We start from the raw sequence: 461373 nt of genomic DNA, 5'->3' as shown, positions 1-461373 counted from the left end.
ACGCCGCCGGTGACGACGCGGGTCGGCATGCCCTCGGTGTGCGAGTCGACGGCACTGAGTGTGCGGACGGACCGCATCAGATGTTCCCCTTCTCCAGCGCGGCGATCGCGCGGGCCATGTCGGCCTCGACCTGCTCGCGCAGCTCGGGCAGCAGCGCCCCGCGCGGCGGCCGGCAGGGCCCGCCGAACCGCCCGACCTGCTCCATCCCCAACTTGATGGCCTGCACGAACTCGGTCCGCGAGTCCCAGCGGAAGGCGGCGACCAGCGGCTCGTACAGCGCCCGCGCCTCCTCCACCTTGCCCGCGAGGGCCAGGTCGTAGAGCCGGGCGGACTCGGCGGGGAACACGTTCGGGAACCCGGCGAACCACCCGGTGGCCCCCATCAGCAGGCTCTCCAGGACGACATCGTCGGCGCCGCTGATGATCTCGAGCCCCGGCGCCTTCTCCTTGATCTCAAGGACCCGCCGCACGTCGCCGGAGAACTCCTTCACGGCGACGATGTTGTCGATCTGCGCGATCTCGGCGAGCAGATCCGGCGTGAGATCGACCTTCGTGTCGAAGGGATTGTTGTAGACCATCACGGGCAGCCCGACCGAAGCCACCGCCTCGAAGTGGTCGATGACATCACGGGAGTTGGCCCGGTACAGGGTGGGCGGCAGGCACAGCACACCGTCGGCCCCGTCCTCGGCGGCGACCTCGGCCCAGTGCTTCGCCTGGTGGGACCCGACACCGTGCACACCCACCACGACGACTCCGTCGTCCCCGACGGCGTCGATGGCGGTCCGAGCCACCTTCCGACGCTCCTCGTCGGTGAGGGACGAGTACTCGCCGAGGGACCCGTTGGGGCCGACGCCGCGGCAGCCGTTGTCGACGAGCCAGCGGCAGTGCTCGGCGTAGCGGTCGTAGTCGACGGCGAGCCCGGCGGGGGCGGCGGCGTCCTCGTAGTAGGGCAGGGCGGTGGCGACGACGACGCCACCGAGGCCGATGGAGCCCTTCTGCTGCTGCTTGGTGTCACTCATGAACTGCTCTCCTCTGTACGGGAGTTGCGGGTGTCCGGGGAAGTGGTTTCGGGGTCGGCGGCCAGATCGCCGAGCCGGATCGGGCGGGCGATGGGCCGCCGGTGTTCGCTGGCCGGTGGCAGGCCCGGGATGTCGCGGTCGCCGTCGCGGCCGTCATCGTCGGGCCCGCGCAGGCGCGCACTGATCTCGGCGACCGTGGGCCCGCACATCCGGGCCTGGCACGGCCCGAGTCCAGCGCGGGTGGCGAGCTTGGCGGCGCGCGGGGCCGCGGTGGACTGCTCGGTGGCGGCGCGGCACACGGTGGCGTAGTCCGTCTCCTCGCACCGGCACACCACGGTCTCGGGCCGCAGCCAGCCGGTCCAGCCCGCCCCGATGGGGTGCGCGCGAGCCAGCCGTTCGGCGAAGGATCGGCCCTGGTCACGGCTGGTCCGCAGCCGGCGCACGGTGGCCGTGTTCCGGTCGCCGCCCGCGGCGAGCCACCCGGCGAGCGCGCCCTCCACGCGGGCCGCGGGCGCGCCCGCGATGCCGGTGATCTCGCCGGCCGCGTACACGTCGGGGCAGGTGGTGCGCTGGTCGCCGTCGACCTCGACGAACTCCCCGGCCGGGGTGGCGCGCAGCGCACACCCGGCGGCGAGCGGCAGTTCCAGCTGCGGACTGAACCCGTGCGAGACACACACGGCGTCGACGGCGACGGTGCGCTCACTGCCCGGCACGACCGACCAATCGGCGCGCAGCCGCGCGGTGACGACCTCCTCCACACACCCGTCGCCGCGCGCCTCAATGACCGTACGTGCGGTGCGGTACGGAACCCGGTGGCGGGCCAACAGCCCACCGTACTCGGCGAGTTCGGCAGCCTTCCCGGCCTGCGCGGCGAGCTGCCAGGGGCGGTGCCCCCAGCCTCGGGCGAGGGTGGCGGGGGTGTTGGCCTCCAGCACTTCACGCACCCGCGCCCCGGCCTCGATCAGGGACGCGGCCACCGGCAGCAGGAACGGCCCGCTCCCGGCGACGACCACCTGGTCGCCGACCACGACCCGCTCACCCTTCGCCAGCGCCTGCGCCGCGCCCGCGGTGAACACACCGGGCAACTCCCAGCCGGGGAAGGGCAGTACACGGTCGTGGGCGCCGACCGCGAGCACGAGCGCGTCGGGGTCGAGCGTGTGCCGGTCCCGGCCACCCCCGTCGGCCGGCCCGCGCAGCACGTGCACGCGCGGCGGTCCCGGCCGGGCCGGATCGGGCCGCTCCAGGGCCCACACGGCGGTCTCGGACCACCAGGCGCAGCGTGGATGGGCGAGGACCCGGCGGCGGCGTGCGTCGAAGGCGCGCCAGCCGTGGTGGAGGCGCTCGGGCCGTTCGGCGGCGTACGCCTCCGGGAGCATCCGGTGGAACTGGCCACCGGGCTGCTCGGCCTCGTCGACCAGGGTGACCCGCGCGCCCGCACCGAGCGCGGCATCGGCGGCGGCGAGCCCTGCGGGCCCCGCGCCCACGATCACTACGTGGCGTGTCATGTGCCCTCCGTGGGGATCGGGTCGAGTGGGGCTGCGAGGGACGGGTCCGTGACGAACGGGGCCGCGAGGGACGGGCACGTGAAGAGCGGATCCGCGAGGGACGGGCCCGCGAAGAGCGGATCCGCGAGGGACGGGCACGTGAAGAGCGGGTCCGCGAGGGGACTGTGACGGCAGACGGCGACGGGGCCGCGATTCGGCGTCACAGTCCCTCGTTCCTCACCTGGGTGCGGGGCTCGTCCCCGGCGCGCACCGCCGTGCGGGCTGCGTCTCCGGCGCGCGATTGCGTGCGGGCTTCGTCCCCGGCACGCGATTGCGTGCGCACCTCGTCCCCGGCGCGCGATTGCGTGCGGGCTTCGCCCCCAGCACGCGCCTCCGTGCCGGCTTCGCCCCCAGCACGCGCCTCCGTGCCGGCTTCGCCCCCAGCACGCACCTCCGTGCCGACTTCGCCCCCGGCGCGGGATTGCGTGCGCACCTCGTCCCCTTCGCGTGCGCGGCGGCGGCACGCCCGCACGTCGCGCTCGGGGCCGACCGTGACCAGGCAGTCGAAGCAGGCGCCGATGCCGCAGAAGACACCGCGGGGCGCGCCCGAGCGGCCGTGGCGCCAGGCGCGGCGGCCGGAGGCGAGCAGGACGCCCGCGATGGACTGCCCCTCGATGCCGGTGACGGGCTCGCCGTCGACGGTGATCGTCAGCGGCGTCTCGCGCCGCCCGACGGCGTCCGTGGCCGCATGTACGCGTCGTGGGCTCATGCCGCCCAACCTCCTTGAGTGCTTCCCAGGACGGCCGGCCGGTCCACCCGGAACGGCGTCGCGTCGATGTCGGTGGGCCGGCCCGCGAGCAGGTCCCGCACGAGGCGTGCGGTGCCGACGGACAGGCCGATGCCCGCGCCTTCGTGGCCGCCCGCGTGCCACAGTCCGGCGAGGCGCGGGTCGGGCCCGATGACGGGCAAGTGGTCGGGTACGTAGGGGCGGAAGCCGCCGTAGGCGCGCATCACCGGCACGTCCGCGAGGGACGGGAAGAGGCGCAGGGCCTTGGCGGCGATCGCGGAGAGGGCGTCGGGGCGGAGCCGGTCGTCGAAGCCGACGCGGCGGCGGGAGGAGCCGATGAGGACGCTGCCCGCGCGCGTGGATTCGACGACGGCGGAGGTCTGGAGGTCCTCGGCGCTGCTGCCGACGGCGCCCACGTAGTCGGCGTCGTACACCTTGTGGAAGACGGTGGGCGGGAGCGGTGTGGTGACCAGGACGTCGCCGCGGCGGGGGCGTACGTCGATGGGGGCGCCGAGGCGGGTGGACAGTTCGCCCGACCAGGGGCCGGCCGCGTTGATGAAGATGTCCGCCTCGATGAGGCCGCCGTCCGACGTGCGGACGGCGGTGAGGCGGTCGGAGCGGGTGACGGCGCCGTGCACCTCGCAGTGGGTGCGCAGCGTCGCGCCCGCCCGCAACGCGTCCGCGAGGAGGGCGGCCGCCGCTCCGGCGGGCTGCACCTGCGCGTCATCCGGGTAGTGGATGGCCGCCGTGTGGTCGCGGGTGACGTACGGCTCCGCGGCGGCGAGGGAGTCGGCGTCCAGCGTCTCCGCCCGTACGCCCGCCGCGCGTTGGGACTCGGCGAACTTGGCGAGTTCGCGGGCGCCGTCGTCGGTCGTGGCGACGACGATGCCGCCCTTGGGGTCCCATTCCGTCAAGTCGGGTGCATTGGCGTCCTGTTCGGCCATCTCCGCGACGATGTCGGGCCACAGGCGCCGGGACAGTTGCGCCAACTCGAGTTCGGGCCCGGGGCCTTTGTCGGACACGAGGATGTTGCCCTCGCCGTGCGCGGTGGTCGCGGCGGCCGGGCGGCCGCGGTCGACGACCGTGGTGACGCAGCCCGCGCGGGCCAACTCCCGCGCACAGGCGGCTCCGACGATTCCGGCCCCCAGAATGACCGCCCGCGTTCCGTACATCGAACCGCCTCCGTTCGCTTCATCGAACAGATCGGAGGCTAGGACGGCCCTTCAGAGGGTGTCAACGGATCCGGTGCGAGTGATCAAAAAATAGTTGCCCCATTCAGTCGTTCTCGGGTCAGTCACGCTCGGGCTCGGTACCACCCGGCTTCGGGTGCGGGATGCCCAAGTGCGCGTGCTCGTGCGGGCGGTACTGGAGCAGCAGCACCGAGTGCACGTCGCCGTCGAGCGCCGTGTAGGAGTGCGGGAGCGTTGCGTCGAAGCCCACGTAGTCCCCGGGGCCCAGCTCCACCTCGTCGCCGTCCACGCGGACCTGGAGCCGGCCGGTCTGCACGATGGTGTGCTCCGTGCCGACGTGACCGAGCGAGTCCTGCCTGCTGTCGGCCCGCACGACCTGGTCGTACACCTCGAAGACCAGGTCGCCGAACTCCATCCGGCGCAGCGGTCGCAGGTCGACACCCTCCCCGCTGAGCACCTCGACCTCCTTGGCCCGCACGACGGTCAGGCCGCCGGGGGCCCGCGTCTCGAGGAGGTCGGAGACGGGCACCTCCAGGGCGCGCGAGAGGCTGAACACCGTCTCGATGGTGGGGTTTCCGGTGCCGGACTCGAGCTGGGAGAGCGTCGCCTTGCCGATTTTGGAGCGCCGCGACAGCTCCGAGATCGACAGTCCGCGCTGCGTCCTCGCGCGGCGCAGATTGGCCGCCACCATGTCGCGCACCGACTCCTGAGGAACGTCCATAGCGTCTCCCTGACTCCCTTGACAGCGTTCGCTTTGACGAACACTATGCCGCACAACGCGTTTACTGACCCGAACGGTTCCTCGATCGTTTCCAGACTTTCGACACCTTCGAAGCCTTCGACGCAACAGCACCCAAGTACACGTCACTTGGAGGACTGATCGTGCGGCATCCCTCTGAACGTCTCCGGCCACTACCCGGCTCACAGGTCGAGATCCTCGGCGGTCTCCTCGCCGACTGGCAGCGCCGCAACCGCGAGGCGACCCTGCCCCACACGGTGGAGCAGCTCCGCGAGGCGGGCAATGTGGACAACCTCCGCAGACTGCTGCCGGCCGCGGACGACACGGTGGGGTTCCGCGGGCGGTATCCCTTTCTCGACACCGACGTGTACAAAACCCTGGAAGGGCTCGTATACGAACTCGGCCACGTGGACGGGGGCTTGGCGGGCGAGTTGCGCGGGTTCTACGACGAAATCGTCGGCCTCCTCGAACGCGTCCAGGCACCCGACGGCTACCTCAACTCCTTCTACCAGGACCCGGATCAGCCCAAGGAACCCTGGTCCGACCTCGCCTGGGGCCACGAGCTCTACACCTTCGGCCACCTCGCCCAGGCCGCGATCGCCGCGCACAGGCGCCTCGGCGACCGGCGGCTGCTCGACGTCGTCGTGCGCTTCGCCGATCTCGTGGTGAAACGTTTCGGACCGGGTGGTGAGGAGGCCGTCTGCGGGCACCCCGAGGTCGAGATGGCCCTCGTGGAGCTGTACCGGGAGACCGGCGACGACGCCTACCTCGTCCAGGCCGGGCTGTTCGTCGACCGGCGCGGGCAGGGGCGTCGCAGCGGGCTGCGGCACAGCGTGTTCCCGCCCTCGTACTTCCAGGACGAGGTCCCGCTGCGCGAACTGCCATCGGTGACCGGGCACGCGGTGCGCATGGCGTATCTCGCGGCGGGCGCCGCGGACGTGGCGATGGAGAACGGTGACGACTCGCTGCTCGACGCGCTGCGCCGACTGTGGGCCGACATGGTCGCCACGAAGCTGTACGTCACCGGGGGCCTCGGCAGCCGGCACTCGGACGAAGCGGTGGGCGACCGGTACGAGTTGCCCTCGGAGCGGTCCTACAGCGAGACCTGCGCGGCGATCGCCACCATGCAGTGGGGCTGGCGGATGTTCCTGGCCACCGGGGACGCCACGTACCTCGACACCTTCGAGACCGTCCTCTACAACGCGTTCGCGGTGGGCCCCTCCGCCGACGGCCGCGCCTTCTTCTACGACAACCCCTTGCAGCGCCGCGCCGACCACGAGCAGCGCAGCGGAGCCGAGGCGGAGGGGGAGCTGCTGCGCCGGCCCTGGTTCGGCTGCCCGTGCTGTCCGCCCAACATCGTGCGGTGGATGTCCCAACTCGGCGAACACCTCGCGGCGGAGCGTGCGGACGAGCTGGTGGTCGCGGGGTACGCGTCGGCCCGGATCGACGGCGAGGAGCTGGCGGTCGACATGGCGACCGGTTATCCGTGGGACGGCGAGGTCCGTCTGACGGTGCGGGAGGCGCCGGAGCGGCCCTACACCCTCACGCTGCGCGTGCCCGGCTGGGCCGATGCCGACGAGGTCCGGCTGACGGTGGGCGGGGAGACCTCCGTCCCGGAAGTGACGGACGGCTGGGTGAGCGCCCGGCGTGTCTGGCAGGTCGGCGACGAGGTCGTGCTGCGGCTGCCGATGCCCGTGCGCGCCCACGGTTCGCACCCCTATCTCGACGCGACCCGCGGCGCCGTCGCCGTCGCCCGCGGGCCCCTCGTCTACTGCGTCGAGCAGCAGGACTGCGGCGCCGACATCGACGACGTGACGCTCGACGTGGAGCGGATCGCCGCCGCCCGCACCCGTGTCGACGCCGACTTCGAGAGTGTGGTCGTCCTCGAAACGGAGGCGGACGTCTCACCTCCGTCGTCCGCCGAGCTGTACCCCGTACTGACCGGCGCCGCCTCCCGCCCGGCGTCCGCCGACGCCGCGTCGACCACCGGACTCACCCTCGTGCCCTACTTCGTGTGGGGAAACCGCGAGGTCGGCCCGATGCGGGTGTGGATCAGGCGCGCCTGACCGCTGCCCCCGCCTCCCCCGCTTCCCCCCTTCCTCCCCCCTCTTTCTTCTTCCTTCCCCCTCTCCAGAAGGCGTCATGAGAAAAGCAATAGCCCTGCCCGCCGCCGCACTGTGCACCGCGCTCGCCCTGACACTCTCCGGCTGCAAGGGAGGCGGCTCGTCGGCGGCCAAAGAGGCCGACCCCGGCGCGGGCGCCGCCACCGGTGGCACCGTGCACGTCCTGGCGAACGCCGACTTCTCCCACCTCGACCCGGCGCGCGGGTTCGACGGCGGCGTCAACAACTTCTATCGCCTCATCTACCGCACGCTCACGACTCCGGTGGCCGCGCCCGGTAAGAAGGGCACCAAGATCACGGGTGACCTGGCCACCGACACCGGCCGGCCCTCCGACGGCAACAAGACGTGGACGTTCAAGCTGAAGCCGGGCACCTCGTTCCAGGACGGCTCCGAAATCACCAGTCAGGACGTCAAGTTCGGGGTCGAGCGCGCCTGGGACCCGGACGCCGGGATCGGCTCTCCGTACGCGAAGCAGTACATCGACGCGCCGGCCGCCTACAAGGGCCCGTACAAGTCGGGAGGCCTCAGGACCATCGAGACGCCCGACGACCACACCATCGTCTTTCACCTCAAGAAGGCGACCGCCCAGTTCGGGTACATCGCTTCACAGCCGACGTTCACGCCGTTCCCGAAGGGCACCGGCACCAAGGCCGCCTTCGACCGCGAGCCCATCGCCTCCGGCCCGTACAAGGTCAAGAGCTATCAGCGCGGCTCGAAGCTCGTCCTCGTACGCAACAAGCAGTGGAAGCGGTCGACGGACACGGTGCGGGACGCGAAGCCGGACAGTTTCGTGTGGACCTTCGGCCTCGACAACGCGACGATCGACGAGCGGCTCATCGCCGGGCAGGGCGCCGACGCGAACGCGATCAGCGGCGCGGCCCAGCTCCAGCCCGCGACCGTCTCCCGTATCCAGACCCCTCAACTCAAGCAGCGCACCTTGACGGGGTCGACGGGCTGCACCTCGTACATGAGCATCAACACGAGCAAGGGGCCGCTCAAGGATGTACGGGTCCGTCAAGCCATCGAGTACGCGGTCAACAAGCAGACAACTGTTGACGCGCATGGTGGCTCGTCCCTCGCGACCGTCGCGACGTCCATCCAGCCGCCCACGATCCCGGGCCGCGACGCGACCGACGTCTACCCGAGCAAGAACGGGACGGGCGATGCGACCAAGGCCCGCAAGCTCCTTGCCGAGGCGGGCCGTTCGAAGGGCTTCACGTTCACGCTCGACACCCGCGCGGCCGGTGTGGAGCAGGCCACGGCCGTCGCCGTGCAGCAGGCGCTGAAGCGGGTCGGCATCAAGGTCAAGGTCAACACCATTGACACGTCAACGTTCTACGAGGTCATCGGTACACCCTCGCAACAGCACGACGGCGCGCTGACCGGCTGGTGTCCCGACTGGCCGAGTGGCAGCACCTTCCTGCCGCCGCTGTTCGACGGCCGCAACATCTCCGGCAGCGGAAACCCGAACATCTCGATGCTCGACGACAAGAAGATCAATGACCGGATGGACGCCATCGAGGCGATGAGCGACCTGGACGCGCAGAACGCCGCGTACGGCAAGCTCGACGAGCAGATCATGCTGAAGGCCCCGATCGTGCCGCTGCACTACACCAAGAGCGTCAGCATCCTCGGTGACAACATCGCGGGGGCGTATCTCACGGCGTCCTTCTCCGGCGGCATCGACCTGGTCTCCGTCGGTCTCGCGGACCCGAAGAAGTAGCGCGCCATGTCCACTTCCGTCCTTCACGAGGCGCAGCCGGGCACGGCCGGCGCGCCGCCGGGCACCGAGGTGCCCGGCTCCACGGGGCGGCGTGTGCTGCACGCCCTGTCCCGCGATGTCGGGGCGGTGCTCAGCACCGCCTTCCTGCTCCTGATCGTCCTGATGGCGCTGTTCGCCCCGCTGATCACCATGGTCACGGGGCACGGCCCTGACGCCTTCGACCGCGCGGCCGTCGACACCGACATCGGCGGGCTGCCGCGCGGTTCGTTCGGCGGGATCAGCGCCGAGCACTGGTTCGGCGTCGAGCCGCAGAACGGCCGCGACGTGCTGGCGCGGATCGCCTACGGGGCCCGTACCTCGCTGCTCATCGCCGTCGCGGCCACCCTGATCACGACCGCGATCGGCACGGTGCTCGGGGTGCTCGCCGGGTTCCTGCGCGGCTGGGTCGACACGGTGATCTCGCGGCTCATGGACTTCCTGATGGCGTTCCCCGCCCTCATCTTCATGATCGCGATCCTGTCGGCGCTGCCGGGCAGCGGCCGGGCGCCGCTCCTCGTCGTCGTGCTCAGCGTGTTCGGCTGGCCGTATCTGGCGCGCGTGGTGCGCGGGCAGACGCTGGCGCTCGCCGAGCGGGAGTTCGTCGAGGCGGCGAAGGCGTCCGGGGCGGCCAAGTGGCCCCTGGTGTTCAAGGAGATCCTGCCGAATCTGCGCAACTCCGTCCTGGTGATGGCGACGCTGTCGGTGCCGGGCTACATCGGCACCGAGGCCGGCCTGTCCTTCCTCGGCGTCGGCGTCACCCCGCCGACGGCGTCGTGGGGGCAGATGATCGCGAGTTCGGTCTCCTGGTACCAGGTCGACCCCCTGTACTTCGCGATCCCCGGCGTCTTCCTCTTCGGCACGGTGCTGTCCCTGACCGTGCTGGGCGACCGGATCCGACACGCCCTCGACGCAGGGGAGGCCGTCTGATGGCCCGTTATCTCGCCGGACGCCTCGCCTGGGTGGCGCTCATCCTCGTGGCCGTCTGCGTCTTCACGTACCTGATCTTCTTCCAGCTCTCCCCCGACCCGGCCGTGATGATCTGCGGCAAGACCTGCACCGCGGACCGGATCGAGACCATCAGGTCCTCCCTCGGCCTGAACCTGCCGTTCACCACGCAGCTGTGGGACTTCCTCAGCGGCATCGTCGGCGGCCGCGACTACGGCAGCGGCGCGAACCTCGTGCACTGCCACGCCCCCTGCCTCGGCTACAGCTTCCAGAGCGGCCAGTCCGTCTGGGACATGGTGCTCCAGCGCCTGCCGGTGAGCGCGACGGTCGCGGTCGGCGCGGCCGTGCTGTGGCTGCTCGCCGGGGTGGCCTGTGGTCTGCTCAGCGGCGTCAAGGAGGGCACGTGGTGGGACCGCGGCGCGATGAGCCTCGCGCTCGGCGGCTCCAGCATCCCCAACTACGTGCTGGCGCTGGCCCTCCAGTACGTGCTCGTGGTCAAGCTGCGGATCCTGCCCTTCCCGGCGGCGGTCTCCTTCGGCGACGACCCGCAGATGTGGTTCGAGTCGTATCTGATGCCGTGGATCGTGCTCGCCACCGGATACGCCTGTCTCTACGCGCGGTTGACCCGCTCCAACGTCATCGACACGCTCTCCGAGAACTTCGTGCGCACGGCCCGCGCGAAGGGCCTGCGGCCGACGCTGCTGATGCGCCGGCACGCCCTGCGCCCGGCGCTCACCCCCATCACCACGCTGTTCGGCATGGACTTCGCGGGGCTGCTCGGCGGGGCGATCATCACCGAGACCGTCTTCGGGCTCAACGGCGTCGGCAAGATGGCCTCCGACGCGATCGCCAAGAACGACCAGCCGGTCATCATGGCGGTCACGCTCCTCGCGGCCTTCTTCGTGGTGCTCGGCAACCTCGTCGTCGACGTCCTGTACACCTTCCTGGACCCGCGCGTGAGGATCACGTCGTCATGACCCACGTACCGAACCAGCGAGCCTCTGAGACACCGGCCCAACAGGCAGCCACGGACCCCCTGTTGAGCGTCGAAGGGCTGACCGTCACCTTCCCCACCGGGCGCGGCCCCGTCGACGTCGTCCGCGATCTGTCGTTCACCGTCGAGCAGGGCGAGACCCTCGGCATCGTCGGCGAGTCCGGCAGCGGGAAGTCCATGACCTCCCTCGCGGTCATGGGCCTCCTCCCGCGCGGCGCGCGCACCAGCGGCAGCGTCCGCTTCCAGGGCCGCGAGCTGCTCGGCCGCCCCGACCGGGAGCTGCGGCGGCTGCGCGGCGACGCCATGTCGATGGTGTTCCAGGACCCGCTGTCCTCGCTCAACCCGTACTACACGGTGGGCCTGCAGATCGCCGAGGCGTACCGCAGCCACCGCGGCGGCTCGCGGCGTGCGGCGCGCAGGCGGGCCGTCGAGGCGCTCGGGCAGGTCGGCATCCCGCGGCCTGCCGAGCGGGTGGACCACTATCCGCACCAGTTCTCCGGCGGCCAGCGGCAACGCGTCATGATCGCCATGGCGCTCGTCTGCGAGCCGGCCCTGCTGATCGCCGACGAGCCGACCACCGCGCTCGACGTCACCGTGCAGGACCAGATCCTCACGCTCCTGACCGAACTCCAGCAACAGACCAGCACCGGCATGCTGTTCATCACCCACGACCTGGCGGTGATCGCGAACCTGGCGGGCCGCGTCCTGGTGATGCGGGGCGGCGAGCAACTGGAGTACGCGACGACGGAGGACGTCTTCTGCACGCCCCAACACGCCTACACGAGAAAGCTGTTGGAGGCGATCCCCCGCATCGACGACGAACTGGCCGAGCCCGGCGGCGCGCTCGCCGACCTCACCCCTCTCGGCGCGGCACAGGAGGACCCCCGATGACACCCTCGTCCGGTTCCGCGCCGCTGCTGCGTGCCCGCGGGCTGACCAAGACGTTCACCACGCGCGGCTCGCTCGGCCGGACGTCCGAGACCACCGCGGTCGACGACGTGAGCCTCGACATCCACCCCGGCGAGACACTCGCGGTGGTCGGCGAGTCCGGCAGCGGCAAGTCGACCACCGCGCGCCTGGTGGCCAAGCTGATGGAGCCCACCGCCGGAACCCTGGAGTTCGCGGGCGAGGACGTGACACGCGCGAGCGGCACCGCGCTCGCGCGCTTCCGCAGCAACGTACAAGTGGTGTTCCAGGACCCCTACTCCTCGCTCAACCCCCGGCACACCGTCGAACGCATCCTGACCGCACCGCTCGACTACCAGCACCTGCCGGTCCCCGGCGGCCGCCGCGCCTTCACCCGCGAGCTGATGGAGCGCGTCGGCCTGAACCCGGACCACGCGCTGCGCTACCCGGCACAGTTCTCCGGCGGGCAGGCGCAGCGGATCGGCATCGCCCGCGCGCTCGCCGTCGGCCCGCAGCTGGTGATCTGCGACGAGGCGGTGTCCGCGCTCGACGTCTCGGTGCAGGCCCAGGTGATGAACCTGCTGCTGCGGCTGCCACGGGAGAACGGCTTCTCCTACCTGTTCATCGCCCACGACCTCGCCGTGGTGCGCCGGATCGCCCACCGCGTGGCGGTGATGCACCGGGGACGTATCGTCGAGTCCGGCCGCGCCGCGGACGTCTTCGACGAGCCGCGGGACGCGTACACCCGCACCTTGCTCGGGGCGATCCCGCGCATCAACCCGGAGTGGGACCGCCGCCGGCGTGCCGCTCCCCGGACCTCTCACGAAGTGGAGTCGGCATGACCGAGACACCAACCGCCACCTCCGTGCCCAGGTCGAGCACCCCGGATCCCCGGATGCCGCGCCTGGCCGAACTGCCGGACTTCACCGCGTACATGGGTCAGGGCTGGGACGAGGCCGACCGTACGCCGCCGACCGTGCCGGGGGCCGCCGAGGCGGCCGCCGCGCACCGGGCGCGGCTGAGCGCCGAGTTCCCGGGCCGGCCGCTCGTGGTCGCGGCCGGGCGCGCGCCGACGCGCAGCAATGACACGGCGTACGACTTCCGGCCCGACAGCGACTTCTACTGGCTGACCGGCTGCGCGGTCGAGGACGCCGTGCTGGTGCTGCGCCCGGCGCCCGGCGGCCACGACGCGGTGCTGTATCTGCCGCCGCCGGCCCGGCCCGGCGAGACCGGGTTCTTCGCGGACGCGGCGCACGGCGAACTGTGGGTGGGCCCTGCCCCCGGTCTGGAGGACTGGCGCGAGGCGCTGGGCGTGGAGACGGCGCCGCTCGGCGCCCTGGACGAGGCGCTGGCCGCATGCGCGTCGCAGGGCCCGCAGCTCACCGGAGCGCTCGACCCGGACACGGCCCGCCGCCACGGCATCACGGTCTCCCCCGACCTCGGCCGCACGCTCTCCGAGCTGCGCATGGTCAAGGACGCGTGGGAGATCGGCCAGCTGCGCGAGGCCGTGGACCGTACGGTCGAGGGCTTCGCCGCGGTGGTCCGCGAGTTCCCGGCGGCCGTGCGCGGCGGCGGCGAGCGCTGGCTGCAGGGCACCTTCGACCGTTATGCCCGCACGTACGGCAACGGTCCCGGTTACGCCACCATCGTGGGCAGCGGCCGCAACGCCGCGACCCTGCACTGGGTGCGCTGCGACGGGCCCGTGGCCGAGGACGCGGCGGTGCTCCTGGACATGGGTGTCGAGACGCGCAGCTACTACACGGCCGACGTCACCCGCACGTTCCCCTCCTCCGGCCGTTTCAGCTCCGCCCAGCGTTCCGTGCACGACCTGGTGGAGCGGGCGCACCGGGCGGGGCTCGACGCGGTGGGACCGGGGCGGGACTGGGCCGACTTCCACACGGCGTCGATGGAGGTCGTCGCACGCGGCCTGGACGACTGGGGCCTGCTGCCGGTCTCCGTCGACGAGGCCCTCTCCCCCAAGGGCCAGCACCACCGCCGCTATCTGGTGTGCGGCATCGGCCACCACCTCGGCCTGGACGTGCACGACTGCGCGCGGGCCGACTACGCGGCGTACCAGGGCGCCCGCATGGCCCCCGGCATGGTGCTCACGGTCGAGCCGGGCCTGTACTTCCACGCCCATGACACGACCGTGCCGCCGGAGCTGCGCGGCATCGGGGCGCGCATCGAGGACGACATCCTGGTGACCGAGGCCGGTTCGGAGGTGCTGTCGGCCGAACTGCCTCTGGACGCGGCCGGGTTGGAGCGGTGGATGGCGGCGTAGCCGAACCGCCCACTCCTTACGTGTCTCATATATCGAACACCGATTACCGGTGAATGAGACACATGAAAGGGTTGCGATCCTCGTACCGTCCGACCGGTACGAGGGTCGCCGGCGTCGAGCGCCGGTGGACGCTCACCGCAACACCCCTGGGATTGACCCGAGATGTCCGCTTCTGCCACCGGCCCGGCACCTGCCAAGTCCGCCGCGCCGTCACCCGCCTCCGGCCCGTCACCGGCCGCGCCGGTCAACCCGCGCTCGCGGGTCCTGATCGCCAGCCTCATCGGGACGACGATCGAGTTCTACGACTTCTACGTCTACGCGACGGCCGCCGTACTCGTCTTCCCCGCGCTGTTCTTCCCCAGCAGCGACCCGACCACCGCGCTCCTGTCGTCGTTCGCCGTGTTCGGCGCGGCGATGGTGGCCCGGCCCATCGGCGCGGCCTTCTTCGGCCACCTCGGTGACCGGCTCGGCCGCAAGAAGACGCTGGTCGTCTCGCTGCTCACGATGGGTGTCGCCACCTTCCTCATCGGTGTGCTGCCCACGTACGGGTCGATCGGCTGGGTCGCCACCGCGCTCCTCGTACTGATGCGGCTCGCGCAGGGCTTCGCGCTCGGCGGCGAGTGGAGCGGCGCGGCGCTGGTCGCCACGGAGAACGCACCGCCGGGCAAGCGGGCACTGTGGGGCACGTTCCCGCAGCTGGGCGCGCCGCTCGGGTTCATCGTCGGCAACGGCCTGTTCCTGGTCATCGCCGCCCTCCTGCCGTCCGCGGCGGGCGCCGACCCCTCGCAGCCGTCGCAGGCGTTCCTGTCGTGGGGCTGGCGGATCCCGTTCCTGTTCTCGGCCGTGATGGTCGCGATCGGCCTGTGGGTGCGGATGCGCCTGGTCGAGGCGGAGGTCTTCACCAAGACGCGGGAGACCAAGAAGGTCCGCAAGCTGCCGCTGGCCACCGTCTTCCGCCACCACTGGAAGCAGCTGATCCTCGGCACGTTCGCGATGCTGGCGACGTACGTCCTCTTCTACCTGATGACGACGTTCTCGCTGAGCTACGGCCGCACCGCGAAGAACGCCGCCGTCCCCGGGCTCGGCTACAGCTACACCACCTTCGTCCTGATGCTGATCTTCGGCGTGCTCTTCTTCGCCGCGTTCACGCTCATCTCGGGTCCGCTGGCCGACAGGTTCGGCCGCCGCAAGACCCTCGCCTGGATCACCGCGGGCATCTTCGTGTTCGGCCTGGTGTGGGTGCCGCTGATCGGGCTCGGCACGCTCGGTGTGGTGCTGTGGCTGGTCCTCGGCTTCACGCTGATGGGCCTGACCTTCGGCCCGATGGGCGCGCTGCTCCCGGAGATGTTCCCGACGTCCGTGCGCTACACCGGCTCCGGCATCTCGTACAACGTCAGCTCGGTGCTCGGCGCGGCCGTCGCCCCGTTCATCGCGGTGGCCCTGTGGGACGCCGGCGACGGCTCCCCGTGGCTGGTCGGCGTCTACCTGTCGGCGATGGCCGTCCTCACCTTCGTCGCGCTGCTGTGCAGCAAGGAGACGAAGAACGTAGACCTGGGGGCGCTGGAGGCGGGCGAGAGCCCGGCGTAACCACCGTCCCCAAGAGCCCGGGTCGCCCGTTCGCGGGCGGCCCGGGCTCTTGTGCACACGCGAGTTCGCCGACATTGCTTCGCGTCGACGTCTTGCGCACCGTTCACGGCTCTGGCTACCTTCGCGTCACTCCATCGATACGTATCGGCAACGGGCAAGCGCACCGTGTCGATACGTATCGACAGCGCCGGGAAGGTGGTGGGCAGGCATGGTGACCAGCCGGGACGTGGCTCGCCTCGCCGGGGTTTCGCAAAGCACCGTCTCCTACGCGCTGAGCGGGCGGCGATCGGTGTCGGTCGAGACCCGCAAGCGGATCGACGAGGCGATCGCGCAGCTCAGCTACCAGCCCAACGCCGGGGCCCGGGCCTTGGCGAGCCGGCGCACCCAGGTGATCGGCCTGGTCGTCTCGTTCGGCTCCGGTGCCAACACCGCGGGCCTGTTGCCGTTCGTCGAGCAGCTCACCCTGTGCGCCCGCGAGCAGGACTACGACGTCCTCCTGGTCACGGCGGACGAGGGGGACCAGGGCCTCACCCGGCTCGCCGCCCGCTCGCTGTGCGACGCGATCGTCCTGCTCGACGTCGAGTCCCGCGACGCCCGGATTCCCGTGGCCGAGGCGCTCAGTGTGCCGGTGATCCTGATCGGCGTACCGGAGCGTGACACCCCATTGCACTGTGTCGACCTGGACTTCGAGCTCGCAGGGCGGATGGCGGTGGACGAGCTGGCCGCCACGGGGCACGAACGCGTCGTCCTCATCGGGCACCCCAGCGAGGTCGTGGAGCGGGACATCAACTTCGTGCGCCGCTTCCAGCGCGGAGCGGCCGCGTGCGCGGCGGGCCACGGCATTGCGTACGACGTCGTGGAGCCGACGGGACACGGACGCGGCGGGGCACGGGACGCGGTGGAGCAGGGGTTGACCGGCGGTCGCGGGCAGGGCGGGGACGGGGGGCGGACCGGTTTCGTCGTCGCCAACTCCTCGCTCGTCGACCCGGTGTTGCAGGTGCTGCTCGACCGCGGCCTCGCGCCCGGCCGGGATCTGTCGGTCGTCGCGCTGTGCACGGACGCCGCGGCCGAGGCGTCGCACCCGGCTGTCACCAACGTCTCCCTGGAGCCGCAAGACGTGTCCCGGCGCGCGATGCAGACGCTCTTCCGGCTCCTCGACCAGGATCGCCGGGACAGCGACCTCACCTACGAACTCGCCGACCGGCGCACCGAGTTGGTGACCCCACGACTGACCCGGCGCCGAACGGTCGTACACCGCCCGGCACCGCCCTCCTGACCAACTCCTGGCCCCGGATGGGCTGCGCCCACCTGAGCCTCCGGACCGTCGATACGTATCGATAACCCAAACCTGAACAGACCGCACGTCACGCACACCGCACACCGGAACAGCCCTGTGAGCAGCACCGCGCCGACGAAAGGACTGAGATGGTTCGACGCACAAGAGCCGGGAGCAGGGCCACGGCGGCGACGGCCCTGGCCCTGGGCGCGTCCCTCGCGTTGAGCGCCTGCAGTGGCTCGGAACCCGACACGTCCTTGTCGGGAAAGGTCACCAGCCTGCGCGTCCTCGACTACTACAGCAACGAACCCGACAAGACGGTCTACCGGAAGCTGCTGAACGCCTGCGGCCGCGAGAACGGGGTGGCGATCCAGCGGGAGGTCGTGCCCGGGACCGCGCTCATCCCCAAGGTGCTCCAGCAGGGCTCGTCGCACACGATGCCCGACGTCCTGATGCTCGACAATCCAGACCTCCAGCAGATCGCCGCGACCGGCGCCCTCACCCCGCTGAGCGACTACGGCCTGTCCGCCGACGGATACGCCAAGGGCGTGGTGGACGCCTCGAGTTACCGGGGCCGGCTGTACGGACTCCAGCCCGTCGCCAACACCCTCGGACTGTTCTACGACAAGGACGCGCTCGCCAAGGCCGGGGTGACACCGCCGACCACCTGGAGCGAGCTGCGGGGCGCGGCGAAGAAGCTGCGGACGAAGGACCAGTACGGCATGGCCTTCGCGGCGCCCGCCTCCTACGAGGGGACCTTCCAGTTCCTTCCCTTCCTGTGGTCCGCGAGGGGCGACGAACGGAACATCGCCACGCCGTCCGCCGCCCGCGCCCTGGGCCTGTGGGCCGGCATGGTCAAGGACGGATCGGCGTCCAAGTCGGTGGTCAACTGGACGCAGGCGGACGTCAACGACCAGTTCGCCGCGGGCAACGCCGCCATGATGATCAATGGTCCCTGGCAGATCCCCGTCCTGAACGGCACGCCGGGCCGCCACTACGGCATCGTGCCCGTCCCCGTGCCACGGTCCGGCGAGCGGGCGGTCGCGCCACTGGGCGGCGAGACCTGGACGCTGCCGAAGACGGGCGACGTCCGACGCCAGGCGAAGGCGGCCCGCGTCGTCAAGTGCCTCAACTCCGACAAGAACCAGCTCATCCTGGCCAAGCGGCGGCAGACGGTGCCGACGAGAACCGCGCTGGCGCAGCGCTTCGCCGCGCAGGAGCCCGCGATGAAGCCGTTCGTGCGCCAGGTGCGCGGTTCGCGGGCCCGTACCGGGGAGCTCGGCAGCGCGTGGCCGAAGACCGCCCTGCGCATCTATACGGCGATCCAGTCCGCGCTCGCCGCCGGTGAACCGCCCGCGCAGGCGTTGAAGGAGGCCCAGGATGGCTGAGAGCCTGGTGACAAAACCCTCTCCGACCCCGAGCCCCGAGACCGGCAGGCGCGCGTCCGGCAGCCGGTCGGGGTCCGCTTCCGGGCGTCTCGCCCGGTGGCGCGGTCCGCGCGGCCGGGAACGCCTGATGCAACTGCTGTTCCTGGTCCCGGCCGTGACGTACCTGCTGGTGTTCTTCGGCTATCCGGTCGTCAAGAACGTCCTGATGGGTTTCCAGCACTACACGATCGCCACGTACTTCACCGGCGAGGCGCCCTGGGACGGCCTCGCGAACTACGCGTCGGTGCTCGGCTCTTCGCTGTTCGGCGAGGCGATGCTCAACACCGTGCTGTTCACGGTGGGTTCGATCGCGGGGCAGTTCGTGATCGGCCTGGCGATCGCGGTGTTCTTCCGGCGCCGCTTCCCGCTCAGCGGGGTGCTGCGCTCGCTGCTGCTCGTGCCGTGGCTGATCCCGCTGATCGTCGCGGGCGCGGTGTGGCGCTGGATCCTCGACCAGGACAACGGTGTACTCAACCGCTTCCTCGAAGCCCTGCACGTGGTGTCGGGGCCGCCGGGGTGGCTCACGGACACCTCGCTCGCACTGATCTCCGTGATCATCGTGAACATCTGGATCGGCATCCCCTTCAACGCCGTCATTCTGTACGGCGGCCTTCAGGACATCCCCGAGGAGCTGTACGAGGCCGCGTCGCTCGACGGGGCGACGGGGTGGCGGGCCTTCCGGCACATCACCTGGCCGCTGCTGCGACCGGTGGTGACCGTGGTCCTGGTGCTCGGCGTCGTCTACACCATCAAGGTCCTCGACATCATTCTCGGTCTCACCAAGGGCGGCCCCGCGAACACCACGCAGACCATCGCGACGCAGTCCTACCAACTCTCCTTCCAGCAGTTCGACTTCGGGCAGGGCGCGGCCCTCAGCAACGTCCTCATCGTCGTCTCCCTCGTCTTCGCCGTCCTCTACCTGCGCGCGAACCGGCGTGCCGTCACCGAGTGAGGCCCCCATGGCAGTGACCGAGAACATCCGCAAGCCCGCCCCGCGCGCGCTGGGGCACACCGCGGCCGGGGTGCTGATCCTCGCGGTGCTGCTGTTCCCGCTGTACTGGATGGTCAACGTCTCGCTCCAGCCCAGCGGTTCGGCCGTGGCCACCCCGTGGCTGCCGACCCACATCAGCCTCCAGGGCTACGCCACGGCCCTGAGCGAGCAGGGCCCGAACCTGCTGACCAGCCTGACCGTGGCCCTCGGCAGCGTGGTCTTCAGCCTCGCCGTTGCCACCCCGGCCGCGTACGCACTCGCCCACTTCAAGGTGCGCGGCGTCGGCGTGGTGCTGTTCGCCATCCTGATCAGCCAGATGATCCCCGGCATCGTCGTCGCGAACGCCCTCTACAGCGCGTACATCAAACTGGGGCTGCTCAACTCGATCCCGGGCCTGATCCTCGCCGACTCCACGCACGGCATCCCCTTCGCGATCCTGATCATCCGCGCGTCGATGGGTGTCATCCCGCGTTCCGTGGTCGAGGCGGCGCACGTGGACGGGGCGGGCCCGCTGCGCGCCTTCGCCTCGATCGTGCTGCCGATGAGCCGCAACTCCCTGATCACAGCAGGGCTGTTCACGTTTCTGTTCACCTGGAGCGACTTCCTCTTCGCCCTGACCCTGACCACGACCGAGGACGTACGGCCCGTGACGCTGGGGCTGTACCAGTACGTCGGCGCGTTCGTGAACGACTGGAGTTCCGTGATGGCCACGGCGGTGCTCGCCTCCGTGCCGGCCCTCGTGCTGCTCCTGATCGCGCAGAAGTACGTCACCGCGGGCGCCGTGGGCGGCGCCGTCAAATAGCCACCCCCTCCCCACGCCACACGCACCCATCAACAGAGAGCGAGACACCATCATGGCCGGGACACCCGCCACTCCCCTGCGCGTCACCGTGTGGGGCGAGAACCGTCACGAGCAGATCGAGGAGCACGTCGCGAAGCGCTACCCGGACGGGATGCACGGGGCTATCGCCGCGGGCATCACCGAGAACCTCGGCGCCGCCTGCACCGTGCGCACCGCCACGCTGGACGAGCCCGAACACGGCCTGACCGAGGCGGTGTTGGCGGACACCGACGTCCTCACCTGGTGGGGGCACGCGGCGCACGGCGAGGTGGCCGACGATGTCGTCGAGCGCGTCCACCGGCACGTCCTGTCCGGCATGGGCCTGGTCGTGCTGCACTCCGGCCACTGGTCGAAGATCTTCACGAAACTCATGGGCACCACGTGCACGCTGCGCTGGCGCAACGAGCGCGACCGCGAACTGGTCTGGACGGTCGACCCCACCCACCCCATCGCCGAGGGCGTGCCGCACCCGATCGTCATCGACGAACAGGAGATGTACGGCGAGTACTTCGACATCCCGGCCCCCGACGAGCTGGTCTTCGTCAGCTCGTTCTCCGGCGGCGAGGTGTTCCGCAGCGGCTGCACCTTCCGGCGCGGCCACGGCAGGATCTTCTACTTCAGCCCGGGCGATCAGGACTACCCGGTGTACCACCACAAGGACGTACGCCGCGTCATCGCCAACGGCGTGCGCTGGGCCCGCTCGGACCGCCCCGCGCGGGCCCTGCCCGAGCTGCTGCGCTACGACACCGGTGACTTCTCACAGGGCCGTGGCTACGAGGGGCCGCTGGGATGACCCACCGCATCATCGACTGCGGACCCGACCGCCCGCTGCGCGTCGTCGTGGCCGGTGCGGGGAACATGGGCCGCGCCTGGCTGTCCGCGATCACCGCCGCCCCCGAGGCCGAAGTGGTCGGCATCGTCGACCTCGACCCGGATGCCGCTCGCGGCGCCGCCGCGGACCTGGGCCGGCCCGAACTCCCCATCGGCAGCGACGTGGTGGCTCTGGCCGCCGACACCGGGGCTCAGGCCGTGGTCGACGTGACGGTGCCCGCCGCACACCACCCCGTCACCATCGCGGCGCTGTTCGCCGGGCTTCCCGTGCTCGGCGAGAAGCCCGCGGCCGACACGCTGGCCCACGCCCTGTCCCTCGCGGCGGCGGCGGAGGCGAGCGGGGAACTGTTCGTGGTGAGCCAGTCCCGGCGCTGGAACCCACACCTGTTCGCGCTGCGGGAGATGGCCGGTGAGCTGGGGGCGCTCGCCACGCTGACGACCGAGTTCTTCAAGGCCCCGCACTTCGGCGGCTTCCGCGAACAGATGGCCCACCCGCTCCTGGTGGACATGGCGATCCACGCCTTCGACTCGGCCCGCTTCCTGCTCGACGCCGACCCCGTCGCGGTGTACTGCCAGGCGTACAACCCGCCGTGGAGCTGGTTCAAGGGCGATGCCGCCGCGCACGCCGTTTTCGAGATGGACGGCGGCATCCGCTATGCGTACGACGGCAGTTGGTGCAGTTCGGGCGCCGAGACCTCCTGGAACGGCACGTGGCGGCTCAGCGGGGCGAGGGGCTCGGCGCTGTGGAACGGCGAGGACGATCCCGTCCTGGACGCCGGGCCGCGGCCGAAGGCCCCGCGCCCCCGGTCCCCCTACTCGGACATCACCGGCGCCCTCCAGGTGTTCGTCGAGGCCCTGCGGACCGGGCGGACGCCCATGGGCGAGGTGCACGAGAACGTCATGAGCCTCGCCATGGTCGACAGCGCGGTCCGCTCGGCCGACGACGGGCGCCGGGTCCTCGTCGACGACGTCCTGAACCGGGCCCACGCCGACGCGCTGCGCACGGAGCGGCACACCGAGGTCCGTGCGGCGCTCGCCGCCTGGCCGTCGGTCCGCGCGGCCCTCACCGTGAATCCGCCGGTGTTCCCGGTCACTTGGTGAACCCCGCCGTGAGGCCGCTGAGCAGTTGCCGACGGCCGAACGCATACAGGATCAGGATCGGCAGCGTGGTCAGGACGACCGCCGCGAGGATGGCGGGGACGTTGACCTGGTACTGGCCCTGCAAGGACCACACGGCGAGCGGCAGGGTCCGCTGGGACGGGCTCTGGGTGAGGATCAGCGGCAGCAGGAATCCGTTCCAGATGGTCAGCCCGTTGTAGATGGACACGGTGACGATGGCCGGCCGGGTCAGCGGTGCCGCCAGGCGCCACAGGGTCGTCCACTCGGTGGCGCCGTCGACCCGCATCGAGTCGAACAGCTCCTTGGGCACGTCGCGGATGAAGTTGGACAGGACCAGTACGGACAGCGGGATGGCGAAGGCGATCGAGGGGAGGATGAGCGCCAGCAGGCTGTCGTACAGGTGCAGCTTGATGATGATGAGGTAGATCGGGATGACCGTCGCCTGGAGCGGGATGGCGAGGCCCATGAGGAAGAGGCCGTTCACCGCGCGCAGGAACCGCATGCGCCAGCCGCGCACGATGGCGTAGGCGGCCATGAAGGAGAACGCGACGGCAGGTACCACCGCTCCGAGGGTGACCACGACGCTGTTCACGAAGTAGTGGCCGAAGTCGGACTCGAGGACCAGCCGGTAGTTGGCGAACGTGGAGTCGGCCGACGGCAGGAGCGCGTTGCCCGCGTAGTACTTGCTCTGGTCCTTGAGGCTGGTGATCAGGGTCCAGTACAGGGGGATGGCGACGACGGCGAGCCAGAGCCATCCGGCAAGCCCTCCGGCCCAGTTGCGCCGCTGGGCGACCGACCGGGGGCGGCGGCGCCGCTCGCGGTGGGTGGTGTTCTGCGGTTGCGGTTTGGTGAGCATGGTGGTCACGTCAGGCTCCCTCGAGCTGGCTCTCGCTGGCGTCCCGTCCGCCGAGCCGGCGCAGCAGCAGGGCGAGGGCGAGGCCCACCAGGACGAGGATGACCGCGATGGCGCTGGCCGGGCCCATCAGGTTGGCCTGGAAGCCACGCTTGTACATGTCGAGTGCGAGGACCCGGGTGGCGTCCCCGGGTCCGCCCTCGGTCAGGACGTAGATCAGGTCGAAGAAGGTCAGTGAGCCGACCACCATCAGCGTCGACGAGGTGATGATGGTGTATTTCAGCTGCGGCAGCGTGATGCTGAAGAACTGCCGGACCCGTCCGGCGCCGTCCAACTGTGCAGCCTCGTAGAGGGACTTGGGGATCTGCTGCACACCGCCCTGGTAGATCAGCGAGTGGAACGGGACGAACTGCCAGGAGACGATGAAGATGACGACGCCGAACGCGAGTCCGGGCTGTCCCAGCCAGTCCTGGCTGAGCCAGTCGACCCCGAGTCCCGCGCCGAGCCCGAAGGTGGGGTTGAGCAGCGCCTTGTACGCGACGGCGATCGCGGCGGAGCTGAGCAGCAGCGGGATGAAGTACACCACGCCGAGGAGCGCCCGGTAGCGCTGGCGTCCCGCCATGAACGCGCCGAGGAGAATGCTGATCGGGGTCTGGAACGCCCAGGAGGCAACCATCACCCCGAGTGTCACCAACACCGCGTGCGGAAGCCCGGGGTTGGTGAGCACCGACCGCCAACTGGTGAGCCCCGACGGGTGGATGGCGCCGATGCCGTCCCAGGTGGTGAAGCTGAGCGCGAAGACACCGACGAGCGGGACGACGGCGAAGCCGACGAAGAGCACGAGCGCCGGCACGGTCAGCCACGGCAGGAGGCTGCGCTGACCGCGACGGTGCGGGTGGGCGGTGAGCGAGGTCATTTCCCGATGACCTCGTTGAGGTTGGCGGCGAACTGCTTGGGAGAGATGGACAGTTGGAACAGCTTGACGATGTTGTCGAGCAGCGTCTCCGCCGCCGTCGGGCTGAGCGCCTGGTCCCAGGACTGGCTGAACGACTTGGCCTTGGTCGCGACGTCATAGGTGAACTGCAGGAACTCGTGGTCCTTGGAGGCGGCGAGCAGCTTCTCCGTGCCCAGCTTGACCGGGACGCCGCCGCCGTCGATCCACGCCTTCACCTCGGCGTCCTGCAGCATGCCCTTGGCGAAGAACTCCTTGGCGATCTTCTTCTCCGCGGCGCTCGCCTTCGAGGAGATGGACAGGTACTCGCCGGGGTTGCCGACGGTGTTGCTCGGATCGCCCTTGCCGCCCTTGACGGGCGGGAAATTCATGAAGCCCAGGCCGCCGCTGGAGACGAAGTCACCGCCGGCCTGCTTCTGGATGCCGTACGACCAGGAGCCGTGCAGCATCATCGCGGCCTTGCCGGTGTACAGGAGCGCCTGGTCGGCGTTGGAGTCCGCGGTGATCGAGGAGAAGCCCTTGATGAAGCCCTTGGCCTTGACCAGGTCCTGCACCATGCCGAGCGCCTTGAGGGCGGCCGGGTTGGACCAGGCGTTCTTCTGGCCGTCGAAGATGGCCTGGAAGACCTCGGGGCCGCCGATGCGGTCGAAGAGGAACTCCAGCCACATCATGTTCGTCCACCGGGACTGGCCGCCGAGGGAGAACGGCGCGATGCCCTTGGCGTTGAACTTGGGCACGAGCGCCATGATGTCGTCCCACGACTTCGGCGGCTGCACGCCGACCTTGTCGAAGACCTTTTTGTTGTAGTAGAGGAAGATGGGCTGCACCCGCTCGACGGGCATCGCGTAGATCTTGCCCTTCACGGTCGCCGCGGGGAAGGCGGTGGGGAAGATCTTGTCCTTGACTTCGGGGTGCTGCTCGAACCACGGGCTCAGATCCTCGACCTGGCCGGCCTCCACGTAGCTGCGCAGCGTCCCGCCGCCCCAGCTCTTGATGATGGTGGGCGCCTTCCCGGCGCCGATGGCGGTCTTGATCTTCGTCTTGAACGCGTCGTTCTGGAAGGCCGTGCCCGCGATCTGCCCCTTGGGATGCGCCTTGTTGAAGGCCTTCACCGCGGCGGCCCTGACACTTTCGTCCGGCTGACCGCTCAGGTACCAGTACGTGGCCCCCTTGCCGCCCGCACCGTTCTTCGAGGGCCCGGACGAGCCGCACGCCGCGAGCGCCGCGGAGAGCGGGATGCCGGCGGTGATACCGAGGACGGCCCGTCGTGAGACGGGACGTCGTGAGAGAGGGATTTCCATGTCTGTTCTCCGCACTCGAGAGCCGCCGGCTACTCATGAGCCGCCGTGAAAACTTTTCGAAATCCAGCCAAGGTTCAGCCCTGTGAATGCAAATTAGGTAGCCGGTAACTGGCTGTCAAGGCATGCGCAATAACGTTGTGGGGCAAGGAACTTCTGCGTAGCGTCGAGCGGGCAGGACGCACATGGAATCCGCGGCAGAGATCGAAAATGTTTCGAGATGCCGTGGTCGAACACAGTGGAGGATGCGGATGTCCACGGCTGATTCACTTGCCGAGACGGGGCAGGTCGTGCGGCGCTGGCAGGACCCGGCGCTGCCCGTGTCCGACCGGGTCGACGCGCTGCTCGCCGAGATGACGGTGGCGGAGAAGGTGGCGCAGCTCGGCAGCCGCTGGCTCGGCAACTTCATGGGGCCCGAAGCGGGCGACGGCGGGGAGGGCGAAGCCGCGGGCGGGGAGGCCGAGCGGCCTCAAGTGGCGCCGCTGGAGGCCCTGTTCACGGAGGCGGGGCGCGTTCCGCTGGAGGAGGCGGCGCGGGACGGGCTCGGCCACCTCACGCGGGTGTACGGCAGCCGTCCGGTGAGCGCGGAGGAGGGCGCGGCCCTGCTGGTCGCCCAGCAGCACACGGTCGTCAAGGGCTCCCGGCTCGGCATCCCGGCCCTGGCCCACGAGGAGTGCCTCACCGGGTTCAACACCTACGGCGCCACCGTCCACCCGGCCCCGCTCGCGTGGGCGGCGGCCTTCGACCCGGACCTGGTGCGCCGCCTCGGCGGGGCGATCGGGCGTGACATGCGGGCACTCGGCGTGCACCAGGGACTCGCTCCGGTCCTGGACGTGGTGCGGGACTACCGGTGGGGCCGGGTCGAGGAGACCATGGGCGAGGACCCCTACCTGGTGTCGGTGCTCGGTGCCGCGTACGTCGGCGGGGTGGAGGGCGCGGGCGTCGTCGCCACCCTGAAGCACTTCGCCGGGTACTCGGCGGCCCGCGGCGCCCGCAACCACGGGCCCGTACCGATGGGCCGCCGCGAACTCATGGATGTCATCCTGCCGCCGTTCGAGACGGCGATCGCGGTGGGCGGCGCCCGCTCCGTGATGAACTCCTACTCCGACATCGACGGCGTCCCCGCAGGCGCCGACCCCTGGCTGCTGACCCAACTGCTGCGCGAGGAATGGGGGTTCACCGGAACGGTCGTCTCCGACTACGGTTCGCTCGCGTTCCTCGCCGGGATGCACGGTGTCGCGGCCGACTTCGACGAGGCGGGCGCCCTGGCGCTCGGCGCGGGCATCGACGTGGAGCTGCCGGACACCCTCACCTTCGGCCGGAACCTGGAGGACCGGGTGCGTCGCGGCGCGCTTCCGGAGTCGCTGCTCGACCGCGCGGTGCGCCGACTGCTGACCCAGAAGGTGGAGTTGGGCCTGCTCGACCCCGACTGGACGCCCGAGGGTTCGGTCGCCGCGGCCTCGGCGAGGGACCTGGACTCGCTCGAAAACCGGGCGCTGGCGAGCGAGTTGGCCGAACGCTCCGTCGTACTGCTCGACGCGGGCAGCGCGCTGCCGCTCGTCGACGCGGACGCGGGACGCCCGGCGCCGGGCCGGGTCGCCGTGGTGGGGCCGTGCGCGGACGACTCCCGCACCCTCATGGGCTGTTACGCCTTCCCGAACCACGTCCTGCCCCGCCACCCCGAGCTGCCGCTCGGCATCTCGGCGCCGACCGTCGTCGACGCGCTGCGCGACGAACTCCCGGACAGCGAGATCGTCTTCGAGCCGGGCTGCGACGTGCGCGAGGAAGACCGGTCCGGGTTCGCCGCTGCGGTGGCCGCGGCCCGCGACGCGGAGCTGTGTGTCGCGGTGGTGGGCGACCGCGCGGGCCTGTTCGGCAACGGCACGTCCGGCGAGGGCTGCGACGTGGAGGACCTTAAACTGCCCGGTGTTCAAGCTGAGTTGCTCGTCGAGCTGTTCGCCACCGGGACACCGGTCGTCGTGGTCGTGCTCTCCGGGCGCCCGTACGCGCTCGGCGACGTGCATCCCCGGGCGGCCGGCCTCGTCCAGGCGTTCATGCCGGGGCAGGAGGGTGCGGCGGCGATCGCCGGGGTGCTGTCCGGGCGCGTGCAGCCGGCGGGCAGACTGCCGGTGCAGATCCCGCGGCGCCCCGGCGGCCAGCCCGGCACGTATCTGCAACCGCCGCTCGGCGCACACACGCAGGGCATCAGCAGCGTCGACCCGACGCCGCTGTTCCCCTTCGGATACGGCCGGTCCTACACCACGTTCGAGATCGGCGACCTGCGGGTGAGCGCGAGCGACATTCCCACCGACGGCGAGTTCACGGTGTCGGTGCGGGTGCGCAACACCGGCGCCAGGCCGGGGCGCGAGGTGGTTCAGCTGTATCTGCGCGACCCCGTTGCCCAAGTGACCCGGCCCGTACGGCAGTTGGCCGGGTTCCGGCAGGTCGACCTCGCCCCCGGGGCGAGCGCACGGGTGACCTTCCGGGTGCACGCCGACCGGACCGCGTTCACCGGCCGCGATCTCACCCGGATCGTCGAGCCCGGCGACATCGAGGTGCAGGTCGGCGCCTCGTCGCAGGAGCTGCCCTGCCGGGCTGCCGTACGATTGACGGGCCCCACCCGGGAGGTCGGCCACGACCGGCGACTCACCACGCCGGTGGACGCAACTCTGGAAGAAACCGATGCCACCGCAGGCTAGACGCACCACCCTGGCGACCATCGCCCGCGAGGCGGGGGTTTCCGTCGCGACCGTGTCCAAAGTGGTCAACGACCGCAGTGACGTGGCACCCCGGACCCGCGCCCGGGTGCAGGAGCTGCTGCGCGAGCACGACTACCTGGCCCCCGTGTTCCGGCACACCGAGGCCGCGAAGAACCCGACGATCGAGGTGCAGTTCAACGGCGACCTGAAGACGTACTCTGCCGAGGCACTCGAAGGCATCATCGACGCCGCCGCCGACCTTGGCGCCTCCGTCGTCATCAGCAAGTCGTCGCCCGCGCCGCACTGGGCGCGGGACCTGGTGTCCGGGGGACGGCGCGCCCTCATCGCGGTCACCAGCATGTACACGGCCGCGCACGTGAAGGAGCTGACCAGGGCCGGACTTCCGCTGGTCGTCCTCGACCCGCTGCACCTGCCGCACAGCCGGGTCCACAGCGTCGGGGCGACGAACTTCGCCGGCGGCCTGGCCGCGACCGACCATCTGCTCCGTCTCGGCCACCGCCGCGTCGGCTATCTCGGCGGACCGACCCTCGCCGTGTGCAACCAGGCCCGCATGCACGGCCACCGCGCCGCGCTGGAGGCGGCGGGCGCGCCGACGCCCGCCGCCTACGTCCGGCACGGGGCGTTCACGCACCGGGCCGGCCGGCTCGGCGCCGACGCACTGCTCGACCTGGACGAACCCCCGACGGCGATCTTCGCGGGCAACGACGAGATCGCCCTCGGTGTCATCGAGGCCGCCCGGGCCCGCGGCCTGCGCATCCCCGAGGACCTGAGCGTGGTCGGCTTCGACGACACACTCCTGGCCCGGATGGCGGCCCCGCCCCTGACCACGGTGCGCCAGCCGCTGCGCGAGATGGGTGGCGTCGCACTGCGCACCGCGCTGCGCCTCGCGAACGGCGAGCGGGTCGAGTCCCACCACATCGAACTCGCCACGGAACTCGTCGTCCGAGCGTCCACGGCACCGCCGCAGGACGCGACGCCGACGCGGACGTAGGCGCGCGTCCTCAATGGGCGCGCGTCCTCAATGGGCGCGTGTCCTCAATAGGCGGCCTCCGCGAGCCGCGGCGGCCACACCCCCGCCACCAGCACACCCTCCGCGTACGCCCGCGCGACCAACTCCGTGCGGTTCGACGCGCCCCAGCGGCGCGACAGTTGGCGCAGGTGGTAGGTGACACCGTCGGTCGTCAGGCCGGTCTCGCGGGCCGCGCGGGCCGTGGTCGCGCCCGCGGCCAGCAGGGCCAAGATCCGTGCCTCCTGCGGGTGCGTCGGCGCGGCGGCGGACGGCGTCCGCTCGGGCGCGACCGCCGCGTCCTGCACCCGTACCGTCACCAGCAGGTCGGGCACGCGGTGTGCGGTCTCGCTCACCGTGTCCACGATCAACTCGCCGCGGCGGCGCGTCCCGTCGCCGCCGCGCCAGGCCACCGCCACCGTGTAGCGCGAGCGGCGGCGCGCCTTCTGCGCCCGGGCGATCCGGTCGACCTGTGCCGCGTCGACCGGCACGAACAGGTCGAGGATCGCGCGGCCCTTCAGGCGGCCGGCGGTGGTGCCCCACTCCAGGGCGAACGCGGCGTTCACCAGCCGTACGCCGCCGTACGGGTCGCACACCGCGACCGGCATCGGGATCCGGTCGAAGAGCACCATTGCGCGATTGCGCCACACCACCGCGTCCCCGGAGTCCACCCGTGCCCCGCCTCCCACCGTCCGTACGTGCCGCCTCTGCCACGGACGGCGCCCGGGCACAAGTCCGATGCACCGTCAGCCACTACACAATCATGTAGTGGCCCGGGCCCGACCGGCAGGGGGAGCGGATCAAGCTGGAAGCCGCGGCTCCCCCGCTCCGCGACAGCGGCATCCCCTCCGTGAAAGGCCCCCACCATGACGGACTCCCCCACCCCCGACGACAGCGCCTACGCCGCGGCCGGACTGCCCGTCGTCGACGTCACGGGCGCCGGCCTCGGCCCCGGCCCGTTGCAGCAGATCATGGGCCTGATGCGGGAGCACGGCCCGCGCCTGGTGCGGCGGGTGCACGGAAGGGACGCCCTGTTCGTCTCCGACCTCGATCTCGTCACCGAGCTCGCCGACGAGACCCGGTTCACCAAGAGCGTCGGGCCCGCGCTGCGCAACGTCCGCGAGTTCGCCGCCGACGGCCTGTTCACCGCCTACAACGACGAGCCGAACTGGGCGCGCGCCCACGACATCCTGATGCCGGCCTTCGCGCTCGGCTCCATGCGTACGTACCACCCGGTGATGTACCAGGTCGCGCGCCGCCTGGTCGACTCCTGGGACGTGGCTGCCGGTGACGGCAGCCCGGTCGACGTGCCCGGTGACATGACCCGGATGACGCTCGACACCATCGGACTCGCCGGGTTCGGCTACGACTTCGCCTCCTTCGCCAGCAGCGAGCCGCACCCCTTCGTCGAGGCGATGGTGCGCTGCCTGGAGTGGAGCATGAAGCGCCTGGCGCGGGTGCCCGGCGGCGACTACGAGGCCGTCGACGCGGCGTTCCGGGCCGACGCCGACTATCTCGCCCAGGTCGTCGACGACGTGATCAGCGCGCGCGTCGAGAGCGGAGAGCGGCACACCGACGACCTGCTCGGCCTGATGCTGACGGCGCGGCACCCGCAGGACGGCTCCACGCTGGACACCGCCAACATCCGCAACCAGGTCATCACGTTCCTGATCGCCGGGCACGAGACGACGTCGGGCGCCATGTCCTTCGCCCTGTACTACCTCGCGAAGAACCCGGCGGTCCTCGATCTCGTACGCCGCGAGGTGGACGCCCTGTGGGGTGACACCACGGACCCGGAGCCGGACTTCGACGAGGTCGGCCGGCTCACGTACACCCGGCAGGTCCTCAACGAGGCGCTGCGCCTGTGGCCGACGGCCGCCGCGTTCAGCCGGGAGGCCCGCGAGGACACCCTGCTCGGCGGCCGCATCCCGCTGCGCGCGGGGCAGGGTGTGACGGTGCTTGCGCCGATGCTGCACCGGGAGCCGGTGTGGGGCGACAACCCGGAGCGCTTCGACCCGAACCGGTTCACGCCGGAGGCGGAGGCGGCGCGCTCCCCGCACGCCTTCAAGCCGTTCGGCACCGGTGAACGGGCCTGCATCGGGCGGCAGTTCGCGCTGCACGAGGCGACGATGCTGCTCGCGATGCTCGTGCACCGCTACCGCCTGGTCGACCACGCCGACTACCACCTGTCGGTGAAGGAAACCCTCACGCTGAAGCCGGACGGCTTCACCCTCACCCTCGCGCCGCGCACCCCGGCCGACCGCCGGCACACTCCCCTGCCGGGCGCCACCGCCCGGCCCGAGAGGGACCTGGCGGCCGACGCACTCCCGGCCCGGGTGCTCCCCGGCACCCGAGCCCTGTTCCTGCACGGCAGCAACTACGGCACCTGCCAAGGCCTTGCCGCCCAGCTCGCCGACGAGGCCGCCGCACTCGGCTGCGAAACGGAGGTCGCCCCGCTGGACGCGTACGCGGAGGGCCTCCCGACCGACCGGCCCGTGGTGATCGTCGCCGCGTCCTACAACGGCCGGCCCACCGATGACGCCGGACTGTTCGCCGCCCGCCTCGACACCGACACACCATCGCAGGGCGTGACGTACGCCGTGCTCGGTGTCGGCGACCGCAACTGGGCCGCCACCTACCAGCACTTCCCCACCCGCATCGACGACCGCCTGGCCGCGCTCGGCGCCGAGCGGCTGTGCGAGCGGGCCGCCGCCGACGCCTCCGGCGACCTGGGCGGCACCGTCCGCACGTTCTCCGACGACCTGCGCACCGCCCTCCTGGAGCGGTACGGGGACCCGGAGGCCACCGCCGCGAACGCCCCCGCCGGGCCCACCGCCCCGTACGAGATCCGCGAGATCACCGGCGGGCCGCTGGACGCCGCCGCGGCCCGGCATGTGCTCGCCCCGCTGACGGTCACCGAGTCGCGCGATCTGACGGCGCCCGGCCACCCCCGCGTCAAGCGGTTCGTGCGGCTCGCGCTGCCCGATGGTGTGTCGTACCGGACCGGCGACCACCTCGCCGTGCTGCCCGCGCACGAGGACGGGCTCGTCGAGCGCGCGCTGAAGGTTCTCGGACTCGACCCCGACGCGCTGCTCGACATCCGGGACTCCCGCCCGCGGCGCGACGCCCTGCCCCTCGACCGGCCCGTGACCGTACGCGAACTGCTCACGTTCCACGTCGAGTTGCAGCACCGGCCGGGCCCGGACGAGGTGGCCGCGCTCGCCGCCGCGAACCCCTGCCCGCCGGAGGCCGCCGCGCTGCGGGAGCTGTCCGCCGACGACCCGCGGACCTTCCTGGAGCTGGTCGAGGACCACCCGGCGCTGCGCGACGCGCTCGACCTGCACCAACTCCTGGGCCTGCTCCCGCCGTTGCGCCCGCGCCACTACTCGATCTCGTCCAGCCCGGCCGAACTCCCCGGCCACGTCGACCTGATGGTGTCCGTGCTCGACGCGCCCGCCGCCTCCGGCACCGGCCGCCACCGGGGCACGGGCTCGCACCACCTGGCCTCCCTGCGCCCCGGCGACACGGTCCTCGGCCGTGTCCAGCCGTGCCGCGACGCCTTCCGCATCGCGCCTGACGCCCCCGAACCGGTCATCATGATCGCGGCGGGCACCGGGCTCGCCCCGTTCCGCGGCGCGGTCGCCGAACGAGCCGCGCACGACGGCCAACTGGCGCCCGCACTCCTCTACTTCGGCTGCGACCACCCCGAACGGGACTTCATGCACGCCGACGAACTGCGCGCCGCCGACGCCGGGGGAGCGGTCTCGCTGCGTCCCGTGTTCAGCGACGCCCCGGTGGACGGCCACGCCTTCGTACAGCACCGCGTCGCCGCCGAGAGCGCCGAGATCGGCCGCCTCCTCGACGCCGGGGCGCGGGTGTACGTGTGCGGGGACGGCGCCCGGATGGCGCCGGGCGTGCGCGCCGCGTTCCGCGCGCTGCACCGCGGGCGCACACCGGGCGCCGACGAGGCCGCGGCGGAGCAGTGGCTCACCACGCTGATGGCCGAGGGGCGTTACGTGGAGGACGTGTACGGCGGCTGACCGCACACGCCCCCTGCGAGGCAGCTCAGTTGGCCTTGTCGGTGAACTCGGTCGTGTACGTCTTCTTCAGGTCGATGGTGGCGTCCTTCAGGTTCGGGTTGAAGGACTTCAGCACCCGCTGCACGGTGGCGGGTCCATCGGCCGGCATCCGGCCGTCCTTGGTGAACATGGGCAGCGTGCTGTCGATGGCCTGGGCATACAGGCCCGCACCGCCCTGCGCGTAGTCGCTGGGCATCTTGGCCGCGATCTCCTTGGCGTCGTGCGTGGACATCCACTTCAGGGTGCGGACGAACACCTTGGCGAGCTTCTGGACGGTGTCCTTGTGCCCGTTCACCCAGTCCGTGTTCATGTACAGGCTGGAGGACGGGTACAGGCCGCCGAGCGCCTTCTTGGAGCCCGCCGGGGTCCGCATGTCGACCACGGCCTTGCCGAGCTTCTTGTCCACGATCTGGGCGACGGTCGGGTCGGTGGTCATGCCGCCGTCGATCGAGCCCTTCTTCAGGGCGGAGATGAACGTCTGCCCGGCGCCGACGGCGACGTTGGTGAACTTGTCGGTGGAGACACCGTCGTGGACACCGAGGTACTTCGTCAGGAAGTCCGTGGACGAGCCGAGGCCGGTGACACCGAGCTTCTTGCCGGCGAAGTCTTTGGGCGACTTGAGGCCGCCCGCCGCCTTGTTGGAGACGACCTCGACCTCGCCGGGGGTGCGGGCGAGCTGGACGACGGACTCGACCTGCTTGCCCTTCGTCTGCAGATCCAGGGTGTGGTCGTAGAAGCCGACGACGCCCTGCACGTTCCCGGCGACGAGCGAGGTGGTGGCGTCGATGCCGGCGGGCTCGCTCAGCAGCTCGATGTTGAGGCCCTCGTCCTTGAAGTAGCCGAGGCGCTGGGCGAGCATCGCGGGCAGATAGATGACCTTGTCGATGCCACCCACCATGATCTTGACCTTGCCGCTCTTGCCGCCTCCCCCGCCGCCGTCCGCGGACTTGGAGGAGACCTCGTCGGCGCAGCCGCTGAGCGCGGCCAGGGCGGCGAGGACCGCGGTGGCGGCGGTGACCTTGGTGGTGAGTCTGCGGCGGGACATGTGCGGCTCCTGACGTGGCGGGGGTGAGGGTGCGGATCAGCGGGCGTCGTTGGCGGCGGGCTTCCAGCGGAAGAGCCGGTTCTCCAGGAAGGTGAGCAGGCCCTCGGCGAGCAGGGCGACGACGGCGAGGATGACCATGGCCGCGTAGACGCCCGCGGAGTTGAAGGTGCCCTGGGAGGCGGAGACGAGCAGGCCGATGCCCTTGGTGGCGCCGATGTACTCGCCGACGATGGCGCCGATGAGGGCGAAGCCGAAGCTGACGTGGAGGCTGGTGAAGATCCACGAGGTGGCGGCGGGGATGACGACCTGGAAGGTGACCTGCCGGTCGCGGGCGCCGAGGATCCGGGCGTGGTCGATGATGTGCCGGTCGACCTCGCGGGCGCCCTGGAAGGCGTTGAAGAAGACGGGGAAGAAGACCAGGACGACGGCGGAGGCGACCTTGGAGGCCGGTCCGAGGCCGAACCAGATGAGGAAGATCGGGGCGAGGACGATGCGCGGCAGCGCGTTGAGGACCTTGATGTAGGGGCCCATGACGTCGGCGAGGAAGCGGACGCGGCCGAGCGCGATGCCCAGGACGACGCCGCCGATGACACCGATGACCCAGCCGAGGAGGGCTTCGTAGAGCGTGTACCAGATCTGTTCGAGCAGCGAGCCCTGCGGTGTTCCGTGCAGGGTCCACTGCTGGATCTGGTCCCAGATCTTCGAGGGCATGGAGAAGTTGAACGGGTCGATGATCCCGGCCCGCGAGAACCACTCCCAGATGCCGAGTACGAAGACGAGCAGTGCGGCCCGCGACAGGAGGACGATGCCGCGGCGCCGGCGCGCGGCGCGGGCGCGGGCTTCGGTGCGTGCGGACGTGACGGCCGGGGCGGCGGGGTCGGCGGGCGCGGTGGTCGTGTCAGGCGGCATGCTGGGCGCCCCTTTCGCGGGTGATGCGGACCTCTTCGCCCAGGGAGGACCAGATCTCGCGGTAGATCTCGACGAAGCGCGGCTCCAGGCGGATCGACTCGACGCGGCGCGGCCGCGGCAGGTCGATCGTGAAGATCTCCTTGACGGTGGCCGGGCCCGCGGTCATGACGACGACCTGGTCGGCGAGCGCGATGGACTCCTCCAGGTCGTGCGTGACGAAGACGACCGAGGAGCCGGTGCCGGCCCACAGCTCCATCAGCTCGTCCGACATCAGCGCGCGGGTCTGCACGTCGAGGGCGGAGAACGGCTCGTCCATGAGCAGGATGGACGGGTCGTTGACGAAGGTGGAGGCGAGGGCGACGCGCTTGCGCTGGCCGCCCGACAGCTGGTGCGGGTAGCGGTCCTCGAAGGCGGTCAGTCCGACGCGGGCCAGCCACTCGCGGGCCCGCTCCTTGGCCTCCGGCTTCGGCACTCCGCGGAACCGCGGTCCTGCCATGACGTTCGACAGGACGGTGCGCCAGGGGAAGGTGGCGTCCTGCTGGAAGACGAAGCCGACCCGCTCGTCGATGCCGCGCACCGGCGAGCCCGACAGCATGACCTCGCCCTCGGTGGGTTCCTCCAGGCCGCTGACCAGGGTGAGGGTGGTGGACTTCCCGCAGCCGGTGGGGCCGACGACGGCGACGAACCGGCCCTGCTCGACGGTCAGGTCGAGGTCGTGGACCGCGGTGTGCAGGGCACCGGACGGAGTGCTGAACGCCTTGCGGACACCGCGCAGTTCAATGGCCGGACTCGATGTACTGCTCGCTGGGCCGCTCGGTCGGCCGCTCGATGGGCTTGGCACGCTTGTCATGCCGCGGAACGTTAGGAACGGGGCCGCGGCCTGGGAAGTATTGGCCCGCAACCGCCGGTTGTGCCTGTTGAACGGGATTCTGCCGATTGTGCCGACGGCCGGCGCACGAGCTGCCGTCCGAGCCCTTCCCCGGCCGAAACACCTGCGGCTACGGTGCGTTCACCCCGGCGAAACGTCCGCTCGCGCGGGAGAGTTCCCGAAAGCAGGTGTCATCGTGGCCCGCATGCGCATCGGCTGGCCCCGGCAGGTGTTCGCCCAGGTGCTGATCGCGCAACTGCTCATCACCATGGGTGTCCTGCTGTTGCTGACGGGTCTCTTCCTTCAGCCGCTCCGCACGCAACTCGACGACCAGGCCGAACATCAGGCCCTGGCCATCGCGCAGACCACGACGGCCGATCCGGCCATCGCCTCCGGCCTGTTGACGAGCGCCCCCGACCCGCGGGGCCCGGTGCAGCGGCAGGCCGAGCGCACCCGTGAGGCCACGGGCGCGCTGTACGTCGTGGTGATGGACCTGCGCGGGATCCGCTGGTCGCACACCAACGTGCGCAAGGTCGGGCACCGTGTGTCGACCGATCCGTCCCTCGCGCTGCACGGGCATGTGGTGTTGCAGATCGACCGCGGCACCCTGGGCACGTCGGCGCGCGCGAAGGTGCCGCTGCGCGACCGTTCCGGCGATGTGATCGGCGCGGTGTCGGTGGGGATCGCGTACTCCGGTGTGCGGGACCGCCTCATGGGCGCGCTGCCGGGGCTGCTGCGGTACGCGGGCACGGCGCTCGCGGCCGGTGCCTGCGCCGCGCTCCTGGTGGCCCGCATCCTGCGCAAGCGCACCCATGGTGTGTCCGTCGGTGACATCTCCGCCCTGCTCTCCGAGCGGGAGGCGATGCTGCACGGCGTACGGGAAGGTGTCATCGCGCTGGACGAACACGAGCGCGTACGGCTCGTCAACGACGAGGCCGCCCGGCTGCTGGCGCTGGAGGACGACGCGGAGGGCCGCGACCTCAAGGACGTGCTGCCGCCCGGCCGTTCACGCGATGTCATCACCGGGCAGGTCACCGGCCGCGACCTGCTGACCGTCCGGGAGAACCGGGTCCTCATCGCCAACCGGATGCCGACACCCGACGGCGGCTCGGTGGTCACCCTCCGGGACCGTACCGAGGTGGAGCTCCTCGGCCGGGAACTCGACTCCACCAAGGGCCTTCTCGACGCACTGCGCGCCCAGGACCACGAGCACGCCAACCGCCTGCACACCGTCCTCGGCTACCTCGACCTCGACATGACGGAGCGGGCCCGCAGCTACGTCGCCGGCCTCACCCGCGCCCGGCGGGCATCGGCCGGAGAGGTCGCGGAACGCATCCGGATGCCGATGGTCTCGGCCCTCCTCGCGGGAAAGTCGGCGATCGCCTCGGAACGCGGCGTGACACTGCGCCTGTCCGACCGCACCCAGCTGCCCTCGGGGCTGATCGAGGCCCGGGACATCGTGACCGTCCTCGGCAACCTGATCGACAACGCCCTCGACGTCGTCGGTGGCGGTCGCTCCGCCCGGCCCGCCGTCGAGGTCGAGGCCTTCGTGGAGGCCGACACGGTGGTGCTCCGCGTCAGCGACAACGGGCCCGGTGTGCCGGTGGAGTTGCGCGACACCGTCTTCCAGGAGGGCTGGAGCACGAAGGAGTCCCCCGCCCACCGCGGCCGCGGCCTGGGACTCGCCATGGTCCGCAGCCTCGCCGAGCGCTACGGCGGCACCGCCCGCGTCACCGCGCGGGCCGGCGGCGGCGCCGTGTTCACCGTCGTCTTCCCCGACATCGTCTCCGGGACGGCCCCACCGCGGCCCGTCCCGGTCGCCGCCCTGCCCGCACTCCAACGTCCAGGAGAAACCCCGTGATTGACGTTCTGGTGGTCGACGACGACTTCCACGTCGCGGAGATCAACGCCGCCTACGTCGAGAAGGTGGCGGGCTTCCATGTCGTGGGCACGGCCCACACGGCCCTACAGGCCCAGCAGTTGCTGGAGAGCCGGCACGTCGACCTGTTGCTGCTCGACCACTACCTGCCCGACCGCACCGGACTCGACCTCGTGCGCGGTCTGCGGCAGCGCGGTGTGCGCAGCGACGTCATCATGGTCACGGCCGCCCAGGACGTCGACGTCGTCGAGGCGGCACTGCGTTACGGCGTACTGCACTACCTCGTCAAGCCGTTCACGTTCGACGGGCTGCGCTCCCGCCTCGCCGCCTACGCGGAGCTGCGCCGCACCCTGCGGGACGCCGGCGGGGCGACGACACCGGGACAGAAGCAGATCGACCGCATCTTCGGGGCGGGGCGGGCACCGGCGGCCGGCGCCTCACCCACGCCGGCCAAGGGCTGGTCGGGACCCACCGTGGAGCTGATCTGCGCGGTCATCACGGAGGCCGAGGCACCCCTGTCCGCCCACGACGTGGCATCCCGCACGGGCATCAGCCGCTCGACGGCGCAGCGCTACCTCCGCTACCTCCAGGAGCACGGGGTACTCCAACTGTCGCTGCGCTACGGCGACGCCGGTCGGCCCGAGCACCGGTACGCGTGCTCCCCCGCCGAGCCGACGAACTCCCTTTAACCGCACCGGAAAAGGGTCTGGCATATGCAAGAGGGGGCATCCGGTGAAGAGTTGATGCGCATTTGGCTCACCTTCGGGATTTACCGCTGTACGGCAATGCGCGCATTTCGTCGACGAAGACCTTTCTCACAACGGACCGTGCCGCAGAAATGAGGCAATGAAACCGTTCATTAACTGACGCGTATCGACCGGGACTCCTGGCGTAGATGCACTCCTTGGCATTGCAGGTGCCGTCGTCAGGAGAAAATTCATGTCCTTCTTCGCCAGGGCTTCCTGGCCGGGAGACCACCGCGACGAGATCGTCGCGGGCGCGCTCGCCGCGACGGTGATCGTCGTCCTCGGCTACGCGTCCGGCATCGGCGCGACCGCCGACCGGGCCGAAACCGCCCCGCCGGCCGTGCAGACCCCCGCATCCCCCGCGCCCTCCTCCAGTCCCGCCGACCCTGCTCCCTCGCCGCCCGACGCCCCCACTTCGGATGCCGGAGAGGCGGGGGCCGGGAACCCCGGGGTACTGCCTGTGGGCGGGATTCCCGCGGGTGGCGGAGAAGGAACCGGGGGGAATGCGGGCGCCCATGGCGGGCACGGGAATTCAGGCGGCCTTCCCGGTGACTCCGGCCATTCCGGCCACGCATCCCCGACCCCGTCCCCACCTGCTTCTTCCACGCCCTCGCCTACTCCCTCGTCGCCGTCGGCTCCGCCGTCGTGCGCGGAGGGCGAAGTCCGCCTCGTTCAGCCGCTCCTGAAAGGGGTGCTCGCGCCGGTGACCGGGCTGCTGGGCGGCCCGACCGAAAAGGCCGCCAAGACGGACGAGGCCGGCACACAGGAAGACACGACCCCCTGTGTCGGTCTGGCCTCCGACCCGTCCCTGCTCACGGAGTTGACGCCGTGAGAACCCGCTCGCTGTACGCCCTCATTCTCGCCCTGGTGGCACTCCTGTTCGCGGCCCCCGCCGCCTCCGCGCACACCGAACTGGAGTCGTCCTCCCCCAAGAGCGGAGCCCACCTCTCCCGGCCGCCCAAGGAAGTCACGCTCACCTTCAGCGAGCCCGTGAGCCTCGCCGACCTCCATGTCACCTTGGGCAGCAAGGAGTTGGCGCTCACCCAGGACGAGGGCCGCGACACCGTGGCCGCCGCCGTCCCCGCGCGCAAGGCGAAGGCAGCCGGGCGCCGCCTCACTCTGGATTGGCATGTACGCAGCAAGGAGGACGGTCACCCGACCTCCGGCTCACTGTCCTTCGCCCTCCCTGCCCACACCGGATCCGCCGCCGGCGGCCACACAGCGACGGACGAAGACACCACACCTGCCGCCGCACCGTCCGGCACGGTGCGCACGGCCTGGGCCGTCGCCCGCTGGGTCGGGTATCTCGCACTCGCGCTGTACGTCGGCGGGCTCGCGTTCCTGGCGATGCTGTGGCCCGAGGGCACCCGGGAGCGCAGGACCCGGCGCATCCTCGCCTCGTCCTGGGCGGCCGGACTCGTCGCCACCGTGGCGGCGGCCGGGCTGCAAGGGGCGTACGGCGCGATGGGCTCGATCCGCGACGCGTTCAGGGCCTCCACGTACGTCGACCTGCTGGGCACCGAGGTCGGCGTCGCCCTGGCCGCCCGGGCCCTGATGTGGGTGCTCGCGGCGGTGGTGCTCGCCGCGCTGCTGCAGAACGGCGAGCGCGCCGCGCGGTCGCCCGGCTGGCGGGTCGGTGCGGCCGTCGTCTGCCTGGGGCTGCTGCGCACCACGGGCATGGCGGGTCACAACTCCGAGGGCAGCCACCCCGGTTGGGGCGCCGTCGCCGATCTGGTCCATCTGCTCGGCATCTCGCTGTGGCTGGGCGGGCTCACCCTGCTGCTGGCCGGTGTGCTGCCGCGCCGCCGCCCTGAGGAGATGTCGAGCGCCGTCTCCGGCTACTCGGTGCTCGCCGGGGTGTCCGTCGCCGCGATCGCGGCAGCCGGGGCCGTACTCACCTGGCAGGTCGTCGGCTCGTTCGACGCCCTTTTCACCACCGGCTACGGGCAGTTGCTGCTCGTCAAACTCGCCCTGCTGGCAGCGGTGTTGCTCATCGCCCAGCGCAGTCGTGGCTGGGTGCGTACCCGGCTCGACATCGCCGTTCTGCTGCGCGGAGACCGCGCGACCGTACGGCCCTTCGTCTACTCGGTCGCGGCCGAGACGGGGCTCGTCCTCGTCGTCATCGCCGCGACGAGTTTGCTGGTCACCGCCGCACCCGGCCGCTGATCGGCGCACCACGATCACCCCCTTCCAAAGCCTGATCCGCATGGATCTGTGAGGAGAAGTTCGTTCATGACTACTGACGTTTCCGATCGCGACACCCTGACGCGGCAGCGCCCGCCGTCCCGGCGCGGCAATCGCGCGCTGCTCGCGGCCGGGCTCGGCGCCGCCCTGGCGTCCGTGGGCTGCCTCGGCCTCCTCCAGGCGGCCGATGGCGCCTCGGCCCCTGCCACCGCCAACGCCCAACCGGCCGCCGAGGCCCACTCGATGGCCCAGACGCAGCAGCCCGCCGCGGCGCCTGCCGCTGCCGCCGCGCCCGACCACACCATGAAGATCGCGGACATGAAGTTCGCGCAGTCCAAGATGACCGTCAAGGTCGGCGAGACCGTCGAGTGGGTCAATGAGGACACCGCTCCGCACACGGTCACCTCGACCAAGGGCCCCGCGAAGTTCGACTCCGGCACGATGGAGAAGGGCGACAGCTGGTCGTACACCTTCACGAAGCCGGGGACGTACGAGTACTACTGTGCCGTGCACCCCGACATGGTCGGGTCGATCACGGTGGTGGCGGACGACTCCGGGGGCGGGACGGGCGGTTCCGACACGGGCGGTTCGGGCAGCACGGGCGGCTCGGGCGGCTCGGGCTCCGGTGGCTCGACCGGCGGCACCGGCGGCACCAGTGGGGGCTCGACCGGCGGTTCGACCGGCGGCTCGTCGGGCGGCTCGTCCGGTGGCCACGGGTCGGGCGGCTCCACGGGCGGCACCAGCGGAGGCGCGTCCGGCGGTTCGAGCGGTGGTGGCGACGGTGACGCCGAGCAGTGCCAGAGCGTTCAGCAGGTTCTCCTGCCCATCCTCCAGCACCTCAACAAGGCGCACCTGGAGGCTTCCCCCGGCCAGCAGGTCCAGGACGCGCTGAAGCTCGACAGCTACATCAAGATGCACACCGTCTGGGTCGAGTCGATCCTCACGCCCGCGGTCGAAGGCGGCGGCGCCACCCTCGACGACACGCTCGGCGTCCTGCTCCAGCACGTCAACTCCGCCCACCTCGAGGAGTCCCTCGGCCAACAGGTCGCGGACATCCTCAACCCCGACGCGTACGTCAAGATGCACACGGTCTGGGCCGAGCACCTTCTCGCACCGTCGATGAACTACGTCACGACCTCCTGCTGAACCGAGGTCGCCGGCGAGGCGTGTGATGGCGGGCCGGCCGAGTCGCAGTCGGCCGGCCCGCCACCGCCGCCATTGTCCCTTCCTCACCTGCCCAATGCCATGCCCCTCCCTCGTGGACCGAGGTACCCGCCATGAGCACAGACACGAGTACACCCACCGCCACGCCCACGCGGACGCTGCCCGCCCCGCCCGGGACGGACCCCGGCCTCCCCTGGCTGCCGCGCCCCGGCGCGTACGCCGCGACCGGCGACCGCTGCATCGTCGAACTCACCACGCTTCTGGGCCCGTTGGCCACCCTGCGCCGCCGCGTCACCGCCGACGAGGCGACTCTCACCGTCGCACCGTCGCCCGAAGACTGCGTGCTGGCCCTCAAGCTCACCGGTGACGCACTGGGCGGCGACGCACTCTCCTTCGTCAGTACGGCCCTCGAACCGCCGGCGAACGGCTCCCGGCTGCTCGTCCACGGTGAACTGGCCACGGCCGACCCGACCGTCCCCGGCGTCCCCGCGACGCTGCACCTGCGTGTCGTCTCCCGCACCGACGACAGCCTCCTCGTCCTCGGCACCGCCCGCGTCCCCTACCGGCACCTGCGCCGCACCACGGGCTTCGCCCTGTCCCGCATCCGCCCCGCAGACCAGCTGCGTCTGCTCGTCGCCGCGGAGTTCACATGCCCCGCCTGACCCACCGCGCCACACACCTGGCGCTCGCCACCCTGCTCAGCTCCGGCGCCGTGGTGTTCCTCCCCGTGCCCGCCGCACACGCCGCGGGCCACCAAGTCCTCATGTCGAACTACAAGTTCGGGCCCGGTACGCTCACGATCCCCGTCGGCGACAGCGTCACCTGGGTCAACCAGGACACGGCGCCGCACGACGTGAAGACCACGTCGGGCCCGGCCGCGATCCACTCACCGATGCTCGACAAGGGCGGCACCTGGACCTACACCTTCACCAAGGCGGGCTCGTACGGCTACGTGTGCACGGTGCACCCCGGGATGACCGGCGGAATCGTCGTCAAGGCCGCCGCGACGACCCGCGCACCGGCCCCCAGCACCCCGCCCCCGGCCGCCGCCCACACCCACGAGCAGCACAGCCCTGCACCCACCAGGACGGCGACCGCGAGCCCCACGCCCAGCTCGACGCCCACACCGTCCGACCACCACAGCAGCGCGGCCGTCGCGCCATCGGGCCCCGCGTCCCCCACCGCGCCGGCGGAGGCGGAGCAGACCCCCGCGACCCAGGCCGTCGGCGCCGCCCGCCCGCTCGATCCGCTGCTCGTCCTCGCCGGGATCGTCGCCGGGTGCGCCGTGCTGTGTCTGCTCCTGGTCGGCTCCCGCTCGGCGGCGGCCTCCTCCGCGCACACCCCCGAAGGGAAGTGATCACACCGCGCGGAACCGCCACCCGTGATCGACAGGGCCGATCCCGGCCCCCAGCGCGAACCCCGCCGCGATGGCCCCGGTGACGTACTCCTTCGCCCGTCGCACCGCCTCCGGCACACCATGGCCCTGGGCGAGGCCGACCGCGACGGCCGAGGCGAGGGTGCAGCCGGTGCCGTGGGTATGGGCGTTGTCGTGGCGCGGCGAGCGCAGCCAGTGCTCGTCCGTGCCGTCGGTGAGCAGGTCGACGGCTTCGCCGGGCAGGTGACCGCCCTTGATGAGCACCCAGCGGGGCCCGTACGCGAGGAGGCGCTCGGCGGCGCGCCGCATGTCGGCTTCCGCGGTGGCCGCCTCGACGGCGACGCCGGTGAGTTCGGCGACCTCGTCGAGGTTGGGGGTGACCACCGTCGCCACCGGCAGCAGCCGGTCCCGTACGGCGTCGATGGCGTCGTCGGCGAGCAGCCGGTCGCCGTGCTTGGAGACACTGACGGGGTCCACGACGACGGGGGCCGGTGCCTCGGCCAGCAGCTCGGCGACCGTGACGACCATGTCGGGGTCGGCGAGCATGCCCGTCTTGAGCGCCTGCACACCGATGTCGTCGACGACGCTGCGGTACTGGGCGCGCACGGCCTCCAGCGGGAGACTCCAAGCGCCTTGCACACCAAGGGAGTTCTGTGCCGTCACGGCGGTGAGCACGCTCATGCCGTGCGCCCCGAGGGCGAGCATGGTCTTGAGGTCGGCCTGGATCCCGGCGCCTCCGCCGGAGTCGGATCCGGCGATGGTCAGCACGCGGGGCGGCGCGGGCGCGGGCGGTGTCTCGGTCATGCGGAGACGTCCTTTCGGACAAGGGGACGGGTACGTGGGTGGGGGCCGCTCGACCAGGCGTCGGCGTAGGAGCGGGCGGCGGCGCGGGGGTCGTCCGCGGCGCAGATGCCGGACACGACGGCGGCTCCTGCCGCGCCCGCGGCCCGCAGGTGCGGCAGGTCCGCGGGGGTGACGCCGCCGATGGCCACGGCGGGCAGCGCGCTCAGCCGGGCCAGTGCGGCGAAGCCGTCGCGGCCGAGTGGCTCGGGGGCGTCGGCCTTGGTGCGGGTGGCGTGCAGGGCGCCGATGCCGACGTGGTCGACGCGGGCCGTGGACGTCGCGGCGGCGTGCAGCTCGTGGGCGGTGGCGGCGCTCAGGCCCAACACGGCGTCGTCGCCGATGAGTTGACGTACGGCGGTCGCGGGCAGGTCGGACTGGCCCACGTGGACGCCCGTGACGCGTGCGCCGCTCGCCCGCGCGGCGAGGAACACGTCGACCCGATCGTTGACCATCAGCGCGACGTGCTCGGGCAGGACCTCGGCGACGTCAAGGACGGTTCGCAGGAACTCCCCTCCGCTCGCGTGCTTCTCCCGGACCTGTACGGCGGTGACGCCTCCGGCCACGGCCTGCGCGACGGTCTCGGCCACGGTGCGGCCGCGGGCCGCGCACTGGGCGGGGTCGGTGACCAGATACACCGACAAGTCGGCTATAGCGTCCGTCGGTTGAGGACGCGCCGTCGAGCGTGCCGTCCCATCTGCTGTCCTACGTGCCGTCATGACACGTCCGCCCGCTTCGCGAGGTCCTCCGGGGTGAGCGCCGCGAGCGCGTCCAGGAAGCCGACGGCGAAGCTGCCGGGGCCGGACGCGGTGCGCGCCGCGGACTCGGCGGCGACCGTGTACGCGGTGGTGGCGGCGACGGTCGTCGCGAACCGGTCCTCGTCCACCGCGGCGAACGCGGCCATCACCGCGCCCAGCGCGCACCCACCGCCGGTCACGCGGGTCAGCAGCGCGTCCCCGTTGGCGATCCGGGCGCCGCGCGTGCCGTCGGTGACGAAGTCCACGGGCCCGGACACGGCGACCACGCCACCCGCCGTGCGCGCGAGTTCCGCCGCCGCGTCCTCGGCGTCGTCGACGCCGTGGGAGGCGTCCACGCCCCGGCCGCCGCCGCCCGCGCCCGCGAGCGCGATGATCTCGGAGGCGTTGCCGCGGATCACCGTCGGCCGCAGCGCGAGCAGGTCGGCGGCGAGCGCCGTGCGCACGGGCAGCGCGCCGACGGCCACCGGGTCGAGCACCCAGGGCGTGCCCGCCTCTGCGGCGGCCCGCGCCGCCTCGGGCATCGCGGAGCGCTGCTCGGCGCGCGGGGTGCCGAGGTTGACCAGTACGCCCGAGGCCACGCGGGCGAAGGGTCCCGCCTCGTCCGGGATGTCGACCATGGCGGGCGCGGCGCCCACCGCGAGCAGGACATTGGCGGTGAACCCGGTGACGACCGCGTTCGTCAGGCACTGCACCAGCGGTGCTTCGCGCTGTACGCGCCCGAGCGCCTGCGCCGCGAAGGCGACGAGGTCGGGGTGGCCGGTGGAGGTGTGGGGCATGGGGTCGCTCCAAGTACGGGGGTGCCGTGGTTCGTTGCGTGCTTGTTCGCAGCGGTCTGGGTCACTGGGTTCTTGTGGGGATGTCAGCCGCGTCGTCGCAGCCGCAGTGGCGCGTACACGGCGGCGGCCACGAGGAACGCCACGTAGTACGACACGTCCGCGCCGTGCAGGGCGTCGGCCACCGGACCCACGTACAGGCTGGTGTCCATGAACGGGACCGCTGCCGCGAAGGCCGCGGTGAAGGCCAGCAGGGCGGGCCAGGCGGGCTGTCGCCGCTCGCGCTCGGCGGCGAGGTCGAGCGGTGCGCCCTCCCGCCGCCTGGCCCGCGCGCGCCAGTCGACGAGGACGATGGCCACGAAGCCGGGGATCCAGTAGCCGACGAACAGCAGCACGTTCTGGAAGCGTGCCGTGGTGTCCGCCGCGTGCATCCACAGCACGAGCGGGAAGCCGAGCGCTGCGGCGAGGGCGGCGGCCAGCGGGCGCGGGATGCGCACTCCGACGGTCTGCAGGGCGAGCGAGCCGCTGTAGTCGTTCATGGCGTTGCTGCACAGCGCGGCCAGCGCCACGGCGAGCAGCCCGAACGCGCCGACCGCTCCCCCGCCGAGGATCTTGTCGACCCCCGCCGCCGTCTGGTCGGTGAGCACGGAGGCGCCCCACAGCCCGAGCGCCTGCACGGCCACGAAGGACACCAGCAGGCCGAGCAGCGTGTACCAGAACATGCGGGTACGGGAGGTAGCGGCGGGCAGGTAGCGGCTGAAGTCGCTGGCGTACGGCGCCCAGGACAGGCTGAGGCTCAGCGCGACTGTGCTGGTCAGGATGAACGCGCCGGCGCGGTCGGCCCCGTGCACGGAGCCGTGGGCGGCCGGGTGCACGCCGTCGAGCAGCCGCCAGGCGATCAGTGTGAACGCGGCGCCGAGCACGAAGGTCATGACGATCTGGAGCCGGTGGATGGCCTCGTAGCCGAAGACGCCGAGCAGGCCCTGGGCGAGCAGCATGACGAGGACGCCGGCCCAGAACGGCCAGCCGAACAGCCGGGCCAGCGCGTCACCGCCGAACAGGCCGATCAGCGCGTCCCACGCGATGGACGACAGCCATTGCAGCACTCCCGGCAGCACGACGCCCCGCCCGAACGCGAGCCCGGCCAGCGGCAGTTGCCCCGCCCCGGTCCTGCTCCCCCACGTCCCCAGGTACGCGGTCGGCACCGCGCCGACCAGGGTGCCGAGCACGACGGCGGCGAGCGCCGTGGCGAAGTCGAGTCCGAGCGCGATGCCGACGGTGCCGGTGAAGACGCCGGTCATGGTCAGGTTCGGGGCGAACCACACGGTGAACAGGCGTCCGGCGCCGCCGTAGCGGTTGCCCTCGGGGACCGGTTCGATGCCGTGCCCCTCGATGCCGAGGTCGCCGGGTGCCGCGGGCATCCGCCCGTCGAAGGCGCCGCCTTCGCGGTCGGCAGGCAGGCCGCTGGAAACATGCGCCACAGGCATGAGACATCCCTCCGCCAGTACGAACTGGTTCAGGTTCGACGGGTGTGATCTCAGCCCTCGGGTGGGGCACCCCGTGTCCGGTACGGCGGCCAGCGTAACGCGGCGGCGGGCGAGATCGCGCGGGCGGGTTCCGGATCCGTCGCGTCCGCCCGTACCTCATCCGTCGTGTCCGCCCCTACCTCGCGCGCTACAGGGACGGCAACGCGGAGCTCTGTGTCCGCTGGCCGACATCCGTCGGTTTCGCGGCGCCACGACGCGTACCCACCGCGTGACCTCGGGGCCGGCACCCGCTCGGGCACACCGGGAAAACCGGCCGAGATCCATCGGTCCCCGGCAAACACCGCGCGGCCTTGATCATCGCATCGAGCGAATGTCGCCGACTTCGCTTGGCCCGGCGGCCGAGGCGGACCTTACGGTGATGCTGGACCTGGACGCATTCCTTCCAAATTCTCCGCATTTCCTTCTTTCGACCCGTTGTTACCGGCATGCGGGCTTTCGCCCGACCAAGGAGAGCTCACCCGATGACAGTCGACTCGACCACCCCGGACACCGCGGCGGCCCCGCCCAAGCAGACCAGCCTCGGCACGGCGGCCGCCCGCAACCTCGCCACCACCACCAAGTCCGCCCCGCAGATGCAGGAGATCACCTCGCGGTGGCTGCTGCGCATGCTGCCCTGGGTGGAGACCAAGGGCGGCGTCTACCGGGTCAACCGCCGCCTGACCTACACCGTCGGCGACGGAACCATCGAGTTCATCCAGGACGGCTCCGACGTCCGCGTGATCCCCCGCGAACTCGGTGAACTGGCCCTGCTGCGCGGCTTCGACGACGTCGACGTACTGACCGCCCTCGCCGACCGGTGCGAGCAGCGCGACTTCCGGGCCGGCGAGACGCTGGTCGAGCGCGGGGCGCCCGCGGACCGCCTCCACCTCATCGCCCACGGACGTATCAGCCAGTTCTCCGAGGGCGGCTACGGCGACGAGGTCGCGCTCGACGTGCTCGCCGACGGCGACCGCTTCGGGGACAACGCGCTGCTCGACGAGGACGCCCGTTGGGAGCAGACCGCGGTCGCCGAGACGGCGGGCACCCTGCTCACCCTGTCGCGCGCCGACTTCGCGGCCGTGCTGTCCGCGGCGCCGCCCCTCCAGGCGCACGTCGAGGAGTTCAAGTCGCTCGCGGGCCGGGGCCAGAACCACCGCGGCGAGGCGGAGATCCCGATGTCCGCGGGGCACGTGGGCGAGCACGAGCTGCCCGGCGCGTTCGTCGACTACGAGGCGAAACCGCGCGAGTACGAGCTCTCGGCCGCCCAGACGATCCTGCGGGTCCACACCAGGGTCGCCGACCTCTACAACGAGCCGATGAACCAGACCAAGGAGCAACTACGGCTCACCATCGAGGCGTTGCGCGAGCGTCAGGAGCACGAGCTGGTCAACAACCGGGAGTTCGGCCTGCTCCACAACGCCGACTTCAAGCAGCGCCTCCAGCCGCACGCGGGCCCGCCCACTCCGGACGACCTGGACGAGCTGCTCTGCCGCCGCCGCGGCTCGAAGTTCTTTCTGGCGCACCCCCGCACGATCGCGGCGATGGGGCGCGAGTTCAACGCGCGTGGCCTGTATCCCGACCACGTCGACCTCGGCGGCCAGCAGGTGCCGGCCTGGCGCGGGGTGCCGATCCTGCCCTGCAACAAGATCCCGGTCACCAAGGAGCGGACCAGCTCGATCCTCTGCATGCGTACCGGCCAGGACAACCAGGGCGTCATCGGCCTGCACCAGACCGGTCTGCCGGACGAGTACGAACCGGGGCTCTCGGTCCGGTTCATGGGCGTCGACGAGCAGGCCATCACCAAGTACCTCGTCAGCACCTACTACTCCGCCGCGATCCTCGTGCCGGACGCGGTCGGTGTGCTGGAGAACGTGCAGATCGGCCGCTGGCCCAGCAGGTAGCGGGACAGGACCGAAGTCACCCACCCCACCGAGGAGCCCTCAAGGAGACATGCATGCCCCCGCCTGAGCCGACACCTCCTCAGTCGAGCCTGCCCGAGGCGGCCTCCCGCTTCGGGGCGCAGGTCCTGGCCGACGCCGCGGCGCGCGCCCGTGACATCGGCGCCGTGACAGGCGGCCCGCCCCGCGTGCCGTCGCCGGCCGCCGAGGCGCCCGCGGCCGAGGCTCCCGCGGTCGAGGTGCCGGCGCCCGAAGTCCCGGCCGCGGGCGCCGACTTGGAGCGGCTGCTGCGCGGGCCCAGCGGCCTTGGCACGGCGGGCCTGCGCCTCACCCTGCGGGAGGAGCCGCCCGCGCCGGCGGGCCCGGCACCGGCGGCGGGCGCGGCCGCGAAGGGCCGGCCCGTTCCCGGCCTGTACCACCACCCGGCGCCCGACCCCGATCCCGTACGGGTCGAGGAGGTCAGCCGCAGGATCAAGGACTGGGCGCTGGACGAGGTCGACCTGTACCCCGACGACTGGGAGGAGGAGTTCGACGGATTCTCCGTGGGCAGCTACATGGTCGGCTGCCACCCCGACGCACCCACCGTCGACCACGTCATGATCGCCACCCGGCTGATGGTGGCGGAGAACGCGCTGGACGACTGCTACTGCGAGGACCACGGGGGCTCGCCGGTGGGCCTCGGCTCACGGCTCCTGCTCGCGCACACCACACTCGACCCGCTGTACACGACGCGGGAGTACGAGCCGCAGTGGGCGGACTCGCTGCACGCGGACGCACCCCGGCGCGCCTACCGCTCGGCCATGGAGTACTTCGTCCAGGCGAGCAGCGCCTCGCAGGCCGACCGCTACCGGCACGACATGGCCCGCCTTCACATGGGCTACCTCGCCGAGGCCGCCTGGTCCGAGCACGACCACGTACCCGAGGTGTGGGAGTACCTGGCGATGCGCCAGTTCAACAACTTCCGCCCCTGCCCGACCATCACCGACACCGTCGGCGGCTACGAACTGCCGGCGGACCTGCACGCCCGACCGGACATGCAGAAGGTCATCGCGCTCGCGGGGAACGCGACGACCATCGTCAACGACCTGTACTCGTACACGAAGGAACTCGACGCTCCCGGGCGGCACTTGAACCTGCCGGTCGTGATCGCGGAACGCGAGGACCTGTCCGACAAGGAGGCCTACCTCAAGTCGGTCGAGGTCCACAACGAACTCATGCACGCCTTCGAGACAGAGGCCGCGGCCCTGGCCGCCGCCTGCCCGCTCCCGAACGTCCAGCGCTTCCTGCGGGGCGTCGCGGCGTGGGTCGACGGCAACCACCAATGGCACCAGAACAACACCTACCGCTACAGCCTGCCCGACTTCTGGTAAGAGATAGGACTCATCAGTGACCAGCACCGAACTCACCGCCACGGCCCCCGGCACCTCCCCGTACATCCCTGAACCGGCCACGCCGTACCAGGGGGACATCGCCCGCTACTGGGACGGCGAGGCCCGGCCGGTCAATCTGCGGCTCGGCGATGTCGACGGTCTGTACCACCACCACTACGGCATCGGCGCGGTCGACCACACCGCGCTCGGTGACGGAGCGGGGGACGCGAGCGAGCAGAAGCTGATCGCGGAACTGCACCGCCTGGAGTCGGCCCAGGCCGCGTACCTGCTCGGACACCTCGGTGACATCGGGCGTGACGACACCCTGGTCGACGCCGGCTGCGGCCGCGGCGGCTCGATGGTGATGGCGCACCAGCGCTTCGGAAGCAGGGTCGAGGGGGTCACGCTCTCGGCCAAGCAGGCCGACTTCGCGAACGGTCGGGCCGAGGAACTCGGCATCCAGGACCATGTCAGGGCGCGCGTGTGCAACATGCTGGACATGCCGTTCGAGACCGGGCAGATCTCGGCGTCGTGGAACAACGAGTCGACCATGTACGTCGACCTGCACGACCTGTTCGCCGAGCACTCCCGCGTCCTGGAGGTCGGTGGCCGCTATGTGACCATCACCGGCTGCTGGAACCCGCGGTACGGGCAGCCCTCGAAGTGGGTGTCCCAGATCAACGCGCACTTCGAGTGCAACATCCACTCGCGCCGTGAGTACCTCCGCGCGATGGCCGACAACCGCCTGGTGCCGCAGACCGTCATCGACCTGACCCCCGACACCCTCCCCTACTGGGAGCTGCGGGCCACGTCGTCGCTTGTCACGGGCATCGAGGACGCGTTCATCAACTCGTACAGGGACGGCTCGTTCCAGTACGTGCTGATCGCGGCGGACCGCGTCTGACCGTAAGCCGACGACCGGGGAGGGGCCGTTCCGGAACGGCCCCTCCCCTTCGGCGTCGCCCGGCGTGCGCACTTGTGCCATGATCCACCGACGGCGGCCGGCCCTGGGGAGGGACCGGCCGCCCCAGAATCGGCACGGCACAAGGGGAGTTCAGCAGTGAATTCGGGTGGGGATCACAGCGGTTCGTCGCTGTCCGACGAGGATTGGGAGCGCTTCCTCCAGGAGTCCGAGGACGGCGTACGGGGCGCGCCCAAGGAGCCGTCGGCGCGCGCCCGCATGGTGACGCGCCGCTTGCGGGAGGAGGGCGCCGGGCCCGAGCCGTGGCGCTCGCACCAGCCGCCCCGGCCGCGCCGCCGCACGGGCCGGTACGTGCTCGGCCTGCTGGCGGCGCTGGCCCTGCTTGTGGTGGCGTTCGACCCCGGGCTGGTGACGGACCGGTTCGGCGGTGGCTCCGACGAGGCGACCCCGCTCGCCGCGGAGACCGCCCGCCCCACGGCGCCGCCGCCTGGCGGGTCGGCCGCGCGCCCCACGGTGGACGAGCCGTTCAGGGGCTCGCCCGCCGCACGCTGGGCCTCCGGGACGGCCGGGATCACCCTGCCCGCGGCCCGGGCCACCGGCTGGATGAGCGAGGCGCAGGTCGCCCGGTCCCTCGAACGCTCCCGGGACTTCCTCACCGCGTCCAGCCTCGACCCCGGGGTGCTGCGCGGCGAACACCCCGCCGAGGCCATCGCCCTCATCAACCCCCGCCAGCCGAAGGAACGCTCCTTCCTGGACAGGTCGCTGACCGCGCCGAGCGAGAAGTACAACCCGCTGGTGCTGTTCAGCCGCTTCGACACGGCGAAGGTGCGACTGGTCGGCGACGTCGTCAAGACGCGTGGCCGCATCACCTACGGCGAGGGCGAGAAGGGGGCGTTGGAGGTCACCACCGACGTCACGTACGTGTACCCGGTGATGAGCGCGGAGTCGGGCAGCGACCGGGTCACGCGCGTCGTCGTCCGCCGCGAGGTGGTCATGAACTGGCCCGACCCGACGAAGGTGCTCACGGAGCCGGGCACCTTCTCGGTCATCTCGAACCGCGTGAACACCACCAACGCCGGCTGCGAGACGTACACCGGCTACCTCACCCCGTCCTTCACCGACGACCGCGACTCCGGCGACGGCCCGGTGGTGGACCCGTACGACCGGAGCACGGCGATGGACGAGCGGATGAGCGGCGCGGGGGACGACAAGTGCGGGACCGCGACGCGGTCGTGAGGCGGGGTCGGCGTGCCTGACGCTGTGTCGGGCGGGGCGCGGTCGGCGCACTCCTCGTGTCGCGGCCGCACCCGTCACTCCACCGTTCAGCGGGCCCAGCGCAGGACGAACGGGTCGCGGGCGCGGGCCAGTTCGAGGAGGCCCGCACGGGTCTCCGGGGACACCGGGCCGAACGGGGCACGGGTGCGCTCGGAGCCGATGATCCCGCCCTCGGCCATCAGGATCTTCTGCGCGCGCAGCCCGCACTGCCGGTTCTCGAAGTGGATCAGTGGCATCAGGGCCTCCCACGCGGCGTTGGCACCCGCCCGGTCCCCGGCCCGGTACTGCCGTACGATCCGGCCGAGTTCACCGGGAACCATCGCGCTGCACATGGTGCCGACCGCTCCCGCGTCGAGGTCCGGGATGAGGGTGATGGACTCCTCTCCGTCGAACGGGCCGGGAAGGGCGTCGCCGAGCTTGGATATCAGCGTCCGCAGCTTGTCCGCCGCGCCCGGCACCTCGATCTTGGCGTGGGTCACCTGCGGGACCCGGGTCACCAGGTCGTAGAAGAGGTCCACCGGCAGCGGGGTGGTGGAGAGCGGCGCGTCCTGCACCATGATCGGGATGTCGACGGCGTCGGCCACCGCGGCGAAGAAGTCGACCACCGCCGGCCTCGGCACCGCCATGGTGGCTCCGAAGAACGGCGGCATGACCATCACCATCGCGGCGCCCAACTGCTGTGCGCGGCGGCTGCGTTCGGCCGTGACGCGCGTGCTGTAGTGGCTGGTCGTCACGATGACCGGAACCCGCCCGGCGACACGCTCCAGGACCGTACGGGCGACGAGGTCGCGTTCGTCGTCGGTCAGTGAGAACTGCTCGGAGTAGTTCGCCAGCACGCACATCCCGTCGACGCCGCTGTCGACCAGGTAGTCGGCCACCCGGGCGGTGCCGTCCAGGTCGAGGGTCTCGTCGGCGTGAAAGACGGTGGGAACGACGGGAACCACACCGGTCAGTGAAGTGGTCGGGGACGGTGTGCTCATGACGGTCAACTCCTTGTGTTGATCGGTTGGTTCGGGACCCGCATCGCGGGCGGAGGCTCAGGGCAGGATGCGGCGCAGCCCCAGCGTCGCCAGCAGGGCCACGAAGCAGACTCCGATCAGCAGGATCAGTCCGCTCACCGCGGAGCCCGTACGGTCCACGATGACGCCGATGCCCATGGGGCCGAGGCCGCCGCCGAGGTTGCCCACGGCGTTGACGGTGGCGATGGCGGCCGCGGCTGCCGCGCCCGCGAGGAAGCGCGGGATCGTCGTCCACACCATCGGCTGTGACGCGGTACTGCCCACCGCTCCCGCGGTGACGCCGATCATCTGGAGGAGGGGTGAGTCGACGCTGGCGGTCAGCGTGAATCCAGCGACGGCGAGTCCGAGCAGGGCCGCGATCCAGCCGAGCGGGGTGCCGCGGCGCCGGGCCATCATCGGGACGATCACCAGGCTCGCGGCGACCACCACGAACGGGGCCGCGGAGATCACCCCGACCGCGCCGCCGGACAGGTGCCCGAACCCGCTGACGATCGTCGGCAGCCAGAAGCCGAGCCCGTACGTGGCCAGGGTGAAGCAGAGGTAGAAGCCGGCCAGCGCGAGAACCCGGCGGTCGCGCAGGGCGGCCAGCGGGTGCGCCGACTGCGGCCCGGCGGCCTCGGCCTCCAGCGCCAACTGCCCTGAGAGCCAGTCCTTTTCGTCGGGCCGGAGCCAGGAGACCCGCTCCGGCGAGTCGGGCAGGCAGCGCAGCACGAGCGGCACCGCGAGGAGGGCCGGTATCCCGGTGACCACGAAGATCCACTGCCAGCCCTGGAGTCCGCCCGCGCCGTCCAGGCCGTCCAGCACTCCGAGCGCGGGGTTGCCGATGATGTTCGCCAGCGGCTGGGCCAGCATGAACACCCCGATCGCCGCCGTGCGCCGGGACGAGGGGAACCACTTGGACAGGTAGTAGAGAACCCCCGGATAGAAGCCGGCCTCGGCCGCGCCCAACAGGAAGCGGCCGAGGTAGAACTGCCATCGACTGTCCACCAGTGCCGTGAGCATCGTGACGGCGCCCCAGCTGAACATGATCCGGGCGATCCAGCGACGCGCGCCGAACCGGTGCAGGGCGAGGTTGCTGGGCACTTCGAGCAGCGCGTAGGCCACGAAGAAGACGACCTGGCCGAGCGTGAACGCCGTCGCCGACATCCGGAACTCGGACTGCATGGTCAGCGCCGCGAAGCTGATGTTCTGCCGGTCCAGGAACGCGATGACGTACAGCCCGCACAGCAGCGGCAGCAGCCGCCAGGAGATCTTGCGCAGACTGCTGTGCGCGACGTCGTCCGTGGTGGTGGGCACGGTCAGGGATGGTTGGGCCACGTTGCCCTCCGATGCGTATGCATTCGAGATTTCGAACAGCGTTCGACAGGTTGGCGAGCGGACACTATGGGCGGGCCGCGGGGTTGTCAATGATCTTGTAGCGGATCCACCTCAACCCGCCCTGAGCTGACGCGACATGAACGACCGCCGGCCCGCCCCGACCCTTGACGCTGATCTTCGCGAGTGCTCACAATGACGGCCGCCCCGGGGCTGATCATCCGCACGCAGTGTTTCCTGCCCGCGACGCCCATGAACCGCGCCTGCTCGAGGCCACGTCATCCGCACGGCCTGACCAGGGACCGACTTCCCCGCCGGCTCCGCATGGCGCCGCGGCTCACTCACGCGTCCACGTACGCCACCGCCCGTATCTCGACGCGCATGTCCTCGGTCGCGAGGCGGGGGTAGATCAGCAGTGAAGCGTACGAGCGCTCGTCGAGGAGTCTGGGGGCGTGCTTGGCGAGCCAGGCGTCGCGGGTGGTCATGTACGTGAGCCGTTCCGCCGGGTCGGCCACGTACTGGTCGAGCTGGACGATGTCGTCCATCGTGGCACCCGCGTCGGCGAGGAGTTCCTGTACGCGGTCGAGCAGCACGGTGGTCTGGGCGGCGATGCCGTGGACCTGGCGGCCCGTCCGGTCGGTGACACCGTCGATTCCGCTGAGGAAGACGAAGTCCGCCGCCGCGGCTCCGCGCCCCCAGGGCTGGACGGTGTCGCCGTAGGTCAGGGGGCCGAGGTTGCGTTTGGGCATGTCACTTGCCTTTCTCGGTGCCCCTGTTGGTGTCAGGGACGTTCTGGACCATCAGGATGCGGACCTGCTCGGGGGCCGAGACGGCGCGCCAGCGGTGCGGGGTGCCGCCGGGGTAGGTGAGGCTGTCCCCCTGGGTCAGGAGGTGCAGGCGGGGACCGTCGGGGTAACCCAGGTCGACTTCGATCTCACCGCCGACGACGTAGAGGAATTCGTCGCCCGCGTGGTCGTAGTACTCCTTGAAGTCAGGTGTGCAGCCGGTGAATTCGACCGGGTGCACGGCGAGGCCGCCGGCGCCGAGCATCCTGGCGGTGCCCGCGGGTGTGGCGACCGGGGGGCCTTCTCCGCTGCGTACGAGGTGGGACCCGCCCTCGGGGGGTGGTCCCGGTGGGGCGAGGAGGGCCTGTTGGGTGGTGCCGAGGGCGTGGGCGATGCGCTGGAGCGACTGCATGCTGGGGCGGGCCAGACCGCGTTCCAGTTGACTCAAGAACGGGTGGGACAGCGAGGCCCGTTCGGCGAGCTGGACCAGCGTCAGGGACTGCCCCTTTCGCAACCTCCTTACGGTGGAGCCCAGTTCGATGCGCAGGGCGGTGTCGGGACTCGGATCTCGCCCAGCGCCCCTCTCGTCACGTGCTCCTTGCGGCGGCATGGTGGCTCTCCTGCTTCTCCGTGGGCGCCTTAACTCCGTGGAAATGTACGGCCCTTACGGTCGATGTTCATGACGTCAACATTCTAAGCATGAGCCTGTCGTTGCCACTTCTTCCGCGAGGAGTTCGCCATGCGCCCAACGCCGAGACCGGACCCAAGGCCGGGACCGAGTCCAAGACCGTCGGGGGTCGGTACGATCCGCAACGCCCTGCTCGCCGACGGCTCCGTGGTCGATCTGCGAATCGCGGGCGGACTTGTGGCGGCCGTGGCCGCGTCCGGCCAATTGCCTTCAACCGATGGCGAGTTGGACCTGTCCGGCCATCTCCTGCTCACCGCACCCGCCGAACCGCACGCCCATCTGGACAAGTCCGGGACCTGGGATCTTGCCGCGGCACCCCCATGTGACCTGCCGGGGGCGGTCGACGCCTGGCGCCGCTACGCCGAGGCCGTCACCGAACAGGACGTCCTGACCCGGGCCCGGCGCACGGCCGAGGAACTGACGGCCAACGGCGCGACCGTCATACGCACCCACGCCGACATCCTCCCGGGAGCCGACCCCCTGCGCGGCATCCGCGCCCTGGTCCACCTGCGCGCGGAGCTGCGGGGCCGGGCCGAGCTCCAGATAGCCGTCCTGCACAGTGGCGCACCCGAGCAACTGCTCGCCGATGCGGTGCACATGGGGGCCGACCTGCTGGGCGGCTGCCCGCACCTGTCCGCGGACCCGGCATCACTCGTCGAACAGATGCTGATCCTCGCCGAGCGGCTCGGCGTGAGCATCGATCTGCACGCCGACGAGCATCTTCGGCCCGGGGCAAGCGACTTGGCACTCATGACGGACGCCGTCCGCCGGCTGCGCTTCCCCCGCCGGGTCACGGCTTCGCACTGCAGCAGCCTGGGTGTCACCGAACCGATGGAGGCGGCGCGGATCGCCAAGGAGGCGGCGCAGAGTGGCATCGGCGTGGTGACGCTGCCACTGACCAACCTGTATCTGCAGGGGCGCGAGCACCCGTCGTCCACGCCACGCGGCCTGACCGCCGTGCGCGCGCTGCTCGACGCGGGGGTCTCGCTCGCCGCCGGGGGCGACAACGTACGCGACCCGTTCAACCCCGTGGGACGCGCCGACCCGCTGGAGACAGCGGCGCTCCTGGTGACGGCGGGGCATGTCACCGTCGAGGAGGCGGTGCGCGCCGTGACGGCCGGGGCCCGGGACGTCCTCGGGCTGCCACCGGCCGGCCCGTACGAGGGGGCGGTCGCCGACCTGCTCGCCGTACGCGCCGATTCACTGTCGCAGGCGCTCGGGGCCGCGTACGCGGATCGCATCGTGTTCAAGGCCGGCCGTGTCGTCAGTCGCACAACAGTGGTGCGGGAGAGCGCAGTTGGAGCCGATGGTGACCTCCGCGTCACGGCGCCGAAACAATGAATGTTCACGCTATCAACATCTGGCCCACCGGCGATTCCCGGCTGTTCGGGATGGAGGAAGCATGACGGCGACTCTGGAGACGACGGCTCTGCGCCTCGACGGCGTGGAGAAGCGCTTCGAGAACGGCACCACGGCACTCACCGACGTACAACTCACGGTGAATCAGGGGGACTTCGTCGCCGTTGTCGGCCCTTCCGGCTGCGGCAAGTCCACCCTGCTGCGACTCGCCTCCGGCTTGGAGACACCGACGGCCGGCGCGGTGCGCACGGCGGGTGATCCGGTGGGGTACGTCTTCCAGGACGCCACCCTGCTGCCCTGGCGCAGCGTCCTCGCCAATGTCGAACTCCCCGGGGAACTGGGCGGGTTGAGCAAGCCGGAACGCCGCGAGCGGGCCATGGAGGCCATCCGGCTCGTGGGCCTCGGCGGGGCCGAGAAGCAGCTGCCGGGGCAGCTGTCCGGCGGCATGCGGATGCGGGTCTCGCTGGCGCGGGCGCTGATGATGCGCCCCTCGCTCCATCTGTTCGACGAGCCTTTCGGCGCCCTCGACGAGATCACCAGGCTGCGCATGCAGGAGGAGTTGCAGCGGATCTTCGCCGAGACGGGATTCGCGGGGCTCTTCATCACCCACTCGGTCCCGGAGGCCGTCTTCCTCGCCACCCGGGTCCTGGTCATGTCGCAGCGGCCCGGCCGGATCGTCGCCGAGTTCGATGTGCCGTTCGCCCACCCACGCCCGCCCGAGCTGCGCTACGACTCCCGGTTCTCCCGGATCGCGGGCGAGGTCTCGGCGGCCCTGCGAGGAGGAATCCAGTGAGTACGCAGACCGCGCCGGCAGAGCCCCTCGACGCCCAGGAAGCACCCGCCCCGCCCTCCGTCACCGCGGCGAAGTCGGGCCGCCGGCAGGTGCTCGTGCTGGCGCCGCTCGCGTCCCTCGCCGTCTTCCTCGGCATCTGGTACGCCGTCAGCTACCTGATGCTCACCCCCGCACGACGCTTCCTCGTGCCGCCGCCGCACCAGGTCCTGAGCGTGGCCTTCCTCGACTGGACCCGCCTCCAGCCGATGCTCACCGCTCTCTGGCTCACCGCGCAGGTGGCCCTGGTCGGCCTCCTCATCGCGAGCGTCCTGGGCGTGGGCGCGGCCGTCCTGATGAGCCGGGCCACCTGGCTGGAGCGCTCCCTGTACCCGTACGCGGTCGTCCTGCAGACCGTGCCGATCCTCGCGATCGTGCCGCTGATCGGGCTCTGGTTCGGGTTCGGCTTCACCAGCCGAGTGGTGGTCTGTGTCCTCATCGCGCTCTTCCCGATGATCGCCAACACGCTGTTCGGGCTTCAGTCCGTGGACCGCGCCCACCACGACCTGTTCACGCTGCAACGGGCCGGGCGCTGGGACCGGCTGCGCAAGCTGGAGATCCCCTCCGCGCTGCCCGCGATCTTCACCGGGCTGCGTACCTCGTCCGGGCTCGCGGTGATCGGCGCGATCGTCGGCGACATGTTCTTCAAGCAGGGCAGCCCCGGCATCGGCACCCTGCTCGACGTCTTCCGCTCCCGGCTTCAGTCCGAGGAGCTGTTCGCGTCGATCATCCTGGCCTCGCTCTTCGGCGTCGTCGTCTTCGCCGTGTTCACGCTTGCCGGGCGGCTCGCCGTCGGCTCCTGGCACGCGTCCGCGGGCGACCGCTGAGCGGCGCGGCCCTCCCCCTCCCGTCTCGGAGCCTCTCTTGCCACTCACCGCCAAACGCCGCGCCCTCACGGGCATTTCCTCCGCAATCATCCTGCTTTCCGCCACCGCCTGCGGTGCCGGAACCGACACGGGCTCCGCCGCGAACCTCAAGGACGCCCCCTCCCCACAGCGCCTCGCCGGCGTCTGTCCGAAGAAGGTCGTCGTGCAGACGGACTGGGAGCCGGAGGCCGAACACGGGCCGCTCTACAACCTCGTGGGCCCCGGCTACACCATCGACACCGACAAGAAGCGCGTCACCGGACCGCTCGTCTCCGGCGGCAAGGACACGGGCGTGGACATCGAGATCCGCGCGGGCGGCTCCGCGATCGGCTACCAGAGCGTGACGTCCCAGCTCTACCTCGACAAGGACATCATGCTGGCGACCGTCACCAGCGACGACGCCATCGAGGCGGCCGCCAAGCGCCCGGTCACCGCGGTCGCGGCCCTCATGAAGAAGAGCCCGCAGATCCTGATGTGGGACCCGGCGAGCCATCCCACGTGGCATTCGGTCGCCGACATCCACAAGAGCGACGCGAAGGTCGTCTACGCCGACGGCAATCTCTTCATGCCGCTGCTCCTCGACAAGAAGATGGTCAAGAAGAGTCAGGTGGACGGGAGTTACGACGGCGCGCCCGCCCGCTTCGTGTCCGACCCCAGCATCGTGCAGCAGGGCTTCGCGACCGCCGAACCGTACATCTACGAACACGAGATCTCGGCCTGGAAGAAGCCGGTGAAGTACCAGCTCCTCGCCGACGTTGGCTACAACGTCTACCCCCAGGCCATCTCCGTGCGCAGTGCCGATCTCGGCAAGCGCGCCGCCTGCCTGAAGAAGCTCGTCCCCGTCATCCAGCGCTCGGCGGCCGACTTCGCCGCGCACCCGGACCGGGCCGTCGACCTCGTCGCCGACCTGGCCACGCAGTACAACACCGGCTGGGTGTACAGCAAGCAGACCGGCCAGTACGCCGCCCGACAGTTGATCAAACTCAAGCTTCTCGACGAGGAGTCGGACGGCAGCATCGGCAGTTTCGACATGAAACGGGTCGACAGGATTCGCGGCACGTTCGCGCCGCTGCTCACCAAGAACGGGGTGAAGGTCCCCGCCGGGCTCACGTCCGAGGATCTGGCCACCAATCGGTTCATCGACTCATCGATCGGGATGCACCATGACTGACGTCCTCACGACCACGCCCAGCCCCCAACGGACCGCCGCCATCGGGGAGTTCACCGCGGCGGTCACTCACCTCCTCGGCGACCGTGGAGTCGTACGCGACGAGCCGACCCTGACGAAGGCCTCACGGGACTGGGCACACCTGTCCCCGATCCTCGCGGCGAAGCTGCCCGGCGGGCGCGCCGAAGTGGTGGTGCGACCGGAGCGGCACGAGCAGATTTCCGGGATCGTCGCCTTGGCACACCGCCACCGCGTGCCCCTGACCGCACGCGGCAAGGGAACGGGGAACTACGGGCAGGCGATCCCGCTCAATGGCGGCGCGGTACTGGACCTGACCGGCTGCAACCGCGTCCTCGAAGTCGGCGACGGCTGGATCAGGGTGGAGGCCGGCGCCCGGATGTCGGCCCTCGAGGCGCAGGCCAGACGGCACGGGCAGGAGCTGTGGATGTTCCCCTCCACGGTGGGCTCGACCATCGGCGGCTTCCTGGCCGGCGGCAACGGCGGCACCGGCTCGCTCGTGCACCGCACCACGACAGGAGGGTTCGTGAAGGACCTGACGGTGGTGCCCTGCACCGACACCGCGCGGCCCTTCACACTTCACGGCGAGGACGCGCTGCCCTACCTCCACGCCTACGGGACCTCGGGCGTCCTGGCCGCGGCGACCGTGCGGCTGCAACCCGCCCGCGAGTGGACCGGATTCTTCTCGGCGTTCGACGACTGGTCCGCCGCGACAGCCGCCCTCGCGGACCTCGTGGCGCTCGAACCCCCGCCCCGTCTGGTGTCGTTGGACGAGGCGGGCCTGGTCGCCACCTTCCCTCCTGCCGACGGTCTCGACCCGGCCGCCCTGAGCCTGCGCGCCATCATCGAGGCGGACGCCGAGCCCGCCGCGCGCGCGATCATCGACCGGCACGGTGGGCGCGTCCTGGACGTCCGCCCCGCCCCGCACGGGCCCGGCAGGCTGACCTCGCTCTCCTTCAACCACCCGACGTACCACCTGATGAAGGCCCACGACGGCTACTTCCACCTGGAGGTCTCCGGCGAGGCCCTGCTCGGCGACCCCACCGCCATCCGGCGGGTCTTCCCCGGCACACTCCTGCACCTGGAGGGCATGCGCACCGGCACCGTCGGGATACTCATGGCGCGCTACGAGGACGCGCACACCGTGTACGAGGGCATCAACTCGCTTGCCGTGTTGGGTGTTTCGGTCCACGACCCGCACAACTGGTTCGTCGACCGCCGCGTCGACCTCGTCCGCGACACGGCCCGCACCACCGACCCGCTCGGCCTCCTCAACCCCGGCCACCTGCCGCCCGCCACGAAGTCCTGACCCGGCAACTCCCCCCGCACGGAAGGAGAACGCCCATGGCGTTCACCCGCTTCGCCGAACTCGCGGCCCCGGCCGTCGAACAACTCCCGGACGACACCGTCGCCGTACTCCCCGTCGGCGCGATCGAGCAGCACGGCGCCCATCTCCCGGTCGCCACAGACCACTTGATCGCCGAGGCCGTCGCGGAGGGCGCGGCACAGGCGGCGGGCGAGGAGTGCGACATCACGCTCCTGCCCTCGCTCGCGTACACCAAGTCCAATGAACACGCCTGGTCCGCAGGGACGTTGTGGATCGGCCCGACGACGCTGCTCGCCGTGCTCGACGACATCGGCCGCTCACTCGCGGCGGGCCCGGTGCGCCGCCTGGCCTTCCTGAACGCGCACGGCGGCAACAGCGCCCTGCTCGGCGTGGCTCTGCGCGAACTCCGTGTGCGGCACGGCCTGCACACCTTCCTGCTGCACGCCTCGCTCCCGGTCGACCAGGGCGGCACCTCACCCGAGTCCGAACTCGGGCTCGGGGTGCACGGCGGCCTGAACGAGACATCCGCGATGCTCCACCTCCGCCCGGACCTGGTCGACCTGACCCGCGCGAAGCGCAGCGTCCCCGAACACCTCACGGCCTACGAGCACATCGGCTTCGGCAAGGCCGTCTCCTTCGGCTGGACCAGCGACGACTTCGGCACGGGCGACGGCGTGGTCGGCGACCCGACGGGAGCGGACGCCGCACTGGGCCGCAAACTCATCGAGGCAGCCGTCGCACGAGGAGCCGCGGCGCTGCGCGAGTGCGCACGCTTCCATCCCGGCCCGGCGCGCGAAGACACATGACACCAGCCGGAGGGACCGGACCGCCCGTCCTCAGGTGTCGAGCAGCGCGGGCACGATGATGTCCTCGCTGGTCAACAGGCGCCTGGAGAGGCCCTGTTCGTAGTGGTACCGCAGGAACGTGTCGACGACCTTGCGATTCGCGCCGAGACCGTACGGCCACCAGTCCTCGCCCAGCAGCGCCCGGTTCTCCTCGAAGTGGCTGCTGAACCAGGGTGTGATGACGCTCATGTGCTGCTTCAGCGCGCCCTGGCGGTACTTCTGCTGGGCGATGTCCTTGGCCTCGCAGAAGGCACGGTAGATCGAGGTCATCAGCTCGTCCTGCGTGGCCAGTTCCCGGGGGACCACGACGACGTGCATGGCGGGGAAGATTCCGGTGCGCCGGTAGTAGTCGCGCTCCACGGCCTCGTAGTCGGGGAAGAGGCGGGCGATCCTCGTCGAGCCGGCGATCAGCGACCGGGGAACGTCGACGGAGATGAGCGCGTCGATCTCGCCTGACTCGAGCATCGCGCCGAGGCTCTCCCCCTCGGCGGCGTGCCGCACATCCACGCCCTCCGGCACGGGCTGCGGAACCCAGTCGAAGGCGGGAAGGGGATGATCGGTACCCCCGATGACCCAACGGGACCGGTCGGGAGTCAAGCCGTACTCGTCGGAGAAGATCCCCTTCATCCATACGCCAGGGTCGTGCCCGTACATCGCGAACTCGCCGATCGTCCGGCCCGCGAGGTCCTGCGGCTTCTCGATCCCGGCCGCGGTGTTCACGAAGACGGACGAGTGCCGGAAGTTGCGGTTCGGGAAGATCGGCAGCGCGAGGAACGGGGATTCCTCCAGGTCGAAGGTGCGCAGGAAGTAGGTCAGGCCGTACTCGGCGACGTCGTAACGTCCCTCGACGGCGCGCCGGAAGATGTCCGAGACCAGCGGGGCCGTCTCGAAGGTGGCGTCCACGCCGTCGATCGGGACGCGGCCGTCGAGCAGCGCCTCGGTGTGCTCGTAGGCATAGGTCGCGACGCGTAGTTCCGTCTTCATGCCCGCACCCAACAGGGCCCCTCCACTCTCAAGAACCCGAGGACCCTCCACTCATCAGGGATCCCCGCTTCCGTGAATGAGCTTTCACTATTAAAGTAGGCCGCGACCGGACGCCGGTCAAGGTAAATGCTCGTTCACGTTGAAGGGGTCAGCCATGCCGCGCCTCACACCGGAGCGCCGCGAGGCCAAGCGTGCGGAGATCGTGGCGGCGGCACGCCGTTGCTTCTCACGCGACGGTTTCCACCAGACGTCGATGCCCGACATCGCCGCGGAGGCCGGTGTCTCGCAGGGCGCCCCGTACCGGTACTTCGAGAGCAAGGACGAGATCATCCTCGCCATCGCCGGGGACGCCTTCCGCCTGATCTTCGCCCCGGTCGAGCGGCTGGCCGCCGAGGCCGACTCCGCTTCCGTCGCCGAGCTGACCGCCGCCGCGCTCGACGCACTCTCCGCGGACACGGTCCGCGACGCCGCGGGCCACGACGTACCCGTCGACGAACTGCTGCGCTGCGCCGTGCAGACCTGGTCGGAAATGCTGCGCAACGACGCGGTACGGTCCCCGGCCGTCGCCGGCTTCACCTCGGTGCACCGCGGCATCGCCGAAGCCATCGAGCGCGGCCAGGCGGCCGGCGCCGTCCCGCCGACCGTCCGGCCCGATCACGGCGCACGCGTGGTGATGGGCCTGCTGCACGGATTCCTGCTCCAGCGGGTGGCCTTCGGCCTGACCGACACCGCGCAATACAACGCCGACATCGGGGCGTTGCTGCAGCAGCCTCACCAGGCTCCTGCGGAAGCGCCGCGGCCGGGCACGCCTGCTGTGACCAACTGACCGTTTCTACTGGGCGATTGCCTCGTCCGCCAGAACCGCCAGCTGTCACCTGTTCTCGCAGGCCCTGAGTTTGAACTCCGCTGTGGAGACGGTGACTGCGGTTTCCTCGCCGGCGTGCACGACCTTGTCGTACCGGACGTGTCCCGGGGTGACCCGGTGCCGGTCGGCCAGGGTGAAGGAGACGTCCGTCGCTGACCACGAGTTGTCCTTGGTCCAACCGTAAAGGTCGTAGGTGGTCCTGGCGTTGAACGGAGCGGGAGATCCGGTCGCGGTCCAGCCGGCAGCAGGAGAGTCGAGGGGCCATGTGGTGAGGCCCGGTGCGAGGGGGCGGTCGGCGGTCCACGAACGAATCGTCACCGTCTTGTTGGTGCCCGGCCTGTCCACGTAGACGGTCGCGCCGTCGATGTGATGTCCGCAGACCATCATGACGCCGAGCAGCTGGCCATCGGCGGTCACGGAGATGCCGGCGAGCCCATCGACGGGAACGGTGCATCCTGAGGTCGCGGCCAGGGCCAGGCCGACCGCGAGAACACCGAAGCCCCGGATCACCGGCCGTGAAGTGGTCAACCGCATGGTGAGCCCCCCTACCCTCAGCCCGCTTGGGCCCCTGTCCCGGATGGCCGGGGAGCGAGCGACGCGGATGCGGCCGCCTTCGATCACCGGTGTGGGGGGACAGAACATCAGGCGGTGGCCGCAGGACAGAGTGTAGAGGCCCACACGCTGGCAGCACACGGTCAAGGCTCTGTTGGGTTGCTCCGCAGGACGGTTCACCCGAGCCGAACCACGTTGGCGGGCACGGGAGTTCATGCTCAGCCTCTCGTCGGCCCTTGGGTGACGCTGCGCAGGTTCAACTGCCAGGAGACGCCGAAGCGGTCGTTCACCCAGCCGAACTTGGCGCTGAAGCCGTACGACCCCAGCGGCATGAGTTCCGTCCCCTGCGCGGCGAGTGCCTCGTAGAGGCGGTCGAGCTCGGCTTCGGTGTCGCACTCGACGAACAGCGACATCGCCGGGGTGAACCCGAAGGCGTGCTTGACATGGCTGTCGATGCACATGAACTGCTGCCCGGCGAGCGAGAAGGTGGCGCGCACCACCGTGCCCTCCTCCCCTGGGCCGTCGGCTCCGTAACGGGAGATGTCGATGACCCTCGCGTCCTCGAACAGAGACGTGTAAAAGGTCAGAGCCTCCTCCGCGTCGCCCTCGAACATGAGAAACGTGGTGATCTTCTGCGGCACCGAAGCCATACGGCTGCCCTCCCGGTACTGACGTCAGTTCATTGAGGGCAACACGCTAGAGCCTGCCTCTGACACGAGGACGCAGGTCGGTGACGCCACACTCCGTCAACGAGCTGAGGGATCGCCGTCGGCACGGTCCGGCAGGAGTTGCGCCGCGAGTGACCGTGCCGTGGCGGTGAGGGTGGTCGTGTCCATCCCGGTGCGGCCCATGAACACGATGCCTTGTTGCGCGGCCAGGAGGGCCCGCGCCAGTTCAATCGGCTCCGCGTCGGCCGACACGTCGCCCTCGCGTTGGGCGCGGGCGACACAGTCGGCGATCAGCGCGGTGGACGTCTCGTAGGTGCGGTGGGCGTGGGCGAGGACCTCCGGATCGGCGTTGCCGAGTTCGCAGGTGCTGTTGGCCATCAGGCAGCCACGCCGCGTACCGGTCGGGTCGCCGATCGGGGCTTCGAGGAGCATGCGGAGGGCGTCCACCGCGCGTGGTGCCTCGTCGAGGGCATCCCGAAGGTGGCCATGACTGTCGTCGGTGTAGCCCTGCAACGCCCGAAGGAAGAGCTGGCGCTTGTCGCCGAACGCCGCATAGAGGCTGCCTTTGCCGAGCCCGCTGACCCGCATCAGGTCTTCCAGCGAGGTCGCGGCGTACCCGGCGTCCCAGAACTGCTCCCGGACGGCATTCAGTACTTGCTTCTCGTCGAACGCTCGTGGTCGTGCCATGTCCACCACGATACGCATTCTTGACCGCATGGTCCACTATCCTTATGGTGGACCGTGCGGTCAAGAACTCCGCCGTGCGTCACGCCCGGAGTACGTCGCACGTCGCACTTCGCGCCGAGGGAAGCAGGAAGACATGGGAAAGCTGGACAACAAGGTCGCGATCGTGACCGGCGGATCGCGGGGAATCGGGGCGGCGACGGCGCTGGCGCTGGCCGACGAAGGAGCCGATGTCGCGATCAGCTACTCGTCCTCGGCGGATCGCGCCAAGGCCGTGGTCGCCGATCTGGAGGCGAAGGGAGTGCGCGCGGCGGCTTTCCAGGCCGACCAGGCGGACGCGTCGCAGGCTGCGGGCCTGATCCACAGCGTGGCCCAGCACTTCGGAAGACTCGACATCCTGGTCAACAACGCGGGGTTCACCGCCGCCGCCCCCATTGACAGCGAACTCGCCGACGAGGCCGTTTTCGACCGCCAACTCGCCATCAACTACACCAGCGTGGTGGCCGCGATCCGGGCGGCGTTCCCGCTCCTGCCCGAAGGCGGGCGGATCGTGAGTATCAGCTCGGGCGTGGGAACGCGGGTGGGTTTCACCGGGATGACCGACTACGCGGGCTCCAAGTCCGCCCTCGAGGGCTACAGCCGGGGCGCCGCCCGCGATCTGGCCCACCGGGGCATCACGGTCAACGTCATCCAGCCCGGGTTCATCGACACCGACATGAACCCCGCCGACGGCCCCGCCGCCCCCATGTTCCTCCCGACGACGGCGATGGGCCGGCACGGCAGGCCGGAGGAGATCGCCGCGGGCGTCGTCTTCCTCGCCAGCCCGCAGGCCTCCTACATCACCGGCGCGGTGCTCGCGATCGACGGCGGGTACGGGGCGTAGGGCGAGTAGCCGATGGTGGGCGGCGGGCATCGGGAGCCAAGGCCGGGGCAGGCTCAGTCCTGCACCTACTGCTCTGCTACCGCGCTCCTACTGCTCCTCGACGATGCTCTTCAGGACGCCCGTCGCCCCCATGCCGTTGGGCCAGCCCGCGTAGAACGCCAAGTGCAGCAGTGCCTCCTGGAGCTCCTCGTCGGTGACGCCGTTTTGGCGCGCGAAGCCGAGGTGGAACTTCAGCTGGTCCAGCTTCCCGAGCGCGGTCAGCGCGGCGATGGTGACAAGGCTGCGGTCGCGCTTGGACAGTCCCTCGCGCTCCCAGACCTCGTCGAAGAGGACCCGGTCGGTGTAATGGACCATCCCCGGCGCGAAGTCACCGAAGGCGTTCTTCCCGCCGCTCCAGCCGGTGCCCGTGTTCTCAGCCATGTTCTCTCCCTGTCCGCGCCGACATCCGCCGAGCGCTTTCTCTGCGTGCAGTGCCAATGACACCGCCGCACGTGCCGGTCGAGGGAGTCCCCGACGAGGGGCGTACTGGCAGGGCATCCCTCAGGCATCCCTCACAGCGGCTTCGCGCTTTAGCGTGGAAGCCATGGACGCCAGGAACGAAGCACGGGAGTTCCTCATGTCCCGTCGAGCGAACCTCACGCCGGAACAGGCCGGCCTGCCGGCCTCCGGGCACCGCAGGGTGTCGGGCCTGCGCCGCGGCGAGGTCGCGATGCTCGCGGACGTGAGCCCCGAGTACTACGCCAAGATCGAGCGCGGCCACCTTGCCGGTGTCTCCGACGCCGTGCTGGAGTCACTCGCCCGGGCGCTGCGACTGGACGACGCCGAGCGTGAACACCTCTTCGACCTCGCCAGGGCAGCCAACGGCGCGGCCCGGCCCGTACGCAGGCGCAGTCCGAAGAAGTGGGTGCCCCGGGACAGCCTGACCCGTGCGCTGGACGCCATCGCCCTCGGACCCGCGTTCGTACGCAACGGCCGGATGGACGTCCTCGCCACCAACGCCCTCGGGCGCGCCTTCTACGACGAGGTGTTCGACGGCCCCGGGCAGGGAAACCTGGCCCGTTACTGCTTCCTCGACGAACGGGCCCAGGCGTTCTACCCGCACTGGGAGGCGGCCGCCGACATCACCGTGTCGATCCTGCGCACGGAGGCGGGCCGCGACCCCCGGGACAAGCAGCTGCACGACCTGATCGGCGAGCTGTCCACGTGCAGCGACGAATTCCGGACCCGCTGGGCAGCCCACAACGTGCGCCGCCACGGATCGGGCACCAAGGAGTTCCACCACCACGAGGTCGGCGACCTCACGCTGACGTACGAGGGTCTTGAGCTGACCGCCGAGCCCGGCCTCTCGTTCCTCATCTACACCGCTGAGCCCGGCTCGCCCAGCCAGGAACGCCTGCAACTGCTCGCGAGCCTCGCCGCGACACCCACCACGCGGCCGTCCCGCGACGGACACCCGACCACGACCCAGGAGGGCTGACCATGCACACCAGAACACTCGGACACGGTGGACACGGCCTGGACGTGTCCGCGATCGGGCTCGGCGCGATGGGCATGTCCCAGAGCTACGGCCCCAACCCCGGCAGCCGCGACGACATGATCGCCGTGCTGCGCTCCGCCGTCGACGAGGGCGTGACCTTCTTCGACACCGCCGAGGTCTACGGGCCGTACGTGAACGAGGAGTTGGTCGGCGAGGCGTTCGAGCCGATCCGCGACCAGGTCGTGATCGCCACCAAGTTCGGATGGGACATCCAGGACGGCCGCAGCGTCGGCCTGGACAGCCGCCCCGAGCAGATCCGCCGCGTCGCGGAGGCGTCCCTGAAGCGGCTGCGTACCGACGCGATCGACCTGTTCTACCAGCACCGCGTCGACCCCGACGTGCCGATCGAGGATGTCGCGGGCACGGTCGGCGAGCTGACCGCCGAGGGGAAGGTCAGGCACTTCGGGCTCTCCGAGGCCTCGGCCGCCACCATCCGCGCCGCGCACGCCGTGCAACCCGTGACCGCGGTCCAGAGCGAGTACTCGCTGTGGACACGGGACCCCGAGGCCGAGGTACTGCCCACGCTCGCCGAGCTCGGCATCGGCTTCGTACCGTTCAGCCCCCTGGGGAAGGGCTTCCTCACCGGCACCGTCGACACCTCCACCACCTTCACCGACGGCGACATCCGCCAACGCGTCCCGCGCTTCGAGGCGCAGAACCTGGCCGCGAACCAGGCCCTCGTCGACCACGTCCGCCGGCTCGCCGAAGGGAAGGGCGCGACGCCGGGCCAGGTCGCCCTTGCCTGGCTGCTCGCGCAGCAGCCGTGGATCGTGCCGATCCCGGGCACCCGCCGCACGGCACGCATCCAGGAGAACAACGCCGCGACGGCCCTCGCGCTGTCCGCGGACGAGGTGGCCGACCTCGACGGCCTCGCCCAACAGGTCGGCGTCCGCGGCGACCGCTACAACGCCCAGCACATGGGCTACGTGAACCGCTAGAGCGGCCCGCACCGAAGACCGCACCGAACCAGAAGGAAAGCACGCAGAACATGACCGCCACCGGATTCGACCAGATCTTCCCGCTCGGCGAGAAGAACGACGCCTACGCCCAATACTTCACCGGCCAGAGCTACCTCGCCCCGCTCGCCTCGGGCAACGTCCCCGTCAGCAACGTCTCCTTCGAGCCGGGCTGCCGCAACAACTGGCACATCCACCACGGCACGGACGGCGGCGGTGACCAGATCCTGCTGTGCACGGCGGGCAGCGGCTGGTACCAGGCCGAGGGCGAGGACCCCATCAGCATGGAGCCCGGAACCGTGGTGCGCGTCCCGGCGGGCACGAAGCACTGGCACGGCGCGAAGGCCGACGCGTGGTTCTCCCACGTCGCCTTCATCACCCCGGGCGAGAACGTCAGCAACGAATGGCTCGAGCCCGTCACCGACGAGGCGTACGGCAAGCTGCCGAGGAACGGAGCGACCGCATGACCATCCTGAACGAGACCTACACGCTCTCCAACGGAGTCGAGATCCCCCAACTGGGGCTCGGCACCTGGTTCATCGACGACGACAAGGCGGCCGAGGCGGTCCGCGCGGCCGTGGAGATCGGCTACCGCAACATCGACACCGCCCAGGCCTATGGCAACGAGCGCGGTGTCGGCGAGGGCGTGCGCACCGCCGCGGTCCCCCGCGACGAGCTGTTCGTCTCGACGAAACTCGCAGCCGAGATCAAGGACTACGACCGGGCGGTCGCCTCGATCGACGAGTCACTTCACAAACTCGGTCTCGACCACATCGACCTGATGCTCATCCACAGCCCGCAGCCGTGGGACGACTTCCGCGGCGGCGACTACGCCGAGGGCAATCGCGCAGCTTGGCGCGCGCTCGAAGAGGCCCACCAGGCCGGCAAGATCCGCTCCATCGGGGTCTCCAACTTCCAGCAACAGGACCTGGAGAACCTCCTCCAGGGCGCGACCGTCGTGCCACACGTGAACCAACTGCTCGTCCACGCCGGCAACACCCCCTCGGAGCTCCTGGACTACTGCGCCGCGAAGCAGATCCTCGTCGAGGCGTACTCGCCGATCGCCCACGGCGCGATCCTGGAGAACGCCGAAGTCCAGGCAATGGCCAAGAAGTACGGCGTGACCGTCCCGCAGCTGTGCATCCGCTACACCCTGCAACTCGGCACGGTCTCCCTGCCCAAGACGTCGAACCCCGACCACATGCGCTCCAACGCCGAGGTCGACTTCGAACTCTCCGCCACCGACATGGACGCCCTGCGGGGCCTGCGCGACGTGGACTACGGCGAACACAGCGCGTTCCCCGTCTACAGCGGCAAGTGACACCAGACGACGGGCCGAGACCGGTCAGCACGGTCTCGGCCCGAGGCCGTTGCGGCTGTTGCCGTCTGCTCGGAGCACCGCCCGGGCCGCTCTGACGACCTCTTCGTCCATGTCCATTCCATCAGCCAGGACCTGGAGCAGTCGGGTCTGCCATACGTCTGGGTCCGTCGCGTACGCGTCGAGGACCCGTACGCCGTATTCCCCGCCAGCCAGCCGTTCGCGGACTGCGCGCTGCAGGACGGTATGGAGTTCCGCAACGACTCCGCCGATCCCGGTAAGCCTCTGGGCCGCGCCTGTGGCCAGCGCGATGGCCACAATCTCCGCTTCGGTCACTTGACCCTCCTGTGGTTGTGCAGGTTGTGCGATCTCGTGGTCCCCACCGTGTTCGGGCGTGCTGCAATACCTCTGAACTTTTGATGAGGGCGACATTGAAGCGGAGGCTGTGCGGTGGACAGCAGATCTCCCCGACCACTCCGGATCGAAGTGCTCGGGCCCTTACGGGCCTGGCGGGGCGAGACGCCGCTGAGGTTGGGGCCGGCCAAGCAGCAAGCTGTGCTGTCCGCACTGCTCCTGGGCCAGGACGCCGTATGCAGTCATGAGCGACTGCTCGACGCGGTGTGGGGTGCACAGCCGCCCGCAGACGGCAGCAAAGTGCTGCCCACGCACGTCAACTCACTGCGAAGGGCGCTCGATCCAGAAGGTGCGCGACCCTCGGAGTCGGTGATCCGCAGCGGTACGGGGTGGTACCGCTTCGCCGTTGAGGAAGTCGGGCTCGACACGACGGATCTGGAGGGGCAAAGCAGCGAAGCGATGCGTGCGTTCGCATCCGGAGATCTGACCACCGCCGCGGACCAACTATCGCGTGCAATAGGCATATTCAGGGGAGAACCGCTGTCCGGTCTGCCGGGGCCGTTCGCACGCGAGGAACGTCAGCGATGGATGGAGCGGCGACGAACACTACAGGTGGAGTGGCTCAGGTGTCTGGTGCTGCTGGGCCGCTACGAGGAGGCTCTGGACGGCCTCGGTGTGGCATCGCCCGCGTCTGACGGATACGACGAGCGACTGACAGTCCTGCACATGCGGGCCTTGTACGGCTGTGGCCGGCAGGGAGAAGCACTGCGCGCCTTCGAGGACATGCGCGTGCGGTTGCGGGACGAACTCGGCACTCACCCGGGTGAAGAACTGCGCCGCGTCCATGAAGCGGTGCTGCGACAGGACGACACCGTCCTCATAGGCTTACCGGCTCCCGTTCCTCCACGGCACAGTGGCGTGCCTGCTGAACTCCCCCTCGACACTGCCGGATTCGTCGGTCGAACCGAAGAACTCGCCCAGCTCCACGCTCTGCTCCCGCCCGAGCCCGGGCAGGGCGACACCGTGCCAAGATCCGTCGTGATCTCCGCCATCGGCGGCGCCGCGGGCATCGGCAAGACAGCGCTGGCCGTGCACTGGGCACACCAGGTGCGTGACCGGTTCCCGGACGGCCAGCTCTACGTCAACCTGCACGGCTTCGATCATGACCGGCGGCCACTCGAGCCTCGTGAGGCGCTGGAACTGCTGCTGCGCAGCCTCGGCCTCACGGCCACGGAGATCCCTTCCCTGCCCGAGGCACAGGGCCGGATCCTGCGCACACTGCTTGCCGACCGGCACGTGCTCGTCCTGCTGGACAACGCGGCCTCGCCCGAACAGGTACGTCCGCTGTTGCCGGGCAGTCCGACCTGCTGCGTCATCGTCACCAGCCGCAACCGTCTCGGCGACCTCGTCGCCCACGACGGGGCCCACGCCCTCGCTCTGGGCCTTCTCCGGGGCACCGAGGCCCGGACGCTGCTGGGCCGAGCCGTCGACTCGGAGCGGGACTCCACCGATGGGGCCGCGGTGAGCGAGTTGATCCACCTGTGCGGCAGGCTGCCTCTGGCGCTACGGGTGGCCTCTGCCCAACTGGCGGGAGATCCTGGCCTGCGTCCGGCCGACCTGGTCGCCGAGATGGCCGAGGGCCATCGTCTGGCAGCGCTGGAGCCGGACTCGGACGCCAACACCCCCCTGCGTACGGCCTTTTCCGTGTCCTACCGGGTTCTGGCACCAGCCGCGCGCCGGCTCTTTCGCCTGCTCGGCCTGTTCCCTGGGGCGGAGTTCACCGCGGAGTCCGCGGCAGCGCTCGGGGACATGCCGCTGACACAGGCCCGCCGTCTGCTCAGCACCTTGACAGAAGCTCACTTGATCGAACCCACGACGGTGGGCCGGTACCAGTTCCACGATCTCCTACGCGAATACGCGCAAGAATGTGCACGGGCGGAGGAGCCGGCAGCGGATCGCGACGCGGCGCTGGAACGGCTCTTGCTCTGGTACCTGCATGCGGTACGCGCCGTCGCGGGAACCTGGCTCTTCCCGGAACTGCCCCCGGGACTCGGCCGCCACGGGCACCCATGCCTGCCCTCCCCCGCCGTCGCCACGCCATGGCTGGAGGCGGAACGCGGAAATCTGCTCGCCTGCATCGACCATGCCGCCCACCACGGTCCCCGTCCCGTCGCATGGCACATGGTCAACGCACTGTTCGGCTACTTCTTTGCCCAACTACCGCGAGCAGCGTGGCAGGCCGCCGCGCAGACCGCGCTCGATGCGGCGGTTTCTGAGGCTGACCCGTTCGGCCAGGCAGCCATGCACATCAGCCTCGGGCTGATCCAGGCCGACTGGGGGAATCCTGCGCTGGCCCTCGACCATCATTCCCGTGCGCTGCACATCAGCAGGGAACTCGGGTGGGCGACGGGCGAAGCAGCAGCCATAGGCGGCCAGGGCCAGGCAGAGTGGAACATGGCGCAGCTCGAGAAGGCACAGCTGCACGTCACCACCGGCACGAGGATCGCCCGCGAGGCCGGAAATCCCTACCTCGAAGTCTTGGGGTCCGTCGTCATCGGACTGGCCTGCCGGGACATGGGCCGACTGCACGAAGCTGCCGAACAGCTCGAACTCGCTATCCGCCTGGGAACCCAGATCAAGGGGTGGGACAACAGCCTGGCCTTGCAGAATCTTGGCTGGGTGTACTGGGAACTGGGCCGTCCGACCGACGGCCTCGCGCTCCTCGTGCCCGAGGTGACCGCCAGCGAGAGTGAGGGCAACCATCACGCCCATGCCGCAGTGCTCGACGCTGTCGCCAAGAACAACATCGCGCTCGGTCGACACAGTGAAGCACTGACACAGGCAGAGCACGCCTACGCCCTGGCCAAGGACAAAGGACGGCGCTGGACCCAGGCGAGCATTCTCAACACGATGGCCACCGCCCACCGAGAACTGAAACAACTCGACCAGGCGGCCCAGGCCGGCACGCAGGCACTCTCTGTGGCCCGTCAAGGGAAGTACACGCGCCCCGAGGCGGACAGCCTCCTTGGCCTGTCTCTCACCTTTAGAGACATGAGCCTCGGCAACGAGGCCCGTGTCCACGCCGAACAGGCGCTGGCGCTGGCACGTGCCTGTTCCTTCCGCGTGGTCGAAGGCCAAGTGCTGACCAGCCTGTGCGGCATAGCGGCATCCGAGGAATCCGCCGCCACAGCAATCGAGTTGGGGCGTCAGGCCCTCACCATTCATCGCGAGACCGGCCACCGCCCCGGCGAGGCCCTCACCCTCCAGGCACTCGCCCAGGCCGCCCACTTGAAGACCGAGATCGGCTGAGGACACGTACGAGCGCTCCCGGAGCCCGTCAGATGTCGACCTCTGTCGCGGTCCCAGTGCCCAGCCAGCAGAAGCGGTCGGCGATGTCGGCAGGCGACGCCCTCGGTGGGTGCGGAGCTGAGGGCGACGCCCGCCGCTCCGTATCCGCGGTCCAGCAGGAGTTGGACGAAGACGCCGCCCGCGGAGTGGCCGATCAGGATCGGCGGTCGGTCCAGGCCGCCGACCAGGGGCTCGAGGCTCTCGACGATCTGCTCGACGGTGGCCTTCTCGATCGGGGGCGGATCCGCGTGGGTGACCCAGTGCTGCGAGCTCCTTGGTGTCACCCAGAAGCCGTGGATCAGGACGATGGTGTCAGGGGGTGCTCATGCCCCCTCCTCGCGGGATGTCAGCGTGTGACAGCGCGGTACGCGGCCTCGATGTGCCGGACGACGATGTCCGGACGAGACATCATCGCGACGTGCGAGGCCCCCTTGGCCTCGACGAATTGCTCTTGGCGCGTTCGGCCATGAAACGCTGCGCGGCCGGCGGGATGACACGGTCGCCGGACGCGACGACGTACCAGGACGGCACGGTCTTCCACGCCGGTACGCCGCTGGGTGTGCCCAACCCGCCGATGCTGCCCGGGCGTTGGGCCGTCGCCATGATCGCGGTCTGCGCCTGCGGCAGGTCCTGGGCGAAGACGTCGTGGAACTTCACGGGGTCGATGTAGCCATCCACACCGGGCTCGGCCCCGGGAATCGGGTACGGGCGGCCGACGAGGGCGCTCTCCAGTTGGCTGCCGGGGAACTTCGCGGTGAGGGTGAGCGCGCTCTCGCCCTCGTCGGGCGCGAAGGCGGCGACGTAGACCAGCGCCTTGACGTTCGCGTTGCCGCACCCGGCGTTCGCTGCGGCAGGCACGGCGGGATGCGCTGGACACCGTAGCGATCAACGTCCTGCTGGAAGGAAGCGGTGGATTCGCCTGGGACAGCCACCAGCAGTTCATCGCAGAGTGCGCTCCGACCCTGGCACCCATGTCCCAGGGGTACGCGTACTCGTGGACGGGCACCTGGAGCGCGCTGGCCCTCATGTTCGACATGGATCGCCTCGCCATCCCCGGGGACACCGTGCGAGCGTCCGTCCCGCTCCTTCAGTACAGCCCCATCGGAGCGCTGCTCACTGATCACATCCGTGGACTGCGCCGTATTGCCGACCAGTTGGAGGGCGGCGCCGAGACCGAAGCGCTCGCCAACGCCACCATGGAACTCACGCGCGCGTGGATCCTTTCCGTCGCGGGCGACGACCGCATCCGCCGGCAGGTCGCACGGGAAACCCTCCTCACGCGTGTCCTGACCTACGTGCGGGCCCATCTGCGCGAGCCCGACCTCACGCCCCAACGCATCGCCTGGGCCCACAACACGTCCGTACGCACCCTGTACCGGCACTGCGAGGAGGGCGGCCTCAGCCTCCAAAAATGGATCATCCGACGCCGCCTGGAAGGCACACGCGACGATCTGGCCGCGGCCACCCACCGGCACCGCGCCATCGAGTCCATCGCCCGTTCCTGGCGCTTCACGAGCCCCGCGTACTTCTCCCGCCGCTTCGGCCAGACCTACGGGCTCACGCCCAGTGAATGGCGGCGGTCCAACCACGGCGGCACATCGCGCGGGAAAGCGTCATGACGTGACGCCCGGCCGACGGGGCAGGCCCGGCCGTCCCGCCGTCAGACGCTCGTATCACTCTCACGCTCGCGCTCGAAGCGGCTGGGGAACGGGAAGTAGTTCTCCAGGAAGGCATGGATCTTCCGGTGGATCTCTTCCTGCTGCTCGGACGGGGTGTTGACGTCGTTGAGGCAGAAGAAGTCGAACCGGCGGTTCGTCAGGAGCTCGGCGAGCCGCTCGTCCGCGTCGGCCCGGGCCACGTCGACGTAGCGCGCCTTGTACGTCGCGGGCACCGCACGGCCGGTGAGGAATGCCTGGTGGTGGTGGAACGAGGCGCCCATGGCGATGTCGGTCGGGGCACGGAACCGGGAGCGGCTGGTGCGGTCCACGTCGGCCGCGAAGCGCTCCTCTATCTCGCGCATCACCGAGCGGATCTGGGGGTGCGGGGCGTGCGCGAACTTGTTCACGGTCATCCGCCCGTGCTCCTCGAACAGCAGACACCGGACGTTCTTGCCCGCCGAGTTGGGGGCCGGTTCGTCGGGATGCGGTGCGCCGAGGCCGAGTTGGGAGGGTGAGAAAGGGCACCTTGGCGATGCCGTTGCCGTGGAAGAAGTGGCCCGCCGTGACGGGGCGGCCGAGGAAGACGTCGTCGTTGAAGTACAGGTACTGCTCGGACAGGCCCTCGATGTGGTGCAACTGGGTGCCGATGGCATGGGAGTTGAAGACGGGGAGCATGTCCGGGTCGCGGAACACCTCCTTGTGGTCGACGACCCGGATGCCGGGCGCCGAGGTGTCCAGCCACGCGGGGGTCTGGCCGTCGGTGACGATGTACACGTTCCTCAGGAACGGGGCGTACATGTCCAAGGACCGCAGGGAGTACTTGAGTTCGTCGTGGCTCGTGTAGCGGGAGGCGCCCGCCTCGCGGGACTCCGCGTCGGGGACCCGGCCGGTCCGGTGGGCCTCGCGCTTGGCGGCCAGCGCGGGGTCGTCGCCGTCCACCCACGTGTAGACGACGTCCAGGGGGAACGTGACCGTGTCGATGCCGGGTTCGGCGAAGTCGGCGAACGTGGGGTGGGCAGTGCCCCGGATCGTGCGGGTGGCGGGCTTCTGGGCCTCGGCCGGTACGACGTCGGAGACCGCGTTGGGTCGGGGCCCCACCAGCGCGCCGTCGAGGAGGGCGGGCGGCGCCTGGAAGCGGAGGCCGCCGAGGAGTTCGGCGGCGCGCTCGTCGCCCTGTTCCCGCTGCTCACGGAGCTGCCCGCCATCGCGCCAGAACTCCACGTCGCACCCTCGCACCAGGCCCGCGAGCACCTGTCCGGAGGGGCCGAGGAGTATTTCGCCGAAGCGGATGGCCGAGCGCCGCTTGAGGTCTGTGGGCAGCGCGCCTTCGGCGTACAGCGCGGCGCTGCCGGGCCAGATGTCCGATACGGGTTCCGCCGCGTAGAGGGCCGTGCCGGCGTACAGCTCGCGCAGGGACCTCAGCAGGGCCTTGCGGTCGCTCAGCCGAATGCCGACGACGTACCGCTGTACGGAGCGGCCGGGCACCAGGAAGTAGTCGACGCCGCCGTGTTCGAGGGCCGCCGTGACGAGGTGGAGATTGCGCTCGGCCGCCCGCCCCTCCTCCAGACTGCCGACCCGGCGACCTATCCAGGTACGCCCGTCGGCCGTCACCTCGGCCAACGACGCGTCACCCGCGAGCAGCTCGCCACGCCGGTCCACCGTGGTGACCTCAGGCGCGGGCTCCTCCCGTACGTCTCGACGGAAGCGGGCGAGAAGGGGTCTGGGGGTCGCCATTTCGTACATCCGATCTGTCAAACGGGCAGCCGTGCCGCGCCCACCGAGGGGCTGCTGAGGTGTCGGACGGCTCGTGTGCCGTGAGAGACCGCCTCAGGCTATGTCGGCCGGACGACTGTTCGGCCGGGCCGGGTGCCGGAACGGCAAGCGTGAGAAAGACGTGACGGATTCTCTGCCAAAGTGCCGCCTGACCACGTACAACCATTTCGGGATGACGGCGGCTGCCTACGCCGTCCGTCCACAGCCCGGCCTGCTACGACACCGGCACCCGCGCCGGATCAGGGACGGCCAGCTCCGTCAGCAAATGCGCGTACTTGGCGGGCCGCTCATCGAAGCCGGCCCGGGCGGCGATCCAGTTCGGCCGCGCTCTCCGCCGTCGCACGCCCCTCGGGACCGGCCTGCACGAGCAGGGCCCAGCCTGGCAGGAGGATTGCCGTGACGGATTCCGTGGACGTGGTGGAGACTGGCTAGATGCCTCGCGACGCCGGCGGATCCGTGTTCGTAGTGCTGGGTTTCGTTCTGGTCGCCGCTGGTGTCCTGTTTCGGGGACTCGTCCTGCGTCCATTCTCGGCGAAGCGTGCCGAGGCTGCCGGAATCCGGGAGCGCTCCAGAACGCTGCTGTGTGCTGCGGACATGGCGATTGCCGCCGCGCGCCGCCGCGCCGCGAGCGGCGAACCGGCAATCGTCACGGTCGACGACGTGACTACGACTGCACGTCAGAACTACGGGTACGTGGTGGAGCGCGAACAGGCGGCTGCCGCCCTCCGCCACGCATTCAAAGCCGCCGGTGACCAGTCGGACTGCATGACCGACGCTTTCGACTGAGAACCCAATTGGGAGCCCATAGCGATGCGGGTCCCGACGGATGATCAGGCAGGTTAGCCTGCGGGTCACGAGCGTGATGGCTACGAGGTGGACATTCGCTCGGAGTGCTGAGGCGAGGTCTCGTAATCGCGGACGTTTCGTCGCGCGTGCAACAGCCATGCCATGGCCTCGCCACCACCCGCCGACGCGGAAGGATCACGAACCCCTTTGCCCGGTAAACGGCGATGAGGGTGATGCCCTGAATCTCGGGGTCGTGTCCAGGCCCAGGGCATCGACGGCCTCTCCCGTGACCTTCGTGATGCTCTGCGCCCAGCGTGCGGCGTGGTGGGCAAGGGCCAGGGATTCGACCCCGCCGTCGATGCGAGGGGCGAGCCGTGCATGCGTGGTCACGCAGGGACGGTAGGGACCGAAGAGTCCCGGCGACAGGCGGACTTCACCTTCCACGTACCGGACGGTGCCCCGCGCATTCTTGAACGAAGGAGCAGTACCGGGCCATGGTCTCTTGGCATTCGGCGGGACTCAGCTCACGCCGGTGGGGTTGTACGCGCGTCCAGTGCTGCCAGGGCCCTTCCAGTGTGAGGAAGCGCGCGGCATGGTCGGTGCCGTAGGTCGCATCGAGGTGGAGCAGAGCACCCAGGGCGGACGACTGGTCGTAGTCCAGATCGGGCCGGGCCAGATAGCGGTCGAGGTACGCAGCCAGCAACTCGGCGTCGGCTGGAGTGCCAAAAGTGGCCAGGGTGATGCAGTACGCATGCCCGGCACAGCAGACCTCGCTGGCCAGGAGAAGTTCGCCCAGGTGCGGGCGGAAGCCGGTGTGGCCGGCTATCGCGATCAGCCATGCGGCGGTCTTGCGTTCCCGCCAGCCGCAGTCGAGCAGCAGATGGAGTTCGCGGTGTGTGACGGCGTCCACACCCTTGGCCAACTGCCGTGCAAATCGGCGGCGTTCACGCTCGGTAAGGTGGAAGATCCCGTGGTTCAGGCGGAGGTAACGCCGGTCGACAGCGACATGACGGCGGCGCAGTGCGTCGAGTTCCGGATCGCGGTCGGTGCGCATTCCTGCATACTGCCCGACGCCCGACTCCAGGGCATCGGAGTTTGCCACGCCTGACCCGGTCCAGGGCATCAGTCGGCCGTCAGGATCCGTCCTCGACCCCCTTGGCCGCGTCCCGCGCGTCGGCGACTGTGCGGCATCCCGCCACGATGCGGCCTATAGGCTGAGGACGTGAGGATCAAGAGAACAGGCAGACAGTGGCGCGCCGCCGCGATGACCGCTTCTGCCGTACTCACCGCCGGGTGCGCCCACGCCGTCAACACCGATGAACTGCTCGGCCGGTACCGCAACGAGAAAACTGGCGGGCAGATCCGTCTCGCGCGCGACGGAGCGTTCACCGCAACGCACGTGTCGACCACACAGGTACCCCATGGTGAGCAGGCCCCGCGATGCGCGAGCGGAGCGACCTGCGCGCAGCATGCGGCCCGAGATCAGCCCCGGCGTGGTCACCACGACGACTGCGAGAGCGTAGGGGACGGTGACGAGCCAGCCGACCGTTCCCTGCGAGTAGCCCATGCCCTCATGCAGGAACGACGGCAGCCAGGCCACCTTCAGCGAGGTGATGAGGTAGCCGGCGAACGACAGGGAGGCCAGGCCCCAGAAGCTGCCGAGCCTGAGCATCGAGGAGAACGGGACGTCGATGTCCCCGTTGGGGTCGGCCGCCGCCTCCCCGTCCGTCGCCGCGGCACGTTGGGGCCCCATGCCGGAGGCGCGACGAGTCACCAGGAGCCACACCACGACCCAGGCCAGACCCACGACGACCAGCGCGACGAACGCGGCGTGCCAGTCCCAGGTCAGCATGGCCCAGGTGAGCAGGGGTGCGCCGAGCAGCGGTCCCACCGAGGCGCCGGAGTTGATGATCGAGCCGGCGAAGGCGCGGGTGTGCGGCGGGAACTTGTCGGCGACGATCGACTGGCACAGCGCGTGCGCCGGGCCCTCGAAGAAGCCGAGCACCATGCGCGAGACGAGCAGGACGGCCAGCGTGGTGGGGAACATGAGCGGCGCCATGCTGATCACCCAGGCGAGCATCAGCAGGGTGGCCGCCCAGCGCCATCCGATCCGGCGGAAGGTCAGCGTCACCACGACGGCGCCGACCGCGAACAGCCAGAAGAACCCGCTGGATATGAGGCCGTACTGCGTCTCGCTCAGCCCGAGGTCGCGCTTGATGTCGTGGGCGGCGAGCCCGATCGCCGCCTTGTCGGCGAAGTTCAGCGTGAAGAAGGCCAGGAGCAGGCCGATGATCCACCAGTCCCGGGCCGAGACATGCGGCCAACCCCCCTTCCCGACGCCTTGGGCAGGTGCCCGTACACCTGTGTCCTGCGCAGCCACATGAACCTCCCGATCACGTAGGCGCCACCCGTGAGTGATGCACACCACACACAACCGGGAAGTCATCGGACGGAACAAGCACGAACTGGGAGAGGAAGCCTTCGGCGATCCTGAACGGCCGGGTACTGGGCAAGCCGGTCTGGACGGTGGAGAGTTGTCCCGCCCAGCCATAGGGGCGGGGCGGCGGGGTCTACTCTGCGTGGGTGATCAGGTTGCCGTCGGAGCAGTGGTTGGCGTGATCGCCCGCGTAGTCGCCGAGTACCGGAACGACGGCGACCTCCTGGAGGCAGTTGGCTGCGGAGCTGACGTTCCAGTCGTCCGAGACACCGAGTCCTGAGCCGAAGTTGCTGCCGTTGTCGGCGTGGGCGGGGGCGGCGATACCGATGGTGGCGAGCGCGAGGCCCGCGACACTGATGATCTTCTTCATGTGCGGTGAACGACGCTCCCCACTCGCAGGTTGCGGGACAGCCACCGGTGCGCCCGGCACGCGGAAGTCGACGGTCAGCGCGTCTGCCTGGGACGCGCTACGTCGCCGCACTCTGCCCTGAGCCCGCGCCACGGCCGAAGAACAGTGACGCCACGAACGTCACGAGGCCGATGACACCCGCGAGGACGAACGCCGCGCTCAGGCCACTCGCGTCGGGCGCACCGGACGCACCGTCGGACGCACTGGACGCCACGGTGACGAAGACCGCCGTACCGAAGGCGCCCGCGACCTGCTGCATCGTCGCGAGGATCGCGCTGCCGTGGGAGTGCAGGTGGTCCGGCAGCACGTTCAGGGACGCCGTCATCAACGGCGTCATCATCAGGCCGAGCCCGCCCATGAGCAGCAGGTGCATGCCGATGACCGCGACCAGCGAGGAGTCCGGGCCGAGCAGCGAGAACAGCCACAGCGAGGCCGCCAGCGCGGCCGCCCCCGGGATCACCAGCGGACGCGCGCCGACGCGGTCGTAGAGCCGGCCCACCGGGCGGCCGAGGACGCCGAGGAGCAAGCCGCCGGGCAGGACGGCGAGGCCACTGACGAAGGTGGTCGTCCCCATGACCGTCTGGAGGTAGAGCGGCAGCAGGATCGCGGCCGCGCCCAGCATGCACATGAACAGCAGCGCGGACAGCAACAGGGCTACGGAGAAGGTGGGGTTCGCCAGCGGGCGCAGGTCCAACAGGGCGCGATCCCGGCGCTGCAACCGCAGTTGGCGCAGGACGAACACGGTGAGGGAGAGCAGGCCGGCGACGATCGGCATCCACGGCGCGACGGTGTGCTCCCCGCCGCCGGACTCGCCGATGGAGGCGAGGCCGTAGAGGATGCCGCCGAAGCCGATGGCGGAGAGCACCACCGACAGCACGTCCAGCGGCACCTTCCGCGTCTCGCTGTCCAGGCGCAGCCATATCGCGCCGATCGCCAACGCCGCCAGTGCCAGCGGCAGGACGATCCAGAACATCCAGCGCCAGCCCAGCGAGGACAGCACCGCGCCGCCCACCGTCGGGCCGATGGCCGGGGCCACCGCGATGACGATCGTGATGGTGCCCATCATCGCCCCGCGACGCTCCGCGGGGACCAGGCGCATCACTGTCGTCATCAGCAACGGGATCATCACGGCGGTGCCGAATGCCTGCACCACGCGTCCGGTGAGCAGCACGCCGAAGCCCGGTGCGAGGGCGCTGATCAGGGTGCCGGTGCTGAACGCCGTCAGTGAGGCCAGGAAGATCCGGCGCGCGGAGAAGCGTTCGAGGAGGAAACCGGTGATCGGGATGACCACGGCCATCGTCAGCAGGAAGCCGCTGGTCAGCCACTGCACGGTCGTCGTGGAGACCCCCAGGTCGACGGTGAGGTCGCGTAGGGCGATGCTCAGGATCGTCTCGTTGAGGATCATCACGAACGCGGACGCGACAAGGACGGCGATGAGGACGCCTGCGCGCGCCGGTGTACCTGCGCTCGGAGCGGCCGAACTGCCGCTCTCCCCGGGTGCGTCCACGTTCTCGACGTTGATTGGCTGGCTCATGTGGGGCTGTACCTCGCAAGAGTCGGTCGAAGTCACGCGCCCGACGGGCCGGGCCGCTCACCCCCCAACGGCCCCTGGGGGCAGGACATTCCCGGTATGACGGCGATCAGAATGACGTAGACCAGAATGACGTAGATCAGAATGACGGCGATCCGAGTGACGGCGATGCGAGCAGATCACGCCGACGCGGCGGATCACCGTCGTCGGCCTACCCCCGCGGGAAGTCGACACCGGCCGCGAGCAACCGCGCCTCGACCAGAGCGTTCAGCCGGGCGATGGAGGGGGCGTCGTCCTCGCGGTGGCGGTTGACGAGTGCGTACCGGGCCGCGTTGTCGGACCCGCCGCGTAGTCCGGTTCCCGCCGCCAGCAGTTCGCGGTCGGCCAGCACCTTCTCGGCGAGCGCCGCGGCCAGTTCGTCGAGGCGCGGGTCGTCGGGCGGCCAGGACCCCGCGTCCCAGGCGCGCTTGGTCAGTTCGACGTGCTCGGGGTCGTCGAGGAGATGCTCGAGTCTGGTCAGGAAGGCGTCGAACATCTCCGGGACGAGGGCGCGGGTGAGCACCAGTGCCTCCCGCTGCGTCGCCAAGTACTCGGCAGGGAAGGCGAGTTCGGCCATGCGGTCGAGGACCGCGCAGGCCCGGTCGGGCAGCAGGGCACGGTCACCATGAGTGATCCGGTGCAGCGTGTCGCGGCGCGCGACCAGGTCTTCGATCTGGTCGGTGAGCCGGCGGTGGACGTCGTCCAGGGCAGCGGTGAACCGCTCGGGCCCCGCGTCGAGCAGTTCGCCGACCTCGGCGAGCGGCACTCCGGCCCCGGCCAGGGTCCGCGCCTGCACCAGGCGGAGCAGTTCGGCCGAGCCGTAACGCCGGTAGCCCGACGTGTCCCGCTCCGGCTCGGCGACCAGACCGAGCCGGTGATAGTGCCGCACGGTCTTGATCGTGACGCCGGCGTAGGCCGCCGCCTGACCGATGGTGAGCCCGCCCTTGGCACGCATCCGTTCCAACTCCCCCGCCGAGACGTGACCTTGACCTTGACCTTAGGGCAGGGACCACGCTCGCCGTACTGCCACTTCGGAGCGCTGCCACTTCGGAGTACTGGCATTTCTGAGTACCGGCATGTCTGACACAGGAACAGAGGAGACGACCATGAGCCAGTCCCCGCACCCCGCGACCGACGTCACCGCCGGCGGCCCGGACCGTCCGCAACTGCGCGGCATCCTCCAGGAGATCGTCGATTCCGGCATCACCGGAGTCCAGCTGCGGGTGCACGACGAACAGGGCGCGTGGGTCGCCACCGCCGGCGCGGCCGAGCTGGGCGGCAGCTCCGAGCCTCCGGCCGAAGGGCACGTCCGTATCGGCAGCAACACCAAGACCTTCACCGCGACCTTGGTGCTGCAACTGGTGGCCGAGGGCAAGGTCGACCTCGACGCGCCGGCCGTCGACCACCTCCCCGGGTTCGACCTCGACCGCCGGATCACGGTGCGCATGCTGCTTCAGCACACCAGCGGGGTGTTCAACCACACCGGTGAGCTCTACGAGGACGGGACCGTGGTCCCCGGGATCCCTTCGACCCTCGCGGGCAAGGAGTGGGTGGACAAACGCTTCCACACCTACCGCCCACAGGAATTGGCCCGGCTGTCCCTGTCGAAGCCGCCGCGGTTCGAGCCGGGCGCGGGCTGGAGCTACTCCAACACCAACTACGTGCTGGCCAGACTGCTCGTCGAGAACGTCACCGGCCGCCCGTGCGCCGAGGTGACCCAGGAGCGGATCGTGCGACCGCTCGGCCTGACGGGCACGGTGGTGCCGGGCACCGCGCAGGCCATCCCCGAGCCGTACGCCCACGCCTACTACCGGTACGAGGACGCCGGCCACCGGCACACCGTCGACGTCAGCCGCCAGAACCCGACCTGGATCGACGCAGGCGGCGACATGATCTCCACCACCCGGGACCTGCACACCTTCATCTCCGCGCTGGCCCGTGGTGAGTTGCTGCCCGCCGCGCTCCTCGCCGAGATGAGCGAGCCGCACCCCGAGAGCGGCTTCGGGCTCGGCCTGCGCATCCAGCAGACCGGTCCCGACGGGGACACCCTGCTGTTCCACAACGGCGGCCACAGCGGCCACGCGGCCCTGATGTACAGCACGGCCGACGGCAGCAGGACCCTGACCGCCACGCTCAACTACGTGGACGATGCCGAACTGACCATGGCTGGACCGTTCATGAAGGCTCAGGACAGGCTCGTCCAGGCGGTGTTCGGCGGCTGAGCCGGCACAGGAGGGCAGGTGGCGGGCGGCGGTGGGGAACGGTGCGTCTCAGCGACCGTGTGCCCGACTCCACACCCGCTCGCCTCGCCGGCTCCTCGGCGCCGCGGGAGACGTGCCGACACACGGCCGACGACGGTTCGTACGCCACGACGCGCCCCGACCAGCGCCTGTACGCCGATGAGGACCCAGACAAAGTTCGACGTCACCGAGGGCCATGCCCCACTGGCGGCGGCGGACACGGCCAGGAGGGCGCCACCGAGCATGTTGACCACCTGAAACGTCGGAGCGTCCGGCTCGATGACACGACGCGAGACCAACAGATAGGCGGCAGCCGTGCTCAGGGCACCTACCCACCCTGCTGCCGTCGCCGCGGAGGTCGTGATTGCCTGCATGTCCCCCATAGTGGACACCCACTACATACAGATCAATCGAAGTTCTCTACGCCGGGGGTTAAGCTGGATTGAATGGACGTGGACCCGCGGAAACTGGCCGTTCTGCTCGCCGTGCACCGGGCAGGCGGGATCCTCGCGGCCGCCGACGTGCTGCACCTGACGCCCTCTGCCGTGTCGCAGCAGATCAGCCGCCTCGAAACCGAGGTCGGCACCCCGGTCCTCGACCGCCAGCCGCACGGCGCCGTGGTCACGGCCGCGGGCCGGGTGCTCACCGAAGCGGCCGAACGCATCGAGTCGGAACTGACGAACGTCACACGGTCGTTGGCGGCCTTGCGGGAGGAGGTCTCCGGCACCGTGGTCATCGCCGCGTTCCAGACGGTGATCCGGGCGCTGCTCGTCCCGCTGGTGCACCAATTGCGTGCCGAATTCCCGGGCCTTGAGCTGCAGATCCACGAGATGGACGGCGAGAAGGCGCAGCAAGAACTCCGCGCCGGGACGGTGGACCTCCTGATCGTGGAGGCCGAGACACCCATCGGCCGCAGGTCCGCGCGGGGAACCCGGGACGTGCCGATCCTCGAGGAGCCATGGGTGGTCGTCACACCCGCCGGAACCCCGACACCCACCACCCTGGCGGACCTCGAACACCTCATCTGGCTCGGTGTCGACACGGACGCCGCCGCCCACGGCGCCACCGAACACGTACGCCGCGGCATGACCCTCGCCCGCACCGCCCACAGCTATTACGACTACAACGCCGCCCTGGCGCTGGTCGCAGGAGGACTGGGCGTCGCGGTGGTGCCGTCACTGGCCGTGCACGGCATGCCCGTTGAGGGCGTCAAGGCGGTGTCCGTGCCGGGGCTCGGCTTCCGCCGCTTGATCGCCCGGCACCGCACCAGCCGCGCCGAGCCGCGCAAGGAGGTGGCCACGGTCCTGGACGGCGTCATCAAGGCCGCCGCCGAGCTGCCGTCCCCGACGGCATGACGCCCAAGCCAGGAGCGCCGCTGGAGGTGGTGACCGGACCGCCACCTCCACCGGCGGCGGAAATATTCACTCGCCTACGCCGCACCGGCCTGCCTACCCTTTCCCCGCTGCTTCCTTCCGTAGGGCATCCGTGCCCGTGCGGCCGAACCACCGGGCCCCGTGCCCACCGAAAGGGTGTCTTGATGACCCGGCCCGCGCCGAGCGCGCCTCACCGCGACGAACCACGTACACGTAACGCCTGTACGGCACGTACCCGCCGCGAATAGTCGACCGATCCGGATCCCGATCCGGCCGTCGAGGCCGCTCGGCCTGCTCTTGCTGTCGATGACCACCTCCCCAGCAAGGAGCACCGGTGTCCGAGCACACCCCCAACCCCAATCCGAACCCCAGCGCCACCCTCAAGATCAGTACGTTCGTCTGCGCCTGGTGCGGTCTCACCGTGACCCTCGCCGATCCGGACGGCCGCAGCCGTAACCACTGCCCTTCGTGTCTGCACTCGCGCCACGTCCTGGACCACGTTCAGGGCGGCCGCACCGAGTGCCACGGCCGGATGTCCCCGATCGCCATCGCCGTCCTGCGGACCGGCGACTGGATGATCGTCCACCGCTGCGTGCGGTGCGACGAGCTCACCTCGAACCCGGTGAGCGCGGACGACAACCAGCTCGTACTGATGCGGATGGCGGTACGGCCACTGGCCCAACCACCCTTCCCCCTCGAAACGTTCGGAACACTGTGAGCGGGGAGGTGCGACATGCCACGCCGTAACCGAACGTCGTCCGACGGCCCCGCCTCCCGGCGGCGCCGTCAGCCCGAAGGCCACCGCACCCGCGATTTCCGTTGCGCGGGCTGCCGGTTGTACGTGTCTCTGGACGCCCCGGGCAGCGGCCACCGCAACCACTGCCCGAACTGCCTGACCAGCTTGCACGTGGACGCCCGGATCCCGGGCGACCGCGCGTCGGACTGCCGGGGCCGCATGGACGCGTTGACGGTGTCCTGCCGCCCGGACGGCGAGTGGCTGATCGTCCACGAGTGCCTCTCGTGCGGCGAACTCTCCACCAACCGCATCGCGGGCGACGACAACGCCCTGGCCCTGATCCGCCTCGCGGTCCTCCCCCTCCGGACGACGGCCCGAGCGGCGCACCACACGCTGCTGATGCTGTGACGGGCAGCCGGTACGGGCAGCGCCCGTACCGGCCACGGCCCGGAAACTCCACGTACGGCGGACGCCGCCTGCCCCTGCCAGGTCGGCGAGGTGCCCGAGCCGAGACGCCTCGGCGGCCATCCGCTGGCTGGTCGGCGTGACGATGGGCCGGGATCTGAGAGCAGTAAATCCAGCAGTAGATCCCCCATCAGGATGAGGAGGCCGAGACCTCGGTCAGTCGATGCCTTCGACGATGCGGAAGTCGCGCTCGACTCCGTCGGAGAGGGCGACCAGCGCCTCCTGGTAGGCCGCACTCTCGCGCGCCGCGACGGCCTGCTCGAAGCTGTCGAACTCGATCAAGATGGTGCGCTCGGCGATTCCGGCGTCGTGCGCCACGACCCGACCGCCACGGACAACGGTCCGACCGCCCCCGGCCTTGACCGCCGGACCAGCCAGTCTGTTGTAAGCAGCCAGCTTCTCGGGATCTGAAATGGTCCGGTAGACGCTGACCCAGTAGCCCTTGGGCATGAACCCTCCAGTGTTGGGATGAGTGCATCTGACTTAGAGGTGCTAACAAAGGCGTTGAACGTGCCGATGAGTGATCAGGCAGGCGGCCAGCCCGAGAAAGGCTTCATGGATGTCGTCACGCCGCTCCCAGCGGATGCGGAGACGGCGGAAGCCGTGCAGCCACGCGATGGTGCGCTCGACCACGTACCGGAAGGTGCCCAGTCCGGTGCCGTGCAGCTGACCGCGCTCAGCGATCACCGGACGGATCCCGCGTTGCCGCACGAGGCGTCGGTACTTGTCGTGGTCGTAGCCGCGGTCGGCGAACAGCAGGTCCGGCCGCTTGCGCGGCCGTCCGACCGTGCCGGCCACCGGTGGAACCTTGTCGAGCAAGGGCAGGAGTTGAGTGACGTCGTTGCGGTTGCCGCCGGTCAGCGACACGGCGAGCGGGATGCCCTGGCCGTCGGTGAGCACGTGGTGCTTGCTGCCCGGTCGCGCGCGATCGACCGGGCTCGGCCCGCTTTTGGGCCCCGTCGGGCGGCCCGGACGTGCGAGGAATCGATCACCGCCCGCGACCAGTCCAGCTTGCCCGCTGACCGCAGCTTCTTCAGCAGCACGAGGTGCAGTTCGTCCCACACGCCCGCCTCGTTCCAGGCGGCCAGCCGGCGCCAGCAGGTCATGCCCGAGCCGAAGCCCAACTCCTGGGGCAGGTACTCCCATTGGATGCCGGTGTGCAGGACGAAGAGGATCCCGCACAGTGCCTGCCGGTCCGGAACCCGCGGTCTGCCCTCGACCTTCTTCGGGCCCGGCTTCGGCAGCAACGGCTCGATCAATGACCACAGTTCGTCCGACACGATCCATGGTCGCGACTGACGCTCTCCCATGACCAGACCTACGGACAGACAGACCGAAACACTCATGATCAGCAGCTTTTGTTAGAACCAGTTAGACGTCGTTTCTTTTGGTGTTTATGCCTTCCGGATCAGCGGTCGTTCGTGGGCTCTGCACACTCAGCCAAGAGGGCTGCGAAGGCCGCACTAGCGGAGTCAGCGGGGAACACCCGCAGGACCGCGTCGCCCTCCGGTGACGTGATCACGTAGCTTCGCGCCAGGTAGGAGAGATCTCCCCAGGGTTCTCGGGTGTGGGTCCGCATCAGGACCTGGCCGCATCGCGTGCAGGTGATCCACGGCACGAGAACGTTGGCTGCGTCCGGGTCGGCCGCTCCCGACGACTCGATAATGTCGCCGACGTGCTCGATCAGCTTCAGCTGGGTCGGCGCGCTGTCCCCACGGCACTGAAGGATCTTACGCGTGAGCAACTCCCTCTCGCCCCAGCCCTCCGCGAGGACGGATATCTGCGCCCTGACCGTCTCACTGATCGGCACCTGGTGGGTGAGGAGCCCGGAGACAAGCAGGCCAAGCCCCGCTTCCTGCTCGCCGATATCCCAGCAGTCCTTCATCTCATGGGCCTCAACTTCGGGAAGCAAGGCAGCGAGCCGGTTCCAGACAACAACGTCATCGGTCACCGGACAGACGCTACCGGCCAGCGCTGACACCCAAACGTCGCAGGCAGATGAGGGTTGCTGCTATGCCGACGAAGGCGAGGAAGTGCTCGGGTTTGCGTTCGTAGCGGCGGTGCAGCCGTCGACAGCCGGCCAGCCAGGAGACGGTTCGTTCAACGACCCAGCGGTGACGGCCGAGCCGGGTGGAGGACTCGACTCCCTTGCGGGCGATGCGGTGACGTATGCCGCGTGAACGAAGCCATCGCCGCAGGTGGTTGTAGTCGTAGCCCTTGTCCACATGCAGCTTCGCCGGCCGCCTGCGGCGTGGGCCGCGACGGGAACGGATGGGCGGGATTCCACGGACGAGCGGTTCCAGTCCCTGGCTGTCGTGCATGTTGGCGCCGGATATGCCCAGTGAGAGCGGCAGTCCGTTCCGGTCGGTGACCAGATGGATTCTCGATCCCAATTTGCCTCGGTCGGTCGGATTCGGTCCCGTCAGAAGCCCCCTTTTGCCGCCCGGACGCTGACGGAGTCGATCGCGCACCGCGACCAGTCCAGCTCACCCCGCGCCCCGAGTTCGTCCAGGACCACGCGGTGGAGACGGGCCCAGACCCGGTCCGTGCTCCACTGGGCGAACCGCCGGTAGACCGTCTGCCAGGCCGGGCCGAACACCGGCGGAAGCTGCCTCCACGTACAGCCCGAGGTGGCCACGAAGACGACCGCCGCCAGAACCTCACGGTCACCGGCCCGACGACGGCCCCCGCCCTGCGGACGCCTCACCTCCGTGGGCGGCACCACCCGCCGGAACAACACCCACAACTCATCCGGCACCAACCGCTCAACCAGATCCGTCATGCACAGACCAACGAGCGACCACGCCATAAGAAACGATGTCTTACGGGTTGGTCTCGGACGAGCGTCGGCGGGCGAGAGCGAGGGAGTGCCCCAGACGCCGCGTGAAGCACAGCGCCCTGCTCGCGTACCCGCGGACATCGCCAACACCAACTGCCGGCGGCCCGGTCCCGGGATGCCACGTCCACGATCGCCGTCGGACCACCACCACGTCCCTCACGCAGGGGCATGCGTGGACGATCACGACTGGCAGGTCGCCGTAGCCGCCAAGCCGCCGGGTGGAACGCGTCATTGAGCGCGGAGCGCGAAGTCGGAGAAGTGCGGCGCGCCGGGCTCGTGCGGCACGCGCGCCGCGCGCGCGGCGAAGCTGACAGCGTGGTACCACCCGCACAACAGGAGCAGGTCTAGCAGCTGGAGTTCATCGAAGACCGAGGCGAGCCGTGTCCACAACGCGTCGTCGATGTCGGAACGCTCGTGCAACATGTCGACGGCGAGGATGAGCAGCCGTTCCGGCTCGGATGTCCAGCACCGGTCGGCCGGACATCCGTGCACCAGAGAGGCCGCCTGTTCGTGAGTAAGTCCGACCCGCCCGGCGAACGTCATCATGTGCACGCCCCACTCGTACTCGCAGCCGCACAGCACGCACGTCCGGTCGATGACGATCTCTCGTTCACGCATGGTCAGGCTCAGTTGTCTGCCCAACTCGTATCGACCCCACGTGTGCATGGCGTCGGCCATCGAGAGGTTTCTGGCGAACATCCGGAACAGTCCGATCGGCGGGGCTTCCCCGGGCATCATGCGCGCGAGCAGTGCGCCGGCCTGGTCGGTGTACGGCGGGTCCAGCGGGGCTATCCGAGGCATCGGTTCTCCCGTCCGAGTCGTTTCGAAATCAGAAACGCGCTGACTGGATGCTAGTGTTTCGAATAACGAAACGCAAGGAGGGTTATGCCGACGCCGCGCCCCGGTACACCAGTTCGTGGATCGACGACCGGCCGTCCCCTCATGGCCGCGATGGACCTGTTCGGCCGTCGGTGGGCGCTGAGAATCCTCTGGGAGTTGCGCGCCGGGCCGATCGGCGCCCGCGCGCTGCTGGCACGGTGCGACGGCCTGTCGTCCAGCGTCCTCTATCAGCGGCTCCGTGAACTCGCGTCGAGCGGAATCGTCGCGCCCTCGGCCGATGGATACGAGCTCACTCCGCTGGGGGCCGCACTCGGTGACGCCCTCCGTCCGCTCGACGAGTGGGCGACCACCTGGGCACAGGAGCGAGAAGGCAACGATCAGGAGCCCACGGGGGCGTGAAGGTTTCGTCGGCAGAACGACGCTGCCGTTCGATGCGACAGCTGACGGCCGCCCACCCGAAGGCCGAAGTGATCACCTGAATCCAGGACCTGACGCCAGCTCCCCCTCCCGCCGCGGCGGTTCAGCCCTTGACCGCTCCCGCCGCGAGCCCGGAAGCGAGCCGGTGCTGGACTGCCACGAAGAAGATCAGGACCGGCACCGTGACCAGCGTGGAGCTGGCCATGACCGGGCCCCAACTCGTGGTGTTCTCACCGAAGAACTGGAAGATGCCGACCGCGGCCGTGTACTTGTCGCTGCTCTTCATGAAGGTGTACGCGAAGACGAACTCGTTCCACGCGGTGATGAACGCGAAGATCGACGTCGCAACCAGACCGGGCGCGACCAGCGGAAGCAGTACCGAGCGGAACATCCGCCACCAGGAGCAGCCGTCGATGTACGCCGCCTCTTCGATCTCCTTGGGGACGGTCTGCACGAAGCCGCGAAGCGTCCAGATGGCGAAGGGCAGCGACAGCGCGGTGTAGACGATGGTCAGGCCGAGGAGGCTGTTGAGCATGTCGTAGTCGCGCATCTGGATGAACAGCGGGATGACGAGCGCTTCGAGCGGCACCATCTGCACGATCAGGACCATGACCAGCACGGAAGTGCGGAACTTGAACTTGAAGCGGGCGACCGCGACAGCCGCGAACAGGGCGAGGGCCGCCGAGACCACGACCGTCCCCAGGCCTACGACGGCCGAATTCAGCAGGTACGTACCGAAGTTGCCGCGCTGGAAGACCGTACTGAAGTGGTCGAAGGTGATGCCGCCGGGCAGGAGGTCCGCTCCGCGGCTCTGGGCGCTCGGGTCCAGGGCCGTCGAGACCATCCAGTAGATCGGGAAGAGGGTGAAGATCAGGAGTGCGGCGACGGCCGCCGGCAGACCGACCTTGGAACCGAGGAAGGACCGCGTCGTGGCAGGCATGTCGGTGGTGCTCATTAGAGGACCATCCCTTCTGCAGCCCTCACGAGTAGGGTTGTGACCTCTCGGTCCCGGTGGGTGCATGGCTTGTGTCGCGAGCTGCTCGACGGCCACTGTGAGTTATGCCAGCCCCGCCGGGCCGAGGCCGTCTGATCGGCTTCAGGGACACGCCCCGCAGAGGGCCGATTAATGAGCTCCCGGCAGACGTCCTCACCACCGGGCAGGTCCTTGGCGCACGACACAGAGGTGCTTCTTTCGTGTACATCGGCTGGGACTGGGCGACCGAGACCCACGACGTGACGGTCATGGACAACTCTGGTGCGAGGGTTGACCGTTGGGAGTTCTCGCACACCGAGGACGGCATCGCCAGGACGCTGGCCAAGCTGGCGAAGTGCGGTGCCCCGGCGGACCTTCCGGTGGCCATCGAGACTACCCGCGGCCTGGCCGTGGACAGGCTGCTGGCCGCCGGGCACCCCGTGGTGCCGGTGCATCCCAACGCCTTCCACGCGATGCGCCCGCGATGGGGCGCATCCAAGGCCAAGACGGACGCCGGCGACAGCCTCAAGCTCGCCGACTACCTGCGCACCGACGGCCACTTCCTGCCCCGCCTGGAGCCCACCGAGCAGGCCACCATGGACCTGCAGGCCCTCACTCGGCAGCGGGCCGATCACGTCGAGGCCCGCATCGCGGCTGTCAACCAGCTCGCGGCCCTCCTGGACGCACACTGGCCCGGCGGCAAGGCCGTCTTCTCCAGCCTCGACAGCGATATCGCGCTGACCTTCCTGGAGCGATACCCCACCCCGTCCGCGGCCGCCGAGCTCACCGCCGGACGACTGGAAGCCTGGTGCAAACGGCAGGGATACTCGGGAAAGCGCCCCGGCAGCGTCCTGATCGGGCGCCTGCGCTCCGCTCCCACCGCGGCCTCCCGCCTCAGCAAGAACGTCGTCGGACAGCTGGTACGCACCCAGGTCCAGCTCGTGCGGGGCATCCGCGCGACCATCCAGGCCCTGGACAAGTCCATCGCGGACGCGGTAGCCACCCACCCCTACGCGCCACTCCTCGCGACCATGCCCCGCATCGGCACGGTCAATCTCGGCCAGATCATCGGTGAGCTCGGCCCGATCCTCGAACGCTCCCGCACCAGCGAGCAGTTCATCGCCGAGACCGGCGTCGTCCCGGTGACCCGGGCATCCGGAAAGTCCCGCGTGGTGACCTTCCGCTACGCGACCAACAGACGTGCCCGGCAGGCCATCGTCACCTACGCCGACAACAGCCGACACGGCAGTGACTGGGCCGCAAAGATCTACAACGACGCCCGGACCGCCAAGAAACGCCACCCGCACTCGGCCCGCATCCTCGCCCGCTCGTGGCTCCGTGTGATCTGGGCCTGCTGGCGCACCGGCACCTGCTACGACCCCGAGATCCATCAAGCCAACAACAAGATCAAACCGGCGCTCGACATGCCCAAAACCGCCTAGAGGTTGACTCAGGGAACTCACAGGTCCTCCTCCCCCTGCTTGAACAGGGTGCGGATGTAGATGATGGTGATGACAAGAAGGAGGAGGGTGAGCAGGACCGCCGCGGCGGCGCCCGTCCCGTAGTCCTCCTTGGCGAAGGCTTCGAGGTACGAGTAGACGCCGAGGTTCTCGACCTGCTCGTTCTGGCCCTGGCCGCCGGGCATCAGGAAGATCTGCGTGAAGACCTTGAAGTCCCAGATGGTCGACAGGATCGTCACCACCAGGAACACCGGCTTGATGGCGGGCACGGTGACTTTCCAGAACCGCTGCCAGGCGTTCGCGCCGTCCAACATTGCCGCTTCGTACAGCTCCTTGGGGATGGTCAGGAGTCCGGCGAAGACGGTGATCGCGACGAACGGGAAGCCGTGGTGGACCACGTTGAGGGTCCCGATTGCGTAGAAGGAGAGGCGGTCGGTGAACCAGTTGCTGGAGTCGGAGCCGCCCACCAGAGCGCTGAACAGGCCGTCGCCCGGCTGGAAGAGCCAGATCCACACGTACGTGCCGGTCACCGCGGGCATCGCCCAGGCCGCCATGATCGCGGTGGAGCAGATGGTCCGCCAGACCGGGCCGAGACGGGCCAGGAGCAGGGCGATCGCGGTGCCGAGCACCACCGTCAGGCCGACGCAGGCCACCGCGAAGAACGCGGTGTTGGGCAGCACCGTCTTCCACAGCAGATCGCCGCTGAGGAGTTCGACGTAGTGGTCGAAGCCGGTGAAGGTGGCGACGCCGCCGCCGAACTTCACCTCGTAGTCCTGCAGCGACAGGATCCCGACCTGGATCATCGGCCAGAGCAGCAGTCCCGCCAGGACGAGGAGCGAGGGGGCGAGCAGCAGCCAGGGCCGGGTGAGGGTGGTGCGGCGCTTGCGCCGCAGCAGGCGTTCGGACTCGGGCGAGGGCACGGACGGCCCGCTGCCCTTGCGCTCCGGGGCATCCACGGTCCCGGTGGCGAGCGTGCGGTTCATGGAGCGCTCTCAATGGTCGGATGTGCGGAGGGACTTGAGGGGTGCGGCGCGGGACTGGCTCACCGCCCGGCCGCGGGAGTCAAGTGAGTCACCGTTCGACCCTGGGAGCCAGGTGACTCACCGTCCGGCCCAGGGAGCCAGCTGACTCACCGTCCGGCCCTGGGAGTCACTCGCCGGTCGCGGGAGCCACGTCGCGCCGTTCGACGATGGGTGGGTGTCACTCGCTCTGCGCGAAGATGGCGTTCATTTCCTTGGCCGCCTTGTCGGCCGCCTGCTGCGGCGTCGCCTTGCCGGCCAGGATCGACTGGATCATCTTCGGGATGACCTGGGTGGCCTGGATCTCGGTGTACGACTTGGCCTTGGGGACGCTCGCGCCGCCGTCCTTGAACTGCTTGACGAACGGCTTGACCAGGTCGTCGTCCTTGTCGGGCATCTTGTCGAGGTCGGTGTTGGTGGGCGGCAGGTAACTCGACTGCTCCGCCCACTTCTTGGCGAACTTGCCGGTGGTGAGGAGCTTGATGAACTCCCACGACAGCGCCTGCTTGTCCGTCTTGAACGCCGAGAGGTAGGAGCCGCCGAGGAACGACGGGGACATGCCGCCGTCCTTACCGGGGATCGGGATGGCGCCGAGCTTGCCCTTGAGGTCGGGGTTGGCGGCGGTGAAGGCCTTCGGGGTCCAGTTGCCGGAGAGGGACATGGCGACCTCGCCCTTGTTCCAGGCGTCTCCGACCTCCTTCTCGGTCCAGGTGTTCACCTTGGCCGGGGACACCTTGTCCTTGAGCGCGAGGTCGGTGTAGGCCGTGATGCCCTCGACGGCCTTCTTCGAGTTGATGCCCGACGTCCACTTGCCGCCCTTCTTCACGGCGAGTTCGCCGCCCGCGCCCCAGATGAAGGGCGCGGCGAACATCTCCGCGCCGCCCGCGACCGGGAAGGCGAGCATCTTCGGCTCGTCCTTCTTCAGGGTCTTGGCGGCCGAGCGCAGCTCCGCCCAGTTCGTCGGAGGCTTGATGTCGTGCTTCGCGAAGATGTCCTTGCGGTAGACGATCGAGCGGACTCCCGCGTACCACGGCATGCCGTACTGCTTGCCGCCCAGGGTTCCCGCGTCCTTGAGGGCGGGGACGAGGTCGTCGGTCAGGCCGGCCTTGTCGACCTCCTTGGAGACGTCGACGAGCGCGCCCTTGTCGGCGAAGCCGGGAACCCAGGTGGTGCCGACCTCGGCGACGTCGGGCACCTGGTCGGCGCCGCCCTCGATGGCGGTGGTGAACTTCCGCTGGGCGCTGGCCCATTGCTGGTACTCGACCTTGATCTTGGCGCCGGTCTTCTTCTCGAAGGCGGCGGCCGCCTCCTTGAAGAAGGGCTTGGCGTCGGGGTTGGTCCCCTCCATGATCCAGACGGTGAGCGTCTTGCCCTTGCCGTCGGTCCCGCCGTCGGCCTCCGAGCCACCCCCTCCGCAGGCGGTGGCGGCGAGCCCGAGTGCCAGGGCGGTGCTGGTGGCTGCGATGACGCGTCGGTTCATGGGTGGTGGCTCCTCTGACAGCAGTACAGCAGGGAAGTGGTGTTGCCCGTGATGTGACCGTGAGTACGCAGATTCTCATCACGTTCTCACCAGAAGGTCTAGACCCTTTTTGAAGTGGCGGCCGAACTGTGATCCGCGTTGCGGACCGTACAGCAGACGCCGGTGGCGCGGTCGGTTCCGGACCGCGGCCAAGGGACCGCGAGGGCATGCCAGTTGCCCGGGATGGCATGCCGGTTGCCCGGGACGCGCCGGTCCCGGGCAACCGAACGGGCCAGGTCAGCGCTCGATCTTCACCTCGGCGCCGCTCTTCGCGGACGCGTAGACGGCGCTCAGCATGCGGGCCATCTCCAGGCCCTGTTCCGCGGTGGCATCGGCCGGTATCTCGCCCCGGCAGATCCGCAGGAAGTGGTCTATCTGGTTCGCGAACCCGGCCTTGAAGTCGAAGCCGAGCGAGTCGATCTGCGGTCGCACGTGCAGGAGGGTGTCGTGCCGCTCGGTGAGCATCAGCAGTTCGGGCTCGATCTCCGCGCCGCCCTTGTCACCGTGGATGCGCACACTGATCTCGTTGCGCGCGTGCAGCGAGTACGACGTGTCCACATCCAGCACCTGACCATCCTCGAAGCGGATCTGCGCGGTGACGTAGTCCTCCACGGTGTTGGCCCGGGCCGCCGACGCCGCACGGTACCTCCGCAGGTTCTGGATGTTGTCCCACGCACCCAGCGGCGCGAACGTGACACCTGACGCGGACACCGCCTTCGGCCTGCCCATCAGGTATCAGCACGGGTCGATGATGTGGACGCCGAGGTCGATCAGCGGCCCGCCGCCCGACAGCTCCACATCGCCGAACCACCCACCCGGGTTCCCGGCGGCCCGCAGCAGCGTGGCGCGCGCGGCGTACATGTCACCGAACTCGCCCGCGTCCAGGAACCTCTTCGTCACCAGCGCGTTCGGCGCGAACCGCCGTACGTAGCCGATCTGGAGCGCCTGCCCGGTCTCCTCGACGACCCGGACCAGCGACTCGGCCTCGGCGACGGTGACCGTCATCGGCTTCTCGATCAGTACGTTCTTCCCGGCCCGCAGCGCCCTTTCGGCGATGGTGGCATGCAGGGTGTTCGGCACGCAGCCGGAACGGCCGGGCATCCTCTACGCCTTGGTCGCCATGGACACCTTGTCGGCCCACCGGACCGAGGCGCTATCCACGTGCCGTGGTGCCGGTGCCGGTGCCGGAACTGACCGTCATCCTTGTCGCACTACTCCCCCACGACATGGCTGCTCGGCGCCGCGAGTAGAGAAGCGGCAGCGCAAGCGCCCCGGCGACCAAGCCCCGACGCACCGGTCAGTCCCCAATCGCGGGAAACAGGCGCTCGACGGCCGCGACGATGGCAGCCCGGCGCGCCGCCAGGAACGGGGCGCGGCCCTCACCGGGCGGAGGCAGCAGGTCGGGCTGTGCGACCCAGCCGGTGGAGATCTGGTGGACGAGAACCAGGATGTCGACCGGGTCCCAGCCGGCGTCCAACCGGCCTGCCACCTGGGCTTCGCGGAGTTGCCCGACCTTACGGGAGACCGTTTCCCGGAAGGCGTCGCGAGGGAGGGAGTCGCCGGCGTCGAGTTCGAGTTGCCCCCAGCTCATGAGCCGGAAGCGGTCCGGGTGTTCGGTGAAGTAGTCATGGAGGCGGCCGGCGTAACCGGGCAGGTCGGTGGGGTCCAAGCGGGTCGCTTCGGCCACCGCCGCCAGCTCCTGTGCGGAGACGAAGCGGTAGAGGGCGACCTTGCTGGAGAAGTAGGCGTAGACACGTTCCTTGCTGGTCCTGGCGGCCTTGGCGATGCGGTCTATCCGCGCCCCGGCGATCCCGTGCTGGGAGAACTCGGCCTTGGCGGCACTCACGATGCGGTCGCGGGTCGAGTCTGCGCGGGTCGAGGCACTCATGCTTCCACGCTACCCGACCAAACCGTTTGGTTTGCCGCAGAGCGACGGTTGACGTAGGCTTAATACCGAACCGTTTGGTTCGACCCTCTTTCTGGAGGGCCGGCAGAAGAGCACGAAGGAGTTCGCTCATGCAGCACCGCACTTTGGGCCCGTCGAATCTGCGCGTCTCGGCGCTCGGCCTCGGCACGATGGGCATGTCGATGGCCTACGGCGCCTCGAACGACGCCGAGAGCATCGCCACCATCCACCGCGCCCACGACCTCGGCATCGACTTCTTCGACACCGCCGAGCTGTACGGCGGCGGTACCGGCGCCAACGAGATCCTGCTCGGCGAGGCCGTCAAGGGCTTCCGTGACGACGTGGTCCTGGCCACCAAGTTCGGCTTCGACATGAACGCCCCGGAGCTCGAACCCGGCTTCAACAGCCGCCCGGACAACATCCGCAAGGTCGCCGAGAACAGCCTGCGCTACCTGCAGACCGACCGCATCGACCTCTTCTACCAGCACATCTCCGACCCCGACGTGCCCGCCGAGGAGGTTGCGGGAGTCGTCGGCGAGCTCATCGCCGAGGGCAAGGTGAAGCACTTCGGACTGAGCAACGTCGGCCCGCAGTACATCCGCCGCGCCCACGCCGTCACCCCCGTCACGGCCCTGCAGTACGAGTACTCGATCTTCGAGCGAGAGGTGGAGGAGCAGATCCTGCCGGTCCTGCGGGAACTCGGCATCGGCCTGGTCCCCTACTCCCCGCTCGGCCGCGGATTCCTGACCGGCCAGGTCAAGCCCGCGAGCGAGTACCCCGCCGACGACATGCGCAGCTGGGACGAACGCTGGCAGGGCGACAACTACACGTACAACCTGGGCGCCACCGAACAGCTCACGGACCTGGCCGCTGGGAAGGGCATCACCACCGCCCAGCTCGCACTCGCCTGGCTCCTCGCGCAGGATGAGCACATCGTCCCGATCCCCGGCACCCGCAGCGCCACCCGCGTGGCGGAGAACGCCGGCGCCGCCGAGGTCCAGCTGACCGCCGGTGACCTGGAACGGATCAAGGAGATCCTCCCCCAGGGTTCAGCGGGCAGCCGCTACCCGGCCGCGTTGCTCGACTCCTTCACCACCGGCTGAGCTGGGCACTCGCTCGGTGGCCAACGGCATCATCGGCAGGGCGTGCAGGCCGTGTGACGCGACAGGCTCACCGTCGGCATCGCCAGCAAACGCAGCCCGGATCGTCCCTCCAACTCCGCGACCATGGAACTGACTTGCTCGGTCAGGCGGGTCGTACGCCATGGGTGTCGGCCCAGCACTCCGGGCACCTGTTCGCGGAAGGGTGCAGGCCGCCGCGGGTAGGAAACACCGGACGCCGAACCCGCGCCGCCACCCGTCGTTCATCGACCGGCAGGCACGTCGGCGACGATCCGCCACGGTGTCCGTACCTGGGCTGTCGACTACCGGAGGCCACCGTTCCCATCCGTACCGCCGGTGGCGGGCGGGTGGATGTTCGCGCGTAGGACGGCGCTGTCGCGGGTGCACCGAACGGGGGCGCACTGGGTCGCCTGCGGGTGCTTCGTGCATCGCGACACGGGGACCTCCACCCGCCGAGGGTGGGTCCGGCGGTCTGAGGTTCAGCGTGGGCGGGGGAACAGACGCTCCACAGCGGCGACCAGGGCCGCGCGGCGTGCGCCGACGGAGGTGTCCGCGGCCAGCTCGGCCGCGGCGGCGCCAAACTCCGGCTGACCCGCCCACGTGGTGGCGATCTGGTTGATCAGGGCGAGCACGTCGACCGGATCCCAGGAGGAGTCGATCAGGCCGGCGCGCTGCGCGTCGCGGAGCCGTTCGACCTTGCCGGCGATGGTGGTCCGCAGGGGGGCGACCGTGTCGCTGTCGGCTTCGACGTCGCCGTCGCCGAGTTCGAGGCGGCCCCAGTTGATGAGCCGGTAGTGGTCCGGGTGGGCCGTGAAGTGGTCGAAGAGGATGCCTGCGTAGCCGGGCAGGTCCGCCGGGTCCATGTGGGTGGCCTCGATGAGCGCGGCCGTTTCGAGCCCGGTGATGTGGCGGTAGAGGTCCTCTTTGCTGCTGAAGTAGGCGTAGACCCGTTCCTTGCTGGTCCGCGCCTGCTTGGCGAGGCGGTCCACTCGGGCGCCCGCGATGCCGTACCGGGCGAACTCATCCTTCGCCGCGGCGAGGATCCGCTGCCGGGTGTCGGTGGTAGCGGAGTTCGAGGTCTTGCGGGTGACGGCAGAGCGAGGCATAAGGACACGATAGACGACCAAACCGTCCAGTTTGCCAGGCCTGCCGTCGTCGGACCTCCCCTCCAGGGGTGAACGATCCGGCACGCAGAACAGCCACAAGCACGGCACGGACTGCCTGTTCGGCCCGGTTCTACGGCCGATTCGTGGCGATGGGCGGCGGCCAGGACCTCAGCGACTGGTGCTGCGGAAGACCTTGAAGTCGACACCCCCGCCGGGAGGACGCTTTCCCTCCTCAAGGTAATTGACAGGGTACGAACGTACCTCCTAACGTACCCACATTCGCAGCAACGCCGGCTCAACGAGGAGCACCGATGCAGCACCTGTACGAGATAGATGTCCGAGTCCCGATGCGCGACGGCGTGGCCCTGGCGGCCAACGTGTGGCATCCGGCCGAGGGGCAGGCTCCGACGCTGCTCGTGCGCCTGCCGTACGGCAAGGACGGGATGGCCATGAGCCTGGGAGGGGTCATGCCTGACCTCGTGGCCTTGCTGGAGGCCGGTTACGCGGTGGTGGTGCAGGACTGCCGGGGCACCTACCGCTCGGAGGGTGAGTTCGTTCCGCATATGGCCGACCGGGCCGACGGGGAGGACACCGTCGCCTGGATCGCCGAGCAGCCGTGGTCGGACGGCACGGTGGGCATGTACGGGGGGTCCTATCTCGGGATGGTCCAATGGGAGACCGCCGTGACCGGCGCCCCCGCTCTCAAGGCGATCGCGCCGTCCCTCACCTCGATCGACAACTACGAGGCGCCCTGGTACGGCGCGGGCGGTGCGCTGTCACTGAGCCTGGTCACGTGGTGGAACGCCATGATGTACGCGGCCGACGCGCAGCGGTCCCTGGCGGCCGGTGAGGGCTCCGTGTCCCAGCTGCAGCAGCTCGGTCAGGCGGCGCTGTTCCCGGAGCCTCTCAACGATGTGCTGCCCACGGCCGAGGTTCCGGTCCTGGCGGCGTACGGGAAGTGGTGGGACGACTGGATGGCCCACCCCTCCCACGACAGCTACTGGGATGCCATGGAGCTGACGCCCGAGCTCAAGAACGTCACCGCCCCGGCGCTCAACATCGGCGGCTGGTACGACCTCTACATCGGGCAGACCCTGCGTACCTACACCACCGCCCGCAAGCAGGCGGGCAGTGCGACGGCGCGCGAGGGGCAGCGGCTGATCATCGGTCCGTGGGATCACATGGGCACGACCGGCGTGTATCCCGACCGCTCCTTCGGTCCGCTGGCCAGCGCCCAGGTGATGGGCCTGACCGGCCTGCAGGTGAAGTTCTTCGACCGCTGGCTGCGCGGCGACACCACCGCGCTGGACAACACGGCACCGGTGAAGATCTTCGTGATGGGCATCGACCAGTGGCGCGACGAGCAGGAGTGGCCGCTGCCAGACACACAGTGGACCGACTTCCACCTCACCAGCGCCGGCCACGCCAACACGGCAGGTGGCGATGGTGTGTTGACGACCGAGGCACCCACCGGAACCGAGCGTGACACCTACCTCTACGATCCGCGCCGCCCGGTTCCCACGGCCGGCGGGGCGTGCCTGCCGATGACGCCGGGGTTCGGCGGCCCGGTCGACCAGCGGACCGTCGCCGCCCGCGAGGACGTCCTGTGCTTCGCCTCCGCCGTGCTGGACGAGCCCGTCGAGGTCACCGGTCCGGTCAGCCTGACCCTGTACGTCTCCTCGTCGGCGGTGGACACCGACTTCACCGCCAAGCTCGTCGACGTCTTCCCCGACGGCAAGGCGATCAACCTGTGCGACGGGATCCTGCGGACCCGCTACCGGGGCGGCCTCGCTACGGAAGAGCTGATGGAGCCCGGCACGGTCTACGAGATCACCGTCGACATGACCGCCACCTCGAATGTGTTCCTTCCCGGTCACCGCATCCGCGTGGACGTCTCCAGCAGCAACTTCCCCCGCTACGACCGCAACACCAACACCGGCGGCGTCATCGCCCGCGAGACCGAGGAGCAGATGATTCCCGCGGTCAACCACATCCACCACGGGCCGAACCACCCCAGCCGCATGATCCTGCCGGTCATCGACCGCAAGGACCAGGCAAAGGACCAGGCATGAGCGCCGCCGACCGCGTCGCCGAACTGACCGCTACGTTCACGGCGCCTTCCCTCGATGTGGCCCGGCTGCTGTGCGACCAACACCCGGCTGATCGCACGGCGTTCACCGTGATCGACGGATCGGGCGAGGCTTCCGGCCTGACCTTCGGCGAGCTCGCCGCGGACTCGCACCGCTGTGCGCGGGCGCTGCAAGGACTCGGGGTCGGTCCCGGTGACAGGGTGGCGACCCTGATGGGCAAAAGCACCGACCTGGTCACCGTCCTCCTCGCGATCTGGCGGCTCGGCGCGGTCTACGTCCCACTGTTCACGGCCTTCGCTCCGCAGGCCATCGCCCTGCGCCTGGAGGGCTCGGGTGCGCACGTCGTGGTGGTCGACCCGGACCAGCGCCACAAACTCGACCCGAGCCCCGACATGCCGGACGACCCCCAGCGCCGCGTCGTCGTCACGGGATCCGAAGTACCGCCAGGCGACGCTTCGTTGGCCGATCTCCTCGCCGCCGCGTCACCGGAGCCGCTGCCCGCCGTCACCACCAGCGGGGACGGGCCGCTGGTGCACATGTTCACCTCCGGCACCACCGGCAAGCCCAAGGGCGTCATCCACCCCGTCTCCTACGTCGCCGGATGGCAGATCTACCTGGAGTACGCCCTGGGTGTCACCAGGGACAGCAGCTATTGGTGTGCCGCCGACCCCGGCTGGGCCTACGGGCTGTACTCCGCCATCGTCGCCCCGCTGGCCGCCGGCATCCCCAGCCTCCTGCTCTCCGGCGGCTTCTCCCCCGAGACGACCTGGCGCACCCTCGTCGACCACCGGGTCACCGACTTCACCGCCGCCCCGACCGTGTACCGGGGCCTGCGCTCCTCGTCGGTACCGGCTCCCCAGGGCCTGCGTCTCCAACGGGCCTCCAGCGCGGGCGAGCCACTCACCCCCGAGGTCAACGAGTGGGCCGGCTCCGCCCTCAACCTGGCCGTGCACGACCACTTCGGGCAGACCGAGCTCGGCATGCCCCTGGCCAACCACCACCATCCCGAACTCGCCCGCCCCCTCAAGGAAGGATCGATGGGCCGGCCGGTGCCCGGCTGGAGCCTGACCGTCCTGGCCGAAGACAAGGACGAACCCGCCGGACCGGGCGTCCTCGGCCGGGTCGCGATCGACATCGCGGCGAGCCCGCTGATGACCTTCCGCGACTACCAACTCCCGGGCCAGAGCGACGCCAAGTTCACCCCCGACGGCCGCTATTACCTCACCGGCGACGCCGGGCGCATCGACGCCGAGGGCGACTTCTTCTTCTCCTCCCGCGACGACGACGTCATCATCATGGCCGGCTACCGGATCGGGCCGTTCGAGATCGAGAGCGTCCTCGCCCAACATCCCGCGGTCGCCGAGTGCAGCGTCATCGGCGCACCCGACTCCGTCCGCGGCGAGGTCATCGAGGCGTACGTCGTCCTGCGCGACGGTATCGAGGAGTCGGCCGAACTGGCCGCCGAACTACAGCAGTTGGTCAAGACCCGCTACGCCGCCCACGCCTACCCCCGCACCATCCACTTCATCGACGCCCTGCCCAAGACGCCCAGCGGCAAGACCCAGCGCTACCTGCTGCGCAAACGCCGACGCACCGAACTCGCCACCCGAGAGACACAGTGACCGACACCTCACCCGCTCCCCTCATCGTCGAACAACGCGGCCCCGTCAGGTGGCTTCGGCTCAACCGCCCCGAGCGGCGCAACGCCCTCGACATCACCCTCGTCGAGGCCCTGGACAAGCAGATCACCAGCGCCGAGGCCGACCCCGACACCGCGGTCATCGCCGTGGCAGGCAACGGGCCGAGCTTCTGCGCCGGCGGCGACTTCCACCAGTTCCTTCAACTGCACGAGAGCGGCCACAACCCGGTCGACTTCCTGGCCGACGTATCCGCCTGCTTCAGCCGCATCGCGGCCAGCCCGAAACCCTGGGTCGCCGTCCTGCACGGCCACGCCGTCGCCGGCGGCCTCGAACTCGCGCTGGCCTGCGACGTCGTCATCGCCGCCGACACCACGCTCATCGGCGACGGACACCTGCAGCGGCGCCTGACACCGGCCGGCGGGTCAAGCGTCCGGCTGCCCGGTGCGGTCGGGCGTGGCCTGTCGCGCTGGCTTCTGCTCACCGGCGAACTGCTGCCCGCCACCGAGTTCGCGAACACCGGCTGGATCCGCGCGATCGTGCCCGAAGCCGACCTCGACGCCACCGCCACCCGCATCTGCCACCAACTCGCCGACCGCAACAGCCCCGCCCAGCAAAACCTCAAGACACTCCTGCACCGCATCGACGGCATCCCGCCCGAGCACGCCCTGCGCGAAGAACTGGCCGCCTTCGCCGACAACTGGCAGGCCAGCTCGGTCGCCGACGCTCTACGGGACTTCCTCGCCCCCCACACCACGAAGGCAGACACCAAGTGAATCGCTACCAGGGACGCGTCGTCGCCATCACCGGCGCCGCACAGGGGCTCGGCCTCGCGATGGCGACCCGGTTCGCCGCCGAGGGCGCCACCGTCGCGCTGGCCGACGTCAACGAACAGGCCCTCACCGACGCGGTGAAGACGATCGCCGACGACACCGAACTCCGCACCGACGTGGTCGACGTGACCGACTCCGCCCAGGTCGACGCCTGGATCACCGGCGTCACCACCGATCTCGGCCGCCTCGACGTGCTGGTCAACAACGCCGGCATCATCCGCGACAACCGCGTCGAGGACATCACCGACGACGACTGGCACGCGGTCATCGACGTCAGCCTCACCGGAGGCTTCCACTGCGCCCGCGCCGCGTTCGGCCCCATGAAACGCCAGGGCTACGGACGCATCGTCAGCTTCTCCTCCATGTCCTGGCGCGGGAACTTCGGCCAGACCAACTACGTCGCCGCCAAGGCCGGCATCGTCGGCATGACCCGCACCCTCGCACTCGAAGGCGCCCGCCACGGCATCACCGCCAACGCGATCGCCCCCGGCCTCATCGAGACACCCATGCTCGCGTCCATGAACGGCCCCGCACGCGACAAGCTGACGAACAAGATCCCGATGCGCCACACCGGCAAGCCCGAGGACATCGCCGAAGCCGCCACCTTCCTCGCGTCCGAAGCCGCCGGCTACATCACCGGCGTCGTCCTCGACGTGGACGGCGGCATCTCCATCGGCTCCTCGATCCGATGACCAGGAGCGACGACCTCGTGAGGGATCTCGCGAGTGATCTCGTGCGGGCCCTTCTGGTCGGGAGGCACTGATGCTGGCAGCACTCGTCACCGCGTTCGAGGGTCCCGATGCCCTGGTCGTGCAAGAGCTGCCGGAGCCGGCGGCCGAAGAGGGCCAGGTCCTCATCGACGTCGAATGGGCGGGCGTGGTCTTCCCGGACCTTCTGCAGACTCGCGGGGAGTACCAGACGCGTCCCGACCTGCCGTTCGTCCCCGGCCGGGAGCTGTCCGGAACGGTCCGCGCCGACGGTGCCGGATTCCGCGCCGGTGACCGCGTGGCAGCCCTGCCGGTCACCGGTGGCTTCGCCCAGAGGGTCGCGGTCGACGCATCGATGGTGTTCCCGCTCCCGGACAACGTCGACACCCGCCGCGGGGCGGCCCTGCCCCTGAACTACCTGACCGCGCAGTTCGCGCTCATCCACCGTGGTGCTCTCCGCCCGGGCGAGGTCGTCCTCGTCCACGGAGCCGCGGGCGGCGTGGGGAGCGCGGCCTGCCAACTGGCCGCGGCACACGGCGCGCGCGTCATCGCGGTCGTATCCACTGACGAGAAGGCCGAACTGGCCAGGTCCGTAGGCGCACACGAGGTCGTACGTGTCGGCGGATTCCTCGACGAGGTCAGGACCCTCACCGACGGCCAGGGGGTCGACCTCGTGGTCGACCCGGTCGGCGGGGACCGCTTCCCGGACTCGCTTCGCGCGCTGCGACACGGCGGAGGGCGCCTCCTCGTCCTGGGATTCGCGGGCCGGGGCATCCCCACCGTCAAAGTGAACCGTCTGCTGCTGACCAACACCTCCGTGCTCGGCGTGGGGATGGACGAGTACTGGCGCCAGGATCCGGACGCCGCCCGCACCTTGTGGCACGAACTCTGGCCCTGCTGAAGTCCGGCCGACTGGACCCACCCATCTCGTCCGTCTTCCCCCTGGAACAGGCGTCGACCGCGCTCAAGCACCTGGACCAGCGGAGGGGCCTCGGCCGCACACTGCTGCGGATCGGTGCCTGACGACAAGCACGGAAACCCGGCCGCCCCGCGCTGACGGTGGCGGCACTCCCCGTGGGTACGTTAGGAGGTACGCTGGTACCCATTCGCAAGGGGTCGGCCTTCCGGCCCGGACAACCATCCGCCGCTTCGGGCGGAGATCCCCGTGGGAGACTGCTGCGGTGACGGCCCAAACTGACTCGCGCGACCGACGCCCCCGCCGAACAGCGCGCAAGCGGGTCGTCGACACCCGTCGGCGGGACGAACTGCTGCGCCAGGCCGAGGAGATCATCCTGGCCGAAGGCTTCACCGCAGTGACCATGGACGAGCTCACCCAGCGACTGGGATGCTCCAAGGCGACGCTCTACAGCCTCGCCTCCACGAAGGAACAGCTGGTACTGGCGGTCACCCGCGCATTCTTCCGCGATGCGACCGCCGCGATCGAACAGGTTGTCCAGGCCGAGCCCGACCCCCGCCAGCGCATCCGCGTCTACCTCAACGGCGTCGGCACGGCCATGCGCCGGCACTCCCACGCCTTCTACGACGACATGGTCGGCTACGAACCGACGGCCCAGATCTACCGCAAGAACTCCGCCGCCGCGGCACGCCGGGTCCACGAACTGATCGAGGAGGGCGTCCAGAGCGGCGTCTTCCGCGCGCTCAACGGGCATTTCGCCGCCCAGGTCGTGTCAGTCACCATCGACGCCGTCCAGTCGGGAGCCCTCCTGGAGAGCACCGGTCTGACCGCCGGCGACGCCTTCTCCGAACTCGGCGACCTCCTCCTTGACGGACTCAGCTCGGGACAGGCCGCACCCGAATCTGCGTCCGCCGCTGTCCGCTCACCCCGGGACCAGATTTCGCCGCCCAGGTAGAACCCGGCGTCAACTGGCCATGAGCGAGGGCACGATCAAAGCCCACGTCAGCCGCGCCCTGGCGAGCTGGACCTGGCCGACCGCGTACAGCTCGGCATCAAGTAGACCGGGAGCGTCGAGGCGACCAGCGCCAGTGGTACGGGCTGTGTCGCCGCGCCGCGGCGCAGGGGTCAGGCACTCGGCGACACGGTCGCGGTCACCGGTGTGCCGGCCTCCACGGTGCGGCTCACCGTGCACAGGCGGTCGTGCGAGCTCTTCACGGCCCGCGGCAGGATCGCGCGGGCCCGGTCCCCCTCCGGCCCGTCGGGGAACGTGACGTGGAAGGTGACCGCGAGGTCCGTCATCCGGTTGCCACCCTCGTCCTCGACCTTGTCGCCGGAAGCCGTGACGGTGAACCCGCCTGGCTCGGCGTGCCGGGTCGTGGCGACCTCCACGTCGACCGCGGTACAGCCCCCGAGCGCAGCGAGGAAGAGCTCGACCGGAGTGAAGTCCGCGTCCGAGCCGGTACCGAAGGTCAGCGTGCCCCCACGGGCGTTGGTCGCGGTGAACCGGCCCGAGCCGGCACGTTCGATGGACACGGAGCGCAGCGCATCGTCAGTCATGGTGCCGACCCTAGTGTCCGGCCGCGCACACCACCGACCGCCGCGGCCCGGTCGACCGGCCTTCGTCGACCGCCTCACCTTCGGCGGCAACCTGATCCAGCCCGGCACCGACTCCTCCCCCTCGCCCTCACCTAGGCCCGGGCCGCCGCACAAGGCAACGCCGGCCGAGGACGTCCGGCCGCTATCGTCGCCAGATGCCTGAAGCTCCTGAGAAGTTCAACACCGCGATGACCACCTGGCAGGACTGGCAGGACGCCCCCTGGGGCCGACTGCGCTACTCGATCGCCGAGGCAAACCTGCTCCGTCACCTTGGCGACCTGGGCGGCGAATCGTTGCGGATACTCGACCTCGCCGGCGGCGACGGCTCAGACGCCATCCGCCTCGCGGCCCGCGGGCACCATGTCACCATCGTTGACTACGCACCCGCCATGCTCGCAGCGGCCACCGAGCGAGCCGTGGCAGGCGGCGTGACGGATCTGATCCACTGCGTCGAGGCCGATGCGACCAACCTGCCCCGCGACCTCGCCGGCGGGGAATTCGATGTCGTGCTCTGCCACAACCTCCTGCAATACATGGACGACGTCTCAGGCACTCTCGCCTCGGCACTCTCCCCGCTGAAGGCCGGGGGCCTGGTCTCCGTCATGGCGATCAACCAGCATGCGGCGCCCTTGAACATCGCCGTCCGGGAGATGGATCCCGCGGCCGCACTCGCCGCACTCGACACCGATCAGGCGCGGACGCAGATGTTCAACTCGGCGTTGACGCTCCACACAGCAGAAGAGATCATCCACACCCTGCGGGAACTCGGATGCCAGGACATCGCCCACTACGGCATCCGCAGCTTCTGCGACTACATCACCGACGACGCACGCAAGCACGAACCGGCCTTCTACGCAGACCTCGAACGCCTCGAACTCGCCACCACCGCCCGGCCTCCCTACATGCACACTGCCCGGCTCTTCCAGCTCACCGCGTGGAAACCGAGCTAGAGATCGCCCCTTCGCGGTGTCAGTTCTCACCGACATTTCGAGGCTCTCTGCGTTCCTGCCGGCCGACGACACGCTTCCGCAACTGGTCGGCCACTGCACGCCGACCGCCCGCATCACCGCCTACAAGCACTGGCCCGGCCGGCCAGCCGGACGAGAGCCTGTGTCACCGTCCTCGTACACAGGCCGCCCACCGATCAGAACAAGCCGCACCAAATCGGCATCCAGGTGCGCCAATGCCTCCGCCAGCGGAGTGTGCAGGAGTACGAGGTCGGCCCGTCGCCCTCCCTCAATACGGTGGGGCGCGCTGCCCGGCCACCGTGCCGGGGAGAGGTATCCCTCCAACGCCTGCGCGGGCCCCAGCCGTTCACTCGGTGCGACGACGGCTCCGGACGGGGTGTCCCGCTGCACGGCCGCCCGCATCACCGCCCACGGGTCCAGTGGCCCGTACGGCGCGTCACTGGACAGGCCGAGGGGTACGCCCGCCGCGCGCAGTGAGGCGCAGCGGTACAGGTCGCCGTGCTCGTCCGCCGGGGTGCCGGACAAGTAGGCGTCTCCGCGATCGGCGAGGAACCCCGGTTGTGTCACCACACTCAGGCCCAACTCCCTGATGGTGGGCAGGACTTCGGCCGGGATCAGGGACGCGTGCTCAAGCCGATCACCCGGCAACGTACCGACCTGCTCCAAGGCCGCGAGGAGCAGCAACAGTGACACCCGGGTCACGCAGTGCACGGCTACCGGACGGCCGGCGCGGTGGGCAACGTCGATGGCCAGGGTCAGCTGTTCGAGGTCGGGCAGACCGGAGTCGGCGAGCACGATCTTCCAGGGGCCGGGCTCCGGTCCGTTCCGGTCGCGGTCCGGCCGGAGACTTCCGTCGAGTGGTGCGCCGAGCACTTGGACCCTCTGCGGCACTTCACCGACGGCCACCGCCTCGGTGAGCGCGTCGATCGTGCCCTGATCAAGACGGGGCGTGGCGTCGGTGACCGCGGTGATTCCGTATCGGGCGAGCCGTCGCCCCAGCTCGGCGAGCGAGGGCGGCGCGGTGGCAGGCAGCCGAGTTCGCAGCCAGTCGTCCGCCCGCCACAACCTCCCGGTGGGGCGGCCCTCGCCGTCCCGCTCCACACCAGGGTGCTCGGCCGTGTGCAGCCCAACGGCGTTCATGGCACGGGAGTTGAGCACCCACAGGGCACCGCTACGGTGCTGGACACGGACCGGCAGGTCATCGCGCAGCCGGTCAAGGCGCTCCGCGTCCAACTCGCCTGCCACCGACTCGTGGTAGCGCACACCCCGGATCCAGCCGTGTGTGTCCGGCGCGGCCCGGCGCAATGCCTCCGCGAGTCCCTGGGCGTCCTGCACGGCGGCGGGGCCGCAGGGCAGCGATGCGAGGTCGGCGGCGGTGGCGTAGAGGTGCAGGTGATGGTCTGTCAGCCCGGGCAGCAGCGCTCCCCCGCGTGCCTGGACCACCCGCTCCCCGCCACTCGCGCGTGGCAGCTTCCGGCCCAACTCCCGTACGCGCCCGGCCCCGACCCGGACATCGAGCACCACGCCGTCGAGTTCCGCGTCGCGGATCAGCAGTCCGGTCACGGTGCGGGAATCCCGAGCCGGCGCAGCACCGTGGTGGTGTCCGCGCCCATCTCGGCGGCGGCACCGAGCGGCGTACGGGCCACGGGACGCGCCACCGGAACCGTCTGCCCGCCGGTGTCCACCACCCAACCGTCCGCATCAGCCGAAACGTGCGCCACAGGCAGCGACTCCCCTGGCAACGTCGCTGCCACCACGTCCGCCATGGACACCTCCCACAACACACCACGCCCGCCCGGCGGTTCGGACAGCGCGAGCGCGGCTGCGGTCAGCCCCGTGAGCGGATCGGCGATCGCGTCACCGCAGAACACCGGTGCGCCCTCGCGGTCAAGGGCCAGCAGCCCGCCGGCGGCGGCCACGTCGTCACCGAAACCCACCCGGTCCGAGTCCCGCCCATAGGCCGTGATCGACACCCAGGTGCAGCCACGCTCCACCTCCTGCCCCGCATCCAGGCCGAAGCCGGCCAGAGCCCGGGGCCGTGACGCCTCGATGACGATGTCCGCGCGACGCACCAGCGCGTGCATCGCCGCCCTGCCGGCCGGATCGGCGGGGTCCAGGGCCACTGAGCGGTGCCCGGCGTGGAGCAGATCGTAGAAGGACTCTTCGCCTTTACGCATCCCGTCCGGCCGGGTCGGCACCTCGACCTTGACCACCTCCGCTCCGGCCAGGCCGAGCAGGTGTGCACACAGTGGCCCGGCCCACAGGGCGCTGAAATCCACGACCAGCATGCCGCGCACCGAGCGCGGCCGCCCCGGGCCCGGTACCGCACGGGCCGCTGGTCCGCTTCCCGTACCCGGCATCGCGCGAACCGACCCGGCCGCGAGCCCCAACAGCTCGGCGCGCTCGTCCAGTTCGGCGCCGTTGTGCCGGTCCAGCCAGTCGCTGATCCGCTGCGGCAGCAGCTCGTCGAGCTCGTGCCCAATGAGCGCGCTCCACAGCAGCGGGTCGTCGGGACGCGCGCACGACGCCGCTGCCCAGCCGTCCCGGGTGGGCAGCAGGCGACAGCTGCCGCCCACGGACAGCCGTCCCTGACGGCCACGGCCCGTCAACGCCGCACGCTCCGCCAGGAGTTGCCGGCCATCTACCCGTACGGATCGCCCTGCCTCGACAGCGGCCCGCTCGACATGGCGAGCCATCCGCCCGGCCCAGGAGGCGGCGCGGCCCACCGGCACCATGGGCAGCCCGGCGCCATGGCCGGTCAGCCACATCGCTCCGCTCGCCGCCCAGTCACGCGCCGCTTCGGCAGGAGATTCGGACACCTGTGTCACCATGCCAGGATGCCATGGTCGGTGTGGTGTCCTCAGGCGTGGTTTCACGGACTCCACGGCAACCGAAGAACGGGACCGGTCGGCGGCGCCCGGCCCCAGGACGTCCGACGGACCACACGACGTCCCGGCGCGTCCGGGCCCGGAGGGAGAACCGTGACACCACCCCCTGGACTGATCACTGTCGAGGAACTGGCGGCAGGTGCGGCCCACACCACACTGCTCGACGAACACGGAACGATCCGTGACCCGCTCGTCGTCGTCGACCTGGACCGGCAATCCGCCTCCGAAGCCGTACGCCGGCGCGCTCTGGAGCAGGCTGCAAGCTGTGACCGGCTGCTGGTCGGGCTGACCCGCACGACACACCCTCCCGCGGACCTGCTCGAAGTACTGGACCTGACCCTGGCGCCCGCCGGCGAAACGGAATCGGACCTGCGCACCGTCACCGTGGACGCCCCAGAAGCAGCGGCTCAGTCCGTGCAACGCGCAGCAACCGACCATCCTGCGGCGGCAGTTGTACTCGGCGGCCTCCTGCGCGCCGCAGCCCGTAGCACCGTCGACCAGGCGCTCGACGCCGAATCGCTCTCCTATTCCACCCTCCTCGCCGGAGCGGACTTCGCGCACTGGCTGCACACCCACGGGCCTCGCCCGGCTCCACCGCCCGCGACGGCCGACACCGTGCTCATCACCCGCGACGACAAGGTCCTGAACCTCACCCTCAACCGGCCCGAGCGGCGCAACGCCTACGGCCGGGAACTGCGCGACGCACTCGTCTCCGCCCTCGACATCGCCCTGCTCGACCCCACCATCACCCAGGTGATCCTGGACGGCAACGGCCCGTCCTTCTGCTCCGGCGGCGACCTCGGAGAGTTCGGCATCGCCACGGACTTGGCGGCCGCGCACATGATCCGCACCCGCGGCGGCGCCGCACGTCCCCTGCACCGGCTACGCGACCGGGTCACCGTGCACGTACACGGCAGCTGCGTCGGCGCCGGCATCGAGCTCCCGGCCTTCGCCTCCCGGATCGTCGCCGCCCCCGGAACCCAATTCCGCCTGCCGGAACTCAGCATGGGCCTGATCCCCGGAGCCGGCGGAACCGTCAGCATTCCGCGGCGCATCGGCCGCTGGCGGACGCTCTACCTCGTCCTCACCGGCTGCGCGCTGCCGGCGGACCGGGCGTTGAGCTGGGGGTTGGTCGATGACCTGCAAATGACTGGCAGTTGAGGCCCGTAGGCCGGGCCCTACGGGGCGGGCGAGCGTGGGCACCGGCGGCCTGCGCCTCATCTTGCCTGTCTTCAGGAGGCCAGTGCGGCGAAGAGGTCGGGGATCAATACCGCGTTGGGATTGGTCAGCGGGACGTTGAGCAGTGGTTTGTCGGAACCGGTCTGGTAGATGCGGATGATGCCGTCGTGTGTGACGCGGACGGACTCCCAGGGCAGGTCGAGCCGTGGCCTGGTGCACGTGATGCCGGCCTCGCTGACGTTCACGCTGCCGCCGACCGTGATGGTCTCGCCGCGGCGCACCCGGGCGAGCAACTGTGTGAGCAGGCGGGGTTCCACGTACTGCCTGACCAGGTTCACCAGGAAGGCCCACTCGGGTGGCTGTTCGGCCCGGCGGCCCGACTCGTAGAAGTCCACGCGGACCAGGGGCGCGCCGTAGTACGGGTATCGGCCCACCAGGAAGTCCCACGTGCTGTGGTGGGTCGTCGGGTACAGGAAGCGCTTGGTGGCGGTGTGGGTCGCCGCGTAGGCGACCCATTCCACCTGATCGAGCGCGATCGACTTCTTGCCGTAGGTGATCGCCGCTGGACTGGCGTGGAGAGGTTTGCGGCCGATTCGTGTATCGAGCACCGGCCCCGCGTCGGCCGGCCCGGCCGGTGCGTGCCGCTCGGTGGGCTTTGCCGACTCGTTGTTCCGGGGTCCCGTGGGCCCCGGCGTCGTACGGGAGGTGACCCCTGGCGCGTTGCTGGGGTGGCCGGGGCCGTCGGTGCCTGAGACGTATGCGGACAGCCAGGCGGGGGTGTGGTCGCGGGGGTAGGCAGCCAGGTCGTTGCGGTAGTGCTCGCGAGCCAGGAGGTCTTCGTCGGGGAAGGGCTCGTCGCCGTAGTCGTAGTCCGTCGTGACGTTGGCGCCCGTCTGTGGGGTGTGGCTGACGGAGAGTTGCAGGCGCCACCACGGTCCGGCCGGCATGCGCGCGGCGAGGTGTCTTTGCCGGCGGACCAGCACGGCCACCTGTTCGGGAACGGGGACCTCGGTGCTCCGCTTCCCTGAGCGGAAGCGCAGGTGGGCGACCTCGGCGGAGACGGTGAAGGAGAAGACGGCGGTGAATCGGTCCCATCCCGGCGGGCCGAGCAGGGCCAGTTGCTGCGCGATCGGGCCGACCAGTTGGGATGCCCTGGCCGCGATCACTTCCGTAGAGGGGACTTCGACAGTGAACGAGCTGATGCCGGCGACGTTGCCCGACTCGGCCTCGAGACGCATCACCTCGTCCTTGAGACCGGTCATGAACCGATCCCCGGCAGGGGGACGGCGAACGTAGGTCTCCTCGGCGGTGAACATCTGCTCCGCCTGGTGCGGGGGGATCGAGCTGGAGATTTCCTTGACCCGCCCGATGTCGCTGATCAGGAACACGGAGCGGCCCACCGGCATGTCCAGGAAGGCCATCGGGTCGCTGTCGTCGACGTCCACGGGCGCGAACACACTCCAGCCCGCCGCGAAACGATCCGCCGTCAGACCCTGCGTCGGGTAGTCCAGACCACGTACCTGGATATATTCCACGACCCGCGCGATCGCCTGTTCCGCCGTCAGCCGCCCGTACTCGGGCGCCGGGACATCGTCGAGCGGGTGGCGTGCGGCAGACGACGGTCCCTGGTAGTGGTGCGTGAGATCGAACCAGAGACAGATCTCCTGGGCGGCCTCGACCGCGACGTCGGCCGCGAGCACTGACCACGAGCTGTCGGTGTCGCGCCCGTAGAGCGTGACCACATCGCTGTCGTTGCGGCCCGACAGCACGTAGTCCGACTCGTGGAGCTCTCCGAACGCGACGGCCTCCGCGTGCGTGGGAGTCGTGGAGCTGACGCGCTCCCCGAACCGCTCGCCGTCCACGCCGATGGCGGTCAGCGAAAAGGCGTTGTCCGCGGCAGGGGCGTTCGCGTGGCCGGACGCGGGCTCGTCGTCCCAGGCCGGCCTCGGCCCGCACGCGGCGTCATGCTGCCGGCGCAGTTCCACGACGACAGGGGCGGGGGCGTCGGCGGCGATGAGGGTCCAGGCGCCGGTGGCGTCTCTTCCGTAAAGGGTGATCTCGTGACCGTGGCGGACCGACACATAGTTGGACCGATGACTGTCACCCAGAGCGGCGGCTTCACCAGGTTCCGGCGCCGTGGCGAGGGTGCGCTCGCCGAGCCGCTTTCCGTCCGCGTCGGTGGCAGCCATCACGTAGTCGGCCATCAGTCCTGCTCCCATCCATGCCGAAGGGAGGAGTGCAGACCACCTGCACACCGGGTGGCAGGCAACGCCGGCCCACCGGTGGCCGACGCCCACATGGTGCTTGCTCCACCGACGCAGCACCCTGCCACACGCGGCGAGTTGGGCGTAGTGGGGCGACTGGACGGGATCTGTGAAGGCCCATCAGGAAGGCGAGAGTGAGGCCGAAGGACTCGCCCTCACCCCTGGCGGGGCCGCCTACGAGGCAGGCGTGATGCGGACGGTCGCCGAGCGGGGGCCGCGTCCGAGCATCGGCTCCAGGTACGGGCTGGGCGCGTACTTGGTCGGTAGGCGGCATCGACGGCGTCGAGGACGGAGCCGGCGGCGGGGTCGGCGGGGTCGAAGCGCACCGGGTACTCGGTGCCGGCGATGTGGATCCGTCCGCCCCGCTGCGTCATCGCGGCCCGGTACCAGCGGGATTCGGGGCCGTTGTAGGGGCGGACGTAGAGATCACCGACCGCGACGACGGACCAGATCCAGGTTGGCGTGCCGCAGGTGACGCCGTCCTCGCGAAACGGTGAGATGTGCAGGTCGTCGACTGCTGCGAACGAGCGCAGCCGTGCCGGGTCCCAGGTGCTCATGATGGTCTCCTTGGCAAGTCAGGGACGGCCCGGCGCCGGGGTGTGGTGGTAAGCGTGCCGCACCCCGGCCGGGTGCCCTGGTTCGGGGCGGTGTTCAGTGGGTGGTGTATCCGCCGTCGACGGGCAGGGCGACGCCGACCACGAAACTGGCGCCGGGGCTGCACAGCCACAGGGCCGCCGCAGCGACTTCCTCGGCCTGGCCGAGGCGCCCGATGGGCTGCTCGCTCATGATCGCGGCCATGGCCTCGGCCTGTCCCTCGAGCATGTCGGCGACCATCGGGGTCTCGATCACGCCGGGGCACACCGCGTTGATGCGGATGCCCTTGGGCGCGTACTCGACCGCGGCGCTCTTGGTCAGGCCGATCACACCGTGCTTGGAGGCGTGGTACGCGGCGCGCTCGGGCAGGCCGACGAGCCCGCCGAGGGAAGAGCAGTTGACGATGGCGCCGGAGCCCTGGGTGCGCATCTGGCGCAGTTCGTGCTTTTGGGCGGCCCACACTCCACGCAGGTTGACGCTGTTGACGCGGTCGAAGTTCTCGGCCGTCTCGTCGGCGGCGTCCGAGGGCGGGACCTGGATGCCGGCGTTGTTGAAGGCCATGTCGAGGCGGCCGTAGGTGTCCACCGCGCTCTGGACCATGGCGGCGGCCTGCTCCTCGTCCGTGACGTCGCACCCCACGCCGATGGCCTGGTGCCCGGCGTCGGTGAGCTCCTTCGCGGCCGCCTGCACGGCGGCCTCGTTCATGTCGGCCAGCACGACGGCCGCACCGGCCTCGGCGAAGGCGCGGGCGGCGGCCAGGCCCATTCCGGAGGCGGCGCCGGTGACCAGGGCGACCTGGCCTTCGAAGTTGTACTGCGGGTTCATACTCAGGGTTCCGATCTCTGGGGCGGGCGGGCCCGAGGTGCGGGGCGCCGCCGCGTGGAGGGGTGTGCTGGAGGGGTGTGTTCGAGGGGTGTTTCAGGGGTGCAGCAGGGTCTTGATGGCGCGGCGCTCGTCCATGGCCCGATAGCCGTTGATGCCTCGGTAGTCCCACAGGTCCGAGCCGCACACGCACGTGGCGACGGTGCGGATCACCGCATCGGTGGGTAGCTGGAGGGTGGCCTTGGGCCGGTCCTCGATCCGTACGTCGTGCGGGGCGTGAAGGACGGTTGCGCGCATGATCATTTCCGTAATCGCGAGGGGTGCAGTACTGGCGGTGCGGGGAGGGCCGGAGGATTCGATGTCCGTGAGATGGCGTGGGATGGAGAGAGATGGAGAGAGGCGGGACGGTCCCCAGGACGCGGCAGGCGACCGTGATCACGGAGAGGGCCTTGCCTTGCCTACACGGAGGGCGAGCTTCCCGGGCTGCGGACGCAGCCCTTCGGGCTGCTTGTCTTCCGCCATCACCCACTCCTTTCCGTGCGGAGCCCCAGCGTGTTCCCGCAACCGCGGGCAGTGACATCGCCTTCCGTTCCGCCTTGCCCGGGCGGCGCGTGCCACTTGCTGCAGCGGCGGCCGTCTGCTGGCCTGACATCGATGAAACGGCAGGTCACGCACGTGCGGAAGGACCCGCTGTTACGTGTACTGGCAGGGCACCCCTCGCACGCCGCGATCGTCGTAGCCTCGAAGACATGGACAACCGAAGCGAGGTCCGCGAGTTCCTCACCAGCCGCCGCGCCAAGATCACCCCGCAGCAGGCGGGCCTGCCCGTCGCGGGCCACCGCCGGGTCAAGGGGCTGCGCCGCGAGGAGGTCGCGATGCTCGCCGGGGTCAGCGCCGAGTACTACGCCCGCATGGAGCGCGGAAACCTCTCCGGCACCTCCGAAGCCGTCCTGGACTCCCTGGCCCGCGCACTCCAGCTCGACGAGTCCGAGCGTGCCCACCTCATGGACCTGGCCCGGGCGGCCAGCGCGCCCCGCCGGCCCGCCCGCCGCCGCACGGCGCAGCCCATCCGCCCCGCCCTGCAACAGCTCCTCGACGCGATGACCGACGCGCCCGCGTTCATCCGCAACGGCCGCCTCGACATCCTCGCCACCAACCGGCTCGGCAAGGCCCTGTACTGGCCGCTGTTCCAGGACCCCGCGCGGCCGGTCAACATGGCCCGCTACCAGTTCCTGAACCCCGGTGCCGAGCAGTACATGACCGAACTCGACCACCAGAGGGCCGCGGCCGCCGCCCTCCTGCGCACCGAGGCGGGACAGGACCCGTACAACCGCGACCTCACGGACCTGGTCGGCGAACTCTCCACCCGCAGCGCGGAGTTCCGCTCGCTGTGGGCCGCGCACGACGTGCGCCTGCACCACTCCGGCCTCAAGCGCTTCCACCACCCCGCGGTCGGCGACCTCACCCTCGCCTTCGAAGCGTTTCCCGTGCCGACCGATCCCGGTCTGACCCTCACCGCGATGAGCGCCGAGTCCGGCACCCCATCGGCAGATGGCCTCAAGCTGCTCGCCAGCTGGGCCGCCACACTCGACGGCGACCACCACCAGCCGGACGAGAAGGCCAGCAACGACCACAGCGCCACACGCCGCCCCTGAGCGGCTTCAGACTTCGTGGTGCGTTACGCACAGGCGTTACGGCAGTCCGGCACGGACTCCGTGCGGGCCCACCCGACCAGGTCGAGGGGACGTTGGCAGCAGGACACCGAGCCCAAAGGCTGCTGTCATGACGCCGTTGTCGAGGGTGAGGGTGGGCTGGTCGGTGACCACGGCCGTCTTGGCCTCCGTACGGTCCAATGAACCAACCGGGTAGAGCCGACCGGTTTCCTTGCAGCCCCTCTTCCGGTCGCCTCCAGGGTAGTTGGCCCCGAGCGTCCTGATCCCGAGCTCCACCTCGCCGGTTGTCCGCGTCGAGCACCTCGTTGAACGCCTGCTTCGCCGCGGCCGTCCTGGAGCCGCCGTCGATGTCGCGAGCGCGCATGGATCCGCTTGCATCCAGGACGAGTTCGGCCTGAGGCACCGGACTTTCGTCGGCTCCACCGACATACGCCTGGGTGGGCAGCGGGCCGCCGACGGCGGGTGCGGCCGCGAAGTCGCCTACCTGCCGGGCCCGCCCATGCGCCGGCTGACCGACCCGCACCCCGGCCGCGGCAAGACCGACGCCCGCACCCTCACCGACCGGGCGAGCTCGGGCCAGCTCTCTACCTGCCCGAGTACGGCACTCAGCCCGACACCGGCAACCGGCCAGCCCACCAGCAGCCCACTGAACGCCCCCGGCGACTGGCTCGCCCGCTGGCTCAACTTTCGCAACTTCGCGGCCACTTCCCGACTTTCTCGTACAACCCTCGGACGCCTTTACGAGTCTCCTGTTTGCCGAACGGTGGGTCACGCCTGGAACAAATTAGGGCAAACACCAACGGACCAACACCTCGTCGAAGCGGGATGTCCGCCGGACGCCTCTGTCCCCTGCAGGAGCTCAACGCATGCCCAAGCACATACGCCGCCCTACCACCCGGCCTCCGGCGCGCATCCGCGTCGCCACAGCGAACGCCTCGGCGACGCCCCTGACCGGCGGCCTCCTCGCCGCGTCGGCGCGCACGGCCGGCGCGGCGAACTCCGTCACGCACCACAAGGCGGATTTCAACGGGGAGAGTTACGGCGACGTCGCGTTCTCCATCGGCAGCGCCACTGCGTCCGGGCAAAAGAACGCCGGGGACTTCGTCGCCCTGTACGCATCGGCGAACGGCATCACGTCGGCCAAGCGCACCACCAGCCAGAACACCACCCCCTCACCCGGCTCCTCCGAGGCGGGTGACGGCTTCGGCCGGGTCAGCGCAGACGGCGACTTCACCCCCGACGGCTTCGACGACCTGGCGATCGGCGCCGAGTACGAGAAGGCCGGTACCGACCTCGACGACGCCACCGTCGCGATCCTCCAGGACTCGGCCCGCGGCCTGCCCGCCGGCACCGCCATCGCCGGCTCCGCGGCCTCCCCTCACGACCCCTGTGGCGCCACCCTCGCCGCGAACGACATCAACGGCGACGAATACCCGACGTCCGGGGCGAACACCGCCAACTGATCCGAAGCCATGAGTAGTTCATCCGGCCGGATGAGGGGCGATCCCGTCACACCGCACTGCAGGACAGGCCTGCCCGTGCTACGACGCCGGCCACCAAGGCCACCTCCTCGACCACTCATGGGTCGATCAGCACAGCAACACCACGGCTCGTCATCGTCATCGTCAACAACCCAACGAAAGGCCCGTCCATGAAGCGTACGCTCACGTTGATCACCGCTCTGGCCGTCACCGCGCTGACACCTACAGTGGCGCACGCGGCGGTCAAGAAGGCCAAGCCTCCGCTCAGTTGCGATTCCCGGACGTTCACCTCGAGACCGGGCCCGGTCTTCAGCGACCCCGAGGACGCCGACGCCCAGATGAACATCATGGGCCCGATCATCGAATCGATCAACAGCGCCAGTTGCGGGCAGACCATACGCGTCGCCATGTACTCGATCGGCAGCACGAACCCGGGCCCCGACTTCGCCAACGCCCTGATCGCCGCGCACCAACGCGGCGTCATAGTGAAGGCGCTGATGGACTCTCACAGCGACAATGCGATCTGGCAGTCGATAGTCACCGAGTTGGGCAACGACCCGCAAGCCTCCAGCTTCGCCGCGCTGTGCCCGGGCGGCTGCCTGTCCCACTTCTCCGGCTCCGCCCTGCACGCGAAGTACTACATGCTCAGCGGCGGGAGCGACGCGAACAGGACCGTGACCGTCAGCAGCGCCAACCCCACCTCCGCCCAGGCCAGAACCGCGTGGAACAGTGGCGCCACGGTCAAGGGCAACGTCGACCTGTACAACTCCTACGTCCGCTACTTCACGGCCATGTCCAAGGGGGCGCTCAACGGCCCGGGCCCGTTGGCGCCCGACTACTACGACTCCACCAGCGGCCAGGACGCCAGGACGCTGTCCCCGCCCTCCTATCAGTGGCCCAAGGATCGCTCCAGAAGCGACACCTGGGTCGACTTCCTGAACAACATCAAGGCGCCGGCCACGATCAACATCGCCATGTTCGAGTGGACCTCTCACGGGCAGCCCGGCGACCGGAATTATCTTGAGCTGCCGAAGAAGCTGGTGAGCCTGGCAAAAACCGGCGTGAAGATACAGATACTCTTCACCGCCGGCCAGGTTGACGGCAGCGTGCAGAACTACCTGAAGGACCGGCCGAATATCGACGTGCACGACACCACCCGCGGCGTCGACGCGAACGGCAACGCTCTGCACTACACGCACGACAAGTACATGATGGTCAGCGGCGGTTACGCGGGGGCGTCCAACTCCAGAGTCGTGTTCGTCGGCTCCTCGAACTGGACGAGCAACGGCGTCTGGCACAACGACGAGTCGGACCTGAAGCTGGTCGGCCAGTCCAGCTACGACATGTTCAAGACGGACTGGCAGAACCAGTTCAACCGCTGCTGTGGGACCGTGGCGCGGCAGTTGAAGGCCGAGGAGCGCGCCGAGAATACGGCACCCGAGATTCCGGTCGACCCGAATCAGGTCGAGGAATAGGCCTTCCCGGTCCCCGCCATCCGGCTACTTGCCGAACCCTGCCGTGAGGCCGTCGAGCAACTGCCGGCGGCCGAACGGTACTGCATCAAGGTCGGCAGCGTGGTGGGGACGACGACGGCGAAGACGGCCGGGACGTTGACACCGTCCTGGCCCCGTTGCACTTCACGCAGAAGCTGGCCCTTGAACCGGCAGACCGTGCGCCGCCAGCCGTACCTCAACACCCGCTTCGCCGAGGCCGGAGGCCGGGTCAGCGGCAGCCGTCTGTTCCTGGAACTCCAGGCCCGCGGCTACCGCGGCAGCCGTGCGGTGGTCCGCAAGTACCTCGCCGCGCTGCCGGCCGGGAACGCCGAGCCGGTCCGCGCGGACATCCCGAGCCCACGCAAGATCACCGGCTGGATCATGCGGCCCCGCGATGCACTCACGGACCACCAGGAGGAAGAGCTCCTCCAAGTCCGCCTCGCCTGCCCGGACATCGCCCGGGCCTGCGACCTCGCCCGCGTCTTCCACGAACTCGTCCGCCACCGGCACGGCGACCTGCTGCTGGAGTGGATCCGCCAGGCCGAGCAGGACGTACCGGCGCCGATCCGCAACTTCGCCGGGTTCCTGCGCCAGGACCTCGACGCCGCCACCGCAGGGCTCACGCTCACCTACAGCTCCGGCGTCGTCGAGGGACACGTCCACCGTTTAAGACGATCAAGCGGCAGATGTACGGCAGCGGAACGTTCCAACTCCTGCGTACCCGCGTCGTGTTGCGATCGTGACCGTCACGAGATGTCGCCCAGACCCATTCTCAAGGAGCGCCATCATCACGTGTGGCCGCCGGATGTGACGTGCTCCGTGGATCGCAATCCTCGGTAGCGTGGCCATCTGCTGGATGGGTGTCCACGTGTCCGGCTGGTCCGTGCAAGGGTCCCGACGGAGAGTGCTGAGGCGGCAATGAGTGAACTGAGGAAGCCCGAGGTCGATGTTCCGGAAGGTGACGCTCCTGCCGAACTGACCATCCGGGACCTGATCGTCGGGGACGGAGCTGAGGTGAAACCCGGCATGGTGGTCAAGGCCCACTATGTCGGGGTGACCTTCGAGTCCGGGAAGGAATTCGATGCCTCCTGGGACCGGGGCGAGCCGTTCAAGTTCGCCGTAGGCGGTGGCAGGGTCATCAAAGGCTGGGACCGGGGAGTGCGGGGCATGAAGGTCGGCGGTCGGCGCGAGATCATCGTTCCCCCGCGTCTCGGCTACGGCAACCAGTCGCCCTCGCCGTTGATTCCGGCGGGCTCAACCCTCGTCTTCGTGGTGGACCTGCTTGACGTGTATTCCAGGCAGGCCGGGTGGAGCAACGCCTAGCGTGCGCCACAGAGCGCGCGAACCCATCACCGCCGCAGGCCCAACACCCAGAATGGCCGCCCTGACGGCGCAGGTCGGCAAGGCGCCCGACGCCTTCGCCTGCCCGGAGGGCCTCCCGGCGAAGGTGGATGCCGTCATCCGTTGCCAGTTGGCGTCGGAAGGCAAGCGGTACGGGGTGACGGTCTCCGCAAAGTCGATCGTCAACGGCCAGGTCAACATGGACTTCAAGGTCGACGACGGCGCGGCAGACGTCGCGGTTGCCATCGCTCGCGACAAAGACGACTCAGTGGTCGTGTTTCCTGCGGTGCCCGCGTCGGCGAGGTACTCCAGCCGTAGATCGTGATCTCGACGGTGAGGGGCGTCGGGGCGGCAGGTGTCCAGCGTGGATCGTCTCGCCCGAGATCGCCCATGCCGTCGCGGGCGTCGGCTCCTTCTCCGTCTACCCGAGCTCACCGCGACGGAGGGCATTCCTTATCTCGCTGAGGTTCGCGATCATTGCCGGGGCCTGCTCCTGTGCTTGTTCACCGAGTCGGAGGGCGTCGTCGATCTCGCTGAGTTTCTTGGAGGACAGGACGGCCGCCCGCTCGATCAGGTCGTCCCGGGACACGGTGGTCAGCCACGTGCACGGGGTGAAGCCTGGGCGGGGGAACGCGAGCCGCAGCACGCCTTCGAGTGGCAGCCCTTCACCGGCGCCGACCGTCACTTCGATGCCCAGACCGCTGATGTCGAGGCCCGCCGGAGCGACGACCTGCATCACCTGGAACCCGGACGCGTCGTCTCCGGACAGCAGTACGACCAACCTCCGCTCGTCGAACTGGACCCACCAGACTTCGCCACGTTGCACAAGCCCTCCGATACACAGGCCGGCAGGCAGACGCTGCGCGACCTGACGCGGTGTGGAGACGGGTGCGACCACCGTTGATCTTCGGTTGGTGAAGACAAACGATCATGCGGTGGCCTCAGGTCACAGCGTAGACCCCGCCTGCCGGCAGGAGGCGTTCGAGGGCCTGTTGGGCCGGAAAGCGGGACGCTTCACACGGGTCGAATCCCGACGCCGAGCCCGGGAATTGGTACTCGGCCTGTTGTCGGACCTGCCGCGCAAGAACTGCTGGGCCATCGCCGAGTGGGCCGGGGACAGGGCCCCGGACGGCATGCAGCATCTGCACGCCGACGAGGCGGTGCTGGTGGTCGACGAGACCGGCGACGTGAAGAAGGGCACCGACACCGTTGGAGTCCAGCGACAGTGCACCGGCACCGCGGGCAGGATCGAGGACGCCCAGGTCGCCGTCTACCTGGTCTATGCCGACCGCCGCGGGCACGGCGCCAACACCGATCCGGCGGACTTCATCGCGTGGATCGCCGAGGTGATGGGCCCCAGTCACGTACGGACGCGTCAGCCGGCGAGCGCCGGGGCGCCCGGACCTGGATGGTGAGCGCGGCCAGCGCCATCATCACCGCGCCGAACACGGCCGCCACGGCGAACATCGAGAAGCCCAGGTCGGCGTGGCCGGCGGCGAGCAGTTGACCTCCCATCCACGGGCCGAAGACGGCGCCGAAGCGGCCCATCCCGGCGACCCAGCTGAGCGCGGTCGGCCGATCCTCCTCGACGTGGTGGGAGCCGACCGTCGCGTACACCATCGTCTGGCCGCTGAACAGGAGCAGCCCGGCGAGGAAGACGACGCCGTACAGCACGCCCACCGACATGTGCACACCCATCAGGTAGACGAAGACCGCGGTCAGAGCGAACCAGATGATGACGATGCGGCGCGGGCCGACGAGGTCGGCGAGGCGACCGGCGACCAGCATGCCGACGATGCCGCCGACGTTGAGGAAAGTGGAGAACAGGAGCGAGTCGCCGGTCTCGTAGCCGAGGTCGCCCATGATCTTCGGCAGCCACTGGCCGACACCGTAGACGAGCAGCAGGCCCGCGAAGGAGGTGAGCCAGAAGCACAGCGTCGTCAGCCACTGGCGGTCGCGGAAGAGGGCCTTGATGCTCTCCAGCATGTCCGCCGCGTGCCCCTTGGGCTCGGGCAGGACGAGGCCGTACTCCCCGGCCAGGCTCTGCGCGTCCGCGGTGCGGCCGCGGGTGAGCAGGTTGGTGGGCGACTCGGGCAGCATCTTGAGGGCGAGCGGCAGGAAGATCAGCGCGGGTATCGCGCCGACGAGGAACGCGGAGCGCCAGCCGAAGTCGTCGATGAGCCACAGCGCGAGCAGCGGGGCGACGGCGCCACCGGTCTGGTGGGCGGTCATGATGACACCGGTCGCCAGCGCCTTGCGGGCACCGGTGGTGAACTCCATCCCGTACGAGATGGCGATCGGCAGCAGCGCCCCGAGACCGAAGCCGCACACCAGGCGGAAGAGGCCGAACACCCCGGCGCTCTGTGCGAGTCCGCAGCCGACGGTGGCGATGGTGAAGATCACGACCGACGTGAAGACGGTCTTGCGGCGGCCCACCCAGTTGCTGACGGTGCCGGACAGGATCGTGCCGACCAGCATGCCGAGGGTGGTGTAGCTGCCGATGTCACCGGCGGTGGCGTCGTCCAGGCCGAGCGCCTTCGAGCCGAGCATGTGCGGCAGCGCGGAACCGTAGATGAACGTGTCGATGCCGTCGATGAACACCAGCGCCCAACACAGGGCGATGACGACAGTGCGGCTGCGACGGGACGGGGCGGATGCCCCGACCGAGGTCGCTGCGGAAGAGGAGGACACCTTTGTTTCCTCGTTTCCTTCTGTCCGTGAGGTGTGACGCGCACGCCAAGGGAACGGAGCGGCTCCGGAAGCGGTCAGCCGCCCCGGAGCCGAAACGCACAGGTCAGTCCCGATCAGGGCTGCAGCGGCGGAGTGCCGTGGGTGTGGAAGGACTCGATGGTCTTCAGGCCCCAGGCCTGGCCCTTCTTGCGCTCTTCCTCGGTCCAGGTGATCAGCGGCCAGTCCGGGGCGAGGACGAGGCGGGTGAGCGGGTTGCACAGCTCGATGCGGTTGCCGCCGGGCTCGTAGACGTAGAGGAAGAACGTCTGCTGGATGGCGTGCTTGTGCGGGCCCGTCTCGATGAACACGCCGGTGTCGATGGCGAGATCGGCGGCGCGCAGGATGTCCTCGCGGGTGTCGGTCGCGAAGGCGATGTGGTGCAGGCGGCCGTTGGCGCCCGTCCAGTCCTCGGTGTAGACGACGTCGTACGACTTGTTGGTGAAGGTCAGCCACTTGCCCGCGATGCGGCCGGTGTCGAGCCGGATCTGCTCGGTGGGGCGTGCGCCGAGGACATCGCGCTGGAAGTCCGCGTTGAGGGCGACGTCCGAGGCGAGGAAGTTGACGTGGTCGAGGCGGCGGACTCCGACGCCCCGGTTGGGCTTGGCCTGCGGCTGGTTCTTCAGGGCCGGCTTGAGCTCGTCGGGGGCCCGGTAGTGCTCGCTGTCCCAGTACAGGGCGTGCTCATGGCCGTCCGGGTCGGTGGTGACGAACAGCTTGCCGATGCCCGGTTCGTCCTCCGCCCAGTGGCCGGTGCCGCCGGACTCCTCGACCGCCTTGACGCGGCGCTGAAGTGCCTCCTCGCTGGAGGTGCGCAGCGCGATCCGGCCGAGGCCCGGCTGCTCGCGGGCGGTGAGGACGAGGCTGTGGTGCTCGTAGTCGTCGAAGGTGCGCAGGTGGACCGTGTCGCCGTCCTGGCCGCAGACGGTCAGGCCCAGGAAATCCGTGAAGAAGCCGACGCTGGCGTCCAGGTCCGGGGTGAACAGCTGGGCGTGGCCGATGTGCGCGATGTCGCCGAGGGGCGGAGTCATCGTTGACCTCCCGGTCGGGTGGATGCGGCGCGCGGGAAGACCGTGCCGTCGAAGAGTTTGCGGGCCGTGCGTACGACGGCGGTGCGCCGGGCCGCCGGCAGGCCGTCCGCGCCTTCGGTGAGGCCGGCTTCGATGTCGGTGAAGCCGGTGGGGTGCTCGATGCGCAACCGGTCGCCGTCGGCGGGCAGTTGAGCGATGCCGTCCGCCACGCTGCCGTCGATCCGTAGGCCCGCCGCCACGCTCGCCGCGCCGAGCACGCCGATGGAGGTGTGGCAGCGCACGGGGATGAACGTACGGGTGGTGACGGCGCCGCCGTGCCGGGGCGGGGCGAGCAGGGTCAGCTTGGGCACGGTGGCGTCCGAGACGTCGCCGAGGCCCATCAACTCCCCTGCCACGAGCCGGATTTCACTCAGTCGATCCGCCAGCTCAGCGTCCGCCTCCAGGTCGTTGGGGTCCTCGTATCCGGTGAACTTCAAGGACTCGGCGGGGATCAGCACGGTCGGCATGCCGTTGTCGACGCAGGTCACCTCGACGCCCGCGACGGTGTCCCGCACCCTCCCCGTCGGCAGCAACACACCTTCCCCCGGCGGGAATTCGATGACCACCGCGGCCGCCGTTCCGGGTACGCCGGAGATCTCCGCGTCACCCGTGTAATCGACGTGGCCGCCCGGGGTGGGGAACGTGGCCGTGGCCCGGTCGCCCGAGTTGACCATGCGGATACGGACCGAGGTCTCGCCGTCCCGTGCCGGCACCAGGCCGCGCTCGACCGCGAACGGGCCGACGCCGGCGAGGATGTTGCCGCAGTTCTGACGGTCCGACACCACCGGTTCGTCGACGTTCACTTGGAGAAACAGGAAGTCGACATCGGCGTCCGGATCGCCCGAGGGTGACACCACGGCCACCTTGCTGGTGAGCGGGTGGGCACCGCCGATGCCGTCGATCTGGCGCGGGTCGGGGCTGCCCATCACCCGCAGCAGCAACTCGTCACGGGCGGCCGGTTCGGCGGGCAGGTCACCTGCGAGGAAGTAGGCGCCCTTGGAGGTGCCGCCGCGCATCAGCAGACAACGCACACCGTCCGTTCCGGATCCCTTCGCACCGGTCACGACGTGTGTTCCTCGTACGTGCGGTACTCGACCCCGAGCCGCTGAAGCGTCTCGCGCAACCCGTAGCGGTCCAGGCCCAGTTGACCGTCCAGGAAGGCGGCGCGGGTCGCCGCCTCCTTCTCCTCCCGGGCCCGCGACTTCTCCGCGGTGTCACGGGCGCGCTCGCGCGGCACGACCACCACCCCGTCGTCGTCCGCGACGATGACATCACCGGGACGGACCATCTCGCCCCCGATGACGACCGGTACGTTGACGCTGCCGCCCGTCGCCTTCACGGTGCCCTGCGCGGACACGGCCGCCGACCAGGCGTGGAAGCCCATCCCGCGCAGCTCCGCCGTGTCCCGGATACCGGCATTGGTGACGACTCCGCGCACACCGCGCCGCCGCAGCGCCGTCGCGAACAGTTCGCCGAACATGCCGTCCGTGGACGGCGACGTGGTCGTGACGACGAGGATGTCGCCCTCGCCGCACTGCTCCACGGCCGCGTGGATCATGAGGTTGTCGCCGGGCCAGGACAGCACGGTCACCGCGGTTCCTGCGATGCGCGTGTCCTGCTGGTTGGGGCGCAGATGGTGGCCGAGGAGGCCGGTGCGGCCCATGGCCTCGTGGACGGTGGCGACCCCGTACCCGGCGAGCGCCTCGACGTCCTTGGCCTCGGCCTTCGGCGGGTCGGTGACGATGACGCCGGGCATCAGGCGAGCTCCTTCGCGATCTGCGGGTACGGGCGCATGTACGCCTCGGCCATGGTCTTGTGGGCGAGCCCCGGGTTGGGCCCCGCGTTCCGCTGGGCAGATCGAGGTGGGATGGCCTGCGTATGGCCGTTGGTCATGTGCTGCATCTCTCTAGGTGACAGGTGTCGAGCCCGCCCCAAGACAGCGTCAGTCGGCGCGCAGCGCGTCGATCACACTCCTGAGGTGGGCGCGGACGGCCGTCTCGGCCGCCTGCGGGTCCCTGGCGCGGATCGCCTCGATCATCGCCAGATGCTCACCCAGGGACTGCTGCGGACGCCCCGGCCGAAGCGCCAACTGGAAGCGGTGGCGCACCAGTTGTGCGTTGAGTCGTTCCAGGAGGCCGACTGCCGTGTGCTGGCCGCTGATGTCCCGGACCCGGGCATGCAGCTCCTGGTTCAGCTCGGAGTACGCCATCGGATCGCTGTTCGCGACCGCCTTGGACATGGCGTCACCGAGCCCGGCGAGCTCGTCGAGCTGCGCGTCGGTGGCCTCCTCCGCCGCCTTGGCCGCGCACAGCCCTTCGAGCGCCATCCGGCACTCGGTGATCTCCACGGCCTCCTCGACCGTGACGACCCGAACCCGCGAGCCGCGGTTGCGGATCCGCTCGACCAGGCCTTCCGCGGCCAACTCCAGCAGCGCCGCGCGGATGCTCGCCCGCGTCACGTCGTACTGCTCGGCGAGTTCGCTCTCCACCAGCCGCTGGGCCGGTGACATCTCGCCGCGCGCGATCGCGTTGCGCAGCTGGCCCAGCGCGTACTGCTTGGCCTGCTCCCCGGAGCCCGGACGGACTTCCTCCGGCATCTGCCCTCCCTGAGTGAGTGCGTTGTCGACGCTAAATCTAGACGAACAGAATTGTCAACAATTTCGTTCTCATTGTTCAGGCGTCCGGGGTGCCCTGGCCACCGGGCGACGCGGCACTGGTCGGCGTGATGCAGACCGACACCGCGCCCGGCCACCGGAAACCTCGCTCACATACCGACCCCCGCGCCGGTACGCCCGCGCCGGCCCAGCAACCACAGGAGGTACGGCCCTCCGACCAGTGCCGTGAGCGCGCCCACCGGGATCTCCAGAGGCCCAAGTACCGTCCGGGCAGCGGTATCGGCGATGACGATGACGAGCGCGCCGGTCAACGCCGAGCAGATGAGCGGGAGTTGGGGTGTGCGGGCCAGACGGCGCGCGAGCTGGGGTGCCGTGAGCGCGACGAAGCCGATGGGGCCCGCGGCCCCCGTGGCCGCCGCGGCGAGGATCACCCCCAGCAGGGTCAGGCCGAGCCGCATGCGGCCCACCGGCGCACCGAGAGCGGCCGCGGTGTCGTCGCCCAGGGCGAGGACCCGCCCCGAGCGGGCCGCCCAGGGCAAGGTCAGGGCGGCGGGCAGCAGGACGCAGACGAGCGGGACGGCCTGCTGCCGGCCCCGCCCGTTGAGACTGCCCGCGAGCCAGAGCTTGAGTTGTTCGGCGGCGTCGAGTTCGCTGTCGGCGAGGTAGAGCTGGACGACGGCGGACAGGCCGAGGCCGAGGCCGACTCCGGTGAGCACGAAGCATGTCGGCTGCATGCCGCCGCGCCTCCACGCCGTGACGTACACGAGCGCGGCAGCGCCGAGGCCCCCGGCCACGGCGGCCATCGGGAGCGCGGCGGGCGCGGTGACCGTGCCCGTGACCAGCAGGGCGACGGTGGCGGCGGCCGCGCCGTGCCCGACGCCGAGGACGTCCGGGCTGGCGAGCGGGTTGCGGGTGACGGTCTGCACGAGAGCGCCGGACGCGCCGAGCGCGGTACCGACCAGGGCGCCGAGCACGATCCGCGGCACGCGCAGTTCGGAGACGACCAGGGCGTGCGGCCCGGGTCCCGAGATCAGCTCGTGCAGGACGGCGCCGGGGGCGATCCACACCTGTCCGGCGCAGGCGGCCAACAGCATGACGGCGCCGAGCAGCACCGCGAGGACGCCTGCGACTGCGGCCGAACGGCGGTGCAGCAGCAGCGAGTTGCGGCCCTTGCGCACCACGGACACACCGGGGGCGGGAGCCGACGCGGTCGCACACTGCTCCGGGCGGTCCGCCCGTATCGCCTGCGCGGTCATGCGGGTGCCCCCCTGCGTCGTACGAGGACCACAAGGACGGGCACACCGATCAGCGTGGTCAGCACGCCGGCCGGCACCTCTCCCGGCGGACGCAGGATCCGGCCGACCACGTCCGCGACCAGCAGGAGCGCGGCGCCGAGGAGCGCCGAAAGCGGCAACAGCACGCGATGCCCGCCGCGGATCAGCCGTCGGGCCAAGTGCGGGACGATCAGGCCGATAAACGCCAGGGGGCCCGAGGCGGCGACGGCGGCCGCGGTCAGCAGCGTGGCGCCGAGCGCGGCGCACACCCGCACGGCGTGGACGCGGTGGCCGAGGGCGAGCGCGGTGTCGCCGCCGAGGGCGAGCGCGTCCAGGCCGCGCGCGCAGCCCAGGACGAGGAGGGCACCGACGACCAGGAACGGCAGCATCTGGAGCACCGTCGCCCCGTCGCGGCCCGCGAGGGATCCCGCCTGCCAGAACCGGTACTGGTCGAGGGTGTCCGAACTCGCCGTCAGGACAACCGTGTTGAGCCCACTGATCATGGCCGCGCACGCGGTGCCGGCGAGCGCCAGCTTGACCGGCGAGGCGCCGCCCCGACCACGCGCCGAGACGGCGTAGACCGCGCAGGCGGCCACGACGGCGCCGCAGAACGCGAACCACACGGCCCCGGAGAACCCACCGACGACGCCGGTCGCCGTGGCGAGCACGACCCCGGCGGCGGCACCGTGGCTCAGGCCGAGCACGCCGGGGTCCGCGAGCGGATTCCGGGTGACGGCCTGGAGGGCGGCCCCGGCGATGCCGAGCGCGGCGCCGCCGGCGAGTCCGACGGCGGTGCGCGGAACCCGCAGGGTCCGTACGACGAGGGCGTCCGGGCCGTCGGCGTGGCCGACCATCGCGTCGAGCGCGGCCGACAACGGCACCGGACGGGTTCCCACGGCGAGGCTGAGGGCGACGGCGAACAGGGTGAGCGCCAGCGCCGCACCGAGCCAACTCACCTGTACTGTGCGGTAGTTCACTTGGCGAGGGCATCCGTGAGCTGGTCGACGACGAGGCGGGCAGCGGTGGGTCCCGCGTTGAGGTACCAGGGGTCGTCGTCGACCTTCACGGCATGGCCGGCCTTGACCCCGTTGAGGGACTTCCACAGCGAGCCGGCGAGCACACTGCCGGCGTCGGTCTTGGCGGCGTCGCCCTGGACGGAGTAGAAGATCCAGTCGCCGTCCGCGAGGTCGATGCGCTCGGCGCTGAGGTTCTGTGAGATGGCCGTGAACCGTTGGGCCCTGGGCCGCCCGACACCCATGTCGACCGCGAGGGAACCGGTGAAGGAGGAGACGCCGAACATCCTGGTGCGCCCCGGGGTGAAGCGCAGCATGGACACGTCGATGCCGGACGCTCCGACCCTGTCCCCCTCCTCCTTCGCGTCGGCCGCGAGGGCGTCGAGCTCCCGCCGCGCCTGCTGCTGCTTGCCGACGGCGGCGCCGACCATGAGGAAGTCGCGCTTCCAGTTGATCCCCTGCCCCTTGGTGACGACGGTCGGGGCGATCCTGGACAGCTTGGGGTAGAGGTCGGCGAGCGTGTCGTTGACGAGGATCAGGTCGGGCTTCGCCGCTTCGATGCTCTCCAGGTTGGGGGCGGAGCGGGTGCCGATGTCGTCCATTCCCGCCAGCGCGTCGCGCTCTTCGGGATAGGCGTCGCCCAGATAGTCGGGGAGGAGCCCGGCGTTGTCGGCGCGGGTGGTGGCGACGGGGACGGTGCCGAGCGTGAGCAGGTCGTCGAGCTGGCCGGTGCTGATGGTGGCGATCCGCTCGGGCCGCGAGGCGATCTTCGTCGCGCCCTCATAGTGCTTGACCGTGCGCGGGAACTCGCCGTCCTCGGCCGTGCTGCCCAGGCCGTCGCCGAGCCTCGCGGGGGCGGCGGTCGCCCCCTGCGCGGAACCGGCGACCTCGCTGCGCGCTTGTCGGCTCGCGGCACTCCCCCCGCCTCCACCCCCGGAACAGCCCGCCAACAGGCCGCCTATGACAGTGAGGCCGATGACGACCCGGATGTTCTGCATGCGTACAGCTACCCCTCCACCTGGAAACTTAGGTGAGGCTCACCTTACCCATACACGCCGAACTCGATTTTCCCCTCACGCAATCTATTGTCAACAATTTCGTTGGCAGATAGCGTGGGCCGCCGAGCCGCCCACTGGAGTGCCGCTTCGCCAGGCACCTGGTGTGACGTCTCGGGCGTACCGCACTGCACGTCAGAGCACTGCGGCCGCCCCACTTTCCTGCCCCGCACAGCACAGGAACACCGATGATCATCGATTGCCACGGTCACTACACGACCGCCCCTCCGGCCCTGGCCGCCTGGCGCGACCAGCAGATCGCCGGGCTCACGGACCCGGCCGCCGCCCCGGCCCGCGCGGACCTGCGCATCAGCGACGACGAGCTGCGCGAGACCGTCGAGCCGAACCAGCTGCGGCTCATGGACGAGCGAGGCATCGACCTCACGGTGTTCTCGCCGCGCGCCTCCTTCATGGCCCACCACATCGGCGGCTTCGAGACGTCGGCCGAGTGGGCGGCCATCTGCAACGAGCTGTGCCACCGCGTCAGCACCCTGTACCCGGAGCGATTCGCGCCGGCCGCCATGCTGCCCCAGTCGCCCGGCGTCGACCCCGCCACGTGCCTGCCCGAACTCACGCGGTGCGTCCAGGAGTTCGGCGCCGTAGCGGTGAATCTGAACCCCGACCCCTCCGGCGGGCACTGGACCGCTCCCCCGCTCACCGACCGTTCCTGGTATCCGGTCTACGAGAAGCTGGTGGAGTACGACATCCCGGCGATGGTGCACGTCAGCACCAGCGTCAACCCAGCCTTCCACACCACCGGAGCGCACTACCTCAACGCCGACACGACGGCGTTCATGCAGCTCGTCCAGGGTGACCTGTTCGCCGACTTCCCCACGCTGCGCCTGATCATCCCGCACGGCGGCGGAGCTGTGCCCTACCACTGGGGCCGCTTCCGCGGCCTCGCCATGGCGCTGGGCAAGCCGCCGCTGGAGGAACACGTCCTGAACAACGTCTTCTTCGACACGTGCGTGTACCACCAGCCCGGAATCGACCTGCTCACGAACGTCATACCGGCCAAGAACATCCTCTTCGCGTCGGAAATGATCGGCGCGGTGCGCGACATCGACCCGTGCACGGGCCACTACTTCGACGACACGCGGCGCTATACGGAGGCGGCCCAGCTGCCCGTCGGTCAACTCCCGGCGATCCAGGAGCACAACGCCCGCACTGTCTACCCCCGCCTTGACGCCCTCCTCAAGCGGCAAGGCCGCTGAGCAGAAGCAGCGGGAGCGACAGGCGGGCCAGGCGGAACCGGCGCCCGTACGTCGCCGAACGCCCGGTCACGAGAGTCCCCCGCGGCCGCCCCGAGACATCACGCGCACGACCGCGCATCACCCGGAAGGCACCCCCATGCCCGACCTCGCCCCCAAGACCCCCGGCTGGCTCGACTGGTACGCCGGTCCGTCCACACCGACCTTCCGCCTGCCGGCCGGTGCCGTGGACACGCACTGCCATGTCTTCGGCCCGCAGGCCGAGTTCCCCTTCGCCGAGCAGCGCAAGTACACGCCCTGCGACGGTGGCAAGGACGACCTGTTCGCGCTGCGCGACCGGCTGGGCGTCAGCCGCAACGTGATCGTGCAGGCGACCTGTCACGGCGCCGACAACAGCGCCATGGTGGACGCGGTGCGGGCATCGGACGGCCGGGCTCGCGGCATCGCCACCGTACGGCCTGACATCACCGAAGCCGAGCTGCACGACCTCCACGCGGCCGGTGTGCGCGGCGTCCGCTTCAACTTCGTGCGCCGGCTCGTCGACGCCCCGCCGCACGACGACCTCAGCACCATCGCCAAGAAGATCGCGCCGCTCGGCTGGCACATCGTCCTCTACTTCGAGAGCGCGGACCTGCCGGACCTGGAGGACTTCTTCGGCTCGCTCGACGCACCGCTGGTCATCGACCACATGGGACGCCCGGACGTGACCCGGCCCGTGGACGGGCCGGAGTTCTCCCGCTTCCTTCGGTTCGTCGACCGCAACGACGTCTGGGTCAAGGTGACCTGCCCGGAACGCCTCAGCGTCACCGGTCCCACGGCCCTCGCAGGCGAACAGCACGCCTATACCGATGTCGTGCCCTTCAGTCGCCGCGTCGTCGCCGAGTTCCCCGACCGCGTGCTGTGGGGCACGGACTGGCCGCACCCCAACCTCACCGACCACATGCCCGACGACGGACTGCTCGTCGACCACATCCCCGGGATCGCCCCGACGGCAGCGCTCCAGCACAAGCTGCTCGTCGAGAACCCCATGCGCCTGTACTGGCCCGGCGAAGACGTCTGAGCCGACGACAACACACTCGACAGGGGCCCTCCCATGCAAGCCAGCAACGCAGTCAGCAACGCGAAACACCGGCTCGACCGCCTGCCGGTCGGCCGCTTCCACAAGGTCACGCTGCTCGCCGTCTCCTTCGCGTACTTCTTCGAGTTCGCGGACATCAACAGCTTCGCCACCACCGCACCCAAGCTCATCGACCTCTGGGGGGTGAGTGTCGACCAGGTCGCGTACGTCACCTCGCTGTCATTCGTCGGCATGTTCATCGGTTCGATCGTCGCCAGCAACATCGCCGACCGCTGGGGACGCAAGCGGGCCCTGATGTACACCACCCTGAGCTTCGGGATCTTCTCCTTCGCCTCGGTGTTCTCCTGGGACCTGGTGTCGCTCGGCGTCCTGCGCGTCCTGACCTCCGCGGGCCTGTCCGCGATGACCGTCGTGGCGGTCATCTACGTCAACGAGCTGTACCCCTCGGCCGTGCGCGGCAAGTACCAGGCGTATGCGCTGGTCATCGGCATCTGCGGCACCCCGGTCACCAACCTCATCGCGAGCGGCGTCGTACCGCTCAGCGACTGGACGTGGCGGCTCGTGTACCTGTGGGGATCCCTCGGCATCCTCCTCGTCCTCTTCGCCCGGCGGCTCAAGGAGTCCCCGCGCTGGCACGAGAGCCGGGGCGAGTACGACAAGGCGGACGCGATCCTCCGCGAGATCGAGAAGAGCGTCACCGCGGAGAAGGGCCCCCTTCCCGACCCCGAGCCGCCGGTCCCGGAAACCCCCGTCGTCAAGGCCCCGCTGCGCCTGCTGCTGCAGAAGAAGTACCTGCTGCCCACCCTGCTCCTGACGGTCATGTGGGTCACGCAGACGATCGGCTTCTTCGGCTATTCCAGCTGGGCGCCGACGCTCCTGTCCAAGGAGGGCTTCAGCGTCGAGAAGTCCGTCTTCTACGTCGCCCTCACCACGGTGGGCGCCCCCTTGGGCTCCTATCTGGCCGCCGTGGTCACCGACCGCTTCGAGCGCAAGTGGTGCCTGGTCGCCTTCGGCACCGTCATCGCGCTGTGCGGCCTGCTGTACGGCCTCACGTTCAACCCGGTCCTCATCGTGGTCTTCGGGTTCCTCGTCAACTTCTTCGAACGCGGCTACACGGCCCTGGCCTACGCCTACTCCCCCGAACTCTTCGACACACGCGGCCGCTCCCTCGGCACAGGCGTCTCCTACGGCCTCGGCCGCCTGTCCAACGCGGCCGGCCCGCTCCTCGTCGCCGGGCTCTACACCAACCACGGCTACCAGAGCGTGTTCTTCTTCATCGCAGGCTCCTGGCTGGTCGGTGCGGCGGTACTGGCCGTGTTCGGTGCTCGTACGCGGGTGGCAGGCACGGCGCCGACGCTCCCGCCCTCCGAATCCCGAGAACGCGCACCGTCCACTTCGGGATGACCGTGCCCGTGAAGAAGACCATCGGACGGGGGGCTCCACACCCCTGAGATCCCCGAACGGATCCCAACCGTCCACCCACGCCGCCCTGTTGAGCGGAAACGGCGCTCCCCCTCCCAGTGACCCGGCACCATCGGGGACGGCCTGGACAACGCGATGATGGAGTCGTTCAGGCTCGATCCTGCGCGTCAACCTCAGCTTCGCGATCTCCACACTGCCCGACTCCGCGAACGTCGTCCGCGACCTGGGCCTGGTCAACATGGCGGCAACGCTGCCCTACTCCTTCGTGCCGTTCGCGGCCCCGCTGCTGCTGAACCTCGGAGGCAGCAACAACTACACGGCGCTCTTCTCCGCGGGAGCGGCCCTGTGTCTGCTGGGCTGCCTCCCGCTGGCCTAGATCCGCAAGGCCCTCTGACCGCCCCTTTGCTCCCTGCCCCGCGGGCTCCGCGGGGCAGGTTCACAGGTTCAATTGGTGCGTCCGCGCCGTGGCGAGATGACGGCCGGTGATGCTGTCGGCGTGGTCGGCCGGCGTCGGCCGCCCGCGCCGCCGTCACCTGACGTCCACCAGACCACCGGCTTGAGATGTCATGGGCGAGCCCGCCCCCTTCACTTGCCGGACTTGGCCTCGCGAGCCGCGAACGCGGCCGGAGCAAGACCGGTGTGGCCACGGAAGAAGCGGCCGAAGTTCGCGGGATCGGTGAAGCCGAGATGGTGGGCGACAGCCCGGGCATCCCAACCGGCACCTGCCAGCAGGCGCCGTGCCTCCAGCAGCCGCCGCTCGTCGATCAGCTCACGCACCCCCTTGCCGGTGGCGTCCCGAGCGGCGCGGCTGAGGGTACGTACCGAACAGCCGAGCAGAGCGGCATAGTCCGCGGCTCGGTGCAGTTCCCGAAAGTGCAGTTCCAGGGCATCCACGAACCGTGCGTACGTGTCCTTGCGGCCCGTGGCCTTCGCCGCCCGGCCGGCGGAGGCGACGTCCGGGGAGTTCGCGAGGCGGAGCAGCAGCGATTCGAGCAGGCTGCGGCGCAGGGCGTGATGAACGTCGAGGGGGCGGCGCCCGAGCGCGCGGTGTTCGTCCAAGAGTTGGAGAGCTGTCTGCTGGAGCCAGTCGGCGTCCTCGGGGCGCGGGCTCAGTACGGCAGGAGCCTCATGCGCGGTGAGCGGGGCCAGGAGGCGGGCGATGTCGGGCCGCAGCACATCCGGTTCGAACAGGATGAACGGGCCGCGGGCGGCGCCGGGTGGATGCCAGCACTGGGTGTGTCCGGGACGTACCCACAGCCACTGGCCGGGGGCAACGGTCCTCGTGACATGGTCGACGTCGTGCCGCAACTCGCCCTCGGTGACGGCGATGAGGTAGTGGAAGGCGGCGCGGCCCGGACGGGGCGGGTTCCACGGCCAGTCGTCGTGCTCGGCGAAGAAGTCCTCGACCGTGCTCACCTCAAGGCCGTACGGGGTGCCGACCGGGGGCTGGAAACCGTACAGCGGGACTGAGCCGGGGTGTCGCTTGTCGACCATCACGTGTCCGCAGCCTACCGCCCCTTTTGTCACCTTCGGAGGAAGGATGGGGTGTGCCGCCGCGATCACCCCTCCGACAGCGCTCCCTGAGGAAGGCAACGCCCCGATGAACGGAACGTCCCTGCACAAGACCGCCGCCGACTGCGCCGAGGAACTTCCCGGAGCCCGGCTGGAGCACCCCTTCGGCGACGACTGGGAGGTCTTCAAGGTGCGCGGAAAGGTGTTCATGCTCATGACCGAGGTCCCGGGACGTCCCGTCGTGATCCTCAAGGCGGACCCCGGTGAGGCCGAGGCACTGCGGGAGCAGTACAGCCACATCACCCCCGGCTACCACATGAACAAAAAGCACTGGATCACGTTGGAGGGCGGGGAAGGCATCGACAAGAGGCTCGTGAAGGAGCTCGTCACCGACTCGTACCGGCTCGTCGTCGCCCACCTGCCCAAGGCCGAGCGGCCCGTCGACCCACACACCTACGGCAGCGGCACGGGGGCGGCCCGATGAGCACGGCCGGCGACCGGCTCCAGGACACCGCCCGCCAGGTGGCCCTCGCTCTGCCCGGCGTCAGCCACGGATACCCCTTCACCCCTTCCCTCGATGTGTACAAGGTTGTGGGCAAGGTGTTCCTGATCGTCACCGAGGACCCCGACGAGCAGATCATCACGGTCAAGTGCGAACCCGAACACGCCCGCGCCCAGGAACGCGGCTACGCCTCGATCACACCGGGCCGCTACCTCGACAAACGGCACTGGATCTCCCTCGGCGCCGGGCCCGGCGTCACCAAGCGCCTGGTCACCGACGCAGTCGAGCACTCCTACGATCTGGTCGCCGCGACGGTGCCGGCCAGCGCCCGCCCCGAAACGAGCGGGGACACCTGATGAGCGCGGCACGGTTCCCCGCCCGCTCCCGTTAGTGATCACACCTCCCGGCCCAGCCGGCACGGAGCCTGGTCGTCACAGCGCTGTCGACCATCACCCATCAACAGCAGACCCGAAAGACCCATGCGACCCACGGAACCCGCTGCCCTGCCGCTCTTCGACGCCGAACCCGCGCGCCCGCTCGCCGACCGACTACGGCCGCAGCGACTGGAGGACGTCGTCGGGCAGGACCATCTCCTGGCCCCGGACGCGCCGCTGGGCCGGCATGCCGGCCCAGCGGCGCCTCGGCTCCACCATCCTCTGGTGCCCGCCACGCGTCGGGAAGACCCCCATCGCCCAGCTCCTCGGGTACGGCAGCAACCTCGCCTTCGGACCGGTGTCTGCCACCTTCATCTCCGCGCTGCACAAGCCCATGCGCGGCACCGACCCGGAACGTGGCCCTGTACTGGCTCGCCCGCATGCTCGACGGCGGCGAGGCCCCCCTGTTCGTGGCCCGCCGCCTGGTCCGCTTCGCAAGCGAGGACATCGGCATCGCCGACCCGCACGCGCTCCAGCAGGCCCTCACCGCCTGGGACGTCTACGAGCGACTGGGCTCTCCCGAGGGCGAGTTGGCGATCCCCCCGTACCGTTCGTCCACCTCGCCACGACGGCGCCGACTACTTCCCCGACGACATGGACCGCGAGACGTACCACCACCCCCACCACCGGCGACGCCTCTTCGCCCTCAGACGACACCTGACCCCCGAAAGACATCTCACGGCCCTAAGCCGTCAAGCCGCCACAGCTAGAGAGGTGGGGAATGCCTGATGTTCGTCGAACAGTTCGCCGGTCTTGAGGCAGTGGAAGAGCTGGCCGAGCATGCGGTTGAACAGGTGTCGCTGGGCCTGGGCATGCCAGTCTCCGACCTCGCGTCGGTGGCGGTAGTGGGCGTCGACGCCGGGCGATGCCCTGAGGGCGGAGAAGGCCCACAGGTAGCCGGTGTTGTGCAGCCGGTTGTTCTTGATCATGCGTCGCCCGACGTGGTGCTTCTTGCCGGAGGCGCGGGTGATGGGAGCGGAGCCGGCGTAGGCCTTGAGCGCACGGGCGTCGTCGAATCGGTTGGGGTCGTCTCCGATTTCAGCGAGCAGCCGGGCACCGGTCTGAGGCCCCAGGCCAGGGAAGCTGAGCAGGATTTCAGCGTCCGGGTGCTGTCGAAAAGACGCCTCCACCGCCTCGGCGAGGTCGTTGGTGGCAGTGCAGGCGGCGTCCAGTTGCCGCAGCAAGGAGAGCATCTGCTTGCCGAGTGCTCCTTCGACCAGCGGTGCCTGATGGGCGTACTCGGCCCGGAAGACCTCGCGCAGGCGCTGGGCTTCGGCGTCGATGCCTCGCACGCGTCCGGCTCGTTTGAGGGCGGAGCGGAGCTGGGCGAGCGACAGGCCGGCGGCCTTGGCTGGTGTCGGGGCCACGGCCAGCAGAGCGCGGGCTTCGGGACGGCACAGGCCGTTCTGCCAGTCGGCGAAGGCTTCCAGGGCAGCGGGGTAGTACTCGCGCAGCAGGGAGCGAAGCTGGTTGGAGATCTGCTGTCGGTTCCAGGTGGCGTCCTGCTGTGCCCGGGCCAGGACCGCGATCGCCTTGGCGAGGTCGCTGTCGTCGGGCAGCGGCCGGTGCATGGTCATGTCGGTGCGCAGGATGTTGGCCAGGACCAGGGCATCACCGGGGTCGGACTTCTTGCGCGAGACGCCGTGCCGGTCGCGGTAGCGGGCGGCGGCCATTGGGTTGACGGCGAACACCTTGCGCTTGCCCTGTCGCAGGATCGCGACAAGAAGGCCACGGCTGGTCTCGATGGCCACCGGGATCGGGGCATCCTCGGTGTCGCCGTACTCGGTGAGCAGGTCGAGCAGCAGTTGATAGCCGGCCGCGTCGTCCAGGATGCGGCGCTTGGCCAGGAGCTGGCCGGTGTCGTCGACCAAGGCGATGTCGTGGTGGGTCTCGGCCCAGTCGATCCCGCAGTAGATCAAGTTGTCCCTCCCCTTGCTTGTGCTGTTCGCGCTGGTTACGAGCGCATGCGTGCCACGCGGCGACCTAATTCAAGGACTCGAACCATCGGGTCGGTCCGCCATCTCACAAGCCGTTCGCGGCACCAGCTCACCCCACGGGCCTCGGTCTGCTCCAGAGCTCCGCGGCTCGGGACTTGTAAGAGGTCACCGTGCGGCGGGCTCGCACCACGAACCCCAACGAGTGAACGCCGTGTGGGGTGGTGGCGGCCACGACAGCGCCGGGCGCCACCGGTCTTTCGGGAGGCCTTGCCAGCCGGGACTCACATGAGGCATCCGCCCGGCGCCGACGAGGCCGCCGCCACCCCATCAGCTGGATCCGTTCGCCGGTCTTTGTGAAGGCCTCAACGGCCGAGACACATGTGAGGCGTCACGAATCCAACCCTCGAACAGTCCGGGGAGCTCTGCGCTCCGTCCGGAACCGCTACTCACAGAATTAGGACTCTCTCGCATGACCAGCACCACCACCGCCGAACAGGGCGCAGTGCGCTCGTGGCTCGGCATCCCGTACGCCACCGCCGACCGCTTCCGCAGCCCGAAGGTCGTGCCCTTCGACCCCGACCTTCCCTACGACCAGAAGGGGCCGGCGCCGCTCCAGGCCGGTGACACCAGCTGGCTCGAGGCCGACAACGGGTTCAGCGAGGACTGCCTGAACCTCAATGTCTGGGCACCCGCCGACGCCGGGGACAAGCCTCTCCCGGTCATCGTGTACGTCTTCGGCGGCGGGTGGATGCTCGGCGCGAACACGCAGACCACCTCCAACGCGTCCGGTCTCGCCGCGACCGGCCGCGCCATCGGCGTGTCCCTCAACTACCGGCTCGGCCCCTTCGGTTGGCTCTCCCTGTCCCAATACGGCGGTGCTCTCGCCGAAGCGTCGAATCTCGGCCTGCAGGACATCATCGCCGCGCTGCAGTGGGTTCGGGAGAACATCGCCCGATTCGGTGGCGACCCGAACAATGTCACGGTCACGGGCCACAGCGCCGGCGCGTTTTCCGCCCTCAGCCTCCTCGCCGCGCCGTCCGCCGAGGGGCTCTATCACCACCTGGCCGCGTTCTCGGGCATGCCATCGCGCCAGGTGCCGGCCTGGGGTGCAGAAGAGCGCGCCCACGCCGTTCTCACCGCGCTCGGGCTGCAGGACGACCCCGAGCAACTCCTCACCGTGGACGCGGACCTGCTCGCCAAGACGATGGCCGATACGCAGTCGCCGGATCCCGGTGCCGCGCACGGCGTGGACAACGAGGTCATCGCCATCACCGATGACCGGGACCAGCCGAACGGCGTTCTCACGGACCACCCCATGCGCGTCCTCGAGTCCGGCCAACACCGCGACGTCGACATCCTCTTCAGCAGCACCACCCACGAGACCGACTGGTGGGTCCTGCACCGGACCGAGGACTTCGACCCGGGCAGCATCGACGCCCTCGTTACGGAGTTCGCCAACCGGAATCGTATGCCGCGCAGCCGCGCCCGCAAGATCATCTCCGCCTACGACATCGACGGACGCACTCCTGTCGAGGTCCGCGGTGCGCTGCTCACTGACTTCTCCTTCACGTTGCCGCAGACCCGTGGCGCGCTCGCGCACGCCGCGGCCGGCGGAAACGCGCACCTGCTCGTCGTCGGCCCGGTCGAGGGAGCGCACGCCGTGCACGGCACCGAAATGTACGGCATCGTCGGCCAGACCCGCCCCGGCGCCAGCGACGCGCAGATCACCCGCGACACGTTCGTCCGGGACGCGCTGCTCGCCCTCGCTTCCGGGGACACCGGGGCTCTGTGGGAGCCCGTCACCACGGTGCCGACCGCCAAGGGAATCGGCGACATGCCCTACGACGCCACCGCCCACGCCAAGGAGGTCCTCGAGACTTTCTCGGGCGTCAACCGCCCGTAGCTGCTTCGCCGGGCGTGCTCACGTGACTCGTGCGCGCACCGATCAAGACGGCCGTCATCGATCCGGCTGAGGGGGCCGGCGCTCCGACACACCCGCCACACCGCGACGATCACCACACCGCAGCACAAAAGGCCATCCCCTCGATCACGAGGAGATGGCCTCTGGCTTGCGCTGACAAGCCGACATCTCTGTCGGGACGACAGGATTTGAACCTGCGATCCCTTGACCCTCAGTCAAGTGCGGCCGCTCCCAGGCGAGTTCTTGAATGGGAACTACTCAGGTTGAACTCGTAGAGCCTGCCGGCTCGTGACGTTCCTTGAACCCGCGGTACGACGGGATCATGCGGTACGCGCAGAGAGGCGGGTACACGCCCGCCGAACAGGAGAATCGGGAACGGTTGCGGCTGGAGGCGGCCGAGTGGTTCGAGCGCGGTGACGATGCCCAGGTAATCGCTGACGATCTGAGGGGCACCATGCGCACGGTGCGCCGTTGGCGCAAGCGGTGGCGGGACGGCGGCAACCAGGCGCTTCGGTCGAGGGGGCCGGTCTCGCGTGAGCGGCTCTCCGTGCGGGAGTGGAGCATGCTGGAAGGCGAGCGGAAGCGGGGGCCGTTGGCCCACGGGTTCGCCGATGACCAGCGGTGGACGCTGGGCCGGATCAAGACGTTGATCGGCCGCTTGTTCCACAAGGGCTACACTGTCAAGCGCCGATTTTTGTGGAGAGTGCGTTAGCTGGTTTTCTGGAGTGACGCAGGGGGTTCGGCCGTGTAGTGGGTGGCTCCGTGCTCGGCGGGGGTGACGTGTCCGAGCTCGCCGTGCAGGCGCCGCTGATTGAACCAGTCGACGTACTCGGCGACCGCGATCTCGATGTCGTTGATGGACGTCCAGGGGCCCTTGTTGCGGATCAGTTCGGCCTTGAACAGGCTGTTGAACGCCTCGGCTAGGGCGTTGTCATACGAGTCGCCCTTGGAGCCGACCGAGGCCACGGCCGCCTCGTCTGCGAGGCGTTCGGTGTAGCGGATGGCACGGTACTGGACGCCCCTGTCCGAGTGGTGCGTGAGGCCGGCCAGGCCGGCGCCGGTGTGCCGACGGCGCCAGATTGCCATCTCCAGTGCGTCCAGGGCCAGATCGGTGTAGAGGCTGGTGGCGACCTGCCAGCCGACGACCATCCGGGAGAACACATCGATGCCGAAGGCCGCGTAGACCCAGCCGGAGAACGTCCTGATGTAGGTGATGTCCGCAACCCACAGCTGGTTGGGGGCAGTTGCGGTGAACTGCCGCTCGACCAGGTCGGCCGGACGGTTGGTCTCCGGGTCGGGCCGGGTGGTGCGCGGGCCCTTGGCCCGGATCACCCCGCGAAGTCCTGCGCTTCGCATCAGGCGCTCGACCGTGCAGCGGGCCACTTCGACGCCCTCGCGGACCAGGGCGGCGTGAATTTTGCGGGCGCCGTAGACGCTGTAGTTGTCGGCGTGGATCTGGCGTATCTGTTCGGTGAGTTGCTGGTCGCGCAGGCTGCGGGCCGACGGCGGGCGGGTGTGGGCGGCGTAGTAGGTGCTCGGCGCGATCGGCGCGTCCGTCCCGGCGAGGACATCGCAGATCGGCTGGACGCCGAACGTCTCCTTGTACTGGTCGATGTAGGCGACCTTCATCGCAGTGGACGGTCCAGCTCCGCGATGCTTCTATGTCAAGCAGCCTGCGGAAGTTCCTGGATGATCTGCTGGTCGTCACGGGCCGCGTCGTCGGCCAGCAGGGCCCGGAAGACCCGGTCGGAGATGCGGCGTAGCAGCAGCCGCAGGGCCTCCTTCACGGTCTTTCCCGCGGCGATCTGCCTGGCGTAGTACGCGGCACCAGGCCCCTCCCTGCGGACTTGGGTGACCGCAGCCATGTGCAGGGCGCTATTGATGGTGCGGTTGCCTCCCCGGTTGAGGCGGACGCGGACCGTGTCGGAGGACCAGACGGGGATAGGGGCGGTGCCGTTGAACCGGGCGAAGGCGTCCTTGGACTTGAAGCGGGCGGCCCCGGCGGTCTCCCCGAGAATCATCGCCGCCGACAGGACCCCGCATCCGGGCACCGCCAGCAGGTTCGGGGCCAGTTTGCGCACCAACTGCCGTAGCTGGGACTCCATCGCGTTGATGCGCACGGTCAGGCGCCGGCATCCCTGGACCAGGTCCAACGCGATCTCCGCCACCACGCCGCGCCAGTCGGCGAGGTCCGCTTCCAAGCTGTCCAAGACACACAGGCGCTTCAGGCCGCGCGAAGGGACGGCGAGCTCGGGGTCGATCTCGTGCAGGAACCAGCGCAGTTTGTTGGCGATGGCGGTGCGCTGTCGGACCAGGGTGCGGCGGTGATCGGAACGGAGCTTGACCTCCCGGGTGGGGCCGTCCAGTTCGGCCCTGGGCAGATCAGGCTCTCGGAGAGCGACCCGCGCCACTGCTTCGGCATCGATCGGATCGGACTTCCCGCGCTCGCGGGCTGAGCGCCGGGCGCCGGCCATCAGCCGCGTGTGCACGCGTACCACCGCGTACCCCGCCAGCAGCAGGTCCGCCTCGAAGCGCCGGGTCAGATGACGGCAGTCCTCGATAGCGAGGAGGACCTGCTCGCCAGTCCTCGATGGCGAGGAGGACCTGCTCGAACTGGCCCAGCCAGGAGCAGGCCTGTCGGTGCCCCCTGGCGGTGGCGTCCACGGTCAGTTGCGTCAGACGCTTTCCGACCTGGTCGACCGCGACCAGAGTGTGGGTCTTCTTGTGGGAGTCGATGCCGGCCACGGTCACGGAATGCCTCCAACGGGAGTCGGACGAGGTGTCGTCGTTCTCCGCGGGGGCACGCCTCAATCGGGCGAGCAGCACGCTTCTATCAGGCCACATCGCGAAGAACGTGGACGCCGATGGGGCGGCACATCGCCGAGAAGCCCTCAACTGACGGGGCAGCAAAGAAAAGAGCCAGCCCCATCGACATCTGTCACTGTCGCACCGTCACCGGGTCGACGTCTCCAACGATGGCATTGAGGCGAAGAAAGCCGACGCGGACTTCAATATCGCGTTCGCCCGCCGCAGTTCCTTCACCTCCCGCTCCAGCTCCGCGATCCGGGCGGCCTCGACGCTGGTGGTTCCGGATACGGTGCCGTCGTCGACCTCGGCCCGCTTGACCCACCCGCGCAGGGCCTCGGGGTGTACGTCGAGCTGGTCGGCGATGCGCTTGATCGCACCGGCCCGGCCGGCCGGGTCCTTGCGGGCCTCGACCGCGAGACGCGTCGCGCGTTCACGCAGTTCATTGGGGTACTTACGAGGAGCAGCCATGATCGGCATCCTTCCGGGTCTTGATGATCTCCATCAAACCCGGGGCGATTCACCTTCGCCTGACCGCGAGCCCCTGGGGCTTGCTTGAGTCGTGTGCGGTGAACAGCTGCTTGCACGGTTCTGAGGGGGCGGGGACGCAGCAATGCGTCCCCGTCTACTTCTGCGAACCCGCGAGCCCCTGGCAACGCGGCTCGAACGAGAACACCAACGGGCTGCTTCGCCAGTACTTCCCCAAGAGCACCGACCTGTCCATCTTCAGCGCCGAGGACCTCGCCTTCGTCGCCGCCGAACTCAACAGCCGCCCCCGCAGGACACTCGGCTGGCAGACGCCCGCCGACCTCTTCGCTAAGCTCGTCGCAACACTGGAATGATCACCGTGTTGCGACGACCACTGGAAACTGCCCTCCTTGAGGACAAGATCCTCGTACACACAAACCAGCAGCAGAAAGGGCACGAACCTCATGCCTAGAACGCGTCCCTGAAGTACGCAGCCTGTGTTGGGCATTGCCAAAGCGGCAGACAACAGACTCCGGGGCAGCGATACGGGTGGCTTGTGCTGGGCCATTGGCGATCACGCCCCCGACGCCTCGCCGCGAGTGGCAACGGCACGGACGATCGCCGCGACACCCTCCCGATCCGTGGGCCGGTCGTCCATGGAGTTATGGATGGAGAAACCCTCCACCAGCGCATCCAGGGCACGAGCGGTCAGCGGGTCGAAGTGGCGGGACAGGGACTGGCGACTGGCCCCCATCCAGGAACGCATCACCGTGCGCAGTTCCCGGTGGCGGGTGGCGAACGCGTACAGCTCGTAGCTGAGCAGCAGGTTGCGATCGGTTCCCCAGACCTTGCCGCAAATGATCTCCACAACGGCCGCCTCCGCCTCCTCGGGGGTGTGCGCTGCCTCGAGGAGGGCTCCGTGACACGAGGAGACGGATTCGGCAAAGCGGGTGAACGCCGCTACGAGCAGATGCCGCATGTCGTCGAAGTAGTACGTCAGTGAGCCGAGTGGAACTCTCGCGGCCTCTGCGATCTTGCGAAAGGTCACTTTGATGGCGCCGTGCTCGGCAATCACGTCGAGCGCCGCGTCGAGAATTCGCTCGCGCCTGTGGGGGTCATTGGGGCCGCGTGTGGTGCCGGTCATCCTGTGGTTCGCCTCTTCTCTCGCCCACACCGAGTATGTACATTTGTACACGCCCGGTGCCGGTCCCGGTGCTCGCCGGGCATTGTCCCGTACCACCGATGGAGCTCCTGTTGATGGACCGCGCCGTACGTCGACGCCGTCAGGCCCTGTTCCTCTTCTTCTTCCTGCCAGGCATAGCAATGTCTTCCTGGGTCACGCGGACCCCGGACGTCCGAGACCAACTGGGGGTGTCCACGGGCCAGATGGGCCTGATCCTGTTCGGACTGTCCGTCGGTTCCATGGGCGGCATCCTGTCTTCCGGCCGCCTCGTGTCGCGGTTCGGCACCCGTCCCGTGATCGCAGTCGGCACGAGCCTCATCGTCGCGGCGGTACTCACCATCGGCGTCGGCAGTGCCATCACGTCAGCCCCACTGGTCACCATGGGCCTGTGCCTGTTCGGCGCGGGCATGGGTGGCGGCGAGGTGGCCGTCAATGTCGACGGGGCTGATGTGGAACGCCTCACCGACAGTCCTGTACTGCCCACGCTGCACGGCTGCTTCAGCCTTGGAACCGTCATCGGCGGACTGCTCGGCATGACCGCCACGGCCACCGGCTTGCCCGTGGTCTGGCATCTGATCGCGGTATCGGTCGCCGCTGCCGGCATCCTGTTCTATGCCCTGCGCGCGGTCCCCACCGGCACCGGCCTCAGGAAGACCTCCCCAGCCGGGGGGACGGAACAACTCCGCGAGCGCCACGTATGGCGAGATCGCAGGCTCCTCCTCATCGGCGGCATCGTCCTCGCCATGGCCCTGGCCGAGGGCTCCGCCACCGACTGGCTCCCGCTGCTCATGGTGGACGGCCACGGCCTCGACGCCGCACTCGGCTCGCTCGTGTTCGTCGGGTTCGCCGCCGCGATGACCGTCGGGCGCTTCACCGGTACCTTCTTCCTCAGCCGCTTCGGCAGGAGCGCCGTCGTGTGCGCCAGCGCGTGTTCGGGCGCCCTCGGGCTCCTGCTCGTGATCTTCTCCGACAGTGCCGTCGTCGCCGCCGCGGCGGTCGTCTTCTGGGGATTGGGGGCATCGCTCGGCTTCCCCGTAGCCCTGTCCGCGGCGGGCGACTCAGGCCCCGACCAGACGGCCCGTGTGAGCCTCGTGGCCACCATCGGCTATGTCGCCTTCCTGGTCGGCCCGCCGTCGCTCGGCTTCCTGGGCGACCACTACGGGCTGCGTTCCGCGATGCTGGTGGTCCTGGTGTTCGTCGCAGCAGCCATCGCCCTGGCGCCCTCCGTAGGCACCCACGCCTCCGTCCGCACTCACAGCGGTTCGACGCGCGACCCGCGAGCTGGCTCACCAGAGGCCAACAGCTCCGCTGCGGTTGACGAGACGGGCGCCTGAGGACAGGGCCTTGCAGCGCCCCGGAGTCCGGCCGCGAGTGAGCGCTGACGCAGGCCGGTCACGGTGAGGATCGCAGTCAGCAAGCCAGGGGGATCATGGACCGACCGGGACAACGAGACAGTCCCGCTCCAGCCTGTTGTCGATGATCCCGTACCCCTGCTCGCGGATCTGGTCGAGCTTGGGCAGCAGCATAGTGCGGCCGATGACGGGCTGCGGTGTACGACTCCAGCGTCGCAGAGAGCATGCCTCAGCGCGCGTGCCTGGCAGCTGATGCGTCAGGGATGCGCCGCATCCCCTCCCCGCCAGTGCCGTGCCGGCTTTCCTCCCCGCGTACCCGGACGCGCCACCGTCCGGGCCGTGGACGGCGCGAATCATCGGGCATCGCACACCGGCCACATACGCCGGGCTGCACCTCCGTGCGGAGACGGAGGCCCTCCCGGGCCAACAACGTGGCGACTGAACCACACGGCCTGAGCAGGGAGCATGCCCCCTGACAGCCGCAACAGCGCACCTCCCGGTCGCGCCCGGCAGTGCCCCGGGAACACAGAAGAGCGGCCGTCCGCATAACGTCCCCTACCTGCGACGTTCGATCGTCCGGACCGCCAGGAGGGCCTGACGCCCCACCATTCACCAGTGTCGACGCCCAGACGACGTTCCGATCGGAGTCGTCTGGGTAACGCGCGACGAGGACGTCCACATACGCCACGATGCGCGGCACTGGAAGCACGACGGCGTCAACCGACTCCAGATGGCGCTCGTAGATCTCGTCGAACGTCGAGCCTGCCCGGTGGCAGGCGGTCGTTCCTCGAACGCCCCGGCAGGGCCCGCATCGAAGCTCCGACGCTACGAGCTATCACGTCGGACCTGCCCGAGCGACTCCCCTCCCCCGCCCCGCACACCACACCTTGAACTGCAAGTTCACGACAGCCCTTCTCGCTGGCAGCACCGAGAACAACCGAGCCCCATTTCGTCCGTTCCATTGACAGCCAACGATGCGATCTCCACCATGACGTTTCAAGGCGCGACACGTCGTTCCACTGTGCGGCACACCTTCGATCGCACGACCCTCAACCTAATTCCGATCTGGACCCACCGGAAGGTGCACCTAGTGAATGATCGGTTCTTTTCGCGTGCGGCCAAGCCGGACGCCAAGTCGTCCAACAAGCGCGTCGGCGCAGCAATCGTAGTAGGCACGACTCTTGAGTATTTCGACTTCTACCTTTATGCGTCCATGGCCGCACTGGTGATCGGCCCGACGTTCTTCCCTTCGGACAACTCCGTCGCAAGCGCGATGGCCGGCCTCGCAAGTTTCGGCGTAGGATTTCTGGCTCGCCCCTTCGCGGGCTTGGTTTTCGGCATCATGGGCGACAAGTTCGGCCGCAAGACCGTCCTGTCATGGAGTCTTATCCTGATGGGCACATCCTCTGGGCTGATGGGACTGCTCCCCTCTCATGCCTCCATCGGTGTGGCAGCCCCGATCCTGCTAGTCGTGCTCCGCATCATCCAAGGAGTCGGTGCGGGTGCGGAGTTCAGTTCCGCGATATCCATGTCCTATGAGCATGCCAATAAGGGAAGGCTCGGACGGTTCGGTTCACTGCCAACGCTCGGCGTCAATCTGGGAGTATTCACTTCATCGCTTGCGGTTGCGGGACTGTCCTTGATCGGCAATGACTTTTTCTACTCCTGGGGATGGCGCATCCCGTTCGTGGCCAGCTTCGGTCTGACCATCGCCGGGTACATCATTCGGAGGAAGCTCCCGGAAAGTCCCGAGTTCACGTCCATGCCTACCCAAGAGACACGACGGAGCTGGTTCCGGGTCCTGGCAGACTTGTTCAAGTCTGACCGGAAGGGCCTGGTCATTGTGCTTGTTACATACGCCGGTTACTCGCTCGTAGCGACACTGTGGAAGACGTTCTCGATTTCGTACCTCGCCGAGTTCCACGACGTCACAGGAGCAGTTAGTAGCTTCGGCGTGACCCTGGCCAGCCTGATCGCTATTCTTTGGACGCCTCTCTGCGGTCGGCTCTGCGACGCAGTGCCAGTTCAGCGGATCCTCGCCATCGGTGGCGTTCTGGTCATCGTTTACTCATTCCCGTTCTTCTGGCTCCTCGATACAGCGACCTCTATTTGGATCTGGGTCGCACTGATAATCGGGACCGGCATCCTTGCGCCAATGCTCTCGGTTGCATCGAACCCCTTCATGGCTCGTCAGTTCGCGACCAATACGCGCGCCACGGGACTGGGGGTTGGTAAAGAAGCAAGCGGCGCAGCGGCTGCCGGGTTTGCCCCTGTGATGGCACTGGCTCTCGTCAGTTCTTCCGGATCATCCAGCCCGACCGGCGTATCAGTGATGTTTGCCGTGGGCGGCATGATGTTCCTGATTGCAGCATGGAGAGGGAGGGCGGCAGCACCTTCAATCGGAAATCCTGTAGTACGTCACGCCTCTGCCGGCGCCCGGGAAACTTCGGATTGACACCCCGGTCCGGCCGCCGAATGGCCGCCGCGAACACCTCCTGGGGCACTTATAGAGATCGATCGCCGTGGATTCACGGTGACGCCGCTGTCCGGTGTTCGGCACATGGAACCCCCATAAGTGCGCCTCAGACGCTGGCCGCCAACAGTACCGAGCAAGAGCGGCCGCGGCGCTCCGGGTAAGCCACCTGCATACTCGGTCAGCAGCAAGGCGTGCATTGACAGGCGATGACGCGACCCTCAAGATGGCCGTACCGCGCAACGGTACAGCGTGCCGACTAGTGGAACATGATCGATACTGCGTACCCATCTCGCGAGTAGGGGTGGCCTGCCGAAGCGGGGTGGCGCTGAGCGCATCGCCAACGCACTCAGCGCCGCCGCGAGAGTCGCCTCGGGAGTGAGTCTTCGCCGACCAGGACCAAGCAAGCCCTGAACGACTTCGCCTGGTCGGCCGACAGTTCACCTCGCACAAGAAAGCAGCAGCTCACGGGGATGCGTTCAGGGGCGCGACTGCAAGACGACGACCACTGACGATGAAGGAGTGGAGAACGTGGAACGGAACGACAACGGACCACTGTCAGGAATCCGGGTGATCGACCTCGGCACGATGGTGGCGGGGCCCGTCGCCGCAACTCTGCTCGCGGACTTCGGCGCCGAGGTGATCAAGGTCGAACAACCGGGTCGAGGAGATACGCTCCGCCACATCGGCCCGTTGGGCGAAGGCGGCAACGGTCTGTGGTGGAACGTCGAGGCTCGCAATAAGAAGTCCATCACCCTCAACCTGCGACAGCTCGAGGGCCAGCGGATCCTCAAGGAGCTGGTGAAGCACGCCGATGTACTCGTAGAAAACTTCCGCCCCGGCACCTTGGAGCGCTGGAACCTTTCCTGGCAGGAGCTGGAGAAGGTGAACCCGCAGCTGGTGATGCTCAGTGTTTCGGGATACGGCCAGACCGGCCCCTACGCATCGCGCGCGGGCTATGACCGCATGGCCCTCGCGCTGGGAGGGACGCTGAACATCTCTGGTTTCCCTGACCGGCCCCCGGTACGGCCGGGCAATGCGGTCGCCGACTACCAGACAGCGCTCTTTGGCGCCTTCGGAATCATGGTGGCGCTATACGATAGGGACAACCGCGGGGGAAGTGGGCAACAGATTGATCTCTCGCTCTATGAGTCAGTCTTCCGGTTCACCGACATACTGGTGACCGCCTACGACAAGCTGGGCCTGAAGCGGGAGCGCACAGGTAACATACATTTCTCCGCTGCCCCGAGCGATCATTTCGAAACGATTGACGGCCGCTACATAGCGTTTGCCGTTTCCTCGGAACGCATGTACCGCCGCTTGTGCGAGGTCATACCCGAGCTGATTGAGGACGAACGCTTCACGACGCTCGCGAAGGCTGTTGAGAACGTGGAGGCCATCAATAAGACCGTCGGGGAATGGATCAAGTCACTTCCCGTTCCAGAGGTTTGCCGCATATTTAACGAAAAGGGCTTGGCCTATTCACTTATATACTCGATCGAGGATATTGTCGCGGACCCGCAATACCAATCGCGAGGCACCATCATCACGGTCGATGACCCGAGGCTAGGTCCGTTGAAAATGCCGGCGCCGCAGCCCAGGTTCAGCGGGACGCCGGCACCACGAGTGCAGCCGGCGCCTGAGCTGGGTGTACACACGGACGATGTCCTGCGTGAGCTTGCAGGCCTTTCGGCTGACCAGATCGCCGCGGCACGCACGGCAGGAATCATTTAGTCGCCCCTTGCATGGCGGGCTGAGCCACGATGGCACCTCGGGGAGAGCCCTGAATCCGCCGGAGTTGCGATGAGTATGGAGATGCGTTTTCGCCTCCGCCCCTCAACCGCCAAAATCGGCCCGCGCGCGAGACACCACGAAGTCCGCACATCCTGACCCCCCGCCAACTCCCGTAGTTCTAGCATCTCTTCAGAGGTGAGATCCGTACCTGACTCGATAACAGAAACCACAGGTTCCACAATCAGACCACGAGACATCGGGAGGGTCACGGTGACCACACCTCGCGTCACGGCCATGGTGCAGGATCCAGCAAGCGTCGAGAGTGCGATCCTGAGCCGCTTCTCTTGCCGAGCCTTCTTGCGCGACAAGACCGTCGACCGCAGCGACATCGAAGAGATACTTCGCGGCGCGCGCCATGCCGCGTCAGGCACGAATACGCAGCCCTGGAAGGTGTACGTACTCCAGGACACCCGGCGAGACGAGCTCGCCGCGCAGGTGTGTGCCGTGGACGACGCCATCTATGCCGATCCTGCGCTGTCGGCAGAATACCGCGATGAATCCGACTACTACCCGAAAAAATGGATCTCTCCGTATATCGACCGTCGACGTCAGAACGGTTGGAGCTTGTACGGCCTTCTCGGTATCAACAAGGGTGAGAAGGAGAAAATGCACGCACAGTCCCAGCGCAATTACCGCTTCTTCGACGCCCCCGTCGGGCTGATATTCACCGTTGATCAAGTCATGGGCCGCGGCTCGCTGCTTGACTACGGAATGTTTTTGCAGAACATCATGCTCTTGGCGCGGGCGCGCGGTCTACATACGTGCCCGCAAGCGGCATGGAACTATTACCCAAAGGTCATCCTGCCATTTATCGGGGCCGGATCTGATGAAGTGCTGGTTTGCGGCATGTCCCTCGGTTACGCTGACGAATCGGCGCTGGTGAACACTCTGGAAACCCCTCGGGAGGAAGTTGAGAGTTTCACTCACTGGGCGTGACTTCCCCTACTGTCAACTCACTCACCCTGACAGGAACTTCTCGCCGTGACTCCGGGTCTGGAAAAAGGCCGCTGAACGCGGTGAGTGCTTCTCGGCCGGCTCCAGGTCGCTGAGGGGGTCGACGTTCACCGCAATAGCCGGGAAGACGTGTTGCAGATGGGCGTTCGGCCGGCTTCGGGAGTGGCAGTGGCGCATGCCGTGCCCGCGGTCGAATTGACTGACTGTGCTCTCCACTCCGGAGCGAACCACGCAGCTTGGCACTGGCTCTTGGTGAACCGGTGTCCACGAGTGGCTTTTTCCAGGCGAGACAGAGAGGTGTAGCCGACGTCCTCTACCGGCACGGCACAGACCGCGCGGCCGGTTCCCGGAGCCGGAAGGCATCATTTCCGGTGGCAGGTCCTGCTCTTGAGCTTGGTTGGTTTCTTGCCCAGACGGACCGACCGGCCGCAACGGGCCAGATCCAGCACCGCGGCCAGGACGCGGCTGACGTCGGTGCGCCAGCTCGAGACGAGCCAGCGCGAGGTCGAGGAGACGGTCAGCACGATCGCCTCCAACGCGACCATCGCGGAAGTCGGCCGGCACGCTGTGATGCAAGCCAGGATCGTCCAGCTCCATGACCATCACGTACTTGAAGTCGACGCGGGCAGCGGACCGCCTCAGCGGCCTGCCGGAAAGGCCCGGTCGTTCCTCGCGCGAGTACCAGCCGGCGAAGCCCTCGTCGCATCACAGCCCGTCCGGGCGATCTCTCACCCGGCATTGCCTTCGCGTCCGTCAGATTGCTCGACCGCGCGATCTACACGGTCAGAGAAGGGACTTGCTCCAGCAGGCCGGCCCACGCGGTGCGCCAGTCCGATCCAGCCGATGAGGCTCACGCTGTCCGGCTGCCCCCGTTATGGTCTTCGCGGTCCTGCAAGAGGGCCGCTGGCCTCCGGGCCCGGCATGACTGTTCCCCCCCCTGTCGAACCGATGACCTGGGGGGTGGTGCCACCGGGCCCGAGAGGCGCCGTTGGAGACGCTGATGAGAGACCCGGCCACCGTCCCGCCGAGCGCAACGCCCGGCACCTCGAAGGCGGTAGGCCTGCATAACGTGGATGCGCGCACGACGCCAACGCCCAGGCCAGCACCGCACAATCCCGTTCGGGAGGACGGCTTGATGGACTACGACGAGATAGGCGTCTTCCTGGGCCTGGATGTCGGCAAGAGCACTCACCACGGCCACGGCCTCACCCCGGCCGGCAAGAAGGTCTTCGACAAGCAACTCCCCAACACCGAACCGAAGCTGCGGCAGGTCTTCGAGAAACTGAAGGCCAAGTTCGGCACCGTCCTCGTCGTGGTGGACCAGCCCGCCTCGATCGGCGCCCTCCCGTTGACCGTCGCCCGGGACACGGACTGCAAGGTCGCTTACCTGCCCGGCCTGGCCATGCGGCGGATCGCTGATCTGTATCCGGGTGAGGCGAAGACCGACGCCCGTGACGCCGCGGTCATCGCGGACGCCGCCCGCACCATGCCGCATACCCTGCGCTCGCTTCAGCTGACCGACGAGATCACCGCCGAACTGACCGTCCTGGTCGGCTTCGACCAAGACCTCGCCGCCGAGGCCACCCGCACCAGCAACCGCATCCGCGGCCTGCTCACCCAGTTCCACCCCAGCCTGGAACGCGTCCTCGGACCGCGTCTGGACCACCAGGCCATCACCTGGCTGCTGGAACGCTACGGATCGCCCGCCGCCCTGCGCAAAGCCGGACGCCGCAAACTCGTCGAGGCAATCCGCCCGAAGGCCCCCCGCATGGCGACGCGGCTGATCGACGACGTCTTCGACGCACTCGACGAACAGACCGTCGTCGTTCCAGGCACCGGCACCCTCGACATCGTCATCCCCTCCCTGGCCCGCTCGCTCGGCACCGTCCACGAACAACGCCGGGCCACAGAAGCGCAGATCAGCACCCTGCTGGAGGCACACCCTCTAATGCGGTGTGAAGGTCCGCACCCGCCTAGAGAAGCGAGTGCAGTCTGACAGTTGGGACTGGGTGCCCTTGTCTCCGTGACCTGTGGGGTCTCAAAGAAGAGCGACTCTGTTCCGGTGGTGAGCTTCGTGGCGGTGCGGTGGGCACCGGGGTGACTCCGAACCCTCTGCGGCACTGTGATGCCTATGGAAAGACCGGGAGCTCCCGGTGCTCTCCGGCCGCCGCGAAACTTCCCGGCCGGCGGTACGCGTTGAACATCGTGGTGCGAGCCCGCCGCACGGTGACCTCTTGCCTTTCCCCGCGAGCCGGTGAGCTCTGGGCAAGAACGGGGCCCGTGCGGTGCGCTGGTGTCACGAACGGCTAGTGAGATGGCGGACCGAGGAGTCCTGGCATTAGGGAGCCGCGTGACCCGCTTGCGCTCGCCACCAGCGCGAACGACCGGACGAAAGGCATGAACATGAACGTGTTCTGCGGGATCGACTGGGCCGAAACCCACCACGACGTCGCCCTGATCGACGACTTGGGCTCGGTGCTCGCCAAGACCCGCATCACCGACGACACGGCCGGCTACCAACAACTGCTGGATCTGCTCACCGAGCACGGAGACAGCCCTGACACACCGATACCCGTGGCGATCGAGACCTCCCGCGGCCTGCTGGTTGCGGTGCTGCGCACTGTCAAGCGGCAGGTCTTCGCGATCAACCCGCTCGCCGCCGCCCGCTACCGCGACCGGCACAGCGTCTCGCGCAAGAAGTCTGACCCCGGCGACGCCCTGGTGCTGGCCAACATCTTGCGCACCGACCTGCACATGCATCGGCCACTGCCCGCCGACAGCGAACTCGCGCGTTCCATCGCCGTGTTGGCCCGCGCCCAGCAGGATGCCGTCTGGAGCCGCCAGCAGCACGCCAACCAGCTGCGCTCGCTGCTGCGCGAGTATTACCCGGCGGCCCTCGCCGCGTTCGCCACCGGCCGCAAACGTGGCCTGGCCCACCCGGAGGCCCGCGCCGTCCTGGCTCTGGCTCCCACCCCGACTGCCGCCGCTAGGCTGACCAAGACACAGATTCAGGCCGCCCTCAAGCGGGCCGGCCGTCGGCGATATACCACCGCCGAGACCCAGCGCCTCCAGACAATTTTCCGGGCCGAGTACGCCCATCAGTCACCCCTGGTGGAAGAGGCCCTCGGACGGCAGATGCTGGCCCTGCTCGGGCAGCTCGACGCAGCGGCACAGGCCGCAGACGACCTCGCCGAGGCGGTCGAGGCGTCTTTCCACCAGCACCCGGACGCTGAGGTGATCACCAGTTTCCCTGGGCTGGGCTCACTCCTCGGCGCCCGGGTCCTGGCCGAAGTCGGCGACGACCGCAGCCGGTTCGCCGACGCACGGGCCTTGAAGTCATACGCCGGATCGGCCCCGGTCACCCGGGCCTCTGGCAAGAAGCGCCACGTCGGCCGCCGGTTCGTCAAGAATGACCGACTCATCCACGCGGGCTACCTGTGGGCGTTCGCCGCGATCACCGCCTCGCCCGGCGCTCAGGCGCACTACCGGCGCCGACGTGAGCACGGCGACTGGCACGCATCGGCGCAGCGCAACCTTTTCAACCGCATGCTCGGCCAGCTCTATCACTGCCTCCAGCAGAACATTCCGTTCGACGAACAACATGCCTTCACCCCCTTACCCCAAGCCGTTTCCGCTTGACGGCTTCAAGCCGTGAGATGTCTTTCCCAGGTCCTGACCTCGATCCCGGGAGTCGCGGTCAGGACCGCCGCCACCTTGCTGGTCACCGTCGGCGACGGCACCAGCTTCCCCACCGCAGGACACCTCGCCTCCTACGCCGGCCTCGCCCCGACCACGAAGACGTCGGGCACCTCGATCCACGGCGAACACGCCCCCAGAGGCGGCAACCGCGTCCTCAAACGCGCCATGTTCCTCTCCGCGTTCGCCGCCCTGCACGACCCCGCCTCCCGCACCTACTACGACAAATGCCGGGCCAGAGGAAAGACCCACACCCAAGCCCTCCTCCGCCTCGCCCGACAACGCATCAACGTGCTCTTCGCGATGCTCCGCGACGGCACCTACTACGAACCCCGAACCCCACGCACAGCTTGACCAAGGACATAGAGACACCCCCCCGCTCCGCTGACACGACGACTCGGCGCGGCCGTAGAGGATCGCCATCAGGTGCCCGCCGACCACATTGCGACATCGGGGCTGCCGGGCCAATGAGGCAGGGCCCCCGGCCCGATACGAACCCCATGTCGTCCTTCGGCACCGTCCACCAGCACGCAGGGCTCCTCTTCCCTCTCGGGGCGGGACCTCAGATCGCAGTGTGCCTGGAGAAGCAGACACAGCACCTCGCGTCCTTCAGCCCCGACAAACGCCTCGCCCTCGTCGTGCGTCATCCGGCTTGCTTCGGGATCTGCCAACTCTCCGTGCAGGCGGCTGACAGCACTGACTACGGTGGAGAACGCATCACCGAAGCGTCGCGATTCCAGTATCACTTGTGCCTCACCGCTGGCCGGGCGGAGCGCTCGTTCCACGCAGCGGGTCACGAAGCACCCGTTCCGCACAGTGGTACGCTCAGGCGGATGCAGGTACTCACAGGTCTGAGAGGGGTCGGATGACTGTCGCCGGCGTGAGAAGTGTGTTGACGGCAATGCGCGTGCTGGAGCAGCTCTCCGATCCTGACCTACTGGGCGTTTCAGAGTTGGCCAGGAGGCTCGGACTCCCTAAGAGCTCTGTACAGCGGATGCTGGTCACACTGAAGGAGGGTGGCTGGGTAGTGGACGTTCGCGGCGACACGACGCAGTGGACACTCACGCCGAAGATGTTTCGCCTGGGCCAACGCCACCAGGTGGGCAATGACCTGCGTGCTACTGCATTGCCAGTGATGGAGAAGCTTCGCCAGGAAACGCAAGAGACCGTCCATCTCGTAACTCCGAAGGGAGATGTGGTCATTGTCCTTGAGTGCCTCGACAGCCCCCAGCCGGTGCGCGCCCACGTATCTCCGGGTGATGTGTTTCCGCTTCACGCGTCCACCAATGGGCTCGCGTTGCTCTCAACGCAGTCGGACGAGGCAATCCATGGTCTGATCGCACGCGGATTGACCGCGTACACTCCGCACACGATCACGAAGCCGGCAGAGCTGGAAGCTGCGATTGGTCAAGTCAGAGTGCGGGGCTACGCCGCGAGTGAAGGGCAGTTGCGCGAGGGCGTCCACGCCGTTGCGGCACCGATCCTCGTGGGCGGGGTGGGCATTGCCGGCATTGGCGTCTCCACGCCAGCTCACCGGATGTCGCCTGCCCTGGAGGCTCGATACGGGGGCTTGGTTGTCGAAGCCGCGCTCACCATTGCCCAGCACTTCGGCGAAGAGCGGTAAGCAGCGCCCTCCAAGACCAGGCGTGCATCAGACGTCACCTCGTTCATCGACCCTCCGGCAACAGATGAGCATCCAGTCGATGCTGGTCGCTCCTCGCCGGCCCTGGACACCATCGCTCTGCGCTGAGGCACTTGATGCCCGGCGTGACGTGCGCGTGAGCCTGGGAGCGACGAGTATTCCCACCAACCAGCGGTGTGGTGTCGGTCAAGGGGCTTCGGGCTCCGCACCACGAACTGGGGCACAGCCGCGGAACGCAGGCTGGTACCGAACTTCGACCCGGGACCGGGCGGCATGCGGGCGGTAGGACCAGGCAGTGGACGCGCCCCGTCTTGGGTAAGAAACGGGATGGGTCGCCCATCGCTGCCGGATTACGGACCCGAGGCAGCGCTAGGCGGCCATGGCCACGCGAGCGGTCACCGCTGCGCCCTGTCCTGCCAACGCGGAGCTCCACTCTGACGATCCGGCAGGCCACCCTGTTGCTGCAGCCCTGCTCAGGAGCTCGAAGTATGCAGCCCGTTCCCGGCGCAGCTCCTTCATGCCCCACAGTCTCGTTCAGCCCGGGCGCATCACGAGCGCTCCAGCAGACACCCCTTCAGACGATGGGGTGTTGCAGCCCTCACCGGAATACACCCTGCGCCTGCGTATTCGCTGTGATGATCGCGCACCGCGGCCAGTCCACCCTGAGCGCCGAGTTCCTCCAGGACTAAAGGTGGAGACCGGCCCATGCCCGGGCATGGCCCCGTAGAGGGAAGCATCAGCGGGCGCCAACCATCGTGGTGGCGACCAAGCCGCCGACGGCTCCCCAGCGGCCAGATGGAAGCGGGGTGACCACCCGATCGAACAGGTCCCACGACTCATCCGGCACCAGACGTTGAACGATCCTGTGCCCGCAGAATGCCCACCCACGAAGAGGGTTACACCCCAAGCGACATCTCACCGCTCCCCCGCCAAGCACTGCGATATCCGGTGACAGGCACGGAGGGGCTGAAGCTTGCGCGACGCGCACCGACATGTCGAAGCAGGCGGCGAACAGGGGGTGCCTCCTGCGCCGACAGCCCCTCGACGAGCGCGTAAGGCAAGTCGGATGCGGAAGGTAGGCCAGCGACGCCCGTGCGCCGAAGGCTCGACGCGATGAACCATCACTCCGCAGGCGTTGATCGCGTTCCCGCCCGCGAAATTGCATCGACGACCCACTTCACCAGGCCCCACGAGCGCGCCGCTTCGAGACGTCCTCATCGTGAGCCATCGCTCCTCTACCTATGCCGACATCTTCGCGAGGCTCAGATCCCTTGACAGGCGACCAAACGAGCCCATACGTTCTGCGTACCGAACAGCGGCACATCGTTCCACACAGTGGCACATCGGGATGCGACCTCCAGCACCCGCCCAGAGACCTTCCGCACAACGTGACGAACAGGACCGCTCGACTTCGCCCCCTGAGGGCACCGCGGAGACCTGCGTGGCCCGCTCGGCATTTCACGGGGCAGCAGAATCTCGATGCACGTCGATCGAACGAACCGTTGGGGAACTACTACCGAGGAGCCGGAATGGTTGCACGAGACACTAATTCCTGGGAAACCGGAATCGCGAAGGTCGAGCCGGACGATGTGATCATCAGGGGACATCGTCTTTCTGGCCTGATCGGCAACGCTTCTTTTGCCGAGATGACGTACCTGATCCTGGCCGGCAAGCGTGCGACCAGTGGCCAGGCGAAGGTCCTCGAAGCCCTCCTTGTCTCCGTGATGGATCACGGTGTCGCGCCTTCCAGCACCATTGCCAGGCTGCTCTCGTCATACGGGGTTCCGATTCAGGCGGCCATCGCAGGGGGCGCGCTGACTTTCGGGGACATCCAGGGGGAGCCGGCGAGCAATTGGCGGCAAACCTTCACTCGGTTGTAAAGCGAGTCAGCACAGAGGGCGAAGTCACCGACGAGGCGCTGCGGCGTGTGGCGAAGGAAATGGTCGCTGAAAGCAAGGAACAGCGGTCACCGCTCGACGGGTTCGGCCACCCTCAGCACAATCCAGATTTTCGGACTCCCATTCTGCTGAAGCTCGCCAAGGAAGAGGGCGTTTATTCGCATCACTGCGCCCTGCTTACCCACCTCGAAAACGAGCTGGCGGAGGCCGTCGGTCGCAGGATCGGCGCCAATATTGACGGTGCTTCAGCCGCCCTTCTGCTCGATCTCGGGCTCAAGCCCGAGGTAGCGCGTGCCCTGATTGTCACGCCACGAACAGTCGGCCTTGCAGCTCACTACCTGGAAGAAATCGAACAGGGAAACACGTGGCGACACGTTCCCGTCGACCAGATCACATACACGGGCCCCATGCCGGAAGATGCGTAAGGACGTAAATCGCGCATGCCGCCCGCCACACAGAATTGCGGCCGCGGACAATCACGGAATTCGCCGATTCTCTTTGGGGCGCAACTTGACTCGCACATGACGGCGCCTGTTGCCCCTCCATCCACAAACCACGGGCCAGAGAACGTCAGTGAGAAATGGAGTCTGCAGTTGAGCAGTGTCATGCCGCTTTCAGGGGTAACAGTCGTCGATTTCACGCAATTGATTGCGGGTCCATCAGCAACCATGCTGCTTGCGGATATGGGCGCCGACGTAATCAAGATCGAACAGGTCGAAGGTGAACTGTCCAGGCGTCTCGGCACTTCACTGAAAACCACGTTCCTGGCTTACAACCGAAATAAGCGTTCGATCGCGATGAACCTGAAGCGCTCCGAGTCCAGGGAAATCGTCCGAAAGCTTGTCTCGCGAAGCGACATCGTGGTGCAAGGTTTTAGCCCCGGAGCCATGGAACGAATGGGGCTGGGGTACGAGGACCTCCTGGAGGTACAACCACGCCTCATCTATGCCTCCCTGTCCGGATTTGGTGCGGGAGAGTCAGGGAGCAAGCGAAGGGGGGTCGACGCGATCGTTCAAGCCGAAACCGGAATGATGGCGGCGACTGGGGACCCGGCCGGCCCTCCGGTAAAAGTCGGCTTTCAGGTAGTGGACGCGGCAGCCGGTTTGGCACTCGCACAGGGAATTCTGGCGTCCCTCCGCATGCGGGACATGACAGGTGAACCGCAGCACCTCAGCACCTCCCTATATGAAGTCAGTACATTTCTACAAAGTCCCGCCTTCGTACATGCGTCCGCAACAGGCAGCGATGTCCCCAGAACAGGAAATACTGGTGGAACATTGGGCTATCCCACAGACCTGTTCGAGACATCCGACGGGCGGTACGTCGAGGTGGCCGCCTACCTCCCTGAGCAGTGGCGCCTCTTCTGCGAAACGATCGAGAGGCCGGACCTGCCCTGCGATGCACGATTCGCCGATGGTCCTGCACGAGTAGAGAACATGGCGTCGCTGAGGATCGAACTCCAGAAAGCGATCAGTGCCCGATCCAGGGATGAGTGGACATCACGATTTCGCGACAGCGGCATAATGGCCGGCCCTGTGCTCGCTCATAGCGAAGTCATGGACAGCGAACACGCCCATCAGAATGACTGTTTCGTGGAAAGTGAGTGCGACGGCCAGCAGTACAGGTCAGTGCGCATGCCCGTTACATCTCATTCCTTCGTGAATCAGAAAACAGTGACTGCGCCACGCCTGGGGGCCGATACCGAGGAAATCCTCACAGAACTGGGCTATCAGGCAGACGAGATGGATGCACTCCGCGGCGCAGGGGCGTTCTCGGCTCATTGACGCATTCGGAGTGGAACCCCACGATGCTCTCCTGGAGCGGCATCGTGGGGCAGGGACAATCGACACATTGGGGATTCGAAATGGATTTCAATGAGACTGATGATCAGCGCGCACTGCGATCGGCAGTGCGGGAGCTGATCGACAAAGAGGCCCCGCAGGAGCGCGTAAAGGAATGGGACGAGCGCGCCCACTATCCTAAAGAACTCTATGACCTGTTGGCGTCGCTCGGGTACTACGGCCTTCCGCTTCCCGAAGAGTACGGCGGTGGCGACCAGGGCGTCACGGGAATGATTATCGTCGCTGAGGAGTTGGCCCGCCGAGGGCTGGAACTCGCCGCCGGCTACGGGAATACAATTTTCCTGGCGATGAACATTCTCCGTAATGGTACTCAGGCGCAGAAGCGTCACCATCTTCCGCGGGCAATCCGCGGAGAAGAACGTTACAGCATCTGCATGACCGAACCCGAGGCCGGTAGTGACGCGGCCGCGATTCGGACGTCGGCCCGCGAGCAAGACGGCGGCTTCGTGATCAACGGCCAGAAGCTGTACACCACAGGCGCCGGTCTGCCCAACTCCGTCCTTCATGTCACTGCGCGAACAGATCCCGAGGCCGAACGCCATTCAGGAATGACGATGTTCCTGGTCCCGGCCGACTCACCTGGTATCGAAATCCGACGGTTGCGCACTGTAGGGCGACACCTGCTGGGGACCAACGAGGTATTTTTCGACAACGTCCATGTCGAGCGCGACCAGATGCTCGGGCCACTGAACCAAGGGTGGGACGTTCTTCACTCCAACCTGGAACTCGAGCGGGCTCTCACCTGTGCTGGTTTCATCGGTGCACTCAGCACGGTGTTCGAGATGACTAAGGCCTACGTGAATGGCCGTAAGCAGTTCAATCGACCGATTGGCGCATTCCAGGCAGTCGCTCATCCAATTGCCGACATGTACTGCGATCTGGAATCGGCCAGGTTGCTGACCTATAAGGCTGCGAGTCTTCTTGATGCCGGATCTCCCGCATTCACTGAGGTGACGGCGGCGAAGCTGTTCGGGTCTGAAGCACTGCAACGAGCCACCAACACCGGAATGCAGTTGATGGGCGGCGCCGGCTTCATGATGGAGTACGACATGCAGCGATACTGGCGTGAGGCGCGAGTAGCAACCGTCACCGCAGGAAGCTCACAGATCCAGCGCACCGTACTTGCGCGGGCAATAGGCATCGCCAAGTAACACAAACCCGTTAGTGCCTGCAGACATACAGCTTGCGGCTCGCAGCGAAGCCGAGGAAAGAAGTGGAATTATGGGTGCCCTTGACGGTCGAATAGCGATTATCACCGGAGCTGGGCAGGGGCTCGGCCGGGAGCACGCCCTGTTGTTCGCCGCTGAAGGCGCGCGAGTCGTGGTCAACGACGTCGGCGGATCGGCCTCCGGTAACGGGGCCGGCTCCGGCCTTGCCCACGACGTGGTGAAGGAGATCACGGCCGCGGGTGGACAAGCCGTTGCGAACACTGACAGCGTCAGTGACTTCGCCGGAGCGCGGCGGCTGGTTGATACCGCGGTACAGGCCTTCGGTGACCTTCATGTAGTCGTAAACAACGCGGGCATCCTGCGAGACCGGATGCTGATCAACATGACTGAGGAAGAGTTCGACTCTGTCATCGACGTCAACCTCAGGGGCACCTTCGCAGTCAGCCACCACGCCGCGCGCTACTGGCGTGAACAGTCCAAGCAGTCGAACGTCGCGGACCGGGCAATCATCAACACCTCGTCAGGGGCAGGGATGCAACCTGGCGTCGGACAGACGAACTATGCCGCCGCAAAGGCCGGAATCGCAGCGATGACACAGGTCTGGTCGAAGGAGCTGAAGCGGATCGGCGCGCGGGTCAACGGCATCGCCCCATTCGCGCGGACTCAGACGACCCTTGCAACACCCGGGCTGAGCGAGCGGCTCGCAGAGCCCGAGTCGGGCCGTGATTTCGACCCTTACCACCCCGGGAATGTCTCCCCCCTCGTGACTCATCTCGCGAGTGCGGACTGTCCGATGACCGGTCACATGTTCCGAGTGGTGGGTGACTTCATCGGCGTGTACGAGGGGTGGCACCTCGTCGACAACTTTGAGAACGGTGGGCGGTGGGACGTCTCTGGCATCTCGCAAGCTCTGGCCGAGGTTCCTTCCGAGCCTCTCGCCGAGGCGCCGAAGATGGTATGAGAGCGCTTTCGCAAGAACCTGTCGGAAATACGAACCGCATCTGCGCTTGCGGATTCGAAACTCAGCCGGACCAGGGAATGACATGCCTGAATCGGAATCACCATCCACGCCAACACGTGACGCTCCCAAGAGTTCCACTGCCTCAGCGCCCGCAACCCATGCACGCTCTCCGATCTGGGAGAAGGGTGACGACGGTGTCCTGCTGATCGGGTGGGGTTGCCGGCTATGCGGGCAACGCGGCATCCCGCGACAGGACTTCGGTTGTGAAAGGTGTGGCGCTCCGCGAGGGGGAATCGTCAATTCCAAATTCCCGGCACGCGGGGTCCTGCGAAGCTCTGCAACTGTTGAGCGCCATGCTACGTGGCCCGTGCCCTTCGTTCTGGGCGAAATTGAACTCGACAGCGGGCAAGTAATTCACTCCTTCCTCTCCACTGAGACTGGCTGGAAGCCTGGAACGAGAGTGGAGGGTGACGCGGGTAATACCTCCCGGGAGCCATACGTGATCTTCAAGTTGGAGGAGCAGCATGGCGCTCATTAGCGACCTCCGGCCAGTATTTGTTGTTGGCATCGGCTTGCATCCCTATCAGTACCCGACGGACACTTCGTACATTGAACTTGGGCTGCATGCAGTCCGCGAAGCTCTCGCCGACGGCGGCATCACGTGGCCATCCGTAGAGGCCGCCTTCGTCGGGACCGCGCGACTGGGTATGGCCGCGGGGGTTCCAATGCTGAGGTACCTGGGGATGACCGGTCTTCGGGTCTCCCAGGTGGAGAACGCGTCAGCCACGGGATCCACTGCGTTTCGCCAGGCCGTCGTGGAAGTAGGCAGCGGTCTCGCGGACGTCGCCATAGCAATCGGAGTGGACAAGGTCCGGGGAAAGATCGCTGCGGCGGACACCGGCATCACTCCGGTCTCTCCGGTGTCCGACATCCCGTTCGCCCGATACGCACTGTTGACGGAGCGTTACCTCGCTGAGGCAGGTTACTCCAGGGAGCAGATCGGACGTGTCGCGGAGAAGAACCACGGCAACGGCGCGCTGAACCCTTACGCCCAACGCCGTAAGAAGCGAAGTCTCGAAGAGGTGCTGGCTCCTCCCTTCGTCGCGGGGCCACTGAACAGCTACCAGATCACTCCGCTCGGCGAGGGCGCCGCGGCAGTGATCGTCATGTCAGAAGAAGCGATCCGCCGGCACCACGTGCCCGGCAATCGCGCGGTGCGTGTCGCCGCCTCGGCAACGGTAAGCGACCAGGCATTCGACGGAGCAAACGCCGACGTGGCTCTCACAGTTGCCGCCACGCGGGCTGCGTACGAAGAGTGGGGTGGAGAGCCCGCGGACCTGGACGTGGTGGAGGTGCACGATGCCTTCGCCATTGAAGAGTTGCTGTTCGTCGAGGCTATGGGGCTCTGTCCTCCCGGGGCAGGGGCGGCTGAGCTCGAGAAGGGCGCGTTCAATATCGGCGGTCGGCACGCCGTCAGCACCTCCGGCGGACTGCTGTCCATGGGGCATCCGCTGGGTCCCACCGGCCTCGGACAAATCGCCGAGGTCACACGCCAGTTGCGGGGCGAGGCCGGTGCCAGGCAGCACCCGGGGGCCAGAACTGGACTGGCTCACATGGTGGGCATCGGCCCTGTGTGCGTCGTGCACATTCTGGAACGCTAAGCCATTTTCCTCTAGACCGTTAGCGCAGGTCGCCGAACGACCCGCGCGCCATGTGTGCAGGATTGGAGCATTGCCGCGTGTCCCGTGACGAAGAGAACCCACTGAGGATCGACCGATCCGGCCATAGCCTTGTTCTGACATTGAACCGCCCTGCGGCGCTCAACGCCCTGACTACGCCTATGGGCGTAGCCATCGCCGACGCGCTCGAGGATGCATCCGCTGATGATGACGTCCGCACCGTCATCATTACAGGCTCGGGCCGCGCCTTCTGTGCCGGCGCCGACCTGAAGGAATCCCTGGCCGGTAAGCCCGAAGTGCCTGAAAAGTACAAGGCGTGGGGCTGGGGCGGATATGTCAGGCACTTCATCAACAAGCCAACGATCGCAGCGGTCAATGGCCTGGCGCTCGGCGGTGGCATGGAAATCTTGCTTGCCAGCGACCTCGCCGTGGCGCATGAGAGTGCAGTATTCGGTCTGCCGGAGGTGAAGATTGGCACCCTGGCAGCGGGAGGCGGCTGTTTCCGCATCGCAAATGAGCTCCCTCGAAAATCAGCAATGAAACTCTTGCTTTCCGGAGATACGATCGACGCCGAAGAGGCGCTGCGCCTCGGGCTCGTCAACGAGGTGGTTCACGGAGAACGGGACGTACTGGACGCCGCCCTCGAAGTAGCCGAGACCATTAATCGAAACGCACCCCTGGCGGTTCAGGCCATCAAGCGAATCGCCTACGGCGTGGGGGGAGATTCCCAGCCTGACGAGAACTTCTGGCGTATCACCTACGAGGAGCAAGCTGCGATCCTTCGCACCGAAGATGCGACGGAAGGCCGCCGTGCGTTCGTGGAGAAGCGGAAGCCTGTCTGGCAGGGTCGTTAGCCTCGATCGTTCATGAGTCCTCGTCGGTTCGCTGACGAGGACTCTGTGCTTGCGGGGTCGGTGACGACGAGGAACACCTTGCCCACGACCTCGTACACGTCCGGTGCGGGGTGAAGGGGTATCCGTGGCTGACGCCTGACGGGGACGAGGCCGCCTGGCGGGCGGCGTCCTGAAGTCTGTCACCCGGTCGCGCTCACGAGGCTCCCCGCGAGCTGCTGCCATTGGTGTGCGGGGCGACGGGCCGCTGGCTTCCTCGTTCTCGTAGAGCTCGCGCAGGAAGCAGCGGCGGAAGACCAGGACGGTTCCGAGCTCAGCCGGTGGTGAAAGGGTCGAGCTGAGCGACCGGGTAGCGGCCGCCCGCTGAGCCCTTGGGGGCGGATTCCCCTTGATCCGCTCCACACACCCCGCGCCCCTCGACCGGCGCGAGCTCCAGGTCCGACGGGAGCTGGATGGTCAGGGGCACCGGGTAGGGCTGCTGCCATCCGTTCCTTCATCCGTCCTCTCCTTCGGACGCCACGGGGAGCGGCGGCGCTCACGGACGCGGGAGGGATTCACTGCGCACCATGCGGGACGGTTGTCGCTTCTCAGTCGTCCAGGAGCACGACGTGCTTGCCCGGCGTGGTGCCGGACTCGACGTCAGCTTGGGCGTCACCGACCTGTTCCAGACCGTGGTAGACCTTCGCGACCGGGACCTTGAGGCGCCCTTCGGCGACGGCCTGGAGCTGGTGGGCGAAGACGTCGGCCGGGAGGTCGGCGGCCTGACCGCCGTAGGAGGTCAGCCGCACTCCGCCCGGGATTGTGAACGGGGTGAAGTCGGGGATCGTCCACTGGCCCGCCAGGGCTCCGGTGAAGCAGGCCGTGCCGTGCCGGCGGACGGTGCGCAGGGTGTCCGCGAGGACCGAGCAGCCCACCAGTTCCAGTGCGGCGTCGACACCGTCCGGCATCAGCTCGCGCACCTGGTCGGCGAGGGCACCGCCGTCGACCAGGGGATGGTCGACGCCCGCGGCCCGCAGTTCCCCGGCCCGGCCGGGGTTGCGGGTGGTGGACAGCACTGTGGCTCCGATGTCCTTCGCGATCGTGGCCGCGCTCAGCCCGACCGTGGAGGTGCCGCCGCGGATCAGCAGCGTCTGCCCGGCCTTGAGGTCCAGGCCTGTGGTCAGCGATCCGTAGGCGGTCTGGAACATCTCCGGAAGCGCACCGACGACATCCCACGGCAGGCCGGTCTCGAACGGGATGACCTGCGCCGCGGGGACGGTCACGTACTGGGCGTACGCGCCGTCGTACGAGCGGCCCATGCCGCCCATCATGGTCGCCACCTGCTGTCCCGGCCGCAGCCCGCTGTCCTCGTCGACCTCTTCGACCACACCGACACCCTCGATGCCGGGAATACGGGGGTAGGTGACCACGGCATCCGACCCACCCTTGCGAGTGGTGACCTCTGACTCGTTGACGCCGAACGCCTTCACCTTGATCCGCACCCAGCCGGGCTTGCGGGCGTGCACCGGGACGTCCTTGATCTCCAGTGCGTCGAGGCCGCCGGGTCGGGTGACGACGACGGCTCGCATCGTGGCCGGTGCGGCGCCGCCTGCTGTCGGTTGACTCATGCCGATCCTTACTCTGCTCGCCCCCTGGTGCGCTGTTCTCTACCGCCCGCCGACCGTCAGGGACGGTCAATTCCCTCCCACAGGTCGAGGGCCTGCTGGTAGTGGTCGGTGGCCTCGAAGGGAGGGTTGCCGACGCTTTCCGCGGTGGGCCGGTCCCTGACGGCCGGCCACAGACTGCTCTGCTCGCCGGTGGCGAAGTCGAGCACGATGTCGCGGACACGCGTGTCGCGCTCGGCCTGTTCTGCGCTGCGGCCCGGCTTCTCCTGGCCGACCAGGGCGTACATCTCGGTGCCGTGCACGGCGGGCACGCCCTCGGCGGGCCCGACCACCAGGAGGTGGGCATTGCCGCCGGCGGCGGCGTGGGCCAGGGCGCCGCGGGCTGCGGGGAGCCCGAACACGTAGTCCGTCAGGAGTGCGGCGCGGACCTGGGCAGGGGTGCGGCCGCCCTGGTCGTAAGCGTCGACGATCTTCTTGGCGCGGGAGCGAGGGATGCGCCACCCCGCGACCTCGTCGACGATGCGGTCAGTCGTGCCCGGGTCGAAGCGGGCGAGGTCGTTCGCCACCCACCAGCCCATGTCGTCACTGGCCATGCTCAGCAGCACGTCGACATCACGGATTGCGCCCGAGGCGAGGACGTCCAGGGGGTGGGCGTGCAGCACCGCGCCGGGCTGCCCGGTGTCCAGGACGACGCCGAGGCTCTTGCTGTCCATCCCACCGCGGGCTCCAAGGTCGGTCGGCGTGACCTTGTGCAAAGCGGCCACCAGGGAAGCCGTGTCGAGGTCGAGCAGCTCTTCAGGGTTGTCCGCGATGCCGAGTTCGGTGACGAACCGGTGGGCGAGCTCCTCGGCCCACCAGGCCGGCTGGAGACGCGAGGGCCCGGCGGAGAACCCGGCCAGACGCCGGTACAGGCCGTCCGCCGAAGAGGCGCCGAGCAGCCCGAAGGTGGAGTAGGCGCCGCCGCTGTGGCCGTAGACGGTGACGTTGTCGGGGGCGCCGCCGAAGTGGGCGATGTTCTGCTTGATCCAGGTCAGCGCGGCGATGACGTCCTTCAGGCAGAGGTTGCTGGCCTCGGCGAGGTGCCCGCCGTACTGCGACAGCGACACCGCGCTCAGCGCACCGAGCCGGTAATTGACCGAGACACCCACCGCACGCCCCGACGCGGCGAGACCGGCGGCGTTCGAGGTGATCTGCGTGTTCGCGCCGAACTCGAATCCGCCGCCGTGGATGTAGACGGCTACCGGCAGCGCCTTTCCGGCCGGCTCTGGCGCCCACACGTTCAGGTTCAGGCAGTCCTCGCCCGACCCGCTGTCCGCTTCGAGCCAGGCGCCGGTGTCGGGCTGGACGGTGGCGACGCCCTTGCGGTCGTAGGGGAGGTCCGGATCGAAGTCCGCGACCACGGGGCGGCGGTACCGCTCAGCTGTGGCATACGGGATCCCCCACCAGGACCGCACTCCAGGTGCAGTCGGAGCCGTAGGTGCGGCGGCGGTCATGGCATGTCCTTCGGGTACAGGGAGCGTGTTACGTCGGGGCTGCGGCGCCACCTCACGGACGGAGGGTGTCGCGGCACACCTCCATGCTGTGCCGATTTCCGCCAGGTCGGCCATTCGGCGGCGGACAGTTCATGGTCAACAGGCGACACGATGCGCTGACCGGACGCGGCGGGAACGCGCCCGAGCAGCGCGGGGCGCCTGCACGCGGATGGTCACGTCGATGTGCGGGGGCATCGGGCGCACTCGGGACTCCATGCGGGTAGCTCATCGTCGGCCGAGCAGGCACTGCCTCGCCCGGGTCCCTCCTGCCACGTGCCACGTGAGGGCTCGGGCCGGGTTCGAGCTGAAGCAGCTCGAACCCGGCCCGGCCCACTGTCGACGCAGTCCTCAGTCTCCGGTGTCGGAGGAAGCCCGCAAGAGCACGGGCGGCCGAGTGGTCACAGACACCTCGGGGACCACACCCAGCCACTTCTCCACCTCTACCAGGGCGTGTTGTGCGGTCGTGGCTTGCGATAGACGGGAGGCCGGCCGGTCCGCCGTCAGCACGTTGGGATTGCCGTGCCGGCAGAAGGACGGATCATCGGGATCCGGGTCGTACCAGGCCCCCGCCGAGAGTTGCACGACGCCCTGCCGGACCGCGTCCGACACCACGAGGCCTGCCAGGCAACTCCCCCGCTGGTTGTGGACCCGCACGACGTCGCCGTCCGCCAGACCACGAGCGGCCGCGTCCCCGGGATGGATGCGCAGAGGTTCCCGGCCCGCGGTCTTCGCGCTCTGGCTCGTCGCGCCGACATCGAGTTGGCTGTGCAGCCGGGTCTTGGGCTGGTTGGCGATCAGGTGGAGGCCGTGGGTCCCGGGCCGCGCCTTCCCTTCGTCGTGTTCGATCCAGACGGGGTGGCCGGGGCAGTCGTCGTAGCCGAACCCGGCGATCGTCGAACAGTGGATCTCGATCTTTCCGCTGGCTGTGGTCAGCGGGTACTGCTCCGGGTCCTGACGGAACTCGGAGAAGAGCACCTGTTCCTTGTCGATGACGGGGATCGATATGTGGTCGCTGTTCCAGAAGGTGTCGAAGTCGACGACGTCGACGGCGTGTTCTGCGAGCCGGTCGCGCCACGTCGCGTACAAGTGACGCAGCCACCCCATGGTGTCTCGGCCTTCGGTGAAGGTGTCCTCGGGGTCGAGCCGCCTCGCAAGCGCCGCGAAGATGTCGTAGTCGTCGCGGGACTCGCCTGCGGGCTCCGTGAGGGCGGGCATCGGGAAGAAGGCAGGGTCGTTGCGTCCCGCCCCGTAGTCGTCGCGCTCGATGGACATCGTGGCGGGGAGCACGATGTCGGCGTGGCGGGCCGTGCTGGTCCAGAACTGTTCGTGGACGACGACCGTGGCGGGCTTCGTGAACGCCCTGCGCAGACGGGCGAGGTCCTGGTGGTGGTGGAAAGGGTTGCCTCCCGCCCAGTAGACGAGCTCGATCTTGGGGAGGGTGATGCGACGGCCGTCGAAGTCGGTCTCGCGCCCCGGTGTCAGCAGCGTGTCCGCGATCCTCGCCACCGGGATCCCGGTCGTCTCCGCATTGCGTCCCTGAGGCAGCGAAGGCGCACTGGCCACCCGTTTCGGCAGACCCACGTCGGCGGTCGCGCCGTAGCCGTGCTGGAATCCGCCGCCCGGCAGCCCGATCTGGCCGAGCATGGCCGCCAGGGTGACGCCCAACCACACTGGCTGCTCGCCGTGCTGCTGGCGCTGGAGGGACCAGCTCAGGTTGATCATCGTGCGGGACGCCGCCATCTCCCGCGCCAGCCGCACGATGCGATCGGCGGGGACAGTGGTGAGACGCTCCGCCCAAGCCGGGTTCTTCGGGACGCCGTCCACAGTGCCGCGCAGGTACGGCAGGAAGCGCTCGTACCCGACGCAGTGCGTGGCAAGGAAGGACCGGTCGGCGAGCCCCTCGGCGTCCAGCACGAACGCGAGTGCCAGCATCAGGGCGGCGTCGGTGCCGGGCAACGGTGCGATCCACTCGGCCTTCGCGTCCGCGTAGGTGTCGTCCGCGAGCGGTGAGACGTCGACGAAGCGGCACCCGTTGGCCACCGCGCGCCGGATCGCGGCCCGGGCGGGGTGACGGCCGATACCGCCGGGGCCGACCGCACTGTTCTTCTCTGACAGTCCGCCGAAGGCGAGGAAAAGCTCGGTGGTCCGGCTGACCACCTCCCAGGAGGTGGCACCCGCCATGATGGCGTCGGCACTGCCCACCACGTGCGGCAGCAGAATCCCCGACGCGCCGTAGCTGTAGTCACTCCATCCGGCAACGTATCCCCCGAGGGTGTTGAGGAACCGGTGGATCTGGCTCTGCGCGTGATGGAACCGCCCCGCGCTGGCCCAGCCGTACGAGCCGCCATACACGGCGGACGGTCCGAACTCCCCGTACACGCGGTCGAGTTCACCACTCACCAGGTCGAGGGCGCGGTCCCATGACACCTCGACGAAGGGTTCGGTGCCGCGGCCCGCTCCGTTGCCGGGCCCGTGCTCGAGCCACCCCTGCCGGACGGCCGGCCGGAGCACCCTTGTCGGGTGGTGCTGGGCCGTGGACACGTTGTGGATGAGGTCACGCGGATCCGGATCGCCGGTCCACGCCCGGACGGATGTCAGTGACCTCCCGTCGCTCTCCGCTTCAAAAGCTCCCCAATGTGTCAGATGCGTCGGCATGATCACGCTCTGTTGTCACGGCCTCGGGCCGTTCAGCCCTGGTCGGCGGTGGGACGGCACGCATTCGTCGGCTTCCGAGCGGTCGGCCCATGGTTCGTGCGCCTTCCGAGCTTTGTGGAGGATGGTGCTCGGTAGCGTCCAGGCGAACGACTCCCATGCAGCTGGTCGTGCGACGACCAGCAAGACCAGTGGCCCGCACGAGGAAGGACGGTCTCCGCGTGTTTGACCCGATGGACGTCTTGTCGAGGATCGAGGCGGCCGGCGTACCAGTGGAGACCACGGGGCCCCGCCTCGCCGCGTACGCCGACGACGCGTCCAACTACGGGGAACGCGATCGGCCTCGGCTGCGTACTCGCTTCTCCCGGCGAGGCACGTGGCGTCCTATTCCGGAACGACGGGCAGCTCGATGTACGACGGGCGGCGAGCATCGTGAAAGAGCCGCTGGTGCGCGGTGACGAACTCAGTTGCGTGCTGGTTGCCTGCGTTCAGGTTGCGGTCCCATCGAGGGAAGCAACTGTTCGTGACCTGCACCCTGAGCCTGTGTCCGGCCAGGAACACGTTGCTCGTCGACCACAGATCGATCGCAATCTCCTGAGTCTCGTCGGCACCGCTGTCCATGCGGACGATGCCGTCGCTCAGGTTCAGCGATCGCCCGGCGGGGTCCACGTCACAGAGTCGCGCGACCCAGTCGGTCGACGGCGCCGAACTCTGAACGTGCAGACGTACACGGATACGCCCTGTGACCTCGAGGTCCTCCTCGAGCACATCGGAGGTGAAGACCAGTACGTCGGATCGCGACTCTACGAGCGCCTGGTCGAGGGGGCCTCGTCCGGGGCCGAGGCCGAGTGGCCCACCGCACGTAGGGACTGGGTCGGCGGGGTCGTAGTCGATCTCACTCGGCTTTGCGTCGACGGTCGGCGCTGTCGTGCTGAGGCCGCCATCGGCATGCAGGTGCCAGCACTCGACACGGGAGCGCTGAAGTGGCCAGGTTGCCTCGTTGCGCCATTCATTGCGTCCCATCACGAATATGCGTACCGGGGCCGAGGTGCGCGCAGGCGCGTCATCCGTTGTGTGGCGCCGGAGGAATGCGAGCACCTCATCGCTCCAACTCCCGTTCGGGTGTGCCCCTGCGTCCCGCATCGACATGATCCCGAAATCCTGCGCGCCGATCCGGTTGCCGAAGTCCTCGTGCGTCCACGGGCCGATGATCAGCTGAGACTCCCGGCCGAGGTCACGCATGGTGGTGAAGCTGTCGATGGTTCCCTGCAAGCAGCTGTCGAACCAGCCTCCCGTGTGCAGGCTGGGAACCTCGACGTCCGCGTGGCCACCGGCCACACGCATGTGTTGCGTAGCCTCCGCATCGTTGGCCGCGCCCGGTTCCACGAACATCGGCGTGCCGTGACGACGCAGGACGGGCAGCTCGGCCACCGGCAGTCCCCAGTAACCGTCCTTCTCAAGGCTGTCGAAGTCTTCAATCAGGGCGGCGGTGCGCGCGGCCCTCTCGTCATCAGCCAGTTCCTGACGCGCCAACCAGTCGAAACCGGCCGACAGCGACCACGACGTGATGACCGTCATCTGGATGGCACCACCGCGCGCCACCAGGGCTTCACGCGGCTCCGTCCATGTCATCAAGGGTGTGATCGCCTTCAACGCAGGCGGCTGCTCAAGCGCGGCCCGCCATTGCGTATGACCGCAGTAACTGCCACCGAGCATGCCGACCCGGCCGTTGGAGCCGGCAAGCTCGGCAGCCCAGGCAATGGTGTCCGCGCCGTCACGACCCTCGTGGCGCAACGGCTCCCACACACCGTCCGATGCATACCGGCCGCGGACATCCTGGATGACCACCATGAACCCGCTGCGGGCCACCTCTGTGGGCGAGAACCCGTTCCACACGTTGTCCGCCGCGCCGCCCTTGTTGTACGGCGTGCGGATTACCAGAGCCGGCCAAGGTCCGTCTCCCGCAGGCCGATACACATCAGCTCGCAGCACGACGCCGTCGCGCATGCGCGCGGGGACATCGAACTCGACCTGCACCGCCTGGGTCGTCTCCTGCTGTTCCGGTGCTGCTGTCATGCCGGTTCTCCTCTACCTCGACGCTCGTTGGCACACCGCGTTCAACCTCATGGCTGATGTGGACTGTTCTGCCGCCGAACGCCTACGGCACCGAGGGCGACGGCGCGCCCGGGCTGTGTACGTCGTGGACCTGGTCACGGAAGATCCACCGCAGTGTCTCCGGGAGCACCGCACCAGCGTGTCTGAGGCTGTGCCCTCCGGTGCCGAACACGAACATCGAGTCATAACGGCGGTACTTCAACGCCGCGTCGAGATCCTGGTTGGCGATGGGGATGTTGCCATAGACGATGTCGACGTCACGCTTCCCCGACTGGTGCCACACCCGGATCGGCTTGCGCGGCTCGCGCCGGACCATGCTGGGCAGGTTGTTCGCTCCCAGGATGTTGATGAAGCTTCCACAGTGCGAGATCACGTTCCCGAACTCGTCGGGGCGATGGAACGCGGCGGTGAAGGCACCGGCGCCACCGGAGCTGAATCCGCAGATGACGCGGCCCTTCGGATCATTCGTCAGCCGGACCTTCGTCCGGATGACAGGAAAGAGTTCCTCCACCAGGAATCCTGCGAAGACCTCGTCGACCGTGTCGTACTCCACGGCACGGTTCGTGCTCCCGCCGTAGATCGGATATCCGGGTCCGATCTCCCCCGGGTTGTGGAAGAGGCCGACGGTCATGGGGATCTCGCCCTTGTGTACGAGGTTGTCCAGCACCGTGGTGGCGCGACACTGCTCTCCGACGTAGTCGAGGCCGTCCAAGCAAACCATCAGGTTGACCGACTCCGCCTCCTCGGCGCCGTGCGGGAGGTACAGGTAGACGCTGCTGGGGACGTCCGGGTAGACCGTGTGACTGGTCCAGCGGAAGTGGAAGTACTTTCCGGCCGGCACACCCTCCTGCGGAAGGGAGTCGGACGTCAGGTGGTACTCCGACACGATGTCGTTCGCGTAGTCGAAGGCGGCAAGGTCCTTGCTGGGAGTGTGACTCTCGTCCGACAGGACCGCCTCGGGTGACATCCCCCAGTGGTCGAGATCCACCAGCTCGAGCTCGATCATGCTTGCCGGCGCTTGGGTCATGGTGTTGTTCCCCTGTTCTTCTCAGGCTGTCGAGATCGTGTATTCGGCTCATCGTTCGAGATCGTGCGCGCAACCCGATGCGTTCCACTTGGATCGGCTGCGGGCTCGAGCGGTCCATCGAGCGAGCTCACGAGTGTTCTCACCCGGCTCCGGTCGCCTGCTTCGATCGCGGCGACCAGCTCGCGGTATCGCCCGACGAAGGCCGTGGCCTGTCCGCTGGCACTGAGAGCACTGCACCTTCTCGCTCGTGCCTCTTCTGCGTGCGTCACCATGGAGACGGGCATCATGTCGAGGCAGGTGCGTGGTGCGAGTTCGAGGATCGCGGCCCGCAACTCGATGAGCTTGCCGACGTCGACGGCGCTCCCCGCATCGTGCAACAGAGCGCGGGCCATGACCGTTGCCCGGGGCGCCGGCCGAGCCAGGGCCTCGGCCACCGCCTGCTGTTCGAGCGCCCGGAGAACCTGGTCACCGACTCCGGCGTGCCCCTGCGCCCCCTCTGCGGTCACGCGAGCCATCGCCTTGCGGGTGGCTCGACGAACCTGCTGGAGGTCGGCATCGGCACCCAACGAAGCCGCGATGAGTCGGCGGGTGTAGGGATGGGTGGGTTGTTCCGTCACCACGCCGGCGTCGCCCTCTTCCACCAGGTGCCCCTGCTGCAGGACGGCGATCCGCGTACTCATGTGCCGCACGACGGCCAGGTCGTGGGTGATGAACACGTACGCCATTCCACGCTCTCGTTGGAGCTCGAGGAGCAGATTGAGGATCTGCGCCTGAACGGAGAGGTCGAGGGCGGACACCGATTCATCACAGACGACGAGCCGCGGCTCGGGGAGCAAGGCGCGGGCGATCGCGATCCGTTGACGCTGCCCACCCGAGAATTGAGCGGGGAACTTCGCCAGTGCCGACCGGTCAAGACCCACGCGCTCCAACATGGCGACCACGCGCGCACGCTGATCCGAGTGCGGCATCCTGGGCAGGGTCGCCATGGTTTCGCTGACGCTCTGCTCGATGGTGCGGTGAGGATTGAACGAGCTGTAGGGATCTTGGAAGACCGCTTGGATCTGTGTGCTCAATGCCCGGCGCTCGCGCCGAGAAGCGCGTGTGACGTCACGTCCGTCAAAGGCGATCGTCCCCCGCGTGGGCTGCACGAGCCCGAGCACACAGTTACCGAGTGTCGACTTGCCCGATCCGGACTCGCCAACAAGTCCGAGAGTCTCCCCGGCGCTGATACTGATGCTGACATCTTCCAGCGCAACTTTGTCATTGCGCCGTCCCCGGCCGCGGTACAGCACACTCAAGTCGCGGATCTCAATCAATGCACTCATGTCGCCACCACACCTGATACGTGGACGCAGCGCGCACTGGCGCCTGCTCCAAGCTCAACCATCGGGATGGGTCCTGTTGTGCACGCCTCCTCAGCGGAGTCGCACCGGCCTGCGAATCGACACCCCTGCGGCCAGGACCCCGGCGTCGGCACCGTGCCCGCGATGACTGGCAGCACTTGGCGGGGCGAGGTACCGACGGACGACGACTGCAGCAAGGCTCGGGTGTAGGGATGCTCTGGTTTGGAGATGAGCGACCGGACATCTGCTGTCTCGACGACTTGCCCGGCATACATGACAAGGGCGCGGTCGCAGCTCTCCGCGACGACCCCCCAGTCGTGCGTCACGAGAATGAGTGCCATCCCGCTCTGCTCCCGAAGGTCGCGGAGCAGGTCGAGGATTTCCGACTGCACCGAGACGTCGAGGGCCGTCGTGGGCTCGTCGGCAATCAGGAGTTCCGGTTCACCCGCAAGGGCCCGGGCGATGGCGATGCGTTGCGCCATGCCCCCGGAAAGCTCATGGGGGTATTTCTTGGCGATCACGCCAGGCTCGGACAGCTGGACGCGCGTCATGAGTTCCTCGGCGATTCGCCGGGCTTGGCTCCGCCCGACCTTCCGACGCAGCCGGACGGCCTCCCTCAATTGATGCCCCACCGTGAATGCCGGGTTCAGGCTGGAGATCGGCTCCTGGGAGATGAACCCGATCCCGAGGCCGCGGTATGCGTTCATCTCACGCTCGTTCAACGAGGTCAGCTCGACGCCCTTGAACGTGATCGAGGCGGCCTGCACGTTGGCTCCCAGGGGCAGCACACGAAGCACTCCCGAGATCGTCATCGACTTCCCGCAACCGGACTCCCCGACGATGCCGACAGCCTCTCCGGGGAGGACGTCGAAGCTCATTGTCTCGACGATCGAAACGTCTTCCTTACCTCGCGGGAGACCGACCGTCATGCGATTCACACTCAGCACGGCGTCTCGCTTCTGAGGTGTCTCCTCGCCACCTGCTGGTGCCGGGAGATGGGAGACCCGAGCGGCCAGGGAGCGCCAGCTGTAGGCCGCGGTCGAGCCGCTCGAGCGGCCCATGTATGCGTCCCGGATGCCGTTTCCGATCAGTGTCAGGCTCAGACTGACGACAGCGATGATCCCCCCGGTGGGCACCAGCATCCAAGCGTCGAGGGGCATCGCATGTTGGGCGTCGGTCACCATGTTTCCCCAGCTGGGCGCCGGGGGCGCCACGCCCAGACCGAGGTATCCGATCCCGGCCTCCACAAGACAGGCGACAGCCGCCACGATGCTGATCTGCGTCAGCGCGGGTCCGGCAACACCGGACAGGATGTGCCGGCGCATGATTTGGGCGCTGGTGAGTCCAGCCACCCGCGCACCGGCGACGTAGGGCTCCTCCCGTACGGCGATGGTCGCGGCATACACCACGCGCGCCAGAGTGGGCGCCATGATGACACCGAGCGTCATCATGGCTGCCGTCTCGTTGTTGCCGAAGATACCGAGGACAACCAGGAGCATCACCAGGCCGGGTACGGCGAGGAGCAGGTCGCACAGGCGCATCGCGACCAGTTCCACCCAACCGCCGAGCGTGCCCCCTGCGATGCCCAACGAGAGACCGATCGCGGTGCACACCGCAACTGCCTGGGCGATGCCCACCAGCGTCACCCGGCCCCCGGCCAGCATCCGGGCCAGGATGTCGCGGCCCATCTGATCGGTGCCCAGCAAGTGGTCTGCGGATGGCTTCGCGTAGGCCTCCAACAGGTTCTGCTCGAGCGGTCCATGCGGTGAGATCCAGGGTGCGAGAACGCAGGCGACGACAACGACCAGCAGGAATAGGCCGCAGACGACCACCAACGGCTGCCGCAGCAGGCGCGAGAGGAAACCTGCGCTGCCCTCCGCGACTGAGCGAGCATCTGCTTTCGATGCAGCGCCTTCGACGACCACGCTCATCGCGACTTCACCTTCGGGTTCAAGAATCCGGTGACGATGTCGGTGAGGAGAAACACCGCGACCACCATCGCGGTGTAGAAGACGGCCATCCCCTGGATGACTGGTAGGTCATGCTTCACCGTTGAGGCGACCATCTGCGTCCCGAGACCAGGCATCCCGAAAATCTGCTCCATGAGAACAGTGCCGCCCAGCAGGCTCACAAAGACCAGGCTCACCATCGTCAGGACGGGCCCTCCGGCGTTCTTCGCGATGTGCTTGAACACGATCCGCTTCCACGGATATCCGTTCGAGCGAAGGCTGCGCACATAGTCGCTGCGCATGGCAGCGAGCATCTCAGCCCGCGTCACGATGGCGACCAGAGCAGCCTCCGCGACGCCCAGGACACTGACGGGAATCACCAGGGACTGCACCCAGCCCGAAGTCGAATCTCCGAAAGGGACGTATCCCGAGACGGGGACCCAAGCCAGGGTCACGCCGAAGACAAGTGAGGCAATCAATGCCAACCAGAAGCTCGGCAAGCCTCGACCTACAACCGCGAGAACCTCGGCCACGCGACCGATGACTCCACCCCGGACAGCAGCGATGATCCCAACGCTGACACCCAGGGCGATGACCAGGAGAAAAGCACCCAGAGTCAGCGACAATGTCACCGGGATTCGCGATGTGATGGTGTCCGTTACCTGTTGGCCGGAAATGACGGAGGTACCAAGGTCCCCCGTCAACGCATTTCGGAGCCAGTCCTCGTACTGCGTCAATACAGGTCGGTTTGCGCCTAGTTGCGCATTCAGTTCCTTTACCGCTTCGGAGGAAGCGGTCGGACCGAGGATCGCCTGCCCTACGGTACCGGGCGCTAGCGAGCTCAGAACGAAGACGACGAGCGAGATGATTCCTACCAGAGGAATCCCCAGAGCCACCCGCCGAACAACAACTGCCAGCATGACCTTCCCTTCACGTTCAGTCGTCTCGAGGCTGCCCTAGGAACGAATCAGCCTTGCGGCTTCCACGAAGAAACCGCGAAGGATCCCATCGGATCAGGCGACCCCAGATCGACCCCCTTCGAATACACGAACTGGGGCGTGTTCACGATGGGTATGTACCAAGCCTTGGCGGTCATTACCTTGTTGAACTGCGTCGCGCGCTTCTTAAAAGTGGACTCGGAGGAGGTAGTGAGCGCCCCGTACGCCTTGTCAATGTCGGAGTCCACCGAAGCGAAGGGGTTCCACACTGCCGAGATCGGCAACTTGTAGAGCCGGTACGCCTCGCCCGGCAGTACGCCGTACAACCCGTACGAGACCGCTCCGGCCGGGTACTTCTTCGTGGCCATCTCAGCCCAATACTCCATGCCAGAGATCGACTTCAGGTGGATCCGTATCCCGATCCGGGCGAGCTGGTCGACCGCCGCGCCCGCCGCGGTATTGACCTCCGCGTCATCAGTGTTCGTGATCATCGTCATCGAGAAGCCATCGGCGTAGCCGGCTTCGGACAGCAAGTGCTTGGCCTCCCGCACGTTGTAGGCGTACTTCGACGGCAGGTCGGGGTCGTAACCGGTGAAGTCGGTGAGCGTGAACTGGTCTTGAGGCAAGGCATTCTGATCCGACCGCCTTCGCGATGGCATCTCGATTCAGCGCTAGCGCCATCGCCCGGCGAACACGAATGTCACCAAGCGGCTTTACGAGCTCTCCTTCTCGGTCCCATAGCATGATCGTGGAGGCAGAGTGCCTCGCCACGGTGGCATCGAGGCCCTTCGCCTTCGCCTGCTCCACCAAGGAAGTGCCGCCGGTCATGTCGACCTGCACCTGCCCCGACGCCAATGCATTCAACGCCGTGTTCTGGTCCGCGATCACGCGGAGCACGACCTTGTCCCAGTTCTGGCGGGACTTGTCGTAGTAGTTCGGGTTCGGCTCGTAAGTGTAGTGATCGCCAGGCACGCTTTCCCCGGCCACATACTTATAAGGCCCAGCACCGAGCATCTCGGTTTTCAGCTTGTCCGGGTTCTTCAGACCGGCCTCGCTGATGATCATGCCGTTGTTGCAGTTCCCGCTGTCGGACAGGGTCGACTCGATCCCGATGAACGGCTTGTCGTAGCTGATCTGCACCGAGTCCTTGCCCTGCGCCCTGATCGTCCAGGGCTTGATGTAGCCGTCGTTGACCCCGGGCACAGACTTGTAGTAATTGAGCGTGTCAACGACCGACTTGGCCGTCACATCCGTGCCATCTGCGAACTTGATGCCATCGCTGATCTTCATGGTGAAGACCGTGTTGTTCTTCGAGTACTTCCAGGACTCGGCGATACCCGACTCGTAGTCACCCTTCGGGGAGACCCGGATCAGCGGTTCATAGGCCAGCTGGAACATCGGGCTCGAGCACTGAGCGTTCAGTTCAAAGCTCGTCGGGGAATCGCCGGGGATGGCGACCGTGAGCACGCGAGACGACGAAGACGATTTGCCGCCCGCGCCAGCGCCACCGCCGCACGCCACCAGCATCCCCGCACTCACCACTACGGCCAGCACCGCCGCGCCCCGACGCCGGGCGCGACGAAGGCACCCCGCTGACCAACAGTGATTGCGTACCTTCATGCTGCTCTCCTCGAGCCGGTATGAGTGCAAGCGCATCGTCGACCTACACGCCCGAGGTGGGGTGGGGTCCTACCACTCGATCATGTGCCACTGTTCGGCACGGCGTTTCCTTCCGTGGTACAGGCATGGTGGGTGCCAGGTACACGCCTGTCAATGAATCGGACCGCCAAACACCCGCCGGTGCCGAATCCCGGTTGCCCATGAGTTGACTCGGGAGCGGTTGACGAGATCTCACCGAGCTTCATGATCGTGCACTGAAGGCCTCGTAGCCGACAGCGTCACCACGTCCACCCCGGCCTTCCACGACGCTCCGCGACGAGCAGTCACCATCCTGGGTATCACCAATGCCCGGAAACCCTAAGGAACTTGACCAACACCCTGAGGTGGGCCGGACCGGAAGCCGGCCACTCGAGCACGCCATGCCGCACGCATGCAGCCCGACTTCCACGGGGTGGATTGGTCGATGTTCCAGTGAGCCGAACTCGGGGCGCCCCCTGCAACTCGTGCAGCGCCACCCCGGCGACGGGAAGACCCCAGAGCCCCTGCCTCCGCCGACCGTCGGCACCCCTGTACACCCTCCCTATTGACAGGCACCTAGACACACACCAGACTCTGCGTACCAATAGCCGAAACGACGTGCCGGTGACTGGAACAAGCTCAACCAGCTTCGCCGTCGAGCGAACCTCGATCCCCGGACCACAAAGGGCTCGCGTGCACACTGATCTACCCGATCGAAGACATCATGACGGGCCCTCAGCACGAGTCCCACGGCACGATCGTGGCGGTGGCCAATCCGCGGATCGGTTCGCTCAAGACACCTGCGCCGCAGCCCGGATTCAGCGATGCACCGTCCCGTCGACCTCCGCGAACGGGCTCAACTCTCCTATGCATGCCGTCCGTCGGTGGATCGACGTGCAGCGCGGTGCTCGATGCCGTTTTGTCGGCGGCCAGTGCCACAGTCACTCAGCTCGATGGCGAGCCTGCCGACCGGGCACACACCGACAACGACAGCCGCTATTCGGTGACCCTTGCCGGTCCGGGGCGCCACCTCGTCGTACGGAGGAGCTGACGCTGACAGGTGTGGCGGTCGTTGGTGTGCCCATGGATCGGTCTCTCGTAGTGCCAGTTCCGCGAGGTGGTTGTGACCACGCTCGGCGCGCAGATCGTGATCGAGGCAGGGCCGTGAGCGCGCACGCATCGGCCCGGTCGGGGGCAGCGGCGAGAAGCCGCGACAGACGACCGACGGAGCCACCCGTCAGATCACGAAGGAAGTCATCGGTCGCGAAGTCACCGACCGCTACGGCAAGGGGAATTGCAGATGGTTGCGTCCATGAAGCTCGGCATGATCCTCGACCATGCGGGCAGGTTCAACGAGACAGTGGAGCTGCTGCGCGCCTACGAGCAAGCCGGCCTCCAGCTGGTCGCCGTCCCGGAGTCCTACTCTTTCGACTCGATCAGCAAGTTGGGGTACCTCGCGGCGAAGACCGACAGGCTCGAGCTGATGTCGGCGATTCTTCAAGTGTACTCGCGCACACCCGCCCTGACGGCGATGACGGCCGCCGGCCTCGACTACGTCTCGGGCGGCCGGTTCACTCTGGGGCTGGGGGCCAGCGGCCCGCAGGTCGTCGAGGGATTCCACGGCCTCAAGTACGACGCTCCCCTGGGGCGCACGCGCGAAGTCGTCGACATCTGCCGCAAGGTCTGGCGCCGCGAACCGCTCACGCATGACGGCAAGTACTACCGCGTGCCGTTGGCACAGAACCACGGAGGCTCCGGGCTGGGCAAGCCGCTGAAGATCATCAACCACCCTGTGCGTGCGGACATCCCGATCTCGGTCGCGGCTCTCGGTGTCAAGAACGTCGCCCTTGTGGCGGAGATCGCGCAGGGCTGGCAGCCGCTGTTCTTCCACCCCCTCAAGGCCCAGCACGTATGGGGAGAGGCCTTCGAGATGGGGTTCAGCAAGCGCGACCCGATGCTTGGTGAGCTCGACATTCAGCTCCAGGTCCAGTTCCACGTGGGTGAGCCGTCGCCGGATGCGGTGCAGAGGGTGCGCAACCAGCTCGCGCTCTACATCGGCGGCATGGGTCCGCGCGGCAAGAATTTCTACAACCAGTTGGCATGCCACTACGGCTATGAGGCCGAGGCCACACATATCCAGGACCTCTATCTGTCCGGGAAGAAGGCGGAGGCCGCGGCGGCCGTACCCCAGGAGCTGCTGGACGCGGTCACTCTGATGGGCGACGAGGACTCGATCCGCCGCCAGGTGAAGGAGTTCCAAGCCGCGGGAGTCCGTACCTTCCTCCTCAACCCGCTGGCCGAGAACCCCGGGGACCGCGTGGAGCAGGTGCGGAGCCTGGCCAGGATCGTCGCCGGGGAGACCGTAGGGGGAGCAGCATGAGGACAGTCGTCGCGCTGCGTCGCACCGGTCGCGCGGCCGAGGTCTCGCCCGGTGGTTCGCTGCCGGGGTGCCAAGTTGGTCCTCGGCCGTCGGGCCGCGGAATGTGCCGTTGAGGCAGCCCGCGACCTGACCGCTGCGGATCAGACGGTGTCCGCTGCCGTCGTGCGCCGGTCGAGCTCGCCGGCCGCTTTCAGCTTCGACAGCAGGACCTGGTGAACTGCTCGAAGACCCCGGCCTGTTGCCACCGGCCCGGCGCCGGCAACACGTGCGGTTCGGCCAGGGCGACGACCGGGGTTCTATCACCGCTGACAGGCCGTCATCCACGATCCGCGGCCGAGTCCTCACACCCACCCGAACAATCACGTCGCCGCCCGGAGCGCGGGGACGGGGGACAGCCGCATGCGCAGTGGAGAGGCTGGTCACAGCCTCTCCCTGTTAGATGTGGACTGGTGCAGAGGGAGCGGTGCCAGCGGGTTTCGTGGGCGGTGAGCAGGCGCGGGTGTTGATGCTGTCGGCGACGTGGGCGTAGACGTCATCGATGCCGTTGAGGGTGTGGCCGAGGCGGCGCGCTTGGGCGACGTCGGGGATGCCGTCTTCGATGAGCCAGGTTCTGTGGGCGTGGCGGAGGTGGCGGAAGGTCATGCCGGGTTTGAGGGGTGGCCAGGCGGGGTTTCCCGGTGGTTGCGTGCCGCGGGTGGCGGCGGTCCAGTAGCGGCGGCTCAAGGTGGAGCGGCGCAACAGTTTCCCGTTGGTGGTGGTGAACAGGTGGGGGCGTTGATGGGTGGCGGGGTCTTGTTGGAGGAGGGTGTTGAGTAAGGGCGGGAGGGGTGACGGTGCGGACGGAGGAGGCGGTTTTGGGGCGGGCGTAGCTGTGGCGGCCGTTGACTTCGAGGAGGTTGCCGCAGTCGGACTGGACGGTGAGGGTGGCTTGTTGGGGGTTGAAGGCGGGGCGGGTGAGGGCGGCCAGTTCGCCCCAGCGCAGGCCGGTGTAGGCGGCGGTGATGGTCAGGAGGCCTTGGTTGGGGCCAGCGAGGTGGATGATGCGGCGGGCCAGTGTGAGGACTTCGTCCTCGGTGGCCCACATGGTGGTCTCGTTGCGGCGTTCGCGGCCGCGTTGGCGGGGGACGCGGACGGGGATGAGGCGTTCCTGGCGGGGAGAGGACCTTGCCGAGTGCGGTGACGGCATAGCGCTCGCGTAATTGTTTGTGCCAGAGGTGGGGATAACGCGGTCCAAGGGCCTCGGTCGGGCCGCGCGGCCATGCAAGAGCCGTGACCTCCTCCCGGTTGACCGCTCCACGATGGGCTGCCGCCTCGTCAAGATTCCCGCGACGCCCGGCACGCACGCCCCGACGCACCGACGTTGCAAAACCCCGAGGACTACGGTGCCCGTCCCAAGACACCTGCTCACGCATGGAGTCCCCTGGACGGATGCCCTGCGACCTACCCGCCGACGACACGAAGGCTCTGCGTCATTGGGAACCAGAGAGGCGGTGCCGTTGACCCCGGCGGGCAACGTTCAGCACGTACTGGCGATCAACGGTCGCGCCAAAACACCGCTTAAGCAGCACCTAAGGAGCAGAACAGGTGGTGGGCAGCAGCGGCACCCTTGGCGCGGGCCACTTTCCTTTATCGCCAAGGGCTCCTGGCAGCAGCACAGCTTTTCGCTCCTTGTCCTTTCCTTGTCGCTCGTCTGGCTGACTCACGGCTTCGTCTCGTCCTTACGCGAAGGAGGCACCGGCCATGACCGTCGGACTACGAGGCGCTACCTCCCACCCGGTCAGCGAGGAGTGCGACACGCTCTCCCTGACCGCTGCAAGGGCAGGCTTCAGGATGTTGAGGGCCGGGCCCGCCGCACGCTGCCCGGACGGTCGACCGACCGCACGTGCCGGTGCGGTTGCAGTGAGCCACGTTCCGCGCCGGGTTGGCCGCGCTGCGCGAGCGTTGGAGGTGCCCACGCCAGTGCCTCCCGGTTCCTGGCCGTGCCCGCCGGCTTCGCCGCCGGGGGATCACGGACCTCGTACTCGCCGCCACGGTCCGAACCCGGATCGAGGCGACGCTGGTCGGATCGGACCGACTCCACTCGGACCACCTGACGGACTGTGTGGTCCGGTCCGAAGTGACCGCCACAGTCCCGTACAAGGCGCGGCAGCGCACCGAACACCCCCTGATCGCCCTTCTGCGCAACCTGAACCGCACCGCCGGACCAAGTGGTGCGGACCGCCCTCTGCCCCATGGCCGCGCGCGGTTCCGCCGCGACCGCACATCACCGAGGCCGTGATTGCGGCGCCACTCCATCGACGACCTGCCTGTGGGGATGTGACCAACCAAATGCGAGGGCGCAAGCAGGCTCCAGCGTCCAGTGCGGGCCTCGAATCACGGACTTTTCACCTGAGGAGGGCTCCCGCTTTCTGATCCCTTTCGCGCGCACGCCCCGCTCTCGGAGGCCCGCCATGACGAAAGTTCTACTTCAACTTCTCGCCCGTTTCCGCCCCTTCGCCGAGACCTCGGACCCAATCCAGCCCGGTCCCATCCCGTCTGCCGCTGAGTTCGGTGCAGTCCTATTCAGTGAGGAACGGCCCACTGCGGTCCGGTCCACCGCAGAGTCCGGTGCAGTCCAATCCGATGTCGACGAGTCCGATTCAGTCCGATGTAAGTCGGGCCGCCGTCGGCATCAGTCCGGACTGCGCTGCGGGGTCCGCCTATTCGTCGTTCCGGTCGTGCTGCTGGTCGTCTGCTCGGCGTACGGCGCCTCGGCACACGCCGCCGCCGACCCCGAGCCGTACTTGGCTCTGGCGAAGTCGGTGAACGAGATCCTCGACAACATCCGCAACTGGATCATGGGCATCCTGGCTGGCCTCGCCACGGTGTTCCTGACCGTCGGCGGTGTCCGTTACGTCATGGCCGGGGGCGACCCCGGCGAGGTCGAGAAGGCCAAGTCCGCCTTCAAGAGCGCAGGGTGGGGCTACGGCCTGGCCGCGCTCGCTCCGCTCGTCGTGGAGATCCTCAAAGGAATCGTGGGCAACTGATGGCCGTCTCAGCGTTCTCCACCACAGGCGGCATGGAGCGGCACCGGTCGCGTTGGGCCCATCCGGGGCGCGGTTGCGTCGCCCGACGCCGACGCAGGCGTAAGGCAATTGCCCTCGCCACGCTCGCCCTTGTGCTCACCACGTTCCTGGTATCCGCCCGCGCCGACTCGGGCCCCGCACCAATTTCCCACCCAGCTACGACGGCCGTCGCCGCCTCCTCCTCTCCCCCGAAGCCGCGGCCCCCAGGGCCACCCGCCACCCCAACCCCATGCGCCGCATCGGACTGCATCTCCCACCCCAGTCCCTACGGCAAGCCGCAATCTTCCGCCGAGCCGGCCACGAGCACTCTTGGCCTCGGCGGGGGCGGCGCGCCAGGCGGCATCACCGGTTGGATCGCCAAAGGGATCACCAGCGCGCTCAACTCCTTCTTCCGCGGCATCGTCGACGCAGCGCTCAATCCACTGCTCGACCTGCTCGGCCGGACCCTGCTGACCACGCCGACCCCGTCGTCACTGCCGCGCCTGGGTGAGCTCTGGGAGAGCTCCTGGCAGATCGCCATCGCCTGCTACGCCCTGCTGGTGTCCGCCGCCGGGGTGGTCGTCATGGCGCACGGAACCGTCCAGACCCGTTACTCCATCAAGGAGTTGGCCCCGCGCATCCCCCTGGGGTTTCTGATCGCGGGCCTGTCGCTGTTCCTCGCAGGCAAGGCCATCGACCTGGCCAACGCTCTCTCGGTGGCGGTGATGGGTGACGGCCTGGACACCGGCACGGCCGCCACCGCCCTGAGTACCTTCGTCTTCGCCGCCCTCAACGCCAACACCGGCAGCGTGTTCTTCGTCCTGATCGGCTTCGCCATCGCCGGCACTCTGGCGGCACTGTTGGTCGGCTACGTCGTCCGGCTCGCCCTCACCGTGATCCTCATCGCCGGAGCCCCGCTGGCCCTCATCTGCCACGTACTGCCGCAGACCGAGGGCGTCGCCCGCTGGTGGTGGAAGGCGTTCGGCGGGGTCCTGGCCATCCAGGTCGTCCAGTCCCTCGCGTTGATCACCGCGCTGCGGCTGTTCCTCACCCCGAGCGGCTTCACCGCCTTCGGCCGCGGCCACAGCGGCCTGGTGGACCTGCTCGTCGCCCTGGCCCTGTTCTACATCCTGCTCAAAATTCCCTTCTGGATTCTCGGGTCCCTGCGAGGCAACCGTGGGCGCTCGTTCATCGGTGGCCTCGTACGCGCCTTCGTCCTCTACCGGACCTTCGGCGCCCTCCGCGGCGTCACGGGTCGGACGGGTGGCGGGAATTCCGGTGGAGGCTCGGGGCCTGCGCCGTTCACCGGCGGCCCGAACGGTCCATCCAACTCGCCGACACCATCCGGTGTTTCACCTGCTGCGGCAATGCGACGCACTCGCGAGGCATCACGTTTGCCCCGCCCCAACTCAAGCGGGGCGTCCGGTCGAGGTTCGCGGCTTGCTCCCAGGCCTCCTTCGTTCCTCGCGCCAACACCGGCTTCACCCACAGGCGGTGGCAATCCCTCGCACCCTGACAGCGGCCCGCCGCGCCTGCCCTCGTTCCGCAGCCCCGGCGAACCAGCCGTGCCCGACAGCCGTGCCAACGCGTCGGCCCAGTCATGGCCCCGGCCGGGTGGCCCACCGGGCCCGCCTCTCTTCCGAGCCCCGGTCTTCCCGGAGCCGGTACTCCCCGGTCAGCGACCCTCGGGCGTCACCGGCCCCCACGCGGGAGCCGGGATGCGACCTCCCGGCGTGTGGCCGAACTCTCCAACTGCCGGGCGGCCGACACGATCTCACACACCTCCCGCGCCGACCACGTTCCGTTCACCGGTCCCCGAGAACACAGGCGGCGTCAGGCCGCTCCCGCAGCGCACCGCCCCTCCGCATCCCACTACCTTCCGCGCTTCCCCACCCCCATCCACACCCCGACCGACACCGCCCAGCAGCCGACGTCTCCCTCCGCCACCCACCAACACACCCCACCGTCCACGAGGTGAGACATCATGAGCGCCCCCGACACCGGCCCACCCCGGCGCTACGCCGTGCGCATCCCCGCCGACGTAGACCGCGAGGACACCGTGCTCGCGAACCTCACCGCCCGACAGCTGCTGCTCCTGTCGGTCACCGGGGTCGTGCTCTACGGGGTGTGGACCATGTCCCGGCCGTTCGTTCCGGTCACCGCGTTCCTGGTCGTCGCTATCCCCGTGGCCGGTGCCGTAGCCGTACTGGCGCTGGGGCAGCGTGACGGCGTATCGCTGGACCGTCTCCTCCTCGCCGCGGTACGGCAGCGCACGACACCACGCCGCCAGGTCGCCGCGCCAGAAGGCATCCACGCGCCTCCCCCGTGGCTCGCTCGGTACGCCACCGCCCCCGACGGACGGAAGCCGACGGATTCGGCCGCAGTGCCGCTCAGGCTGCCGGCCCATGACGTCACGGACACCGGTGTCATCGACCTCGGCCCGGACGGGCTTGCCGTGATCGGTGTGTGCGGCACGGTGAACTTCGCCCTGCAGACCGCCACCGAACAGGAGTCGCTGGTCGGCGCCTTCGGCCGCTACCTCCACTCGCTGACCGCACCCGTGCAGATCCTCGTGCGCGCCGAACGCCTCGATCTGAGCGCGCAGGTCACCGAACTGCGCGAGTGTGCGCCTGCGCTGCCCCACCCGGCGCTGGAGGCCGCGGCCCGGGAACACGCCGACTATCTCGTCGCGCTCGCCGACCGTGTCGATCTCCTGCGGCGCCAGGTGCTGCTCGTGCTGCGTGAGCCCTTGTTCTCCTACACCGGTGTTCCGGACGAAGGTGACGTCGCGGGGGCCCGTCCATTCACTGCCCTTGCGCGGCGCAGGCATGCTCGGCGGCCGTCTGTCACCGAGGCAACGCGACGGGCGGCCGAGGCCCGTCTGGCACGCCGACTCACCGAGGCAGTCGAGCTGTTGGGCCCCATCGGCATCACCGTGACACCGCTGGACTCCGGCCAGGCCACAGCGGTCCTGTCAGCCGCCTGCAACCCGGACAGCCTCTTGCCGCCGTCCCCAGCGCTCGCAAGCGCCGACGAGGTCATCACCGCAACCGCCACCACCCCGTACGAGGATCATGAGGGGCGGGAGCCACCATGATGCGCAGCCGACGATGTAACCGGCGGGGCACAACGGGCCGTTCGGGACCGGGCCCGGCACGGGCGGCGGCCGGCGACACCGCCTCCTTCATCCCCGACGCCCTCACCATCGCGCCCCGGCATCTGGAGGTCGGCGCTGACTGGACGGCATCGTTCGCCGTCACCGGATTTCCGCGTGAGGTCCAACCCGGCTGGCTGCAACCGCTGTTGACGTACCCGGGCCGGGTGGACGTGGCCCTGCACATCGAGCCGATCGACCCGGTCACCGCCGCGCAGCGCCTGCGCCGCCAGCTGGCCAAGCTCGAGTCCGGCCGCCGTTACACCCAGGACAAGGGCCGTCTCCTCGACCCGCAGGTGGAGGCGGCCACCGAAGACGCCTACGACCTGAGCGCCCGCGTGGCCCGCGGCGAGGGCAAGCTCTACCGGCTCGGCCTGTATCTGACCGTCCGCGCGAGCGGTCACGACCAGCTCCTCAATGAAGTTGCCGCGGTGCGGTCGCTGGCGGCGAGTCTGCTCCTGGACGCGAAACCCACGACGTATCGCAGTCTGCAGGGCTGGCTCACCTGCCTGCCCATGGCCTTGGACCTCATCAAGATGCGGCGCACGTTCGACACCGCGGCTCTGTCGGCGGCCTTTCCGTTCACCAGCCCCGACCTGCCGCCGCCCGATCCGACCTCCGTGGCCGCGCCGAGCGGGGTGCTGTACGGGTACAACGTCGGCAGCCAGGGCCTCGTGCACTGGGACCGGTTCGCCCTCGACAATCACAACGCGGTCGTGCTGGGCCGCTCCGGTGCCGGAAAGTCCTACCTGGTCAAGCTGGAGGCGCTGCGCTCGCTGTACCGCGGGATCGAGGTCCATGTGATCGATCCGGAGGACGAGTACGCGCGGCTGACACGCGCGGTCGGCGGCGCCTACGTGCACCTTGGAGCGGGCGACGTCCGCGTCAACCCGTTCGACCTGCCTGTGCGAACGCGTGCCGACGGGCGGCTCAGCGCTCCCCGGGACGCCCTGGTACGCCGGTCACTGTTCATGCACACCGTTCTCGCCGTGCTTCTGGGGGGAGCGCCGAGCCCGCAGGACCGTGCGGTGCTCGACCGCGCCATCGCGGCGACGTACCAGCAGGCCGGCATCACCGCCGACCCGCGCACCTGGATCCGGCCCGCTCCCCTGCTCGCCGACCTCGCCGCCGCGCTGCAGCGGACGAAGGACCGGGCCGCCACCGCCCTGGCGGACCGGCTGCATCCCTTCATCCGGGGCGCGTTCTCGGAACTCTTCGCGGGCCCGACCACCACCCGTCCGGAGGGCCATCTCGTGGCGTTCTCGCTGCGGGACTTGGCCGACGAACTCAAGCCCATAGGAACCCTGTTGACCCTGGACACGGTGTGGCGGCAGGTGTCCGACCCGTCGCTGCGACGGCCGCGGCTCGTCGTGGTGGACGAGGCGTGGACTCTCTATGAAGGAGCCCGCCGGGGCCGAGTTCCTCTTCCGTATGGCCAAGGCGAGCCGCAAGCACTGGGCGGGACTGACCGTCGCCACCCAGGACACGGCCGACGTCCTCTCCACCGATCTGGGCAAGGCCGTCGTCGCCAATGCGGCCACCCAAATCCTGCTGCGTCAGGCACCGCAGGCCATCGACGAGATCACCCGCGCCTTCAATCTCTCCGACGGCGAGCGGCAGTTCCTCTTGACCGCGGACCGCGGCCAGGGCCTATTGTCCGCCAACCAGCGGGTGGCCTTCCAAGCCGTGGCCTCGGCCACCGAGCACTTCCTGGTCACCACCGATCCGGCCGAACTCGCCGCGTACGACGAACAGGACACCCAGCAATCACCGAGTCGTGACGACCTGATGGTCGAACTGACCGCCGAGGACGGTGACTTGGGTGGCTCGCCCATCGATGCCGAGGACCCACTCGATCTCGGTCCTGTCTGAGCACGACTCGCTCGCCGCGAGTCGGACCACGACACCTGCGCCCCCTCCACGCCCTCCGCCGCCGCCCCTCAGGAGTTCGCGTCATGCCGCTACCCGCAGTGCTCCACCAGCCGTCCACGCCCGGAGCATCCCCGCTCGAGGACTACCTCCGCGATCCGCAGGGCGCCGTCCACGCCGTACTCGGCCTCATCGAACAGTGGGGCGCGCAGTGGGGACCGGCTGCCGCTGCCGCCGCAGCCCTCGGTGTCGCCGGAGCGGTCGCGGCCCGCTCCGGATGGCGGCTGCGCCATCGCCGCGTGCTGGCCAGGCGCGCCCGCGTGATCGGCATCCTCCCGCCACCCACCGCCGATCCGGACGGCGCACTGGCGCTCTGGGCGAACCTGACGGGTCTGCTCGTGACCTCCCGACGTCGACGTCTCGCCGGCCGGGCGCCCCATGTGGCCTGGGAGTACGTCTTCGACCGGGAGACGGTGCGGCTCCAGCTGTGGGTGCCTGGCACGGTTCCGCCCGGCCTGCTCGAGCGTGCCATCGAGGCGGCCTGGCCCGGCGCCCGTACCGACACCCACCGGGCACGGCCCCCACTCCCACAGACCGCACCGAAGGACCGCCAACTCCTCACTGCCGGAGGCGAATTGCGGCTCGCTCGCAGCGACGCACTGCCCCATCGCGCCGACTTCCCCGCCGACCCCCTCCGCGCCCTCATCGGTGCCGCGGTCGATCTGGCCTCGCACGAGCAGGCGGTCGTTCAGATCCTGGCCCGCCCGGCGACCCGGCGCCGGGCGCGGCAGGCCCACCGTGCGGCCCGGCACGTAGGAGCCGGACACTCTCCACATCGCATCGGCCGTCTGCTCGATCTCCTGACGCCGGGCCCGCGTGCTCGCCCCCACACCAGCCCCCAGGGCCGCGACCGGCAAGCGGCTCTGGAGACGTCCGCGCAGGACCGTGCGATCGTCACCAAGCAACGTGGCGCCCTGTACGAAACCATGATCCGCTACGGCATCGCCGCCACCGTCCCCGCCAATGCTTCCGCCCCCGACCAAGCACGCCGACGCGGCCGCCTGCGGGGCCGGGGCCACGCCATAGCCGGCGCATTCGCCACGTTCACCGAGCACAACCACTTCCGCCGCGTGCAACTGCGGCGCCCACTCCCCCGCATTGCCGAACGGCGCCTGGACCGTGGCGACTTGCTCGCCGTCCCCGAGCTGTCTGCGCTCGCGCACCTGCCGTGGGACGAGACGGTGTCCGGCCTGCAACGGGCGGGCGCCCGCGCCGTACCCCCGCCGCCCGGCGTCCCCGCAGCCGGTGTGGACATCCGCCCGCTGGGGCGCACCAACAGCGGCCCACCACGTCCGGTCGGCCTGTCGGTGCCGGACGCCCGCCACCACCTCCACGTACTCGGAGCCACCGGTGCAGGCAAGTCCGAACTGCTCGCCCGCATGGCGCTCGCGGACGCCGAGGCCGGGCGCGGCGTCGTAGTCATCGACCCCAAGGGCGACCTGGTCACCGACATCCTGGCGCGCCTGCCGGAGGAGCTCGGCCACAAGGTGGCTCTGTTCGACGCCGACAGCACGGACCGTCCGCCCGTCCTCAACCCGCTCGAGGGCGGGGACGTCGCGCACACCGTCGACGACGTCGTCTCCGTCTTCTCCCGTGTCTACGCCGCCTATTGGGGCCCGCGTACCGACGACATCCTGCGCGCCGGCCTGCTCACCCTGCGCATGCTGCCCGGTACACCGACGTTGACCGACCTGCCCCGGCTGTTGTCCGTCACGCCGTTTCGGCGGCGCGCCGTCGCCCACGTCTCCGACGACATCCTGCGCGGCTTCTGGTCCTGGTACGACGCCCTCTCCGAGGCCGGGCGTGCCCATGTGGCGGCTCCGCTCATGAACAAGCTCCGGGCCTTCCTGCTGCGGCCGTTCGTCCGCGCGGCCATGGCCTCCGGGCCGTCCACCGTCGACATGGGCCAGGTCCTGGACGGCGGCATCTGCCTGGTCCGTATCGCCCGCGACTCCCTGGGCGCGGAGACGTCCCGGCTCATCGGCTCGCTGGTCGTCGCCAGGACCTGGCAGGCGGCCACCCACCGCGCACACCTCCCTCCACCGCGACGCAGGGACGCCTCCCTCTACATCGACGAGGCTCACACCTTCCTCAACCTGCCGTACGCCATGGAGGACCTGCTCGCCGAGGCACGCGGATACCGGCTCGCGCTCACGCTGGCCCACCAGTACCTGGGTCAACTCCCCAAGGATCTGGCGGAGGGAGTCAGTGCCAATGCACGTACGAAAGTCTTCTTCAACGCCTCCCCCGAGGACGCCCGCCGCCTGGCCCGTCACACCGAACCCCGGCTGTCGGAACACGATCTGTCCCACCTCGACGCGTTCCACATCGCCGTCCGGCCTGTCGTGAACGGCGCCGAGCTGCCGGCCTTCACCGCGGTCACCCAGAAACTCCCGCCACCGATCCGCGGTCGCGCGGACGCGATCCGCCGCGCCGCCCGCCACAACGCCTCACCGGCCGACGCACCACGCCCCCTCGCCCGACCGCCCGGTTCCACGCCCCCGGATCCCCGACGTGCGCACTGACCCGCCCCATCACCACGGAGGAGTACGCCGTGAACACCCAGCCCACCCCGCAACGCTCCCTGCGCGGGCACCGCCCGCACCGCCCCACCCCGCGTGCCGCCACCGGCGCCGAGTACGTCGCCCGACTCGCCGGACGCCTCACCGAACGCGACCGGTGGCTGGCCCGCATGCTCTACGAGCACAAAGTCCTGACCACCGGCCAGATCACACAACTCGCCTGGCCCTCCGCCCGCAGCGCGAACCTGCGTCTGCTCCGCCTGTACCAGTGGCGCGTGGTGGACCGCTTCCAGCCCTTCGTCACCTACGGCTCCGCTCCCATGCACTACGTCCTCGACGTCGCCGGCGCCGCCGTGCTTGCTCGCCAAGACGGCCTGGAACCAGGTGAGTTGGACTACCGTCACGACCGGGCGATCGGACTCGCCCACTCCCTGCGCTTGGCCCACACGGTCGCGACGAACACCTTCTTCACCACGCTCGTCGAGCGCTCCCGCCGCGCCGAGAGCGACGGCCGCCTGACCGCCTGGTGGTCGGAGGCACGCTGCCGCGGCTTCTTCGGCGACATCGTCCGCCCCGACGCATACGGCCGGTGGCGCGAGAGGAGGTCCGAGTTCGAGTGGTTCCTCGAGTACGACTGGGGCACGGAACGCCCCGCCGACCTCGTGGGCAACAAACTGCCGGGGTACGCACACCTCGCGGCAACAAGCGGCATCACCACGCCGATCCTGTTCTGGACCCCGACCCCACGCCGCGAGGAACGTGTGCGCCGTGCCCTCGACCTCGCCGCCGCACTCCTGGAGGAACCGTCGCTGGTGCCCATGGCGACCACCTGCACGGACCTCGTACCGGGCGAGGAATGCGCCGACCCCGCGGTACGCAGGTGGCTGCCGCTGGACGCCACGGCATCGGACTCCGGCCGGCGCTTGTGCCTGCCGGAACTCCCCACCGCCTGGTCCGAGCTGCCCTCGCCGAACCCCTCGACGGCCGTCCCCCGGCCCGACCCCGATGACCCCGAGGAACTTGAGGCCATGTCCGGGCCCCCGCGCCCGCCGTCACCACAACCGCCCTCCACGCCCACGGGACGCCGCCCGAGGAAGGTGCCGTGATGCGCACCGCTGGCGGCATCTTGGGCGCGGCCGTCGCCGGCGTGGTGCTCATCGCCGCGGTCACCGGAGCAGGCGCGGGAAGCCTGCTGGCCCCGTTCGGCGCCAGTCGCCCGGGCGCCCACGCCCTGGCCGACATCCCGGCCCACTACCTCGCCCTCTACGCGAACGCGGCGACCACGTGCCCCGGCCTGGACTGGCCGGTCCTGGCCGCCGTCGGCAAGGTCGAATCCGACCATGGCCGCTCCCCGCTTCCCGGCGTCCGCAGCGGGGCCAACTCAGCGGGCGCACGCGGCCCGATGCAGTTCCTGCTCCCCACCTTCACCGGCGTCGTCTCCCGCCACCCCGCGCTGCGGCAGGGACCACGGGCCCCGTCCCCGTACGACCCCGACGACGCGATCCCCGCCGCGGCCGCCTACCTGTGCGACTCCGGTGCCCGCCACGGCGCGAACATCACCCGCGCCCTGTGGACGTACAACCACGACAACGCATACGTCGCCCAAGTCCTCGCCCAGGCAGAGCAATACCGCCACCGCGCGACGAACCCCTCGGCGACACGCGTCATCGACTACGCCCAGGCCCAACTCGGTCTCCCCTACGTCTGGGGAGGCGACGGCCCGGAGCACGGCGACGCCGGCTTCGACTGCTCGGGCCTGACACGCGCCGCGTACGAGGCGGCGGGCGTCCACCTGCCGCGGACGGCCCAGCAACAGTTCGCGGCCGCCCATCGCCTGCCCGCTCACGCACCCCTACGGCCGGGCGACCTGGTCTTCTACGGCACCGGCCCGGCGCACATCTCCCACGTCGGCCTCTACATCGGAGCCGACCGGATGATCCACGCGCCGGGCCGCAACAAGCCGATCAGGATCGCCCGGTACCGGTATCGCGGGGACGGTTACGTGGGAGCGGCACGGCCAGCACCTCCCGCTCCCACGTCACGTCCGGGCAGACGACGGGTCACCAGACGCGGAATCCGCCCCGCTGCTGGGCCCGTTGCAGATAGCTGATCCACTGCAGCCAGTAGTCGAGTTCCTCGGTGTCACCGCCGACGATCACCTTGACCTCCTCGGCGCTGTGGACGCGGTAGCTCTCCAACGCGGCGGCGATCTCCTCAGGGGTGACCAGCCATCCGTCGTTGGAGCAGAACTTGTGCAGCGCGATACCGAACGCCGGGTCGAGGTGCCAGGACAGGTGTGCCTCCAGTTGCTTCCAGTAGGCCACCACCTCCGGCCGGGCGGGCGCGTCCGGCCCGTGGCCCCGGTCACCAAAGGCGTCGATCTCCTCGCGCGTAACGCCGTCGGGCTCGTGCGGGAAGGGCGGCAACTCGTAGTCGGAGACGACCATGCCGAGCTGTTCCATGACCTCGCAGTAGTGGGACATGCCCCAGATGTTGAGCCGGAAGTACGAGGAATCGGCTTCCCTCAACGCCTCGTAGGCACGCTCCACCTTTTCCTGGGCTGCCACGCAGTCGGCGTGGTCGGGCGGCAGGTGGAGGGCGTCTCGCGCCCTCGCCGCCGCGTGAAAGGCGTCCTCGGCCGCGCGGACTGTCGCGGCCTCGTGGTCGGACACGGTCTCGATGAACATGTCGTAGCCCATGGTGGGCTCCTTGAATGGTCGGGTACGGCAGGTGCCCGGCGCGGCGGGCGGCCGACGCCGGGCGGGGGGCAGCTACCAGACGCGGATGCCGCCGTGGTCGCGGGCCTTGGCCAGCAGGGCGGTCCACTCGGCCCACCAGGGCAGGCCCTCGCGGGCGAATGTCTGCGTCTGCGGTGCGGCGGCCGTCCACCAGGCAAGCGCCGAAGCGATCTCGTCAGGGGTGACGAGCCAGCCTCCGTGGCTGAGCTTGTAGCAGGGGATCCCGGCCGGATCGTCCGCCTGCCCGTCGAAGAGGGCACCGACCGCGTCGGCGAACTGCTCAAGTTCGGGCGGGGCCTCGACGGAGTCGGTGGCCAGGAACGCCGTCACGCGCGCGGCCGTGGTGCCGTGCTCCTCCGGGATCGGTTCGCGGGGTGGGCTGAGGTGCTCGATCATGCCGAGCGCGTCCATGACCTGCAACATCATGGCCAGCCGGGTGCACGCCACCCGCAGGGGCCTGCCTTGCGGGGCGTCCTCAAGCTCCAGTTCGAAGCACATAGTTGACCTCCTCAGTGTCCGGGGTGTCAGTGATCGGGGAGGCCGCGCCCCGGTCATCGGGACTCTTGGGCGGGGCGCGGCCGGTCGGTGGGCTCACACCGTCCGTAGGCGCATCAGGCGCTCGTGGGCCCTGGACTTGATGTCGTCGTCGGTGCCTTCGAGCAGCGCCGTGGCACGGGCGATCTCTTGCGTCATGGTCTTGCCGGGGCGACGCGGGGCGACGTGATCGAGGTAGTCGGTCAGCGTGCGCTCGGCCGCGTAGGCGGTGCGTCCGATCTGCTGGGCCTCGATGGTGAACATGTCGGCGAGCAGGTCACGGCGCCGTTCGTCGGTGCGCACGGTGCGGGCGCTGGCCTCGTCCTTCGGCGGCCACAGCTCACCGACGAGCCGGTCGAATGCGTCGACCGCGAGATTCGTGCGCGCAAGCGCCGTTTCCTCCGCTGCCCACTGCTCGTAGTAGGCGATGGACAGCTTGAGGGTGCGCCGGGCTTCCTTGATCCGGCCGGTGGCGGATTTGGTGTGCCGCACCGTCCAACGTGTGTACGCGTCGCGGACGGCGAACCGTTCGGTGTTCCCGCACACCGGCCGCCACGGTGTGACGACGGCGGTGAACGGGGAGCGCCCGTCGTGGGAGTTGATCACGGCGACGAACGGGGTGATCTCGTCGTTGATCCCGTCGGCGTCGATCCTGATGGTGCGCGGGAGCCGGATCGAGACGAACACCTTTCGCCCCTCGCGCAGCGCCCCTGCGGACTCCCAGATCACACCGAAGTCGTTGACGAGTTCTTGCAGGAACTCGAAGCCGGACCGGTTCTGGATCGGTGCGTACTGCGCGCCGACCACCCCGAGTGCGGCGCCCGTGTCGTCGCGCACGGTGTGGAACTTTCCATCGTGTTGGCGCAGTTCATCACGCCACTGGTAGAACGCGGGGACCCGCTCGACCCGGAAGTCGATCCCGGCGAGGTCGAGCACGGCGTCGATGTCACTGATCCCACCGGGGATCACGTTGCCGAGGCCGTGCCACGCGGGTGTGGTGGCGTACAGGGCAGCGGTGCCGAGCGAGGTGTCCAGACCGTCCTTGCCGATCACCTCGTCCCGGTCGTACCCGACGGTCGCCGCGTAGGTGCCGTCGTCACGGCGGACTGCTGCGGACTCAGCCATGCGAGCAGAACGCTCCGCGTGGAACCTCTCGTTGACGTCAGTGGACATTGCTCCTCCTTCATGGTCACGAGATGAGAGGAGTGGACCCGACCGGGATCGAACCGGCGCTGACGTTCGGTTATAAGCCGACCGCTCTGCCACTGAGCTACGGGCCCTGTTTGTGTGAGGCGCTCCGTCCGCCCCCTGACTCAGCCGCAGGCGGCCGAGCGGGTGATCGACTCGCGGCGCGCGTGATGAGGTCCGGAACGCTCACCCCAGGGGTCCACGAGCGCGAACCGGGCGGTGGGGAGCCCCAGTTGATCGGCCAGCGCGCACTCGCGGCACTGACACGGGAGCGCGAGCCACAGACCGTGATGGCTCTTGATCGAGCCGTGGTAGATCACGAGGTCACCGGGCTCGATCATGTCGAGCGACCGGAACAGCGATTCGGACATGACGCCCCCTCAGGCGGCAAGGACCGGGAGAGTTGAGGTGCGCGGGTAGGCCCCCCACGCGGTGGCGAGTACGTGCGCCTCGTTCGGCCGGTACGCGGCGACGCGACGGAAGCGGCCGTGGATCAGGAGGAAGGCGCAGGTCGGCTCGCGACGGTAGGCCGTCCGGTAGATCTCGGCGGCTACGCGACCGAACGGGGAGGCGTAGCGCCAATCGGCCGGGAGGCCCCGCACAGCGAGGTACTCGGCGGCGGTTATCCGATAGTCCAACACCCCTATGCCCATGACTCCCCTCCCAGGTGAGCCTTATTTTCTGTACCCCCATAATCTCGCCACGCCCAACGTCGGTCAAGAGGGCTGGTCAAGATTTTTGGGGGTACATAAAAGGCGATGATCCACACACGGAGAAGGCGCCTGCTAGATTTTTGGCACCCCCAGAAAGGAGCGCGACATGGCACGCTTGGGCCGCCCCGCCACCGGTGTCACACCGAAACGCAACGTGCGCGTGCCCGACGCGCTCTGGACCGCCGCAATCAAGGAGGCCGCCGCCGCGGGTACATCAGTCACGCAGTGGATCAACGAAGATCTCCAGAAGCGAGTGAATGCGGCGCAGCGGAAGCGCGCCCATGAGGGGCAAGACCACGAAGCCGGCTGAGATGATCAGCGGCGAGAGCTTTGACCTGCACGCCCGGAACACCGACTAGCACTGCGCGGGAGCATTGAGTCGCGGGCGCTAAAGGAAGGGGCATTTACGCCTCTGAGCTCCGAGTACTGAGCGGCGCAGGGTTACCGCTCTAAAGGGCAGCTGGCCCGGAAGCCCGATTGGCAGGCGGACCGGCAGTAGCAGTTACCTTTCCCCGTCCCACCGGCGCACAGCAACGAACGCTTCAACCAACCGAGTTACCTTGATCCCGTTGGCTGCGCACCTCATTGACGGCAGCAAGCGCGGTTGCCCAGGGGTATGCCTTCGGCGCCCCGGATCCGGCCGGGTTCGGCTGGAAGCCGCTTTCGCCGTACAGCACAGTGATGCCTTGGTCGCGAAGGTCCGCGATGCTGCGATCGAGTTGGCGATGTTGGGCGTATGCCGCGTTCACGCACGGCATCGCCACGGTCGGAATCCGTTTGCCGATCGCCTCCGCCGCCACACCAACCACGAACGAGGAAGTAAGGCCGAGCGCCCACGAGTTGATACTGTTGAACGTCGCTGGAGCGAAGAGAATGACATCAGCCTTCGGCCACGCGTCGGCTTCCTGGGGCAGCTTGTACTCGCTGCGTACCGGATGCCGCGTCAGCGCCGCCAACCCGTCAAGCTTTTCACCGAGCCAAAGGGCAGCCGTGGGCGTCAACCCGAGACATACGTCCCATCCGTCAGCCTGCGCCGCCTCGACGACTTCGGCGATATCGAGTACAGGCGGAGCCGCTGACGCGAAGAGATACAAGGCTGGGGTCATGCTCTCATCCCACCCCGCGCGATTGGTCCCTTGCAACCATCCGCGCTTGTAGACGACGAACCGAGAATCGGCGGTCCACCAACGCCGCCAGCGGGTACCGTTCCAAATGGTGAACCAGGAACGGAGTTGCCGTATGCCCACAGACGACCACGCCGGTTCTCGGATCGCGCAGCAGCGGAAGCTCGCCGGTCTCACGCAGCGCGGCCTCACCATGAGGATTCCGTACTCGTACAGTCTGCTGCACCAGGTGGAAGCCGGTCACAAGCCGGCGAGCCCGGACTTGATCTCGGCTGTCGCACGGGCATTGCACATCGGCGTTACCGCGTTGACGGGACAGCCGTACATGACTGAGCTGCAACAGGACCGTCTCGCTGAGCTGATCCGCCCCATCCGTGAGGCTCTCGACCTCTACGACCTGGGGACCGATGCACAACTGTCTCTCCGGCCGCCCGCCAATCTCATCAATGACGCCGATCTTTTGTGCCGGCACGTGCGCGCCACTCAGCTCAACTCCGCCGCTGAGCGACTGCCTGGGCTTATCGCCGAGCTCACGGCTACGGTCCACCAGGGCGCCACGACCGATCTCTGGCGCGCCCTGGCCTCGTCGTACCGGACTGCTCACGACATTGCCGTGAAGCTCGGCTTCTACGACCTGTCGACGATTGCTTTGGACCGTATGGGCTGGGCCGCCCAGCGCGCCTCCGACCCAGTGCTGGCCGCGGTGCGCCAATACATGCGCGGATTGGTCTACTTCCGCGAGGGGGAGCATACGATTGGTCTTCGCCTGATCGATGCGGGGCACAATGTTCTCGGTCAGGCGACTGAAAGCGTCGAGTCACTCGCGGTGACCGGGCAGCTCCACCTGGGCGCCACCGTGATCGCGGCGCGGGCCCGTGCTGCTGGCACGGTGGATGAGCATCTCGGTCACGCTCGCTCGATCGCGGACCGGATCGGGGACGCTTCCGAGATGCACTGGCTGTCTTTCGGCCCGGCAAATGTCGACGTACACGAAGTCTCGGCTCTCGGTGAACTACGTGAGCACGGCCTTGCTCTCGAGCGAGCGAGGAAGGTCAGGTTGCCGGCGACTTGGGCAACGTCGCGCAAGGCGCACTTTCTCATTGACAAGGCGCGCGCCGAAATGGAGACGGGCCGCTCTGACGCTGCACTCCAGTCCCTGGTGAAGGCTCGCGAAGTGGCACCCCAGCAGACCCGCTATCACCCCACCGCGCGCGAGACCATCCAAGGACTCGTACGCCAGCAGCGCAGAACCCCGGACACCCTCGGGCACATGGCTGCGTGGGTGGGCCTATGAGTGTCACCCAAGGGTGACAGTTCGCACCGCCGTCGTCCGCGAGTCTGGTTCCACGACCTGATCAACGACGGCAGGGGCTTCTTGTGGGCACGCAACAATCTACCGGTCGAGGGCCCTCCAGCACTGAGCCGGACAGCGCCTCGTTCGAGTTCGCCCCGGTCGTACGGGAGTGGTCGATGGACTACTCGATGGTCCACGGCTGCGTCCCCCTGGCACGTCACCACGTCCAAAGAGAGTTGACAGCGTGGCAGTGGGCGGGTGACCAGAACAACGCCGCGGTCATCGTGTCCGAACTCGTCACCAACGCCATCAACCACGCCCGAGTCGCCGGCCATACCCTCTGCGTCCGGCTGGCTCTACTCGAGGACAGCTCAATCCTCATCGAAGTAGCCGACCCTGTCGGAGCATTCCGGAACTTCGACGAATACATCACGGGGGATAGCGATAAGGAGTGCGGCCGCGGGCTGCTCATCATTCGTGCATTGGGCGGCAACTTGTCATGGTCTCCGCGCACCACCAGAGGAAAGACCGTCCGCGTCCGCCTCGGTCCCTGAGATGTCCCTCTCGGCTTGCGCGCCCGGCTGCAGGTATGGGGATCACGTGATCTCTCCCGCGGCCGGGCGTGGAGGCCTGTGAAAGCGGCAACGACCTCTGCCTGCCCGTCACCATGCACAGTCGTCGTCAAGAACTGTGGATCAATGGCCATGTGCGCGGTGTGTAAGACATCAGGCCGTTCGAGGTGCAGGTCGTGGCTGGTGCCGGTAACGCTCGTAGCCATGGTTTCGGGGCGTTGCCGGAGCATCTCGTGGACTTCCTACTCAGGAGTGAAACTGGCTTGCGTCAGGACAACCAGGGTGGGACAGACACACGCCCTGCCTCCACTCCCGCCGGAAGGAACCCTCAACGTTCTCTGCCAGCGACCGGACCATGACGTCCCGGTCGGACCGAGGCCACCATCGACCATCGCGTTCTTCCAGCCCGGCCGCCCAGTCGGCGCCAACCGGTCCACCGCCGAGGAAAGCGGCTGCCGCTTCACGCGAGAGAAACGGTGTCGGCCATGAGTCGAGCCATTCGCCGTCTTTCCCGGGGCCGCTCGGATTCGGACCACCGAATCTGGCCTCGACGGTGGGCAGGGGCCTCTGCGGGTGGCCGCGGCGCCGCTCCCCGGTCGGTGCCCGCCCCAGCTGGATCGGACCGAACTGGACACGCACGTTGGCATTCCCCTTGCAGCTTGGAGCGGAGGGGTTCGGCCATCTTGTGACGGAGCCGCTCCGGCCGGCCGCAGGTCCAACAACCTGCGATTCCCCGGCGTTGTCCCCCGCTGCGGGCTGTTGGGTCCGTGATTCGAGGGAGTTCGCAGCAAGGGCGGCTGCCCGTCCACTGCCTTGTGGCTGCCTCGCCTTGGGGTGCTACAACGCAGTCACCTCCGCGAGGATCTTTGCCTCCTTGGCCGGGTCCATACCGTGCTCGCCCCAACGGGCATGTGCCACAGGCGAACCCCCTCCTCTGAGCCAAACCCAAGTGTCGGCCACGGTGTCCGAGAGCGGTCGACATGTGAGTCCGGCCTCTTGAGCACGCCCGGACCCCACGGCCCACGTGCCGCGCGCGGTGCGCCACAGCGGCAGCTCCGTCCATTCGCGCACATGGTGGCTTCTAAGGACCTCGTCGTCGACCCACACCAGTCGTCCGCGGTCCCCGGTGACGCGCAGGCACGCTGCGAGGAGATCGCCCATCGTGTTGCGGCCCAACGGTGCGGCGACATTAAACGAGCCGGGCGGCGAGTCGAGCGAGAAGGTCGCCACGTCCCGCACGTCGACGGGTTGGACTGGTTTGCCGGGACGTCCCGGCGCCAGGATTTGTCCCCCGCGTTGGGCTCGCCGCAGCCACCACGGCAGGCGCCCCACGTACTCACCAGGGCCGAGGATCACACCGGGTCGCAGGATGGTTGCCCGTCCCTGGAAGACATTGAGCACCGCGTTCTCGGATCCGGCCTTCTGCATGCCGTAGTGGGTCGTGATGCCCTGCTCGGCCCCATATTCCCTTCCCACGTCAGCTGGCGCCGCGTAGGTCGGGCTGGATTCCGTGAGGAGCTCGTGGGGCCAGCCCGTGTAGGCATTGACCGTGGAGACGTACGTGTAGTGCTGCACGGCATTACCGAGTGCGCGTGCACCGCCGAGTACCTGCCTCGGCGACATCTCCGAAGCCGACGTATCTACGGCAAGGTTCCATGACCCGCGCCCAGCCAGCCTGTTCAGGTCGTCGATGCAGGTCCGATCACCGTGTACCGACTCCACTCCCGGTACATCCTGCGCGCTTCGGCCACGGTTGAACGTCGTCACCTCCCAACCTCGTTCACAGGCAGCCTCCACCACTGCCCTGCCGAGGAACCACGTGCCACCGAGAAGAAGGATGCGCATGCGGATAATCCTTTCGATCCACAATGCGGTCCGCCAGGCATCACGTCGTCGGGTTTGCTCGGGCGGTTGAGTTCAGTCAGCGCTCTGATCTCGCCCGCGAACCGCTCCCGTCGGCGAGCCACGGCGCTGCAGCGCCTCGCAGAGAGCGATCGTCTCCCGGCACGGCTCCTCATCGACTTCGGCGAGCGTCGCGCTGAGGAGGCTCAGAGTGCGAGGGATCTCGGCCTGCAGGCCGAGACGAGCCTGTACGCGCGCGATGTCGCGGTAGATGGCCTCGTTGTAACGGTCGAACGACCTGGAACGCTCCAGGAGGACGAGAGCTTGGTGGGGATCAGAGGCGCTCACGTCGCGGGTGAGTGCGGCGAGGCCGTCGAGTACGTCACGACGCAGGGCCTCGCGCGGGGCTTCGCACCACTCCGAGACGATGTCGGTAGCGAAGTCGCCGGCATAGAGACCGGTGCCCCGTTCCAGAGCGTCCCGGCGCAACTCATCGTTCTTCCCCGCTGTGCCCGCTTCGTGCAGGGAGTCCTGCAGCTCCCAAAGGTCGACGGAGACTTGGCCGTGGTCGAGAACGTACCGGCCGTCGAGGTGGTGGACGATGTTGCTGATCTCGTCTCCGGTCGCTGTTCGTAGGGTGCGGCGGAACTGGCTCAGTGTGGCGTGGAAGCTGTTGTAGGGGTGCTCGCTGGGGGCATCGGGCCAGATGGCGGCGATGAGCGCTTCCCGGCGGGCACCGTGTCGGTGCAGTGCGAGGTACGCGAGGATCTCGCGCTGTTTCGGGGCGAGGGACCGGGTGAGGTCGTTGTCATCCGCACCACGGCGCGGGTGGTGTGTCAGGCGTACGGGACCCATTACGGCGAGCGTGAGGGCGCGGCTGCTCGACTCGGCTGACGGCGCCGCCGGCTCCAATTCCTGCAGCAAGTCGAGGAGCGCTCGCGCATCGGGCGCCGGCATCGTGAACAGGCCTGCCCCGGCGAACTCGTCGGCGTCGGCCTCGGGCGAGGATTCGACCGAGACGGTTCCGTCTTGCCCCACGCAGAGAGTTCGTCCCGGACGCCACTGTCCCAGGAGCACTCCCGCCAGGCCGAGCGAGGAGCCGTTCTCCAGCAGCGACTGCAGACGTCCATCGGAGTCGGGAACGGGACTGGCGATCAGTAGAAGGGCAACACCCGCGATGCCGTTGGATGTTGGAGAGGTGCCGTCGTCCCGTGCGTGACGCGCCCGAGTGAGGATCTCGGCCTCCAGCACGTTCAGAGCTGCGTCCAGATCTTCGACGATGCGCAGACCCGCCGGGCAGGGGATGTCTGCTGCGTCCTCGCCGAGGAGCCGTGCGGCATCCTGCGCAGGGACCAGGATCTCGAGGTGTCCGGCGGCCGTCCCATGCCGCTCCGCCACACCCGCGACCGCGAGGGCGCGGGCGGCGTCCATCGCTCCGGCCCCGACCAGGCCGAGGCCCCGGCTGTGGGCCAGGTCCCAGGCGAGGGACTGGCCTTCTCGTACCCCGATCACCCGCCGTGTCGCTGGCGACAGGGGCTCCGCATGATGCCGGGCTCCGGCGCGGAGTGGTTCGTCGGGTGGGCGAGGTGGCGGGTCCACTTCGGTGTCGATGTCCATCGTGGTGTCGTCGTCGGTCTCCTGGATCGCTTGGTCGTGGGCCATGCGGAGGGCGCGGACCACGGGCGCGATGGTCAGGTCGCCACGTTCGCCGCTGCCGGGCTGGTAGCGAACCCGCCGTCGTCGGCGCATGGTTGCGGCAGCGGCGGTGATCAATGCCGCCAGGCCGAGGCCGACATAAGCCCCTGTGGGCAGGTCGAGCCCAGGGGCCCGGTGCGTATCAGGGCCAGGCGGTCGGGGAACCTCAGTAGCCGTACCCGTGGGCGAGTCCGGGTTCGGCTCGCTGGAAGGAGCGGGGGTCGTCCCCGGTGGAACTTCGGGTGCCGGATTGTCCGGACGCTTGGGCGGGACCTCGGCAGGCAATTGGAGAACCCAACCAGGTCGGATCAGGCCCGGGTTGGTCAAGACTTCTCCGTCAGGCTGGGGCCGGTCTCGGTTGAGCGCATAGATCTCTGGCCATCGCCCTCCGTCGCCCAGCGTGCGGGCGGCAATCCTCCACAGGCTGTCGTGGATACCGTGATCGGGCGGACGCACGGTGACAGTGTGCGGCGGTCGCTGTGAGGTGTCGGCCACGCGGTAGGAGGCCGTTTCCGGGAGGGTGTTCGCCATGTTGTGTACGGGTCCCGAGGGCGCCTCGAAGATATCGGGGTGCAGCGGTAGGTCCGTCGTGGCACGGAGCGGCGCGGGCCTGCTGACAGTGTCGGGCCTGTTCAGCAGCAGCGCTGTGACGGCGGTTCCGACCAGCAGGGTCGCCAGCATGTGCACCGGCCTGTGCGGATCACGAAGTTCCGGCCGCGAGGATCCCCTGACCACATCCGTCGCGGCGCGTGCGACATCAATCGCGAAAGCGCACCAGAGCGTCCAGACCGCGCACGCCAGGGTGTTGAGCAGGAAGGCAGTGCTCATCGGGGCGCGTAGGGCCGTTCCGGCCTCCGTCCACGTGGGGATGCGACGCGGCAGCGGCCATCCGACGTAGTGCCATAGCCCCCACGGAATTCCGGCAGCCAACACAAGCAGCACCACTGCGGCAAGCAGCCCCCGCAGAAACCTGTTCACGCGGTTCCCGCCCTCGGAAGAGGCTGGTGGTGTCATGGCACTGCGGTGCCGGTGTTCCGCACCGGATGCGCCGAGCCCGAAGCCGACACCGTGAAGAACCGGATGCCCACTACGTCGAGGAGTTGCGTGGAGGATCGTGCCGTGACCGTCACAGTGACGGTGTCCTCGGTGGCCGTGACCCTACCCGAGTCGCCTGTGGCGGAAAGGTGGCTCAGGGCCAGGGCGCGGGCCTGGTCAGGGATCAGCCGAAGCGTGCCGTGCGCTCGGTAGGCTGCCAGGTCAAGGGCCTGGGCACCGCGTCGGGCCGACTCCTGGGCTTCGCCCATGACGCGCACCTTGGCCGCCAGGGCGAGGCCTCCGTCCAGGACGAGTCCAGCGAACATCAGCACGGCGACCGTGATCAGGACGACGAACACGGTCGCCTGGCCGTCGTCGCGCCGGAGCGCCTTGCGCCCGCGAGCAGCGGACAGATTCGGGGACGTCACGAGTGCTCCACTCCCCGGCGGACCGAGGTGCTCGCGACACGCGGCAAGGTGAGACCTTCGGCAGTGTCCGACAGAGCATGTGCCGACGGGACTCCGCGGTACACATCGACCGGTGACGTGAACTCTGAGGTGAGCGCAGCGTCACCAGGTACTCGCAGCAGGGCAAGATCGCTCAGGTCGATGTGGCAGGTCACAGAAGCCCGTGCAGTACCACCCGACCGCATGCTGCCCTGCGTGTGGACGGACAGATCGCGGCAAGTGACTCCCGCGCCCTTCAGCGCCTCCGCGGCGGTCGTCCGCGCGTGCGCTTCGGCGGCCGCTGCCGTGCGCTCGGAACTCGCGGCCCTCGCCGCTTGATGGGCCGCGTCATCGATACGCAGGCGGGTGTCCGCCATCCGCCCGCAGAAGACCAGGAACCACAGAGCCAGAAGCAACACCGGGATGGTCAGGACCAGTTCAATGGTTGCGGAACCCGTGTCGTCTCTGCTGCGGTGCTGCTGGGATCCGCCCGACGGGACGGATCGTGCCCGGCACCGCGCCGACAACCACGGTACGACCGGCCTCAACGTGTGCCTCCCCGGTCGTTTGTGACCGTCTCGACCGGACCAACGGACCGTGCTCGCACCGGCAATTGCAGGAAAGGGAGAACGGCACCGGCCGTGCCGGTGACCCCGGCCTCGGCGAGGTGGGGCCCGCGCCTCAGGTCGACGTGCGCATCGCGGAGGGGGCCTCGCCCCAACTGGTTCAGGACGCGGTCGCCTTCCGATCGGCCGGCCTCCACGGTTCCGTGTTGCACACGGGTGGCCGCCAACGCGTGGGCGGCGGTGGCCTGGGCGATGTGGGTGGCGTGCAGGTAGACGGCCGCCTGCGCCAGCAGCAGGACGACAGTGAACACCAACGGCAGGACGAGGACCATCTCGATAGTGCCGCCACCCGCGTCCAATCGCCCGACCGGCGCGGACAGGCGGCAGGGCCTGACTATTTGAACGTGACGCTTCGGGCCGCGGCCAGGATCTGCGGTCCGAACAGTCCGGTCACGGTCAGAGCGAGCGCGGCAAGAAAGGCGATCCATATGACCTGTTCGGTCGTCATGCCGCCGGTGTCGCGCCTCATCGCGCGCCTGACAACGCTGAGACGGCTTCGCACGAAGCGATAGCAGGTGAGGGATGACATGTCCGTGGTTCTCCAGGCGTGATCGATGGGTGTTCACAGCGAGGCCCCGATCTGGACGAGGGCCGGATAGAAGACGAAGAGCACGAACCCGAAGGCCATCAACATGCCGGGCAGCGCCATGCGCTCGGTGGCCGCGTTGGCCCGGCCTTCAGCTTCGGCGGCATCGCGACTGCGGAGCGCCGCCGCCTTGGCGGCGAGGGAGGCACGGATCTTGGCTCCCTCGGTTCCGGCGAGGGAGAGTGCGGCCGCCAGTTCACAGAGCTCACTCACGCCGACCTCTTCGCCGAGTTGGCCCAGCGTCGTCCAGGGGGAAGTGCGGGTGAGGCGAGCGGTGTTCAGCGCGGTGCGTATGCGCTGGAACAGCGGCCCGTGGCCGATCTCGGCGGCGTCGGTCAGCGCGCCCTCCACACCCGCACCACCGGCGAGCAGGATGTGGATGAGGTTCAAGTAGGCACTCAGGACGTGCCGGAAGGCTGCTCGTCGACGCTCGGCCGCTGCGCGGACGCCGATGTCCGGCAGGAGGAAGCCCCCGGCCGACAGGGCCAGCGCACCACCCAGTGGGATCGGCCAGGGCAGGGATCGGCCGCCGACGGTGAGGATGGCCTCTACGGCCGCCGGCAGGCACAGTCCGGCGAGGCTGAGTGCCGCCTTCTCTCCTATGTACGTCTCCACCGGACGCCCCACGACCGACAGGTCCTTGCGCACACCCGCAGTGGGCAGCCCCACGCCGCCCAGCACGCGAGCGAACGGAGCACCCATCCGCTCAGCCCATCCCAGCTGGCGGTCGGCAGCGCCATCTGGCGACGCGGGCACGGCATGGAGGCGTGAGACCAGCTCGGTCAGAGGCGGCGGAGGTGGGGCGATCCAGAGCGTCAGAGCCCACAGCCCCAGGCCGGCCCCCATCGAGATCACCACGATCGCGATCATGCGAGAGCCTCCCGCCCTGGGCTGTCTCCCACCTGCTCTGCACCAAAGCTGTCCCCCGGGGCCGCGAGGATCCGCGCGGGCTCCTCGATTCGTGCCATCCGGCGCAGCCAGGCGAAGGCCCCTGCGAACACCGCCCCGATCAGCAGCAGGACCAACTGCCCTTTCCACGTGTCGTATGGGCTCAGGAACGCGGGATTGAGAAGGACCAGTCCGCCCGCGAAGGAGATCGTGGTGATCACGACGACGCGCAGGGTGGTGCGTACACGGGCCCGGCCGGCGTCGATCCGCTGCCGCATCTCGACCTGGGCGCGAGCAGTCGCGGCCAATGCGTCGAGAACCGGGCCGAGTTGGCGTCCCTGTCGTTCGGAGGCGAGCATCAAGGCGGCGATCACCAGATCGGCGGTGGTGTCGGCCAGGTCGGCCGCGAGGCACCGCAGCGCGTCGGGGAGCCGTTGCCCTGCGGTGATCCGCACGGCGAGGGCCCGCACCTGCGGGCGGACCGCCTCCGGTGCGGTGTGTGCCGTGGCCACGATGGCCTGTTCGAGGCCGGCAGCTGCGGCCAGGGTGTCGCGGAGCATCTCCGTCCAGCCGGCGATTCCTTCGACCCGAGAGATCTCTTGACGGTGGGCGGCTCCCTGTTCCAGCAGCCTCGGCACACTCCACATAGCTGCCGCCCCCAGTAGGCCACCGACCACCCAGCCCGTCACAGCGCCACAGGCCAACCCGGCGATCGCTGCCGCGGCCAGCCACCGCCCTCGATGCTCCATGTGCCGGCACGCTCGCTGTGACCGGCGAGACGTTCGCGCTGGGTGCGCACCGACCGGGCGACGTGCCGTCCGTACGAGGGCGAGCACCCCCGCGCCGAAGCCGAGTCCGAGCAACCCCAGCAACGCTGAGTAAACAGGCACCTCCCTCACCCCCACTCGGTCCGGTCGATCCGGTCGAGGCATTCGGGGTCGAACCCGGCGGCCACCAGGTCATCAAGCGTGTCAGTGCGCAAAGGCGCGCCAGGAACTGCTCGCAGGTCCGCACCCGGCCGAAAGACTTCGTTGGAGACGATCTGTTGGTTGTCTGCATCGACGACCTCGCGGACCGAGGACACCACGCGCTTGGTCGGGTCATCGCGCGGCTTGTCGAGGTGTACGACGAAGTCCAGAGCGGAGGCCACCAGCAGGTTGGTGGCCTCCAGTGGCAGGCGCTCCGGGCCCTGGACCGCGTAGGCGGCCAGCTTGGTGAACGAGCCACGGCTCGTCGAGGAGTGCAGCGTGGCCATGGAGCCGTCGTTGCCCTGGCTCATGGCGTTGCACATGGGGATGACCTCCGGTCCGCGCACCTCGCCGACGATCACACGGTCCGGAGACATGCGCAGCGCCCACCGCACCAGCTCGGCCTGGCTGATGGCGCCCTGGCCCTCAATGTTCGGCTCGCGAGCCTGCAAGGCCACAACATCCGGGTGGGCTCGTACGTCAGCGTCCAGGCCGAGTTCGAGCACGTCCTCAATGGTGATCAGACGTTCCTGTGGTGGGATCTCGGCGGCCAGGGCCCTCAGCATCGTCGTCTTGCCTATGGCCGTGCCTCCGGTGATCAGGACGTTCTTACCGGCGCGGACCATCGCGCCGAGGAAGGACTCCAGGTTGCGGTCGAGCGCGCCCGCGTCGCGGAGCTGTGCGAGGGTGACGCGCTGGAAGCGATGTCGCCTGATCGACACCGACGGACGCGCCGTGACTGCCATGACGGCGAACACCCGTTCACCACTGGGGAGTTGGAAACTGACACCCGGACTTCCACGATCGAAGCGGCGCTCCTCGACACCGGCACGTGCCGCCAGGTCCCGGATGAGAGCGACCAGTTCCCCGTCGGAGCGAACCACCGGCCGGAAGCGCTCGCGTCGGCCATCGGCAAACCGTAGGAAGACGCGGTCGCCGTTGATGTTGATGTTCTCGATGTCCGGGTCGCGCAGCAGTGGCTCAAGCCCAGCGAGACCGAGGGAGTCTGCCAGCACGGACACGATCACCTGTTGTTCGACGTCGGGCGACACCACGTCCGCACCGCAGCCGAGTTGGGCGCGTGTATGTTCCTCTGCGACATCGACCAGGATCGCCCTGGCCCGTTCGCGACGCTCGGGCTCCGACATCATGGGGCGCCCGGCTTCCTCGTCGGCGCGGATGCGCTCGGACAGCCGAGCAGGGAGTTCCCGGCACAGTCGGCGGCGCAACAACTCGGCGGACGGTCCGGCTTCCTCGCCCCCTCCGCCGGCCGCCCCGCCCGCCGCCGCACTGCTCCATGGCAGGCCCGGATCAATCACCGCGGACCCAGGCGGCAGTGGGTGTGCATGTCCGTGCATCGGCTCGTTCGTCTCACTCATTGCAGTACTCCGCTCGGATGGACCTGGGCAGCGCGGCCCGCTAGAGCAACCCCGTCCGCGTCAACATCAGGTCCAACAGGCCTGGTTGGCGGCTTCCGGACCGCCCTCCCGCCGAACGAGGGGGCGGCGACGGTCGCCGCGATCCGTGCCATCGCTCCGGCGAGCGGCGATCGCCCCGACGCGCGACGCGGTCCCGCCCGTCCTCCCAGGAGCGCCGCCCCGCGCCGGTCTTCCGGGATGCGTCCGAGCACATCGACCCTCAAGGCCTCCTCGATCGCCCGGGTCGCGTGTCCGTCACCGACCAAGAGAAGACCGACACACGGTGCCCAGTGCGCCACCTCGTTCCATCGCGCCGATACGTGCGACAGGGCGTCGTCGTGGGCGCGGGCAACCACCATCAGTACGTCAGCCGCATTCATGACCGGAAGGGCGGGTGATTCCGGATCGGCTCGCCCACAGTCCGCGACCACCACGGTCCCCGCATGGTTTGCGACCCTACTCAGCGTATTCGTACGGGAGTTGGCGACCTGCCGGAGTACGGCGCGCGCCTGCGCCGCCCCCGCGGGACCGACCACCACGGGGAGTCCACCCGGGAGCTGCTGGGTGTGCTTGCGGAGTTCGGTGGGTCCGGACATTCTCCGTGCGGCGGACGTCAGAGTGACCAGGCCCGGGGAAAGATCAAGACGGAACCGGGCAAGCAGGTCTCCCCCGGCAGGGTCGCACTCCACGAGCACCGTCTGCCGTCCTGTCGGCCAGCCCGCGGCGAGTGCCAGTGCGGCCGTCGTGACTCCGGGAGACCCTTTGAGGCTGCACAGCGCTACGAGCGTCATTCCCGGCCCCCGTTCACGATGAAGACAGCGACTTCGCCTTCGCCTGCTGTGGCGAGTTGCCGTGCGGCGCCACCATCCATCTGCAGGGAGGCCACGGTGGTCTGCTCGTTCGGTGGTGTCTCCACCGCCATGACGGTGGCGCGCCAGGAAGTGGCGGACGCTGCCGTGGAAGCGGTGTCCCCTGATGCGCGCGACGTCATGACGACCGTGACACGGTTCCCCGGTTGCAGTCCGGGCGGGAACTGACCTGCCTTCAGGCCGACTGCCGCGATTGCCTTGCCGGGTGGCGGCACCCGTGCTGCCTCCCCGACGACCGCCTCTGTCAGCAGTGCACCTGCTGGGAGGCTGTAGGCAACGGGCCGTCCCTCCACCCTCGAGCGAGAGCCGGCGGAGAGGGACGGGAGGTCACTGTCCGCCGTGATGCTGATCTCGCGGAGGTCCCGTGCACGCAGTTCGTGGCCGACCGCCACCGGGCGGGCCAGGGCCAACACCGCTTTACTGTCGCCGAGTCGGGTACCGACGATCACGCCCGCGGTCGCACAACCCACCACGAGGAGCAGCCCGAGCAGAAGGTGTCGCGGGCGCCTGATCCGGGGCAACGCCGTCAGCCTTGTCGGGGCACGCCTCATCGGGCGCGCCTGCGGCTTCTGGGCGTTGCCCGGATTCCTCGGATTCCTGGGGTCTCCGCCTCGCGGCGCGGACGGTGCACCGTGCCTCGCTGTCGAGTGCGGGGACACTCGGGGTTCCACCATCTGCTGCCTCCCGGCACATGTCTTCTCAGCACCGCACGGTCTGCACGGTGCTCGTGATCGATTTCGGTTGGTGCCCCGGCCGTCGAGCCATATGGGGCGGGCGCCTTCTCCTTACGGAGCCTCGCGCTCATTCTCTGGTGTTCAGCGCATGGCTCTCGGCGACGCGAACACTCGCGTTGGACGTGGTCGTGAGGTCGGGGAACGTGCCGGTCTGGCCGGCTCCCGCCCAGGTGACCTTCCAGTGCACGGTCGCCGAGACGATGTAGGCGCAGCTTGGTCGACCTGCCGATGAGGTGCGGTAGGTGTGCCCGCAGTCAGGGGACGACTGATTCGCGTCGACCGCCCCTGCGTACGGGGTGCCGGGCCCTTGGCAAGTCACCGAACTGCCGTCGCCGAAGGTCCAGACGGTCTTCGCCGGCCGGGCCGCCGCCGTCACAGAGACACCCGGTACGGAGGCTGCCGCGGACACCCTCCGCCAGTCGCTGCGTGCCAACCACAGCCAAGTCGGCAGATTTACCAGTTGCTCACCTCTCGGACTCATCCCCATCTCTGGTTCAGGAAGGCGGAGTTGAGCACGCGCGCGTCGCGCGAGGTCCGCGGGTGCCGGGGCGGGAGCCGGGTCGGCAGCACCGCCTGCCGCGTTCGGGATCCACACGGGCGGCCGGTAGAAGGCGTCCCGCGTCCCGCCGCGGGTGCACCGGTACACGTACCAGCCACCGTTGCCCTGGCGCGCGGAATCCTCCCCAGCGGCCCCGAGTCCGTGCGTGAGCGTCACCTGCACGGCTCGGGACCGCTGCCTTCCCGCCGAGCGGGGATAGGCGGCCGGAGCCACCTCCGGCGGGGGCTTGTAGCCGCTGCGCTCGTAAGCACAATCGGCGAGATTCGGATCGCGCGGTGCCGCCGTGCCGCCGCCTCCGCCGTTACCGACAGACGGAGGCGTCCTGGGGTATGTACGTCGCGGGACATCGCTTCCACCGCCGCCCTTGCCGACACCGAGCTCGCAGCCGGGACGGGGGTTCTGCGAGCAGTCGACCACACCCCAGCCGTCGTCGGCGAAGGCCTCCGCGGCACCAGCCAACACAACCGCTGTGGCGACCCCGATCGCTGCAAGCGGCCGTTTCAGCACGAGCCGACCTCCTGCACGGCGAAGCGTGTGACCTTCCAGGCTCCGTCGTCCTGCTTCTTCACCTCAGCAGTAATCTGCCGAGGCCCGCCCGGCCGGCCATCCGCCAAATCCTCAGTCCCCCTGCGGTATTTCAACCAGTGGGTGGAATTGCCGCAGTCGGAGATCAACACCACGACAGGAACGTCACGCGGCCTGAGCCGCGCGACTTTCGGCTCGTTGCGCGGTGCTCCCTTGGTGACGAGGCCGTTACGCCGATCCGCATACATCCCACGCGTGATCGCACCGAGCGCGTCCCCTGTGGCATGGCGGCTGAGCAGTGGCGACCTCCAGTCGGATGTCCGCGCGGCAACCGCCATGTCCCGCCACATGCCGAGGTACGCGGCGGTCGCTCGCCGCCGGGCGATGGCCGCGGCCGACGGGGCGGTAGAGGCGGAGGAGCTCATCGGACCCACACTCGGGTAGCTGCCGCTGCCCCCGTCGCCCTTCGTTCTGTCGTGGTTGCCGGAGTCGGTACAGCCGGCAACCACAAGCAGCAGCAGTGCAGAAGTGACACCGGAGCAGAGAACACGCCGTTTGGCGCTCCGCCCGTTCGCGGCTTGCACAATGGACACCTCCCCCATCGGATGAAGAAATCGGATGACGTTGCCCGCCGGCCACACGCGACACGGTCGGCACATCCATTCCTCTACTCCGCCTCTACGCTCCGACTGCAAGGTGCGTACGCGTACGGACTTCAGAGTCGGTACGCGTTCATTGCCGATCCTTTACCTCGGGTGAAATCTTTTCCTCCCAGTCGATGTGATGACGGGTCAACCACGGAGCCGCGTTGCGCGGCCCGTCTTTCAGTAGCCGCGACAACATGAAGTCGCGCAGGATCCGCTGAAGCGGGCCGGGGATCGCACGCCTCTTCATGCTTGCGCTGGTGGCCACGAGCTCCTCAACACGAGGACGACGCAGTTGCTCGTAGCGCTCAAAGGCCGCATCCTCTCCGGGCACGTCGCGCAGACACTTGGCCAGCACCACGCTGTCCTCAAGGGCCATGGACGCTCCGTGACCGGCGTTGGGCGCCGCCGCGTGGGCCGCATCCCCGATGATCACCATCGGGCCTGTGTGCCACACGGGGGTAGACGCGATGTCGTAGACACCGATGCCCACCACGTCGTCTCTGGTGGCACGGATCAGGTCCGTGGCGGCGGCCCCCTCCCCGGCCACCCTCTCCAGCGCCCTACGTTTCCACTGCTCAGGCGTGGCCGTTGCGGGGGCGGGCGACGCAGACGCCGGGCCGGGAATGTTAACGAACCACCACGTGTCCCCAAAGGGCGTTGTGAGGTAAGAGAAGAGTGCACGCTTGCCATACGCCATGCGCATCGTCTCTTCCGGAGCGGTCACGGGAGCCTTTCTCACGTAGCCACACACCACGTCCTCGCCCGTGTAACGAGGGTGGGGGGCAAGAGGGTCGATCATGCGCCGGACCACCGAGTGGATGCCGTCACAGCCGACCAAGAGATCACCTTCGGCCTCGGTGCCGTCATTGAACGTGGCGATGACGCGGCCAGCCGTGGTGCGCACCGCCGAGACGAGGGCTTTGCCAGCCTTGATGCGGATGCCACGTCGGTGCGCCTCCTCGGCGAGCACGTGGCAGAGTTCGGCACGCTTCAACATGCGCGGGCCCGATAGCAGCCCAAAGCGGTCCCGGTCGAGCCGTCCATCCTTGAGTCGTTTCCCCCTGCCAGTCACGAACTCAATCCGAGTGGTGGGGAAGGACCGCTCCAGAACCAGTTGGTGCGCGTCGATCGCCCGCAGGGCATCCATCCCGTTGGCGAAGAGCCCGAGGAACGCGCCCCGTTCGCTCACGCCGCAGGGGTGGGTTTCGTACACGGTCGAGGTGATTCCGGTCTTCTTCAGCGCCATCGCAGTGGTCGGACCCGCGACTCCGCCCCCGATGATCAATGCGTGCATTACGGTCCTCCATTCGGATCCGTGGCGCGTAGAGCGTCCGACAGCACGATGAGTTCATGGACATCCGCTTCCAGGGATGCCTCCTGCGGCACGGCCACAGGAACGGCGAGCTCGGCCCCCATCTCGCCGGGTCGATGGGACCGAAGGGCCCGTCGCAGCTTTGCAGAAATGACCTCGCCGCCTGCGACTTCCGAAGTGCGTTCGCCCTGCGGTGTCAGGTAAGGGCTGATACGCACCAGGCCGTCACGACATTCGATGGCTCTGCGGTAGTAACGGCGGTGCACAGCACCGGGATTGAGCAGACTTCGCCAGGCTGCCGTGGGCACACGCGGCAGCACGTTCCCAGGGAAGACGTCATGGAGGGCAGTCCAGAGCGGCCCCATGCGACGGAAGTGCATCAGATGTCGCCACCACACCCTCAAGGCCACAGCCCGCATGGCGGCCGCTGGGTATGTGACCCCGACCAGGAACAGGGCGAGGCCGGGCAGCATGAAAAACGCAGCCGCGAACCACCCCAAGGCGGTTGATGCCGCACCCGCGGTCTCCAGTGACGCAGGGGCTGCGCCCCGCCCGGCCCAGTGCCGGATGACCGCCACGATAAAGAGCACGTTGGCGGCGACGATCGCGAGCATGCCGGTAGCAGCGGTGCGCAATCCTCTGCGCAGACGAGGGCCGGCTCCTCGCGCATAGCAGCGATTCCAGGCCCACGCCTTGGAAAACCCGAAGACAAGATAGGCGTCTGCGACCACATAAAAGACAGCCACACTGGTTACGTGGTGATCACGGGTGCCCACTCCATTTGGCGTTGACAGCGCGGCCCACACCAGGGTTGCGACCGTCAAAACCAGCGGAATCGCATACAGCAAAGCACGACGCCTCGCCTGACGATTGTCCAGCGCCGAGTAGAGGTAGAAGCAAATCAGCCCGTGCCAACTCACGGCACCCAGGGCATGCTCAATGAGGCGTGACACCATCGGGGTCGTACCGAGTAGTCCAAAGCCGTGGTCTGCCGCTCGGCCGAAAGGGAAGGCCGTCATCCATGCGGCCATCAAGCCGCACAGAGACCACAGCGCTCGGTCTGCGGGCGCTCGCCTCAGGCGAAGGAGCGCCCAAGTGAGGACTACGAACACAGTGATGCCGTACGCCCCGAGAAGCCCACTCATAGCCACCCCAGTCGGTCACTGAGCGCCACATCTATGCGACGCGCAGTGGCCTCATCCGCCGCCCTGGGAACAACCCGGTCTAGCACGGACGCCCACTCCAGAATGATCGTCGCTACGGTCTCGGCCTCACGTTCATCCTCGTGGTCGTAGGCCGAGCGCCCCAGTGCGCGCAGGATGCGGCTTTCGTCGAGGAGTGGCGTGCGACCGTACGGACCTTCGGAGCCGCCCCGTCCGAGTCCCGAGGGAACTTCTAGTGGTGTGCGGTTCTCGTGTCCTGCAAGGATATGGCCGATCTCGTGCAGAATGATGTGCCGCTGGTGGGCCGGGCTGGTCTGCTTCTGGTACACGATGAAGTCCGTCATCTCATCACCGATCCAGAGACCGTACGGTCCGGACACAGGAATATCGAAGGGGACCAAGTGAAGATCTCTGCCCCGTTGTTGCGCGAACCGCTGGCACAGGTCTTCCACGTCCAGGGGCGGCCTGATCTCCAGCTCATTGAGTAACCTTCGGCAGCGTCTACGTAAGTCGCGTTCACTCATCGATCTTGAATTCCCCCATATCTACAGGAAGCTTTGAACCCACGACTTCACGTGGCTTCTGATGCACCTGGCACAGCCCATACTCTCGTCAGCTACCGGACTGTGAATCTCCCCGATTCGCGATCTCCCGGTCTCCCCTTGGCGACTCCTGGCGAACGTCACCCAGAACGCTTTCCACGATCTGCGTCACGACGGCCAAGGAATCAGGACTGAGCTCCAGTGCGCGCAGGGCTAGGTTTCTAACCTGGGGGTGATGCCCCACCCTGGCGAGGGTGATCACCTCCTCCGCCTGGTCCTGCGGCGCCGGATCCAGGAAATACGATGCCGATACGCCGAAGAACCGCGCCAGCGCGGTCAGGAGGTCGAGCGACGGATTGCGCTTGGATCCGTTGCGCAGAGCCGACAAATACGCGCCACTGACGCGCAGGCCGGGCTGGATCCGCCGCAACTCTGCGGCGACCTCGTCGTGGGTATATCTACGCCCCGTCGGCTCTTGCGGACGGATCTCGTCGAAGAGCATCTCAAGCCTCTCGGCCAATGTCGGCCGCCCCGCAGCACCCGGCACGGATCATCCCTTCCGAAGCGAAGCCCTACCAGCACCCCTTCAACTCGCTTTACTCACGAACCAGTTGACAGAACCGCGCTACCGCACTCTAGACTCGCACCCCATTGAATTCAACCAGGAGTTGCGCAACAACTTCTGTCGATCACCCAAGAGTTGTCAATTCGTGAATTAATGAAGCACGAACAATCACTTGGGACTTGGGCGCCTGAAGATCCGCCCCAATACCGGTCCTGTTCCGGCCGGCGCTGAATATCGGCAAGCCGAGACGCCCGCCCCACAGTGTGAACTCGTGCCGACGCCACGAGGGGACGATGACCATGGCTCAGCACGCAACGCCGTTCCACGACGCACGGACCGATGCCTACGCCGCACAGCCTCCGCCCGGCGGCGAGTCCCCCGCACCACCCCCGAGGCCGGAAACGAACAGGCAGGCATACCGCTGCACCGTATGCGGGGAGTCACTGGTCGACGCCGTCACCGGAGCTCTCTACCGACACACCTGGGACCGCCGAGCGGCCGCCACCGTGGCCGACGCACGCCGCGAACGCCGCTCACTCGCCCTGATCCTCGCCGACGTCGACCGCTTCAAGGCGATCAACGACACCTACGGCCACCCCGCCGGCGACAAGATGCTGCACGCCATAGCGGAGGTGCTTCGCAGTGGCAGCGGGGACACCGGCATCGTCGGCCGCTACGGGGGCTGCGCCGGGGACGAGTTCCTCATCCTGCTGCCCGGCCTGGACCTGAACCACACCCTGGCGCTCGCCCGGCGGATGCGGGACCAGGTCCGCAGGCTCGTCCTCCGTGTGCTCACCGAGCGCGGCGTCTTCGCGACCCTGGCCGGCCAGACCGTCTCCATGGGCGTCGCGGTCGCCACCGACCTGCCTCCTGGCGCATTGGCGGACCTCCTGCTGGACTGCGACACCGCTCTACGCCAGGCCAAGCAGAACGGTGGCGACCAGGTCCGCGTCGCACTCCCCCACCCCGGCATCCCTGCCAAAGACGCCAGCAGACAACCGTGGATGTCCCGCGACGCAGGGATCAGCCATGACATGGGAATCCGTCTCATGCTGGCGCCCCACCACTGCCTCCCGCGCGCAGCTGAACGGGAGTTGGCGCTGTCGCCCCTCGGCGTGGAGCACGTCTACACGGTCCTCTCCACGCTCCTCAACCGCTGCACCGCACCCCTGGACACACTATGAAGGCCTATCGGCAAGCCGAGCTGCTCAACCTCGATGCCTGGGTACCTGAACAAGGCGCACAGGCCGTCCCCGCGGGAACCTGGTGGGACACCGTACGTGTCCCGGAGGTACTGGGTGTGAACGTCGTCCGCGCGTTCCGCACACTGGCCCCGACCCGGCTCGGCCCCGTCATCGCCGACCTCGACATGAAGGTCCCCAGCCTCTACTTCCTCACGCCCCTCGACACCGTCGCGACCTGGGACGAGCCGCCGACGCGGGGCCTCGGCCACCACAGCTACATCGTGGTCCCCGACGCCGACACCACGAGCCCTCCCGGCCCGTACTGGCTGATCAGGCCGCAAGACATCACCGTCCTCACCGACCCACGCGCCTTACGCCGCTTCCTCCACTGCGCCGAACCGGACACCCACCCTCCGGCGTGACAGGAACACACGACCATGCGACGCCCACCGGACACCAACCACCCACACCGCTCACGACTCACGAACTGGCGCCCCTGGCTGCCCCGCCGCACCAAGCCGGACCACCACACAGACACGCCACCCCCAGCGCAGCCCACACCCTCATCGGTGTCACGACAGTCCCGCTACGCGCTGCGCCTGCTGCGACGCGAGTGGCTCCCCGACATCCTGGAAGCCCTCGCCCCCGGCCCTCTCCAGTACCGCACACTCCTCGACAACGTACGCGCCAACAACAGCAACTCCGGGGAAGCAGACCAGAATTCGAGCCGCCGCGACATCCAGGAGTCCGTCCTGAACCGCACACTCGCGAAGATGCGCGAACTCGGGTTGATCGACAAAGACCGGGACACAGGCTTCCCCTACCACACGACGTATCGCATCACCGCCGCCGGACAAGAACTCCTCGACGCCCTCGTGCCCTTGATGCACTGGGCACAACGCCACAGCCCGCCCCCACCGGACAGCGGCCCCGAGTGAACGACGCCCCCCACCCGCAACCCCGACCCAGCGCACGCAATGAAGCCCCCACGCAAGAGCCCCGCCCCGAGCCAGGAACCCAGCCGAACGAGTAGAACCCACCTCCCCGAACTCGACGCCTGGCTCCGGGGCGGCTGCGCCCTCACGGTCGCCGGCGTGGCGGCCTACGCCTCCTACGTCCACCAACGCACCTTCGCCCTACAGGGCGGCGCGGACCCCATCAGCGCGTCACTATGGCCCCTGTCGGTGGACGGCCTCCTCCTGCTGGCAACGGCAGCCCTCCTCCGCCAGACACGCACCGGCACACATCACGCACACCGCCTCGTATGGCTGTCCTTCCTCCTCGGCATCGCGGTCTCCCTGGCAGCCAACATCGCGGCCGCACCAACGCCGGCGTGGAAGCCGGTACTGGTCGCCGGCTGGCCCCCGGTCGCACTGCTGCTCTCGGTGGAACTCCTGGCACACCTGCCCACGAACACACCGGGGCCGATACGCACCCGGGAGACGACAGCCAAGACGAAACGGGCCAGCGCGCAGGACGACCCGCTACTGACACAGGCACGCCAAATCGATGCCAGACACCGCGAGCTGCACCAGCGTCCCGTGCCTACCGAGACTCTCCGCAAGGAGCTGCGGATCGGGGCATCGCGAGCACGGCAGCTGAATTCCCGACTACGGGAGGGCGGGGGCGACACAGACTCTGCTCACGGGACTCGTACGCGTGCCGATCAACACGGCCGCGATCGATCCGGCTGAGGGACGCAGGCGCTCTGGCACACCCTCTCCCGTGACAAACGCCGAGCACCTATCGCGCCCAGCCCTCACCACCCCGCGGCGACCACCACGCCTGCAACACAAGAGGCCATCCCCTCGATCACGAGGAGATGGCCTCCGGCTTGCGCTCACAAGCCGACATTTCTGTCGGGACGACAGGATTTGAACCTGCGACCCCTTGACCCCCAGCAATGCGGACAAGGACGTCGCGAGCCCTTGAACGCTGTATAGCCACCTGTACGGCGACATCACGCCCTCGGGCGCCACTGACCACGCATGCGGGCACCATGCCCGGTCCCCGGAGCCGTCCCACGCTCTCACACGACGTGGACGGACATAGCCGCATGTGCGCATCCACCACGCACAGGGCCCTGACCAATTCTCGTCCCGAGCCTGCCGCTGCACCGGATCCAGACACACGGCTCCGCCGCGAGTGAGGGCTAGGCGGCAGCAGGACCACCTCGACGAACCTCTGCTACCCGCAGAACAGTTTCAGCCTCTCCCACGATCCGGCCGCGTCCGCTACGTCCTGCTCGCCGGCGAGAAGGTACTTCCATGTGACGCCTCGGACCTGAGGGGATGAGTTCGCGGTGTTGGCCCATTTCCTCGCTGCGCGCCGCTTCGCCTGCACTTCCGCAGTGGGCATGTCCTTGTCGCTCTTCGTCTCCACGAGCCAGCCGAAGCGTTCCGCTCCGAACTCTTCGATGACCACGAAGTCCGGGTTGTAGTTCCGGCCGTCCGTGGTCCATTGGATCGGCACGTCGTTGACATGCAGTCGTGCCCAGGTCAGAACGGAACCGCTGCTGTCTATCATGCCTGCTACCTGAAACTCGGGGGAACTGTCGAACCAGGCGTGACTGTAGAGATTCCTCTGCCACCCGTTGAATGCAACGGTCTTGTCGAACGCCCCGTCCGCGTGACCCGCTTCCTGCTTCCGCTGCGCCTTGCGGACCTTGTCGATCGTGAGCCATTCCACGTCATCGATGTACGAGATCTGGGTGGGGTTGAATTCCCGCAGCGTCTTACCGATCTGCGTGACGAGCCGCTGCCCGCACACTTCCCCGAATGCCGACAGACACTCCTGGGCCTCGTCGCCCATGGCCTTGATCACGCAGTCGACGATCCTCTCCGCGGCTCCGCACTCGTTCGCACGGCTCGGCACGTCCCTGGCTGACATGGCACGCTGGACCAACGCCTTACGGGACTCGGCAAGCGGCGTGTCCAACGGCAGGGCGGCCCTGATCGGCCCCTGGGCGGTCTCCGTGTGGACCTGGGCCCTCTTCCAGTTGTGGCTGGCGGACAACTTGGTACGGCGCAGCTCATCGGAATGGTCGCTGGCCAGGGCCCGCCCCAGGCGCTGGAACGGCCCGTAGTTCTCGGGATCGATGTCGTTCAGGCTGACCGTTGCCGGCTGGACCACGGAGATGAGCCGAGGGACCACGATCGGCTCCCGCTGCGGCAGCGGAGAATATTCGACGATCCCGGTGGACTTCCCATGCTTCTCCGCCTGGCCGGCGCGCGTCTTCTGATCCACGATCCCAACGCTGGAGCGAACAACCGTCGCTGCACGTACTGACTCGGCAGCCACCGACACCGGCGTCCCCCGAGAGAACGGGATACTTCCACGTACCTCAGGCTCCCCAGCGACAGCCGCTTCGGTCGGGAAGACCAGGCCAGGCGGAGTGATGGACTCCTGACGCACCTCCACACTGCCATCAGCCAATTTCCGTAACTGTGCATAGGTACCGTAGTCGATGAACGCCTCGTTGAGCACATTGCGCTTCTTCAGCAGGTCGCCGTACTTCTCGTGGGCCAGGACTTCGAGGGTGTCGAGGAACTCGACGTTGGTGTAGCGCCCGAAGGGGAGCCGCATGCCGCGGCCCAGGGTCTGTTCGGTGAGCACTGCGGATACCGAGGCGCGCATGGATGCGATGACGTAGACGTTCTTGACGTCCCAGCCTTCCTTGAGCATCCCTATGCTGATGATGATCCGCACTGACGAGTCTGGGTCCTCCACCGCCTGCAGGTCAGCGAGTGACTCCTCCTTCGCCTCACCCGTCAGCTTCGAGTGCACGAGCAAGGTCTTGCCGGCCCAGGAGCCCGCGTCGAAGCTCGTGGAGTCGAGAACGTCCTGGTACTCCCGGGCTTCTTCGATGGACCCTGCGATGACCAGCATGACTGGGTTCACTCGCGGGAGGTCCTGTTCAACGCAGTACGCGTCGACTGCTGCGGTCTTGTACCGGAGCAGACTGACGCCGTCGAGAAGCTTCGTCTCCGTGTCAGTGCGATCGTCACGACGCGCGACCATGACTGGGGTCTTGACCAGCTGGTCCGCGATCGCGGCAGCCAGCGGATACCGGAAGGCGACCAGGTTCTCGTCCGCGTTGGCGGGTGTGGCTGTCAAGCCGACCACGAGCTCCGGCTTGAGCTCCCTGATGGTCCGAGAGAAGGCGGGCCCGCGGTAGCAGTGGTGTTCGTCAGCGAGGATCACCAGGTCGTCGAGTTGGGCGAGACGCTCGTAGAGCGAGGCCCCCAGGTTCTCGAGAGACACGTGGGTGGCCCGTCCCTCTCCCGTGGCCGAGGTCAGCGCCTGGACGGTGAAGACGAATAGCTTCGTGACACTCACGTCGTCCATCGCCGCCCTTGCGGCCTGCGAGTCGAAATTCTCCGCGCTGATGACGTACGGATTCGAACGCATCAGAGGCCGCAAGGACTTCGGGTTGCCCGGCGTGAAGTTCAGAGCCGACTTGTCGCGGATAGTGCGGCCGGGTGCAAGGAGCAGGAAGTTCCGGGCCGGATGCTCCGCATCGGCCAGGTACTCCATGAGCCCGGCCATCACGTAGGTCTTTCCGACACCGGTCGCCGAGTCGACGATGCACTCGAAGGGCTGCGTCCGCTCCTGCACGTCGTAGTGGTCGGAGGTGCGAAGGATCACCGACTCGATGGCCTTGCGGTTGGGCTCACGCAGGTCGAGACGGTGCGCGACCTCGTTGAGGAGATCGGCTTGGAACTGGAGCTCCCCCATCAGACACTCTCCCTTTCGACCCCCACAGCGGAGCCAGGTGGGCTCGCTTCCCCGGCGGTGCGAGGTGTCGGCACGGCACGGCCGGCACCGAACGGACGTTTCCGGGTGGGCTTGCGGCGGTATCGGTCGAGGACGTTGTCCGGAATCAATTCGAGTTTCGATCCCGGACGTTGGGCCTTCAACGCATCTCCGGCACCGTCCCCGATCTGGGTTGCCCAGATCTCCACCACCTCGCCTGCGGGCAGTTGGTCGAGGAGGAACGCGATGGTGTCCTGCCCGACCATCCCGTCGAGCACCACATAGCGGGTGCGTCCATGCCGACCGACGAAGGCGCCGTCCGGCTGGTAGCGGACGGACAGTTGAGCGCACATGACCTCCACCAGCGCCCCCTGGGTCGCCCAGTCGGCGAGCAGAATCCTGTCGTGCCACTTCACGAACATGGACTCGCCGACACGGAGATGGGCGAAGCCACCACCGCCATGCCAATTCACGGTCGTGACGTTCCTGGTCTTCGTAGCCGCCTTCAACGCCTTGATCGTGCCCTCGTCGAGTCCGGCTCCGCCCGCCTTGGTCACCTTGTTGAGCAGCCGGTTGAACTCCTGTGCGTCTTCAGGGGACATTCCCTCAGGCAGCGCCTCGTCTTCGTCGTCGCCCACGACGGCCGTGGTGCGCTCGGTAACGCTGGTGACCCCGCCCGGATCCTCACCGTTGACCACCTTCGTCAGGCGAGGAAGGAGGAACCGGCTCACGGTGGAGGGCAGCAGTTCGCAAGTCACCCACCGGCGGCCCAGCTTGTGGGCTACCGCCGCCGTGGTACCGGACCCGCCGAAGCAGTCCAGCACGATGTCGCCCGGCAGCGACCCGATGTGAACAATCCGGGCGATCAGGTGCTCCGGCTTGGGGGTCGCGAAGGGATGCTCATCGGGGAAGAGCGCCCTGTTCTCGACCTTGCCTCGCAAGTTTCCGCCTACCTCGCTTCCCGGCCACCAGGTTTCCGGGACGCGGCCGTCGTCCTCCAGGTGCTTCTTTCGGCGGAGCCGCTCCCGCAGGCCGAGCATGACGAGGTCCGGCCAGTGACCAGCGTCGTATCGCGCCCGGGCCTTCGCGGCGGCCTCCTCAGCTGGCACAGACAGCATGATCGCGGGGACTTTGGGCCGCACCTCGCCCCGTGTGACTCCGCAAATCCGGGCCCGCTCCGCCTCGTCCTCGATGTCGCGAAGCTCGTACGGCGCGTACTCGGAAATCTGCTCCAGCATCCATGACTGCGCCTTCCCCCAGCACCGTCCCGGCGGCGGGTACATCAACTTCCCCGTGACCGGATGCTCGATCGCATAGACCATCGACTGATGCGACGCCGCGCCGCCCGCCGTCGCGTCGCTGTCACCCCAGGGGATCGGGTCTTCGTCCCGCGACCTGAAACGAGAGGTGTTCGAAGCCGCGAGCCTCGGCATTCGATTGGGCAACCATAAGTCGCTCTTGCGGTACACGAGGATCGTGTCCTGCGATGTGGAGAGCAGCTTGGTGTCGTTGCGCGGAGAGTCCGCCTTCTGCCAGGCGACCTCCGCGACGAAGTTGTCCTCCCCCAGTTCCTCGTCGAGGACCACACGGCACCGGTGCGACTCCGTGTGGTCGAGGTGAACCCACACGGAACCGTCCTCAGCCAGCAACGGCCGGATCTGGCGAATGCGGTCCCTAAGGAGAGTGAGCCAGATCGAGTGCGCGATGTTGTCCTCGTACTGCGAGAACGCCTGGCCGGTGTTGAACGGCGGATCGATATAGACCAATTTCACCTTGCCGAGATACCGGTCGGAGTAGGCCGGGATCTTCGCCAGAGCATCAAGAACGTGCATCGCGTCGCCGGTGACGAGGAGATTGTCCTCGGTCGGCCTCGGCAGCCCCACCGGCCGTTCCTCGGGTGTGGGAGCCGCCACCCTGCCGACCTCGTGGAGCAGCCGGACCTCGGACACACGGTAGTCCCACGAATCGACGAAGCTGTAGTCGTACCTGCCGTCCCCTGTGGACAGTAGAGCCTTATCCTTGTCCGCCCACGTCAGTTCGAGGCGACCTTGATGACGTGGCGTCAGCTTAGTTGCCATGGCACGTCCTTCGGGGATCGATGACGTGACCCGATCCATGTGCGCAATTCGCGCCAGGCAAACAGGAATCATCACGAATCCTTGGCACCCTTCACCACACTGACCGGAACAAGTCCCCCCTTGTCCGAAACTCAACTGCCCGTACAGGCAAGGAGGTTGAGACATCGAGGCCGTTACCGTCTACATCCTGGTGTTCGTCGACCATGAAACTCGGCGTCTGCAACTGGCTGGAGCAACGGCTCATCCGACCGGAGGCCCGGGGCGCGCAGCAGGCGAGGAACCTGGCCGTCCAGCTGGACACGCGGCTGGAGGAGCTGAGGTTTCTCATCCGGAACCGGGACTCGAAGTTCACCAACTCCTTCGACGCGCTCTTCGAAGCCGAGGACGTGGAAAACCTCAAGTCCCCGCCACAGGCGCCACGGGCGAATAGTCAGCGAGCGCCTCGTCGGCACCCTCCGCTGAGAACTGCTCGACCATGTTCTGATCTGCATCGAGGCCCACGCCGTGATCCTGCTGCTCGAGAACGCAGAACACTACAACGAACATCGACCGCACCAGTCTCGGCGACATCGGGAGACGACGGGTTCTCGGTGGCCTCATAAACGAATACCAGCAAGCCGTCTGCACCTCGTACGCTGCGCGGCGCGACCCGCTTGACCAGCAGCGATCAGTTCTCGAGCGGCACACGCGCGCCAGGGCTTCGACACGCTCCGCGTGCGTCGTCCGCACCGCCCACGGCGCGGACTTCGCCACCGAGGCGTTGGACCACGACACTTCATCGCCCACCGCGCCGCTCCGGCGGCGCAACCATCACCCGTCAGGTCCTGATCACTCGGCGTCAAGCCGATTCGGCTGTGCCGCTTTCCCGCAGGATGCGCGTGCCCTTCACGTCGACGCTCACGCCCTCCGGGTCGTTCACCGGGTCACCGGTCACGACGACCCCGTAGTCATGGGCCGCTCCCTCGATGGTGACGTAGCCATTGCGGACATCCCGTGCGACCCGCTCGGGGTCACGCTGCAGTTGTCGACCCCAGCCGCCTCCACCGTTGGTGTGGTAGCGGAAGGTGGCGCCCTGCCCCGTGGGCCAGGTGGCCACCCGTCCGAAGTAGTGGTAAATCCCCTGGTCCGAGGGCAAGTTGGTCTCCGGGTCGAGGACTCCGGCGACCGGCGTCGCCTTTGCATATGCCGCACTGTCCGTGCCCGGGAGGCGCGCGTTCGACTCGCCCTCCTGATCGAAAATCCACACACCACCGACGCGCCCCTCGGATCCCCCGTACACCCCGGTGCCCGATGGGGCCTTCAAGCGCAACGGCATCGTGTAGTGCTCGGCCTCCTGGAGGTAGCGAATGTCCTTCACCATTCCGGCGCCGCCACGGTTGAATCCCGGGCCGGCGGTGTCGGGAAGGTACTCCTTGCGCAACACCATCGCGGGCACGTTGCTCTCGATGCCCTCTGTCGAGGGCGAGAGCATATTGACGAAGTAGAGCGTGTTGTAGCCATCGCCGTCGCCTGCTCGGCTGGCACCCCACGCCCCGTACTCGCCTCCGCACTCCGCCATCGTTCCCCACGGCTCCCCGCTGGGATGAACACCCTGCGCGTTGTGCGTACCAGTTGATCCGAAGTCGCCACCGAAGGACCGGTCCCCGAGGGCGTGGCGCAAGGCCAGGTTGAGGGCCGACAGAATCGCGGACGAGACCTCCCAGAAGAAGAACACGACGCCGTCCGGCGGCAACGCGCTCGCGACCGTCCCCGGTGGCAGCACCACGTCGATGCCACGGAAGTTCCCCGAGGTAAAGGGGGCTTCGACCGCGAGGAGCATGCTCAGCCCCGCGCCGATGGCCGTCTTGGCATCGAGGGCTGCGCCGTTGATGCAGGTTCGGGCCTGTCGTGACGAACCGCTGAGGTCCCAGCGGACGCGGAAGTCCTCGCTGCGGGTGGACAGTTCCCCGACCAGGTGGGTCAGGCCCTTGTCGTACGGGGTGCGGCCGGCCTCGGTGCGCAGCGCCGCCACCGTGTTGTCGGCCACCGCGTCCCAGTTGGGGTAGTTGTCAGCGGCGCGCGGGTCGAGGAAGGTGAGCCGCGCGATGGGTGTGGATTGAGCCGTTGCTTCCGGATCGGACGCCGAAGCTTGGAGGCCGGTGGCGTGATCACGGCAGGTGGTCAACGGAATCAACCACCGGCTGAGCACTGGCTGTCAGCGGCGTCAAGGCCCGTTCGTTTCGGCTTGTGGCAGGTCGTCCGCAAGCGCTGCATGCCGTGGTCCGCGGACGGCGCTGAGGCGGGCTGTCGCCCGGGCGGTCGGTCAGGTGCCGACGGCGTAGTCGTTGTAGAAGCCCCGGCCGGATTTCACGCCGAGGTGGCCGGCGTCGACGTACTCGTGCAGCAGTCGGCGGGGCCCCTCGGGCAGGTGCGGGTTCTCCACTGCGTAGTGATTCTCGATGTCGAGGACGACGTCGAGGCCGATCTGATCCATCATCCGAAAGACCCCGGCTGACGCGCCGGTGTTCACCTGGAACATCGCGTCGAACTCCGCTGGTGTCGTCACGCCTTCGTCCACGACCGCCAGCGCCTCGCGCTTCACTGCGGCCCATACCCGGTTGAAGATGAAGCCGGTGCTCTCTTGGCGGGCTTCGAAGGGGTGCACACCGTAGCGTGGCAGCTCGGCCTTGAGCAGCTCGATGATCGCGGGATCGGTGGCACCGTCGCTCATCAGGTCGACCGCATTCTGCGTCGGCGGCATGTAGAAGTGCATGTTCAGTACCCGTTCCCTGCGCTGCACCCGGTCGATGAACAGCCGGGAGGCGTAGGAGGAGGAGTTGCTGGCCAGGATGGTGTCGGGCGGGGCGATCCGGTCCAGGTCGGCGAACAGGGTGCGCTTGAGTTCCAGGCGCTCGGGCACCGCCTCGATGACCAGCCACGTATCGGCCAGCGCGGCCTCCAGTGTGGCGACCCCGGTGACCCGGCCCTCGCGGGCGCCGGGACGCGCGGCGACTACCTGCGGCAGCGCTTCGCCAATGTAGTCCAGGGCCGCGGTGCGGACGTCGGTGGACGGATCGAAGACACGGACCAGCCCGCCGCCGGAGGCGAACATCAGTGCGATACGTCGGCCGAGGGTGCCTCCGCCGATTACCGCGACGGGGCGGTTGGTGGTCTCACGGGAAGCGGTGACCATCAGGGTCTCCTTTGGTGTTGTCCGGCTCGGCTGGTTGCCTGGCACACAGTCTCAGTACATAATGTACTCAATACGTTTTGTATCACAAGGAGTGATGCGCAGTGCGCGAGTCAGAAGTGGTGCGCCAGGCAGTCACGCCGCTGGCGGCGCCGGTCTACCCGATGCGGGCGACCCGGTTCACCGACCGGGAGTACTTCAACGTCGTCTACCGCACCGATCCCCAGGCGCTGCGCGCCGTGGTGCCCGAGCCGCTGCGTTTGCCCGAACCGCTGGTGCGGTTCGAGGTGATGAAGATGGGCGACGTCGAGGGCTACGGCCCCTACCTGGAGTGCGGCCAGGCCATCGCCGTGGAGTTCGACGGGGAGTGTGGGGAGTACCTGCACGCCATGTACCTGGACAACTTCGCCGCCACGGTCGCCGGCCGGGAGCTGAGCGCCTATCCGAAGGTGACCGGCAACCCGGCGCTGGTCACCGACACCGGCGCGCTCGTCGGCACGCTCGACCACGGCGGTCAGCGGGTGGCCACCGCGACCATGCCCTACAAATGGCAGGCCCTCGACCTCGACGAGGCCCGGAAGCAGATCACTGTGCCCACCTTCGCGCTCAAGCAGGTACCCAACGTGTTCACCGGGCAGCTGCGCGCCTCGGACCTGGTCCGAACCGAGATCACCGACATCGTGATCAAGGGGGCGTGGACCGGGCCGGCCCGGCTGCAGCTGTTCGAGCACGCCATGGCTCCACTGGCCGATTTGCCCGTGTTTGAGATCATCGCTGCAAGTCACATCGTCACCGACCTCACCCTCAGCCCGGTGACCTCCGTCTACGACTACCTGCGAGACAGTGCGCAGTCCGACCACGACGCGGGCTTGCGCCAGCTGACCGAGAAGGCGGGCCGATGACCCATCCGACCCCTCAGACGCCCGCGCGACCGCCCCGCCGGCGGTCGGAGACCCGTGCCCATCTGATCGCCGCGGCCGCCGACCTGTTCGCAGAACGGGGCACCACCAATGTCAGCGTCGAGGCGATCTGCGAGCGTGCCGGGTTCACCCGCGGCGCCTTCTACTCCAACTTCAAGACCGTCGACGACGTCTTCTTCGCCCTCTATGAGCAGCGCAATGCAGAGGTCCAGCAGCAACTGGAGACCCTGGTCTTCGACGCGTCTCCTTCCGAGCGCGCCCACTACTGCGTGGAGTCCATCGTGAACGCGATGCTGCAGGCGCTGCCTGCGGACCCGCAGTGGTTCGCCGTCCGCGCCGGTTTCGCCGGGCAGGCCCAGCACCGGCCGGAGATGGCCGGTGTGCTGCGCGAGCACGCCGAGCAGTTCCGTGAGCGTTTCCAGCCCCTGCTGCTGCGCGTACTCGAACTCGCCGGCCGCCGGCCGCTGGACTGCCCGGAGACCTTCACCCGGGCCGTCATCGCCGCCAACGTCGGCGCGATCACCCAGTCCCCGTTCTACGACGAGCCCGCAGTCGTCCGCGAAGCTGCCGTCCGGGGCGTGATCCTCGGCCTGACCACCGACCAGTGAGCCCCTGCCCAGGCGGCTGATCTCGCCTGACAGAGCAGCGCGGCTTCCTGCCATCGACGAACCCGCGTGAGAACTTCAGCGAAGAGGAGAAAAGCATGACCGACTACGCAGCCCAGATCCGACGACTGAATGAGCTCGGACCGCGCTACTCCGGCAACGATGCCCACCGCACCCTGATCGAGGATGTGGCGGCCGGGCTTTCCACGCTCGGCTACACCGTCGAGCGCGACACCCACTCCTTCGAGCGATGGGACAGTGCGGGCGGCAGCAGCGCCCTCACGATCGGCCAGGAGGACATTCCCCTCTCCTCGGTCTGGCCCTACTCCGGCGAGACCGGACCCCAGGGAGCCACAGCACCACTGACACTCGTCACCGGCCTGCACAAGAACTGGAAAGCGGCCGCCGGGAAGATCGCCGTCCTCGACGTGCACAACCTCGACGTGCCCTCGAAACTCGTCTTCGACACCTGGTCCGGCGAGCTCCCCTTCGAGACCCTCACCAATCCCGTCGTCGGCTCCGAACTCGCCGGAACCGACCTGACCAAAGCCCGCGAGGCCGGCGTCGTGGGAGTCATCGGCGTCTGGAGGGGGCTCTCGGACGGCGCGGCACGAGGGCAGTACCTGCCCTTCACCCGCGACTACCAGGGCATCCCAGCCCTCTGGATCCCCGAATCCCAGCGCGACACCGTTCTCGCCGCCGCCAAACGAGGCGACACGGCGACCTTGACCCTGGACGCGACCAAGACCCCGGGCACCACGATGGACACCCTGTGGGCCGTCTCCCCCGGAACCGGACCCCAAGCCGACGAAGCCGTCCTCGTCGTCACGCACAGCGACGGCGGAAACGCCGTCGAAGAGAACGGGCACCTCGGACTCCTCGCGCTCGCCCGCGACGCGGCCGCCACCCCCCACAACAGGACCGTCGTCTTCGTCTACACCGCCGGGCACCTGCGTATCCCCGCAGTCACCGAGCACGGGCAGGCGACGACCGCGTGGCTCGACGCCCACCCCGAACTCTGGTCCCCCGACACCGAGGGCCTCACGGCCGTCGCAGGTCTGGCCATCGAGCACCTCGGCGCCAAGCACTTCCGGATCAACCCGGCCTCCGGACGCTACGAATCCGACGGCACACTCGAGCCGGAAATCCTGTACGCGACGACAAGCGAACTGGCGGAACTGACTCGCTCGACATGGAGCGGCGTCACCATCGACTCCGCAACTCCCCTGAAGCCAGGGGAGCTCATCCACTTCGGTGAAGGCGAGCCCCTCCACGACCAGCGCATTCCCGCCATCGCACTGGTCACCGGCCCCCTCTACCTCCTCGCGGAACTCGAGGGAGACCTCGTCGACATCGACACCCTCACCCGCCAGATCGATAGCTTCCGCCGCCTCCTGGCCCATCTGGTAGGACCCGCCGAAAGCTCCTCGTTCGGCACGGTCACACTGCCGACGAAAGCAAGGAAAGCCCTCGCCGGCCTCCAGACCCTCCGCTTCGTCGCAACCCAGCACTGACCCCGGAGCGCCCTCAGCTCCCCGCCAGCACGCGGGTGTCAATTCAGACACTCCCTCACGGCGGCTCGGAACGGCGGGAGTTGACCGCCAGGTGTGCGCTCAGGCCGGATGGGCTGCTGAGATGCCCGCGACAGCTATGTTGGCGATCAGGTCCAGGAAATGACTGCCCAGGGGTTCGCCAGTCATGAGCAGCCTGAAGTGGATCGGCGCGATGAACATCTCCAGCAGCGTACGGCTGTTGCGGAGGCGGGGAGTTCGCCTCGGGCCGTGGCGCGCTCCACCAGAATCCGGCACTCGTCGCAGCCGGCTGCCCGGAACTGTCATCGGATCCGTGCGGTATCACTGTCGTCGTTGTTGGCGGCCAGGGTTCGTATGCGTGCCTCGCCCAGCGGAGAGGTCCCGTAGTCGACGAGTTCCTGCCCCAGAGCGACCAGGTCCCCGCGTGCTGCTCCTGTGCCGGGAGCCTTGAGCAGCTCGGCGCGGTGTTCGATCATCGTGTCCAGGATGAGCCGTTCCCGGGTCTTCCAGCGCCGGTAGATGGACGTTTCGTGCGCTCCTGCCCGCGCTGCCACCTCGGCGATGCTCAGTCTCTCGGGGGCGGCCTCTGCAAGAAGCTCCAGGGTCGCCGTACGGACAGCCGAGCGCACTTCGATGCTGCGTCGTCCGCCTGGTACCCAGCCCGCAAGGCGGTGCTGTTCGCTCAGGCCGACGCGCCCGGGGCCGCGGTCGCTGTGCTGACGCTGTACCACTCCGTTCGGAATCAGCCGAGGCCGTGCAGGCAGTAGTCGGCCTGTTCGCCGTTCGGTGTTTCCACGATCAAGCTGTGGCCGGAGTGCTCCAACCGCCATCAATCGCCGTCTACGTTGCTGCCCTCGGTTGGTGGGCGGAGGTCGGGACTCCCCGGAGGATCTCCGTCGGCCCACCCGCACTGATCCGCCTTAGCTATTCCTACTTGCCTACTAAGTGCTCAGTAGGTATGTTCGCCAACTAGAACAGCCTGCTGAGAGCAGGGTGAGCAGGCGAGCCGCCAGACTGGAGTAAGCGATGGTGTACGCAGGCAACGGTGATACCCGCGTGTGGTGGGAAGAGCAGGGTTCGGGCGAGCCGGTGCTGCTGGCGATGGGACATGGCTTCGACTCCCGCATGTGGCATCGGGCCGTCGCGGCTCTGGCTCCGCACTACCGGACCATCGTGTTCGACAACCGGGGTGTCGGTCGAACCGAATGGCCCGGTGGCGCGCTCGGCATACCGGATCTCGCGGCGGACGCACTGGCCGTCCTGGACGCGGCCGGCGTCGAACGAGCCCATGTCTACGGGATATCCATGGGAGGAATGACGGCCCAGGAGATCGCCCTCGCCGCTCCCGAACGGGTCCACACCCTCATTCTCGGCTGTACGGGAAGCCAGACGGACGTACAGCGACCCCAGTTCTCCCGGCTGGCGGCGTTCACTATGCGCCATACGCCTCATTGGGCGAGACATCTGATGCTGCGCCGTTCCTTGTACGCACCCCGCACCGACCGCGAAGCGATTGCCGAGGACATGCGGATCATGAGGAGTACCTCGTTGGTCGGCGATGGCTTGGTGGCGCAAGACGAAGCCATTGCGATGTATCGCAACAGATCGCGCCTCGGCGACCTCGACGTCCCGACGCTGGTCCTGCATGGTGACGACGACCGCACCGTTCCTCACTCGTGGGGAGAAGAACTGGCACAACTCATCACGGGAGCCGAGTTCGTCAATCTCCCAGGTGCTCGTCACAACTACCTGGAAAGCGTCGACTGCCTTGGGAACAAGGTAGTCCTCGACTTCCTGGCCGCCCATCGAATGCAGTGCGCACAATGAACGGATCAAACCTTTCCACCCACGCACGGTAGGTATGCGGAGTCGCATAACCATCGCACTTCGGGAGAACAACGTGAGCGACTTTCCGGCTGGTTCCCTCTGGGGAATCAGCGCCCGCACCGGCTCCCTTGCAGAGTTGCAGGAAGGCAACACGGGATGAGCAATACGGCCCAAGAGCACGATGAAACGAACGCGATCGTTGAGCCAAAGCGCAAGAAGCACACCTCGCAAGAGACGCTCGAGCGAGGGCGGAAGCGTCGTGAACAGATCCTTGAGGTAGCCACAGAGCTCTTCTCCAAGAGCGGATATCGCGGTACCGGTCTGGCTGGGATCGCCGCCGAGGTGGGCGTCACCCAGGCTGGTCTGCTGCACCACTTCGGCAGTAAGGAGGCACTGCTGGAGGCTGTGATCAGGTATCGCAGCGAGCAGGACTCCCCGCTCATCGCGGAGATTATCGGTGATGGAGGCCTGGGGATGCTCGACCGGTTGTATCTCCTTGCCGAGCACAACACGCGAAGGGCCGGGTTGTCACAGCTGTTTACCGTCCTGGTGGCCGAGAACCTCGCGGCAGAGCAGCCGGCGCATGACTTCTTCATGCAGCGATACCGCGATCTGAGGGATGCGCTCCAGCGCGCCCTGCAGACCGGCCAACTCCGCGGAGAGATCCATGAGGACGCCGATTTGCCGGCGGTCAGCCGCCGCCTCATCGCATCGCTCGACGGGCTGCAGACGCAGTGGCTGCTCGATCCAGGCGCCATAGATCTGGTCCAGAGCTATCGCGAACTGGGGGAATCCCTGCGACGTGAACTGCAGACCCCAGCGGATCGGTAAGTCTCCCAAACATCATTTGACACGGTGAGCGGCGGCAGGCCGCTCGCCGAACCCGGAGGACGGCCATCATGAGCAAGCTCCTTGACGACCCGCGCATCGACCCGCGCATCAAGGCGAGCCCGGTCGGGGCGATTCCCGAGCCGCCGCGGCTCCTCGACGTCGCTTCCCGCGAGGAACTACTCGACGAGGCCAACTCCGACGCTCAGAAAGAGATGCGGGACAAGCGGCTAACCGCCTACACCGAACTGTTCGGCGAGCAGGCCGTTCCCACCGCGGGCCTGCGCGGCGAGACGCTGTCGTTCACCTCGGTGCCCGACGGGAACACGGTGCGGATCAACTACCTCCGCCCCGACACCGACGAGACGCTGCCCTGTGTGTTGCACATCCACGGCGGCGGCATGCAGAGCGGGTCGGCCTTCGACCCAGTGACCCAGGCTTGGTGCCGCACGATCGCTCATCAGGGTGTGGCGGTCGCCAGCGTCGATTTCCGCAACTGCCTTGTAGCGTCGACGTCGGAGGCGGAGGTGGCGCCGTTCCCCGCCGGGCTGAACGATTGCGTCTCCGGCCTGCGCTGGGTGATCGACAACGCCTCGGCTCTCGGCATCGACCCCGCGCGGGTGATCGTGGCCGGCGAGAGCGGCGGAGGGAACCTCACCCTCGCCACCGGCCTGCAGTTGGTCCGGGACGGCGACACCGGCCTCGTCCGCGGTCTGTACGCGATGTGCCCGTTTCTCGTCGGCGTGATCCCGGACGAACGGTTCCCCTCCACGGTCGAGAACGAAGGGATCATCATCGCCGGGCAGGGGAACCGGCCGCTCATGGCCTACGGCATCAAGGAGTGGGAGAACCGCAACCCGCTCGCCTGGCCGATCTTCGCCACCGAGGACGACGTGGCCGGCTTCCCGCCGACCGTCATCACGGTCAACGAGTGCGACCCCCTGCGTGACGAGGGCATCGCCTTCTACCGGCTTCTCCTGCGCGCCGGCCGCACGGCCCGCTGCTACCAAGCGATGGGCACCGTCCACGACACCGAGATCTTCACCATCGCCTGCCCCGACATCAGCCGCGACGCGGCGGCGAACATCGCACGCTTCGCCAAGGAGGACTGAAACGTGAGTGGGCTGCTCGGGACCAGGCAAGACGACATCGCTGCCGTGGGCATCGACGAGACGATCTTCGCCAGCGAAACACGGCTGGCATCCTGGTGCGAGCGGATCGGCGCGGCGGGCCTGCGTGGTACGGCGAGCCCGGCACACGAGCGCCTCATCTCCTGGGTCGAGGAGGAGTTGCAGGCGGTGCCAGGAATGGTCGTCAGAACCGACGAGTACTCCATCCTGGGCTGGGCGCCCTCCCCGTCTGGGGATCTGGCGAGCGCGGGCGTGCTTCGCGTTGCAGACGACCGGATCGAGATCGCCGGCGCCGTGCCCTACAGCAGGCCGGGGAGCAGCAGCGGTGAACTCGTTCACCTGGAGCGAGCACAGGACATCGGGCCGGCCTGTGCCGGGAAGATCGTCCTGCGCGACTTTCCCGACCTGAGCATGCCCTACGACCAGCTGCTCCGACCCGCCCTGCACGTCAGCCCGGACATGGAGTCGCTGCGACACCAGGCGTGGGATCGCCCCGGCTTCGCCGACACGATCCTGCACAACGACCTGCTGGCCGCCGGGCAGGCGGGCGCCGCCGGCGTCATCTTCGCGTTCGACCTGCCTCGAGAGCAGGTCTCCGGCTACTTCGAGCCGCACAAGGGAACGCACTACCGGGTACCCGCGGCGTTCGTCGGGGTGAGAGAGCGCGACCGGCTGCTTGCCATGACCGGGGCGACGGCCCACCTCGCAGTGTCGGCGGACGTCGGACCGGCACGGACGCGGAACGTGTTCGGCACGCTGCCGGGCCGCAGCAAGGAACGAATCGTCCTGGTCACGCACACGGACGGCAACACCTGGGTGCAGGACAACGGCATCGCGGCTCTCCTCGCTCTGGCCCGATACTTCGCCGAGCGCCCGCTGGAGCGCACGCTCGAATTCTCGTTCACCTCGGCTCACCTGCACATCTCGCGAGAAGGGGCGCTCCGGTACGCCAAGCGCCTGGACGCTGAGTACGACGAGGGCACCGTAGCCTTCGCCTTCCCCATCGAGCACTTGGGTGCACGAGAGCTGGTCCCGGTGCTGGCTCCGGACGGTATGCCTGGACGGGAACTCGCTTTCACCGGTCATGCCGAACCAGTCCTGTGGGCGGCCGGGCCGAGCGAACCGATCCGCGCCGCGGTCTCGAAAGCAGTGGCACACCGTCGGCTGGAGCGCGTCATCATGACACCCGGCTTGGGAACGCCGGTGCCGGGCCGAGTGCCGGCGATGTTGTCGTTCGGCGGGCTGGGCACGTACTTCAACCAGCAGCTGATTCCCACGACTTCCATCCTCAGTGCACCCTGGTCACTGTGGGCACCACACTTCGGCAGCAGCGCTGTTGACATCGCGCTCCTGCGAAGGCAGAGCCTCGCTTGCGGCGACGTCGTGGCGGCATTGGACAAGGTGCCCAGGACAGAACTCTCCGGCGATTATCTCGCCGACCGTTCAGCCAGGGCAGCCGGCGCGCCCATCGGTGTCGACATGGAGCCTCCGGAAGTCGCCTGAAACCCCCGGTACTCGGCCTGTTCGCCGAGTGCGTCAAGAAACCTCATCTCCTTCCACGGCCTCGATCACTAGGCCGTGACTTCCGATACCGCCAGACCCGGACCACACAGGCGCGCCTGCGTGCGGATTGCGGGCTCGCGCCGGAGCGCGCGCACCATGCGGCGCACGGCCTCATTCCCCGCTCGGTGGCTTCGCGTCTGATGGTGCCGACGAACCGTTCGAACCCGGAGGCTTTTATGTCCAATCTGGCGGAATACCTGGTACGGACCGCACGTCGGCAGCCCGAGCGACCCGCCCTGCGGCTGGGCCCCAAGACCGTCGACTACGCCGAGTTGGACGAGCTGTCCGCACGCGCCGCCGCGATGCTGCGCGCCGAAGGCGTCCGCATCGGCGACCGGATCGCCCTGACGCTGCCGAACGTGCCCGAGTTTGTCGTGCTGTACTACGGCATCCTGCGCGCCGGCGCCGTCGTCGTACCCATGAACCCGCTGCTCAAGGCTCGGGAGACGGAGTACCACCTGCGTGATTCCGGTGCCGTGCTCCTCTTCGAATGGCACCTCGCCCCCGGTGAGGGTGCCCAGGGCGCGGTGGCCGCGGGGGTGCGGCTCCTGTCCGTCGAGCCGGATGCCTTCGGCTCGCTCCTGGCCGGCCACGTGCCGCAACCCGAAGTCGCCACCGTGTCGGAGGACGACGTGGCGGTGCTGCAGTACACCTCGGGGACTTCCGGCCGCCCCAAGGGCGCCGCACTCACCCACGCCGGCCTGCGCCACAACACCGAGACCACCGTCGCCCACGTGGAACAGCTGACCCCCGACGACGTCGTAGTCGGCTGCCTGCCGCTCTTCCACATCTTCGGCCAGACCTGCGCCATGAACGCCGCCGTGCACGGCGGGGCCACGCTGGTGCTGGTCCCGCGGTTCGACCCGCAGACCGTCCTCGACACGATCGCCCGCGACCGGGCCACCGTCTTCGAAGGCGTCCCCACCATGTACGCGGCGCTGCTCGGGCATCCTGGCGCGGAGCGGGCCGACACCTCCAGCCTGCGCATGTGCTTGTCCGGCGGTGCCGCCCTGCCGGTCGAACTCCTGCATTCATTCGAGCACACCTTCGGCTGCGTGATCCTCGAGGGCTATGGCCTGTCCGAGACCAGTCCGGTGGTCTCCTTCAACCACCCCGACCGCCCGCGCAAGCCCGGCTCCATCGGCACCCCCGTCCGCGACGTCGAGGTACGGCTGCTCGACGAGAGCGGCAACGACGTCGCCCCGGGCGAGGTCGGTGAACTCGTCGTCCGCGGACCCATCCTCATGAAGGGCTACTGGAACCGCCCCGAGGACACCGCCGAGGCCATCCCCAGCGGCTGGCTGCGCACGGGCGACCTCGCCCGTCAGGACGACGACGGCTACCTCTACGTCGTCGACCGCAAGAAGGACCTCATCATCCGGGGCGGCTACAACGTCTATCCGCGCGAGATCGAGGAGGTCCTCCACGAGCACCCCGCCGTCGCCCTCGCCGCCGTCCTCGGCGTGCCCGACGAACGACTCGGCGAGGAAGTCGCCGCGGCAGTCGTCCTTCGTCCGGGGGCACTGGCGACCGCCGAGGAGCTCCGTGAGTTCACCAAGCAGCATGTGGCCGCCTACAAGTACCCCCGCCACGTCTGGCTGATGGACGCCCTGCCGATGGGCCCCAGCGGCAAGATCCTCAAGCGCCGGATCACCGCGCCGGCCCCCTGACCGTTGTGACTGGTGAGCGGTGAACCCGCCTCGCCGCCGTTTCCGAGCGACGACGTTGTGGATGGCCACCGCTTCGGTGTCGATCAGGCCCGCGCCAAGCCGACCACGAGCGAGTCGACCCGCACCGGTCGACACGCCTCCGGCTTCATCACCGCCGACCGTGCCACTTTCCGCCACACCCCCGAGCGCGGGATCGAGCCTGTCCAGCAGCGGGTTCTCCGCAACACCCGGCTGGCTCTGAACGAGTTTTCTGACCCCAGTGAACGATCAACCGGCGCTGCGGTCGCCCACCCGCGCGACCACCTTCAGCGCCCGTTCGCCTGCCACCCCACCACACGTGCCGCACATCTCCGCCACCGCATCCGCGCACCCTGGCGCGCCGTAAAGATCCGGAGCCGACCATGACCGAACCGACGCTTGACGACCCGACGAGATCCGCATCCGCCGAAGAAGCGGCCGCCCCGTCCCGCCAACGCGGACTGATGGCCCTGCTGGCGCTCGCCAACGTCTCGATGTTCGCCCTCTACCTGGGTGTGGGAGGCGTGCTGATCCCGACCCAGATCGCCCAGCTCGACCCGGCGCACAAGGTCGCCACGCTGGGACTGGTCGGCGGAATCGGTGCCGTGTTCGCCACCGTCTTCAACCCGATCGCAGGTGCCCTGTCCGACCGGTCCGGCCGCCGCGGTCCCTGGATTGTGGGCGGGGCCCTCGCCTCGCTGGGCGTGATGGCCCTCCTCGGAAGTGTCGACACCGTGCTGCTGGTGGCCATCGGGTGGTGCCTGGGCCAGGCGACCATGAACGTATACCAGGCCGCGACCACCGCCATCGTGCCCGACCGGATCGCCCCGGCCCGGCGTGGCGCGGCCTCCGCGATGGTCGGCCTCGGCCTCCCGGTCGGCGGCACGCTTGGCGTGATGATCGCCTCGGCGACGGTCGGCACGCCTCGCACCGGCTACCTGGCGCTCGGCGCGATCGTCGCCGTGGCCGCTGCCCTGCTGACCGTGCTCGGCCGCGAGCCGCGCCGCACCGCGCTGCCGGCGGTGCCGCTGCGCGAGCAGATCGCGACGTTCTTGTCCGCGCTCGCCAACCACGACTTCCGATGGGCCTTCATCGGACGCGCCCTGCTGGTGCTCGGCTGGTTCTCCGTCTTCAGCTACCAGCTCTACATCCTGGCCGACCACACCGAGCTGCCAGCCGGTCTGACGCCACCCGCCGCGATGGCGATCCTCACGCCGGTGTCCATGGCGGCCATGGCCGTGTCCACCGTCATCGGCGGGGTGCTCTCGGACCGCTGGAACCGGCGGAAGCTCTTCGTCGGCGCCGCGGCCGCGCTCTCCGGCGTCGTGATGATCGTCCCGGTGGTCAGCCCCACCTGGGACGGGATGCTCGTGTTCAGCGCGCTGAACGGCCTGGCGTTCGGATGCTTCATGGCCGTCGACACCGCACTCGTCACCCTCGTCCTGCCCAAGTCCGCGGACGCGGCCCGCGACATGGGCGTCATCAACATCGCCAGCGCCGGCCCCCAGATCGTCGCACCCTTCGTCGCCTCCGCGGTCATCGCCAACCTCGGCGGCTACCCCGGCCTGTTCCTGGTCGGCGGCGCGCTGTCGGTGCTCGGCGCTCTCGCCATCGTTCCGATCCGCAGCGTTCGCTGACCACCACGGGCGCGCTCACGCGCCCCACGCCCGCCGGGAATTGAGACCCGGCAGACGGGGCTTGAGCGGCTCTCCAAGTCGCCGCGGCAGTCGTCGTTCGTCCGGGGCACTGGCGACCGCCGAGGAGCTCCGCGAGTTCACCAAGCGGCATGCGGTCGCTCACCTTTACCTGCTGGTACGTCGACTGGCTGCACAGGGCGGAGCTCACCGCGCACCAACCATCCACGACCGCCTGACGCCTGACGGCGGGCACTTCGGGTGTACGGCGCTGCGCCGTCGACAGGCTGAGCTTTGTAGTTGGCCGCACGTGCCAACTACAAAGCTCAGTCACACCTACCCTAGGAGCCGGGACATGCCGTGGAGACATGTCCCGACTTCGTGCCGTCACCCCCTGACGTTACGCGCCTCAACGCCCGACCCTTCATGGCTACGGACGCCCCCGCTGCCCGCCAAGTCCCACGCCCGCCCGACCCACCGTCCCCGCACGGCCCCCGAGAGCGCCCAAGGGGCTCCGATGTCCTCCACCCCGCAGACAAAGGCTCACCGCCCCGCACCGACGAGCGCCCAACGTCCCCCGATGTCCACCCACAGTTCCCCACCGCGTTCAACATCTCGCGACATCCTGCACCGAGATCCGCCACCCGCCAGTCAAGGGGACACGCTCCCCGAGTTATGGGGTCGTCAATTCGCCGACCCCATAACCGAATTCCAGCTATGGGGACACCCTCCGCCCCCATAACCCAGGTAAAGCGATGTGACCTGCACAACATCGTCAACCTATGGCTGCGACAGGGACACGAACGGGCCCCACGAAAGGAGCCGAAACGGGCGCCGCATTGACGCGACGCCCCCTTGACCACCCACATGGGAGGAAGAGCGCTCCCAACCTCCCCTGGACGCAAGAAAGGGGCCGTTCGAAAACGGCCCCTCACTTGCGACGTTCGATTCTTCGAACTGTCGGGACGACAGGATTTGAACCTGCGACCCCTTGACCCCCAGTCAAGTGCGCTACCAAGCTGCGCCACGTCCCGATGTCCACTGCCCCGGCCCGGTGTTTTCCGGCCCTCCGGCGGCGACAAGAAGAACAATACCCCAAGCTCAGGGGTGGTTTGAAACCGGATCTGCGGGCTCGCGGGCGGCTGCGCGAGAATCGGGAGATGAGCACTTCGCGCAATGGTGAACGGGACCGTGACCAGGAGGGACGGGCACGTAATGCCAGGCCCCGGGACGGGCTCGGGCGGCCGCTCCCCTACGGCACGCCCGGTGTCGAGCGGCAGCCGGAAGGGGTCGTGCGGACCGCCGCGCAGAGCGTCGCGGAGGCGCAGGCGTTGCTGAATGCCGGGCGGCCGTTCCATGCGCACGAGGTGTTCGAGGACGCGTGGAAATCGGGGCCGGATAGTGAGCGCGGGCTGTGGCGGGCCCTCGCGCAGACCGCGGTGGGCCTGACGCACGCCGCGCGCGGCAACGCAACAGGCGGCGCCCGGCTGCTGCGCCGGGGCGCGGAGGGCATCGCGGCGTGGCAGGGCGTTGCCCCGGCCGGGCTCGACACGGCGGGGCTGGTGCGGTGGGCGCAAGGTCTGGCCGATGAGGTGGAGCACGGCGACGGACCCGTGGATGCCGCCTCCGCCGCGCCGCGCCTGAACTGACGCGGGGGCGCCCGGCGCGCGGGACCAAGTCCGAGGCGACGCCCGGCGCACAAGGCCCGTCCGAGGCGGTGGCCGCGCGCGGGCCCCGTCCGAGGCGACACCCGGCACATGCGGCCCGTCCAGGGCAACGCAACCCCGCCCAAGGCCACGCCCCGCGCACACAATCCCGCCCGAAGCGACACCCACCGCCCGCGACACCGACCGAAGCGACACCCGCCGCCCGCGCCCCCGTCCAAGGCGACGCCCGGCACATGCGACCCCGCCCAAGGCGACGCCCGGCACATGCTGCCCCGTCCAGGGCGACGCGACCCCGTCCGAGACCACACCCCGCGCACGCGCCCCGCCCGAGGCGACGCCCACCGCACGCACCCCCTCCCGCAGCGAATCGCGCATGTCACCAGTCCGGCCCCCACCCACATGCGCCGCCGCAGGCCCGATGTGACGCTGCGAGGGTGACGACCATCGAAGAAGCAGCCCCGCCGCCGGCCGCCGAGACGGCTCCACCGGTACTCGACAGACGCCGCCGCAATATCGTCTTCGGGACGATCATGCTCGGCATGCTGCTGGCCGCCCTGGACCAGACGATCGTCGGCACGGCGCTTCCGACGATCGTCTCGGAACTGGGCGGCGCGGCGCACATGTCGTGGGTGGTGACGGCGTATCTGCTCGCGGAGACCGTCGCCACGGTCCTCGTCGGCAAGTTCGGCGACATGTTCGGGCGCAAGATCGTCTTCCAGGTCTCGGCGATCATCTTCATCACCGGCTCGTTCCTGTGCGGCCTGGCCACGAACATGTCGCTGCTCATCATCTGGCGGGCGCTGCAGGGCGTCGGCGCCGGCGGGCTGATGGTGACGGCGATGGCGCTGATCGCCGACGTGATCCCGCTGCGCGAGCGTGGCAAGTACCAGGGCGCGATCGGCGCCGTGTTCGGTGTCTCGACGGTCATCGGGCCGCTGCTCGGCGGCCTGTTCACGGACCACCTGAGCTGGCGCTGGGCGTTCTACGTCAACGTTCCCATCGCGATCCTCGTCGTGATCGCCGCCGCCCGGAACATCCCCGTGGTGAAGTCGGCGGCGAAACCGATCATCGACTATCTCGGCATCGCGCTCGTCGCCGTCGGCGCGAGCGCCCTGATCCTGGCGACCAGTTGGGGCGGCAACGAGTACGCGTGGGGCTCGGGCGTCATCATCGGTCTCTTCGTCGGCGGCGTCGTCGCGCTCGGCCTCTTCTGCTGGGCGGAGACGCGGGCGAAGGAACCGACGCTGCCGATGCATCTGTTCCGCAACCCGGTGTTCACGGTCTGCTCGATCCTCAGTTTCATCGTGGGCTTCGCGATGCTCGGCGCGATGACGTTCCTGCCGACGTATCTGCAGTACGTGGACGGGGACTCGGCGACCATCTCGGGTGTACGCACGTTGCCGATGGTGATCGGTCTGTTGATCGCGTCCATCTTCTCCGGCAATGTGGTCAGCAAGACCGGGAAGTACCGGATCTTCCCGATCGTGGGCGCCCTGGTGATGGCGCTGGGCCTGTATCTGCTGTCCCTGATGGACAGTTCGACCAGTGCGTGGCTCGAGTCCTTGTACATGTTCGTCCTGGGGCTCGGTATCGGTCTGTGCATGCAGGTGTTGACGATCGCCGTGCAGAACACTGTCGAGTACGCGGAGTTGGGCACCGCGACCTCCGGTGTCACGTTCTTCCGCACGCTGGGCAGCTCGTTCGGCACCGCTGTGTTCGGCACGATCTACGCCAACAGCCTGGAGCCGAACCTGAAGCAGGGCGTGACGGAGGCTGCGCAGGCCGGGACCGGGATCGCGCCGCAGGTCCTGGCCAAGGCCGCACAGAGCCCGCAGGGGCTGCACGGCCTGCCGGACGCGGCGCGCGAGCCGATCGTCAACGGGTACGCGGATTCGCTGCACACGGTGTTCCTGTGCACGGTGCCGGTGGCGCTCATCGGGTTCCTGGTGGCGCTGTTCCTCAAGCAGGTGCAGTTGCGCGACACCGCGCGCGCGGGTTCCGCCGACATGGGCGAGGGCTTCGCGCAGCCGTCGTCCGGCGACTCCTCGCATGTGCTGGAGCGGGCCGTGGCGAACCTGGTGAAGGAGACCAACCTGAACACCGCGCGGCAGATCCTGGAGTCGTCCGAGACGCGGCTCGACATCGCGGGCGCGTGGGCCGTGATGCAGGTGGACTTCTTCACGCGGATGGTCGGGCACGCGACCCTCGGCATGATCGCGGCGCGCCGCAGGGTGCCGCCGGAGGTGCTGGTGCCGGTGTTCCAGCGGATGGTCGACGAGGGCTATCTGACGCGTACGGGCTCGTTCTTCTCGCACACCGAGGCGGGGCACCGGGAGTCCATGGTCATCAACCGCGCGTGGGGCGACTGGCTGAGCGAGAAGGTCGAGGCCGACGTCGGCCGTCCCGCGGACGGGGAGCTGCGGGTGGCGGTCGACTCGATCGCGAAGCGGCTGCTCGCCGAGGACATGGCGCAGGGGCTGACGAGCCAGTCGGGTTCGGAGCGGGCGCTCGTGCCCATGTAGGGCCCCAGTAGGACGCCCCAGCAGGACGTGGCGGCCTTCAGTTCAGCAGGAGTTGGAGGCCGCCGAGGACCGTCGCCGCGATGACGAGTTGCTCGAAGAGCCGTTGGTTGATCCGGTTCACACAGGCCCGGCCGATCACCGCGCCCGGGATGACGAAGGCGGCGAGCGCGGCGTCCAGGAGCAGCGAGCGGCCGTCGATGAGGCCGAGGCCCACGCTGAACGGAACCTTCGCGGAGTTCACGATGAGGAAGAACCACGCGGAGGTGCCCAGGAAGCCGAGCTTCTTGAAGCCCGCCGACAGCAGGTACATGGACATCACGGGGCCGCCCGCGTTCGCGACCATGGTGGTGAAGCCGCCGAGCACCCCGTACGAGCCCGCCTTGACGCGGGCCGCGCGGTTCGGCGTCGACTCGGCCTCGGGGGCAGCGGCCTGCTTGCGGCGCCAGAGGGTCACGCCGGCCATGACGAGCAGGATCACGCCGATCGACATCCGTACGGCCCCGTCCCCCGCGAAGCCGAGGAAGACGGTGCCGAGGACCACGCCCGCGCCGACGGCGGGGAACAGGCGCCACAGGGTGGGCCAGTGGGCGTGCCGCCTATAGGTGAGCACGGCGAGGATGTCGCCGCAGATCAGGATGGGGAGCAGCACCCCGGTGGAGGCGCGCGCGGGCAGGATCGCGGCGAACACCGCGAGGCTGACCGTATTGGCGCCGCTGACGGCCGTCTTGGAGAACCCCACCACCATGGCCGCGGCGGCCAGGGCGGAGAACTCCCAGGGGGTTATCCCGAATATGTCGTGCATGGCGAGAACAGATGCTAATCCCAACCATCTGTTCGACGTCAGGGGCGTCACATGGTGATACGGGTTACGTTTCGCCGGACCCGGACGCCCCCAACTCCCGTACGCCTCAACCCGCGTAGGTGTCGCGCAGTTCGCGCTTGAGAACCTTCATGCTCGGGCCGAGCGGCAGCCGGTCGGTGAACTCCACGCGGCGCGGGTACTTGTGCTTGCCGAGGTTCTCCTTGGACCACGCGGTGAGTTCGGCGGCGTCCAGGGAGGCGTCCGGCTTGAGGACGACGACCGCGCAGACCTCCTCGCCGTGCACCTCGTCGGGCAGGCCGATGACGGCGACGTGGTCGATGCCGGGGTGGCGCATCAGCACTTCTTCGACCTCGCGCGGGTAGACGTTGTAGCCGCCGCGGATGATGACGTCCTTCTTGCGGTCGACGATGCGGAGGTAGCCCTCCTCGTCCTTGGTGCCGAGGTCGCCGGTGCGGAACCAGCCGTCGACGAGGGCCTGTGCGGTCTGTTCGGGGCGGCCGAGGTAGCCGGAGAAGACGCAGTGGCCGCGGACGACGATCTCGCCGAGTTCGCCGGTGGGCAGCAGCTCGATGCGGTCATCGAGTTCGGCGCGGGCGACCTCGACGTCGACGCCCCAGATGGAGTGGCCGATGGTGCCCGCCTTCGCGCCGTACCAGGGCTGGTTGACGGCGGCGACGGGCGAGGTCTCGCTCAGCCCGTAGCCCTCGTGGACGGGCGCGCCGAAGAGTTCCTCGAAGCGTTCGAGGACGGCGACGGGCAGCGAGGCGCCGCCGGACACCGCGACGCGCAGGCGCGGCAGTTCGGCGCCCTGCTCGACCGCCTGCGCGGCCGCCGCGAGGAGGTGGACGTACATGGTGGGCACGCCCTGGAAGACGGTGACGTGCTCGCGGACCATCAGCTCGACGGCCTTGGCGGCGTCGAAGCGGGGCATCAGGACGAGTGTCTTGCCGGCCCGCCACACGGCGTTCATGGAGGCGGTCTGGCCGAAGGCGTGGAAGAGCGGCAGGGCACCCAGGACGATGTCGTCGGGGCTGTACTCGTTGCAGTCGAAGGCGTCGACGGTCGCGTTCATGACGAGGTTGAGGTGGCTGAGCACGGCCCCCTTGGGGACGCCGGTGGTGCCGCTCGTGTAGAAGACGACGGCCGCGTCGTCGGCGTCGCGGGTGGCGTACGTGGCGATGGGCTCGGCGTCCTGCGTGAGCTTCTCCAGCTCGCCGTCGGCGCCGAGGGCGACGGTGCGGATGCCGACGGCATCGGCGGCCGCCTCGCCGGTCTCGGCCTGCGCCGGGTGGCACAGCAGGAGCGTCGCGCCGCTGTCCTTGAGGACGTGCTCGACCTCGGGCGCCGACAGGAGCAGATGGACCGGGACGACGGCGGCACCGGCCGCGATGGCCGCGTAGTAGGCGCGCGGGAACTCGGCGGTGTTGGGCGCCATGAGGGCGATCTTGTCGCCAGGGCGGACGCCGAGTTCGGCGAGGGCGGCGGCCTGCTTGCGGACCTCGAGCCACAGCTCGGCGAAGGTGCTGCGCAGTTCGCCCGCGACGAGGGCTGTCTTGTCCGGGTGCCGGCGGGCGTTGTCGGCGAGGATCGCGGCGAGCGAGAGAGTGGCCATCGAGAAGCGCTCCGTTCCGTACTGACTGCTGGTTCGGCGGTGGACCAGGTCGGGATGACTCCACAGCGCTTAATTAGCGACGCTAGTTTTGTCTTCCTGGAGGGACTCTACGCCTCCACCCCGACCGCACGGTATGTGCCCTGGCTCACTTCCGGATCTCAGGGCTGGCCCTGATGTCCGCGCCGGTCGGGCCGCCTACGGTTGAGGTCCGGCACCGCTCCGCGGACGACGTTCGGGGGAGCACGGGGGCTACGGGGGTGGCGCGTCGCCCGACGGAGCGGGTAGCCGGAACTTTTTCCCCACGGGGGTGGGGAGCGCGGCTCAGCCGCGCAGGAAGCGCAGCACCGCCATCACGCGGCGGTGCTCGGTGGGGTCCGTTTCGAGGCCCAGCTTGGCGAAGACGTTGCGGACGTGGGTCTCGACCGTCTTGCCGCCGATGACCAGCTTGTTCGCGATGGCCTCGTTGGATCTTCCCTCGGCCATCAGCGCGAGCACGTCGCGCTCGCGGCCGGTGAGTTCGTCGAGGGGGCCCGGCGGGCGCGGCGCGTCCATGAGGCGGGCGACCACCAGCGGGTCGACGACGGTCTCCCCCGCGGCCACCCGCTTGAGCGCCCCGCTCAGCTCCTCGGCGTCGGCTACGCGCTCCTTGAGGAGGTAGCCGAAGCCCTCGGGCCGCCCGGCGAGCGCGCGGACGCTCGCGGTCGTCTCCACGTACTGGGACAGCAGCAGCACACCGGTGTCGGGATGCGCCGCGCGCACGGCCGCCGCCGCGACCAGGCCCTCGTCGGTATGGGTGGGCGGCATACGGATGTCGAGCAGCACGGCGTCCGGGGTGTGCTCGGCGACCAGGGCGAGCAGCGGCGCGGTGTCGGCGCACTCGGCGACGACCTCGATGCCCTCGTCGGTCAGCAGCCGTACGATCCCCAGCCGAAGGAGTGCCGAGTCCTCGGCGACGATCACCCGCACGGCAGCTCCGCCCTGATTCTGGTTCCGCCCCCGGCGGGGCTGTGGATGTGCAGTACGCCGTCGACGGCGGCGAGCCGGTCGGCGAGGCCGCGCAGGCCGGTGCCGCGCGCCAGGTCGACGCCGCCGACGCCGTCGTCGATGGTCTCCACCACGAGGCGTCCTTCGTGGTGCCGGGCGGAGACGCTGACGGCCCGGGCCTCCGCGTGCTTGGCCGCGTTGGTGAGGGCCTCGCAGACGGTGAAGTAGGCGGTGGACTCGACGAGCGGGTCGTAGCGGCGGGACTCGGCCGCGACGACGACCGGCACGGAGGCCTCCTCGGCCAGCTCGCTCAGCGCGGCGGCGAGCCCGTCGCGGGTGAGGACGGCGGGGTGGATGCCGTGGGCGATGCCGCGCAGTTCCGCGATGGCGTGCCGCACGCCGGCCTCGGCCTCGTCGGCGGCCTCGCGCAGCGACGCGTCCGGGTGGTCCGCGAGGCCCTTCTGCACGCGGCGCACGGACATCAGGGCGAAGACGAGGCGGGTCTGCGCGCCGTCGTGCAGATCGCGCTCCAGGCGGCCGCGTTCGGCGTCGGCGGCCGCCACGATGCGGGTGGCGACGTCCTTCGCGCGCGTGCGCAGCCAGACGTTCTCCAGGGCCAGGCGCAGGGCGGCGGCCACGGACTGCAGGAGTTCGGGGTCCTCGTCGAGCGCGGGGTCGTGGTGCAGGAGGGCGAGCGGGCGGCCGTCGGCGGCGGCGACCGGGGTCCGCCCGGCGCCCTCCGCGCCGACCTCGCGGCCGGATCCGTCGACGTATCCGCCGCGCTCCTCGTCCCACAGGCCGAGCCGGAGCGTCGCGTCGCCGAGGACGCGGACGAGGGCCTCGCGCAGGCGTGCCGGGTCGGAGTCGGTGCCGATGTCGATGACGAGCCCGCTGACCTCGGCGCGCTGCAGGCGCATCCGCAGCAGTCCCGCGAGGAAGGCGAAGGGGACGGCGATCTGGGCGAGGTCGGACAACAGGTAGACGGCCTGCTCGGCGAGCGAGCCGACTCCGCCGAACCACGGCACCACGTAGAACAGCATGTCCCACATGAGGAACACGGTGGCGACGGCGATGCCGATCCAGGCGGGCAGCAGGGCGCGCCTGCGGGCGGCGGACGCGTGCCGCCAGCGCTGCACGATCGCGACGGCGGCGACGGCGGAGATCACCCAGCCCGACGCGTGGTAGGCGGCGTCGAACGGGCCGAAGAGCCCGTCCCAGGCGGGCACATGCAGCAGGTTCGGCCCGCACGCGCGGCAGTCCAGGTACGTCGCCCCGGTCTGCGCCGCCGGGTCGAACAGGAGCGTGCGCACGAATCCGCCGACGGCTACGAGCCCGTACGTGATCTGGACCAGGCGGCGGGTGAGAACGGTGGTGAGGCGGCCTTCGGGGAACGACAGGATGAGGTGCAGGAGGACCGCCATGTTCAGCGCCTCCCACCAGGCGCCGAAGGCGAACAGGGCGGGGACCGCGGTGCCCTGGAGGTTGCCGAAGAACCAGGTGACGCCTTCGAGCACCATCAGGCGCCCGGTGTGGTTGGCGGGCCTGCGCCGCCAGGCGACGATGCCGGCGACCACGTACGCCCAGCCCACCGCGAGGTCCCGTACGAGATCCCCCGCGGACGCGCCGCTGCGCGCGTACGCCCACGCGCCTGCCCCGCCCGATACTGCGGCGAGGGCCGCGGCCCCGGTCAGGCGCAGCCGAACCGCCCGCTCACCCTGACTGTCCACGGCCACACGGTAAGGCATCCGGGGGCGGGCCGGGGAAATCGTCCGGGGCGCACGGTGGCACTCCGGGTCACCGGGGGCTGGTGGGGTTGCTGGGCTCGCCGGTGTTTCGGGCGCTCTTGGCCGCCTGGTCCCGCGGCCCGCGGCCGCCCGCTCCGCCGCCCTCGCGGATCAGCTCCAGGACCCGGCTCCTGAGGGCCGTGAACCGCGCGTCCGCCCGGGTCGTCAACTGGTCGCGCAGGGCGGGCAGTTCGACGGGTACGTCGTCCAGGACGACGGTCGGCGACGCGCTCAGGGCCAGCACCCGCTCCCCCAGTTACACGGCCTCGTCTATGTCGTGCGTGACGGACAGGACCGCCATCCCGCGCTCCCGCCACAGTCCGCGCACCAGGTCCTCCAGGTCGGGGACGCGTGCGCGGCGGGCCGCCTTCGGTGTCGATCGGCGCTGCCTGAGCGGGAGTTCGTCGTTCTCGGCGACCCGCATCCATGGGAAGAGGCTGCGCCCGTACTCCTGGAAGACGACGGCGAGGCCCGGGCGCGGGCCCGTGACGTGCGCGCCGTCCAGCGTCACCGAGCCGCCGGTCGGCCAGCAGCCCGGCGACGCACTTCAGGAGCGTCGTCAATCCCCCTGGGGCCCTGTTGCTCAGCGGGAATGCAGAGCCCGCACCCCATGGGGTCAACTCCCCGTGCCAGCAAGGGTGGTTGACACGATTCATAGCGGACTCTTCACACGTGCGCCGCGCCGCCCACCGGGCCGATCGACGCCGAACCCGGCGTTGCGATGGTGACTGATGAGAAAGTCAGAGGCTCAATGGCCGGTGTTTCCCGGGATTTCTTGGCGGCTTGGAGCCCCCGTGTTGTGTTCTTCTCAACGCATGGTTAGGGTCGTATCCCGTGGAATCCAGCAACGAGGCAACCCCTGCCGACACCGCCGCCCGCGTCCGTGAGGTCATCACGGCGGCCGGTGTCAGCCAGCGCGAGTTCGCGCGCCGCATCGTCATGGATCCGTCGAAGCTCTCCCGCTCCCTGAGCGGCACCCGCCGGTTCACGGTGGCCGAGCTGGCGCGGATCGCCGACGAGGGGCGCGTCGACGCGGGCTGGCTGCTCGGCGCGCGACCGCTGGAGGCCGAGGTCGAGGCGCCCGCGCCCGTGGCGGGCGGCCGACCGCTGCAGATCGTCCAGGAGACGGTCCGGCTCGTCGCCGAGCACGGCTTCCACGCGGTGCGGGTCTCCGACATCGCCCGCGCCTGCGCCACCAGCACCGCCGCGATCCACTACCACTTCCCCGGCCGCGCGGACCTCCTGGAGGCCGCGGTGCGCTGGTGCATGGACGAGGACACCGCGCGCCGCGCCGCCCACCTCGCGGAGGCGGACGACGCGGCGGCGGAACTGCGCCAGCTCATCGAGTTGCAGACCCCGCGCACCGAGCAGCAGCGGCGCCAGTGGAAGGTGTGGCTCGACCTGTGGGCCGAGGCGGCGCGCTCCACGACGGTGGGGCGCCTGCACACCGACTACTACCGGCAGTGGCGGGAGACCGTGGCGGATGTCCTGCGCCGCGGTGTCGATCAGGGTGTGTTCCGCTCGTCCGTCGACCCTGCCGCGGCGGCGTATGCGCTCACCGCGCTCATCGACGGGCTCGCCACGCAGGTCCTTTCGGTGAGCCGGGAGTCGTTCGGCTCGGCCGCGGATGCGATGCATGCGGCGCTGCTTTCCTACGTCGACGGCACCATCACGGCCCCGTAGCCGACGACTCGGGGCTCTGGCCCCGGACCCCGCCGGCTCTCGTCCCACAGCGGGGCTTCAAATACCCAGCCGCTCAAGCGGCCCACTCGCTTGAAATGCCCAACCGCCGCAAGCGGCCAGATATATGGGAGGTCCCCCTATGCCCAACGAAAACGTCATCATCACCGCCGCTCTCACCGGCGCAGGCGACACCGTGCGGCGCAGCCCGCACGTGCCCGTCACGCCGGAGCAGATCGCCAAGAACGCCGTCGAGGCGGCCGACGCGGGCGCCGCCGTCGTGCACATCCACGTACGGGACCCCGAGACCGGTGACCCCTCGCGCGACACGAAGCTGTACCGCGAGGTCGTCGAGCGGATCAAGGAGACCGGCACCGACGTCGTCATCAACCTGACCGCCGGCATGGGCGGCGACCTGGTCATCGACCCGGACGAGCCGCTCAACCACCTGCCCGGAACCGACCTCGTCAGCGGCCTCGACCGGCTGCCGCACGTCGAGGAGCTGCTGCCCGACATCTGCACGCTCGACTGCGGCTCGCTGAACTTCGGCGACGGCTCGAACCTGTACGTGTCGACGCCCGACATGCTGCGCCAGGGCGCCAAGCGCATCCAGGAGCTGGGCGTGCGCCCGGAGCTGGAGATCTTCGACACCGGCCAGCTGTGGTTCGCCAAGCAGCTGCTCGCGGAGGGCCTGCTCGACGACCCGACCGTGTTCCAGCTCTGCATGGGCATCCCGTGGGGCGCCCCGGCCGACCCGGGCGTGCTGCAGTCGATGGTCAACATGCTGCCCGAGGGCGCCCAGTTCGCCAGCTTCGCGCTCGGCCGCATGCAGATGCCGTGGGTGGCGCAGTCCATCCTGCTCGGCGGGCACGCCCGCGTCGGCCTGGAGGACAACCTCTACCTCGGCAAGGGCAACAAGGCGACCAACGCCCAGCTCGTGGAGCGCGCCGTGACCATCACGGAGTCCCTCGGCTCGCGCGTCGCGACGCCGGACGAGGCGCGCGCGACGCTCGGCCTCAAGCCGCGTTCCTGAACCCTCCCTCCCCGGAACCCCCGCACCACCGGAAGGCAACACCACCCTCATGACCTCCCCCCTCACCGCTCCCGAGGACGTCCGCCGGGTCGCATGCGTCGGAGCCGGCGTCATCGGCGGCGGCTGGGTCGCCCACTTCCTGGCCCGCGGCTACGACGTGACCGCCTGGGACCCGGCCCCCGACGCCGAGCAGAAGCTGCGCCGCCTGGTCGACGCCGCCTGGCCCGCCCTCACCGAGATGGGCCTCGCCGACGGCGCCTCGCGCGACCGTCTGACGGTCGCCCCGACCCTCGAAGAGGCCGTCGCCGACGCCGAGTTCGTGCAGGAGAGCGCCCCCGAGGACCTCGACCTCAAGCGTGACCTGCTGTCCCGCCTGGACGCGGCGGCGCCGGAAGGCGTCGTCATCGCCTCCTCCACGTCCGGCTACCCGATGACGGACATGCAGACGACGGCCGCGAACCCCGCGCGCCTCGTCGTCGGGCACCCGTTCAACCCGCCGTACCTGATCCCGCTCGTCGAGGTCGTCGGCGGCGAGAAGACCGACGCGGACGCCTCCGCCTGGGCCTCGCGCTTCTACGAGGTCGCGGGCAAGTCGGTCATCTCCATGGACCGCGAGGTTCCCGGCTTCATCGCCAACCGCCTCCAGGAGGCCCTGTGGCGCGAGGCGCTGCACATGGTCGCCAACGGCGAGGCGACGGTGAAGGAGATCGACGACTCGATCACCGAGGGCCCCGGCCTGCGCTGGGCGTTCATGGGCCCGATGCTGACGTTCGCGCTCGCCGGCGGCGAGGGCGGCATGGCGCACATGCTGGACCACTTCGGCCCGTCCCTGAAGTCGCCGTGGACGCGCCTGGAGGCCCCGGAGCTCGACAAGCAGCTGTACGACTCCGTGGTCGCGGGCTGCGACGTCGCCGCCGACGGCCGTTCCATCGCGGACCTCGTCGCCGAGCGTGACCAGGGCGTCATCGACGTGCTGCGCGCGACGGGCCGGCTCGGCCGGAAGGCGGACCAGTGATGACCGCCCTCCCCCTGCTGCACCGCACGGTCCGCCCCGAATGGATCGACTACAACGGTCACATGAGCGAGGCGTTCTACGTACTCGCCTTCGGCCACGCCACCGACGCCATGATGATCGAGACGGGCCTGGACTCGACGTACCGGGAGTCCACCCACTGCTCGCTCTACACGGTCGAGTCGCACATCCGCTATCTGCGTGACGTCCCCGAGGGCGCCCATCTCTCCATCCGTACGCGGGTGTTGGGCGCGGCGTCGAAGAAGGCGCGCTTCACGCACGAGATGTTCGTGGTGGACGACGAGGCGGGCGAGCCCGCCCCGGACGCGGCGCCGGTGGCGACCACCGAGCTGCTCGCGATCCACGTCGACCAGCAGGCGGGGAAGGCTGCCGAGTTCCCGGCCGCGGTCCGCGACCGCTTCACCGAGCTGACGGAGCCCGCCCCCGAGTGGGCGGGTCGGTCGATCGCCGTCGTCTGACGGCGCGCGCACGACCGTTTGACGTACGAGGGCCCCGGACCGCGTGTCCGGGGCCCTCGTACGCGATGCATCAGGACTGACGTGGCGTCACCAGCCCTTCTACCGGGGCCTGTTCCTCCTCCCGTACGCCGAACCGCTCGTGCACCCTGCGCAGCGCGTGCGGCGCCCACCACGCGCGCTTGCCCATGAGCGTCATCGTCGCCGGTACGAGCAGCATCCTGACGATCGTCGCGTCGATCACGACCGCCAGGGTGAGGCCGAGGCCGATCTCCAGGATGGGCGCGAAGCCGCCCGTCATGAAGGCGCCGAAGACGACCGCGAGGAGCAGTGCCGCGCAGCTCACCACGCGGCCCGAGCGTCGCAGCCCGGTCACCACCGCGCCCTGCGCGTCCCCCGTGACGCGCCACGACTCGCACATCCGGGCGAGGATGAACAGTTCGTAGTCCATGGCGAGCCCGAAGGCGATGGCGACGATCAGCGGTGGCGCGGTCAGACTGAGCGCGCCGAGGCCCTCTCCGCCGAGCCAGGACGCGGCGTGCCCGTCCTGGAAGACGAGGACCACCACGCCGAGCGCGGCGCCCAGGCTGAGCAGTGTGGTGAGGACCGTGCGCAGCGGGATCAGGAGCGAGCCGGTGAACGCGAAGAGCAGGGCCATGATGCCTGCGAGGACGGTGAGCGCCGCCCAGGGGGCGCGGTCGGCGAGCATCTGCCGGAAGTCGACGAGCCGCGCGGCGACCCCTGCCACGGCCACCGGATTGTCCCCGCGTAACTCCCTTACCTGTTCTACGAGTTGGGTGGCGGTGGCGCCGTCGACCGAGCCGGCCGGGGTGACGCGCAGGACACGGGTGCCGTCGTCGAGGGTCTGCGTCTCGGACGACGCGACGCCGTCCAGCGCCTTCACGCGGGCTTCGAAGGCGGGGTCCGTGCCGGGGCGTGCCACGACGACGACCGGGTCGACGCCGACGCCCGCCGGGTAGTGCGCCCGCACGGTGTCGTACAGCTGTCGCGCCTCGGTGGAGGCGGGGAGTTGGCGGGCGTCGCCGATGTCGATGCGCAGGTTGGAGACCGGCAGCGCGAGCGTGAGCAGGGCGAGGACGCTCACCGTCGTCACCGCGATGGGGCGGCGCGCCGCGAACCGGGCGAGGCGGGCGAAGACGCGCCCCTCCGCGCCGGGCGCACGGGACTTGGCAGGCGCGATGCGCGCGCCGAACCGGGTGAGCAGCGCGGGCAGCAGGGTCAGCGCGGCGAGCATGTCGACGACCACGACGGCGGCCACGGCCAGGCCCATGCTGCGCAGGAACGGGCTCGGGAAGACGAGCAGTCCGCTGAGGCTGACGGCGACGGTGAGGCCGGAGAAGAGGATGGTGCGGCCCGCGCGTTCGACGGTGCGGTGCACGGCCTCGGTCACATCGCCGCCGGCCCGCCGCTCCTCGCGGAAGCGCATCACCATCAGCAGCGCGTAGTCCACGGCGAGGCCGAGCCCGAGCATGGTCGTCACCTGGATCACGTAGACGGAGATCTCGGTGACCTGACTGAAGCCGAACAGGGCGAGGAACGCGCCCGCCACGCCGCTCACCGCCACGAGCAGCGGCAGCCCGGCCGCGCGCAGCCCGCCGAAGATCAGCAGGAGCAGCCCGAGCACCACCGGCAACGAGATCAACTCGGCGCGCTGGACGTCCTCTTGGGCCCGGTCGCCGAGCTGGCGGCCGAGCAGCGGGCCGCCGCTGACGTGCACGTCGGCGCCGTCGATCTCCTTGACGCGGTCGGCGACGGCGTCGACCGTCTCGTCCTCCGCGTCGTCGTCGAGGCCACCCTTCAGGGTGACCGGGACGACGAGCGCGCGGCCGTCGCCGGAGGCCAGGCCCTCGGTGGCGTACGGGTCGGGGACGGCGGCGACGCCGGGGACGCGACGCAGGTCCGTGACGGTCCGCTCGATCCGGTCGCGCAGTGCGGGGTCGGTGACGCGGGGTGCCTCGACGACGGCGCTGAGGGATTCGCCGCGCGGGTCGATGTCGTCGAGGAGCGCGGCGGTGCGGTCGGACTCGGTGCCCGGCACGTCGGGGACCGAGTCGGAGAGCCGGCCGAAGACGCCGGTGCCGAGCCCGAAACCGAGCACGATCAGGGCGAGCCAGGTGAGGATCACGGTACGGGGGCGGCGGGTCGCCGCCCGGGCGAGTGCGCTGAGCACGGCTCCTCCTCGGAGGGTTCCGATGGGACACCGTCAGCGTGGTCGCGCGCGGGTGTGCGGCGGATCGCCGGGGCGGGCGGTTCCCGGCTCACGCGCAGGAGTGAGGCGGGGCGCGGGTATGGGTCGCGCGGGTGAGGGGCGGGCCGCGGGCGCCGCCCGCACAGGAGACCGCCACGGCCGAGCCCTGCGTCGGGTCCGGCCCGGCGTCTGCGCTAGCCGGGTGCCACCAGGCCGGACTCGTACGCGCAGATGACCGCCTGGACCCGGTCGCGCAGGTGCAGCTTGCTCAGGACGTTGCTGACGTGGGTCTTGACGGTGTGTTCGCTGACGTGGAGGGTCGCGGCGATCTCCGCGTTGGTGAGGCCGCGGGCCAGGTGGCGCAGCGTCTCGGTCTCGCGGGCGGTGAGCGCCGAGAGGGTGGGCGGCTCGGGGGACCTGGGCCTGCGGCGGGTGATGTCGGCGACGAGGCGGCGGGTCACGGACGGGGCGAGGAGAGAGTCGCCGGCCGCGACGACGCGGACCGCGTGCACGAGGTCGTCGCGGCGCACGTCCTTCAGCAGGAACCCGGACGCGCCCGCGTACAGCGCCTCGTAGACGTACTCGTCGAGGTCGAACGTGGTCAGCATGACGACGCGGCAGCTGGACTGTTCGCAGACGCGGCGCGCCGCTTCGATGCCGTCCATGTGCGGCATGCGGATGTCGAGCAGGAGGACGTCGGGGGCGTGGCGGCGCACTTCGGTGACGGCCTCGGCGCCGTCGGCCGCCTCGGCGACGACCTCGATGTCGGGCTGCGCGTCGAGGATCATGGTGAAGCCGCTGCGTACCAGTTCCTGATCGTCGGCGACGACGACGCGGATGCTCATGGCGCCCTTTCGGCGGCCTGCCGGGCCGCCGCGGGCAGCCGGGCGGTGACCCGGAATCCGCCGTGCGGGCCGGGGCCGCTGTGCGCGCTGCCGCCGCAGGCCGCGGCGCGCTCCTCGATGCCGACGAGTCCGCGTCCAGCACCGGCCGCCGACGGTCCGCCGCCGGTTCCGTCGTCCGTCACGGTGATCGCCAACTCCGCGTCCCCCCAGTCGAGTTGTACGTCCGCTCGGGCAGCGTACGCGTGCTTGACGGTGTTGGTCAGGGCTTCCTGGACGATGCGGTACGCGGCGGTCTCCGTTTCGGGGGCGATGGGGCGGGGGCGGCCCGTGGTGTGCAGGCGCACGGTGACCTCGGTGGTCCCGGAGACCTGGCGGATCAGATCGGGGAGGCGGGCCAGGCCGGGGGCCGGGGCCTCGAGGCCGGCACGGCCATCGCCGGATCCGGTCAACACGCCGAGGATCAGCCGGAGTTGCTGCATGGCCTCGCGTCCGGCGCCCGCGATCGCGTCGAACGCCGCCTCGGCGCGCGCGGGATCGCTGCGCACCACGACGGGGCCCGCCTCGGCCTGGACGACCATCAGGCTGACGGCGTGGCCGACGACGTCGTGCATGTCCCGGGCGATCCGGGCGCGTTCGCCGGCCACCACCCGGGCCCGGTCGATCTCGCGCTCCCGCTCCAGGGCGCGGGCGCGCTCCTCCAGGGCGGCGGTGTACGCGCGCTGGGTGCGGGCCAGCAGGCCGAACCCGTAGGCGCTCAGGAGGCTGAGCAGGTGGAAGGCGTACTCGAAGGGTTCGGCGTGCTCCTTCATGGACATCGTCGCCGACGCCCCGATCACCCAGCCGACGAGCATGACGCGGCGCGGCACGGGCTCCGCGTACGCGGCGAGCGTGTACAGCACGACGAGTCCGCCGTACACGACGTCGGGCGGCGGCGCGTGGTAGAGCGCCATGGCCGGGGTGGCGCAGGAGATCACGCTCGCGCACAGGAGCGGCGCGCGCCGCCGCCAGACCAGCGGCACCGCCGTGCCCGCGCCCAGCAGGAAGCCCTGCCAGGACAGCGGGTCGCCGCCCTCGTCGGGGAACAGGAACTGCAGGGACACGGCGAACAGGACAAGGGCGGCCAGCGCCCCGTCGACGAGGTACGGGCTGGTGCGGCGCGGCAGACGCATGGTGCGGCTCCTCGTGACCTGGTCCCTGCACAGAGTCCTCTGCGGGGCCAGTATCGAGGGACGGCCCGGTCAACACCTCGCCGGTGAGAGGGATTTCGGGCCGCCCGCACCTGCTTCCCAGGTCCGGTCTTCAAACTCCCGTCGCCGCCCGAGCGGAGCTACGCGGGCCTTTCGGCAACGCCGCGAGCGCGCGCCAGGCCTCGCGCGGCAGTCGGGAGTTCGACGACAGGGCTCAGAAGGGGCGGTCGCCCGCGATGGCGACGCGTTCGGCGACCCGGCGGGCGTCGCCGTAGTCGGCGACCGCGTAGTGCTGGGTGGCGCGGTTGTCCCAGAAGGCGATGTCGCCCGGCTGCCAGCGGAAGCGGACCTGGAACTCGGGCACGTGCGCCTGCTGGTAGAGCAGGCGCAGCAGGCGGTCGCTCTCGGCGCGCTCCATGCCGAGGATGCGGGTGGTGAAGGAGGTGTTCACGAAGAGCATGCGCCGCCCGGTCTCGGGGTGGCGGCGCACCACCGGGTGGATGACCGGCGGGAACGACTCCTGCCACTGGGCGAGCCGTTCGGGCCCGTAGAAGCGGCGGAAGCCGGGCAGGAAGTCGTGCTCGGCCTCGGCGCCCTCGATGCGCGCCTTCACCTCGTCGGACAGGTTGTCGTACGCGGCCGCCATGTCGGCCCACATGGTGTCGCCGCCGAACGGCGGGACCTCGCGCAGTTGCAACACGGCACCCAGGGCGGGGCGTTCGCGGAACGTGACGTCGGTGTGCCAGACGTTCTCGTAGCTGGGGACGCCGCCGGCGCCCTTGTCGAAGCGGACGACGTCCTCGCTGTCGCCGCGCTCAAGCAGCGGGTTGGTCTCCAACTCGCCCCAATTGCGCGCGAATTCACGCTGACTCTCGCTGCTGAGGTGCTGGCCGCGGAAGAACAGGACCTTCCATTCGAGCAGCGCCCGGTTCAGCTCCTCGCGCAGCTCCGCGGAGAGCGGGCGGCTCAGGTCGACGCCGCTGATCTCGGCGCCGATGGTGGCGCCCTGCGGGACCAGGTCGAACAGCTCGTAGGGGCGGTCCTGCCAGCCGGCGGGCGTGCGGCGCAGGGTGCGGCGCCCCTCGTAGAGGCCGTCGGCGGGGATGTGGGCGGGGCGCAGCGAGAGGGAAGGGGGCATTTCGGTCACGGACAAGGGGAGCCTCCACAGGCACGCGGGTGACGGGGGAACGCGCTGAACGCGAGAGTGATCCGTACGTGCGCCGCCGACGCCTAGAGGGCGACGGCTTCTACGGGACGTACGGGAAAGTTCGGCGAGGGGTCTGGAAGCCCACTACAAGCCGCTGCGCGCGCAACCACATCGATCCGGAACGGGGGCCGTTCCGGATGCGTGGGCGCGATGCATGAACATGTGCCTCATCCTGCGCCCCAGTTGATCATTCCGTCAAGTGCCGCGAGGCCGGACCCGCAGGAAGCGGGACCGGCCTCGGGACATGTGCCGTACGTCGGGCGGTGCGTCAGGCGGTGGGCGCCGGGAAGGTCGGGTACTCGACGCCGGAGACGTGCTGGACGACGCGGATCACCTGGCACGAGTAGCCGAACTCGTTGTCGTACCAGAGGTAGAGGATCGCGTTGTCGCCGTCGACCTTGGTCGCGCCCGCGTCGACGATCGAGGCGTGCCGGGACCCGAGGAAGTCGCTGGAGACCGCGTCGGGCGAGTCCGTGAAGTCGATCTGGCGGCGCAGCGGCGAGTTCAGCGAGACGTCGCGCAGGTGGTCGAGGACCTCGTCGCGGGTGGTCTCGCGGCCGAGCCGCAGGCTGAGGATCGCGATCGAGACGTCCGGGACGGGGACACGGATCGAGGAGCCGGTGATCGGCGCCTTGAGGTCCGGCAGGGCCTTCGCGACGGCGGAGGCGGCGCCGGTCTCCGTGATGACCATGTTGAGCGGCGCGGACCGGCCGCGACGGTCGGCCTTGTGGTAATTGTCCAGCAGGTTCTGGTCGTTCGTGAACGAGTGGACGGTCTCCACGTGGCCGCGCTCCACCCCGTACTCGTCGGCCATCGCCTTGAGCGGCGGCACGATGGCGTTCGTGGTGCAGGAGGCGCAGGACAGGATCCGCTCGTCCGGCTTGATCATGTCGTGGTTGACGCCGTGCACGATGTTCGGCACGTCACCCTTGCCGGGCGCGGTGAGGACGACCTTGTCGATGCCGGGCCGCAGGTGCGTGGAGAGGCCCTCGCGGTCGCGCCACTTGCCGGTGTTGTCGATCAGGATGGCGTCCTTGATGCCGTACGCCGTGTAGTCGACCTCGGAGGGGTCGTTGGCGTAGATCACCTTGATCGCGTTGCCGTTGGCGTTGATCGTGCTGTTCGCCTCGTCAACGGTGATCGTGCCCTGGAACTGGCCGTGGATCGAGTCGCGGCGCAGCAGGGAGGCCCGCTTCACGAGATCCTGCTCGCCGCCGCCGCGGACGACGATGGCGCGCAGCCGCAGCCCGTTCCCGGAGCCCGCCTTCTCGATGAGCAGGCGGGCGACGAGGCGGCCGATGCGGCCGAAGCCGTACAGGACGACGTCGCGGCCCTCGCCGCGCTCCAGCTTCAGGGCGCCGGTCGCGCCGGCGACGGCCTCGGCGGTGAACTCCTCGACGCTCAGGCCCCGGTCGTCGGTCTTGTACGTCATCGCGAGGATGCCGAGGTCGATCTGGGAGGGCCCGAGGTCAAGGTCGGCGAGGGCCTTCAGGAAGGGCATCGTCTCGGTGACCGAGAGCTCCTCGCCGGCGATCTGGCGGGCGAATCGGTGGGCCTTCAGCAGGCTGACCACCGACTTGTTCACCAAGGAGCGGCTGTGCAGCAGGACGTTCACGTCCCGCTCGCGGTGCAGCTTCCCGATGATCGGGATCATTGCCTCCGCGGTCTCCTCACGGTGCTTCCAATTGGTGAACGAGTCGTCATTGACAGTCACGTGCGTCTCTTTCGAGCTAGGCGGCGCTCATATGCTAACTCCCCCGTTCAGGCGACCGATGCCCAGGTCGGCGAAGCGCTCGCCGATGCGCCGGTGGGCGGTGGCGTCGGGGTGCAGCGCGTCCGGCAGCGGGAGTTCCTCGTGGTCCGCCTCGCCGTACAGTTCGCGGCCGTCGAGGTAGTGCAGGTGCGGATCGTCGGCCGCGCGCTGGGCGACGATGCGGGCCAGTTCCTCGCGGATGGATTCGAGGGTGAGCTTGCCCTGGGCCGCCTCCGCGGGGTCCCCGGTGGCCATGAAGCGCATCTGCCCGCCCTCGGAGAGCGTGCTGAAGTCGGGAGCGAGGGGCCCGGGCGTCTTCTCGTGGATCGGGCACAGGATCGGCGAGACGACCAGCAGCGGCGTGTCCGGGTGCCCCTCGCGGATGGTGTCGAGGAAGCCGTGCACGGCGGGGGTGAAGGCCCGCATGCGCATCAGGTCGGCATTGACGACGTTGATCCCCATCTTGACGCTGATCATGTCGGCCGGGGTGTCCCGCATGGTGCGCGCGGTGAACGGGTCGAGCAGGGCGCCGCCGCCGAAGCCCAGGTTGACCAGGTCGACGCCGCCGAGGGACGCGGCGAGCACGGGCCAGGTCGTGGTCGGGCTCGCGGCGTCGGAGCCGTGACTGATGGAACTGCCGTGGTGCAGCCACACCTTGCGGCCTGACGCGCCGAGCGGCGCGGCGGGCTCCACGGGCGCGTCCGTGCGCAGCGCCACGAGTTCGGTGGTCTCGTTGTGCGGCAGCCAGATCTCGACGGTCTTGAGGGCGTCGGACAGGCCGTCGAACCGGAGCGTTCCCGGCTGACCGGCCTCCTCGTGCTCGTAGGTGCCCGCGCTCATGTCGATGGTGAGGATGTCGCCGCCTGCCACGCTGCCCTGTCCGGCGGGCCGGCCGTCCACGAGCAGGTCGTAGAGGCCGTCGGGGCGTGGCGGCACGCCCACGTAGACGCGCTTGGTCGGCACCGTGTCGAGTTCGACGACGGTGGCGCGGGTGCGGAAGGCGAGGCGGACGCCGGAGGGCTGCGACTCGGCCATGGCGAGCTGGCCGTCCGTGTTCTGGGCGCGGGCCCAGGCGGGGAGGCGGTGCGGGAGGAGACCGCGGCGGGTGCGCTCGATGTCGATCGCACCGTGGACGAGCTCGTCCGTCAGCGGTGTCGTGGTCAATGTGTGGACGGAGTCCGGGGTGTTCGTGCTGTTCACTGTGGTGTCAATCTGTTGATCAAGCGGGTTGAGCGCGTGGAGTGTTGAGCGGCTGTGCCTGCGCGGGCCAGTTCCTCAACAGCGCGTCGAGCGCGTCCAGGCTCCGCGCCCAGCTCTCGCCCGAGTCGGGCGCGCTGTGGCTGAATCCGCCGGCCATTTCGAGGCTGACGTAGCCGTGGAAGACGCTGCCGAGGAGCCGGACGGCGTGGGTCTGGTCGGGTTCGGTGAGGTCGTAGCCGCGCAGCACGGCCCGCGTCATCTGCGCGTGCCGCACGCCCGCGCTGGCCGCCGCCGTCTCCGGGTCGAGCCGGTACTGGGCGGCGGCGTAGCGGCCCGGATGTTCGCGGGCGTAGTCGCGGTAGACGTTGGCGAGGGCGGTCAGCGCGTCCTTGCCGGAGCGTCCCGCGAGGGCGTCGGCGGCCCGGTCGGCCAGTTCTTGCAGGCCGATCAGGGCGATCCGCGTCTTCAGGTCGTGCGAGTTCTTGACGTGCGAGTACAGGCTCGCGACCTTGACGTCGAAGCGCCGGGCGAGGGCCGAGACGGTCACCTGCTCGAAGCCGGCCTCGTCCGCGAGCTCGGCACCTGCCCGGGCCAGCCGCTCCGCGGTCAATCCGGCACGCGCCACGACCGTACGCCCTCTCCCTCGACCCCCGTCACTGTTACCGAAAGACATTCTGCATCTGCCTAATACCTTTAGGCAAATGCGGCTGGCGTTTAGCTCAACGGGTCGCGCCCGCGGCTCCGCCCGTGAGCATCCGCAAGGAGATCGAGTCGGCGATCGCCTGCTGCCCGGCGATGTTCGCGTGGATGCCGTCCCCGTTGTCGTACGCGGGCTTGATGCTGTTGGGGTGCAGCGGGTCCTTCAGGACCTCGTCGAAGTCCATGACGCCGTCGCAGGTTCCGTCACACGAACTGGCCTTCTTCGTAAAGAGGTTGACCGTGTGGCGGTCCAGGTTGTTCTGGTCGGTGTAGCCGGGGCGCGGCGTGATGGGCGTGACGTAGATCTTGATGCCGGCGTCGCGCAGTTCCTTGAAGACCTTGTGGTAGCTGGCCAGGATCTGCTCGCCGTCGCAGCCGAAGGCGAGGTCGTTGGTGCCGTAGTAGTACAGGACCGAGGTGACGCCGTGCAGGGCGAGGACGTCGCGCTTGAGGCGGGTGACGGCGTCGAGGTTCCGGACGTACGACGGCGTGCCGGGGCAGTCGGCGGCGCTCGTCGTGCCGCTGAGGCCCGCGTTGGCGATCGCGACCTGGCCGGAGGCCGGGAGGTCGGCGTGCACGCGGCGCGCCAGGTCGTCGGTCCAGCGGCGGTTGGTGCCGGTCTCGGTGCAACCGGGGCCGCAATTGGTGCTGCCGACGCCGTCGACGACCGAGCTGCCGTAGGCGACCGCCGTGCCCTTGAGGCGCGGGTTGTGCACGTCGACCGCGCTGACCAGGTACGTGGCGTCGACGGTCTTGGTGTAGGCGGCGCCGCTGGTGTCCGCCGTGTGGTCACCGCTGCCCTCCGGCGTGAGGTAGTTGGTGCGCAGCGCGGTGCGGTGCTGGCCCGGGGTGGCCGCGCCCTTGAGCGCGACGGAGACGGCGACGTCGTCCTGGGCGGCCGTCTTCAGGTCGGTGGGGTCGCTCCACACCTCGCCGCCCGCGGGGACGGTGACGTGGGTCTTCCCGTCGAAGCGGACGGGGTGCGCCGCGCCCTTGAGGGCCGCGCCGTCGCCGCTCGCGCCGACGGAGGCCCCGCCGATCTCCAGGGGCGCCGTGCCGAAGGTGTTCTGGATGCGGACGCGGACGCCGTCCCCACCCTGGCTGAGATGGGTGACCGTCCGCACGGACTGGTCGCGCAGCGGGTCCGTCGCCGCGTCCTGCTGGGACTGCGCCCAGGAGGTGAACCAGGCGCTGCCGCCGCCCTGTCCGGCTCTCGCCTCTGCCGGGTGCGGGGCTCCCGCGAGGCCGCCGCCCGCGAGCGCGAGGACGGCCGCCGCGGCGGTGATGAGCGTACGAAGTCGAGGCATGTGCACAACCTTTGCTTCCGATGAACGGGAGGGAGGATGGTGCTGCGCTGTGCTGCGAACGCGGTCAGCGGAAAGGGGCCCGGCGCGGGGGCCCCTTCCCTGTGTCCGGTCAGCCGCCGACGAGCGCCCTCAGCGACACGTAGAAGAGCGAGGGGCCGAGGAGGCAGCCGACGCCCGTGTAGAAGGTCGCGGTCATCGCGCCGTACGGGACGAGCCGCTTGTCGGTGGCCGCGAGACCGCCGGCCACGCCGGACGTGGTGCCGAGCAGGCCGCCGAAGGCCATCGCCGACTTGGCGTTGTTCAGGCCGATCAGGCGCGCGACCAGCGGCGTACCCACCATCACCACCACGGACTTGACCAGTCCCGCGGCGACCGACAGCGCGATCACGTCCGAACTCGCGCCCACCGCGGTGCCCGTGACGGGGCCGACGATGTACGTGGCCGCGCCCGCGCCGATGGTCGCGAGCGAAGCGGCGTCCCGGTAGCCGAAGAGCGCGGCGATGAGCGCCCCGGCGATGAAGGAGACGACCACACCCAGCAGGATCGACAGGACGCCGGCGGGGCCCGCCCCCTTGATCTCCTTGAGGTCGACGCCGTACGCCGTGGAGACGATCGCGAAGTCGCGGAGCATGGCCCCGCCCATCAGGCTCATCCCGGAGAGCGCGGTGATGTCCGCGATCCCCGCCTCTCCCCCGGTCGCCGAGCCGCCCCAGTAGGCGAGCGCGAGGCCGAGCACGATGGCGATGGCGGAGCCCTGAAGCCGCCCTCGGGTCAGCTTCTTGGACAGCCATGCCGAGGCCAGCATCAGCGTGCCGACGAGGGCGAAGGCGACTATGAGCCCGTTGTCCTTGCAGACGGATACGAACGTGTCCATGTCACGCCTCCAGCTTCTCGGTGGCGGACTCCGCCTCGGCGTCGGCCTCGTTCAGGGGCGGGAGCGGCTCCCCTTTTCCGCCGATCCGCGCGATCACCGGCACCAGGGCGAATCCCGCGACGAGCGCGAGGAGCCCGGCCAGGAGGGCCATCGGGCCGCCGGTGACGGCCTTGTACACGTTCTGCGTCGACGCCATCGCGATGACGATGGGGATGTACATCGCGCTCCAGAAGAGCACGCCCTGTTCGCTCGCCTCGGGGAACTTCCCCCTCTGGCGCAGCCAGTGGGTCGCGAACACAAGCATGATCATGGCGAAGCCGACGCCGCCGACATTGGCGTCGACGCCGAGCGCCTCGCCCAGGTATTCACCGACGAGCGTGCCCGTGAGCATGCACACCGCCAGCGCTGCCACTCCATAGAGGACCATCGTTTTCTCCACATTGAGAGACCGGGAATTAGGGAAGCAAGAAGCAAGAACGTGCAGGGGGTTGGGGAAAAGGGGCGTGCCGAGAGGAGAGAGCAGGGCCGTCAGGCGGTCGCGAACAAGTCCACGTAGGTCTTGCGCAGTTCGGCCTTCTGGACCTTGCCCATGACGTTGCGGGGCAGCGACTCCACGACGCGCACGGCGCGCGGGTGCTTGAAGCGGGCGAGGTCACCGGCGATGGAGTCGATGAGGTCCCGCTCCTGCGGATCCTGGCCCGGCGCGGCGACGACCACGGCGACGACCGTCTCGCCGAAGTCCGGGTGCGGGACGCCGATCACGGCGGATTCGAGGACCGTGGGGTGGGCGTCGAGGAGCGTCTCGATCTCCTTGGGGTAGACGTTGTAGCCGCCGGAGATGATCAGGTCCTTGCCGCGCCCGGAGATGCAGAGGTAGCCGTCCGCGTCGATGAGGCCGAGGTCGCCGGTGATGAAGAAGCCGTCCTCGCGGAACTCGGCGGCGGTCTTCTCGGGCATCTGCCAGTAGCCGGCGAAGACGTTCGGGCCGCGGACCTCGACGCTGCCGACCTCCCCGTCGGGCAGCGGCTTTCCGGTCTCGGCGTCGACCACGCGGATCTCGGTGCCGGGCAGCGCCTTGCCGACGGTGCCGGGCTTGCGGGGCCCGCCCTCGTACGGGTTGGTGGTGTTCATGCCGGTCTCGGTCATGCCGTAGCGCTCCAGGATGGCGTGTCCCGTGCGGGCCTCGAACGCCTCGTGGTCGCTGGCGAGCAGCGGCGCGGAGCCGGAGACGAACAGGCGCATGGAGGCGCAGGTCTCCGGCGTGACCTTCTCGTGCTTGAGCAGGCGCGTGTAGAAGGTGGGCACGCCCATGAGCACGGTGGCGCGCGGCAGCAGCTCCGCGACCGCGTCGGCGTCGAACTTCGGCAGGTAGAACATGGAGGCGCCCGAGGCGAGCACCATGTTGGCGGCGACGAACAGGCCGTGGACGTGGAAGATCGGCAGGGCGTGGATCAGCCGGTCCTCCGCCGTGAACTGCCAGGAGCCCAGCAGCGCCTCGCAGTTGGAGGCCAGGTTCTCGTGCGTGAGGATCGCGCCCTTGGAGCGGCCCGTGGTGCCGGAGGTGTAGAGGATGGCCGCCGGGTCGCCGGCCGCGGCCTCGTACACGTCGTCGTGGTGGGCGTCGCCTTCGAGGAGGCTGCCGTCGCCCTCGGCGCCGAGGGTCTCGACGACGAGGCCCGGGCCCTCGCGGTGCGCGTGGTCGGCGCGGCGCTTCGGCGGGCAGACGAGGACGCGCGGCTCGGCGTCGCCGATGAAGTAGTCGATCTCGGCGCCGGTGTAGGCGGTGTTGAGCGGCAGGAACACGCCGCCGATCCGCAGCGTCGCCAGGTAGAGGGCGATGGCCTCCACCGACTTGTCGACCTGCATCGCGACGCGGTCGCCGGGGGTCACGCCGTCGGCGACGAGGCGCGCGGCGATGCGCCGCACGAGGTCCGCGGTCTCGCGGTAGGTCACGGACCGCCCGCCGGGCAGCTCGAAGAGCGCCTTGTCCGGCCGCAGTTCCGTCTGCTCGACGAAGGACCGGTGGATGGTGCGGAAGGGGGCCGTCGAGGACGTCGACTGCGTGCCCTGCGTGCTCTGCGAACTCATCGGGGTGGTTCCTTTCTCATTTCCTTCCGAGGCCGGGTCGTACGTGGCCTCGCACTGCGGGAAGTCTTCCTTGAGGGGGCCGCCGACCGCGACGGAGCCGCGGCGCACGAAGCCCTCGTGGCGGCGCTCCAACTGGTCCGGTTCGTAGCGGTAGTTGATCATCGCTCCGTAGGACTGGCGCCAGGCATCGGGCGAGGCATTGGCCGGCCAGTCGAGCTGCCAGGCGGCGGCGCCGTTGCCGAGGTGGAAGCGGGCCACCGGGTCGATGGGGCGGCCGTCGGGGCGCCGTTCGGCGGTGATGTAGCGGGCGAGGACCGGCAGCAGCCGGGGGCGGATGCGCTCGGCGTCGTCGGCCGCGCCCGGGTCGCTCAACTCCGCTACCAAGGACGCGAGTTCGGGCTCGTGCTCGGCCCGGCCCTCCAGCCACGCGCGGAAGCCGGGGATCGGTGACAGCGTCGCGAACTGCGTCAGGTGCGGGAGCTGTTCGCCGACCTGCTCGATGACCTGCTTGATGAGGAAGCTGCCGAAGGAGACCCCGGCGAGGCCGTCGAGCGCGTTGTTGATGGAGTAGAGCGCCGCCGTGTCCGCGTGCGCGGGGCTGAGCGCGGGCCCCGGGTCGAGCAGCGGGGCGATGCTGTCGGGCAGCCCGTCGACGAGGGCGACCTCGACGAAGATCAGGGGTACGTCGCCGGTCGCCGGGTGGAAGAAGGCGTAGACGCGGCGGTCCTCGGGCTCGATGCGGCGCCGCAGTTCGGCCTCGGACGCCATCGGGTGCACCTGCTCGCCGCGCAGCAGATGGCGGTGCAGCTCGGGCGGCGAGTCCACGGTGACCTCCTGCATGCGCAGGAAACCGCGGTTGAACCAGGACGTGAGCAGGTGGTGGAAGTCGTGGTCGAGGGGCCGCAGTTCGGGGTGGGCGGGCAGCAGGCGGCGCAGGTCGGCGCGCATGTGGACCAGGGCGAGCGTGGCGTCGGGCGCGTGGTTCATGCGGCGCAGCAGTTGCTGGCGGGCCGGCTCGACGACGTCGAAGAGCCGGACGAGTTCCGCCTCTCCCTGGGAGCCGGTGGCGCGGGCCTCTTCCCAGCGGCGGTAGGCGGCGCGGACCTGATCGGCGTCGGCGTCGTAGGTCCTGGTGATGTGGGCGAAGAAGGCGAGCCGGCCGGCGTCGTCGAGCACGCCGTACGCGGCGAGGGCGCGGGCCGCGACGGCGCGCGTCGAGGCCTCGCCGACGTCGCTCATCAGCACTTCGCACGCCGCGAGCAGCTGGTCGAGCGGGGCGTCGGCCGCCGGGTCCCCGGCGTCGCCCTCTCCTCGTCCGCCGAGCCTGCCGAGGGCCTGGTACAGATCGGTGAGCAGCCAGCCGTCGTGGCGTTCGTCGTGCCGCTCGTCACGCTGCCCCATCTGCGCCCCTCCTCATGTCCCGATGTTCCGCCCCGACACTTGATATGCATCGCAGGCCGTGATGTATATAACAACCGCACGGTAGATCACAGGAGTGACCGGCGCCACCCCCTGGAGCGGGCGGATAATCTGGGCAATCGGAGGTGGAGATGGCTCGAGTCCCTGAGGCGAGGCGCGTGCGCGACGCCCTGGAGAACGCGGTGGTGGACGGCCGGTACCGGCCGGGCGAACGCCTCGACCCGGCGGAGCTGGAGCGCGAGTTCGGCTGCTCGCGCACGCCGGTGCGCGAGGCGCTGCAGGCCCTCGAGCGGTCCGGCCTCGTGCAGATCCGCCCCAAGCAGGGCACGTACGTCACCGAGTTGAGCGTGTCCGAACTGGCCGAGCGCTTCGAGGTGATGGCCGAGCTGGAGGGGATGGCGGCACGGCTCTCGGCGCGCCGCATCGAGCGCGAGGCGCTCGCCGAGCTGGAGGACGCGCTGCGGGAGTGCGAGCAGCACGCGCACGCGGGCGACGCCGACCCTTATTACTACGCCAACGCCCGCTTCCACGCCATCGTCTACGACTCCTGCGGCAACGAGTACTTGCGCCAGCAGGCCCACGCGCTCAAGCGGGCCCTCCAGCCGTACCGGCGGCTTCAGTTGAGGGTGCCGGACCGGATGCGGCGCTCGCTCGCGGAGCATCGGGCGATCGCCGACGCGATCGCCGCGGGGGTGGCGGACCGGGCGGAGGAGGCGGCGCGCGAGCATGTCCTCGTCCAGGTCAAGGAGTTCAGCCAGCTGGTGCGGACGTGGCGGCATCTGACGGAGTCGGCGGCGGGCTGACCGGGCCCCCTCCCCGCCGGGATACCCGGTGGGGCTCCCGGCCCTCGCGGCAGAGGATGGAGCGCGTGACGGAGACGACGGACACCGCGGGCATGAAGGCGTTCCACGACGCGGTCACCGAGTGGGCCGCGGGCGGCCCCGGTGAGCCGGCGCGCGCGTTGGCCGCGCGTCTTCGCGTCCGCGGCGCCGTCCTCCTCGAAGGGCTCAGTGACGCCGCGGCGGTCGATACGCTCGCCGAGCGGCGCGGGCGGGACCTCGCTTCCGAGGGCGTGTGCGTCCTGCCCATGGGCGGCGCGATGAACGTCGGGCGGTACGCGCGGCTGCTCGGCCCTGAGGGGCTGGGGCTGCGGCTCACCGGACTGTGCGACGAGCGCGAACGGCGCTTCTACGACCGGGCGCTGGGGCGGGGCGAGGACACCGTCTTCGTGTGTGTCGCGGACCTGGAGGACGAGTTCATCCGCGCGCTCGGCGTCGAACGGGTCGAGGACCTCGTCCGGGAGGCCGGCGAGTGGCATCCCTGGCAGACCTTCGCCCGCCAGCCCGCCCAGCAGGACAGGAGCACCCACCGTCGCCTGCGGCGGTTCCTCGGCACCAAGGCGGGCCGCAAGATCCGTTACGGGCGGCTGTTGACCGAGGCGGCCTGCGACGCGGGGTGCATGCCCGCTCCCCTCGAGGGGCTGTTCGCGCAGGTGTAGGCGGCGCACCGCGACGTTCCCGGCAGGTGCGCCGGGCGATCGCCGCGCGGTGGCCGGAAGGTAGCTTGGCCGCATGCAGTCCTACACAATCGGCCAGGCCGCACGGCTGCTCGGCGTCAGCCCCGACACCGCGCGGCGGTGGGCGGACGCCGGGCGGATCGTCACGCACCGCGACGCGAGCGGGCGCCGGGTCGTCCAGGGCGGAGATCTCGCCGCCTTCTCCGTGGAGTTGGCCGCGGGCGACGACGCCGACGACCACCCCTCGTACACCTCGGTGCGCAACGCGTTCCCCGGGATCGTCACCGCCGTGAAGCTCGGCGATGTCGCCGCCCAGGTGGAGATCCAGGCCGGACCGCACCGGCTGGTCTCGCTGCTCACGCGGGAGGCGGTGGAGGAGCTGGGCCTGGAGGTCGGCATGGAGGCCACGGCCCGCGTGAAGTCGACGAATGTCCATATCGACCGCGCGTAGCCGCACCCCCGCGGTCACGTAGGAACGCACATGCACACCTGTACCCTCCACCTGCCGGGATCATGCGAACCCACAGGCGACTTGTGCCTGGTAGATGCGGCAGTATGGAAGCCGTAAACGTTCCAGGACACGTAGGGGAGCCGAACCGTGACAACCCGTTCCGCGCGCAGGACGACGACCCGCCGGATACTGCAGGTGACCGGCGTCGGGGCGGTGGCCGTGCTGACGCTCAGCGCCTGCGGTTCGTCCGACGCGGACTCCTCCGGCTCCGCGCCCTCCAGCGGCAAGAAGCTGTCCGGGACGGTGAACGTGTTCGCCGCCGCTTCCCTCAAGGAGAGCTTCACCAAGCTGGGCAAGCAGTTCGAGAAGGAGCACCCCGGCACCAAGGTCACCTTCAACTTCGGCGGCAGTGACAGCCTCGCCGCGGGCATCACCGGCGGCGCCCCCGCCGACGTGTTCGCGGCGGCCAGCCCCAAGACGATGAAGACGGTGACCGACGCCGGTGACGCGAAGGGCGAGCCGAGCACCTTCGTCCGCAACCAGCTGGAGATCGCCACCCTCCCCGGCAACCCGCACAAGGTGTCGTCCCTGAAGGACCTCACCAAGCCCGGCCAGAAGGTCGTGCTCTGCGCGAAGGAGGTGCCGTGCGGCGCCGCCGCGCAGACGGCGCTCGCCGCGAGCAAGCTGAAGCTCACCCCTGTCTCGTACGAGCAGGACGTCAAGAGCGCCCTGACGAAGGTGGAGCTCAAGGAGGCCGACGCGGCGGTCGTCTACAAGACGGATGTGCACGCGGCGGGTGACAAGGTGCAGGGCGTGGAGTTCCCCGAGTCCAAGGACGCCATCAACGACTACCCGATCGCCCCGCTGAAGAAGGCGCCCAACGCCGCGGGGGCGAAGGCGTTCATCGAGCTGGTCAAGTCCGCCGACGGGCAGAAGGCGCTGACCGAGGCCGGATTCCTCAAGCCGTGACCGTGCTCGACGACTCCCTGGAGGGCGGTCCGCGGCGCCGCCGTGGCCGCATTCCTCCGCTGCCACTCCTCGTACCCGCGCTCGTGGGCCTGGCGTTCCTGGTGGTGCCGCTGATCGCGCTGCTCGTACGGGCCCCGTGGGCGCAGCTGCCCGAGCAGCTGACCAGCCCCGAGGTGTGGCAGGCGCTCCAACTGTCGCTGGTGTGCGCCACGTTGGCGACGCTGGTGAGCCTGGTGCTCGGGGTGCCGCTGGCGTGGCTGCTGGCGCGCACGGAGTTTCCGGGGCGCGGTCTCGTACGCGCCCTGGTGACGCTGCCGCTGGTGCTGCCGCCCGTGGTGGGCGGCGTCGCGCTGCTGACGGCGCTCGGCAGGAACGGTGTCGTCGGCCAGTACCTGGATCAGTGGTTCGGGATCACTCTGCCGTTCACGACCACGGGTGTCGTGATCGCCGAGGCGTTCGTGGCGATGCCGTTCCTCGTGATCAGCGTCGAGGGCACGCTGCGGGCGGCCGACCCGCGCTACGAGGAGGCGGCCACGACGCTGGGCGCCTCCCGGTTCACCGCGTTCCGGCGGGTGACGCTGCCGCTGATCGCGCCCGGAATCGCGGCCGGCGCGGTGCTCGCGTGGGCGCGGGCGCTCGGCGAGTTCGGCGCGACGATCACCTTCGCGGGCAACTTCCCGGGCCGCACCCAGACCATGCCGCTCGCCGTGTACCTCGCCATGCAGAGCGATCCGGCGGCGGCGATCTCCCTCAGCCTGGTGCTGCTGGCCGTGTCGATCACGGTCCTCGCGGGGCTGCGTGACCGCTGGATGACCGCCTCATGACCGATCTTGAGAAGGCCACGGTGCCGTACGAGGACGTGGGCGGCGCCGGGCTCGACGCGCGGCTCGTCGTGGACCGGGGCGACTTCCGGCTGGATGTCGCGCTGACCGCGCGGCCCGGCGACGTCGTCGCGCTGCTCGGCCCGAACGGGGCCGGGAAGACCACCGCGCTGCGCGCCCTCGCGGGCCTGACGCCGCTGGACGCCGGACACCTCAGGCTCGACGGCACGGGCCTCGACGGCACACCGCCCGAGTCACGCCCGGTGGGTGTGGTGTTCCAGGACTACCTGCTCTTTCCGCACCTGACCGCCCTGGACAACGTGGCGTTCGGGCCGCGCTGCCAGGGCGCCACGAAGGCGGAGGCGCGTACGCAGGCGCAGTCCTGGCTCGACCGGATGGGGCTCGCGGAGCACGCGGGCGCGAAACCTCGCCGGCTCTCCGGCGGGCAGGCGCAGCGCGTCGCGCTCGCCCGCGCGCTCGCCACACGGCCGCGACTGCTGCTCCTGGACGAGCCGCTGGCCGCGCTCGACGCCCGCACCCGCCTGGACGTACGGGCCCAACTCCGGCGCCACTTGGCCGAGTTCGAGGCCGTGGCGGTGCTGGTCACGCACGATCCGCTGGACGCGATGGTGCTGGCCGACCGGCTCGTCGTCATCGAGCACGGCCACGTCGTCCAGGAGGGCGCCCCGTCGGACGTCGCGCGCCGCCCGCGCACGGACTACATCGCGCAGCTCGTCGGCCTCAACCTGTACCGGGGCCGCGCCGAGGGCCACACCGTCCACGTGGCGGACGACGGGCCCGCGATCACGACGACGGAGGAGCTGGAAGGACCGGTCTTCGTCGCGTTCCCGCCGAGCGCGGTGACGCTGCACCGCGAACGCCCCACCGGTTCCAGCGCCCGCAACCTGTGGCGCTGCGAGGTCACCGGCATGGAGACCCACGGCGACCAGATCCGCGCCGCCCTCTCCGGCGAGCTCCCGCTCGCCGCGGACCTCACGACGGTGGCGGCGGCCGAACTCGGCCTGCAGCCCGGCGCGACGGTGTGGGCCACGGTCAAGGCGACACAGACGCACGCGTATCCGGCCTGATCGGGCGCATCGGGCGGCTCGGGTCCTAGGGTGAAGGACACGCAGAACACCCCCATCGTCCCGACTTTGCGAGGCGCACCGCCATGGCCCTCTCCATCCGCAACCAGCTTCCCGGCACCGTCACGTCCGTCACCGAGGGCGAGGTGATGGCGACGGTCAAGGTGCGCCTCGACGGCGGCCAGGACCTGACCGCCGCGATCACCCTCGAATCCGTCAAGGACCTGGGCCTCTCCTCGGGTTCCGAGGTGCGCGCCCTGGTCAAGTCCACCGAGGTGGCGCTCGCGACGGGGCCCGTCGAGGGCCTGTCCATCCGCAACCAGCTGCCCGGCACGGTCAGGGACGTCGCCACCGGGGGCGCCATGGCCTCGGTCAGGGTCGACATCAACGGGGCGGAACTGACCGCCGCCATCACGAAGGACGCGGCCGCCGACCTGGGCCTGGCGGCCGGCTCCGCGGTGGTCGCGCTGCTGAAGTCGACCGAGGTGTCGCTGGCCACGGCCTGAGGGCTCCGCCGCGGCCCCGTATCTCATGCCGCGCGTGTCTCACCTCGCGTGTCGCGCGTGTCTCATGTCGTGACCGCGATATGAGACACGGGTCCACGGATTCCGGCAGAAACCTTAAAGTGGCGCACATGTTCGGACCCGCTCGTCATCTGGCTCTCGCGCTCTTCGCGGCCACGACGTGGAGTGTCGACGACGCGCTCTGTCGTCGCTGACGTCCCTCCGCGCCCGAACGTTCCCACTCCACCTGCCGGAGATCTGCCGTGACCACCGCTCCACCCGCCGGGGCGCCGCCGCGCGCCGCCCTGCTCAGCCCGTCCCCCACTTCCTCGCCCGCCCCGGTCGCCGAGGCCGCGCCGCCCACCCGCTGGGGGCCGCTCGCCGGCGCCGGGGTCATCGGCGCCGCGCTCGCCGTCTACGTGTTTGTCGAGCACGGCGCCAAGCCGGGCGTCCTGCTGCTGCTCGGCCTCGGACTCGGGTTCGCCCTGTTCCACTCGCGGTTCGGATTCACCTCCGCCTGGCGCCAGCTCGTGGCCGTCGGCAACGGCACCGGACTGCGGGCGCACGCCCTGCTGCTCGGCACGACGGCGACGCTCTTCGCGCTGATCATCGGCACCGGCAGCGGGCTGTTCGGTTCGGTGCCCGCGCCCAGTGCGGGGCCGATCGGCATCGGACTCATCGTCGGCTCGTTCCTGTTCGCGATCGGCATGCAGCTCGGCGGGGCCTGCGCGTCGGGCACCCTGTTCGCGGTCGGCTCGGGGCAGAGCTCGATCGTGCTGACCCTCTTCGGGTTCATCGTCGGTTCCACCCTCGCCGCCTGGCAGTTCGGGCTCTGGAGCGATCTGCCCGCGCTCGATCCGTACCTGCTGTCCGACCACGTCGGCTGGTTCGGGTCCTGGGCGATTACGATCGTCGCGCTCGCCGTCATCTGGTTCGTCGCGCGCGCCGTCCAGGCCCGCCGCAATCCCCCGCCGGTCGGCACCCCGCCGTCGGCGAAGGGCACGCTGCTGCGTACGGTCCGCGGTTCCTGGCCGCTGGCGGCGGGCGCCGTGGTGCTCGCGGTGCTCGGCGCGGGCGTACTGCTGGTGTCCGGCGGCGCGTGGGGCGTGACGAGCGCGTTCGCGCTGTGGGGCTCGAAGGTGGTGGGCGCGCTCGGCGGCTCGCCCGAGACGTGGACGTACTGGCAACAGCCCGGCAGCGCGGCCCAGTTGACGGGCCCGGTGCTCGCCGACAAGACGAGCCTCACCGACATCGGCATCATGGTCGGCGCGGCGGTCGCCGCCGCGGCGGGCGGCGTGTGGAAGCTGCACCGCGGCATCCCCGCGCGTACGGCGGTCGCGGCCGTCATCGGCGGCATCCTGATGGGCATCGGCGCGCGCCTCGCGGGCGGCTGCAACATCGGCGCGTACCTCGCGGGCATCGTCTCCGGTTCGCTGCACGGCTGGATCTGGGGCGCCGTCGCCATCCTCGGCACGTGGGCGGGCCTGCGGCTGCGCCCGCTGTTCGGCCTCGGCAACCCGAAGCCGTCGGACAGCGTCTGCTGAACCCGTGGCACCGGTGGACAGGGGCGAGGGCCCGGGCGGCGTGGGCGGTTTCCAGGGGTCGTTGCAACACTCGGTCGTGTTGATCAGGTTGTGAGTAGGTTATGCAGGCGCTCGGCTGGGGTTTCCCAGTCGAGCGTTTTGCGTGGTCGGCTGTTGAGTTCGGCGGCCACGGCGGCGAGGTCGTCCCGGCTGTGCCGGGACAGGTCGGTTCCTTTGGGGAAGTACTGCCGCAGCAGGCCGTTGGTGTTTTCGTTCGATCCGCGTTGCCAGGGGCTGCCCGGATCACAGAAGTAGACCGGGATGTCGGTGGCGAGGCTGAAGGCGTGGTGGGCGGCCATCTCGGTGCCTTGGTCCCAGGTCAGGGATCGCTTCAGGTGGGGCGGCAGAGTTTGGACGGTATCGGCCAGCGCCTGGCGGACGGCCGATGCCGCGTAGCCGTTCGGCAGGTGGACGAGCATGAGGTAGCGGGTGCTGCGTTCGACGAGCGTGGCGATGGCGGAGCGGGAGTTGCTGCCGACGATGAGATCACCCTCCCAGTGGCCAGGGACGGCTCGGTCGGTCACTTCGGCGGGCCGTTCGCTGATCATCACCATGGGGTGCGGGAATCGCTGTCTGCGGCGGGCGGAGTGGCGATGGGGCTTACGGACGGCGCGTCCGGTCCGCAGTGCGCGGGTCAGCTCGCGGCGGAGTTCGCCGCGGCCTTGGACGTAGAGGGCTTGGTAGACCGTTTCGTGGACCACGTGCATCTCCGGCCGGTCGGGGAACCGTCTGCGCAGAGCGTGGCAGATCTGCTCCGGGCTCCAGCGCAGGGCCAGGTGTTCCTGGATGAAGTCCCGCAGCTCGGGGTTCATCGCGATCCTGGTGGCCTTGGGCCTTGACCGGCGCTTATCCGCCCGGCGCTGGGCAGCGTGCGGCCGGTAGTACCAGCGGCCGTCGGCCAGGACGGTCCGGTTTCGGCGGATCTCCCGGCTGATGGTTGACGGGCTGCGGCCCAGCTCGGCCGCGATCGTCCGGACGGCCGCCTTCTCGCGCAGCCGGTCGGCTATGTGGATGCGGTCTGCCTCGCGCAGGTAGCGCGAGGGACCGGCCGGCCCCTCGGCTAGGGGAACGAGGTGAGGCGGCACCACCCCACTGATGGGTGGTGCCGCTTTGTGGTGGCGGTCGGCGCTGCGGCCGTTACGCCATCGCCTGCCGGTCTTCGAGTTGATGCCGACGATCCGGCAGGCGTCCTCGTAGGGAATTCCTTGATCCACAAGCAGAAGGTATTGCTCCCGCTCCCGAGCCAACTTCCTCGGGCCTTGCGGTTTCCGGTCCTTCCGGATCTTGAAGTCCATCGCACCCCTGAAGTGGGATGTTGCGACGACCACTAGAACTCAAGCGTGCCGCCCGGGCCCTCGTCGTTCGGTCCAGCCGAACCGGTCAGGTCAACGCGACCGGGTCCGGCGGCTCCACCGATCTACGCGCCCGCCCCGTCGCCCAGCAGTCCCTCCAGCGCGGCCACCGCGTGCTCCCGGTGTCCGTCGAGCAGCCGCACCGCGTCCTCCGTGCGTCCCTCGCGCAGTGCGTCGAGCACGGCACGGTGTTCGACGAGGACGTGCTCGCGGCTGATCGAGTCCGCGTAGTAGAGGGAGCGGTAGGCGTCGGTGGCGTCCCACAGGGTCGCGATGAGGCGCACCAGGCGGTGCATGCCGGACGCCTCGAAGAGGACGAAGTGGAATCTGCGGTTGGCGGCCGCCATCGCCGCGACGTCCGCCGCGGCTGCCTGCGCCTCCACCTCTTCCTGGGCCTCCTCCAGGGTGTCGAGGACGGCGCCGCCGCCGCGCATCGCCTCGCGTACGGCCTCGGCCTCCAGGATCTCCCGGATGCGGTACACCTCGCGCAGCTCTGCCAGGGACAGCTCGGCCACGAAGTAGCCGCGGTGCGCGTGGTGCACGACGAGGGACTGGCCCTCCAGTGTCTTGAGCGCCTCACGCAACGGCACCCGGCTCACCCCGAGCCGTTCGGCGAGGGCGTCCTGCCGGATCGGCATGCCCGGCCTGATCTCCCCGCTGGTGATGGCCCGGCGCAGTTCCTCAAGGACGAACTGCTGCGCCGTTGGGGGCCGCCGCCTCGGTGCGGGCGTCGTCATGGCGGCTCCTCTTCCTCTCTGCCGGGCGTCGGCAGCACGTGGTGAACGGGCCCATCCTACGGAGCCCCACCGACATCGGCCGCCGCGTCGACGGCGGAAAGTCCCAGCTCGGCGAGGATCTGCTCGGTGTGCTCCCCGAGGCGCGGCGGCGCCGTGACGTACGCGGCGGGGGCGGCGCTCAGCCGGATCGGGTTGGCGACCTGCGCCGCGGGGGTCTCACGGTCCGGGTCGTCGATCTGTACGCGGGGGTCGAGGCCGAGGCGTTCCGCGAAGGCGAAGGCCTCCCCGAGGTCGTTGATCGGGCCGCAGGGGACGCCGACGGCGGTCAGCGTCTCGAACCACTCGTCGGCCCCGCGCTCGCGCAGCCGCTCGGTGAGTTCGGCCAGGAGTTCCTCGCGGTGGGCCACGCGCGCGGTGTTGCTCGCGAAGCGCGGGTCGGCGGCAAGAGCGGACACCCCCAACTCCGCGCACAGCGCGCCGAATTGCCGGTCGTTTCCGACGGCGAGCGCCAGCGGACGGTCCTTGGCGTCGAGCACCTCGTAGGGCGCGATGCTCGGGTGCTTGTTGCCCATCGCGCGGGGCACCACGCCCGCGGCCACATGCGCGGAGGCCTGGTTGGTGAGTGCCGAGAGCAGCGAGGTGAGCAGGGAGACCTCGACCTTCTGCCCCTCGCCGGTGCGCTCGCGGTGCCGCAGCGCCGCCATCACGCCGAGCCCCGCGTGCATCCCCGTGATGACGTCGACGAGCGCGACGCCCGCCTTGGTGCCCTGGCCGCCCGGCTCCCCCGTGACGCTCATCAGCCCGCCCATGGCCTGCACCAGCAGGTCGTAGCCGGGCAGCGCGGCCCCCTCCGCGGTGCCGAATCCGGTGACCGAGCAGTAGACGAGGCCGGGGTTGAGGGCGCTCAACTCCTCGTAGCCGAGGCCGAGCCGGTCCATGGTGCCGGGCCGGAAGTTCTCGACGAGGACGTCGGCGCGCGCGGCGATGGCGCGGGCTGCCTCGCGGCCGGGCGCCTCGGTCAGGTCGAGGGCGACGGAGCGCTTGTTGCGGTTGACCCCGAGGAAGTAGGTGGCCTCGCCGTCCGCGAACGGCGGGCCCCAGGAGCGGGTCTCGTCGCCGACTCCGGGGCGCTCGACCTTGATGACCTCCGCGCCGAGGTCGGCGAGGAGCATCGTCAGGTACGGGGCGGCGAGGACCCGGCCGAAGTCGGCGACGACGAGCCCGGACAGGGCGCCGGGGGCGGCCGGGTTGGTGGTGGCCCGCATACGACTCTCCTTGGCAAGCGGTGGGCGTGCGGCTACGATCCGAGACGAGAAGAAAGTTGGATCCAAAATCCGATATCCGTAACCCTAGCGCCGACCATCCACCGCAGCCAAGGAGCCCGCGATGCCCTCGCCCTCGTCCTCAACTCCCCTCCACCCCTTCGACCTTGTCGACATCGACGGCATGTTGAGCGACGAGGAGCGCGCCATCCGCGACACCGTGCGCACCATGGGCGAGCGCGAGCTGCGCCCGAAGGTGGCCGAGTGGTTCGAGGCCGGCGCCATCCCGGCCCGCGAGCTCGCCCGTGAACTGGGCGGCCTCGGCGTCCTCGGCATGCACCTGGAGGGCTACGGCTGCGCGGGCACCAGCGCCGTCTCGTACGGCCTCGCGTGCATGGAGCTGGAGGCGGTGGACTCGGGTCTGCGCAGCCTCGTCTCCGTGCAGGGTTCGCTCGCGATGTACGCGATCTGGAAGTACGGCTCCGAGGAGCAGAAGCAGCAGTGGCTGCCGGGGATGGCGGCGGGCGAGAAGATCGGCTGCTTCGGCCTCACCGAGCCCGACGCGGGCTCCGACCCCGGTTCGATGCGCACCAACGCCAAGCGCGACGGCAAGGACTGGGTCCTCAACGGCGCCAAGATGTGGATCACGAACGGTTCGGTGGCGGACATCGCCGTCGTCTGGGCCCGCACCGAGGAGGGCGTGCGCGGCTTCCTCGTCCCGGCGGGTACGCCCGGCTTCTCGGCGCCGGAGATCAAGCGCAAGCTGTCCCTGCGCGCCAGCGTCACCAGCGAGCTGGTCCTGGAGGACGTGCGCCTGCCCGCCGACGCCATGCTGCCGAACGCGCGCGGCCTCTCCGGTCCGCTCGGCTGCCTCAACGAGGCCCGCTTCGGCATCGTGTTCGGCGCGATCGGCGCCGCCCGCGACTGCCTGGAGGCGGCCATCTCCTACGCCGCCGACCGCACGGTCTTCGAGCGCCCCCTGGCCTCGTACCAGCTGACGCAGCAGAAGCTCGCCGACATGGCGCTCGAACTCGACAAGGGCATGCTGCTCGCGCTGCGTCTCGGCCGGCTCAAGGACGAGGGCCGCGGCACGCCGGAGCAGATCAGCGTCGGCAAGCTCAACAACGTGCGCGAGGCCATCCAGATCGCCCGCGAGTGCCGCACCATCCTCGGCGCCAACGGCATCACCCTCGAATACCCGGTGATGCGGCACGCCAACAACCTCGAGTCGGTGCTGACCTACGAGGGCACGAGTGAGGTCCACGCGCTGGTCATCGGCAAGACCCTCACGGGCCTGCCCGCCTTCCGCTGAGCGGCGCTCGGCACCGTCAGCCGGTGAGCCGCCACGTCACTTCGCCGTCCTGCCACTCGTCCGTGGGCGCGAGCCCGCAGGCGGTGGCGACGGCGGCGGACGCGTGGTGCTCGGGGTGGATGTGCGCGACGAGGGTCCGGGCGCCCCGCTCCCCGAGCCACGCGGCGAGCGCCCGCGCGGCCTCGGTGGCGATGCCGCGGCCCTGCCACCGGGTGCCGACGACCCACGCGATCTCGGCGACCCCGTCCCGGACGGTCGCCTGCACCGTGCCCACGAGGCGTTCCTCGTCCCGGAGTTGGACGACCCAGTTCAGCCAGGCGACGTCCGGATCGGGCGAACCCGCGAGCATCCGCCGGTAGCGCGCCCTTAGTTCCGGGGCCGTGTCCGGTGTGCCGCCGATGAAGGTGTGCAGGGCCGGGTCGGCGAGCACGTCGGCCATCTCGTCGGCGTGCTCGGCCCGCAGCGGCAGCATGGTCAGCCGGTCGGTGGTGAAGGTGCTGGGCGTAGGAGCGGGAGGCGTCGTCACGAGCGAGACCGTAACCCAACGCGCGCCGGCCGCCCCGGAATTTCGTCTACGCCAGCTGCTCCGCCAGCAGCACGACACCGATCGCGATCATCATGACGCCGGAGACCCGTGTCACGGCCCGCGCCGCCGAGGGCCGTGTCCTCAGAACGGTGCGCGCCAGCACACCGACACCGAGGTAGACGACGGCGCAGGCGGTCATGTGGAGGGTGCCGAGCACGCCGGTCTGCACGGCCACCGGCCAGCCCGTCGCCGGGTGGATGAACTGCGGGAAGAGGGAGAGGTACAGCAGCAGCGCCTTGGGGTTGAGGCCGCTGATGCCGATGCCCTTGAGCATGACCTGGCGGCGGGAGGCGCCGATGGGCTCTTCGCCCGCGGTCAGCACGGCGGGCTGCCGCAGCACGTTGCAGCCGAGCCACACCAGGTAGCCGGCGCCTGCGACGGTCAGCACCGTGAGCAGGGTCGCCGAGCTCGCCACAAGCACCGCGAGACCGGCGACGGCGAGCACGGTGTATCCCACGTAACCGGTGATCAGCCCGGCGACCGCCGGGACGACCGAGCGGTCCCGCAGTCCGGCCGCGATCGCGTAGGCCCAGTCCGCGCCCGGTGTGAACACCAGCAGAAGGTCCACGGCCAGAAATGCGGCCAGCGTGGTCGTGTCCATGTGTGTCGATCCCTCTCACGTGCAGTTGTACGCGAGGAAGGCTAGGTCGGATTCGCCCGTAAGTGTTCCCTTCTTTACCCCACCATCGGCACACGTGAGGGAGAATCTTCTCCATGGACGCCATGGACCGGAAAATTCTTACCGAGCTTCAGATGGACGGCCGCCTCACCATCACCGAGCTGGCCGCTCGCGTGAAGCTGAGCGTCTCTCCCTGCCACCGCCGGCTGCGCGATCTGGAGCGCTCGGGGGCGATCCGCGGGTACCGCGCGGTCGTCGACCCGTCCGCCCTCGGCCTGGACTTCGAGGCGCTGGTCTTCGTCACGCTGGGCTGGGAGGACCGGGACACCGTCACCTCGTTCGAGGAGGCGGTGGCGGCGGTGCCCCATGTGCTCCAGGCGCAGCGCCTGTTCGGCGATCCGGACTATCTGCTGCGGGTGGCCGCCGCCGACCTGACCGCCTTTCAGCAGCTCTACGACCAGCAGCTCGCGCGCCTTCCGGGGGTGCAGCGCCTCAACTCCACGCTGGTGATGAAGAACGTCGTCGCGAACCGACCGCTGCCGGACTAGGCCGTTTCGTTCAGATCATCTGATCGTTGGTCCGGGTGTGCCGTTGACTGATGCGCAGTGGGCGCGGATTGAGCCGTTACTCCCCGACCGGGCACCGAAGCGGGGTGGCCGGTGGCGAGACCATCGTGAGGGGATCGACGCGATCGCTTTCAAGTTCCAGACCGGCACCCCGTGGATGTGCCTGCCGGAGCGTTACGGCAACTGGCGCGGCGTCTACAACCGGCTGCGGATGTGGGCCGTCGACGGCACCTGGGAGAGGGTCTTCACCGCGCTGATGGCCCGGGCCGATGCCGACGAGGACCTCAACTGGGCGGTCTCGGTGGACTCCACGATCGTGCGCGCCCACCAGCACGCCGCCGGGGCCCGCAAAAAGGGGCCCCGGCCGGGGAACCGGCCGACCACGCCATCGGCCGCTCCCGCGGCGGACTGACCACAAAGATCCACCTGGCCTCCGACGGCCGCTGCCGGCCTCTCGCCTTCGTCCTCACCGCCGGACAGGCCGGCGACGCACCCGCGTTCACCGAGGTCATGGCCCGCCTACGGGTGCCCCGCCGCCATGGACGCCCGCGCACCAGACCGGACGTGGTCCTGGCCGACAAGGCCTATTCCTCCCGCGCGATCCGCAACTACCTGCGCAGGCGCGGTATTCAGGCGGTGATTGCGAGCCCCGCGGATCAGCTCCGCCATCGCATGCGCCGCGGCAGCGACGGCGGACGGCCACCCGCGTTCGACCGCGAGGTCTACAAGCAGCGCAACACCGTCGAGCGGTGCATCAACCGCCTCAAGCAGTGGCGAGGAATCGCGACCCGTTACGAGAAGACAGCGACCATCTACCTAGCCGGACTCCACATCGCAGGCATCTTCCTGTGGTCCGCACGATGATCCAAACGAGAAGCCCTAGGTGTGTCGTTCTGACTGATCTCGCTGGAGACGTTGACGGTGCGATGGCAGGATCGCCCCGAGGAGGCGCCGGTGTTCGGACGGGGCAGGCAGTGGTGCGCGGTGGCCGTGGCCGCGGTGTGTCTGGTGTTCGTCGGCCCGAGCACGCCCAGCGGCGCCCTCGTCTCCGAGCCGCTCCCGCTGCCGGTCGGCGCCGCGAAGGACATCGTGCCGGGCCGCGTCATGACGTGGAACATCTGCAACCCCTGCGGCAGCGCCCAGAACCTCGGCAGGGCCGCCGACATCGCGACGTACGCGCCGCAGGTCATCGGCCTCCAGGAGGCGTGCGTGCGGGACGTGGAGGAGATCCGCGCCTACCTGAGGACGTTCTACGGGCTGAGGTACCACGTCGAGTACGGCTCGGTGCTGCGCAACTGGGGCCGCTGCGGGGGACTTCCGTGGCGGCCGGGCGGCTACGGCCAGGCGATCCTCTCGGCGGCGCCGATGGCCGACCCCGTGCTCAAGGAGTATCCGGACGGCGGTTCCGAGGACCGCGGCTACCTGGCCGTCACCACCTCGGTGGCCGGCCGCCCCGTCCGCCTCTTCAACACCCACCTCGCGCAGCGGCAGCAGGAGTCGTTCCGCGCGAAGCAGATCACCGCCCTCACCAAGGCGGTCGCCCGGCACGAACGCACCGTCGTGCTGGGCGACTTCAACGCCGTGCCGGACGCCCCCGAACTCGGCCCGATGTGGTCCCTGGCCAAGGACGCGGACCCCGGCTGCCACCCCGCGGCCGCCCCCGACTGCGGGACGACCACGGACTGGCACAGCAAGTTCGACTACATCTTCCTGCGCGGCTTCGCCGCACGGAGCCATGCGGTACATCCGAGCGAGTACTCGGACCACCACCAGTTCCGAGCTGACCTGGGGCCGATACAGGGGCCGTGATGGCCCCGGCTGCGGGGATTGCACTGCGAGTGATCGCCCGTGGCTGACCGCTCGGGAACTTCGACCCGAATTCGACCTGGTGGGCGAGTGAGGTGTGTCTCTCCGCTTGCCGACTGGCTCGTTGGATCGTCCCGCTGTGCGACCCGTGCGATACGTTCGCAGCCTTGATCGAACAGGCTTGAGGGGAGCGAGTGGCGTGAGCGAGCGCATGCGGGTGGACACGGACGAACTCAGAGACGCTGCACCAGTCTTCCACCATCAGAGCGACCAATTGCGCGACGCCCTGCACACCCTCGAAACCCGCCTCTCCGCCCTCGGTGCTCCGTGGGGCGGGGACGAGCAGGGCAGTCAGTTCCACGCGAAGTACCGCCCGGCCAAGGACGGCATCGACAAGGCCGGCGCGACACTCGTGACCGGCCTGGAGTCGATCGGCGACGCGCTGAAGGCGATGTCCGACAACCACGACGAGAACGAACTGGCGACCAAGGACGTCTTCGACTCCGTCGCCAAGGAGCACTGACCGGCCGATGGACGTCGAGGAGATACTCAAAGACGCCCTGATGAAGCTGGGCATGTGGTGGCCGGACGCCGACTCGGGCCAGCTACGCGAGGCCGCTTCTGCCTGGCGTGCCTTCGCCGAATCCGTCGACGACGTCACTGCGGCCACGCACAAGTCGGCCCGCAGCATCATCGACGGCAACGAGGGCCCGTCCATCGAGGCGTTCGGTGAGTTCTGGGCGCGCTATCACAAGGGCGCGAAGTCCGGTTGGCTCGATGACCTCGCTGAGGCGGCTCGTTCGATCGCCAAGGCGCTCGACCAGTACGCGGACACAGTCGACGAGGCGATCAGCCACCTGCGCACGGAGATCGGCATCGCCGCTGCCGCACTGGGCGCGGGCATCCTGCTTGCAATCGTCACCGGCGGCGCGGGAGCCGTGGCGGGCTCAGCTGCGGCCGAAGGAGTGATCGCGGCCTCGGCGAGCGTCGGCGTCACCGTGTCGGCGGAGATCGCTGGTGTCATCGGCACGACCATGACCGGCGTCGCCTTCGGCGCCATCGAGTCCATCGCTGTAGACCTTGCTGTCGCTCAGCCCCTGCACATTGCAGCGGGCGACCAGGAGGGCCTCAGCCTCGACCATGCCCGTGAGGCCGGCGTAGGTGGAGCTGTCTTGGGCGGAGCCCTGGTGGGCGCTGGTAGCTCGGCTGCGGCCATCAAGAACGCGGGTGGCATAAGAACCGTCCTCAACTCGATCGACATCCCGGCCCTCAACATGGCGGGCCCCCGGCTGGCAACTCCATCAGGGGCCGACAGCTCGGGCGTACTGCTCAGTGAGGGTGGGGGCGCACTTCGAGATGCCACCGCCCGCTACCCCGTAGGACGACGCGGCACGAATGAGGACACGAGCTTCAAGTCTCCGGACGCGAGTGACAAGACGCGGAACAAGGGAAATCGCGAGGTCAAAGTCGCCCAGTCCGAGGGACGGACAGCACGCAACGAGCCGACGACGATCCAAGGCCGTGTCTATGCCGGCCATGCCCTCGATCAGATGCAGACGAGGGGAATCCCGCCCACCGTGGTGGAGGACACCGTGCGCAACGGAGAATCCGTGACCGGCAAGGTCGCCGGGACTACGGCCCACTACAACTTTGACGAACGAATCACGATCATCACGGACACTGAAACTGGCCGCGTGGTGACCGTCGCAGGAGGGATCATCAAGCAGTGAACGGTGACGTGGAGTGGTGGGCATACCAGCGGCGCCTGGTTGAGAAGGCGCTGAACGACTTCGACCGGGGAGAGATCCAGCTCCAGACTCTGGCGGCAGATCTGATGTCGATCTCAGACGCCATGGACGAACGAGGCAGCGAAGCGATGTCCCCGATCGCGGCAGGGCTGTCTGACGCCCCTGAGGAGTGGTTGGAAAACTTCCGGTCCGCCGCCTTCGGGATCGAAGTCATCTTCGCTGTCGCTGCGGACAAGGGCGTCGATGTGCTACCCCCTGACGAGGTAGACGCAGTCGACCGCGAAATCGATCAGGTGGAGTTCCTTGTGGGGCAACTGCCGGTGTGAGTATCGCGTGGCAGGCACTGTCGTTCGTTCGTGGCACCTGTGGGCGTGGGGGCCGAACCTGGTAGGGCAGCACGGCAGGGCTGTCGGGGCGCGACCGAACTGAACCAGGGGTGCGCAATTATGAGCTGCCCGGGTGACCAGGCGAGGACACACATCTCCGGAGGGCGGTTGGGTCCTGGACGTGCGCGAAGGTCACGGAGTTCTTGCTGAACTGGTGTCGGACACTCGTCCACGAATAGTCCGAGGCTCGCCACCCGCGCGTCAGGGTCGATGCGCGTTGTTCGGGACTTGCTCCAGTTACGTGTCGGCCGTGCTGAGTGCAGCTCTACGTCGCCCCACACACACCGTGGAGCGGGCGTGGTCCGTGGACCACGCCCGCTCGGCTCTGCCTGGGGCGACGGAGGTCGGGATGGGATCCCAACACGCTCGCCGCGATGTGCCCGCGGCCGGGAATGGCGCCCCCCTCCCACCCGGTGCCGGCCGATCCCAGCCGTAGCCGCCCGCCCCGGCGCCGTCAGTCCTTCTCCCGAAGCACCTCCGACACGTTCTCCTGACGCCACCGGCGCAGCAGTTCGTGGAAGGCGACCGCGCCGTGTGGGTAAGAGTTCGGGCCGTTGGGGCGGCCGCGGCCCTCGCGGTTGTAGTAGCCGGGGGTGCACTCGGCGTGGAACCACTCGTGGTCCGGGGCGCCCTCGGCGCAGGTCGCGCGCCAGCCGTCGACCACCTCGGGGGTCGGCTCCAGGACCGCGTCGGCCTTCTCGGCGGCCACCACCAGCGCCGCGGCGTGCACGGCCTGCTCGTCCAGGATGTGGCTGAAGTTGACGCTGGAGGCGTTCTGCATCGGGCCCAGCTGGATCAAGTTGGGGAAGCCGGTGCTGGTGAAGCCGTGCAGCGTGCGCGGGCCGAACCGGGCGAGGGAGTCCTGCAGTTGAAGCCCGTCGCGGCCCGTCACCGGCAGCTTGCCCGAGGTGACGCCGGAGACGCCGACGGAGAACCCGGTGGCGAAGATCAAGCAGTCGACCTCGTACTCGACCCCGCCGACGACGACGCCGCGCTCCGTCATGCGCTCGATGCCATGGGTGTCGGCGGTGTCGACGAGCGTGACGTTGTCGCGGTTGAAGGCGGGCAGGTACAGGTCGGAGAACGTGGGCCGCTTGCAGGCGTAGCGGTACCAGGGCTTGAGGGCCTCGGCGGTGGCGGGGTCGGTGACCTCGGCGGCGACGCGGTCGCGGATCTGGTTCATCGTGGCGTGGTCGGCGGCCTCGTACGCGGCCTCGAAGTCCGCCTCGCCGTCCCGGCGGAAGCTCGGCAGCAGCTTTTCGAGGAGGCTCGCCGACTCCGTCCAGCGGTCCGCGACCAGGTCCCGCGCCGCGTCCTCGCCGGAGACGATCCGCAGGAAGTTCTCACGCCGCTCGGCGGCCCAGCCGGGGCGGTCCGCGCCGACGTCCTGCGGAGTCATGCGCCGCTGCCCGCGCGTGTCGACCGCGGACGGCGTGCGCTGGAAGACGTACAACTGCCGGGCGTCCTCGGCCAGCTTCGGGATGGCCTGCACGCCGGTGGCTCCCGTGCCGACGACGCCGACCCGCTTGTCGGCGAGGCCGGTCATGCCGCCGTCGGGGCCGCCGCCGGTGTAGCCGTAGTCCCAGCGCGAGGTGTGGAAGGTGTGCCCCTTGAAGTCCTCGATGCCGGGGATGCCGGGCAGCTTGGGCTCGGAGAGCGTGCCGGTGGCGGTGACGACGTACGTGGCGTGGAACACGTCGCCCCTGTCCGTCGTGACCACCCACCGGTGGGCGCCGCCGTCCCAGGTGAGGGAGGTGACGGCGGTGGAGAAGACGGCGTCCTCGTACAGGTCGAAGCGCTCGGCGATGCGTACCGCGTGGCGCCGGATCTCGTCGCCCGGCGCGTACTTCCACTCGGGTACGTAGCCGGTCTCGTCCAGCATCGGCAGGTAGACGTGCGACTCGATGTCGCAGTGGATGCCGGGGTAGCGGTTCCAGTACCAGGTGCCGCCGAAGTCGCCGCCCTGCTCGATCACCCGCACCTTCGCCAGGCCCTGTTGCCGCATCCGCGCGCCGGCCAGGATTCCGCCGAAGCCGCCGCCGACGATCGCGACGTCGACCTCGTCGCGCAGCGGCTCGCGCTCGGGTACCTCGCCCGCGTACGGGTCGGCGGCGAAGTAGCCGAACTCGGCTGTGGTGGACCGGTATTGGGCCGTGCCTTCGGGGCGGACGCGGCGTTCGCGTTCGGCGCGGTAGCGCTCACGCAGCTCCGCGGTCTCCTGCGGGGTGGGGGGCGTGTCGCACTGCGGCAGGGTCATGCGGCGGCTTCCTCTCGTGGGGGGACATACGGCGCGGAGGGGTGCCCTCGGTGGGACTTCCGCACCGTCACGGGTACCGTAACCCAACAACCGGACAACACTGTCCGGTAGGGGTCCGGTGCGGCCCGACCCCGACGTGACCCGACGCGAAAGGCCCGCGATGTCGAACCTCACCCCCGCCTCCCCGCTGCGCGACTGGCTCGCCGACCCGGCCGCCGGACAGATCCTGCGCGGCATGCTGGCCTCGCAGGGGCAGAGCGAGGAGGCCCTGGCCCCCGCACTCGGGCTGCCGCTGGAGCAGCTCGTGAAGATGTCCGGCGGCAAGTTCCCCGCCGAGCTGGTGGGGGTGCTGGTCACCGCCGCCGAGACCGGTGAGGTGCCCGAGGGCCTCCCCACCGCTCCCCCGGCCTCGCCCGCCGCCACCGCTCCGGAGCCGGGCATCGAGATCGGCACCCCCCAGCCGTGGACCGAGCAGTTCACCTCCGGCCGCTTCGCCGGCCAGATCGTCGTGGTCACCGGCGCGGCCTCCGGCATCGGCAAGGCGGTCGCCTCGCGTGTCGTGCGCGAGGGCGGGCGCGTGGTCGCCGTCGACGTGTCGGGCGACAAACTGGCCGACCTGGCCGCCGAGTTGGGCGAGCCCCTCGTGCCCGTCACCGCGGACATCACCGAGCCCACGGCCGCCGACACCGTGCTCGCCGCCGCGGGCGGACGCGTGGACGCGCTGGCGAACGTCGCGGGCGTGATGGACAACGACGCCGCCGTGCACGAGGTCGACGACAAGATCTGGGAGCGCGTCATGCGCATCAACGTCGACGGCCCCATGCTCCTGATGCGCGCGGTCGTGCCGGGCATGCTCGCGGCGGGCGGCGGCCGGATCGTGAACATCGTGTCCGAGGCGGCGCTGCGCGGCTCGGCGGCCGGCGCCGCGTACACGACGTCGAAGCACGCCCTCGTCGGCCTGACGAAGTCCTCGGCGTACCAGTACGCGGGCACGGGCGTGCAGGTCAACGCGGTGGCGCCGGGCGCCGTCGCCACGGGCATCCAGGTCCCGGACGGCGCGCCCTACGGTTCGGCGCGCACCGCGCGGATGCGGGTGGCGATCCCCGGTCTCGCGATGGCCGAGGAGCTGGCCGCGTCCATCACGTTCCTGCTCAGCAAGGACGCGGTGAACCTCAACGGGGTCATCCTGCCGTCGGACGGTGGCTGGTCGGTGGCCTGAATCGAGCCGCTGCGGCGATTGAGCAGCGGGGTCCGGGCAGCGCCCCGCGACGTCGACCACGACTCAGAGCACCGTAAGAGACAACAGGAAGGCACACCCCCCATGCCCACCAGAAAGCACACCCTCGCCGCCCTCACCGCCCTCGGCCTCCTCTCCCTCACCGCCTGCGGCACCGAGAAGGCCGGCACCTCGGACGCGCGGCCCGCCGCCGCCCCGGTCTCCGGCGAGGGACACACCATCCGCGCCACCCAGGTCTCCCACGTCACCGCCCCGCACAAGGCCACCGGCATGACACTGCTGGAGGGCCCGGTGCTCACCAAGGGCGGCGACCTGTACGTCGTCGACGTCACGGCCCCGGCAGGCGAGCCCAAGGTGCTCTCCGTCGACGTGAAGACCGGCGACCACAAGGGCGTCTACACCGACAAGACCGGCGCCTACACCTCCGCGCAGATCAGCCCGCACGACGGCCGCGTGTATCTGACGGAGTACCAGTCGGGCGACGTGATCAGCATCGCGCAGGACGGCTCGGACCGGCGCACGTTCTTCTCCGGCGACGTCGACGGCTCCCCGATGAACCCCGACGACATCGCGTTCGACGACGACGGCAATCTCTACGTCAGCGATCTGCACGGCATGAAGACGGGCGAGGCCGAGGGCCGCATCGTGCGCATCGACCGCGACGGCAAGAAGACCACCGTCCTCGCCGACAAGCTCGCACACCCCAACGGCGTGATGCTCGACCCCGAGCAAAAGGGCCTGTGGATCAGCGAACTGGCCAAGGACACCATCTCGTACCTGCTCCTGGACGCCAAGAAGACGTCGGTGACCACGAGGCACGAGGCCATCCACGTCAACGCTGGTGTCGCGCAGACGGACTCCATCGCCGTGGACGGCGAGGGCAATCTCTACCAGGCGCTGCACGGCCGCCCCGCCATGGCGGTCTTCAGCAAGTACGGCGAACGCCTCGGCACGGTGGAGGTCCCCGCGAAGGAGGCCGAGGGCCTCCAGTCGGCGACAAATGTCGCGATCACGCCGGGCGGCCGGTCCGCGTACATGACGGTCAGCGGGCCGAAGGGCGGCTACGTCTACAAGTTCGACGCCCTGGCCAAGGGCATCCGCCAGTCGAACGGCGGCTGACGCTCAGTCCTCCGCGAGCTCGACGGACCGCAGCGGCCCCACCTCGACGCCGAGCAACTCCCAGGCCGCGAGCGCCAGGCGCTCGCGCTCGGCGAGGGTGGGGCCCGCGACGGCCCCCGACACCATCGCGATGGCGAGCATCAGCTGTTCGGCGGACAGTCCGCGCCCCGCGGACGTGCACCCGCCGAGCACGCCGCGCACCCGCGCCGCCAGTTCCCGGCCCTGCTCGTCGTCGCCGCGTACGCGCAGCAGGTCGACGAAGGCGGTGGAGCGGGTGATGTGCCAGGTGACGACGCCGAGCACGGACTTGAGGGTGGCGTCCTGCTCGGCGGCGGCGCTCTCGATCTGCCGTACGTTCTCGTCGAGCACCGCCGCGGCCAGGGCCATCCGGTCGGCGAAGTGCCGGTACAGGCTTCCCTGTCCGACGCCGGCCCGGCGCGCGACCGTGGACAGCGGCGCGTTCAACCCCTGCTCGGCGAAGACCTCGCGGGCCGCGGTGATGAGGGCGGCGCGATTGCGGGCGGCGACCCGCCGGCCTTGGTTCGCCGGGCGGGCCCGGTCGGGCTCGGAGGGGTTCGTCACGTTGGCAGCGTAATGCAGTGCAATACCCGATCAACGAGGAGGAAGTTCATGTCCAGGTCTGTGGTCGTCGTCATCGGTGTGGGCGGCATGGGGAAGGAGATCGCCCGACGTCAGGGCCCCGGGGTCCGGCTCGTCGCGGCCGATTTCGACGGGGAACTGCTCGCCGGGGCGGCCGACGAGCTGACGGCCGACGGTTACGAGGTCACACCGGTGCGGGTCGATGTCTCGGACCGGGCGTCGGTCGCCGCGCTCGCCCGGCAGTCCGCGGCGCTCGGCCCCGTCACTCAGGTCGCGCACACCGCGGGCCTGTCACCGGTGCAGGCGCCGACGGCGGCGGTGCTCGCCGTGGACCTGCTCGGGGTGGCGCTCGTCCTGGAGGAGTTCGGCGAGGTGGTCGCGGAGGGCGGCGCGGGTGTGGTGATCGCGTCCATGGCCGGGCACATGACCCCGCTGCCGCCCGAGGTCGAGGCCGCGCTGCGCTCCACACCCACCGACGACCTCCTCGACCTCCCGTTCCTGCGGCCGGACACCCTGTCCGACCCCGGCGCCGCCTACGCCCTCGCCAAACGCGCCAACCAACTGCGCGTCCAGGCCGCTTCGCTCACGTGGGGTGCGCGCGGGGCCCGCATCAACTCGGTCAGCCCCGGGGTCATCTCCACCCGGATGGGCCGCGCCGAGCTGGCCGGCGAGTCCGGCGCCCACATGCGCGCGCTGATCGAGGGCTCGGGCACGGGCCGCGCCGGCACCCCGAACGACATCGTGGAGGCGGCGGCATTCCTGCTCTCCCCCTCCGCGTCCTTCATCACGGGCACGGACCTCCTGGTGGACGGCGGAGCGGTAGCCGCCATCTCCAGCCCTCCCACCCCCTGACCCACCCCCGCTCGAGCAACACCCATTTCAAGCCCCTCCGCCAATCAAGTCGCACGCATTCCGGGCCCCGAGGCGACGGAGCGGCGAACCCTTCAAGCCCCCCGAGGCGACGGAACCACGGACCTTTCAAACCCCCGAGACGACGGGCCCGCGGACCCTTCAAACCCCCAAGGCGACAGAGCCACGGACCTTCCAAGCCCGCAAGGGCGACGGAACCACGGACCTCTCAAACCCCCGAGACGACGGGCCCGCGGACCATTCAAGCCCCCAACGCGACGGAACCGCGGATCCTTCAAGCCGCCGAGGCGACGGCGCGGCGGATCCTTCAAGCCCCCCGAGGCAACGGAGCCGCGGACCATTCAAGCCCGCAAGGCGACAGAGCCACGGACCTTCCGAGCCCCCAAGGCGACAGAGCCGCCGATCTTCCAACCCCCCGAGGCGACGGCGCGGCGGACGATTCAAGCCCCTGCGGCACCGGAACCGCCGATCTTCCAAGCCCCCCAAGACAACGGCGCCACAGACCTTTCAAGCCCCCCGAGGCAACGGAACCGCCGACCTTCCAAGCCCCTCCAAGACAACGGCGCCGCGGATCATTCAAGCCCCTGCGGCGATTGAGCAGCGGGGTCCGGGGCGGAGCCCCGAGGCGTAGGAACGGCTCCCCGCACCGGACCCCGGCCCCGGCCCTGGCCGAGAACCCACCCTGGACGCGCCGCCGGCCCGGCGGGAGGCTCAACGCGAGACCCGCCCCACGAAGGAGCCCCCCATGGCCGACCGCCAGGTCCTCGTCCTCGACCCCACCGCATCGAACCACCACGCCGAACACCTCGCCCTGCGCACCCGCGGCCCCGCCACCCGCGTCGACATCCTCGGCGTGACCGCCTGGTCGGTCTCCGATCCCGCGCTCCTCAAGCAACTCCTCACCAGCCCGCACATATCCAAGAACGCGCGGGCGCACTGGCCAGGGTTCGCCGACGCGATCGCCACCTGGCCACTGGCCCTGTGGGTGGCGGTCGACAACATGTTCACGGCCTACGGCAGCGACCACCGCCGCCTGCGCCGCATGATCGCCCCCGCGTTCTCCGCCCGCCGCATCACGGCGTTGCAGGCCGACATCGAATCGCTCGTCACCGGAATCCTCGACCCGCTCGACGCCCTCCCGGCCGGCGCCGTGGTCGACCTGCGCGAGCGCCTGGCGTACCCGCTGCCGATCGCCGTGGTCAGCCGACTGATGGGGGTGCCCGAGGGCCAGCGGGAGCAGTTCCGCACGATGGTGGACCAGATCTTCGCCACCACGCTGTCCGCCGAAGAGGCCGCCAAGAACACGGCCGCCGTCTACGAACTCCTGGGCGAACTGATCGAGTCCAAGCGCGCCCTGCCCGGGGACGACATGACGTCCCTGCTCATCGCCACCCGCGACGAGGAGGGCGACGGCGGCACCCTGTCCGACAACGAACTGCGCGACACACTCCTCCTCATGATCAGCGCCGGTTACGAGACGACCGTCAACGTCATCGACCAGGCCGTCACCTCGCTGCTCGCCGACCCGACCCAGCTCGCCCATGTCCGGGCCGGCCGCTGCACGTGGCAGGACATCGTCGAGGAGACCCTGCGCCACGAACCCGCGGTCAAGCATCTCCCGTTGCGCTACGCGCTCCAGGACGTCCCGCTCCCGGACGGCCAGGTGATCAGGACCGGTGAGGCGATCCTCGCGTCGTACGCCGCCGCGAACCGCCACCCCGATCTGCACGGCGACACCGCCGACGAGTTCGACGCCACCCGCCCGTCCAAGGAGCACCTCGCGTTCGGGTACGGCGTGCACTTCTGCCTCGGCGCCCCGCTCGCCCGCCTGGAGGTCGAGACCGCGCTACGTATGCTGTTCGACCGCTTCCCTGACCTCGAACTCGCCGTGCCCGCGCAGGAGTTGGAGCCGTACCCGACCCTCATCAGCAACGGTCACACCTCCCTCCCCGTGCGCCTGAAGCCGAACGGGCCCGCTCCGCGCCGATGATGTGACCGCACCGCGGTCGTCACGGACCGGGCGGGGCCCCCTCGGCGCGCCCCACCCGGAGCACCCCTTTTCACCCGATATGTATCGTGTATGACCGCACTGGTCCTCGCACACTTCGTCGTCGCGCTCTGCGCCGCCCCACTGATCCGCCGGGTGGGGCCGCGCGGGTTCCTCCTGCTCGCCCTGCCGCCCGCCGCCGCCCTCGCCTGGGCCCTGTCCCGCTGGAGCGAGGTGAGCGGCGGCGGGGCGAGCGAAGAGGCCTGGTGGTGGATCAGGGACTACGACGTCGAGATCGCGTTCCGGCTCGACGCCCTATCCCTCGTCATGGTGCTGCTCGCCGCCGGCATCGGGGCACTCGTCCTGCTGTACTGCGTGCGCTACTTCGACGGCGGCGCCCGGCAGTTGGGCTCCTTCGGCGGCAACCTCCTCGCGTTCGCGGGGGCGATGCTCGGACTCGTCCTCGCCGACGACCTCATGACCCTCTACCTGTTCTGGGAACTCACCACCGTCCTGTCCTTCCTGCTCATCGGCTACGACAGCGAGAAACGCGCCAGCCGCCGCTGCGCGCTCCAGGCACTGACGGTGACCTCGGTCGGCGGACTCGCCATGTTCGTCGGGTTCCTGATGCTCGGTCACCTGGCGGGCACGTACCGGATCTCGCACATCCTGGAGTCCCCGCCCGCCGCGAGCGGCACCCTGTCGGCCGCGCTCGTCCTGATCCTGTGCGGGGCGCTCGCCAAGTCGGCGATCTGGCCGCTGAGCATGTGGCTGCCGAACGCGATGGCGGCGCCCACCCCGGTCAGCGCCTATCTGCACGCCGCCGCGATGGTGAAGGCGGGCGTGTACCTGGTTGCGCGGTTCGCTCCCGCCTTCGCCGATGTCGCGCCGTGGCGCCCGGTGCTGCTGGTCCTGGGGTCGGTGACGATGCTGCTCGGCGGCTGGCGCGCGCTGCGGCTCAACGACCTCAAGCTGGTGCTCGCCTACGGAACCGTCAGCCAGTTGGGCTTCCTGGTGGTGCTCGCGGGCGCCGGCTCGTACAACGCCGCCCTATCGGCTATCGCGATGCTCCTCGGGCACGCGCTGTTCAAGGCGCCGCTGTTCCTGGTGACGGGGATCGTCGACCACGCGAGCGGGACCCGCGACCTGCGGGACCTGTCGGGCGTGGGGCGAAGACTTCCATGGGTGGCCGGAGTCGCCGTCCTCGCGGGCGCGTCGATGGCCGCGCTTCCGCCGCTGCTCGGGTTCGCCGCGAAGGAGGCGGCGTTCGACGCGCTGCTGCACGGGAGCGTCGCCGAGCGATGGGTGCTCGCGTGCGTCGTCGTCGGCTCCGCGCTCACCACCGCGTACACGCTGCGCTTCCTGTGGGGCGCGTTCGCCCGCAAGCCGGGGGTCGAGGACACGCCCGTGCACGGCGTCGGCGCCGCCTTCCTCGCGCCGCCCGCACTGCTTGCCCTCGCGTCGCTGGTGCTCGGCCCCGGCATCGGCTGGACGGCGCACCTCTTCGAGCAGTACGCGCGGCAGTACCCGGTCCCCGCGCACCCCTACCACCTGGCGCTGTGGCACGGGTTCGGGACGGCGCTCGGCCTGTCCGTGCTCGCGTGGGCGGGCGGCGCGGCCCTGTTCCTGGCGCGGGAGCCGGTGGTACGGCTCGGGCGGCGCGTCGCCTGGCCCAAGGCGGACGAGGTGTTCGGCCGGACCGTCCTCGGCCTCGAACGCTCCGCGCTCCAGATCACGGGCGCGGTGCAGAAGGGCTCGCTGCCCTCGTACGTGGCGACGGTCCTGGGCGTCATGTTCGTCGGGCTGCTCGCGGTCCTCGCCACGGACCGGCCCTGGGGCGCCACCCCCGCGCCCCGCCTGTGGGACCACCCGATGCAGGCAGGCGTCGGCGCGCTGACGTGTGCGTGCGCGCTGATGTGCCTGGTGGTGCAGCGGCGCATGAAGGCGGCGGTGCTCGCCGGCCTGACCGGGTACGGCACGGCGCTGCTGTACGTCGTTCAGGGCGCGCCCGACCTGGCGCTCACCCAGTTCGGCGTGGAGACGGTGTCGACCGTGGTGCTCGTCCTCGTCCTGCGGCGCCTCCCGGTGTTCTTCGGTGACACGCAGCGGACCTGGCGGTGGGGTGTGAGCATGCTGCTCGCGCTGGGCAGCAGTGTGGCGGTGGCGTGTGCGGTGTGGCTGGCGACGGGCGCGCGCACGGCGGAGCCGGCGGGCGCCGCGCAGGTCGAGGAGACCGCGCACCACGGCCTCAAGGACGTCGTCGCGACGATCCTCGTGGACTTCCGGGCCTGGGACACCATGGGCGAGTCGGCCGTCCTCGCCGTCGCCGTGCTCGGTGTGACGAGTCTGCTGTACGTGCACCGCCGCCAGGGCCGGGCGACGGCGCCGCCGCCGCGGCTTCCGGGCGGGGTGACCGCGTGGTCGCTGGCGACATCACGGCTCAAGGTGCCCGCCAAGTACCAGCAGGGCGCGCCCGAGCGCAGCTGGCTGGTGGCCGGTGACACGCTCGCGCCCGAGCACCGCTCGGTCGTCTTCGAGGTCGTCGCCCGGCTCGTGTTCCACCCGATCCTGATGCTGTCGGTGTACCTGCTGCTGTGCGCGGAGAACCTGCCGGGCGGCGGCTTCGTCGGCGGTCTCGTCGCCGGCGTCGCACTGACGATCCGTTATCTGGCGGGCGGGCGGCACGAGTTGGCGGTGGCGGCGCCGGTCCACCCGGGCTTCTTCACCGGGCTCGGCCTGACCCTGTCGACGTCGGTCGCGCTCGTCGGGCTCGCCGACGGCACGGTGCTGCACGGCTGGACCTGGCACGGGCACCTGCCGCTGATCGGCGACTGGCACGCGAGCACCGCCGTCATCTTCGACCTCGGGGTGTATCTGCTGGTCCTCGGCGTGGTCCTGGACGTCGTACGGGCGCTCGGCTCGAAGATCGACCAGCAGACCGAGTACAGGGCGAGTCTCGCGCTCGCCGGGGAGGCGCAGAACTCGTGACCGTCAGTCTCACCCTGCTGGTCTGCGCGGTCGTGCTGACCAGCGCAGGCGGGATCCTCATCCACACCCGCAGCCTCACCCGGGTGCTCGTCGGCATCATCGTGTGCGGCAACGGCGTCAACCTGTTCGTCCTCGCCTCGACGGGGACGGCCGGTCTCCCGCCGCTGCTCTACCCGGGCGTCGACGCGACCCGCGTGACCGATCCGCTGCCGCAGGCCATCATCCTCACCGCCGTGGTCATCACCCTCGCCACCACGGCGTTCGTGCTCGCGATGGCGTACCGCAGCAGCCAGTTGACCGGTTCGGACTTCGTGCCGGACGACGTCGCGGACCGGCGGGTGGTGCTGCGCGCGGAGATCGCCGCCGAGCGCGCCGAGCTGCGCGAGATCCACCGCGGCGAGGGCCCGAGCGCCTGGCGCGAGGAGCGGCGCGAGCAGCGCCGCAGGCTGCGCGCGAACCGCGCCTACCAGGCCCGCGCCCGGGACGCGGACGGCGACCTGTGGGACGACGTCCTCGGCGCGGACCCACCCGAGCCCTCGACAGCCGACCCGGCCGAGCCCACCGAGACCCGCCCGGAGGAGACCCGGTGAACTCCCTCGTCCCGCTGCCCGTCGTGCTGCCGCTCGTGGTGTGCGGACTGACCCTGTTCATCGGGCCGCGGCTGCGCTGGCTGCACCGCCTCATCACGGTCGGCGTGCTCGCGGGCGTCGTCGCGGTCGATGTCATCCTGCTCGTCGAGGCCGACCGCACGGGCCCGCTCGTGGTCCACCTCGGCGACTTCGGTCCGCCGCTCGGCGTGACACTGGTCGCCGACCGGCTCGCCGCACTGATGCTCCTGGTGTCCGGCGCCGTCACCTTCATCGTCCTCGTCTACGCGATGAGCCAGGGCATGGCCGACCGCGAGGAGCGGGCACCGATCGCCGTGTTCCACCCGGCGTACCTGGTCCTGGTCGCGGGGGTGTCACTGACGTTCCTCGCGGGTGACCTCGTGAACCTCTACGTCGGCTTCGAGATCATGCTGATGGCCAGCTTCGTGCTGCTCACGGTGGGCGCCACGGAACCACGGGTGCGGGCCGGATCGACATACGTCGTCGTCTCCCTCGTCTCGTCCCTGGTGTTCCTGTGCGGGATCGCCGTGACCTACGCGGCGGTGGGCACGGTGAACTTCGCGCAGCTCGCGCAGCGCATGCCCGAACTCCCGCAGGGAGTGAGCACGTTGGCGGAAGTGCTGCTGCTGACGGTGTTCGGGGTGAAGGCGGCGGCGTTCCCCGTCGCGGCCTGGCTGCCCGACTCGTACCCGACGGCCCCCGCGCCCGTGACGGCCGTGTTCGCCGGACTGCTCACCAAGGTCGGTGTGTACTCGATGATCCGCGCGGACACGCTCTTCTTCCCCGGCAACCGGCTCTCCGGCGCGCTGATGGCCGTGGCGTTCGCCTCGATGATCATCGGGATCCTCGGCGCGGTGGCCCAGACCGACCTCAAACGCCTGCTGTCCTTCACCCTCGTCAGCCACATCGGCTTCATGCTGTACGGGCTCGCGCTCGGCACCCGGGGCGGCATCGGCGGCGCCATCGTCTACACCGCACACCACATCACCGTACAGACGACGCTGTTCCTGGCCGCGGGGCTGCTCGAAAAGCGGTACGGGACAACGGAGTTGACGCGCCTGGGCGGCACGATGCGCTCGGCGCCACTGCTCGCCGCACTCTGGTTCGTGCCCGCGATGAACCTCGCGGGCATCCCACCGCTGTCCGGGTTCCTCGGCAAGCTGGGCCTGATGCGGGCCGGTGCGGCGGCCGGTGGTGTGTGGTCGTACACGCTGCTCGCCGCGGCCGCCGTGACGAGCCTGCTCACCCTGTACGTGATGGCGAAGGTGTGGAACCTGGTGTTCTGGAGGGCCGCCCCCGCCCGGCCCCCGTCCGAGGACGATGTGCTGGAGGAGAGCGACGACCCGGACTCGGCACCCGAGGAGAACGGCGGCGACACCGCGGTGGCGACCGCCGTGTGCGTACGCACCACCATGCGCGTGCCCCGCGTCATGACCGCGGCGACGGCCGCCGCGGTCGCCCTCGGCCTCTCCTACACCCTGCTCGCCACCCCGCTCACCGGCCTCGCCGACCGCTCGGCCGCCGAACTCCTCTCCCGCACGCCCTACGTGGAGGCGGTGCTCGACCAGTGAACACCTCACGCCCCAGGGGCCGTTGGCGCCGCATCGACCTGCCGCTGATCGCCTGGCTCACGGTGATCTGGACGCTACTGTGGACCGGCCTCAGCTGGGGCAACGTCATCAGCGGCGTGGTGGTCGCGGTCCTGCTGTGCCTGGTCTTCCCGCTGCCCGCCGTCGAACTCGACCTGCGCCTGCGGCCGGTCGGCATCGTCCGCCTCGCGGGCTACCTCCTGTACGACATGACCTCGTCGACGGCCACCGTGACCTGGCAGACGCTGCGCGGCAGGCCGGGCCCCGCGGCCGTGATCGCGATCCCGCTGCGCTGCCGCACCGACCTGATGATCGCGGCGACCGCCGTCGCCGTGTCCAGCGTCCCGGGCGGCGCGCTCGTCGAGGTCAACGGCACCACCGCCACCCTGTTCCTGCACGTCGTGCACGCCGACGACCCGCGGGCGGTGGACCGCGCCCGCGCCGACGTGCGGCGCCTGGAGACCCTCGTCGTACGGGCCTTCGGCACCCGCGAGGAGATCGCCCGGCTCACGGAGCCCGCCTCGCACGACGCACCCCAAGGAAGGACGCCCGACGCATGAAGCTGGCCAACGACCTCCTGCTCAACGGCGCGCTGGTGCTGATCCTCCTGGCCGGCGCGCTCCTCCTGGTGCGGATCTGGCAGGGGCCCTCGATGCTGGACCGGGCCGTGTCCGTCGACATCGCGGCCGTGCTCATCATCGCCGGGATCGGGGTCAACGCCGCGATCACGCGCACCAGTTACTACCTGTCGATCATGCTGGTGATCGCCTTCCTCGGCTTCACGAGTTCCGTGGCCATCGCCCGCTTCATCGCGGCGCGCGACCGGCCGGCGGCACGGCCGCGGGCCGGCATCATCTCCCTCAAGAAGGACCAGCCCCCCACGAAGGACCAAGGCTCCAAGGAGCGCCCGTGAACTGGCACGACGTCACCGATCTCGCCGGATCCATCCTGCTGTTCGCCGGGGCCGCGGTCTGCCTGACCGGCGTCATCGGCATGCTCCGGCTGCCCGATGTGCTGACCCGCAGCCACGCGGCGACCAATCCGCAGACCCTCGGCATGCTGCTGCTCGTGGCGGGCGTCGCGCTGCGGCTGCGCTCGGGCGTCGACCTGGGCACGCTCGCCCTCGTCGCCTTCTTCCAGCTCCTGACCAGCGCGGTCGCGGCGCATCTGGTGGCGCGGGCCGCGTATCGAACGGGTCAGGTCGGCGAAGTCGCGCTGCTGCGGGACGAGTTGGCGTCGGCGCGCCGACAGTGAGGCCGACCCATCACTGAGGCGGCCTTCCGTCAGTGCGAACCCGGCGTGTGACCGAACGCGCGCCGGAACACGTCGATGAACGCGCTCGTCGACGACCAGCCGCACAGGTGCGCCACGTTCGTCACCGGCGTCCGCTCGGCGAGCAGGATCAGCGCGTGGTGCAGGCGCAGTTGGGTGCGCCACTGCGGGAACGTCATGCCGAGGTCGCTCCGGAACAGCCGGGACAGCGTACGGTCGCTCGCCCCGACCTCCCGGCCCAGTTCCGCCAGGGTGCGACGGTCGGCCGGATCCGCGTGCAGAAGATCGCAGACGGCGCGCAGCAACGGCGCGGCCGGCGTCGGCAGGTGCAGCGGCTGCTGCGGTGACAGCTTCAGCTGGTCGAGCAACACCCCACGCAGGCGCGCCCGTTCGGGGCTGCCGACGTCCGTGGTGTCCGGGGACCCGGTGCGCGCGTACTCGATGATCAGCTCGCGCAGCAGCGGGCCGACGGCGAGCACGGCCGGGGTGTCGAGGCCGAGCGGGTTCTCGGTCGCCGGCAGCCCCACGAAGTGCAGTTCGACGTCGCCGTGGGCCTGGTGGGCGTGCACGGTGTCGGCGGGCACCCACAGGGCACGGGTGCCCGGCGCGACCCAGGACCCGGCGTCGGTGGTGACGGCGACGACGCCCCGGCCCGCGTAGGCGATCTGGTGGTCGTCGTGCCGGTGCGCGTCGATCTCGGCTCCGTGCGCCAGGTGCCGGGTGCGGGTGGGGGCCACGGGGGTGTGCCGAACCGGGTGAGGTACCAGGTGGGATACGGGGTGGCCTACGGCGTGGCGGTTCTTCGGCATTGTCTGGCAGGTTATCGGAAGCGGGACAGCGGGTCCGGTCGCGACGATGACCGGGTGCGAAAGAACACCTCCATCCCCCTTCTCTCCGTCGGGCACGCGTGCGTGGACGTCTACCAGGGCGCCGTCGCCTCGCTCGTGCCGTACTTCGTCGCCGAACGCGCCTACAGCTACGCCGCCGTGTCCGGCATCGTGCTCGCGGCCTCCCTGCTTTCGTCGGTAGCACAGCCGGTCTTCGGTCTGCTCACCGACCGCAGGGCGATGCCGTGGCTGCTGCCGCTCAGCACCCTGCTCGCCGGCGTGGGCATCGCGCTGAGCGGGGTGAGCGATTCGTACGCGGTGACGCTCGCCGTCGTCGCGGTGTCCGGGATCGGTGTGGCCGCCTACCACCCGGAGTCGGCGCGGGTGGCCCGGCTCGCGAGCCGCGGCAGTCACAGTGCGATGGCGTGGTTCTCGCTCGGCGGCAATGTCGGTTTCGCGCTGGCCCCGCTCCTGGTCGCCACCGCGGTGGCCACGGGCGGGCTACGGTTCACTCCCTTTCTGGTGCTGCCCGCGGCGGCCGGCGCCGCGATCTGCCTGCCGGTGCTGCGCGCGCTGGGGCGCCGGGAGAACGCGTCGTCGGCCACCACGGCGCCCCCGGCCGGGGACGACGTACCGGCGTTCGTCCGCCTGTCGCTCGCGGTGGTGTGCCGCTCCATCGTGTTCACCGGCCTGAGCACCTTCGTCTCCCTGTACGCGGCGCAGCGCATGGGCGGCAGCGAAGTGGCGGGCACGGTGGCCCTGTTCGTGCTCTACGTGGGCGGCGCGGCCGGCAGCGTCCTGGGCGGCGCGCTGGCGGGACGCTGGGACCGGGTCACCGTCTCGCGCTGGTCGTACCTGCTGACGGCCGCGTCGGTGGCGGGCGTGGTGTGGGTGCCGGGTCCGGCGCTCTACGCCTTCCTCGCGCTCACGTCGGCCGGCCTGTACGTGCCGTTCTCGCTGCAAGTCACGCTCGGGCAGGACTACTTGCCCTCGCGCGTCGGCACGGCGAGCGGCATCACGCTCGGCCTCACGGTCAGCATCGGCGGCCTGGCGAGCCCCCTCATCGGCACCGTCGCCGACCAGACGTCGCTGCGCACCGCCCTGACTCCGCTCATCCTCATGCCGCTGCTGAGCTGGCTGCTGTTCCGGACGCTGCCGGAGCCGAAGGGGACGGTGCCCGACGACTCCGGCAAGGACGCGCCACGCCCGCGCACCGGCGTGACCCGCTGACGACGGCGCCTGTCAGCCGGTGGCGACGGCGCCGTCAGCCGCCCACGGTCGCGCTGTTCCGCGAGCCCTGCGCGTTCACCGCGGGGCGGGGCCGGTCGGCCGTCGCGGGAACCACTTCGCGCACGGTCACGGCCAGGCTGTTGTTCGCGGTGAAGTAGGGGCCGATCCGCACCTGCCGTCCCGTGTCCCCTTCATGGAAGGCAGGGGGGACCGCGTCGGTGCCCTTGCGCTGGGCCACGTCTCCGCCGATGCGGCCGACCGGGATCCGGGCGCCGCCATCGACGAGGTGCAGGTCCCAGAACTCACGGTCCTCGCCGGATGCTCCGCACCGCTCGGCGAAGTCGGCGTGCGGCACGGAGAACCACACGTGGTCGCCGGACACCACGACCTCCGCCGACGCGAAGGCGGTGTCCTCGCCGCGCCGCGACGCCACCACCACGGTGTCACCGCCCAACGGCCGTCCGGCGTACCGGCCCTCCACGATGAGGGCGGTCCCGCCCGTGTCCACGGTGCCGATCTCGAGGTGTGCGGGGCGGGCCCAGGCCCGTACGGCGAGATGTCCCGTGTCCGTGGTGCGGGGGATGCGGGAGGTTACCTGACCCCCCGTCACCTCGGGTGTGCGGCCCACCAGTTCGGCGGTCTCCACCGTCAGGGACTCGGCCCGGCGACGTACGCCGTCGTCCGTGCGCTCCACGTACGCGGTCCACTCCCCCTCGGCCAGCACATGGTCCCGGCCGATGCGGGCGCGCAGGGAGTCCTGCTCCCGGTGGAGCGGGAGGCGCAGTGTGTCGTCGCCCCGCTTCAGGAGCAGCGCGGCTCGTGGTGTGTGCACGCCGGTGATGTCCACCACGAGGTCACCGTCGGACGTGACTCGCGTGCGCGCCACCGGTTCGAGACCGGGAAGGCGGGTGAGGCGCTTGGCGCGCCGGGGCATCACGGTGCGGACGGCGGGGGCGAGGACGGGGGTGCGCAGGGACGCGCGCAGGACGGGGCGTGCGACGGTGCCGACGCGCTCGCGCACCGGGCGCCGTACGCGACCCGTGGTCGGCGGCGCCGGGGCGATCGGTCCGGGTCCGCCCAGCTCCGACACCAGGTCGAGGAACCTTTCGGCCGCGGTCTTCGGGGTGAAGGTCAGCGCCTTCGCCCGCGCCACCCGCGCCATCGCGTGGCGCCGCTCGTCGTCCTCGATCAGGTCGAGCAGCGCGGCGGCGAACGCCTTCGGGTCGCCGGGCTGCACCAGGTATCCGTCGCGTCCGTCGTCGATGATCTCGCCGGGCCCGTACGGGCAGTCGGTGGCGACCACCGGGACACCCGCGTGCATGGCCTCGACGAGGGTCATGCCGAAGGACTCGGCGTTCGACGAGACCGCCGCGATGGCCCCTTTCGCCCACTCCGGCTCGATGGGCGCGACGGCTCCCATGAGCCGCACGTGATTGCTCAGGCCCGCCGCCAGGACCTGCTGGCGCAGCCGCCCCGCGAGGCGGCCCCGGCCGTAGAGGCGCAGCGACCAGTCGGGGCGCTCGGCCACGACGTGCCCGAAGGACTCGATGAGCAGGGCGTAGTTCTTCACCGGGATGAGGCGGCCCGCCGCCACGACCACTTTGTTGCGCCCGGTCGACGGGGCGACATCCGGTACGGGGACCCCGTTGGGGATGCAGCGGATCTCGGTGTCGACCGCGGGCAGGGCGTCGCGATAGCACTCGGCATCGGCGTAGGAGACGGTGGTGAAGGCGTCGAGGCCGGCGATCGCCCTGTCCTGGGCCGACTGGATGGCCGGCTTGTGCATGCTGTGCGTCAGGTGTTCCTGCCCGATGCGCAGGGCGCCCTGGGGGCCGTACTCGGCGAGGAGCACATTGATGCCGGGCCGTGTTCCCACGATCACGTCGGCGTCGGTGCTGCCGAGCCACTCGACGACGCGTCTGTCCGTGAGGGTGCTGGAGTGGACGTAGGGGCCGTCGGCGCGGAGGTAGAGACGTGAGGGGTACGTCGCCGGATCGTGTTCCGGGTCGAAGTCCGGGGAGCCGCGCCGCGCCTCGACCAGCGAAAGGATTCTCACTCCGGGTGCCGGCTTCAGTGCGGGGTGTTCCCTGGATCGCACGACCGACGCGATCTCCACTTCGTGGCCCGCCTCGGCGAGCGCGCCCGCGAGGTTCATCGTGGAGCGGATGGTGCCGCCGATACCGAAGGCATTGAAGAGCAGAAAGCTGATTTTCATCCGTGGGACGCCCGTTCTGTGATGCCGAGGCTGACGCGCGGGTTGACGTCTCCCGTCAAATTAAATGCCCAGATCGGGGCATATGCGACTTAAGGTGATGTGTCGCGCGCCAAGTTTTGGCTGGTGACGGGCAGTTGGGTGTCCGCCATATGGACGCCGGGTCCGACTGGCCGGCTGACCGACCGTCCGCTCGCCCCGAATTCGCCGCCGCGGCTTCGTCAGTTACGCGCCGCGTCCACCCCACTACGGACGGGCGATGTCAGGCGGCCGTCCCTCGCGGCGACCGCCATCACGGCGAGCCCGAGGGCCGCGATCGCCGCGCCCACGTACAGCGGCGCGGTGTAGCCGAGGCCCGCGCCGATCGCGAGGCCGCCGAGCCACGCGCCCAGCGCGTTCCCGACGTTGGAGGCCGACACGTTGGCGCTCGCGGCGAGCGGCGCGCCCCCGGCGGCGTCCGTGACGCGGGTGATCATGCCGGGGACGGCGGCGAACCCGAAGACGCCCATCAGGAAGACGAGGACCACCGACGCGATCCGTGAGTGCGCGAGGAGGCCGAACAGCGTGAGCGTCGCGGCGAGCCCCGCGAGGGCCACGAGCAGCGTCCGGTCGCGGGCCAGGTCGGACGCCCGGCCGCCGCCGATGTTGCCGAGCACGAGTCCGCAGCCGTACACGATGAGCAGCCAGGCGATCGTGGTGTCGGCGAAGCCGGTGACCTCGGTGAAGGTGTACGCGATGTAGCTGAAGGCCCCGAACATGCCGCCGTACCCGAGGGCGGTCGCGGCGAGCGTCAGCCAGACCTGCCGGGAACGGAAGGCGCGCACCTGCGGCCGCAGGCCGCCCTCCGCACGACGGGCCTCCTCCACCGTGCCCGCCGCGGCCGGGACCCACACGGCGAGGGCGGCCACCGCCGCGACGCCGATCCCGGTGATCGCCCAGAACGTGGCACGCCACCCGAACCGCTCCCCCACCAGCGCGCCGAACGGCACGCCCAGCACATTGGCGACGGTCAGGCCCGCGAACATCACGGCGACCGCACGCGAGGCCCGTTCCGGAGCCACCATGCGGCGGGCGACGAGCGAACCGATGCCGAAGAACGAGCCGTGGCACAGTGCCGCGACGATCCGCCCGAGCAGCGCGACCGCGTAGGTGGGCGCGACGGCGGAGAGCAGATTGCCGAGAACGAAGAGGACCGTCAGCCCGACGAGGACGGTCTTGCGGTGGATGCGGGTGGTGGCGGCGGTCAGCAGGATCGCCCCGATCGCGACACTCAGCGCGTACCCGGAGATGAGCCACCCCGCGGCAACCTCGGAGACGTCCAGACCCCGGCTGACCTGCGGAAGCAGCCCCGCGATCACGAACTCCGTGAGCCCGATCCCGAAGCCGCCGAGGGCGAGAGCGACAAGCCCGGCGGGCATGCGCCGCGTCTCCCCGTCCCCGCCCCCTGCGATGGCCACGCGCACATCATGGGGAGCGGCGGCCGGGCCCGGCAAGACCGCGTGGGGACGCGACGTGACCGGGATGCGACGTGACCGGGATGCGGCTCGGCCGGACGCGGCGTGGCCCGGTGCGGACGCCTTCAGTCACCGCCGGAGGCGCCGCCCCTTCCGGTTGATACGCAAGTAAAGACTTGCCTATGCTGAGGCCGTGGCCGATGACCTTTTCAAAGCCTTGGCCGACCCCACCCGCCGCACGATCCTCGACGAGCTGACGCGGAAGTCGGGGCAGACACTGTTCGAGATCTGCTCCCGGCTGACCATGAAGCATCGGCTGAACCTGTCCAGGCAGGCCATCTCCCAGCACCTCGCCGTGCTGGAGGCCGCCGGACTCGTCGAGACAAGGCGGGAGGGCCGCTACAAGTTCCACGAGCTCAACACCGCCCCGCTGCGCGAGATATCGCGGCGGTGGCTCGAGTCGGCAGACCCCGCACAGGACCCGGAAGAGAGCACCTCATGAAGATCCACATGACCAGCGTCTTCGTCGACGACCAGGCCAAGGCGGAGCATTTCTACACCGAGATCCTCGGCTTCAAGAAGAAGCACGACGTGGATCTGGGCGGGGGCGTCCGCTGGCTGACCGTGGTGTCGTCCGAGGAGCCCGACGCCGCCGAGCTGCTCCTGGAGCCCTCGGGTCACCCGGCCGTCAAGCCCTACCGGGACGCGCTGATCGCGGACGGCATCCCGCTCGCCCAGTTCGCCGTGGACGACGTGCAGGCCGAGTACGAGCGGCTGACCGCGCTCGGCGTGCACTTCACCCAGGAGCCGCTGGAGATGGGCCCGGTCACGAGCGCCGTACTCGACGACACCTGCGGCAACCTCATCCAGATCGCGACGGAACCCAAGTAGTTCCGAGTCCGGGTCCGGGTCACGCGTGGGCCCGGGTTCGGCAGTCAGCCGCTGCCGGTGAGTTCGCCGCTCAGCTTTCCGTGCAGGGCCGCGCTGTCCGGGTTGAAGCCGACGATCTCGACGGTCTTGCCGCGCTCCGCGTACTTGGTCTCGATCGCGTCGAGCGCGGCGACCGACGAGGCGTCCCATACGTGTGTCGCGGAGAGGTCGATGACGACCTTGTCGGGGTCGCCGGCGTAGTCGAACTGCGTGACCAGGTCGTTGGAGGACGCGAAGAAGAGCTCACCGGTGACCGAGTAGACGACCTGGCCGCCGTCGGGGTCGGTGACCGAGGTGACGTTCGCGACGCGGGCGACGCGGCGGGCGAAGATGACCATCGCGGTGATCGAGCCGACGACGACGCCGATCGCGAGGTTGCTGGTGGCGACCACCACGACGACGGTCAGCACCATCACGACGATCTCGCCGGCCGGCATCCGCTTCAGCGTCTTCGGGGCGATGGAATGCCAGTCGAACGTCGCGAAGCACACCATCACCATGACGGCGACGAGCGCGCCCATCGGGATCTCGGAGACGACGGGCCCGAAGACCACGCACAGCACCATCAGGAACACACCCGCGAGGAACGTCGACAGGCGGGTCCTCGCGCCGGACACCTTTACGTTGATCATCGTCTGCCCGATCATGGCGCAGCCGCCCATGCCACCGAAGAAACCCGTAACGATGTTGGCGATGCCCTGGCCGATCGACTCGCGGGTCTTGGACGAGCGGCTGTCGGTGATCTCGTCGACCAGCTTCGCCGTCATCAGGGACTCCATCAGCCCGACGAGCGCCATGGCGAGCGCGTACGGAGCGATGATCTTCAGCGTGTCCAGGGTGAACGGCACGTCCGGCAGCCCCGGCACCGGCAGCGAGGACGGCAGCGCGCCCTTGTCCCCCACGGTCGGCACCGCGATCCCGGCGGCGACCGTGATGACCGTCAGGATGACGATGGAGACGAGCGGGGCGGGGACGACCTTGGTGACCTTCGGGAAGAACACCATCAGCGCGAGCCCGGCGACGATCAGCGGATAGACGGCCCACGGCACGTCCGTCATCTCGGGCACCTGGGCCATGAAGATCATGATGGCGAGCGCGTTGACGAAGCCGACCATCACGCTGCGCGGCACGAACCGCATCAGCTTCGCGACGCCGAGCGAGCCGAGGACGATCTGGAAGACACCGGCGAGGATCACCGCGGCGACCAGGTAACCGAACCCGTGCTCCCTGTTGAGCGGCGCGATCACCAGCGCGACGGCGCCGGTGGCGGCCGAGATCATGGCGCGCCGCCCGCCGACGATGGAGATCGTCACCGCCATCGTGAACGCGGCGAACAGACCGATCTGCGGGTCGACGCCCGCGATGACCGAGAACGAGATCGCCTCGGGGATCAGCGCGAGCCCCACCACGAGCCCGGCCAGGATCTCGGTGCGCCACACCTTCGGGTCGGACCACCAGTCGGGGCGCAGGCGCCGCAGCCGGGCGGCCGGGGACGGGACGGAAGGCGCGGAGGAGGGGGACAAGAGAAAGTAACCTGTCGTGGTCGGGCACACCGGCGTCACGCGGCCTGTGCGTACGGAAGGACGGGCGGCGCACGGCCGACCCTGACGACCAGCAACTCTACCCTAACGTTAGGGTAGAGATCGGTGTCGCCGACTGTGGCCTCGGTGACACCACGCAGACACGGAGAAAGGCGCCGCGTGAGCAGCGAGCACATGCAGATCGGCGAGGTCGCCACGCGGACCGAGCTGTCGTTGCGCACCATCCGGCACTACGAGGAGACGGGCCTGGTCATCCCGTCCGCCCGCTCGCAGGGCGGCTTCCGCCTCTACACCGAGAACGACGTGGCCCGGCTGATGGTGATCCGCCGCATGAAACCGCTCGGCTTCACCCTCGACCAGATGCGGGACCTCCTGGACGCCACGGACCGCCTCGACGCGACCCCGCCGCCCGAGGGCGACGAGCGCGAGCAACTCCTGGACCGTGTACGCCACTTCGAGCAGGCCGCGGCCGACCGCGTCGCGGACCTGCGCAAACAGCTCGGCCGCGCGGAGGAGTTCGCGGGGACGCTGCGGGAGCGGCTGGACGGGGCCGGGGCGGTGTAGCGGGGGCGTGTGGCGGGGACGGTACAGCGGGCGCGGTGTAGCGGGCGCGGTGTAGCGGGGGCGGTGTAGCGGGGGCGGTGTAGCGGGCGCGGTGTAGCGGGGGCGGTGTAGCGGGGGCGGTGTAGCGGGCGCGGTGTAGCGGGGACGGCGAAATCCGCTACCCGGGCCTGGCGCCGCGTGCCAGGATCGCGCCATGACACGCACCGACATGCCGCCGTCCTGGGACGAGCGCACGATGCTCACGACCTTCCTCGACTACGCGCGCGCCACGGCCGTCGCCAAGTGCGCCGACCTCGCGCCCGAGCACGGCGGCGCGGCGCCGCTGCCCGGTTCGCCGCTGATGACGCTGGGCGGCCTGATCAACCACCTTCGGTGGGTCGAGTACCACTGGATCCAGGTGATCTTCCTCGGCGAGGAGGACGCGGGCCCGTGGACGGACGAGGACCCGGACCGCGAGATGCGGCTCGGCGCCCAGACCCCGATCCCCCAACTCGTCGCCGAGTACGAGGAACAGAGCGCCCGCTACCGCGGCTTGGTGGCGGACACGGACCTGTCGGCGACGGCGAAGCGCCCGGTCAGGGACGGCACACATGTCACCCTCGGCTGGATCCTGATGCACCTGATCGAGGAGACCTCGCGCCACAACGGGCACATCGACATCCTGCGGGAGATGGCCGACGGCGCGGTGGGTGACTAGAGGCGCCGCTATGCCTCCCGGCAGCGGTCCCTGACCTCGGGGAGCGGGTGGAAGCCGGCCGCCTTGTAGGTGGCGACGGCCGCGGTGTTGGCGCTCGGTGTGCCCACGAGGGCGCTCGACGCGCCGAGTTCGCGGAGCGCGGCCGCCGCGGCGAGGGAGATCGCCGCACCGTGACCGCGACCGCGGTGGTCCCGGTGCACACCCATCGGTTCCAGCAGCCCGGGCCGTCCCGGCCCCGCCGACCACACCGTCACCGCCGCCACGGCCGCGCCCCCGTCGTCGTACGCGAGCAGACACCGCGCCTCCCCGTACGGCGCTCCGGAAGCCATGGCGTGCCAGCGCTCCGTGTCGAACGTCGACCCGTCGAACGCCGCCCGGTGCACGGCGGCGTACGCCTCCGCCCGCTCGGGCCCCGCCACCTCGATCCGGACGGCCGGGAGCCGGACCGGCTCGGTGAGATCGCGGCGCAGCGGCGTCCACGCCTCGCCGGTGCGCCAGTCGGCCCCGGCCAGGAGGTCGTGCACCAGGGCGCCCCGGGGGGCCTCGATGTCGGCCGGCCCGTCGGGCAGGACACCACGCCCCGGCTCCCCCACGTCGCCACGCAATTGCCGCGCCAGCTCCACGTCTTGGTGGGCGTGTGGCGCGAGGGTCAGCCGCAGCAGGGTGGGGCCGTCCAGCAGTCCGACGGCGACGATCCGCCCACCACGCCGCCACGTCCGCACCGCCGCGGCGGTCCGCTCCGCGCCGTATCGCCAGTACCAGCCCAGGTCGCCGGGATGCAGCTGCATCGGCGCCGTATCGTGCTGCCACGCCCGCAGAACGTCGACGACCTCACCCAGCGCGTCGACGCGCGGCGCTCCCAACTCGATGGTCATGCGGTCGATGACACACGACGGGCCCCGGTGTCCGCCACCTGATTTCACCCGCAGTCCAGCACCATCACCGCCACATGCAGTCCCGTCCGCTGCTCCCCCGACTCCAGGTCGCAGCCGAGCAACCGCTCGATGGAGCGCAGACGTTGGTAGAGGGCCTGGCGTGACACCCCGGCCTCCTTCGCCGCGAGGGACTTGTTGCCGGCCGCCGCGAGGTAGGCACGCAGGGTGGGGAGCAGGTCGCCGCCGTTGCGGTCGTCGTGGTCGACGATGCGGGAGAGGTGACGTTCGGCGAAACGCTGGAGGCGGGCGTCCTCGCGGAGCAGGCGCAGGAGTTCGGGGAGGCCGATGTCGGCGGGGACGTGGAACCAGCGGTCCGTGGTGGCCGGGTCGACGGCCTCCGCCGTCTGTTCGGCCTCGCGGAAGGAGTGGGCGAGGGATCCGAGGTCGGTGACACCGGGACCGATCGCGACGACGGAGCCGGGCCCTATCTCGTCGCGGGCGAGGCGTCCGATCCGTTCGGCGACGGGCTGCCAGGCGCTGGCCCGGGCGAGCGCGAGGACGGCGGCGATGAGGCCGGGGCCGATGCGTCCGACCAGGGCGCGGACCCCGGAGTGGGCGAGTTCGGTGGCGATCCGCTCGTCCAGCTTGTCGTCCGCGGCGGTGGGGTCCGGGTGCCGGATGGCCACCGCGAACAGCCGGTGGCTGTGGGCGGGAAGACCGAGGGCCTCGGCGCGGGCGCGGGCGTCGGCCGGTGAGCGGAAGCGCCCGGCGCGCAGGTCGCGCAGGACCGAGCGGTGGGCGCGGCGCTCCCAGGCAGCGGGTCCGGTGAGCCGGGCCACGGTCAGTGCGACGGCGGCCTGTTCGAGGACGATCCGGTGTTCCGGGTCGGCGTCGGAGTCCGCCGACTGCGGGAGGAGGAGCAGGCGGCCCCACGGGCCTCCGTGGTCCGAGACGGAGGCGACGAGCCAGCCCTCGGGGCCGCTGGGCGCGACCCGGTCGGGGGTCGGCGTGGCGCGTGAGCGACGGGACCAGGCGGAGACCACGGGTTCGTAGGGGCGGCCGAGGAGTTCGCACATCAGGACACGGTGGGTGAGGTCCTCGAGGACGACCGGGGCGCCCGTGAGTTCCGCCGTCGTGCGGATGACCTCCTCCGCGTCGGCGCGGCGCAGCGTCAGGGCGGTGAACACCTCCTGGATCTGCCGTCCGCGGCGCAGGAGTTCGCCCTGCGCGTCGAGGATGAGGGCGTGCACGCTTTGGGTGACATCGATGAAACGGACGCCGCGGGCCAGCTCGATCAGCGGCAGCTCGCGGGCCTGGCAGGCGGCGACGAGTTCGGCGGGCACGCGCCGGTAGCGGTAGCCGAGTTCGACGACGAGCCCGGCGGCACCGACGTCCGCGAGCTGATCCACGTATCCGCTCAGCCGTGACGCGTCCTCCGGGTAGGGCATGCCCGTCGTGAGGAGCAGTTCCCCGCCCTCCAGGAAGTCGGCGGGGTTGAGGAGCTCGGTGACATGGACCCAGCGCACCGCGCGGTCGAGTCGGTTCCCGCCCGCCAGGACGCGGGGCAGTCCCTCACTGAGCACGGGCAGTTCCAGTACCTCGCGGAGGCTGAGCGACCGGGTGCGGGTGCGGGACGGCGCCTTCTCGGGGTGCATTTCGATCACGTTGACAGGGCTTCGGGGTCCCGACAAGACAGCTGTTGTTACGTTTCGAAGTCCGGACACCGGTCGCGACGGCGCGCGAACAGAACGTCAACACACGGCCGCTGGACGGAACAGAGTGTGCGTTGACCTGCGCCTGCGTCCGCGCCGAGAGTGTGGGGCACCGGAGGACGGCGCTCGCCGAAGGCCGCCGACAGGTCCGGTTCCGGTGCGAGAGGAGATCCGTATGACCGCTCGTCCGCGTATCGCAGTGGTCGGTGTCGGCACCATGGGAAGCCAGACCATGTGGCGCCTCGCCGCTCGCGGCGCCGATGTCATCGGCTACGACCGCTACGCCCCCGGGCACGACCGGGGCGCGGCCGGCGGCGAGAGCCGGATCTACCGGGCGGCACACCTCGGCGAGCCCGCGTACCGGCCGGTCCTCGCCCTCGCGGACCGGCTGTGGGAGGAGTTGCAGCGGGACACCGGCCGTCAACTGCGGCGCCGCAGCGGTGCCTTGATCATGGGTGAGGCCGATTCCGGGCCGATCCGTACGCTGCTGGAAACCAGCGAGACGCACGGCCTCGACCATGAGGTGCTCGACCCCCGTGCCATGGCCGACCGTTACCCGATGCACCGGATGCCCGAGGGGCACATCGCGGTCCTCGACCGGGAGGGCGGCATCATCCGCCCCGAGGCCTCCGTGCTGAGCGCGGCCCGCCGCGCCGAACAGCTCGGGGCGACGCTGCGCCGCTACTGCACGGTCCGCGAGCTTCGGCCCGTGGCCGGCGGAGGTGTGGACGTGATCGGGGACCACGGCGTGGACCGCGTCGACCGGGTCGTGGTGACGGCGGGGCCCTGGGTGAATCTGCTGCTGCCCGATCTGCCGCGCCCGGTGGAGGTCCGCCGCCTGATCAGCTCCTGGCACGTGCCGACGACGCACGACTGGTTCGCGCACGGCGCTCCCCCGTTCGTCCGCAGCGCCCCGCGCGACTGCTACGGCCTCCCCTCCCCCGACAGGCTGACCGTGAAGATCGGGCTCTCCCGGCCCGAGCACCGGCTCGTGCGGGACCCCGAGCGGCTGGATCGCGAAGTGCAGCACCCGGAGGAGCTGGAGACGTTCCGCACGCTCATCGCGGACCTCATGCCCGACCTCCACCCCGACCCGGTGCGCCTGAACGTCTACATGGAGGGCTACACCGAGTCCTCGAATCCGCTCGTCGGGCCGCTGCCCGGAGCCGAGGACATCCTCGTCCTCGCCGGCTTCTCGGGCAGCGGATTCAAGATGTCTCCCGGCTTCGGTGAGATCGCCGCCGACCTCGCGCTCGACGGGAAGACCGAGCATCCCATCGGTTTCCTCGCGCCGCGGCCCACGCACGCCAACTGAGACACCTCCCCCACACACGCACTGACCCACCCCCGATCCCCAGGAGGCGTCTGCCTTGGGAGCCACCCGGATACCCCGCAGGTCCCTGCTGCGTACCGCAGGCGGTGTCACCGCCGCCGCCGCTGTCGCCGGATGCGGCAGCGGCACCAGCCGCGGCGCGTCGGGCGGGAAGTCGAGCAAGTCCCTCGTCGTCAGCAACAGCGGGGGCACGTACGGCGACGCGCTGCGGAAGGCCGTCTACGACCCGTTCTCCAAAGAGACCGGGATCTCCATCACGACGGTGAACTACCAGTCGGCGCAGATCCTCGCGCAGATCAAGCAGGGCGATCCACAGTTCGACGTCATCGACAACTCGCTGCTCGTGTATCCGAAGATGGCGCGGGCGGGGGCGCTTCACCCCCTCGACCACGACCGCCTGAAGCACGCGGGGCCCGTCCCGGACCATCTGCGCACCGAGTACGCCATCGGCAAGAACACCTGGGCGAGCCTGATGGCGTACCGCAAGGATTCGCTTGCCCGTACGCCCAGGAACTGGGCCGACTTCTGGAACACCTCGAAGTTCTCCGGTCCCCGCTCCCTGCAGAGCCTCGACGCCGACGTCCCGGAGCTGGAGTTCGCCCTGCTCGCCGACGGGGTGGCGCTCGACGAGCTGTATCCGCTCGATGTCGACCGCGCGTTCAAGGCGATGACCCGCATCCGCGGTGACGTGAAGAAGTTCTGGGACACCGGCGCCATGCCGGCCCTCCTGATCGGACGCAAGGAAGTCGCGCTGACGAGCCTGTGGAACGGCCGCGCCGACGATCTGATCAAGCAGGGTCAGCCGGTCGCCTATCAGTGGGCGGGCGCCCGGCGACACACCAACGGCTGGGCGATCCCCAAGGGCAGCGAGAAGCTCGACACCACGTACCGGCTCATCGACTACTCGTTGCGGCCCGAGGTGCAGGCCGCGCTGGCGAAGATCTTCCCGCAGGGACCCGTCGTACCCGCCGCACTCAAGCGGCTCTCCACCGGTGACCTCGAACGACTTCCCACGTCCGCGGCGCACCTCAAGACGGGCTTCGACCTCGATGTCGACTGGTGGGACAAGAATCAGGACGCCGTCGCCAAACGCTGGCAGGAGTGGGCGAATGTCTGAGTCCCTCCTCGCGCCGGGGCCCGCCACCACCGCACCCGCGACGCCGTTCCTCACCGCGTCCGCGCTGCGCAAGTCGTACGCCGGCGCCACCGTCGTCGACGATGTCGAACTGGACATCGCGGAGGGCGAGTTCGTGACCTTCCTCGGTCCCTCCGGGTCGGGCAAGACAACCACATTGATGATGATCGCCGGGTTCACGGAGCCGGACTCCGGGAGCGTCCTGGTCGGCGGCCGCGACGTGACCCGGCTCGCCCCCGGCAAGCGGGACTTCGGCTTCGTGTTCCAGCAGTACCTGCTGTTCCCACACATGACCGTCGGTCAGAACATCGCATTTCCACTGGAACTGCGGGGTGTGCCGAAGGAGGAGATACGCCGCCGGGTCGGCGAGGTCCTCGAATCCGCGGGCCTGTCCGGGCTCGCGGGACGCCGGCCCGCCGAACTGTCCGGCGGGCAGCAGCAGCGGGTCGCCCTGTGCCGGGTCCTCGTCTACCGGCCGCCCGTGGTGCTGATGGACGAGCCGCTCGGCGCGCTGGACAAGAAGCTCCGCGACCAGATGCAGACCGAGATCAAGTCACTGCAAAGGGAGTTGGGCCTCACCGTCGTCTACGTGACGCACGACCAGGAGGAGGCGCTCGTCCTCTCCGACCGGATCGCGGTCATGCGGGACGGCCGCATCGAGCAGTTCGATACCCCGCGCGAGCTCTTCGAGCACCCCCGAACCCCGTTCGTCGCGGACTTCCTCGGCGCCGCCAACTTCCTGCCCGGCACGGTCGATTCACGGGACGGCGACAGCACACGGGTGCGCCTCGACACGGGCGGCCACCTGACCACGCGCCCCCATCCGTACGCGGCCGGCCACCAGGTCCGTGCCGCCGTCCGGCCCGGCAGGCTGCTGCCGTGTCCGGCCGACGAGGGTGCGCTGACCGGAACCGTGGAGCTGGTGACGTACGTGGGCACGCTGACCCGCGTCTCCCTGCGCCCGGACGGAGCCGACCCGCACGCCCTGCCCGTGCGGATCGAGCTGTCCTCCGCGCGCCCTCCACACACCGGCGAGCGCATCGGCCTGCGCGCGGACCCCGACGACGTCACCCTCTTCGACGCGGCGGAGGCGGGATGACCATGGCCACGGTGACGTCCTTCGTGCCCCGCACGTTCCGGGCGCTCGGCGGTCGCCGCACCCGCCTCGGCCTGGCCAACGCCGCGCCGACCGTCGTCTTCCTCGCCCTCCTCTTCGTCTACCCGATCGTGGGTGTGCTCGCGCTCAGCCTGCAGGGCACGACCGGCGACTTCACCCTGCACTGGTACGCCGACGCGCTCGCGGGCGCCAATCTGTCCGTACTGCTCACCACCTTGCGGATCTCGCTGGAGAGCTCGGTGGCGAGCCTCGTCATCGGCTTCGTCCTGGCCCACGCCATCTCCCGGATGCGTCCGGTGTTCGCGGCGCTCGCGATGCTGATCGTGGTGGTCCCGCACTTCATCAGCGCGCTGGTCCGCACCTACGGCTGGATCATCCTGCTCGGCGAACACGGCCTGCTCAACGAGGTGTTGACCTCCCTGCACGTGCCGGGCGCACCGTACTCGCTGCTCTACAACGAGACCGGCGTCGTCATCGGCACCACCTCCGTGATGCTCCCGTACACGGTGCTGCTGCTCCAGGGCACGATGCGCTCGGTGGACCGGCGGCTGCTCGCCGCGGCGGCCGGGTTCGGGGCGAGCCGGTTCACCGTGTTCCGCCGGATCTATCTGCCGCTGGTCTCGCACGGCCTGGTGGCCGCGGGCCTGCTGAGCTTCATCCTCTGCCTCGGCTACTACATCACCCCGGCGTTGATGGGCGGCGAGCACCAGACCGTCGTCTCGGCCCTCATCGACCAGCAGGTCATGAAGCAGAACCAGTGGAACCAGGCCGCCGCGTTCGGCGTGATCCTTCTGCTCCTTACGTTCCTGGGGCTCGGCGTGCTGGAACTGGTGCGCAGACGCCGGGAGAGGACACTCCGTCAGTCCGTGGGGGTGACACCGTGATCGAGCTGCCTGCCACTCGCTCGGGCTCCGCCGCCCGCACCGCCGCCGCGACCGTCGTCCTCCTTTTCCTCGCGCTGCCGCTCGCCGTCATCGTCGTGACCTCGTTCGGCGCCGACGGCGTCGGGACCTTCCCGCCGAAGACACTGAGCACCCGCTGGTACGGCGAGGTGTTCGCGGCCGGCAGCGACTGGCCCACCGCGATCACGCTGAGCTGCGGGGTCGCCGCCCTGACGACCGTCTTCTCGCTCATCCTCGGAGTGACGGCGGCCACCGCCCTGACCCGCGGCACCCTGCCCCTCAGATCCGCCGTGTACGGATTGGTGCTCGCGCCGCTCCTCGTCCCCCAAGTCGTCGTGGCACTCGGCCTGTTCCTCTTCTTCAACGACCTCTCGATGGTCGGCAGCCCGATCGCCATGGCCCTCGGCCACACCGTCCTGTCCGCCCCCATCGCCGTCATGATCATGGTGTCGACGCTGCGCGGCATCGACTCCCGTCTCGAGGACGCGGCGGCGAGCCTGGGTGCGAACCGTGCCACTATCGCGCGACGCGTCACGCTCCCGCTGGCGACACCCGGACTGATCGCGGCGGCCGTGTTCTCGTTCATCACCAGCTTCGACGAGTTCTTCATCGCCCAGTTCCTGTCCACGGCCGGGACCAGGACGCTGCCCGTCGAGGTGTTCAACGCCCTGCAGTACGACATGGACCCCACCGTCACCGCGATCAGCACCGTACTCATCGCCCTCACCGCGACGGCGCTCGCGCTCGTGGCGGTGGTCCGCAAGCTGAGCGGCGGACGCCAGAAGGGCATCCTGCCGAACCCCTGACCAGCCCGTACACACCCGCCTCCGCACACCCTCACCACTCTCTGATCGGAGATCCCCCATGCGCGAGATCGTGACCTTCGACGCCTACGGCACCCTCGTCGACTTCAAGATGAGCGGCCCCACCCAGGAGCTGCTCCAGGACCGCATCGACGAAGTCGGCGTGGACGCACGGGAGTTCCTCGACAACTTCCGCGTCATGCGCTACCAGGCGGTGCTCGAGGCGTACCGCCCGTACGACGAGGTGCTGCGCTCCAGCCTGGAGAAGGCGATGCGCCTGCACGGGTTGCGCTACACCAAGGCGGACGGTGACGCCATCGTCGACATCGTGCCCACCTTCGGCCCGTTCCCGGAGGTTCCCGAGGCACTGCGCCGCCTCAAGGAGCGCTACGAGATCTGCATCATCTCCAACACCATGGACGACTACATCAAGAAGAACATCGAGCTGATCGGCGTCGACTTCGACCACGTCATCACGGCCGAGCAGGCCGGCGCCTACAAGCCCGACCGGCAGACCTTCGAGTTCGCGTACAAGAAGATGGACATCGCTCCCGCGCAGGTCATCCACTGCGCGCAGGGCTGGGAGTACGACATCATCCCGACCTACGACCTGGGCATCAAGCGCCGCGTGTGGATCAACCGGCAGTCCAACCGAGGCTCGGAGGCGTACCAGCCGTACGACGAGATGAGCGAGATGAGCGGGCTTCCCGAGCTGCTCGGCTGCTGAACCGCCCGCCGCCCCCGGACCTCCCGCGGGGCGGCGGCGCCCAACTCTTCCTCCTGGAGCCCGCGTTGACGCTGAAGCACATTCCCTTCTGGATCGACACCGCCCCCGCGTTCCCCGACCGCTCCGGCAAGCCGCTGCCCGAGGAGACCGACCTGGTCGTCGTCGGAGCGGGCCTCACCGGCCTGTCCACCGCGCTGCACGCCGCGCGCGACGGCCTGCGTGTCACCCTCGTGGAACGGGACAAAGTCGGCTCCGGCGCCTCCGGCCGCAACGGTTCCATGTGCAATCAGGGCTTCACCATCGGCGTCCGGCAGGCGATCCGCCGCTACGGTCTGGATCGCGCCAAGGAGCTGTACGACGCGTACCGGCGCGCGGTCGACACCGTCGAGGAGCTGGTGTCCGAGGAGTCGATCGACTGCGACTTCCGGCGGGTCGGGCGTCTCGGGGTCGCGGCGCGGCCCGAGCACTTCGCGCACCAGAAGGCCCAACAGCGGGACCTGGCACGGCACTTCGGGCATGAGACGCAGCTCATCGGGCCCGGCGAGCTGCGCTCGGAGATCGGCTCCGACGTCTACCACGGCGCGCTGCTGGACCCGCTGAGCGCGGTCCTGCACGTGGGCAAGTTCGTGCACGGCCTGGCGGAGGCGGCCGAGCGGGCCGGGGTGCAGATCCACGAGCGGTGCGCTGCGAGCGGCGTGCGGCGTGGCGGCGACGGGAAGTTCACGGTCCAGACGGAGCGCGGAGTGGTCCGGGCCGAGCAGGTCATGATGGCCACGGACGCGTACACCGGGAAGGCATTTCCGTGGCTGCGGCGCAAGCAGGTGTGCGTGGGCAGCTTCATCGTCGTCACCGAGCCTCTCGGTGAGAGCCTCGCCCAGAAGTTGATCCCGCGCGGCCGGCTCATCGTCGACACCAAGAACATCGGCCACTACTACCGGCTGACCCCCGACAACCGCCTCCTGTTCGGCGGCCGGGCCCGCTTCGCGCCCTCCGATCCCACCAACGACAAGAAGAGCGGCGCCATCCTGCTGCGCGACATGCGCACGGTCTTCCCGCAACTGGGCGCCACGAAGGTCGAGTACCTGTGGGGCGGCAGCGTCGGCTTCGCGATGGACCGCATCCCGCACGCGGGACGCACCGAGGACGGCATCCATTACTCCATGGGGTACGCGGGGCACGGCGTCCAGATGGCCACGTACATGGGGAAGGTGATGGCTCAGGTCATGGCGGGCCGCCCGGAGGCGAGCCCGGTGCGTGGCCTCCCGGCGCCGCGCATCCCGCTCTACAACGGCACGGCCTGGTTCCTGCCGTTCGCCGGCGCCTTCTACCGCACGCTCGACCGTGTGCGCTGACACCACCTCCTCCCGAACGGACCACGAGGCAACCACCATGACCGCGATCCATCCCCGGGGCCGCCTGGTCGTCCTCCACGGCAGCACGCTCCCGCCCGCCACGGAACGCATCGAGCAACTCGCGGAGACCGTCTACTCCACCGAGGACGAGCTGCCCTACCTCCTGCCCGGCGCGGACGCCCTGTTCGCGTGGATCACGCTCACGCCCGCCCTGCGCAAGGCGTGGCCGGACGACCCGGATCTGGCGCCGCGCTGGGTGCACGCGGCGTCGGCGGGCGTCGACCCCTTCCTCTTCCCGGCCCTGACCACGAACCCTGACCTCACCCTCACCAACTCCCGCGGCGTGTACGAGCGCCCGATCGCCGAGTACGTCCTGAGCCTCGTCCTCGCCCTCGCGAAGGACCTGCCGGGCACCCTGGAACACCAGCGCCGCCGCGAGTGGCGCCCGCGCGACAGCGACACCGTCACCGGCCGCACCGCCCTGGTGTGGGGCACGGGCCCCATCGGCCGGGCCGTCGCCCGACTCCTCTCGGCGGTCGGCATGCGTGTCACGGGGGCCGGCCGCACCGCCCGCCCTACCGACCCGGACTTCGGCTCCGTGCACGGACCGGCCACCCTGCGCGGCGCGCTCGCGGAAGCGGACTACGTGGTGCTGGCCGCGCCGCTGACCGACCAGACGCGGGGCATGGTCGACACGGCGGCGCTGCGCGCGATGAAGCCGGGCGCGCGCCTGGTGAACGTGGGCCGCGGCGCCCTGGTCGACGAGCAGGCCCTGACGTCCCACCTGGCAGAGGGCCGCCTGGCGGGCGCGGCTCTGGATGTCTTCGCCGAGGAACCGCTCCCCCGTACGTCGCCCCTGTGGGACATGCCGGGCGTCATCGTCTCGCCGCACACCGCGGGCGAGTCCACCGGCCACCGCGAGGCCCTGGCCGACCTCTTCCTCGACAACCTGAGGCGACGCGTCGAGGGGAGGCCGCTGCGGAACGTGGTCCCGCTCACTCCTTGAACGTGGGCCCCGGGGAACGTCCGGAGGCCGGGAGTCACACCGGATTCGCCGGACGTGTAGTGTCGGCGTCTCATTCTGAGCTCGCCCCGCTCGTCTACAGCGGTGGCGGCTTCTTCGACATCTCGCAGACGGCGCCCCTTCCGTGGTGACTCGCGTCCGCCCCCGCACCCCACGTTCTTGGAGCACGCCATGACTCATGACGCACAGGGCCCACCTGTCTACGGCAGCGCCGTCACCAAGGTCGAGCCGTTCGGTGTCGACCACATCCCCGACAGTGAGCGGCACGGCAAGCCGAGTTCGCAGTTCTTCGTGTGGTTCGCGGCCGGGCTGAACTTCCCGGTCATCCTGCTCGGCTTCAGCGCCGCGTGGTTCGGGCTCAGCTTCACCACCGCCGCCGCCGCGATCGTCGTCGGCGCAGGCGTCGGCGCCGTCCTGATGGCCATCATGTCGCGCATGGGCGTCCGCCTCGGTGTGCCGCAGCAGATCCAGGCGAGGGGGCCGCTGGGCTTCTTCGGCAACTTCGTGCCCGTCGCCTACATCAACGTGTTCTCCGGTGTGGGCTGGGCGGCCGTCACGGTCATCCTCGGCGGCAAGGCCTTCGCCGAGCTGAGCCACCTGCCGTACTGGCTGTGCGCCCTGCTGCTCACCGCGATCGAGCTCGTCGTGGCCATCTTCGGCTACAACATGATCAATTTCCTGCAGCGGGCGCTGACGTACGTCCTCACTCCGCTGTTCGTACTGATCACGGTCGTGGCGGTGGTCCGCGGCGGCAGCCTCTTCGAGGCGAATCCGCACGCGGACGGCTACGTCGGCGCGGCCGGTGGCTCGATCACCCTCGGTGGCTGGTTCCTCGCGTTCCTGGTGGCGTGGATGCCCTTCGCCTCCGACTACTCGCGCTACCTGCCCGACACCGCGAAGGTCGTGCGGCAGACCACCTGGTACACCGCCTTCGGCAACTTCCTCACCATCGCCTGGCTCGGCATCCTCGGTGTCGTGGTCGGCGCCTCCGCCTCCAGCTCGGACACCATCACCGCCCTGCACGAGCTGATGGGCCCGTTCGCCGTCCCCGCGCTCGTCGCCGTGGGCCTGTCCGCGCTGGCCCAGAACTTCCTCAACGTCTACGGCGGCGCGATCTCCGTCCAGACCCTCAAGGTCCCCGTCACCCGCACCCAGGCGGTCGCCGGGATCTGCGTCCTCGCCTATGGCATCAGCCTGTGGGGCGCCTCCGGCACGGAGGACAAGTTCAAGGTCTTCCTCAACCTGACCGCGTACTTCATCGCGCCGTTCGCCGCCGTGCTGCTGATCGACTTCTACCTGGGCGGGCGCAGTGACCCCCGCAGGATCGCCGAGCTCTACGACCGCTCCCGGGTCGTCGACTGGGGCCTGGTGGCCTGGGCGGCCGGCGTGGTGGCGTCCGTGCCCTTCTGGGTGTCCGACATCTACACCGGGGCCTTCGCCTCGGCCCACCCGGGAGCCGGCGACCTGAGCATGCTCGTCGCCGCGGGTGTCGCGGTCATCGTGTACCTGTTCACTTACCGGCTGAAGCCGCTGTGGCGACGCCCGAGCGCCGCCGTCGCCGCGGCCTCTCCGGACGCCGGGGTCGAGCAACTGGCGGAGCCCGTGCCGGACTTGATCGGTCGCGGCTGACGGCGGGACGCCGCGGCGGGTGTGTCCGCCGCGGTGGCGGGTACGACACTTCCCGTGCAGGATGTCGCAGAAGCGGCGGAAGAGCGAGGAGTGCCGGAAGTGATTCGAAAACTGCAGGCGGTCGCACTGGACTGTGCCGACCCCGTACAGCTCGCCGAGTTCTACGCGGAGCTGCTCGGCGGCCGGGTGGTCCTGGACCCCGAGGACCCCGACTGGGTCGACGTGGTGGGGTTCGAGGGGACACGCCTGGCGTTCCAGCGGGTGGACGGGTACCGGCCGCCGCAGTGGCCGGGCCAGGAGCGCCCGCAGCAGATCCACCTCGACTTCGACGTGGACGACCTCGAGGCGGACGAGAAGCGGGTGCTCGCCCTCGGCGCGACCGTCCTGGAGCGGACGGACCAGCTCCACCCGGACACCAACTGGCGGGTCTACGCGGACCCGGCGGGCCACCCGTTCTGCCTCTGCCTGCACTGAGCCCGGGACGGGAACGGGGACGGGAACGGCGGGCGGCCCACGGGCAGCCTGGAGACGAAACCGGCGGGCCGTGCCGCCCCGGCTCAGCCGGTCGGCGCGGCCCGCTCCAGGTCGTCGACGCTCCCCGACATGATGTCCCGTACGTGCTCGGTGATGTGCTCCAACGGCCAGTCCCACCACGCCACTTGGAGCAGCCGCTCGATGTCGGCGTCGCTGTACCGGCGGCGGATGACGCGGGCCGGGTTGCCGCCGACGATGCCGTAGTCGGGGACGTCGTCGACGACCACGGCCCCGGAGGCGATCACCGCCCCGTGCCCGATGCGGACGCCGGGCATCACCATCGCGCCGTAGCCGAACCACACGTCGTTGCCGACCACGGTGTCGCCCCGCCCCGGCAGCCCGGTGATGAGGTCGAAGTGCTCGGCCCAGGACCCGCCCATGATGGGGAACGGGAACGTGGAGGGGCCGTCCATGCGGTGGTTGGCGCCGTTCATGATGAACCGCACGCCCTCCCCCAGCGCGCAGAACTTCCCGATGATCAGCTTCTCCGGACCGTAGTGGTACAGCACATTGCGGGTCTCGAAGGCGGTCGGGTCGTCCGGGTCGTCGTAGTACGAGAACGCGCCGACCTCGATGAGCGGCGACTTGACCAGGGGTTTCAGGAGGACGACCCGAGGCTGTTCCGGCATCGGGTGCAACGCGGTCGGGTCGGCGGGAACGCTCGGTGTCACCGGTCGGCCTCTCTCGTACACGTGGGGCCGGCCCGAGCGGCCGACCACCCATTGACAGGACATTTGAACAAGGACGATCGTACTCGGGCCAGAGCGCGTCAGTAGCGGAGCGAAGGGACGCCAGCCGAGATGCCGTTCGATGTGTTGACCATGGGCCGCGTGGGGGTGGACGTGTATCCGCTCCAGACCGGCGTAGGGCTTGCGGAGGTCTCGACGTTCGGGAAGTACCTCGGCGGCAGCCCGACGAACGTCGCGGTCGCCGCGGCCCGTTACGGACGGCGCACGTCGGTGATCACCAAGACCGGCGATGACCCCTTCGGCGAGTTCGTGCGAACTGCCTTGGCGGGCTACGGCGTTGACGCCTCGTTCGTCGGCACCTCCGGCATCGCGCCGACACCGGTGACGTTCTGCGAGATCTTCCCGCCGGACGATTTCCCGCTGTACTTCTACCGCTTGCCCAAGGCGCCGGACCTGGACATCCGACCCGACGACCTCGACCTCGACGCGGTGGCGTCGGCGCGGATCTTCTGGATGACGGGGACCGGGCTGTGCGAGGAGCCCTCGCGGTCGGCGACGCTGGCGGCGCTCCAGCACCGGGACAAGCGGGGGACGACGGTCTTCGACCTGGACTGGCGGCCCATGTTCTGGAAGGACACGGCCCGGAAAGACACGGCCTCGAAGGACACCGCTCAGGCGCGCGCGTACTACCGCGAGGCGCTCGCCCACACCACGGTCGCCGTCGGCAATCTCGACGAGTGCGAGATCGCGACCGGCGAGCGGGAGCCGTACGCGGCGGCAACGGCCCTGCTGGAGGCGGGCGTTGAGCTGGCCGTCGTGAAGCAGGGCCCCAAGGGCGTGCTCGCCATGGACCGCGGCGGCGCGGTCGCCGAGCTGCCGCCGGTGCCGGTCGACGTCGTCAACGGGCTCGGCGCGGGCGACGCGTTCGGCGGGGCGCTGTGCCACGGGCTGCTCTCGGGCTGGGACGTGGCGCGGACGGTGTCGTTCGCCAACGCCGCGGGCGCGCTGGTGGCCGGCCGACTCGCCTGCTCGGACGCCATGCCCACCGCTGCCGAGGTCGAGGAGAAGCTCCGCGAGGTGAGCGGCGATGTCTGAGGAGAAGAACGTGCGCATAGGTGTCATCGGGGCCGGCTGGATCGGCCAGGAACACATCCGACGGCTCACCGACGTGATCGTCGGGGCCCGGGTCACCGCGGTCACCGACATCGACGCGGAGCGCGCCGCCGAGGCCGCGCGGTACCCCGGCGCGAAGGTGTACGCCGACGGTGCCTCACTGATCGCCTCCGAGGACGTCGACGCGGTGCTCGTCACGTCGTGGGGGCCGACCCATGCCGAGCACGTCCTGAACGCCATCGCCGTGGGCAAGCCCGTGTTCTGCGAGAAGCCGCTCGCGACCACGCCCGAGGACTGCCTGAAGATCGTCGAGGCGGAGCGGGCGCACGGCGCGCGGCTCGTCCAGGTCGGCTTCATGCGCCGCTTCGACCAGGGCTACCGGCAGCTCAAGGAGGTCATCGACGCGGGCCGGATCGGCACCCCGCTGATGGTGCACTGCGCGCACCGCAACGCCTCGTCCCCGGCCTCGTACACCTCCGACATGGCCGCGCTCGACACGGCCGTGCACGAGATCGACGTGCTGCGCTGGCTCCTGGACGACGAGATCGTCTCCACCCAGGTGATCATCCCGCGCTCGACGACACACAAGCACCCGCACCTCACCGACCCCCAGTTCATGCTCTTCGAGACGGCGGGCGGCGTCCGTATCGACCTGGAGGTCTTCGTCAACTGCCGTTACGGCTACGACATCCAGTGCGAGGCGGTCGGCGAGGACGGGCTCGTGCGGCTGCCCGACCCGGCGGCGGTCGGCGTGCGCACGGCGGGCGCGCACAGCACGGCGATCCTGCCGGACTGGACGGGCCGGTTCGCCGACGCCTTCGACACCGAGTTCCGCGAGTGGGTCGCGAACCTCACGGCGGGCAGGGCGCCGACGGGGCCCTCCGCCTGGAACGGCTACGCGGCCACCGTCATCACCGGCGCCACCGTCGAGTCCCGCACCTCGGGCCGGGTCGTCACCACGGGCATCCCGAAGCGCCCCGACTTCTACGCGGGCGACGACCGGCGGTGACGGTCACATCCCGACGGCCAGCGTCGCCACGACCGGCACCAGATACAGCACCGGGAACGCGACCGTCTTGTAGGACCGCGCCCGCAGCACGGTGATCACCGCCCCGACGAAGTACAGGACCAGGCCGATCGCCGCGGCGACGCCGACGGCCGGCACGGGGAGACCGACCAACAGGCCTGCCGCGCCGAGGAGTTTGGCCGCGGCGAGCCGGGGCCACCAGGTGTCGGGGATCCCGTAGGAGACGAGCGGTTCCACGACGAACGCGGCCCGGCGCAGCAGCGAGACGCCGGAGAAGCCGACCCACAGGGCCGTCAGGACGGTGACGATGACGACGGTGACGGACATACGGGCGTCCTCCTTCAGGAGGTGAGGAATGATGAAACGCGGAGGTGACAGGGGCGGCCGTCCCGGGCCAAGGGTCCTCGCCGCCGGCCGAAGCATCAACGGCCGCCTCGGCAACGAGCGATAATCCCCGCGTTAACGATGGGGAGGGGACGCAGGGGTGGAACTGCGGGACATCGAGATCATCCTGACGCTCGCCGACGAGCTGCACTTCGGCCGGACCGCCGAGCGGCTGCACATCTCGGCGGCCAGGGTCAGCCAGGCGGTCAAGGCGCAGGAGCGGCGCATCGGCGCGCCGCTTTTCGAGCGGACCAGCCGGACGGTGCGGCTCACACCGATCGGACGGCGCCTCGCCGATGGCCTGCGGCGGGGACAGGACGCCATCAACGCCGCGATCGCGGAGGCCACCGCCGCCGCCCGCGGTGTCTCCGGCACGCTCGGGCTCGGGGTGATGGGCGCGCTCGGCCACGAACTGCGCGCCTGCATCGGGCACTTCCGCAAGCTGTACCCGGACTGCGAGGTGCGGCTGCGGGAGGTCCACTTCAGCGATCCGTACGGGCCGCTGCGCCGCGGCGAGGTCGACATGCTGGTGCTGTGGCTGCCGGTCGAGGAGCCCGATCTGACCGTGGGCCCCGTGGTATTCACGGAGGGCCGGGTGCTCGCGGTGTGGGCGGGGCACGAGCTGTCCGGGCACGCCGACGTCTCCATGGAGGACCTGGCCGGCCGCACCGTCCTCGACGTCGGCCCGGAGGTGCCGCGGGACTGGGGCGAGGCCATGGTGCCCACCCGTACGCCCAGCGGGCGCGCGGTCCCGCGCGGCCCCCGCGTCCGCACCTTCCACGAGGTCCTCACCCAGGTCGCCGCCCGCGCCGCGATCAGCCCGCTCAACGAGCACGTCCTGCGCTACTACCGCCACCCCGGCGTGGAGTTCCTGCCCGTCCGGGACGCGCCCACGACCGAGTGGGCGCTGGTGTGGCGCACCACCGACGAGACCTCGCGGCACCGGGCGTTCGCGGAGGCGGCGCGGGCGTTTGCCCCGCCGGAGACGGGGCAGGCACCACGGCCAACGGATGTTGCTTGAACTCACACCTTTGGGCAGGCCGAAGAGAACAGAGGTTCACGTGTCAGTCAGGCTCGAGGCCGCGCACCTGTACAAGGTGTTCGGCAGGCGACAGGAAGAGGCGGTCGAGCGGCTCCGCACCGGGACCGACCGCGAGGAGCTGCGCTCCGAAGGCACCACGGCGGGCGTGATCGACGCCTCCTTCTCGGTGGAATCCGGCAAGATCTTTGTCGTCATGGGGCTGTCGGGGTCGGGCAAGTCGACGCTGCTGCGCATGCTCAACGGCCTGTCGGAGCCGACGTCCGGACACGTGGAGTTCGACGGCGAGGACCTGACCGCGCTGCCCGCCAAGGAGCTGCGGGAGGTCCGCTCCCGCAAGATCAGCATGGTCTTCCAGCACTTCGCGCTGTTCCCGCACCGCAGCGTGCTCGAGAACGCGGCCTACGGCCTCGCGGTGCAGGGTGTCCCGCGTGCGGAGCGCGAGCGGCGGGCCGCCGAGGCCCTCGAACTGACCGGGCTCAAGGGCTGGGAGAAGTCCTTCCCCGACGAGCTGTCTGGCGGCATGCAGCAGCGCGTGGGCCTCGCGCGTGCGCTGGCCACGGACGCGGACCTGCTGCTGATGGACGAGTCGTTCAGCGCGCTGGACCCGCTGATCCGGCGGGACATGCAGGACCAGCTGCTCGTCCTCCAGAGGAAGCTCAAGAAGACCATCGTCTTCATCACGCACGACCTCAACGAGGCCATGCGGCTGGGCGACCGCATCGCCGTCATGCGCGACGGCCGCATCGTGCAGAACGGCACGCCCGAAGACATCCTGGTCCGCCCGGCGGACGACTACGTCGCCAACTTCATCCAGGACGTGGACCGTTCGCGGGTCCTGACCGCGGGCGCCATCATGGAGTCCCCCGACACCGTGCGCGCGAGCCCGGGCCGCGCGGACCTCACCGACACCGAGCTGCTCGCGCGGGCCTGCGCCCGTGTCGGCCCCGACACTCCGCTCGCCGACCTGTTCGCGCCGTGCGCACAGCGGTCCGCGGAGCCCGTCGCCGTCGTCGAGGACGAGGTGCTGACCGGGGTGGTGAGCCAGGAGCGGCTGCTGGCGGTGCTCGGTGAGGGGGCGGACGTCAGGGTCAGCGGACCTTCTTGATGGGGATCACCACCAGCGCGCCCACCACGCAGATCGCCGCCGCCACGTGCAGCATCGTCGCGTAGCTGTCACCGCCGACCGTGGTGACGAGGAAGCCCGCGAGGCCCGGGGCGAGGGCCTGGGGGCCCGCGTTGGCGACGTTGAAGACGCCGAGGTCCTTCGCCGCGTTGTCCGGGTCCGGCAGCACGTCCATGACCAGTGCGATGTCGACGCCGATGTACATGCCGTAACCGAGGCCGAGCACCAACTCAGCCCAGTAGAAGGCACCTACGGATTCCACGTGCACCAGCATGTACGTGCCGATACCGAAGAGCAGGGTGGCGCCCCCGACGAACGCCTTGCGGCGGCCCGTCTTGTCCGACAGCCAGCCGGCGGACTGCGAGGCGACCATCAGGGCGACGGTGTAGACGAGTACGCCGGTGGCCATCGCGCCGGTGGCCTCGCTCACGGACAGGTCGAGCTGATGCTCCAGATACATCAGCCGGAACGTGGTGAACATGAACGACGCCAGGATCATCATGAACCGTGACGCGAACGCCCAGGCGAAGTCCGGGTGTTGACGGGGACTCACCCAGAACGTCTTCACCGCGGTACGCAGGCCGCCGTCGGTCCGCGGGCGTTCCCGCAGCGGGACGTCCGGGAGCATCACGGCGTACAGGACCATCGCGGCGAGGCCGACGAGGCCCGGCACCATGAACAGCAACAGCATGTCGCTGCCGAGGAGTTGACCCGCGTACGCGGCGCCAAGCACGCCCGCGTTCTGCATCAGGCCGACCAGTCCGGAGACCTTGCCGCGCTGGCGGGTGGGCACTTGGTCGGCGATCGAGGCCAGGTACGCGGCGAGCGCGGCGTTGGCGAAGATCTGGGCGAACAGCCAGGCCACCGCGACAGTGGCCACGTTGGGGGCCACGGCGATCACCAGTAGGCAGCAGGTGAGCCCGGCCGCGCCGGTCACCAGCCAGGGCCGGCGGCGCCCGAACCGGCCCGTGGTCATGTCGCTGATCCGGCCGAAGACCGGGTTGGCGAGGAAGGCGCCGGCCGCGCCGATGGACGACACGGTGGCCAGGGCGGTGACCGCGTCGCCGTCCGCGGTGAGGGTCTGCAACTTCAGGGTGAGGCTGACGTAGACCGGCGTGAGGAGCGCGAAGTACAGGCCGGCCTGGGCGATCGCGAGGAAGACGACGAGCCGGGGCGAGGCCTTGCGAGTGGGGGGAGGGATGGCCGCGGTGACGGATGGGGTGTCACCTGCGGGGTCGGTTCTTGTCGGGTCGTATTCTGCCGAGTCGGGGCGGTGCGGGGTGGATCCCATGGTTCGCCTCCTTGCGAGCCTGGGGGGTGGGGGGAGTTGTTGCGCCGCGGCGGGGTTGCGGTCACGGGGCGCTGCCCCGGACCCCGCTGCTCAATCGCCGCAGGGGCTTGATGTGGCTACAGGGACTTGGGGCCAGCCGCTCCTCACCCGCGCGAGCCGCGTGATGTGGCCACACAGGCTCGAAGTCGGCCGCTTCTCAAGCGCGCGAGGTGCTTGATGTGGCCACCGGGGCTTGAGGTGACCGTTTCTCAAGCGCTCGAGCCGCTTGATGTGGTCACACAAGCTCGAAGTCGGCCGCTCCTCAAACGCTCGAGCCGCGTGATGTGGCCACCGGGGCTTGAGGTGACCGTCTCTCAAGCGCTCGAGGTGATCGGCCTGTTGTCAGTTGCTGGACGTGCCCAGGTTCAGTAGTGCGTCCCTGTTGCGGGCCAGGAGGTCGAAGCGGTCGAGGTCTGTTGTGTCGATTTCGGCGATGTGCCAGGCCAAGGTGGGGCCGCCCGCCTTGATAGCCGCGGGGACGTCGACGTCGCCGGTGCCGATCGGGGTCTGCGGCTCCTGGCGTACCGCCTTGCCGTCCTTCAGGTGCGCGGCCACCACGCGGCCGTCGAGGGCGCGGAGGACGGCCGTCGGGTCCTGGCCCGCGACGGTCGCCCAGTAGACGTCGAGTTCGGCGAGGACCTGCGGGTCGGCCAGTTCCCAGAAGACGTCGTAGCCGGCGCGGCCGTCGGGCAGCGTCGTCCACTCCAGCTCGTGGTTGTGGTAGCCGAGGCGGATGCCGTGACCGGCCAGTTCGGTGGCGGCCTCCCCGACGCGGGCGGCGAACCGGGTCAGGGTGTCCAGGTCGCCGAACACCTGGTGGTCGAAGCCCTCGACGAGGCCCGGGATCGGGATGAACACGGTGTCGGTGCCGAGGATGCGGCACTCCTCGGCGAGGGTGGCGAGGCCCTCGGCGGCGATCGAGGCGTGCAGGGAGCAGACGCTCAGGCCCGCCGCGTCCAGGTCCGCACGGAGCGCACGCGCCTTGGCCAGGCGCTCCTCGGCGGGGGTGCGCCAGTCGCCGAAGCCGAAGGGCTCGACGTACCGGTAGCCGAGGTCGGCGAGGCGGGCGAGGGTGCCGGGGCGGTCCTGGTCCAGGTCCTCGCGGAGGCTGAAGAGTTGGACGGCCAGGGTGCCGGTCGGCTCAGGGGTGGAAGTCATGGTGGGTCGGTCCTCCGGGTGTCAGTCGACGATCAGCGGGCGGAGTGTGCTGTGGGCGATGTCGAGGCCCTGGATCACCTTCTGCGGGGTGCCGCCCCACACGGGGTCCTCGTGCTCGACGGAGAGGGTGCCGGTGAAGCCGTGCTCGTAGAGGCGGTCGAGCACCGTGCCCCAGTCGACCTGGCCGCGCCCGGGGACGCGGTAGCGCCACCAGCCCATGTCCCAGGGGTTCTTCGTACGGTCACGGGCAGGACCGAAGTGCCCGTAGCGCTGCCGGTCGTGCGGACGCAGCTCGACGTCCTTGGCCTGGGCGTGCACGATCCGGTCCGCGTACGGCGCGATGGTCTCCACCGGGTCGATGCCGATCCAGGTGAGGTGGGAGGGGTCCCAGTTGAGGTAGAGGCCCAGGTCGAACATCCACTCCCACAGCTCCGGGGAGTAGGCGAGGTTGCCGGGGTAGCCGTCGGGGTGCCAGCCCTCCATCACGCAGTTCTCGATGATGAGCTTCACGCCGCGCTCCCCCGCGTACTCCACGAACCCGGGGAAGATCCGCTCGGCCTCGGCGAGGTTCTCGGCGACCGGCTTCGTCCAGTCCCGGCCGATGAACGTGCCGACGTACGGGATGCCGAGGCGCTGCGCGGTGTCGATGGCGTGCTTGAGGTGGGTGCCGTAGGCGGCGCGCTGCTCGGGGTCGGGGTGGAGGTGGTTCTCGTAGTAGGCGAGCGCGGAGATCTCCAGGCCATGGCGGTCGAGGAGGGCGCGGGTGCGCTCCTCGTCCTCGCCCGTGAAGGTGGCCACGGGCAGGTGCGCGGCCTCGAAGTCGCGGCCTCCCGTTCCGGGCCAGACGGCGACTTCGAGGGCCTGGTAGCCACGGCCGGCGGCGTATTCGGCGATCTTGTCGAGGTCCCAGGAGGGCAGGCAGGCGGTGAGCATGCCGAGCTTGATCCGGCTCGAATTCAATCCACGTTCACTCATGGTCAGTTCACCTTTGTCCAGGCGCCGTTGGCGGATGAGGTCAGGAAGGCGTCGACGAGACGGGCCGAGCGCAGGCCGTCGGCGAAGATCGGGAGCCCTTCGGGGGTCTCGCCGGTGGTGACGGCCGCGTACACGTCGGCGACGAACGCGGCGAAGCAGTCGACGTAGCCCTGCGGGTGGCCGGGCGGTACGACGTTGAGGCGCTGCTGCTCGGGCGAGGTGTGTCCGGCGCCGCGGTGCAGGATCCGGGAGGAGTCCTCGCCGCCGAGCCAGAGGGTGTCCGGGTTCTCCTGGTCGAAGACGGCGCTGCCGGCCGATCCGTCGAGCTCGAACCAGAGGCGGTTCTTGCGGCCCGCGGAGACCTGGGACACCACGGTCGAGGCGAGCGCCCCGCTCTCGGTGCGCAGCAGCAGCGCGGCGGCGTCCTCGGTGGCGACGGTGGAGCGCTCCCCCGAACTCGTCGCCCCGGAGAAGGACTTGGCGCCGGCCACCGGCCGCTCGGGCACGGTGACCGTACGGTGCGCGGTCAGTTCCGTGAAGCGTTCGCCGGTGACCCACTCGACGAGGTCGCACCAGTGCGAGCCGATGTCGGCGAAGGCCCGGGAGTCCCCTCCGGCTCCCGGGTCCACGCGCCAGCCGGAGGCGTCCGGGTCGAGCATCCAGTCCTGGAGGTAACTGCCGTGCAGCAGATGCCAGTTGCCGAACTCTCCGGTGCGGGCGCGGGCGCGCAGTTCCCGTACGAGGGGGTGGTAGCGGTACACGAACGGCACGGCGGCGACGGTCCCGGCACGGTCGGCCGCGCGCGCCAGGCGTTCGGCGTCGGCCACGGAGGTCGCGAGGGGCTTCTCGCACACCACGTGCTTCCCCGCCGCGAGGGCACGCTCGGCGTACGCGGCGTGGGTGCGGTTGGGGGTGCAGATGTGCACGACGTCGACGTCCGCGTCCGCGAGGAGGTCGTCGAAGTCCCCGTAGGCGGCGACGGGTTGGCCGGGCGCCGACCACTCGGCGGCGACCTCCACCGACCGCTCAGGGGTGGAGGCGAGCACGCCGGTCAGCCGGCCTCCCGCGGTGCGCACCGAGCGGCGGTGCACCTCGGCGATCATGCCCGCGCCGACGATCGCGGAGCGGACCGTCCCGGAGCGGAGCTGCACGGCCTTCGGGTCAGGGGTTGGTGGTGCGGGCGGGGCCATCGCGGCCGCCCTCCTTTCGACGTCGACACATGACGCACATGACACGCATGGCGCCGTGCACACCGTCGGCAGAGGTAACTCGTCCCGGTCATGAACGTAGGACATGCAATTTGGCCCTGACAAGCGAAAGTTACTGCATCTTGAGAGTCATAAATGGTGAGCGGGGCGTACGGTGTGCAGCCATGTCCACCTCTGCCTCCGTCCGAGCCCGTCTGTCCGTCCCCACGCTGCGGTTCCGGGACGGCGGCGGGCTGCTGTACTCCACGCTGGCCCGGCTGATCGCGTCCGGCATCGCCGTGCACCGCGGTGACCTGGTGGAACGTGCCGGGCTCGCCCGCTCGACCGTCACCCGCCACCTGGACGCCCTGATCGAGGCCGGGGTCGTGGTCGAGGACGGCGGCGTCGCGCGCGCCGGACGCGGCCGGCCGCCGCAGCTCCTCTCGCTCAACCCGCGGGCGGGCCTCGTCGCCGCGGCGGACATCGGGGCGCGCGACGCCCGCCTCGCCGTCGCCGACCTGTCGCAGAACCCGCTGGCCACCGGCCATATAGCCGTCGATCTGGCGCAGGGTCCCGAGGCGGTGCTCGGCGAGGTGGAGGCGGCCCTGCGCGAGCTGCTCGCCTCGGCGGCCGAGGGGAGTGTCCCGCTGTGCGCGGTGGCGGTCGGCCTGCCGGGCCCCGTCGATCATGCCGCCGGGGCGCCGGTCCGGCCGCCGATCATGCCGGGCTGGGACGGGTACCCCGTCGGCGACGCGCTCGCGGAGCGCTTCGGCTGCGCGGTGCTCGTCGACAACGACGTGAACCTGATGGCGCTGGGCGAGGCCCGCAGCCTGCCCGAGGACCAGCTCCCGCTGCTGTTCGTGAAGGTGTCGACCGGCATCGGCGGCGGCCTGGTGTCGGCGGACGGCGAACTGCACCGCGGCGCGGACGGCGCGGCGGGCGACATCGGGCACCTTCCCGTCACCTCCGGTGGCGCGTCCGAGGTGGTCTGCCGGTGCGGGAAGAGCGGCTGCGTGGAGGCGGTGGCCTCGGCGGCGGTGATGATCCGCCACCTCAACGCGGGCCGGGAGGCGTCCAGTTCGCGGCTCGGCGGCACCGGCGACCTGGCGCGCCTCGTGGCCCACGGCGACCCGGAGGCGCTGCGTGTCGTGCGCGCAGGAGCCGAGCGGATCGGCGAGGTGGTGGCCCTCCTGCTGCACGTCTTCAACCCGGCCCGCGTGGTCCTCGGAGGCGCTCTGGCGGGCGCGGGCGACGAACTGCTCGCCGGGGTGCGCTCGGTGGTCTACCGCCAGGCACTCCCCCTGGCCACCCGCAGGCTCGTCCTCGAACCGAGCACCCTCGCCGACCGGGCCGGACGCGTCGGCGCCACGGTCCTCGCGGTGGAACATGTGCTGTCACCGGACGGGGTGGTGGACTTGATGGAACGCAGACTGGGACGGGAGGCGCACGGCACGGCCGGCGTCATGAGTTGACGCGCACACCCTTGACATCCCCCGACCCCGGTGTTTGATTGACGCAAGATCGTGCACTTCCCGGCGGAGGTCTCGTCCCCCGAACCCAACCCGCCCGAAGGGAAGCCATCCCGCATGAGCCGCAGCGTCAACGTCGGCATACTCGGCACCGGTTCGATCTTCCGTGCCTACGCCGCCGGCATCGCCACCCTCCCCGAGCTGACCGTCACACGCGTCGCCGACGTGGACCTGGACCGGGCCCGCACGGCCGCGGCCGAGTTCGGCATCCCGGCCGCCGGCACCACCGAGGAGCTGCTGGCCGACGACGACGTGGAGATCGTCGTCAACATCACCCCGCCCGCCGTGCACGCGCCCCTCAACGAGGCGGCCCTGCGCGCCGGGAAGCACGTCTACACGGAGAAGCCGCTGGCCGCGACCACCGAGCTGGCGCGCGCCAACCTGGTGACCGCGACCGAGACGGGCCGCACGCTGGGCGGCGCCCCCGACACGTTCCTCGGCACCGCCGGGCAGACCGCGCGTGCCGCGATCGACGACGGCCTGATCGGCACGCCGTTCGCCGCGACCAGCTTCGTACGCTCCAGCCGGGTGCAGGCGTGGCACCCGAGCCCCGGCTTCTTCTTCCAGGCCGGCGGCGGGCCCGTCCTCGACTGGGGTCCATACCATGTGGCCGCCCTGGTCCACCTGTTGGGCCCGGTGCGGGACGTCATGGGCGCGAACGCGATGGCCGAGAAGGAGCTGGCGGTGACGGCGCCCGAGCGCACCGTCGCGTCGGTGCCGGTGGAGGTACCCACGCACGCCACGTCCATCCTCCGCTTCGACTCGGGGGTGCTCGCGACGGTGATGTACTCCTTCGACGTGTGGGACACCGAGCTGCCGCACCTGGAGATCTACGGCACCGGCGGCACGCTCTCCCTGCCCGACCCCAACACGTTCGACCGCCCGGTGCGCATCAAGCGCCGCGGGGACACCGAGTGGAGCGAACTCCCCGCGGTGACCGAGGCGAAGGCGCCCGCCACGGGGCCCTTCCGCGGGCTGGGCGTCCTCGATCTGGCCCGGCACCTCGACGGCGGTCCGCACCGCGCGTCCGGCGAGTTCGCCTTCCACGTACTGGATGTGCTGGAGCGGATCGCTCTCGCGTCGCCGGAGTCGGGCGCGCTCACGGTGCGTTCGTCCGTGAAGCGGCCGGCCCCGCTGGACCGGCCCTGAGGAACTGTCGCTCTACGGGTAGAAGTGTGTGAGCGACTCCGCCACACACGCGGGCTTCTCGGAGCCCTCAAGGTCGAAGGTGAACGCCCGCGTCATCTGCACGCCGCCCCGCGCGACCTCCGTCACGTCACCGACGGAGGCATGCAGGCGTACGCGGCTGCCGACGGGCACGGGGGCCGGGTAACGGACGCGGTTGACGCCGTAGTTGAGCGCCCGGCCCACGCCCTTCACCTGGAGCAGTTCGGCGAACATCGGGATGCCCCAGCTGAGGACCATGTAGCCGTGAGCGATGGTGCGTCCGTACGGCCCGGCGGCGGCGCGTTCGACGTCGGTGTGGATCCACTGGTGGTCCCCGGAGACGTACGCGTACGCGTCGATGAGCTCCTGGGTGATCTCCTTCCAGTCGGAGTGCCCGAGGTCGCGTCCGGCGAGGGCGAGGATCTCCGGGATGCCGTTGACGGTCAGCGGCATGGTCAGACTCCGTTCGTGGTTGCGGTCACCGTGCGCCGCACCGGGCCCGGATCGGTGGCCAGTTCGTCGTGGTTGGGGCGCTTGAGCAGGAGCAGCATGCAGCCCAGGGTGAGGGCGACCTGGAACAGGGCGTAGGCGATGACCGCGGTGATGGACCCCGTCCGGTTCAGCAGGAACTGGCCGATGATCGGGGTCGTGCCGCCCAGCAGCGTGCCGCACAGTTGGTAGCACAGGGAGATGCCGGTGTAGCGCAGGTGGGCGGGGAAGCGGCTGGCGAGCATGCCGGCGAGGGCCGCGTAGTACAGGCAGTGCGGGATGGTGGCGACGGCGACGCCGAGCATCGCGAGGCCGTAGTTGTTGGTGCTGATGAGCAGGAACATCACCGGCAGCAGGACCAGTTCGGGCACCAGCATGACGGTGACCGCGCGGGCCCAGCTCTTCATCCTGGTGGCGAGGACGGCGCCGAAGGGCTGGACGACGACCTGCGTGATGTTGGCGACGAGGATGATCGTCAGGAAGGTGCTGCGGTCGAAGTCGAGCGACGTGGTGGCCCAGGACAGGGCGAACGTCGACTTGAAGTACGTCGCGGACAGGCCGATGGTGCAGGCGCCGATGCCGAGGGCGATCAGGCCGGGGTGGCTGCGCAGCACCTCGGTGAGCGGAAGCTTGACGACTTCCTTCTTCTCGATGAGCTTGGCCATGGCCGGGGACTCGGCGACCTTGAGCCGGACCAGCAGACCGACGAGGACGAGGACGGCGGAGGCGAGGAACGGCACCCGCCAGCCCCAGGACACGAAGGCGTCGTCGGGCAGCTGACTGATCGCCAGGAAGCTGAGCGTGGCGAGGGTGTTGCCGACGGGCGAGCCCTGCTGGGCGAACGCCCCGTACAGCACCGACTTGCCCTTGGGCGCGCTCTCGGAGGCGATGAGGACGGAGCCGCCCCATTCGCCGCCGAGGCCGATGCCCTGGATCATGCGGATGCACACCAGCAGGATCGGCGCGGCGACGCCGATCGAGGCGTAGCTCGGCAGCAGGCCGATCGCGGTGGTGGAAAGGCCCATCATCAGCAGCGTGATGACGAGGGTCTTCTTGCGGCCCAGGCGGTCGCCGAAGTGACCGAAGACGATGCCGCCGATGGGGCGGGCGAGGAAGCCGACCCAGAAGGTGGCGAAGGCGACCAACGTGCCAATGGCGCCTTCGAGTTCGGGGAAGAAAGCCTTGTCGAAGGCGAGCGCAGCCGCGGTGCCGTAGATGTAGAAGTCGAACCACTCGATGGTGGAGCCGACGAAGGCACCGAATCCTGCTCTGTTGGCGGCTCTGGTCTCCGCACGCGAGGTGGCGGTGGACGCACTCATGGTTCGCTCCGTGAACGTCATTGATCAAGCGGATGGGGACGGGGTGCTGCGGGTCCTGCGGGGACGTGCGCGGGGTCAGGCGGCGACGCGCTCGAAGACCGCGGCGAGGCCCTGGCCGCCGCCGATGCACATGGTCTCCAGGCCGTAGCGCGCCCCGCTGCGCCGCATCTCGCGGGCGAGCGTGGCGAGGATGCGGGCGCCGGTGGCGCCGACGGGGTGGCCGAGGGAGACGCCGGAGCCGTTGACGTTGATGCGCTGCTCGTGGTCCTTCTCGCCGAGGCCCAACTCGCGCGTGCAGGCGAGGACTTGGGCGGCGAACGCCTCGTTGAGCTCGATCAGGTCGAGGTCGGCGAGGGTGAGTCCGGCGCGCCCCAGGGCGGCGCGGGTGGCCGGGACGGGGCCGATGCCCATCGTCTTGGCGGGGACACCCGCGCGGGCGAAGGAGACGAGGCGGACCAGCGGGGTGAGGCCGAGGCGTTCGGCGGTGGCGGCGCTGGTGACGAGGCAGGCGGCGGCCGCGTCGTTCTGGCCGCTGGCGTTGCCCGCGGTGACGGTGGCCTCCGCGTCGGTCTTGCCCATGATGGGCCGCAGCGCGGCGAGTTGCTCGGCGGTGGTGTCGGGGCGCGGGTGCTCGTCGGCGCTGACGACGGTGTCACCCTTGCGGCCCCGCACGGTGACGGGCACGGTCTCCGCGTCGAAGCGGCCCTCCCGCATGGCGCGGGCGGCGCGCTCCTGCGAGCGCAGGGCGAGGGCGTCCTGGTCGGCGCGGCTGATGGCGTACTCGCGGCGCAGGTTCTCGGCGGTCTCGATCATGCCGCCGGGCACGGGGTGGTGGATGCCGCCCGCGGTGACCCGGCCGCGCGCGAGCGAGTCGTGGAGCTGGAGGCCCGGGCCCTTGATGCCCCAGCGGCCCTCGTGCGTGTAGTACGGGGCGGCGCTCATCACGTCGACGCCGCCGGCGATGACGACCTCGCTGAACCCGGCGCGGATCTGCATGGCGGCGTCGAGGACGGCCTGTAGTCCGGAGCCGCAGCGCCGGTCGATCTGGGCGCCGGTGACGGAGTCGGGAAGACCGGCGTCCAGGGCGGCGACGCGGCCGATGGCCGGGGCGTCGGAGGAGGGGTAGGCCTGCCCGAGGATCACCTCGTCGACGCGATCCGGGTCGATTCCGGTGCGGGCGACGAGCTCGGAGACTACGCGCGCGGCGAGCGCCGCCGGCGTCTGCCGGGCGAAGGCCCCGCCGAAGCGCCCGATGGGGGTGCGCAGTGGTTCGCAGATGACGACATCGTCCTGTTCGGGCACGGCGGAACACCTTTCGGGCGGCTCAGGGCGGTGAGCCGACCATCGCACCCGACCGCTGAGTCGGTCCAATACCAAGTTTTCGATCCATCAAGACGACGGGCGTCTCAATCAGCGCTTCCGGGAGTCGGCAGCGCCTCCTCGCAGACCGCGAGCACGGCGCGCAGGGCGGCGGAGGGGTTGTCGGCCCGCCAGGCGAGCGCCGCCTGGCGCCGGATGGGCGGTCCGGCGAGGGGCCGGTAGACGAGCCCGGTCTGCTGGATGTGCCGGACCGATGACACCGTGAGCGTGACACCGACACCGGCCGCGACGAGCGCCAGGATCGTGTACGAGTCGGGGGCCTCCTGCACAACTCGGGGGTTGAACCCGGCGGCCTCGCAGGTCTCCACCATCGCGTCGCGGACCGTGGACCCGGCGTTCGCGGGGAAGGAGACGAAGGGCTCGCCGGCGAGGATGCCGATGGGGATCTCGTCGAGCGCGGCGAGGTGGTGGTCGGAGGGCAGCGCGCACAGCAGCTCCTCCTCGTCGATGACCCGGTGGGCCACGCCCGGCTGGGTCACCGGGAGCCGCACGAAGCCGAGGTCGAGGGAGCCGTCCGCGACCCGGTCGAGCGCGACGTTGGCGTACGTCTGGCCCTTCATGACCAGTTCGAGCGCCGGGTGCGCGGCCCGCACGGCGCGGGTGAGCCGGGGCAGCGTCTCGTGGCTGGAGGCGCCCGCGAAGCCGATCGTGACCCGGCCGAACTCCCCGCGCCCCGCGGCCTTCGCCGCCCGCACCGCCGTGTCGAGGTCGTCGAGCACGGTCCGTACGGGTTCGAGGAAGGACTCCCCCGCGCTGGTGAGGCGCACGGAGCGGGTGTTGCGCTCGAAGAGCTGGACGCCGAGCTCCTTCTCCAGCTGCCGGATCTGCTGGCTCAGGGGCGGCTGCGCCATTTGCAGCCGCTTGGCGGCCCGGCCGAAGTGGAGCTCCTCGGCGACGGCCGTGAACGCGGTGAGATGACGCAGCTCCACGAGCCCACCCCCATTCATTAATCAGCTGTCTTGATCCGACCTTAATTTGGTATTGGACGGCAATCAATAGGCGCTGACACGGTAGGGCGACCAGTACGCACTCGCCGAGGAGCACCGTGGAAGCCGAGTCACCGAAGGTCATGTCGATGAAGGAGGCCATCGCCGCCTTCGTGCACGACGGCGCCACCGTCAGCATCGAGGGCTTCACCCACCTCGTCCCCACCGCCGCCGGACACGAGATCATCCGTCAGGGCCGCAGGGACCTCACGGTCGTCCGCATGACCGCGGACATCGTCGTGGACCAGATGCTCGCCGCGGGCTGCGTCTCGCGGCTCGTCTCCTCCTTCGTCGGCAACTCCTCCGCCGGTTCGCTCGGTGAGCTGCGCCGCAGGGTCGAGCGCGCGGATCCGGCGCCGCTCGCGTTCGAGGAGTACAGCCACTACGGGATGATCTGCCGCTACCTGGCCGGCTCCCAGCGCCTGCCGTTCTTCCCGCTGCGCAGCTACGGCGGCAGCGACCTGCCCGGCGTCAACGACGCGCTGCGCAAGGTGACTTCGCCCTATTCCGGCCCGGACGGCGAGCCCGAACAGATCTATGTCGTGCCGCCCGTGAACCCGGACGTCACGATCATCCACGCGCAGCGCGCCGACCGCCGCGGCAACACCCAGATCTGGGGCCTCACCGGCATCCAGGCGGAGGCGGTGTACGCGGCCGACAAGGCGATCGTCGTGGTCGAGGAGCTCGTCGAGGACGAGGTGGTCCGCTCGGACCCCAACCGCACGCTCGTCCCGGCCCACGCCGTGGACGCCGTCGTGGTGTGCCCGCGCGGCGCTCACCCGTCGTTCGCCCAGGGCTATTACGACCGGGACAACGCCTTCTACCGCGCCTGGTCGCACATCAGCAAGGACCCGCAGCGCCTCCAGGACTGGCTGGCGGAGTGGGTGTACGGGACGGCCGACCACGCCGAGTACGTCGCCAAGCAGGGCGAGGAGTTCTGGGAGGGCCTCGCGGTCGGCGAGGCCCTCAGCGAACCGGTGAACTACGGACGGCGACTGTGAGCGCGACACACGAGAAGGAATCGACCACCATGACTGCTGCCACGCCCGACACGGTGACCTCTTCAGAGCTGCTGTCCGTCGTCGCCTCACGCGAACTGGCCGCCCGTCGCACGGTGTTCGCCGGCATCGGCCTGCCCACCCTCGCCACCGAACTGGCACACCTGACGGTCGCTCCGCAGATCGAGGTCGTGTACGAGTCCGGGGTGTGCGGCGCGCACCCCTCGCACCTGCCGGAGACCATCGCGGACGCCGTGCTCATCTCGGGCGCGGAGGCGGTGCTCTCGATGCCGGCCCTGTTCGGCTGCGTGCTGCAGGGCGGACACATCGACGTCGGCTTCCTCGGCGCCGCGCAGATCGACCGCTGGGGCAACCTCAACACCTCGGTCATCGGGGACTGGGAGAGCCCGTCGGTGCGGCTGCCGGGGTCCGGCGGCGGCATCGAGGTGATGGCCAACTCCCGTGAGGTCTTCGTCGTGATGCGCCGGCACAACCCGCGTTCCTTCACCGAGACCCTGGACTTCTGTACGACACCGGGCCCGGACCGGGCGCTCGCGGAAGGCATCCGGCCGCTCGGCGTCGGTGTCACGCGTGTCATCACCGAGCTGGGCATCCTGGCCCGCGAGGGCGTCGGCGAGGAGCTGCGGCTGACCGCCGTCCACCCGGGTGTCACGGTCGAGCAGGTCAAGGAGGCGACGGGCTGGGACCTGAAGGTCGCCGACCACGTCGACACGGTGGAGCCGCCGAGCGCGGCGGAGCTGCGGCTGTTGCGCGAGGACGTCGACCCCGGCCGGGTCTACCTCCGCTGACACACCCCCGGCCGGGCACATACCCGGCCGGACACATCCCGGGGCTGGCACACTCCCGTAGGACACCTCCCGAATCTGCGAAAGGGCCCAACTGCCATGCGTATCAGGATCGTCGGCGCCGGAGCCATGGGGCGCGGCATCGCCCAGTGGGCGGCGAGCGCCGGGCACACCGTCGAGCTGGCCGACGTCCGGGCGGAGGCGGTGCGGGAGGCCGTCGAGTTCGTACGGTCCATGCTGGATCGCGCGGTGGCCAAGGGCCGCATGACCGCCGAGGACCGCGCGGCGACCGTGGCACGGCTGGTCCCGCTGGACGATCCGTGGGCGGCGGGTCCCGACGTGGAGCTGGTCGTCGAGGCCGTACGGGAGGACCTGGACACGAAGGCGGAGGTCTTCGGGAAGCTGGAGCGGGCGCTCCCGGCGACCGCCGTCTTCGCGACCAACACGTCGTCCCTGTCGGTGACACGGATCGCGGCGACGCTCGACGACCCCACGCGCCTCGCGGGCCTGCACTTCTTCAATCCCGTGCCGCTGATGCGGATCGTGGAGGTGGTGCCTGGCGCCGCCACACGGCCGGACATCCCGGCGCTGCTCACGGAGTTGGTCGAGGGCTGCGGACACCGCGCGGTCACGGTGGCCGACACCCCCGGCTTCCTCGTCAACCACGCGGGGCGCGGCCTGGTGACCGAGGCGCTGGCGCTCCTGGAGGAGTCGGTGGCGCGGCCGGTGGACATCGACCGCGTCGCGCGCGACGTACTGGGGCTGCGGATGGGCCCGTTCGAGCTGATGGACCTCACGGGGCTCGATGTCACGGCGGCGGTCATCGACTCGATCTGGCAGGGCTTTCGCCACGAGCCCCGGCTGCGCCCCTCCTACCTCACACCGAACCGGGTGGCGGCGGGTCTGCTCGGCCGCAAGACCGGGCAGGGCTGGTACGTGTACGGCCCCGACGCCCCGGACTCCGCCGAGGAGGCGCCGGTGACGGGGGACGCGGACCGGCCGGTGTTCGTGGCGGGCGACGGCGCGGCGCTGCGGGACGCCCTCACCGCGTCCGGCGTCACCGTGGAGACCGGCGAGCGGCCGTCGGCCGGCGCGCTCGTCCTGGTGCCGGTCTGGGGCACCACGGTGGCGGACGCGGTCGCCGCCCACGGGCTGCCCGCCGCGCGCACGTTCGGCGTGGACCCGCTGTCCGTGGCGAGCGGCCGCCGTGTGCTGTCGGTGACCCCGGCCGCCGACCCGGCCGCCGCACGCGACGCCCGCGCGGTACTGGCCCGCGCGGAGCACACCGTGACGGTCGTCCGTGACACCGCCGGTTCGGTGGCCCAGCGCCTCCTCGCGTCCGTGGTGTCGGTCGCCGCGTCCATCGCCGAGCGCTCGCTGGCCGCCCCGGCGGACATCGACCTCGCGGTGACGCTCGGCCTCGGCTACCCCGTCGGCCCGCTGGCCTGGGGCGACAGCGTCGGCGCCGCCCGCCTGCTGGAACTGCAACGCGCCCTGCACACCACCACGGGCGATCCCCGCCACCGCCCGACCCGCTGGCTCACCGAACGCGCCCTGCTGGGCCTGCCGTTGACCCACGCGGGCACGACGCCCGAGGACTGCGCCGACCGACCCTGATCCGGCGGCCGCCGCGCGCCCTCGTCACCAGTCGTGCACGGCCCCGTCCCGCAGCCGGTTCACGGGAAGGTACTTGCGCTCGTACGGGAACCTCTCGGCGGCCTTCTCGTCGAACTCGACGCCGATGCCGGGGCGGTCGCCGGGGTGCATCAGGCCGTCCTCGAAGGTCCACGACGTGTGGAACACGTCCTCGTAGCCGGGGAGGTGGGCCATGTACTCCTGCATGCCGAAGTTCGGTATCGACAGGTCGAGATGGAGCGCCGCGGCGAACGACGCCGGGGACAGGTCGCCCGCGCCGTGCGAGCCGGAGCGCACCCCGTACAGCTCCGCGAGCGAGAAGATCCTGCGCAGGTGTGTGATGCCGCCCGCGTGGGAGACGGAGGCGCGGATGTAGTCGATCAGCCGGTTCGTGATGAGGTGCTGGCAGTCCCAGATCGAGTTGAAGATCTCGCCGACCGCGAGCGGCGTCGTGGTGTGCTGCCGGATGAGCCGGAAGGCCTCCTGGTCCTCGGCCGGTGTCGGGTCCTCGATCCAGAACATCCGGTACGGCTCGAGGGACTTGCCGAGCCGGCCGGCCTCGATGGGGCTGAGCCGGTGGTGCACGTCGTGCAGCAGGTGGAAGCCGTAGCCGAACTCCTCGCGGACGGCGGCCATGTACTGCGGCACGAAGTCCAGGTAGGCGCCGGTGTCCCAGACCTCCTCGGTGGGGAGGTCGCCGTCGGCGGGCTCGTAGGTGTCGCCGTCGCCCTTGCGCATGCCGTAGACGCGCTCCAGGCCGGGCACCGCCGCCTGGGCGCGGACCGCACGGAAGCCCTTGTCGCGGAACCGCCGTACGTCGTCCAGGAGTTCGGGGATCGTGTTGCCGCTGGCGTGGCCGTAGACGGTGACGCCGTCGCGGGCGGCGCCGCCGAGGAGCTGGTAGACGGGCAGGTTCGCGACCTTGCCCTTGATGTCCCACAGGGCGACGTCGACGGCGGCGACAGCGGTCATGGTGACCGGGCCGCGCCGCCAGTAGGCACCCTTGTAGAGGTACTGCCACAGCTGCTCGATGCGGGCCGGGTCCTTGCCGATGAGCGTGGGGCAGACGTGGTCGCGCAGGTAGGAGGCGACGGCCAGCTCGCGCCCGTTGAGGGTGGCGTCGCCGATGCCGGTGACACCGTCGGAGGTGGTGATCTTCAGGGTGACGTAGTTGCGGCCGGGGCAGGTGACGAAGACCTCGGCGCAGGTGATGGTGGAGGACATGCGGTGCCGTTCTCTCGGGAAGCGTCGTCGGGTGGTGTCTCAGGTGCGGGCGGCGCGCAGTGCGGCCTCTACTCCGTGGGCGTCGAGGATCCGGGCGGACTCGGCGACGGCATCCGCGAATTCCTTGTGCTGGGACGCCTGTTGGGACAGCAGGCCGCCTTCGGCGAGCAGCAGGCGGGCCTTCCCGTCTGGCCCGTTCGCGCGGGACGCCAGTTCGGCGAGGCGGGCGCGGGCGCCGTCATGGACGGCGCCCAGGCTCCGCTCGTCGTACGCGTCGTCGGCCGTGAGCACCCTTACGTAGGCGGCGAAACCGAGCGCGAGCACGCGCGGCACACGTCCGGCGGCCAGTGACTCGGTGACGGTTCCGGCCCAACGCACGGGGATCTTGAGGGAGCCGTCGGAGCCGACCTGCGCGGTGCGGTGACCGAGCGCCGGGTTGGCGAAGCGGTCGAGCAGCTCACCGACGTAGGCGGCGCCCGGCATGCCGGGCGGTTCCGGGACGGTCGGCAGGATCTCCTCACGCATCGCGAACTCGACGGCTCCGCCCAGGAGTTCGTCGTTCACGGCCGCGTCGATGGAGCGGTGGCCGCGCAGCAGTCCGAGGTAGGCGAGCAGGGAATGGGCACCGTTGAGGAGACGCAGCTTCATCAGCTCGTACGGCGCCACGTCCTCGGCGAACACCGCGCCCGCCTGCTCCCACGCGGGCCGCCCGGCGCGGAAGTCGTCCTGCATGACCCACAGTTTGTAGGGCTCCGCGGGCACCGGCACCGCGTCGCGGACGCCGAACGCGCGGGCGGCCAGAGCACGGTGCTCGTCGGTGGTGGCGGGCGCGATCCGGTCGACCATGCTGTTCGGCGTCGACACGGAAGCGTCGGCGTACGCGTGGAGTTCGTCGCGCTCGGCGGCGGGCAGCGCGGCGGTGAACTCACCGAGCAGGGACCGGAGTCGGTGCCCGTTCTCCATGAGGTTGTCGCAGCTGAGGAGCGTCACCGGCGGGGCGCCCGCCCGCAGGCGCTGTTGCAGGCCGCGCGCGATCAGGCCGAGCGCGGAGCGCGGGGTGCCGCCCGCGAGGTCGGCGCGGATGAACGGGTCGTCGAGGTCGAGGCGGCCGTCGGCGCCGAACGTGTACCCCTTCTCGGTGACCGTGAGGGAGACGATGCGGGTGGTGGCGGCGCCGATGGCTGCCACCACGTCCGCGCCCTGGCCGTCGGCGACCAGGCCCTTGTGGTGCACGCCGGGCACACTCGCGGCGACGGCGCCGCCGCGGTGCAGGGTGAGCACGGTGTAGAGGCCGTCCTGCGCGGCCATGCCCTCGATCACCGGCCGGGGCCGGTCACCGGGCGTGGTGGACACGCCGGTGATGCCCCACGGCCCGTCGGTGCACCGCAGCGCGTCGGCGGTGTACACGGCCTGGTGGGCGCGGTGGAAGTTGCCGAGGCCGAGGTGGACGATGCCGGACTCCGGTGTCGGCGGCGGCAGTTTGAGCCCCGCGACCGGAAGCGCGGCTCGCGTCATGCGCGGCAGCGCGCGGTGCTTCGCGCTCACACGACCACCTCACCAGGCGTGATCAACACCTTCATCTGGGCGCGGTCCGTGAGCGCGGTGTGCAGCGCCTCGTCGGCCCGCTCCAGCGGAAACTCCGCGGTGACCAGCCCGTCGAGACGTACGCGACCGGACCCGGCGAGCCGCACCGCGGCCGCGAAGTCCCCGGCGGCGTACCGGAAGGAGGTGACCAGCGACATCTCCTGACGCTGCATCCACGCCAACGGCAACTCGGTCTCCGAGCGGCTCGGATTGCCGACGACGACCGCGGTGCCGCCGGGACGCAGCGCGCGGATCCCGGACACCAGGGCGGGGCCGACGCCGGAGCAGTCGAGGACGGTGTCGTAGCCGTCGGGGTCGGCGAGCGCGTGCGCCCGCGCCGGATCCGGCGTGAGCGAGGCCGCATCGACGGTCTCCGCGCCGAGCCGGGCCGCGAACTCCCGCCGCTCCGGCGCCACATCGGACACGGTGACCGAGGCTCCGCAGGCCGCGGCGGCCTGGGCGACGAGCACGCCGATCGGCCCCGCGCCGGTCACCAGCACCCGTTCGCCGGGCGCGACGTCTGCGCGGCGAACGGCGTGCACGGCGACCGCGAGAGGTTCGACGAGCGCGCCCAGCTTCACGTCCATGCCCGCGGGCAGCGGGTGCACGAAGTCCCTTGGTACTGCGACGAGTTCGGTGAGCGCGCCGTTGGTGGGCGGCGAGCCGAAGCAGGTGCCTTTCGGGCACAAGTTGTAGCGCCCGGCCCGGCACAGCGTGCAGCGCCCGCAGGGGTGTGCCGGTTCGATCGCGACGGGCGTGCCGTCGGGCACATCGTCCACGCCCGCGCCGTGACCGACGACGAACCCGGCCGGTTCATGGCCGAGGACGGTCGGCTGCCGCAGCACGTTGGGCCCGTTCTCGCCGTGCTCGTAGTAATGCAGATCGGAGCCGCACAGGCCGACGGCGCGGACGGCGACGAGCACCTCACCGTCGCCCGGCACGGGCACCGGACGGTCCTCGACGCGCAGGTCCTTGGGCCCGTGCAGCACGGCGGCGCGGTGCGTGGTGGTGGCCACGGGGTGTGCCTTTCTCTCGTACGGAAGCTGTTGCCAAAGATGTCAGGCGCGCACCGGCAGCGGTTCGACGCGCTTGATGACGAACGCGTAGGTCAGCGCGCCGACGACCGACAGGGCGCCGGAGACGAGCAGCGGCACCAGGTACGAGCCGCCGGAGGCCGCGAGCAGGAAGCCGGTGACGATCGGGCCGAGGGCGCCGGCGACGTTCGACGCGAAGTTCTGGATGCCGGCGAGCGAGGCGACATGTCCCGCGGTGGGCGCGACGTCGGCGGGCAGCGAGGCCACGGACGCGGTGGCGAAGGTCAGCGAGGCGTAGCTCAGGGAGAGCAGCGCGAGCGCGCCGGACGCGGTCGGCACGACGACGGCGAGCGCGATGACGGACGAGCACAGGGTGCCGGTGACGAGACACGTCTTGCGGACCTTGGTGGTGGACCAGCCCTTGCGCAGCAGCCGGTCCGCCGTGTAGCCGCCGAGCAGCGAGCCCACGATGGCGACGAGGCCGGGGACGGTGCCGAAGAACCCGAGCGAGAGGAGGTCGAAACCGCGCTCGTCGACGAGGTAGCTGGGGAACCAGGTGATGAAGAAGTAGATGACGTAGTTGAGGCAGAAGAAGCCGAGCATCATGCCCCAGACCGTCCGGTACCGGAACAGGTCGCGCCAGCGCACCTTGGGCGCGTCCCCGCTCCCGGCCTTCGCGGTCTTCTCAGGGGGCGGCTCCTCGACGCGGGCGCCGCCGGCCTCGATGTACTCGCGCTCCTCCGCGCTGAGCTTCGGGTGGTCGGCGGGCTCGTGGTACAGCCGCCACCAGCCGATGATCCACAGGAAGCCGAGGAGTCCGCAGGTGACGAAGGCGACCCGCCAGTGGAAGGCGGAGACCAGCATCGTGACGAGCGGCAGGGCGATGGCGGTGCCGACGCGGGCGCCGTTGTCCCACACGCTGTTGGCGAGCGTGCGTTCGTGCCGCGGGAACCAGCGCGAGACGGCCTTCGCGGGCGCCGGATATCCGGCGGCCTCCCCCGCGCCGAGCAGCATCCGCGCCCCGACGAGCGAGCCGACCCCGCGCACCAGGCCCATGCCGACGGTGGCCACCGACCACCAGATCGCGCCGAACGCGAAGACCCGCTTCACGCCGTACTTGTCGAGAAGCGCGCCGGCGGGCAGCTGGCACACCGCGTACGTCAGGAAGAACGCGCTGAGGACGAAGCCCTGGGTCTCGGGCCCGATGTGCAGGTCCTTGGACATGGCGGGCAGCGCGACGCTGAGCGTGGAGCGGTCGAGGTAGTTGACCGCGAGGCCGCCGAAGCAGAGCACGGCGATGCCCCAGCGGACGTTCTTGCCGCGACCGCGGGGACGGGGCGGCGGGGTCGCGCCGGACGGCGTCGTCACCTCGGTGTCGGTGACGGGATGGCTGGTCATCATTGACCTCCGGTCGGAAGCGGGCCTGTCACTTTCTACCTGCGCGACCACTTACATACAAGCCTTGTATGTAAGAATTTCCGCAGCTGAGGTGAGAGGGTGACGGCATGCGGGACGAGCAGCGACGAAGCAGGAAGACGACCCGGCGCACGCCGGACGAGGTGACACCCAGGGAGTCCAACCGGTCCCGGGTGCACGCGCTGCTGCGCTCGCGCATCACGTCCCTCGAACTGCTGCCGGGCGCCCCGCTGTCGGAGAACGAGCTCGCCGCGGAGCTCGACGTCAGCCGCACGCCGGTGCGCGAGGCGCTGATCCTGCTGGGCGAGGAGTCGCTGGTCGACATCTTCCCGAAGCTCGGCACGTTCGTGTCCCGGATCAGCGTCGACGCCGTCCTGGAGGCCCAGTTCATGCGCGAGGCGCTCGAACTGGCCGCGCTGCGCGAGGCGGTGAAGCGGGCAGACGACGAGGACATCGCGGCGCTGCGCGCGATCCTCGACGCGCAGCGCGATGCGTTCACGGCGGCGGACGACGACCTCTTCTTCGAGCAGGACGAGGCGTTCCACCGCCGCCTGATGGAGGCCAGCGGCCACCGCACACTGTGGCGCACGGTCACCACGGCCAAGGCCCACCTCGACCGCGCACGCCGCCTGAGCCTGCCGCTGCCCCGCCGCGTCGAGCACCTCATCGACGAGCACCGGGCGGTGGTGGACGCCCTGGAACTGCGCGACGCGGCGCGGGCCGAACAGGCGCTGCGCACACACCTTCAGGGCGTGTTCGACGACATCGGCACCATCCAGGCCGACCGCCCCGAACTCTTCGTGGACACCGGGGAGTTGCCCCCGCCGAGCCGACCCCGCTCCCACCCGGGCCTGCGCGCCTGAACGCTCAGTCCGTGAGCCTCAGCCCGTCCAGGGTGAGGTCGAGGAGGCGCTCGGCCTGTGCGCGCTGCCCGGGACCGGCCGAGGTGAGGGCGATCCCCGCGAGGGCGGCGAAGATGTCACTCGTCGGGATGTCGGAGCGGATCACCCCGGCGCGCTTGCAGGCGTCCATCAGCTCGGCGATGGACGCCTCGATCATGTCGCGACTGTGCCCGTACGGGTTCCCGCCCTCGGCGGCCATGGCGCGCAGCGCGTCGGCCATGCCGTACTTGGCGCTCGCGTAGTCCATGAAGCGGCGGGTCCACGTCCGCAGCGCCTCGTACGGCGGGCGCGCCGCGAGCAGGTCGGTGGCGGCCTCGCACAACTGGGCCACCTCGTTGCGGTAGGCCGCTTCGATGAGGGCTTCGCGGGTCGGGAAGTTTCGGTACAGCGTCGCGCTGCCGACGCCGGCGGCCTTGGCGATGTGCTCCAGGCGCACGTCGAGGCCGTCCTCGGTGAACACCCTCACCGCGGTGGCCAGGATCTTCTCCCTGTTGCGTCGCGCGTCCGCCCGCAGCGGCCGCTGAGCGCCTCGGTCCATCACCGGCCCCTTTCGTGCCCGCTTGCTAAGTGGAGGCTACCCCACTTACGGTCGCACCAGCACCCTAAGTGGGGAGTCCCCCACTTTCACCCTGGGGGCACGGCCCCGGCCTGCCCACACCCACCCCTGGGAAGGACCACCCATGTCGGGAATCGAAGGCAAGGTCGTGGCGATCACCGGCGCCGGCAGCGGCATCGGCGAGGCCACCGCCCTCCTGCTCGCGGAACGCGGCGCCAAGGTCGTCCTCGGCGCGCGCCGCACCGAGCGCCTGGAGGACCTGGCGAGCCGCATCGAGAAGTCGGGCGGCCAAGTCGCCTGGATCCGCACGGATGTGACGGTCCGCCAGGATCTCGCGTCACTCGTCGAGTTGGCGAACAACCGCTTCGGCAGGCTCGACGCGCTCGTCAGCAACGCCGGGATCGGACCGATCTCCCCGCTGGACGACCTGCGCGTCGACGACTGGGAGAACATGATCGACGTCAACTTCAAGGGCGTGCTGTACGGGATCGCGGCCGCGCTGCCGGTCTTCCGGGAGCAGGGCTCGGGCCACTTCGTCAACGTCGTCTCCACCGCCGGGCTACGGATCGTCCCGACGCAGTCGGTGTACGCGGCCACCAAGAACGCCGTGCGCACCCTCTCCGAGGGCCTGCGCCAGGAGGCCGGTGACAGCCTGCGGGTCACGGTCGTCTCGCCGGGCGTCACCCGCACCGAATTCGCGGACCACATCGCACCCGAGGTGAGGGACCGGCTCACCTCCTCGATGGGCGACATCGGCATCCCGCCGGAGGCCATCGCGCGCGCCGTCGCCTTCGCCATCGAGCAGCCGGCCAATGTCGACGTGGGGGACATCGTCGTACGCCCCACGGCACAGGGGTAGTCGGGCCGACCTCCTGTTAGCGTGCGTCGATGGACGAACTGGAGCTCGGCGCCTGGCCGCCCGAGCCGATCAGGACCGAGCGCCTCGTACTCCGCGGATCCGAGGCCCGGGACCGTGCGGCGTTCATCGAGGTGCTGACCTCACCGCAGGTGCACACCTACCTCGGCGGTCCCCGACGGCGTGCCGAGGTCGAGCGCGAGTTGCCCGCGGTGCCCGAGCACCGGCCCGGGAGCCTCGTCGTCGAGCTCGACGGGGCGATGATCGGCCAGATCCTGCTCAGGAGAAACCCGGCACACCAACGCCCGGCCGCCGCAGGTAAGGCCGATCTCGGCTACCTGTTCCTCCCACGGGCCTGGGGATCCGGATACGCGTCCGAAGCGTGCGCGGCGGCGCTCGACCGGCTCGCCGACGCCCTTCCCGGCGAGCCGGTCGTACTCACCACTCAGACCGCCAACACCCCCTCGATGCGTCTCGCGGAGAAGCTGGGGTTCGCCGAGGTGGAGCGGTTCGAGGCCTGGGGCGCCGAGCAGTGGCTCGGCGAGCGGCCCCCGGTCACCGCGTCCGACTGAGACCCCTCCCCGGCCACCCCGCGCAACTCGTCATCCGTGTCAAGGGGTTGACCCCCTTCCGCTTCCTGCTTACGGTGCTCGCACCCCGAGGGTATATCGATATACCAACGCGACAGGAGGCCTCCCGCCTTGCGCTCCCCGATGAATCGACGCGGCTTCATGGCTCTGGGTGCGGGTCTTGCGGCAGTGCCTGCGCTCAGCGCGTGCGGCGCCTTCTCCGCCTACGGCTCGGACCCCGACACGCTCGTGATCCACAGCCAGATGGGCGGGAACGCGCCCGGCTCCCCCACCTTCCGCGCGGTCGTGAACCAGTTCCGCAAGGAAAACCCGGACATCACCGTGAAGAACCTGATCAACGGCGATGACCTGGGGCAGGTCTACGAGACCTCGCGGCTCGCGCGCGCCGAGGCCGATGTCGTGATGGTCAACCTCTACGACAAGACGCTGTCGTGGACCGAGGTCGGCGCCACCGTTCCGGTCGGCGGCTACCTCGACGACTGGGGGCTGCGCGAGCGCGTCATCCCGAAGGCCGTCACCGAGTGGACCGACACCGAGGGCCGGCTGCGCGCCTTCCCGTACATCGGGACGAACTGGCCGATCGCCTTCAACCACGCCCTCCTGGATCGCGCCGGGGTCGACTCCCCGCCGGCCACTGCCGACGAACTCGTCGCCGCCGCGAAGAAGTTGCGCGGCAAGGGCATCACCCCGTTCACGGTGGGCGGCAACGACTGGACGGGGCAGAAGCTGCTCGCCCAGATCATCCAGACGTTCCTGACTCCGGCCGAGGCCCGGCACCTGTACCGCACGGGTGACTTCAGCGGCTCGCGCGGCGCGCAGGAGGGCATCGCGTACTTCGTGGATCTGCGCGACGCCGGGGTGTTCGCCGACAAGGCGCAGGGCCTCATCTCGGACACGATGACGACGCAGTTCAACACGGGGCACGCGGCCATGCAGTCGGCGATGTCGTCCGCCCTCGCCAGCGTGCCGGACAACGTTGTCAAGACGACTTCGGTCGGCGGTTTCCCGCTCCCCGACGGGGCCACGCAGAAGAAGCCGACGATCCTGCGCACGTACACCGTCTCCGGTTTCTGGGTCAGCCCGAACGGGGTGAAGAAGATCAAGACGGTGGAGCGGTTCATCCGCTTCATGTACCGGCCCGAGGTCGTGGACCGGTTCGTGACGGAGGGCGGCCGTGACATGTCGGTGGTCACCGACGCGCTCAGTACGGACTTCCCGCTGGTGGCGAAGGCGCAGCAACTCGGTGACTCCGTCGGCCAGGTGGTGCTGCCGGACCAGTACATTCCGGCCGCCGCCGCGCAGCCGCTGATCCAGGCGACGTCGACCGCCTTCACCCCAGGTACCTCCGCGCGCGGCATCCGTACGGCGCTGGAATCCGCGTACCGCTCCGCGTGAGCCCTTCCCGTCGAAGAACGCCGAGTACGCCGTGAACCCCGAGTACGCCGAGACCGTCGAGCCTCGAGACCGTCGAGAACGGAAGTCGCCCCGATGACGATCACCACGCCTCGGCCCGCCGACACCGCGGGCCGGGCCCCCTCCGCCGTAGAGCCCGGCGGCAGCCGCAAGGGCCGCCAGGGCAGCACGATCCTGGCGCTGCCCGCGCTCGTCTGGTACCTGCTGTTCATGGTCGGCCCGATGGTCGCGATCTTCGTGATCGCGGTCCTGCACTGGCCGGGCATGCTCCAGCCGGTGTCCTTCGCGGGCCTCGACAACTTCCGTACCGTCTTCGCCGATCCGGCCTTCTGGGCCGCCGTGCGCAACACGGCGGTCCAACTGGCCATCGCGCTGCCGGTGATGATCGTGTGCGCGTACATGATCGGCTACTACGTGGCGCAGAAGCCGCCGGGGCATCGCGTCATCCGGTATCTGCTGTTCGTGCCCGGCCTGATCTCGACGCCCGCGAAGGCGATGGTCTTCTACGCCGCCCTGTCCCCCGACGGCCTGCTCAACGGCGCCCTGTCGGGACTCGGTCTCGGCTCGCTCACGGACGCGTGGCTGGCCAGCCCTTCGACGGCTCTGTACTGCCTGATCGCGATGGACATCTGGGCGGGCATCGGCTTCACCGCGGTGCTGTTCGCGGCGCGCCTGTCCAGCGTTCCCGAGGACCTCGGTGAGGCCGCACAGCTGGACGGGGCGGGGCACTGGCGGACGATGTGGCGCATCCACTTCCCGGTCGTGCGGGACTACGTGGGTGTGGTGACGATGCTTCAGCTGCTGTGGACGCTGTTCGGTTCGGCGCAGTACGTGCTGCTGCTCACCCAGGGCGGTCCCGGCACCTCGTCGACGACGCTGTCCTTCCTCGTCTACCAGAAGGCGTTCATCGAGGCGGACCTCGGCTACAGCCAGGCCGTGGGCGTGATCCTGTTCCTGGTCGGGCTCGTGGGCCTGCTGACCGTCCGCCGTGTCTTCCGCGCCAGCCACTGAGCACTGAGCCTTGAGCCTTGAGCCGATCGGAGCTGTTTCCCATGAGTAAGAGTCGTGCGCGGTTCGGCCGGTCGTGGTGGCCCGCACATGTGTTGGTGTGGGGGTACGCGGTGCTGCTCGCGGTGCCGCTGTACTACTTCGTCGTCTCCGCGTTCAAGTCCAACGACGCGATCTTCGGCAGTCCGCTGGCGCCACCGACGTCGCTGGGTCTCGGCAACTTCACAACGGCCTTCCGTACCGCGGGACTTGGCACGGCGGTGTTCAACTCCGCCCTGGTGACCGTGGTGGCGCTGATCCTGACGCTGGGTCTCGCCGTCCCGGCGGCGTTCGCGCTCGCCCGGTCCGAGGGCCGGGCCGCGTCGGTGATCGAGAAGGTGTTCTCGCTCGGGTTCCTGATCCCGACGTTCGCCGCCCTGTTCCCCACGTTCCTGCTCGCGGCGGCCGCCGGCCTGTTCCACACCCGTACGTTCATGGTGCTGCTGCTCCCGGCGACCGCGCTGCCGCTGTCGGTGGTGATCCTCGTGCAGTTCATGCGGACCATCCCGAAGGAGATGGAGGAGGCGGCCCGGATGGACGGCGCCTCGACCTTCGCGGTGCTGCGCCACATCTATACGCCGATGTGTCTGCCCGGCATCGCCACGGTGCTCCTCCTCAACTTCCTGAGTTTCTGGAACGAGTACCTGTACTCCCTCGTCCTCATCGGCCCCGATCCGGACCTGCGCACGATCCAGGTCGCCCTGCCCACCCTGAAGTCGGTGACCGGCACGGACTACGGTGTGCTGACGGCGGGCACGGTGCTCACCCTCGTCCCGGTGTGGATCGTGTACACGGTGTTGCAGAAGCGGATGCAGACGGCCCTGGTCAGTGGCGCGGTGAAGATGTGAGTGCACAGGGCAGGAGGGCGCAGGGCAGGCGCCCCACCATCAAGGACGTGGCGGCGGAGGCGGGTGTCTCGCCGGGTGCCGTGTCGAAGGTGTTCAACGGTACGGGCCGGATCTCGGAGCCGACCCGGGTGCGGGTGCAGGACGCCGCGGCCCGGCTGGGCTGGTCGCCGAACGCGGCGGCGAGCGCCCTGCGCCGCTCCCGCAGTCACACCGTCGCCCTCGTGGTGCGCCGCCCCAGCGATGTCCTGGGCACGGACCCGCACTTCAGCGAGTTGATCAACGGTCTGGAGAGCGAGCTGGCGCCGCGCGGCTACGGTCTGCTCCTGCACCTCGTCGCGGACGTCGACGAGGAGGGCCGGCTGTACGAGCGGCTCGCCGCCGAGGGCCGGGTGGACGGCGCGGTGCTCACGGAGAGCCGCATCGACGATCCGCGCCCGGCTCAACTCCGGCGCCTGGGGATGCCGTTCGTGCTGCTGGGCGGTCCTGACGGGGTGATGCTCAGCCACCAGGAGACCGGTGTCACGGAGGCCGTGGAGCATCTGCTCGCCCTCGGCCATCGGCGGATCGGCTATGTGTCCGGGCCGCCGGAGCTGGTCCACTCCGGGTTCCGGCAGGGCGTGCTGACCGAGGTGCTCGCACGGTCGGGGCTCGCCCCGGCCGCCGTGATCCCCACGGACTTCGGCGCCGAGGCCGCGATCGCCGCCACGGAACGCCTCCTCGCGCTCTCCCCGCGCCCCACGGCGATCGTCTACGCCAACGACTCGATGGCGGTGTGCGGCATCGGCGCCGCCCAGCGCGCGGGCCTGTCGGTCCCCGGAGATCTGTCCGTCATCGGCTACGACGACCTGCCGCTCGGCCGCTGGCTGCACCCGCGGCTCACCACCGTCGACCAGCGGGTGACCGTGGTGGGCGCGGCGGCCGCGCGAGCGCTGCTCGCGGAGGTCGGCGAGGTGGGTGTGCCCGCGCCCGAACTCGCGGAGAGTCCACGTCTCGTGGTTCGCGAGTCGACGGGGTCGGTCCCCGTGTAGGCCGTGTGTGCCATGCCGCCAGCGGCTGAGATCACCGGCACCGGCGTTGCGGACTCGGGGCTCTGCCCCGGACCCCGCTGCTCAATCGCCGCAGGGGCTTGAATTGGCTCGATCGCCGTCGAGGCTCGAATTCTCAAACCAACCCGCCATGTCCAGCACCACCTATGGAGCACCATGCGTCGCCACAGCGCACAGCTGTCCCACCATCCCTCCGTCCTGCCGTGGATCGGCGCCAACTACTGGTCGCGCACGGGCGGCCCGCTCATGTGGCGGAACTACGATCCCGTCGTCGTGCGCGAGGAGCTGCGGGTCCTGAACGACCACGGCCTGAACATGACGCGCTCGTTCTTCTACTGGCCCGACTTCCACCCGGAGCCGCATCGCATCGACGAGGAACTGTGCGAGAAGTTCGACGACTTCCTCGACGCACACCGCGAGTTGGGCATGGGCACCGTCCCCACGTTCATCGTCGGCCACATGTCCGGCGAGAACTGGGACCCGGCCTGGCGCGGCGATCGCGACCTGTACGAGGACGTGTGGATGGTGGGCCGGCAGGCGTGGTTCGCGAGTGAGATGACGCGCCGGTTCAAGGACCACCCGGCGGTCACCGGGTGGCTGATCACCAACGAGATGCCGGGGTACGGCCGGATCTACCAGGTCGACCCGCCGTCCTCGGACGTGGTGACGGCGTGGGCGCAGTTCATGTGTCAGGCCGTGGTGGCGGCGGGGGCGACACAGCCGGTGTCACTGGGCGACGGCGCGTGGGGCATCGAGGTCACCGGCAAGGACAACGGGTTCTCGCTGCGCGACACCGATCCGTACGTGGACTTCGTCGGCCCGCACGTCTACCGCTCGGACACGGACCGGCCGCGCCAGCACTACCGGGCCGCGTTCGAGTGCGAGTTGGCGGCGGTCACCGGGAAGCCGGTGATCCTGGAGGAGTTCGGCCTGTCCACGGACACCGTGTCGGCGCGCAACGCGGGCGTCTACTACCGGCAGACGCTGCACAACTCGCTGCTCGGCGGTGCGACCGGCTGGATGGCCTGGAACAACACGGACTACGACGACCTGTGGGAGCAGTCGCCGTACGACCACCACCCGTTCGAGATGCACTTCGGGATCACGGACGGAGCTGGCCGTCCGAAGGAGCCGCTGCGTGAACTCGCGGCGTTCGCCGACGTGTTGAAGACGGTGGACTTCCCGCGCTGCCGTCGCACGGACGCGGGCGCGGCGCTCGTGGTGCCGGCGTTCCTGGAGAAGGGCTACCCGTACAGCCGCCCCGCCGACCGGCCGCTGATCTTCACCTCGCTCCAGCAGGGCTACGTCGCCGCGCGCGGCGCCGACCTCCCGGTGGGCTTCGTCCGCGAGGTCGACGGGCTGCCGGAGGCCGGCGACGTACAGCTGTATCTGCTGCCGTCCACACGGCAGTTGACGACGCGGACGCGGCGCGGTCTCGAGGAGCGGGCGCGCGAGGGGGCGACGGTGTATCTGTCGTTCTGCTCGGGTGAGCACCCGGGCACGCGCGGTCCGTGGTTCCACGACCTGGACGGCCTGTTCGGGGTCGAGATGCAGCTGTCGTACGGGGTGGCGGAGCCGATCGAGGACGATGTCCTGGAGATGACGTTCACGGAGGACTTCGGTTCGGTGCGGGCCGGTGAGACGCTGCGTTTCGCCGTCGCGGGGAACGAGGACAGCCGGGCGTGGCTGCCGGTCGTCCCGGACGGTGCGCGGGTCGTCGCGACGGACGCGCACGGCCGCCCGGCGCTGCTCGTCCACGAGATCGGCGCGGGCCGGGCGGTCCTCGCCACGTATCCGCTGGAGCACATGGCGGCGCGCACGGCGCGCGTGAACCCTGAGCAGACGCACCGGCTGTACGCGGCGCTCGCGGAGGTGGCGGGGGCGGCCCGGCCGGTGACCGTGGACACGCCGCTGGTCAGCGCGGACACCCTCGTCCACGAGGACGGGCGGCGGTTCCTGTGGCTGGTCAGCCAGGCGGAGGAGGAGCTGACGGTGCGCCCGTCCGGCCGTCTCGGCAAGCCGCTCGACGAGGTGACACTCGCCCCGTACGGGGTGCGGGTCATCGAACTGGACCCGGAGGCCTGACCCATGGAGCTGTACCAGGACGCGGACGCGCCGGTCACCGACCGGGTGCGTGACCTCCTCGACCGTATGACGCTCACCGAGAAGGTCGGCCAGGTCAACCAGCGGATGTACGGCTGGGACGCGTACGAGCGCACGGCCGACGGGCATCGGCTCACGGACGCCTTCCGCGAGGAGGTGGCCCGCTTCGACGGGATGGGCGCGCTGTACGGATTGCAGCGGGCCGACCCGTGGTCCGGTGTCACCTTCGCCGACGGCATCACGGCGGCGGACGGCGCGCGGGTCTGCGACGCGGTGCAGCGACATGTCATCGAGAACACACGTCTCGGCATCCCCGTCCTGATGGTGGAGGAGGTGCCGCACGGCCACCAGGCCCTCGACGGCACCGTGCTGCCGGTGAACCTGGCGGTCGGCGCCACCTGGGATCCGGACCTGTACCGGGAGGCGGCGGCCGCCGCGGCGGCCGAACTGCGGGCCCGCGGCGGGCACATCGCGCTCGTGTCGGCGCTCGACCTGGTGCGGGACCCGCGGTGGGGCCGCGCGGAGGAGTGCTTCGGCGAGGACCCGTACCTGGCGGCGCGGCTCACCGCGGCACTGGTGGAGGGGATGCAGGGCACGGGCGATCTCTACGGCGCGCGGAACGCGGCCGTCGTGCTCAAGCACTTTGCGGGACAAGGGAGTTCGGTGGGCGGGCGGAACAGTGCCGCCACCGAGATCGGCGCCCGCGAGCTGCACGAGATCCACCTCCCGGCGGCCCTCGCGGGGGTACGGGCGGGGGCCGCGGGCGTGATGGCCGCGTACAACGAGTTCGACGGCCTGCCGTGCGCGGCCTCGCACGACCTCCTCACCGGGCTGCTCCGCGAGCGCTGGGGCTTCGAGGGCCTGGTGATGGCGGACGGCTGCGCGCTCGACCGTCTGGTGCGACTGGCGGGCGACCGGCCGTCGGCGGCGGCGCTCACGCTGTCGGCGGGCACGGATCTGAGCCTGTGGGACGGGGTGTTCCCGGAGCTGGGGACGGCGGTGGAGCGCGGCCTCGTCCCGGTCGAGGTCCTGGACAGGGCGGTGGCCCGCGTCCTGACCCTGAAGTTCCGCCTCGGCCTCTTCGAGCACCCCTACGTCACCGAGCCGCCCGAACAGGCCGCCGACACGAGGGAGTTGAGCGAACGCATCGCCCGCGCGTCGATCACGCTCCTGCACAACGACGGGTCACTCCTCCCCCTCGGCCCCGGCCCGCAGCGGATCGCCGTCATCGGCCCGAACGCCGACTCCATCCCGCAGCAGCTCGGCGACTACACGGCGCCGCAGCGGCCGGGCAGCGGTGTCTCGGTGCTCGCCGGGCTGCGGGAGGCCGGCGCGGACGTGACGTATGCGCGGGGCTGTGACCTGGTGGGTGACGACCGTTCGGGGATCGCGGAGGCGGTGGAGCTGGCCGCCGCGTCCGATGTGACGGTGCTCGTGCTCGGCGGTTCGAGCGCGCGCGAGCACGACACACTCTTCGACGACAACGGCGCCGCGGTCATCGCCACCGGCAACCCGACGGAGATGACCTGCGGCGAGGGCGTCGACCTCGCCGACGTGCGGCTCGGCGCCGGGCAGCGGGCGCTCGCGGAGGCGGTGGCGGCGACCGGCACTCCGTGCGTGGCGGTGCTGATCCAGGGCCGCCCGCACGCGGTGCCCGAACTCGCCGACGGGGCAGGGGCGTTGGTCAGCGCCTGGTATCCGGGCCCGTGGGGCGGCAGGGCCGTCGCAGACGTACTCCTGGGGGCCTGCGAGCCGAGCGGACGGCTGCCCGTCTCGGTTCCGCGCTCCTCCGGGCAGCTCCCCGTCTTCTACAACTCCAAGGACCACGGCTTCCGCGGCTACGTCGACGAACCGGCGACACCTCTCTACCCCTTCGGCCACGGACTGTCGTACACCACCGCCGAGTTCGGGGCGCCGCGTGTGTCCGGCGGGGTGTGCGAGGTCGAGGTCACGAATACCGGGGGCCGGCCGGTCCGCGAGACCGTGCAGCTGTACGTGCGCCGGGTCAGCGGCGGGACGTCCTGGCCGCGCGTCCGGGAGCTGCGCGGTTTCCGGCGTGTGGACCTGGCGCCGGGCGAGAAGGCCACGGTCGCCTTCGCCCTCGACGACACGGTCCTGGCCTCGGTGACCCGCTCCCTGGACCTGGCGGTGGAACCGGGCACGTACGAGATCGGGACGGGTCCTTCCTCGGATGCCACGCAGTCCGCGACGCTGACCGTCTGACCCACTCCGCGCGCGGGGGCCCGCCCGCAGGCTCCCGCGCCTCAGCCGCGGCGCACCGCTCCGAGCTGCGCCCGGTCGAGGCCCGGCGCCGCGAACCGCCGCGCCACCGTGCGCAGGACGCGCGCCATCGCCTGCGCGGGCGGTGTCGCGGGCCGGGACGTGGAGCGGGCGAGGAGGATGCGGCGGGTCGGCGCGCCGACGTCGGAGGCGAAGGGCAGGAGCCGGACGTCGCTGCGCCGGCTGGTGAGGGCGAGCCGGGGCGCCAGCGCGATGCCGAGCCCGGCGGCGACCATGGCCTGCGCCTCCTGGTAGTCGTGCGAGGCGTAGGCGATCCGCGGTTCGAAGCCCGCCTGGCGGCAGCTGCGGCGCAGCACGTCGGCGACGGGGTGGTTGTCCGCCCGGATGATCCACTCCTGGTCGGCGAGGCCGCCGAGATGTACGGGCGAGTGGGCGCGCAGCGGGGAGTCGGCGGGGACGACGAGGACCGTGGGGTCGTCGAGGAGGTGGCTGAGGGCGAGCGCCGGGTCGTCGATCCGGTTCCACTCGTAGTCCCACAGCAGCGCCTGCTCCACCTCGCCCGTGTGCAGCATCTCGCGGAGTTCGGCGAGCACGCCCGCCCGTACCTCGATGCGGATGCCGGTGTGGCTGCGGCGGAACTTGGTGAGCGCCAGCGGCAGCAGCGACGCGCTCGCGGTGGGGAACGAGCCGAGTTGCAGCGTGCCCTGGTCGAGGGCGGCGAACGAGTGCAGGTCGGCCTCGGCGGCGCGCAACTCACGGCGTACCGCGCGGCCGCGCTCGGCCAGCGCGGCGCCCGCCGGGGTGGGCCGGATGCCGCGGGGCAGCCGCTCCACGAGGGGCTGCCCCGCCTCCTGCTCGAGCAGTGACATCTGCTGGGAGGCAGCGGAGGTGGTCATGCCCAGGGATTCGGCGGCCGCGGTGAGCGAGCCGCGCTCGGCGGCCTCGGTGAGAAGGAGCAGGCGACGCACGTTCAGCATGCCTGCGACCTTAGCCGACTTTAGCGCAGCTTAACCCGAGTGAAGTGAACTGCCATTGTTCGCAAGTCGCACCTCTGCGAAGGTCTTGGCAATCGCCGGAGCGGCCCGTTCCCCCGGCGTGTCCCCACTGATCAAGGAAGAGCCTCAGACGTGCACATCCCTGCGACGTTGGTGCGTGGCGGCACCAGCAAGTGCTGGTTGTTCCAGCAGGTCCATGTCCCCGCCGATCGCGGGGAGCTGGAGCGCATGCTGGTCGCCGCGTACGGCGGCGCCGACCCCGTGGAACTGGACGGGGTCGGCGGAGCCACGCCCACCACTTCGAAGGCGGCGATCGTCAGCGCGTCGCCCGAGCCGGGCGTCGACATCGACTATCTCTTCGCCCAGGTCGGCATCGGCGACGCCACCGTGGAGTGGACGAGCAACTGCGGCAACTGCGCCACGGGCGTCGCCCTGTACGCGGTGTCGAAGGGGCTGGTGCCGATCGCGGGCGACCGGACCCGTGTGGTCATGCGCAACAGCAACACCGGCGCGGTCCTCGAGGGCGTCGTGGACACCACGGGAGGCGTGGTGCAGCACTTCGGACGGCAGACCGTCCCGGGGACGCGGGCCGGTGGTGTCGCCGTCGACCTCACCTTCCGCGACCCGGCGGGCGGCACCACGGGCGCCCTGCTCCCGACGGGGCAGGCCGCGCAGAAACTGCCGGTCTCCGACACCGAGCGGGTCCTCGTGAGCATGGTGGACGCCGGCGCCCCGGTGGTCATCGTCGACGCCGACGGGGCGGGGCGGAGCGGCTCCGCACCCCTGGACCGGGTGCGGGCCGATGTGCCGTGGCTGCGCGCGGTCCGCCATGCCGCCGCACCGCTGATGGGCCTGGTCGAGCCGGGGCGCGTACCCGGTGACGCGGTGCCGAAGGTGGGCCTGGTCGGGGCCCCGGTGGCGTACACCACGACGCTCGGCGAACACGTCGCGGCCGAGGACTACGACGTCTCGGTCCGCATGCTCAGCATGAACGCGCCGCACCCGGCGATCGGCCTCACCTCCGCCGTCGCGCTCGCCGCGGCGGGGCTCGTGCGGGACTCCGTGGTCGACGGTGTCGCGGCCCCCCGGGACGACGGCTGGCTGCGACTCGGCACTCCGGCGGGCGTGGTGGCGGTCCGCTGCTCCGACGTGCGGGACGGCCTTCCGGGCCGGGTGGCCGTACGCCGGGCGGCGCGGCTGCTCGCCGACGCCCGGATCTACGTATCCGACGCCGGCGAGCCGCGAGCCGCCTGAACCGGGACGCACGAACACACCCCCCGCACTGCCCCGTCCCCACCGCACAAGGACAATGATGTCTGCTGAACTGATATCCATAGGCGCCCTGTTGGTGATGTTCGTGGTCGGCACCGTGCTGCCGATCAACCTGGGCATCCTCGCCTTCGTCGCGACCTTCGTGGTCGGAACCGCCTCGCTCGGCCTCACACAGGAGCAGATCTTCGAGGGGTTCCCGGTGGATCTCTTCGTGACGATCGTCGGGGTCACCTACCTGTTCTCCGTCGCCCGCCGCAACGGCACCATCGACTGGCTCGTCACCGCGGGCGTGCGGCTGGTGCGCGGGAAGGTTGCGCTCATTCCGTGGGTGCTGTTCCTGGTCACGGCGCTGCTGACGGCCTTCGGCACGTTCACCCCGGCCGCGGTCGCGCTCCTCGTTCCGATCGGCATGAACTTCGCCCACCGCTACAGGCTGAACCCGCTGGTCGTCGGCATGATGGTGGTCAGTGGCGGACATGCGGGGGCGTTCTCGCCGCTCGCCGTGTCCGGGGCGCTGGTCCTGGGAGTCGTCGACAAGACCGCGCTGCACGTGTCGCCCGTGGCCCTGTTCACGGCCAGTTTCGTGATCAACCTGGTGCTGTCGGCGGTGACCTACGCCCTCCTCTCCAAGCGCCCCGCCCCGCTGACCGGGGACGCCGAAGCACCCGAGGACGAGGGCCCGGCCGTCTCCGGCGTGCCGGACTGGCGCCAGTGGCTCACCCTCGGGGCACTGGTCGCCCTCGTCGTCGGCGCGCTCGGCTTCCATCTGGAGATCGGGCTCCTCGCCCTCGCGGCGGGAGCGCTGCTCGCCCTGGTGGACATGAAGCGGCAGGAGAAGGCCGTGGACGGGATCAGCTGGCACACGACGCTGCTGGTCGCGGGCATGATGACGTACATCGCCATGCTACAGAAGGCCGGCGTCATCGAGGAGATCTCCGAACACGCGGCGAAACTGGGCGCTCCGCTGCTCGTCGCACTGCTGCTCTGCTTCACCGTGGCCATCACCTCGGCCTTCGCGTCCTCCACGGCGATCATCACCGCGATCATCCCGATCGCCGTCCCCCTGCTGCTGTCCAGCCACCTCAACGCGGCCGGCCTGATCGCCGCGCTCTCCGTCTCGGCGACGATCGTGGACGTGTCCCCCTTCTCCACGAACGGCGCCCTGGTCCTGAGCAACGCCCGCGGAGTCGACGCCCGCCGCTTCTACCGCCAGGTCATCAGCTACACGGGCGGCATCGTGGCCCTCGGCCCCGTGGTCGCGTGGGGCGCGCTGGTGCTGCCCTGGTCGTAGCTCGCAGCCGGCTTGAACGAGCTGCGTCGGGTACGGGTTCCGGCCGATACGGCGGGTGTTGGTACGGCGTCGCCGGGACTGCCGCACGTCTGTTGAGCGCCGGACCGCATTGCCCGCTCTGTCGGTGAACGCATTGCGGGGCTGCCGCGTCACAGGGGCACAGGAGCCGGACAGGGGCCCGGGTGTCGTCCAGGAGGTCACATGAGTCTCGGCGCAGTTCACTCCGGAAGGCTGACGGCGGGTGTCTTACTGTCCGTCATGGGGCTTGTCACCGCGGTCGGTTGCGGTGGCGAGATGGTGGTCGGGGAGAACAGGGCCGCGCTCCCCGAGCGGCCCCGGCAGGTGGCCGGCGTCTGGGACGGTTCGTCGGCGGCCGCCGCGTGGCGGGCGGGTTACCACCCCACCGGGGAGGCGGTCGAGCTGCCGCGCGGCGGCCTGCACGGCGGCGCCGACCAACGGGCGTACAAGGAAGGGAACTTCAGGGTGCGGGGCGCGTTGCCCGGCACCGGGCCGAAACACGGCGAGGTGACCTGGGCGGCGGGCGAGTCCGTCACGCGTCCGCTGGTGGGGGCGAAGGAAGCGTACGGAGGTCTGGCGGTTCCGCGCGGCGACCGCGACGGGGAGTCGCAACTTACCGTTACGGGTGTGGAGTTGGGCCGGATGCGGCTGGCGACCAGTCGGGGGCCGGCATCGGTTCCCGCGTGGGTCTTCACGCTCGACGGGTACGCCTCCCCGCTCAAGCGGGCCGCCGCCGTCCCGTCGAAGACTCCCCGGTCTCCCGTCGGACCGGCCCACGATCTCCCAGGCTTCCCGCTCGACCGTCTGCTCAAGGTTTCCGCCGACGGGCGCTCGGTGACCGTCGTCGCGATGCACGGTGTCTGCGACGACGGTCCGACCGTGGACGTACTGGAGACCCGCGACAGCGTCGTGTTGACCGCCTCCGTCACCGGCCGGGACCGCGACCGCGTCTGCACGGCGCAGGGAAAACTGGAACGGGTCGAGGTGCCACTGCGCAAGCCCCTGGGCGACCGTGTACTGCTCGACGCACACTCGGGGAGGCCGGTTCCCTACCGGGGGACGAACGGGCTCGCCCCCTGATCAGGCGGCCGCCCGACCCCCCAGGGCCGCGACCTCGCGGACGGCCTCCGCGATGGCACGGTGGTCCTTCTTCAGGATCGCCCCATGGTTGCTGGCGACCTTGGCGTGGATCTCGATGTGGGCGTTGCGGGCGGTCACTTCGGCGAGACCGGCACGGATGCGCTCCTGTTCGTCGCCGCGACTGCCGAGGGACGAGCCCGAGGCCAGCACGTAGCGCGTCGGGACGGTGATGGCGTCGAGCACGGCACCCAGTTCGCTCTTGCCGCCGAGCCGGCCCAGTTCGATGTTGCTCTCGGCCATCTGCGCGGCCGACATCCGCGGCAACAGGCCCGTCGGGCGGACCAGCGGCGCGAACAGGGCGACGCGCCGGAACATCGTCCGGATCCGCGCCTCCATGGCCTCGTCCAGCCAGTCGTAGGGCTGCGCGCCGTCGACCAGGACCGCGCCGATGGTGCGTCGCGGGTTGCGGCTCGCCCAGTGCGCGCCGACGTACGCGCCGTAGGACCAGCCCACGATCAGCGCCCGGTCGACGCCCCTGGCGGCGAGGACAGCGTCGACGTCGCGGACGGCGGCCTCGAAGGAGTAGTCGGCCGAGCGCCCCGACTTCCTGCCGCGGGCCCGCTCGTCGTAGGTGATGTGCCGCCACTGCGGGCCGAGGTCCGCGAGGACACGGCGCCAGTAACCCTGCGTGGCGAACTGGCCGTTGAGGTACACGACCGGGGTTCCGGGGCCGCCGGAGTCGGTGACGGCCAGGGCGGTGTCGTCGACCGGGACCATGCCGGTCCACGGGGCGGCGGCCGAGGGTGCGGTGCGGTTCGTCATGACATCCCCTGGTTCGGGTCGGATCGGGCCGGTGGGTCGGGCGGGTGGTACGCGCGGGGCCCGCGGTCAGTGGGCGGGCCCCGCGTCGAGGTGGGCGGTCACGCGGTGGCGCCGGGTCACAGGCTGCGCGCGGTGATGTCCCCGTGGCCGGTCGTCGCGTGGATGGTGAGCTGGGCCTTCGCGCCTTCGGCGTTCATCAGCGAGTTGTGGACCCGGCCGTGACCGGTGCCCGCGTCGAGGGTGGCGGAGACACCATGGGCGGCGTCGACCGTCACATCGCCCATCTGCGTGTTCAGTTCGAGCGCGCCCGACGTGGCCTCGTCGATACGGATGTCCCCCTTCTGCACCTTGATCTCCGCGGGGCCGGTCAGCCGGCTGACCGTGACATCACCGGCGTAGGAGGAAAGCCGCACGCCCGCGGCCTCGTCGATCTTCACGGGGCCGTGCGCGCCCTCGCAGGCGAGCTCGCCGAGCCGTCCGACGCCGCGGAACTCGACGGCGGCCGACACGGTCTCGACGCCGGATCCGGACGGCAGTTGGACCGTCACCTCGATGACGCCGGACGCTCCGAGGAGCTGGTTCTTCTCGGCCGGCGCGGCGACCCGAAGGACACCGTCGGCGAACTCGACGGTGGTCTGCTCGGCGGCCTTCACGTCGCGCTTCTTCGACGGGTCGGCGGGGCGGACCTCGACGGTGGTGTCGGCGCGGTCGGCGGCGATGACCTGCACGCGCCCGGCGGGGAGGCGCAGGACGGCGGAGATGGCGGCGGGGGTGTCGAACTTCTGCATCGTGCTCTCCTTGGACTGTGGTTGATTCGCTGTTTCGCTGTCTCGTTGCTTCGGTGTCTCGCTGTTTCCGATGAGTGAAAAGCTACGTTGCGTTTCTTGATCAATCAACGCCCTTGTTGCACAACTAAGGCTTTACAGCAGGCCAGCGCGGCAATTTCGTTGCAACGGATATGGATCTAACGCAACAGAACGCACGGTTCCGTTGCATTGGGGTGACGGTGAACGCTACGCTGGCACGGTCGGGTCCATGAAGAAGACGGAGAGGTGCTCGCGATGCCGGGAGGCCGACTCACCCAGCAGGAACGGCAGCAGATCTCGCTCGGGCTGGCCGACGGGCTCGCCTACGCCGAGATCGCCCGCCGCCTGGAGCGCCCCACCTCGACCATCACCCGCGAGGTGATGCGCAACGGCGGCCCCACCTCCTACCGCGCCGACCTCGCCCACCGCGCCACCGAACGCCGCGCCCACCGCCGCAAGCAGGCCACCCCGCGACAACCGGCGCGCGCTTCCGGGCGGGACGACGAGGCGGTGCGCGAGTACGAGGAGACGTTCACGACGCTGCTCATGCAACAGGGCCTGCCCAAGATGTCGGCGCGCGTACTGACATGCCTGTTCACCAGCGACGCGGGAAGCGTCACCGCGCCCGAACTGGTGCAGCGCCTGGACGTCAGCCCGGCGTCCGTCTCCAAGTCGATGGCGTTCCTCGAGGAGCAGGGGCTCATCCGGCGCGAGCGGGACGCCGGGCGCCGCGAGCGCTATCTCGTCGACGACGACGTCTGGTACCAGTCGACGATCGCGAGCGCCCGCGGCACCGCGCAGGTCGCCGAGGTGGCACGGCAGGGCGTCGGGATCCTCGGCCGTGACTCCGCGGCCGCGGCGCGGCTCGAGAACATCGCCCGCTTCAGCGAGTTCATGAGCGAGAGCATGCTCCGCGCCGCCGACCAGGTGCGCGAGATCCTGCACACGAAGCCGGAGACGGGCCAGGACGATACGCCGCCGGAGAGGTGACCTGCGGGGTTACCGTGATCAGCCGTCCTCGCCCACGCGAACAGGAGCACAGGTGCAGAAGACGCAGCCCACCAAAATCGAGTACATCGGCGCCGACGAGCTGACAAAGCTGCTGCCGCCCCGCGAGGCGGTCGCCGCGATCCGTGAAGCACTCATCGGGGGCCTCGACCCGGGCACCGCGGGCCCGCCCCGCTCGATCCTCGAACTCCCCGGTGGCCAGGGTCAGTTGCTCGCCATGCCGTCCGCGTCGGAGTTCGGTGTCGGGGTGAAGGCGATCTCGGCCGTCCCCGCCAACGCCGACCGCGGCCTGCCCCGCATCCAGGGCGTCCACCTCGTCTTCCGCCCGCCGTCGTACGCACCCGCCGCGGTCGTCGACGGCGCGGCGCTCACCACGCTGCGCACGCCCGCGGTGTCGGTCGCCGCGGTGCTGCCGCTGCTGACCCGGCCGGGGCGGCGGTGGCGGGTCGTGGTGTTCGGAGCGGGACCTCAAGGTGCAGGCCACGTACGGACGTTGCGCGATGTCGGTGCCGAACTGACCGACGTCACCTACGTCGTACGGGACCCTTCACGGGTGGACCCCGCTCTGGTCGGTGACGACCGAGTGGTCGCGGCGACCGACGCCGAGACCTGGATGCGACGCGCCGACCTCGTGGTGTGCGCCACGCCCGCCACCACTCCCCTCTTCGACTCGGCCCAACTCCCCGACACCGCCGTCGTGTTGGCCGTCGGTTCGCACGACCCCGACTCCCGCGAGGTCGACTCGGCGCTGGTGTCCCGCGCCCAGGTCATCGTGGAGGACCCGGACACGGCGTTGCGGGAGTGCGGCGACATCGTGATCCCTGTGGCGGAGGGCGTGTTGCCGGCCGCGCGGCTGATCCCCATGGCGGATGTCGTGCGCGGCACGCGCGAACTCGCCGCGGATCGACCGGTGTTGTTCAAGGGCTCGGGCATGGCATGGCAGGACGCGGTCGTCGCGGACGCGGCGGTGCGTGCCTCGGCCGACGGCGTCAGCCCCGCCCGTCGAACTTGAGGTCTCCTCTCGTCACCGTACGGATGTGGTCACTGGCGAGCATGTCGTGCGGATAGCCGAGCGCGATGGCGCTCGTGTCGTCGAGGCGGGCGAGGTGGGCGGCGGTGAGGTCGACGTCCAGGGCGCCGAGGTTGTCCTCCAGTTGATCGGGGGTGCGGGCGCCGATGATCGGTGCCGTCACCGCGGGGTTCCGCAGTGTCCAGGCGAGGGCGATCTGGGCGGGTGTGCGGCCCAGGTCGCCCGCCACCTCCCGCACCGCGTCGGCGATGGCGAGATTGCGTTCGGTGAGCGTGCCGAGCGCGAGGTTGAAGCTCCTGCGGGTGCCGTCGGCCCGCGCCGGGCGGAGGTCGGCGCGGCCGTACTTGCCGGTGAGGACCCCGCCGCCGAGGGGCGAGTAGGGGATCACGCCGAGGCCCAGTTCGCGTGCCATGGGGATCAGGTCGCGCTCGCCGCCGCGCTCGATCAGGTTGTACTCGATCTGGAGCGCGACCAGCGGCGACCATCCCCGCAGATCGGCCATGGTCTGCATGCGCGCCACCTGCCAGGCAGGGGTGCTGCAGATGGCCACGTAAAGGATCTTGCCCTGTCGGACGAGATCGTCCAGTGCGCGCAGCGTCTCCTCGACGGGTGTCGTGGCGTCCCATACGTGGAGGTAGAGCACGTCGATGCGGTCCGTGTCGAGGCGGCGCAGGCTCTCCTCCACCGAGGCGAACAGGTTCTTGCGGTGGCTGCCGCCCGAGTTCGGGTCGCCGGGCCTGCGCAGCGTCGTGTACTTCGTCGCCAGCACCAGGCTGTCGCGCCGGTCGCGGGCGAAGGCGCCCAGCAGGCGCTCGGAGCTGCCGTCGGTGTACGTGTCGGCGGTGTCGACGAAGTTCCCGCCGCGCTCGACGTACAGGTCGAACAGCTTGCGCGCCTCGTCCCGCTCGGCGCCCCAGCCCCATTCGGTGCCGAAGGTCGCGGTGCCGAGCGCCAGCGGGGAGACGCGCAGCCCGGAGCGGCCGAGCAGCCGGTAGGTGTCGAGGGTGAGAGTCATGGTGTGTGTGGTTCTCCTGTACTCGTGTGTGTGCGGGGGTACACGGGGGTATTCGGGTGTGTCCGTGTGTGTTCGTGTTCTGCTGACACGAGCCAGGTTCCGCCCGGCGCCCGTCGCGCATAAGGGAAGGCCGATCCTGGGAACGCCGGTCCCACCCTCGTTGTTGCAGCAACCATGACGACGCACACCGTGGACACCGCGCAGGAGCTGGCCGCCTTCCTGCGCACCCGGCGCGAGCGGCTGGACCCGCTCGCGCTTGGCCTGCCGCCCCGGCGGCAGACCCGCCGGACGCCGGGGCTGCGCCGCGAAGAGGTCGCCGAGCTGGCCGGGCTCAGCGTCGACTACGTGGTGCGCCTCGAACAGGCCCGCGGGCTTCGGCCCTCCGCGGACGTCGTGGAGGCGCTCGCCCGCGCGCTGCGTCTGGCCCCCGTCGAGCGCGCCTACCTCTTCGACCTGGCCCAGCAGCGCCCGCGCGGCGCCGCCGAGCCGTCCGCCACCGCGGCGCCTTCCCTGGCCCGCCTCGTGAGTGACCTGTCGCCGCTGCCGGCGATGCTCCTGAACCACCGGTACGACATCCTGGCCTGGAACCGCGAAATGGCGGACGTGCTCCTGGACTTCGACACCCTGCCGCCTGCTCGCCGCAACGCGATGTGGCTGTGCCTGATGCATCCGCGGATCCGCGAGTTCTACGTCGACCGGGACCGGGTCCTGCGGGAAGGGGTCGCGCACCTGCGTTCCGCGTGGGCCGCGCACCCCGAGGACCGGGCCCTGAGCGACCTCATCGCCGAGTTCCTCGCCGGGGACGAGACGTTCGCGCGCCTGTGGGCCGAGCGGGACATCCAGGTGAGTGGTCGCGGGCGCAAGGCGATACGGCATCCTGACGTGGGCGTGATCACCGTGCAGTACGAGGTGCTCATGCCCGTGCAGGACCCTGACCAGCGCTTGCTGATCTTCCGTCCGGCTGACGAGGACAGCCGGACGGCACTGGACCGGTTGCGCGGCAATTCGTAGTTCGTAGGAAGGCACGTTTTGATCACTCTGGAAGACGTCGAGTCGGCGGCCCTGCGCATCGGCGGGCGCGTGCGGCGCACCCCGCTCGTGGAGGTGGCTCCGCAGGAACTCGCGCCTGCGGCCGGGCGGGCCTGGCTCAAGCTCGAACTGTTGCAGCACACCGGCTCGTTCAAGGCCCGCGGTGCCTTCAACCACCTGATCACGGCGGCGGACCGGGGCCGGCTGACCGGCGCCGGGGTGGTCGCCGCTTCCGGTGGCAACGCGGGGCTCGCCTTCGCGTACGCCGCCGCCGAACTGGGCGCCCGCGCCCAGGTGTTCGTGCCCGAGACGGCGCCCGCCGTGAAGGTGGCGAGGCTGCGCGAGCTCGGGGCCGACGTCGTGCAGGTGGGCGTGAAGTACAACGACGCCTATGAGGCGGCGACCAAGCGGGCCGCCGATTCCGGCGCCCTGTTCTGTCACGCCTACGACCAGGCCGCGGTGTGCGCGGGGCAGGGCACGATCGGCCTCGAACTTTGGGAGCAGACCGCGGGCGAGCTGGACACCGTGCTGGTCGCCGTCGGCGGCGGCGGGCTCATGGCCGGGGTGGCGACCGCCCTCGCGGGCCGGGCGAAGGTCGTCGCCGTCGAGCCGGAGAACGCGCCGACGCTGCACGCGGCGCTCGCCTCGGACGGCCCGGTGACCGTGCCCGTCTCGGGCGTCGCCGCGGATTCGCTCGGCGCGAGCCGGGTCGGCGACATCGCCTTCGAGGCCGCCCGCAGCGCCGGGGTCGAGTCGGTCCTCGTGACCGACGACGCCATCGTGCGGGCGCGCCGCGCGGTCTGGGAGCAGTACCGGGTGGTCGTCGAGCACGGGACGGCCGCCGCCGCGGCGGCCCTGCTCTCGGGCGTCTACCGGCCCGCGCCGGGCGAGCGGGTCGCCGTGCTTCTGTGCGGGGCGAACACCGACCCCTCGGACCTTTGATCGAGACGCCGGGTGATCCAGACACCGAGTGATCGAGGAGGCACCGGTTGGTCGAGGTCGAGACACCGGGTGACCGAAGAGGCGCCCCGGTTGGTCGAGACACCAGGTGATCGAAGAGGCGCCGGTGAATCGAGAAGACACCAGAAGACACCAGGAGGCACCGGTTAATCGAGGAGACACCGGGGCCGCCCGCGCCTACCGTCGACCCCATGGCTGACGCATGCTTCGCGCACCCCCGGCTCGCCGCGATCTACGATCCCCTCGACCCCGACCGCGGCGATCTCGACGCCTATCTCGGGATCGCGAAGGAGTTCGGGGCGCGCCGCGTGCTCGACATCGGGTGCGGCACAGGGGTCTTCGCGCTCCTCCTGGCGGACCTGGGGTGCGAGGTCGTCGGGATCGACCCCGCCCCCGCGTCCCTCGACGTCGCCCGCGGCAAGCCGGGCGGCGAGCGGGTGCGGTGGATCGACGGTGACGCCACGACCCTCCCGCCGCTCCGGGTCGACCTCGCGACCATGACGGCGAACGTCGCCCAGGCCATCGCCGACCCGCAGGCGTGGGAGGGCACCCTGCGGGGCGCCTACGACGCGCTGCGCCCCGGCGGGCACCTCGTCTTCGAGACCCGCGATCCGGCCCGCCGCGCCTGGGAGCGGTGGACCCGTGACCACACCCACCAGGTGACGGACGTCCCCGGTGTCGGACCGGTCGAGAAGTGGGTGCAACTGACCGACGTGGACGGCCCGTTGGTGACGTTCCGGCAGACCTATGTGTTCGTCGCGGACGGGCGCACGCTGACCTCGGACTCGACGCTGCGTTTCCGTGACCGGGAGGAGGTCGAGCGCGACCTGCTCGCGCACGGCTACGTGGTGCAGGACGTCCGCGAGGCGCCCGACCGCCCGGGAAGGGAGTTCGTCCTCGTGGCCCGGCGCCCGCTCCCGTGACCGGATCAGCTCGGCGGTGTGTACCGGCCGTCGACGGCCGTCCAGCCGCCGTCCACGAACAGTTGACTGCCCGTCACGAACGATGAGGCGTCGGAGGCCAAGTAGACGACCGCGCCCGCCAGTTCGTCGGGGCGGGACCAGCGGCCCAGGGCGCTCTTGGAGGCGTACGCGTCGGACCACTCCGGTACCGCGCGGATCTGCTCGGTCAGCGGGGTCGACACGACGCCCGGGGCGATGGTGTTCACGCGCACGCCGGACGGGCCCAGTTCGGCCGCCGCCGTGCGCGCGAGCTGGACGAGGCCCGCCTTGGTCGCCGCGTACACGCCCTGGCCCGGCTCCACGGTCACGGCGCGGATCGAGCTGAAGCCGATGATGCTGCCCCGGCCACGCTCCGCCATGCCGCGGCCGAACGCCCGCACCAGGTCGAAGGAGGCGCGCAGGTTGAGCGATACGACCCGGTCGAACTCCGCCGACGTGTAGTCGAGGAGCCGCTTGCGGACGTTGGTCGCGGCGGTGAAGACGAGGACGTCGACCGGGCCGAGGGCCTCGGCCGCGCGCGTCACCGCGTCGGTGTCCAGGACGTCCAGGGCGTACGCCGACATGCCGGGGGCCAGGGAGGCCGACTCCTCGGCCGCCTTCAGGTCGCGGTCCGCGCACACCACGTCCGCGCCGTGCGCGGCCAGCGCCAGGGCGCTCTCCCGGCCGATGCCGCCGCCTCCGCCCACCACGACCGCCTTGCGACCGTCGAGGCGGAACAGGCCCGCGTAGTCCGTGGGTTGGGTCGGTTCCTGCGTCGTCACGGTGTCACCGGTCCTTCGTCGTCGTCGGGCTTCGTCGTCGGGCGGATCACTGCCATACGGGTCACCGTCAGTTCGTCGATCGCGAACCTCGGCCCCTCGCGGCCCGCCCCCGAGTCCTTCACGCCGCCGTACGGCATGGTGTCGGAGCGGAAGCCGGGGACGTCGTTGACGACCACGCCGCCCACCTCCAGTCGTTCCACCGCAGCGAACCCCGTGTCGAGGGACGTGGTGTAGACGCTCGCGTGGAGCCCGTAGCGCGAGTCGTTGGCCAGGGCGAAGGCCGCGTCCATGTCCGGGACCGAGCGCAGGCACACCACCGGGCCGAAGACCTCCTCGCTCCAGACGGGCAGCGCGGGGTCCGGGTCGAGGAGGAGCACCGGCCGGATGACGCCGTTCTCGATGTCACCGCCCGCGGCCGCCACCGCGCCCGACTTCACCGCTTCCTCGACCCACGTGTGGACGCGGTGTGTCGAGCCCTCGTCGATGAGGGCCGAGACACGTGTCGCCGGGTCCCTCGGGTCACCCGTCACGATCTCCGGGACGCGTTCTGCCAGGCGGGCCACGAACTCCTCGCGCACCGCCTCCTCCACGATGACGCGCTGCACGCTGATGCAGGCCTGCCCGGACGCGTAGTAGCCGCCGCGTACGACGGCGTCCGCCGCGGCGTCGAGGTCGGCGTCGGCGGCCACCAACAGGGCGGCGTTGGAGCCGAGTTCGAGGAGCACCTTGGTGGGGGCGGCGTCGCGCGCGATGCGGTGGCCGACGGCCGCGGAGCCGGTGAAGGAGACCGCGCCGATCCGGCGGTCCGTGGTGAGCGCCTCCCCCACCTCGGGGCCACCGGTGACCAGTTGCACCGCCGCCCGCGGCGCCCCGGCCTCGTACAGCGCCTCGCGCAGCAGGTGGACCAGCCACAGCGTGGCCAGCGGTGTCTGCGGGGCCGGCTTGGCGATGACGGGGCAGCCGGCCGCGATCGACGGGGCGAGCTTGTGCGCGGCGAGCAGCAGCGGGTAGTTGAACCCGGCGATGCCGACGACGACGCCGATCGGCTTGCGCGTCCAGAAGCCGAGCAGTCCCTCGCCCGAGGGCAGCAGGTCGAGCGGCACGGTCTCGCCGTGCAGCCGGGCCACTTCCTCGGCGGACGTGCGCAGGGTCAGGAGCGTGCGGTCCACTTCGACCCGGCAGTCGACGAGGGGCTTTCCCGTCTCCAGGACGAGGAGGTGTTCGAGGTCGGCGCGGCGGGCGGCGAGCGCGTCGTGTGTCGCGAGGAGGGCCGAACCGCGAGTGTGCGAGGGGAGTCGGCCGACCTGTGCGCGGACCGCGACCGCCTCGTCCAGCGCGCGGCGGGCCAGGGTCGTGTCGCCGACGGGCGCGCGGCCGATGACCGACCCGTCGTACGGGAAGCGCACGTCGTCGCTCGCGGGCGCCGCGAGCCAGGTGTCGCCGACGGGCAGGCCCTCGGGGATCTCCGTCGTCAACGGGCTTGTGGTCGCCGCCTGTTCGGGGTGTGCGTTCACGCGCGCTGCTCCTGGTTGAGGTCGGCCGCCGTCAACCCTGCCAGTGCCTTCTCCAGCGTGGGCACGGCGGCGATCAGCCTGCGGGTGTACGGGTGCTGGGGGTTCTCGTAGAGCTCCTCGGTGGGTCCGCTCTCGACGATCTCGCCCGCCTGCATGACGGCGACGCGGTCGCACACATGCCGCACGACGGACAGGTCGTGGGAGACGAAGACGAGGGTGAGGTTCAGCTCGTCGACGAGGTCGGCGATGAGGTTGAGGACCTGGGCGCGCACCGACACGTCGAGGGCGCTGACCGGCTCGTCCGCGACGATGATGTTCGGGCGCGGGGCGAGGGCGCGGGCGATGGAGACGCGCTGGCGCTGGCCGCCGGAGAACTGGTGCGGGTAGCGCCGGGCGGCGTCGGCGCCCAGGCCCACGGATTCGAGGAGTTCGGCCACCCGCTCCTTGCGGTTGCCGATGCCCTGCGCGACGAGCGGTTCCGCGACGATGTCGCCGACCTTCATCCGCGGGTCGAGCGAGCTCATCGGGTCCTGGAAGACGAGTTGGAGGCGCTCGCGGACGAAGCGGAGCTTCCGTTCCCGCAGCCGGGTGATGTCGCGGCCCTCGACCTCGACGGTGCCGCTCGTCGGCTTGTCGAGCCCCGCCAGGATGCGCAGCAGCGTCGACTTTCCGCAGCCCGACTCCCCCACGATGCCGAAGCGTTGGCCAGGCGGGACGGAGAAGCTGACGCCGCGCAGCGCGTGCACGGGCTCGACGGGCGTACGCAGTGAGGCGCGCGGCCGGTGGTAGTCGCGGGTGACGTCGGTGACGCGGAGGGCGTCCGGGCCCGTCTGCCGTTCAGCCACGGCCGGCCTCCTGGTGGTCGGGGGTGTCGGTGTCGCGTACGCCGCCGTGGCCCCTCGGCACCGGGTGGAAGCACGCGTACCCGGCGTCGGGGCCCGTCGGCGTCCACGTGGGGAGGGTCGCGCACAGGTCTGTGGCCTTGGCGCACCGGTTGCGGAAGACGCATCCGGCGGGGAAGGCGCCGGCGGGCGGCACCGAACCGCCGATGGTGGCGAGGCGGCCGCGTTCGTCGACGGCCGTCAGGTCGGACGCGGCAATGAGGCCCTGCGTGTAGCGGTGCCTCGGGCGTGTGAACACCTCGCGGACGGGGCCGGATTCGACGATCCGGCCGCCGTACATCACCATGACGCGTTCGCAGGCGGTGGCGACCACGGCGAGGTCGTGCGTGATGAACAGGAGCGCCGATCCACGGTCCTTGACACCGCGCACGATGAGGTCGAGGACGCGGGCCTGCACGGTGACGTCGAGCGCGGTGGTGGGTTCGTCGCAGACCAGCAGGGCGGGGTCGTTGGCGAGGGCGATGGCCAGGACGACGCGCTGGCGCTGGCCGCCGGAGAACTGGTGCGGGTAGGCGCGCGCGGCGGCCGCCGGGTCGGGAAGGCCCACCTGGTCGAGGAGTTCGACGGCGGCGGCCCGCGCGGAGGCGCGGTCGGGCCGGGTGCGGTGGACGAGGAGGACCTCGGCGATCTGCCGGCCGATCCGCATCGTGGGGTTCAGGGCGGTCATGGGCTCCTGGAACACCATCGCCATGTCCTTGCCCCGTACGCGGGACATCCGTGCCTCGTCCGCTCCGAGCAGGTCGTGGTCGACCCCGGCGAGCCGCACGGAGCCCGTGGCGCGCAGCCCTTCGGGGAGCAGCCCCATGAGGCTCAGCGAGGTGAGCGACTTGCCGGAGCCGGATTCGCCGATGAGGCCGACGCGTTCACCGGAGCGGATGGTGAAGCCGACGTCCTGGACGAGCGGCCCGCCGTCGCCGGTGGTCACGTCGAGGCCGCGGACTGTCAGCACGTCGTCCGGCGGCGTCTTCGCTGCGGCGGTCATCGGCGGCTCTCCATCTTGGGGTCGAAGCGGTCGCGCAGCCCGTCGCCGAGCAGGTTGAATCCGAGGACGGCCACCGCGATCGCGAGGCCGGGGAAGACGGCGAGCCGGGGCGCCGTGCCGAGCAGTTCCTGGCTCTCCTGGAGCATCCGGCCCCAGGACGGGGTGGGCGGCGGGGTGCCGAAGCCGAGGAAGGACAGCGCGGCCTCGGCGAGCACGGCGATGGCGAAGCCGACCGAGGCCTGCACGATGACGAGGCTGCTGACGTTGGGCAGTACGTGCCGCAGCGCGATGGCGAGCGGCCTGCGCCCGGCGGCGCGCGCCGCCATCACGTACTCCGTGCCCATCACCTGGAGGGTGCCGCCGCGGATCAGGCGGGCGAAGCCGGGGATGGAGGCGATGCCGATGGCGACCATCGCGACGCCCGTCCCCGCGCCGTAGACGGCGGCGAACATGATGGCGAGGAGGAGGGCGGGGAACGCGAGGATCAGGTCATTGCCGCGCATGAGGAGTTCGCCGGTCCAGCGCGAGCCCATCCCGGCGAGGATGCCGAGCGGGACCCCGATGACCGCGGCGACGCCGACCGCGACCAGGCCGACGTAGAGCGTCGTCCGCGAGCCGATCATGATCTGGCTGAAGACGTCGCGCCCGAACTTGTCGGTGCCGAACCAGTACTCGGCGGACGGCCGCTGCATCCGCACGGCGGGGTCCACGAGCGTCGGGTCGTGGGGTGTCCAGATGAAGGACAGCAGTGCCACGGCGACCACGAGCGCGACGACGGTCCCGCCGACGAGGAGGGAGCCGGGCAGCGGCCTGCGGCGGCGCCGGACGGCCGCACGTTCCGTCTCCGTGCCCGCGAGATCTGGAGCAGTCATCAGCCACGCACCCTGAGTCGGGGATCGATCAGCAGATAGGCCAGGTCGACGAGGAAGTTCACGAGCAGCACCGCCGCCGCGATGATCATGACGACGTCCTGCACCACGATGAGGTCCCGGCCGGCGACGCCGTCGAGCAGCATGCTGCCGAGGCCGGGGATCACGAAGACCCGCTCGATGACGACGGCGCCCACGAGGAGCGTCGCCAGTTGCAGCGCCAGGACGGTGACGACGGGCACCGACGCGTTGCGCAGTCCGTGTCGCACCAGTGCCTTCATCGGGCGCAGTCCCTTGGCGCGGGCGGTGCGCAGGTAGTCCTCGCGCAGCACGTCGAGCACGGAGCTGCGGACGTAGCGGGTGAGGACGGCGGCCTGTACGAGGCCGAGGGAGAGCGCGGGCATGAGGAGTTGTTTGAGGAAGAGCACGGGGTCGTCGTCGGGTGGTGTCCAGCCGTTCGCCGGGAGCCAGCCGAGGCCCACCGCGAACACGGTGATCATGAGGATGCCCGCGAGGAACGCCGGTACGGCGACGCCGACTTGGGACAGCGCGGAGAGCACGAGCCCGGACGGCTTGCGGTGCCGCACCGCCATCAGCGTGCCCAGCGGTACCGCCACGATGCAGGCGATCACCATGCCGGTGCCGACGAGCCACAGGGTGACGAGGAGCCGGTCGGCGAGCTGCGGTCCGATGGGCGTGTGGGAGATGTACGAGTCGCCGAGGTGGAAGGTGACCAGGTCGTGCAGCCAGCTCGCGTACTGGTCGACGAGGGGGCGGTCGAGGCCGAACTGCTCGCGCAGTTGGGAGACCGCGGAGTCGGACGCGCCGGTACCGAGGGCGACGCGCGCGGGGTCTCCCGGCAGCACCGCCATGAACGCGAACACCACGACGGAGCTCACGAACAGGCTCGCCACCAGGATCGCGATCCGCTGCGCCAGACGGACGATCATCGGTTCAGGCCGCCTTTCATGAGCCGTCGGGCCGGTCGGCCTGGTCGGACTTGTCGGAGGAACCGGATGCGCCGGACCGGCTCAGGCCGGTGAGGTCGAGGGATTCGGTGACGCTGTTGACCGGCAGGCCCGTGATGTCGGCGTCCGCCACCATGAGGTTCGGCAGCAGGAACAGCCAGTCGGCGGCGGCGTCCTTCGACAGCAGCCGTGCGGCAGCGCGCATGTTCGCGATCTGCTCCTTCTGGCTGCCGGTGTCCGCCTTCGCGAGGAGGTCGCGGAACGCGGGGTTGTCGTAGCGGGTGTAGTAGTTCTTGTCGCCGAACACGGCGGGCATGTCGCGTGGTTCGACGTGGGACATGATCGTCATGTCGTAGTCCGCGTTCTTGAAGACCGTGGACAGCCAGGCGGCGGGGAACTCCAGCTGACTCAACTCGACCTTGAATCCGGCCTGTTCGAGCTGGCTCTTGACGACGGTGCCGCAGGCGGCGGCGTACGGAAGGGTCGGGATCCGCAGCCGAAGTGTGTGCCCGGCCTCGCCCGACTCCTTGAGGAGCCTGCGCGCCTTGTCCCGGTCGTACGGGTACAGGCCGGTGAGGTCCTGGTACCAGGGGTCGGTCGGCGGCACCATGCTGCCGATGAGCTTGCCGCGCCCGCCCCAGCAGGTGTCGACGAGGGCCTGGTGGTCGATGGCGTACCGGACGGCCTGCCGGGCCTTCTTGTTCTTCATGGGGCCCGACCCGTTGTTCAGCGAGAGCATCACCTCGCCGTTGGTCGAGCCCTCGATGACGCGGTACTTGGGGTTGTTCTCGAAGCGGTAGAGGGAGTCCGGTGACTGCATCGCGCCGATGACATCGATGGTGCCCGTGAGCAGCGCGTTGTTCATCGCCGTCGGGTCCTTGAAGTACTTGAGCGTGACCGTGTCGAAGTGCGGGGCCGGTCCCCAGTAGTCGGGGCGGCGGGCGAGGGTGAGGGAGTCGCCGCGGTTCCACTTCTTCAGTTCGTACGGGCCGGTGCCGACGGGGTCGGTGGCCAGCTTGTCGACGCCGGTGCGGCTGAACATCGCGCCCGTACGCGTGGTCATCCGGTACAGCCAGTCGTTGCTGGGCCGCTTGAGTGTCACCTTCAACTCGTCGCGGGAGACGGCCTTCACGTGGTCCACGACGCTCATCTGGGCCTTGAGCGCGACGGTCCACTTGGGGACGACGCGCTCGATGGAGAACTTGGCGTCCTCGGCGGTGAACGGTGCGCCGTTGCTGAACCTGGCGTCCTTGGTGAGGTGGAAGGTGTACGTCCTGCGGTCCTTCGACAGCTCCCACGACCTGGCGAGCGAGGGCCGGATCTTCCCGTGCTGGTCGAGCTTCACCAGGTTCTCGTAGACGTTGTAGAGCAGCGCCTGGGGGATGGCGGCGCCGTCGGTCTTCGTGAAGTCGAGGTTGGCGGGTTCGGCGGTGACACCGATGGTGAGGGAGTCGCCGGGGCCTTCGGGGCGGGAGCCGGCGGCGGTGGATCCGGCGGAGCAGCCCGCCGCCAGGAGGCAGCAGGCCAGCAGGGCGGCGACCGCGCGGACGGGTCGACCGCGTCGTCGGTCCTTGCTCATGCACGACACCTTCCGCCGTAACTGGCCTGACCAGTAAGCTCACTTGACAGGTACGGTGTCGACTGAAGCGGTACCTGTCAAGAGGAGAGGGTGCGGATGCTCACCGAACAGAACCTGGCCACCATGTCCGCCGTCGAGATGACCGCCCGCTTCGCGGATCGCACGGTGTCTCCGGTCGAGGTGCACGACGCCGTGCAGTCGGTGATCGAGGCGCGCGAGGGTGTGCTCAACGCGTTCTGGGTGCGGGACCCCGCCGAGTCCCGCAAGGCGGCAGCGGCGAGCGAGGCCCGTTGGGCGGCCGGGGAGCCGCTGGGGCCGATCGACGGCGTGCCGGTGACCCTCAAGGAGAACATCGCCCGCAGAGGCGTCCCGATGCCTTCGGGGAACGCGGGGGTGGAGCCGGTCGTCCCCGACCGGGACGCGCCGATCACCGAACGGGTCCTGGAATCGGGCGGGCCGGTCCTCGGCTCGACCGTCATGCCCGACTGGGGCATGCTCTCCTCCGGTGTCTCCAGCCTGCACGGCATCACCCGCAGCCCGTGGAACCCGGCCTTGACGACGGGCGGTTCGAGTTCCGGGGCGGGCGCGGCGGCCGCGGGCGGGTACGGGCCGCTGCACGTCGGCTCGGACATCGGCGGCTCGATCCGGCTTCCGGGCACGTGGCTGGGGCTCGCCACCCTCAAGCCGAGCGACGGCCGGGTCCCCCTGGACACCCCGTACTTGGGGCGCGCGGCGGGGCCGATGGCGCGCACGGTCGCGGACCTCGCCCTGTTCATGCGGGTCCTGAGCAGGCCCGACCCGCGGGACTGGACGAGCCTGCCGCCGCAGGACATCGACTGGTCGCAACTCGGCGGTGAGGTACGCCGGTTGCGGGTCGGCCTGCACCTGGACGCGGGCTGCGGAGGCCCGCGCGATCCGGAGGTCGTGGAGGCGGTCCGCCGGGCGGCGGGCGTCTTCGAGGCGGCGGGGGCGACGGTCGAGCCGGTGGAGCCGTTCATGTCGCAGGAACTCCTGGACGACCTGGACCTGTTCTGGCGGGTGCGCTCCTGGAACGACCTGCGCAAGCTGTCGCCGGAGGCCGCGCTCCGCGTCCACCCGTACATCATGGGCTGGTGCCGCGAGGGGGCCGACGTGCCCGGCACCCGGGTGCTCCAGTGCTACCAGCAGGTCATGCGGATCCAGTCGCGGACCGTGGCGGCGACGCTCCCCTACGACATCGTGCTCTCGCCGGTGGCCCCGGTGTCGGCGTTCGCGGCGGAGCAGCCGATGCCGTTCATGGAACCGGGCCGGACCATGTCGCACATCGGCTTCACCGCCCCGTACAACATGTCGGGGCAGCCCGCCGCGACGGTCAACTGCGCCTTCACGGCGGACGGCCGGCCCATCGGCGTACAGATCTCGGGCCGCCGCTTCGACGACCCGGGGGTCCTGCGGGCGGCGGCCTGGTACGAGCGGAACCGGCCGGCGCAGGCAGTCCCGCGGTGGCCGGACGGCATCGCCCTCGGGAGCGAGCAGGGAGAGGCACCGTGACGGCGGACGGGGCCCGGTTCCAACAGGTCGCGCCGGTACGGCTGTACCAGCGGATCGTCGAGCAGATCGAGCAGGCCATCGCCTCCGGCGACCTGAAGCCGGGCGGACGGCTGCCCAGCGAGCGGGAGTTGGTGAACCAGTTCGGCGCGAGCCGTCCCACGGTTCGTGAGGCGCTGCGCGTCCTGGAGAGCAGTGGCCTGATCCGCTCCCGTCCCGGCGATCCGCACGGTCCTGAGATCCTGCCGTTCAGCACGGCGGGACTCGCCAAGGAAATGAGCCGCCTGGCCCGCTTCGACACCATCTCGATGGCCGAGCTGATCTCGTTCCGCATGATCCTCGACGGCTCGGCCAGTCAGCTCGCGGCGCGCCTGCGCACGGACGACGAACTGTCCGCGATGGAGGAGACGGTGAGGGCGATGACGCAGGCCATCGAGGCGGGCTACGAGGAGTTCAGCAGGGCGGACGTGGCGTTCCACGAGGTGGTGGCCCGGGCCAGCCGCAACGCGCTGATAGAGGTCTCCAACCAGGTCGTCCGCGGAGCGGTCCTCACCCTCATCGCCGACAAGGTCGCCCACGCGGACAACCGCGAGGCCCTCATGCGCACATCGCTCCGCCACCACCAGGAGGTACTGGCCGCCATCCGCACCCGCGACGGCCTGGCGGCGTCCCGCATCTCACGCCGCACGTTGTACGACTACTACGCGGGGTATGTGGCGGAGGAGGAACGGGGGCCGTTGCTGGCGCTCGTGGAGGGGGAGGAAAACTGATCGCGGTCGTCGGTGTCGGGGTGGTCGGGGCCTGCGTCGGGTGGAATCTCGCGCGGCTCGGGGCCCGTGTGGTCCTCGTCGATGCCGGGGAGCCCGGCGGCGGGGTCAGCAACTGGTCGTTCTCCTGGGCCAATGCCAGCAACAAGACGGTGACCAGGGCCTACTTCGACCTCAACGTCGCGGGCATGGCGGCCCACCGCGAACTGGCCGAGGTCATCGGGCCGGACCCGTGGTGGCATCCCACCGGGCATCTGCGCTGGGCGGACGAGGCCGCGGCGGAGGCGAAGCTGCTGAAGACCGGTGAGCTACTGGACAGTTGGGGCTACGCCGTCGAGGTGTGCACGGGTGCCGAGGTGCGACGGCGTTTCGAGCCCGCGGTCATGGTTCCCGACGACGCGCGGGTGCTGTTCTACTCCGACGAAGGCTGGGTGCACGCGCGGCGGCTCGTCGGACGGCTGGTCGAGGAGGCCGTCGCGGCCGGCGCCGAGGTACGGGCCGGCACCGCCGTCCGTGACGTACGCACCGGAGCGGACGGAGGCGTGCGGGCGCTCGCCCTCTCCGACGGCAGCACGCTCGAGGTCGACGCCGTCGTGAACGCGGCAGGACCCGACGCCTCCCACGTCGCCGGTCGCGTCGGGCGGCGCCTGCCGATGCGACGGGAGCCCGGCGCCGTCACCCGGCTCGACTGCGCCGAGGTACCGGTGCGACGCGCCATGCACACACCGCACATCGAGATCCGCCCCGACGGCGACGCGTCCGTGGTGCTCCACAGCCGCGAGATCGACGCACTCACCGACGCCGACGAAGGCCCCAGGGATCCGAACGAACTCGGGCGGCTGCTGCACGCCTCGGCGCGGCACGTCGTGCCCGCACTCGGCGCCGCCCGCATCGCCCGGACCCGTGTCGTCAACAGGCCCGTCCCCGCCGACGGTTTCCCCTCCGTAGGAGCCGTCCCGGCCGTGCCGGGCTACTACGAGGCCGTCACCCACAGCGGCATCACGCTCGGCCCCGTCATCGGCCGCCTGCTCGCCCCGGAGATCCTGGGCGGGAGCGGCGACGAGCTGCTCGCGGATTTCCGGCCCACACGGTTCCCCGTGTGAACAAGACGGCGGGGCGGGGACAGCGCGCCACGCCGTCGGCGGCGGAACGACCCGCGAACGACCCTGGTGCTCTGGTGTTTTCCCGGCCGCGGATGGTCAGTGTAGGGAACGGAAAGATGATCACTGGCCGCACGGAGGAGAGGCTGCACCATGGACGCCTATGTCATGACTGGCCGTCATGAGGAACTGCGGGCGGAGGTGCGGTCGTTCGCCGAGGAGAAGATCGCGCCACGCATCGCCGACATGGAGGCCTCCCGGGCCGTCGAGTTCGAGCTGGCACGGCTCATCGCACGATAGGGGTGGATCGGCGTCACCATCGACCCCGAGTTCGGCGGGATGGGCCTCGGGCATCTCGCGAAGACCATCGTCATCGAGGAACTCTCGCGGGTCAGCGGGGCCATGGGCGCGATGGCTCAGGCCTCCCAGCTGGGCGTCGCGAAGATCATCCACTTCGGGAACGAGGCTCAGCAGCGGGCATGGCTGCCGCGGATAGCCGCCGGCGACTGTCTCCCGACGATCGCGGTGACCGAGCCCGAGGCCGGCGGCCACGTCCTCGGCATGGAGTCGACCGCACACCGCGACGGCGACGACTACATCCTCAACGGCCGCAAGGTGTACGTCGGCAACAGTCACGTAGGTGACCTGCACGGCGTCGTGGTGCGCACCGGCGAGGGCTCGCGCGGCCTCTCCGCGTTCCTGGTCGAGTCCGACCGCCCCGGCTTCAGCCTCGCCCCGCACACTCCGGCGATGGGCCTGCACGGCTTCAGCTTCGGCGAGCTGCGGTTCGACAACTGCCGTGTCCCCGCGGCCAACCTGCTCAGCGGCGAGGGCCGCGGCCTGGACGTCGCGTACTCCTCCAGCATTCTCTACGGGCGCCCGAACCTGACCGCCGTGTCGCTCGGCATCCACCAGGCGATCGTCGAGGAGACGGTCCGCTTCCTGAATGAACGCGAGCGTTACGGCAAACCGCTCAGTGCCCAGCCGAACGTGCGCCAGAAGCTGGGCATGATGCAGTCGGGCCTGATGACCGCCCGGCTCCTCGCCTACAACGCCGCGCACCTGCTGGACAGCGGCGCGCCGTGCGACGCGGAGCTGATGAACGCCAAGTACGTGGGCGTGGAGTCGGCGATCACCGCGGGGCGCACCGCGATGGAGATCCACGCGGCGGCGGGCCTGTTCCCCGACCGGCCGATCGAACGCTTCGTCCGGGACGCCATGCACATCTACTCCCCGGCGGGCACCTCCGACATCCAGGTGCTGCGCCTCGCCGAGGTCGCCCTGGGCACCTCCCGCAGCCGCTGGTCCGAGCAGCTCGCCCGGCCCGACCGGCCCGTCGGCGCCGGGGCGTAGCCGCTACGGCAGCTGCTCCCCCGCCCGCTCGTAGATCAGCCGCATGGCCTCGTCCCGTACGTTCTTGATGAGCTGAAGGCTGTTGTGGCCGCTGTCGAGGGAGCGGGGCTCCGTGCCGACCGCGCACACCGTGCCGAGGACGAGGTCGGTGTGCGGGTCGATCAGCGGTGCGCCGAGGTAGACGCGGATGCCCAGTTCGTCGACGACGGGGTTGCCGGCGAAGCGGGGCGCCGCGTACACGTCGGGCAGCACGAGGGGCTTGCGGCGGGAGAGGACCTCGGGGCAGTAGCCGTGGTCGCGGGACATGACACGGCCGACCTCGGTGGCGCTGTGGTCCTGCGGCACCATGGTGTGCCGGGTCCCCTCGGGGGTGTGCAGGCCGACGAAGAACTGCTGGTCGGTGATCAGGTTGACCATCGCGTACGGGGTGTCGGCGGCGTCGGCGAGTTCGGTGGCGAGCCGGTCGAACCGGTCGTCGGGCTCGCCGAGGCCGAGCTGCTTCAACCGCTCGGCCCTGGCCGCGAGTTCGGGGTCGGCGGCCGGGTTGTGGAAGCCGGTGAGGGCGTCGTAGGGCATGGTCGCTCCAGCTGGTTCAGCGGATCGCGGACGGCGTACGGTGGCGCCGGCTCAGGGTCAGGGCGTATTCGACGAGGGCGATGAGGACATGGCGGCCGGTGTCGGCGCGCCGGGCGTCGAAGAGGACGACGGGCACCTCCGGGTCGAGCTCCAGGGCGGTGCGGACCTCGGTGGACGTGTAGCTGTGGTGCGCGGTGTCGAACTCGTTGACGGCCACGATGAACGGCAGTCTGCGGTCCTCGAAGTACTCGATGGCCGCGAAGCTGTCGGCGATGCGCCGGGTGTCGACCATGACGACGGCCCCGATCGCGCCGAGCGCCAGGTCGTCCCACATGAACCAGAAGCGGTCCTGGCCCGGCGTGCCGAACAGCAGGATCTGCAACTGCTGTTGCCACAGGGTGATGCGGCCGAAGTCCATGCTGACCGTCGTGGTGGTCTTGTGCTCCACGCCGTCGAGCCGGTCGAGTCCGGCGCTCGCGGAGGTGAGGATCGCCTCCGTGGTGAGCGGTTCGATCTCGCTGACGGCGCAGACCAGCGTGGTCTTGCCGACGCCGAAGCCGCCCGCCACGAGGATCTTCAGCGCGGTCAGGGGTATGTCAGAGGCTGCGTAGGCCGACAAGGACTGCCTCCAAGAGGTTGGGGTCGCCGCCGTCGGCGTCGCGGGGCGGGACGGTCGGGGCCAGGACGTGGGTGTCGATGAGGTCGGACAGGATGACCTTGGTGACCTGAACGGGCAGGCGCAGCCGGGCCGCGAGCTCGGCGACGGAGCGCGGTTCGAGCCGGCACAGGGCGAGCACCTGGGCGCCCTCCGGCTGGAGGAGCAGACCGGGGCGCTCCGTGTCGACCCGCAGGTGCGAACCGAGACCGAGCGGGTGGTCGGGGCGGGTGCGCCCGCCGGTCAGCGCGTAGGGGCGGGTGGTGGCGGTGTCCTCGGCGAGCCACGCGGTCCCCTCGGAGATCGGGTCGCGGTCCACCGGTCACTGCGCCCAGTCGGCCGAGGGTGCGGGACTGAGGCGGGTGGGCGTGCCGAGGTGTCCGCGGACGCTCCTGACGAGCATGGTGATCTCGTAGCCGACGACGCCGACCTCCGCCTCGCGGGCGGCGAGGACGCCGAGCACTCCGTTGAGTCCGGCCTTCGAGACGAACAGATAGCCTCCGGCGCACTCCACGATGACCTGTTCTACCCCGGCCATCGGCTGGTGGATGGTGCTGAGGCCGGTGCCGAGTGAGCACATTCCCGTGGCGATCGCGCTGAGCCGGTCCGCCGACGCGTCGTCGAAGCCGTGGCGGTAGCGGGTGACTCCGTCGCTGGAGGCCAGCACGGCACCCAGGACGTGGGGCACCCGGGCCGAGAAGTCGGCGAGGAGCCAGTCGAGGTCCTCTGAAGGCGCCTGCGTGGTCATGTGTCAGTTCTCCTGGTGTTCGTCGGACCGGGGCGGCTGCGGGGCGTCGGACCGGGATGTCTCCCGGCGGGCCGCCTGCACTCCGCCGCTGTAGCGGGCGAGGAGCCCGCCGTCGAGTTCGGTGTGCTGCTGCGGGAGTTCGTCCTCCGTGGCGCCGCCGTGCCGCAGTTCGGGCGCGAGGTGGCTGGCGCTTCGGCGCGTCCGCTGCGTCAGGGGCGGGCGCTGGGCGGGATCTCCGCCACCGCTCCGCGGGGCGTCCGGCGCGGGGGTGGGCCGGGACGTCTCGCCGGTCGTGTGGGACGTGGGGCCGGCACCGGGTTGCGGCATCGGACCCGGCGGGGTGGCGGGGGCCGCGTGGGAGGGGGCGCCGGGGGCCGGCGGCGGGGTCCGGCCCTGCGAGGGGCTGGAGGCCGCGTAGGACCCGGTGCCGGGGGTCGGCGGCGTCCCGCCCTGCGAGGAGGTGGGGGCCGTGTAGGACGTGTCGCCGGGGGCCGGCGGCGTCCGGTCCTGCGAGGAGGTGGGGGCCGCGTAGGACGTGGCGTCTGGGCCCGGCGGCGTCCCGCCCTGCGAGGAGGTGGGGGCTGCGTGGGACGTGGTGCCGGGGGCCGGCGGTGTCCCGCCCTGTGAGGGGGTGGTCGGCGGGGGCGGCATGCGGGTACCCGGGGAGCGGGCCGGGACCCGGCGTGGGAGGGCCGCCGCGCGGGGCGCCGCGCCGGTCTCCGACGCGTGCCCGCCCCCGGTCTCCCGGGGCGGCTCGCGCCGCCACTCGCCGGTGCGCGCGCCCGCCTGGACGACCGGGCCCACCGCGCCGACCGGCACGGCGTCCGGCAGGGGCTGCTGCTCGGGCGCGGTACGCGGCGGAGTGGGTGAAGTCGACGCGGGCGCGGGGGCGTTCGCCCCCGGGTGGGGCGCGTACGAGGGGGCGGTGGGGGGTGCCGCGGGTGCGTGTTCGGGCGCGTAGGCGGGAGTTGCCCCGGCCGCGGGCGGCCCGGCGGGGGCCTCGTCGTCGGACGGTGTGTGCAGCACCGCGTGCGGCAGGATCACGATCGCCTGCGTACCCGCGTACATGTTGGCCTCGAGGCGGACCGTGAGGCCGCGCCTGGAAGCGATCTTCGCGGCGACGAACAGGCCGGTGCGACCGTCCTTGAGCTGCTGCTCGACGTCGTACTGCTCGGGGTGGGCGAGGAGTTCGTTCATCCGGCGCCGGTCCTCGTCCGCCATGCCGAGCCCCCGGTCCTCGACCTCGATCACCATGCCGGATCCTGCCATCGCGGAGCGGATGAGGACCTGGCTGGTGGGCGGCGAGAACCGCGTGGCGTTCTCCGCGAGTTCGGCGATCAGGTGGATCGTCTCGACGGCGGCGTGCCCGCGCACCTGCACGCCGCCGGCCACCGGCATCACCCGGACCCGCGGGTACTGCTCGATCTCGGCGATGGACTGGCGCAGCACGGTCGCCAGCGGCACCGGGTGGCGGATCTCGCGCGGGACGGCGCCGCCGAGGACGGCGATGCTCTCGACGGACCGCTGGATCCGGGTGATCAAGTGGTCGATGCCGAACAGGGTGTTGAGCAGCTCGGGGTCCTCCACGATCCGCTCGGCGTCGTCGAGGCTCTTGAGCGCGCGGACGACCAGCGTCTGGAGCCGGCGGGCGATGGTGGTGAACGCGTCGAGCTGACGGCGCGTCGCGGCCTGGAGGACCGCGGTGTGCGTGGCGTACAGCCCGTGGTGCAGCTCGTGTTCGAGCACGGCGAGCGGATGGGAGTCGATCATCCGCTGGGGTGCGGCGACGGGCGGGCCCGCGGGCTCGCCCCGCTGGATCCGCTCGGCCGCCCGCTGGATCCCGTCGATCCGCTCGGTCAGCGCCGCCCGCAGGCGCGCCGACCGCTCGGCGACGCTCGCCTCCTGGGCGGCCTGCGCGGTGTGCAGGCCGCGGGCGGTGGCTCGGGCCGCGCGCCAGGCGAGGCCGATGGCCGACCCGCAGAGCACCGTCGCCCCGGCGCCCGCGCCCCAGGCCACCGCGGCGGATTCCGAGCCGACGCACGCCGCGTACGCGCCCGCGGCCGCGACGGTGACGGACGCGGTCGGGGCGACGGCGAGCAGGGTCAGGCGCTGGCGCAGCCCCTTCTCGGAGAGCAGCGCCGACGCGGGCTTGCCGCGGTGCAGGCCGCGGCCGCCCACGGCGGCACCGTCCGCGGAGTAGTCAGGCATGGGGGTTCCTCGGTAGAGAAGCGAGCGGCGCACGGTGCGTGTGGCGGGCCACCAGGCCGGCACCTCGGACATCAGCCGCATCAAGATCTTGAACTACCCTGATGCTTCAAGGGCGTTCGGGGCTACTTCAGCCCAGGGTCGTTTCAGGGTCGTTCCGTCTCCGGCCGGTGCGCCGCCTGGTCGGGCGGGCCGCCGAGCTTCCCCGCGAAGGCGAGCACCGCGTCGAGGGACTCGGTGTCGACGAGCCGGCTGCGGGGCCGCAGCAGCCCCCCGGTGCCGAATGCCGCCAGCTCGCCGCAGCGCCGCGTCAGCCACTCCCAGTCCAGGCCGAGGTGGTCGGCGAGCGAGCGCAGCCGTTCCCCGGGGATCGTGCCGCGGGTCACCGCCCGGGCGCGGGCCCGGTCGAGCAGTTCGGTGCACGCGCGGACGTCGGCGAGCGAGTCCCTGGTGTCGACGTGCCAGATCCCGTGCTCCGCCATCCAGTTGGTGACGATGACCTTGTCGTCGGGGACCAGGACGAAGGCGTCGGTGCGCGCGAAGCCCGGGTCGGCGTACACCCGCACCTCCAGCCCGTGCAGCTCCATCAGGGCCACGGCCAGCCACAGCAGGACACGCTCGTGGGGTCCGGCGTCCCGCAGGACGTTCTCCGGGATGTACAGGGCCCGCTCGTCGGGTGCGGTCCCGGCGGCGTCCCGGATGGTGCGCAGGTACTCGGGCCAGCACGCGAAGAACAGCCAGGCCGCGGCGTCCTCGGCGGAGGGCAGCGGCGTCCAGAACAGCGGCGGCGCGGTGGTGCCCGCGAGTTGGCGGCCGATGTGCCGGGCGCACACGTGCATGCCGAGCCAGGCCGCGCTCACGTTGGTGAGTTCCGGCATCGCCGCGCGGGCCATGGCCGAGCGCCGCTGGTCCAGGAACGGGCCGAGTCGCTGCTGCTCGGCGTGGAGCACGGCGTCGTCGGCCTGGAGGCTGTCGTCGAGGTTGGTCATCGCCCACAGCAGCGCGTACGTGAGCTGGTCGACCCGGTAGGCGGACGGGATGGCGAGTATGTCGCCGCCGGTGAGCAGGCTGCGCTTCGCGTACGCGGCGTCCAGGGCGTAGGCGCTTCCCTGGGACGCGGCGAGGATGAGGGCGCGCCTGGTGGGCCGGATGAAGTGCCGGACGTGCGGCTGGTCGGCGGCGCCGATGATGACGAGTCCGGCGTGCTCGTCCGCCTCGTATATCTGCACCGGCAGGTGTGCGCCGTCGAAGCGGTGGCGGCCCGTCAGGTGCCACAGTCCTTCGAGTCCTGACGGCGCGTCGGTCAGCCTGAGCGAGGAGTCGCCGAACGCGTTGTCGAGGGTCCGCGCGGTGTCCCGGACCACGTCGGCCCCGGTGCGCGGCCGCGGGCCGTCCCACTCGTCGGTCACCGGCCGCAGCAGCGCCGAGACCTCGGCGCCGAGCCAGTGCTCGAGGACCGTCGCGGTGTCCGCGCGCGGTACCTGGTCGCCGCTGAGCCACCGCTTCCACGTCGCCTGCGACGCCGTCACGGCGGCGAGCCCGGGGCGCCCCAGGTCGCGCGCGGCGGCCTCGGCCGCGCGCCCGAACTCCGCGTCGAACACGGCGTAGCCGTGGCAGCCGCGCTCCTCCAGCAGCACACGCAGCAGCGTCCTTCGGGCCATCAGCGCCTCGCCCCCGCGTGCTCGGCGCTCGTCCCGGGGACCCCTAACTCCCGTCGGCCGGCAGACATGTGACGGTGCGCATGCCAAAGGCATGTGCGGCAGTGGAGATCCATGGCTGCGATTATGTCGACGCTATGTGAGGCTTGGGCCATCAATTTGTGAAGATCGTTTGAAGACACTCTCCGAACGCGGCACATCCAGCGTCGGGTTGCGGTCGAAGAAGCCGAACGGCTTGAGGGTGAAACCCGTGCGGTCGACCGGCATGACCGGCCAGTCCTCCGGCCGTGGCGCGTGGGTGAGGCCGAAGGTGTGCCACAGCGTGAGGGGTTGGCCGTCGAGGTCGCGGTCCGCGGCGACATAGGAGGGCAGGCCCGCCCCGCCGGGGTGCTGGTTCACGAAGTCGCCCGCGGGGTAGCGCTCGGCGGCGTCGGAGCGGGTCACCCAGAGGTGCCTCGTGGCGAAGGCGGCGCGCGCGGCGACCGAGGACTCCGGGTCGGCGAGCAGGGTCGGCCTCCCCTCCGGGAACAGGGCGTAACCGACGGGCCTGCCCATGCGGTTGAGGGATTCCGGATTGGTGATGTGCCACGTCCGGTCGGCGGCCGGGTGCGCGTCGCGCTGGGCCGCGCGCTCGGTGAGCAGCGGGGTGCGGCGCAGCGTGAAGGCGTTGCCGCGCGGGTTGTCCGGGCCGACCGGGACGCGGACGGCGTCGACCTCTTCGACGCGGTTGGTGATGCCGTCGACGGCCATGTCGAGGCGCGCGCAGAACAGGTGTTGGTGGAAGGGCGCGCCGAGCCCCGGCGCGATCTCGGCCCGGAACCGGTCGTCGCCCTCGTAGGCGGCGGTGAAGACGACGCCGGTCGCCTTGGCCTCGAAGGCGATGGTGCCGTCGAGGTACAGGTACCAGTAGAAGCCGTAGTCGTAATTGCCGATGGTGGTGAAGAAGGAGAGCACCATGCGGCGCTGGCGGCGGGTCTCGGCGGAGCCGGCCCACAGGTCGGTGTGTTTCCAGAGGATCCCGTCGTCCTCCTCGTGCAGGCAGATCGCGTTGCGCAGGGTCCTCGGTGCGCCCTGTTCGTCGGCGATCACGGCGTCGAGGTAGGTGATGTCGCCGACGCAGTCGCAGCCCAGTTCAAGGGAGTTGGCGCAGCGGCCGATCAGATACTCGCCGGTGTCGAAGTAGTTCTGCCAGGAGCGGACCGGGGACGGGTCGGCGTAGGGCACGACCATTTCCGCGATGGAGGCGCGGTGGACGACGGGGCGGGTGCGTCCGGTGTCGCGGTCGGCGAAGGCGACGCGGTGCAGGACGAGGCCCTCGCGGGCGTCGAAGCCGATGTCGAGCGACCAGTTCTCCCACTCCAGGTGGTGGCCGTCGAGGGTGAAGCTCGGGCCCTCGGGCTGGGTGATCCGGATGGGGCGCTGGGTGGTGCGCGGCGGGCCCGCGACCTCGGGGTCGTCGAAGTTGCCGGAGCCGGTGGGGACCGGGACGGGGCCGAGGTCGATGACCCGGTCGACGGTGCGGTGGGTGACATCCACGTAGGCGACGAGCCCGTCGACCGGGTGCGCCCAGGCGTGGTCCGCCTCGTGGTCCTGCACGAAGGCGAGGCCGCGCAGGATGCGCCGCCCGCTCTCCTGCGGATACTCGTCGGCGTACACACCGGCGGACAGGGGCGCGACCCGCACCTTGCGCACGTCGAGGCCGCGGCTCTCCAGGGCGGCGAGCCACTGCTCGTCCTTGGCGAGCACCTCCTCGACGGCACCGAACTCCTCCTCCAGTACGGGGAGTTGGCCGTCCTTGACCGGGTCGAGCCGCCTGTCCGACACCACGCGTGCGTCCGCCAGGGACACCACCACGTCGCGGGCGGGCGCACCGGCCGTGTCCTGGAGCAGGACCCGCACCCGGCGCCACGCGTCCGTGTCCGCGCCGCCGAACAGCGCCTCCTTCGCGGGTTCTTCGAGACCGAGGTAGGCGAAGCGCGTCGTGTCGGCGAGCAGCCCTGCGGCGTGCAGGATGCTGCGGGCCGCCCGGATCTCCTCGGCGGTCACCGGTGCGAGCGGATCGTGATCGTGCAGGTCACTCATGAGACGCTCCCGAAGCTTTGCCCTACGTCCGTGTCACCGCGAACGTAGGCCGGTGGACTCGCGCCGGTGCGGCAGCGCGTGCACGCGTAGGCGCCATTGCGTGCACCCAGTGGTGTCCCGCGCCGCGCGCGAAGGGTCAGGGTCGCAGCATGCCGTCCCCGCCGGGAACGGTCCACCGAGCGACCTACGGAGTACGCACATGGACCATCGCCATGACCACCTCTACATCGGCGGGGCGTGGGTGCGCCCCGGCACAGGGCGGCGCCTCGCGCCCGTCGACCCGAGCACGGAGCTGCCGCTCGGGTCGGTCCCCGAGGCGGTGGAGGCGGATGTCGACGCGGCGGTACGCGCCGCCCGTGACACCTTCGACTCCCCTGGCGGCTGGGCGAGTTGGGAGCCGGGGCTGCGCGCCGAGGTGATGGAGCGGTTCGCCGGGGAACTGGACGCGCGGGCGCAGGACATCGCAACGCTCGTCAGCGCGCAGAACGGGATGCCGGTGAGCATCGCCCGGCAGTTGGAGGTCGGCTATCCCGGCGTGGTGCTGCGCTACTACGCGGGGCTGGCGCGTGAAGCCGCGTTCAGCGAGGTCCGCGAAGGGCTGCTCGGCGGCCGCGTCGAGGTGCGGCGGCTGCCGGTGGGTGTCGTGGCGGCGATCGTGCCGTGGAACTATCCGCAGGTCCTGTCCATGTTCAAGATCGCGCCGGCCATGGCGGCGGGCTGCACGGTGGTGCTCAAGCCGTCCCCGGAGACGGTGCTCGACTCCTTCCTCGTCGCCGAGGCCGCGCAGGCCGCGGGGGTGCCGGCCGGGGTGCTGAACATCGTGCCGGGCGGGCGTACGGCGGGCGCCCATCTGGTGGCGCATCCCGGCGTGGACAAGGTCGCGTTCACCGGCTCGACGGCCGCGGGCCGCGCCATCGGCGAGACGTGCGGGCGCCTGCTGCGGCCCGTGACACTGGAGTTGGGCGGCAAGTCGGCCGGCATCGTCCTCGACGACGCCGAACTCGACCCGGCGGTCATCGGCCAGGACCTCGTCGCGGCGACGCTCACGAACAACGGGCAGACCTGCTTCCTCAGCACCCGCGTCCTCGCCCCGCGCAGCCGCTACGGCGAGGTCGTCGACCTCGTCACCGACCTGGCCCGCTCTCTGCCCGTCGGCAACGCCCTGGACCCGAAGACGCTCGTCGGCCCGCTGGTCAGCGCCGCGCAGCGCGACCGGGTCGAGGGGTACGTCGCCAAGGGCCTGGCCGAGGGCGCGCGGCTCACCACGGGCGGCCGCCGCCCGGCCGGACTCGACCGTGGCTGGTTCGTGGAGCCGACCGTCCTCGCCGACGTCGACAACTCCTGGACCGTCGCCCGCGAGGAGATCTTCGGCCCGGTCCTGTGCGTCATCCCCTACGAGGACTCCAGGGACGCAGAGGACGCCGTCCGCATCGCCAACGACTCCGACTTCGGGCTCGGCGGCACCGTGTGGACCGCCGACCCGGAACGCGGCGCGGCCGTCGCCCGCCGCGTCCACACCGGCACGATCGGCGTGAACGGCTATCTGCCGGACCCCGTCGCCCCGTTCGGCGGCGCGAAGGCCAGCGGCCTGGGCAGCGAACTGGGCCCCGAGGGGCTCGCGGCGTATCTGCGGTTCCAGAGCGTGTACCGATAGACCCCGCCGTCTGACGAGGGACAGCGGGGTCCGGGCTGGGGCTGGGCCCCCGTGGCGGTCACCGCATGAACAGTCCCCCGTTGGCGTCCCAGCACGCGCCGGTCACCGTGTCGGCGTGCTCCGCGGAGAGCAGCACGACCATGTCGGCGATGAACTGCGGGCGGCCGAGGCGGCCCACCGGGATCATCGCCTCGGTCTGCGCGAGCTTCTCCGGGTCGACGGTGCGGCGCACCACCGGCAGGTCCTGCGGGCCCGGTGAGACGGCGTTGACGGTGACGCCGCTCGGGCCGAGGTCGCGGGCGAAGACCTTGGTGAGCGTCGCGACGCCGCCCTTGGCCGCCGCGTAGTGCGCGCCGGTCGCCGTGCCGCCGTTCTGGCCCGCGAGCGAGCCGAGGTTGACGATGCGTCCTTCGCCGCGCTCGGCGAAGTAGGAGCCGAAGACCTGGCAGCCGAAGAAGGTGCCGTGCATGTTGGTCTCCACCACGGCGGCGAAGCTCTCCGGGGTGATGTCCATGAGTGACTCGACCTTGGAGTGCCCGGCGTTGTTCACGAGGACGTGCACCGCGCCCCACCGTTCGACGAGCCGGTCGCGGGCGCGGGCGAAGGCGCCCTTGTCGCGGACGTCGAGGGCGAGTCCGACGGTGTTCTCGCCGGTCGGGTCGAGTTCGGCCGCCGCCTTGGCCGCGGCCTCCTCGTCCAGGTCGGTCAGGGCGACCCGGTACCCGTGGTCGTAAAAGCGCGCGGCGATACAGCCGCCGAGGCCGCCGGCCGCCCCGGTGACCAGGACCACGCGGCGCGGGCTCACTTCGTCACGTCCGGCAGCGGACGGCCGACGCGGGCCTCGATCTTCATGTACCGCCACAGGCCGTGCTCGCCGACCTGCACGGTGCGGAAGAGGTTGCAGGCCGCGGCGACGGTCGGCTGGTCCACGACGTCGGCGAGGACATAGCTGGTCCAGGGCCAGGAACCGGACGGGCCGACCATGTGCTGGTCGTCGTCGATGGTGCCGATGACCTGGACGCCCGGCAGCTCGTGGAGCTGGCGCAGCATGCTGGTGAAGCCGTCCCAGACCGCCTTGCCCTGGCCGGTCGGCAGGTCGAAGAAGTTCTGGTTGACGCCGATGCAGAACAGCACCCGCAGGGGAGCCTGGGGGGAAGTGGACATGCGGTCACACCTTTCGTGAACGGGGAGTTGGACGCGCGAAGAGGGTTCAGAGATAGCCGGGGAACGGGTCGACGCCCATGAGCACCGCCCCCGCCCCGTCGTACAGGCCCTCTTGCAGGAACGCGTGTTGCGGCACGACGGAGGCGTCCCGCAGGTAGCGCTGCATCGGGCTGCCGTCCGCGATGGCCCGGATGCCGGCGAGCTGGTAGGCGGTGCGGGCGACGTCGAAGGAGTCCTGGGCGAGGGCGGTGGAGGCCAGGCGCAGCAGGCTCGCCTGGTGGGGGCCGGCCGGATCGCCGCCGAGCACGGTCTCCCACACCTCTTCGGTGATCTCGTAGAAGAAGGCGCGGGCCGAGCGCAGCCGCGCCTCCGCCCGGCCCACCGCGATCCGGTAGGCGGCACGGTCGGCGGCGACCGGACCGCCGGTGTAACTGGCGCGCCCGCCCTCCGTGATGACCTGGTCGAGCGCGGCCCGGGCGACGCCGAGGCCGACGACGGCGAGGACCTGCGCGGCGTACGGCACGGCCGGGTAGCGGTAGAGCGGTTCGTCGACGGCCGGTTCGCCGCCGCGGACGAAGGTCCACTCCTCGGGGACGACGACGCCGTCGACGGCGAGGTCGTGGCTGCCGGTGCCGCGCATCCCGATGACGTCCCAGTTCTCGACGATCTCGACGTCCTCGGGGCGCAGCACCGCGGTCCGCGGCCGGCCCGCCCGGTCCTCGCCGACCTTGATGCCGACGCCGAGGAGGTCGGCGCCCTTGCAGCCGCTCGCGAACTTCCAGCGGCCCGACACCCGGTAGCCGCCGTCGACGGGTTCGGCGGGCTGGACGGGGAAGAGGCCGCCCGCGAAGGCGATGTCGGGCCCGTCCGCGTACAGCCGCTCCTGGGTCTCCAGCGGCAGCGCCGCGAGATAGATGAGGGAGGAGCCGAAACTCGCGACCCAGCCGGCCGATCCGTCGACCCGCGATATCCGCTCGATCAGGCGCAGGAATGCGGCCGGTGGCAGTGGTTCGCCGCCGAAACGCCGGGGCGCGCTGGCGCGGTACAGGCCCGCCTTCTTGAATTCGGCGATCATGTCGCGCGGTACGTGCCGTGCGGTCTCGAATTCCGCCCTGCGTTCGGCCACGAGGTCCAGCACGTGCTCGAAGGCCGCGTCGGTGGAGGTCGAGGGCGGATCCAGCGTCTGCGTCATGAGTAATTCCCCTGCCTGGGCTGCGAGTTGATCGCCCGAACTCGATGCACCCATCACGCTAGGCGGAGTCACCGTGCGCCAACAATTGGGAATGGGCGGCGGAGCGTAGGGGATTTCCCTGATCTCTCTGACATTCCTGATCGTTCACGCCCCCGTTCCCCGCAGTGGCAGCCCGAAGCGGAAGACGGTGCCGTGCGGGGAGTTCGGGAACGCCTCGATCTCGCCGCCGTGGCGGGTGATGATGCGATGACTCAGGGCGAGGCCGATGCCGTGGCCGTTGCCCTTCGAGGTGAACACCCCGTCGAAGATCCGCCCGTCGGACGGGGCGGGCAGTCCGCCGCCGGTGTCGCGCACCTCGACCTCCGCGCGGTCGCCGTCCCTGCGGGTGGAGATGGTGACCGCCCCGGGTGCGTCGGGCCAACGGGCCATCTCCTCCAGGGCGTTGAAGGCGAGGTTCATGACGACCTGCCCGATGAGCACCTTCTCGCAGCTGACGGGCAGGACCTCCGCCGTGCGTTCCCAGCGCACGGCGACCTGGTGCGCCCTGGCCCGTACGTCGACGAAGTACGCGCAGTCCGCGACGATGTCGTTCAGGTCGACGGAGCGTTTCGCGTCCTCCAGGCGCACCACGTAGGCGCGCAGGCTCGACAGGATGGTGGTGGCCCGCTCCAGTTGGCGGGTGGCGTGGTCGAGGCCCCAGCGCAGCGGCCCGGATCGCGGGGTGTCGTCGATGCGGCCGACCGCGCCGGCCACGAAGTTGTGGGCGGCCGCGATGGGCTGGCTGACCTCGTGGGCGATGGCCATCGCCATGTCACCCATCGCGTTGTAGCGGGCCAGGTGGTTGAGGTACTGGGCGTCGCGCCGGTGTTCCTCCTCGGTGTGCACCGTGTCGGTGATGTCGTGGAACAGGAGGAGCAGGCCGCGCAGGTCGTTCTCGATGTCGATGTACTGGCTGCGCGCCGCGAACCAGCGGTCGGGTCCGCCGCCGGCGCCGTCGGAGACCGACAGCCGGTAGCGGGCGTCGGTGGGCCGGCCGCCGCGTGAGGTGTCCTTCAGCACGTCGCGCAGGACGGCGCCGGAATCGGCCGCGAGGACCTCGGTGAAGTCCGTGCCGAGCAGGTCGTCGGGGTCGCGGCCGAGCAGGATGCCCGCCGATTCGCCGGCGAAGACGATCCGGCCGTCGTCGTCGAGCACGACGATGCCCTCGTCGAGGTTGCGCAGGAACGCCTGCAACCTGGCCTCGGTACGGGTCAGATCGCGGCGGGTCGCCTTCTCCTCGGCGATGTCGCGGAACTGCACCATGACGACGGGCCCGGCGGACAGCTCCACGCGCACGGCGAGCGCCTCGCTGAGGATGTCCGTGCCCGACTTCGACCGGTAGCACCACTCGATGCGGCTGCGGCCCTCGTCGGCGGCCCGCTGCAGCCAGGCGACGCCGATGTGCCGTGCGTACTGCGCCGCGTTGGAACTCATGTCGGGGGCCTTGAGCGGCTTGAGCTCGTCGAGCGTGAAGCCAAGTGCCGTGCGCGCGGCGGGATTGGCCCACAGGATGTCCTTGGTGGCGGCGTCGTGCACCAGGACGCAGCCGTCGATGGCCTCGAAGAGGCGGGCCAGGTCAGGGCAGTCGAGGTCGGCGGTGACGGGCATCGGACCTCACACCTCCTCGGGGCGCAGGCCGCAGCGCATCATGTCGCCGATGAGCGCGCCGAGGGTGTCGGCGTCCGTCTTCTCGCGGATGCGCGCCCGGTGGGCGTCGACCGTCTTCAGGCTGATGCCGAGCTGCCGCGCGATCACCTTGCTGGGGACACCCTCGACGACCTGGCGCAGGATCTCGCGTTCGCGCGGGCTGAGATCGGTGATCCGCTCGCGCAGGGAGCGCTGCTCGGCGCGGCGCACATAGCGTTCGCCTGCCACCCGCAGGGCCTTCTGAAGGATGTCGAGCAGCCGCTGCGGATCGTAGGGCTTCTCCAGGAAGTCGACGGCCCCCGCCTGAAGGGCGCGCACCGACATGGGGATGTCACCGTGCGCGGACACGAAGACGATGGGCAGCGCCGCGCCCTGCGCGTTGAGGAGTTCCTGTACGTGGAATCCGCCGATGCCCGGCATGCGTACGTCGAGGACGAGGCAGGCCGGGCGGTCGGGGTCGAAAGCTTCGAGGAAGGCGTCGGCGTCGGTGAACCACTCGGTCCTGATGTGCACGGACTCCAGCAACCAGGCCAGGGAGAGGCACAGTTCCTCGTCGTCGTCGAGCACGTAGACGAGGTCGGCCGCCGGTTCACCTGTCATGATTTCTCGCTTCCGTCGTGCGTACGTCCCCGCGCCCCGCCCGGCCGCAGCCGGCCGAGGACCACTCCCCCGGCGAACACCGCGACGACGACCAGCTCCAGGATCAGCGCGGTGGTCCCGGACGCGGAGACCAGGGTCGTGAAGTTGCGCAGCGCCAGTACTGTCGCGCCGCACAGCAGGGCGATGGCGAACAGGGGCGCGAGCATGGTGTGCCAGATCCTCCCATCGAGCCGTGTCCTGCGGAAGAACACGATCACGGACACCGAGGTGAGCAGGTACAGCAGCATGAGCGCGAGCACGCTGACACCGCCGCCCCAGGTCAGCAGCGTGAGCACCGGGTCGGCCCCGGCGGCGGCGAACGGCACGACGAGGACGGCCGCGAGCACCGTCTGCGCCAGGCTCGCCGCGTAGGGCGCCCCGTGCCGGTTGGTGCGGGCCAGCGCGCGGGGCAGCACTCCGGCCCGGCCGAGGGAGTGGAAGTACCGGTTGATCCCGTTGTGGAAGGCGACGACGCCCGCGAGCAGCGAACTGGCCAGCAGGATCTGCGTGACATCACCGGCCCACCCGCCCAGCGTGTGCGTGAGCGGTGTGAGCACGACGGACGTCGCATCGCCCTCGCGCAGCGCGCCGAGCGCCGCGCCGCGCACCCGGTCCGCGCCGTAGTAGCTCACGATCATCCAGGAGACGAACGCGAAGAACACCGAGATCACCGCGACCGACACATAGGTGGCCCGGGGCACCGTGCGCGCGGGATCCCGTGCCTCCTTCGCGTACAGGGCGGTCGACTCGAACCCGAGGAGACAGCCGATCGCGAACGTCACCGCCACACCGGGCGCCCCGGTGAAGAAGGCGGACGGGGCGAACGATCCGGCGATGTCGAGGCCGTGCGGGCCGCCGCCGCCGAGGAGTTCGTGGCCCGCGAACAACAGCAGCACCGAGGTCTCGGCGACGACGAGCACGGCGAGCAGTCGCGCCCCCAGCTCGATGTTCAGACAGCCGAGCGCGTGCACGAGGAACATCGTGGCGAGCGTCCACACCCACCACGGCGGATCGAGCGAGAGGTAGCGCTGTCCGAGTCCCTGCGCCACCACGCCGTACAGGCCGTAGAGCGCGGCCTGCGTCGCGCTGTAGCAGAGGATCGCCGCCTGCGAGGCGCCGACGCCGAGTGGCCGGCCGAGGCCGCGGGACACGTACGCGTAGAAGGCACCGGCGTCGGTCACGTGCCGGCTCATCGCGATGAACCCGACGGCGAACAGGCCGACCATGACGCCGACCACGAGATACACGGCGGGCGCCGCGCCGCCGTTGCCGAGGCCGAGCGGGATGGGCAACGTTCCGGCGACGCCGGTCAGGGGCGCCTGCGCGGACAGCACGAAGAACACCATGCCGGCCACGCCGACGGCGCCCTTGCGCAACCGGGTGCGCGGTTCCGGTCCTGCGTCCGTTGCTGCGCACGTTGCTGTGTCCGATCCTGCCGTCTGCTCGATCACGCGGTCTCCTTGCGGCCGGAGTTCGGTGGGGTCGGGACGTACTGTGCGCGCGGCGGGCGGGGTCGAGGTGCGGGCGCGTGCATCCGTTACCGCCTTTGCATGCACGCACGGGCGGACTACCTTGATCGAAAGTCCTCCGGCGGGTGGAGCGCAACATGCCTTCGTACGTGACCACCGAGTACGTGACCACCGACGGCGTCGACCGGGACGACCGCTTCGACCACTGGGCGCAGGAGATGTCGCAGGTGTTCGGCGGGCTCGACACCCGGCCGGTCGCCGCGGGCGCCTTTCACGGCACGGCCACCTGCGACGCACTGGGGCAGCTGCTGCTCGGCTCCATCAGTGCGGGGCCGCTGCGGGTGCGGCGCACCGAGCGGCTGACGGCGCGGAGCGAGGACGACCACTACAAGGTGGCCCTTCAGGTCGCCGGCACATGTGTCGTCGAACAGGACGGCGTCCACGGCGAGTTGGGCCCCGGTGACCTCACCATCTGTGACACCACGCGCCCGTACGCGTTCCGCTACGACACCGCGTTCCGCACCGTGCTGATGCTCGTCCCGCGGGCGATGCTGCCGGTGCGGCCGGAGGCGGTGCGCGGCCTCGCGGCGCGCCGGCTGGCCGGGGAGAGCGGGGTGGCGGCCGTGGTGGGGCCCTTCCTGCGCTCGCTGGGCGAGCAGGCCCGTACCTGCGCGGCGCCCGCGGCGACCGGTCTCGCGGACGGGGCGGCGTCCCTGATGACGGCGCTGGTGTCGGAGAGCCTCGACCGTGCGGCGCCCGCGGAGCCGGGGCACGCGATGATGCTGCGGATCCGCGCGCACATCGACAGCCGCCTCTCCGACCCGGACCTCACCCCGGACTCGATCGCCGAGGCGCACGGGATCTCCCGCCGCTACCTCTTCAAGCTGTTCGCCGCCGAGGGCCTGACGGTCGCTGGCTGGATCCGGACGCGGCGCCTGGAGCGGTGCGCGCGGGACCTGGCGAACCCGGCGGCGGCCCGGCAGCCGATCGGTGTGATCGCCGCGCGCTGGGGGCTGCTGGACGGCCGCCACTTCAGCCGGGTGTTCAAGACGGCGTACGGCCGGACGCCGCGCGACTTCCGCGGCCGTGCGCTCGCGGAGCGGCGCCGAGGGTGAACCGGCCGCACCCGTCACGCGGTCAGTGACGTGGGGATCGAGTGGAACTGGCGGCGGAAGTAGACCAGCGCGCCCGACCCGTCCTCCCCGACGAGCACCCGCTCCGCCTCGATGAACATCACGGTGTGCGAACCGCGTTCGGCGGTGCCGGTGACACGCCCGACGACCGAGGCGGCGGAGCCCTTGAGCACCGGCACACCGGCCAGCGTGTGGTCCCATACGTCGCCGCAGGCCGCGAAGCGTTCCTCGGCGGGCACGCCGCCCGCGAAGGCCTTGGCGACGTCGGCGTGGTCGGGGCCGAGGACGTTGACGCAGACCCGACCGTTATGCGTGAACAGGTCGTGGCTGCGGCTGGACCGGTTGATGCAGACGAGCATGGTGGGCGGGTCGTCGGTGACGGAGCAGGCGGCGCTCACCGTGATGCCGGCGCGGCCGCGCGGTCCGTCCGTGGTGACGATGTTGACGCTTGCGGAGAGGTTCGCCATCGCGTCACGGAACGATCGTTGGTTCGGGGTGAGTTGGTCCACCGCTGCGCTGCGTGTCACGGGTGTCATGGCTGTCACCGTAGGGCGCGGCGGGCGGCCCGCGATATCGAGAGTTCCTTCGCACGGCCTCAGGATTTCCCCTACGCCGGGCGGGCCGTCCCCGGCGCCGCATGACGGCATGACGGCATGACCGCATACTGCACGGGTGACGACGTCTTCGCTTCCCGCAGGGCTGACGCTCTGCCATGACCTGACCCCGGCCGCGTGGGTCCGCGACGCGCTGCCGGACTTCGCGGCCGGCATGGTCGGCTCGCTGCTGCCGGCCGGGTACGAGCGGTACGTACGCGTGCTGCATCCGGCCGGGTCCGACGAGGACGCGGACGACGACGGGCCCGGCGAGGGGACACTGCCGGGCCCGCTGGCCGCGCCGCTGGCGTCGGTCCTGGAAGGCTGCACGGGCACGCCTCAGGACTGCTGGTTCGGGGTGTGGGAGGGGTGCGGTTACCTGGGGGACGACCGGAGTCACGTCGATGTCACCGGCGCGCCCCGCCTCGAACTGCCCCACCGCGGGTACCCCGTGTTCCACGGGCCGGTCGGCTCGGTGACCGCCCTGGCCATGGCGGTCGCGGGCGAGACCGGGGAGGGCGCCGAGGTGGACCACGCCCTGGTTCCCGACTTGTGGTGGCCCGCGGACCGCGCCTGGTTCGTGCACGGGGACACCGATCTCACGGCGACGTGGATCGCCTGCTCCGCCGCGGCGGCGGAGCAGGTGCTGGCACACCCGGCGCTGGAGGCCGTACTGATGGATCCGGCCTCGCCGGTGCTCCCCTAGGGCCCTTCTGACGGTCAGTCGGCGAGCGCGCCCATCGGGTCCCAGGCCGGCAGCACGATCGGCGGCTCGTCGAGGGCGGCCGAGAGCTCCGGCGGAAGCGCGGAGCGGCGGACCGCGACCTCGAAGACGTGCTCGCCGAACCAGGAGTCGTTCATGGTCCAGAAGCCCTTGTCGGCCTTCTCGTCGCCCCAGCTGTTCTCGACCCGCCAGCGGCGCGGCCTGCCGTCCACGACGTCGACGCCGGTGAAGAGCATCGCGTGGGTCATCTGGGTCTCGTGGTGGACGAGCCGGTCCGCCTTGTCGAGCTCGAACGACGCGTCGTAGACGGCCTCGTAGTCGAAGAGTTCGGCGTCCCAGATGCCGAGGTCGGAGCGCATCTGCTGGGCGACGTCACAGCCGAACCAGACCGGCTCGCCGCCCATGACGGCCTCCATGCTGAGGCGCTTGAGCACGTCGATGTCCGCGTTGAGGTAGACCACGGGCGGCGCCTCGACGATGTTGCCGAGGTGCTCGACGGTGAAGGTGCGGCCCGCCGGGCTCGACTCGCGCGGGTCGTGGACGAGGCACACGTACTCGTCGAGGGGTATCTGCACATACGCCTCGGCGAACTCGGCCGGTGTCATCCAGCCGTCGCGGTGGAACTCCTGGTCGCTGTCCCGCCATTGCCACAGGAACGTCTGCGGCGGCGTGCCGAGGTGGATGCTGAGCACGCGGTGGACGGCGCCGAGCACCTCCGCCTTGCGGGCGCGCTGCGCCTCGACGCCCTCGGCCGCCGCGCGGCGCACGTCACGGGCGCCCTGGCGGAGCAGGCTCATCAGGGCGCGGTTCATCGGCCCGGTCGCCGAGGAGCTCTCGGTCTCCGGCATCGCCGACTTGGGCACCAGACCGTGCTTGGCGACCAGCGCCACGAACATGTTCCACTGCCCGCCGTCGCTGATCGGGTCGCCGAGCAGGTGCGCCACCGTACGGTCGTCGACGTCGCGGTCCGAGGTGTCGATGACGCTCTCGAGGAAGTGGTTCGCGCGCTCGAACTTGTCCCACCACAGCACGTAGTTCTGGGAGAACTCGAAGTCCTTCACGCCGAGCTTCTCCGCGGCGCCGACGCGCAGCAGGTTGAGCCCGGCGAACATCCAACAGCGGCCGCTGCGCTTCTGGTTGGTGACCTTCCAGTCGTCCAGGTGGTGCGAGACCGTGTGGTCGATGGCGGTGACGATCCGCCGGTCCAGGGCGATGTCGTCCACCGTCGTCTGCGTCACGGCGTTCTGCATCAGCCGGTTCGCGGGACGGGCGGCGAACTCCTTCTCGTAGGCCTCGAGTTGTGTCGGAGTGAGACTGCGGTCGCTGTCGGCCGGAGCGTCGGTGGGGCGAGAGGTGTGGGCGTGTCCGAGCGTCACGATATCCGCTTCCCATTCTCGAATCGGCCCGTGCTCACGCAGGGCCTGGGCAGGTAAAAGGGGCAACGCGCTCTCACCGTCGCACGGCCGTTCTAGCCAGTCAACGGACCGGTGTGTTCATGGTCGTTCGCCCGGCACTCAGCCTTCGGCGTCCTGCGGATACCACCGCAGTTCGACCGTGTTCCCGTCCGGATCCTTGACGTACACGGACTGCGCCTGCCCCCGCGCACCCCACCGCGGCACGGGCCCCTCCAGGACCTCGAACTCCCCCGAGTCGACGACCTCCTGCCAGTCCAGGGGTTCGACGACGAGACAGAAGTGGTCGACGTTGGACTCGGTCCGCGGCGTGGCGAACAGGTCGATGACGGTGCTGTCGTCGATCCGCACGGACGGGAACGGCACCTTCCCGGCCCGCCACTCCTCCACCCGCTCGGGCGCGAGCCCCAGGCGTCCGCCGTAGAACTCGAGCGACTTGTCGACGTCGGCCACGTTCAGCACCAAGTGATCGAGAGCTTTGACTCGCATGGGCACGGTCCCCGTTTCTGTCGGTTGCACGGTCATGCACTGCCTAGTCCAGCAGCGCCGCGACGGCAAGCGCTTTTCCCCGCCCCCATCGACGGCACCGACACCGCCCGGGCGACCTCAAATGTACGTACACCTTGAGCCAGAACCCCGGTGGCCACTTGCCCATCGGCGACTCCGCACCCTAGCGTAGATGTACGTACATTCACGGGAGGGGTTCTCTTGGTGGCCACACAGCACCACCGGACGGTGATCGTCGGCGGCGGGTCGGCCGGGGTCTCGGTCGCGGCGCGGCTCCGGCGTGCCGGGGAGCGTGATGTCGCGGTCCTCGAGCCGAGCGAGCGGCACTACTACCAGCCGCTGTGGACGCTGGTCGGTGGTGGGCGGGCGCCGCTGAAGGAGAGCGTCCGGCCGCAGAGATCCGTGATGCCGAAGGGGGTCCGGTGGATCCGGCGCGCCGCCGTCGCCGTCGATCCGGAGGCCCAGGAGGTGACCCTCGACGACGGGGGCGTTGTGCGCTACGACCATCTCGTGGTGTGCGCGGGCATCCAGTTGGATTGGGGGCGCGTGCCCGGCCTTCAGGCGGGGCTCGGCCAGAACGGGCTCTCCAGCAACTATCTGCCGCACACCGCGCCCGCGACCTGGCGTTTCATCCGCGACACCCGCTCGGGCAGCGCCGTGTTCGCCATGCCGCCCGGAGCCATCAAGTGCGGCGGCGCCCCGCAGAAGATCGCCTACCTCGCCGCCGACCACTGGCGTCGGGAGGGCGTCCTCGGCCGGATGGACATCCACCTGGTGCTCCCGACGGACACCATCTTCGGTGTGCCGGAGTTCGCGCGGGTACTGGAGGGCGTGGCCCGCCGGTACGGCATTCACGTCCACTACGGCAGCGAGGTCACCGAGGTACGCCCCGAGGCGCGCGAGGTCGTCGTCGGCGACATCGGTACGGGCGCCAGGACGACGCTCCCGTACGACATGGCCCACCTCGTGCCGCCGCAGAGCGCCCCGGACTGGATCAAGCGGAGCCCGCTCGCGGACGCCGCCGACCCGGCCGGCTACGTCGAGATCGACCGGCACACCATGCGACACGTCCGGTACCCCAACATCTGGGCCCTCGGTGACGCCGGCTCCTCGCCGAACTCCAAGACCGGCGCGGCCGTGCGCAAACAGGCGCCCGTGGTCGTCGAGAACCTGCTCGCGACGATGCACGGCCGGGAGCCCCTGGCCGTCTACAACGGCTACTCCTCGTGCCCACTGACCACGGCCCGCGACAAGATGCTGCTCGCCGAGTTCGACTACAGCGGGCGGCCCGCCCCGTCGATCCCACTGATCGACACCGTCCGCGAACGCACCGACATGTGGTACCTCAAGCGGCACGGTCTGCCGTTCCTGTACTGGAACCTCATGCTCCGCGGCCTCGCGTGACCCGCACACCTCCCCCGCACAGCAGCTTCGTGACCCAGGAGTCCGTCGTGCCCCAGGAGCCCGTCACCCACGACAGCACCGGACCGCTGATATTCGCGCAGTTCTACCTCGACTGCCTCTCGCACGCCTCGTACCTCATCGGCGACCGCACCACGGGCCGCGCGGTCGTGGTCGACCCCCAGCGTGATGTCAACGAGTACCTCGCCACCGCCGCACACCACGGCCTCACCATCGAGCGCGTCGTCGAGACCCACGTCCACGCCGACTTCCTCTCCGGCCACCTGGAGTTGGCCGAGCGCACCGGCGCCCGCATCTCCTACGGCGCCGTGGCCGACGTCGGCTTCGACACCGATCCCCTCGCCGACGGCCAACGCCTCCGCCTCGGGGAGGTCGACCTCCAGATCCTGCACACCCCCGGACACACCCCGGAGTCGGTCTGCGTCGTCGTACGCGAGCACGCGGCCGACCCCGTCCCCTACGGAGTCCTCACCGGCGACACCCTGTTCATCGGCGACGTCGGCCGCCCCGATCTGCTCAGCGCGCGTGGCCGGACCGCCGAGGAGATGGCCCGCGCCCTGTACCGCTCCACCCGCGAACGCCTGCTCACCCTCCCCGACGCCACCCGCGTCTTCCCGGCGCACGGGGCGGGGTCGGCGTGCGGCAAGAACCTCTCGACCGCGCTGAGTTGCACGATCGGCACCCAGCGCCGCACCAACTACGCCCTGGCCGACATGTCCGAGGACGCCTTCGTCGAGGTCGTGACCTCCGGCCAGTCCGCCGCGCCCGCCTACTTCTCGTTCACGTCCGCGCGCAACATCGAGGCCCGTCCGGTGCTCGACGAGGACGCCCCCGTCCGCGCCCTCACCCCCGGCGCCGTCCGGCACGCCGTCTCCGGGGGCGCGACCGTCCTCGACACCCGGGCCCCGGACCTCTTCGCCCCGGCCCACCTGCCCGGCTCGGTCAACGTCCCGCTCGGCGGCCGCTTCGCCGAACTCTGCGGCGAGGTGCTCCCGGCCGGGGTCGACCTCGTCCTGTGCGGCGACCCCGCCACCGCGCGCGAGGCCCGCAACCGGCTCGCCCGCATCGGCTACGACCGGGTCATCGGCGCGCTGCCCGCCGACACCCTCGGCGCCGGGCACGTGACATCGGTGCCGCGGGTGGAGCCCGATTCCCTCGCCGCCCGCCTCACCGAAAACCCCCGCTCCTTCACCTTGCTGGACGTACGTGCCCCCGGCGAGATCCACGACACCGGCACGATCCCCGGCGCCCGCACCATCCCCCTGCCCGAACTCACCTCCCGCATCGCTGAGTTGACGCCGCATCAGCCACTCGTCGTCGTGTGCGCGAGCGGGAACCGGTCCTCCGTGGCCGCCTCCGTGCTCCGCGCCCACGGCTTCGACGCCGACGATCTGCGGGGCGGCTTCGGCGCATGGCGCGGACCGGTCGAGCACCCGGCCGCCGGGGGCGGCGTCCCCGCGTGAGCACCCTGATCCTCGCCGTGCTCTGCGGCGCCGTGGTCGGCCTGGCGCTCGGCGGGCTCGGCGGTGGCGGTGGCGTGCTCGCGGTCCCGGCCCTCGTCTACCTCCTGGGAGTCGCCCCCGCCGACGCGGGCACCACGAGCCTCCTCATCGTCACGGTCACCTCGGCCACCGCCCTCGCCCGCCACGTGGGCACCGGCACCGTCCGCTGGCGTACCGGCGCCCTGTTCGCGGCGGTCGGCGCGGTACCCACCGTCGGGGCGTCGATGCTCGCACACCGCCTCCCCCAGAACCTGCTGACCGCCGCGTTCGCCATCCTGGCCGGGGTGGCCGCCACGGTGATGCTGCGCGGCACGCGTGCGTGTGGTGACACGGCGCCTACGAACACCGGCCTGCCGGCGCTGGCCACCGCGGAGCCCGGCCTCGTACACGTACGGCAGCGAGAAGAGACGGTCACCGTCGCCAAGGTCGGCGGGTGCGGCCCCTTGCGGACCGCCGGGGCCGGGGCCGGGCTCGGCGCGGTGACCGGGCTGCTCGGGGTGGGCGGCGGGTTCCTCGCCGTGCCCACCTTGGTATCCGTGCTGCGGCTGCCGATGCGGATGGCCGTCGGCACCAGCCTCGTCGTCACCCTCCTCAACTCGCTGGTGTCCCTCACCACGCGTCTGACGACGGAGGGAAGCTCCGTCGATCCGGCCGTGCTCGGCCCCTTCGTCGGCGCCGCGATCCTCGGGGCGTGGGACGCGAGGCGCCTGGCCGCCAGGCTGTCGGGACCGGCCTTGCAGCGCGCGTTCGCGGTCCTGCTGCTCGCGACGGCCGCGTTCATGCTGGTGGACGCCTTCGTGTGAGCCGGCCCAGAGGTTTGCGCCGCCTCCGTAAATCGACGAGCATGCATCCCGTGCCCACCAGCAGCTCGCAGTCCGGCCCTCGCCCGCTCACCCGGTCCAAGGGCAAGCCGCTGTGGTCGCAGCTCCGCGCCGACCTGCTGCGACGCCTCGAGGACGGTGAGTTCCGGGACGTCTTCCCCGGCGAGCACGACCTCGTCGCCGAGTACCGGGTCAGCCGGCACACCGTCCGCGAGGCGTTGCGCACCCTGCGCGCGGAGGGCCTGGTCACGGCGCAGCGCGGCCGGGTGTCCCGGTTCGCGGCGAGCCGGCCGCTGGAGCAGAAGGTCGGCGAGGCGTACAGCCTCTTCCGCTCCGTCGAGGAGGTGGGCGCCGTCCAGCGCAGCGTCGTCCGCCGCCTCGACCAGCGTGCCGACGGTGTCATCGCCGCCCGCCTCGGCCTCGAGGAGTCCACGCCCCTCGTCCACCTGGAGCGTCTGCGCCTCGCCGACGGGGAGCCGCTCGCCGTCGACCGCGTCTGGCTCCCCGCGGACGTCGCCCGCCCGCTCCTGTCCGTCGACTTCACGCACACCTCGCTCTACGACGAGCTGGAACGCCACTGCCGTACGCACATCAGCGGTGGCTGGGAGCGGATCCGGGCCGTCGTGCCCACCCGTGCGGAGCGCAAGTTGCTCGACTGCCCGGAGTCCACCGCGCTGTTCGCGATCGACCGGCTCGGCCACGACGCGGCCCACCGCCAGGTCGAGTGGCGCCAGACCCTGGTCCGCGCGGACCGCTTCGCCGTGGCGGCCGCGTTCTCCGCGGACGACGGTTACCGCCTGGGCGCGCCCGTGCCGACGCCCTGACGGCGGGATCCGGCGGTGTCACAGCCGCCGCACGCGCAGCACACCCGTCCGCATCGGCAGCGTGAACTCACCGCGGCCGATCTCCGGTGTGCCCGCCAGGAAGGCGCGGATCCGGCTCAACAGGGCCTCCCGTTCCTCCTCCGGCAGTCGGCGGTGCGGCGCTGCCCGTGCCGGCACTCGGCCTGTTCCGGGGACCCGAACCGTGGAGCCGACCCGGTCTCCGGGACATACATGCCGGCACTCGCGGCACGCCACGCGGCGGGTGTGTCACGGTGGCCGACGACCGCGGCGCCGCCGACCCGTGCGAGCCCGGCGACCCACTCCACCTGGTCGTCCACGAGGTTCCACAGCCCGGCCAGCACACCGCCGGGCGCGAGGACGCGGGCGATCTCGGGTCCCGCGACCGCCATGTCGAACCAGTGCATGGCGTTGCCCGCCACCACGGCATCGACCGAGGCGTCCGGCAGCGGGATCGCCTCCGCGCTGCCCGCCAGTGCACGGACCCCCGGCAGCGAGCGACGCATCGTCCAGCATGCCCAAGTCGGGCTCCGCGGCCACGACTTCCGCCCCGGATGCGGCAACTACGCCGGCCAGCTTGCCGGTTCCGGACCCGAGGTCGAGCACGCGCTGACCGGGCGCGACGCCGAGCGCCCAACGCACCGCGGCCTGCGCGTAGTCGGGCCGGTGCTCGGCGTACGGGACCGCCGCCGCACCGAAGGAGGAGGCGTGACGCAACCGCTCATCGTGGTCCTCGCGTTCACCGTAGCCGGGCTACCCGCGAACCGCCCGACGCACGGAACGCGGCCGGTACTCCACCACCGTCAGCGCCAACGACACGTACCGCTCGACGAGTTCGCCGGGAGTCACCTCGCCGTCGGTGCGGTACCACTGGGCGATGGCGTTGCACATGGCGATCACGGCGCGGCGGGCGTCGTCCGGGTAGGGCGTCAGGAACACACCGTCGGCGACGCCCCGTTCGATGACCTCCCGGAACTGCTGCGTGCCGCGCTCCTCGTTCTTGCGGTAACGGGCGAGGTGCTCCGGCTCCAAACTGCGGCCCTCGGTCAGCACGATGCTGCTCTTGACCGGGTGCTCGATGCGGAACTGCACCGTCGCCGTGACGAGGGCCTCCAACTGCTCCGCGGGATCGTCCCCGGCCTCCTCAAGTGCGGTCCCGCACGCGCCGAAGTAGGCGTCGAGGCCCTCTTCGAGGATGGCGACGAGCAGATCCTGCTTGCCCTTGTAGTAGTAGTACAGCGCGGACAGGCTCACTCCGGCGCGCCCCGCGATGTCACGGATCGAGGTGGCCCCGTAGCCCTGCTCGGAGAACTCTTCGCGGGCGGCCTCGATGATGGCCTTGTGACCTGCGGGGCGAGTGGACACGTTGCTCCGATCTGCTGGGCCGCTCGATCCGCCCCCGCCACTGAACATCCGTACAGCGGGCGACGGATCCGTCATCGTAGCGCCGTGCGCCGTCGGCGCCGAGCCCGCGGTGGCGGCATCCTGTACAGAACGAGCGTTAAGCGACGGTCACACTCCGGCCTTGCTGCCGTCCTCGAAGTCCACCGGGATCTCCTTCCCTCGCATGTCGTCGAGGGTGAGCAGGTGGGCGGGCGGGGCGAAGGGGTGCCGGGACGTGGCTTCCCCCCGCTCGATGCACAGCAGTTCGCCGGGTTCCAGCAGGCGCCAGTCCGGGTCGTCGTCGAGGCGTTCGCTGGCGATCACCCAGGCCGGGACGCTCCCTTCGAGCGTCTGCTCGGTGGCGCCGCGCGTCCCGCTCGCGAACCCGCCGCCGGCCGGGGAGAGCACCCACAGCTCGCAGCTGTGCGGATAGCGCAGGGCCCACAGCCGGCCGGCCTCCGCGAGCACGAAGTTCAGCGAGAACACGGGGAGTTCGGCCGCGATCCGGCTGATGGCGGCGATGATCCCCTCGCCCGTGTCACCGGTGCGCCGGATCTCGGCGGAGAGGTAGGCGAAGACCAGCTCGGAGTCGGTGGTCCCCTCGATGTGCGCCTTGTCGACGTCGGTCAGCCATCCGTCGAGGACCTCGGCGCCCCGCAGGCAGCCGTTGTGGGCGAACAACCGGTCGTTGATGTCGAAGGGATGGGTGTTGTGGACGTCGACCTCGCCCGCGGTCGCGTATCTGATGTGGCTGACGATGGTGTGGGACACCACGTTGCGGGCCTGCGCGATGAAGTCCTCGTTCTCGAAGGCCGCGACTCCGGAGCGGTCGCGTACCGGCTCGTCGCCGAGCGAGAACCAGCCGAGGCCGGTGCCGTCGGGCTGACGGGTGCTCTGCTGGGCGAAGTTGGTCAGCGAGTCGAGCAGCCAGTGCGAGGCCTGAACCCGCGGGCCGCCTGTGGTCAGGGCGAACAACCGACACATGTGATCTCACTCCTACGGTGGTCAGTACACGTGGCGCACGGCGCGGGCCAGAGCCTCGTCCGACGCCTGCGCGAACAGTTCGGACTCGGCGCGGCGCACGGCGAGCAGCGCCTCGAAGAGGGGGTCGCCAAGCGCCGCACGGAGCACGGCCGAGTCCTGGAAGTGCTTGGTCGCCTCGGGCAGCGAGCACGGCAGGCGCTCGGCGCTGTCCTGCCCGGCCGGGTCGCCGGCCACCGGACTCGGAAGCGTCAGCCCCTCCCGCACTCCGGCGAGACCGGCCGCGATCACGCACCCGGTGACCAGATACGGGTTGGCGGCGGCGTCAAAGCACTTGACCTCGCCGTTGGCCGTGCGGAGGTCGTGGGACGGTCCGGGAATGAAGCGGAGCGCCGCTTCCCGGTTCTCCACGCCCCAGCACGCGTAGACGCCGGCCCAGTGGCCCGGCCGCAGCCGGAGATAACTCGCCGCGGAGGGCGCCCCGATGGCCATCAGAGCCGGCAGTTCACGCAGCACTCCGGCGAAGAACGCCTCGCCGTCCGGGGTCATGCCGGCCGCCCCTTCACCACCCCGGCAGAGGTTGCGACCGTCCCGCCACAGGCTGGTGTGCAGATGTCTGCCGTTGCCCACGGACCCGGCCTCGGCGACCGGCGAGAAGATGGGTGTGAGGCCGTGCCGCAGGGTGACCGCCCGGACCGTCTCCCGTACGAGCACGGCCAGATCCGCCGTGGTCACCGGGTCCGCGGGGGCCACGGACACCTCGAACTGGCCCGCCGCGTACTCGGGGTGGAGTTGCAGTACGCGTACGCCTTGGGCCTGGAACGCCTGGAGCAGCTCCGCGAGGTAGGCCGACAGATCGACGACGCGGGACATGCCGTAGGCCGGACCGTTCGTGGCGTAGGCCGGCGCGACGCCCGCTTCCTCGTGCGCGTCGGCGGACACGACCACCCATTCCGTCTCGAATCCCATGCAGACGTCGAACCCGGCCGCGCCCGCCTCCTCGTACATCCGGCGGGCGAACTGCCGCTGGCAGCACGGGTGCGGATGGCCCTCCTGGTCGTAGCGGTCGGCCGGGGCCCAGGCCCAGCCGGGCTGGGCGGCGAGTTCGGTGAGCCGGCGCAGATCGGGGTGGAGCCGCAGATCGCCGTCGGGTCCGCCGACGTGGGCGCTGTCGGTGATGGAGTCGTCGAGGAGGAAGACGTCGAACACCGGCGACATGCCGACCCCGTGCTCCACCGCCTCGGCCAGGCGCCCCGCGGGCACCGCCTTCACGCGTGTGATGCCGCTGTTGTCCACCCAGGTCAACGCGGCGCCGTGGATGCCGCGTCCGGCCAGCCGCGCCGACTGCTCGTGCGCCGCCGCCACGGCCTCCGCGGGGACCGCCGCCCGCGTGCCGTCGGCCATCACCGCGCCCCCGCCCGCACGGTGTGGGCCCGTCGGGCGCGGCCACGCCCGGCGGCGTGGGCCACGACGGACGCGGCCACGTGTTCCACCTCGGCGTCGGTGAGTTCGGGGTAGGCGGGCAGGCACAGGCGGCGCGCGCCGCCCGCCGACCGGGCGGTGACCTCGCTGCGGTGCGGGATGCCGCGGAAGGCGGGCTGGTCGGGCAGCAGGTACGGGTAGACCTGTTCGGCCTCGATCCCGCGCCCGGCCAGGTACCCCGTGAGGCCGGGGAGATCGGGGCAGGACACGGCGTACTTGTAGTAGGCGTGCCGGTGTCCCGGCAGGACGGCCGGGGTGGTGACCGGGCTGTCGGCGAAGCACATGTCGTAGTACTCGGCGATCGCCTGACGGCGCCTCACCCACCGGGGCAGCAGGGCGAGTTCGAGCGCGATGAGGCCGGCGTCCAGTTCACCGAGGCGGCCCCGGATGCCACGTTCCTCGTGAACGTGGCGCTTGCCCGGCGGGCGGCCCATGTCCGAGAGGCGGCGCACCCATGCCGCCCGCTCCTCGCTGTCGGTCAGCACCGCGCCGCCGTCGGCGAATCCGCCGACACACTTGCCCACCCAGAACGAGAAGCACCCGAAGTGCCCCCAGGTGCCTGCCGCACGGCCGCCGAGCGCCGCGCCGGGCGCCTGCGCGCAGTCCTCGATGACGGCCAGATCATGGGCGCGGGCGACGTCGATGATGGCCGGCATGTCGGCCATGTGTCCGTGCAGGTGGACGGGGATCACGGCGCGGGTGCGCGGCGTGAGGGCGTCCCGCAGGGCACGCGGGCACATGGTGAGGGTCGGTTCGGTGACATCGACGACCACGGGCACCGCTTTGACCTCGGCGACCGCGAAGGCGGTCGCGGCGAAGGTCGCCGCCGGGACGATCACCTCGTCGCCCTCGCCGACGCCCGCGGTGCGCAGCGCCAGCGCGAGGGCCTGTGTGCACGAGGTGGTGGCTACGGGATGGCCGCCCCACGCGGCGCGCATGTGCTGTTCCAGCGCCGCGGTCTGCGGCCCGAAGTGGAACCTCCCGCGGTCGGCCACCTCGTCGACGAGGCGGTGGATCTCCGGCCGGAGCGCCCGTACCCGCCGGGCGTGTCCTTCTGCGGGGATGTCCCAACCGTGCCGCGCACCTGGCGCGGCGAGGGAGGGGAAAGGGGCAGGGGAAGCGGAGGCGAGCACCATCGGGAGACCTCACAGGGAGAGGGCAGAGCGCTCGGCGAACCGCGATACGGCAGAAGACGGGCGACAGATCCTGCGTCTCCACACGGAACACATTCGCTCTGGCGTTCTACGGCCTCTGACATCGTGAAACGAAGAACAAGCGCCCGCAACCGCACCCGACCAGCGACTCTGCCCCCAGCCCGCGACATACCGCTCAGTCGGTGATCTCGATGTGTCCGTTCGCCGATGCGGCGCCGGCCGGTTCGGCGGGCTTCGGTGCGGGCACCGGCGCGCCCTTTCCGCCGGTGATGTTCTTCAGCAGGGCGGCGAGGTCGACGCCGGTGGTGGAGTTCAGGAGTTCCACGCCCTGGGCCACGTTGTCGGCGACCGTACGGGACAGCTGGCTCGCCCCGTCCGTGGAGATCACCGTCATCTTGTCGACGGCGGCCAGCGGTTCGGACGCCTTGGCGACGACCTGCGGCAGCACCTCGACCAGCATCTGCAGCACGGCCGCGTCGCCGTACTGGGCGAACGCGTCGGCCTTCTTCCGCATGGCCTCGGCCTCCGCGGCGCCCTTCGCGCCGATCGCCGCGGCCTCGGACTCGCCCTCGAGGCGGACCGCGTCCGCGAGCGCGGCACGGTGGGCCTTCTCGCCCTCACCGGTCAGGCGGGACCGCTCGGCGTCCGCCTCGGCCTGCTTGACGAGGCCGATCCGGCGGGCCTCGGCCTCCTGCTCGGCCTGGTAGCGGGCGGCGTCGGCGGGCTTGCGGACCTTGGTGTCCAACTCGCGGTCGGTCAGGGCCGCCTGACGCCCCGCCACCTTCTCCTGCTCGGCGAGTACCTCCTGCTGCCGGGCCGCGTCGGCCAGCGGGCCCGCCGCGTTCGCCTGCGCGGCCGCCTGGTCGGTCTCCGCCTTGATCTCGGCCTGCTTCAGCGCGAACGTACGCTGCGCGATCGCGATCTCCTCCTCGGCCTTCAGCCGCGCCTGCTCGGAGGCACGGCGCGCGACCGCCTCGGCGATGTCGGCCTCCTGCTTGGCGCGGGCGGCCTCGGGCCGGCCCAAGTCCTCCAGGTAGGAGCCCTCGGTGGTGATGTCCTGGATCTGGAAGGCGTCAAGTACCAGGCCCTGCCCGGAAAGTGACGCCTCCGCCTCCTCGGCGACCTGCCCGGCGAACGCGGCCCGGTCACGGATGACGTCCTCCACCGACATCCGTCCGACGATGGAGCGCAGCGCTCCGGACAGCACTTCCTGGGTGAAGCCGACGATGCCGTCCTGCTGCATGAGAAAGCGCTGGGCCGCGGCCCGGATCGAGTCCTCGGTGCCGCCGACCTTGACGATCGCGACGCCTTCGAGGTTCGCCTTCACGCCGCGCAGGGTGACCGCGCCGCGCACCGCGACGGGGATGTGCCGCGAGGACAGGTCGAGGGTGAACTTCTGCTGCACGAACGGGACGACGAAGACGCCGCCGCCGACCACGACCTTCTGGCCGCTGGTGTCGGTGATGACGCGGCCGGTCTCCGGGTCGGTGGACTTCTTGCCGCGCCTGCCGGTGACGATGAACGCCTGGCTGGGGCCCGCGACCTTGTAGCGGGTGATGACGACGAGTGCCAACAGGACCAGGAGTACGACGACTCCGGCCACGGCGATGGTGACTGGGCTCATGATGGATTCCCCCTCTGCCCCCTCAACCTCCCGGGAGACGGCAGTCGATCGGTCATGGTTCAGCGGTCGACGGTGCGGACCTCGACCGAGGTGGGCGACAGGATGTCCGCCACCCACACCTCGGCGCCGCGGGCGACGGCGATCGCGCTCTTCGCCGAGTACTTGGCCGGCTGGCCCGCGAGGTGCAGCAGCACCTCGCCGTATCCGTCGACCGGGATGGCGGTGACCACGGTGCCCGCGCTGCCGACGAGGTCGGTGCCGCGCGGTGTCTCTGCGGTCTGGTCCCGCATCAGCGCGCGGGTCAGCTTCCACGTCAGCCAGCCGGCGCCGCCCCCCGCGACGGCACCGACGGCGGTGGCGGGTCCTGCCCCGAGGTCGGTGGTGCCGAGCACGATCGCGCCGCCGAACCCGAGCATGGACACGAAGCCCGCGATCACGGGCAGCGACAGCAGGCCGTCGAAGATCCCGTCCAGGGCCCCGACCCCGTCGAAGAGCCCCTCCAGGACCCCGTCCAGCAACAGGGACAGCACGAGCAGCACCACTCCCGCGATGCCGAGACCGAGAAACCACGTCATGTCACAGGCCTCCCTGGTAGCCCCTGTTCCGTGTGCTTGATCCGGATGTTGTCATGGGCACTCACCGCAAGTAACTGCCGGTTCCCGGCAATCTTTACGCGGTTTTGATGCCCGCCTGCTCATCCGTTAAGAATGCGGGGAGGAACGGACACGACATCGCGATGGGGGTGGGCATGGCGTCGCAGCAGGACGTCCCCGACGAGTATCTGGACGGGTACGTCGAGGCGGTGGCCGACGCCTCCGCCACGGGGCGCCGACTGACCCGGGACGAACTCGACGCGCGCCGCGCGCTGGGCGAGCGCGCCGCGGAGGCCGGTCTCGGGCTGCGCGCGCTGGTCGCCGCCCACCTCGCGCGGACGCACACCGGCAACATAGGGACGCGGGTGACGGTCGACGCGGTCGTCGCGGCGGGCGCCCAGGCCATCGACGCGTTCGCCGAGGGCTACGAGCGCGCGCAGCGGCAGACGATGCGCCGGGAGGAGGCGGCACGCCGCGAGTTCATCGACGACCTGCTCTACGGCCGCAGCGACCTGGGCAGACTCGCCGAGCGCGCCGAGCGTTTCGGTTTGCGTCTGTCCGGCGAGCACGCCATAGCGGTGGCCCGCGGCGACAGCGCGTACGAGGAGGGCGACACGGTCGCGCGGGAGATCGAGCGCGCGGTGATCGCCCGCTTCGGCAACCGGAACATCCTGCTGACCACCAAGGAAGGGCAGCTCGTCTGCATCGCCCCCGGCGACCAGAGCGAGGTCCTCACCTACTTCGCGAAGCAGGCGTACGCCGCCGCCGACGGGGGCCAGGTCGCCATCGGCCGCCCGCAGTCGGGCCCCGGCGGCGTCGTCCAGTCCTACGAGGAGGCGCTGAGCGCGCTCGACCTGGCCACCCGCCTCGGCCTCGACACGCCGGTGCTGCGCTCGGCCGACCTCCTCGTCTACCCCGTCCTCACCCGCGACCGGCAGGCCATGACCGACCTGGTCCACAACACGCTCGGCCCGCTGCGGCAGGCACGTGGCGGCGCCCAGCCTCTGATCGACACACTCATGGCGTACTTCGACTCCGGCTGCGTGTCGGCCGGGGCCGCCCGCCAACTGTCGCTCAGCGTGCGGGCGTTCACGTATCGCCTCGCCCGCATCCACCAGCTCACCGGCATCGACCCGGCGGTCCCTGCCGACCGCTACACGCTCCAGACCGCGGTGATCGGCGCCCGCCTCCTGGACTGGCCGACGGACGCCGCCTGACAGCGACCGCGACCGCAACGGGTGCCCAACACGGCCACTCCATCGATACTGGCGAGGGACCCGCAGACGTCGACAAGCTCCACCCGCCAACGCCACCCGGAGGCACCAGTGAAAATGTTGATCAACGTAGCCGAGACGGTCGTCGCCGACGCCCTGCGCGGGATGGCCGCCGCCCACCCCGAGCTGAATGTGGACGTCGAGAACCGGGTGATCGTGCGCCGGGACGCGCCGGTGGCCGGGAAGGTGGCGTTGGTGTCGGGGGGCGGGTCCGGGCACGAGCCGCTGCACGGTGGGTTCGTCGGTCCCGGGATGCTCGCCGCGGCCTGCCCCGGTGAGGTGTTCACCTCGCCCGTACCGGATCAGATGGTGCGGGCCGCCGCCGCGGTGGACAGCGGCGCCGGCGTGTTGTTCATCGTCAAGAACTACACGGGTGACGTGCTGAACTTCGACATGGCCGCCGAACTCGCCGAGGACGAGGGCGTCCAGGTCGCCAAGGTGCTCGTCAACGACGACGTCGCCGTCACCGACTCCCTCTACACCGCCGGGCGGCGCGGCACAGGCGCGACCCTGTTCGTGGAGAAGATCGCCGGCGCCGCCGCCGAGGAGGGCCAGCCGCTTGAGCGCGTCGAAGCGATCGCCCGGCAGGTCAATGAGAACGCGCGGAGTTTCGGCGTCGCGCTGAGCGCGTGCAGTACGCCGGCCAAGGGCGCGCCCACCTTCGATCTGCCGTCCGGCGAGCTGGAGTTGGGGATCGGGATCCACGGCGAGCCGGGCCGCGAGCGGCGGCCCATGATGACGTCCGGGGAGATCGCGGACTTCTCCGTGAACGCCGTGCTCGAGGACCTCAACCCCAGCAGCCCCGTGCTGGTCCTGGTCAACGGGATGGGCGCCACCCCGCTGCTCGAGCTCTACGGCTTCAACGCCGAGGTGCAGCGGGTGCTCGAGGAGCGCGGCGTTCCCGTCGCCCGCACGCTCGTCGGGAACTACGTCACCTCGCTCGACATGGCCGGCGCCTCCGTCACCATCTGCCAGGCCGACGAGGAGCTGCTGCGTCTGTGGGACGCGCCCGTCAGCACGGCCGGCCTGCGCTGGGGCATGTGACGGCCCCGGCCGGGCACCTGACCACGTCAACGAACCTGAACAGCAAGGAGATCACGTGCTCGACGCCGACTTCTTCCGGCGCTGGCTGACGGTGGCCGCCGCGGCCGTGGACCGCGAGGCCGACCGGCTCACCGACCTCGACTCGCCGATCGGCGACGCGGACCACGGCAGCAACCTTCAGCGCGGCTTCAACGCCGTGCGCGCCACCCTCGACAAGGACGCGCCCGACACTCCGGGGGCCGTACTCACCACGGCCGGACGGCAGTTGATCTCGACGGTCGGCGGGGCCTCGGGTCCGTTGTACGGGACTCTGCTGCGCCGCACCGGGAAGGCGCTGGGCGACGCCGCCGAGGTCGGCGAGGCGGACTTCGCGCAGGCGCTGAAGGCGGGGGTCGACGCCGTCGCCGCGCTCGGCGGTGCCGCTCCCGGCGACAAGACGATGCTCGACGCCCTCGTACCCGCGGTGGAGGCGCTCGGCGACGGCGACTTCGCCGCGGCGCGGTCGGCGGCCGAGCACGGGGCCGAGGCCACCATCCCGCTTCAGGCCCGCAAGGGGCGGGCGAGTTACCTCGGCGAGCGCAGCATCGGGCACCAGGACCCGGGCGCCACGTCGTCGGCGCTCCTGATCGCCGCGCTGGCCGAGGCGGCGGGGGCCGAGTCGTGAGCGCCCCCGACAAGCAGGTCGGCATCGTGCTGGTGTCGCACAGCAAGGACGTCGCCGAGTCCGTGGCGCGGCTCGCGGCCGGGCTCTCCGGTGGCGGCGACACCGCGCCCGTCGCGGCGGCGGGCGGCACGGAGGACGGCGGCCTCGGCACCAGCTCCGAGCTGATCTCCGCGGCCGCCGCCGAAGTTGACCGGGGCGCCGGGGTCGCAGTCCTCGTCGACCTCGGCAGCGCCGTGCTGACCGTGAAGGCGCTGCTGGCCGAGGGTGATGAACTCCCGGACGCCACACGCCTGGTGGACGCCCCGTTCGTGGAGGGCGCGATCGCCGCGGTCGTCACGGCCTCCACCGGTGCGGACCTGGACGCCGTCGCCGCGGCGGCCTCGGAGGCGTACACGTACCGGAAGGAATGAGGCAGCGGGGAGGCAGCCTCCCCCAAACGTCTCCCCCAACCGCCTCCCCAACGAGCCTTTGGTGCAGACCTGTTGGCGCGAACCCCTTGAGGAATGACCACCCCTCGTGCCATACAGGTCTGTACCAATCCGCTCGAACGGAAGGCCCTCCGTGCGACGCCTCCCCCCACGCACCCTGCTCGCCCGCACGGCCTGCGCCACCGCGCTCGTGACCGCGCTCGCCTCCTGTGGCCTCCTCTCCGACAGCGCGAAGGCCGAGGGGCCCGCCCTGTCGGCTCCGGCCGGGGTCACCGCGCAGGCCGGAACGGCCACCTCCGTGCACGTCATGTGGAACCGGCCCGCGAGCACGGCGGAGGTCAAGGGGTACGAGGTGTACCGCGGCTCCCAGCGCGTGCGGCGGCTGCCCGCGGAGCAGCACATGGTGGACGTCACCGGGCTCTCCCCCACGTCCCGTTACGTGTTCACGGTGCGCGCCCGCGGCACGGACGGCGCGCTCGGCCCCGCCAGTGCCCGCGTCACCATCACCACCCCGGCCGCCGTCAAGGAGGACCGCTCCGCGCCGGGCCGGCCGACCGGGCTGCGCGGGCGGGCGGACGGGAGCCGGGCCGTTTCGCTGGCATGGCGGAGGGCGACGGACGACCGGGGCGTCGCCTCGTACGACATCTACCAGGGCGCCACGAAGATCCACAGCGTGGGCGGGAAGGAGACGCGGGCGCTGGTCACCGGGCTGCGGCCCGGCACCGCGTACGCGTTCAGCGTGCGGGCCCGGGACGCCGCCGACAACACCTCGGCCGCGAGCGGGACGCTCCGTCTGACGACCGCGCGGGGCAAGGACGAGGAGGGGCCCGGTACCGCGCCGTCGGAGTTCGAGGCGTCGACGCGGCGCTCGAAGGGCGCGTACTCCATCGACCTGGCGTGGACGCCACCGCGGACCGGCGGCGAGGTCCCGGCGTACCAGGTGTTCCTGGACGGCCGGGAGGCGACGACGGTGATGTGGGGCGAGAGCGCGCCGGCCGGACCGGCGACGTACAGCTTCTACATCGGCAAGAAGGCGCACGTGAAGCACCGGGTGAAGCTGCGCGCGCAGTTGCCGGACGGGACGTGGGGCGCCTTCTCGGCGGAGCGGACCGTGACCACGGGGAGTCCGGCGGGGCGGGGCTGAGGGTCAGTCCAGCTCCGTCAGGGTGCGCTCCAGCCACCCCACCCAGAACCGTTCGAGGTCGATGCCCGCGCGCAGCACCGCGTGTTGCAGGCGATCGGCCTCGCTGTTCTTCTCCGGCGGGAAGTCGCGCTTCTCGATGTCCTGGTACGTCGCCAACTGCTCGCGGTGCAGGGCGAGATGGCGGTTGAGGTCCTCAGCGATGCCCTCCGTGCCGACGACCGCGGCCGAACGCAGGCGCAGCGGCAGCGGGTCGCGCAGCGGCCTGGGGTCCTGGGGGGCGGCGGTCCAGCGGGCCAGTTCGGCGCGGCCGCGGGGCAGGACCTCGTACTCCTTCTTCTGGCCGCGCGCGGGTGTCTCGGTGGGCAGCGCGCGGATCAGTCCCTCGCGTTCGAGTTTGCCGAGCTCCCGGTAGATCTGCTGGTGCGTGGCCGACCAGAAGTAGCCGATGGACTTGTCGAACCTGCGGGTCAGTTCGAGGCCCGACGACGGCTTCTCCAGGAGCGCCGTGAGGATCGCGTGCGGGAGTGACATGTCGTAAGGGTAGGCGAGTTCCCTTCGGGCGAAGGGGAGTCACGTGTCCGGCGGGCCCGGTCACGTGACTCCCCGGTCTTCAGGGCCTGTCCTAGAGCGCCGCGGCGACCTCGGTGCCCTGCTTGATGGCCCGCTTGGCGTCGAGTTCGGCCGCGAGGTCGGCGCCGCCGATCAGGTGCGGGGTACGTCCGGCGGCCACCAGGTCGTCGTAGAGCGAGCGGTGCGGTTCCTGGCCCGCGCACAGGACGACGGTGTCGGCGGGGATGAGGGACCGCTCGCCCTCGATGGTGACATGCAGGCCCGCGTCGTCGATCAGGTCGTACGTGGCTCCCGCGACCATGGTGACGCCGCGGTGGCGCAGTTCGGTGCGGTGGATCCAGCCGGTCGTCTTGCCGAGGCCCGCGCCGACCTTGGTGGCCTTGCGCTGGACGAGGTGCACCTGCCGGGGCGGGGTGGGCCGCTCGGGCCTGGTGAGGCCGCCACGGTCGCCGTAGTCCATGTCGACGCCCCACTGCCGGAAGTACGTGGCCGGGTCGAGGCTCGCCTTCTCGCCGCCGTCGGTGAGGTATTCGGCGACGTCGAAGCCGATGCCGCCGGCGCCGATGATGGCGACGCGGTCACCGACGGGCGCGTCGCCGCGCAGGACGTCGAGGTAGCCGACGACCTTCGGGTGGTCGACGCCGTCGATGGCGGGGGTGCGCGGGGTGACGCCGGTGGCGACGACCACCTCGTCGTAGGAGTCGAGGTCTCCGGCGGCGACGCGGGTCTCCAACTTGACGTTCACGCCGTGCAGTTCGAGCTGCGCGCGGAAGTAGCGCAGCGTCTCGTTGAACTCCTCCTTGCCGGGGACCTGGCGGGCGACGTTTAGCTGCCCGCCGATCTCGGCGGCGGCGTCGAACAGGGTGACCTCGTGGCCGCGTTCGGCGGCGCTGACGGCGCAGGCGAGTCCGGCGGGGCCCGCGCCGACGACGGCGACGCGCTTGCGGATCCGGGTCGGCGAGAGGACCAGTTCGGTCTCGTGGCAGGCGCGCGGGTTCACCAGGCAGGAGGTGATCTGGAGGCTGAAGATGTGGTCGAGGCAGGCCTGGTTGCAGCCGATGCAGGTGTTGATGGTGTCGGAGCGGTCGGCGGCGGCCTTGTTCACGAACTCCGGGTCGGCGAGCATCGGGCGGGCCATGGAGACCATGTCGGCGGCGCCGTCGGCGAGCAACTCCTCGGCGAGTTCCGGGGTGTTGATGCGGTTGGTGGTCACCAGCGGGACGTTCACCTCGCCCATGACCTTCTTGGTGACGAAGGTGTACGCGCCGCGCGGCACGGACGTGGCGATGGTGGGGATGCGCGCCTCGTGCCAGCCGATGCCGGTGTTGATGATGGTCGCGCCGGCCGCCTCGATCTCCTTGGCGAGGTGGACGACCTCGTCGAGGGTCGAGCCGCCGGGGACCAGGTCCAGCATGGACAGCCGGTAGATGAGGATGAAGTCGGGGCCGACCCGCTCGCGCACGCGCCGCACGATCTCGACGGCGAACCGGATGCGGTTCTCGTACGAGCCGCCCCAGCGGTCCTCGCGGTGGTTGGTGGCGGAGACGATGAACTCGTTGATGAGGTAGCCCTCGGAGCCCATCACCTCGACGCCGTCGTACCCGGCGGACTTCGCGAGTTCGGCGGCGCGCGCGTAGTCCTCGATGGTCCGCTCGACGTCTTCGTCGGTGAGGGCGCGCGGGACGTGGGCGCTGATCGGCGCCTGCACGGCGCTCGGCGCGACAAGACCGGCGTGGTGCGCGTACCGGCCGAAGTGCAGGATCTGCATGGCGATCCTGCCGCCTGCCGCGTGCACGGCGTCGGTGACCTCGCGGTGCTGCGCGGCCTCCGCCTCGGTGGTCATCTTGGCGCCGCCCTCGAAGGAGCAGCCCTCGGCGTTGGGCGCGATGCCGCCGGTGACCATGAGGCCCACGCCGCCGCGGGCGCGGGTCGCGTAGAACTCAGCCATGCGCGCGAACCCGTTCGGCGCCTCCTCCAGGCCCACGTGCATCGAGCCCATCAGAACACGGTTCGGGAGCGTCGTGAAGCCGAGGTCGAGCGGGGCGAGCAGGTGCGGGAAGCGGCTCATGGGGGCCCTCCGTGAGCGGTGAACGGTCGAATCAGTTGTAGAGGACACCGCACCGGTTTTGCAACAAGTTGCATAAGAGATACGCGCCACGTCCGACCGCCCCGGAGGGGTTCTGGGTTGTAGAGTGCAACGAGCACCCCGAAAGGAACCGCCGTGGCCCAGTCAGATCGCGCGACCGACCGTGAGGCGGCCGTGGAGACCATTCAGCGCGAGCTGACCTCCTTCGCCCGGCGCGCACGGGCCACCGCCGCGCGGATGCACCCCGAGCTCTCGCTCGTCTCGTACTCGCTGCTCGCCCACCTCGACGAGCGGGGCGGCTGCCGCGCCACGGACCTGGCGGCGCACTACGCCCTCGACAAGTCGACCGTCAGCCGCCAAGTGGCCGCCCTACAGCGAGCCGGCCTGGTGATCCGACGCGTCGACCCCGACGACCACCGCGTCCAGGTCCTCCACCCGACCGAGGCCGGCGCCGACCTCCTGCGCCAGGTGACGGTCAACCGCCGCCAAATCTTCGGCGAACGCCTGGCGGACTGGCCGGAGGCGGACCTGGAGCGGTTCGCCCACTACCTGGTGCGGTACAACGCGGCACAGGAGGAGGCGGACACGTAGGCCTGAGCCCGACCCACCGCCCGCCCGTCGGGCTCAGGCGGCGACGCCGTGCCGCTGCGCCGCGTCCAGCGCCGCGATCACCGCGCCCGTCAGCGGTGCGGTCTGCGTGAAGCGTGCCGTCACCAGGGACGGCGGGAACGGCACGACCCGGTCCAGGATGCGGCGCAGCCGGGGCAGGACACGGTCGGCGGCGCGGGTCATGCCGCCGCCCGCGGCGATCGTGTCCGGGTCGAGCGCGATCGCCAGGTTGGCGAGGTGCACGCCCAGCGTGTCCAGGGCGTCGTCGACGAGGCCCGCCAACTCCCGGTCCTCCCCCGCCAGTTCGAATACCTCGGCGGTGGTGACGGCGCGGCCCAACAGCGCGGAGCCGCGGTCGGCGAGCGCGCGACCGGAGACGTACTCCTCGAGCGGGGCCCGCCCCGCGTCGGCGAGCGGGAGGTCCGCGGCACGCAGGAGCCCGGAGCCGATCTCACCCGCCGCCCCGTGGGCGCCGCGCAGCACCCGTCCGTCGACGACCGTGGCGACGGAGAGCCCGGTGCCGAGGTTCAGGAAGATGCCGCACGCCGACCCGGCGAGCGCTCCCCACCGGGCCTCGGCGAGGGCCGCGGCCTTGACGTCGGTCTCGACGGCGACCGCGTCGACGCCGAAGGCGACGCGCAGCGTTGGGGCGAGCGCGAGCCGGTCCCAGCCGGGGTTGTTCGGCGCGAGCAGGATCCGGTCGTCGAGCACGATGCCGGGCGACGCGGCGCCGACCGCGCACAGCGGGCCGTACCCGTCGGCGGTGGTGCGGGCGGTCAACTCCCGGCCCGCGTCGGCCAGTCGGCGCATGACGTCGTTCGCGCCGCGCTCGGCGAGCGTGGGCAGAGAGGCGCGGTGCAGGGTCGTGCCGTCCGGCGCCGCGGTGGCCAGGGCGATCTTGGTGCCGCCGAGATCGATCGCCAGGACGTGGTGCTGGGAGCCGCCCCCGACCGGTGGGGCGACAGTGGTGCCGGTGGTCATGCGGTGGCCCGCTCCTCGCTCGTCATGGAGGCGAACTGCTCGCGTATCTCCTTGTCGCCGAACGGCCAGATTCGTTCCTTGCGGGCCCACAGGCCGAAGGAGACGATGCCGAGCGCGACCCAGGCGAGCGACCACTCGATGGGGTGGCGGCCCGGCGCGTTGTGGTCCGCGTACACATAGATGTAGGCCCAGCCGGCGAAGGCGAGGATGCTCGGCAGCGGGTACAGCCACATCTTGTACGGGCGGCGCAGGTGCGGCTGGCGCTTGCGCAGGACGGTGAGCGCGACGCTCTGGGAGAGCGTCTGCACGAGGACCATCACCGTCGTCAGCAGCTGGATCAGGGTGCCCATGTCGGTGTGCCGGCCGATCATGAAGCCCACGGCCGTGATCACGCCCATCGTCAGCAGGCCGATCGTGGGGAAGCCGTGCCTGGGGTGCAGGCGGGCGAAGGAACGGAAGAAGACTCCGTCGCGTGCCGCGTCGAAGGGCACCCGGGATCCGGCGAGCAGCCCCGCGAACACCGAGGCGAACGCGGTGACGAGGATGAGCCCGGTGACGATCCGGGCGGGCCCCTTCCCCCAGGCCTCTTCGAGGATCACGGAGGCCATCGACCGGTAGACGGCGGAGTTCGGGTCGAGCATCCGGTGCCAGTCGACCGCGCCGAGCACGCCGATCTGGAGCACCAGATAGATGACCATGACCCCGATGATCGAGGTGACGGTGGCACGCGGCAGGGTGCGCCCCGGCCGCTTGAGCTCGCTGCCCATGTACGCGGCGGTGTTGTAGCCGAGGTAGTCGTACACGCCCACCGCGAGACCCGCGCCGAACCCGGCCCAGAACTTCCCGCCGAACACGTCGAAGGCACCGGCCGGGTACGCGAAGGCGCGCGCGGGATCGAAGTCCGAGTACGCGGCGGCGACCACCAGGACCACGGCGAGCAGCATCACGCCCCACATGATCGTGGTGAGCCGGGCGACGGAGTCGACGCGCCGCCACAGCAGCAGCACGATCAGTGCGATGAGCGCGATGCCCGCGGCGTCGCCGGAGCCCTGGCCCATCGACGGCCACAGATACCCGAGGTACTGGACGAGCCCGACGACGCCGGTGGACATGATCAGCGGGATGAAGAGGATCGCCGTCCAGACGAACAGGAACGGCATCAGCTTGCCGCTGCGGTACTGGAACGCCTCACGCAGATAGACGTACGTGCCGCCGGCGCCGGGCAGCGCCGCACCGAGTTCCGCCCAGACGAGTCCGTCGAAGAGGGCGAGCAGCGCGCCCGCGACCCAGCCGATGACGGCCTGCGGCCCGCCGAACGCGGCGACCATCAGCGGGATGGTGATGAAGGGACCGACGCCGACCATCTGGCTCATGTTCAGCGCGGTCGCCTGGAGGAGGCCGATGCGGCGCGCGAGGCCGCCGCTGGGTGGGGACGACTCGGATGACGGGGATGACGACACGGGTCTGCGCCTTTGCGGTCGGGGCGGCCTTCGCGAGGCCGCGGTCAGGGCGCGGTAAATGTAACGAGTCCTTCTTAACTAAATCAATGCCCTGGTGAACGGCCTGCAGATGACCTGGCGCACACTGCCGCATGGAAGGATGACGCTCATGCCCACGAATCCGAACAGCCTGGACACGCTGCCCCTCCAAAGGCCGATGCGCGGGCCCGGGAGCATGCGGCAGGCCAACGAGTGGGCCGTCCTGGAACTCCTGCAGCGCGGCGCTCCGCTGTCCAGCACGCAGCTGGCCGCCGACACCGGCCTGTCCCGGCCGACGGTGAACCTGGCCATGTCCCGCCTGGAAGCGGCGGGTCTGGTCCGGCAGACGGGCCTGCTCACCGGTCGCGCAGGCCGCGCCGCCCGCCTGTGGGAGCCGAACGTGGACACCGGCCGGGTGGTCGGCGTCGACGTCGGGGCGCACTGGATCCGGCTCGCCCTCGCCGACCTCGGCGGCAGCGTGATCGACCGTCGCAAGGAGGCCGCCCGCACCCACGACGCCACCGAACTCGTCCAGCAGATCGCCCACTTGGTGACGGACCTGCTGGAGGGCAACGGGGTGGCGCTCGGCGAGGTCTACAGCATCGTCATCGCCAGCCCCGGCATCTACGACCCCGGCTCGCGCCGGCTCCTGCACTCCGGCAACATCCCCGGATGGGACCGGCCCGCCGTCGTCTCCCTGCTCGCGGAGGAGCTGGGCGACCGGGTCACCTTCGAGAACGACATCGACCTGGCCGCGCTCGGCGAGCAGGCGGCCGGCGTCGGCCGGGGCGTGGACGACTTCGTGTTCCTGTCCGTCGGCACGGGCATCGGTGTCGGCTCCGTGCTCGCCGGCCGACTGCACCGCGGGGTCAGGGGCGCGGCGGGCGAGGTGGCCTACCTGCTCGTCGGCGACTCCACGACCCCCGCGGACGAGCAGCGGGAGCGCGGCATGTTCGAGAGCGCCGCCGCGGCGGACGCGCTCGTGGCGGCGGGACGGGCGGCCGGGCTCGGCGACGACTGCACCCCGGACCGGATCTTCCGGGCGGCCCGCGACGGGGACGCGGCGGCCGAGGCCGTGGTGGCGCGGGAGGTGGAGTTGATCGCGCGGGCTTTGGTGCCGGTCGTGGCGCTGCTCGACCCGCGGCTCGTGGTGCTCGGCGGCGGCGCGCTCGGCGAGCACGCGGAGCACGTCAGCGAGCGGGTCGAGCGGCGGCTCGGCGAACTCGTTCCGCTGCCGCTGCCCGACTTCGCGGCGTCCGCGACGGGCGAGGACGCGACGGTCCTGGGCGGGATCGCGCAGGCCGTGTCGATCGCGTGGCAGCGGGCCTACGCGCAGTCGCAGGCGTGACGCCGACTACTGTCGCGGCGCCCGCACCGTCCGGAACCGAGTCGTCCCGTGCAGGTGGAAGCCCAGGGACTCGTACAGGCGGATCGCGTTCGTGTTGGCCGCGCCGGTGTGCAGGAAGGGGGTTTCGTCGCGGTCCTGGACGACGGCTGCGACGGCCTTCACCAGGCGGCCCGCGAGGCCCTTGCCCCGGTGGGCCGGGTCGGTGCACACGGCGCTGATCTCGGTGTGGCCCGGCAGGTGCAGGCGCTCCCCCGCCATCGCGACGAGCGCGCCGCCCTGGCGGATTCCGAGGTACGTGCCGAGTTCGATGGTGCGGGGCGTGAACGGGCCCGGCTGGGTGCGGGCCACCAGGTCGAGCATGTCCGGGACGTCGGCGGCGGTGAGCAGGACGGCCTCCGGGTCGGGGGTCGCGTCCACCGCGTCGCCGACCATGCGTACGCCCGCGTGGTCCACCGTCGTCTCCCAGCCCTCCGGCAGTTCGATGTCGGTGCCGAGCAGCGGCAGCGTTCCGTCGGGGGCGGCGAACGCCGCCAGGTCCGCCCAGTCCGAGGGCCCCGGGTCGGGGGGCAGCGCGGTCCACGGCGTGACGGCGGTCGGGTAGCGCAGGGCCCGGCCGCTGCGCTCCGCGAAGTGCGCGTGCGGGCCGGTCAGCGCGGCGTACGCGGGGTGGTCGAGGGGGTGGAACCCGCGCTCGGTGTGCGGTGCGGGAGCCGTGGGGTCCCCGTGCGCCGCGTACGTCTGCGTCTGGGCCTGCGTCTGCGTCATCCGTCGGAACCCTCGAACCTTCTCCTGTGCCACCGCCGTCCCATCCGTTCGGGACGGCCACAAGATCAGAACCGTTCCGGGCGTCGGCGCATTCCCGGACCCCGCGGGGCGTGCCCGTGATCACGCTTGGCATCCTGGCGCGATGCCGTTCACGTCACTGACTGATCACGTCGAGTCCCTGCTCGCCGCCGAGGAGCCGCTGCCGATCGTCGCGGCGGGCGACCCGGTGCTCCGCCGCCCCGCCGAGCCCGTCGACGGTCAGCTCCCGGACGAGCTGCTCGCCCGGCTCATCGCCGCGATGCGGGTCACCATGCACGCCGCGCCCGGCGTGGGCCTCGCCGCGCCGCAGGTCGGGGTGCCGCTGCGGCTCGCCGTCATCGAGGACGCGGCGGCCGTGAGCGAGGAGGTGCGGGCCGCGCGAGGACGGGTGCCGCAGCCGTTCCGGGTACTGGTCAACCCGTCGTACGACGGCGTGGGAGCGCGCCAAGTCGCCTTCTACGAAGGGTGCTTGAGCGTGCCGGGCTACCAGGCCGTGGTCGCCCGGCACGAGCGCGTGCGGCTGCGCGCCCTCGACGAGCAAGGGCGCACGGTGGACGAGGAGTTCACGGGCTGGCCCGCGCGGATCGTGCAGCACGAGACGGACCATCTGAACGGCACCCTCTATCTGGACCGGGCCGAGCTCCGGTCCCTGTCGTCCACCCGGACTCCCGAAGCCGTGGAGCGCTGGGCGCAACCGACGCCCCAACTCGCCGCGCGGGAGCTGGAGTTCAGACTGCCGTCGTCCGACTCGTCCGACTGACCGTCAGGACAGCTTCGGCATCTCGCCCTTGGCCGCCGTCACGTCGATGACGGAGAACGCGGCGCCCTGCGGGTCCCCGACCGCCGCGAACCGCCCGAAGGGCGTGTCGATCGGCCCGAAGTGCAGCTTGCCGCCCAGGCGTTGGACGGTGGCGACCGCCGCGTCGCAGTCCTCGACGACGAAGTACACATTGACGTACGAGGGAACGTGCGGCGGGAAGTCGTCCGTCATCTGCATGCGGCCCATGACCGGCTCGCCGTTCAGTTCCCAGACGTCGAAGTCGATCTGGTCGTCGTCCATCTTCTTCACGCCGTAGCCGAAGACGGCCGGGAAGAAGGAGTCGGTCCGTGCGGCGTTGCGGGTGTTGACCTCGGCCCAGCAGTACGCGCCCGGCTCGTTGACCTTCTCGAAGCCCTCGTGTGTGTCGGGCTGCCACACGCTGAAGACGACGCCCGCGGGGTCCTGGGCGGTGACCATCGTGCCGAACGAGGCGACCTGCATCGGGTCCGTCATGAGGCTGCCGCCCGCGTCCTTGATCCGCTCGGCGACCGACGCGATGTCCGCGGTGGCGAGGTACAGGTTCCAGGCCGGGTGCACGCCCTCCGCGCCCGGCATCTGCGGCACGAGCGCCGCGACCCGCTTGCCGTCGGGCGTCCTGGCCTGCGTGTAGTTGCCGAACTCGGCGCTGCCCTCGTCGTAGGTCCAGCCGAACAGCTCCGTGTAGAAGCTCTTCGCGGCCTCCAGGTCGGGGAACATCGCGTCGGCCCAGACCGGCGCGCCTTCAGGACGAGCGGACATGAGGCGACACCCTTCCGTCGGTCGCCGGGCACGGCGCGGCCCGGCAGGTATGGGTACACGCTAGGCGCGGCGGGGCCGGGACGCGATCCGGCGGGCCCGTCAGCGGCGGATCGCCACGACCAGCCTGCACCGCGGGCTGCCGTCGGGCCGCTCGCCGAGCTCGGGCAGGGCGTGCAGCGCGACGTCGAACCCGGCGCGGTCCAGTTCCCGCCGTACGTCGCCGAGCCGGAACGGGCGGTAGTACATGACGAACGGGGGCCGCCACACGGCGTTGCGCACCCGCATCGCGGCGTCGAAGCCGAGCATCGCCCAGTAGCCCGTCGATCCGGGCCGCGACGGCGCGGGCAGCGGGAACGCGAACCGGCCGCCGGGGCGCAGCACTTGGCACACCTGGGCGAACAGCCGCGGCCACTCGCGCGGCAGGAAGTGCCCGAACGCCCCGAAGCTCACCACCAGGTCGAAGACCTCGCCGAAGGGCAGCGCGAGCGCGTCCCCGCGGACATGGTCGGCCGTCGGCTCACCGCGCCGCGCGACGTCCAGCATGCCGCCGCTGAAGTCGACGCCCACGGCCCGCCCGACGCCCGCCTCGCGCAGCACGCGCAGGCCCGCCCCGGTCCCGCAGCACAGGTCGAGCCCGGTGCCGTACGGGCCGAGCCCGGCGAGCGCGCGGCCCACCGCGTCCAGCACGACGTCCGGGGTGCGGAACGGCGTGTGGTCGAATTTCGGCGCCAGCAGGTCGTACCCCCGCTCGACCGAGGACAGCGCCTGAACGGCCAGCTCGCGGAGGGTGGGGCCCTGATCGGTGAACATGGCGGATCAGCATAGGGCGCACCGGCTCCGAAGTCGGGGCTTGCCGCGCGACGGGGGTCGGGTGGTACGGTCATGGCGGTACACGTGCTCGCCCACTTCGAGGCGCCGGTACCGAATCTCATCTCTTCAGCGCTCCCCGGCAGACGACTTTCCGTCGCCGAACAGCGCACGTCACCCCTGGTCAGCGGCTTCTGGCGGGCTCTTCACCCGTAGCCGCGACACCAGGTTTCCCCGGCCGCGGGGCGCGCTCCAGCGCCCCTGCCACTCGCCGGATCCCACCCCTTCCCTGCCCCAGGGCCCTTCTGACGGATCTTGCTGGAGTCGCGGGCCCTGGCACGCACATCTGCCGCGTTGTCGTCGGTTGCCAACGCTCCGCGTTGACGCCCTCCTCCGCCTTGCAGCTGCACGCACCAGACCCCGCTCGCGGAGCCGAATGATCCCGGCCCACCGCGTCCAGCCTGATCCGTCAGAAGGACCCTTGTACGCCTGCCGCGTCCGCGGCTCGGCCCGCGAAAGGACCTGTGATCGTCATGACCACGGCCACCACCACGAGCACCACCCCCGCCCCACCCCAAGAACCCGTCCGCGCCGCCGGCGTCCTCGACATCGGCGGGAACGAGCACGGTTTCCTGCGGGCGGCCGACCTGGAACCCACGTCGCACGACGTCCAGGTGCCCGCCCACCTCATCCGCCAACTCGGCCTGCGCAAGGGCGACTTCGTCGAGGGGACGTGCGGGAAGCCGCGCAGTCTCGCGCACGTCGAGACCGTCGGCGGCGCCCCCGCGGAGGCCACCCGCCGCCGCCCGCACTTCGCCGACCTCACCCCGCTGCACCCCAGCGAGCGCTTCCGCCTGGAGCACCCGGCCTCGGGGCTCGCGGGACGCGTCGTCGACCTGTTCACGCCGGTCGGCAAGGGGCAGCGCGGCCTGATCGTCGCCCCGCCGAAGACCGGCAAGACGGTGCTGCTGCAACAGCTCGCCGCCGCGTTCGCCGCGAACCACCCCGAGGTCCACCTCATGGTCGTGCTCGTCGACGAGCGCCCCGAAGAGGTCACCGACATGCGCCGCTCCGTGCGCGGCGAGGTCTACGCCTCGACGTTCGACCGCCCGGCGAAGGCACACATCGCGCTCGCCGAACTCGCCGTGGAGCGCGCCAAGCGCCTCACCGAGCAGGGCCGCGACGTGGTGATCCTCCTCGACTCCCTCACCCGGCTGTGCCGGGCGCACAACAACGCGGCCTCCACCAGCGGCCGCACCCTGTCGGGCGGTGTCGACGCGGCCGCCCTGCACGGCCCGAAGCGCTTCTTCGGCGCGGCCCGCGACGCCGAGGAGGCCGGATCGCTGACCATCCTCGCCACCGCCCTCGTCGACACCGGCTCCCGCGCCGACGACTACTACTTCGAGGAGCTCAAGAGCACCGGCAACATGGAGCTGCGCCTCGACCGCGTCCTCGCGCAGCGCCGCGTCCACCCGGCCGTCGAGCTCACCCCCTCCGGCACCCGCCGCGATGAACTCCTGCTGCCAGCACCCGAGTTGACCGTCGTACGCGGACTGCGGCGCGCCCTGCAGAGCAGGGACCCGGCCGCTTCCTACGAGGCGCTGCTCGACAAGCTGCGCCAGACCCCGGACAACGCCGCGTTCCTGCGCCAGGCGCACTCCACGGTGCCCACCGCCTGACCCCGCCCCGTATGCGTAATACTCGACACATGAACGCGAGCATTACGCGCCGCGGAGGGACCCCGGCGGTCACCGTCCGGCGGGCCACCGCCCGGGGCGCCCGGCGCCTCACCCGCCTCGTGCGCGGCTCCGGCGCCTACCGGGACCCGTACGCCTCCATGGTCGCGGGCTATCGGGTGGGCCCCGACTACATCGAGGCGCACCATGTCTACGTGGCCGTGGATCCGGCCGACGAGCGGGTGCTCGGCTTCTACGCGCTGCTGACCGTGCCGCCGGAGCTGGACCTGATGTTCGTCGCGGACGAGGCGCAGGGCCGGGGCATCGGGCGCCTCCTCGTCGACCACATGCGGGCGCAGGCGCAGGCCGCGGGCCTCGACCACGTCCGCGTCGTCTCGCACCCGCCCGCCGAGGGCTTCTACCGCAGCATGGGCGCGCACCGCACCGGCACGGTCCCCGCGCGCCCGCCGGCCGTCGCCTGGGACCGGCCCGAACTCGAATTCCCCATTCCCCCGGCCGCCTGAGGGGTTCCGCCCTTGCCCGGCAGGCCGCACACTCGGGGGCGTCGGAATGCGGCAAGGAGGCCACATTGGGCAGCAGTCAGGCACGCGCCGAGGCGTTCGACGTGATCGTGGAGATCCCGCAGGGCTCACGGAACAAATACGAGATGGACCACGAACTCGGGCGGATCCGGCTCGACCGGATGCTGTTCACGTCGACGCAGTACCCCGCGGACTACGGCTACATCCCCGGCACGCTCGGCGGCGACGGGGACCCGCTGGACGCCCTCGTCCTGACCGGCGACGCGACGTTCCCCGGCTGCGCCATCGAGTGCCGGGCGATCGGCATGTTCGTGATGAGCGATGAGAAGGGCCCGGACGAGAAGGTCCTGTGCGTTCCCGCGCACGACCCGCGGCACGACGCGACCCGGGACATCGAGGACATCCCCGAGTTCGACCGCCTGGAGATCACGCACTTCTTCGAGGTCTACAAGGATCTCGAACCGGGCAAGTCGGTCGACGGCTCCCACTGGGAGGGCCGGGACAAGGCCTACGAGGAGATCCACCGGGCCCGCGAACGCGCGTCCGGGTAGGTAGTAGGGTGGTCGGGCCGTGGTGCTCGGGAAGACCGGTGACGGCCCCTCAGGGGCCCATTCCGGAGCGGCCCTCGCCACTGTGATCGGGTTTCGGACCGCGCGTCTTTCGAGTCACGCGCCCGGAGCCCGCCGTTCCATCCTGTACGCCACTGGTGGCCGTCGGCCGCTGGGAAGGCCGGAGCGGCGGGCACACCCGTAAGCCAGGAGACCGGCCGCGGCATCTCACGAAGTGATCCACGAGGTGCTGGAGCGTGATCGACGCATGACCCTGCCCGGGAACTCCCCGACCCCTGCCCCGAACTCCCCTTCCCCTGCTTTCCGTTGGCGCCGCGAGGACACGCTGCGCACGGCCGGCCTGATCGCGGTGATCGCCGCGCTGCACGTCGTCGCGTTCGGCGTGCTGTTCCTGCTCGTCGTCCCCGAGCACTACGAAGTGGGCAACAAAGCCTTCGGTATCGGCCTCGGCATCACGGCGTACACGCTCGGCATGCGGCACGCCTTCGACGCCGACCACATCGCGGCCATCGACAACACCACCCGCAAGCTGATGGCGGACGGCAAGCGGCCCGTCTCGGTCGGGTTCTGGTTCGCGCTCGGCCACTCCAGCGTGGTGGTCGCGATGGCGGCGCTCGTCGCGGGCGGCGCGGCGCTCGCCGGCACCCTGATGAACGACGACTCCCGCACCCACCAGGCGCTCGGCATCGTCGGCACGACCGTTTCCGGCACGTTCCTGTACCTCATCGCCGCGCTCAACCTCGTGGCCCTGATGGGCATTCTGAAGGTCTTCAAGGCGATGCGCGCGGGCTCCTACGACGAGCGGAAGCTCGAGCAGCACCTGGATTCCCGCGGGTTCATGAACCGGATCCTCGGCCGCTTCACCAAGTCGATCACCCGGCCGGGGCAGATGTTCCCGCTGGGCTTCCTCTTCGGGCTCGGCTTCGACACCGCGACCGAGGTGACCTTGATGGTGATGGCGGGCAGCGGCGCCGCCGCGGGCCTGCCCTGGTACGCGATCCTGTGCCTGCCGCTGCTGTTCGCCGCGGGCATGAGCCTGTTCGACACGCTCGACGGCACGTTCATGAACTTCGCCTACCAGTGGGCGTTCTCGAACCCGGTGCGCAAGGTGTTCTACAACCTCACCATCACCGGCCTGTCCATCGCGGTCGCGTTCTTCATCGGCACGATCGAGCTCGTCGGCGTCCTGCACGACAAGCTCGACCTGAGCGACGCGGTCACCGGCTGGATCGCCGGTCTCGACCTCGACAACGTCGGGTACGTGATCGTGGGCCTGTTCGTGGTCGTGTGGGTGGCGGCGATCGCCTACTGGCGCCTGGCGAGGGTCGAGCAGCGGTGGTCGGCGCGGTTGGCCGACGCCGGATAAATCGGTTGCCGGGGTGCGCGGCGCGCTGCTGCACTGATCTCGGTGCGGCACATGCCGCGCGCCCCGACCGTGAGGACCGATCCATGCGCTCTGCAGTCCAGTTCCTTCCGAGGGCCACCGCGAATCTCGCCGTGGCATCCCCTTCCCTCAAGGACACGACTGCCAGTGGCATTGCTGAATCTGGGCGTTCTCGCGCATGTGGACGCCGGTAAGACCAGTCTGACCGAGCGGCTCCTGCACACGGCCGGGGTGATCGACGAGCTGGGCCGTGTCGACGACGGGAGCACCCGCACCGACTCCCTCGACCTGGAGCGGCGGCGCGGCATCACCATCAAGTCGGCCGTGGTGTCGTTCCCGGTCGGCGACGCGAGCGTCAACCTCGTGGACACACCCGGCCATCCCGACTTCATCGCCGAGGTCGAGCGGGTGCTCGGGGTGCTCGACGGGGCGGTGCTCGTCGTCTCGGCCGTCGAGGGCGTGCAGGCGCAGACCCGCGTCCTGATGCGGACGCTGCGCCGACTGCGCATCCCCACCGTGGTGTTCGTGAACAAGGTCGACCGCCGGGGCGCCCGCGAGGCCGGCCTCCTCGACGACCTGCGGCGCAAACTCGCGCCCGGCATGGTCCCGATGAACACGGTGACGCACGGCCTCGGCGGCCGGGACGCGCTCTGTGTCCCGTACGCCGATGACGACACCGCCCATCGCGCCCGCCTGGTCGACGTGCTCTCCGCCCGCGACGACGCGCTGCTCGAGGCGTACGTCAAGGACGAGGAGTCGGTCACGTACGGCTGGCTGCGGGACGCGCTCGCCGAGCAGACGGCGCGTACCGGGGCGCATCCCGTGTACTTCGGCTCGGCGATGACCGGCGCGGGGATCGACGCGCTCGTGGACGGCATCACACGACTGCTGCCTCCGGCCGAGTCAGAACCCCAACTCCCGCTGTCTGCCCGCGTGTTCAAGGTGGACCGCGGTCCGGCCGGCGAGAAGATCGCGTACGCCCGCGTGTTCACGGGGACGCTGCGCGTGCGCGAGCGGCTCGCGCTGCCCGGTGGCGCGGAGGACCGGGTGACGTCGGTGCGCGTCTTCGCGGACGGGGCGGACGCACCGCGTACGGAGGTGGGTCCCGGACAGGTGGCGCGGCTGTGGGGACTCGGCGGCGTACGCGTCGGGGACGATCTCGGCGAGCCGCAGGCCCCCGTCAGGGAGCACCACTTCGCTCCGCCGACCCTGGAGACGGTCGTGGAACCCGACCGGCCGGGCCTGCGCGGCGCCCTGCTCGCCGCACTCACCCAGCTCGCCGAGCAGGACCCGCTGATCGGGCTGCGGCAGGACGACATCCGCCGGGAGATCTTCCTCTCGCTCTACGGAGAGGTGCAGAAGGAGGTCGTGCAGGCCACGCTCGCCGAGGAGTTCCGGCTCGACGTGACGTTCCGGGAGTCGACGCCGCTGTGCGTCGAGCGGCCGACGGGCTCCGGCGAGGCGGTGGAGTCGATGAAGGGCGAGGACAACCCGTTCCTGGCGACCATCGGCCTGCGCGTCGATCCGGCGCCGGTCGGCTCGGGTGTCGCGTTCCGCCTCGGGATCGAGCTCGGCTCCCTCCCTCTGGCGTTCATCAAGGCCATCGAGGAGACCGTGCACAGGACGCTGCGCCAGGGGCTGCTCGGCTGGCAGGTCACCGACTGCACGGTGACGCTCACGCGCTCCGGCTACGCGCCGCGGCAGAGTCACGCGCACGCCGTCTTCGACAAGTCGATGTCGAGCACGGCGGGCGACTTCCGCGGCCTCACCCCGCTGGTCCTGATGAGCGCACTCGCGCGCGCCGGCACGGCGGTGTGCGAGCCGATGCACCGCTTCCGCCTGGACATCCCGGCCGATCTGTACGGGGCGGTGCTGCCGGTGATCACCCGGCTGCGGGCCGTGCCGACGGGGCAGCGCACGGACGGCGGGGCGTGGACCACGGTCGACGGGCTGATCCCCGCGGCCCGGGTGCGCGCCCTGGAGCAGCAACTGCCGTCCCTCACCCGGGGCGAGGGGGTCCTGGAGGCCTCCTTCGACCATTACGCCCCGGTCCGCGCGGACCCGCCGCACCGCTCCCGCACGGACCACGACCCGCTGCACCGCAAGGAGTACCTGCTGCGGGTGGTGCGCGGGGCGGGGGCGCGGACGGGGTGAGGGCCGTGGGCCGGCGTCGATCCGGGGACGGTTGAATCCGGGCCGTTCGGCCCACCGGGAGGGGCCCCTTGGCCCCGTCCGCGGTGCGGGCGCGCGCTGAGATGCTGCGGTATCGAGCCTCCCGTGCCCGCGCTCTCCCGCCGCGCGGCACGGTCGAGGCCGAGCCCGGGCCCGCCGTTCGCAGCTGGGGGAGTCGCGAATGGCGGGCCCGTCCGTGCCGCCGCCCGGGACGGGCCGCTCCGACTTCGCACTCGTGTCCGCCGCGCCGCTGTGGCAACTCGCGCGCAAAACGGCCCAATCGGAGCGATAAAGTGGTTCGTCAACCCGCACACGCCCGATCACTCAGGAGTGCCTACGTGTCCGTAGCCATCGACTCGTCCGACGCCGCCGTCCCGTCCGGCGACGCCGCCCCCGCGGAGCCCGTGCCCGCGCCGGCCGCCGCCCCGGACGCCGGCGCCGCCGCACCCGCGAACGAGGAGACGGCCGAGCCCGGGGACACCGCGAACATGTGGACCCCGCCGACCACCGACACCCCGGCCGCAGCCCCGGACACCGGCAGCGCTTCCGACAGCGCGTCCGACGGCTTCTGGACGCCGCCCACGGAGGTCCCCTTCGCGGAGAGCTCCGAGGCCGACGCCGAAGCGGAGGCCGACGACGACCCCGCCACCGGCGACGTACCGGAGGCCATCACCCGCGACGCCCACGATTTCGGCGTCTACGCCCGCACCGGAGGCTGGGCCTTCGCCCTGAAGGTGGCCCGCAGCGTGCGGCCCGGCGGGCAGCCCGCCGGGGAGTCCACCAAGGTCTCCGCCCGGAAGTTCGCCGAGCTCGCCGGCTGCTCCCCCGACCGCGTCATGCGCTTCTACAAGGCGTGGGACAGCGCGGCGGACGACGGTCTGGTCCCCCAGTTCGAGTCCCTGACGCCCGGCACCGATGTCGAACTCCCGGACGCCGACGTCTGGTTGTCGTACTACGTGTCCCGCAACAGCGCGACCTCGGTGCGCGGCCAGGCGATCACCGCGGCCGCCGAGTCCGAGGGCATCCGCCCGACGAAGGCCCTGGAGGTCGCGGAGAACCCGACCGCGCTGCGGGCCGCGATCCTCGCCGACCCCGGCACCGCAGAGGCCGCCCGCAAGGCGCTCATGGACCGCCTCGACGAGGACCCGGTGCTCCGCACGGGCATGGCCCGCGACATCGTGCGCACGGACGACCTGAAGAAGGCCGTCGCCGAGGAGACCAAGACCGGCGGCCAGCTCGAGTACGTGCGCAGGATCGCGGAAGGGGGCCAGGTCAAGACCCCCGCGGGCCAGAAGATCGAGGCCTCCCCCGCGCTCCGCGAGGAGGCCGAGCGGCACCTGTCCCTCATCGACGAGCTGGACGAGGACGAGGAGGCGGGCGAGTGGGCCCGCGAGGCGTACGACACGGTGCGCACGCTCGTCGCCGAGACCGTCGAGAAGGACCCCGAGCTGCGGGTGCAGGAGCGGCGCGCGAAGTTCTACAGCAGCCTTCAGAAGGCCACGAAGGCGTTCGAGGAGCTGACCTTCGACGACGTCGACGCCCAGGAGATCGACGACATCGTCGAGGACGACATGCTCCAACGCCTGGAGGAACTCCAGGCAGCAATCACGACGTGCATCACGGCACTCCAGTCGGTGAGGTCAAGCCCCTGCGGCGATTGAGCAGCGGGGTCCGATTTCAAGCCCCTGCGGCGATTGAGCAGCGGGGTCCGGGGCAGAGCCCCGAGACGTAGGCCCGGACGACATCAACCGTCCGGGCCTACGTAGAGGTCACATCACCAGATGCGAACCCGATCCCCCGGCTCGACCCACAACCCGTCCCCCACCTTCGTGGCGAACGCCTCATGGAACTCGTCCAGGTTCCGCACAATGTTCGCCCGGAACTCCGGCGGCGAGTGCGGGTCGATGGTGAGGTACTGCTGCTCCTGCTCCTTGCGCCGCTTCGTGCGCCAGCAGTACGCCCAGTTCATGAACAGCCGCTGCGTACCGGTGAGTTCACCGTCGCTCGGCACCGGCTCGTCGCCGAGCGCGATCTTGTACGCGGTGTGCCCAATGGTGAGCCCACCCAGATCGCCGATGTTCTCGCCCACGGTCAGCGACCCGTTGACGAACTCGCCCGGCAGGTTCCGCGGCGAGAACCCGTCGTACTGCTTGATGAGCGCCTTCGACTTGCTCTCGAAGGCCGCCTTGTCGGCGGTGGTCCACCAGTCGTTCAGGTTGCCCGCGCCGTCGTACTGCGCGCCCTGGTCGTCGAAGCCGTGGCCGATCTCGTGGCCGATGACGGCGCCGATGCCGCCGTAGTTCTCGGCGGCGTCGGCGTCCGGCGAGAAGAACGGCTTCTGGAGGATGCCGGCCGGGAAGCAGATCTCGTTCGTGCCCGGGTTGTAGTAGGCGTTCACGGTCTGCGGCAGCATGAACCACTCGTCGCGGTCGACCGGCGCGCCGATCTTCGCCATCTGCCGGTCGTGCTCGAAGGCGTCGGCGGCGTACGCGTTGGCGAGCAGGTCGTCGGGGACGACCGCGAGGCCCGAGTAGTCACGGAACTCGTCCGGGTAGCCGATCTTCGGCCGGAACGTGGCGAGCTTCTCGTACGCCCGCTCCTTCGTTTCGTCCGTCATCCAGTCGAGCCGGGAGATGGACTGGCGGTACGCCTCGAGGAGGTTGGCGACCAGCTCGTCCATGAGCGCCTTGGAGCGCGGCGGGAAGTGCCGAGCCACGTACTCCTTGCCGACGGCCTCGCCGATGGCGCCCTCGACGAAGGCGACGCCGCGCTTCCAGCGGGCGCGCAGCTCCGGCGTCCCGTTCAGCGTGCGGCCGTAGAACTCGAAGTTGACGCGCACGAACGGCGACGACAGGTACGGCGCGGCGGAGCGCAGCACGCGCGCGAGCAGCCAGTCGCGCCACTGCTCGATGGGAACTTCGGTGAGAACCGCGGACAGGTGCGTCAAATACGAAGGCTGGCGCACGCACGACTCGGCGAGCGTCTCGTCCTTGCCGCCGAGCCCGGTGACGTAGCCCCGCCAGTCGAACGCCGGGGCGAGCGCGGTGAGTTCGTCGAAGGTGGTGAGGTTGTACGTCTTCTGCACGTCGCGCGTCTCGGCGCGCTCCCAGTGGCCCTCGGCGAGCCGCGTCTCCAGGGCGAGGACGGTGCGTGCGGCGGCGGCCGGGTCGGCGTGCTCGCCGAGCGTGAACAGCTCGGTCAGGTACGCCTCGTACTTCTCGCGGATCTCGGCGAACTTCTCTTCGCGGTAGTACGACTCGTCGGGCAGGCCGAGGCCGCCCTGGAGGATGTTGAAGAGGTAGCGGTCGGAGTTCCGGTCGTCGCTGTCGATGTAGGCGCCGAACAGGCCGGAGCCGCCCTTGCGCTCGAAGCGGCCGAGGAATCCGGCGAGCTGCCGTACGTCGCTCAGCGCGGCGGCCTCGTCGATCAGCGGGCGGACCGGGTCAAGACCGCGGGCCTCGACGGCGTCCTCGTCCATGAACGACGCGTACAGGTCGGCGATCTTGCGCGCGTCGTCCGCGTCCAGGCTCGTGGGTCCGCCGGCCGCGATCTCCTGAATGATCTCCTTGACCCGCTGCTCGGCCACGTCCACGAGCTCCACGAAGGGGCCCCAGCTGGAGCGGTCGTCGGGGATGGGCTCGGTCGCCAGCCACTGGCCGTTGACATGCCCGAAGAGATCGTCCTGCGGTCGGATCGCCGGGTCCATGCCCGGGCGTGCGTCATCCAGAGTGCTCATCGCTGCACCCTACCCAGGTCAGGGCGTAGGAAGAGCGTCAAATACCCCGCTTCCGCGCAGCGTGAACGGAGCCGCCCGCGCCACTGCCCCGGCCGGCACGGGGCCGACCGGGGCAGTGTTCGCGCTGTGCTGACCGACTCGGGTCAGGCGATCGAGGCCAGCGCCTCGTTCAGCGTCTTCGACGGGCGCATGACCTTGTCGGCCTTGGCCGGGTCGGGCTTGAAGTAGCCGCCGATGTCGGCCGGGGAGCCCTGGACGGCGAGCAGCTCGTCGACGATCTTCTGCTCGTTCGCGGCGAGCTTCTCCGCGAGCGGGGCGAAGGCCTTGGCGAGCTCCGTGTCCTCGGTCTGCTTGGCCAGCTCCTGGGCCCAGTACAGGGCGACGTAGAAGTGGCTGCCGCGGTTGTCGATGCCGCCGAGGCGACGGGTCGGCGACTTGTCCTCGTTGAGGAAGGTGCCGGTGGCGCGGTCCAGGGTCTCGCCGAGGACCTTCGCCGAGGCGTTGTCCGTGGTGGTGGCGAGGTGCTCGAAGGAGACGGCCAGGGCGAGGAACTCGCCGAGGGAGTCCCAGCGCAGGTAGTTCTCCTTGACGAGCTGCTGGACGTGCTTCGGGGCGGAGCCGCCGGCGCCCGTCTCGAAGAGGCCGCCGCCGTTCATCAGCGGGACGACCGACAGCATCTTGGCGCTGGTGCCCAGCTCCAGGATCGGGAAGAGGTCGGTCAGGTAGTCGCGCAGCACGTTGCCGGTGACCGAGATGGTGTTGAGGCCCTGGCGGATGCGCTCGACGGACAGCTTGGTGGCGTCCTCCGGGGACATGACGCGGATGTCCAGGCCCTCGGTGTCGAACTCCGGCAGGTACTGCTCGACCTTCTTGATCAGCTGGGCGTCGTGGGCGCGGCCCTCGTCCAGCCAGAACACGGCCGGGTCGCCGGTGGCGCGGGCGCGCGTGACGGCGAGCTTGACCCAGTCCTTGATCGGGGCGTCCTTGGTCTGGCAGGCGCGGAAGATGTCGCCCTCGGAGACCTGCTGCTCCAGGACGACGTCGCCGGCCTGGTTGACCAGGCGGACGGTGCCGGTCGTCGGGATCTCGAAGGTCTTGTCGTGGGAGCCGTACTCCTCGGCCTTCTGCGCCATGAGGCCGACGTTCGGGACGGTGCCCATGGTCGACGGGTCGAAGGCGCCGTTGGCGCGGCAGTCGTCGATGACGGCCTGGTAGACACCGGCGTACGAGGAGTCCGGGATCACCGCGAGGGTGTCCTGCTCCTGGTCGTCCTTGTTCCACATGTGGCCGGACGTGCGGATCATCGCCGGCATGGAGGCGTCGATGATGACGTCGGACGGCACGTGCAGGTTGGTGATCCCGCGGTGCGAGTCGACCATGGCGAGGTCGGGACCGGCGGCGAGCTCGGCGTCGAAGGACGCCTTGATCTCGGCGCCGTTCGCGAGGGTCTCGAGGCCCTTGTAGATGCCGCCGAGGCCGTCGTTCGGGGTAAGGCCCGCGGCGGCCAGGTCGGCGCCGTAGCGGGCGAAGGTCTCCGGGAAGAAGGCGCGCACGACGTGGCCGAAGATGATCGGGTCGGAGACCTTCATCATGGTGGCCTTCAGGTGCGCGGAGAACAGCACACCCTCTTCCTTGGCGCGGGCGATCTGCGCGGTAAGGAACTCGCGCAGCGGCGCGACGTGCAGCACGGAGGCGTCGACGATCTCACCGGCGAGGACCGGTACGGACTCGCGCAGCACGGTGGTCGTGCCGTTGTCGGCGACGAGCTCGATCTTCAGCTTGTCGGCGGCCGGGATGACGGCGGACTTCTCGGTCGAGCGGAAGTCGTTCTCTCCCATGGTCGCCACGTTCGTCTTGGACTCGGCGGACCAGGCGCCCATGCGGTGCGGGTGGGCCTTGGCGTAGTTCTTCACCGAGGCGGGCGCGCGGCGGTCGGAGTTGCCCTCGCGCAGGACCGGGTTCACGGCGGAACCCTTGACCTTGTCGTAGCGGCGGCCGACCTCGCGCTCCTCGTCGGTCTTCGGCTCGTCCGGGTAGGCCGGGAGCGCGTAGCCCTGCTCCTGAAGCTCGGCGACGGCGGCCTTGAGCTGCGAGACCGAGGCCGAGATGTTCGGCAGCTTGATGATGTTGGCCTGCGGCGTCTTGGCCAGGTCGCCGAGCTCCGCGAGGGCGTCCGGGACGCGCTGCTCCTCGGTGAGGTACTCCGGGAACTGGGCGAGGATGCGCCCGGCCAGGGAGATGTCACGGGTCTCCACGCCGACACCGGCGGTGGACGCGTAGGCCTCGATGACCGGCAGGAAGGAGTACGTCGCGAGGGCCGGGGCCTCGTCTGTGTGCGTGTAAATAATGGTCGAGTCAGTCACCGGGTGCTCCGCTTCCACGTCTTCCACGTCGTCGTCTGCATCTTGCTCAGATTGCTCGACATCAAGATATCTCCTACCGGGCCCGGATTCGAAAGGGGTCCGGTCGCCAAGATCTTTCCGGCCCCGCGGGCGGGCCTGTCCCGCCCTGTGTCCGTCCCGGTGGGTCACGCAGGGTTCACGCCATGAGGTGGACCGTGAGCCACTCCGCGTCCCGGGGCAGGTAGCCGTGCCGCTCCCGCAGCCCGGCCACGATCGCCGGGACGTGCCCGGCTCCGTAGACGATGGCCACCCGCAGCGGTTCGGTGTGGTGCTCGGCGTGGATCCCGTCGAGCGCGTCGAGCAGCCGCTGGTCGCGGTGGTCGGACATGGCGTGCCCGATCGGATGGTCCGCGAGCATCTCCGCCCGCGCCGTCATCGGCAGGTCGTCGAGCTCCATGTCCTCGTCGAGGAAGGCGCGCGGCCCGCGCAGCGCGAAGACCAGGCCCATGACGGGTGCCCCGAGCAGCATCATCAGATACATCCACCGCGGCAGCGTCTTCAGGTCCGCGACCGCCTCCGCCGCGGTCACGTCCGGGCACACGACGGGCACGGACTCGGGGAGCAGGTCGGCGCGCTGCTCCTGCAAGCCGTTGCGGCTGCGGCGCGGGGCGAACCGGTAGGCGAGCGTGAGGGCGCTCACCGCGGCCGACTTCCCGCGGATGCCCTCCACGACGATGAGGTCGCACTTCCGCAGCCGGAGCCGGACCTGGTCGTAGAACGTCGGCGAGGCGACGTGCAGCATCGGGAAGACGACGAACTCCATCGGCGTCCCGCGCCGCCGCAACGTCACCACGGCCGAACGCACGGCGTACCCGGTCACCTCAATGATCTGCATGCCGCCCCCGCCCCCGTGCCTCCCGGCATCTTCGGACACGCGGCCGACCGGGCATCCGGTTCCGGCAGATCAAGCCCCTGCGGCGATTGAGCAGCGGGGCCCGGGGCAGAGCCCCGATCTTTTGACCCCGGGCGACGTGACCTCAATCGCCGGAGAGACCCGACTGACCACCGGTCCAGGCCAGCAACTCCCCCACCGACCACGTGGTCACCACCCGCCCGGCCGGCACCCCGCACTCCTCCGCCCTGGCGCAGCCGAAAAGCTGCCAGTCCAGCTGACCGGGCGCGTGCGCGTCGGTATCGATGGCGAACAGGGTGCCGGCCGCCACGGCCTTACGCAGCAGACGGCGAGGCGGATCGAGCCGCTCCGGACGACTGTTGATCTCCACGGCGGTACCGCCGGAGGCACACGCCGCGAACACCTCGTCGGCGTCGAACTGCGACTCGGGCCGCCCCTTGCCGGTGACCAGGCGGCCGGTGCAGTGGCCGAGGATGTCGGCGTGCGGATTGCCGACGGCGGCGACCAGGCGGCGCGTCATCGCGGCGGCGTCCATCCGCAGCTTGGAGTGGACCGAGACGACCACCACGTCCAGGCGTTCGAGCAGCTCGGGTTCCTGGTCGAGCGAGCCGTCGTCAAGGATGTCGCACTCGATGCCGGTCAGCAGGCGGAACGGGGCCCAGCCGGCGTTGAGTTCGGCCACCACGTCCAGTTGCTCGCGCAGCCGCTCCGGAGACAGGCCACGGGCCACGGTCAGGCGCGGCGAGTGGTCCGTGAGCACCGCCCACTCGTGCCCGATGTCCCGGGCGGCGCGGCCCATCTCCTCGATCGGGCTGCCGCCGTCCGACCAGTCGGAGTGCAGGTGGCAGTCGCCGCGCAGCAGGGACCGCAGCTCGACGCCCGCGTCGCCCTCCAGCGGCACGGTGCGGGCGAGTTCGTCCTCCAGGTGCGTGAGGTAGTCGGGGACCTGCCCGGCGCTCGCCTCCCGGATCACGGCGGCGGTCTTCGGCCCGATGCCCTTGAGCGACTCCAGGGAACCGTCGGCAACGCGCCGCGCGACCTCGGCGTCGCCCAGGTCGGTGATCACACCCGCGGCGGTGCGGAACGCGCGCACCCGGTAGGTGGGCGCGCCGTCCCGCTCCAGCAGGAACGCGATCCGCTCCAGCGCCCGCACGGGCTCCATGGCCACCTCCGGTCACGCACGTACGCGTCTGTCTCCACGCGTATGTCTCTACGCGTACGTCCCCTACGCGCATGTCTCCAGCGTGCCGTACGCCCTGGTGACCGGCATCCGTGGCTGCCACGCGGGAGGCGGCGGGGGCCCCACGCGCCTTCGCGGGGCCCTCGCGGGTCCGAACCTCAGAGGCGCTTGTCGATGGCCTGCTGGGCCTGCACCGGCAGCGCCCGCACGTGGTCGGCGGCGCCGCGCACAGTGCCGGCCGCATCGCGGGTAGCGCCCCGCAGCGTGTGAGCCGCGTCGCGACGTGCCCGGCGTGCCGACGAGCGTCCGGACGCGGCGGCGCCACGGACCCGGTAGGCGGCCGACGGCTTGCCGTGAGTGTCGGCCGCCGTGATGAGCAGGCCGCCCATCAGGGACAGGTTCTTCAGGAACTGGGTGCGCTGCTGGGCGCGTTGATCGGGGTCCTCCTCCTTCCACCAGGCGTGGCCGGCCAGCGTCGTCGGCACGAGCGTCCCGGCGAGGGCCAACGCGGCCAGCCGCGGGGCGACCCCGGTGGCGAGCAGCAGCCCGGCCCCGATGTGGACCGCGCCGTTGATCCGGACCAGTTGCTCGGGGTCCTCCGGCAGCCGGGGCACGCGGGAGGCCACGGGTACTGCCACCGGTTCCGCGGCGGGCGCCACGCGCTCGGGGGCACGGACGGTGGACAGCCCGCCGGCCACGAACACGGAGGCGAGCATCGGACGTGCGCATTTCCTCAGTACAGCCATGCCTCGCCGCGTTCCCCGACTGCGCGCACTCACTCCGGGATCGGCGTGATGTGTCTGGACGACGCCGGACGGGGCAATCGGCTCTCATGGAGGCATCGAGGGGAGCGGGCGTGCGCTATCGGGCGGGGTGTCGAGCGCTGGGGCTGGGCTTGAGGGTGGCGCTGGCCGTGGGCCTGGCGGCCTCGGTGGCGGCCTGTGACAGCGGCGGAAAGCCCTCCGCCGACGGGCAGTTGGCGAGTGAGCGGGGCGCCCGGCTACTGGTCACCACGGACAACGGGCTGCGGCTGCGACCCACCGACGGCGACCGCGTCACCGTCGACCGGCGGGTCGGCCACCACTGGTCCCATCACGACCGCACGCGGGTGCTCGACCTGTCGTGCAAGCGCCGCTGCCCACGGATGCCGGAGGTCGACGTGCCGTCCGGCACCGCCGTCACCGTCGTCGCCCGCAACGCCGGCGTCGACGCGGCGGGCGTGTCCGGCGCCCTCGACCTCTCGACGGTCAACGGCGATGTGACGGTGGCCAATTCGGGCGATGCCGAGACGAAACTCCGCCTCGCCACCCGCAACGGTTCGATGCGCGCGACCGGCCTGCGAGCAGCCGCCCTGGACGCCACGACGGTCAACGGCGACGTCACCCTGAGCTGCGCCACCGCACCCCGCCGGGTCGCCGCGACGACCACCAACGGTTCCGTGGACACCGTGCTCCCGCACGGCTCCCCGGCCTATCGGACCACCGCCACCACGGACAACGGGCGCCCCACGGTGGCCGTGGCCACCCACGGGGCGCCCGAGGACCGCACGCTGCGTCTGACGTCCGTCAACGGCGACGTACGCGTACGCACGGGCTGACCCCGCCCTACGACGCCCTACGAGTGCCGTCCCGCGCGGCGCCCCGCGGCGTACGACGCGGCGCCGACGGCGGTGACCCCGGCCCCGACCCCCATCGCCAGCATCTTCCGGTGGGCCAGGGCGCTCCAGGCCGTCCGCGCCACGGTGGTGACCTGCCCGGTCGCCGCCACGGCCGCCTCGCCGGCCTTTTCCTGGGTCTTCTTCGCGACGTCACTCACGGAAGCGGTCGCCTTGTCGGCGCTGTCACGCGCCAGGGAAGCGGTCTTCCGCTCCGTCGCCTCGATCTGCGGATCCATTGCCTTGTCCTGTTCACTCATGTGTCCCGGTTAGCCCTCGACGCTCCTCACAAACCCGCTCGAGGCGGTCGCGGGGCGCCTACCCCCGCGAGGCCGCGTGTGTGCCCTTCACGGTCCGCCCACTCTCCTCGCTCGAAGTGTGGTGCCCCACCACATACGCCGCCGGTCTCCGGGTTCCTACCGTGTGCCGACGACGGACACCCGTCGACGTCCCCTTCGGAGCCCCTGGAAGTGGTGCAGATGGCCGCCGCAACACCCGCACCCCCGTCCCCCGCACACCTGCGCCGCGTCGTCGCCGCGAGTCTGGTCGGCACCACCGTCGAGTGGTACGACTTCTTCCTCTACGGCTCGGCCGCCGCGCTCGTCTTCAACAAGCTGTTCTTCCCGGGGTCCGACCCGCTCGTCGGAACCCTGCTCTCCTTCCTCACCTACGCCGTTGGCTTCGCAGCCCGTCCGCTCGGCGCCCTGGTCTTCGGCCACTTCGGGGACCGCCTCGGCCGCAAGAAGCTCCTCGTGGTCAGCCTGCTCATGATGGGCGGTGCGACCTTCGCGATCGGCCTCCTGCCGACGCACGCCACCATCGGCTCGGCCGCGCCCGTCCTCCTCACGATGCTCCGCCTCGTCCAAGGCTTCGCACTCGGTGGCGAGTGGGGCGGCGCCGTACTCCTCGTCTCCGAACACGGCGATGCCCGCCGGCGAGGCTTCTGGGCTTCCTGGCCGCAGACCGGCGCGCCCGCCGGACAGCTCCTGGCCACTGCCGTGCTGGCCATCCTCACGGGCGCCCTTTCCGAGTCCGCCTTCGAGAGCTGGGGTTGGCGCGTCCCGTTCCTCCTTTCCGGGGTGCTCGTCATGCTCGGCTTGTGGATCCGGCTCCAGGTCGACGAGTCCCCGGTGTTCAAGGCCGCCCTCGCCCACGCCGAAGAGCGTCGCGCTGACGGCTCCGCCGCCGAGAAGCCCCCACTGATCACCGTCTTTCGCCACCACTGGCGCGAGATCCTCACCGCCATGGGCTGCCGCATGGGCGAGAACGTCTCGTACTACGTGATCACCGCCTTCATCCTGGTCTACGTCGTCGACGCGGTCGACATGTCCAAACAGGCGGCGCTCGATGCCGTGTTGATCGGCTCCGCCGTGCACTTCGTGACGATCCCGCTCTGGGGCGCTCTCTCCGACCGGCTCGGACGACGGCCGGTGTACATCGCGGGCGCCGTTGGCATCGCCGTATGGATGTTCCCGTTCTTCTCCCTCATCGATACCGGCTCCTTCATGAACGTGCTGATCGCCGTCACGGTCGGTCTGGTCCTGCACGGCGCCATGTACGCGCCCCAAGCCGCCTACTTCGCCGAGCTGTTCGCGACCCGGGTGCGCTACTCCGGTGCCTCGATCGGCGCCCAGTTCGCCTCGGTCGCGGCCGGCGCGCCGGCCCCGCTCATCGCGACAGCACTGCTCGCCGCCTACGGCAGCGGCACTCCGATCGCCCTCTACGTGATCGGTGCCGCGCTCATCACGCTCATCGCCTTGGCCGCCGCCCGCGAGACCAGGAACGTGGATCTGGCGGCCGACGACGCCGTGCCCGCCGCGTCTCCCCGGACTGTGGCCGAGTCCAAGTAGCACGACCTCACCCACGGCGATCAGCGTCAGGAGCGCGACGTGGCCCACGGCCCGCCGACCCCGTCCGCCCGCGCGGACGGGGTCAGGGTATGTCCGGGACCGCCAACCGGTGCAGCCGCAGGGCCAGTTGGATCTCCAGCGCGCGCTCGGGTGTCTGCCAGTCCTCGCCGAGGAGCCGGCCCACCCGCTCCAGCCGCTGCGCGACCGTGTTCACGTGCACGTGCAGCGCGTCCTTCGTACGGGCCGGGCTCATCCCGGACGCGAAGTAGGCGTCCAGGGTGCGCAGCAGGTCGGTGCCTCTGCGCTCGTCGTAGGTGACGACCTCGCCGATGGTGCGGCCGACGAATCCCGCGACGTCCCGGCTGTCGGCGAGCAGCAGCCCGAGGAACCCGAAGTCCTCGGCCGCCGCGCCCTGCCCCGACCGGCCGAGCAGCCGCAGCGCGTCGAGGCAGCGCCGCGCCTCCACGTACGCGGTGGCGGCCGACTCGGTCCGCCCGGCCAGGCCTGCGACGGGAGCCGAGGCGCCCACGGTGACGCTCTCGTGGATGGCCTCGGAGAGCCGGCCCGCGACCTGGGACGCCAGCTCCGACGCGGCGGTGGTCCGCGCCGGGAGCAGCAGCACGGCGCCGCCGTCCCGCGCGGCGGCGAGGCCGTGCCGGGTCGCCGCGAGGTGGTTGGCCGCGGACCACAGGCGGCGGCGCGCGGCCGCCTCCTGCTCGGCGTCCCCGGTGCTCTCCAGGCGGGCGGCGAGCACCACATGGGCCGCGTCGAGGTCGGCGTGCAGCCGCTCCGCCCGTTCGCGCAGCAGCCGCGGGTCGCGGTCGCGCCCGTCGAGCAGGTCGTCCAACAGCTCGCCCCGTACCCGCTGTTCGGCGTCGGCCGCGGAGCGCCGGGCGAGCAGCAGCAGCGAGGTGACCATGGCGGCGCGCTCCAGGGTGCGCTGGTCGACCGGGTCGAGGCCCGGGTGGCCACGCAGCACCAGCGCGCCGAGCAGTTCACCGCCGGCGGCGACGGCCGCGACCCAGTCGTCCCGGTGCCGCACCGCGTGCCCGTCGGCGCGGGACGCTTCGAGGGCGCTGCCGGGCGCCTCCTCCGGGTCGGTGAACTCCACGGTGCCGTCGAGGACTTGGGAGACGGCCGCGGCCACGTCGTGCACGCCGCCGCCGCGCAGCACCAGCTCGGCGAGCCGGTCGTGCACGTCGGACGCGCGCTCGATGACGCCGCTGCGGTCGCGGATGATCTCGTTGGCGCGCTCCAGCCCGTTCAGCGCCTGGCGGGTCTCGGTGAGCAGGTTCGCGGTGTCGATGGCCGCGGCGGCGAGCGCCGCGAAGGAGCCGAGGAGCGCGATCTCCTCGCGCTCGAAGACCCGCGCGCGCCGGTCGGAGGCGAAGAGCACCCCGATCACCTGCGCTCCCAGCATGAGCGGCACGCCGAGGATGGCGACGAGCCCCTCGTCCCCCACCCCGGCGTCGATGCTGCGGGTGTGCTGGAAGCGCACGTCGTGCCCGTAGTCGTCGGTGACGTAGGGCCGCGCGGTCTGCGCGACGAGGCCGCCGAGGCCCTCCCCCATGCCGAGGCGCAGCTGCTGGAAGCGCGCCGCGACCGAGCCCTCGGTGACCCGCATGTAGGTGTCGCCCCTGACCGGGTCGTTCAGCGTCAGATAGGCGACGTCGGTGCCGAGCAGCGAGCGGGCGCGCTGGACGATGGCGTGCAGCACCGCGTCCAGGTCGCGCAGGCCCGCGAGGTCGTGCGCGGTCTCGAACAGTGCGGACAGCTCCGCCTCGCGGCGCCGCCTGCCCTCCATCTCGGCGCGCACGCGCAGCGCGAGCGCCTTGGCCGCCTCCAGTGCCGCTATCCGCTCGGGCGCCGCGCCCTCGGCCCGGGCGAGCAGCACGGGCTGTTCGTAGGCATCGGCGGAGGCGCCCCTGGCGAGCAGCTCCAGGAACGGGGCCTGCGGGTCCTCGGTGGTCACCGGGCCGGAGGCGGTGGCTGAGTGCGGTTGGTGGCGCGACATGCGGACAAGGATTACCCGTCGGGCGGTCGGGCCTGCCGGCCCTGTGGACAACTCGAGTCTGCGCGGAATCGCGGTCACTCGGCCGAGGGACCACGTTCCGTGCGAAACCACCCCGAACCCGGCGATCGGCGGGGTGGAATCAGTGGGCGGACCAGCCGCCGTCGAGAACGAGGGACGTACCTGTCATGAACGAGGCCTGCGGCGTGCACAGGTACGCGACGGCCTCGGCGACCTCGGAGGGTTCGATGAGCCGCTTGATCGCGCTGTCCTGCAGCATGACCTCGCCGAGCACCCGCTCCTCGGGGATGCCGTGCGCGGCGGCCTGGTCGGCGACCTGCCGCTCGACGAGCGGGGTGCGGACGTAGCCGGGGTTCACACAGTTCGAGGTGACGCCGTGCGCCGCCCCTTCGAGCGCGGCCGTCTTCGACAGTCCCTCGAGCCCGTGCTTCGCGGCCACGTACGCGGACTTGTAGGCGGAGGCCCGCAGCCCGTGCACCGACGACACGTTCACGATGCGGCCCCAGCCCTGCCCGTACATGTGCGGCAGCGCCCCGCGCAGCAGCCGGAACGGGGCCTCCAGCATCACCGTCAGCACGCTGTGGAAGACCTCGGGCGGGAACTCCTCGATGGGCCGGACCAGTTGGATCCCGGCGTTGTTCACGAGGACGTCGGTGCCGGCCGCCGCGGCCTCCGCCGCGTCGAGGTCGGTCAGGTCCAGGACGTACGGTTCGACACCTTCGGCCTCCCCCGCCAGCGCCTCCAGTCCCGCCGCGTCCCGGTCCACCGCTCTGACCTTGGCGCCCGCCGCGGCGAGGCGCAGGGCGCAGGCCCGCCCGATGCCACTGGCGGCGCCGGTGACGAGTGCGGTACGCCCGTCGAGATCCAGCTGGGGGGCGGTGGGGCCGGTCAGTGGGGTGTGCGACGTCATGACTCGAACCCTAGGCAGTTGATCAGCGCCGCCCGATGTGGGCGGCACCCATACTTCAGCGCTCGGTCATGGTCTCGAACCATGTGGGTCCCTCCGACTGGGCCTGCTTGATCCGGAACAGCGAGAACTCTTCCAGCGGCGGCAACGCGTCCAAGGCGAACCAGGCGACGTCCAGCGACTCGTCGTCGTTGACGCGCGCCTGGCCGCCGGTGGCCCGGCAGCGGAAGGACGTGTCCATGAACTGGCAGTTGTCGCCGTTGGGGTACGTGATCGGTTGCAGGGCCTGCACCAGCACGACCCGCTCGACGACACACTCGATGCCGGTCTCCTCGAACACCTCGCGCACGGCGACGTCCGCGGGCTGCTCGCCCGGCTCGGGGATGCCGCCGATGATCGACCACTTGCCGGTGTCGGCACGCCGCCCGAGCAGCACCCGGCCCTCGTCGTCGAAGACGACGGCACTGACCCCCGGCAGAAACAGCAGCTGGTGGCCCGCGGAGGCCCGGATCGTACGGATGAATTCAGGAGTCGCCATGCGGCCGAGCCTACCTGTAGGCCCCATCGAACCGGCAGGCCACAAGCCCCGTCAGCCGTCCGAGCGCCGCCCCGCACGGGTCCGCACCACGGCCCAGCCGAGGCCGCCGACGCCGATCGCGACGAGCAGCGCCTCGGGCCACGCGCCCACGCGCGTGGCGAGCGTCTGCGAGGTCCGCTTCGGGACGTCGGCGAGCAGTGTGGCGGGCTCGAACATGCCGGTCTGCTGCTCGATCGAGCCGTCGGCCCGGATCACGGCGCTGACCCCGCTGGTGACCGGGACCATCACGGCCCGGCCGTGCTCGACGGCCCGCACCCGGTCCATGGCGAGCTGCTGGTACGTCATCTGGCTGCGCTCGAACGTCGCGTTGTTGCTCGGCACGGACAGGATCTGCGCGCCCTCGCGGACCTGGTCGCGCACCGTGTCGTCGAACGCGGCCTCGTAGCAGGTGACGTTGCCGACCTTGGTGCCCGCCATGTCGAAGACGACGGGCTTCTTGCCGGGCACGAAGTTGCCCGCCCGGTCGACGTCCTTGCTGAAGATCCGGAAGAAGCTGCGGTACGGCATGTACTCGCCGAACGGCTGCAGATGCCGCTTGTCGTAGACGGCGCCGGGGCCGGTCTTGGGGTCCCACAGGATGAGCCGGTTGCGGGGCTTGCCGTCCGGGGGCGTCACCACGGCGCCCACCGAGATGGGCACCCCGACGGCCTGCGCCGCCTTGGTGATCTCGTCGTAGGCGTCCTGGTTGATATACGGGTCGATGTCGGAGGAGTTCTCCGGCCACAGCACCAGGTCGGGGCGCTCGACCTGCCCCGACTTGATCTTCGCGGCGAGCTTCATCGTCTCGCGCACGTGGTAGTCGAGCACGGCACGGCGCTGGGAGTTGAAGTCGAGGCCCATGCGCGGCACGTTGCCCTGGATGAGCGCCACGCGCGCGGTGCCCGCCTCGGCGCCGGTCGCCACGAAAGGCATCGCGAGCGCTCCGGCGACGATCGGGGCGACGGTGAACGCGGCCGCGGCGGCGACGCCCTTGTCCTTCAGGAAGGACAGGTCCTTGAGGGGCGACACGTCACCGCCACCGCCACCGTCACCGGAGGACGCCTTGCGCACCTTCCTGACGCGCAGGGCGAGGGAAGCGAGCCCGAAGCCGCACAGGACCACACCGAAGCCGAGCAGCGGGGTGCCACCCAACGAGGCGAGCGGCAGGAACACTCCACTGGGCTGCCCGAACGCGACCTTCCCCCAAGGGAATCCGCTGAACGGGGCACGCGCGCGCAGCGCCTCGGAAGCGATCCAGACGCCGCCGGCCCACAGCGGCCACAGCGGAAGCCGGGACACGTAGGCGATCCCCATGCCGGCGAGCGAGACCAGCAGTGCCTCCGCGGCGGCGAGCGCCAGCCAGGGCAGCGGCCCGACGTCGACGCCGGTCCAGGAGAGCAGCGGCACCAGGTAGGCGAGCCCGAAGGCCAGGCCGAGTCCGAAGCCCGCTCTCAACCGCCGCCCGTACACGGCCACGCCGAACAGCGCGAAGGAGATCGGCGCGAGCCACGGGAGCTCGCGCGGCGGGAAGCTCACGTACAGGAGCAGCCCGGCGATCACCGCGAACGCGAGGGGCGCGAACCGCCGCAACTGGGAACGGACCCTCGACAGCCCTGACTGCTCTGCGGGCTCGTCGGACGGGGCTACGGGAGGTGCGGTGGCGGTCACCCGGGGAGTGTACGGCGCGTCCCTGTCACGCCGACATGCCGGTCGGAGCGCCCCGCGTCGGCCGCGTGGCGGATCGTTCCTGTGCAACACCGGTCCGCCGCGGCCCACCAGCCGTTAGCGTGTGGCCCGGATCCCGACACGGCGGCCGCATCCGGCCTCGCGTCCGGGGCCCGGCTACGTCGGGGGGCGACGGGTGGAAGCGACGGGGTGGTCTACGGATGCGGCGACGGACGACGCGCTGCGGGGGCACGGGGGCGCGTCCGACGCCGTGGGGGTCGCGGTTCTCGGGTGTTGCGCGGCCTGGTCACTGATCAGCGCGACCGCGCGTGAGGGCAGACCGGAAGGCGTACTCCTGGCGGTGCTCGCCGTGATCGCGGGGTACGCGTGCGGGCGCATCGGCGGGGCGCTGGTCCCGGTCGCCGCGTCCTGTGCGGTCGGGATCGGCGGCCTGTGCCTCGCTCTCACGGCCCCGTACGCGGTCCCGGCGCCGGATGTCGTCACGCCGCTGGGCCGGGTCGGCGCGACCGCGGCTTTGCTCGCCCTGTCGACCGGGGCGCTGTGCTGCGCGGCCTGGTCGGCGCGGCAGCGGGCGCTGCGGGCCGTGCTGCACCTTCTGGCGGCGGGCAGCGTGGTGGTGGCCGCCGCCGTCGACTCGGCGGCCGGGGTCACGGTGTGCGCGGGCGTCGTCCTGTGCTCGCTCGCGGCGGCCCGGTTGCGCAGCCGGGCGCTCGGCCTGTCGGGCCTCGGTCTCGCCACGGCGGTGGTGGCCGGTCTCGGTGTGGCGCTCGCCAAGGGCGTCCTGCCGGCCGGTCCCACGGCCTCCCTGGAGACGTGGCTCTCGCACCGGCGGATCCTGCTGTGGCGCGACGCCGTGCACCTCGCCGAGGTGCATCCCGCGCTGGGCACGGGGCCGGGGCGCTTCGAGGACCTCAGCCCGACGCTCGCGCAGTCCCCGCTCTCCGACGGCAAGCCGCACTCCGCCGTCCTCCAGGTGGCGGCCGAGCAGGGGCTCATCGGCGTGCTGCTGCTCGCGGCGGCCTACTGCTGGCTGCTGTACGTCCTGTGGCGCTCCGCGCGCTCGACGCAGGTCGTCCTGGCGGCGGGCGCGGCCCTGACCGCGGTGGCCGTGATGGCGACGGTCGGCAACGCGCTGAGCTTCACGACGGTGACGGCGGGCGTGGGCCTGCTCGCCGGGATCGCCACGGCGGAACCGCTCACGCAAGCGCCGCCCGACGACGAGGCGGCCGCCCCGGAATTCCTCCGGGACGGCCGCGACTGAGGGTGTGGGGCGGGTGGCGGGTCCTGGTTCAGAGGGCCGGGCCCGCGGCGGTGCGCTTCAGGCGGTCGCGGATGTGCCGCACCGCGCTCTCCGCGTCGTCCACGGTCACCGTGAACCTGCGGCCGTCACCGAGGTGGAGCACCACGCCCTCGCCGCGGCGCACCACGACGGCCGTGCCGATCTCCGGGCGCCAGCGGTAGCCCCAGCCGCCCCACTGCCGGGGCGTGACGCGGGGCGCGAAGTCGGCGTCGACCACATGGGCGAGCGGGATACGGCGGCGCGGCAGGCCGGCGTGGCCGCAGCGCACTTCGAGGTGGTCCTTGTCGACCTTCACCGCGACATGGAGGAACGCGAGGGTGCCGAACAGGATGAGCAGGCCCACGGCGATCAGGCCGACCACGGACATGGCCAGGGCGAGTATCCCGGTGGCCCAGGAGTTGTCCACGGCCAGCTCGATGCCCAGGGCCAGGCAGGCGAGCCCGCCACAGGCCAGGATCCACTGCACACGGTTGTGTGCGCGGCCGGTCCAGATTTCGGTCGCGTGGGCGGAAGAGCGTCGCCCAGAGTGCTCGTCGGGGGCGTGTTCCCTCATGGAATCGAGCCTACTCATGTTCCGCGCGTCCGGCACCGGCTTGCGCAGCCCTGTGGGCCGGGCCGGTGCGGGCGCTCAGCCCGCGTGGCTCAGCGCCTGCAGGTCACGGCCTTCCGCGTAGGCGAGCGCCTCCTGGGGCAGCGAGGACTCCCGGCCGCCCAGCAGGACGGTGAGCCGCCCGCGGGCGTCGGACCCGGCCTCGGGGCCCTCGCCGATCCGGCGCAGCGCCTGTGCGGCGACGGCGCCCGCGCTGCTGTGCAGGACGAGGGGGGCCGCGTCGGGCTGCTGCACCGCGGCGCGGATACGCTCCGCGACCAGCTCGTAATGGGTGCAGCCCAGGACGACGGCCCTTACATCACGGGGGGTGAGGGCGGCCGCGGCCTCGATGGCCCGGTCGATGCCCTCCTCGTCGGCCCACTGCACCGCGTCGGCGAGGCCGGGGCAGGGCACCTCGGTGACCTGGGCGCCGCCCCCGAAGTCCCGGATCAGCGCCTGCTGGTACGGGCTGCCGGTGGTCGCGGGCGTGGCCCAGATGGCGACCGGTCCGCCGCCCGCGGCGGCGGGCTTGATCGCGGGGACGGTGCCGATGACCGGGATGCCGGGCTCCAGCCGCGCGCGCACCGCGGGCAGCGCGTGCACGGAGGCGGTGTTGCAGGCGATGATCAGCGCGTCCGGGCCGTGCGCCGCGGCGGCCTCGGCGACGGCGAGCGCCCGCTCGGTGACGTCCTCGGGCGTGCGCGGCCCCCACGGCATGGTTTCCGGGGCGGAGGAGAGCACAAGGTCGGCGTCCGGGCGCAGGCGCCGTACCGCGGCGGCGGCCGCGAGCAGTCCGATTCCCGAGTCCATCAGCGCGATCTTCACCCGGAAACCAT

At 70.1% G+C, this 461373-nt stretch carries 411 protein-coding genes, 2 tRNA genes, 14 pseudogenes and 2 riboswitches (1 of these 429 only partly in view); of the genes and pseudogenes, 217 read left to right on the top strand and 210 right to left on the bottom strand.

Going from position 1 to position 461373, the window contains the following annotated elements:
* The 7 genes from ACP4E5_RS41335 to ACP4E5_RS41305 all read right to left on the bottom strand — a co-directional run.
* Positions 1-77, bottom strand: partial view of a proline racemase family protein gene (locus ACP4E5_RS41335; protein ID WP_425838837.1) — the start only. Its footprint begins 925 nt before the window's first position; 77 of the gene's 1002 nt are visible here — the first part of the coding sequence; its start codon is at positions 75-77; its stop codon lies beyond the left edge, outside the window.
* Positions 77-1018 carry a dihydrodipicolinate synthase family protein gene (locus tag ACP4E5_RS41330; RefSeq protein ID WP_425838834.1) on the bottom strand — a complete coding sequence of 314 codons (942 nt, stop codon included), beginning with the start codon at positions 1016-1018 and terminating at the stop codon, positions 77-79. The genes ACP4E5_RS41335 and ACP4E5_RS41330 overlap by 1 nt, the downstream gene beginning before the upstream one ends.
* Entirely contained in the window at positions 1015-2523 is a 1509-nt protein-coding gene (locus ACP4E5_RS41325; RefSeq protein WP_425838832.1) for an FAD-dependent oxidoreductase, read from the bottom strand. Before ACP4E5_RS41325 ends, ACP4E5_RS41330 begins: the two co-directional genes overlap by 4 nt.
* Complete coding sequence (locus tag ACP4E5_RS41320) at positions 2520-2726, bottom strand: hypothetical protein (protein ID WP_425838829.1); 207 nt, start codon at positions 2724-2726, stop codon at positions 2520-2522. The genes ACP4E5_RS41325 and ACP4E5_RS41320 overlap by 4 nt, the downstream gene beginning before the upstream one ends.
* A complete protein-coding gene (locus ACP4E5_RS41315) occupies positions 2723-3271 on the bottom strand; it encodes a (2Fe-2S)-binding protein (protein WP_425838826.1) in 549 nt (182 codons plus the stop codon). Before ACP4E5_RS41315 ends, ACP4E5_RS41320 begins: the two co-directional genes overlap by 4 nt.
* Positions 3268-4461 (bottom strand): NAD(P)/FAD-dependent oxidoreductase, encoded by a 1194-nt coding sequence (locus ACP4E5_RS41310; protein WP_425838823.1) that lies wholly within the window; start codon positions 4459-4461, stop codon positions 3268-3270. The genes ACP4E5_RS41315 and ACP4E5_RS41310 overlap by 4 nt, the downstream gene beginning before the upstream one ends.
* 118 nt (positions 4462-4579) lie before the next feature.
* Complete coding sequence (locus tag ACP4E5_RS41305) at positions 4580-5200, bottom strand: helix-turn-helix domain-containing protein (protein ID WP_425838820.1); 621 nt, start codon at positions 5198-5200, stop codon at positions 4580-4582.
* A 161-nt stretch (positions 5201-5361) separates the two neighbouring features.
* Here ACP4E5_RS41305 and ACP4E5_RS41300 point away from each other — a divergent pair, with 161 nt between their 5' ends.
* The 14 genes from ACP4E5_RS41300 (at position 5362) to ACP4E5_RS41235 (ending at position 22283) form a co-directional block, all read left to right on the top strand.
* Complete coding sequence (locus tag ACP4E5_RS41300; protein ID WP_425838817.1) at positions 5362-7284, top strand: glycoside hydrolase family 127 protein; 1923 nt, start codon at positions 5362-5364, stop codon at positions 7282-7284.
* Between the two features lie 76 nt (positions 7285-7360).
* Entirely contained in the window at positions 7361-9064 is a 1704-nt protein-coding gene (locus ACP4E5_RS41295) for an ABC transporter substrate-binding protein (RefSeq protein ID WP_425838814.1), read from the top strand.
* Positions 9065-9070: 6 nt separating this feature from the next.
* Positions 9071-10030, top strand: coding sequence for an ABC transporter permease (locus ACP4E5_RS41290; RefSeq protein ID WP_425838812.1), 960 nt, complete (start codon positions 9071-9073; stop codon positions 10028-10030).
* Positions 10030-11025, top strand: coding sequence for an ABC transporter permease (locus ACP4E5_RS41285; protein ID WP_425838809.1), 996 nt, complete (start codon positions 10030-10032; stop codon positions 11023-11025). The genes ACP4E5_RS41290 and ACP4E5_RS41285 overlap by 1 nt, the downstream gene beginning before the upstream one ends.
* Positions 11022-11933 carry an ABC transporter ATP-binding protein gene (locus ACP4E5_RS41280; RefSeq protein WP_425838806.1) on the top strand — a complete coding sequence of 304 codons (912 nt, stop codon included), beginning with the start codon at positions 11022-11024 and terminating at the stop codon, positions 11931-11933. Before ACP4E5_RS41285 ends, ACP4E5_RS41280 begins: the two co-directional genes overlap by 4 nt.
* Positions 11930-12790, top strand: coding sequence for an ATP-binding cassette domain-containing protein (locus tag ACP4E5_RS41275; protein WP_425838803.1), 861 nt, complete (start codon positions 11930-11932; stop codon positions 12788-12790). Before ACP4E5_RS41280 ends, ACP4E5_RS41275 begins: the two co-directional genes overlap by 4 nt.
* Positions 12787-14229: an aminopeptidase P family protein gene (locus ACP4E5_RS41270; RefSeq protein WP_425838800.1), complete on the top strand. Its 1443-nt coding sequence runs from the start codon at positions 12787-12789 to the stop codon at positions 14227-14229. The genes ACP4E5_RS41275 and ACP4E5_RS41270 overlap by 4 nt, the downstream gene beginning before the upstream one ends.
* Before the next feature lie 162 nt (positions 14230-14391).
* Positions 14392-15816, top strand: a complete 1425-nt coding sequence (locus tag ACP4E5_RS41265) for an MFS transporter (protein WP_425838797.1) — start codon at positions 14392-14394, stop codon at positions 15814-15816.
* Between the two features lie 208 nt (positions 15817-16024).
* The gene (locus ACP4E5_RS41260) at positions 16025-17092 is read left to right on the top strand and encodes a LacI family DNA-binding transcriptional regulator (RefSeq protein ID WP_425838795.1); all 1068 of its coding nucleotides are present in this window, start codon (positions 16025-16027) and stop codon (positions 17090-17092) included.
* A 149-nt stretch (positions 17093-17241) separates the two neighbouring features.
* Positions 17242-18480: a sugar ABC transporter substrate-binding protein gene (locus ACP4E5_RS41255; RefSeq protein WP_425838792.1), complete on the top strand. Its 1239-nt coding sequence runs from the start codon at positions 17242-17244 to the stop codon at positions 18478-18480.
* Positions 18473-19471 (top strand): carbohydrate ABC transporter permease, encoded by a 999-nt coding sequence (locus ACP4E5_RS41250; protein ID WP_425838789.1) that lies wholly within the window; start codon positions 18473-18475, stop codon positions 19469-19471. Before ACP4E5_RS41255 ends, ACP4E5_RS41250 begins: the two co-directional genes overlap by 8 nt.
* Positions 19472-19478: 7 nt before the next feature.
* Positions 19479-20312 carry a carbohydrate ABC transporter permease gene (locus ACP4E5_RS41245; RefSeq protein ID WP_425838786.1) on the top strand — a complete coding sequence of 278 codons (834 nt, stop codon included), beginning with the start codon at positions 19479-19481 and terminating at the stop codon, positions 20310-20312.
* 52 nt (positions 20313-20364) lie between these two features.
* Positions 20365-21144 carry a ThuA domain-containing protein gene (locus ACP4E5_RS41240; protein ID WP_425838783.1) on the top strand — a complete coding sequence of 260 codons (780 nt, stop codon included), beginning with the start codon at positions 20365-20367 and terminating at the stop codon, positions 21142-21144.
* On the top strand, positions 21141-22283 hold the full coding sequence (locus ACP4E5_RS41235) for a Gfo/Idh/MocA family protein (RefSeq protein WP_425838780.1): 1143 nt from the start codon (positions 21141-21143) through the stop codon (positions 22281-22283). The genes ACP4E5_RS41240 and ACP4E5_RS41235 overlap by 4 nt, the downstream gene beginning before the upstream one ends.
* Here ACP4E5_RS41235 and ACP4E5_RS41230 read toward each other — a convergent pair.
* From ACP4E5_RS41230 to ACP4E5_RS41220, 3 genes are read right to left on the bottom strand one after another with little or no spacing between them, the layout of a single operon-like run.
* Positions 22273-23157: a carbohydrate ABC transporter permease gene (locus tag ACP4E5_RS41230; protein ID WP_425842050.1), complete on the bottom strand. Its 885-nt coding sequence runs from the start codon at positions 23155-23157 to the stop codon at positions 22273-22275. The two genes, ACP4E5_RS41235 and ACP4E5_RS41230, sit on opposite strands and share 11 nt — an antisense overlap.
* Positions 23158-23167: 10 nt before the next feature.
* Complete coding sequence (locus ACP4E5_RS41225; RefSeq protein ID WP_425838777.1) at positions 23168-24070, bottom strand: carbohydrate ABC transporter permease; 903 nt, start codon at positions 24068-24070, stop codon at positions 23168-23170.
* Positions 24067-25407, bottom strand: a complete 1341-nt coding sequence (locus ACP4E5_RS41220; protein ID WP_425838774.1) for an extracellular solute-binding protein — start codon at positions 25405-25407, stop codon at positions 24067-24069. The genes ACP4E5_RS41225 and ACP4E5_RS41220 overlap by 4 nt, the downstream gene beginning before the upstream one ends.
* A gap of 248 nt (positions 25408-25655) precedes the next feature.
* Here ACP4E5_RS41220 and ACP4E5_RS41215 point away from each other — a divergent pair, with 248 nt between their 5' ends.
* Together ACP4E5_RS41215 and ACP4E5_RS41210 are read left to right on the top strand one after the other, a co-directional pair.
* Positions 25656-28103 (top strand): glycoside hydrolase family 3 N-terminal domain-containing protein, encoded by a 2448-nt coding sequence (locus tag ACP4E5_RS41215; RefSeq protein WP_425838771.1) that lies wholly within the window; start codon positions 25656-25658, stop codon positions 28101-28103.
* On the top strand, positions 28087-29115 hold the full coding sequence (locus ACP4E5_RS41210) for a LacI family DNA-binding transcriptional regulator (RefSeq protein ID WP_425838769.1): 1029 nt from the start codon (positions 28087-28089) through the stop codon (positions 29113-29115). Before ACP4E5_RS41215 ends, ACP4E5_RS41210 begins: the two co-directional genes overlap by 17 nt.
* Before the next feature lie 44 nt (positions 29116-29159).
* Here the strand turns inward: ACP4E5_RS41210 and ACP4E5_RS41205 are convergent, their stop codons facing one another.
* Positions 29160-29762: a PAS domain-containing protein gene (locus tag ACP4E5_RS41205; RefSeq protein ID WP_425842047.1), complete on the bottom strand. Its 603-nt coding sequence runs from the start codon at positions 29760-29762 to the stop codon at positions 29160-29162.
* Between the two features lie 234 nt (positions 29763-29996).
* Between ACP4E5_RS41205 and ACP4E5_RS41200 the strand changes: the two genes are divergently transcribed.
* Positions 29997-33170: a cytochrome P450 gene (locus ACP4E5_RS41200; RefSeq protein ID WP_425838766.1), complete on the top strand. Its 3174-nt coding sequence runs from the start codon at positions 29997-29999 to the stop codon at positions 33168-33170.
* Between the two features lie 25 nt (positions 33171-33195).
* Here the strand turns inward: ACP4E5_RS41200 and ACP4E5_RS41195 are convergent, their stop codons facing one another.
* The 3 genes from ACP4E5_RS41195 to ACP4E5_RS41185 are packed head-to-tail and all read right to left on the bottom strand — an operon-like array spanning position 33196 to position 36013.
* Positions 33196-34254: an ABC transporter substrate-binding protein gene (locus tag ACP4E5_RS41195; RefSeq protein ID WP_425838763.1), complete on the bottom strand. Its 1059-nt coding sequence runs from the start codon at positions 34252-34254 to the stop codon at positions 33196-33198.
* Between the two features lie 36 nt (positions 34255-34290).
* Entirely contained in the window at positions 34291-35163 is an 873-nt protein-coding gene (locus ACP4E5_RS41190) for an ABC transporter permease (protein ID WP_425838760.1), read from the bottom strand.
* Complete coding sequence (locus ACP4E5_RS41185) at positions 35153-36013, bottom strand: ABC transporter ATP-binding protein (protein WP_425838757.1); 861 nt, start codon at positions 36011-36013, stop codon at positions 35153-35155. The genes ACP4E5_RS41190 and ACP4E5_RS41185 overlap by 11 nt, the downstream gene beginning before the upstream one ends.
* Positions 36014-36236: 223 nt before the next feature.
* Here ACP4E5_RS41185 and ACP4E5_RS41180 point away from each other — a divergent pair, with 223 nt between their 5' ends.
* The 7 genes from ACP4E5_RS41180 to ACP4E5_RS41150 all read left to right on the top strand — a co-directional run bounded on the left by ACP4E5_RS41180 (position 36237) and on the right by ACP4E5_RS41150 (position 43361).
* A complete protein-coding gene (locus tag ACP4E5_RS41180; protein WP_425842044.1) occupies positions 36237-37892 on the top strand; it encodes a sensor histidine kinase in 1656 nt (551 codons plus the stop codon).
* Positions 37889-38599: a response regulator gene (locus tag ACP4E5_RS41175; RefSeq protein WP_425838754.1), complete on the top strand. Its 711-nt coding sequence runs from the start codon at positions 37889-37891 to the stop codon at positions 38597-38599. The genes ACP4E5_RS41180 and ACP4E5_RS41175 overlap by 4 nt, the downstream gene beginning before the upstream one ends.
* Before the next feature lie 250 nt (positions 38600-38849).
* On the top strand, positions 38850-39488 hold the full coding sequence (locus ACP4E5_RS41170) for a hypothetical protein (RefSeq protein WP_425838751.1): 639 nt from the start codon (positions 38850-38852) through the stop codon (positions 39486-39488).
* The gene (locus ACP4E5_RS41165) at positions 39485-40822 is read left to right on the top strand and encodes a copper resistance CopC/CopD family protein (protein WP_425838748.1); all 1338 of its coding nucleotides are present in this window, start codon (positions 39485-39487) and stop codon (positions 40820-40822) included. The genes ACP4E5_RS41170 and ACP4E5_RS41165 overlap by 4 nt, the downstream gene beginning before the upstream one ends.
* A gap of 66 nt (positions 40823-40888) precedes the next feature.
* Positions 40889-41986, top strand: a complete 1098-nt coding sequence (locus ACP4E5_RS41160; RefSeq protein WP_425838746.1) for a cupredoxin domain-containing protein — start codon at positions 40889-40891, stop codon at positions 41984-41986.
* Positions 41987-42117: 131 nt separating this feature from the next.
* Positions 42118-42666: a hypothetical protein gene (locus tag ACP4E5_RS41155; protein WP_425838743.1), complete on the top strand. Its 549-nt coding sequence runs from the start codon at positions 42118-42120 to the stop codon at positions 42664-42666.
* Positions 42654-43361 (top strand): cupredoxin domain-containing protein, encoded by a 708-nt coding sequence (locus tag ACP4E5_RS41150; protein WP_425838740.1) that lies wholly within the window; start codon positions 42654-42656, stop codon positions 43359-43361. The genes ACP4E5_RS41155 and ACP4E5_RS41150 overlap by 13 nt, the downstream gene beginning before the upstream one ends.
* On the opposite strand, the gene thiD is transcribed toward ACP4E5_RS41150, so the two are convergent.
* The 4 genes from thiD to ACP4E5_RS41130 form a co-directional block, all read right to left on the bottom strand.
* Entirely contained in the window at positions 43362-44183 is an 822-nt protein-coding gene (thiD, locus tag ACP4E5_RS41145; RefSeq protein WP_425838737.1) for a bifunctional hydroxymethylpyrimidine kinase/phosphomethylpyrimidine kinase, read from the bottom strand.
* Entirely contained in the window at positions 44180-44857 is a 678-nt protein-coding gene (thiE, locus tag ACP4E5_RS41140) for a thiamine phosphate synthase (protein ID WP_425842041.1), read from the bottom strand. Before thiE ends, thiD begins: the two co-directional genes overlap by 4 nt.
* A 77-nt stretch (positions 44858-44934) precedes the next feature.
* Positions 44935-45753, bottom strand: coding sequence for a hydroxyethylthiazole kinase (gene thiM, locus ACP4E5_RS41135; RefSeq protein ID WP_425838734.1), 819 nt, complete (start codon positions 45751-45753; stop codon positions 44935-44937).
* An 83-nt stretch (positions 45754-45836) separates the two neighbouring features.
* The gene (locus tag ACP4E5_RS41130) at positions 45837-47237 is read right to left on the bottom strand and encodes a purine-cytosine permease family protein (protein WP_425838731.1); all 1401 of its coding nucleotides are present in this window, start codon (positions 47235-47237) and stop codon (positions 45837-45839) included.
* Positions 47227-47321, bottom strand: a riboswitch (TPP riboswitch). (Overlaps the previous gene by 11 nt.)
* Positions 47322-47758: 437 nt before the next feature.
* On the opposite strand from ACP4E5_RS41130, the gene ACP4E5_RS41125 reads away from it, so the two are divergent.
* The 4 genes from ACP4E5_RS41125 to ACP4E5_RS41110 all read left to right on the top strand — a co-directional run bounded on the left by ACP4E5_RS41125 (position 47759) and on the right by ACP4E5_RS41110 (position 52702).
* A complete protein-coding gene (locus tag ACP4E5_RS41125) occupies positions 47759-49177 on the top strand; it encodes a family 2B encapsulin nanocompartment shell protein (protein WP_425838728.1) in 1419 nt (472 codons plus the stop codon).
* A gap of 53 nt (positions 49178-49230) precedes the next feature.
* A complete protein-coding gene (locus ACP4E5_RS41120; RefSeq protein WP_425838724.1) occupies positions 49231-50544 on the top strand; it encodes a family 2 encapsulin nanocompartment cargo protein terpene cyclase in 1314 nt (437 codons plus the stop codon).
* Positions 50545-50560: 16 nt separating this feature from the next.
* Complete coding sequence (locus ACP4E5_RS41115) at positions 50561-51448, top strand: geranyl diphosphate 2-C-methyltransferase (protein ID WP_425838721.1); 888 nt, start codon at positions 50561-50563, stop codon at positions 51446-51448.
* Between the two features lie 156 nt (positions 51449-51604).
* The gene (locus ACP4E5_RS41110; protein ID WP_425838719.1) at positions 51605-52702 is read left to right on the top strand and encodes a hypothetical protein; all 1098 of its coding nucleotides are present in this window, start codon (positions 51605-51607) and stop codon (positions 52700-52702) included.
* 86 nt (positions 52703-52788) lie between these two features.
* On the opposite strand, the gene ACP4E5_RS41105 is transcribed toward ACP4E5_RS41110, so the two are convergent.
* From ACP4E5_RS41105 to ACP4E5_RS41090, 4 genes are all read right to left on the bottom strand, one after another.
* Entirely contained in the window at positions 52789-53721 is a 933-nt protein-coding gene (locus ACP4E5_RS41105; RefSeq protein WP_425838716.1) for a dihydrodipicolinate synthase family protein, read from the bottom strand.
* A 57-nt stretch (positions 53722-53778) separates the two neighbouring features.
* Positions 53779-55056, bottom strand: coding sequence for an MFS transporter (locus tag ACP4E5_RS41100; RefSeq protein WP_425838714.1), 1278 nt, complete (start codon positions 55054-55056; stop codon positions 53779-53781).
* A gap of 359 nt (positions 55057-55415) precedes the next feature.
* Complete coding sequence (locus ACP4E5_RS41095) at positions 55416-55823, bottom strand: RidA family protein (protein WP_425838711.1); 408 nt, start codon at positions 55821-55823, stop codon at positions 55416-55418.
* A gap of 1 nt (position 55824) precedes the next feature.
* On the bottom strand, positions 55825-56469 hold the full coding sequence (locus ACP4E5_RS41090) for a helix-turn-helix domain-containing protein (protein WP_425838708.1): 645 nt from the start codon (positions 56467-56469) through the stop codon (positions 55825-55827).
* Between the two features lie 225 nt (positions 56470-56694).
* Between ACP4E5_RS41090 and ACP4E5_RS41085 the strand changes: the two genes are divergently transcribed.
* The 6 genes from ACP4E5_RS41085 (at position 56695) to ACP4E5_RS41060 (ending at position 62920) form a co-directional block, all read left to right on the top strand.
* Positions 56695-57888: an amidohydrolase family protein gene (locus ACP4E5_RS41085; protein ID WP_425838705.1), complete on the top strand. Its 1194-nt coding sequence runs from the start codon at positions 56695-56697 to the stop codon at positions 57886-57888.
* Between the two features lie 61 nt (positions 57889-57949).
* Positions 57950-58699 (top strand): ABC transporter ATP-binding protein, encoded by a 750-nt coding sequence (locus ACP4E5_RS41080; RefSeq protein WP_425838702.1) that lies wholly within the window; start codon positions 57950-57952, stop codon positions 58697-58699.
* The gene (locus ACP4E5_RS41075; protein WP_425838700.1) at positions 58696-59562 is read left to right on the top strand and encodes an ABC transporter permease; all 867 of its coding nucleotides are present in this window, start codon (positions 58696-58698) and stop codon (positions 59560-59562) included. Before ACP4E5_RS41080 ends, ACP4E5_RS41075 begins: the two co-directional genes overlap by 4 nt.
* Positions 59563-59599: 37 nt before the next feature.
* Positions 59600-60772 (top strand): ABC transporter substrate-binding protein, encoded by a 1173-nt coding sequence (locus ACP4E5_RS41070; protein ID WP_425838697.1) that lies wholly within the window; start codon positions 59600-59602, stop codon positions 60770-60772.
* Positions 60765-62096, top strand: a complete 1332-nt coding sequence (locus tag ACP4E5_RS41065; RefSeq protein WP_425838694.1) for an FAD-binding oxidoreductase — start codon at positions 60765-60767, stop codon at positions 62094-62096. Before ACP4E5_RS41070 ends, ACP4E5_RS41065 begins: the two co-directional genes overlap by 8 nt.
* A 35-nt stretch (positions 62097-62131) precedes the next feature.
* Positions 62132-62920, top strand: coding sequence for a creatininase family protein (locus ACP4E5_RS41060; protein ID WP_425838691.1), 789 nt, complete (start codon positions 62132-62134; stop codon positions 62918-62920).
* Between the two features lie 30 nt (positions 62921-62950).
* Here ACP4E5_RS41060 and ACP4E5_RS41055 read toward each other — a convergent pair whose 3' ends face one another.
* Entirely contained in the window at positions 62951-63943 is a 993-nt protein-coding gene (locus tag ACP4E5_RS41055; protein ID WP_425838688.1) for a substrate-binding domain-containing protein, read from the bottom strand.
* Positions 63944-64097: 154 nt separating this feature from the next.
* Here ACP4E5_RS41055 and ACP4E5_RS41050 point away from each other — a divergent pair, with 154 nt between their 5' ends.
* Positions 64098-64769 carry a TetR/AcrR family transcriptional regulator gene (locus tag ACP4E5_RS41050; protein WP_425838685.1) on the top strand — a complete coding sequence of 224 codons (672 nt, stop codon included), beginning with the start codon at positions 64098-64100 and terminating at the stop codon, positions 64767-64769.
* Positions 64770-64814: 45 nt separating this feature from the next.
* Here ACP4E5_RS41050 and ACP4E5_RS41045 read toward each other — a convergent pair whose 3' ends face one another.
* The 3 genes from ACP4E5_RS41045 to ACP4E5_RS41035 all read right to left on the bottom strand — a co-directional run bounded on the left by ACP4E5_RS41045 (position 64815) and on the right by ACP4E5_RS41035 (position 66715).
* Positions 64815-65342, bottom strand: coding sequence for a hypothetical protein (locus ACP4E5_RS41045; RefSeq protein WP_425838683.1), 528 nt, complete (start codon positions 65340-65342; stop codon positions 64815-64817).
* Between the two features lie 236 nt (positions 65343-65578).
* The gene (locus tag ACP4E5_RS41040; RefSeq protein ID WP_425838680.1) at positions 65579-66010 is read right to left on the bottom strand and encodes a VOC family protein; all 432 of its coding nucleotides are present in this window, start codon (positions 66008-66010) and stop codon (positions 65579-65581) included.
* A 96-nt stretch (positions 66011-66106) separates the two neighbouring features.
* Positions 66107-66715, bottom strand: a complete 609-nt coding sequence (locus tag ACP4E5_RS41035; RefSeq protein ID WP_425838677.1) for a TetR/AcrR family transcriptional regulator — start codon at positions 66713-66715, stop codon at positions 66107-66109.
* A 133-nt stretch (positions 66716-66848) separates the two neighbouring features.
* On the opposite strand from ACP4E5_RS41035, the gene ACP4E5_RS41030 reads away from it, so the two are divergent.
* The gene (locus tag ACP4E5_RS41030) at positions 66849-67595 is read left to right on the top strand and encodes an SDR family NAD(P)-dependent oxidoreductase (RefSeq protein ID WP_425838674.1); all 747 of its coding nucleotides are present in this window, start codon (positions 66849-66851) and stop codon (positions 67593-67595) included.
* Between the two features lie 87 nt (positions 67596-67682).
* Here the strand turns inward: ACP4E5_RS41030 and ACP4E5_RS41025 are convergent, their stop codons facing one another.
* The gene (locus ACP4E5_RS41025; protein WP_425838671.1) at positions 67683-68015 is read right to left on the bottom strand and encodes a carboxymuconolactone decarboxylase family protein; all 333 of its coding nucleotides are present in this window, start codon (positions 68013-68015) and stop codon (positions 67683-67685) included.
* A gap of 163 nt (positions 68016-68178) precedes the next feature.
* On the opposite strand from ACP4E5_RS41025, the gene ACP4E5_RS41020 reads away from it, so the two are divergent.
* From ACP4E5_RS41020 to ACP4E5_RS41005, 4 genes are read left to right on the top strand one after another with little or no spacing between them, the layout of a single operon-like run.
* Positions 68179-69072, top strand: a complete 894-nt coding sequence (locus ACP4E5_RS41020) for a helix-turn-helix transcriptional regulator (protein WP_425838668.1) — start codon at positions 68179-68181, stop codon at positions 69070-69072.
* 2 nt (positions 69073-69074) lie between these two features.
* Complete coding sequence (locus tag ACP4E5_RS41015) at positions 69075-70070, top strand: aldo/keto reductase (protein ID WP_425838665.1); 996 nt, start codon at positions 69075-69077, stop codon at positions 70068-70070.
* Positions 70071-70120: 50 nt separating this feature from the next.
* Complete coding sequence (locus ACP4E5_RS41010) at positions 70121-70555, top strand: cupin domain-containing protein (RefSeq protein ID WP_425838662.1); 435 nt, start codon at positions 70121-70123, stop codon at positions 70553-70555.
* Positions 70552-71409 carry an aldo/keto reductase gene (locus ACP4E5_RS41005; RefSeq protein WP_425838659.1) on the top strand — a complete coding sequence of 286 codons (858 nt, stop codon included), beginning with the start codon at positions 70552-70554 and terminating at the stop codon, positions 71407-71409. The genes ACP4E5_RS41010 and ACP4E5_RS41005 overlap by 4 nt, the downstream gene beginning before the upstream one ends.
* Positions 71410-71433: 24 nt before the next feature.
* On the opposite strand, the gene ACP4E5_RS41000 is transcribed toward ACP4E5_RS41005, so the two are convergent.
* Positions 71434-71742 carry a hypothetical protein gene (locus tag ACP4E5_RS41000; protein ID WP_425838656.1) on the bottom strand — a complete coding sequence of 103 codons (309 nt, stop codon included), beginning with the start codon at positions 71740-71742 and terminating at the stop codon, positions 71434-71436.
* Between the two features lie 114 nt (positions 71743-71856).
* Between ACP4E5_RS41000 and ACP4E5_RS40995 the strand changes: the two genes are divergently transcribed.
* Positions 71857-75069, top strand: coding sequence for an AfsR/SARP family transcriptional regulator (locus tag ACP4E5_RS40995; RefSeq protein ID WP_425838653.1), 3213 nt, complete (start codon positions 71857-71859; stop codon positions 75067-75069).
* Positions 75070-75516: 447 nt separating this feature from the next.
* On the opposite strand, the gene ACP4E5_RS40990 is transcribed toward ACP4E5_RS40995, so the two are convergent.
* Entirely contained in the window at positions 75517-75966 is a 450-nt protein-coding gene (locus ACP4E5_RS40990) for an alpha/beta fold hydrolase (protein WP_425838650.1), read from the bottom strand.
* Positions 75967-76079: 113 nt separating this feature from the next.
* Between ACP4E5_RS40990 and ACP4E5_RS40985 the strand changes: the two genes are divergently transcribed.
* Positions 76080-76727, top strand: coding sequence for a helix-turn-helix domain-containing protein (locus tag ACP4E5_RS40985; protein WP_425838647.1), 648 nt, complete (start codon positions 76080-76082; stop codon positions 76725-76727).
* A 41-nt stretch (positions 76728-76768) separates the two neighbouring features.
* Here the strand turns inward: ACP4E5_RS40985 and ACP4E5_RS40980 are convergent.
* Positions 76769-78500 (bottom strand): annotated as a pseudogene (locus ACP4E5_RS40980) (stealth family protein).
* Between the two features lie 471 nt (positions 78501-78971).
* Between ACP4E5_RS40980 and ACP4E5_RS40975 the strand changes: the two are divergent.
* On the top strand, positions 78972-79325 hold the full coding sequence (locus ACP4E5_RS40975) for a hypothetical protein (RefSeq protein ID WP_425838644.1): 354 nt from the start codon (positions 78972-78974) through the stop codon (positions 79323-79325).
* A gap of 433 nt (positions 79326-79758) precedes the next feature.
* Here the strand turns inward: ACP4E5_RS40975 and ACP4E5_RS40970 are convergent, their stop codons facing one another.
* The 5 genes from ACP4E5_RS40970 to ACP4E5_RS40950 all read right to left on the bottom strand — a co-directional run bounded on the left by ACP4E5_RS40970 (position 79759) and on the right by ACP4E5_RS40950 (position 84696).
* Positions 79759-80379, bottom strand: a complete 621-nt coding sequence (locus ACP4E5_RS40970; RefSeq protein ID WP_425838641.1) for a DUF6000 family protein — start codon at positions 80377-80379, stop codon at positions 79759-79761.
* Positions 80380-80532: 153 nt separating this feature from the next.
* Complete coding sequence (locus ACP4E5_RS40965) at positions 80533-81705, bottom strand: MFS transporter (RefSeq protein WP_425838639.1); 1173 nt, start codon at positions 81703-81705, stop codon at positions 80533-80535.
* Between the two features lie 190 nt (positions 81706-81895).
* Positions 81896-82132 carry a hypothetical protein gene (locus ACP4E5_RS40960; RefSeq protein WP_425838636.1) on the bottom strand — a complete coding sequence of 79 codons (237 nt, stop codon included), beginning with the start codon at positions 82130-82132 and terminating at the stop codon, positions 81896-81898.
* A gap of 97 nt (positions 82133-82229) precedes the next feature.
* Positions 82230-83705 carry a DHA2 family efflux MFS transporter permease subunit gene (locus ACP4E5_RS40955; RefSeq protein ID WP_425838633.1) on the bottom strand — a complete coding sequence of 492 codons (1476 nt, stop codon included), beginning with the start codon at positions 83703-83705 and terminating at the stop codon, positions 82230-82232.
* A gap of 208 nt (positions 83706-83913) precedes the next feature.
* Positions 83914-84696 carry a MerR family transcriptional regulator gene (locus ACP4E5_RS40950; protein ID WP_425838630.1) on the bottom strand — a complete coding sequence of 261 codons (783 nt, stop codon included), beginning with the start codon at positions 84694-84696 and terminating at the stop codon, positions 83914-83916.
* A gap of 151 nt (positions 84697-84847) precedes the next feature.
* On the opposite strand from ACP4E5_RS40950, the gene ACP4E5_RS40945 reads away from it, so the two are divergent.
* Positions 84848-85963 carry a serine hydrolase domain-containing protein gene (locus tag ACP4E5_RS40945; protein WP_425838627.1) on the top strand — a complete coding sequence of 372 codons (1116 nt, stop codon included), beginning with the start codon at positions 84848-84850 and terminating at the stop codon, positions 85961-85963.
* Here ACP4E5_RS40945 and ACP4E5_RS40940 read toward each other — a convergent pair.
* Positions 85927-86355 (bottom strand): CBU_0592 family membrane protein, encoded by a 429-nt coding sequence (locus ACP4E5_RS40940; protein ID WP_425838624.1) that lies wholly within the window; start codon positions 86353-86355, stop codon positions 85927-85929. The genes ACP4E5_RS40945 and ACP4E5_RS40940 overlap by 37 nt on opposite strands.
* A 72-nt stretch (positions 86356-86427) precedes the next feature.
* Between ACP4E5_RS40940 and ACP4E5_RS40935 the strand changes: the two genes are divergently transcribed.
* From ACP4E5_RS40935 to ACP4E5_RS40925, 3 genes are all read left to right on the top strand, one after another.
* On the top strand, positions 86428-87336 hold the full coding sequence (locus ACP4E5_RS40935; RefSeq protein WP_425838621.1) for a LysR family transcriptional regulator: 909 nt from the start codon (positions 86428-86430) through the stop codon (positions 87334-87336).
* A 352-nt stretch (positions 87337-87688) separates the two neighbouring features.
* On the top strand, positions 87689-88072 hold the full coding sequence (locus tag ACP4E5_RS40930; protein WP_425838618.1) for an RNHCP domain-containing protein: 384 nt from the start codon (positions 87689-87691) through the stop codon (positions 88070-88072).
* Positions 88073-88087: 15 nt separating this feature from the next.
* Positions 88088-88498, top strand: coding sequence for an RNHCP domain-containing protein (locus tag ACP4E5_RS40925; RefSeq protein WP_425838615.1), 411 nt, complete (start codon positions 88088-88090; stop codon positions 88496-88498).
* Positions 88499-88711: 213 nt separating this feature from the next.
* On the opposite strand, the gene ACP4E5_RS40920 is transcribed toward ACP4E5_RS40925, so the two are convergent.
* The 5 genes from ACP4E5_RS40920 to ACP4E5_RS40900 all read right to left on the bottom strand — a co-directional run bounded on the left by ACP4E5_RS40920 (position 88712) and on the right by ACP4E5_RS40900 (position 92195).
* Complete coding sequence (locus ACP4E5_RS40920; protein WP_425838612.1) at positions 88712-89005, bottom strand: DUF1330 domain-containing protein; 294 nt, start codon at positions 89003-89005, stop codon at positions 88712-88714.
* A gap of 42 nt (positions 89006-89047) precedes the next feature.
* Positions 89048-89865, bottom strand: a protein-coding gene (locus ACP4E5_RS40915) for an IS5 family transposase (RefSeq protein WP_425842038.1) whose coding sequence is annotated in 2 segments (ribosomal slippage) — positions 89048-89520 and positions 89520-89865 — 819 coding nt in all. Because the reading frame shifts where the segments join, the coding sequence is not laid out codon by codon here.
* Positions 89866-89963: 98 nt separating this feature from the next.
* Complete coding sequence (locus tag ACP4E5_RS40910; RefSeq protein WP_425838609.1) at positions 89964-90506, bottom strand: hypothetical protein; 543 nt, start codon at positions 90504-90506, stop codon at positions 89964-89966.
* A 10-nt stretch (positions 90507-90516) separates the two neighbouring features.
* Positions 90517-91337 (bottom strand): IS5 family transposase gene (locus tag ACP4E5_RS40905; protein WP_425842035.1). Its coding sequence is split into 2 segments (ribosomal slippage): positions 90517-90995 and positions 90995-91337, totalling 822 coding nucleotides; the frame shifts between segments, so codons are not numbered across the junction.
* A gap of 285 nt (positions 91338-91622) precedes the next feature.
* Positions 91623-92195, bottom strand: a complete 573-nt coding sequence (locus tag ACP4E5_RS40900) for a carboxymuconolactone decarboxylase family protein (RefSeq protein ID WP_425838606.1) — start codon at positions 92193-92195, stop codon at positions 91623-91625.
* A gap of 141 nt (positions 92196-92336) precedes the next feature.
* Between ACP4E5_RS40900 and ACP4E5_RS40895 the strand changes: the two genes are divergently transcribed.
* Positions 92337-92633: a winged helix-turn-helix transcriptional regulator gene (locus ACP4E5_RS40895; protein ID WP_425838603.1), complete on the top strand. Its 297-nt coding sequence runs from the start codon at positions 92337-92339 to the stop codon at positions 92631-92633.
* 121 nt (positions 92634-92754) lie between these two features.
* On the opposite strand, the gene ACP4E5_RS40890 is transcribed toward ACP4E5_RS40895, so the two are convergent.
* Entirely contained in the window at positions 92755-93606 is an 852-nt protein-coding gene (locus ACP4E5_RS40890; protein WP_425838600.1) for a carbohydrate ABC transporter permease, read from the bottom strand.
* A 239-nt stretch (positions 93607-93845) separates the two neighbouring features.
* On the opposite strand from ACP4E5_RS40890, the gene ACP4E5_RS40885 reads away from it, so the two are divergent.
* A complete protein-coding gene (locus ACP4E5_RS40885) occupies positions 93846-95066 on the top strand; it encodes an IS110 family RNA-guided transposase (RefSeq protein ID WP_425826047.1) in 1221 nt (406 codons plus the stop codon).
* A gap of 17 nt (positions 95067-95083) precedes the next feature.
* On the opposite strand, the gene ACP4E5_RS40880 is transcribed toward ACP4E5_RS40885, so the two are convergent.
* The 4 genes and pseudogenes from ACP4E5_RS40880 to ACP4E5_RS40865 form a co-directional block, all read right to left on the bottom strand.
* On the bottom strand, positions 95084-96067 hold the full coding sequence (locus tag ACP4E5_RS40880; protein WP_425838597.1) for a carbohydrate ABC transporter permease: 984 nt from the start codon (positions 96065-96067) through the stop codon (positions 95084-95086).
* A gap of 217 nt (positions 96068-96284) precedes the next feature.
* Entirely contained in the window at positions 96285-97583 is a 1299-nt protein-coding gene (locus ACP4E5_RS40875) for a sugar ABC transporter substrate-binding protein (protein ID WP_425838594.1), read from the bottom strand.
* A gap of 276 nt (positions 97584-97859) precedes the next feature.
* Positions 97860-98723 (bottom strand): annotated as a pseudogene (locus tag ACP4E5_RS40870) (Gfo/Idh/MocA family protein).
* A 196-nt stretch (positions 98724-98919) separates the two neighbouring features.
* Positions 98920-99510 (bottom strand): TetR/AcrR family transcriptional regulator, encoded by a 591-nt coding sequence (locus ACP4E5_RS40865; protein ID WP_425838591.1) that lies wholly within the window; start codon positions 99508-99510, stop codon positions 98920-98922.
* 128 nt (positions 99511-99638) lie between these two features.
* On the opposite strand from ACP4E5_RS40865, the gene ACP4E5_RS40860 reads away from it, so the two are divergent.
* Positions 99639-100631, top strand: a complete 993-nt coding sequence (locus ACP4E5_RS40860; RefSeq protein WP_425838588.1) for an aldo/keto reductase — start codon at positions 99639-99641, stop codon at positions 100629-100631.
* A gap of 497 nt (positions 100632-101128) precedes the next feature.
* Here the strand turns inward: ACP4E5_RS40860 and ACP4E5_RS40855 are convergent, their stop codons facing one another.
* Entirely contained in the window at positions 101129-101755 is a 627-nt protein-coding gene (locus ACP4E5_RS40855; RefSeq protein WP_425838585.1) for a TetR/AcrR family transcriptional regulator, read from the bottom strand.
* A 311-nt stretch (positions 101756-102066) separates the two neighbouring features.
* Between ACP4E5_RS40855 and ACP4E5_RS40850 the strand changes: the two genes are divergently transcribed.
* From ACP4E5_RS40850 to ACP4E5_RS40820, 7 genes are all read left to right on the top strand, one after another.
* Positions 102067-103827 carry a CocE/NonD family hydrolase gene (locus ACP4E5_RS40850; protein ID WP_425838582.1) on the top strand — a complete coding sequence of 587 codons (1761 nt, stop codon included), beginning with the start codon at positions 102067-102069 and terminating at the stop codon, positions 103825-103827.
* Positions 103824-105467, top strand: a complete 1644-nt coding sequence (locus tag ACP4E5_RS40845; protein WP_425838579.1) for an AMP-binding protein — start codon at positions 103824-103826, stop codon at positions 105465-105467. The genes ACP4E5_RS40850 and ACP4E5_RS40845 overlap by 4 nt, the downstream gene beginning before the upstream one ends.
* Positions 105464-106258, top strand: coding sequence for an enoyl-CoA hydratase/isomerase family protein (locus ACP4E5_RS40840; protein ID WP_425838576.1), 795 nt, complete (start codon positions 105464-105466; stop codon positions 106256-106258). The genes ACP4E5_RS40845 and ACP4E5_RS40840 overlap by 4 nt, the downstream gene beginning before the upstream one ends.
* The gene (locus ACP4E5_RS40835; protein WP_425838573.1) at positions 106255-107007 is read left to right on the top strand and encodes an SDR family oxidoreductase; all 753 of its coding nucleotides are present in this window, start codon (positions 106255-106257) and stop codon (positions 107005-107007) included. The genes ACP4E5_RS40840 and ACP4E5_RS40835 overlap by 4 nt, the downstream gene beginning before the upstream one ends.
* A 70-nt stretch (positions 107008-107077) precedes the next feature.
* Positions 107078-107923, top strand: a complete 846-nt coding sequence (locus tag ACP4E5_RS40830; RefSeq protein ID WP_425838570.1) for an NADPH:quinone oxidoreductase family protein — start codon at positions 107078-107080, stop codon at positions 107921-107923.
* Entirely contained in the window at positions 107899-108045 is a 147-nt protein-coding gene (locus ACP4E5_RS40825) for a zinc-binding dehydrogenase (RefSeq protein ID WP_425838567.1), read from the top strand. Before ACP4E5_RS40830 ends, ACP4E5_RS40825 begins: the two co-directional genes overlap by 25 nt.
* Positions 108046-108203: 158 nt before the next feature.
* On the top strand, positions 108204-108893 hold the full coding sequence (locus tag ACP4E5_RS40820) for a TetR/AcrR family transcriptional regulator (protein ID WP_425838565.1): 690 nt from the start codon (positions 108204-108206) through the stop codon (positions 108891-108893).
* A 170-nt stretch (positions 108894-109063) separates the two neighbouring features.
* Here the strand turns inward: ACP4E5_RS40820 and ACP4E5_RS40815 are convergent, their stop codons facing one another.
* Positions 109064-109495 (bottom strand): OsmC family protein, encoded by a 432-nt coding sequence (locus tag ACP4E5_RS40815; protein ID WP_425838562.1) that lies wholly within the window; start codon positions 109493-109495, stop codon positions 109064-109066.
* A gap of 194 nt (positions 109496-109689) precedes the next feature.
* On the opposite strand from ACP4E5_RS40815, the gene ACP4E5_RS40810 reads away from it, so the two are divergent.
* Positions 109690-110484, top strand: a complete 795-nt coding sequence (locus ACP4E5_RS40810) for a class I SAM-dependent methyltransferase (protein WP_425838559.1) — start codon at positions 109690-109692, stop codon at positions 110482-110484.
* A 120-nt stretch (positions 110485-110604) separates the two neighbouring features.
* Here ACP4E5_RS40810 and ACP4E5_RS40805 read toward each other — a convergent pair whose 3' ends face one another.
* Together ACP4E5_RS40805 and ACP4E5_RS40800 are read right to left on the bottom strand one after the other, a co-directional pair.
* Positions 110605-112065, bottom strand: coding sequence for an amidohydrolase family protein (locus ACP4E5_RS40805; protein ID WP_425838556.1), 1461 nt, complete (start codon positions 112063-112065; stop codon positions 110605-110607).
* Positions 112062-113321, bottom strand: coding sequence for a CoA transferase (locus ACP4E5_RS40800; RefSeq protein ID WP_425838553.1), 1260 nt, complete (start codon positions 113319-113321; stop codon positions 112062-112064). Before ACP4E5_RS40800 ends, ACP4E5_RS40805 begins: the two co-directional genes overlap by 4 nt.
* A 162-nt stretch (positions 113322-113483) precedes the next feature.
* Here ACP4E5_RS40800 and ACP4E5_RS40795 point away from each other — a divergent pair, with 162 nt between their 5' ends.
* On the top strand, positions 113484-114551 hold the full coding sequence (locus ACP4E5_RS40795) for an enoyl-CoA hydratase/isomerase family protein (protein WP_425838551.1): 1068 nt from the start codon (positions 113484-113486) through the stop codon (positions 114549-114551).
* Positions 114552-114622: 71 nt separating this feature from the next.
* On the opposite strand, the gene ACP4E5_RS40790 is transcribed toward ACP4E5_RS40795, so the two are convergent.
* The 4 genes and pseudogenes from ACP4E5_RS40790 to ACP4E5_RS40775 all read right to left on the bottom strand — a co-directional run.
* Positions 114623-116773, bottom strand: coding sequence for a hypothetical protein (locus ACP4E5_RS40790; RefSeq protein WP_425838548.1), 2151 nt, complete (start codon positions 116771-116773; stop codon positions 114623-114625).
* A 215-nt stretch (positions 116774-116988) separates the two neighbouring features.
* Positions 116989-117390 (bottom strand): DUF2255 family protein, encoded by a 402-nt coding sequence (locus ACP4E5_RS40785; protein ID WP_425838545.1) that lies wholly within the window; start codon positions 117388-117390, stop codon positions 116989-116991.
* Positions 117391-117484: 94 nt separating this feature from the next.
* Positions 117485-118252 (bottom strand): glucose 1-dehydrogenase, encoded by a 768-nt coding sequence (locus tag ACP4E5_RS40780; protein ID WP_425838542.1) that lies wholly within the window; start codon positions 118250-118252, stop codon positions 117485-117487.
* Positions 118253-118405: 153 nt separating this feature from the next.
* Positions 118406-118546, bottom strand: a pseudogene (locus ACP4E5_RS40775) (IMP dehydrogenase); the annotation flags it as partial.
* A 452-nt stretch (positions 118547-118998) separates the two neighbouring features.
* Here ACP4E5_RS40775 and ACP4E5_RS40770 point away from each other — a divergent pair.
* Positions 118999-119904: a helix-turn-helix transcriptional regulator gene (locus ACP4E5_RS40770; protein ID WP_425838539.1), complete on the top strand. Its 906-nt coding sequence runs from the start codon at positions 118999-119001 to the stop codon at positions 119902-119904.
* Between the two features lie 150 nt (positions 119905-120054).
* Here the strand turns inward: ACP4E5_RS40770 and ACP4E5_RS40765 are convergent.
* Positions 120055-120445 (bottom strand): annotated as a pseudogene (locus tag ACP4E5_RS40765) (vWA domain-containing protein); the annotation flags it as partial.
* 343 nt (positions 120446-120788) lie between these two features.
* Here ACP4E5_RS40765 and ACP4E5_RS40760 point away from each other — a divergent pair.
* The 5 genes from ACP4E5_RS40760 (at position 120789) to ACP4E5_RS40740 (ending at position 124562) form a co-directional block, all read left to right on the top strand.
* Entirely contained in the window at positions 120789-121385 is a 597-nt protein-coding gene (locus tag ACP4E5_RS40760; protein WP_425838537.1) for a hypothetical protein, read from the top strand.
* 188 nt (positions 121386-121573) lie between these two features.
* Complete coding sequence (locus tag ACP4E5_RS40755; protein ID WP_425838534.1) at positions 121574-122878, top strand: phospholipase D-like domain-containing protein; 1305 nt, start codon at positions 121574-121576, stop codon at positions 122876-122878.
* A gap of 180 nt (positions 122879-123058) precedes the next feature.
* On the top strand, positions 123059-123736 hold the full coding sequence (locus ACP4E5_RS40750) for a hypothetical protein (protein WP_425838531.1): 678 nt from the start codon (positions 123059-123061) through the stop codon (positions 123734-123736).
* Positions 123737-123814: 78 nt separating this feature from the next.
* Positions 123815-124219, top strand: a complete 405-nt coding sequence (locus tag ACP4E5_RS40745) for an FKBP-type peptidyl-prolyl cis-trans isomerase (RefSeq protein ID WP_425838528.1) — start codon at positions 123815-123817, stop codon at positions 124217-124219.
* 52 nt (positions 124220-124271) lie between these two features.
* Positions 124272-124562 (top strand): DUF4333 domain-containing protein, encoded by a 291-nt coding sequence (locus ACP4E5_RS40740; RefSeq protein ID WP_425838525.1) that lies wholly within the window; start codon positions 124272-124274, stop codon positions 124560-124562.
* A 96-nt stretch (positions 124563-124658) separates the two neighbouring features.
* Here ACP4E5_RS40740 and ACP4E5_RS40735 read toward each other — a convergent pair whose 3' ends face one another.
* Positions 124659-125063, bottom strand: a complete 405-nt coding sequence (locus tag ACP4E5_RS40735) for a type II toxin-antitoxin system PemK/MazF family toxin (RefSeq protein WP_425838522.1) — start codon at positions 125061-125063, stop codon at positions 124659-124661.
* Positions 125064-125172: 109 nt separating this feature from the next.
* Between ACP4E5_RS40735 and ACP4E5_RS40730 the strand changes: the two are divergent.
* Positions 125173-125544: pseudogene (locus ACP4E5_RS40730) on the top strand (transposase); the annotation flags it as partial.
* Between the two features lie 19 nt (positions 125545-125563).
* Here the strand turns inward: ACP4E5_RS40730 and ACP4E5_RS40725 are convergent.
* The 9 genes and pseudogenes from ACP4E5_RS40725 to ACP4E5_RS40685 all read right to left on the bottom strand — a co-directional run bounded on the left by ACP4E5_RS40725 (position 125564) and on the right by ACP4E5_RS40685 (position 133933).
* Positions 125564-126928 (bottom strand): MFS transporter, encoded by a 1365-nt coding sequence (locus ACP4E5_RS40725; protein WP_425838519.1) that lies wholly within the window; start codon positions 126926-126928, stop codon positions 125564-125566.
* Between the two features lie 113 nt (positions 126929-127041).
* Positions 127042-127995: a catechol 2,3-dioxygenase gene (locus ACP4E5_RS40720; RefSeq protein WP_425838516.1), complete on the bottom strand. Its 954-nt coding sequence runs from the start codon at positions 127993-127995 to the stop codon at positions 127042-127044.
* Positions 127992-129050 carry a 4-oxalomesaconate tautomerase gene (locus ACP4E5_RS40715; RefSeq protein ID WP_425842032.1) on the bottom strand — a complete coding sequence of 353 codons (1059 nt, stop codon included), beginning with the start codon at positions 129048-129050 and terminating at the stop codon, positions 127992-127994. The genes ACP4E5_RS40720 and ACP4E5_RS40715 overlap by 4 nt, the downstream gene beginning before the upstream one ends.
* Before the next feature lie 44 nt (positions 129051-129094).
* Positions 129095-129790, bottom strand: a complete 696-nt coding sequence (locus tag ACP4E5_RS40710) for a 4-carboxy-4-hydroxy-2-oxoadipate aldolase/oxaloacetate decarboxylase (RefSeq protein ID WP_425838513.1) — start codon at positions 129788-129790, stop codon at positions 129095-129097.
* Positions 129790-129885, bottom strand: a pseudogene (locus ACP4E5_RS40705) (PIG-L family deacetylase); the annotation flags it as partial. The pseudogene ACP4E5_RS40705 and the gene ACP4E5_RS40710, both read right to left, overlap by 1 nt.
* 91 nt (positions 129886-129976) lie before the next feature.
* Positions 129977-130630: a GntR family transcriptional regulator gene (locus ACP4E5_RS40700; protein WP_425838510.1), complete on the bottom strand. Its 654-nt coding sequence runs from the start codon at positions 130628-130630 to the stop codon at positions 129977-129979.
* Positions 130631-130797: 167 nt separating this feature from the next.
* Positions 130798-131904, bottom strand: coding sequence for a FecCD family ABC transporter permease (locus ACP4E5_RS40695; protein ID WP_425838507.1), 1107 nt, complete (start codon positions 131902-131904; stop codon positions 130798-130800).
* Positions 131901-132899 (bottom strand): FecCD family ABC transporter permease, encoded by a 999-nt coding sequence (locus ACP4E5_RS40690; RefSeq protein WP_425838504.1) that lies wholly within the window; start codon positions 132897-132899, stop codon positions 131901-131903. The genes ACP4E5_RS40695 and ACP4E5_RS40690 overlap by 4 nt, the downstream gene beginning before the upstream one ends.
* On the bottom strand, positions 132896-133933 hold the full coding sequence (locus tag ACP4E5_RS40685) for an ABC transporter substrate-binding protein (protein ID WP_425838501.1): 1038 nt from the start codon (positions 133931-133933) through the stop codon (positions 132896-132898). The genes ACP4E5_RS40690 and ACP4E5_RS40685 overlap by 4 nt, the downstream gene beginning before the upstream one ends.
* 245 nt (positions 133934-134178) lie before the next feature.
* On the opposite strand from ACP4E5_RS40685, the gene ACP4E5_RS40680 reads away from it, so the two are divergent.
* From ACP4E5_RS40680 to ACP4E5_RS40665, 4 genes are all read left to right on the top strand, one after another.
* Entirely contained in the window at positions 134179-135204 is a 1026-nt protein-coding gene (locus ACP4E5_RS40680; protein ID WP_425838498.1) for an amidohydrolase family protein, read from the top strand.
* Positions 135205-135340: 136 nt separating this feature from the next.
* Positions 135341-136261: an amidohydrolase family protein gene (locus ACP4E5_RS40675; protein WP_425838495.1), complete on the top strand. Its 921-nt coding sequence runs from the start codon at positions 135341-135343 to the stop codon at positions 136259-136261.
* A 33-nt stretch (positions 136262-136294) separates the two neighbouring features.
* The gene (locus ACP4E5_RS40670; protein ID WP_425838492.1) at positions 136295-137683 is read left to right on the top strand and encodes an MFS transporter; all 1389 of its coding nucleotides are present in this window, start codon (positions 136295-136297) and stop codon (positions 137681-137683) included.
* A gap of 256 nt (positions 137684-137939) precedes the next feature.
* The gene (locus ACP4E5_RS40665) at positions 137940-138077 is read left to right on the top strand and encodes a hypothetical protein (RefSeq protein WP_425838489.1); all 138 of its coding nucleotides are present in this window, start codon (positions 137940-137942) and stop codon (positions 138075-138077) included.
* A gap of 209 nt (positions 138078-138286) precedes the next feature.
* Here the strand turns inward: ACP4E5_RS40665 and ACP4E5_RS40660 are convergent, their stop codons facing one another.
* The gene (locus ACP4E5_RS40660) at positions 138287-139198 is read right to left on the bottom strand and encodes a helix-turn-helix domain-containing protein (protein WP_425838486.1); all 912 of its coding nucleotides are present in this window, start codon (positions 139196-139198) and stop codon (positions 138287-138289) included.
* A 103-nt stretch (positions 139199-139301) separates the two neighbouring features.
* Between ACP4E5_RS40660 and ACP4E5_RS40655 the strand changes: the two genes are divergently transcribed.
* Both ACP4E5_RS40655 and ACP4E5_RS40650 read left to right on the top strand, forming a co-directional pair.
* Positions 139302-139697, top strand: coding sequence for an MmcQ/YjbR family DNA-binding protein (locus ACP4E5_RS40655; RefSeq protein ID WP_425838483.1), 396 nt, complete (start codon positions 139302-139304; stop codon positions 139695-139697).
* Positions 139694-140071 carry an MmcQ/YjbR family DNA-binding protein gene (locus ACP4E5_RS40650; RefSeq protein WP_425838480.1) on the top strand — a complete coding sequence of 126 codons (378 nt, stop codon included), beginning with the start codon at positions 139694-139696 and terminating at the stop codon, positions 140069-140071. The genes ACP4E5_RS40655 and ACP4E5_RS40650 overlap by 4 nt, the downstream gene beginning before the upstream one ends.
* Positions 140072-140263: 192 nt before the next feature.
* On the opposite strand, the gene ACP4E5_RS40645 is transcribed toward ACP4E5_RS40650, so the two are convergent.
* Entirely contained in the window at positions 140264-140458 is a 195-nt protein-coding gene (locus ACP4E5_RS40645) for a hypothetical protein (RefSeq protein WP_425838477.1), read from the bottom strand.
* 71 nt (positions 140459-140529) lie between these two features.
* On the opposite strand from ACP4E5_RS40645, the gene ACP4E5_RS40640 reads away from it, so the two are divergent.
* The gene (locus ACP4E5_RS40640; RefSeq protein WP_425842029.1) at positions 140530-140859 is read left to right on the top strand and encodes an AAA family ATPase; all 330 of its coding nucleotides are present in this window, start codon (positions 140530-140532) and stop codon (positions 140857-140859) included.
* On the opposite strand, the gene ACP4E5_RS40635 is transcribed toward ACP4E5_RS40640, so the two are convergent.
* Positions 140842-142068: an IS110 family RNA-guided transposase gene (locus ACP4E5_RS40635; protein ID WP_425838474.1), complete on the bottom strand. Its 1227-nt coding sequence runs from the start codon at positions 142066-142068 to the stop codon at positions 140842-140844. The two genes, ACP4E5_RS40640 and ACP4E5_RS40635, sit on opposite strands and share 18 nt — an antisense overlap.
* Before the next feature lie 487 nt (positions 142069-142555).
* On the opposite strand from ACP4E5_RS40635, the gene ACP4E5_RS40630 reads away from it, so the two are divergent.
* Positions 142556-143989, top strand: coding sequence for a carboxylesterase family protein (locus tag ACP4E5_RS40630; protein WP_425838471.1), 1434 nt, complete (start codon positions 142556-142558; stop codon positions 143987-143989).
* Between the two features lie 340 nt (positions 143990-144329).
* Entirely contained in the window at positions 144330-144719 is a 390-nt protein-coding gene (locus ACP4E5_RS40625; RefSeq protein ID WP_425838468.1) for a helix-turn-helix domain-containing protein, read from the top strand.
* On the opposite strand, the gene ACP4E5_RS40620 is transcribed toward ACP4E5_RS40625, so the two are convergent.
* The 3 genes and pseudogenes from ACP4E5_RS40620 to ACP4E5_RS40610 all read right to left on the bottom strand — a co-directional run.
* Positions 144716-145636: an IS3 family transposase gene (locus ACP4E5_RS40620; RefSeq protein WP_425838465.1), complete on the bottom strand. Its 921-nt coding sequence runs from the start codon at positions 145634-145636 to the stop codon at positions 144716-144718. The genes ACP4E5_RS40625 and ACP4E5_RS40620 overlap by 4 nt on opposite strands.
* Positions 145637-145671: 35 nt before the next feature.
* Positions 145672-146550 (bottom strand): transposase, encoded by an 879-nt coding sequence (locus ACP4E5_RS40615; protein ID WP_425842026.1) that lies wholly within the window; start codon positions 146548-146550, stop codon positions 145672-145674.
* A gap of 445 nt (positions 146551-146995) precedes the next feature.
* Positions 146996-147283, bottom strand: a pseudogene (locus tag ACP4E5_RS40610) (transposase); the annotation flags it as partial.
* A 146-nt stretch (positions 147284-147429) separates the two neighbouring features.
* Here ACP4E5_RS40610 and ACP4E5_RS40605 point away from each other — a divergent pair.
* Positions 147430-147654: pseudogene (locus ACP4E5_RS40605) on the top strand (IS30 family transposase); the annotation flags it as partial.
* A gap of 200 nt (positions 147655-147854) precedes the next feature.
* On the opposite strand, the gene ACP4E5_RS40600 reads toward ACP4E5_RS40605, so the two are convergent.
* Complete coding sequence (locus ACP4E5_RS40600; protein WP_425838462.1) at positions 147855-148424, bottom strand: TetR/AcrR family transcriptional regulator; 570 nt, start codon at positions 148422-148424, stop codon at positions 147855-147857.
* A gap of 113 nt (positions 148425-148537) precedes the next feature.
* Here ACP4E5_RS40600 and ACP4E5_RS40595 point away from each other — a divergent pair, with 113 nt between their 5' ends.
* The 4 genes from ACP4E5_RS40595 (at position 148538) to ACP4E5_RS40580 (ending at position 155018) form a co-directional block, all read left to right on the top strand.
* Positions 148538-149797: an MFS transporter gene (locus ACP4E5_RS40595; RefSeq protein ID WP_425842024.1), complete on the top strand. Its 1260-nt coding sequence runs from the start codon at positions 148538-148540 to the stop codon at positions 149795-149797.
* A gap of 979 nt (positions 149798-150776) precedes the next feature.
* On the top strand, positions 150777-152270 hold the full coding sequence (locus tag ACP4E5_RS40590) for an MFS transporter (protein ID WP_425838460.1): 1494 nt from the start codon (positions 150777-150779) through the stop codon (positions 152268-152270).
* A 549-nt stretch (positions 152271-152819) separates the two neighbouring features.
* Positions 152820-154022, top strand: coding sequence for a CaiB/BaiF CoA transferase family protein (locus ACP4E5_RS40585; RefSeq protein WP_425838457.1), 1203 nt, complete (start codon positions 152820-152822; stop codon positions 154020-154022).
* A gap of 270 nt (positions 154023-154292) precedes the next feature.
* Positions 154293-155018 (top strand): nitroreductase, encoded by a 726-nt coding sequence (locus tag ACP4E5_RS40580; RefSeq protein ID WP_425838454.1) that lies wholly within the window; start codon positions 154293-154295, stop codon positions 155016-155018.
* 380 nt (positions 155019-155398) lie between these two features.
* Here ACP4E5_RS40580 and ACP4E5_RS40575 read toward each other — a convergent pair whose 3' ends face one another.
* Positions 155399-155581, bottom strand: a complete 183-nt coding sequence (locus tag ACP4E5_RS40575) for a hypothetical protein (protein WP_425838452.1) — start codon at positions 155579-155581, stop codon at positions 155399-155401.
* Between the two features lie 590 nt (positions 155582-156171).
* On the opposite strand from ACP4E5_RS40575, the pseudogene ACP4E5_RS40570 reads away from it, so the two are divergent.
* The 11 genes and pseudogenes from ACP4E5_RS40570 to ACP4E5_RS40520 form a co-directional block, all read left to right on the top strand.
* Positions 156172-156984, top strand: a pseudogene (locus ACP4E5_RS40570) (IS110 family transposase); the annotation flags it as partial.
* A gap of 455 nt (positions 156985-157439) precedes the next feature.
* The gene (locus ACP4E5_RS40565) at positions 157440-158675 is read left to right on the top strand and encodes an IS110 family RNA-guided transposase (RefSeq protein WP_425824954.1); all 1236 of its coding nucleotides are present in this window, start codon (positions 157440-157442) and stop codon (positions 158673-158675) included.
* Positions 158676-158696: 21 nt separating this feature from the next.
* Positions 158697-159086 (top strand): annotated as a pseudogene (locus ACP4E5_RS40560) (transposase); the annotation flags it as partial.
* Between the two features lie 511 nt (positions 159087-159597).
* Complete coding sequence (locus tag ACP4E5_RS40555; RefSeq protein ID WP_425838450.1) at positions 159598-160356, top strand: IclR family transcriptional regulator; 759 nt, start codon at positions 159598-159600, stop codon at positions 160354-160356.
* Positions 160357-161903: 1547 nt separating this feature from the next.
* Positions 161904-162254: a citrate synthase family protein gene (locus tag ACP4E5_RS40550; RefSeq protein ID WP_425838447.1), complete on the top strand. Its 351-nt coding sequence runs from the start codon at positions 161904-161906 to the stop codon at positions 162252-162254.
* Positions 162227-162697 carry a citrate/2-methylcitrate synthase gene (locus ACP4E5_RS40545; protein WP_425838444.1) on the top strand — a complete coding sequence of 157 codons (471 nt, stop codon included), beginning with the start codon at positions 162227-162229 and terminating at the stop codon, positions 162695-162697. The genes ACP4E5_RS40550 and ACP4E5_RS40545 overlap by 28 nt, the downstream gene beginning before the upstream one ends.
* Positions 162698-162865: 168 nt before the next feature.
* Positions 162866-164056 (top strand): CaiB/BaiF CoA transferase family protein, encoded by a 1191-nt coding sequence (locus ACP4E5_RS40540; protein WP_425838441.1) that lies wholly within the window; start codon positions 162866-162868, stop codon positions 164054-164056.
* Positions 164057-164079: 23 nt separating this feature from the next.
* Entirely contained in the window at positions 164080-165285 is a 1206-nt protein-coding gene (locus ACP4E5_RS40535) for an acyl-CoA dehydrogenase family protein (protein ID WP_425838438.1), read from the top strand.
* Between the two features lie 70 nt (positions 165286-165355).
* Positions 165356-166264, top strand: a complete 909-nt coding sequence (locus ACP4E5_RS40530; protein WP_425838436.1) for an SDR family oxidoreductase — start codon at positions 165356-165358, stop codon at positions 166262-166264.
* A gap of 524 nt (positions 166265-166788) precedes the next feature.
* Positions 166789-167925, top strand: coding sequence for a thiolase family protein (locus ACP4E5_RS40525; RefSeq protein ID WP_425838433.1), 1137 nt, complete (start codon positions 166789-166791; stop codon positions 167923-167925).
* 77 nt (positions 167926-168002) lie between these two features.
* Positions 168003-168797, top strand: coding sequence for an enoyl-CoA hydratase/isomerase family protein (locus ACP4E5_RS40520; protein ID WP_425838431.1), 795 nt, complete (start codon positions 168003-168005; stop codon positions 168795-168797).
* Between the two features lie 584 nt (positions 168798-169381).
* On the opposite strand, the gene ACP4E5_RS40515 is transcribed toward ACP4E5_RS40520, so the two are convergent.
* The 10 genes from ACP4E5_RS40515 to ACP4E5_RS40470 all read right to left on the bottom strand — a co-directional run bounded on the left by ACP4E5_RS40515 (position 169382) and on the right by ACP4E5_RS40470 (position 183574).
* Positions 169382-170401, bottom strand: coding sequence for an alcohol dehydrogenase catalytic domain-containing protein (locus tag ACP4E5_RS40515; protein WP_425838428.1), 1020 nt, complete (start codon positions 170399-170401; stop codon positions 169382-169384).
* 56 nt (positions 170402-170457) lie between these two features.
* Positions 170458-171891, bottom strand: coding sequence for a carboxylesterase family protein (locus ACP4E5_RS40510; RefSeq protein ID WP_425838425.1), 1434 nt, complete (start codon positions 171889-171891; stop codon positions 170458-170460).
* Positions 171892-172278: 387 nt separating this feature from the next.
* Positions 172279-174585 carry a molybdopterin-dependent oxidoreductase gene (locus tag ACP4E5_RS40505; protein ID WP_425838422.1) on the bottom strand — a complete coding sequence of 769 codons (2307 nt, stop codon included), beginning with the start codon at positions 174583-174585 and terminating at the stop codon, positions 172279-172281.
* Between the two features lie 381 nt (positions 174586-174966).
* Positions 174967-176658, bottom strand: a complete 1692-nt coding sequence (locus ACP4E5_RS40500; protein ID WP_425838419.1) for a CocE/NonD family hydrolase — start codon at positions 176656-176658, stop codon at positions 174967-174969.
* Positions 176659-176740: 82 nt separating this feature from the next.
* Positions 176741-177724, bottom strand: coding sequence for an alpha/beta hydrolase (locus tag ACP4E5_RS40495; RefSeq protein ID WP_425838416.1), 984 nt, complete (start codon positions 177722-177724; stop codon positions 176741-176743).
* Entirely contained in the window at positions 177721-179049 is a 1329-nt protein-coding gene (locus ACP4E5_RS40490; RefSeq protein ID WP_425838413.1) for an ABC transporter ATP-binding protein, read from the bottom strand. The genes ACP4E5_RS40495 and ACP4E5_RS40490 overlap by 4 nt, the downstream gene beginning before the upstream one ends.
* Positions 179046-180998: a dipeptide/oligopeptide/nickel ABC transporter permease/ATP-binding protein gene (locus tag ACP4E5_RS40485; protein ID WP_425838411.1), complete on the bottom strand. Its 1953-nt coding sequence runs from the start codon at positions 180996-180998 to the stop codon at positions 179046-179048. The genes ACP4E5_RS40490 and ACP4E5_RS40485 overlap by 4 nt, the downstream gene beginning before the upstream one ends.
* A complete protein-coding gene (locus ACP4E5_RS40480) occupies positions 180995-181936 on the bottom strand; it encodes an ABC transporter permease (RefSeq protein ID WP_425838408.1) in 942 nt (313 codons plus the stop codon). The genes ACP4E5_RS40485 and ACP4E5_RS40480 overlap by 4 nt, the downstream gene beginning before the upstream one ends.
* Positions 181937-181983: 47 nt before the next feature.
* Positions 181984-182529 carry an ABC transporter substrate-binding protein gene (locus ACP4E5_RS40475; RefSeq protein ID WP_425842022.1) on the bottom strand — a complete coding sequence of 182 codons (546 nt, stop codon included), beginning with the start codon at positions 182527-182529 and terminating at the stop codon, positions 181984-181986.
* Positions 182429-183574: an ABC transporter substrate-binding protein gene (locus ACP4E5_RS40470; RefSeq protein ID WP_425838405.1), complete on the bottom strand. Its 1146-nt coding sequence runs from the start codon at positions 183572-183574 to the stop codon at positions 182429-182431. The genes ACP4E5_RS40475 and ACP4E5_RS40470 overlap by 101 nt, the downstream gene beginning before the upstream one ends.
* A 1330-nt stretch (positions 183575-184904) precedes the next feature.
* Between ACP4E5_RS40470 and ACP4E5_RS40465 the strand changes: the two genes are divergently transcribed.
* Positions 184905-185972, top strand: a complete 1068-nt coding sequence (locus tag ACP4E5_RS40465; protein ID WP_425838402.1) for an LLM class F420-dependent oxidoreductase — start codon at positions 184905-184907, stop codon at positions 185970-185972.
* Between the two features lie 435 nt (positions 185973-186407).
* On the opposite strand, the gene ACP4E5_RS40460 is transcribed toward ACP4E5_RS40465, so the two are convergent.
* Positions 186408-186614 (bottom strand): site-specific integrase, encoded by a 207-nt coding sequence (locus ACP4E5_RS40460; RefSeq protein ID WP_425838400.1) that lies wholly within the window; start codon positions 186612-186614, stop codon positions 186408-186410.
* Between the two features lie 2075 nt (positions 186615-188689).
* On the opposite strand from ACP4E5_RS40460, the gene ACP4E5_RS40455 reads away from it, so the two are divergent.
* The 8 genes and pseudogenes from ACP4E5_RS40455 (at position 188690) to ACP4E5_RS40420 (ending at position 198731) form a co-directional block, all read left to right on the top strand.
* On the top strand, positions 188690-188998 hold the full coding sequence (locus ACP4E5_RS40455) for a pilin (RefSeq protein WP_425838398.1): 309 nt from the start codon (positions 188690-188692) through the stop codon (positions 188996-188998).
* Positions 188999-189129: 131 nt separating this feature from the next.
* On the top strand, positions 189130-191004 hold the full coding sequence (locus ACP4E5_RS40450; protein WP_425838395.1) for a TrbL/VirB6 family protein: 1875 nt from the start codon (positions 189130-189132) through the stop codon (positions 191002-191004).
* Positions 191001-192113, top strand: coding sequence for a PrgI family protein (locus tag ACP4E5_RS40445; RefSeq protein WP_425838392.1), 1113 nt, complete (start codon positions 191001-191003; stop codon positions 192111-192113). Before ACP4E5_RS40450 ends, ACP4E5_RS40445 begins: the two co-directional genes overlap by 4 nt.
* A pseudogene (locus ACP4E5_RS40440) lies at positions 192110-193018 on the top strand (VirB4 family type IV secretion system protein); the annotation flags it as partial. The gene ACP4E5_RS40445 and the pseudogene ACP4E5_RS40440, both read left to right, overlap by 4 nt.
* Positions 193019-193565: 547 nt before the next feature.
* On the top strand, positions 193566-194042 hold the full coding sequence (locus ACP4E5_RS40435) for a TraG/VirB4 family ATPase (protein ID WP_425842019.1): 477 nt from the start codon (positions 193566-193568) through the stop codon (positions 194040-194042).
* Positions 194043-194125: 83 nt separating this feature from the next.
* Positions 194126-196624 carry a DUF8128 domain-containing protein gene (locus tag ACP4E5_RS40430; RefSeq protein WP_425838389.1) on the top strand — a complete coding sequence of 833 codons (2499 nt, stop codon included), beginning with the start codon at positions 194126-194128 and terminating at the stop codon, positions 196622-196624.
* A 29-nt stretch (positions 196625-196653) separates the two neighbouring features.
* The gene (locus ACP4E5_RS40425; protein ID WP_425838386.1) at positions 196654-197727 is read left to right on the top strand and encodes a replication-relaxation family protein; all 1074 of its coding nucleotides are present in this window, start codon (positions 196654-196656) and stop codon (positions 197725-197727) included.
* Entirely contained in the window at positions 197727-198731 is a 1005-nt protein-coding gene (locus ACP4E5_RS40420; RefSeq protein WP_425838383.1) for a C40 family peptidase, read from the top strand. Before ACP4E5_RS40425 ends, ACP4E5_RS40420 begins: the two co-directional genes overlap by 1 nt.
* Here the strand turns inward: ACP4E5_RS40420 and ACP4E5_RS40415 are convergent.
* The 6 genes from ACP4E5_RS40415 to ACP4E5_RS40390 form a co-directional block, all read right to left on the bottom strand.
* Positions 198682-199320 carry a hypothetical protein gene (locus ACP4E5_RS40415; RefSeq protein WP_425838381.1) on the bottom strand — a complete coding sequence of 213 codons (639 nt, stop codon included), beginning with the start codon at positions 199318-199320 and terminating at the stop codon, positions 198682-198684. The two genes, ACP4E5_RS40420 and ACP4E5_RS40415, sit on opposite strands and share 50 nt — an antisense overlap.
* Before the next feature lie 72 nt (positions 199321-199392).
* Entirely contained in the window at positions 199393-199857 is a 465-nt protein-coding gene (locus tag ACP4E5_RS40410; RefSeq protein WP_425838378.1) for a hypothetical protein, read from the bottom strand.
* A 93-nt stretch (positions 199858-199950) separates the two neighbouring features.
* Positions 199951-201066: a DUF932 domain-containing protein gene (locus ACP4E5_RS40405; RefSeq protein WP_425838375.1), complete on the bottom strand. Its 1116-nt coding sequence runs from the start codon at positions 201064-201066 to the stop codon at positions 199951-199953.
* A 33-nt stretch (positions 201067-201099) separates the two neighbouring features.
* Positions 201100-201173 (bottom strand) — tRNA-Ile (locus ACP4E5_RS40400).
* Between the two features lie 33 nt (positions 201174-201206).
* Entirely contained in the window at positions 201207-201452 is a 246-nt protein-coding gene (locus ACP4E5_RS40395) for a hypothetical protein (protein ID WP_425838372.1), read from the bottom strand.
* 9 nt (positions 201453-201461) lie between these two features.
* The gene (locus ACP4E5_RS40390) at positions 201462-201734 is read right to left on the bottom strand and encodes a hypothetical protein (protein ID WP_425838369.1); all 273 of its coding nucleotides are present in this window, start codon (positions 201732-201734) and stop codon (positions 201462-201464) included.
* A 166-nt stretch (positions 201735-201900) separates the two neighbouring features.
* Here ACP4E5_RS40390 and ACP4E5_RS40385 point away from each other — a divergent pair, with 166 nt between their 5' ends.
* A complete protein-coding gene (locus ACP4E5_RS40385) occupies positions 201901-202104 on the top strand; it encodes a hypothetical protein (RefSeq protein WP_425838367.1) in 204 nt (67 codons plus the stop codon).
* Positions 202105-202336: 232 nt separating this feature from the next.
* Here the strand turns inward: ACP4E5_RS40385 and ACP4E5_RS40380 are convergent, their stop codons facing one another.
* Positions 202337-202900 carry a flavoprotein gene (locus ACP4E5_RS40380; protein ID WP_425838364.1) on the bottom strand — a complete coding sequence of 188 codons (564 nt, stop codon included), beginning with the start codon at positions 202898-202900 and terminating at the stop codon, positions 202337-202339.
* Positions 202901-203033: 133 nt separating this feature from the next.
* On the opposite strand from ACP4E5_RS40380, the gene ACP4E5_RS40375 reads away from it, so the two are divergent.
* Together ACP4E5_RS40375 and ACP4E5_RS40370 are read left to right on the top strand one after the other, a co-directional pair.
* Positions 203034-204212 carry a helix-turn-helix domain-containing protein gene (locus ACP4E5_RS40375; protein WP_425838362.1) on the top strand — a complete coding sequence of 393 codons (1179 nt, stop codon included), beginning with the start codon at positions 203034-203036 and terminating at the stop codon, positions 204210-204212.
* A 176-nt stretch (positions 204213-204388) separates the two neighbouring features.
* Entirely contained in the window at positions 204389-204766 is a 378-nt protein-coding gene (locus ACP4E5_RS40370) for an ATP-binding protein (protein WP_425838359.1), read from the top strand.
* Positions 204767-205621: 855 nt separating this feature from the next.
* On the opposite strand, the gene ACP4E5_RS40365 is transcribed toward ACP4E5_RS40370, so the two are convergent.
* From ACP4E5_RS40365 to ACP4E5_RS40295, 15 genes are all read right to left on the bottom strand, one after another.
* Complete coding sequence (locus ACP4E5_RS40365; RefSeq protein WP_425838356.1) at positions 205622-206629, bottom strand: NAD-dependent epimerase/dehydratase family protein; 1008 nt, start codon at positions 206627-206629, stop codon at positions 205622-205624.
* Positions 206630-206701: 72 nt separating this feature from the next.
* Entirely contained in the window at positions 206702-209149 is a 2448-nt protein-coding gene (locus tag ACP4E5_RS40360; protein WP_425838353.1) for an AfsR/SARP family transcriptional regulator, read from the bottom strand.
* Between the two features lie 182 nt (positions 209150-209331).
* Entirely contained in the window at positions 209332-209784 is a 453-nt protein-coding gene (locus tag ACP4E5_RS40355; RefSeq protein ID WP_425838350.1) for a hypothetical protein, read from the bottom strand.
* A complete protein-coding gene (locus ACP4E5_RS40350) occupies positions 209781-210329 on the bottom strand; it encodes a TadE family protein (RefSeq protein ID WP_425842015.1) in 549 nt (182 codons plus the stop codon). Before ACP4E5_RS40350 ends, ACP4E5_RS40355 begins: the two co-directional genes overlap by 4 nt.
* Positions 210330-210346: 17 nt before the next feature.
* Complete coding sequence (locus ACP4E5_RS40345; protein WP_425838348.1) at positions 210347-210856, bottom strand: TadE family protein; 510 nt, start codon at positions 210854-210856, stop codon at positions 210347-210349.
* Positions 210763-210957 carry a hypothetical protein gene (locus ACP4E5_RS40340; RefSeq protein WP_425842193.1) on the bottom strand — a complete coding sequence of 65 codons (195 nt, stop codon included), beginning with the start codon at positions 210955-210957 and terminating at the stop codon, positions 210763-210765. The genes ACP4E5_RS40345 and ACP4E5_RS40340 overlap by 94 nt, the downstream gene beginning before the upstream one ends.
* A gap of 33 nt (positions 210958-210990) precedes the next feature.
* On the bottom strand, positions 210991-211884 hold the full coding sequence (locus tag ACP4E5_RS40335; RefSeq protein ID WP_425838345.1) for a type II secretion system F family protein: 894 nt from the start codon (positions 211882-211884) through the stop codon (positions 210991-210993).
* Complete coding sequence (locus ACP4E5_RS40330; RefSeq protein WP_425838342.1) at positions 211881-212462, bottom strand: type II secretion system F family protein; 582 nt, start codon at positions 212460-212462, stop codon at positions 211881-211883. The genes ACP4E5_RS40335 and ACP4E5_RS40330 overlap by 4 nt, the downstream gene beginning before the upstream one ends.
* 335 nt (positions 212463-212797) lie before the next feature.
* The gene (locus ACP4E5_RS40325; protein ID WP_425838339.1) at positions 212798-214249 is read right to left on the bottom strand and encodes a TadA family conjugal transfer-associated ATPase; all 1452 of its coding nucleotides are present in this window, start codon (positions 214247-214249) and stop codon (positions 212798-212800) included.
* Positions 214250-215075: 826 nt separating this feature from the next.
* Positions 215076-215606, bottom strand: coding sequence for a hypothetical protein (locus tag ACP4E5_RS40320; RefSeq protein ID WP_425838336.1), 531 nt, complete (start codon positions 215604-215606; stop codon positions 215076-215078).
* A 1344-nt stretch (positions 215607-216950) separates the two neighbouring features.
* Positions 216951-217568 (bottom strand): hypothetical protein, encoded by a 618-nt coding sequence (locus ACP4E5_RS40315; protein WP_425838333.1) that lies wholly within the window; start codon positions 217566-217568, stop codon positions 216951-216953.
* 139 nt (positions 217569-217707) lie between these two features.
* The gene (locus tag ACP4E5_RS40310) at positions 217708-218916 is read right to left on the bottom strand and encodes an FAD-dependent oxidoreductase (protein WP_425838330.1); all 1209 of its coding nucleotides are present in this window, start codon (positions 218914-218916) and stop codon (positions 217708-217710) included.
* Entirely contained in the window at positions 218916-220079 is a 1164-nt protein-coding gene (locus tag ACP4E5_RS40305; RefSeq protein WP_425838327.1) for an MAB_1171c family putative transporter, read from the bottom strand. Before ACP4E5_RS40305 ends, ACP4E5_RS40310 begins: the two co-directional genes overlap by 1 nt.
* Positions 220076-220441, bottom strand: a complete 366-nt coding sequence (locus tag ACP4E5_RS40300) for a M78 family metallopeptidase domain-containing protein (protein WP_425838325.1) — start codon at positions 220439-220441, stop codon at positions 220076-220078. Before ACP4E5_RS40300 ends, ACP4E5_RS40305 begins: the two co-directional genes overlap by 4 nt.
* Before the next feature lie 268 nt (positions 220442-220709).
* On the bottom strand, positions 220710-221141 hold the full coding sequence (locus ACP4E5_RS40295; protein ID WP_425838322.1) for a helix-turn-helix domain-containing protein: 432 nt from the start codon (positions 221139-221141) through the stop codon (positions 220710-220712).
* 362 nt (positions 221142-221503) lie between these two features.
* Between ACP4E5_RS40295 and ACP4E5_RS40290 the strand changes: the two genes are divergently transcribed.
* From ACP4E5_RS40290 to ACP4E5_RS40275, 4 genes are all read left to right on the top strand, one after another.
* Positions 221504-222388, top strand: coding sequence for a GGDEF domain-containing protein (locus tag ACP4E5_RS40290; protein WP_425838320.1), 885 nt, complete (start codon positions 221504-221506; stop codon positions 222386-222388).
* Positions 222385-222810, top strand: a complete 426-nt coding sequence (locus ACP4E5_RS40285) for a hypothetical protein (protein WP_425838317.1) — start codon at positions 222385-222387, stop codon at positions 222808-222810. The genes ACP4E5_RS40290 and ACP4E5_RS40285 overlap by 4 nt, the downstream gene beginning before the upstream one ends.
* 147 nt (positions 222811-222957) lie before the next feature.
* Entirely contained in the window at positions 222958-223326 is a 369-nt protein-coding gene (locus ACP4E5_RS40280; protein WP_425838314.1) for a winged helix-turn-helix transcriptional regulator, read from the top strand.
* Between the two features lie 39 nt (positions 223327-223365).
* Positions 223366-224082 carry a DUF2637 domain-containing protein gene (locus ACP4E5_RS40275; RefSeq protein WP_425838311.1) on the top strand — a complete coding sequence of 239 codons (717 nt, stop codon included), beginning with the start codon at positions 223366-223368 and terminating at the stop codon, positions 224080-224082.
* A 493-nt stretch (positions 224083-224575) separates the two neighbouring features.
* Here ACP4E5_RS40275 and ACP4E5_RS40270 read toward each other — a convergent pair whose 3' ends face one another.
* The 5 genes from ACP4E5_RS40270 to ACP4E5_RS40250 all read right to left on the bottom strand — a co-directional run bounded on the left by ACP4E5_RS40270 (position 224576) and on the right by ACP4E5_RS40250 (position 232393).
* A complete protein-coding gene (locus ACP4E5_RS40270; protein ID WP_425838308.1) occupies positions 224576-227125 on the bottom strand; it encodes a DEAD/DEAH box helicase family protein in 2550 nt (849 codons plus the stop codon).
* On the bottom strand, positions 227125-229221 hold the full coding sequence (locus ACP4E5_RS40265; protein WP_425838306.1) for a site-specific DNA-methyltransferase: 2097 nt from the start codon (positions 229219-229221) through the stop codon (positions 227125-227127). Before ACP4E5_RS40265 ends, ACP4E5_RS40270 begins: the two co-directional genes overlap by 1 nt.
* Before the next feature lie 396 nt (positions 229222-229617).
* Complete coding sequence (locus ACP4E5_RS40260; protein WP_425838303.1) at positions 229618-229767, bottom strand: hypothetical protein; 150 nt, start codon at positions 229765-229767, stop codon at positions 229618-229620.
* A gap of 292 nt (positions 229768-230059) precedes the next feature.
* A complete protein-coding gene (locus ACP4E5_RS40255; protein WP_425838300.1) occupies positions 230060-231409 on the bottom strand; it encodes a hydantoinase B/oxoprolinase family protein in 1350 nt (449 codons plus the stop codon).
* A 114-nt stretch (positions 231410-231523) separates the two neighbouring features.
* Complete coding sequence (locus ACP4E5_RS40250) at positions 231524-232393, bottom strand: 3-hydroxyacyl-CoA dehydrogenase family protein (protein WP_425838297.1); 870 nt, start codon at positions 232391-232393, stop codon at positions 231524-231526.
* Between the two features lie 101 nt (positions 232394-232494).
* Here ACP4E5_RS40250 and ACP4E5_RS40245 point away from each other — a divergent pair, with 101 nt between their 5' ends.
* The 3 genes from ACP4E5_RS40245 (at position 232495) to ACP4E5_RS40235 (ending at position 235429) form a co-directional block, all read left to right on the top strand.
* Positions 232495-233292, top strand: a complete 798-nt coding sequence (locus ACP4E5_RS40245) for an acetoacetate decarboxylase (RefSeq protein WP_425838294.1) — start codon at positions 232495-232497, stop codon at positions 233290-233292.
* On the top strand, positions 233289-233918 hold the full coding sequence (locus tag ACP4E5_RS40240) for a TetR/AcrR family transcriptional regulator (RefSeq protein WP_425838291.1): 630 nt from the start codon (positions 233289-233291) through the stop codon (positions 233916-233918). Before ACP4E5_RS40245 ends, ACP4E5_RS40240 begins: the two co-directional genes overlap by 4 nt.
* 95 nt (positions 233919-234013) lie before the next feature.
* Positions 234014-235429 carry a hypothetical protein gene (locus ACP4E5_RS40235; RefSeq protein ID WP_425838289.1) on the top strand — a complete coding sequence of 472 codons (1416 nt, stop codon included), beginning with the start codon at positions 234014-234016 and terminating at the stop codon, positions 235427-235429.
* Positions 235430-235749: 320 nt separating this feature from the next.
* Here the strand turns inward: ACP4E5_RS40235 and ACP4E5_RS40230 are convergent, their stop codons facing one another.
* A complete protein-coding gene (locus tag ACP4E5_RS40230) occupies positions 235750-236277 on the bottom strand; it encodes a TetR/AcrR family transcriptional regulator (protein WP_425838286.1) in 528 nt (175 codons plus the stop codon).
* Between the two features lie 196 nt (positions 236278-236473).
* Here ACP4E5_RS40230 and ACP4E5_RS40225 point away from each other — a divergent pair, with 196 nt between their 5' ends.
* The 7 genes from ACP4E5_RS40225 to ACP4E5_RS40195 all read left to right on the top strand — a co-directional run bounded on the left by ACP4E5_RS40225 (position 236474) and on the right by ACP4E5_RS40195 (position 244120).
* Positions 236474-237274 carry an alpha/beta fold hydrolase gene (locus ACP4E5_RS40225; RefSeq protein WP_425838283.1) on the top strand — a complete coding sequence of 267 codons (801 nt, stop codon included), beginning with the start codon at positions 236474-236476 and terminating at the stop codon, positions 237272-237274.
* 156 nt (positions 237275-237430) lie between these two features.
* Positions 237431-238105 carry a TetR/AcrR family transcriptional regulator gene (locus ACP4E5_RS40220; RefSeq protein WP_425838281.1) on the top strand — a complete coding sequence of 225 codons (675 nt, stop codon included), beginning with the start codon at positions 237431-237433 and terminating at the stop codon, positions 238103-238105.
* A 68-nt stretch (positions 238106-238173) separates the two neighbouring features.
* Positions 238174-239214 carry an alpha/beta hydrolase gene (locus ACP4E5_RS40215; protein ID WP_425838278.1) on the top strand — a complete coding sequence of 347 codons (1041 nt, stop codon included), beginning with the start codon at positions 238174-238176 and terminating at the stop codon, positions 239212-239214.
* 3 nt (positions 239215-239217) lie between these two features.
* On the top strand, positions 239218-240735 hold the full coding sequence (locus tag ACP4E5_RS40210; protein WP_425838275.1) for a hypothetical protein: 1518 nt from the start codon (positions 239218-239220) through the stop codon (positions 240733-240735).
* A 236-nt stretch (positions 240736-240971) separates the two neighbouring features.
* Positions 240972-242465 carry a long-chain-fatty-acid--CoA ligase gene (locus tag ACP4E5_RS40205; RefSeq protein ID WP_425838272.1) on the top strand — a complete coding sequence of 498 codons (1494 nt, stop codon included), beginning with the start codon at positions 240972-240974 and terminating at the stop codon, positions 242463-242465.
* A 12-nt stretch (positions 242466-242477) separates the two neighbouring features.
* The gene (locus ACP4E5_RS40200; RefSeq protein WP_425838269.1) at positions 242478-242870 is read left to right on the top strand and encodes a hypothetical protein; all 393 of its coding nucleotides are present in this window, start codon (positions 242478-242480) and stop codon (positions 242868-242870) included.
* Positions 242867-244120, top strand: coding sequence for an MFS transporter (locus ACP4E5_RS40195; protein ID WP_425838266.1), 1254 nt, complete (start codon positions 242867-242869; stop codon positions 244118-244120). Before ACP4E5_RS40200 ends, ACP4E5_RS40195 begins: the two co-directional genes overlap by 4 nt.
* A gap of 957 nt (positions 244121-245077) precedes the next feature.
* On the opposite strand, the gene ACP4E5_RS40190 is transcribed toward ACP4E5_RS40195, so the two are convergent.
* A tRNA-Pro gene (locus tag ACP4E5_RS40190) sits at positions 245078-245151 on the bottom strand.
* Between the two features lie 126 nt (positions 245152-245277).
* On the opposite strand from ACP4E5_RS40190, the gene ACP4E5_RS40185 reads away from it, so the two are divergent.
* Positions 245278-245766 carry a DUF309 domain-containing protein gene (locus tag ACP4E5_RS40185; RefSeq protein ID WP_425838263.1) on the top strand — a complete coding sequence of 163 codons (489 nt, stop codon included), beginning with the start codon at positions 245278-245280 and terminating at the stop codon, positions 245764-245766.
* A gap of 452 nt (positions 245767-246218) precedes the next feature.
* Positions 246219-248306: an MDR family MFS transporter gene (locus ACP4E5_RS40180; RefSeq protein ID WP_425838260.1), complete on the top strand. Its 2088-nt coding sequence runs from the start codon at positions 246219-246221 to the stop codon at positions 248304-248306.
* 37 nt (positions 248307-248343) lie between these two features.
* On the opposite strand, the gene ACP4E5_RS40175 is transcribed toward ACP4E5_RS40180, so the two are convergent.
* The 5 genes and pseudogenes from ACP4E5_RS40175 to ACP4E5_RS40155 all read right to left on the bottom strand — a co-directional run.
* Positions 248344-249108: a sulfite exporter TauE/SafE family protein gene (locus tag ACP4E5_RS40175; protein ID WP_425838257.1), complete on the bottom strand. Its 765-nt coding sequence runs from the start codon at positions 249106-249108 to the stop codon at positions 248344-248346.
* Positions 249109-249214: 106 nt separating this feature from the next.
* On the bottom strand, positions 249215-250741 hold the full coding sequence (locus ACP4E5_RS40170; protein ID WP_425838254.1) for a long-chain-fatty-acid--CoA ligase: 1527 nt from the start codon (positions 250739-250741) through the stop codon (positions 249215-249217).
* Between the two features lie 321 nt (positions 250742-251062).
* Positions 251063-251701 (bottom strand): LuxR C-terminal-related transcriptional regulator, encoded by a 639-nt coding sequence (locus ACP4E5_RS40165; RefSeq protein ID WP_425842012.1) that lies wholly within the window; start codon positions 251699-251701, stop codon positions 251063-251065.
* Positions 251698-253452, bottom strand: coding sequence for a sensor histidine kinase (locus ACP4E5_RS40160; protein WP_425838252.1), 1755 nt, complete (start codon positions 253450-253452; stop codon positions 251698-251700). The genes ACP4E5_RS40165 and ACP4E5_RS40160 overlap by 4 nt, the downstream gene beginning before the upstream one ends.
* Positions 253453-253519: 67 nt before the next feature.
* Positions 253520-254114, bottom strand: a pseudogene (locus ACP4E5_RS40155) (ATP-binding cassette domain-containing protein); the annotation flags it as partial.
* Between the two features lie 229 nt (positions 254115-254343).
* Here ACP4E5_RS40155 and ACP4E5_RS40150 point away from each other — a divergent pair.
* The 4 genes from ACP4E5_RS40150 to ACP4E5_RS40135 all read left to right on the top strand — a co-directional run bounded on the left by ACP4E5_RS40150 (position 254344) and on the right by ACP4E5_RS40135 (position 257713).
* Entirely contained in the window at positions 254344-255192 is an 849-nt protein-coding gene (locus tag ACP4E5_RS40150) for a TetR/AcrR family transcriptional regulator (RefSeq protein ID WP_425838250.1), read from the top strand.
* 139 nt (positions 255193-255331) lie between these two features.
* Positions 255332-256222 (top strand): beta-keto acid cleavage family enzyme, encoded by an 891-nt coding sequence (locus ACP4E5_RS40145; RefSeq protein WP_425838247.1) that lies wholly within the window; start codon positions 255332-255334, stop codon positions 256220-256222.
* Positions 256223-256271: 49 nt separating this feature from the next.
* Positions 256272-257237 carry a 3-hydroxyacyl-CoA dehydrogenase NAD-binding domain-containing protein gene (locus ACP4E5_RS40140; RefSeq protein ID WP_425838244.1) on the top strand — a complete coding sequence of 322 codons (966 nt, stop codon included), beginning with the start codon at positions 256272-256274 and terminating at the stop codon, positions 257235-257237.
* Positions 257237-257713: a thioesterase family protein gene (locus tag ACP4E5_RS40135; protein ID WP_425838242.1), complete on the top strand. Its 477-nt coding sequence runs from the start codon at positions 257237-257239 to the stop codon at positions 257711-257713. The genes ACP4E5_RS40140 and ACP4E5_RS40135 overlap by 1 nt, the downstream gene beginning before the upstream one ends.
* A 70-nt stretch (positions 257714-257783) precedes the next feature.
* Here ACP4E5_RS40135 and ACP4E5_RS40130 read toward each other — a convergent pair whose 3' ends face one another.
* From ACP4E5_RS40130 to ACP4E5_RS40080, 11 genes are all read right to left on the bottom strand, one after another.
* Entirely contained in the window at positions 257784-259901 is a 2118-nt protein-coding gene (locus tag ACP4E5_RS40130; RefSeq protein ID WP_425838239.1) for an MMPL family transporter, read from the bottom strand.
* A gap of 212 nt (positions 259902-260113) precedes the next feature.
* Complete coding sequence (locus ACP4E5_RS40125) at positions 260114-260764, bottom strand: response regulator (protein WP_425838237.1); 651 nt, start codon at positions 260762-260764, stop codon at positions 260114-260116.
* Positions 260761-261933 (bottom strand): sensor histidine kinase, encoded by a 1173-nt coding sequence (locus ACP4E5_RS40120; protein WP_425838235.1) that lies wholly within the window; start codon positions 261931-261933, stop codon positions 260761-260763. Before ACP4E5_RS40120 ends, ACP4E5_RS40125 begins: the two co-directional genes overlap by 4 nt.
* Before the next feature lie 232 nt (positions 261934-262165).
* A complete protein-coding gene (locus tag ACP4E5_RS40115) occupies positions 262166-263089 on the bottom strand; it encodes a TauD/TfdA dioxygenase family protein (RefSeq protein WP_425842010.1) in 924 nt (307 codons plus the stop codon).
* Positions 263090-263426: 337 nt separating this feature from the next.
* Positions 263427-264872 carry a glyceraldehyde-3-phosphate dehydrogenase gene (locus ACP4E5_RS40110; RefSeq protein WP_425838233.1) on the bottom strand — a complete coding sequence of 482 codons (1446 nt, stop codon included), beginning with the start codon at positions 264870-264872 and terminating at the stop codon, positions 263427-263429.
* A gap of 27 nt (positions 264873-264899) precedes the next feature.
* On the bottom strand, positions 264900-266111 hold the full coding sequence (locus ACP4E5_RS40105; RefSeq protein WP_425838230.1) for a GDSL-type esterase/lipase family protein: 1212 nt from the start codon (positions 266109-266111) through the stop codon (positions 264900-264902).
* Positions 266112-266130: 19 nt separating this feature from the next.
* Positions 266131-266736 carry a TetR/AcrR family transcriptional regulator gene (locus ACP4E5_RS40100; RefSeq protein WP_425838227.1) on the bottom strand — a complete coding sequence of 202 codons (606 nt, stop codon included), beginning with the start codon at positions 266734-266736 and terminating at the stop codon, positions 266131-266133.
* 94 nt (positions 266737-266830) lie between these two features.
* Positions 266831-268117 (bottom strand): SGNH/GDSL hydrolase family protein, encoded by a 1287-nt coding sequence (locus tag ACP4E5_RS40095; RefSeq protein ID WP_425838225.1) that lies wholly within the window; start codon positions 268115-268117, stop codon positions 266831-266833.
* A 109-nt stretch (positions 268118-268226) separates the two neighbouring features.
* The gene (gene madM, locus ACP4E5_RS40090; RefSeq protein ID WP_425838222.1) at positions 268227-268991 is read right to left on the bottom strand and encodes a malonate transporter subunit MadM; all 765 of its coding nucleotides are present in this window, start codon (positions 268989-268991) and stop codon (positions 268227-268229) included.
* Between the two features lies 1 nt (position 268992).
* A complete protein-coding gene (madL, locus tag ACP4E5_RS40085; RefSeq protein ID WP_425838219.1) occupies positions 268993-269418 on the bottom strand; it encodes a malonate transporter subunit MadL in 426 nt (141 codons plus the stop codon).
* Positions 269419-269519: 101 nt separating this feature from the next.
* Positions 269520-272480: an AMP-binding protein gene (locus tag ACP4E5_RS40080; protein ID WP_425838216.1), complete on the bottom strand. Its 2961-nt coding sequence runs from the start codon at positions 272478-272480 to the stop codon at positions 269520-269522.
* Positions 272481-272629: 149 nt separating this feature from the next.
* Between ACP4E5_RS40080 and ACP4E5_RS40075 the strand changes: the two genes are divergently transcribed.
* From ACP4E5_RS40075 to ACP4E5_RS40040, 8 genes are all read left to right on the top strand, one after another.
* The gene (locus ACP4E5_RS40075) at positions 272630-273301 is read left to right on the top strand and encodes a GntR family transcriptional regulator (protein ID WP_425838213.1); all 672 of its coding nucleotides are present in this window, start codon (positions 272630-272632) and stop codon (positions 273299-273301) included.
* 92 nt (positions 273302-273393) lie between these two features.
* The gene (locus ACP4E5_RS40070) at positions 273394-273996 is read left to right on the top strand and encodes a TOPRIM nucleotidyl transferase/hydrolase domain-containing protein (protein WP_425842007.1); all 603 of its coding nucleotides are present in this window, start codon (positions 273394-273396) and stop codon (positions 273994-273996) included.
* A gap of 73 nt (positions 273997-274069) precedes the next feature.
* Positions 274070-274465, top strand: coding sequence for a TOBE domain-containing protein (locus tag ACP4E5_RS40065; RefSeq protein WP_425838210.1), 396 nt, complete (start codon positions 274070-274072; stop codon positions 274463-274465).
* A gap of 147 nt (positions 274466-274612) precedes the next feature.
* Positions 274613-275434: a molybdate ABC transporter substrate-binding protein gene (modA, locus tag ACP4E5_RS40060; protein ID WP_425838207.1), complete on the top strand. Its 822-nt coding sequence runs from the start codon at positions 274613-274615 to the stop codon at positions 275432-275434.
* Complete coding sequence (gene modB, locus ACP4E5_RS40055; RefSeq protein WP_425838205.1) at positions 275431-276258, top strand: molybdate ABC transporter permease subunit; 828 nt, start codon at positions 275431-275433, stop codon at positions 276256-276258. Before modA ends, modB begins: the two co-directional genes overlap by 4 nt.
* Positions 276255-277343: an ABC transporter ATP-binding protein gene (locus ACP4E5_RS40050; RefSeq protein ID WP_425838202.1), complete on the top strand. Its 1089-nt coding sequence runs from the start codon at positions 276255-276257 to the stop codon at positions 277341-277343. Before modB ends, ACP4E5_RS40050 begins: the two co-directional genes overlap by 4 nt.
* 83 nt (positions 277344-277426) lie before the next feature.
* On the top strand, positions 277427-277846 hold the full coding sequence (locus ACP4E5_RS40045; protein WP_425838199.1) for a TOBE domain-containing protein: 420 nt from the start codon (positions 277427-277429) through the stop codon (positions 277844-277846).
* A 260-nt stretch (positions 277847-278106) separates the two neighbouring features.
* Positions 278107-279387 (top strand): YeeE/YedE family protein, encoded by a 1281-nt coding sequence (locus ACP4E5_RS40040; protein ID WP_425838196.1) that lies wholly within the window; start codon positions 278107-278109, stop codon positions 279385-279387.
* 83 nt (positions 279388-279470) lie between these two features.
* On the opposite strand, the gene ACP4E5_RS40035 is transcribed toward ACP4E5_RS40040, so the two are convergent.
* The 3 genes from ACP4E5_RS40035 to ACP4E5_RS40025 form a co-directional block, all read right to left on the bottom strand.
* Positions 279471-280721, bottom strand: coding sequence for an IS30 family transposase (locus tag ACP4E5_RS40035; protein ID WP_425831872.1), 1251 nt, complete (start codon positions 280719-280721; stop codon positions 279471-279473).
* A 122-nt stretch (positions 280722-280843) separates the two neighbouring features.
* Entirely contained in the window at positions 280844-281515 is a 672-nt protein-coding gene (locus tag ACP4E5_RS40030) for a GntR family transcriptional regulator (RefSeq protein ID WP_425838194.1), read from the bottom strand.
* Between the two features lie 56 nt (positions 281516-281571).
* Positions 281572-282780: a CaiB/BaiF CoA transferase family protein gene (locus ACP4E5_RS40025; protein ID WP_425838191.1), complete on the bottom strand. Its 1209-nt coding sequence runs from the start codon at positions 282778-282780 to the stop codon at positions 281572-281574.
* A gap of 121 nt (positions 282781-282901) precedes the next feature.
* On the opposite strand from ACP4E5_RS40025, the gene ACP4E5_RS40020 reads away from it, so the two are divergent.
* Positions 282902-284089, top strand: a complete 1188-nt coding sequence (locus tag ACP4E5_RS40020; RefSeq protein WP_425838188.1) for an acyl-CoA dehydrogenase family protein — start codon at positions 282902-282904, stop codon at positions 284087-284089.
* Positions 284090-284105: 16 nt separating this feature from the next.
* Here the strand turns inward: ACP4E5_RS40020 and ACP4E5_RS40015 are convergent, their stop codons facing one another.
* A complete protein-coding gene (locus ACP4E5_RS40015) occupies positions 284106-284561 on the bottom strand; it encodes a GNAT family N-acetyltransferase (RefSeq protein WP_425842003.1) in 456 nt (151 codons plus the stop codon).
* 100 nt (positions 284562-284661) lie between these two features.
* On the bottom strand, positions 284662-285276 hold the full coding sequence (locus ACP4E5_RS40010) for a LysE family translocator (RefSeq protein WP_425838185.1): 615 nt from the start codon (positions 285274-285276) through the stop codon (positions 284662-284664).
* A 113-nt stretch (positions 285277-285389) separates the two neighbouring features.
* Between ACP4E5_RS40010 and ACP4E5_RS40005 the strand changes: the two genes are divergently transcribed.
* The 6 genes and pseudogenes from ACP4E5_RS40005 to ACP4E5_RS39980 all read left to right on the top strand — a co-directional run bounded on the left by ACP4E5_RS40005 (position 285390) and on the right by ACP4E5_RS39980 (position 289740).
* Positions 285390-285842, top strand: a complete 453-nt coding sequence (locus ACP4E5_RS40005; RefSeq protein WP_425838182.1) for an Lrp/AsnC family transcriptional regulator — start codon at positions 285390-285392, stop codon at positions 285840-285842.
* Between the two features lie 22 nt (positions 285843-285864).
* A pseudogene (locus ACP4E5_RS40000) lies at positions 285865-286724 on the top strand (IS5 family transposase).
* Positions 286725-286781: 57 nt separating this feature from the next.
* Positions 286782-287669, top strand: a complete 888-nt coding sequence (locus ACP4E5_RS39995; RefSeq protein WP_425838179.1) for an endonuclease/exonuclease/phosphatase family protein — start codon at positions 286782-286784, stop codon at positions 287667-287669.
* Positions 287670-287865: 196 nt separating this feature from the next.
* Positions 287866-288189: a WXG100 family type VII secretion target gene (locus ACP4E5_RS39990; RefSeq protein ID WP_425838176.1), complete on the top strand. Its 324-nt coding sequence runs from the start codon at positions 287866-287868 to the stop codon at positions 288187-288189.
* A gap of 7 nt (positions 288190-288196) precedes the next feature.
* Positions 288197-289396, top strand: a complete 1200-nt coding sequence (locus ACP4E5_RS39985; protein WP_425838174.1) for a WXG100 family type VII secretion target — start codon at positions 288197-288199, stop codon at positions 289394-289396.
* The gene (locus ACP4E5_RS39980) at positions 289393-289740 is read left to right on the top strand and encodes a hypothetical protein (RefSeq protein WP_425838171.1); all 348 of its coding nucleotides are present in this window, start codon (positions 289393-289395) and stop codon (positions 289738-289740) included. The genes ACP4E5_RS39985 and ACP4E5_RS39980 overlap by 4 nt, the downstream gene beginning before the upstream one ends.
* Positions 289741-290254: 514 nt before the next feature.
* On the opposite strand, the gene ACP4E5_RS39975 is transcribed toward ACP4E5_RS39980, so the two are convergent.
* Positions 290255-292057: a flavin-containing monooxygenase gene (locus tag ACP4E5_RS39975; RefSeq protein ID WP_425838168.1), complete on the bottom strand. Its 1803-nt coding sequence runs from the start codon at positions 292055-292057 to the stop codon at positions 290255-290257.
* A 160-nt stretch (positions 292058-292217) separates the two neighbouring features.
* Between ACP4E5_RS39975 and ACP4E5_RS39970 the strand changes: the two genes are divergently transcribed.
* Complete coding sequence (locus tag ACP4E5_RS39970) at positions 292218-293276, top strand: SDR family NAD(P)-dependent oxidoreductase (RefSeq protein WP_425838165.1); 1059 nt, start codon at positions 292218-292220, stop codon at positions 293274-293276.
* Between the two features lie 102 nt (positions 293277-293378).
* Positions 293379-294413, top strand: a complete 1035-nt coding sequence (locus ACP4E5_RS39965) for an SMP-30/gluconolactonase/LRE family protein (RefSeq protein WP_425838162.1) — start codon at positions 293379-293381, stop codon at positions 294411-294413.
* Between the two features lie 3 nt (positions 294414-294416).
* Here ACP4E5_RS39965 and ACP4E5_RS39960 read toward each other — a convergent pair whose 3' ends face one another.
* Positions 294417-294995 (bottom strand): TetR family transcriptional regulator, encoded by a 579-nt coding sequence (locus ACP4E5_RS39960; RefSeq protein ID WP_425838159.1) that lies wholly within the window; start codon positions 294993-294995, stop codon positions 294417-294419.
* 48 nt (positions 294996-295043) lie between these two features.
* Between ACP4E5_RS39960 and ACP4E5_RS39955 the strand changes: the two genes are divergently transcribed.
* The 8 genes from ACP4E5_RS39955 to mnhG all read left to right on the top strand — a co-directional run bounded on the left by ACP4E5_RS39955 (position 295044) and on the right by mnhG (position 304309).
* Positions 295044-295865, top strand: coding sequence for an SDR family oxidoreductase (locus ACP4E5_RS39955; RefSeq protein WP_425838157.1), 822 nt, complete (start codon positions 295044-295046; stop codon positions 295863-295865).
* A gap of 763 nt (positions 295866-296628) precedes the next feature.
* Positions 296629-297873: a cytochrome P450 family protein gene (locus ACP4E5_RS39950; protein WP_425838154.1), complete on the top strand. Its 1245-nt coding sequence runs from the start codon at positions 296629-296631 to the stop codon at positions 297871-297873.
* A gap of 90 nt (positions 297874-297963) precedes the next feature.
* Positions 297964-300858, top strand: coding sequence for a Na+/H+ antiporter subunit A (locus ACP4E5_RS39945; protein WP_425838151.1), 2895 nt, complete (start codon positions 297964-297966; stop codon positions 300856-300858).
* Positions 300855-301448 (top strand): Na(+)/H(+) antiporter subunit C, encoded by a 594-nt coding sequence (locus ACP4E5_RS39940; RefSeq protein WP_425838148.1) that lies wholly within the window; start codon positions 300855-300857, stop codon positions 301446-301448. Before ACP4E5_RS39945 ends, ACP4E5_RS39940 begins: the two co-directional genes overlap by 4 nt.
* Entirely contained in the window at positions 301445-303037 is a 1593-nt protein-coding gene (locus ACP4E5_RS39935; protein ID WP_425838145.1) for a Na+/H+ antiporter subunit D, read from the top strand. Before ACP4E5_RS39940 ends, ACP4E5_RS39935 begins: the two co-directional genes overlap by 4 nt.
* Positions 303034-303615, top strand: a complete 582-nt coding sequence (locus tag ACP4E5_RS39930) for a Na+/H+ antiporter subunit E (RefSeq protein ID WP_425838142.1) — start codon at positions 303034-303036, stop codon at positions 303613-303615. Before ACP4E5_RS39935 ends, ACP4E5_RS39930 begins: the two co-directional genes overlap by 4 nt.
* Complete coding sequence (locus tag ACP4E5_RS39925; protein ID WP_425838139.1) at positions 303612-303968, top strand: MrpF/PhaF family protein; 357 nt, start codon at positions 303612-303614, stop codon at positions 303966-303968. The genes ACP4E5_RS39930 and ACP4E5_RS39925 overlap by 4 nt, the downstream gene beginning before the upstream one ends.
* Positions 303965-304309 (top strand): monovalent cation/H(+) antiporter subunit G, encoded by a 345-nt coding sequence (mnhG, locus tag ACP4E5_RS39920; RefSeq protein ID WP_425838136.1) that lies wholly within the window; start codon positions 303965-303967, stop codon positions 304307-304309. Before ACP4E5_RS39925 ends, mnhG begins: the two co-directional genes overlap by 4 nt.
* A 29-nt stretch (positions 304310-304338) precedes the next feature.
* On the opposite strand, the gene ACP4E5_RS39915 is transcribed toward mnhG, so the two are convergent.
* The gene (locus ACP4E5_RS39915; RefSeq protein ID WP_425838133.1) at positions 304339-305136 is read right to left on the bottom strand and encodes an AraC family transcriptional regulator; all 798 of its coding nucleotides are present in this window, start codon (positions 305134-305136) and stop codon (positions 304339-304341) included.
* 54 nt (positions 305137-305190) lie between these two features.
* Between ACP4E5_RS39915 and ACP4E5_RS39910 the strand changes: the two genes are divergently transcribed.
* Entirely contained in the window at positions 305191-306384 is a 1194-nt protein-coding gene (locus ACP4E5_RS39910) for an MFS transporter (protein ID WP_425838130.1), read from the top strand.
* A 34-nt stretch (positions 306385-306418) separates the two neighbouring features.
* Here ACP4E5_RS39910 and ACP4E5_RS39905 read toward each other — a convergent pair whose 3' ends face one another.
* Entirely contained in the window at positions 306419-308599 is a 2181-nt protein-coding gene (locus tag ACP4E5_RS39905; protein ID WP_425838127.1) for a glycosyltransferase, read from the bottom strand.
* A gap of 218 nt (positions 308600-308817) precedes the next feature.
* Positions 308818-310014 carry an MFS transporter gene (locus tag ACP4E5_RS39900; RefSeq protein WP_425842000.1) on the bottom strand — a complete coding sequence of 399 codons (1197 nt, stop codon included), beginning with the start codon at positions 310012-310014 and terminating at the stop codon, positions 308818-308820.
* A 229-nt stretch (positions 310015-310243) separates the two neighbouring features.
* Here ACP4E5_RS39900 and ACP4E5_RS39895 point away from each other — a divergent pair, with 229 nt between their 5' ends.
* Positions 310244-310552 (top strand): ArsR/SmtB family transcription factor, encoded by a 309-nt coding sequence (locus ACP4E5_RS39895; RefSeq protein ID WP_425838124.1) that lies wholly within the window; start codon positions 310244-310246, stop codon positions 310550-310552.
* On the top strand, positions 310549-310941 hold the full coding sequence (locus tag ACP4E5_RS39890) for a VOC family protein (protein WP_425838121.1): 393 nt from the start codon (positions 310549-310551) through the stop codon (positions 310939-310941). Before ACP4E5_RS39895 ends, ACP4E5_RS39890 begins: the two co-directional genes overlap by 4 nt.
* A gap of 44 nt (positions 310942-310985) precedes the next feature.
* Here ACP4E5_RS39890 and ACP4E5_RS39885 read toward each other — a convergent pair whose 3' ends face one another.
* Positions 310986-312503, bottom strand: coding sequence for a SulP family inorganic anion transporter (locus ACP4E5_RS39885; RefSeq protein ID WP_425838118.1), 1518 nt, complete (start codon positions 312501-312503; stop codon positions 310986-310988).
* 177 nt (positions 312504-312680) lie between these two features.
* On the opposite strand from ACP4E5_RS39885, the gene ACP4E5_RS39880 reads away from it, so the two are divergent.
* Both ACP4E5_RS39880 and ACP4E5_RS39875 read left to right on the top strand, forming a co-directional pair.
* Positions 312681-313085 (top strand): MerR family transcriptional regulator, encoded by a 405-nt coding sequence (locus tag ACP4E5_RS39880; protein WP_425838115.1) that lies wholly within the window; start codon positions 312681-312683, stop codon positions 313083-313085.
* A gap of 193 nt (positions 313086-313278) precedes the next feature.
* The gene (locus ACP4E5_RS39875) at positions 313279-313782 is read left to right on the top strand and encodes a DinB family protein (RefSeq protein WP_425838112.1); all 504 of its coding nucleotides are present in this window, start codon (positions 313279-313281) and stop codon (positions 313780-313782) included.
* Positions 313783-313790: 8 nt separating this feature from the next.
* On the opposite strand, the gene ACP4E5_RS39870 is transcribed toward ACP4E5_RS39875, so the two are convergent.
* A complete protein-coding gene (locus tag ACP4E5_RS39870) occupies positions 313791-314657 on the bottom strand; it encodes a GNAT family N-acetyltransferase (protein ID WP_425838109.1) in 867 nt (288 codons plus the stop codon).
* A 44-nt stretch (positions 314658-314701) separates the two neighbouring features.
* Positions 314702-316312, bottom strand: a complete 1611-nt coding sequence (locus ACP4E5_RS39865; RefSeq protein WP_425838107.1) for a PucR family transcriptional regulator — start codon at positions 316310-316312, stop codon at positions 314702-314704.
* A gap of 232 nt (positions 316313-316544) precedes the next feature.
* Here ACP4E5_RS39865 and solA point away from each other — a divergent pair, with 232 nt between their 5' ends.
* The 10 genes from solA (at position 316545) to ACP4E5_RS39815 (ending at position 326865) form a co-directional block, all read left to right on the top strand.
* On the top strand, positions 316545-317684 hold the full coding sequence (gene solA / locus ACP4E5_RS39860) for an N-methyl-L-tryptophan oxidase (protein ID WP_425838104.1): 1140 nt from the start codon (positions 316545-316547) through the stop codon (positions 317682-317684).
* 55 nt (positions 317685-317739) lie between these two features.
* Positions 317740-318819: an ABC transporter substrate-binding protein gene (locus ACP4E5_RS39855; RefSeq protein ID WP_425838101.1), complete on the top strand. Its 1080-nt coding sequence runs from the start codon at positions 317740-317742 to the stop codon at positions 318817-318819.
* Positions 318812-319936, top strand: a complete 1125-nt coding sequence (locus tag ACP4E5_RS39850; protein WP_425838098.1) for an ABC transporter ATP-binding protein — start codon at positions 318812-318814, stop codon at positions 319934-319936. The genes ACP4E5_RS39855 and ACP4E5_RS39850 overlap by 8 nt, the downstream gene beginning before the upstream one ends.
* The gene (locus ACP4E5_RS39845; RefSeq protein WP_425838096.1) at positions 319933-320838 is read left to right on the top strand and encodes an ABC transporter permease; all 906 of its coding nucleotides are present in this window, start codon (positions 319933-319935) and stop codon (positions 320836-320838) included. Before ACP4E5_RS39850 ends, ACP4E5_RS39845 begins: the two co-directional genes overlap by 4 nt.
* The gene (locus tag ACP4E5_RS39840) at positions 320835-321662 is read left to right on the top strand and encodes an ABC transporter permease (RefSeq protein ID WP_425838093.1); all 828 of its coding nucleotides are present in this window, start codon (positions 320835-320837) and stop codon (positions 321660-321662) included. Before ACP4E5_RS39845 ends, ACP4E5_RS39840 begins: the two co-directional genes overlap by 4 nt.
* A gap of 58 nt (positions 321663-321720) precedes the next feature.
* The gene (locus tag ACP4E5_RS39835) at positions 321721-322386 is read left to right on the top strand and encodes a haloacid dehalogenase type II (protein ID WP_425838091.1); all 666 of its coding nucleotides are present in this window, start codon (positions 321721-321723) and stop codon (positions 322384-322386) included.
* A 71-nt stretch (positions 322387-322457) separates the two neighbouring features.
* The gene (locus ACP4E5_RS39830; RefSeq protein ID WP_425841997.1) at positions 322458-323738 is read left to right on the top strand and encodes an NAD(P)/FAD-dependent oxidoreductase; all 1281 of its coding nucleotides are present in this window, start codon (positions 322458-322460) and stop codon (positions 323736-323738) included.
* Between the two features lie 37 nt (positions 323739-323775).
* Positions 323776-324744 (top strand): D-2-hydroxyacid dehydrogenase, encoded by a 969-nt coding sequence (locus ACP4E5_RS39825; protein ID WP_425838088.1) that lies wholly within the window; start codon positions 323776-323778, stop codon positions 324742-324744.
* A gap of 189 nt (positions 324745-324933) precedes the next feature.
* Entirely contained in the window at positions 324934-326391 is a 1458-nt protein-coding gene (locus ACP4E5_RS39820; protein WP_425838085.1) for a purine-cytosine permease family protein, read from the top strand.
* A 99-nt stretch (positions 326392-326490) separates the two neighbouring features.
* Positions 326491-326865, top strand: coding sequence for a VOC family protein (locus tag ACP4E5_RS39815; RefSeq protein ID WP_425838082.1), 375 nt, complete (start codon positions 326491-326493; stop codon positions 326863-326865).
* Positions 326866-326948: 83 nt separating this feature from the next.
* Here ACP4E5_RS39815 and ACP4E5_RS39810 read toward each other — a convergent pair whose 3' ends face one another.
* Positions 326949-327554 (bottom strand): CatB-related O-acetyltransferase, encoded by a 606-nt coding sequence (locus ACP4E5_RS39810; protein ID WP_425841995.1) that lies wholly within the window; start codon positions 327552-327554, stop codon positions 326949-326951.
* Between the two features lie 171 nt (positions 327555-327725).
* On the opposite strand from ACP4E5_RS39810, the gene iolC reads away from it, so the two are divergent.
* The gene (iolC, locus tag ACP4E5_RS39805; protein WP_425838079.1) at positions 327726-328709 is read left to right on the top strand and encodes a 5-dehydro-2-deoxygluconokinase; all 984 of its coding nucleotides are present in this window, start codon (positions 327726-327728) and stop codon (positions 328707-328709) included.
* Positions 328702-329736: a Gfo/Idh/MocA family protein gene (locus ACP4E5_RS39800; RefSeq protein ID WP_425838076.1), complete on the top strand. Its 1035-nt coding sequence runs from the start codon at positions 328702-328704 to the stop codon at positions 329734-329736. The genes iolC and ACP4E5_RS39800 overlap by 8 nt, the downstream gene beginning before the upstream one ends.
* A gap of 3 nt (positions 329737-329739) precedes the next feature.
* Here ACP4E5_RS39800 and ACP4E5_RS39795 read toward each other — a convergent pair whose 3' ends face one another.
* Positions 329740-330081 (bottom strand): DoxX family protein, encoded by a 342-nt coding sequence (locus ACP4E5_RS39795; RefSeq protein ID WP_425838073.1) that lies wholly within the window; start codon positions 330079-330081, stop codon positions 329740-329742.
* Between the two features lie 157 nt (positions 330082-330238).
* On the opposite strand from ACP4E5_RS39795, the gene ACP4E5_RS39790 reads away from it, so the two are divergent.
* Together ACP4E5_RS39790 and ACP4E5_RS39785 are read left to right on the top strand one after the other, a co-directional pair.
* A complete protein-coding gene (locus ACP4E5_RS39790; protein WP_425838070.1) occupies positions 330239-331159 on the top strand; it encodes a LysR family transcriptional regulator in 921 nt (306 codons plus the stop codon).
* Positions 331160-331199: 40 nt separating this feature from the next.
* Positions 331200-332285 carry a quaternary amine ABC transporter ATP-binding protein gene (locus ACP4E5_RS39785; RefSeq protein ID WP_425838067.1) on the top strand — a complete coding sequence of 362 codons (1086 nt, stop codon included), beginning with the start codon at positions 331200-331202 and terminating at the stop codon, positions 332283-332285.
* On the opposite strand, the gene ACP4E5_RS39780 is transcribed toward ACP4E5_RS39785, so the two are convergent.
* From ACP4E5_RS39780 to ACP4E5_RS39765, 4 genes are all read right to left on the bottom strand, one after another.
* Positions 332269-333594 carry an MFS transporter gene (locus ACP4E5_RS39780; RefSeq protein ID WP_425838064.1) on the bottom strand — a complete coding sequence of 442 codons (1326 nt, stop codon included), beginning with the start codon at positions 333592-333594 and terminating at the stop codon, positions 332269-332271. The two genes, ACP4E5_RS39785 and ACP4E5_RS39780, sit on opposite strands and share 17 nt — an antisense overlap.
* A 381-nt stretch (positions 333595-333975) precedes the next feature.
* Positions 333976-334791, bottom strand: a complete 816-nt coding sequence (locus tag ACP4E5_RS39775; protein ID WP_425838060.1) for a sugar phosphate isomerase/epimerase family protein — start codon at positions 334789-334791, stop codon at positions 333976-333978.
* Positions 334792-334812: 21 nt separating this feature from the next.
* Positions 334813-335766, bottom strand: a complete 954-nt coding sequence (locus ACP4E5_RS39770) for a sugar phosphate isomerase/epimerase family protein (protein WP_425838057.1) — start codon at positions 335764-335766, stop codon at positions 334813-334815.
* Between the two features lie 2 nt (positions 335767-335768).
* Positions 335769-336956, bottom strand: a complete 1188-nt coding sequence (locus tag ACP4E5_RS39765) for a Gfo/Idh/MocA family protein (protein WP_425838054.1) — start codon at positions 336954-336956, stop codon at positions 335769-335771.
* A gap of 182 nt (positions 336957-337138) precedes the next feature.
* On the opposite strand from ACP4E5_RS39765, the gene ACP4E5_RS39760 reads away from it, so the two are divergent.
* On the top strand, positions 337139-338425 hold the full coding sequence (locus ACP4E5_RS39760; protein WP_425838051.1) for an ROK family protein: 1287 nt from the start codon (positions 337139-337141) through the stop codon (positions 338423-338425).
* Between the two features lie 114 nt (positions 338426-338539).
* The gene (locus tag ACP4E5_RS39755) at positions 338540-339631 is read left to right on the top strand and encodes a Gfo/Idh/MocA family protein (protein WP_425838048.1); all 1092 of its coding nucleotides are present in this window, start codon (positions 338540-338542) and stop codon (positions 339629-339631) included.
* Positions 339632-339643: 12 nt separating this feature from the next.
* On the opposite strand, the gene ACP4E5_RS39750 is transcribed toward ACP4E5_RS39755, so the two are convergent.
* From ACP4E5_RS39750 to ACP4E5_RS39735, 4 genes are all read right to left on the bottom strand, one after another.
* A complete protein-coding gene (locus tag ACP4E5_RS39750) occupies positions 339644-340102 on the bottom strand; it encodes a MaoC family dehydratase (RefSeq protein WP_425838045.1) in 459 nt (152 codons plus the stop codon).
* A 2-nt stretch (positions 340103-340104) separates the two neighbouring features.
* Positions 340105-341457 (bottom strand): MFS transporter, encoded by a 1353-nt coding sequence (locus ACP4E5_RS39745; RefSeq protein ID WP_425838042.1) that lies wholly within the window; start codon positions 341455-341457, stop codon positions 340105-340107.
* A 75-nt stretch (positions 341458-341532) separates the two neighbouring features.
* Positions 341533-342759, bottom strand: a complete 1227-nt coding sequence (locus ACP4E5_RS39740; protein WP_425838039.1) for an acetyl-CoA C-acetyltransferase — start codon at positions 342757-342759, stop codon at positions 341533-341535.
* A gap of 104 nt (positions 342760-342863) precedes the next feature.
* Positions 342864-343766, bottom strand: a complete 903-nt coding sequence (locus ACP4E5_RS39735) for a LysR family transcriptional regulator (RefSeq protein WP_425838037.1) — start codon at positions 343764-343766, stop codon at positions 342864-342866.
* Positions 343767-343906: 140 nt separating this feature from the next.
* Here ACP4E5_RS39735 and ACP4E5_RS39730 point away from each other — a divergent pair, with 140 nt between their 5' ends.
* From ACP4E5_RS39730 to ACP4E5_RS39720, 3 genes are all read left to right on the top strand, one after another.
* Positions 343907-344824 (top strand): CoA transferase subunit A, encoded by a 918-nt coding sequence (locus tag ACP4E5_RS39730; RefSeq protein WP_425841992.1) that lies wholly within the window; start codon positions 343907-343909, stop codon positions 344822-344824.
* 29 nt (positions 344825-344853) lie between these two features.
* Entirely contained in the window at positions 344854-345630 is a 777-nt protein-coding gene (locus ACP4E5_RS39725; protein WP_425838034.1) for a CoA-transferase subunit beta, read from the top strand.
* A 96-nt stretch (positions 345631-345726) separates the two neighbouring features.
* A complete protein-coding gene (locus tag ACP4E5_RS39720; protein WP_425838031.1) occupies positions 345727-347244 on the top strand; it encodes a 3-hydroxyacyl-CoA dehydrogenase in 1518 nt (505 codons plus the stop codon).
* Positions 347245-347268: 24 nt separating this feature from the next.
* Here the strand turns inward: ACP4E5_RS39720 and manD are convergent, their stop codons facing one another.
* The 4 genes from manD to ACP4E5_RS39700 are packed head-to-tail and all read right to left on the bottom strand — an operon-like array spanning position 347269 to position 352502.
* On the bottom strand, positions 347269-348486 hold the full coding sequence (gene manD / locus ACP4E5_RS39715; protein ID WP_425838028.1) for a D-mannonate dehydratase ManD: 1218 nt from the start codon (positions 348484-348486) through the stop codon (positions 347269-347271).
* 39 nt (positions 348487-348525) lie between these two features.
* Positions 348526-350031: a mannitol dehydrogenase family protein gene (locus ACP4E5_RS39710; RefSeq protein WP_425838026.1), complete on the bottom strand. Its 1506-nt coding sequence runs from the start codon at positions 350029-350031 to the stop codon at positions 348526-348528.
* Positions 350028-351086: an NAD(P)-dependent alcohol dehydrogenase gene (locus tag ACP4E5_RS39705; RefSeq protein WP_425838023.1), complete on the bottom strand. Its 1059-nt coding sequence runs from the start codon at positions 351084-351086 to the stop codon at positions 350028-350030. The genes ACP4E5_RS39710 and ACP4E5_RS39705 overlap by 4 nt, the downstream gene beginning before the upstream one ends.
* Before the next feature lie 42 nt (positions 351087-351128).
* Entirely contained in the window at positions 351129-352502 is a 1374-nt protein-coding gene (locus ACP4E5_RS39700; RefSeq protein WP_425838020.1) for an MFS transporter, read from the bottom strand.
* Between the two features lie 107 nt (positions 352503-352609).
* Between ACP4E5_RS39700 and ACP4E5_RS39695 the strand changes: the two genes are divergently transcribed.
* Positions 352610-353383, top strand: a complete 774-nt coding sequence (locus ACP4E5_RS39695) for a GntR family transcriptional regulator (RefSeq protein WP_425838017.1) — start codon at positions 352610-352612, stop codon at positions 353381-353383.
* A 4-nt stretch (positions 353384-353387) separates the two neighbouring features.
* Here ACP4E5_RS39695 and ACP4E5_RS39690 read toward each other — a convergent pair whose 3' ends face one another.
* Positions 353388-353960, bottom strand: a complete 573-nt coding sequence (locus tag ACP4E5_RS39690) for a TetR/AcrR family transcriptional regulator (RefSeq protein ID WP_425838014.1) — start codon at positions 353958-353960, stop codon at positions 353388-353390.
* Between the two features lie 142 nt (positions 353961-354102).
* Between ACP4E5_RS39690 and ACP4E5_RS39685 the strand changes: the two genes are divergently transcribed.
* The 8 genes from ACP4E5_RS39685 to ACP4E5_RS39650 all read left to right on the top strand — a co-directional run bounded on the left by ACP4E5_RS39685 (position 354103) and on the right by ACP4E5_RS39650 (position 364104).
* Complete coding sequence (locus ACP4E5_RS39685) at positions 354103-354837, top strand: SDR family oxidoreductase (RefSeq protein WP_425838011.1); 735 nt, start codon at positions 354103-354105, stop codon at positions 354835-354837.
* Between the two features lie 29 nt (positions 354838-354866).
* The gene (locus ACP4E5_RS39680) at positions 354867-355406 is read left to right on the top strand and encodes a GNAT family N-acetyltransferase (RefSeq protein WP_425838008.1); all 540 of its coding nucleotides are present in this window, start codon (positions 354867-354869) and stop codon (positions 355404-355406) included.
* 129 nt (positions 355407-355535) lie between these two features.
* The gene (locus ACP4E5_RS39675; RefSeq protein ID WP_425838005.1) at positions 355536-356819 is read left to right on the top strand and encodes an ABC transporter substrate-binding protein; all 1284 of its coding nucleotides are present in this window, start codon (positions 355536-355538) and stop codon (positions 356817-356819) included.
* Between the two features lie 93 nt (positions 356820-356912).
* Positions 356913-357848 carry a carbohydrate ABC transporter permease gene (locus ACP4E5_RS39670; RefSeq protein ID WP_425838002.1) on the top strand — a complete coding sequence of 312 codons (936 nt, stop codon included), beginning with the start codon at positions 356913-356915 and terminating at the stop codon, positions 357846-357848.
* A 41-nt stretch (positions 357849-357889) separates the two neighbouring features.
* Positions 357890-358732, top strand: coding sequence for a carbohydrate ABC transporter permease (locus tag ACP4E5_RS39665; RefSeq protein ID WP_425838000.1), 843 nt, complete (start codon positions 357890-357892; stop codon positions 358730-358732).
* Positions 358729-359760, top strand: a complete 1032-nt coding sequence (locus ACP4E5_RS39660) for a LacI family DNA-binding transcriptional regulator (RefSeq protein ID WP_425837997.1) — start codon at positions 358729-358731, stop codon at positions 359758-359760. The genes ACP4E5_RS39665 and ACP4E5_RS39660 overlap by 4 nt, the downstream gene beginning before the upstream one ends.
* A gap of 174 nt (positions 359761-359934) precedes the next feature.
* The gene (locus ACP4E5_RS39655; protein WP_425837995.1) at positions 359935-361863 is read left to right on the top strand and encodes a glycoside hydrolase 5 family protein; all 1929 of its coding nucleotides are present in this window, start codon (positions 359935-359937) and stop codon (positions 361861-361863) included.
* A gap of 3 nt (positions 361864-361866) precedes the next feature.
* The gene (locus tag ACP4E5_RS39650; protein ID WP_425837993.1) at positions 361867-364104 is read left to right on the top strand and encodes a glycoside hydrolase family 3 N-terminal domain-containing protein; all 2238 of its coding nucleotides are present in this window, start codon (positions 361867-361869) and stop codon (positions 364102-364104) included.
* Positions 364105-364145: 41 nt separating this feature from the next.
* Here the strand turns inward: ACP4E5_RS39650 and ACP4E5_RS39645 are convergent, their stop codons facing one another.
* The gene (locus ACP4E5_RS39645; protein ID WP_425837991.1) at positions 364146-365099 is read right to left on the bottom strand and encodes a LysR family transcriptional regulator; all 954 of its coding nucleotides are present in this window, start codon (positions 365097-365099) and stop codon (positions 364146-364148) included.
* A 150-nt stretch (positions 365100-365249) separates the two neighbouring features.
* Here ACP4E5_RS39645 and ACP4E5_RS39640 point away from each other — a divergent pair, with 150 nt between their 5' ends.
* From ACP4E5_RS39640 to ACP4E5_RS39630, 3 genes are all read left to right on the top strand, one after another.
* Entirely contained in the window at positions 365250-366371 is a 1122-nt protein-coding gene (locus ACP4E5_RS39640) for a PrpF domain-containing protein (protein WP_425837988.1), read from the top strand.
* A 58-nt stretch (positions 366372-366429) separates the two neighbouring features.
* Complete coding sequence (locus tag ACP4E5_RS39635) at positions 366430-367680, top strand: SLC13 family permease (RefSeq protein WP_425837985.1); 1251 nt, start codon at positions 366430-366432, stop codon at positions 367678-367680.
* Positions 367681-367938: 258 nt separating this feature from the next.
* Entirely contained in the window at positions 367939-368778 is an 840-nt protein-coding gene (locus ACP4E5_RS39630; RefSeq protein ID WP_425837982.1) for a hypothetical protein, read from the top strand.
* Here ACP4E5_RS39630 and ACP4E5_RS39625 read toward each other — a convergent pair whose 3' ends face one another.
* Both ACP4E5_RS39625 and ACP4E5_RS39620 read right to left on the bottom strand, forming a co-directional pair.
* The gene (locus ACP4E5_RS39625) at positions 368779-369600 is read right to left on the bottom strand and encodes an alpha/beta fold hydrolase (protein ID WP_425837979.1); all 822 of its coding nucleotides are present in this window, start codon (positions 369598-369600) and stop codon (positions 368779-368781) included.
* Positions 369601-369716: 116 nt separating this feature from the next.
* Complete coding sequence (locus ACP4E5_RS39620) at positions 369717-370388, bottom strand: DUF4097 family beta strand repeat-containing protein (RefSeq protein WP_425837976.1); 672 nt, start codon at positions 370386-370388, stop codon at positions 369717-369719.
* Between the two features lie 273 nt (positions 370389-370661).
* On the opposite strand from ACP4E5_RS39620, the gene ACP4E5_RS39615 reads away from it, so the two are divergent.
* Both ACP4E5_RS39615 and ACP4E5_RS39610 read left to right on the top strand, forming a co-directional pair.
* On the top strand, positions 370662-371396 hold the full coding sequence (locus ACP4E5_RS39615; RefSeq protein WP_425837974.1) for a GbsR/MarR family transcriptional regulator: 735 nt from the start codon (positions 370662-370664) through the stop codon (positions 371394-371396).
* A gap of 52 nt (positions 371397-371448) precedes the next feature.
* A complete protein-coding gene (locus tag ACP4E5_RS39610) occupies positions 371449-372426 on the top strand; it encodes an ornithine cyclodeaminase family protein (protein ID WP_425837971.1) in 978 nt (325 codons plus the stop codon).
* Here the strand turns inward: ACP4E5_RS39610 and ACP4E5_RS39605 are convergent.
* Entirely contained in the window at positions 372404-373459 is a 1056-nt protein-coding gene (locus ACP4E5_RS39605; RefSeq protein WP_425837969.1) for an aldo/keto reductase, read from the bottom strand. The genes ACP4E5_RS39610 and ACP4E5_RS39605 overlap by 23 nt on opposite strands.
* Positions 373460-373633: 174 nt before the next feature.
* Here ACP4E5_RS39605 and ACP4E5_RS39600 point away from each other — a divergent pair, with 174 nt between their 5' ends.
* From ACP4E5_RS39600 to ACP4E5_RS39590, 3 genes are all read left to right on the top strand, one after another.
* The gene (locus ACP4E5_RS39600) at positions 373634-374470 is read left to right on the top strand and encodes a helix-turn-helix transcriptional regulator (RefSeq protein WP_425837966.1); all 837 of its coding nucleotides are present in this window, start codon (positions 373634-373636) and stop codon (positions 374468-374470) included.
* A gap of 18 nt (positions 374471-374488) precedes the next feature.
* Positions 374489-375430 carry a threonine/serine dehydratase gene (locus ACP4E5_RS39595; RefSeq protein ID WP_425837963.1) on the top strand — a complete coding sequence of 314 codons (942 nt, stop codon included), beginning with the start codon at positions 374489-374491 and terminating at the stop codon, positions 375428-375430.
* 209 nt (positions 375431-375639) lie between these two features.
* Entirely contained in the window at positions 375640-376371 is a 732-nt protein-coding gene (locus ACP4E5_RS39590; RefSeq protein ID WP_425837960.1) for a class I SAM-dependent methyltransferase, read from the top strand.
* Between the two features lie 5 nt (positions 376372-376376).
* Here ACP4E5_RS39590 and ACP4E5_RS39585 read toward each other — a convergent pair whose 3' ends face one another.
* The 7 genes from ACP4E5_RS39585 to ACP4E5_RS39555 are packed head-to-tail and all read right to left on the bottom strand — an operon-like array spanning position 376377 to position 383985.
* Positions 376377-377171 (bottom strand): SDR family NAD(P)-dependent oxidoreductase, encoded by a 795-nt coding sequence (locus ACP4E5_RS39585; protein WP_425837957.1) that lies wholly within the window; start codon positions 377169-377171, stop codon positions 376377-376379.
* Entirely contained in the window at positions 377168-378685 is a 1518-nt protein-coding gene (locus tag ACP4E5_RS39580; protein ID WP_425837954.1) for an aldehyde dehydrogenase family protein, read from the bottom strand. The genes ACP4E5_RS39585 and ACP4E5_RS39580 overlap by 4 nt, the downstream gene beginning before the upstream one ends.
* Positions 378682-379530, bottom strand: a complete 849-nt coding sequence (locus ACP4E5_RS39575) for an ATP-binding cassette domain-containing protein (RefSeq protein WP_425837951.1) — start codon at positions 379528-379530, stop codon at positions 378682-378684. The genes ACP4E5_RS39580 and ACP4E5_RS39575 overlap by 4 nt, the downstream gene beginning before the upstream one ends.
* Positions 379523-380569, bottom strand: coding sequence for an ABC transporter ATP-binding protein (locus ACP4E5_RS39570; protein WP_425837948.1), 1047 nt, complete (start codon positions 380567-380569; stop codon positions 379523-379525). The genes ACP4E5_RS39575 and ACP4E5_RS39570 overlap by 8 nt, the downstream gene beginning before the upstream one ends.
* On the bottom strand, positions 380566-381441 hold the full coding sequence (locus tag ACP4E5_RS39565) for an ABC transporter permease (RefSeq protein ID WP_425837945.1): 876 nt from the start codon (positions 381439-381441) through the stop codon (positions 380566-380568). Before ACP4E5_RS39565 ends, ACP4E5_RS39570 begins: the two co-directional genes overlap by 4 nt.
* A complete protein-coding gene (locus tag ACP4E5_RS39560) occupies positions 381441-382388 on the bottom strand; it encodes an ABC transporter permease (RefSeq protein WP_425837943.1) in 948 nt (315 codons plus the stop codon). Before ACP4E5_RS39560 ends, ACP4E5_RS39565 begins: the two co-directional genes overlap by 1 nt.
* 16 nt (positions 382389-382404) lie before the next feature.
* A complete protein-coding gene (locus ACP4E5_RS39555) occupies positions 382405-383985 on the bottom strand; it encodes an ABC transporter substrate-binding protein (protein WP_425837940.1) in 1581 nt (526 codons plus the stop codon).
* 96 nt (positions 383986-384081) lie between these two features.
* Here ACP4E5_RS39555 and ACP4E5_RS39550 point away from each other — a divergent pair, with 96 nt between their 5' ends.
* The 4 genes and pseudogenes from ACP4E5_RS39550 to ACP4E5_RS39535 all read left to right on the top strand — a co-directional run bounded on the left by ACP4E5_RS39550 (position 384082) and on the right by ACP4E5_RS39535 (position 388732).
* Positions 384082-385515, top strand: a complete 1434-nt coding sequence (locus ACP4E5_RS39550) for an amidase (RefSeq protein WP_425837937.1) — start codon at positions 384082-384084, stop codon at positions 385513-385515.
* Complete coding sequence (locus ACP4E5_RS39545; protein ID WP_425837934.1) at positions 385512-386282, top strand: FadR/GntR family transcriptional regulator; 771 nt, start codon at positions 385512-385514, stop codon at positions 386280-386282. Before ACP4E5_RS39550 ends, ACP4E5_RS39545 begins: the two co-directional genes overlap by 4 nt.
* Positions 386279-387382, top strand: a complete 1104-nt coding sequence (locus tag ACP4E5_RS39540) for an NAD(P)/FAD-dependent oxidoreductase (protein WP_425841989.1) — start codon at positions 386279-386281, stop codon at positions 387380-387382. The genes ACP4E5_RS39545 and ACP4E5_RS39540 overlap by 4 nt, the downstream gene beginning before the upstream one ends.
* 150 nt (positions 387383-387532) lie before the next feature.
* Positions 387533-388732, top strand: a pseudogene (locus tag ACP4E5_RS39535) (acyl-CoA dehydrogenase family protein).
* 3 nt (positions 388733-388735) lie between these two features.
* On the opposite strand, the gene ACP4E5_RS39530 reads toward ACP4E5_RS39535, so the two are convergent.
* From ACP4E5_RS39530 to ACP4E5_RS39500, 7 genes are all read right to left on the bottom strand, one after another.
* Positions 388736-389308 carry a GAF domain-containing protein gene (locus tag ACP4E5_RS39530; protein ID WP_425837931.1) on the bottom strand — a complete coding sequence of 191 codons (573 nt, stop codon included), beginning with the start codon at positions 389306-389308 and terminating at the stop codon, positions 388736-388738.
* Positions 389309-389324: 16 nt separating this feature from the next.
* Positions 389325-389927, bottom strand: a complete 603-nt coding sequence (locus tag ACP4E5_RS39525) for a GTP-binding protein (RefSeq protein WP_425837928.1) — start codon at positions 389925-389927, stop codon at positions 389325-389327.
* The gene (locus tag ACP4E5_RS39520; RefSeq protein WP_425837925.1) at positions 389905-390282 is read right to left on the bottom strand and encodes a DUF742 domain-containing protein; all 378 of its coding nucleotides are present in this window, start codon (positions 390280-390282) and stop codon (positions 389905-389907) included. The genes ACP4E5_RS39525 and ACP4E5_RS39520 overlap by 23 nt, the downstream gene beginning before the upstream one ends.
* 3 nt (positions 390283-390285) lie before the next feature.
* On the bottom strand, positions 390286-390711 hold the full coding sequence (locus ACP4E5_RS39515; RefSeq protein WP_425837922.1) for a roadblock/LC7 domain-containing protein: 426 nt from the start codon (positions 390709-390711) through the stop codon (positions 390286-390288).
* A gap of 3 nt (positions 390712-390714) precedes the next feature.
* Positions 390715-392919 (bottom strand): sensor histidine kinase, encoded by a 2205-nt coding sequence (locus ACP4E5_RS39510; protein ID WP_425837919.1) that lies wholly within the window; start codon positions 392917-392919, stop codon positions 390715-390717.
* Between the two features lie 143 nt (positions 392920-393062).
* Positions 393063-394577 carry a hypothetical protein gene (locus ACP4E5_RS39505; RefSeq protein ID WP_425837917.1) on the bottom strand — a complete coding sequence of 505 codons (1515 nt, stop codon included), beginning with the start codon at positions 394575-394577 and terminating at the stop codon, positions 393063-393065.
* 132 nt (positions 394578-394709) lie between these two features.
* The gene (locus ACP4E5_RS39500) at positions 394710-396656 is read right to left on the bottom strand and encodes a primary-amine oxidase (protein WP_425837914.1); all 1947 of its coding nucleotides are present in this window, start codon (positions 396654-396656) and stop codon (positions 394710-394712) included.
* Between the two features lie 199 nt (positions 396657-396855).
* Between ACP4E5_RS39500 and ACP4E5_RS39495 the strand changes: the two genes are divergently transcribed.
* On the top strand, positions 396856-398310 hold the full coding sequence (locus ACP4E5_RS39495; protein WP_425837911.1) for an aldehyde dehydrogenase: 1455 nt from the start codon (positions 396856-396858) through the stop codon (positions 398308-398310).
* A gap of 58 nt (positions 398311-398368) precedes the next feature.
* Here ACP4E5_RS39495 and ACP4E5_RS39490 read toward each other — a convergent pair whose 3' ends face one another.
* From ACP4E5_RS39490 to ACP4E5_RS39465, 6 genes are all read right to left on the bottom strand, one after another.
* The gene (locus ACP4E5_RS39490) at positions 398369-399115 is read right to left on the bottom strand and encodes an SDR family NAD(P)-dependent oxidoreductase (protein ID WP_425837908.1); all 747 of its coding nucleotides are present in this window, start codon (positions 399113-399115) and stop codon (positions 398369-398371) included.
* On the bottom strand, positions 399112-399474 hold the full coding sequence (locus tag ACP4E5_RS39485; protein WP_385754769.1) for a hypothetical protein: 363 nt from the start codon (positions 399472-399474) through the stop codon (positions 399112-399114). The genes ACP4E5_RS39490 and ACP4E5_RS39485 overlap by 4 nt, the downstream gene beginning before the upstream one ends.
* Before the next feature lie 46 nt (positions 399475-399520).
* Positions 399521-400666, bottom strand: coding sequence for an acyl-CoA dehydrogenase family protein (locus tag ACP4E5_RS39480; protein WP_425837904.1), 1146 nt, complete (start codon positions 400664-400666; stop codon positions 399521-399523).
* 144 nt (positions 400667-400810) lie between these two features.
* Positions 400811-402313 (bottom strand): PAS domain-containing sensor histidine kinase, encoded by a 1503-nt coding sequence (locus ACP4E5_RS39475; RefSeq protein WP_425837901.1) that lies wholly within the window; start codon positions 402311-402313, stop codon positions 400811-400813.
* Positions 402314-402319: 6 nt separating this feature from the next.
* Positions 402320-402952, bottom strand: coding sequence for a response regulator transcription factor (locus tag ACP4E5_RS39470; RefSeq protein WP_425837898.1), 633 nt, complete (start codon positions 402950-402952; stop codon positions 402320-402322).
* On the bottom strand, positions 402949-404442 hold the full coding sequence (locus ACP4E5_RS39465) for an APC family permease (protein WP_425837895.1): 1494 nt from the start codon (positions 404440-404442) through the stop codon (positions 402949-402951). The genes ACP4E5_RS39470 and ACP4E5_RS39465 overlap by 4 nt, the downstream gene beginning before the upstream one ends.
* A 155-nt stretch (positions 404443-404597) precedes the next feature.
* On the opposite strand from ACP4E5_RS39465, the gene ACP4E5_RS39460 reads away from it, so the two are divergent.
* A complete protein-coding gene (locus ACP4E5_RS39460) occupies positions 404598-405575 on the top strand; it encodes an AraC-like ligand-binding domain-containing protein (RefSeq protein ID WP_425837892.1) in 978 nt (325 codons plus the stop codon).
* 14 nt (positions 405576-405589) lie between these two features.
* Here ACP4E5_RS39460 and ACP4E5_RS39455 read toward each other — a convergent pair whose 3' ends face one another.
* Positions 405590-406129 (bottom strand): flavin reductase, encoded by a 540-nt coding sequence (locus ACP4E5_RS39455; RefSeq protein WP_425837889.1) that lies wholly within the window; start codon positions 406127-406129, stop codon positions 405590-405592.
* Between the two features lie 136 nt (positions 406130-406265).
* On the opposite strand from ACP4E5_RS39455, the gene ACP4E5_RS39450 reads away from it, so the two are divergent.
* The gene (locus ACP4E5_RS39450; RefSeq protein ID WP_425837886.1) at positions 406266-406892 is read left to right on the top strand and encodes a hypothetical protein; all 627 of its coding nucleotides are present in this window, start codon (positions 406266-406268) and stop codon (positions 406890-406892) included.
* Between the two features lie 14 nt (positions 406893-406906).
* Here ACP4E5_RS39450 and ACP4E5_RS39445 read toward each other — a convergent pair whose 3' ends face one another.
* Together ACP4E5_RS39445 and ACP4E5_RS39440 are read right to left on the bottom strand one after the other, a co-directional pair.
* Positions 406907-408286 (bottom strand): C1 family peptidase, encoded by a 1380-nt coding sequence (locus tag ACP4E5_RS39445; RefSeq protein ID WP_425837884.1) that lies wholly within the window; start codon positions 408284-408286, stop codon positions 406907-406909.
* A gap of 138 nt (positions 408287-408424) precedes the next feature.
* Positions 408425-408811, bottom strand: a complete 387-nt coding sequence (locus ACP4E5_RS39440) for a VOC family protein (RefSeq protein ID WP_425837881.1) — start codon at positions 408809-408811, stop codon at positions 408425-408427.
* Positions 408812-409033: 222 nt separating this feature from the next.
* Between ACP4E5_RS39440 and ACP4E5_RS39435 the strand changes: the two genes are divergently transcribed.
* The 4 genes from ACP4E5_RS39435 to ACP4E5_RS39420 are packed head-to-tail and all read left to right on the top strand — an operon-like array spanning position 409034 to position 413398.
* Positions 409034-410233, top strand: a complete 1200-nt coding sequence (locus ACP4E5_RS39435) for an NAD(P)/FAD-dependent oxidoreductase (protein WP_425837879.1) — start codon at positions 409034-409036, stop codon at positions 410231-410233.
* Between the two features lie 47 nt (positions 410234-410280).
* Positions 410281-411714, top strand: coding sequence for an MBL fold metallo-hydrolase (locus ACP4E5_RS39430; RefSeq protein WP_425837876.1), 1434 nt, complete (start codon positions 410281-410283; stop codon positions 411712-411714).
* Positions 411711-412556 carry a sulfite exporter TauE/SafE family protein gene (locus ACP4E5_RS39425; RefSeq protein WP_425837874.1) on the top strand — a complete coding sequence of 282 codons (846 nt, stop codon included), beginning with the start codon at positions 411711-411713 and terminating at the stop codon, positions 412554-412556. Before ACP4E5_RS39430 ends, ACP4E5_RS39425 begins: the two co-directional genes overlap by 4 nt.
* Before the next feature lie 41 nt (positions 412557-412597).
* On the top strand, positions 412598-413398 hold the full coding sequence (locus ACP4E5_RS39420; RefSeq protein WP_425837871.1) for a GntR family transcriptional regulator: 801 nt from the start codon (positions 412598-412600) through the stop codon (positions 413396-413398).
* A gap of 116 nt (positions 413399-413514) precedes the next feature.
* On the opposite strand, the gene ACP4E5_RS39415 is transcribed toward ACP4E5_RS39420, so the two are convergent.
* The 7 genes from ACP4E5_RS39415 to ACP4E5_RS39385 all read right to left on the bottom strand — a co-directional run bounded on the left by ACP4E5_RS39415 (position 413515) and on the right by ACP4E5_RS39385 (position 420615).
* Positions 413515-413922, bottom strand: a complete 408-nt coding sequence (locus ACP4E5_RS39415; protein ID WP_425837868.1) for a methyltransferase domain-containing protein — start codon at positions 413920-413922, stop codon at positions 413515-413517.
* Positions 413923-414169: 247 nt separating this feature from the next.
* On the bottom strand, positions 414170-414781 hold the full coding sequence (locus ACP4E5_RS39410) for a TetR/AcrR family transcriptional regulator (protein WP_425837865.1): 612 nt from the start codon (positions 414779-414781) through the stop codon (positions 414170-414172).
* A gap of 147 nt (positions 414782-414928) precedes the next feature.
* Positions 414929-415783: a class II glutamine amidotransferase gene (locus ACP4E5_RS39405; protein WP_425837862.1), complete on the bottom strand. Its 855-nt coding sequence runs from the start codon at positions 415781-415783 to the stop codon at positions 414929-414931.
* 21 nt (positions 415784-415804) lie between these two features.
* Positions 415805-417184, bottom strand: coding sequence for a type I glutamate--ammonia ligase (locus ACP4E5_RS39400; RefSeq protein WP_425837859.1), 1380 nt, complete (start codon positions 417182-417184; stop codon positions 415805-415807).
* Positions 417184-418398, bottom strand: a complete 1215-nt coding sequence (locus ACP4E5_RS39395; RefSeq protein ID WP_425837856.1) for a DegT/DnrJ/EryC1/StrS family aminotransferase — start codon at positions 418396-418398, stop codon at positions 417184-417186. Before ACP4E5_RS39395 ends, ACP4E5_RS39400 begins: the two co-directional genes overlap by 1 nt.
* Before the next feature lie 193 nt (positions 418399-418591).
* Entirely contained in the window at positions 418592-420040 is a 1449-nt protein-coding gene (locus tag ACP4E5_RS39390; protein WP_425837853.1) for a flotillin family protein, read from the bottom strand.
* A 59-nt stretch (positions 420041-420099) separates the two neighbouring features.
* Complete coding sequence (locus ACP4E5_RS39385; protein WP_425837851.1) at positions 420100-420615, bottom strand: hypothetical protein; 516 nt, start codon at positions 420613-420615, stop codon at positions 420100-420102.
* A 173-nt stretch (positions 420616-420788) separates the two neighbouring features.
* Between ACP4E5_RS39385 and ACP4E5_RS39380 the strand changes: the two genes are divergently transcribed.
* The 5 genes from ACP4E5_RS39380 to ACP4E5_RS39360 all read left to right on the top strand — a co-directional run bounded on the left by ACP4E5_RS39380 (position 420789) and on the right by ACP4E5_RS39360 (position 425187).
* The gene (locus tag ACP4E5_RS39380) at positions 420789-421850 is read left to right on the top strand and encodes a PucR family transcriptional regulator (protein ID WP_425837848.1); all 1062 of its coding nucleotides are present in this window, start codon (positions 420789-420791) and stop codon (positions 421848-421850) included.
* 108 nt (positions 421851-421958) lie between these two features.
* Positions 421959-422951 (top strand): dihydroxyacetone kinase subunit DhaK, encoded by a 993-nt coding sequence (dhaK, locus tag ACP4E5_RS39375; RefSeq protein ID WP_425837846.1) that lies wholly within the window; start codon positions 421959-421961, stop codon positions 422949-422951.
* A gap of 55 nt (positions 422952-423006) precedes the next feature.
* Positions 423007-423615: a dihydroxyacetone kinase subunit DhaL gene (gene dhaL / locus ACP4E5_RS39370; protein WP_425837844.1), complete on the top strand. Its 609-nt coding sequence runs from the start codon at positions 423007-423009 to the stop codon at positions 423613-423615.
* Positions 423612-424025, top strand: coding sequence for a dihydroxyacetone kinase phosphoryl donor subunit DhaM (gene dhaM / locus ACP4E5_RS39365; RefSeq protein ID WP_425837843.1), 414 nt, complete (start codon positions 423612-423614; stop codon positions 424023-424025). The genes dhaL and dhaM overlap by 4 nt, the downstream gene beginning before the upstream one ends.
* Before the next feature lie 151 nt (positions 424026-424176).
* Complete coding sequence (locus ACP4E5_RS39360) at positions 424177-425187, top strand: fibronectin type III domain-containing protein (protein WP_425837840.1); 1011 nt, start codon at positions 424177-424179, stop codon at positions 425185-425187.
* Between the two features lie 3 nt (positions 425188-425190).
* Here ACP4E5_RS39360 and ACP4E5_RS39355 read toward each other — a convergent pair whose 3' ends face one another.
* Together ACP4E5_RS39355 and ACP4E5_RS39350 are read right to left on the bottom strand one after the other, a co-directional pair.
* Positions 425191-425718 carry a PadR family transcriptional regulator gene (locus tag ACP4E5_RS39355; RefSeq protein WP_425837837.1) on the bottom strand — a complete coding sequence of 176 codons (528 nt, stop codon included), beginning with the start codon at positions 425716-425718 and terminating at the stop codon, positions 425191-425193.
* A gap of 91 nt (positions 425719-425809) precedes the next feature.
* Positions 425810-427825, bottom strand: coding sequence for an oxidoreductase (locus tag ACP4E5_RS39350; RefSeq protein WP_425837834.1), 2016 nt, complete (start codon positions 427823-427825; stop codon positions 425810-425812).
* A gap of 153 nt (positions 427826-427978) precedes the next feature.
* Between ACP4E5_RS39350 and ACP4E5_RS39345 the strand changes: the two genes are divergently transcribed.
* Complete coding sequence (locus ACP4E5_RS39345) at positions 427979-428434, top strand: MarR family winged helix-turn-helix transcriptional regulator (protein WP_425837832.1); 456 nt, start codon at positions 427979-427981, stop codon at positions 428432-428434.
* Between the two features lie 33 nt (positions 428435-428467).
* Here ACP4E5_RS39345 and ACP4E5_RS39340 read toward each other — a convergent pair whose 3' ends face one another.
* Together ACP4E5_RS39340 and ACP4E5_RS39335 are read right to left on the bottom strand one after the other, a co-directional pair.
* Positions 428468-429433, bottom strand: a complete 966-nt coding sequence (locus tag ACP4E5_RS39340) for an ROK family protein (protein WP_425837829.1) — start codon at positions 429431-429433, stop codon at positions 428468-428470.
* Positions 429430-430893 carry an APC family permease gene (locus ACP4E5_RS39335; protein ID WP_425837826.1) on the bottom strand — a complete coding sequence of 488 codons (1464 nt, stop codon included), beginning with the start codon at positions 430891-430893 and terminating at the stop codon, positions 429430-429432. The genes ACP4E5_RS39340 and ACP4E5_RS39335 overlap by 4 nt, the downstream gene beginning before the upstream one ends.
* 148 nt (positions 430894-431041) lie before the next feature.
* Between ACP4E5_RS39335 and ACP4E5_RS39330 the strand changes: the two genes are divergently transcribed.
* A complete protein-coding gene (locus ACP4E5_RS39330; RefSeq protein WP_425837823.1) occupies positions 431042-432259 on the top strand; it encodes an ROK family transcriptional regulator in 1218 nt (405 codons plus the stop codon).
* 6 nt (positions 432260-432265) lie between these two features.
* Here ACP4E5_RS39330 and ACP4E5_RS39325 read toward each other — a convergent pair whose 3' ends face one another.
* Entirely contained in the window at positions 432266-433024 is a 759-nt protein-coding gene (locus tag ACP4E5_RS39325) for a GNAT family N-acetyltransferase (protein ID WP_425837820.1), read from the bottom strand.
* A gap of 142 nt (positions 433025-433166) precedes the next feature.
* Here ACP4E5_RS39325 and def point away from each other — a divergent pair, with 142 nt between their 5' ends.
* Positions 433167-433823, top strand: a complete 657-nt coding sequence (gene def, locus ACP4E5_RS39320) for a peptide deformylase (protein ID WP_425837817.1) — start codon at positions 433167-433169, stop codon at positions 433821-433823.
* Between the two features lie 3 nt (positions 433824-433826).
* Here def and ACP4E5_RS39315 read toward each other — a convergent pair whose 3' ends face one another.
* Positions 433827-434621 (bottom strand): VOC family protein, encoded by a 795-nt coding sequence (locus ACP4E5_RS39315; protein WP_425837814.1) that lies wholly within the window; start codon positions 434619-434621, stop codon positions 433827-433829.
* Positions 434622-434720: 99 nt separating this feature from the next.
* Complete coding sequence (locus ACP4E5_RS39310; RefSeq protein ID WP_425837811.1) at positions 434721-435431, bottom strand: class I SAM-dependent methyltransferase; 711 nt, start codon at positions 435429-435431, stop codon at positions 434721-434723.
* Positions 435432-435961: 530 nt separating this feature from the next.
* Here ACP4E5_RS39310 and rho point away from each other — a divergent pair.
* The 6 genes from rho to ACP4E5_RS39280 all read left to right on the top strand — a co-directional run bounded on the left by rho (position 435962) and on the right by ACP4E5_RS39280 (position 443432).
* Complete coding sequence (rho, locus tag ACP4E5_RS39305) at positions 435962-437107, top strand: transcription termination factor Rho (RefSeq protein ID WP_425837808.1); 1146 nt, start codon at positions 435962-435964, stop codon at positions 437105-437107.
* Between the two features lie 29 nt (positions 437108-437136).
* Complete coding sequence (locus ACP4E5_RS39300) at positions 437137-437628, top strand: GNAT family N-acetyltransferase (protein ID WP_425837805.1); 492 nt, start codon at positions 437137-437139, stop codon at positions 437626-437628.
* Between the two features lie 65 nt (positions 437629-437693).
* The gene (locus ACP4E5_RS39295; RefSeq protein WP_425837803.1) at positions 437694-438197 is read left to right on the top strand and encodes an inorganic diphosphatase; all 504 of its coding nucleotides are present in this window, start codon (positions 437694-437696) and stop codon (positions 438195-438197) included.
* 3 nt (positions 438198-438200) lie between these two features.
* A riboswitch (cobalamin riboswitch) is annotated at positions 438201-438431 on the top strand.
* Positions 438432-438462: 31 nt separating this feature from the next.
* A complete protein-coding gene (gene nicT, locus ACP4E5_RS39290; RefSeq protein WP_425824901.1) occupies positions 438463-439581 on the top strand; it encodes a Nickel transporter NicT in 1119 nt (372 codons plus the stop codon).
* 165 nt (positions 439582-439746) lie between these two features.
* Positions 439747-441753 carry a GTP-binding protein gene (locus ACP4E5_RS39285; protein WP_425837800.1) on the top strand — a complete coding sequence of 669 codons (2007 nt, stop codon included), beginning with the start codon at positions 439747-439749 and terminating at the stop codon, positions 441751-441753.
* 356 nt (positions 441754-442109) lie between these two features.
* On the top strand, positions 442110-443432 hold the full coding sequence (locus tag ACP4E5_RS39280) for a hypothetical protein (RefSeq protein ID WP_425837798.1): 1323 nt from the start codon (positions 442110-442112) through the stop codon (positions 443430-443432).
* Between the two features lie 113 nt (positions 443433-443545).
* Here the strand turns inward: ACP4E5_RS39280 and ACP4E5_RS39275 are convergent, their stop codons facing one another.
* The 5 genes from ACP4E5_RS39275 to ACP4E5_RS39255 form a co-directional block, all read right to left on the bottom strand.
* The gene (locus tag ACP4E5_RS39275) at positions 443546-445507 is read right to left on the bottom strand and encodes a M13 family metallopeptidase (RefSeq protein ID WP_425837795.1); all 1962 of its coding nucleotides are present in this window, start codon (positions 445505-445507) and stop codon (positions 443546-443548) included.
* Between the two features lie 143 nt (positions 445508-445650).
* Positions 445651-447870 carry an NADP-dependent isocitrate dehydrogenase gene (locus tag ACP4E5_RS39270; protein WP_425837792.1) on the bottom strand — a complete coding sequence of 740 codons (2220 nt, stop codon included), beginning with the start codon at positions 447868-447870 and terminating at the stop codon, positions 445651-445653.
* Between the two features lie 175 nt (positions 447871-448045).
* Entirely contained in the window at positions 448046-448744 is a 699-nt protein-coding gene (locus ACP4E5_RS39265; protein ID WP_425837789.1) for a hypothetical protein, read from the bottom strand.
* A gap of 142 nt (positions 448745-448886) precedes the next feature.
* Positions 448887-449924: a PHP domain-containing protein gene (locus ACP4E5_RS39260; protein ID WP_425837787.1), complete on the bottom strand. Its 1038-nt coding sequence runs from the start codon at positions 449922-449924 to the stop codon at positions 448887-448889.
* A 176-nt stretch (positions 449925-450100) separates the two neighbouring features.
* Positions 450101-450688, bottom strand: a complete 588-nt coding sequence (locus ACP4E5_RS39255; protein WP_425837784.1) for a DoxX family protein — start codon at positions 450686-450688, stop codon at positions 450101-450103.
* A 155-nt stretch (positions 450689-450843) separates the two neighbouring features.
* Between ACP4E5_RS39255 and ACP4E5_RS39250 the strand changes: the two genes are divergently transcribed.
* Positions 450844-451539: a DUF4097 family beta strand repeat-containing protein gene (locus ACP4E5_RS39250; RefSeq protein ID WP_425841987.1), complete on the top strand. Its 696-nt coding sequence runs from the start codon at positions 450844-450846 to the stop codon at positions 451537-451539.
* Between the two features lie 17 nt (positions 451540-451556).
* On the opposite strand, the gene ACP4E5_RS39245 is transcribed toward ACP4E5_RS39250, so the two are convergent.
* The gene (locus ACP4E5_RS39245) at positions 451557-451856 is read right to left on the bottom strand and encodes a hypothetical protein (RefSeq protein WP_425837782.1); all 300 of its coding nucleotides are present in this window, start codon (positions 451854-451856) and stop codon (positions 451557-451559) included.
* A 219-nt stretch (positions 451857-452075) separates the two neighbouring features.
* Here ACP4E5_RS39245 and ACP4E5_RS39240 point away from each other — a divergent pair, with 219 nt between their 5' ends.
* Positions 452076-453446: an MFS transporter gene (locus ACP4E5_RS39240; RefSeq protein WP_425837779.1), complete on the top strand. Its 1371-nt coding sequence runs from the start codon at positions 452076-452078 to the stop codon at positions 453444-453446.
* Positions 453447-453528: 82 nt separating this feature from the next.
* Here the strand turns inward: ACP4E5_RS39240 and ACP4E5_RS39235 are convergent, their stop codons facing one another.
* The 4 genes from ACP4E5_RS39235 to lnt all read right to left on the bottom strand — a co-directional run bounded on the left by ACP4E5_RS39235 (position 453529) and on the right by lnt (position 458630).
* Positions 453529-455460, bottom strand: a complete 1932-nt coding sequence (locus tag ACP4E5_RS39235; protein ID WP_425837776.1) for a helix-turn-helix domain-containing protein — start codon at positions 455458-455460, stop codon at positions 453529-453531.
* 139 nt (positions 455461-455599) lie between these two features.
* Positions 455600-456388, bottom strand: a complete 789-nt coding sequence (locus tag ACP4E5_RS39230; protein ID WP_425837773.1) for a 3-hydroxybutyrate dehydrogenase — start codon at positions 456386-456388, stop codon at positions 455600-455602.
* A 55-nt stretch (positions 456389-456443) separates the two neighbouring features.
* Positions 456444-456923, bottom strand: a complete 480-nt coding sequence (locus ACP4E5_RS39225; RefSeq protein WP_425837771.1) for an NUDIX hydrolase — start codon at positions 456921-456923, stop codon at positions 456444-456446.
* Positions 456924-456974: 51 nt separating this feature from the next.
* The gene (gene lnt / locus ACP4E5_RS39220) at positions 456975-458630 is read right to left on the bottom strand and encodes an apolipoprotein N-acyltransferase (RefSeq protein ID WP_425837768.1); all 1656 of its coding nucleotides are present in this window, start codon (positions 458628-458630) and stop codon (positions 456975-456977) included.
* Positions 458631-458898: 268 nt separating this feature from the next.
* On the opposite strand from lnt, the gene ACP4E5_RS39215 reads away from it, so the two are divergent.
* The gene (locus ACP4E5_RS39215) at positions 458899-459909 is read left to right on the top strand and encodes an O-antigen ligase family protein (RefSeq protein ID WP_425841985.1); all 1011 of its coding nucleotides are present in this window, start codon (positions 458899-458901) and stop codon (positions 459907-459909) included.
* Positions 459910-459937: 28 nt separating this feature from the next.
* Here the strand turns inward: ACP4E5_RS39215 and ACP4E5_RS39210 are convergent, their stop codons facing one another.
* Together ACP4E5_RS39210 and ACP4E5_RS39205 are read right to left on the bottom strand one after the other, a co-directional pair.
* Positions 459938-460501, bottom strand: coding sequence for a hypothetical protein (locus tag ACP4E5_RS39210; protein WP_425837766.1), 564 nt, complete (start codon positions 460499-460501; stop codon positions 459938-459940).
* A gap of 75 nt (positions 460502-460576) precedes the next feature.
* Positions 460577-461362: a glutamate racemase gene (locus ACP4E5_RS39205; protein ID WP_425837763.1), complete on the bottom strand. Its 786-nt coding sequence runs from the start codon at positions 461360-461362 to the stop codon at positions 460577-460579.
* Positions 461363-461373: the final 11 nt, after the last annotated feature.

This window comes from Streptomyces fractus (genome assembly GCF_049844455.1).
Classification (GTDB): Bacteria; Actinomycetota; Actinomycetes; order Streptomycetales; family Streptomycetaceae; genus Streptomyces; species Streptomyces fractus.
Note: the sequence above shows the minus strand (reverse complement) of the source record. Positions and strands in the feature narration are given on the sequence as shown.

Coding starts and splice junctions, on each gene's coding strand:
- ACP4E5_RS41330 (WP_425838834.1), bottom strand. CDS start 1,018: ATGAGTGACACCAAGCAGCAGCAGAAGGGCTCCATCGGCCTCGGTGGC.
- ACP4E5_RS41325 (WP_425838832.1), bottom strand. CDS start 2,523: ATGACACGCCACGTAGTGATCGTGGGCGCGGGGCCCGCAGGGCTCGCC.
- ACP4E5_RS41315 (WP_425838826.1), bottom strand. CDS start 3,271: ATGAGCCCACGACGCGTACATGCGGCCACGGACGCCGTCGGGCGGCGC.
- ACP4E5_RS41310 (WP_425838823.1), bottom strand. CDS start 4,461: ATGTACGGAACGCGGGCGGTCATTCTGGGGGCCGGAATCGTCGGAGCC.
- ACP4E5_RS41305 (WP_425838820.1), bottom strand. CDS start 5,200: ATGGACGTTCCTCAGGAGTCGGTGCGCGACATGGTGGCGGCCAATCTG.
- ACP4E5_RS41295 (WP_425838814.1), top strand. CDS start 7,361: ATGAGAAAAGCAATAGCCCTGCCCGCCGCCGCACTGTGCACCGCGCTC.
- ACP4E5_RS41290 (WP_425838812.1), top strand. CDS start 9,071: ATGTCCACTTCCGTCCTTCACGAGGCGCAGCCGGGCACGGCCGGCGCG.
- ACP4E5_RS41285 (WP_425838809.1), top strand. CDS start 10,030: ATGGCCCGTTATCTCGCCGGACGCCTCGCCTGGGTGGCGCTCATCCTC.
- ACP4E5_RS41280 (WP_425838806.1), top strand. CDS start 11,022: ATGACCCACGTACCGAACCAGCGAGCCTCTGAGACACCGGCCCAACAG.
- ACP4E5_RS41275 (WP_425838803.1), top strand. CDS start 11,930: ATGACACCCTCGTCCGGTTCCGCGCCGCTGCTGCGTGCCCGCGGGCTG.
- ACP4E5_RS41270 (WP_425838800.1), top strand. CDS start 12,787: ATGACCGAGACACCAACCGCCACCTCCGTGCCCAGGTCGAGCACCCCG.
- ACP4E5_RS41265 (WP_425838797.1), top strand. CDS start 14,392: ATGTCCGCTTCTGCCACCGGCCCGGCACCTGCCAAGTCCGCCGCGCCG.
- ACP4E5_RS41260 (WP_425838795.1), top strand. CDS start 16,025: ATGGTGACCAGCCGGGACGTGGCTCGCCTCGCCGGGGTTTCGCAAAGC.
- ACP4E5_RS41255 (WP_425838792.1), top strand. CDS start 17,242: ATGGTTCGACGCACAAGAGCCGGGAGCAGGGCCACGGCGGCGACGGCC.
- ACP4E5_RS41250 (WP_425838789.1), top strand. CDS start 18,473: ATGGCTGAGAGCCTGGTGACAAAACCCTCTCCGACCCCGAGCCCCGAG.
- ACP4E5_RS41245 (WP_425838786.1), top strand. CDS start 19,479: ATGGCAGTGACCGAGAACATCCGCAAGCCCGCCCCGCGCGCGCTGGGG.
- ACP4E5_RS41240 (WP_425838783.1), top strand. CDS start 20,365: ATGGCCGGGACACCCGCCACTCCCCTGCGCGTCACCGTGTGGGGCGAG.
- ACP4E5_RS41235 (WP_425838780.1), top strand. CDS start 21,141: ATGACCCACCGCATCATCGACTGCGGACCCGACCGCCCGCTGCGCGTC.
- ACP4E5_RS41230 (WP_425842050.1), bottom strand. CDS start 23,157: ATGCTCACCAAACCGCAACCGCAGAACACCACCCACCGCGAGCGGCGC.
- ACP4E5_RS41225 (WP_425838777.1), bottom strand. CDS start 24,070: ATGACCTCGCTCACCGCCCACCCGCACCGTCGCGGTCAGCGCAGCCTC.
- ACP4E5_RS41220 (WP_425838774.1), bottom strand. CDS start 25,407: ATGGAAATCCCTCTCTCACGACGTCCCGTCTCACGACGGGCCGTCCTC.
- ACP4E5_RS41215 (WP_425838771.1), top strand. CDS start 25,656: ATGTCCACGGCTGATTCACTTGCCGAGACGGGGCAGGTCGTGCGGCGC.
- ACP4E5_RS41210 (WP_425838769.1), top strand. CDS start 28,087: ATGCCACCGCAGGCTAGACGCACCACCCTGGCGACCATCGCCCGCGAG.
- ACP4E5_RS41205 (WP_425842047.1), bottom strand. CDS start 29,762: ATGGTGCTCTTCGACCGGATCCCGATGCCGGTCGCGGTGTGCGACCCG.
- ACP4E5_RS41200 (WP_425838766.1), top strand. CDS start 29,997: ATGACGGACTCCCCCACCCCCGACGACAGCGCCTACGCCGCGGCCGGA.
- ACP4E5_RS41195 (WP_425838763.1), bottom strand. CDS start 34,254: ATGTCCCGCCGCAGACTCACCACCAAGGTCACCGCCGCCACCGCGGTC.
- ACP4E5_RS41190 (WP_425838760.1), bottom strand. CDS start 35,163: ATGCCGCCTGACACGACCACCGCGCCCGCCGACCCCGCCGCCCCGGCC.
- ACP4E5_RS41185 (WP_425838757.1), bottom strand. CDS start 36,013: ATGACAAGCGTGCCAAGCCCATCGAGCGGCCGACCGAGCGGCCCAGCG.
- ACP4E5_RS41180 (WP_425842044.1), top strand. CDS start 36,237: ATGCGCATCGGCTGGCCCCGGCAGGTGTTCGCCCAGGTGCTGATCGCG.
- ACP4E5_RS41170 (WP_425838751.1), top strand. CDS start 38,850: ATGTCCTTCTTCGCCAGGGCTTCCTGGCCGGGAGACCACCGCGACGAG.
- ACP4E5_RS41160 (WP_425838746.1), top strand. CDS start 40,889: ATGACTACTGACGTTTCCGATCGCGACACCCTGACGCGGCAGCGCCCG.
- ACP4E5_RS41155 (WP_425838743.1), top strand. CDS start 42,118: ATGAGCACAGACACGAGTACACCCACCGCCACGCCCACGCGGACGCTG.
- ACP4E5_RS41150 (WP_425838740.1), top strand. CDS start 42,654: ATGCCCCGCCTGACCCACCGCGCCACACACCTGGCGCTCGCCACCCTG.
- thiD (WP_425838737.1), bottom strand. CDS start 44,183: ATGACCGAGACACCGCCCGCGCCCGCGCCGCCCCGCGTGCTGACCATC.
- thiM (WP_425838734.1), bottom strand. CDS start 45,753: ATGCCCCACACCTCCACCGGCCACCCCGACCTCGTCGCCTTCGCGGCG.
- ACP4E5_RS41130 (WP_425838731.1), bottom strand. CDS start 47,237: ATGCCTGTGGCGCATGTTTCCAGCGGCCTGCCTGCCGACCGCGAAGGC.
- ACP4E5_RS41125 (WP_425838728.1), top strand. CDS start 47,759: ATGACAGTCGACTCGACCACCCCGGACACCGCGGCGGCCCCGCCCAAG.
- ACP4E5_RS41120 (WP_425838724.1), top strand. CDS start 49,231: ATGCCCCCGCCTGAGCCGACACCTCCTCAGTCGAGCCTGCCCGAGGCG.
- ACP4E5_RS41105 (WP_425838716.1), bottom strand. CDS start 53,721: ATGAGCACACCGTCCCCGACCACTTCACTGACCGGTGTGGTTCCCGTC.
- ACP4E5_RS41095 (WP_425838711.1), bottom strand. CDS start 55,823: ATGCCCAAACGCAACCTCGGCCCCCTGACCTACGGCGACACCGTCCAG.
- ACP4E5_RS41090 (WP_425838708.1), bottom strand. CDS start 56,469: ATGCCGCCGCAAGGAGCACGTGACGAGAGGGGCGCTGGGCGAGATCCG.
- ACP4E5_RS41080 (WP_425838702.1), top strand. CDS start 57,950: ATGACGGCGACTCTGGAGACGACGGCTCTGCGCCTCGACGGCGTGGAG.
- ACP4E5_RS41065 (WP_425838694.1), top strand. CDS start 60,765: ATGACTGACGTCCTCACGACCACGCCCAGCCCCCAACGGACCGCCGCC.
- ACP4E5_RS41060 (WP_425838691.1), top strand. CDS start 62,132: ATGGCGTTCACCCGCTTCGCCGAACTCGCGGCCCCGGCCGTCGAACAA.
- ACP4E5_RS41055 (WP_425838688.1), bottom strand. CDS start 63,943: ATGAAGACGGAACTACGCGTCGCGACCTATGCCTACGAGCACACCGAG.
- ACP4E5_RS41050 (WP_425838685.1), top strand. CDS start 64,098: ATGCCGCGCCTCACACCGGAGCGCCGCGAGGCCAAGCGTGCGGAGATC.
- ACP4E5_RS41045 (WP_425838683.1), bottom strand. CDS start 65,342: ATGCGGTTGACCACTTCACGGCCGGTGATCCGGGGCTTCGGTGTTCTC.
- ACP4E5_RS41040 (WP_425838680.1), bottom strand. CDS start 66,010: ATGGCTTCGGTGCCGCAGAAGATCACCACGTTTCTCATGTTCGAGGGC.
- ACP4E5_RS41035 (WP_425838677.1), bottom strand. CDS start 66,715: ATGGCACGACCACGAGCGTTCGACGAGAAGCAAGTACTGAATGCCGTC.
- ACP4E5_RS41030 (WP_425838674.1), top strand. CDS start 66,849: ATGGGAAAGCTGGACAACAAGGTCGCGATCGTGACCGGCGGATCGCGG.
- ACP4E5_RS41025 (WP_425838671.1), bottom strand. CDS start 68,015: ATGGCTGAGAACACGGGCACCGGCTGGAGCGGCGGGAAGAACGCCTTC.
- ACP4E5_RS41020 (WP_425838668.1), top strand. CDS start 68,179: ATGGACGCCAGGAACGAAGCACGGGAGTTCCTCATGTCCCGTCGAGCG.
- ACP4E5_RS41015 (WP_425838665.1), top strand. CDS start 69,075: ATGCACACCAGAACACTCGGACACGGTGGACACGGCCTGGACGTGTCC.
- ACP4E5_RS41010 (WP_425838662.1), top strand. CDS start 70,121: ATGACCGCCACCGGATTCGACCAGATCTTCCCGCTCGGCGAGAAGAAC.
- ACP4E5_RS41005 (WP_425838659.1), top strand. CDS start 70,552: ATGACCATCCTGAACGAGACCTACACGCTCTCCAACGGAGTCGAGATC.
- ACP4E5_RS40985 (WP_425838647.1), top strand. CDS start 76,080: ATGTCCCAGGGGTACGCGTACTCGTGGACGGGCACCTGGAGCGCGCTG.
- ACP4E5_RS40975 (WP_425838644.1), top strand. CDS start 78,972: ATGCCTCGCGACGCCGGCGGATCCGTGTTCGTAGTGCTGGGTTTCGTT.
- ACP4E5_RS40970 (WP_425838641.1), bottom strand. CDS start 80,379: ATGCGCACCGACCGCGATCCGGAACTCGACGCACTGCGCCGCCGTCAT.
- ACP4E5_RS40960 (WP_425838636.1), bottom strand. CDS start 82,132: ATGAAGAAGATCATCAGTGTCGCGGGCCTCGCGCTCGCCACCATCGGT.
- ACP4E5_RS40955 (WP_425838633.1), bottom strand. CDS start 83,705: ATGAGCCAGCCAATCAACGTCGAGAACGTGGACGCACCCGGGGAGAGC.
- ACP4E5_RS40950 (WP_425838630.1), bottom strand. CDS start 84,696: ATGCGTGCCAAGGGCGGGCTCACCATCGGTCAGGCGGCGGCCTACGCC.
- ACP4E5_RS40945 (WP_425838627.1), top strand. CDS start 84,848: ATGAGCCAGTCCCCGCACCCCGCGACCGACGTCACCGCCGGCGGCCCG.
- ACP4E5_RS40940 (WP_425838624.1), bottom strand. CDS start 86,355: ATGCAGGCAATCACGACCTCCGCGGCGACGGCAGCAGGGTGGGTAGGT.
- ACP4E5_RS40935 (WP_425838621.1), top strand. CDS start 86,428: ATGGACGTGGACCCGCGGAAACTGGCCGTTCTGCTCGCCGTGCACCGG.
- ACP4E5_RS40925 (WP_425838615.1), top strand. CDS start 88,088: ATGCCACGCCGTAACCGAACGTCGTCCGACGGCCCCGCCTCCCGGCGG.
- ACP4E5_RS40920 (WP_425838612.1), bottom strand. CDS start 89,005: ATGCCCAAGGGCTACTGGGTCAGCGTCTACCGGACCATTTCAGATCCC.
- ACP4E5_RS40900 (WP_425838606.1), bottom strand. CDS start 92,195: ATGCCTCGGATAGCCCCGCTGGACCCGCCGTACACCGACCAGGCCGGC.
- ACP4E5_RS40895 (WP_425838603.1), top strand. CDS start 92,337: ATGGCCGCGATGGACCTGTTCGGCCGTCGGTGGGCGCTGAGAATCCTC.
- ACP4E5_RS40890 (WP_425838600.1), bottom strand. CDS start 93,606: ATGAGCACCACCGACATGCCTGCCACGACGCGGTCCTTCCTCGGTTCC.
- ACP4E5_RS40880 (WP_425838597.1), bottom strand. CDS start 96,067: ATGAACCGCACGCTCGCCACCGGGACCGTGGATGCCCCGGAGCGCAAG.
- ACP4E5_RS40875 (WP_425838594.1), bottom strand. CDS start 97,583: ATGAACCGACGCGTCATCGCAGCCACCAGCACCGCCCTGGCACTCGGG.
- ACP4E5_RS40865 (WP_425838591.1), bottom strand. CDS start 99,510: ATGAGTGCCTCGACCCGCGCAGACTCGACCCGCGACCGCATCGTGAGT.
- ACP4E5_RS40860 (WP_425838588.1), top strand. CDS start 99,639: ATGCAGCACCGCACTTTGGGCCCGTCGAATCTGCGCGTCTCGGCGCTC.
- ACP4E5_RS40855 (WP_425838585.1), bottom strand. CDS start 101,755: ATGCCTCGCTCTGCCGTCACCCGCAAGACCTCGAACTCCGCTACCACC.
- ACP4E5_RS40850 (WP_425838582.1), top strand. CDS start 102,067: ATGCAGCACCTGTACGAGATAGATGTCCGAGTCCCGATGCGCGACGGC.
- ACP4E5_RS40845 (WP_425838579.1), top strand. CDS start 103,824: ATGAGCGCCGCCGACCGCGTCGCCGAACTGACCGCTACGTTCACGGCG.
- ACP4E5_RS40830 (WP_425838570.1), top strand. CDS start 107,078: ATGCTGGCAGCACTCGTCACCGCGTTCGAGGGTCCCGATGCCCTGGTC.
- ACP4E5_RS40815 (WP_425838562.1), bottom strand. CDS start 109,495: ATGACTGACGATGCGCTGCGCTCCGTGTCCATCGAACGTGCCGGCTCG.
- ACP4E5_RS40810 (WP_425838559.1), top strand. CDS start 109,690: ATGCCTGAAGCTCCTGAGAAGTTCAACACCGCGATGACCACCTGGCAG.
- ACP4E5_RS40790 (WP_425838548.1), bottom strand. CDS start 116,773: ATGGCCGACTACGTGATGGCTGCCACCGACGCGGACGGAAAGCGGCTC.
- ACP4E5_RS40785 (WP_425838545.1), bottom strand. CDS start 117,390: ATGAGCACCTGGGACCCGGCACGGCTGCGCTCGTTCGCAGCAGTCGAC.
- ACP4E5_RS40780 (WP_425838542.1), bottom strand. CDS start 118,252: ATGAACCCGCAGTACAACTTCGAAGGCCAGGTCGCCCTGGTCACCGGC.
- ACP4E5_RS40770 (WP_425838539.1), top strand. CDS start 118,999: ATGGACAACCGAAGCGAGGTCCGCGAGTTCCTCACCAGCCGCCGCGCC.
- ACP4E5_RS40760 (WP_425838537.1), top strand. CDS start 120,789: ATGCCCAAGCACATACGCCGCCCTACCACCCGGCCTCCGGCGCGCATC.
- ACP4E5_RS40755 (WP_425838534.1), top strand. CDS start 121,574: ATGAAGCGTACGCTCACGTTGATCACCGCTCTGGCCGTCACCGCGCTG.
- ACP4E5_RS40745 (WP_425838528.1), top strand. CDS start 123,815: ATGAGTGAACTGAGGAAGCCCGAGGTCGATGTTCCGGAAGGTGACGCT.
- ACP4E5_RS40740 (WP_425838525.1), top strand. CDS start 124,272: ATGGCCGCCCTGACGGCGCAGGTCGGCAAGGCGCCCGACGCCTTCGCC.
- ACP4E5_RS40720 (WP_425838516.1), bottom strand. CDS start 127,995: ATGACTCCGCCCCTCGGCGACATCGCGCACATCGGCCACGCCCAGCTG.
- ACP4E5_RS40715 (WP_425842032.1), bottom strand. CDS start 129,050: ATGCGCGGCGGCACCTCCAAGGGCGCCTACTTCCTCGCAGGTGACCTG.
- ACP4E5_RS40710 (WP_425838513.1), bottom strand. CDS start 129,790: ATGCCCGGCGTCATCGTCACCGACCCGCCGAAGGCCGAGGCCAAGGAC.
- ACP4E5_RS40700 (WP_425838510.1), bottom strand. CDS start 130,630: ATGCCGGAGGAAGTCCGTCCGGGCTCCGGGGAGCAGGCCAAGCAGTAC.
- ACP4E5_RS40695 (WP_425838507.1), bottom strand. CDS start 131,904: ATGACCGCGCAGGCGATACGGGCGGACCGCCCGGAGCAGTGTGCGACC.
- ACP4E5_RS40685 (WP_425838501.1), bottom strand. CDS start 133,933: ATGCAGAACATCCGGGTCGTCATCGGCCTCACTGTCATAGGCGGCCTG.
- ACP4E5_RS40680 (WP_425838498.1), top strand. CDS start 134,179: ATGATCATCGATTGCCACGGTCACTACACGACCGCCCCTCCGGCCCTG.
- ACP4E5_RS40675 (WP_425838495.1), top strand. CDS start 135,341: ATGCCCGACCTCGCCCCCAAGACCCCCGGCTGGCTCGACTGGTACGCC.
- ACP4E5_RS40670 (WP_425838492.1), top strand. CDS start 136,295: ATGCAAGCCAGCAACGCAGTCAGCAACGCGAAACACCGGCTCGACCGC.
- ACP4E5_RS40665 (WP_425838489.1), top strand. CDS start 137,940: ATGGCGGCAACGCTGCCCTACTCCTTCGTGCCGTTCGCGGCCCCGCTG.
- ACP4E5_RS40655 (WP_425838483.1), top strand. CDS start 139,302: ATGAACGGAACGTCCCTGCACAAGACCGCCGCCGACTGCGCCGAGGAA.
- ACP4E5_RS40650 (WP_425838480.1), top strand. CDS start 139,694: ATGAGCACGGCCGGCGACCGGCTCCAGGACACCGCCCGCCAGGTGGCC.
- ACP4E5_RS40640 (WP_425842029.1), top strand. CDS start 140,530: ATGCTCGACGGCGGCGAGGCCCCCCTGTTCGTGGCCCGCCGCCTGGTC.
- ACP4E5_RS40630 (WP_425838471.1), top strand. CDS start 142,556: ATGACCAGCACCACCACCGCCGAACAGGGCGCAGTGCGCTCGTGGCTC.
- ACP4E5_RS40625 (WP_425838468.1), top strand. CDS start 144,330: ATGCGGTACGCGCAGAGAGGCGGGTACACGCCCGCCGAACAGGAGAAT.
- ACP4E5_RS40620 (WP_425838465.1), bottom strand. CDS start 145,636: ATGAAGGTCGCCTACATCGACCAGTACAAGGAGACGTTCGGCGTCCAG.
- ACP4E5_RS40600 (WP_425838462.1), bottom strand. CDS start 148,424: ATGACCGGCACCACACGCGGCCCCAATGACCCCCACAGGCGCGAGCGA.
- ACP4E5_RS40595 (WP_425842024.1), top strand. CDS start 148,538: ATGGACCGCGCCGTACGTCGACGCCGTCAGGCCCTGTTCCTCTTCTTC.
- ACP4E5_RS40575 (WP_425838452.1), bottom strand. CDS start 155,581: ATGGTCGCGTTGGAGGCGATCGTGCTGACCGTCTCCTCGACCTCGCGC.
- ACP4E5_RS40565 (WP_425824954.1), top strand. CDS start 157,440: ATGAACGTGTTCTGCGGGATCGACTGGGCCGAAACCCACCACGACGTC.
- ACP4E5_RS40555 (WP_425838450.1), top strand. CDS start 159,598: ATGACTGTCGCCGGCGTGAGAAGTGTGTTGACGGCAATGCGCGTGCTG.
- ACP4E5_RS40550 (WP_425838447.1), top strand. CDS start 161,904: ATGGTTGCACGAGACACTAATTCCTGGGAAACCGGAATCGCGAAGGTC.
- ACP4E5_RS40535 (WP_425838438.1), top strand. CDS start 164,080: ATGCTCTCCTGGAGCGGCATCGTGGGGCAGGGACAATCGACACATTGG.
- ACP4E5_RS40530 (WP_425838436.1), top strand. CDS start 165,356: ATGGGTGCCCTTGACGGTCGAATAGCGATTATCACCGGAGCTGGGCAG.
- ACP4E5_RS40525 (WP_425838433.1), top strand. CDS start 166,789: ATGGCGCTCATTAGCGACCTCCGGCCAGTATTTGTTGTTGGCATCGGC.
- ACP4E5_RS40515 (WP_425838428.1), bottom strand. CDS start 170,401: ATGAGTCAACCGACAGCAGGCGGCGCCGCACCGGCCACGATGCGAGCC.
- ACP4E5_RS40510 (WP_425838425.1), bottom strand. CDS start 171,891: ATGACCGCCGCCGCACCTACGGCTCCGACTGCACCTGGAGTGCGGTCC.
- ACP4E5_RS40505 (WP_425838422.1), bottom strand. CDS start 174,585: ATGCCGACGCATCTGACACATTGGGGAGCTTTTGAAGCGGAGAGCGAC.
- ACP4E5_RS40500 (WP_425838419.1), bottom strand. CDS start 176,658: ATGACAGCAGCACCGGAACAGCAGGAGACGACCCAGGCGGTGCAGGTC.
- ACP4E5_RS40495 (WP_425838416.1), bottom strand. CDS start 177,724: ATGACCCAAGCGCCGGCAAGCATGATCGAGCTCGAGCTGGTGGATCTC.
- ACP4E5_RS40490 (WP_425838413.1), bottom strand. CDS start 179,049: ATGAGTGCATTGATTGAGATCCGCGACTTGAGTGTGCTGTACCGCGGC.
- ACP4E5_RS40485 (WP_425838411.1), bottom strand. CDS start 180,998: ATGAGCGTGGTCGTCGAAGGCGCTGCATCGAAAGCAGATGCTCGCTCA.
- ACP4E5_RS40480 (WP_425838408.1), bottom strand. CDS start 181,936: ATGCTGGCAGTTGTTGTTCGGCGGGTGGCTCTGGGGATTCCTCTGGTA.
- ACP4E5_RS40470 (WP_425838405.1), bottom strand. CDS start 183,574: ATGAAGGTACGCAATCACTGTTGGTCAGCGGGGTGCCTTCGTCGCGCC.
- ACP4E5_RS40465 (WP_425838402.1), top strand. CDS start 184,905: ATGAAGCTCGGCATGATCCTCGACCATGCGGGCAGGTTCAACGAGACA.
- ACP4E5_RS40460 (WP_425838400.1), bottom strand. CDS start 186,614: ATGACCTTCCGCCACCTCCGCCACGCCCACAGAACCTGGCTCATCGAA.
- ACP4E5_RS40445 (WP_425838392.1), top strand. CDS start 191,001: ATGAGCGCCCCCGACACCGGCCCACCCCGGCGCTACGCCGTGCGCATC.
- ACP4E5_RS40435 (WP_425842019.1), top strand. CDS start 193,566: ATGAAGGAGCCCGCCGGGGCCGAGTTCCTCTTCCGTATGGCCAAGGCG.
- ACP4E5_RS40430 (WP_425838389.1), top strand. CDS start 194,126: ATGCCGCTACCCGCAGTGCTCCACCAGCCGTCCACGCCCGGAGCATCC.
- ACP4E5_RS40420 (WP_425838383.1), top strand. CDS start 197,727: ATGCGCACCGCTGGCGGCATCTTGGGCGCGGCCGTCGCCGGCGTGGTG.
- ACP4E5_RS40415 (WP_425838381.1), bottom strand. CDS start 199,320: ATGGGCTACGACATGTTCATCGAGACCGTGTCCGACCACGAGGCCGCG.
- ACP4E5_RS40410 (WP_425838378.1), bottom strand. CDS start 199,857: ATGTGCTTCGAACTGGAGCTTGAGGACGCCCCGCAAGGCAGGCCCCTG.
- ACP4E5_RS40405 (WP_425838375.1), bottom strand. CDS start 201,066: ATGTCCACTGACGTCAACGAGAGGTTCCACGCGGAGCGTTCTGCTCGC.
- ACP4E5_RS40395 (WP_425838372.1), bottom strand. CDS start 201,452: ATGTCCGAATCGCTGTTCCGGTCGCTCGACATGATCGAGCCCGGTGAC.
- ACP4E5_RS40390 (WP_425838369.1), bottom strand. CDS start 201,734: ATGGGCATAGGGGTGTTGGACTATCGGATAACCGCCGCCGAGTACCTC.
- ACP4E5_RS40385 (WP_425838367.1), top strand. CDS start 201,901: ATGGCACGCTTGGGCCGCCCCGCCACCGGTGTCACACCGAAACGCAAC.
- ACP4E5_RS40380 (WP_425838364.1), bottom strand. CDS start 202,900: ATGACCCCAGCCTTGTATCTCTTCGCGTCAGCGGCTCCGCCTGTACTC.
- ACP4E5_RS40375 (WP_425838362.1), top strand. CDS start 203,034: ATGCCCACAGACGACCACGCCGGTTCTCGGATCGCGCAGCAGCGGAAG.
- ACP4E5_RS40370 (WP_425838359.1), top strand. CDS start 204,389: ATGGACTACTCGATGGTCCACGGCTGCGTCCCCCTGGCACGTCACCAC.
- ACP4E5_RS40365 (WP_425838356.1), bottom strand. CDS start 206,629: ATGCGCATCCTTCTTCTCGGTGGCACGTGGTTCCTCGGCAGGGCAGTG.
- ACP4E5_RS40360 (WP_425838353.1), bottom strand. CDS start 209,149: ATGAGCACTGCCTTCCTGCTCAACACCCTGGCGTGCGCGGTCTGGACG.
- ACP4E5_RS40345 (WP_425838348.1), bottom strand. CDS start 210,856: ATGGATCGCCTTTCTTGCCGCGCTCGCTCTGACCGTGACCGGACTGTT.
- ACP4E5_RS40340 (WP_425842193.1), bottom strand. CDS start 210,957: ATGTCATCCCTCACCTGCTATCGCTTCGTGCGAAGCCGTCTCAGCGTT.
- ACP4E5_RS40335 (WP_425838345.1), bottom strand. CDS start 211,884: ATGATCGCGATCGTGGTGATCTCGATGGGGGCCGGCCTGGGGCTGTGG.
- ACP4E5_RS40330 (WP_425838342.1), bottom strand. CDS start 212,462: ATGCTCCGCGACACCCTGGCCGCAGCTGCCGGCCTCGAACAGGCCATC.
- ACP4E5_RS40325 (WP_425838339.1), bottom strand. CDS start 214,249: ATGAGTGAGACGAACGAGCCGATGCACGGACATGCACACCCACTGCCG.
- ACP4E5_RS40310 (WP_425838330.1), bottom strand. CDS start 218,916: ATGCACGCATTGATCATCGGGGGCGGAGTCGCGGGTCCGACCACTGCG.
- ACP4E5_RS40305 (WP_425838327.1), bottom strand. CDS start 220,079: ATGAGTGGGCTTCTCGGGGCGTACGGCATCACTGTGTTCGTAGTCCTC.
- ACP4E5_RS40300 (WP_425838325.1), bottom strand. CDS start 220,441: ATGACGGACTTCATCGTGTACCAGAAGCAGACCAGCCCGGCCCACCAG.
- ACP4E5_RS40295 (WP_425838322.1), bottom strand. CDS start 221,141: ATGCTCTTCGACGAGATCCGTCCGCAAGAGCCGACGGGGCGTAGATAT.
- ACP4E5_RS40290 (WP_425838320.1), top strand. CDS start 221,504: ATGGCTCAGCACGCAACGCCGTTCCACGACGCACGGACCGATGCCTAC.
- ACP4E5_RS40285 (WP_425838317.1), top strand. CDS start 222,385: ATGAAGGCCTATCGGCAAGCCGAGCTGCTCAACCTCGATGCCTGGGTA.
- ACP4E5_RS40275 (WP_425838311.1), top strand. CDS start 223,366: ATGAAGCCCCCACGCAAGAGCCCCGCCCCGAGCCAGGAACCCAGCCGA.
- ACP4E5_RS40270 (WP_425838308.1), bottom strand. CDS start 227,125: ATGGGGGAGCTCCAGTTCCAAGCCGATCTCCTCAACGAGGTCGCGCAC.
- ACP4E5_RS40265 (WP_425838306.1), bottom strand. CDS start 229,221: ATGGCAACTAAGCTGACGCCACGTCATCAAGGTCGCCTCGAACTGACG.
- ACP4E5_RS40260 (WP_425838303.1), bottom strand. CDS start 229,767: ATGTTCGTTGTAGTGTTCTGCGTTCTCGAGCAGCAGGATCACGGCGTG.
- ACP4E5_RS40250 (WP_425838297.1), bottom strand. CDS start 232,393: ATGGTCACCGCTTCCCGTGAGACCACCAACCGCCCCGTCGCGGTAATC.
- ACP4E5_RS40240 (WP_425838291.1), top strand. CDS start 233,289: ATGACCCATCCGACCCCTCAGACGCCCGCGCGACCGCCCCGCCGGCGG.
- ACP4E5_RS40235 (WP_425838289.1), top strand. CDS start 234,014: ATGACCGACTACGCAGCCCAGATCCGACGACTGAATGAGCTCGGACCG.
- ACP4E5_RS40230 (WP_425838286.1), bottom strand. CDS start 236,277: ATGGCGGTTGGAGCACTCCGGCCACAGCTTGATCGTGGAAACACCGAA.
- ACP4E5_RS40225 (WP_425838283.1), top strand. CDS start 236,474: ATGGTGTACGCAGGCAACGGTGATACCCGCGTGTGGTGGGAAGAGCAG.
- ACP4E5_RS40220 (WP_425838281.1), top strand. CDS start 237,431: ATGAGCAATACGGCCCAAGAGCACGATGAAACGAACGCGATCGTTGAG.
- ACP4E5_RS40215 (WP_425838278.1), top strand. CDS start 238,174: ATGAGCAAGCTCCTTGACGACCCGCGCATCGACCCGCGCATCAAGGCG.
- ACP4E5_RS40205 (WP_425838272.1), top strand. CDS start 240,972: ATGTCCAATCTGGCGGAATACCTGGTACGGACCGCACGTCGGCAGCCC.
- ACP4E5_RS40195 (WP_425838266.1), top strand. CDS start 242,867: ATGACCGAACCGACGCTTGACGACCCGACGAGATCCGCATCCGCCGAA.
- ACP4E5_RS40185 (WP_425838263.1), top strand. CDS start 245,278: ATGAGCACTTCGCGCAATGGTGAACGGGACCGTGACCAGGAGGGACGG.
- ACP4E5_RS40175 (WP_425838257.1), bottom strand. CDS start 249,108: ATGCACGACATATTCGGGATAACCCCCTGGGAGTTCTCCGCCCTGGCC.
- ACP4E5_RS40170 (WP_425838254.1), bottom strand. CDS start 250,741: ATGGCCACTCTCTCGCTCGCCGCGATCCTCGCCGACAACGCCCGCCGG.
- ACP4E5_RS40145 (WP_425838247.1), top strand. CDS start 255,332: ATGCCCAACGAAAACGTCATCATCACCGCCGCTCTCACCGGCGCAGGC.
- ACP4E5_RS40140 (WP_425838244.1), top strand. CDS start 256,272: ATGACCTCCCCCCTCACCGCTCCCGAGGACGTCCGCCGGGTCGCATGC.
- ACP4E5_RS40135 (WP_425838242.1), top strand. CDS start 257,237: ATGACCGCCCTCCCCCTGCTGCACCGCACGGTCCGCCCCGAATGGATC.
- ACP4E5_RS40125 (WP_425838237.1), bottom strand. CDS start 260,764: ATGAGCATCCGCGTCGTCGTCGCCGACGATCAGGAACTGGTACGCAGC.
- ACP4E5_RS40120 (WP_425838235.1), bottom strand. CDS start 261,933: ATGCGTCTGCCGCGCCGCACCAGCCCGTACCTCGTCGACGGGGCGCTG.
- ACP4E5_RS40115 (WP_425842010.1), bottom strand. CDS start 263,089: ATGCCCCCTTCCCTCTCGCTGCGCCCCGCCCACATCCCCGCCGACGGC.
- ACP4E5_RS40095 (WP_425838225.1), bottom strand. CDS start 268,117: ATGCCTCGACTTCGTACGCTCATCACCGCCGCGGCGGCCGTCCTCGCG.
- madM (WP_425838222.1), bottom strand. CDS start 268,991: ATGGACACGTTCGTATCCGTCTGCAAGGACAACGGGCTCATAGTCGCC.
- madL (WP_425838219.1), bottom strand. CDS start 269,418: ATGGTCCTCTATGGAGTGGCAGCGCTGGCGGTGTGCATGCTCACGGGC.
- ACP4E5_RS40080 (WP_425838216.1), bottom strand. CDS start 272,480: ATGGGGCAGCGTGACGAGCGGCACGACGAACGCCACGACGGCTGGCTG.
- ACP4E5_RS40075 (WP_425838213.1), top strand. CDS start 272,630: ATGGCTCGAGTCCCTGAGGCGAGGCGCGTGCGCGACGCCCTGGAGAAC.
- ACP4E5_RS40070 (WP_425842007.1), top strand. CDS start 273,394: ATGAAGGCGTTCCACGACGCGGTCACCGAGTGGGCCGCGGGCGGCCCC.
- ACP4E5_RS40065 (WP_425838210.1), top strand. CDS start 274,070: ATGCAGTCCTACACAATCGGCCAGGCCGCACGGCTGCTCGGCGTCAGC.
- ACP4E5_RS40050 (WP_425838202.1), top strand. CDS start 276,255: ATGACCGATCTTGAGAAGGCCACGGTGCCGTACGAGGACGTGGGCGGC.
- ACP4E5_RS40045 (WP_425838199.1), top strand. CDS start 277,427: ATGGCCCTCTCCATCCGCAACCAGCTTCCCGGCACCGTCACGTCCGTC.
- ACP4E5_RS40035 (WP_425831872.1), bottom strand. CDS start 280,721: ATGGACTTCAAGATCCGGAAGGACCGGAAACCGCAAGGCCCGAGGAAG.
- ACP4E5_RS40030 (WP_425838194.1), bottom strand. CDS start 281,515: ATGACGACGCCCGCACCGAGGCGGCGGCCCCCAACGGCGCAGCAGTTC.
- ACP4E5_RS40025 (WP_425838191.1), bottom strand. CDS start 282,780: ATGCGGGCCACCACCAACCCGGCCGCCCCCGGCGCCCTGTCCGGGCTC.
- ACP4E5_RS40020 (WP_425838188.1), top strand. CDS start 282,902: ATGCCCTCGCCCTCGTCCTCAACTCCCCTCCACCCCTTCGACCTTGTC.
- ACP4E5_RS40015 (WP_425842003.1), bottom strand. CDS start 284,561: ATGCTGCCGCTGCGGGCCGAGCACGCCGACGAGATGGCCGACGTGCTC.
- ACP4E5_RS40010 (WP_425838185.1), bottom strand. CDS start 285,276: ATGGACACGACCACGCTGGCCGCATTTCTGGCCGTGGACCTTCTGCTG.
- ACP4E5_RS40005 (WP_425838182.1), top strand. CDS start 285,390: ATGGACGCCATGGACCGGAAAATTCTTACCGAGCTTCAGATGGACGGC.
- ACP4E5_RS39985 (WP_425838174.1), top strand. CDS start 288,197: ATGGACGTCGAGGAGATACTCAAAGACGCCCTGATGAAGCTGGGCATG.
- ACP4E5_RS39975 (WP_425838168.1), bottom strand. CDS start 292,057: ATGACCCTGCCGCAGTGCGACACGCCCCCCACCCCGCAGGAGACCGCG.
- ACP4E5_RS39970 (WP_425838165.1), top strand. CDS start 292,218: ATGTCGAACCTCACCCCCGCCTCCCCGCTGCGCGACTGGCTCGCCGAC.
- ACP4E5_RS39965 (WP_425838162.1), top strand. CDS start 293,379: ATGCCCACCAGAAAGCACACCCTCGCCGCCCTCACCGCCCTCGGCCTC.
- ACP4E5_RS39955 (WP_425838157.1), top strand. CDS start 295,044: ATGTCCAGGTCTGTGGTCGTCGTCATCGGTGTGGGCGGCATGGGGAAG.
- ACP4E5_RS39950 (WP_425838154.1), top strand. CDS start 296,629: ATGGCCGACCGCCAGGTCCTCGTCCTCGACCCCACCGCATCGAACCAC.
- ACP4E5_RS39945 (WP_425838151.1), top strand. CDS start 297,964: ATGACCGCACTGGTCCTCGCACACTTCGTCGTCGCGCTCTGCGCCGCC.
- ACP4E5_RS39925 (WP_425838139.1), top strand. CDS start 303,612: ATGAAGCTGGCCAACGACCTCCTGCTCAACGGCGCGCTGGTGCTGATC.
- ACP4E5_RS39915 (WP_425838133.1), bottom strand. CDS start 305,136: ATGCCGAAGAACCGCCACGCCGTAGGCCACCCCGTATCCCACCTGGTA.
- ACP4E5_RS39905 (WP_425838127.1), bottom strand. CDS start 308,599: ATGAAAATCAGCTTTCTGCTCTTCAATGCCTTCGGTATCGGCGGCACC.
- ACP4E5_RS39900 (WP_425842000.1), bottom strand. CDS start 310,014: ATGCCCGCCGGGCTTGTCGCTCTCGCCCTCGGCGGCTTCGGGATCGGG.
- ACP4E5_RS39890 (WP_425838121.1), top strand. CDS start 310,549: ATGAAGATCCACATGACCAGCGTCTTCGTCGACGACCAGGCCAAGGCG.
- ACP4E5_RS39875 (WP_425838112.1), top strand. CDS start 313,279: ATGACACGCACCGACATGCCGCCGTCCTGGGACGAGCGCACGATGCTC.
- ACP4E5_RS39870 (WP_425838109.1), bottom strand. CDS start 314,657: ATGACCATCGAGTTGGGAGCGCCGCGCGTCGACGCGCTGGGTGAGGTC.
- ACP4E5_RS39865 (WP_425838107.1), bottom strand. CDS start 316,312: ATGCACCCCGAGAAGGCGCCGTCCCGCACCCGCACCCGGTCGCTCAGC.
- solA (WP_425838104.1), top strand. CDS start 316,545: ATGACCGCTCGTCCGCGTATCGCAGTGGTCGGTGTCGGCACCATGGGA.
- ACP4E5_RS39850 (WP_425838098.1), top strand. CDS start 318,812: ATGTCTGAGTCCCTCCTCGCGCCGGGGCCCGCCACCACCGCACCCGCG.
- ACP4E5_RS39845 (WP_425838096.1), top strand. CDS start 319,933: ATGACCATGGCCACGGTGACGTCCTTCGTGCCCCGCACGTTCCGGGCG.
- ACP4E5_RS39835 (WP_425838091.1), top strand. CDS start 321,721: ATGCGCGAGATCGTGACCTTCGACGCCTACGGCACCCTCGTCGACTTC.
- ACP4E5_RS39825 (WP_425838088.1), top strand. CDS start 323,776: ATGACCGCGATCCATCCCCGGGGCCGCCTGGTCGTCCTCCACGGCAGC.
- ACP4E5_RS39820 (WP_425838085.1), top strand. CDS start 324,934: ATGACTCATGACGCACAGGGCCCACCTGTCTACGGCAGCGCCGTCACC.
- ACP4E5_RS39810 (WP_425841995.1), bottom strand. CDS start 327,554: ATGCCGGAACAGCCTCGGGTCGTCCTCCTGAAACCCCTGGTCAAGTCG.
- iolC (WP_425838079.1), top strand. CDS start 327,726: ATGCCGTTCGATGTGTTGACCATGGGCCGCGTGGGGGTGGACGTGTAT.
- ACP4E5_RS39800 (WP_425838076.1), top strand. CDS start 328,702: ATGTCTGAGGAGAAGAACGTGCGCATAGGTGTCATCGGGGCCGGCTGG.
- ACP4E5_RS39795 (WP_425838073.1), bottom strand. CDS start 330,081: ATGTCCGTCACCGTCGTCATCGTCACCGTCCTGACGGCCCTGTGGGTC.
- ACP4E5_RS39780 (WP_425838064.1), bottom strand. CDS start 333,594: ATGGGATCCACCCCGCACCGCCCCGACTCGGCAGAATACGACCCGACA.
- ACP4E5_RS39775 (WP_425838060.1), bottom strand. CDS start 334,791: ATGACTTCCACCCCTGAGCCGACCGGCACCCTGGCCGTCCAACTCTTC.
- ACP4E5_RS39770 (WP_425838057.1), bottom strand. CDS start 335,766: ATGAGTGAACGTGGATTGAATTCGAGCCGGATCAAGCTCGGCATGCTC.
- ACP4E5_RS39765 (WP_425838054.1), bottom strand. CDS start 336,956: ATGGCCCCGCCCGCACCACCAACCCCTGACCCGAAGGCCGTGCAGCTC.
- ACP4E5_RS39760 (WP_425838051.1), top strand. CDS start 337,139: ATGTCCACCTCTGCCTCCGTCCGAGCCCGTCTGTCCGTCCCCACGCTG.
- ACP4E5_RS39755 (WP_425838048.1), top strand. CDS start 338,540: ATGAGCCGCAGCGTCAACGTCGGCATACTCGGCACCGGTTCGATCTTC.
- ACP4E5_RS39750 (WP_425838045.1), bottom strand. CDS start 340,102: ATGCCGCTGACCGTCAACGGCATCCCGGAGATCCTCGCCCTCGCCGGA.
- ACP4E5_RS39745 (WP_425838042.1), bottom strand. CDS start 341,457: ATGAGTGCGTCCACCGCCACCTCGCGTGCGGAGACCAGAGCCGCCAAC.
- ACP4E5_RS39730 (WP_425841992.1), top strand. CDS start 343,907: ATGTCGATGAAGGAGGCCATCGCCGCCTTCGTGCACGACGGCGCCACC.
- ACP4E5_RS39725 (WP_425838034.1), top strand. CDS start 344,854: ATGACTGCTGCCACGCCCGACACGGTGACCTCTTCAGAGCTGCTGTCC.
- ACP4E5_RS39720 (WP_425838031.1), top strand. CDS start 345,727: ATGCGTATCAGGATCGTCGGCGCCGGAGCCATGGGGCGCGGCATCGCC.
- manD (WP_425838028.1), bottom strand. CDS start 348,486: ATGTCCTCCACCATCACCTGCGCCGAGGTCTTCGTCACCTGCCCCGGC.
- ACP4E5_RS39700 (WP_425838020.1), bottom strand. CDS start 352,502: ATGACCAGCCATCCCGTCACCGACACCGAGGTGACGACGCCGTCCGGC.
- ACP4E5_RS39695 (WP_425838017.1), top strand. CDS start 352,610: ATGCGGGACGAGCAGCGACGAAGCAGGAAGACGACCCGGCGCACGCCG.
- ACP4E5_RS39690 (WP_425838014.1), bottom strand. CDS start 353,960: ATGGACCGAGGCGCTCAGCGGCCGCTGCGGGCGGACGCGCGACGCAAC.
- ACP4E5_RS39685 (WP_425838011.1), top strand. CDS start 354,103: ATGTCGGGAATCGAAGGCAAGGTCGTGGCGATCACCGGCGCCGGCAGC.
- ACP4E5_RS39680 (WP_425838008.1), top strand. CDS start 354,867: ATGGACGAACTGGAGCTCGGCGCCTGGCCGCCCGAGCCGATCAGGACC.
- ACP4E5_RS39670 (WP_425838002.1), top strand. CDS start 356,913: ATGACGATCACCACGCCTCGGCCCGCCGACACCGCGGGCCGGGCCCCC.
- ACP4E5_RS39665 (WP_425838000.1), top strand. CDS start 357,890: ATGAGTAAGAGTCGTGCGCGGTTCGGCCGGTCGTGGTGGCCCGCACAT.
- ACP4E5_RS39655 (WP_425837995.1), top strand. CDS start 359,935: ATGCGTCGCCACAGCGCACAGCTGTCCCACCATCCCTCCGTCCTGCCG.
- ACP4E5_RS39650 (WP_425837993.1), top strand. CDS start 361,867: ATGGAGCTGTACCAGGACGCGGACGCGCCGGTCACCGACCGGGTGCGT.
- ACP4E5_RS39645 (WP_425837991.1), bottom strand. CDS start 365,099: ATGCTGAACGTGCGTCGCCTGCTCCTTCTCACCGAGGCCGCCGAGCGC.
- ACP4E5_RS39635 (WP_425837985.1), top strand. CDS start 366,430: ATGTCTGCTGAACTGATATCCATAGGCGCCCTGTTGGTGATGTTCGTG.
- ACP4E5_RS39630 (WP_425837982.1), top strand. CDS start 367,939: ATGGGGCTTGTCACCGCGGTCGGTTGCGGTGGCGAGATGGTGGTCGGG.
- ACP4E5_RS39625 (WP_425837979.1), bottom strand. CDS start 369,600: ATGACGAACCGCACCGCACCCTCGGCCGCCGCCCCGTGGACCGGCATG.
- ACP4E5_RS39620 (WP_425837976.1), bottom strand. CDS start 370,388: ATGCAGAAGTTCGACACCCCCGCCGCCATCTCCGCCGTCCTGCGCCTC.
- ACP4E5_RS39615 (WP_425837974.1), top strand. CDS start 370,662: ATGCCGGGAGGCCGACTCACCCAGCAGGAACGGCAGCAGATCTCGCTC.
- ACP4E5_RS39605 (WP_425837969.1), bottom strand. CDS start 373,459: ATGACTCTCACCCTCGACACCTACCGGCTGCTCGGCCGCTCCGGGCTG.
- ACP4E5_RS39600 (WP_425837966.1), top strand. CDS start 373,634: ATGACGACGCACACCGTGGACACCGCGCAGGAGCTGGCCGCCTTCCTG.
- ACP4E5_RS39590 (WP_425837960.1), top strand. CDS start 375,640: ATGGCTGACGCATGCTTCGCGCACCCCCGGCTCGCCGCGATCTACGAT.
- ACP4E5_RS39570 (WP_425837948.1), bottom strand. CDS start 380,569: ATGACCGCCGCAGCGAAGACGCCGCCGGACGACGTGCTGACAGTCCGC.
- ACP4E5_RS39565 (WP_425837945.1), bottom strand. CDS start 381,441: ATGACTGCTCCAGATCTCGCGGGCACGGAGACGGAACGTGCGGCCGTC.
- ACP4E5_RS39560 (WP_425837943.1), bottom strand. CDS start 382,388: ATGATCGTCCGTCTGGCGCAGCGGATCGCGATCCTGGTGGCGAGCCTG.
- ACP4E5_RS39555 (WP_425837940.1), bottom strand. CDS start 383,985: ATGAGCAAGGACCGACGACGCGGTCGACCCGTCCGCGCGGTCGCCGCC.
- ACP4E5_RS39550 (WP_425837937.1), top strand. CDS start 384,082: ATGCTCACCGAACAGAACCTGGCCACCATGTCCGCCGTCGAGATGACC.
- ACP4E5_RS39530 (WP_425837931.1), bottom strand. CDS start 389,308: ATGCCCTACGACGCCCTCACCGGCTTCCACAACCCGGCCGCCGACCCC.
- ACP4E5_RS39515 (WP_425837922.1), bottom strand. CDS start 390,711: ATGACCACGCAGGCGCCTTCAGAGGACCTCGACTGGCTCCTCGCCGAC.
- ACP4E5_RS39510 (WP_425837919.1), bottom strand. CDS start 392,919: ATGCCTGACTACTCCGCGGACGGTGCCGCCGTGGGCGGCCGCGGCCTG.
- ACP4E5_RS39505 (WP_425837917.1), bottom strand. CDS start 394,577: ATGGCCCGAAGGACGCTGCTGCGTGTGCTGCTGGAGGAGCGCGGCTGC.
- ACP4E5_RS39500 (WP_425837914.1), bottom strand. CDS start 396,656: ATGAGTGACCTGCACGATCACGATCCGCTCGCACCGGTGACCGCCGAG.
- ACP4E5_RS39495 (WP_425837911.1), top strand. CDS start 396,856: ATGGACCATCGCCATGACCACCTCTACATCGGCGGGGCGTGGGTGCGC.
- ACP4E5_RS39485 (WP_385754769.1), bottom strand. CDS start 399,474: ATGTCCACTTCCCCCCAGGCTCCCCTGCGGGTGCTGTTCTGCATCGGC.
- ACP4E5_RS39480 (WP_425837904.1), bottom strand. CDS start 400,666: ATGACGCAGACGCTGGATCCGCCCTCGACCTCCACCGACGCGGCCTTC.
- ACP4E5_RS39475 (WP_425837901.1), bottom strand. CDS start 402,313: ATGCCCGTCACCGCCGACCTCGACTGCCCTGACCTGGCCCGCCTCTTC.
- ACP4E5_RS39470 (WP_425837898.1), bottom strand. CDS start 402,952: ATGACAGGTGAACCGGCGGCCGACCTCGTCTACGTGCTCGACGACGAC.
- ACP4E5_RS39460 (WP_425837892.1), top strand. CDS start 404,598: ATGCCTTCGTACGTGACCACCGAGTACGTGACCACCGACGGCGTCGAC.
- ACP4E5_RS39455 (WP_425837889.1), bottom strand. CDS start 406,129: ATGACACCCGTGACACGCAGCGCAGCGGTGGACCAACTCACCCCGAAC.
- ACP4E5_RS39440 (WP_425837881.1), bottom strand. CDS start 408,811: ATGCGAGTCAAAGCTCTCGATCACTTGGTGCTGAACGTGGCCGACGTC.
- ACP4E5_RS39420 (WP_425837871.1), top strand. CDS start 412,598: ATGCATCCCGTGCCCACCAGCAGCTCGCAGTCCGGCCCTCGCCCGCTC.
- ACP4E5_RS39415 (WP_425837868.1), bottom strand. CDS start 413,922: ATGCGTCGCTCGCTGCCGGGGGTCCGTGCACTGGCGGGCAGCGCGGAG.
- ACP4E5_RS39405 (WP_425837862.1), bottom strand. CDS start 415,783: ATGTGTCGGTTGTTCGCCCTGACCACAGGCGGCCCGCGGGTTCAGGCC.
- ACP4E5_RS39400 (WP_425837859.1), bottom strand. CDS start 417,184: ATGGCCGACGGCACGCGGGCGGCGGTCCCCGCGGAGGCCGTGGCGGCG.
- ACP4E5_RS39395 (WP_425837856.1), bottom strand. CDS start 418,398: ATGGTGCTCGCCTCCGCTTCCCCTGCCCCTTTCCCCTCCCTCGCCGCG.
- ACP4E5_RS39390 (WP_425837853.1), bottom strand. CDS start 420,040: ATGAGCCCAGTCACCATCGCCGTGGCCGGAGTCGTCGTACTCCTGGTC.
- ACP4E5_RS39385 (WP_425837851.1), bottom strand. CDS start 420,615: ATGACGTGGTTTCTCGGTCTCGGCATCGCGGGAGTGGTGCTGCTCGTG.
- ACP4E5_RS39380 (WP_425837848.1), top strand. CDS start 420,789: ATGGCGTCGCAGCAGGACGTCCCCGACGAGTATCTGGACGGGTACGTC.
- ACP4E5_RS39355 (WP_425837837.1), bottom strand. CDS start 425,718: ATGTCACTCCCGCACGCGATCCTCACGGCGCTCCTGGAGAAGCCGTCG.
- ACP4E5_RS39350 (WP_425837834.1), bottom strand. CDS start 427,825: ATGAGCCGCTTCCCGCACCTGCTCGCCCCGCTCGACCTCGGCTTCACG.
- ACP4E5_RS39340 (WP_425837829.1), bottom strand. CDS start 429,433: ATGACCACCGGCACCACTGTCGCCCCACCGGTCGGGGGCGGCTCCCAG.
- ACP4E5_RS39330 (WP_425837823.1), top strand. CDS start 431,042: ATGCCCACGAATCCGAACAGCCTGGACACGCTGCCCCTCCAAAGGCCG.
- ACP4E5_RS39325 (WP_425837820.1), bottom strand. CDS start 433,024: ATGACGCAGACGCAGGCCCAGACGCAGACGTACGCGGCGCACGGGGAC.
- def (WP_425837817.1), top strand. CDS start 433,167: ATGCCGTTCACGTCACTGACTGATCACGTCGAGTCCCTGCTCGCCGCC.
- ACP4E5_RS39315 (WP_425837814.1), bottom strand. CDS start 434,621: ATGTCCGCTCGTCCTGAAGGCGCGCCGGTCTGGGCCGACGCGATGTTC.
- ACP4E5_RS39310 (WP_425837811.1), bottom strand. CDS start 435,431: ATGTTCACCGATCAGGGCCCCACCCTCCGCGAGCTGGCCGTTCAGGCG.
- rho (WP_425837808.1), top strand. CDS start 435,962: ATGACCACGGCCACCACCACGAGCACCACCCCCGCCCCACCCCAAGAA.
- ACP4E5_RS39300 (WP_425837805.1), top strand. CDS start 437,137: ATGAACGCGAGCATTACGCGCCGCGGAGGGACCCCGGCGGTCACCGTC.
- nicT (WP_425824901.1), top strand. CDS start 438,463: ATGACCCTGCCCGGGAACTCCCCGACCCCTGCCCCGAACTCCCCTTCC.
- ACP4E5_RS39275 (WP_425837795.1), bottom strand. CDS start 445,507: ATGAGCACTCTGGATGACGCACGCCCGGGCATGGACCCGGCGATCCGA.
- ACP4E5_RS39265 (WP_425837789.1), bottom strand. CDS start 448,744: ATGCAGATCATTGAGGTGACCGGGTACGCCGTGCGTTCGGCCGTGGTG.
- ACP4E5_RS39260 (WP_425837787.1), bottom strand. CDS start 449,924: ATGGAGCCCGTGCGGGCGCTGGAGCGGATCGCGTTCCTGCTGGAGCGG.
- ACP4E5_RS39255 (WP_425837784.1), bottom strand. CDS start 450,688: ATGGCTGTACTGAGGAAATGCGCACGTCCGATGCTCGCCTCCGTGTTC.
- ACP4E5_RS39245 (WP_425837782.1), bottom strand. CDS start 451,856: ATGAGTGAACAGGACAAGGCAATGGATCCGCAGATCGAGGCGACGGAG.
- ACP4E5_RS39240 (WP_425837779.1), top strand. CDS start 452,076: ATGGCCGCCGCAACACCCGCACCCCCGTCCCCCGCACACCTGCGCCGC.
- ACP4E5_RS39235 (WP_425837776.1), bottom strand. CDS start 455,460: ATGTCGCGCCACCAACCGCACTCAGCCACCGCCTCCGGCCCGGTGACC.
- ACP4E5_RS39230 (WP_425837773.1), bottom strand. CDS start 456,388: ATGACGTCGCACACCCCACTGACCGGCCCCACCGCCCCCCAGCTGGAT.
- ACP4E5_RS39225 (WP_425837771.1), bottom strand. CDS start 456,923: ATGGCGACTCCTGAATTCATCCGTACGATCCGGGCCTCCGCGGGCCAC.
- ACP4E5_RS39210 (WP_425837766.1), bottom strand. CDS start 460,501: ATGAGGGAACACGCCCCCGACGAGCACTCTGGGCGACGCTCTTCCGCC.